The sequence below is a fragment of the Streptomyces sp. NPDC001927 genome, assembly GCF_053594455.1.
The window spans coordinates 111,626-564,783 of sequence record NZ_JBSFEN010000004.1; the positions used below are offsets into that span (position 1 = coordinate 111,626).

The window sequence follows — 453,158 nt, forward strand, 5'->3', positions numbered from 1 at the left end:
GCAGTTCGCGGGCGTCAGTGAGGCGACGGCGCGGCGGGCGCTCCATGGCAGCTCCCTGGTGGCGCCGGCGACGCGCGAGCGGGTGCTGACGGCGCTCGACGTCCTCGGGCTGCCCCGCCCCGCGGGGCAGGAGAAGGAGCGGAACCTGTTGATCGGCGTGGTGGTGCCGAATCTGCAGAATCCCGTCTTTCCCGCGTTCGCGGAAGCAATCACCAGTCGGCTCAACAAGCGCGGCCTGGTGCCCGTGCTGTGCACCCGTACCTCCGACGGGGTGTCCGAGGCCAACTACATCGAGATGCTGCTCGCCCAGAACATCGGCGGGATCGTCTTCATCGGGTCCAGTTACGCGGATGCCGGCGCCGAGCAGGGGGCGGCCCTGAAGGAGCGCAAGGTGCCGCTCGTCCTGGTCAACCCGGCCGACGAGAACGCGGACGCGGTGCAGATCAGCGCCGATGACGCCGACGCGGTGCAGCAGGCGCTCACCCATCTGACCGGGATGGGGCACCGGCGGATCGGGCTCCTGGTCGGGCCCGTGGGGCACGTGCCGTCCGCCCGTAAGCTCGCCGCCTTCGCCGCCTTCTGGAAGGCCCGCGAGGTGGCATCCGAGGAGTGGAAGCCCCTGGTCGGACACGCCCTGTTCTCCATGGAGGCGGGCGCCGCCACGGCCGCCAGGCTCCTGCACGGCGGGGCGACGGCCATTGTTTGCGGAAGCGATGAACTGGCCCTGGGGGCGATCCGCGGAGCCCGCAGACTGGGCCTGGACGTACCGGGCGATGTCTCCGTGACCGGCTTCGACGACTCGCTGCTCATGGGGGCCGTCGACCCGCCGCTGACGACCTGCCGGCAGCCCGTGGCGCGCATGGCCGACGCCGCCGTGGAGGCGCTGACGATGCAGATGCGGGAACAGCCGGTGGAGGCCGGAGTGACCCCGTTCCAGACCCAGCTGATCGTCCGGGGTTCCACCGGAAGGCCTGGTCGCCCGCCCCACAAGTAAGAATTTTTCAACCTGTCATTGACTTCTTACATGACCGACTCCTACCTTCTGCCATGTCAGCCGGCGCCCCCGGACAGACGGGACCGGGCAGAGCGCGGCGCATCTCAGGAGGGCCGATCTGTCATGGCAGGTACGCAGAGCCGTCGTGGGCTCATAGCCGCGGGTATCGCCGTTGCTCTCGCCGGAGGGCTGGCCGGCTGCGGCGGCTCCCCGGCCGTGTCCAAGGACGGCATCGTCACCATCACGGTCAACGGCATGCCGCCCAAGACCCAGCCGGTGGACCGCAAGTACTTCGAGGAGGACATCAAGGCCTTCGAGAAGGAGCACCCGAAGATCAGGATCGACGCCCGTGAAGGGCAGATGGATCCCAAGACGTTCTCCGCCAAGCTCGCCGGCGGCCAGCTCGAGGACGTCTACTACGTCTACTTCACCGACCCCGCGGGCCTCATCGCCCGCCGTCAGGGCGCGAAGATCACCCCGTACGTCAAGGACATGCCGTACTACAAGGACATCAAGTCCGACTACCTCGACGTGTTCACCGGCTCCGACGGCGACCTGTACGGCCTGCCGAACGGGCAGTACTCCCTCGGCCTGATCTACAACCGCGACCTGTTCAAGAAGGCCGGACTCGACCCGGACAAGCCGCCGGCCACCTGGGAAGAGGTCCGTACGGCCGCCCAGAAGATCGGCGCGCTCGGCGACGGCACGGTCGGCTACGCCGACTACAGCAAGAACAACCAGGGCGGCTGGCACTTCACCGCGTGGGTCTACTCGCTCGGCGGCGACATCGCGGTCGCGGAGAACGGCGGCTGGAAGGCGGCCTTCAACGACCCCGCGGGCCGCAAGGCGCTGCAGATGCTCCACGACATGCGCTGGACCGACAACTCCATGGGGACGCGCCAGCTCCTGCAGATCGAGGACGTCCAGAAGATGATGGGCGCCGGCAAGCTCGGTATGTACATGGCCGGCCCGGACAACATCCCCACCATCGTCAAGCAGTTCGAGCGCAAGTACGACGAGTACGGCGTCGCCGCGATGCCGGGCAAGGCGACCCTCGGCGGCGGCAACGGCTTCATGTTCAACCCCAAGGCCTCGCCGGAGAAGATCAAGGCCGGCATCGAGTGGGTCCAGTGGAAGTACCTCAACCCCGACCGCACCGAGTTCGAGGACAAGCGCGCCTCGGGCAACGACATCCCGATCGGGCTCCCCCTCGACCGGCTGTTCACCGGCGCGGCGCAGCAGAAGCAGGACGCCGCGCACTCCAAGTTCGCCAACGTCCCGCGCGACAACTACAAGCCCTTCGTCGAGGGCAACGCCACGCGCGAGCAGAAGGTCGAGCCGCCGAACGCCCAGCAGATCTACGCCGTTCTGGACGGAGTGATGCAGGCCGTCCTGACCGACAAGGACGCCGACCTCGACAAGCTGCTCGCCGATGCCGCCAAGAAGGTCGACGGCATCCTCGCGACGGTCAAGTGACATGGCGGCACCGGCCCTCGCGCGGACACCGAAAGCCTCTTCGCGGCCGCGGAAGGACACCGGGCGAACTCCCGGGCGACAGGACCAGAGGCGTCGGCGCCGCGTCCGCGAGAACCTGATCGCCTACGCGTTCCTCGGCGCCGGGCTGATCTGCTTCGTCCTCTTCTCCTGGTACCCGATCGTGCGGGGCCTGCTGCTCGGCTTCCAGGAGGTCACCTTCTCCCAGCCCGCGACCTGGGTGGGCTGGGAGAACTACCAACGCCTCTTCGACGACCCGCTGTTCGCCACGGCCTGGAAGAACACCGGCTGGTTCACCCTCCTTGCGCTCGTCTTCGGCTTCGCCGCCCCGTTCGCCACCGCGGTCGTCCTCAACGAGTTCCGGCACGCCCGCGGCTATCTGCGGATGACGGTGTACCTGCCGGTGATGCTGCCGCCGATCGTCACGATGCTGCTGTGGCGCTGGTTCTACGACCCGGGCCCCGGGCTCTTCAACAGCGTCCTGGAGGTCCTGCACCTGCCGGCCCAGCAGTGGCTGGAGTCGGAGAACCTGGCCATGGTCTCCCTGGTCCTCGTCTCGACCTGGGCCAACATGGGCACCACCACGCTGATCTACCTCGCGGCCCTGGGTTCCATCCCCGGCGAGCTGTACGAGGCGGCCGAACTCGACGGCGCGTCCGTCCGGCAGCGGCTGTGGCACGTGACGATCCCGCAGACGCGGTTCATCCTCATGATCACCCTGCTGCTCCAGGTCATCGGCACCATGCAGGTGTTCATCGAACCGTTCGTCCTCACCGGAGGCGGACCCAACGACGCCACCGTCACCGTCCTGCTGCTGCTCTACCGGTACGCGTTCGTCTACAACGACTTCGGCATGGCGAGCGCCATGAGCACCGTGCTGTTCGTCGTCCTGGGCCTGTTCGCGGCGGTCTACCTGCGCCTGACCCGCGGCAAGAGCTGATGCGAAGCCCGAAAGGAGGCACAACGAAGATGTCCGCCCCCGCGGAACGCACACTCATCGCACCGTCCGAGATGAACCGCCGCACCGGCCGGTACCTGTACCGCTTCGTACTCACCCTGACCCTCGTCGGCTTCACGCTCGCGTTCGTCTTCCCGCTGTACTTGATGGCCTCCGGCGCCCTGAAGTCGTCCGCCGAACTCGCCGACCCCAACCCCACCCTGTGGCCGCAGAGTTGGCACCCGGAGTCGTACAGCGAGGCATGGACCAACGTCGGTCTGGCCCAGTACTTCCTCAACACCCTGCTGCTGGCCCTCGGCGCCTGGCTCACCCAGCTCGTCGTCGACGTCGCGGCCGCGTACGCCCTGTCCCGGCTGCGTCCCGTCCTGGGCAACGTCGTCCTGGGCATGATGCTGGCCACCCTCATGCTGCCGGTGTCCGCGCTGCTGGTGCCCACCTATCTGACGGTCACCGACGTCCCGCTCCTCCACGTCAACCTGATCAACACGCCGTGGGCGGTCTGGCTGCCGGCCTGCGCGAACGCGTTCAACATCTTCATCCTGAAACGGTTCTTCGACCGGATCCCGGCCGAGCTCCTCGATTCGGCCCAACTGGACGGGGCCGGTCCGACACGGGTCCTCGTCTCCGTGGTGCTCCCGCTCTCGCGCCCGGTCCTGGCCGTCGTCTCGATCTTCGCGATCGTCGGCGTCTGGAAGGACTTCCTCTGGCCGCTCCTCGTCCTGCCGGACCCCGCGCGCCAGCCGATCACCGTCGCGCTCAACCGCCTGGCCGAGTTCATGCCCGCCAACCAGCTCCTCGCGGGCATGGTCATGGCCTCCATCCCGCTGCTGGTCATCTTCCTCGTCTTCCAGCGCCACATCATCGCGGGCCTGACGGCGGGCAGCCTGAAGGGCTGAACTCCGCGCCCGCCCCCGCTCTTCCCCCTCCACTCGGCCTCCCCAAGGGCCGAGCCGCCCCCGCACCGGAAGGACACACCGCCGTGTCGATCCACCGCACCTCCGCGCGCCCCAGAACCAGGAACTCCGCCGCGACAGCCGCCGCCCTCCTCCTGGCCCTCGCCGGGACCGCCTCCTACAGCCTCACCGCCCCGACTCCCGCCCACGCCGCCACCGTGGTCCTGGAGTCCGAGGCGGCCGCCCTCGCCGGCGGCACCGCGGTGGAGCAGGAACACGCCGGGTACACGGGGACGGGCTACGTCGGCGGCTACACCGACGGCAACAAGGGCGCGGCGTCCACGTCGTACACCGTCTCGTCCGCGTTCGCGGGCACCGGGTCCGTGAAGGTCCGGTACGCCAACGGCACCGGCGCGGCCAAGACGCTGACGCTGCTCGTCAACGGCACCGCGACCGGCCAGGTCACCTTCCCGGCCACCAGCGGCTGGGCGAGCTGGGCCACGGTGGACGTCCCCGTCACCTACGCCCAGGGCACCAACACCCTCCGGCTGGCCTTCACCGCCGGCGACAGCGGCAACGTCAACCTCGACAACGTCACCGCCACCACCCCCGACGCCCCCACCCCCGTCGACCCCGCCGTCCTGGAGGCGGAGTCCGCCACCCTGGCCGGTGGCGCGGTCGTCGAACGGGAGCACGCCGGGTACACCGGGACGGGCTACGTCGGCGGCTACACCGACGGCAACAAGGGCACCGCCTCCCTCACCACGGGCGTACAGTCCGCCCACGCCGGCGCGGGCACCGCCACCCTCCGCTACGCCAACGGCACCGGCTCCCCCAAGACCCTGACGCTGCTCGTCAACGGCACCGCGACCGGCCAGGTCACCTTCCCCGCCACCAGCGGCTGGGCGACCTGGGCCACGGTGGACGTCCCCGTCACCTACGCCCAGGGCGCCAACACCCTCCGGCTGGCCTTCGCCACCACCGACAGCGGCAACGTCAACATCGACCACCTCAAGGCGACCACCCCCACCGGCCCCGGCGACCCGGACCCGAGCGGGGTGGGAGCGACCGTCCCGTTCACCACGTACGAGGCGGAGGCAGGCACCAGTCAGGGCTCGACGATCGGCCCCGACCGCACGTACCTCACCGTCGCCTCGGAGGCCTCCGGCCGCAAGGCCGTCACGCTGTCCCAGACCGGCGACTACGTCGAGGTCACGCTGACCAAGCCCGCCAACGCCATCAACCTGCGCTACTCCCTGCCGGACAGCGGCGACGGCAAGGGCATCGACGCCTCCCTCAGCGCGTACGCCGACGGCCAGGCGCTGCCCGACCTCCAGCTGACCTCCCGGTACGCCTGGGTCTACGGCGAGTACCCGTACACCAACAATCCGGGCGAGGGCAAAGCCCACCGCTTCTTCGACGAGACCCGCGTGGCCTTCGGCCAGACCCTGCCGGCGGGCACCGTCCTGCGGCTGCGGAAGGACGCCGGGGACACCGCGCCCTCGTACACGATCGACCTGATCGAGGCGGAGGAGACCGGCGCGGCCGGCGCCCTGCCCAGCGGCTACGTGTCCGCCACCACCCTCGGCGTCACCCCGAACGACGGCCAGGACGACACCTCCGCCCTCAACCAGGCGCTCGTGACGGCCAAGGGCCAGGGCAAGGGGCTGTTCCTGCCGGCCGGCACGTACACCATCTCCGACCACATCGACCTCACCGGTGTGAAGCTGCGCGGCGCGGGGGTGTGGCACACGGTGCTGCGCGGCACCGGCCTCAAGGGCGGTCTGTTCGGGCGGGGCGGCACGAGCACCGTCGAGGACCTGATGATCGACGGCCAGAACACGGTCCGCGACGACGCGGGCGGGCACGCCGCCATCGAGGGCGACTTCGGCACCGGGTCCGTCATCAGCAACGTCTGGATCCAGCACACCAAGGTCGGCCTCTGGATCACCGGCCCGACCGACGGCCTCAAGGCCGACAAGCTGCGGATCCGCAACACGTACGCCGACGGGGTCAACCTGCGCGGCGCGGTGCGGAACACGGTCGTCTCCCACAGCAGCATCCGCGGCACCGGCGACGACGCGCTGGCCATGTGGTCGGACGGCGGGACGGTGACCAACAGCGCCTTCCGCAACAACACCGTGCAGCTGCCCACGCTCGCCAACGGCGCCGCCGTCTACGGCGGCAGCGGCAACAGCGTCGAGAACAACCTCGTCTCCGACACCGTCGTCGCCGCCGCCGGTATCACCGTCTCCACCCGCTTCGGCGAGCCCTTCAGCGGCACCACCACCGTCTCGGGCAACCTCCTGCGCCGCACCGGCAGCATGGAGGTCAACTGGAACGCCAAGCTCGGCGCCCTGTGGGTCTACGCCGACCGGCACGACATCACCCAGCCCGTGGTCCTGACGAACAACACCGTCGAGGACTCCACGTTCAGCGGGCTCCTCGTCACCTGGCAGAAGACGGTCTCCGACCTGCGCGTGAACGGCCTGACCATCGACAGGACGGGCCATCACGGCATCGAGGGCAACGCGGCCGGCAACGGAACCTTCTCCCACACCACCGTCTCCGGAACCGCCGCCGCCCCCCTGAACATGACCGGCGGCTTCACCATCCAGCGCGGAAGCGGCAACTCCGGCTGGTGACCCCGACGGACCGCGGGCCCGGGCGTGCCTCCCTGACCAGCCGCCCGGGCCCGCGGCCCACCACCGTTCCGCTCCCTCACGAAGGCAGGTCCCATGACCCCGCGCACCACCGACTGGTGGCGTCACGCAGCCATCTACCAGGTCTACCCGCGCAGCTTCGCCGACGGCAACGGCGACGGCATCGGCGACCTCTCCGGCGTGCGCTCCAGACTGGACCACCTCCAGCAGCTGGGCATCGAGGCCATCTGGTTCTCCCCCTGGTACCTGACCCCGATGGCGGACGCCGGCTACGACGTCACCGACTTCCGCCAAATCGATCCCCGTTTCGGCACCCTCGCCGAAGCCGAGAAGCTCATCGCCGAGGCCCACGAGCGGGGCATCCGCATCATCGTCGACGTCGTCCCCAACCACGTCTCCAACGAACACGCCTGGTTCACCGCCGCCCTCGCCGCCGGCCCGGGTTCGCCGGAACGCGACCTGTTCTGGTTCCGCGACGGCCGCGGGGAGAACGGCGAACTGCCCCCCAACGCATGGCAGTCCATCTTCGGCGGCTCGGCCTGGACCCGCGTGCCCGACGGCCAGTGGTACCTGCACCTGTTCGCCCCCGAGCAGCCCGACCTCAACTGGCGCAGCCCCCTGGTGCGCGCCGAGTACGAGGACATCCTGCGCTTCTGGTTCGACCGCGGCGTCGACGGCATCCGCGTGGACTCCGCCGCCATGTGCAGCAAGGACCCGGACCTCCCCGACTACGACCACTCCGTCTTCCCCGATCCCCACCCGTACGTGGATCGCGACGAGAACCACGAGATCTACCGGGGCTGGCGCGCCGTCGCCGACTCCTACGCCGAACCCCGCGCCCTGATCGGCGAGGTCTGGCTGGCCGACTCCGCCCGCTTCGCCCAGTACCTGCGCGCCGATGAACTCCACACCGCGTTCAACTTCGACTTCCTCGGCTGCGGTTGGGACGCCGCCGCCCTGCGCGCCTGCGTCGACCAGACGCTCGCCGCGCACGCGGGCGTCGGCGCCGCCAGCACGTGGGTGCTGTCCAACCACGACGTCACCCGGCACGTCACCCGCTACGGCAGGCCCGACACCAGCACCGCGGCCGGCATCCGCCAGTACAACCCCGAGGTCGACGAGGACCTGGGCCGGCGCCGCGCCCGCGCGGCCGCCCTGCTCACAATGGCCCTGCCCGGAGCGGTCTACATCTACCAGGGCGAGGAACTCGGCCTCCCGGAGGTCGAGGACATCCCCGCCGACCGCCGCGACGACCCCATCTACCACCGCACCAACGGCAAGGACCCGGGCCGCGACGGCTGCCGGGTCCCCCTGCCCTGGTCGGGAGAGACGGCACCCTACGGCTTCAGCCCCGCCGACTCCGCAACCCCCTGGCTCCCCCAGCCCCCCACCTGGGCCCACCTGACGGCGGCCGCCCAGGCCAAGGACCCGCACTCCACGCTCACCCTCTACCGCACGGCCCTCACCCTCCGCGCCACCGAACCCGCCCTCGGAGACGGCCCCATGCGGTGGCTCGACTCCCCACCCGACGTCCTGGCCTTCACCCGAGGCGAGTCGTTCACCTGCCTGGTGAACCTCTCCGCCACTCCGGTCCGCCTCCCGGCCCACACCGAGGTCCTGATCTCCTCCGAGCCCCTGACCGAGGCCGAGCTCCCGCCGGACACCAGCGCCTGGCTCCGGACCTCGTAAGGAAAGAAACCCCAGGCCAAACGGCCTGGGGCTCAGGCGGTGGTCCGCGGCCCGGTCATTCCTCCGCGTCGCGGACCACGAGGGCGATCTGGACCCGGTTCTCGACCGCCAGCTTGGCGAACAGGTTGCCCGTGTGCGCCTTGACGGTCGCGACGGTGATGTGGAGCCGTTCGGCGATCTCCGGATTGCCGAGACCGTCCGCGATGGCCCGGGCGGTCTCGAGTTCGCGTTCGGTCAGCGCGGACAGCTTGGTCCGTGCGGCGTCGCGGGACGAGCGGCGGGCCTCGGAGGACTGCGGCCCGGTGGCCGCGGCGATCACCCGTGCCGTGGCCGCCGGGGACAGTACGGGGTTCCCGTCCGCGACGGTCCGCACCGCGTCGAGAATCCGCGCCGGCGGAGTGTCCTTCAGGACGAACCCGAGCGCTCCGGCGCGCAGCGCGCCGAGCACCAGATCGTCGGAGTCGAACGTGGTCAGCATGAGCACGCGGGGCGGCGCCGGCCGGGCGAGGAGTTCCCGGGTCGCGCTGAGACCGTCACGGCCGGGCATCCGGATGTCCATCAGCACGACGTCCGGCCGGTGCTCGTCCACCACGGCGAGCGCGGCGTCCCCGTCGGCCGCCTCCGCGACGACGGTCAGGTCGGGTTCGCCGTCGATGACGAGTCGTAGGGCAAGGCGCACGAGTTGTTCGTCGTCGACGATGACGACACGTACCGGCTCCCGCTCGCTCTCCACTCAACTCCTCTTTTCATGGTCGTTGTTCGGCCAGGGTAGGTGCGCGGTGAGGACGTATCCGCCGTCGGCTGTCGGGTGGTGGCCGAGTTCTCCACCCGCGAGGGTGATGCGTTCGGCGAGGCCGAGCAGGCCGAATCCTGATGACGGCGGTGGAGTGGTCGTCGTGGTGGCCGCGGAGTTGTGGACGCCGACGTGCAGTTCGTCGCCGGCCGTTCCTTCGACGGTGATGTGTACCTGGGCGCCCGGGGCGTGTTTGGCGGCGTTGGTCAGTCCTTCCTGGATGACCCGGTAGCAGGTTCGTCCCACGACGTCGGACGGTTTGCCCGTCACCGTGGTGGTGAGCGTGACGTCCAGTCCGGACGTGCGGGCGTCGGCCACCAGCTCCGGGATGCGGTCGAGGGAGGGCTGGGGCGGTTCCGGGTGGCCCGGGTCGGCGCGGAGCACGCCGAGGACGTCTCGTAGTTCTTCCAGCGCCTGATGGGAGCCGTCGGCGATGCCACGGATCAGCATGCGGTTCTCCTCAGGGGGGAGGTCGCCGCGATGGTCGAGGACTCCGGCCTGCATGGCGACCAGGGAGATCCGGTGCGCGAGCACGTCGTGCATCTCGCGGGCGATGCGGTTCCGTTCCAGCGCCCGTGCCTGCTCCGCGCGTGCGGTCTGTTCCCGTTCCGCGCTCTCCGCCCGCTCGCGCAAGGACCGCACCTCGACGCGCCGGGCGCCGATGGCCACGCCTATGGCCACCGCGATGCCCGCGCTCAGCGCCGGGAGCGCGAGTTGGAGCCAGAGCGAGCCGGGCGGGCTCTCGATCGGGTAGAGCACAAGGGCGAGTTGTGACGCGGCCACGTAGACGAGCACGACAACTCCGATCTCCAGCGGACGGCGGCGCGTGGAGATCGAGCCCAGAGCCAGCAGCGCGGCACCGGTGGCCAGTGTCGACGCCCCCGAGGCGAGGGCGACCGCCAGGGCGACGGCGAGCGGGAACCGTCGCCGCCACAGGAGCGCCGTCAGGCAGCCGAGAGCCACCAGCGGATCACCGGTGACCAACCAGGAACACGTGTCGGTCACGCACCCCCGCGGCAGCGCCGCACCGGTGGAGAGCCAGAAGGGGATGCCCAGTGCCGCGGCGGCCACCAGCCGCCATGCCTGCTGCCACCCCCCGAGCGGTGGCGCGACGTCCGTGTTCATCCGGTCATTGTCGCGAAACCGTGCGGCCGCCACAGCAGCCCCAGGGCCACTCCCGTCCTCGCCCGGAGTCGTAGGACCCCTTCGACTTTGGTCGAAGGTGACTCGACCCGCGGGGCCGATGTGCCGATGCCGCCGGATGAACAGACTCGTATCAGTCGCCCGACCGTTCAGTAGCCGGTTGTCGGGCGCGGCCTAGTGCGCCCCCTCAGGAGGACACCAGATGCGCAAATCCCTCTCCCTCGCCCTCGCCGCCACCGCGGTCGCGGCGGTCGCGATTCCGGCAGCGTCGGCGGCGACTCCGGACTCGCCGACGGCCACGCCGGCCCCCCTGCGCTGGGGCGCGTGTCCACAACCGACCGCACCCCAGCAGCCCGCGCCCGGTCTTGAGTGCGCGACCCTCGACGTCCCGCTGGACTACCGCGATCCCGGGGGCCGGCAGATCGAGATCGCCGTCTCCCGCCTGGCGAGCAAGGACCCCGCGAAGCGCCGCGGGGTGCTGCTGACCAACCCGGGCGGCCCCGGTGTCTCCGGGGTGGAGTACCCGGCCCAACTCGCCGCCGTCGGCCTGCCGCAGGACGTCCTCGACTCCTACGACGTGATCGGCTTCGACCCGCGTGGCGTCGGCCGCAGCACACCGGTCACCTGCGACCTGACCCCGCAGCAGCAGTCACGCGGCAACTTCCCGCCGTACGCGCACACCGCGGCCGACGTCGCCAAGGAGGCGCCGAACGCGCGGGCCGTCGCCGAACAGTGCGCCACCTCGCGTACGGCATGGATGCTGCCGCACACCACCACCGCGAACACCGCGCGCGACATGGACCGGATCCGGGCGGCGCTGGGCGAGCGGAAGGCCTCCTACCTCGGTGCCTCCTACGGCAGCTACCTCGGCGCGGTGTACACGACGCTGTTCCCCGAGCGCAGCGACCGGATCGTGCTCGACAGCAACATGGGCCCCGACGGCTACGGCCCGGCGAGCTTCCGCCTGCTCGGCCGCGGAATGGAGGACCGGTTCCCGGACTTCGCGGCGTACGCGGCCGCGCACCCCGAGTACGGTCTGGGCACCACTCCGCAGCAGGTGACCGCCAAGTTCTTCGAACTCGCGAAGCGGCTGGACGCCGAACCGGTCGACGGCATCGACGGGACGCTGTTCCGCGGAGTGACGTTCGAGCACCTCTACGTCGAGGGCCTCCTGCCCAAACTGGCCAAGGAATGGCAGGCGCTGGACCAGGGCAAGCCGCTGACGACCCCGCCGCCGCAGATCTCTGAGAACTTCCTGGCAAGCCACTTCTACGTGACCTGCGGTGACTCGCGTTGGCCCGGCAAGGTCCGGGACTACCAGCGCAACGCGGCGATCGACCGGGTGAAGTACCCGATGCTGGGCGGGGTCACCGCGAACATCAAGCCCTGCGCGTACTGGCCGGACAGCCGGGTCGAGCCGCCGGTGCGGATCGGCGACCGCGGCCCGTCGAACGTCCTGATGGTGCAGAACGAACGCGACCCGGGAACCCCCCTGGTCGGCGCCCTGAAGCTGCGGCAGGCCTTCGGCGCCCGGGCCACGCTGGTGACCGCCGACCAAGGCGGACACGGCATCTACCCGTTCAGCGGCAACACCTGCGCGAAAAACACGGTGACAGCGTTCCTGACCACCGGACACCGCCCGGCCAAGGACCTCGCCTGCGCGGCTGAGCCGACCGAGTAGCGGGAGCGGACCATGATCAAGGAGTGGCGACACCGTCGTGCCGTACAGCGGGTCACCCCCGGGGACGGCCGAGAACTGAAGCGCTTCCGCAGCTGGCAGCTCCCCTTCCGCGCCCTGTTCCACCTGCCCCTCACGGGCGACGACGGCCGCGAGACGCTCTACTCCGTCGACGTCAGGCACGGGCAGAACCAGTCGTCAGGCAACGTCAAAGCCCACCTGTACCTCGACGGCAGGCAGCACGCCGTCTCCAAGCTCCCGGCCGTCTTCCCCGTCCCGGGCGGCACCGTCGAGGTGAGGATGAGCGGATTCGGCCTCAAGCGCTGCCACTACGTCACCACCGAAGGCCACGAGTCCCAACTGATCCCGGACCCCGCCTCCGCCGAAGGCCGCCGAGCCCACCTGGACCGCACGCACCCGACGCTGAGCCGCACGATCGGCCTCGTCTCGCTTGGCGTGCTGGTCACCGCTCTGGCGGTCCTGGTCCCCCAACTCGCCGAACAACTCACCAAGCCCGATGCCATCGCCCAGCACACCGGAACCTTCACCGCACCCATCGCCGTACCGACATGGGCCAACATCACGATCGGCCTCGCCACCCTGGCAGCCAGCACAGAACGCGCCCTCCGCCTACGCCACAGCCTCCTGGACGGCGCAGCGGGCTGACCCACTCCGAGCACCAGCAGGTCTTCTGCCTGCTGATACTCGGGATCGCCGTGTCTTGACGGCATGTCATGATGCCGCACAGACACCGGGCGAGGAGCTTGAGACGATGCTGACGGAGACATCGGGCCGCACGGCCCAGGACCTGGCCGCCGAGCTGGAGGGCCTGCGGGGGGTGGACTGGGCGTCTGTCTGGGTGGGTCCGCCGCAGGGCGGCTCTCCGGAATTCCGCACGTGGTGCGAGCGCTACGGCTGGGAGCCGCAGACGGTCGAGCGCAATCTGGTGGTGCACAGCGGCGCCGGCGGCAGGTGGACCTTCGAATCAGGTGGCAACTGGCATCCCGTCCGCCGCCTGACCCACTGGGCGTGGCACCTCAACGCCGACGACGCGTCCGAGAACCCCAGTCTCCTGGTCCGCGCGGCCGACGAATGGCCCGAGTTCGTCAAGGCTGCTGAAAGTGTGCTGGGGCCTGCGGTCTGGAACGGCTCCTGGGACGCACCGGACTTCCCGGAACCGCCGGAACGGGGGTTCTGGGGGAACCGTGAATACCGCCTCGAGACCCGCACGCCCTACCGGATGGCGTACTGGAAGCCGGTGGGTGACCACCCAGGACAGGCCTTCATCGTGTTGGTGCAGTCGGTGTCCTTCACGGCGTGGACCGCCGACACGCCCGGTGGTTCGCGGATCCGGCTGACCGTGAACGCCCCTGAAGGCTCACGGAGGAAGCCGTGAGGCCCGACGCTCCCCCGACCCCGGCGGAGATAGCCCGGGCCTTTGCCCTCGAGCAGGAACATGACGCGGCGGAACCACGTGACGAGCAGGCTGGGGCCGCGATAGCCAGGCGGCTGTACGGCGACTACCTGTCGACGCTCGATCCGAAGGCGGAAGGACCCCAGCCGGGTCTTCTGCACTTCATCGAGAACCTTGCGGCGAAGGACTCGGTCACCAACAAGGACCGCGGCCCCCATCGCGCGTTCTGGTCCTACGAGTCCGAGCTCGAGGGCGTGGACAAGCCCGTGCCCAATCGCTTTCTGGCCAAGGCATGTGGCCAGTCACGCGGCCTGCAGGTGCTGGAGGACACCCCCGCCGGGCACCAGCTCAACGGCTACTTCCTCGGCAACGAATACGTGGTGGACGCGCTCGCCGAGCACTTCAACTTCGATCCGGAGAAACTGGACGCCACGCACGGTGCCGCCTGGGACACCCTCTCGGACCGATACGCCGTCGCAACCGAGGGACTCGTGATCGGGTTCGCCGCCGACATCACCCCTGGCTCGGTCCTCGGCAAGACCGAGATACCGGCGCTCCTCAAGAACGCCGCCGTCGGCAAGGAGGGCATCAAGTTCGCGACACCGCTGCCCCAGCACGAGCACCTTCCGCCCGACATCAACGCGTTCATGGCCCATCCCCCCATCCGCTGCCAACTGCGGATGTGGGACGACGACCCCGGGAAGTCCCCCGAGGAATTCGCCATGAAGCTGCACGCCATCGATGTCCCCGAGGACCAGAAGAAGGCCCATGCGGCGATCGTCGACCGGCTGTCGACGGCCAACTCCTACGAGGAACTGAACCCGACGACCGCCGAGGCGAAGCAGAGGGGGCGCATGAGTGCCTTCATACCCGGTGTGAACGTAGGCCACGGCGTCGTCCCCGCGCCCCGCAGCGTCGTCACCGGCCACGGAGTGAGCGAGCCCGCACCTCCACAGATCACGCCGAAGTCCTCCGGGATCGAGCACTGACCGCCGGGTCTGCCCCTGGGGCAACAGAAAAGGCCAGGTCAGACAATGTCTGACCTGGCCTTTCTCTGAGCCGCCTTCGGGATTCGAACCCGAGACCTACGCATTACGAGTGCGTTGCTCTGGCCAACTGAGCTAAGGCGGCATGCCGTGCGATCCCATGTTGGGCGCAGCGGCCTCGCCAAGTCTACACAGTTTCCGGGGTGCTCCTGACCATGGTCCTGTGGTCCGCGACACCCCTCACGTGCAGCGCTTGTCGGTGGTCGGGGGTGTGCCGGTCAGGAGGTAGGTGTTGATCGCGGTGTCGATGCAGTCGCTGCCTCGGCCGTAGGCCGTGTGGCCGTCGCCCTCGTAGGTCAGGAGGGTGCCGGAGGAGAGCTGGGAGGCGAGGGCCTCGGCCCACTTGTAGGGGGTCGCCGGGTCGCGGGTGGTGCCGACGACGACGATCGGGGCGGCGCCCTCGGCGGTGATGCGGTGCGGGCGGCCGGTTGGGGCGACGGGCCAGTAGGCGCAGTTCAGGGCCGCCCAGGCGAGGCCCTCGCCGAAGACCGGGGAAGCCTTCTCGAAGGAAGGGACCGCCTTCAGGACGTCCGCCGGGCCGGTGTACGCCGCCGGGAGGTCGAGGCAGTTCACGGCGGTGTTGGCGAACATCAGGTTCGCGTACGTGCCGTCCGTCTCGCGCTCGTAGTAGCTGTCGGCCAGGGCGAGCAGGCCCGAGCCCTCGCCGCCCATCGCCCGCGTCAGCGCCTCGCGCAGCTGCGGCCAGGCCGCCTCGTCGTACATCGCCGCGATCACCCCGGTCGTCGCCAGGGACTCGCCGAGCCGGCGGCTCTCGCCGGTCGGCACCGGTTCGGCGTCGACCGTACGGAAGAAGGCCTTCAGGTTGTCGGAGGCGGCCTCGACGGACTCCGTGCCCAGCGGGCAGTCGGTCTTCGTGACGCAGTCGGCCGCGAAGGCCCGGAAGGCGGTCTCGAAGCCTGCGGTCTGGTCGCGGGCGAGGTCGATCGCGGGCAGTGAGGGGTCCATCGCCCCGTCCAGGACGAGCCGGCCGACCCGGTTCGGGAACAGCTCCGCGTACGTGGCGCCCAGGAAGGTCCCGTACGAGGCGCCCACGTACGTCAGCTTCTCGTCGCCGAGCACGGCGCGCAGGATGTCCATGTCCCGGGCCGTCTCGACGGTGGAGACATGCGGCAGGACCTGGCCCGAGCGCTTCGCGCAGCCCGCCGCGAAACCCTTGAAGGCGCTGGTCAGGGCGGTGGTCTCGGCGCCGTCGTCGGGGGTCTGGTCGACCTGCGTGAACGTGTCCATCTGGGGGCCCGTCAGGCACTCGACGGGTTCGCTGCGGGCCACCCCGCGCGGGTCGACGGCGATCATGTCGTACTGGGCGCGGACCGCCGCCGGGTAGCCGATGCCCGCGTACCCCTGGAGGTATCCGACGGCGGAGCCGCCGGGTCCGCCCGGGTTGACGAGGAGCGAACCGAGGCGCTTGCCGGGCCCGGTGGCCTTGACCCGGGAGACCGCCAGCTCGATCTCGCCGGCCGCCGGCTTCGCGTAGTCGAGCGGGACGCGGAGCGTCGCGCACTGGAACGACGGAACACCGCAGTCCCGCCAGGTGAGCTTCTGCGCGTAGAAGCTCCGCAGGGCCGGGTCGGGGGTGGCGGGCGCGCTCCGCGACGACGACGCCAGCGCCCCCGCGGGGGCGGCGGCGTCGCTGCCGCCCGTACAGCCGGAGAGGATCAGTCCGGCGGCGACGACGGCCGTCGCGGACGTACGGAGCAAACGCCTGGAGTCCATGCCCGGAGGGTATCCGTACGAGTACGGAGCGTGTCCAATCGCCCCGGACGCGACCTCAGTCGCGCAGCGCCATCGTCATCGCCTCGACCGCGAGCAGCGGGGCCACGTTCCGGTCCAGCGCCTCGCGGCAGGCGAGGACCGCCTCGATCCGGCGCAGGGTCCGCTCGGGCGCCGTGTCCCGGGCGATGCGCTCGACCGCGTCCCGTACGTCCTCATTGGCTATCGGCGTGCGCGTACGCAGCTGCAGCGTGAGCACATCGCGGTAGAAGCCGGTGAGGTCGGTGAGCGCGAGGTCCAGGCTGTCGCGCTGCGTACGCGTCTTGCGCCGCTTCTGGCGCTCCTCCAGCTCCTTCATCGCGCCGGCCGTACCGCGCGGCATCCGCCCGCCCTGACCGCCACCGAGCGCGGCCTTCAGCTCCTCGGTCTCCTTGGTGTCGATCTCCTCGGCGACCTGCTTGGCGTCCTCGCCGGCCGCGTCGATCAGCTCCTGGGCCGCCTTGAGGCAGCCGCCGATGTCGCCGACCCGCTGCGGCAGCTTGAGGACCACGGCCCGGCGGGCCCGGGCGCGCTCGTCGGTGGCGAGGCGGCGGGCGCGGTCGATGTGGCCCTGGGTGGCGCGGGCGGCGGCCGCGGCGACCTGGGGCTCGATGCCGTCCCGTCGTACGAGCACGTCGGCCACCGCCTCCACCGGGGGCGTCCGCAGCGTCAGGTGGCGGCACCGCGAGCGAATGGTGGGCAGCACGTCCTCCAGAGAGGGCGCGCAGAGCAGCCAGACCGTGCGCGGCGCGGGCTCCTCGACGGCTTTCAGGAGCACGTTCCCCGCGCCCTCGGTGAGCCGGTCGGCGTCCTCCAGGACGATCACCTGCCAGCGGCCGACCGCCGGGGAGAGCTGGGCGCGCCGGACCAGCTCACGGGTCTCCTTCACACCGATGGAGAGCAGGTCCGTACGGATGACCTCCACGTCCGCGTGGGTCCCCACCAGCGCGGTGTGGCAGCCGTCGCAGAACCCGCACCCCGGCGCACCGCCGAGCGCCCGGTCCGGGCTCACGCACTGCAGCGCGGCGGCGAAGGCCCGCGCCGCCGTCGCCCGCCCGGAGCCCGGGGGGCCGGTGAAGAGCCAGGCGTGGGTCATCTTGGACGCCTCAGGCAGGGACGCACCGGTGGCATGGGCCGTCACCAACGCGTCGGCGTCCCGCGCGGCGGCGGCCAACTGCTCCTCCACCCGCGTCTGCCCGACGAGGTCGTCCCATACGGTCATGTGCCCTCCTCAGGTACGCCCTCCATTGTGGGGCACCCCACTGACACCTTCGGCCGCCCGCCGGATCACGACGGGCGGCCGAAGGCTCCCTGCTACGTCACTGCGTCGGCGTCAGCGGCCGCGGCCCCTGCGCCGGCCGTCGTTCTCGTCGTCGTGCGGGCCGAGCAGCTCGTCCGCCAGGGACGGGAGGTCGTCGAGCGGGGTCTCCTCCGCCCAGTCGGAGCGGCGCTTCGGGCGGCCCTGCTCGTCGAGCTGGGGCAGCTCGCGCGTCCGGTCGTTCGAACCAGTCAGCTCGTTCGGCCCGTTCGGCCCGGCCGGCTCGTCGCGGAAGATCCCCTGCGGGACCCGGTCCGCCGGGGCCGCGTCCCGTACGGGAGGCAGCACCGCCGTCTCGTCGACGGCCGGCATCTGCGGCAGGACCGTCGTCTCCTCCGCGTCCCGCACCGGGCGGAGAACCGTCGTCCGCTCCTCGGGCCGGGGCTCGTCCGGGCGCACGACCGGCGTGGGGACGGTGATCTCGTTCGGCGACACCACGGGCACGGCCTGCGTCACGTCGTCGGGCAGGGCCTCGGACCGCGTCTCGGGCTTGACGACCGGCGTCGGGACCGTGATCTCGTTCGCCGACTCGGTCGACTTCCTGGCCTCTGCAGCCTTCGCCGCCGCGGCCGCCTCCGCCGCCTTCTTCGCCTCAGCAGCCTCGGCAGCCTGAGCCGCCTTCGCAGCCTCCGCGGCCTTCGCCGCCGCGGCCGCCTTCGCGGCCTTCTCCGCCTCGGCCTTCCGCGCGGCCTCCGCCGCCTTCTCGGCCTTCTCCGACTCCGCCTGCCGCGCCGCCTCGGCCGCAGCCTCCGCCGCGGCCTTCTTCGCGGTCTCCTCAGCAGCCTTCGCGGTGGCCGCCTCGGCCAGGCGGCGGGCCTCCTCGGCCCTCAGCAGGGCCTCCTCGGCCTTGCGCTGCTTCTCCAGGCGGCGTTCCTCCGCCTCCGCGCGCAGCCGGGCCTCTTCCTCGGCCTGCTTGCGGCGGCGTTCCTCCTCCTCGCGGCGGACCTTCTCCTCGGCCTCGCGCCGCTTGCGCTCCTCCTCGGCGGCGAGCCGGGCCTCCTCCGCGCGGCGGCGGGCCTCCTCGGCCTGGCGCTCGGCCTCGCGGCGCCGCGCCTCTTCCTCCTCCTGGCGCTTGCGCTCCTCCTCCTCGGCACGCAGCTTGGCGAGCTGGGCCTGGCGCTCGCGCTCGAGGCGCTCCTCCTCGGCCTTGCGCGCGGCCTCTTCCTCCGCCTTGCGCCTGGCCTCCTCCTCGGCCTTCCGACGCGCCTCCTCCTGGGCCTTCACCTCGGCCTCGGACAGCGGCAGCATCCGGTCGAGCCGGTGGCGTACGACGGTGGTGACGGCTTCCGGCTCCTGGCCGGCGTCGACGACGAGGTAGCGGCCGGGGTCACCGGCGGCGAGCGCGAGGAAACCGGCCCGCACGCGCGCGTGGAACTCCGGCGGCTCGGACTCGAGCCGGTCCGGGGCCTCGGTGAACCGTTCCCGCGCGGTCTCCGGCGAGACGTCGAGGAGCACGGTCAGGTGCGGGACGAGCCCGCCGGTGGCCCAGCGGTTGATCCGGGCGATCTCGGTCGGCGACAGGTCGCGACCGGCGCCCTGGTAGGCGACGGACGAGTCGATGTACCGGTCGGAGATGACCACCGCGCCCCGCTCAAGGGCGGGCTTGACCAGCGAGTCGACGTGCTCGGCGCGGTCGGCGGCGTACAGCAGCGCCTCGGCGCGGTTGGAGAGCCCGGCGCTGGAGACGTCGAGCAGGATCGAGCGGAGCCGCTTGCCGATCGGGGTGGCACCCGGCTCGCGGGTGACGACGACCTCGTGGCCCTTGGCGCGGATCCACTCGGCGAGCGCCTCGGCCTGGGTGGACTTGCCGGCGCCGTCGCCGCCCTCCAGGGCGATGAAGAAGCCGGTCGGCGCGGGCGCCTGCACCGGGTCGGCGCCGCGCAGCGCGTCGCGCAGGTCGCGGCGCAGCGGTACGCCGGCCCGGTCGTCGGTCTTGGCGAGGACGAGGGCCGCGACGGGCAGCAGCAGCGCGCCGACCAGCATCAGCGTGAACGCGGCGCCGCCGTGGGCGAAGACGAAGCTGCCCGAGGCGAGCCGGTGCGGGCCGATCGCGGCGGCGAGCAGCGGCGCGGCGAGCGCGCCGACGGCCATGGCGACCCGGACGACGGCCTGGAGGTGCTCGGTGACCTTGGGGCGCCGGGCCTCCTCGGTCTCCTGGTCGATGAGGGTGTGGCCGGTGTTGGCGGCGACACCGGCCGTGTACCCGGCGAGTACGGAGAGCAGCAGCACCGTGGCCGTGTCCGGCACGAGGCCCATCGCGAGCAGCGCGATGCCGGTGAGGGCGATCGCGAGGGCGAGGAGCCGGCGGCGGGAGAGGACGGTGAGCACGGAACCGGCCGTGCGGATGCCGACGGCGGTGGCGCCGCTCAGCGCGAGGATGAGCAGCGCGTACGTGACCGGGCCACCGCCCAGGTCGTACGCGTGCAGGACGGCGACCGCCGCCGCGGCGGCGACGGCTCCGGCGACCGTGGCACAGGCGATCACGAGGAGGCCGACCGCGCCCGTGCGGCCCTTCTCCGCGCCGGCCAGGCGCAGGCCCTCCAGCGGCGAACGCGGCCTCGGGGTCTGCCCGCCGGGCAGCTCCACGAAGTACAGGACCGAGACAGAGGCGGCGAACAGACCGGCGGCGACGTAGGAGCCGAGGGCGGCCTGGTGCAGCGTGAACCAGTCGATGCCGGCGCCGAGGAGGTTGCTCACCAGGGTGGCGGCGAGCAGCACGGCGGCCGCGGCCGGTACGGCCAGGAAGCCCGTACGCAGCGAGAGTCGGCGCAGCGCGTCGAGGTGGTCGGGCAGCGGGCGCACGGCGGCGCCCTCGATCGGCGGTGCGGGCAGCAGCGCGGGGGCCGCGCCCTCGCGGGCGACGGTCCACAGCCGTTCGGCCGCGCCCACGACGAAGACGGTGCCGAGCAGGAACCCGAGGGCCTTGTCCGGGGTCCAGTCGATCCACAGGGGCGCGATCACGAGCAGCGCGATCCGCAGGGCGTCCGCCCCGATCATGGTCCAGCGCCGGTCGAGGGGTCCCTTCGGCCCGGTCAGCTGGGTGAGCGGGCCGAGCAGGACGGCCCCGAAGAGCACCGAGGCCAGCAGCCGGGCGCCGATCACGGCGGCGACGGCGAGCGCGGCGCCCCGGTATCCACCCCCGAAGGCCTGCTCGGAGACGGCGGCCTGGAGCCCGAGGAGCACCAGGACGAGCACGGCGAGCGCGTCACCCGTACCGCCGACGAACTGGGCGCTCCACAACCGTCGCAAGGGCTGATGGCGCAACAGCGCCCGTACGGCACGCTCCCTTGAGTCTGCGACAAGCGCGACGTCGGAGTCTGGCTGCTCTGCTCGCGTCATCCGTCCACCCTATCCGGACCCTCTGACTCCCCGTGGCCTGCATCCGAACAAACGTCGGGAGGCGGGGAAACGTGTAAGGGGCGGGGGTCACTTGCCCCCGCCCCTTACAAGACCCCGCCGCAGAGCGTCGGGTTCCGCTTTACTCCGACTTCGCGGCCGTCTTCTTCGCGGCGGCCGCGGTCGTCTTCTTCGCCGCGGCAGTCTTCGCCGTCGTCGTCTTCTTCGCGGCCGTCTTCTTGGCCGCCGTCTTCTTCGCCGGAGCGGCCTTCTTGGCGGCCGCCTTCTTCGCGGGCGCCTTCTTGGCCGTCTTCTTCGCCGGCCCCTTGGCCCGCTTCTCGGCGAGCAGCTCGTAGCCGCGCTCCGGCGTGATGTCCTCGACGCTGTCCCCGGTCCGCAGGGTCGCGTTGGTCTCGCCGTCCGTCACGTACGGGCCGAAGCGACCGTCCTTGACGACGACCGGCTTCTCGCTGACCGGGTCGGTGCCCAGCTCCTTCAGCGGCGGCTTCGCGGCCGCCCGGCCACGCTGCTTGGGCTGCGCGTAGATCGCGAGCGCCTCCTCCAGCGTGATCGTGAAGAGCTGGTCCTCCTCCGTCAGGGAGCGCGAGTCCGTGCCCTTCTTCAGGTACGGGCCGTAGCGGCCGTTCTGGGCGGTGATCTCGACGCCCTCGGCGTCCGCGCCGACCACGCGCGGCAGAGACATCAGCTTCAGCGCGTCCTCGAGGGTCACAGTGTCGAGCGCCATGGACTTGAAGAGCGAGGCGGTCCGCGGCTTCACCGCGTTCTTGCCGGTCTTCGGGGTGTCCTCGGGCAGGATCTCGGTGACGTACGGGCCGTAGCGGCCGTCCTTCGCGACGATCTGGTTGCCGCTGACCGGGTCGGTGCCCAGCTCGAAGTCGCCGCTCGGCTTGGCGAGCAGTTCCTCGGCGTGGGCGACCGTGAGCTCGTCGGGCGCGAGGTCCTCGGGCACGTCCGCCCGCTGGTGGCCCTCGGTGTCCTTCTCGCCCCGCTCGACGTACGGGCCGTAGCGCCCGACGCGCAGCATGATGCCGTCGCCGACCGGGAAGGAGGAGATCTCCCGGGCGTCGATCGCGCCGAGGTCGGTCACCAGCTCCTTGAGTCCGCCGAGGTGGTCGCCGTCGCCGTTCCCGGCGTCGGCCGCGCGGCCCGCCGCGGAGGCCTCGCCCTCGCCGAAGTAGAAACGCTTCAGCCACGGCACGGCCTGCGCCTCGCCCCGGGCGATGCGGTCGAGGTCGTCCTCCATCTTGGCGGTGAAGGAGTAGTCGACGAGCCGGCCGAAGTGCTTCTCGAGCAGGTTGACCACGGCGAAGGAGAGGAACGACGGCACGAGCGCCGTCCCCTTCTTGAAGACGTAGCCGCGGTCCAGGATCGTGCCGATGATCGACGCGTACGTCGACGGGCGGCCGATCTCGCGCTCTTCCAGCTCCTTGACCAGGCTGGCCTCGGTGTAGCGGGCCGGCGGCTTGGTCGCGTGGCCGTCGACCGTGATCTCCTCGGCGGAGAGCGCGTCGCCCTCGGCGACCTGCGGCAGCCTGCGCTCGCGGTCGTCCAGCTCGGCGTTCGGGTCGTCGGCCCCCTCCACGTACGCCTTCATGAAGCCGTGGAAGGTGATCGTCTTGCCGGACGCGCTGAACTCGACGTCCCGGCCGTCGGCGGCCCGGCCGCCGATCTTCACGGTCACCGAGTTACCGGTCGCGTCCTTCATCTGGGAGGCGACGGTCCGCTTCCAGATCAGCTCGTAGAGCCGGAACTGGTCGCCGGTCAGACCGGTCTCCGCCGGGGTGCGGAAACGATCACCCGAAGGGCGAATCGCCTCGTGCGCCTCCTGCGCGTTCTTGACCTTGCCCGCGTAGACGCGCGGCTTCTCCGGCAGGTAGTCGGCGCCGTAGAGCTGCGTGACCTGTGCGCGGGCCGCGGAGACGGCGGTGTCGGAGAGGACCGTGGAGTCCGTACGCATGTACGTGATGAAGCCGTTCTCGTACAGCTTCTGCGCGACCTGCATGGTCGCCTTCGCGCCGAAGCCGAGCTTCCGGCTCGCCTCCTGCTGGAGGGTGGTCGTCCGGAACGGCGCGTACGGGGAGCGGCGGTACGGCTTCGACTCGACCGACCGGACGCCGAACGAGGTGTCGGCGAGCGAGGCGGCGAGCGCCCGCGCCTTCTCCTCGTCGAGGTGGAGCACACTCGCGCTCTTCAGCTGACCGTCCGCGCCGAAGTCACGGCCCTGGGCGACGCGCGCCCCGTCGACCGTGTTCAGGCGGGCGACCAGCGACGACGGGTCGGAGGGGTCACCGGCGCGGCCGGTGGAGAAGGTGCCGGTGAGGTCCCAGTACTCGGCGGAGCGGAAGGCGATGCGCTCGCGCTCCCGCTCGACGACGAGCCGGGTGGCGACGGACTGGACACGGCCGGCGGAGAGGCCGCGCATGACCTTCTTCCACAGGACCGGCGAGACCTCGTAGCCGTACAGCCGGTCGAGGATGCGGCGGGTCTCCTGGGCGTCCACCATGCGCTGGTTCAGCTCGCGCGGGTTGCGGACGGCCTCCTGGATCGCGTCCTTGGTGATCTCGTGGAAGACCATCCGGTGGACCGGGACCTTGGGCTTCAGGACCTCGAGGAGGTGCCACGCGATGGCCTCGCCCTCGCGGTCCTCATCGGTGGCGAGGTAGAGCTCGTCGACCCCGGCCAGCTGCTCCTTGAGCTTCCTGACCTGCGCCTTCTTGTCGGCGTTGACGACATAGATGGGCTGGAAGTCGTGCTCGACGTCGACGCCGAGGCGGCGCACCTCGCCGGTGTACTTCTCCGGCACCTCGGCGGCGCCGCTCGGGAGGTCGCGGATGTGCCCGACGCTCGCCTCGACGACGTAGCCGGGGCCGAGGTAGCCCTTGATCGTCTTCGCCTTGGCAGGCGACTCGACGATGACGAGTCGGCGGCCGCCCTGTGCGGTCTCGCTGGTCGGGGACAACTTCGCTCTTCTCTCCGGTCGACGCTCGGTGGCACGTACGGCGCCGGCATTCCGCCGGCACGCACGGCGGCGGCACGCACGGTGACGCTGCCATCGCTGCGGAGTGTGACGGTACAACCCGCCCCCGTGTCAAACGGCGAAAGCCCGCAACGGCCACTCGAACGGTAACCCGACTTCTGGCATTCCTGCCGCCCGGACTCCAGGTCCGGTGAGGCGTGAGCAAGCGGAACGACCTCGTCACACCCGGCCGAAGCACCACACGCCGAGGAGGAGGAAGACCAGTCCGAAGATCGTCGTGAGCGTGGCGGCGACCCGCGTGGCGACCCCTTGCGCGACGGGTTCCCCGTGTGCCACGCGCACCCCCGTCCACAGCAGCAGTGCGGCTCCGAACAGCGCGAACGCCGTTCCGGCGAAGATCGCAGGCCCGCTCTCCATGCCCGTACCCCGTTCCCTTCACGGGCCCTGCTGGCGCCCGGTGGTCCCTGGAGCCGAGGCTGGCACCTCCCGGCGTCTCCGGTGCGAATTCCGGGTGAACGACGCGGACGGTCCCGTACGGGTTCACGAATATGGCCGGTAGTGCCCCCCCATCCCCGGCCGCCTCCTCCGTCACCTCGCGACGGCGCGGGGCGTGTCGGGCGTCACGATTCGGACGGACGGTCTCGGCTCGACGGGGGCGGCTCGCCGGGGCTCAGCTCGACGGAGGCCGTGGGCGTCGGCTCAACGACCTCAGCTCGACGGAAGCAGGAAACCCTCCTCCACCAGGAGCCGGATGGCCTGCGGCGTACGGTCCCGCAGCAGCACCGGGTCCTCGCCCATCAGCTGACCGATCGCGTCCAGGATCCGGCCCGCGCTGAGCGTCCCGTCGCAGACGCCCGCGAAACCGGCCCCCACGTGGTCCACCTTGGTCGCCCGCCGCATGCCCCGGTTCTGCCGCAGCACCACGTGCTCCGGGTCCTCGGCGCCCGGCAGCCCGACCTGCTCCTGCACGACCTCGTCCGCGAGGACGAAGCGGTCGGCGAGCAGGGCCGCGTCGTCGCGCGAGCGCAGGTAGTCCTGGCGCTCGAAGTGGGCGACCACGGTGTCGCCGAGCGGCTGCTCGACGGGGTGCGGCCACTCCTCGATCACGATCGACGGCTCGACCGCGCCGGCGGCCACCGCCGCGTTCTTCCGCAAGGTGATCCAGCCGAAGCCGACCGCCTTGGTCTTCCGGGCCTCGAACTCGTCCAGCCAGGCCCCGTACCGCCGCGTGTACTCCGCCGGGTCCGCGCGGTGGTCGCCGCTGTCCCGCAGCCACAGCTCGGCGTACTGGGTGACGTCCTGGACCTCGCGCTGCACGATCCAGGCGTCGCAGCCGCGCGGCACCCAGGAGCGCAGCCGCTCCTGCCACTCCTCGCCCTCGACGTGCTGCCAGTTGGCGAGGAACTGGGCGTATCCGCCGTCGTTGAGCCGCTCCCCGGCCTCCTGCACGAGCGTGCGGCAGAGGTCGTCCCCGCCCATCCCGCCGTCGCGGTAGGTGAGCCGGGCGCCGGGGGAGATGACGAACGGCGGGTTCGAGACGATCAGGTCGTACGTGTCCCCGTCGACCGGCTCGAAGAGCGAGCCCTGCAGCAGCTCGGCCTCGCGGGCTCCGGAGAGCGCGAGGGTGAGGCGGGTGAAGTCCAGGGCGCGCGGGTTCAGATCGGTCGCGGTGACCAGCGTGGCGTGCTGGGCGGCGTGCAGGGCCTGGATGCCGGAACCGGTGCCGAGGTCGAGCGCGGAGGAGACGGGCGTACGGACGGTGATGCCGGCCAGGGTGGTGGAGGCGCCGCCGACGCCGAGGACGACCCCTTCGTCCTTGCTGCCGATGCCGCCGGCCCCGCCGACCGCGCAGCCCAGGTCGGAGACGATGAACCAGTCCTGCCCGTCGGGCCCGCCGTACGGCCGGACGTCGACGGACGCGCCGATCTCCTGCTCGCCCTCCGGGACCAGCCAGCCGTCCTCCAGGCACTCCTCCAGCGGCAGCGCGGCGGCGGCGCGGGCGCGGGAGACGGGCTGCTGGAGGAGGAAGAGCCGGACGAGGGTCTCCAGCGCGGAGTCCCCCCGGGTGGCGCGCAGCGCGGGCACGGTCTCGCTGCGGGCGAGCGCGGCGTACGCGGGGGCGCCGAGCAGTTCGAGCAGGCCGTCGGCGGTGAAGTCGGCGGCGAGCAGGGCCTCGCGGAGCCGGGCGGCACGCGCGGGGACGGGGAGGCGGGAGGTCAGGCTGGTCGTACTCACCCCACCATTGTGGCGGGCGCCACGGACATTGCCGCGTCAGCCCCGCACGCGTGGGGGTCGCGAGTGCGGTCGGTACGGAAGCCCCGGACACGTACGGAGGCGCCGGGCACGTACGAAGGCCCCGGGCACCCGCGGAAGCCCTGGGCGCGCGCGAAGGCCCCGAGCACGCGCGGAGGCCCCGGGCGAGGTCGGCTCGTCCCGGGGCCTTCGTACGGCGGTGCTACTCCGAGCTCTTGCTCGCGGAGCCGGACGGCTTGACGGAGGCCCCGCCGGACGGCGTGGAGCCCGCCTTCGGCGAGGTCGCGGCGGGCGCGGGGGTGGCCTTCTGGCAGCCCGGCTGCTTCGCCATGGCCGTACCCAGCTCGCCGGACTGCAGCTTGGCCAGCGCGTCCTGGTCCATCTTCTCGATCTTCTTCAGACCGTCGGCGACGTCCTGGAGGCCGTCCGCGAACTTCTGCTGGTTGCTCGGGTCGAGCGCGTCGACCTGCTTCTTCAGCCCCTCGTAGGCCACCGCCGTGGCGTTGAGCTCCCTGACCGCGTCCTGCTGGAGCTTCTCGCCGTTGTCGACGGGCGGCACCCCCGCGCCCTCGATGGCCTTGGCGAGGGCACGGTCCGCGTTGGCGATGTCCTGGAAGGCCTTCGAGTCGGCGGCCTGGATGTCGGCCGGCTTGCCGTCCGCGGCCGTCGAGATGATCAGCTGCTGGGCGTCGGCCCGCTTCTGGATCTGGGGCTTCGCCTGGTCGCAGACCGTCTTGGCCCAGTCGTTCACCTTGTCGCCGTCGTCGCTGCAGCCGGACAGCGTGAGCACCAGTACAGCGGCGCCTGACAGCGCGACAGCAAGCTTCTTGTTCACGGATCGGTCCCTTCCAAGGCTCTCGGCCCCGGAACATACACGCCGAGCGGGCGGCTTCCACCTTTCAGGCGACGGATTCATCCCCTATTGCAGCCGATTGCACTAGGGGAGACACACCTCACGCGGAACGCGAGACAGGCGGACAGCACGTCAGAACGTGCTGCCCGCCTGCCTTCTGACCTGGTATTACGAAATCACCGGAGCGTCCGGCGAAGCCGCCGAGCGCCGGGCGGCGTTGCCTTCGTCACCCACGTCGTCGCTCTCGTCGTCCCCGACGACCACGGAGCGCCGTTTGGAGACGTAGACCGCGGCGACGATGACGACGATCGCGAGGATCGCGACCAGGGCCCGCAGTCCGCCGCTCGCGTCGTCGCCGTAGCTGAACTGCACCACGGCGGGCGCGATCAGCAGGGCGACCAGGTTCATCACCTTCAGCAGCGGGTTGATGGCCGGTCCCGCGGTGTCCTTGAACGGGTCGCCGACGGTGTCGCCGATGACGGTGGCGGCATGCGCCTCGCTGCCCTTGCCGCCGTGGTGGCCGTCCTCGACGAGCTTCTTGGCGTTGTCCCAGGCGCCACCGGAGTTGGCGAGGAAGACCGCCATCAGGGTGCCGGTCGCGATGGCGCCGGCGAGGTACGAGCCGAGCGCGCCGACGCCGAGCGTGAAGCCGACCGCGATCGGCGCCATCACGGCGAGCAGCCCGGGCGTGGCGAGTTCGCGCAGCGCGTCCTTGGTGCAGATGTCGACCACGCGCCCGTACTCGGGCTTCTCGGTGTAGTCCATGATCCCGGGGTGCTCGCGGAACTGCCGCCGCACCTCGTAGACCACCGCGCCCGCCGAGCGCGAGACCGCGTTGATCGCGAGCCCCGAGAAGAGGAAGACGACCGCGGCGCCGAGGACCATCCCGAAGAGGTTGTTGGGCTGCGAGATGTCCATCGAGAGGGTCATCCCGGAGGCTTTCGCCCCGACGTCGGCTACCGCTGTGGCGATGGCGTCGCGGTACGAGCCGAACAGCGCGGCCGCCGCCAGGACGGCGGTGGCGATGGCGATGCCCTTGGTGATGGCCTTGGTGGTGTTGCCGACGGCGTCGAGGTCGGTGAGGACCTGCGCGCCCGCGCCCTGGACGTCGCCGGACATCTCGGCGATGCCCTGCGCGTTGTCGGAGACCGGGCCGAAGGTGTCCATGGCGACGATGACGCCGACCGTGGTGAGCAGCCCGGTTCCGGCCAGGGCGACCGCGAACAGCGCCAGCATGATCGACGTACCGCCGAGCAGGAACGCGCCGTAGACGCCGAGGCCGATGAGGAAGGCCGTGTACACGGCGGACTCCAGGCCGATGGAGATGCCGGCGAGGACGACGGTGGCGGGGCCGGTGAGCGAGGACTTGCCGATGTCCCTGACCGGGCGCCGGGTCGTCTCCGTGAAGTAGCCGGTGAGCTGCTGGATCAGGGCGGCCAGGACGATGCCGATGGCGACGGCGACCAGGGCGAGGATCCGGGGGTCGCCGGGGTGGTCGCTGATCCCGGCCTCGGTGACGCCCTTGAGGTCGGCGTAGGAGGACGGCAGGTAGACGAAGACGGCGATCGCGACTAGGGCGAGGGAGATGACGGCGGAGATGAAGAAGCCGCGGTTGATGGCGGACATCCCGCTGCGGTCGGCGCGCCGCGGGGCGACCGCGAAGATGCCGATCATCGCGGTGACCACGCCGATCGCCGGGACGATCAGCGGGAAGGCGAGGCCGAGGTCGCCGAAGGCCGCCTTGCCGAGGATGAGGGCGGCGACGAGCGTGACGGCGTACGACTCGAAGAGGTCGGCGGCCATGCCCGCGCAGTCGCCGACGTTGTCGCCCACGTTGTCGGCGATGGTGGCGGCGTTGCGCGGGTCGTCCTCGGGGATGCCCTGCTCGACCTTGCCGACGAGGTCGGCGCCGACGTCGGCCGCCTTGGTGAAGATGCCGCCGCCGACACGCATGAACATGGCGATGAGGGCCGCTCCCAGGCCGAAGCCCTCGAGCACCTTGGGCGCGTCGGCCGCGTAGACGAGGACGACGCAGGAGGCACCGAGCAGGCCGAGGCCGACGGTGAACATGCCGACGACTCCGCCGGTACGGAAAGCGATCTTCATCGCCTTGTGCGCGACGGTCGTGAGATCTTTTTCCGGTTCACCGGGCGCCGGGGTCGCCTCTCGCGCGGCCGCGGCCACGCGCACATTCGCCCGTACGGCAAGGCGCATGCCGATGTATCCGGTGGCCGCCGAGAAAAGCGCACCCACCAGGAAGAACAGAGAACGTCCGGCGCGCTGCGACCAGTTGTCGGCGGGCAGCAGCAACAGCAGGAAGAACACGACGACGGCGAAGATCCCGAGGGTGCGCAACTGCCGGGCGAGATAGGCGTTGGCGCCCTCCTGCACGGCGGCCGCGATCTTCTTCATCGCGTCGGTGCCCTCACCTGCCGCCAGCACCTGACGGGTCAGGACCTGGGCGACGAGCAGGGCCGCGAGCGCGACGGCCGCGATGACGATCACGATCGTACGGTTCTCGTCCGTGAGTACCGCTGCGGCGAGAGAAGTGGGGTGTCCGGTCAGGTCTGGGTTGAAGAGCCCCGCCATTCGTCCTCCTTGACGTTTGCGAGCTCAAGATGTGGACGGATTGTAGGGAGCGGAACCTGATCAAAACAGGGCGCCGCAAATGGAATTCCCCATTGCCTTGATCTTTCCACCAAAAGCGGTAATGGGCCAAAAGCATTGGCACATGATCGATGATCTAGAGAAATGAAAAGAGGCCCTGCTCGGCAGGGCCTCTTTTCGCGATCTTCGCTTGGGACGCGATCTTCGATCGGGGTGGGTCTTCGGCGGGTCTTCGAGGTGGGTCTTCGAAGTGGGTCTTCGAGGTGGGGCGGGGTGGGTCAGGGAAGCACGACGGCCGGGTGAATCGGCCAGCTCATCCTGATGACGCCGCCCTCCTCGCCGGCCCGGACCTCGACGTCGTCGACGAGCCCGCGGATCACCGCGAGACCCATCTCGTCCTCGCCGTCGGCGTCGTCGAACTCCTCGGCCGGCGCCTCGTCCCGCGCGCCGGGCACCCCGGCGGCGTCGGCCGCCGCGACACCCGCGCCCGGGACCTCGTCGCCGACCTCGATGGAGAACGTCTTCTCCTCCTCGGTCAGCACGACCCGGACGGGGGTGCTCACGTCGTTGCTGCGGTGCAGTCCGACAGCGCGGGAGCACGCCTCGCCGACGGCGAGTCTGACCTCGTCGAGGACCGCCTCGTCCACCCCGGCCCTGCGCGCCACCGCGGCCGCCACGAGGCGGGCCGTGCGGACGTGCTCGGGCTGGGCGCTGAAGCGGAGTTCAACGGTGGCCATGCGGTCCCCCTGGAGACGTCTGGGCGGGCAACTCGGAGGACCGGGCGTGTCCTGCCCGGTTCTCCACTCCTTCTTCCGGCCTCTGCGGGCCGTCAGTCGGTGGCGCTGACGGCCTCGTCGACCGTGGTGTGGATGGGGAACACCTTGGTCAGACCAGTGATCCGGAAGATCTTGAGAATGCGCTCCTGGTTGCAGACCAGGCGCAGCGAGCCCTCGTGCGCGCGGACGCGCTTCAGGCCACCCACCAGCACGCCGAGGCCGGTCGAGTCCAGGAAGTCCACGCCTTCCATGTCGACAACCAGGTGGTAGCTGCCGTCGTTCACCAACTCGACCAACTGCTCGCGCAGCTTGGGCGCGGTATATACATCAATCTCGCCACCGACCTCGACGACCGTACGGTCGCCACTCGGGCCGGACACATTGCGAGTCGACAGGGACAGGTCCACGGATCCTCCAGCACCTTGCTATCGAGCGGTCGTCCCTCAAGTCTCCCCGGCGGAGTCGGGAGGACGGATCGCCAGCCGCGATGGCATTCAATCACTTACCAGCAGCCATGCACGACGCCTTGGGACATTGTCCGTCACGCCAGTGACACACTCGGTGCCGATGGCCAAGAATCACCGCCCCAGTCGTCCAGCCGGGGAGAGGGGCAGCCGCCCCTCCCCCGGCATGGTCCTCGACCGGCTCTCCTCGGGCGAGAGCCGGGCCGCGCGCATCACTCATACGGAGCACTTGCCCGCCCGGGAGGGTCGCCATGCAGTCTGGCCGCATCGCATCCGGCCGGAGGTGATCAGCGCGATCCAGGCCGCGGGCATCGAGCACCCCTGGGCCCACCAGGCGGAGGCCGCCGAGCACGCCCTGGACGGCGAGTCCGTGGTGATCGCGACGGGCACCGCCTCGGGCAAGTCCCTGGCCTACCTCGCCCCGGTCCTCACGACGCTCCTGGACGGCTCCGAGGCCGCCAACGGCCGGGGGACCACCGCCCTCTACCTGGCGCCCACCAAGGCCCTCGCCGCCGACCAGCGGCGCGCGGTCCGTGAGCTGGCGGCTCCGCTCGGCAACCGGATCCGGCCGGCCGTCTACGACGGCGACACGCCCGTCGAGGAACGCGAGTGGGTCCGCCAGTACGCGAACTACGTGCTCACCAACCCCGACATGCTGCACCGGGGCATACTCCCCTCCCACCCCAGATGGGCCTCCTTCCTGCGCTCCCTGCGCTACGTCGTGATCGACGAGTGCCACACCTACCGGGGCGTCTTCGGCTCCCACGTCGCCCAGGTGCTGCGCCGGCTGCGCCGCGTCTGCGCCCGGTACGGCGCGGACCCCGTCTTCCTCCTGGCCTCCGCCACCTCCGCCGAGCCCGCCCAGGCCGCGGGACGTCTCACCGGCCTGCCCGTCACGGAGGTCTCCGACGACGCCTCCCCGCGCGGCGAGCTGGTCTTCGCCCTCTGGGAACCGCCGCTGACCGAGCTGCACGGCGAGCAGGGCGCTCCCGTACGCCGCACGGCCACCGCCGAGACCGCCGACCTGCTGACCGACCTGACCGTCCAGGGCGTCCGCTCGGTCGCCTTCGTCCGCTCCCGGCGCGGCGCCGAGCTGATCTCGGTGATCGCGCAGGAGCGGCTCGCCGAGGTCGACCGCTCCCTGGCCCGCCGCGTCGCCGCCTACCGGGGCGGCTACCTGCCCGAGGAGCGCCGGGCCCTGGAGCGCGCCCTGCACTCGGGCGAGCTCCTCGGCCTGGCCGCCACGACCGCCCTCGAGCTGGGCGTGGACGTCTCCGGCCTGGACGCCGTCGTGATCGCCGGCTACCCGGGCACCCGGGCCTCCCTGTGGCAGCAGGCGGGCCGGGCCGGCCGTTCGGGCGAGGGCGCCCTGGCGATCCTGGTCGCCCGGGACGACCCGCTGGACACCTTCCTGGTCCACCACCCCGAGGCGCTCTTCCAGCAGCCGGTCGAGTCGACCGTCCTGGACCCCGACAACCCCTACGTCCTCGCCCCGCACCTCTGCGCCGCCGCCGCCGAGCTGCCGCTGACCGACGCCGACCTGGCCCTCTTCGGCCCGGCCGTCACCGACCTGCTGCCCCAGCTGGAGGCCGCCGGACTGCTCCGCCGCCGCTCCACCGGCTGGTACTGGACCCGCCGCGAGCGGGCCGCCGACCTGACCGACATCCGGGGCGGCGGCGGGAGCCCCGTCCAGATCGTGGAGGCCGCCACCGGCCGCCTCCTCGGCACGGTCGACGAGGCCGCCTCGCACACCGCCGTCCACGAGGGCGCCGTCCACCTCCACCAGGGCCGTACGTACCTGGTGAAGACCCTCGACCTGAAGGACTCCGTGGCCCTGGTCGAGGAGGCCGCCCCGCCGTACTCGACCACCGCCCGCGACACCACCTCCATCTCCGTCCTCGAAACCGACACCGAGATCCCCTGGGGCGCCGGCCGCCTCTGCTACGGCTCCGTCGAGGTCACCAACCAGGTCGTCTCCTTCCTTCGCCGCCGTCTGATCACCGGCGAGGTACTCGGCGAGACCAAGCTCGACCTGCCACCCCGCACCCTGCGAACCCGGGCCGTGTGGTGGACGGTCACCGAGGACCAGCTCGACGCCGCCCGGATCAACCCGGAGATCCTCGGCGGGGCCCTGCACGCCGCCGAACACGCCTCCATCGGCATGCTGCCGCTCTTCGCCACCTGCGACCGCTGGGACATCGGCGGGGTGTCCGTGCCGCTCCACCCCGACACCCTGCTGCCCACCGTCTTCGTCTACGACGGGCATCCGGGCGGCGCGGGCTTCGCCGAGCGGGCCTTCCACACCGCCCGCGCCTGGCTCACGGCCACCCGGGAGGCGATCGCCTCCTGCGAGTGCGAGGCGGGCTGCCCCTCGTGCATCCAGTCCCCGAAGTGCGGCAACGGCAACGACCCGCTCCACAAGCGCGGCGCCGTGCGCCTGCTCACGGAACTGCTGCGGGAAGCCCCGGCAGCGCCCGAGGAGGCCCCGCCCGCGCCCTGACCTCCGGTGCGTACGGCCCGAGGCGCACCGTCGCCGTCACGTCCGCCAGGTCGCCCCGTACCGAGCACCGCACCACGGCGGCCCCCTGCGCCGCGGCGACCCGGTCCGCCGCCGCGCAGGCGGTCTCCTCGCCCCACAGGGCCCGGTCGGCGGCCGCGAGCGCGGCCAGGTCGGCGGCCCCGCCCGCCCGGTGCCGCGCCGCCACCGCCTGCCCCAGCGCGAGAACCGCACCGAACACCACGCACAGGGCACACGCCGCGAAGGCCGTCCACACCGTCGCCATCCCCCGATCCCGCCCGGCACCCCGCACCAGGGCCGCCGTCGCGGACGTAGACGTGACCGGGGCCGTGGCTGCGACTCTGACCGCTCCTGTCCCGCTCACGGTGCCGTCACCCCCACCGCGTCCTCGGCGAGCGCCGCCGCGCCGGCGCGCAGCGTCAGGCCCAGCCCGCCCGGCCCGGGTGCCTGGGCCTCCACAGTCACCCGCCACAACTCGCCCGAACGGGTGACCGAGACCCGTGCTCCCTCCGGCGCCGCCGCCCGGGCGGCGGCCTCGGCGCCGGTCACCGGCTCCGACCTGGCCACCGCCCGCGCCCCGGCCCGTGCCGCGTCCACGCACTGGATCTGCGCCGCGGCGGCGGCCAGCGCCCAGACCAGGGCCATGGTGAACAGCACCAGCGTCGGCAGGGCCATCGCCGCCTCCACGGTCACGGCGCCCCGGTCGTCAGAACGGCGCATCGAGCGCCTTCCCGATCACCGACTCCAGCGCCCCGGAGACCGAACCGCTGGTCACGATCTTGTACAGGATCGTCGCGAACCCGGCCGCCGCGATGGTCCCCATCGCGTACTCCGAGGTGGTCATCCCCGCGTCACCCCGCGCGGCCACCCACCGGTCCCGCCGGTCCCGCCACCAGGCGCCCACGCGTCGCTTCTTCGTCATTCCAACCCCCATGTGCAGTCGTCGTGTTCGTGTTCGTGCTCGTGCTCGTCGTTCCGGTCAGTTCCGCAGCAGTCCGGTCGCGAGGCCGATCACCACCGGGGCCACTCCCACCGCCAGGAAGGCCGGCAGGAAGCAGAGCCCCACGGGCGCGGTGATCAGGACCTGGGCCCGCTGGGCCCGGGCCGCCGCCTTGCGGGCCCGCTCCGCACGCAGGTCGGTCGCGTGCCGTGCGACGGCCTCGGCGGCGGGCGCCCCCGAGGAGCCGGCCCGTTCCAGGCAGCGGGCCAGGGCCTCGGCGCCGGGTATCGCGCCGAACCTCCGCCACACGTCGGCCGGTTCGCCCCCGAGCCGCAGCTCCCCGGCCGTCCGCGTCAGCCGCTCGCCGAGGGGTCCGCCCAGCGAGCGCCCCACCGCCTCCGCCGCCTCGCCCGGGCCCGCCCCGGCGGACGCGCAGGCCGCCAACAGGTCGGCCGCGAGCGGCAGCTGACGTACGGTCTCGTCCTCGTCGCCGGTCACCGGTGCGCGGCGCGCGCTCCACCGCCGTACGCCCAGGCCCGCCGCGATCCCCGCCAGGATCCCGGGCACCCCACCGACGAGGGCCCACCCGAGGGCCGCCGCCGCGAGCGGAGCGGCCCAGGTCCTCAGCCAGGGCGGGCAACCGCTCCCGAACCGGCGCCCCCGTGGCGACCCGACACCGAGCAGGGCCTCGATCCGTTTCCGGGTCCGCCGCTCCCGCCGACGGTCGGCCACCGTCCAGGCCGCCCAGGCGAGCGAGGCCAGCACCACGGCCGTCACCCCCAGCCTGTGGACGAACTCTCCGGTCACACCCGCTCCCCTCCTCGGACGATCCGGGCCGCCCACCACAGACCGGCCGCCTCCAGGGCCGTGCCGACGGCCAGGCACCCGAGACCCACCGGCGTGTGCAGCAGCACGTACAGCGGGCGGGCGCCGAGCGCCGAACCGAGCACGAGCCCGACGGCCGGGAGTACCGCGAGGACGGCCACCGTCGCCCAGGCGCCTGCCAGTTGGGCCCGCAGCTTCTCCCGCTGGTCCCGGTGTTCCCGCAGGGCGGCCTCCAGCCGGTCGAGCCCGGCGGCAAGGCCCGCGCCGCCGTCGACGGCGACCTGCCAGCAGGCCGCGAGGCCGGCGAGACCGTCCGCGCCTTCCTGCCGCGCGGCCCGCCGCAGCGCGCGTGCCACGTCGCCGCCGAACCGGGCCGCGGCGAGCACCTCCGCCTCCTCCTTCGGCCCGAGCGCCCCGGTCGCCCTGACCGCCAACAGCAGGGCCGGCGCGGGCTGCCGCCCCGCCCTCAGCTCGGCCGCGACCGCGCCGCACAGGCCCACCACCGCGTCGGACCGCGCCTCCCGCTCCCTGCGGAGCGCCACCGCCCGCAACCGGCACCCCACCAGCGGCACCGCCAGCGCGCCCGCCACCAAGGGCAACGGCGACTCCCCGAGCACCGCGAGCACCGCCGCCACCGGCAGACAGAGCCACGCGCGCCGCCCCCGCAGCGCGGCCCACCACCGCTCGCCGACCGCCCGCCACGACGGCGCCCGGTGGTCCCCCGCCCCGCCCGGAGCCCCGACACCCGCGAGCACCAGGCGCGCCCTGCGCAACCCCCGCTCCCGCTCGGCCACCCGCCACAGCGCGGCCCCGGCGCACAGCACCGCCGCGCCCTGGGCCATCGCCCACTGGTCCCCCGTCACGCGCCACCCCCGATCAGCGACCGCAGCCGCTCCCAGCCCTGCTCCCGCTCGAACCCGGCCGCTCCCCAGCGCAGCGCGGGCACGGTCACCACAAGGCCCGCCCGGTCCCGCTCCAGGACGTGGATCTCCGCGATCCGCCGGAGTCCCGCCCTGTCCCGTACGAGATGCAGCACCGCCGAGAGGCCCGCCCCCAACTGGCTGTGCAGCGCGGCCCGGTCGAGGCCGGCGGCCGTCCCGAGGGCTTCGAGACGGGCCGGTACGTCCGCCGCCGTATTGGCGTGGAGCGTCCCCGAGCCACCCTCATGTCCCGTGTTCAGGGCGGCCAGAAGATCCACCGCCTCCCCGCCGCGCACTTCTCCGACCACCAGCCGGTCCGGCCGCATCCGCAGCGCCTGCCGGACCAGGTCCCGCAGGGTCACCAGACCCGCGCCCTCCTGGTTCGCCGGTCGCGCCTCCAGGCGCACCACGTGCGGATGGTCGGGCCGCAGTTCGGCCGAGTCCTCGGCGAGGACGATCCGCTCCCGCTCGCCGACCAGGCCGAGGAGCGTGGACAGGAGCGTCGTCTTGCCCGACCCCGTCCCTCCGGAGATCAGGTACGAGACCCGGGCCTCGATCAGGGCACGCAGGATCCGCTCCCCGCCGGGCGGGACGGTGCCCGCCCGGGTCAACTCCCCCACGGAGAAGGCCCGGGGCCGCACGACCCGCAGCGACAGGCACGTCGATCCGACGGCCACCGGCGGCAGCACCGCGTGCATCCGGGTCCCGTCCGGAAGCCGGGCGTCCACCCAGGGCCTGGCGTCGTCCAGGCGCCGCCCGGCGACCGCAGCGAGCCGCTGCGCCAGTCGGCGTACGGCCGGAGCGTCCGGGAAGCGGACCCCGGTCAGTTCGAGACCGGCGCCCCGGTCGACCCAGACCTGGTCGGGGCCCGAGACCAGCACATCGGTGACGGCGGGATCGGCGAGCAGCGGCTCCAGCGGTCCGGTGCCGACCAGTTCGCTGCGCAACGCCTCGGCCGCGCCCAGGACTTCCGTGTCCCCGAGCAGCCGGCCCTGCTCGCGCAGCGCTGCCGCGACCCTCGCCGGTGTCGGCTCGGCCCCGCTCTCGGCGAGGCGCTGCCGTACAGCCTCCAGGAGCCCCGCGCCGCCCGCGTGCGTCGCGGCGGTCATGAGACGGCCTCCGGGGCGAGCGAGCGCTCCCAGAACGCCGCGCAGAACCGGCCGAGCGGTCCGCGCGCCTCGCCGCCCGGCGGCGCCCCGCTGTCGAGCGCGGCCAGGAGGCCCGGATCGTGCGGGAGTTCTCCGGCCAGCGGCAGCCCCAGAGTGTCGGCGACCCACTGCTCGTCGATCCCGGGCGCGTACGGCCCGCGCACCACCGCCCGCAGGTCGGCGAGGACCTGGCCCGCGAGGGAGGCGACCCGGTGGGCCGCGGCGACGGCCCGCAACTCGCCCGGGACGACGAGGAGTCCGAGGTCCAGCTGGGCCAGCGCCTCGGTCACCGCCTCGTCGATCCGGCGGGGCAGGTCCACCACCACGATCCCGCCCCTCCTGCGCGCCGCCGCAAGCACCGCGCGCATGGCCTCGGCCGGAACGAGGACCGCGTCGCCCCGGTCCCAACTGAGCACCCGCAGCCCGCGCACCGAGGGCAGCGACTCCTCAAGCGCCCCACCGCCGACCCGCCCCTTGGAGGCGACGAAATCGGGCCACCGCCGGCCTTCGGCCCGCTCCCCGCCCAGCAGGACGTCGAGGCCGCCCCCGAGCGGGTCTCCGTCCACGAGCAGGGTGCGCCGCCCGGTCCTGGCGGCGGCCAGCGCGAGCGCGCAGGCCAGCGTGGAGGCCCCGGCTCCGCCGCGGCCGCCGATCACTCCGACGGTCAGGGCCTGCCGGCCCGCGCCCTCGGCCGCGTCGGCGATGCGGTCGACGAGCCAGCTCTCGGCGTCCGGCAGCCGCAGCACGCAGTCGGCGCCGATCTCGACCGCCCGCCGCCACACCTCGGGGTCGTCGGGAACGTCGGGGTCCCTGCCGACGAGGATCACCCCCTGCCTGCGCGCCGCCCCGCGGCAGCGGGCCGCGGCGTCGTCGCCGACCAGGACGAGCGGGGCGTCGGCCCAACTCGCGCGGCGCTCCGGCACCGTGTGGTGGACCTCGGGCTCGGCACCCGCCGCGGCGCAGAGCCGCAGCAGATCGTCGAGGAGCCCGAGGTCCTCGGTCACGATCAGCGGCCCGGCCGCACGACCGCCCCCGGCAGGCCCCGGCGGCCCCGCCGCCCTCGACGCCCAGGACGCCCGACGCACCCGCGCCGAAGCAGCCGAGGCGCCAACCGCCGCCGAAGCCCTCGCCGTTCCGAATGTCATGGTTCCCGCCACAGCACACGCCCCCCTGTCGATGCGATCCCGTCCGTGCCCGTCGCACGGCCGAGATCGGTGATTCCTTCCGTCCGCGGAGTTCGCGGTCGGAATCACCGTGGCGCCATCCCGGAAATCGTGTGGATCTTGCTCAAAAACTGTGGATAACCCAGCCGATGTGAATATCCCCGTGCCCCATACCGGGGATGTCCGGAGAGCAGCCCGACCACTACGCTGAGTGACGAAACGCGGGCATCAGGCCATCGCGGCCACCCGGCCGCGGAGAGGGGGAGAGATGAGGATCCGGCGGACGAAAACGCGTCCGGACATGCGACGACCCCCGCCGGGGGGGAGAGCGGGGGTCGTCTCTCCGGCCGACTCGGGGGGGGAGGAGCCGGACCGGGTTAGCACGGTCGCGAACGATCCGTGACTTCCATGGTGTACCCGAGAGCCTTCTCAGGCAAACCCACACGCCCGAGCGTACGCCGAATGGCGGCCACCTATGCTCGGCTCGTGGAAAACCACTCGATGCCGCGCACAGCCGCCTTCTTTGACCTGGACAAGACGGTCATTGCGAAGTCCTCGACGCTGACCTTCAGCAAGTCCTTCTACCAAGGCGGACTGATCAACCGCCGCGCCGTCCTGCGGACGGCCTACATCCAGTTCGTCTTCCTCGTGGGCGGCGCCGACCACGATCAGATGGAGCGGATGCGCGAATACCTTTCCGCGCTCTGCAAAGGATGGAACGTCGCGCAGGTCAAGGAGCTCGTCGCCGAGACCCTGCACGAGCTGATCGACCCGATCATCTACGACGAGGCGGCGTCCCTCATCGAGGAGCACCACGCCGCCGGCCGGGACGTCGTGATCGTCTCCACCTCGGGCGCCGAGGTGGTCGAGCCGATCGGCGAGATGCTCGGCGCCGACCGGGTCGTCGCCACGCGGATGGTCGTCGGCGACGACGGCTGCTTCACCGGTGAGGTGGAGTACTACGCCTATGGGCCCACCAAGGCGGAGGCGATCCGGGAGCTCGCCGAGTCGGAGGGGTACGACCTCTCACGCTGTTACGCGTACAGCGATTCGGCGACCGACGTACCGATGCTGGAGTCCGTGGGTCACCCCTACGCGGTCAATCCCGACCGGACGCTCCGCCGCGAGGCGACCGCCCGGGACTGGCCGATTCTCTCCTTCGAGAAGCCGGTTCGGCTCAAGCAGCGGCTGCCGGGATTCCGGATGCCGCCGCGCCCGGCGCTCCTCGCGGTCGCCGCCGTGGGCGCGGCCGCCGCGACGGCCGGTCTCGTCTGGTACGCCAACCGGCGGCGGCACTCCGCCCTTGCCGATCGCTTTGCCCGGATTTGAGGCGAAAGTAAAGAACCTGGAGCCAGGACTTTCGCTTCCCACTCGACAGGAGTAGAAAGGAATCAGGCCCGCGAGACCTAGGACATCCGAGAGGATCACCTGTTGAGCAAGAAGGCCCCACGGACCACGCACAGAAGTTGAGCACCCACGCGACGTCGACCCGTCGATTACGGGCCAGCCGCACCAGGCGAAGGGCAAAGCAACCCCGCCTGATGGGCACATATCGAGGACGCTTGGTAACTCGGCAGACGTGCCAGCGGCGGTACCAGGACTGGTACCGCCGCAACCCTGTGTACGGGGCTTTTTTGTACGGGGCTTTTTAGACCATCGGACGGAACGCCGCCTCAGGCCGCGCCCCGCTGGAGCGCCTCGCAGACCGCCGTCGACTCCCGGACCCCCAGCTCCACGGCCCGCCCGCAGTGGGCGATCCAGGCGGCCATGCCCTCCGGAGTCCCCGACAAGTACCCCTCGAACGCGGCGACGTACGCCGCCCGCCCCTGCTCCGCGTGGCCGACCTCGGCCGGGCAGATCGCCTTGGGGTCGAGCCCGCTGCCGATGAGCACGATCCGCTCGGCGGTCCGGGCGATCAGCCCGTTGTACGAGGTGAAGGGCCGCAGCGCGAGCAGTTCGCCGTGCACGACGGCCGCCGTCACCAGCGCCGGGGCCGTACCGCCCGCGATGATCAGCTCGCTGAGCCCGTCGAGCCGCCCCGCCACCTCCGCCGGATCCGGCAGCGGCGCCTCGATCAGCGGCTCGTCGACCGCCTCGCCGAGCTGCCGCGGCCTGCCGACCGAGTCGGCCAACCCCAGCCCCGCCCCGGACCCCGTCCCGAGCGCCGCGTCGCCGACCGCGACCAGGTGCAGCCGGGCGAGCACCCGCAGCGGGGACTGGCGCCAGATGGAGAGCAGCTGGCCCGCCTCGGCGCCGAGCCGCAGGGCCGCGCCGACCGTCCGCGCCTCGGGGTCGCCGCCGAAGTCGGTGCGCCGGCGGACCTCCTCGAGGGCCCAGTCGGCACCGGACAGCGCCGCCGAGCCGCGCGCCCCGCGCAGGGCGGCCTCGGAGGTGATCTCGTTGCTGCGGCGCCGCATCACGCGGTGCCCGTAGACCCGGTCGACGGCCTTGCGTACGGAGTCCACCGAGTCGGCGACGCCCGGCAGGGAGCCGAGGGCGGCGAGGGGATCAGAGGCGTGCGTACTCATAAGTAGGGAGGCTACGCGCCCATGGCGCCCACCCTGGCCCGCCCCACGTTGGAGTGGTCTTCTTCACGGACCTTGACCACTCGACGCAATCATGACGCTACGCTTCGTGAACATGAAGATCGCTTTCGTAGGGAAGGGCGGCAGCGGCAAGACCACGCTGTCCTCGCTCTTCATTCGCCACCTGGCCGCCAATGAAGCCGCCGTCGTCGCCGTGGACGCCGACATCAACCAGCATCTCGGGGCCGCGCTCGGCCTCGACGAGGCCCAGGCGGCCGCGCTGCCCGCGATGGGCGCACATCTGCCGATGATCAAGGAGTACCTGCGGGGCGACAACCCGCGGATCGCGTCGGCGGACTCGATGATCAAGACGACCCCGCCCGGCGAGGGTTCGCGCCTGCTGCGGGTGCGCGAGGACAACCCGGTCTACGACGCCTGCGCGCGGACCGTGCGCCTCGACGACGGCGACATCCGGCTGATGGCGACGGGCCCGTTCACCGAATCGGACCTGGGAGTGGCCTGCTACCACTCCAAGGTGGGCGCGGTGGAGCTGTGCCTGAACCACCTGGTCGACGGGGTGGACGAGTACGTGGTCGTCGACATGACGGCCGGCTCGGACTCCTTCGCCTCGGGGATGTTCACCCGCTTCGACATGACGTTCCTGGTCGCCGAGCCGACCCGCAAGGGCGTGTCGGTCTACCGCCAGTACAAGGAGTACGCGCGGGACTTCGGGGTCGCCCTCAAGGTCGTCGGCAACAAGGTGCAGGGCCAGGACGACGTGGACTTCCTGCGCGATGAGGTGGGCGACGACCTGCTGGTGACGGTGGGCCACTCGGACTGGGTGCGCGGGATGGAGAAGGGCCGCCCGGCCCGCTTCGAACTCCTGGAGGCGGACAACCGGATGGCGCTCCAGGCCCTCCAGAACGCGGCGGACGACTCGTACGCCCATCGCGACTGGGAGCGGTACACGCGCCAGATGGTCCACTTCCACCTGCGGAACGCGGAGAGTTGGGGCAACGCCAAGACCGGGGTTGACCTGGCGGCGCAGATCGACCCCGGTTTCGTACTCGGCGAGGAGCTGGCCGTCCCCCAGCCCAGCTGAGCGACGGCGCCCGAAGGCCGCGGGGTCAGTCCTGTCCGGGCTTCCTCAGAGGCTCGGACCCGGCCAGAGGCTCGGACCCGGCCAGCGGCTCCGACCCCTCCAGCGGCTCCGATCCCGCCAGGGGTGCCGACGGCTTCGCCGACGGGGCCAGCGGCTCCGACGGGGTCAGGGGCTGGGAGGCCAGGAAGGTCGCCCAGCCGCCCTGCGGGGCCTCGCCGACCTTCAGGGTCCGCATCTTCTCGATCACCGCCGGGTCCTGGGCGTCGAGCCAGTCCGCGAGCTGCCGGAAGGACACGCACTTCACGTCCTTCTGGACGCAGACGGTGGCGATGGTCTCCTCGATGGCGCGCATGTACGTGCCGCCGTTCCAGGACTCGAAGTGGTTGCCGATCACGACCGGCGCCCGGTTGCCGTGGTACGAGCGGTTGAAGGCCTGCACCAGGCCGTCCCGCATCTGGTTGCCCCAGTACGCGTGCTGGGACGGGTCGCCCTGGGTCCTGGTACCGGACTGGTTGACCATGAAGTTGTAGTCCATGGAGAGCGTCTGGAACGCGCGGCCGGGCATCGGGACCAGGTGCATCGACAGGTCCCACAGGCCGTGGTCCTTCTTGGGCCAGATCTGGTCGTTGACGCCACTGGTGTCGTAGCGGAAGCCCAGCTCGGCCGCGGCCTTCACGAAGTTGTCGCGGCCCTCCAGGCAGGGCGTGCGGGCGCCGACCAGTTCCTTGTCGTAGTCGAACGGCAGCGGCTGCTCGGTGGTCAGGCCGGAGTTCGTCTTCCAGTTCTTCACGAAGGACTTGGCCTGCTTGATCTCGCTCTTCCAGTCCTCGACCGACCAGGTGCCGACCCCGCTCTCGGGCCCGCAGAAGTGGCCGTTGAAGTGCGTGCCGACCTCGTTGCCCTCCTGCCACGCGCCGCGCAGTTCGCGGACGGTGGCGCGGATGCCCTCGGCGTCGTTGAAGCCGATGTCCGAGCGGCCGACCGCGTGGCCCGGCGGGTCGTAGAGCGTGCGCTTGTCCTCGGGCAGCAGGTACACGCCGCTGAGGAAGTAGGTCATGGTCGCGTCGTACTTCTTGCCCACCTCGCGGAAGTGGGAGAAGAGCTTCTGGCTGTCCTCGCCGGCGCCGTCCCAGGAGAACACCACGAACTGCGGGGGCTGCTGGCCCGGCTTCAGCTTCTCCCAGACGGGCTGGCGCGGCTGTGCACCGGTGAAGGCGGTGGAGCCGTCGCCGATCAGGCGCGGCGCGTTCGGCGCGGCGGCGGGGGCGGGCTTCTTCGCCCCGGGGGCGCCCTTCTCCTTCGGCGCCGACCCCGAGGGATCCGAGCAACCGGCGAGGCCGGTCATCAGGGCGACGGCGAGGGCGGCGGCGCCGAGTGCCCTCCTGCGGACAGTGCGGACAGTGGTCCTTCTTCCGGCGGCTGACATCCGCCCACCTCTCCTCGGTTCCGTACAGGGTGCGAGCGGCGTCAACGTCGCACCACGGAAGCCGGAACGATGAAACGACAAGCGGAACGGTGACCGACTGTCACTCCAACCGGTGAATCATTGCCCTGTTTGCCCCGAAAATAATGCCGCAGTCTTTACTCTCCATTACGATCCATTTACCGAGCGTTGATAGTCACCGTCGGCGCCCGGTCATCCCGCCACTGCACGCCGTGACCCACGGCCGCGACCCCCACGTTCGTCCCGCACGAGCCGCGACCGCGCAGCCCCGGAGAAGACGGGAACACATGACTCTCTGCCCACCCCTTCGCCGTACCCACGACCAGCGACCGCACAGCCCGCCGGGCGGCGGCCCCGCGCGGCGCTTCCGCATCGCCGGCGCCGACGTGTCCGCCTCGATCGCCGTCTTCCTGATCGCGCTGCCGCTCTCCCTCGGTATCGCGCTCGCCACCGGAGCCCCGCTCCAGGCCGGCCTGGTGGCCGCCGCCGTCGGCGGCATCGTCGCCGGCCGGTTCGGCGGGTCGCCGCTCCAGGTCAGCGGCCCCGCCGCCGGCCTCACGGTGGTCACCGCCGAACTGATCCAGCGCTACGGCTGGCGCACCACCTGCGCCATCACCGTCCTCGCCGGACTCGCCCAGATCGGCCTGTCCGCCCTGCGGGTGGCCCGCTCCGCCCTCGCGGTCTCCCCCGCGATCGTGCACGGCATGCTCGCCGGCATCGGTGTGACCATCGCCCTCGCGCAGCTCCACATCGTGCTCGGCGGCACCCCGCAGAGCTCCGCCGTGGACAACGCCCTCGGCCTGCCCGCCCAGTTGACCCATGTGCACCCGGCCGCGTTCGTGATCAGCGCCCTCACCGTGGGCCTGCTCCTGCTGTGGCCGCGCCTGCCCGGCCGTACGGGAAAGCTGCTGCGGAAGGTCCCGGCCGCCCTCGCCGCCGTGGCCGCCGCGACGGCCGTCGCCGCGCTCGCCGGGCTCGCCGTCCCGCGCGTGGACCTGCCGTCCTGGAGCAGCCACGCCCTGCCCGGGCTGCCGGAGGGCCCTGTCCTCGGCATCGCGGCGGGCGTCCTCACCATCACGCTGGTCACCAGCGTGCAGTCGCTGCTCTCGGCCGTCGCCGTGGACAAGCTGGTGGCCGCCCGCGCGGACCACGGCCACGGCGTGCCCCGGTCCCGGCTCGACCGCGAACTGGCCGGCCAGGGCGCCGCGAACGTCGTCTCGGGCGCCCTCGGCGGGCTCCCGGTCGCCGGAGTCGCCGTGCGCAGCGTCGCCAACGTCTCCGCGGGCGCCGTGAGCCGTAACTCCACGATGCTGCACGGCCTGTGGATCGTCCTGGCCGCGCTCTTCCTCGTGCCCGTCCTCGACCTGATCCCGCTGCCCGCGCTCGCCGCGCTCGTCATGGTCGTCGGGATCCAGATGGTCAGCATCACCCACATCCGCAGCGTCACCCGGCACCGCGAGGTCCTCGTGTACGCCGTGACGCTCAGCGGGGTCGTCCTCGTCGGGATCCTCGAGGGCGTCGCGCTCGGGATCGCGGTGGCCACCGGCGTCGCCATGCACCGCCTCACCAAGACCCGCATCACCCGCGAGGAGCGGGACGGCCGCCACCTGGTGCGCATCCGCGGACAGTTGACCTTCCTCGCCGTCCCCCGGCTGAGCCGGGCCCTGCACCAACTACCCCAAGGAGCTCGGGTGGTCGTCGAACTGGACGGGTCCTTCATGGACCACGCGGCGTACGAGACCCTGCACGACTGGCAGGCGAGCCAGGTGCGCCACGGCGGCGAGGTCGAGGTGACCGGCCCGTCCGGCGCCCGGATCGCCGAGCCCGACACGACCTCCCACGCCTGCTGCCGCCCCTGGACCCCCTGGCGCAACCACTGCGGCGAGCACCACCACCCCACCGAGGAGACCCACCGGACGACGGGCCGGCGACCGACGGCCGACCACCGGCCCAAGCCGGGCCACCGGCCGGCGACCGCGCACCAACTGGCGAGCGGCATCGGCAAGTTCCAGCGCAACACCGCGCCGCTGGTGCGCGACGAGCTCGCCCGCCTGGCCCGCGAGGGTCAGCGCCCCTCGCAGCTCTTCCTCACCTGCGCCGACTCCCGCCTGGTGACGAGCATGATCACTTCCAGCGGTCCCGGCGACCTCTTCACCGTACGGAACGTGGGCAATCTCGTTCCGCTGCCCGGCGAGGAGAGCGGCGACGACTCGGTGGCGGCCGCGATCGAGTACGCGGTGGAGGTGCTGCGGGTCCAGTCGATCACCGTCTGCGGACACTCCGGCTGCGGCGCCATGCAGGCCCTCATGAACAGTGCGCCGGACGCCCCGCAGACCCCGCTGCGGCGCTGGCTGCGCCACGGGACGCCCAGCCTGGAACGGATGGCCAGCCGCAGCCACGCCTGGGCCCGCATCTCGGGGCGGCTGCCGGCCGACGCGGTGGAGCAGCTCTGTCTGACCAATGTGGTCCAGCAGTTGGAGCACCTGCGGGCGTACGAGTCGGTGGCGCGGCGGCTCGCCGAGGGCACGCTGACGCTGCACGGGATGTACTTCCACGTCGGCGAGGCCCAGGCGTACCTGCTGGCCGAACCGGACGAGCAGCACCGCTACGAGGACGTCTTCGACCAGGTCGCGCCTTCGGGGCCGACCGAGGACCGGCTCACGTCCTCGGGGCCGACGGAAGACCCGCTCGCGCCCGCAGGGCAGGCGTCGGAGCCGGCCGGGCGGACGCAGGACCTGACAGAGGCCCGCGCGTCCTGAACCGTCCCGCCCGCGCGTCCGTGAGACTGGGTGGCCCCTTCGTCCTACCGCTCGGGACGGAGGGGCCACCGCGCATCCCGCCACCGCGCACCCCGTCGACTCACAGGTCTAAACCAATTGCCTGGAGGCTCTTGTCACCCGGCCCTCTGACTGATGAGCTATGACGCGGGACACATAGGCACATAGGACGCCCTGGGAAAGGGAGATGTCGTGAGCAACGAAAGCCTGGCCAACCTGCTCAAGGAGGAGCGGCGGTTCGCGCCGCCCGCCGAGCTGGCCGCGCACGCCAACGTGACGGCGGAGGCCTACGAGCAGGCCGCGGCGGACAGGCTTGGCTTCTGGGCCGAGCAGGCGAAGCGCCTCACCTGGGCCACCGAGCCGACCGAGACCCTCGACTGGTCGAACCCGCCGTTCGCCAAGTGGTTCGCCGACGGCGCGCTCAACGTGGCGTACAACTGCGTGGACCGCCATGTCGAGGCCGGCAACGGCGACCGGGTCGCCATCCACTTCGAGGGCGAGCCCGGCGACGGACGCACCCTCACCTACGCCCAGCTCAAGGACGAGGTCTCGCAGGCGGCCAACGCCCTGACCGAGCTGGGCGTCACCGCGGGCGACCGGGTCGCGATCTACCTGCCGATGATCCCCGAGGCCGTCGTCTCCATGCTGGCCTGCGCCCGCATCGGCGCCGCGCACTCCGTGGTCTTCGGCGGCTTCTCGGCCGACGCCATCGCCACCCGGGTCGAGGACGCCGACGCCAAGCTGGTGATCACCGCCGACGGCGGCTACCGCCGCGGCAAGCCGAGCGCCCTGAAGCCCGCCGTCGACGAGGCCCTCACCCGTACCGACAAGGTGACCGACGTCCTCGTCGTCCGCCGTACGGGCCAGGACGTCGCCTGGACCGAGGGCCGGGACGTGTGGTGGCACGACATCGTCGGCCGCCAGTCCACGGAGCACACCCCCGAGGCGTTCCCGGCCGAGCACCCGCTCTTCATCCTCTACACCTCCGGGACGACGGGTAAGCCCAAGGGCATCCTGCACACCTCCGGCGGCTACCTGACCCAGGCGGCCTACACCCACCACGCCGTCTTCGACCTCAAGCCGGAGACCGACGTCTACTGGTGCACCGCCGACATCGGCTGGGTCACCGGGCACTCGTACATCACGTACGGCCCGCTGGCCAACGGCGCGACGCAGGTCATGTACGAGGGCACCCCGGACACCCCGCACCAGGGCCGGTTCTGGGAGATCGTCCAGAAGTACGGCGTCACGATCCTCTACACGGCACCCACCGCGATCCGTACGTTCATGAAGTGGGGCGACGACATCCCCGCCAAGTTCGACCTGTCGAGCCTGCGCGTGCTCGGCTCGGTCGGCGAGCCGATCAACCCCGAGGCGTGGGTCTGGTACCGCGAGCACATCGGCGCCGGGAAGACCCCGATCGTGGACACCTGGTGGCAGACCGAGACCGGCGCGATGATGATCTCGCCGCTGCCCGGCGTCACCGAGACCAAGCCGGGCTCCGCCCAGCGCCCGCTCCCCGGCATCTCCGCGACCGTCGTCGACGACGACGCCAACGAGGTCCCGAACGGGGGCGGCGGCTACCTGGTCCTGACCGAGCCGTGGCCGTCGATGCTCCGCACGATCTGGGGCGACGACCAGCGGTTCCTCGACACGTACTGGTCGCGCTTCGAGGGCAAGTACTTCGCCGGCGACGGCGCGAAGAAGGACGAGGACGGCGACATCTGGCTGCTCGGCCGGGTCGACGACGTCATGCTCGTCTCCGGGCACAACATCTCCACCACCGAGGTCGAGTCGGCGCTCGTCTCGCACCCGTCCGTCGCCGAGGCGGCGGTCGTCGGCGCGGCCGACGAGACGACCGGTCAGGCGATCGTGGCCTTCGTGATCCTGCGCGGTACGGCGAGCGAGGACGAGGGCCTCGTCGCGGAGCTGCGCAACCACGTCGGTACGACGCTCGGCCCGATCGCGAAGCCGAAGCGGATCCTGCCGGTGGCCGAGCTGCCGAAGACCCGGTCCGGCAAGATCATGCGGCGGCTGCTGCGGGACGTGGCGGAGAACCGGGAGCTCGGCGATGTGACGACGCTCACCGATTCGTCCGTCATGGACCTCATCCAGACGAAGCTGCCGAGCGCGGCCAGCGAGGACTGAGCCTCCACAACTCAGGCTCCGGAAAGGGCGCCCGCTCCAGGTCACCTGGAGTGGGCGCCCTTTTTGTCCATAACGAGCCGGAATACCGACTTCTACTTAAAGTGAAGATCACCGGACACAACCCCCGCTCGTTAGGTAAAGTAAAGATCGCGTCAGAGACGCGACAGAAAAACCTAGGTGCGCCGGGAAGTCTGGTCGGCATGTGCTTCGCCCTGCCTACCGACCGGAGGTCGCCCACCGTGCCCGCGCCCGCACCCACCCCCACCGACCGTAAGTTCCTCGGCCGCCTGTCGCTGCCCGAGCGACGGTTCGTGGCCGACGCACTGCGCGCCGAGACCGTCGGTGGTGTGCTCCTGCTCGTGGCCGCCGTCGCCGCCATCGTCTGGGCGAACACCGGCCTCAGCGAAAGCTACGAAACGGTACGGAACTACCACATAGGCCCGGCCGCGCTCGGCCTGGACCTCTCGATCCAGCACTGGGCGGCCGACGGCCTCCTCGCGATCTTCTTCTTCGTCGCCGGTATCGAGCTCAAGCGTGAGCTGGTCGCGGGCGAGCTGCGCGACCGCAAGGCCGCCGCGCTCCCCGTCATCGCCGCCATCTGCGGCATGGCGGTACCGGCCCTCGTCTACATGCTGACCAACGTCATCGGCGGCGGCTCCACGCAGGGCTGGGCCGTGCCCACGGCCACGGACATCGCGTTCGCCCTCGCGGTCCTCGCCGTCATCGGCACCTCGCTGCCTTCGGCGCTCCGCGCGTTCCTGCTCACGCTCGCCGTCGTCGACGACCTCTTCGCGATCCTGATCATCGCCGTCTTCTTCACCAGCGACCTGAACTTCGCAGCGCTCGGCGGCGCCTTCATCGGCCTCGGCGTCTTCTGGCTGCTCCTGCGCAAGGGCGTCCGCGGTTGGTACATCTACGTCCCGCTCGCCCTGGTCATCTGGGGCCTGATGTACAACAGCGGCATTCACGCCACCATCGCCGGTGTCGCGATGGGCCTGATGCTGCGCTGCACCAAGCACGAGGGCGAGGAGAACTCCCCCGGCGAGCACATCGAGCACCTGGTCCGGCCGATCTCCGCGGGCATCGCGGTGCCGCTGTTCGCGCTGTTCTCGGCGGGCGTCACCATCACCGGCAAGACCCTCTCCGAGGTCTCCACCAACCCCGTCACCCTCGGTGTGATCCTCGGGCTCGTCGTCGGCAAGACCGTCGGCATCTTCGGCGGCACCTGGCTCGCGGCCCGCTTCACCAAGGCGGAGCTCAACAGCGACCTGGCCTGGCCGGACGTCTTCGCCGTCGCCTCCCTCGCCGGCATCGGCTTCACCGTCTCGCTCCTCATCGGCGAGCTGGCCTTCGAGGGCGACGCGGCGCTGACCGAGGAGGTCAAGGCCGCCGTCCTGATCGGCTCGCTCACGGCAGCCGTCCTCGCCACGATTCTGCTCAAGCTGCGCGTCCGCAAGTACGAGGCGCTGATGGCGGAGGAGGAGCGCGACGAGGACGAGGACGGCATCCCGGACATCTACGAGCAGGACAACCCCGAATACCACCTCCGGATGGCCGCGATCTACGAGCGGAAGGCCGCCGAGCACCGGCAGCTCGCACAACTGGCGGCGGGGGCATCGAGCGACGACGGCGACAGTCCGGCATGATCTGAGGTCGGACCGTAGAAGAGAAGAGGGAGCAGCGATGAGCGACCCGGTCAACGGAGCCGAGCGCAGCCTCGGTCAGCTGGTCGCCTCGGCGACCGCCGAGATGTCCGCGCTGGTGCACGACGAGATCGCCCTTGCCAAGGCGGAGATCCGGCAGGACGTCAAGCGGGGCGTCATCGGCGGCGCGGCCGGAGCGACGGCCGCCACGGTGTTCCTCTTCTCGCTGCCGATGCTGAGCTTCGCGCTCGCGTACGGCATCAACACGTGGACCGGCGGCCACAACGGCGACGGCGGGTGGAACCTCGCCTGGTGCTTCCTGCTCTCCTTCGCGGCGAACGTGCTGCTCGCGGGGCTGCTCGGGCTGATCGCGTACGCCAAGTTCAAGAAGGTCAAGCCGCCGGAGAAGTCCATCGCCTCGGCCAAGCAGACCGCCGCGATCCTGCAGAACGCCAAGCCGCACCCCCGCCCCGAACAGGTGGCGCTGCCCGCCGCGGTCCAGGAGAAGGTCGCGGCTGTGGGACGCTCGTCCACATGACCGTCCCTGAGAGCAGCAACGGCAGCGGCCCCGTCGGCAGCCCCGTCCGGATCGACGGTCCGTGGACCCACCGCGATGTGGCCGCCAACGGTGCGCGCTTCCACATCGCCGAGATGGGCGACGGACCGCTGGTCCTGCTGCTGCACGGCTTCCCGCAGTTCTGGTGGACCTGGCGCCACCAGCTGCCCGCTCTCGCCGACGCCGGCTTCCGGGCCGTGGCCATGGACCTGCGGGGCGTCGGCGGCAGCGACCGTACGCCCCGGGGTTACGACCCCGCCAACCTGGCGCTCGACATCACCGGCGTCATCCGCTCCCTCGGCGAGCCGGACGCGGCCCTGGTCGGCCACGACCTGGGCGGCTACCTCGCCTGGACGGCGGCGGTCATGCGGCCGAAGCTGGTGCGCCGGCTCGCGGTCTCCTCGATGCCGCACCCGCGCCGCTGGCGCTCGGCGATGCTGTCGGACTTCTCGCAGTCCCGCGCCGGATCGTACGTGTGGGGCTTCCAGCGCCCGTGGCTGCCGGAGCGTCAGCTCGTCGCGGACGAGGCGGCCCTGGTGGGGCGGCTGATCGAGGACTGGTCGGGCCCCGGCCTGCCGGACGAGGAGGCGGTCGCGGTGTACCGGCGGGCGATCTGCATCCCGTCGACGGCGCACTGCTCGATCGAGCCGTACCGGTGGATGGTGCGGTCCCTGGCCCGCCCGGACGGCATCCAGTTCAACCGGCGCATGAAGCGCCCTGTGCGGGTGCCCACGCTGCATCTGCACGGCTCGATGGACCCGGTGATGCGGACGCGCAGCGCGGCCGGCTCCGGCCAGTACGTGGAGGCGCCGTACCGCTGGCGGCTCTTCGACGGCCTCGGGCACTTCCCCCACGAGGAGGACCCGGTGGCGTTCTCCACGGAGCTCATCAACTGGCTCAAGGACCCCGAGCCCGACCGCTGACGCCCCGGCTGACACACCGTCGGCCACACCGTCGGCGTACTTCCGTTCTACGAACGGCCATGTGCCCGGCGCATACTCCAATTGGCGGCCCCCGGGGCGGTTACCGACCTTGGGCCACGGGCAGACGTCGGGGTATGGGCTGGACGCACGACTTCGGTGACACAGCACGCAACCGCCGCTCGGCCGCTGGGCCGGGCTCCCACGAGAGGAGCGGCCCACAGGAACAGGGCCGTTCGCATCCCGTGCAGGAAATCGGGATCCCGCGCATCCTGCGCCGCCGGGCCCGCTGGGTCTCGGCGCGGCTCAGGCACACCCGGGACTGAGCCCGGGCGTACCCTCCGTCCTTCTCGCCACGACGCCTACAGCGCGCATCCCTGGCTGTCGACCTGCTGGGTCGCCGAGCGGCCCTGGACGATGTCCTCGCGGATCTCGTCGACCGTCAGGGCGTAGCCGGTGTTCTTGTCGTCGAGGGAGCGGGCGAAGATCACCCCGGACACCTTGCCGTCCTCGGTGAGCAGCGGGCCGCCGGAGTTGCCCTGACGGACCGTCGCGTACAGGGAGTACACGTCCCTGCGCACCTCACCGCGGTGGTAGATGTCCGGGCCCTGGGCGTTGATACGGCCCCGGACGCGCGCCGAGCGGACGTCGTACGAGCCGTTCTCCGGGAAGCCCGCGACGATCGCGCTGTCGCCGCTGCGGGCGTCCTTCTCGGTGAACTGGAGCGGCTTGACGTTCAGGTTCGGCACGTCCAGTACGGCGATGTCGCGCTGCCAGTCGTAGAGGACGACCTTCGCGTCGTACAGCTTGCCCTCGCCGCCGATCTGGACGGTCGGCTCGTCGACGCCGCCGACCACGTGGGCGTTGGTCATGACCCGGCGCTCGTCGAAGACGAAGCCGGTGCCTTCGAGGACCTTGCCGCAACTCGGGGCCGTACCGACGACCTTGACGATGGCCCGCTTGGCCTCGGCGGCGACCGGGCTGCCGGCGAGCGCCGGGTCCGGCGGGCGGACCGCGGTGATGGGCTCGTTGGCGAACGGGCTGAAGACCTGCGGGAAGCCGTTCTGGGCGAGCGTCGAGGTGAAGTTGGTGAACCAGGTGGACGCCTGATCGGGCATCACCTGCTCCACGCCGAGCAGCACCTTGGAGCTGCGGACCTCCTTGCCCAGTGTGGGCATCGAGGTGCCGGCGAGGGCGGAGCCGAGCAGCCAGGCCACGAGGAGCATGGCGACCACGTTGACGAGCGCGCCGCCGGTGGCGTCCAGGGCGCGCGCCGGTGACCAGACGATGTGGCGGCGCAGCTTGTTCCCCAGGTGGGTGGTGAAGGCCTGGCCGACCGAGGCGCAGACGATCACCACGACCACGAAGACGACGGTCGCCGTGGTCGAGACCTCGGAGTTGTCCGTCAGCTGGTCCCAGATGATCGGGAGCAGCAGGACGGCGACGAGGCCGCCGCCGAGGAAGCCGATGACCGACAGGATGCCGACCACGAAGCCCTGGCGGTAGCCGATGATCGCGAACCATACGGCGGCGAGCAGCAGCAGGATGTCCAGCACGTTCACCGTCAATAGCCTCGCAGTTTCGTCTTCGGTCGCCCCGGCCCCGGGTCGGTCCGTTCCTGGGTCAGCCTGTCATGAGCGCCAGTCGAGCGGGACCTGCTTCGCCCGGTCCCACGGTCGCTCCCAGCCGGCGAAGTACAGGAGCCGGTCGATCACACCGGCCGTAAAACCCCAGACCAGGGCAGATGCGACGAGGAATGCGGGGCCCGCGTGGCCGCTGGGGTGGACGGCGGTGGCGCGGTTGGCGGGGTCCGTGAGATCCGCCACGGGCACGGTGAAGACCCGGGCGGTCTCGGCGGGGTCGACGACCCCGACCGGGCTGGGGGTGCGCCACCAGCCGAGGACCGGGGTGACGACGAAGCCGCTGACCGGGATGTAGAGCTGGGGCAGGACGCCGAAGAGCTGGACGCCGGAGGGGTCGAGTCCGGTCTCCTCCTCGGCCTCGCGCAGGGCGGCCCGCAGCAGGCCTCCGTCGGCCGGGTCGCCGTCCTCGGGGTCCAGGGCGCCGCCGGGGAAGGAGGGCTGGCCGGCGTGCGAGCGGAGCGAGCCCGAGCGCTCCATGAGCAGCAGCTCGGGGCCGCGCTCCCCCTCGCCGAAGAGGATGAGGACGGCGGACTGCCGTCCTGCGCCGCTCGCGGGCGGCAGGAAGCGGCTGAGCTGCTCGGGCTGGACGCCGCGCGCGGCCCGGTCGACGGGGGCGAGCCAGTCGGGCAGCCCGTCCCGGCGCACGAGCCCGCCACTGCCGACACCGCGCGGCATACCGTCGGCCGCCGGCGCCGACGTCCGCGTCGGTGTCGCCGCAGGCAGCGGCCCGTTCGTGGTCCCGCTTTCCCGTTCCGTGGCTGCTTCCGTCTCCCGGTCCGTCTCTTCGTCCGTGCGCGTCATAGGCAGGCACCCCCGTGATTCACAACGCGATCCGTGCGTGGGTTCGTTCCCCCGGGCCAGGGCTCACTCGGCCCCCGGCGCCACTCCCGGGGCGGGGGTGGCCGGGCGGCCGGGGTAGTCCGGCGGCGGGTTGAGGCGCTGGCCCGGATAGCCGCCCTTCTCGTACTTCAGGAGCTTCTTGGCCTTCTCCGGGTCGGTCTCGCCCTCTCCGTACGCCGGGCAGAGCGGGGCGATCGGGCAGGCGCCGCAGGCGGGCTTGCGGGCGTGGCAGATGCGCCTGCCGTGGAAGATCACCCGGTGCGAGAGCATCGTCCACTCGCTCTTCGGGAAGATCTCCGCGACCTCGGCCTCGATCTTGACCGGGTCGTCGCTCTCGGTCCACTTCCAGCGGCGGGCGAGGCGCATGAAGTGGGTGTCGACGGTGATCCCGGGCACCCCGAAGGCGTTGCCGAGGACGACGAAGGCGGTCTTGCGGCCCACGCCCGGCAGCTTGACCAGGTCGTCGAGGCGGCCGGGGACCTCGCCGCCGAAGTCGTCCCTGAGGGCGGCCGCGAGGCCCATGATCGACTTGGTCTTGGCGCGGAAGAACCCGGTGGGCCGGATCAGCTCCTCGACCTCCTCCGGGACGGCGGCCGCCAGGTCCTCGGGCGTCGGGTAGGCGGCGAAGAGCGCGGGGGTGGTCTGGTTGACCCGCAGGTCGGTGGTCTGGGCGGAGAGGACCGTGGCGACGAGCAGCTCGAAGGGGTTCCGGAAGTCCAGTTCGGGGTGGGCGTACGGAAAGACCTCGGCCAGCTCCCGGTTGATCTTCCGGGCCCTGCGGACCATCCCGAGCCGGGATTCCGCTTTCGCCGCCTTGGGAGTGGTCTTGGGGGTGGTCTTGGGGTCGGTCTTCGCACTCGCCTTCGGGCCCGCCTCGGGGCTCGTCCTCGCCGCGGTTTTCGCCGTCTTCGGCGCGGGCTTCGCGGTCTTCTGGGCAGCCTTCGCCGTACGTTTCGCGGCATTTGTCCGCTTCGGCGCACCCTGTTCGCCCACAGCGGAATTACCCTTCGCGGACACTCTTCCAGCCCCCTTGGCCTGCGCTCTCACCGGCGAGTTGGACACCCGGCCAGCCTAAGGGCCGACACTGACATCCGCCCCGGGCACGGCCGATGAGGACCCAATCGGGGCCCTGACGTACGGACGGGCGGTTCGGTACGTCAAACTTGTTGTGATTGATCGCACTGTTTTGTGCGTCCGGCATCATGGGATCAAGGTCCCCTGAGCAGGTCGACATAGGAGAGAACTCGTGGACGACGTTCTGCGGCGCGCCCCGCTCTTCGCGGCGCTCGATGACGAGCAGGCCGCGGAGCTGCGCGCCTCGATGAGTGAAGCGACGCTCGCCCGTGGCGACGCGCTGTTCCACGAGGGAGACCCCGGCGACCGCCTGTACGTGGTCACCGAGGGCAAGGTGAAGCTGCACCGCACCTCGCCCGACGGCCGCGAGAACATGCTGGCCGTCCTCGGCCCCGGCGAGCTGATCGGTGAGCTCTCGCTCTTCGACCCGGGCCCGCGCACCGCCACCGCGACCGCGCTGACCGAGGTCAAGCTGCTCGGCCTCGGCCACGGCGACCTCCAGCCCTGGCTGAACGCCCGCCCCGAGGTGGCCACCGCGCTGCTGCGCGCGGTCGCCCGCCGGCTGCGCAAGACCAACGACCAGATGTCCGACCTGGTCTTCTCCGACGTGCCGGGCCGTGTCGCCCGCGCGCTCCTCGACCTGTCGCGCCGCTTCGGCGTGCAGTCGGAGGAGGGCATCCACGTCGTCCACGACCTCACCCAGGAGGAGCTGGCCCAGCTGGTCGGCGCCTCCCGCGAGACGGTCAACAAGGCCCTCGCGGACTTCGCCCAGCGCGGCTGGCTGCGCCTGGAGGCCCGCGCCGTGATCCTGCTGGACGTGGAGCGCCTCGCGAAGCGCTCGCGCTGAGCACCGCACCGTAACGAGGAAGGCCGCCCGGTCGACGACCGGGCGGCCTTCCTCGTACGCGTACCGACGACTACCGCTTCGAACCGTCCACGATCACCGGGGTCCCCGTGCCGCCGCTGCCGCACGGAACCGCGTACACCGGGTTCTTCGCGGCGGCCTCCTTGTAGGCCTCGATGCACTGGTTCGCCAGGACCTTGTCGGTCAGCGAGTCGTTGAGGATCTTGTTGGCGCGGGCGATGCCCTCGGCCTCGATGCGGCGCCGGTCGGACTCGGCCTTGGCCGTGCGGGCCGCCTCGGTGGCACGCTCGGTCGCCTGCTGCTGCTGGATCTTGCGGTCGATCTGGGTCTGCAGGGCAGCCGAGGGCTTCACGTTGCGCAGGTTGACGGCGGTGACGTCGATGCCGCGCGGGGCGAGGCGCTCCTTGATGAGCGTGCCGATCTCGGCGTTGATCTTCTCGCGGTCGCTCGCGTAGCCCTGCTCGCTCGTGTAGCGGGCGAAGACGTTGCGGACGATCTCCCGGCTGTCCGGGTAGACGAGCCGCGTCTGGATGGACTCCTCGCTGCCCGCGAGCCGGTACAGCTCGACGGCCTTGGTGGGCGTGACCGCCCACTTCACGGTCACCTCGACCTCCATGACGCCACCCTGCGAGGAGCGGACCTCGACGACGTCCTTGTCGGAGAGGTTGAGGTCGACCGGGCGGGTCGAGAAGGTCGTGACGTCCGTGAACGGCGACTTGACGTGCATGCCCGAGGTCATCGGCTGGCCCACCTTGCCGAAGGCGACCGGGACACCGACCTCGTACGCGCTGACGACGTACGTCATGGAGGCGATCAGCGAGAAGGCGCCGGCGAGGACCGCTCCGAGCGCGCCGAGCTTCAGCCCCTTCGATCCGTTGGACCTACTGACGAAGAAGAGCACGACCGCCGCGACGAGCAGCAGAATCGATATGACGAACACGGGCTTTCCCCCCGAGAGCTACGACCACAAGTAAACGGAGCGTAAAGCACGCGCCGTGCGCCGCGCGCCCCCGGGTGGGAAGTGGTGGGGAGGTGGTGCGAGGGTCAGATCAGGCCGTGCTCCCGCAGGTACTCCAGCTGCGCCCGGACGGAGAGTTCGGCGGCCGGCCACAGCGAGCGGTCCACGTCCGCGTACACATGGGCGACGACCTCCGACGGCGTCTTGTGGCCGTTCTCGACCGCCGTCTCCACCTGCGCGAGCCGGCCCGCGCGGTGCGCCAGGTAGAACTCCACCGCGCCCTGGGCGTCCTCCAGGACCGGCCCGTGGCCCGGCAGCACGGTGTGGACCCCGTCGTCGACGGTGAGCGAGCGCAGCCGGCGCAGCGAGTCCAGATAGTCGCCGAGCCGCCCGTCGGGGTGGGCGACGATCGTCGTGCCACGCCCCAGGATCGTGTCGCCCGTCAGGACGGCCCGGTCGGCGGGGAGATGGAACGAGAGCGAGTCCGAGGTGTGGCCCGGCGTCGGCACCACCCGCAGCTCCAGGCCGCCGACCGTGATGACATCCCCCGCGCCCAGACCCTCGTCACCGAGGCGCAGCGCCGGGTCCAGGGCCCGTACCCGGGTCCCGGTCAGCTCGGCGAACCGGCCTGCGCCCTCGGCGTGGTCGGGGTGGCCGTGGGTGAGGAGGGTGAGCGCGACGCGCTTGCCCAGCTTCTCGGCGGTGGCGACGACGTTGCGGAGGTGGCCGTCGTCGAGCGGGCCGGGGTCGATGACGACGGCCAGGTCGGAGTCGGGCTCGGAGACGATCCAGGTGTTGGTGCCGTCCAGGGTCATCGCGGACGGATTCGGCGCGAGGACGTTGACGGTCCGGGCGGTCGCGGGCCCGGAGACGACCGCGCCCCGGGGCTGCCCGGGCAGCGAACCGGCGGCGGTCATCGCCCGCCCCCGTGCGCCGCGTCCCCACCCGTCGGGATGTGCTTGGTGAACTCGTCGTGGCCCGGCCAGCTCAGGATCAGCTCGTCGCCTTCGAGACGCGCCTGCGCCAGTACGGGGGTCAGGTCCTGGTCCTCGGCCGCGGCCAGCGCCTCCGCGGCCGTACCGAAGCGCTCCAGGCCCCGCAGGGTGGAGATCGTCGGCGGCATCATCGTCAGCTCGCCCCGGTCGTAGCCGGCCGCCCCCTCCGCCGGGCGGATCCAGACCGTGCGGTCCGCCTCGGTCGAGACGTCGCGGGTGCGCTGACCGGCCGGAAGGACGGCCACGAAGAACCAGGTGTCGTACCGCCGGGACTCGAACTCCGGCGTGATCCACCGCGCCCACGCGCCGAGCAGGTCCGAGCGCAGCACGAGCCCGCGCCGGTCGAGGAAGTCGGCGAAGGACAGCTCGCGGGCGACCAGCGCCTCCCGGTCCTTCTCCCAGTCCTCCCCCGTCGTGTCGTCGACCACGGAGTCGGCGGTCCCGCCGGCGAGCAGCACGCCCGCCTCCTCGAAGGTCTCGCGCACGGCCGCGCAGACGATCGCCTGCGCCTCCTGCGTACCCGGGACGCCGAGTCGCTCGGCCCAGCTCTCCAAGGAGGGCCCGGCCCAGCGCACCGGGTGCTCGTCACGCGGATCGACACCGCCGCCGGGATACGCGTACGCACCGCCCGCGAAGGCCATGGAGGTGCGTCGCCGCAGCATGTGGACGTGCGGCCCCTCGGCGGCGTCGCGCAGCAGCAGGACGGTCGCCGCCCGCCTGGGGGCCGCGGGCGTGAGCTCGCCCGCCGCCAGGGCGCGGATGCGGTCGGGCCATTCCGGGGGGTACCACTGACCATTCGGCATGGCCGGATGGTATGCGCAACTACCGTGATGCACGAGAGCCGATTCCCCCTGGACGGGAGAACCGGCTCTCATCGAAAGGATCGGCTGTCAGGCCTCGACGAGCTCCACCTGGACCTCGACCTCGACCGGAGCGTCGAGCGGGAGCACGGCCACGCCGACCGCGCTGCGCGCGTGCACGCCCTTGTCGCCGAGGACCGCGCCGAGCAGCTCGCTGGCGCCGTTGATGACGCCGGGCTGGCCGGTGAAGTCGGCGGCCGAGGCGACGAAGCCGACGACCTTCACGACGCGCTTGATCCGGTCCAGGTCACCGGCGACCGACTTCACGGCCGCGAGGGCGTTCAGCGCGCAGGTGGCCGCGAGCTGCTTGGCCTCCTCGGCGGTGATCTCGGCGCCGACCTTGCCGGCGGCCAGGAGCTTGCCCTGCACCATCGGGAGCTGGCCCGAGGTGTAGACGTACACGCCCGACTGCACGGCCGGCTGGTAGGCGGCCAGCGGAGGCACGACCTCCGGCAGGGTCAGGCCCAGTTCGGCGAGCTTCGCCTCGACGCGGCCGGCACCGTTCGCGGCGCCGCTCATCAGGCCTTCTCCCGCTTCAGGTAGGCCACGAGCTGCTCGGGGTTGTTCGGGCCGGGAACGACCTGGACGAGCTCCCACCCGTCCTCGCCCCAGGTGTCCAGAATCTGCTTCGTCGCGTGCACGAGAAGGGGCACGGTCGCGTATTCCCACTTGGTCATGGAGCCGACTGTATCCGCTGCCACAGGCAGCCTCCTGCTTAGGCGAGCGCTCCAGTGGTTAGGCTCGAAGGCGTGAGCAGGCTCCAGGTCGTCAGCGGCAAGGGTGGTACCGGTAAGACGACGGTCGCCGCCGCCCTCGCGCTCGCCCTCGCGACGGAGGGCAAGCGGACTCTCCTCGTGGAGGTCGAAGGCAGACAGGGCATCGCACAGCTCTTCGAGACGGAAGCGCTTCCGTACGAGGAGCGCAAGATCGCCGTCGCCCCGGGCGGCGGCGAGGTCTTCGCGCTGGCCATCGACGCCGAGCGCGCGCTCCTCGACTACCTCCAGATGTTCTACAAGCTGGGCACCGCGGGCCGAGCCCTGAAGAAGCTCGGCGCGATCGACTTCGCGACGACGATCGCACCCGGCGTACGGGACGTGCTGCTGACCGGCAAGGCCTGCGAGGCGGTCCGCCGGCGCGAGAAGAACAACGGCTACACCTACGACCACGTCATCATGGACGCGCCCCCGACGGGCCGGATCACCCGCTTCCTCAACGTCAACGACGAGGTGGCCGGGCTTGCCAGGATCGGCCCGATACACAATCAGGCCCAGGCCGTCATGCGCGTCCTGAAGTCCCCGGAGACGGCCGTGCACCTGGTGACGCTCCTGGAGGAGATGCCGGTCCAGGAGACCGCCGACGGCATCGCGGAGCTGCGCGGGGCCGAACTGCCGGTGGGCGGTGTCATCGTGAACATGGTCCGCCCGCACGTCCTCGACGAGGCGGCGGTACGGGCGGCCTCCGGCGACCACCGGGACGCGATCGCGCGCACCCTGGCCGGTGCCGGCGTCCGGGGCGGTACGAAACTGGTCGAGCCGCTCCTGGAGCAGGCCGCCGAGCACGCGCAGCGGGTGGAGCTGGAGCGCGAACAGCGGGCGGTGCTCATGGAGCTCGACGTACCGTCGTACGAACTCCCCTTCCTGGGGGACGGGGCGGACATCGCGGGCCTGTACCGGCTGGCGAAGGAGCTGCGGAAACAAGGGGTGGGCGTGTGACGGGTCCGGTGAACGGCACGGCGAACGGTCTGGACTCCGTCCCCGTACTCGAACTCGATCCGCTCATCGACGACCCGGGCACCCGGATCATCGTCTGCTGCGGCGCGGGCGGCGTCGGGAAGACGACGACCGCGGCGGCCCTCGGCGTACGGGCGGCGGAGCGGGGCCGCAAGGTCGTCGTCCTGACGATCGACCCGGCGCGCCGGCTCGCGCAGTCGATGGGGATCGACTCGCTGGACAACGTGCCGCGCAAGGTGGAGGGGATCAAGGGCTCCGAGTCAGAAGGGGCATCGCGCAGCGATTCGAGCAAGGGTGGCGGTGGGCGACGGGCGGGCGAGCTGCACGCCATGATGCTCGACATGAAGCGGACCTTCGACGAGATCGTCGAGGCGCACGCGGACGCCGAGCGGGCCCGCGCGATCCTGGAGAACCCGTTCTACCAGTCCCTGTCGGCCGGTTTCGCCGGTACGCAGGAGTACATGGCGATGGAGAAGCTCGGGCAGCTGCGGGCCCGCGACGAGTGGGACCTGATCGTCGTCGACACCCCGCCGTCGCGCTCCGCGCTCGACTTCCTGGACGCGCCGAAGCGGCTCGGGTCGTTCCTGGACGGGAAGTTCATCAAGCTCCTGATGGCCCCGGCGAAGATGGGCGGCCGGGCGGGGATGAAGTTCCTGAACGTCGGGATGTCGATGATGACGGGGACGCTGGGCAAGCTGCTCGGGGGTCAGTTCCTGAAGGACGTCCAGACGTTCGTGGCAGCGATGGACACGATGTTCGGCGGCTTCCGGACCCGGGCGGACGCGACGTACAAGCTGCTCCAGGCGCCGGGCACGGCGTTCCTGGTGGTCGCGACGCCGGAGCGGGACGCGCTGCGGGAGGCCGCGTACTTCGTGGAGCGGCTCGCGGCCGAGGAGATGCCGCTCGCGGGGCTCGTCCTGAACCGCGTCCACGGCAGTGGCGCCGCCCGGCTCTCGGCCGAGCGGGCGCGGGCCGCGGCGGAAAATCTTGACGAGGGGCGCATTGTGGATCAGGGGGCCGGGAAGACTGGAGGGCGTGGCTCCCGTGCCACCGCCCCCAACGAGCCGTCAGACTCCACGACCGCCGCCGACACAAGCACAGGCACGACCGCAGACCCCTCTGCACCGAGCACCGAGGCTGCCCCCACAGCCGACGAGACCGATGTTCATGCCGACCCCGACGCACAGGACATCCAGCAGCTGACCGCGGGCCTGCTCCGGCTCCATGCCGAGCGGATGCAGGTGCTCGCGCGCGAGCAGCGCACACGAGACCGGTTCACGGCGCTCCACCCCGAGGTGGCCGTCGCCGAAGTGGCCGCCCTGCCGGGCGACGTGCACGACCTGTCCGGACTCCGCGCCATCGGCGACCGCCTCACGGCGGGCCGGATGCCGTCACTCTGAGCTCCACGCTTGCCGTGCGCGTACCGGCGGGCGGTCAGCCCACCGCCGCGTACGCCTCGTACGTCGCGTCGTCCTCGATCGCCACGGGCAGCAGGCCCGCTCCCCGCTCGTACTCCGTCCGCGCGGTCTCCAGCAGGCGACGCCACGAGGTGACGGTCGGCCGCCGGCGCAGCAGGGCACGGCGCTCGCGCTCCGTCATACCGCCCCACACACCGAACTCCACCCGGTTGTCGAGGGCGTCGGCCAGGCACTCGGTCCGCACCGGACAGCCGGTGCACACCGCCTTCGCCCTGTTCTGCGCCGCTCCCTGCACGAAAAGTTCATCCGGATCGGTAGTGCGGCAGGCCGCCTGCGCACTCCAGTCAGCTACCCAGCCCATACCGGCGCCGTCCTCTCCCGAATCGAGGCTCCCCCACGGCGGTAGCGGCATATTCACCGCTGCCAGTTGGTGACGTTACGGAAGGTGGGCACAGCGCAACACCCCCTTCGGGCCCAATCTTGAATGGCCCGAACGGACTATGCGTACGCGGCAGATCACCCAGGGGAGTGACCGATGGACATGCGTGCCGAATCCGGCGAACCGGTACAGTTCGCCCGACTGTGACGGTGCCACTTGGGGCGTCGAGTGACGCATGGGGCGGAATCGGGCAGGGGGTTCCCAGGGTTCGGGGCCAAGGGAATTCCTGCCGATGTCACGCCCGGGTCTTGCTTCGGCCTTGATGCAAAACCACACTGCTGTGACAGTTGAGAGCAGCTTAGGCCAAGGCATTCCCGTGTGTCCGGCGAATGCGAACACCGCTCCCGGACACGCCCCTGACGTGCGCTCCGGCGTGCCCCCTGACCCGCGCGGACCCGCCCGGACCCGCTCGGATGTCACGGTCTGGTACTCGAACGCTCCGAGAGGCCCCCGCTCCTACGGAACGCTCATCACTACGGATTAGGCTGCCCCCATGGCAAAGAAGCGCTCGGGCGGAGGTCTGACCGGGACCCAGCAGGCCGCCAAGTTCCTCGGTGTCAGTGTGCTCGCGGGAGCCGTACTGGCGGGCATCGCCCTGCCCGCGGCCGGTGCACTGGGTCTGGCGGCGAAGGGGACGGTCGAGGGGTTCGACGAGATCCCGTCCAACCTCAAGACGCCACCCCTGAGTCAGCGGACCACCATCCTCGACTCGGACGGCGGTGTCCTCGCCACCGTGTACTCGCGCGACCGGAAGGTCGTGCCGCTGGAGAAGATCTCTCCGTACATGCAGAAGGCGATCGTCGCGATCGAGGACTCGCGCTTCTACGAGCACGGGGCGATCGACCTCAAGGGCGTGCTGCGCGCGATCAACCGCAACGCCCAGTCGGGCGGCGTGGCCCAGGGCGCGTCCACGCTCACGCAGCAGTACGTGAAGAACGTCTTCGTCGAGGAGGCCGGTGACGACCCCGAGAAGGTCGCCGCGGCCACCCAGCAGACCATCGGCCGCAAGGTGCGCGAACTGAAGTACGCGATCCAGGTCGAGGAGGAGCTGGGGAAGAAGAAGATCCTCGAGAACTACCTCAACATCACCTTCTTCGGTCAGCAGGCCTACGGCATCGAGGCGGCGGCCCAGCGCTACTTCTCCAAGCCCGCCGCCGACCTGAAGCTGGAGGAGGCCGCGATGATGGCCGGCCTCGTCCAGTCGCCGAGCCGCTACGACCCGGTCAACGACCTCCAGGAAGCCACGAAGCGCCGCAACGTGGTCCTCCAGCGGATGGCCGACGTCAAGGACATCAGCCAGGCCGAGGCGGACAAGGCGAAGGCCGCGCCGATCAAGCTGAAGGTGAAGACCCCGAAGAACGGCTGCATCACCGCCGTCGACGGCGCCGGCTTCTTCTGCGACTACGTGCGCAAGACGATCCTCAACAACCCGGTCTTCGGCAAGACGGTCGAGGAGCGGCAGAAGCTGTGGAACCTCGGCGGCCTGACCGTCCGGACCACGCTCGACCCGCGCGCGCAGGAGGCGGCCAACGAGGCCGCCGTCGCCCACGTCAACGAGGACGACAAGGTCGCCGCCTCGGTCGTCCAGGTCCAGCCGGGCAGCGGCAAGATCCTGTCGATGGGTCAGTCGCGGCCGTACGGTCTCGACCAGAAGCAGCACCAGACCACGCTCAACCTGGCCGTCGGCAGCAAGATGGGCGGCACGACGTACGGCTTCCAGACCGGTTCGACCTTCAAGCCGATCACGGCCGCGGCCGCCCTGGAGAAGGGGCTGAGCCCGGCGCAGAGCTTCGCCACCGGGTACGAGATCGACATCCCGGAGAACTCGTACACGCGCTGCGACGGCAAGCCGGCCGGTTACGCCAACTGGAAGGTCGGCAACGAGCTCAAGTCCGAGACCGGCAGCTGGGACATGACGAGCGCGCTCGGCAAGTCCATCAACACCTACTTCGCCAAGCTGGAGCAGATGGCCGGCCTGTGCGAGACGATCACGATGGCCAAGAACGTCGGGTACGAGCGCGAGCTGGGCAAGAAGGTCAAGGAGAGCCCCTCGATCACGCTGGGCGCGATCGAGTCCACCCCGCTCGACATGGCCGCCGCCTACGCCACGTTCGCCAACCGGGGCACGTACTGCACGCCGATCGCCATCGAGTCGATCAAGACGGCCAACGGCGAGCAGCTGAAGGTGCCTCAGACCGAGTGCTCGCGGGCGATGAGCGAGCGGACGGCCGACACCATCAACCAGATGCTGAAGGGCGTCGTCGAGGACGGCACCGGTACGAAGGCCGGTCTGAGCGACCGCGACAACGCCGGTAAGACCGGTACGACGAACGACCGCAAGGACGCCTGGTTCGTCGGGTACACGCCGAACCTGTCCACGGCCGTCTGGGTCGGCGACGACGTCGGCGAGAAGGTGTCGATGTTCGACATCACCATCGGCGGCCAGTACTACGGCAAGGTCTGTGGTGGCTGCCTCCCGGGCCCGATCTGGAAGATCGCGATGCGTGGGGCGCTCGACGCCTCCGAGACGCCGCAGTTCGCCCCCATCTCCGTACCGCGCGGCCAGACGGGCGAGGAGAAGGACAAGGAGAAGCCCGGCGGCGACAACAAGCCCAACAAGCCGAACAAGCCGGGCTTCCCCGAGATCACCCTCCCGCCGGGCGTCATCGGCGGCGGGGACGGTGGCGGGAACGGTGGCGGGAACGGCCGCGGTGGCGGCGGCAACGGTCCGTAAGCAGCAGTCATGACGAAGAGGGCGCCTCCCGCGCGGCGGGGGCGCCCTCTTCGTCTGTCTTCTTCGTCTGCGCTCTTCGTCTGCCTCTGTCGGCTAGCCGGCGAGCAGCTTCCTCACCGCGGCCGCCACGCGCCCGCCCTCGGCCTGGCCGGCGACCTTCGGGTTCACGATCTTCATGACCGCGCCCATCGCGCGCGGGCCCTCGGCGCCCGCTGCCTTCGCCTCGGCGACGGCGGCGGCGACGATCTGCTCCAGCTCCGCGTCGTCGAGCTGCTTCGGCAGGTACGCGTCGAGGAGCACGCCCTCCGCCTTCTCCCGCTCGGCCGACTCGGCGCGGCCACCCTGGGCGAAGGCCTCCGCGGCCTCGCGGCGCTTCTTCGCCTCGCGGGCGATCACCTTCTGCACCTCGTCGTCGGAGAGCTCGCGCTTGGTGGTGCCCGAGACCTCCTCCTTGGTGATCGCGGTGAGGGTGAGCCGGAGCGTCGAGGAGCGCAGCTCGTCGCGCTCCTTGATGGCGGCGTTGAGGTCGTCCTGAAGCTTGGCCTTGAGCGTGGTCATGACCCAAGTGTGTCAGGTGCCGAGCCCCGACCGCCCGCGCATTTCCTCCCATCGGGTCTGCGACGATGGGGGGATGCGCGCACGGTACGGGATCCCCCTGAAGGTCACGGCAGGTCTCACGGCGACGGCCGCGGCCGGAATCGTCTACGCGGCGGGCTTCGAGGCCCGCTCGTTCCGGCTGCGCCGGGTGACGATCCCGGTGCTCCCGCGCGGGATGCGGGACCTGCGGGTCCTTCAGGTCTCCGACATCCACATGGTGTGCGGGCAGCGCAAGAAGCGGGCGTGGCTGCAGAAGCTCGCGGGGCTGCGCCCGGACTTCGTCGTGAACACCGGCGACAACCTCTCCGACACGGACGCGGTGCCGGAGGTCCTGGACGCGCTCGGCCCGCTGATGGAGTTCCCTGGAGTCTTCGTCTTCGGCTCCAACGACTACTACGGGCCGCGGCTGCGCAACCCCGCCCGCTACCTCCTGGAGAAGGCCCAGGGACGGCACGGCCTGAACGGCAACAAGCCGGTGGTGGGCGCGGTGCACAACCCGTGGGAGGAGCTGCGGGACGCCTTCGACGAGGCGGGCTGGGTGAACCTGACCAACACGCGCGGCCGACTGAAGCTGCCCGGCCTCGACCTGGCCTTCACGGGCCTCGACGACCCGCACATCAAACGGGACCGGTACGACCGGGTGGCCGGCGGCCCGGACGTGTCGGCCGACTTCTCGATGGGCGTGGTGCACGCGCCGTACCTGCGGACGCTGGACGCGTTCACGGCGGACGGCTACGGGCTGATCCTGGCGGGGCACACGCACGGCGGTCAGCTGTGCGTCCCCTTCTACGGCGCCCTGGTGACCAACTGCGACCTGGACACGGACCGGGTGAAGGGTCTCTCCACGCACACGGTGGCGGACCGGACGTCGTTCCTGCACGTCTCGGCGGGGTGCGGCACCAACCGGTTCACGCCGGTCCGCTTCGCCTGCCCGCCGGAGGCGACGCTGCTGACGCTGACGGCGCGCGACTGACGGGGCTCCTCTGCGGCCCCACGCGTTTACGGTGGGGGAATGCTCACGCCGAACTCCGCCGCGGCCGTGCCCGCATCCGCCGTCATACCGACCGTCCGTCGCCCCGTCGCGGCGGTCTTCCGGGCCCTGATCGCGCTCGCTGCGGCGACGGGCGTGGTGATCGAGTGCGTCCTGGGGAGCGTGCCGGTCGTCCTGAGCTTCTTCACGATCTGGTCGAACATCGCGGTCGCGGTCGTCTTCGCGCTCTCGGCCCGCCGCGCGTGGATCGGCCGGCCGCCGCTGCCGGCGGTGTGGACGGGCGGGGTGCTGCTCTGCATCTCGGTGGTGGGGCTCGTCTTCCACTTCGTCCTGGCGAACGGTTCGAGCGAGTTCAACCAGGCCGCGGAGATCGCGAAGCTCACGGGCGGGAAGGCGGTCGCCAACCAGCTCCTGCACACCGTGACCCCGATCGGCGCGGCCCTCGACTGGCTCCTGCTCACCCTCCCGGGCGCCCTGCGGTGGCGCCACGCGGCCCAGTGGCTCGCGGCCCCGGCGGCGTACCTGACCTTCGCCCTGATCCGGGGCGCCCTCCTCTCCCCGGACGTCCCGACCCGCTACACGTACCCCTTCATCGACGTCACCCGCTACGGCTACGCCGGCGTGACGGTCAACGCCCTCGTCCTGGGCCTCGCCTTCTTCGCCCTCGGCCTCGCGATCGTCGGCCTGGACCGCGTCCGACCTGCGGTGAGGGGCCGCGAAAACCGGATTTCGTCTCCGGGCGCCGGTGGGCTAAAGTAATCGATGTCGCCGCGACGTGAAGAACTGAGCAGTGACATCGGGGTGTAGCGCAGCTTGGCAGCGCGCTTCGTTCGGGACGAAGAGGTCGTGGGTTCAAATCCCGCCACCCCGACAGCTGAAACACCAGGTCAGGGGCCTGATCCGCGAGAGCGGATCAGGCCCCTGAGTGGTTTCCTGGGCATGGAGGGCTCGATCGGGGCTCGACCAGGGCTCGGCCCAGGAAGGAGCCACGGGGATGAGCGGGAACGCCGCCTCTTCAGTGCCGGCGCATCTGAGTGGGGCCGAGAGGGTTCGGCTGGCCGTCTATCACGGGTTCGCGCGGACCGGGGGCGCGCCTGGTGTGGCGGAGCTCGCCGGGCTCACCCGGCTCAGCGGTGATCAAGTGCGGCAGGAGCTGCTCGGGCTCCATGAGAGTCGTGATCTGGTGCTGGACCCCGAGGACGCCGACCGGGTCGTGATGGCGCACCCCTTCGCTTCCGTGCCGCTCGGGTTCTCCGTCATGGGGACGCACACCTTGTGGTGGGGCGGCTGCGCCTGGGACTCGTTCGCGCTGCCCCACCTGCTCCACGACGAGCCCGACGTCCTGGTCGCCACCCGCTGCCCCGCCTGCGACACCCCGCACGCCTGGGTGGTCGGCCGGGAGGAACCCCCGGCGGGCGAGCAAGTGGCCCACTTCCTCGTTCCCATGGCGCGGGTCTGGGACGACGTCGTGCACACCTGCGCCCATCAGCGGCTGTTCTGTTCCGAGGGCTGCGTCGAGACGTGGCTGGCGAGGGCCGGGGAGGAGCCTGGTTATGTGATGGGGCTCGGGACCCTTTGGCGGTTCGCCAGTGACTGGTACACCGGGCGCCTCCAACCGGGCTACACCCGCCGCGACCCCGCCTCCGCCGCCGCCTACTTCGCCGAGGTCGGTCTGCACGGTGCGTTCTGGGGGTTGCCCGAGTAGGTGCCGCTCCATGGGGCGTGTGCTCGAAGTCGATCAAGCGGCTCTACGCTGTTACGGCATCGGTGCCGGACGGCGGAGACGGCGACGCGTGCTGCTGTCAGGTTGTCGACCAGGTAGTCGACCGTCGAAAGGCTGGGTCTCAGGTGCTGGTCGCGGACCGATATCGGCTTCAAACGTGTGTCGGGCGTGGCGGCATGGGCGAGGTCTGGCAGGCCACCGACGAGGTGCTCGGGCGGTCCGTGGCCGTGAAGTTGATGCTCGGGCACGAACACGATCCCTCCGCGGGCGAACGGTTCCGGCTCGAGGCGCAGACCGCCGCCCGGCTCAGTCATCCGCATGTCGTCGGCGTCTTCGACTTCGGTACGTGGGACGGAAAGCTGTTCCTCGTCATGGAGTTGGTCGAAGGGTCCAGCCTCGCCTCCGAGCGGGGAGCGCCGCCCCTCGTGCTGCCGCCCGAGCGGGTGGCCGTCGTCGCCGGCCATGCCGCCGCCGGGCTCGCCGCCGCGCACCGGGAAGGCGTCGTGCACCGGGACATCAAGCCCGGGAACCTGCTGCTCGACGGGGACGGGACCGTGAAGCTCGCGGACTTCGGGATCGCCCGGTTCGTCGACGACCCCTCCGCCGCGCTCACGACCACCGGCCAGATCGTCGGCACCGGCCTCTACCTCGCCCCCGAGCGGGCCCTCGGGCGGACCGCCTCGCCGGCCTCCGACGTGTACTCGCTCGGCTGCGTGCTGTACCAACTCCTCACCGGACGGCCCCCGTTCCAGGGCGACACCGCGACCTCCCTGCTGTACCAGCACATCGACACGCCTCCCGCGCCGCCCCGGCAGCTCGGGGTCGGGCTGCCCGCGGCCTTCGAGGCGTACCTCCTCACCATGCTGGCCAAGGAGCCCGAGCAGAGACCTCCCGCCCAGGCCATCTCCGACTGGTTCACCTCGGGGGCCTGGCGGGGGAATCCGATGCCTCCGGTTCAGCCGCAGGTACAGCCGCAGGTACAGCCGTACGGACGGCCGCCCGTACGGCCGCAGACGCCTCGCTCGCCTCGCTCGCCTCAGCCGCCGATGCGGCGTCAGGGGCAGCCCCCCGCGCCTCGCGCCGCCTCCCGGCGGCAGGCCCGGCGTGCCGAGAGTGGGCTCGCCGCGCTCTCCCGGCGGCGGCCCCGGAAGACCGCCGCCGTCGCCGGCGGCATAGCCTTCGTCGTCTTCCTCCTGATCGGCATGGCCTGGCTGTCGTGAGTGACCCGAACGGGGGTCGCCGGGTGGTCCGGGGTGGGGCGGTCCGGTCCCCTGGGGACATGCACCCCCTCCACACAGCCGCCGAGGCGGCGGCCACCGTTCCCGCCGACGTCGTCTCCGACTCCGGCCCGTCCGCCCTCGCCCTGGGCCTCGGCGCCGCCGCCGTCGCGGGCGCCATCGGCACCGCCGTCGTCCGCAGCAGGATGTCGAAGACGATCGAAGGGGCGTCCGAGCGAACGCCCGGGAGCGGGACGGGTTCCGATCCGTCGCAGAACTGAGCTCTACGGGGTCTCCCGCACCAGTTCCTCCAGGCCTCGACGCGCGCCCTCCTCGGACGCCCTGGTCAGCTCCGGGGCCGGTAACGCCTCGCGGAGTGCGCTGTCGCTGCGGCGGCGCGCCGGGGCGCAGAACTGGGCGGCGCTGTACGAGTCGTCGAAGGCCGAGGTCCGCAACAGGTCGACGGCGCCCAGCAGATGGGCCGCGTCCCTCGGGCGGCCTCGCAGGATCCGCAGGCGGGCCACGAGTTCGGCCGCGCAGGTCGCCCCGACGACGCCGCCGAGCCGGAGGTGGGTGCGCAGGGCGCGGACCGCGTGGCGTACGGCGCGTACCGGATCGCCCTCCCAGGAGTGGAGTTCGGCGCGGGCGTAGTGCGTCCAGGCCTCGGCCATGAGGTCCCGGCCCGTCCAGTTCCAGCCCGCCGCCCGGTCCAGGGCCTCCTGGGCGGCCTCGGGGTCGGTACGGATCAGGGCGGGCGCGAGGGCCGCCCACACGGCCTCCCGGCTCGGGCCCACCTCGAGGTAGTCGCCGATGCTGTTCAGGGCCTCGTGGAACTCCGCCGCCGCGGCATCCGTTCGCCCTTGGAACAGGGCCGTGGAGCCCCGCAGGTGCGCCAGGAGCCCCAGGCAGCGGTCGTCGCCCTGGCGCACGGCGGCGGCCCAGGCCTGGGCGAGCAGGGGGTCGGCGTCCTCCGGGCGGCCGGCCTCCAGCTCCAGGAAGGCGGCCAGCCAGAGCGCGCGGGCGGGCAGCGGGCCGGGGTGCAGGGCCATGGCGTGCCGGAGCCGCGTCAGGCCCTCGACGACCCGCCCGCAGGCCACCCACAGGAACCACAGCGAGACGGCGATCTCCACCGCCGAGTCCGCCTCGGCCGACGGCGACAGCGGGGCGGTCGTCGGGTCCATGGCGACGGTCAGATCGGGGAGTTCGCGCAGCGCGAGCGCGCGGGCGTCCTCCTGGCGTCCGGCTGCGCTCGGTCGACGAGCTGAACGATGTGACGGCGGCGGTCGCCCGGGCCGTCCCGGGGTTGCGGATCACGGGCACGACCCTCTCCCTGCGCGTCCGCAAGCTCGGCGCCCAGGTCCTCGGCCCGGACGGCCGCCGCAGCCACCACGTCCGCCCGGACGTCTGGGGGACGGGGAGGGGTAGGCCCCGAGGGGGAGCCCGGGGGAGGTAGGCCGGGGAGGTGGCCCCGAGAGGCAGCCCGGGGGAGGTAGCCAGGAGAGGTGGCCGCGAGGGATGGCCCTGACGGGTGGTCCTGAGGGGTGGCCGCGAGGGATGGCCCCGAAGGGTGGCCCCGCGCGGGCCGTCCGCCGGACAATGGCGCGCATGGAGTTCGCCGTGTTCGTGACGCTGCCGGGTCTTGTCATCCTGCTCACCGTGGTCGCCTTCGCCGACCAGATCCTGCGCATGACCGGGCGCGGCCGGCGGACGGGGCAGGTCTCGTCGACCGGCTTCGAGCAGCTGCACGCCACGTTCTCGCAGGGCAAGCAGAACGAGCTCAAGGAGCGGCAGAGCGCCCTCGTCCTGCGCGACGACGAGGAGGACGGCGCGCCGCCGAACCGCTCGACGGTGGATCTGGCGGGCGGCCGCGCGGTGATCCGCACCCGCGCGCGGACGTAGCCGCGAGGCAGGTCGTGGGGAGTTGTCCACAGGCTGCGGACGCGGGCGACGGAATGTCCGCCGATCGGAGCATGATGGGGGGCATGACCGAGAGCAACGAGATCACCGCCACCCCCGACCTCCGTGACGTCCCCGCCTGGGAGCGGCGGTTCCGGGCCCCCCGTGTCTCCCTGCCCGAGTGGGCCGAGGAGGCGCCCGATCGTTCGCTGTTCGTGTCCAACGCGACGGGGACGTACGAGCTGTACGCCTGGGACCGGGCGACCGGTGTCCAGCGGCAGGTCACGGACCGGCCGAACGGGACGACGGACGGCACGCTGTCGCCCGACGGGCGGTGGATCTGGTGGTTCTCGGACAAGGACGGGGACGAGTTCGGGGTCTGGATGCGCCAGCCCTTCGAGGGCGGCGCGGACGAGCCCGCGGTGCCCGGGCTCGCGGCCTCGTATCCGGCCGGGCTCGCGATCGGCCGTGAGGGCACGGTGGTCGTCGGCCGGTCGACGGACGAGGAGGGCTCGACGATCCACCTCGTACGGGGCGGGGCGGCGCCCGTCGAGATCTACCGGCACCCGGAGTCGGCCGGGGTGGGCGACCTCTCGCACGACGGTTCGCTGCTCGTGATCGAGCACACCGAGCACGGCGACGCGATGCACGAGGCCCTGCGGGTGGTGCGCACCGAGGACTCCTCGGTGGTGGCCGAGCTGGACGACTCCAAGGGCGGCACGAAGGAGCTGGGGCTCTCCGTGCTCGGCTTCGCGCCGGTGGACGGGGACACCCGGCTGCTCGTCGGGCACCAGCGGCGCGGCCGCTGGGAGCCGATGCTGTGGGACGTGGCGACGGGCCGGGAGACCGACCTCCGCCTCGACCTGCCGGGCGACGTGGCGGCCGAGTGGTACGTCGACGGTACGGGCCTGCTGATCGTCCACAGCTTCGAGGCGCGCAGCGAGCTGTGGCGGTACGACATCGCGACGGGCGCCCTGGCGCGGGTGGAGACCCCGGCCGGTTCGGTGTCGGAGGCCACGGCCCGCCCCGACGGCACCGTGGAGTACCTGTGGTCCTCGGCCGCGGAGCCGGCGAGCGTGCGCTCGACGTCCGGTGGGGTGGTCCTCGACCCGCCGGGCCCGAAGGCGCCCGGTTCGATTCCGGTGGAGGACGTGTGGGTGGAGGGCCCGGGCGGCCGGATCCACGCGCTGGTGCAGCGGCCGGCCGAGGGCGAGGGGCCGTTCCCGACGGTCTTCGAGGTGCACGGCGGCCCCACCTGGCACGACAGCGACGCCTTCGCCTCGGGCCCTGCGGCCTGGCTCGACCACGGGTACGCGGTGGTCCGGGTCAACTACCGCGGCTCGACCGGCTACGGCCGGGAGTGGACGGACGCGCTCAAGCACCGCGTCGGCCTGATCGAGCTGGAGGACATCGCCGCGGTCCGTGAGTGGGCCGTCGCCTCGGGGCTCGCCGACCCGGCCAAGCTGGTCCTGTCCGGTGGCTCGTGGGGCGGGTATCTGACGCTCCTCGGGCTCGGCACGCAGCCGGGGGCCTGGTCGCTGGGGCTCGCCGCCGTCCCGGTCGCCGACTACGTGACGGCGTACGCGGACGAGATGGAGGCCCTGAAGGCGCTGGACCGGACGCTCTTCGGCGGCTCGCCGGAGGACGTGCCGGACCGGTTCGAGGCCTCGTCGCCGCTGACGTACGTGGACCGGGTCACGGCCCCGGTGTACATCTCGGCGGGCGTCAACGACCCGCGCTGCCCGATCCGCCAGATCGACAACTACGTGGACCGGCTCGCCGCACGGGACGCGGTCCACGAGGTGTACCGGTACGACGCGGGGCACGGCTCCCTGGTGGTGGAGGAGCGGATCAAGCAGGTCCGCCAGGAGCTGGCCTTCGCCGCGCGTCACCTGGGGACCCGGCCGGTCGGGGGGTGAGGCGGCTGCGTACCGTGGAGGGGTGTACCGGTTCCTGAGAACGCCCCGCTGGTGGGGGATCAACGTCTTCGTCCTGCTGGCGATCCCGTTCTGCCTGTTCATGGGGACGTGGCAGATGGGCAAGTTCGAGGACCGCGTCGACTCCCATCAGGAGGCGGAGCGGGCCCCCGACCCGGGCACGCTGAAGACCGAGCCGCTGGCCGCGCTGCTGCCGGTGGACAAGGAGACCTCGGGCCGGCACGCGCAGGTGAGCGGGCGGTACGACCAGCAGTTCCTGGTGCCGGACCGTGAGCTGGACGGCCGCCCGGGCAGTTACGTCCTGACGCTCTTGAAGACGGACGGCGGCAAGTCCCTGCCGGTGGTACGGGGCTGGCTGCCGGCCGGCGCGAAGGCGCCGGCCCCGCCGTCGGGCGAGGTCACCGTGGTCGGCGCGCTCCAGGCCTCCGAGACCGCGGGCACGAAGGGGGTCCGCGCGGCCGGCGGCCTCCCCGATGGCCAGCTCGCCATGATCAGCGCGGGGTCCCTGGTGAACGTGGTCCCCGACGAGGTCTACGACGCCTGGGTCACGCTCACCGACTCCCCCGCCGGGCTGACCCCCGTCCCGGCGGCGGCTGCGGCGGGCACGTCGCTGGACCTGAAGGCGTTCCAGAACCTCGGCTACACCGCCGAGTGGTTCGTCTTCGCCGGCTTCGTCCTCTTCATGTGGTTCCGCCTCCTGCGCCGCGAGGCAGAGGCCCAGCGCGACGAGGCGCTGGGGCTCTAGACACCCTCACAGCAGGCACCGTCGGCGCCGGGAGGCGTCCCGGCGCCAGGAGGCCTCCGCGCTAGGACGCGTCCAGGACGCCCGTGCGGTAGATGGTGCCCGCGCACGCGTTCGGGATCGTGGTGGCTGCCTGGGGGGCGCCCGGGTCGGCGGTGTGGCTGATCGCGACGCTGCCGTCGGCGGGGGTCCCGTCCATGACGAGCTGCGGGGCCGCGCCGTCGACCGCGTCGCCGTTGCCGGTCGAGCCAGAGGCCCCCGCCGACGTACCGCCGTCGCCGCTGTCCTTGGACGGGCTCGGGGTCGGGTCCGGAGTGGGCGTCGGCGTCGGGTCCGGGCCGGGGCCGGGGTCCGGGGTGCCCGTGGTGGGGCAGGTCGCCGCCGGGACCCAGGCGAACTTCACCTCGTACGCGTTGTCCGGCTTCAGGAGCAGCGTGGGCGACTCCTGCGAGGGGTCGGGCAGTCCGCTCGCCGCGTCCCCCGCCGTGTGCGCGACGACCGTGATCTTGGACGGGTCGGCCGCGCCGAGCGCCTGGAAGCCGACCGTGCCGTCGCCGCCGACCACGCACTCCTTGCCGGAGACGTTGGAGATGCGGAAGGTGCCGTAGACCTTGCCCTGGGCGTCGGGGCCGCCCGCCTGCGCCGAGCCGACGGCCAACTGCCCGGCCGCGCAGACCGGCAGGGAGCCCACCGGGGAGCTCGAACCGGAGCCCGTGGCGCCGTTGGCCGCGTCCTCCGTCTGTCCCCCGGCACCGGCGCCCTGGCTCGGAGCCGCGGTGCCGCTCGGCTTGCCGGCGCCCTGCCCGCCGCCCTCGACGCCGGTCTCGGAGCCGGTGCCGCCCTGCGCCTGCTCGCCGTGGCCCGCGTTGACGGCCTGGTCGGCGGTGATGCCGCCGGAGCCGGCGACATGCACGAGGGCGGGCACGGCCGTGCCGATCAGCACGGCGGCCGCGGCGAAGCCGACGACGGCCTGGCGCTTGCGGGTGCGCCGCGCGGGGACGGCCCGGCGCAGATGGTCGAGGGCGCCGTCGGAGGGCTGGAGGTCGCCCACGGCGCCGTGCAACAGCCGCCGCAGCGCCAGTTCGTCCCCGTCGAAGAGGTCGTCGTGGCCGTCGGCCCGCTCGTTGTCCGGCCGGTCGTTCACAATCCTGTGTCCCATGTCGTCGCGTTCACCGTCGGGCAGTCCGCTCGTACCACCGGAACTCGTACCGCCGGAGCTCATGCCGTCGCCTCCATCGCGACGCGCAGCGCCGCGATGCCACGCGAGCCGTACGCCTTCACCGACCCCAGGGATATCCCGAGGGTCTCGGCCACCTGGGCCTCCGTCATGTCCGCGAAGTATCGCAGGACCAGCACCTCGCGCTGCCGCCGCTGAAGTCCGCGCATCGCCTTGATGAGGGCGTCGCGCTCCAGCTGGTCGTACGCCCCCTCCTCCGCGCTCGCCATGTCCGGCATCGGCTTGGAGAGCAGCTTGAGCCCGAGGATGCGGCGGCGCAGGGCCGAACGCGAGAGGTTGACGACCGTCTGGCGCAGATAGGCCAGGGTCTTCTCGGGGTCCCGGACCCGTTTGCGCGCGGAGTGGACGCGGATGAACGCCTCCTGGACCACGTCCTCGCAGGAGGCCGTGTCGTCGAGGAGCAGCGCGGCGAGACCCAGCAGCGAGCGGTAGTGCGCTCGGTAGGTCTCGGTCAGGTGATCGACGGAGGTGCCCGCGGACACGATGCCGTCAGCGCTCTCGCGGGGCGAGGGTATGCCGGACACACCGGCCGCCCTGGTCCCCGCGGGCATGGGGGCGATCACCGGCATGCCGCCGGTCGCCGGACGCGGCCGCCGGAGCGGGCGCACCACTGGGACGCCGCTGATCGCAGCGCCGCCGGCGCGTGCCGGAACCGTGAACGTGCCGCGGAGCGGGACGACCGCCGCGATGTCGAGTACCTCTGCCACGCCTGTTGGACACGCTTCCCCCCGTCAGGGTTGTACGAGTACGCCACCGTTCTTGACGGTGCACCTATTGCCCTCATGCGTACTCGTTCATCCCCAATGCCCCGCTTTCACGGCCCGTACTGCGACACACCAAAGACACACCACATGGGTGCGCAAAGAGACGTCCCCTACCCAACTGCCGGTTGCGGTAAGGGTGAAGAGCATCGTCGAACATGGCGTCACCCCAGTTCAAGGGGCATCCGGAGCCGACTTGCTCACAGGTCGTTCACAGATCCTACAAAGTCGAACGATCAAGCGTCGCCGATTTCCGGACGCTCCGGACGCTCGGGACGAATGATCGACTCCGCGATCTGTACGGCGTTCAGCGCGGCGCCCTTGCGGAGGTTGTCGCCGCAGACGAAGAACTCGAGCGCCCGCTCGTCGTCCATCGACCGGCGCACCCGCCCCACCCAGACCGGGTCCGTGCCCACGACGTCGGCAGGCGTGGGGAAGGCGCCCGAGGCCGGATCGTCGAAGAGGACCACGCCGGGCGAGGTCGCCAGGATCTCGTGCGCCCGCTCCACGCTCACCGGCCGCTCGAACCGCGCGTGCACGGAGATCGAGTGCGCGGTCACCACCGGGACGCGGACGCAGGTCGCGACGACGGGCAGCCCGGGAAGGTCGAGGATCTTGCGGGTCTCGGCGCGCAGCGCCAGCTCCTCGGAGGACCAGCCGTCCGCCGAGAGCGCCCCCGACCAGGGCACCACGTTCAGCGCGACAGGACCGGCGAAGGGCCCGGTGTCGTCGCCTACGGCCCGCCGTACGTCTCCGGGGTGCGTACCGAGCTCGGTCCCGGCCACCAGCGACATCTGCGCGTGCAGCGCGGCGACGCCCGCCTGCCCACCCCCGCTCGCGGCCTGCTGGGCGGTCACCACCAGCTCGCCGAGCCCGAACTCGGCGTGCAGCGCGCCCACGGCGACGATCAGCGGCAGCGTGGAGCAGCCGGGGCTCGCGACGATCCCCCGGGGCCGTACCCGTGCGGCGTGCGGATTGATCTCGGGGACCACCAGCGGCACGTCCGGGTCGGCCCGGAACGCCGCCGAGGTGTCCACCACCACCGCGCCCTTGGCGGCGGCGATCGGCGCCCAGCGCGCCGCGATGTCCTCGGGCACCAGGAAGAGGGCGAGGTCGACGCCCTCCAGTGCCTCCTCGCTCAGCGCGAGGACCTCGGTCTCCTCCCCGCGTACGGCAAGCTTGGCGCCGGCCGAGCGCGGGGAGGCGACGAGTCGGATCTCGCCCCAGACGTCCGCGTGCTGCGAGAGCATCTGGAGCATGACCGCACCGACGGCTCCGGTCGCACCGACGACCGCGAGCGTCGGCTTACGGGTCATCGGCCGGTGCCTCCATAGACGACGGCCTCGTCGGAGTCGCTGTCCAGACCGAAGGCGGTGTGCACGGCGCGCACGGCCTCGTTGACGTCGTCGGCGCGGGTGACGACCGAGATGCGGATCTCCGAGGTGGAGATCAGCTCGATGTTCACCCCGGCGTCGGAGAGCGCCCGGAAGAAGTCGGCCGTGACGCCCGGGTTCGTCTTCATACCGGCGCCGACCAGGGAGATCTTGCCGATCTGGTCGTCGTAGCGCAGCGAGTCGAAGCCGATGACGTTCTTCGTCCGCTCCAGGGCGTCGATGGCCTTGCGGCCCTCGGCCTTGGGGAGGGTGAAGGAGATGTCCGTCAGACCGGTCGACGCGGCCGACACGTTCTGGACGATCATGTCGATGTTGATCTCGGCGTCCGCGATGGCGCGGAAGATGGCCGCGGCCTCGCCCGGCTTGTCCGGCACGCCGACGACGGTGATCTTCGCCTCGGAGGTGTCGTGGGCGACGCCCGAGATGATGGCCTGCTCCACCTTGCGGTCCCCTTGCGGCTCGTTGCTGACCCAGGTGCCCTGCAGCCCCGAGAAGGACGAGCGGACGTGGATCGGGATGTTGTAACGACGTGCGTACTCGACGCAGCGGTGCAGCAGCACCTTGGAGCCGGAGGCGGCGAGCTCCAGCATGTCCTCGAAGGAGATCCAGTCGATCTTCTTCGCCTTCTTCACCACCCGCGGGTCGGCCGTGAAGACGCCGTCGACGTCCGTGTAGATCTCACAGACCTCGGCGTCGAGCGCGGCGGCCAGCGCGACGGCGGTCGTGTCCGACCCGCCGCGGCCGAGCGTGGTGATGTCCTTCTTGTCCTGGGACACACCCTGGAAGCCCGCGACGATGGCGATGTTGCCCTCGTCGAGGGCGGTGCGGATCCGGCCCGGCGTGACATCGATGATGCGCGCTTTGTTGTGGACCGAGTCGGTGATGACACCGGCCTGGCTGCCCGTGAACGACTGGGCCTCGTGGCCCAGGTTTTTGATCGCCATGGCCAGCAGGGCCATGGAGATCCGCTCTCCGGCGGTCAGCAGCATGTCGAACTCACGCCCGGCCGGCATCGGGGATACCTGCTCGGCGAGATCGATCAACTCGTCCGTCGTGTCGCCCATCGCGGAGACCACGACGACCACCTGGTGGCCGTTCTTCTTGGCTTCCACGATCCGCTTGGCGACGCGCTTGATGCCTTCGGCATCGGCAACGGAGGAGCCTCCGTACTTCTGCACGACAAGGCCCACGTGCGCTCCTCGCTCAGTCTTTGCCGCAGTCATTACTGCGGTCGGCTCAGTTTAACGAGCGGCCCGGAATCGCCGACCGTATATCGCATCCTGAGATGTCCCGCTCAGGACGTGATCACGTCGGGGGGACCCGGGCCGCCCGTGGGGACCGCATGCCCTGCGGGGGCGGGGGTACGCGGAGGTGTGGGCGGGCTCACAGTCCCCAGGGGCTGCCCGGAGGCCGGATGTGCCACAGGTGGGCCGTGAAGGGGTGCTCGTCCCCCAGGGCCCGTACGGCGTCGGCGACCACCGCCTCGAACTCGGCCACCGCCCGCTCGACCTCCCCCACCGCCTCGTACAGCCGGACCAGGTTCAGCCGGGAGGTCAGCGTCTCCGGGTGGTCCGGACCGAGCAGCCGCCCGCGCTCGCCGAGCGTCCGCTCGTGCAGGGCGATCGCCTGCTCCAGGCGCCCTGCGTCCTGGTAGGCGACGCCCAGGTTGCTCCGTACCCGCAGGGTGTCCCGGTGGTCGGGGCCGAGGAGACCTTCGAGTCCGGCGAGCGCCCGTTCCATCAGGGCGACCGCGCCGTCCTTGTCGCCCATCTGCCGCCAGGTGACCGCGAGCCTGCCGCGAGCCATGTGCGTCTCCGCCCGGTCCTCGCCGAGCACCCGCTCCAGATCGGCGACGACCCGCTCCTGAAGGTCGGCCGACGACCACAGCTCGCCCTCGATGGCCCAGCACTCGGCGATGCCCTGGCGGCTGGCGACGGTGTCCGGGTGGTCCGCGCCGAGCACGCGCTCCCGGCACTCGACGGCCCGGTCGAACCAGTGCACCGCCCGCAGCAGGTCGCTGTGCTCCACCATGAACCAGGCCGCCCGGTCCACGAGCGCCGCCGTACGCGCGGTGTCGGCCGCCGGGTCGACCTGCCCGAGGTACGTCTCCACGTGCGGGAACAGCGCGCGCCACGCGCCCCACTCCGTCGCGCCCCCGACGCCCCGGGGCACGGCCTCGGTGAGCGTCTCCTCCGCGAGGGCGCGGGCCGCGTCGATGTCCTCGGCCCGCCGGTGCGGATCGTGTGCGTCCACCGTACGCGCGACGGACTGCACGAGCCGGTGTACGGAGACGGCGCCGTCCTCGTGCAGCGTCACCATGCTGTGCGCGGCGAGCCGCCCGACCGCGCGCCGCACGACGGGAGTGGGCCCGAGCCGGTCGAGCAGCTGCCGGGGGATCCGGTCGGGCCCCCACCAGGCGAGGACTCGCAGCAGGGTCCCGGTGAGCGGGTCGACGGCGACGAGCCGGTCCAGGGTGAGCCGCCAGGTCCGTGCGACGGCCTCCTGCCCGTCGCCGGGGTACCGGCGGAGCTGGTCGAGGTACTCGGCGGGCGTCGTACGGGTCTCGGCGCAGTAGGCGGCGGCCTGGGCCACGGCGAGGGGCAGGTGCCCGAGCGTGGCGCAGACCGTCTCCACGTGGTGGCCGTCCCGGGGCCCGAGACCGCCGACGGCCTGTGCGTACATCGCGTACGACTCCTCCGGGTCGAGGACGGTCAGGTCCAGGACCTCGGCGATGCCGTGCCAGCCGGCCGCGTGCCGGGTCGTGACCAGGATCCGGCCGCGCCCGGCGAGCCGGGAGAGCAGGTCCTCGACGTCGGCGGCCTCGGTGACGTTGTCGAGCACGAGCAGCCATCCGTCGTGCGTGGACAGCCACTGCAACGCCCGCTGCCGCAGGGCCTCCCGCGGGAGTACGTCGATCAGCGCGGGCTGCATCGCGCCGGCGAGGTCGGCGAGCCCGGCGTCGAGGTCGGCGCGGCTCTCGGCGGTGATCCACCAGGTGGGGTGGTCGCCCCCTCCGGCCCGCCCAGCGGGCGGCGAGCGTCGACTTCCCGACGCCACCGAGTCCGCGGAGGGCGACGACGCGGTGATCCGGTGCCTCGAAGTGCTCGTCCAGCCACCGGAGTTCCCGCTCACGCCCGACGAACCGCACGGCCTTGCGCGGGATCTTGGACAGCCCGTCCGGGCAGACGGCGGGCGCGAGTGCCTCGGGCGGGAGCAGGATCGCGCGTTCGACCTGGGTGACGTAGTCCCCGGTCGCGACCCGCCCGATGTTGCCGCCGGCCGCGACGGCCCGGTCCCCGGCGGCCTCGACGTGGGGCTCTGTGCCGGTCACGCGTCGCCCGTCGACACGCTCCCGATGTCACCGCCCGCGGCGACGGAACGGTCCCCGGACGCGGTGACGGGCCCTCGGGCGGGCGGCGGGGTGGGGTTGGGTGCGGGGGCCGGTGCGGGTACGGGTACGGGTGCGGGGGTCGTGCCGCTGCCCGTGGCCACGGACCCGATGTTGCCGCCCGCCGCGACGGAGCCGGCGCCGGAGGCGGTCACATTCGGTGGGGCGGCTGTGCCCCGGCCGAACTGCCCCCAGAGCGTGAGCCCGATGCCCACGACAGCGAGAACGGCCCCGGTGACGCTGGCGATCTGGTCGGCCTTCCCGAGGTCGGCGAGGGCGACGGCGATCAGGGCGTCGATCCCGACGACACCGACGCCAACGCCGGTCCACAGGAGTGCCTTTGAGTTCACGCGCGTTGCCATGCACCCATGATGGCAGCGCGGCTGCGAGACCGTGCGGCTTACTCCATTGCCATCCGCACAAGCCGCGTCAGCTCGCACTCCCCGAGCACCGACAGGCAGTCCTCAAGCAACTCGGCCGCCAGGGCTCGCCCGCGGTCCTGCTGTCCGCCCTCATTGAGCACTTGGACGCCGAGAAGGCGGAACAGGAAGGTACGCGACGCGGCAGCGCCGCTGCTGTGCCGGGCCCCCTCGATCAGCTCCTCCGCGAGGGCGAAGGCGCGCTCCGTCTCCCCGGCACGCGAGAGCGCCAGGACCAGGGTGTACTTGATCCTGCCCACGAGATGGGGATCATTCGGCGACGCGCGCTCGGCTTCGGCCGCGAGTTCCTCAAGAGCGGTCACGTCGATGCCCCCGCCGGAGCGGCCCTCGATCAGCGCATACCGCGCCTGGATGGCCGCAGAATGGGCGGGCCCCAGGAGACGATCCAAGTGTTCGACGTTCTCGGTGAGCAGTTCCTCCGCCCGCTTGGGTTCGCGTTCCCGCAGGACTCGGGCCAGGTTCTCGCGGGCTTCCAAGGTGGCGGAATCGTCCGGCCCGAGGATCCGCAGCCGGTCCGAGAGGCAACCCTCCAGGAGATCGATCGCCCGCGCCTTGTCGCCCGCCACGTTCAGGGCCAGGCCCAGGAATTGCACCGCGCGCAGCGTCATCGGATGGCCCGGGCCGTGGATCCGACGCAGGGAGATCACCGACCGCTCGAGGAGCGGCAGAGCTCGGCTCGTGTCCGTGTCCCTTCCGAAGAACACTCCGGCCAATTGGCAGAGTTCGGCCACCGCGTCGGTGTCCTCCGCCTCAGCGACGTGCCCAGCCAGCGCCTCCGCGTGCACGGCCACCTGGCGTCCCGCGCCGGCCGCCTTGTGCGCCGCGCCTCGGCGCAGCAAATACACGGCGCCCTCAAGGAGAGTCGCCTCCGCCAAGTCCGCCCTGACCACCGCCTGCACCAACCGGTGGACGGCCAGCTCCCCGTCCCTCAGCGTGATCATGCTGTGCGCGGCAAGGCGCCGTACCGCCTCCGTGACCTCCAGAGGCGTCCCCAGCGGCTCCAGGAGCCAGCGCGGGATCCCTTCGGGCGCCCACCAGGCGATGACCCGGAGCACAGTGACGGCCATCGGGGTGTCCGCCAGTCGAACCAACGTCACCTGCCACACCCGCGCCAGCGTCCGCGCCGCCTCGCCGCCCTCCGCCGTCGCGGCGAACATCTCGGCGGGGTACTCCGCCAGCAACTCCAGGTACGTACGCGGGGTGATGCCGGCCTCCGCGCAGTACGCGGCCGCCTGCTTCAGCGCGAGCGGCAGGTAGCCCAACTCCGCGCAGAGGTCGTCGAGTCCGTCGGCCGCTTCGCACACGCCCCGGAACAGTTCCGCCGCTTCCCCCGGGCCCAGGACCTCCAGCGCCACCGTCCGTCCGATGTCCTGCCAGCCCGACGCCCTCCTCGACGTCACCAGGATCCGGCCGCTGCCGCCCGCCCGGGCCAGCAGTGGGCGCAGGTCCGCCGGGTCCGAGACGTTGTCGAGGACGAGCAGCCAGCCCTCGTGCGTCGCCAGCCACTGCAACGCCCGCTCGCGCAGGGCGTCTTCGGGGAGGACGCCCACCACCGACGGCTGCATCGCCCGCGCCAGCTCCGCCAGGCCCGCGTCCAGTTCGGCCGGGGTCTCGGCCGTGATCCACCAGACCAGCTGGTGGTCGGGCACCCGGTTCGCCGCCCATCGGGCCGCCAGGGTCGACTTGCCGATGCCGCCCAGGCCACAGATGACCTGGACGGGCTCCATGTCCTCGTCCAGCAGGGCCAGTTCGCGTTCGCGGCCCACGAACAGCTTCGTTCGCTCCGGAAGATGGACCAACCCGCCCGGCGACACAGTCAACGCCTCCGCCAGCAGCAGCGTCGCGCGCTCCACCTGCGTCACGAAGTCGCCCGTGTTGACGCGCGCTATCGACCCGCCGGCCGCGACCGATCGGTCGCCGGACGCCTCCGCTCCCCCCGTCATCGGCCCCTCGGCGCTACTTCTTCACGCCGAGGCCCAACGGACCCGCGATCTCCTCCGCCATCACGCGGCCCGCCTCCTCCGCCAGGTCGTCCTCCGTCAGGTCCTCGTCCGTGTCCAGGCCGTCGAGGGCGGCCAGGGGCTGGTCGAGGCGGACGTGGGCCACCAGGGACTGGAGGGCGCGGAGGGTCGCCGAGGCGGTCGGGCCCCAGTTGGAGAAGTACGAGAACTGCCACCACCACAGCGCCTCGCTCGTGCGGCCCGCGCGGTAGTGGGCCAGGCCGTGGCGGAGGTCGGTGACGATGTCGGCCAGGTTGTCGGAGATCCGGGCCGGTACCGGGGCCTTGCGGGGCTCGTACGGGTCGAAGACCTCGGAGAAGACGTCCACCGGGTCGAGCATCGTCGCGAAGCGCTCGCGCAGGTCGTCCACGTCCGGCTCCGGGCCCGTGTCGGGCTCGTAGCGCTCGTCCGGGAGGATGTCCTCGTGCGCGCCGAGCCGGCCGCCCGCGAGCAGCAGCTGCGAGATCTCCAGGAGCAGGAAGGGCACCGCGCTGTCGGGCTCGTCGCCCTTGGCCACTTCCGTGGTCGCCACGATGAAGGACTCGATCGAGTCGGCGATCTGGACCGCGAAGTCGTCCGGGTCCTGCGTGATCGCGTGCAGTGTGGCGTCAGACATCGCGGGTGCCTCCTTGGAGCGCGGGCGCGGGCGCGCGGACCTGTCGGTCATACATCTAGCAGTCGCCGCCCCTCGAAGGCACGCCCCAGGGTCACCTCGTCGGCGTACTCCAGGTCGCCGCCGACCGGCAGGCCGCTCGCCAGGCGCGTCACCTTCAGGCCCATGGGCTTGATCATCCGCGCCAGGTACGTCGCGGTGGCCTCGCCCTCCAGGTTCGGGTCGGTCGCGAGGATCAGCTCGGTCACCGCGCCGTCCGCGAGCCGCGCGAGCAGCTCCCGGATGCGCAGGTCGTCCGGGCCGACGCCGTCGATCGGGCTGATCGCGCCGCCGAGCACGTGGTAGCGGCCGCGGAACTCACGGGTCCGCTCGATCGCCACGACGTCCTTCGGCTCCTCGACCACGCAGATGACCGTCTGGTCCCGGCGCGGGTCGCGGCAGATGTTGCACTGCTCCTGCTGTGCCACGTTGCCGCAGACCGCGCAGAACCTGACCTTGTCCTTGACCTCCAGGAGCGCGTGCGCGAGCCGCCGCACGTCCGTCGGCTCCGCCTGGAGGATGTGGAAGGCGATCCGCTGGGCGCTCTTGGGACCGACGCCGGGCAGCCTGCCCAGTTCGTCGATGAGGTCCTGAACCACGCCTTCGTACAACGGAACGCCCTTCTCAGAAGTGCTTGTTTCTTACGGTAGTGGCTGCCGGGGCACCTTAGAAGCCCAGGCCCGCGATGCAGTGCAGAAGTGCGCAGAAGCAGCGCAGAAAGCGGCGCGGAAGCGGCTCAGAAGCCCAGGCCCGGCATTCCGCCCAGGCCCTGCGCCAGCGGGCCCAGCTTCTGCTGCTGGAGCTGCTGCGCGTTGTCGTTGGCGGCCTTGACCGCCGCGACGACCAGGTCGGCCAGGGTCTCGGTGTCCTCGGGGTCGACCGCCTTGGGGTCGATCACCAGGCCGCGCAGCTCGCCGGAGCCGGTGACCGTCGCCCTCACGAGGCCGCCGCCCGCCTGGCCCTCGACCTCGGTCAGGGCGAGCTCCTCCTGGGCACGCGCGAGGTCCTGCTGCATCTTCTGGGCCTGCTGGAGGAGCTGCTGCATGTTGGGCTGGCCACCACCGGGAATCACGGTCACTCCTGGCATTTCGCCGGTATCCGGAGGACACCGGGACGACTGATGTTCGGTATGCCGAGCCTACGTGGTCCATGCCCGGCCTGCCGCCACAACTCTTTCGAGTGAGAAACTGCGTGCTCCTCTACCTGATCAAGACCCTCTTGCGGGCGGAAATCCCGGGATTCCGGGCCCACAGCCCACCATTCGGCGGTAGGAAGGGCAGGCACCACGTGCACCGCACGTCACAGAGCGACACGAGCGCTGAGCTGAACAGAGGAGTGCCCCGGTGAGCCAGCAGCCGGAGATGCCGCCGCCGCAGCCGCCGCCCGGGCAGCCGGGTCAGCCGGGACAGCCCGGGCGGTCCTCCGCGCGCCGCGATCTGACCGGGACGCCCTTCCCGCTCGGCGACTGGGGCGAACCCGCGGAGCGCCTGGACGAGCTGTACCGCTGGGTCGAGTCCAACGCGCTCCGCACCGCCGAGTGGTACCTCTCCGACCGGGTCTGGAAGCGCCGCTGCGCCCGGGCCCTGCGGATAGGTACGGCTCTGGGCGTCATCGCGGGCGCCGCGCTGCCGCTGCTCGACCTGACCGACGTCGCGGACGGCGCGGCCGGCTGGGGGTACCTCTCCCTGCTGCTCGGCGCCGCCTGCATGGCCTGCGACCGGTACTTCGGCCTCACCTCGGGCTGGATAAGGGACGTGGCCACCGCGCAGGCGGTGCAGCGCCGACTCCAGGCCCTGCAGTTCGACTGGGCGTCGGAGAGCGTACGGGAGGTCCTCGGGCCCACCGAGGGCACCGCGAGCGAGGCGGCCGAGCGCTGCCTCGGCGTGCTGCGCCGGTTCTCGGAGGACGTCACCGAGCTCGTCCGGGCGGAGACCGCGGACTGGATGGTCGAGTTCCGCTCGGGCCCCGCGCCGCTGGCCCTGCAGTCGGTCGGCGTCGGCACGCCCCGCCCCGAGGGCGGGCACCCGTCGTCCCGCTTCCCGCTCCCGCCCGGCACCCGGCCGAACATGCCCCGGCAGCGGCCGCCCGAGCCCCGCTGACCGTACGAGAGCAGCGGAAAAGGGCGCTTCCCCGGTCGGAAGCGCCCTTTTCTCGTGGCCTCAGCTCAGGATGATCATCGAGCCCTGGCCGAGGCTCCGGGTCGCCGCCGCGTGCAGCCCCAGCCACACGTGGCGCTCGCGCGCGAACGGACTGTCGTCGTACGCGATCGGCCGGGCCGGCTCCTCCAGGGAGGTCGGCCGTTCCGGCGGCAGCGGCGGGGCCGGCGGGTTGGCCGGGTCGATCCCGATGGCGGGCGCGACGAACTCCAGTTCCCGGAGCAGCCCGTGCGAGGACCCGAGCGGGCCGCCGCCCTCCAGGAGCTCGTCGGTGGCGATCGGGGCGGGGAAGTCGACGGGGACGTAGGCCCCGGCGTGGTCGTAGTGCCAGACGAGGTGGGACTGCTGCGCGGCCGACTCGAACATCTCCAGGAGCTGTTCGTAGTCCCCGCCGAGCTCGTCGACCGGCTCGACGGGCAGGCCGCACAGGTGCAGCAGGTAGGCGCGGCGCAGGAAGTGCAGGGCGTCGTAGTCGAACCCGGCGATGGGCGCGACATCGCCGGAGAGCCCCGGCATGTAGGCGTACACGGGGACGGTCGGCAGACCGGACGCGGTCAGGGCCGTGTCGTAGGCGGCGATCTCTTCGGCGAAGGGGTTGTCGGGGCTGTGGCACAGCACGTCCACCAGCGGGACCAGCCACAGGTCACAGGCCAAGGGAGGCTCGCTCTCCGTCGGTTGCAGGGACGGCCAGGGTAATCGGCGCGGTCCGCGCCGCACACCCGGTGGGGACCTGTCCCTCACCTGCCCCTCGACACACCGCCCGACACCCCCGGCGGGGAGCGCGATCAGCGGCCGCGGGTCTCCAGGCGGTCCGCCCACTCCAGGGACTGCCGGTTGTACGCGCCCATGACCTCGGCCGCGGCGACCGCGTCGCCGAGGGTCAGCGCGTCGACGAGGTCCACGTGCCCGCTCCAGAGCCAGCCGAGGACGTCCCGGTCGGAGCGCAGGTACGGCACGGAGAAGACCCAGGCCTGGACGCGCAGCCGGTGCAGGAAGTCGGCGATGTAGTCGTTGGCGGAGACGAGCCGGGCCAGCTCGCGCCAGTAGCGGATGTCGTAGCCGATGAGGATGTCGAGGTCGCCGGCGCGGGCCGCGCGGGCCGCCGCCTCGCCCCGGCGCCGTATGGAGACGAGCGCGACCCCGCGCGAGACGTCGGGGCCCGGCGGGTGGGCGACGGGGTCGTGGCGGCGGAAGATGCCGTCCACGACGAGCATGCGGGCCTCGACCATGCCGCGGTAGTCGGCGATCGTGAACTGGTGCACGCGGAAGCCGCGGTGCTGGTCGGAGTCGAGGAGGCCCTGCGCGGAGAGGTCGACGAGCGCCTCGCGGACCGGGGTCGCGGAGACGCCGTACTGCTCGGCGATCTGCTTGACCGTGAACTCCTCGCCCGGCTGGAGACGGCCGGCGAGCACCTCGTCACGGAGCGCGTCCGCGATCTGCTGCCGCAGGGTGTTGCGGGTGACAGCTCCGCTCGCGGGCATGTTGGTCGGCCCCCCTCCGTCCGGCTTCGGGACACCCTAGACCAGACGGAGGGTTCGGCTCCGTGACGCTTCTTACCCTTACGGGATACGTGCGCCCACCACGGAGTTACGCGGTGTGCTCGTCCGCCACGGAGAGCGCCGCGTCGAGGGCGGCGAGGCCCTCCTTGGCCTCCGCCTCGGAGACGTTGCAGGCGGGCACGGCGTGGGTGCGGTTCATGTTGATGAAGGGCCACAGCCCGTGCTTCTTGGCCGCCGCGCCGAAGGCCGCCATGGGGGCGTTGGCCTCGCCCGTCGCGTTGTACGGGACGAGCGGCTCGCGGGTCTCCTTGTTCTTGACCAGGTCGAGCGCCCAGAACGTGCCCATGCCGCGGACCTCGCCGACGGACGGGTGGCGCTCGGCCAGCTCGCGCAGGCCCGGGCCGAGGACGGTCTCGCCGATGTGGGCGGAGTGCTCGACGACCTTCTCGTCCTCCATGACCTGGATGGTCGCGACGGCGGCGGCGCAGGCGAGCGGGTGGCCGGAGTAGGTCAGTCCGCCGGGGTAGGGCCGCTTGTCGAAGGTCGCGGCGATCTCGGCGCTGATCGCGACGCCGCCGAGGGGGACGTACCCCGAGTTCACGCCCTTGGCGAAGGTCATCAGGTCGGGCACGACGTCGAAGTGCTCGGCGGCGAACCACTTGCCGGTGCGGCCGAAGCCCGCCATGACCTCGTCCAGGACGAAGACGATGCCGTACTTGTCGCAGATCGCACGGACGCCGGCGAGGTAGCCGGGCGGCGGGGTCATGATGCCGGCGGTGCCGGGGACGGTCTCCAGGATGATCGCGGCGATCGTGCCCGGGCCCTCGAAGGCGATGGTGTCCTCGAGGTGGGCGAGCGCGCGCTCGCACTCCTGCGCCTCGGTCTCCGCGTAGAACGGCGAGCGGTAGAGGAACGGCGCCCAGAAGCGGACGACGCCCGCGGAGCCGGTGTCGGAGGCCCAGCGGCGCGGGTCGCCGGTCAGGTTGATCGCGGTGGAGGTGGCGCCGTGGTACGAGCGGAAGGCGGAGAGCACCTTGTGGCGGCCGGTGTGCAGCCGGGCCATCCGTACGGCGTTCTCGACGGCCTCGGCGCCGCCGTTGGTGAAGAAGATCTTGTCCAGGTCGCCGGGGGTGCGCTCGGCGATGAGGCGTGCGGCCTCGGAGCGTACGTCGATGGCGAAGGCGGGCGCGAAGGTGGTGAGCTTGGCGGCCTGCTCCTGGATGGCGGCGACCACGCGGGGGTGCTGGTAGCCGATGTTGGTGTAGACGAGGCCGCTGGTGAAGTCGAGGTAGCGGTTGCCGTCGTAGTCCCAGAAGTACGAACCCTCGGCGCCGGCGACGGCGAGCGGATCGATCAGGCCCTGGGCGGACCAGGAGTGGAACACGTGCGCGCGGTCTGCGGCCTTCACGGCCGCGCCGGCCTGGGGGTCGGGTTCGACATGAGGGGTCATATGCCCAGGGTAAGGACGCGCAGGTCGGAGCGGCCATGACCATCTTGTCCACCGAGACCGGGGCGGACCAGACAGGTTGCGGGTCGCGCGTCCCCGCGCGCCTGCGCGTGGACCTCTATTGACAGCATCCTGTCGACATGACAGTCTTCTGTCATCAGCAGAACGGCACCGACCACCGCAGGAGGCCCGCAATGCCCCGCACCGTCCACCTCGCCGTCTACGACACCCTCGCCGACTGGGAGACCGGGCACGCCACCGCCTGGCTCGCCCGCTCCGGCTTCACGGTCAGGACCGTCGGGGTCGTCGCCGACAAGCCCGTCGCCAGCATCGCCGGGACGCGGATCCTGGCCGACCTCGCGCTCGACGACCTCCGGCCCGAGGACAGCGCGATGCTGATCCTCCCGGGCGCCGACCTCTGGGACGCGGGCGACGAGCTCGCGCCCTTCGCGGCCGCCGCGCGCCGCTTCCTCGACGCGGGGGTCCCCGTCGCCGCCATCTGCGGCGCCACCGCCGGCCTGGCCCGCGAGGGTCTGCTCGACGACCGCGCGCACACCAGCGCCGTCTCGTTCTACCTGGCCGCGACCGGCTACCAGGGCGGCGAGCACTACGTCGACGCGGACGCCGTCACCGACGGCGACCTGATCACCGCCGGGCCGACCGAGCCGGTGGCCTTCGCCCGCGAGGTGCTCGGGAAGCTCGGCGCCTTCGAGGGCGCCCAGCTGGACGCCTGGTACCGGCTCTTCCACGACTCGGACCCCGCGGCCTACGAGGAGCTGAACGCGTGAGCCGCGAGCAGCAGGACGCCCTGTCCCGTACGGCCCTCGGCGTCTTCCGGCTCAACGGCCAGTTCCTCGCCGTCTCCGAGAAGCTGGCCGAGCCGGCCGGGCTGACCGCCGCCTGGTGGCAGGTCTTGGGCGCCGTGCTGCCCGAGCCGCTGCCGGTCGCCGGGATCGCCCGCGCCATGGGCATCACCCGGCAGAGCGTCCAGCGGATCGCGGACCTCCTCGTGGAGCGCGGCCTCGCGGCGTACGAGCCGAACCCGGCCCACCGCCGCGCCAAGCTCCTCACCCCGACCCCCGAGGGCCGCGCCGCGATCCACCGCATCGACCCGGGCCACGCGGACCTGGCGGCCCGCCTGACGAACGAGCTGGGCGGCCCGGAGGCCTTCGAGGAGACCGTACGGGTGCTGGAACGGCTCTCCGAGGCGCTGGACCGACTGGAGCAAGCGCCCTAGGCGCCCCGGTTCTCCCCCTGTCCCGCCAGGATGTCGGCGAAGACGACGATCGCGGCGCTCTTGCCGTACTTCTCCGCCTTCGCCTGCTGGAACTTCCCGCTCCGCACGAGGATCTTCCTGATGTGGATCCTCGTGCCGATCGGGAAGGTCATCTCCTGCTCGGACTTGTTGTTCTTGCCGAGCTCCCGTCCGCGGTGGCCCTCCGGCAGGGTGAAGTCCCACACGATCTCCTTGCCCGCCACGTACGTGTGGGTCAGCGGATCGCCGTACGTGGTCGACAGGATCGCCGGCCATTCGATCGTCTCGTCGACGGAGACCTCGCCACCCTCCGGGTGGCTCTCCCCCTGCTTCAGGATCCCGCCGAACGACTCGTACATGTACTTGCTGTCACCGCGCACCACGTTGCCCTCCTCGTTCGCGGGCGGCGTCGCGAAGTCGTCCCACACGCCGTTGATCCGGGCGAAGATGTCGAAGGTGTCCGCGAGGTGCTTCCCGTCCCACGACTCCGTGGTCTGTTCGTTCGCGTAGCCCCGCGCGATGGCCACGCTGCGCCACGCGTCGAGCACCTCGCTCTCCTTCGACATGTAGGTGAAGCCCGGGGTGGCGATCTCCGCCGGGGCGAAGCCGACCTGGACGAGGGCCGCCAGCAGCGGGTTGATCCGGCGGTAGTCGGCGCTGAGGTAGTTCTCGCCGAGGTCCAGGTCCTTCTGCTTCTGCTTGGCGGCGAGGACCGCCGGATCCAACTCCTGCTCGCGGGCGGCGTCGTACTCCGCGCGCGACGCCTCACGGCCGTCGACGGTTCCCCACGACTTGTCCTTCAGGGACGCGCGGGGCTTCTTGCCGTCCGCGCCTGCGGAGATCAGATAGGACCCGAAGCCGAAACTGAGGATCGTCTGCCCCTCGACGTCCCCGTCGTCCGTGTGCTTGACGACCGGGGTCCCCTTCGCAAGGCCCGCCGCCAGGGTGCGCTGCACGGGCGCCTCCGCCCCGCCGGCCGTCGACGTATCGGAGACGGCGGAACGCTGGACGTCGGCGGACGCCTGGGGTGCCGGACGGCTCATGACCGCATGGGCGTTGGCCTCGGCCTCGCGCTCGAAGCGGTCGGACGGGTCGGAGACCGCGAGCCCGTTGCCGTTGTCGGTACCGCTGACCGGGCCCTGGCGCTGCTGGATGACATGGGTCAGCTCGTGGGCGAGGGTGTGCGCGTCGCCGCCGCCCTCGCCGATGACGACGTGGTTGCCGGAGGTGTAGGCCCGGGCGCCGACCTCGGCGGCGGAGGCCTTCGCGGCGCCGCCGGTGTGGAGGCGTACGTCGGAGAAGTCAGCGCCGAGGCGGGACTCCATGTCCGTACGGGTGGCGTTGTCCAGGGGCCGACCGGGGCCGCGCAGGACGTCGTGGACGGAGGAGCGCTGGACCGCGGGGGCCGCGGAGCGCTGGACGGCGGGCCCCGCGCTCTCCTCGTGGCCGCAGCCCTCGCCGTGCCGGTGCTCCTCCTGGTCCAGGCCGTGGCCGGCCCGGCGGAGCATCTGGACCACCGCCGCGTTGCCCACGGTGCCCTGGAGGGCGAGGAGTTCGGACCGTGGATGCCCGGCCTCGGCGGGCGCCTGCCTGGCCCCCCGGCCCTCCTTGGCCCCGGTGGCTTCCTCGTTCTCCCGCTCGCGCATCGGGCTCCGCCCCTCCTGGGATCGTCGGCAACCTCCCACTCAACCCGACGGCCACCGCGCGGCGGAAGGTACGTGAGGGCAGACGTCGGGGGCCCAACGGCGGTGTCCCGCGGCACTTCCGTGCAGGCGGCACGCAGCGGGAGGGCGCCGGCGGGAGTGACGTACGGACCGGGATGACAACGATTCCCGGGGCCCTCCGCCGAGGGTCCCGGGAATCGTCAGATCGGTGGAGCGGTGTCAGCAGTACAGGTTCGCGCCCGTGGGCACGCCCAGGATCTGGGCGAACTGCTGGTACTTCGTGACCCGGCTCTGGACCTGCGCCGGGTTCTTGCCGTCGCACTCCAGGGCGCCGTTGATCGAGCGGATCGTCTGGCCGAAGCCCGCTTGGTTGACCATGGCGTTGTGGCCGGTCATCGTGCCGGGACCGTTCTGGGTGTTCCAGTACCAGAGGCCGGTCTTCCAGGCGACGGCCGCGTCGCGCTCGACGCGGTACGGGTCGTTCAGGAGGTTGATGCCGAGGGCGTCACCCGCGGCCTTGTAGTTGAAGTTCCAGGAGAGCTGGATCGGGCCGCGGCCGTAGTACGCGGCCTGGCCCGCGGGGCAGCCGTAGGGCTGGCCGCTGTCGCAGTAGTGCGGGTAGTTGGCCGTGTTCTGCTCCACGATGTGGACCAGGCCGCCGGTCTCGTGGTGGACGTTGGCGAGGAAGGCCGCGGCCTCCTGCCTCTTCACCGTGTCGCCGCCCGTGGTGGCGAACGCCGGGTAGGCGCTCAGGGCGGCGGTGAGGCCGCTGTACGTGTAGAAGGAGTTCCGGCTCGGGAACATCTGGTTGAACTGGGCCTCGGAGACGACGAATCCGGACGACGGCGGCGGGGTCGTGGGCGGGGTGGTGGGCCCGCCGTCGCACGTGCCCTGGTCGGCCCAGACGCCCCACTCGCCGGTCGTGCCGGGAGTCTCGTTCTGGGTCCACCACTTGGCCTGCCAGTTGCGGCCGTTGTGCGAGGCGGTCATTCCGCCCGTGTAGACGCTGGATGAGTTCCACGCGGCCGCACAGGCGGCGGACGCTCCGGCCGAGGCGGCCGTGGGGATGAGGATCGCAAGCCCAACTGCCGTACAGAAGCCGACGATCACAGAGAGGAGACGGCGCATGCTCGTCCTTCCGGGTGGGGGAAGGCCAGCGAAGCGGCTTTGGTCTGGACCTGTCAAGGTCTAGACCAACACTCATCACGGTGACAGTTCGGGGTGTCAACTCCCGTGCACCGCACACGCCGAAGGCGCCGAACACCATCCGGTGCCCGGCGCCTCACGCGTACCGAACGCGTACGAACAGCTCCTGGATCGTTCCTAGATCACGAGGATGATCCGGGTTCCTAGATCATGAGGATGATCCGGCCCGGCCTGTGCCCCGCCTCCGCCCTGCGGTGGGCCTCCGCGACCTCCTCCAGCGGCATCACGTCCGACACCCGGGTGATCATCTCCCGGGCCGCCACCTTCTCCAGGGTCTCCTTCAGCCGGGCGGGGTCCGGCCGGCCGAGGACGGTCTCCACCCGGATGTTCCGCTCGGACGCGGGCATCCGGTCGGGGACGAGGGCGATGAAGGAGCCGCCGTCCTTCACGGTCCGGAGCAGCGGGGCGCCGAGGAAGGCGCCGTCGAAGACCGCGTCCACCCGCTCGGGGACCGCGTCGACGACCCGCTCGACGATCTCGTCCGGGGTGCCCCGCACCACGCTGTGCTCGGCGCCGAGGACCTTCAGCTCGTGCTGGTCGCCCTCGTGCGCGATGGCGACCACGCGCAGGCCGGCGGCCGCGGCGTACTGCACCGCCAATCGGCCCACCACCCCGCTCGCCCCTGAGACGAGCAGCGTGGCGCCCTGGGGGAGGTTCAGCTCGTCCAGGCCGCGCTGGGCGGTGGCCGCGGCCAGCGGGACGGAGGCGGCCACGGTGTAGTCCACGTCGTCCGGGATCGGGGCCAGCCACTCCGGGGCGGCCCAGATGATCTCGGCGTACGTCCCCTCGCCGGTCAGCTCCTCGAACCAGGGGACGAACCCGGCCACCCGGGTGTCCTTCGGCATGCCGGGCACGGGGTCGATCAGCCTGCCCGCGAAGTCCGTCCCGAGGACGAACGGGGGCCGCAGGGGGCCGACGACGTCGGCGTACCGGCCGGCGCGGATCCGCAGGTCGGCCTGGTTGACCCCGGCCGCCTTCAGCCGCACCCGGACCATGCCGGGCCGCTCACCGGCCTCGGGCTCAGGCCGGCGGGCCATTCTCAGGACCTCAGGGCCGCCGTAGGCGGTCACTTCGACGACACGCATGGGGTTCCTCTCCGCCTGGCCCCCTCGTGGCCATTACACCCACGGTCCACAGCACCGGCAACCGTTGTTCGGCCGATCCACGCCCGGCGGATGCGGCGGACGAACCCGGCGGCTGAACGAAGGGAGAACTCCTGGTGGCGGAAAGCGACCTCCCCCACAGAGCCGCACACCCGTCCGTACCGTCACGTCCGTGGACTGGGTTACCGCCGAGAACGTCATCGCCGTGGTCACCGCGCTGCTCGGTGTCCTCGTCTCCGCCGGTGTGGTCGCGTTCGAGCGCTTCCAGCAGCGGGGCAAGCGGCTCGGGTACCGCGTACAGCTGAACACGCCCTTGCGCGAGGGCGTCGCCGAGACCGTCGGCGCCCGGACCCTGCGGGTCGGCGAGATCACGGAGAACGGCTCCACCCTGGTCCTGCTCCGGATCGAGAACGACGGGCAGCGCGACATCGACCACGGGGACTACCGGCCGTCCACCGCCGACGCCGAAGGGCTGAAGATCACCTTCAGCGACAAGGACGTCCTGGCCGTGGTCGCCACCGTCCCGCAGGAGTCCGAGACGTTGTGGGACGAGATGCGGGCGGGCAACGGGCTGCGGAAGCAGGACTCGTCCGTCCTGCTGCCCAAGGTGTCGCTGGAGCGCAAGCAGTACTTCAAGCTGCTCGTGATGCTCTCCGGGAACGTGTCCGAGCGCGCGATCCAGATCACCGGGCTCCGCGACGGGGTGGAGGTCCACCGCAACGAATCCATGAGCGTCGACGACAAGACGCCGACCTTCAGCCCCGCCGCCCGGAACATCACCCTCGTCCTCGCCGCCTGCGTGGTCACCCTCGCCGCGATCATCGTCGCCCGCGACGCCCCGCCGCCGATCGGCTGCGCCAAGGGCACCCTCAAGGTCACCGGCTCCACCGCGTTCGCCCCGGCGGTGCGGGAGCTGGCGGACAAGTACCAGAAGGACTGCGAGGGCTCCACGATCGTCGTGGACGCGCACGGCTCGACCGCGGGGATACGGGCGCTCGACGCGGCGGGCACGGCGAGCGGCAAGGGCTCCCCGCCGGTCGTCGCGCTCTCCGACGGCCGCAAGCCCGGCGGCTACCCGGAGCTGCGCGAGAACATGGTCGCGGTCTCCCTCTTCACCCTCGTCCTCAACGACGAGATCCCGGTCGAGAACCTCACCCTCGACCAGGTCCGCGCGATCTACCGGGGCGAGATCGACAACTGGAAGCAGATCCCGGGCGGCCCGGACCGCCGCATCCTGCTGGTCAGCCGGGACGCCAACTCCGGTACCCGGGAGGTCTTCCAGCGCCGGGTCCTGGACCGCAACGAGCCCGCGAACTCCTCCCGGGACTGCCAGAACCGGGACGACCGCGAGGCCCCGGTGACCCGCTGCGAACTGGACTCCACCGCCCAGGTGCTGTCGACGGTCGCCAAGCTGCCGGGGGCGATCGGATACACCGAACTGCGGGCCGTGAGCGGGCAGAAGGGCCTGCACAAGGTGGCCATCGACGGCCGCGTCCCGAACGTGGACGAGATCGGCGCGTCGACCTACCCGTACCGGGAGATCGAGTACGCCTACACCTGGGGCGAGCCGCCGGCCGACTCGCTGACCTCCAGTTTCCTCACCTATCTGCGGCAGGGGCGCGGTCAGGACGTCATCCGTACGCATGGCCATCTGCCCTGCGCGACGCCCAAGGGGCTGCGGATCTGCGGCGAAGGATGACGACACCCTCGTCGGAGGGTCTGGCATCCTCTTCGGTCGTGGAGCCTTTGAACGCGGAAGACCCGGTCAGCATCGGTCCGTTCCGTCTGCTCGGCCGGCTGGGCGCCGGCGGGATGGGCCGGGTGTTCCTGGCGCGCTCGTCGGGCGGCCGGACGGTCGCGGTGAAGGTGGTGCACGCGGAGCTGGCGGCGCAGGACGAGTTCCGGCGCCGGTTCGCCCGGGAGGTCGCCGCCCTCGAGCGGGTCGGCGGGACGGGGACGACTCCGGTCCTCGGCTCGGACACGGGGGCGGAGGCGCCCTGGGTGGCCGTCGGCTACGTCCCCGGGCCTTCGCTGCGGACCGTGGTGGGCGAGGAGTTCGGGCCGCTGCCGCCCGCGACGGTACGCACGCTGGCGGCCGGGGTCGCCCGCGCGCTCACCCATGTGCACACCGCGGGGCTCGTCCACCGCGACCTCAAGCCGGGGAACGTGCTGCTGACCGTCGACGGGCCGCGCCTCATCGACTTCGGCATCGCGCGGGCCGTGGAGACCGTCACGGACGGCGGGCTCACCAGCACCGGCGCACTGGTCGGCTCGCCCGGCTTCATGTCGCCCGAGCAGGTGCGGGGCGAGAAGCTGACGCCCGCGTCCGACGTCTTCTGCCTGGGCTCGGTCCTCGTCTACGCGGCGACCGGCCGCTCCCCGTTCGGTACGGCGGACAGCGGCGTCCACGCCACGATGTTCCGCATCGCGCACGACGAGCCGGACCTGACGGACCTGCCGGCCGAGCTGAGCGGCCTGGTCCGGGCCTGCCTCGCCAAGGACCCGGCGCGGCGCCCCTCGGCCGCCGAGCTGGTCGAGACGATCACGGTCGCCGACCCGTGGCTCCCGGCGGACGTCCTGACCCGGCTCGGCCGGCACGCGGCGCGGATCCTGGAGGCGGAGGCGACGCCGACGGCCGCGTCTTCCCCTGCGGGTCCGGGCGACGACACTCCCGTACCGCCGACTCCCCCGAAACCGTCTCGCCGCCGCCGTACCGGCCTGCTCGCCGCCGCCACCGCCCTCGTCGTGGCGGCGGCGGCCGGCCTCACGTACGCCTACTGGCCCGACGCGGGCGCCGGGGAGGACGGCGGCAAGAACAGGGCCGGGGGCCGGACCGTGAGCGGGACCCCGCGCCCGTCGGGGATCGTGCCCGGCGCGTTCCTGGGCGCCTGGGAGGGCGTGCTGCGCGGCTCGGTGGACAGCCCGAGGGACGCGGCGCGGATCGAGATCGGCCAGGGGGCGGCGGGCGCGAAGGTCGCCGTCTACACGCGGACGTCGGAGGAGCAGATGTGCATGGGCCGCTCGCGGCTCGTCTCCGCCGACGAGGACAAGGTGGTCCTCGGCGAGTCCGACGTCACCACGAGCGTCCCCTCCCAGCGGTGCACCCCGCTCGCCCACCAGACCCTGACCCTGCGCTCCCCCGACGTCCTGGAGTGGTCCTCGGGCGCGGCGAAGGCCACCTTCCGCAAGGCGCGCACGGGCACGGCGATCGTCCCGGCGTCGTACGTCGGCTCCTGGAAGATGGAGAACGACCCGCTGATCTACGGCGAGAACGTCGACCGCTACTCCGACGAGGTCACGATCACCCAGGGCCCCATCGGCGCGCCCGTCCTGCGGATGCAGCGCAGCTTCCCCCGCCTCGACGACGAGGGCGGCCTGACGGCGGACACGGTGACCTGCACCTTCACCTCCCTCCTCGCCGCCGCGGGCCCGCCGCTCGTCATCGCCCCGGGCACGGCGGACGTGGACGCCTCGGACCGCGACTGCGAACGCGTGGGCACGGGCGGCTATGTGACGGTCGACCGCTTCAAGGGGCGCGAGCGGCTGCTGGTCCACCCGATGCTGGACGGGGAGCCGGGGGAGTACTACCGGCGTTAGTGCCCGGCCGCCGCCCGGGCGTAGTCCTGGACCACGCGGCGGTCGTCGTCCGTGCGCCAGGCGAGGGCGAAGCTCGTCGGGGCGAGGCCTTCGACGGGGCGGACCACGACCCCGCCCCGGGTGAGCAGGGGCGCGTTCCCCTCGGCCACCAGGCAGATGCCGAGGCCGCCGACGAGCGACTCGTACGTCTCGTCCGCGCTGGCGATCTCGCCGCCGATCACCGGGGGCCGGCCGCCCCGGGCGTCCAGGGCCAGCCAGTGGTCGCGGAGTTCGGGGGTGGCGGCGGGCAGGGCGAGGAACGGTTCGTCGAGGAGGTCGGCGAAGTCGAGGCGCTCGCGGGCGGCCAGCGGGTGGGTCTCGGGCAGGGCGGCCAGGCGGGGCTCGGTGGCCACGACGACCCAGCGGTAGCGCTCGGCGTCCGCCAGGGGGAGCCAGACGAAGGCGACGTCGCTCGACCCGTTCGCGAGGCCCGCCGAGGGGTCCTCCCAGCCCACCTGGCGCAGCTTCAGCCGGACCTCCGGGTGGGCGGCGGTGAACCGGGAGCGGATCGCGGGCAGCAGGCCGCCCCGGCCGGGGCTCGTGGACATGCCGACGACGAGCGTGGCGTTCCCGGCCTCCCGTGCGCTCCGTACCGCCGCCTCGGCCCGCTCCCACGCGGCGAGGACCTCCCGGGCGTGCGGCAGCAGCGCGGTACCGACGGGGGTGAGGCGGACGCCGTGGCGGTCGCGGTCGAAGAGCGGAGCGCCGAGCTGCCGCTCCAGGGCCCGGATCTGCTTGCTGAGCGCGGGCTGGGAGACGTACAGGGCCTCGGCGGCGCGGGTGAAGTGGAGCTGATCGGCGACGGCGACGAAGTAGCGGAGATCCCGACCGTGAACGTCCATAACCATGGGTTATCACGACAGGTCTTGGACCGGCAACGGGCGCCCGGCGCAGGCTGGACCTGTCGAAGGACGAGGGCAAGCGGGAACGAGGGAGTACGGACATGAGCAAGGTCTGGCTGATCACGGGCGCCAACAGCGGCTTCGGGCGCGCCTTCACCGAGGCGGCCGTGGCCGCCGGGGATGTGGTCGTCGCCGCCGCGCGCCGGGTCGCGACCCTGGACGACCTGGTCGCCGCCCACCCCGACCAGATCGACGCCGTCGCCCTGGACGTCACGGACCCGGTCGCGATCGAGGCCGTCGTGGCGGACGTCGTCGAGCGCCACGGCCGTGTCGACGTGCTCGTCAACAACGCGGGCCGCACCCACGTCGGCTCGGTCGAGGAGACCGGCGACGCGGAGCTGCGCTCGCTCTTCGACGTCCACGTCTTCGGCCCCGCCGCGCTGACGCGCGCGGTCCTGCCGCACATGCGGGCCCGCCGCTCGGGGGCGATCGTGCAGCTCAGCAGCGTGGGCGGGCAGATGTCGATGGCCAGCTTCGGTGCGTACAGCGCGACGAAGTTCGCCCTGGAGGGCCTGTCGGAGGCGCTCGCGGCCGAGGTGCGCCCGCTGGGCATCGACGTCCTGATCGTCGAGCCGGGGGCGTTCCGCACGGAGCTCTTCGGCAACCGCAGCCTGAGCGCGGACGGGATCGCGGACTACGCGGACACGGTCGGTGCGACGCGTACGTACGTGGAGACGAGCGGCGGCACGCAGCCGGGCGACCGGGCGAAGGCCGCGGCGGCCGTGCTCGCGGCGCTCGACGCGGAGGAGACCCCGCTGCGGCTCGCGCTCGGCGACGACTCGATCGACACGATCCTGGGGCACCTGGAGCAGGTCAGGGAGGACCTGGTGGCGTGGGAGAAGGTGGGCCGGGACACGAAGCTGGACGTGTAGACGGGGATGTCGTCTGACGCGCGTGTGGGCCCGCACCCCGGGGGACGGGGTGCGGGCCCACACGTGCGTCGTGTTCCTACAGGCGTGTTCCTACAGGCGTGTTCCTACAGGAACGAGTTGATCTCGATCGTCTCGGTCCGGCCGGGGCCGACGCCGATCGCGGAGATCGGGGCGCCCGACATCTCCTCCAGGGCCTTCACGTACGCCTGCGCGTTCTTCGGCAGGTCGGCGAAGGTCTTGGCCTTGGTGATGTCCTCGGACCAGCCCGGCAGCATCTCGTAGATCGGCTTCGCGTGGTGGAAGTCGGTCTGCGAGTACGGCAGCTCCTCGACGCGCTTGCCGTCGATCTCGTACGCGACGCAGACCGGGATCTGCTCCCAGCCCGTCAGCACGTCGAGCTTGGTGAGGAAGAAGTCCGTCAGGCCGTTGACCCGGGTCGCGTACCGCGCGATGACCGCGTCGAACCAGCCGCAGCGACGGTCACGGCCGGTGGTGACACCGCGCTCGCCACCGATGCGGCGCAGCGCCTCGCCGTCCGCGTCGAAGAGCTCCGTCGGGAACGGGCCGGCGCCGACACGGGTCGTGTACGCCTTGAGGATGCCGATGACCCGGCTGATCTTCGTCGGGCCCACGCCGGCGCCGGTGCAGGCGCCGCCCGCGGTCGGGTTCGAGGAGGTGACGAAGGGGTACGTGCCGTGGTCGACGTCCAGAAGCGTGCCCTGGCCGCCCTCGAAGAGCACGACCTTGTCCTCGTCCAGCGCGTTGTTGAGGATCAGGGTGGTATCGGCGACGAACGGCTTGATCTGCTCCGCGTACTGGAGCATCTCCTCGACGATCTGGGCGGCGTCGATCGCGCGGCGGTTGTAGAGCTTGGCGAGCAGCTGGTTCTTGCCCTCGAGCGCCGCCTCGACCTTCTGGATCAGGATCGACTCGTCGTACAGGTCCTGGACCCGGATGCCGACGCGGTTGATCTTGTCGGCGTAGGTCGGGCCGATGCCGCGGCCCGTCGTGCCGATCTTGCGCTTGCCGAGGAACCGTTCCGTCACCTTGTCGAGGGTGACGTTGTACGGGGTGATCAGGTGCGCGTTGCCGCTGATCAGGAGCTTCGACGTGTCGACGCCTCGCTCGTTCAGTCCGCTCAGCTCGGAGAGCAGGACAGCCGGGTCGACGACGACTCCGTTACCGATCACCGGGGTGCACCCCGGGGAGAGGATTCCGGAAGGGAGAAGATGCAGCGCGTACTTCTGGTCGCCGACGACGACGGTGTGGCCGGCGTTGTTGCCGCCCTGGTAACGCACTACATAGTCAACGGATCCACCGAGGAGATCGGTGGCCTTTCCCTTGCCCTCGTCACCCCACTGAGCACCGAGCAGCACAAGTGCGGGCACAGGCGTACACCCCTTCCGGGTGGGGCATGTCCAAGGTCAGGGGCCGAGGCCGCCTCACCGGTGTGCCCCGGAATAGACGAAGCCCCTGGCGCAATAGCGCAAGGGGCTCTTGCACAAAGATGCTACCCGAGGAAGGACCGAGGTGTCGGCTCACGACCAGCTGCTGGTGGTCATCGACCCGGTCGCCCGCCGAAGTGACGGCGAGTCCGTACGGATCGCGAAAGATGTGTTGTGTGCGGGGGCAGAGGCGAAAATCTGCCTTCCGGACAGCCCGGAGGAATTCTCCCGGGCCCTTGCCCGGCGCGGCTCACGGCGCCCGGTGGTGGTCGGCGACGACCGCACGCTGCTACGCACGGTGACGCTGCTGCACCGTGAGCGTGAGCTCGCGGGCGCGGCGCTGTCGCTCGTGCCGATCGGCGCGCCGGGCTCGCTGGAAGTGGCGTACGCCCTCGGCGTGCCGCCGGGCACGGTCGCGGCGGCGCGGGCGGTGCTCGACGGGGTGCCGCGCCGGCTCGACCTGCTCGTCGACGACAGCGACGGGGTCGTGCTCGGCGACCTGAGAATCCCGGCCGGCCGGGGCCCGACCGTGCCCGCGCCGGCCCCGCCGACCGTCTGGGACACCTGCCGCTCCCTGGTCCGCACCCTGGTCCGCCCGGACCCGGCACACGCCGCACCCCGCGTCCACCGGCTGCGGGTGGAGGCGGACGGCGTGCTGCTCAGCGACGTGGGCGCGCCGGTGGAGGGCGTGAGCGTACGGTCCCTCGCGGGCCTGGCCGCGATCACGATCCAGCCCCCGTCCGCCCCACCCGTCCACGCCGACGCCCACACCCTGACGGTCTCGGGCCCGGACTTCCGCTACCGCGCGGACACCGTGATCTCTGGCCCGGTCCGCCGCCGGACCTGGACGGTCCGGGAGGGCGCGTGGGAGCTGACGCTGCCGAAGGCGAAGGCCTGAGTCGTCAGGCGTCGGGCGTCAGGCGTTTCGGGCCTCAGACGTCAGGCGTCGGGCGTCAGGCCTCCTGGCCGCCCTTCGCCGCCTTCCGCACCCGCCAGCGGTCCAGCATGCTCAGCATCTCGCTCTGGAGGAACTCGAAGAACTCCGCCGTCTCCCCCGTCCTGCGGCCCGCCGCCGTGTTCGGGCCGAGGATCTCCGAGCCGTCGCGGAGGACCTTCTCCCAGCGGGTCAGGATCGCGTCGCGGCGGGTCATGGTCTCGTACCAGACCTCGTTGTGGAGGACGTAGCGGTCGCGGCGGGAGCCGGGGTCGCGTTCGCGGCTGACCATGCCGACCTGGCTGAGGTAGCGGATCGCGCCGGAGACGGCCGCCGGGCTGATCTGGAGCTGTTCGGCGAGTTCCGCGGAGGTCATCGACGCGGTCTCGGAGGCCAGCAGGGCCGCGAAGACCCTCGCCGCCATGCGCTGCATCCCCGCTTCGGTGAGTTCGGCGGCGAAGCGTTCCACGAATCGGGACACGGCCGCATCGTCGCCCGCGCTGGGCGTCGTCATCTCGCTCATCCCCCAACTTTATACGCTTCGTTAACTTCACAAGTTTGTGAAAGTAGCGTACGTTCTGAAGCATGACGAAGGCAATCACGGTGGCCGGACTGCACAAGTCCTTCGGCCGTACCCACGCGCTCGACGGGCTCGACCTCGCGGTCGAGACCGGTGAGGTCCATGGCTTCCTCGGCCCGAACGGCTCCGGCAAGTCGACGACCATCCGCGTCCTCCTCGGGCTGCTGCGCGCCGACTCCGGCGCCGCCCAGCTCCTCGGCAAGGACCCGTGGCGCGACGCCGTCGAGCTGCACCGCAGGATCGCGTACGTCCCCGGTGACGTGACGCTCTGGCGCAACCTCTCCGGCGGCGAGGTCATCGACCTCTACGGACGACTGCGCGGCGGCCTCGACAAGGCCCGGCGGGCCGATCTGATCGAGCGGTTCGAGCTCGACCCGACGAAGAAGGGCCGGACCTACTCCAAGGGCAACCGCCAGAAGGTCGCCCTCGTCGCCGCCTTCGCCTCCGACGTCGATCTGCTCATCCTCGACGAGCCCACCAGCGGCCTCGACCCCCTGATGGAGGAGGTCTTCCAGCGCTGCGTCGCCGAGGAGCGGGAGCGCGGCCGCACGATCCTGCTCTCCTCGCACATCCTCAGCGAGGTCGAGACCCTCTGCGACCGGGTCAGCATCATCCGCAAGGGGCAGACGGTGGAGAGCGGTTCGCTCACCGAGCTGCGCCACCTCACCCGTACGAGCGTCAGCGCCGAGCTCGCCGGCGCGCCCAACGGGCTCGCCCACCTCCCCGGCGTCCACGACCTGGACGTCCAGGGACTGAGGGTGCGGCTCCAGGTCGACACCGACAAGCTCGACGCCGTGCTCCGGTCGCTCACCGAGTCCGGTGTGCGCTCGCTGACCAGTACCCCGCCCACCCTGGAGGAGCTCTTCCTCCGGCACTACGCCACCGATGAGGCGACCGCGCGATGAGCACCCTCACTCTCGCGGGCACCCGCCCGCTCACCCGGCTCGCGCTCCGCCGCGACCGGCTGATGATGCCGATCTGGGTCCTCGTCACCGGCGGCATGGTCGCCAGCGGCGTCGGCTCCCTGAAGGGCCTCTACGGCACCCAGGAGGCCCGCGCCGAGCTGGCCGCGTCGATGACCGCCAACAGCTCGATGCGCTCGCTGTACGGACCGGTCTTCGACGACTCCCTCGGCGGGCTCGTGGCCTGGCGGTTCGGCACCTTCGCGGCCGTGCTCGCCGCCGTGATGAGCCTGATCATCGTCGTACGGCACACCAGGGAAGAGGAGGAGACGGGGCGTCAGGAGATGCTCTCCTCCGCCGTGGTGGGCCGCCGCGCCCCGCTGACCGCCGCGCTGCTCGCGGCGCTGCTCGCCAACGCGGGCGTCGCGCTCGTGATCACGGCCGGGCTCGCGGGGCAGGGCGCGGGCGGGGCGCTCGCGCTCGGCCTCGCGGTGGGCGGCACGGGCATGCTCTTCGCCACGATGGCCGCGATCGTCGCCCAGCTGACGGAGAGCGCGCGCCTCGCCAAGGGCCTGACCTCCGCCGTCCTCGGTCTCGCCTTCGTGCTGCGCGCGGCGGGCGACGCGGGGAACGCCGACGGCGACTCCGTCCTGACCTGGCTCTCCCCGATCGGCTGGGCGGAGAACGTCCGCGCCTTCGCAGGCGAGCGCTGGTGGGTGCTGCTCCTGATCGCCGTGGCCGTGCTCGTCCAGACGGCGGTGGCGTACGAGCTGGCGAGCAGGCGCGACGTGGGCATGAGCTTCCTGCCGACCCGTCCGGGTCCGGCGGTGGGCCGGCTCGCCACGGCCGGGGCGCTGGCCTGGCGACTTCAGCGCGGGACCGTGCTCGGCTGGTCGCTCGGCTTCCTGCTCGGCGGTCTGGTCTTCGGCGGGATGGTCTCGGGGGCGGCCGACATCGTCGGCGACAACGAGCAGGCGCGGGAGATCTTCGAGCGGATGGGCGGTCAGAGCGGTCTGACCAACGCCTTCCTCGCGACGATGGTCGGCCTGTTCGGGATGATCGCCGCGCTGTACGCGGTCGGTTCGGTGCTGCGGCCGCACGGCGAGGAGACCTCGGGGCGGGCGGAGCCCATCCTTGCCAACGCCGTGGGCCGGGTCGCCTGGGCGGCCGGCCACCTGGTGATCGCCTTCGCGGGAGCCGCCCTGATCATGCTCCTGAGCGGCCTCGGCCTGTACCTCTCGTACGGCAAGGACCTCGGCCCGATCCTGGGCGCCTCGCTCGCCCAGCTCCCCGCGATCTGGACCCTGGCGGGTCTCGCGGTCCTGCTGTGGGGCGCCTTCCCGAAGGCGGCCGTGGCCGGGTGGGGCGTGGCGGGCCTGTCCCTGGCGCTCGGCTGGATCGGCCGGGCCCTGGACCTGCCCCAGGCCGTGCTGAACCTGTCGCCCTTCGGCCACCTGCCGAAGCTGCCCGGCCAGGAGATGGCCTGGGGGCCCGTCCTGACCCTGACACTGGTGGCGGCGGCCCTGACGGCGACGGGCCTGTGGCGCCTGCGGCAGCGGGACCTGATCACCGCGTGAAACCGAGAGGGCCCCGTTTCCGGGGCCCTCCTCGTTTCAGCTCCTACAGCTCCACCAGAAGCTCCGGTACGCCCCTGATGACGTACCCCGGGTTCCACTCGGGTTCCGCCGCCAGGCGGAGGGTCGGCGCCTGGTCCAGCACCTCCGCGAAGAGGGTCGTCAGCTCCAGGCGGGCCAGCGGGGCGCCCAGGCAGTAGTGGATGCCCGCCCCGAAGGTGATGTGCGGGTTCTCCGTACGGGACAGGTCCAGGACGTCCGGGTCGGCGAAGCGGGCCGGGTCGCGGTTGGCGGAGCCGAAGAGGAGCGCGACCTCCGAGCCGCGCGGGATCCTGACGTCACCGACCTCGATGTCGTCGAGGACCCACCGCTCGAACATCTGCAGAGGCGTGTCGTAGCGGAGGACCTCCTCCACAGCTGTGGACAACAGTCCGGCCGGATCCGCGCGCAGCGCCGACAGCTGCTCCGGGTGGCGCAGAAGCGTCCACCAGCCGTTCACGGTCGTGTTGACGGTCGCCTCGTGCCCCGCGTTCAGGAGCAGCACGCACGTGGAGACCATCTCCTGCTCCGTGAGCTCCTCGACCCCCACGAGGGCCGAGATCAGGTCCTCGCCCGGGTCCTTCCGGCGGCGCGCGATCAGCTCCCGCAGGTACGCCGAGAAGTCGAGCGACGCCCGCACCGCCCGCCGGGCCGTCTCCTCCGAGGGGTTCAGCTCGAACATCCCGCAGATGTCGGCCGACCACGGCCGCAGCATCCGCCGCTCCTCGTCCTCCTCCGGCACCCCGAGCATCTCCGCGATCACGGCGACCGGGAGGGGTTCGGCGACATCGGCGAGGAGGTCGCCGCCGCCGCGCGCGACCAGGCCGCCGACCAGCTCCGCCGCCAGCCTCCGTACCGTCGGCGCCAGGTTCTCCACGGTGCGCGGGGTGAACGCCTTCGACACGAGACGGCGGATCCGCGTGTGGTCCGCCGCCTCCAGGTCGAGCAGCCCGTGGTCGTTGAGCGTGTGGAACGGCTCGTGCGCGGCCGGCGGGGCCGTGCGCCCGAACTCCTCGTGCGTGAAGCGGTGCGTGTACGTGCGGCCCAGGCGCCGGTCCCGCAGCAGCGCCGAGACGTCCTCGTAGTGCGGGATCAGCCACTGCCGGGTCGGGCCGTACCAGTGCGCCCGGCCCGCCGCCCGCAGCTCGGCGTAGGCGGGGTACGGGTCCGCGATGAACCCCGGCGACCAGGGGTCGAAGGAAGCGTCCATGGCCGGAACCTACCGGCACACCCGTCGGCCGACTACCCGCTACCCGCCGACCTGCACCAGTCTCGCCTCGTACGCGAAGACCGCCGCCTGCGTCCGGTCGCGCAGCCCCAGCTTCACCAGGATCCGGCTCACATGCGTCTTGATCGTCGACTCGGCGACCACCAGATGGTCGGCGATCTCCGCGTTCGACAGGCCCTGCGCGATCAGCACCAGGACCTCCGTCTCCCGCTCGGTCAACTCGCCCACCTGTGCCATCGCCGGCACCTTCGGCGTCTCCGCCGCCCGCGCGAACTCGGTGATCAGCCGCTTCGTCACGGTCGGCGCCAGCAGCGCCTCTCCGGCCGCCACGACCCGTACACCGTCGGCCAGTTGCCGGGCCGAGGCGTCCTTCAGGAGGAAGCCGGAGGCTCCGGCGCGCAGCGCCTGGTACACGTACTCGTCGAGGTCGAAGGTCGTCAGGACCAGCACCTTCGCGTCGGCGTCCGCCGCGACGATCTCGCGGGTCGCCTCGATGCCGTTCAGCTCCGGCATACGGATGTCCATCAGGACGACGTCCGGGCGCAGGGCCGCGACCTGGGCGATGGCCTCGCGTCCGTTGACCGCCTCGCCGACGACCTCGATGTCCGGCATCGCGCCGAGCAGCACCGAGAATCCCTCGCGGACCATCATCTGGTCGTCGACGATCAGTACCCGGATCACTGGTCCGTCTCCTCGCGGGTCACGGGGACGAACGCCGTGACCTCGAAACCGCCGTCCTCGGTCGGTTCGGCCGTCATCTCGCCGTTCAGCATCGTCACCCGCTCGCGCATCCCGGTGAGCCCGTGACCGGCCCCGGGGGAAGGCTTCACGAGTCCCCTCGCCGGCCCGTTGACGATCCGCAGGCCGAGGCCGCCGAGGACGTACGAGACCTCCACCTTCGCCGCCGCGCCCGGCGCGTGCCGCAGCACGTTGGAGAGCGCCTCCTGGATGATCCGGTACGCCGAGAGCTCCACGCCCTGCGGCAGCTCACGGACCGATCCTGTGACGGTCTTCTCGACGTCGAGCCCGGCCTCGCGGACGTTGCCGACGAGCCCGTCGAGGTCGGCGAGGGTGGGCTGCGGGGCGTCGGGGGCCTCGTAGTCCTCGGCCCGTACGACTCCGAGAACGCGGCGCAGCTCGGTCAGGGCGGCCACCGCGTTCTCGCGGATGGTGACGAAGGCCTGCTCCAGCTCCGGCGGCGGGTTCTCGACCCGGTAGGGCGCGGCCTCGGCCTGGATGGCGACCACCGACATGTGGTGGGCGACGACGTCGTGGAGCTCGCGGGCGATCGTGGTGCGCTCCTCGAGGAGGGTCCGCTTGGAGCGCTCCACGGCCGTGACCGACTGCTGGGCGGTGACGGTCTTCTCCGCCTCGCGGCGGACCTGGACGACGGTCACGAAGAGCAGCGCGAGCGCGGAGGGGAAGAGGACCGCGAAGGCGTCGGGTCCGGAGCCCCGGGCGAGAAGGCCGGTGGCGAAGAAGGCGTACACGGCCGAGACCGCCCACATCCAGGCGGCGGTACGGGGGCGGGTACGGGCGGCCACCACGATCATGACCGCCACGTGGGCCGCGCCCGAGGTCGCGCCCCACGGCCAGCCGTCGCCGTACGAACCGAGGGCGCTGATGAACGGCGTCGTGGCCAGCGACGCCCAGAACGCGAGGACCGGGCGGACCAGGGTCAGCAGCACGACCAGGGCGGGCAGGCCCGCGAAGGCCATGACGACGAGGTCGTTGCCGTAGATGACGGTCGTCCCCACGGCGAAGAGGAAGAACGCGAAGGAGACCACGATCGCGTGCGGGGTCCAGCGGGCCTTCTCGCGTATCCGGCGCGGGAGGCGCCGGGTCAGCGGTCCGTCGACCGACATGGGGGGCAGCGGCCGGTACTCGAACGCGTTGTGGAAGAGGTCCTGGCGCAGCCCGCCGAGCGCGCCCTGGGCCAGGCGGAACTCGGGGCTGCGGCTCGTTTCACGGGTGTCTGTCACGTCAGCAACGGTACGGGGGACGACGGACGCGGGTCGTCCCCACGACGGCGGATCCTGCCGCGTCCGTCCCAGGTACTACACGGCCCCGCGCGGCCCCTCCGGGGCGCCGTGGGCTGCTCAGAACGCGAGCTGGGCGATCTCCTCCGCCACCACCGCGCAGGCGTCGGCCGCCGGGTCGATCAGGGGGAAGTGGCCGACGTCCGGGAGGAGCGTGAGGCCGACCGTCTCGCCCGCCTTCGCCGCCGCCTCCACATAGGCGTCGGCCACCTCCTGCGGGACGACGACGTCGTCGCGGCCCTGGACGACCGCGGTCGCGATCCCGGTCGGCAGCAGCAGGGCCGGGTCGGCGTGCCGGGCCCGTACGTCGAACTCGCCCTCGCCGCCCAGGAATTCGGTCACCGCCCCGCCGCACACGCCGAGCTCCACGGCCCGGTCGAAGTGCGCGATCGGGGCGAGGGCCACGACCCCGCGCAGCGCGGGCGGCGCGGGCAGGCGCCAGGGCGCGTCGGGGGCGAGGACGTGCCGGGCGGCCGCCCAGAGGGCGAGGTGGCCGCCGGCGGAGTGGCCGGTGAGCACGATCCGGCGCGGGTCCGCCTGCGGCAGGTGCTCGGCCGCCAGCTTCGGTACGGCGTCCAGGGCGGCGGCCACGTCGTCGAAGGTGTCCGGCCAGCGGCCGGCGACCGGTCCCGTACCGCCCTGCCGGGGGAGGGCGCCGCCGCGCCGGTACTCGACGTTGGCGACGGCGAACCCCCGGCGGGCCAGAAAGTCCACGAACGGGGTGAGGTGCTGCCGGTCGTACGGCGCCCGCCAGGCACCACCGTGCAGCGCGACGACGAGCGGCGCCCGCTGCCGGCCGTCGCGCGGCGCGTAGAAGTCGACGACCTGGTCGGGGTGATCGCCGTACGCTGCGGACGCGTCCGGGGCGACGGCCGGGTGCGAGAACGCCGACGCTTCTTCGGCGGCGTCGCGCGCGGCGGGGTCCGGCATGCTGTTCCAACCTCTCGGGGACGGGGCCGAATTGGCCTGACCTGCGGGGACCGTATCAGCACTGACGCCCCCACAGATCAAGCGATCATCCGACCGTCCGACCTCAGCTGTCGAGGTGCGGAGCCGATGCCTCCGCCGGGATCTCGGCCAGGACCTCCGCCAGGATCCGGGCCGCCCGCTCCGCGTCCGCGAAGCCGACGTACAGCGGCGTGAAGCCGAACCGGAGCACGTCCGGGCGGCGCAGGTCGCCCACCACCCCGCGCCGGATCAGCTCCGCCATGACGGCGGGCGCCTCGGCGCACCGCAGCGCGACCTGGCTGCCGCGCTCGCCGTGCGCCCGGGGCGTGACGGACACGACCCGGCCGGCCGTTACGTACGCGGCCACGCACTCCTCGAAGAAGTCCGTCAGGGCGAGCGACTTGGCCCGTACGTCCTCGACGGCGACGCCGTCCCAGACGTCAAGGGCCGACTCCAGGGCCAGCATGGACAGGATGTCGGGCGTACCGACCCGGCCCCGCACCACGCCCTCGGCCGCCGTGTAGCCCGGGGTCATCCCGAACGGGTCGACGTGCGAGTTCCAGCCGGGCAGCGGGGAGTCGAAGGCCGCCTGGTGCCGCTCGGCGACGTACAGGTACGCGGGCGAACCGGGGCCGCCGTTGAGGTACTTGTACGTGCAGCCGACCGCCAGGTCGACCCCGTGCTCCTCCAGGCCGACGGGGAGCGCGCCCGCGCTGTGGCACAGGTCCCAGATCGCGAGGGCGCCCGCCTCGTGCAGCGCGGCCGTGATCCCGGGCAGGTCGTGGAGGCGACCCGTCCGGTAGTCGACGTGGTTGACGAGCGCGGCCGCGGTGCGCGGTCCCGCCGCGTCCGCGATCTCCGCGGGCGCGACCGGCACGATCCTGCGGCCGGTCATCCGGGCCGCCGACTGCGCGATGTACCCGTCCGTGGGAAACGTCGTCGCGTCGACGAGGATCTCGTCCCGGTCGTCCGTGCTCAGCCGGGTCGCGGCGACGACCGCCTTGAAGACGTTCACGCTGGTCGAGTCGCCGACCACGATCCGGCCGGGGGCGGCGCCGACGAGCGGGGCGATCCGGTCGCCGATCCGCTCGGGCGCGGTCCACCAGCCGCTCTCGTCCCAGGAGCGGATCCGCAGCCGGCCCCACTCGCGGGTGATGACGTCGGCCATCCGGTCGGGCACGTGCGCGGGCAGGGCGCCCAGCGAGTTGCCGTCGAGGTAGACCGTCTCCTCGTCCAGGACGAACTTCTCGCGGAGCTTGGCCAGCGGGTCGTCCAGATCCCTGCGGAGCGCGTTCTCGCGCAAGGTCTCAGACATGGCTGCGGGCCGTCCACAGCTCGGGGAAGACGTTCTTCTGCGCCCGCTTCTCCAGCCACGCCACGCCCGCCGAGCCGCCGGTGCCCGTCTTGGAGCCCATGGCCCGCCGGGTGGCGACGAGGTGGTCGTTGCGCCATCGCCAGACCAGTTCGGCGACGTCGCTGAGCGCCTCGCCCAGACGGACGAGCTCGGCGTTCTGGTCGGCGTCCGCGTATATCCCGGCCCAGACCTTCTCGACCTCGGGGGACGGCTCGTACTTCTTCGCCAGGTCACGGCCGAGGACGGACTGCGGCACGGGCAGCCCGCGCCGGGCGAGGAGCCTGAGGACCTCGTCGTACAGGCTGGGCTCCTGGAGCGCCTTCTCCAGCTCGGCGTGGACCCGGGGCGCCCCGCGGTGCGGGACCAGCATCGACGCGGACTTCTCGCCGAGCAGGAACTCCATCCGGCGGTACATCGCCGACTGGAAGCCGGAGCCCTCACCGAGGGCCGCGCGGTAGGAGTTGAACTGCGCGGGGGTGAGCTGGGCCAGCGGCCGCCAGGAGTGGTTCAGGGCCTCCAGCTCGCGCACGGAGCGCTTGAGCGCGTCCATCGCGACGGGGATGCGGTCCTCGCGCAGGGCGCGGCTCGCGGTCTCCCACTCGTGCACGATGACGGTGAACCACAGCTCCATGACCTGGGTGGTGACCAGGAAGACCATCTCGCCCGGGTCGTCGGAGCGGAGGTGCTGGAGGTGGGTGAGTACATCCGCCTGTACGTAGTCCTCGTACGGCGTCGTGCCCGCGAAGTCGAGGTTCGGTGCGTCGACCGATCCGGCTCCGGAGGCATCGGGGAAGGTGGACATTGCTGTCTCCTCGATACGCAACTACCGGGTAGCGGTCCGCTCCTTCCGTGAGAGAAAGCGAGCCCCGGTCCCCTCGGGGCCGCACGCTTCGTCGCACGCGGTCCCCTGCGCATCATGGCACGATCGGGCCCTCGATGTAGCTCCCGTCTTCGTCATACGGATATGCGTTCGAACGGCAGCCCTTGAGCCCCTTGATCTGCTGCATCATCACCGGCGCGAGCTTCCCCGCACCCGGACAGGTCATGTGGGTCCGGAGGCCGATCTCGTGCCCGACCTCGTGGTTGATGATCAGATGCCGGTACTCGGCGGGGGTCCCGGTGAACGTCGGCGAGCCCAGCAACCAGCGCTTCAGGTTCACCACGACGCCCTGGGTGGTCTCGCAGTTCAGCTCCCCGCGGGTGTTGAGGCCCACGGCGAGACAGAGCCGGTCGGCGGTCGTCGGGGTGGCGATCCGGATGACGAAGTCGGCGTTCTCGGTGACCAGCTGGAACCGGCCCCGGCCGTGCGCGGCCCAGCCGCGCGGGTGGGCCAGGATCCGCTCGATCTCGGCGGCCGCCTCGGCGGCGGAGACGTCGATGCCGTCCTCCACCTGGACGCGGTAGCGGCGCAGGGTGCCGCCGGTGCCGACGGGCGCGCCGGAGGACCCGGCCGACTCGAACGTGCCGGGGCCGCTCTCGGGCACCTTCGGCTGGGGCTTCGGCTTGGGCGGCGGCTTCGGCTTGGCGGTGGTCCGCGCCGGGGTCGGGGTGGTGGCCTTGGGCGTGGTGGGGGCGGCCGTGGTCGGCTCGGGGGTCAGGCTTTCGGCGGCCTTGGTGTCGGCGTCGCTCGGGCCGGTGTCCCCGGCGCCGTTGTAGTGGGCGAGGGCGGCGCCGCCGCCGAGGGCGAGCGTGGCGAGCGCGAGGGCCGGCAGGACGAGCCGGCCCAGAGGGCTGCGGCGTCGTCGGCGCCGGCTCTGACTTCGTCCCCGGCCGGTGGGTGCGGCGGCGCGCTTGCCCAAGACAGACTTCTCCCCTGCGTCGGCCGGTTGGGGGGAAGAGGGTGGGGCCTCTGCGCCGGCTGCTCTCGGTACAACGGACCGAAGGATCGTACCGGCCTCTTCGAACACCATCGAACGAAACGCGCCGCGCGACCGGGGGCCGCGCGGCGCGTCGTACGTGCGTTGTTCGTGCGTTGCACGTGGGTTGTACGTGCGTTGGTGTGCCGTACGCCGTGGGTCAGCCGAGGGTCTCGGCGGCCGTCTGCGAGGAGTCCCGCAGGAAGGTCGAGCAGCGCTCGTACTCGTCCTTCTCGCCGATCTCCCCGGCCGCGCGCGCCAGCGCGTGCAGGGCCCGCAGGAAGCCGCGGTTCGGCTCGTGCTCCCACGGCACCGGGCCGTGGCCCTTCCAGCCGCTGCGGCGCAGCGCGTCCAGGCCGCGGTGGTAGCCGGTACGGGCGTACGCGTACGACTCGACGACGCGGCCGCCCTCGAACGCCTCGTCGGCGAGCTGGGCCCAGGCCAGCGAGGACGTCGGGTACTTCGCGGCGACGTCCGCCGGCGCCGTGCCGGCCGCGAGCAGCTCGCGCGGCTCCGGATCGTCGGGCAGGTGGGTGGGGGCGGGTCCCCCCAGCAGGTTCTCGTGGATGGCCATGGGCCAAGTCTGCCTCAGCGGACCGTCACCGATCTCGCTCGGCCTTCTGTTCCCCCGGGTCCAGCGGGGGCGAGGTGACCCCGCAGTGGACCTTGCACTCGGGGTGGCAGTCCGCCTCGACGGCCGGCTTCCGCACGGTCGCCCAGGCCAGGACCGCGCCGGCCACCATCAGCCCGGCACACATCGGCATGGCCTTGCGGAACGTCTCCCCGAACTCCTCCGCCGAGCGGTACGCCTCCGGGCCCATGCCCGCGAGCGCGGGCAGGGCGGCGACCGCGAGGAGGCCGGCCGCGCGCGCCGCCGCGTTGTTGATCCCGCTGGCCAGGCCCGCCCGCGCCACGTCGACGGAGGAGAGGACGGTCGCGGTCAGCGGGGCCACCAGGGCGGTCAGGCCGAGGCCGAGCACGGCCATGGCCGGCAGCACGTCCCAGACGTACGAGGCGTCCTCGCCGACCCGCAGCATCAGGAGCATCCCGACCGCGCACAGCAGCGGCCCCACGGTCAGCGGGATCCGGGGCCCGATCTTCTCCCCCAGCTCGCCCGACTTGGCCGAGAGCAGCAGCATCAGGACGGTCGTGGGCAGCATGGCGGTCCCCGCGGCGAGCGCGGAGTAGCCGGAGACCACCTGGAGCTGGAGGGCGGCCAGGAAGAAGAAGCCGCCGAGCGCCGCGTACACGCACAGGGTCACCAGGTTGACCACGGTGAACTGGCGCGACGCGAAGATCGACGGCGGCACCATCGGCTCCTCGCGGCGCCGCTCCAGGACGACGAACGCCGCCCCGGTCAGGAGCCCGAGCCCGCCGGCCCACCACGCCTCGGCGATCAGCGCGTACGTCACGAGGGCGAGCGCGGCGGCCCCCAGGAACGCGCCGAGGACGTCGAAGCGGCCGTGGGCGGACTCGTCGCGCGACTCGGGCACGTGCCGCAGCGCGACGGGCACGCAGAGCACGGCCAGCGGCACGTTCAGCAGGAACACCCACCGCCAGCCCGGCCCGTCGACCAGCCAGCCGCCGACGAACGGCCCGATCGCCGCGCCGACCCCGCCGAAACCGGACCAGAGCCCGACAGCCTTGGCCCGGTCGTCCGGGTGGAAGCTCGCCTGGATCAGCGCGAGCGAGCCCGGGGTGAGCAGCGCGCCGCCGACGCCCTGGAGGGCGCGGGCGGCGATCAGGATCCCGGCGTTCGGCGCGAGCCCGCACAGCAGCGAGGCGGCGGCGAACCACACGATCCCGATGACGAACACCCGCCGCCGCCCGTACCGGTCCCCCAGCGCCCCGCCGAGCAGGATCAGCCCGGCGAGGGTGAGCATGTAGGCGTTGACGGTCCACTGGAGCACGGCCATGTCGGCGTCGAGGTCCTCGCCGATGTGCGGCAGGGCGACGTTGACGACGGTCGAGTCGAGCAACGCCATCCCCGAACCGAGCACGGTGGTGAACACGATCCACCGCCCGGTCCGGGAACTCAGCCGGATGTCCATGCCTGCCATGGTCCTCGCGGGGGCGGACCCGTGCACGTCAGATCGCCAGAAGCGTCAGGTCACCCGGAGCGTCAGGTCGTCCGAAGCCGCGTCGCCGCGCGTACCAGCGCGTCCACCCCCCGCTCCGCCTTCTTCCGGGGGCAGCCGACGTTCAGGCGGACGAAGCCGGGTTGGCCGTAGACCGTGCCCGGCATGATCGCGACCTTCTCGGTCTCCACCAGGTCGAGCTGGAGCACGGTGTCGTCGATGCCGAGCGGGCGCAGGTCGATCCAGGCCAGGTAGCCGGCCTCCGGGGGCGTCCAGATGACGCCCGGCAGGCCCTCCCTGAGCCGCTCCTCGACCATCCGCATCGTGCCCGCCACGTACGCCCGCAGCTCGTCCAGCCATGCACCGCCGTGCCGGTACGCGGCGATGTGGGCGGTCAGCGAGAGCACCGCCGGGGAGGCGAGGCCCTCGCCCGTCTGCATCCGGCGGATGAACTCCTCCCGCTCGTCCGGGTCGCCGATGACCCCGTACGAACCGCTCAGCGCCGGGAAATTGAAGGCCTTGGTACCGGAGGTGATCAGCGCCCACCGGCGGCCCCGGCCCGGCTCGGCGAACCGGAGCCAGGGGAGGTGGCGGTGGCCGTCGGTCACCAGGTCCGCGTGGATCTCGTCGCTGACGACCGCGACCCCGTGGCGCTCGGCGAGCCGCGCGAACTCCGCGAGCTCCTCCTCCCGCCAGACCCGCCCCGTCGGGTTGTGCGGCGAGCAGAGCAGCAGCATCCGGCTGTCCGGCCGCGCCAGCTCCGCCTCCAGCGCCCCGAGGTCCCCGACCGGTACGCCCCGCAGCTCGCGCCCCAGACCGGTGATCGCCTTGCGGAAGCCGTCGTACGTCGGGGTGTGCACGACCACCCCGTCGCCGGGCTCGGTCCACATCTGGAGGAGCTGCGAGAGCTGGCTCAGGACGGACGGCGCGTAGACCAGCGTCTCGATGTCGAGCGCGGTGTCGTGCCGGGTCGCGTACCAGTCCCGTATCGCCGCCCGGAACTCGCCGAGGCGCCAGTCGGTGTAGCCGAACACCCCGTGCTCGACCCGTTCCTTCAGCGCGCTCAAGACCTCCGACGGGGAGGCGAAGTCCATGTCGGAGATGGTGAACGGGAGCAGGTCGGAGACCCCGAAGCGGTCCGCGATGCCGTCCCACTGGACCGACCAGGTGCCCTGCCGGGCTATCTCACGGTCGAAGTCGTACCTCGTCGTCGTCACTCGGACCTCCCTGAAGGGCTGGAGACACGGAGGGCCCGGCACCACACGGGTGCCGGGCCCTCCGTCAACGGACTGACCGTGCTTACTTCAGCTTCGTGCCGGTCGAGCGCAGCGCCGCGCACGCCTCAGCCACGCGGGTGGCCATGCCGGCCTCCGCGAGCTTGCCCCAGGTGCGCGGGTCGTAGGTGGACTTCTTGCCGACCTCGCCGTCGACCTTCAGGACGCCGTCGTAGTTGCGGAACATGTGGTCCACGACCGGGCGGGTGAAGGCGTACTGGGTGTCGGTGTCGAGGTTCATCTTCACGACGCCGTTCTCCAGCGCGGTGGCGATCTCCTCGGCGGTGGAGCCGGAGCCGCCGTGGAAGACGAAGTCGAACGGGTTGGCCTTGCCGAAGCGCTCGGCGACGCCCGCCTGCAGGTCCTTGAGCAGCTCGGGGCGGAGGACGACGTTGCCCGGCTTGTAGACGCCGTGCACGTTGCCGAAGGAGGCGGCCAGCAGGTAGCGGCCCTTCTCGCCCAGGCCCAGGGCCTCGGCGGTGCGGATCGCGTCGTCGACGGTGGTGTACAGCTCGTCGTTGATCTCGTGGCTGACGCCGTCCTCCTCGCCACCGGTCGGGGTGATCTCGACCTCGAGGATGATCTTGGCGGCGGCGGCCTTGGCGAGCAGCTCCTGGCCGATGGCCAGGTTGTCGGCGAGGGTCTCGGCGGAGCCGTCCCACATGTGCGACTGGAAGAGCGGGTTCTGACCGGCCTTGACGCGCTCGGCGGAGATGTCGAGCAGCGGGCGGACGTAGCCGTCCAGCTTGTCCTTCGGGCAGTGGTCGGTGTGCAGCGCGACCGTGATGTCGTACTTGGCGGCGACGATGTGCGCGAACTCGGCCAGGGCGACGGCGCCCGTGACCATGTCCTTGTTGTGCTGGCCGCCCAGGAACTCGGCGCCACCGGTCGAGATCTGGATGATGCCGTCGCTCTCGGCCTCCGCGAAGCCACGCAGGGCGGCATGCAGGGTCTGGGAGGAGGTCACGTTGATGGCCGGGTAGGCGAACTTGCCTGCCTTCGCCCGGTCGAGCATCTCGTTGTAGACCTCGGGGGTTGCGATGGGCATTCGTCCGCTCCTTGTGATGTGCGGGTGGGTGCGTTACTGGACCCTGACCTGGGGCGACGTCATCGTCGGGGCCCATCTTTCCAGACTCTCCCCCGGACACCAGGACGAAGGGGCGGAGCGTTTCACGTGAAACACTCCGCCCCCAGTCGAATCCCCAGGTCAGGGCCGCTTCCGGGCGGTCCCGGGACCTAAGTCACGACTTCGCCTCGGTCACTCTGCGTCGACCACCCGTCGATCGCTCGGCGTCGATTCAGGCGAGACCCAGCTCGTCCAGCGCGAAGGCGTAGAGGTACGGCACGCCCGCGGTGGTGCTGATCTTCTCGCCCGCGCCCGTCGCCCGGTCCACGATCGTCGCGACCGCCACGACCTCGGCGCCGGCCGCGCGCGCCGCCTCGACGGCGGTCAGAGGGGAGCCGCCGGTGGTGGAGGTGTCCTCGACGATCAGGACCCGACGGCCCTTGATGTCCGGGCCCTCGACCTGGCGCTGCATGCCGTGGGCCTTGGCGGCCTTACGGACGACGAAGGCGTCCAGGCGCTTCCCCTGGGCGGCGGAGGCGTGCAGCATCGCCGTCGCGACCGGGTCGGCGCCGAGCGTCAGGCCGCCCACGGCGTCGAACTCCAGGTCGGCGGTCAGGTCGAGCATGACCTGACCGACGAGCGGAGAGGCGGCACCGTCCAGCGTGATCCGGCGCAGGTCGACGTAGTAGTCGGCCTCCAGACCCGAGGAGAGGGTCACCTTGCCGTGCACCACGGCCTTGTCCTTGATCTGCTGGAGCAGGTCAGCGCGTACGTCAGTCATGCTCATGAGCTTAAAGCTCATGAGCTCAGAGCCGCCGCCAGGCCCAGGTCGCCGTGATCTCCAGCGGATCGATCGGGGTCACGTAGCGCGGGAGCGTGTTCAGGCCGTTCGGGGGGCCGGACTGGGGCTCCACGCAGACCGCGGCCTCCTGCTCGTCGTAGACCACGACCCACTCGGCGCGGCTGGTCACCTTCAGCTCCAGCTGCTCCGGCCAGGTGAGCGTGGCCTCGACGCCGTCCGGCATCCCGAAGCAGTCGTCCCAGGGGCCGGGGGTGGGGCCGATCCGCCGCCCGGTGGGGAGGTGGTCCTCGCCCCGCTCCTCCTGCCACGCGGGCGTGAAGTCGAGCCGCACGGGAGCGCCGCCGTCGAGGGTCCGGTTGAACCAGGGGTGCCAGCCGGCCTGGGCCGGGAAGGAGTCGTCGTACGTCTCCACACCGAGCTGGAGCGTGAGCGCGTCCTCGGTGAGTGCGAAGGTCTGGGTGACCCGGCCGGAGTACGGCCACGGGTCCCCGAGCTCATAGGTGAACGCCGCCGTGCGCGCCCCGTCGGCGTCCGCCGTCCTGGCGGCCTTCCAGACGGTGTCGCGGCCGGTGCCGTGGATGGCGTGCGGCGGGGAGTTGAGGGGCATCTGGTGCTTCTCGCCGCCGTTGCGGAACTGGCCCAGCTCGATCCGCCCGCACCAGGGCACCATCGGGAAGCAGCCGTACCGCTCGCCCTGGCGCAGCAGCTCCCTGCCGCCGATGCGCAGGCTCTCGATCCGGCAGCCGTTGTCGGGGTTGATGGTCAACTCGGCGTCGCCCGCCGTCAGTCGCGTCTGCTTGCTCACGCCCCGACAGTAGACGGGGATCAGCGCCGGCGGCGCAGCGCCCGGCCGACGACCACCGCGGAGGCGATCGCGAGGGCCGCGGCGGGGGCGATCCAGCGCAGCGTGGCGCCCGCCGTGCTGGCCTCCGGGGCCGGGACGGGGGCGTAACGGCCGCGCGGCGGCGCGTGGTCGACCTCCTCGGCACTCCGCCCGATCATCGTCCGCCGGGCGTGCGCGGCCTCGGCGGCGGGGGGTTCGGCGGGGTACTCGACGGGCGTCTCGCCCTCGAAGTCGCCGCCCTGGAACGGGTCGAGGGAGGGCGGGGGGACGGGCGTCTCGAAGACGGACGAGGACGACGGCTCGGCCTGGTGGGGCTCGGGCTCCTCCACGCCGTCGTCGACGCCGTCGCTGTCACTGTCGGCCTCGTCGTCGAGTTCGGAGTCGAGGTCGACCTCGGCGTCGGCGGTGGGGACCACGTCCGTGCCGGAGGCCGCCTCGGCGTCCCCAGAACCTTTCTCCGCGGCCGCGGCCGCCGCCAGCGACGACGTGAACCTCTCGATCAGCCGCTGCGCCGCCGACTCCCGCGCCTCCTCCGGAAGGTCGGCGAGCCGGCCCTCCGGCTTCACCGTGCCGGTGAAGGTGAGCGTCGTCCCGTCGGCCACCGGGGTGAGCGCGATCGCCAGGGAGAGCCGTACCGAGCCCTTGCCGCGGACCTCGGTGCCCTTGCCCTCGACCGCGACGACCCCGCTCTGCTCCGCCAGCTGGAACACGCCCTGGTAGGTGATCGTGTGCCCGCCGGCGCGGATCCTCAGCCGGCCCGCGAGCGGACCCGCCTTCGCGTCGGCGTCCTGCTGGAGGCCGGGGACGCAGCGCGCCACCCGTGCGGGGTCCGTCAGGGTCTTGCGGAGAACCTCGGCCGGTACCGGAACGAACACCTCATGCTCCATGGAAGCCGAGCCTACTCAGCCCGGGCGCCGCCGTCGCCTGTTCCCGCGCCCTCAACCGCCGTAGCGCGGGTGGACCAGCGTCGACGGCGGCGGTGGGGCGGCCCGCTCGTCCCGGGTGCGCTCGACGGCCCGGGCGCCCGTCAGCAGGGCGCCGGCCGTCAGGGAGCGCAGCGGGGGCGTGTCGGCGGGGAGGGCGAGGTCGGGCGGGTAGGTGCCCGCCGCCGCCAGCAGGTACCCCCAGTCGGCCGCCCCGGCGTCCGCCGCCTCCGTGTCCGTACCGCCCGAGCGGTCCGCCCGGTCGGGGCCCGCGGCGAGGCGCGCCCCGCGGCCGTGCGCGCTGTAGGGGCGGGTCGCGAAGCCGGCCGCGCGGAGGGTGGAGTCGACGGTCCAGTACGTACGGGGGGAGGCGGCGGCCGAACCGGCGTGCACGACGAGCCGCCCGTCGTCGGCGAGGACCCGGGCGGCCAGGCCGTAGAACTCCTCCGAGTACAGCTTGGCCCCGGCCGAGATGCCCGGGTCGGGGAGGTCGGAGATCACCACGTCGTACCGCTCGCGCGGCCCGTCACCCACCCCCGCCCCGCCCGGCCTGCCCGACGCGCCTGCCCCGTCCGGCCCTGTCGTCGCCGCCTCGCGCAGCCAGCGGAAGGCGTCCGCGAAGGCGACCCGGACCCGCGGGTCGCTCAGCGCGCGGCCGTTGAGCGCGGTGATGTCCGGATGCGTGCGGGCGAGCCGGGCGACTCCGGGGTCGGCCTCCACGACGGTGACCGAGCGGACCCCGGTGTGGCGCAGCACTTCACGGGCGGCGAGGCCGTCGCCACCGCCGAGAATCAGCACGCGCGCGTGCGGCCCGTTCATCGCCGGGTGGACCAGCGATTCGTGGTACCGGGAGGCGTCCGCGCCGCCGGCCCGCAGCCGGCCGTTCACGAAGAGGTCCGGCGGGCTGCCGAGCTCCCCCGTCACGACGACCTCCTGGAGGTCGGTGCGCACGGCGACCCGCACGTTGTCCCCGTACACCGCGCGGCGCGCGGCCTCCTCGAAGTCGTCGACGAGGACGGTGGCGGTGGCGAGGACGGCCAGGACGGCCAGGTTCGTGCCGATCAGGAGCGCCCGGGACCGGCTGGTCAGGTCGCGGCGGAACAGCCACAGCACCAGTCCGCCGCCCGCCACCGCGTTCACCGCGCCGGTGACGAGCGCGCCGGTGAGCTGGCCGAGCCAGGGCAGCAGCAGGAACGGGAAGGCGAGGCCGCCGACCAGCGCGCCCACGTAGTCGGCGGCGAAGAGGTCGGCGACGGTGCCGGCCGGGTCGGCGGCGCTGTCCTTCCGTTCGGCCTCCCGCGCGCCGGGGTGGCGCGCCGAACGCGCCGACTCCGCGCGCTGGATCAGGGACATGAGGAGCGGGATCTCCGCGCCGATGAGGACGCCGATGGCGAGCGAGAACGCCACCAGGACGTACTGCGCCTCGCCCACCCAGGCGAAGGCCGCGTACAGCACGAGGGCCGAGCAGCCGCCGATCAGCGCGAGCCCGCACTCGACCAGGCCGAAGCCGACGGCGGCACGGCAGCGCAGCCGCTTGGCGAGCAGCGAGCCGACGCCCATCGCGAAGACCATCACGGAGAGCACGACCGAGGCCTGCGTGACCGAGTCGCCGATCAAGTACGAGGCAAGTGCGACCAGTTCCAGTTCGTAGACGAGACCGCAGGCGGCGCAGACGAAGACGACGACGAGGACCGGATACCGCACCGTGCTCGGCCGAACGGGCAGCCGCGTCACCCTCTTGGGTGGCATGGTCAGGGGCGGATCGATCATGTTCGTAACGCTACGTCACACATCTGTCGCCGCTTGTCACCCACACGAGTGCACCTGAGGCGTACGGGAGGCGCGTTACAGCGCGGCGGACATACGGACGCCGATCTGCGTCCGGGTGACCACCAACTGCCCTTCCTGCGGGTACGCGTGCCAGGTGCGCCACCGCACCTGGCCCTCGTGGCGCTGCGCCAGCATCGCCGTGAAGGCGTGCGGGGAGCCGGGGAACGTCCCCGCGAGGCCGTTGGGATGGTCGGCGACGAGCGCCAGCAACTCCTGGGCGCGGCCCGCGAAGGAGCCGTGGTTGAGCTTCTCGACGCGGGCGGCGAATTCGTACTCCCATCCGCCGATCCGCTTCGAGACACCCAGCGGCAGCGGCGTACTGCTGCCGGGCATACAGGCGACGGTCTCCGAACAACGGCGCTCCTCTTCCTCCAGAAGCACCTGATGGGAGGCGCCGAGCAGGCGCAACTGCAGCTTGGCGCCGGTCAGTTCGAGGTCGAGCACGGCCAGGGCGGGCAGCGGCTCGCGCCCGAGCGCCCAGGCCAGATCGGCCGCACGTGTGTCGGTATAGGAGGTTTTCAGGGTCGTGAGCATGGGTCGGCTCCGCAAACACGGTTTGACGGGTGGGCCGGGGGCGCCCCGGAGAAGGGTTCAACGGGAGTGGGGGATCGCCGGCTCGGGTCCACACACGGTCCGAGGGCTGTCTCTATCAAGAGCGAGGGAATCACGGACTTCGAGCGACTCGCAGCCTTTTTACCCAACTTGCCGTGGTTTCCATCCCCTTCGGGGACCCAACAGTTCAATTGTTCTGAGAAACCCGATTTTCGGGCTCCAACACGAAGGCGCCCGGCGGATGTTGAAACGCCGGGCACCCCGTGATCGCGGAGGCGACTGCCCCGTGACAGTCGCCTCCGAGTCGTCACCCCCGGTCAGTCGCCGCCGCCTCCACCGCCGCAGCCGCCACCGCCGCCACAGGACGACCCGCCGCCGCAGCCGCCACCGCTGCCGCCGTCCGACCAGCCACCACGCCGCCTGCCGCCCCGCCCCCTGCGCGTCGCCGACACCACGCCCAGCGCGATGGCGAAGACGATGAACATCACGACCAGAACTTCCATCTGTGACACCCCCGTAGGTCTCTGTGCGTGGGGGATGCCCGGTCCGGCACACGCCAAAGCGCACTTGAGGAAGTCCAGAGCTTCGGCCCAGGATGACGGGCATGACACGACCGCTGCTCAACCGCCGGCTCGCCGAGTTCGGCACCACGATCTTCGCCGAGATGTCCGCGCTCGCCGCCAGGACCGGGGCGATCAACCTCGGGCAGGGCTTCCCGGACACCGACGGCCCCGAGGAGATCCGCGAGGCGGCGGTCCGGGCGCTGCGCGACGGCCGCGGCAACCAGTACCCGCCCGGCCCCGGCGTCCCCGAGCTGCGCACGGCCGTCGCCGAGCACCAGCTGAGGCGGTACGGCCTGGCCTACGACCCCGACACCGAGGTCCTGGTCACGGCCGGCGCCACCGAGGCCATCGCCGCCTCCCTGCTCGCCCTCGTCGAGCCCGGCGACGAGGTGATCGCCCTGGAGCCGTACTACGACTCGTACGCCGCCTCCGTCGCGATGGCGGGCGGCACCCGCGTCCCCGTCACGCTCCGCCCGCACGAGGGACGCTTCGTCCTGGACCTGGACGAGCTGCGGGCCGCCGTCACCGACCGGACCCGGCTGATCCTGCTCAACACCCCGCACAACCCCACCGGCACCGTCCTCACCCGCGCCGAACTGACCGCGATCGCCGAGCTCGCCGTCGCCCGCGACCTGCTCGTCGTCACCGACGAGGTGTACGAGCACCTGGTCTTCGACGACGCCGAGCACCTGCCGATCGCGAGCCTGCCGGGGATGCGGGAACGCACGGTCACCATCGGCTCGGCCGGCAAGACGTTCTCGTTCACCGGCTGGAAGGTCGGCTGGGTCACCGCGTCCCCCGAGCTGACCACCGCCGTCAGGTCCGCGAAGCAGTACCTCACGTACGTGGCCTCCGGCCCGTTCCAGTACGCCGTCGCCGAGGCGCTGCGGCTGCCGGACACGTACTTCGACTCCCTGCGCGCGGATCTTTCGGCCAAGCGCGATCTGCTGAGCGACGGGCTCGCCCGGGCCGGCTTCGACGTCTACAAGCCGGCCGGGACCTACTTCGTCACCACCGACATCCGTCCGCTGGGCGAGTCCGACGGCTTCGCCTTCTGCCGGGCCCTGCCCGAGCGGGCGGGCGTGGTCGCCATCCCCAACGCCGTCTTCTACGACCACCGCGCGGAGGGCGAGCCCTTCGTCCGCTTCGCGTTCTGCAAGCGCGTCGATGTGATCGAGGAGGCGGTCTCCCGGCTCAAGGGCCTCGCGGGCTGACGCTCACGGGAGGGGCGGACGGAACGAAGGGGACGCGCGAGCCTCCTGGGGTGAGCCTCGCCGCACCCCGGTTTTTTTCACCCGGGTGGGCCCCACGCTCGCGCGCGCCCCCTCCACGCCCCCCGGATTGTCGGGTAGACCGATTTGTCGGGCCGATCCCGATTCCCGTGCGCACGGAGGTGCACCCTGTCCGCCGAGACTCTCGACCGCCCGGCGCCGACCACCGTCGCCGTCCGGAGCGTCCCCCGCTGGCGGGCCTCGCTGCACCGGGCCGCGCCCGCGCTCGGTCTCTTCGCGGCGGCGCGGCTGACCGGAATGCTGGTGCTCGCCGCCTGGGCCTGGCACATCGGACGCTCGCCCAGGGCGCTCCTCGCCACCTCCTGGGACTCCGGCTGGTACACCCGGATCGCCGCGCACGGCTACGGCCACACGGTCCACTGGCCCGACGGGGTCGTCCAGTCCGACCTCGCCTTCTTCCCGCTCTACCCGGCGCTCGTCCGCGCCGTCACGACCGTCCTGCCCGTCGAGGGCGGCACGGCCGGGCTGCTGCTGTCCTGGACGTCGGCCGGCGCGGCGGCCTGGGGGATCTACCTGATCGGCGAGCGGCTGTACGGCCGCCGGACCGCCGTGCTGCTCGTCCTGCTCTGGGGCCTGCTGCCGCACTCGATCGTGCTGTCGATGGCGTACACCGAGCCGCTGATGACGGCCCTGGCCGCCTGGTCGCTGTACGCGCTCCTCACCCACCGCTGGCTCTGGGCCGGCGCCCTGGCCGCCCTGGCCGGGCTCGCCCGCCCCAACGGGATCGCCGTCGCGGCGGCGGTCCTGGTGGCGGCGGCGTACGCGCTGTACCGGCGCAGGGACGGCGGCACCGCCCGGATGTGGGCGGGAGCCGCCCTCGCGCCGCTCGGCTGGCTCTCGTACCTGCTCTGGGTGGGCGCGCGGCGCGGCGATCTGCTCGGCGGGTACTTCGCCGTCCAGGACGGCTGGACCTCGCGCTTCGACCTCGGGAAGGGCGCGCTGGTCTTCGTCCGGGACATGCTGAGCGGGCCGACGCAGTTCGGCTTCGCGACGGCGCTGCTGTTCACGGGCGCCGGGGTGCTGCTCTTCGCGCTGCTCGCCCTGGCGGAGCGGCCGCCGCTGCCGCTCCTGGTCTACGCGGGCGTCCTGGTCCTCATCACCGTCGGCGGCTCCGGCTTCTTCGAGTCCAAGCCGCGCTTCCTGCTCCCCGCGTTCCCGCTGCTCATCCCGCTGGCCCAGGCACTGACGAAAGCCCGGCCCAGGGCCGCGATCGTGGTGATCGCGGGCCTGGCCGGGCTCTCGTTCAGCTTCGGGGCGTACGCGCTGACGCTCGCGCGGATGGCCCTGTGAAGGTGGCGCGTGGGCCCGTGCGGGCTCAGGCCTCGTCGCCGTCGGAGGACTTGTCCTCCGGGGACTCCAGGCCGAACTGCTCCACGAGCCACTTGTCGAACTCGATCGAGGCGCGGACCCAGCTGACGGTCGACGACACGAAGTGCTCCAGGGCGACGCCGGTGCCGATCAGCATCTGGGCCTCGCCGATGAGGCGGAGGGTGGCGGAGCCGTCCTCCTCCTCGTGCAGGTGCGTGTAGACCTTCGGCCACAGGGTGCGGCGGTTCCAGTCGTCGATCGCGTCGAGGATCCGGGCGCGGTCGTCCGCCGAGTGCGGGCGGTCGTAGAAGGTCCGCACCGAGAAGACACGCTGGTCCTCCTCGCCGCGGAACATGAAGTACGTGCGGAATTCCTCCCACGGCGCCGCGAGGTCACCCTCGTCGTCGACGACGTACTTCAGCTCCATCTGGTCCAGGAGCTGCTTGACCAGGTCCTGGTCGGGGACGACGGGGCCCGCCGGTCCTGCGGCCTGAGGCTGGGGCTGGCCCCCGAAATTCGGAATCGAGGACGGGTCGATGCTCACCGTGAATATCCCTTCGTACGGTTGCCGCCATCCTCCCCCATGCCGGGCGGTACGGCGCAAGCCCCACCTGCCGCGATCCGCTGCGGGCTGACAAACTCGGGGCGCATGGGGGAGTACACAGCGAAGAAAGTGCCGCCGGTGCGGCCGCGTGCGTGGACGTGGGTCTGGGTGTCCGCACTCATGACCGTACTGTGCGGGGCACCGATCGCCCTGGTGGTGTGGGGCGCGATGGCTTTGAGCGAGATGGGCGACCAGAAGCCGTACGCCTGCGGGAAGGCGATGGAGTTCGCCCACGGCACCCTGCCCGAGGCCGCCCAGGGCCCGGTCTGCACGATGGGCGGGTTCCAGGACACGATCGTCACGGTCGAGTTCCGGATGGAGCGCGCCGCGTACGAGCCGTGGCTCGCGGAGGTCTACCCGAACCGGGAACCGGCGCTGACCTGCAAGCCCGGGTTCGCCGACTGCTCGTGGGCGAAGTTCGGCGACGCACTGTTCGTGGACGTCGGGATGGCGTACGAGGACGGTGACACCGTCCTCGTACGCCTTGAGGCCTTCGACACCTGACCGCCGTACGACCCGCCTACCGCGTGGCCACCTACTGCGCCGCGCCCACGATCAGACCGTCCTCGAAGCGGTCCACCCGGACCGTGTCGCCGTCGCGGACCTCGCCCGCGAGGATCTCCTTGGCGAGCCGGTCGCCGATCGCGGTCTGGATGAGCCGGCGCAGCGGCCGGGCGCCGTACGCCGGGTCCATGCCCTCGTCGGCGAGCCAGGCCACGGCCTCGGGGGTGACCTCCAGGGTGAGGCGGCGGTCCGCGAGGCGCTTGGCGAGCCGGTCGATCTGGAGCTGCGCGATCCGGCCCAGCTCGGTCTTGTCCAGGGCGGAGAAGACCACCAGGTCGTCCAGCCGGTTGAGGAACTCCGGCTTGAAGGAGGACCTGACCACCTCCAGGACCCGCTGCTTCTTCTCGTCCTCGCCGATCAGGGGGTCGACCAGGTACTGGCTGCCCAGGTTGGAGGTGAGGATCAGGATGGTGTTGCGGAAGTCCACCGTCCGGCCCTGCCCGTCGGTGAGCCGGCCGTCGTCGAGGACCTGGAGCAGGATGTCGAAGACCTCCGGGTGCGCCTTCTCCACCTCGTCGAGCAGCACCACGCTGTACGGCCGCCGGCGCACCGCCTCGGTGAGCTGGCCGCCCTCCTCGTAGCCGACGTAGCCGGGGGGCGCGCCGACGAGCCGGGCGACGGAGTGCTTCTCGCTGTACTCCGACATGTCGACGCGGACCATGGCCCGCTCGTCGTCGAAGAGGAAGTCCGCGAGCGCCTTCGCCAGCTCCGTCTTGCCGACACCGGTGGGGCCGAGGAACAGGAAGGAGCCGGTGGGGCGGTCCGGGTCGGCGATCCCGGCACGGGTGCGGCGCACGGCGTCGGAGACGGCCCGTACGGCCTCGGACTGGCCGATCAGCCGCCTGCCGAGCTCGTCCTCCATGCGCAGCAGCTTCTGCGTCTCGCCCTCCAGGAGGCGGCCCGCGGGGATGCCGGTCCAGGCGCCGACCACGTCCGCGATGTCGTCGGGGCCGACCTCCTCCTTGACCATCGTGTCCTTCGCGACCTCCTGCTCGGCCTCGGAGGCCTCCGCGAGCTCCCGCTCCAGGGCCGGGATCTCGCCGTAGAGCAGCTGGGAGGCGGTGTCGAAGTCGCCGTCGCGCTGCGCCCGCTCGGCGCGGCCGCGCAGCTCGTCCAGCTGCTCCTTGAGCTCGCCGACCCGGTTGAGGGACTGCTTCTCCTTCTCCCAGCGGGCGGTCAGGCCGCGCAGCTCCTCCTCGCGGTCGGCGAGGTCGCGGCGGAGCTTCTCCAGGCGCTGGCGGCTCGCCTCGTCGGTCTCGTTCTTGAGGGCGAGCTCCTCCATGCGCAGCCGGTCGACGGAGCGCTGGAGCTCGTCGATCTCCAGGGGCGAGGAGTCGATCTCCATGCGGAGCCGGGAGGCGGCCTCGTCGACGAGGTCGATGGCCTTGTCGGGGAGGAAGCGGGAGGTGATGTACCGGTCGGAGAGGGTCGCGGCGGCCACGAGCGCGGAGTCGGCGATCTGGACCTTGTGGTGGGCCTCGTACCGGCCCTTGAGTCCGCGCAGGATCGCGATGGTGTCCTCGACGCTCGGCTCGGCGACCAGGACCTGCTGGAAGCGGCGCTCCAGGGCGGGGTCCTTCTCGATCCGCTCCCGGTACTCGTCGAGGGTCGTCGCGCCGACCATGCGCAGCTCGCCGCGGGCCAGCATCGGCTTCAGCATGTTGCCGGCGTCCATGGCGGAGTCGCCGCCGGCGCCCGCGCCGACGACGGTGTGCAGCTCGTCGATGAAGGTGATGATCTGGCCGTCGCTGGCCTTGATCTCGGAGAGGACGGTCTTGAGGCGTTCCTCGAACTCGCCGCGGTACTTGGCGCCCGCGACCATCGCGCCGAGGTCGAGCGAAACCAGGCGCTTGTTCCGGAGCGACTCGGGGACGTCGCCCTTCACGATCCGCTGGGCGAGCCCCTCGACGACGGCGGTCTTGCCGACGCCGGGCTCGCCGATGAGGACCGGGTTGTTCTTGGTGCGGCGGGAGAGGACCTGGACGACCCGCCGGATCTCCTGGTCGCGCCCGATGACCGGGTCGAGCTTGCCCTCGCGCGCGGCCGCCGTGAAGTCCGTACCGAACTTCTCCAGCGCCTTGTACTGACCCTCCGGGTCGGGTGTGGTCACCCGGCGCCCTCCCCTGCTCTTCTCGAACGCGTCGAGCAACCTCTTCGTACCGGCCCCCTGCTGGGCCAGTACCTCGCCGGCCTGTCCGCCCTTCGCCGCGATCCCGATGAGCAGGTGCTCGGTGGAGATGTAGTCGTCCCCGAGCTCCTTGGCCTGCTTCGCCGCATCGGCGATGACGGCGAGCAGCTCACGGTTGGGCTGCGGCGGCGCGACCGTGGATCCGGTCACGCTGGGCAGGGCGGCCAGCAGCCGCTCCGCTCCGGACCGTACAGCGGCCTGGTCGGCCTCGACGGCGGCGAGCAGATCGGTGATGTTCTCGTTGTCCTGACCCGCGAGGAGCGCGAGCAGAAGATGGGCGGGGGTCAGGTCGGCGTGCCCGCCGGACACGGCGCGGCTGGTGGCCGCGTTGAGCGCGTCCCGGCTCCTGTTGGTCAGTTCGGCGTCCACGTGCGCTGTCTCCTCCTCGGCGTCCGCTGTGCAGGGTCCTCAGACTCCTATGACTCATCCAGCGTACACAAAGTTGAGTCCATTCCGCTCAAGGTGTCGCACAGGGCTCTGCCACGGGTAGGTTCCGGGCATGGCGACTGACCCGCGGAACCCGGACGACTCGTATCTCAGCTTCTGGCGCGAGTACCACATGTGCACCCTGACGACCCCGCGCGCGGACGGCACCCCCCACGTGGTGGCGGTGGGCGTGACGTACGACCCCGAGGGCGGCGAGAACGGCATCGCCCGGGTCATCACCAACAAGCACAGCCACAAGGTCGCCAACGTCCTGGCGGCGGGCACGGACGGCGCGCGGGTGGCGGTCTGCCAGGTGGACAAGGGCCGCTGGGCGACGCTGGAGGGCGTGGCCCGCATCCGTACGGAGCCGGACGTCGTCGCCGACGCGGTGGACCGCTACGCGAGCCGCTACGGCCGCGTCCCGGCACCGAACCCGGACCGGGTGGTCATCGAGATCGCGCTGACGCGGGCCATGGGCCGGGCGTAGCGCGTGACGGCGGACTTACGGACCCCGCTCCCGGCGCCCGCACGGGCACAGCACAGCGGCGCCATCGCGTTTCAGGTCCGCGATGGCGCCGCTGTGTGGGGGAAGTACCTGAGCGATCTTGAACGACGGGGGAACCGCTCAGGCACTGCGGGGGGTGGCGGTGATGGTCTCGGACTCGACCAACTGGTGGTCACGCTGGTCGAGGTTGACGAAAATCATGCCGTAACGGATGGCACACCGGACGGGCTGTGGGGCGCCACGGGGCTTCCGGAGGCATCGGTAGGCTCGGATGTCCTCGTCGTCTCCGCGCCTGATGATGATCGGCTCCCCGAAGAGGGTGACCATCAACGAATCGCCACCGTGCGGCACGGCGGTGACGAGGTCGATGAAATGCCACCCGGAACGGTAGGCAGCCGCCATCTCACGGCGGAAACGAGAGTCGTCGGGAACGTTCATGCGCCGACGAGGGACCAGCCGGGGTCGTTCACGCCGGCGGGCGCCGACGACCAGCCCGGGTCGGCAACAGCGGCGACCTGCGTGCCCGCCGGTTCCGAGTGCCAACCGGGGTCCTGTACCGCCCCCAGCGCTCCCACTGTGGCGGCCGCGATGAAGGCGACTCCGGCCACCGCGCGTATGAGCTTCTTCATCATCACCGAGCAACCTCACTTGAAGATATGTCTTCTCCAACCCCCCGCGTCTAAGACGATGGCTTACTCTCTGCGCTTCCACCACCAAACCCATGCATCATGTTCCTGAGATGCAGGAGCCTGGGGGTGTACATATGCAGAAACAACCGGACGAATCCGGCCACCCCCATTCGCATGCAGAGTTGTGCAAGGCAGGCGCCGAGCTCTACGCCAGCGCTCTGCGGACGGGGCGAATACCCCGGTCAGAGGCTGTCGAGACGCCCTGCCTGCTCGATCTGTCGCTCCTCCACCCGGACCCGGACGACGCCCAGTGGATGCGACCGATCCCGCCTTCCTCGGCGCTGGCACAACTTCTCCAGCCCATCGAGCGCGAGATTCTGGAGCGCCGACGCCAGACGGTCGCGCTGTCCGACGCTTTCGAGCCGTTCATGTCGATCACCGCGCAGGACCAGCCCTCCACGCACGCCATCACCGTGCTCGAAGGCATCGGCCGGATCAACGCCACCCTCGACCGGGTCGTCGCCAACTGCCGCATGGAACTCCTGACCGTCCAGCCCGGCGGCGGCCGGCCCGCGCACGCCCTGGCCGAGGCGCTGGAGCGGGTCTCCCCCCTCCTGGGCCGCGGCATCAACATGCGCACGCTCTACCAGCACACCGCCCGCCACACCGAGCTCACACTCACCTACCTCGAACACGTCGGCCCCGAGGTGCAGGTACGCACGCTCGAGGAGATCATCGACCGGCTGATCATCGTGGACCGCGAGGTCGCCTTCATCCCCGCGCGCAGCGACCGGCAGGTCGCCCTGGAGCTGCGGCACCCGGGCATCGTCGCGTACCTCGTCGGTGTCTTCGACCAGTTCTGGCAGCTGGCGGTTCCCATCCGCGAGGAGATCCCGTACGACATCAAGACGGACGGCATCAGCGGCATCCAGCGCTCCATCGCCAAACTCCTGGTCGAGGGCCACGTCGACGAGGCCATCGCGCGCCGGCTCGGCATGAACGTGCGGACCTGCCGGGCCCACATCGCCAAGCTCGCCTCCGCCCTCGGCAGCGGCAGCCGCGCCCAACTCGGCTATCTCATCGCCCAGTCCGGGCTTCTGGAGCAGGATCACTGACTCTCGTAGCCGTACTCCCACGACGACGAAGCCCCCGCCACGGACCGTGGCGGGGGCTTCGTGCGTGAACGGCTTTCGGCTATTCGCCGCGCTTCGGGCGCCAGACCACGAGCGCGCTCGCCTGCTGGACGTCCTGGTACGGGACCAGGTCGCGGCGGTACGAGGCGTGGACCTGCGCCTCGCGCTGCTGCATCGCCATCGCCGCGCCCTCGACGGCCGCCGACAGCTCGGCGACGCGCTGCTGGAGCGCGGCCACCTGGTTCTCGAGCTCGATGATGCGCTTGATGCCCGCCAGGTTGATGCCCTCGTCCTGCGACAACGCCTGCACCGTGCGGAGCAGTTCGATGTCACGGGCCGAGTAGCGCCGGCCCCGGCCCGCCGTGCGGTCGGGCGAGACCAGGCCGAGGCGGTCGTACTGACGCAGGGTCTGCGGATGCAGGCCCGAGAGCTGGGCCGCCACCGAGATGACGTACACCGGCGACTCGTCGGTCAGTTCGTACGGATTACGGCTGCGTCCCGGTCGGCTGTCCATCGGGTCAAGCTCCCTTCGCGGCCTGGAACAACTCTGCCCTGGGGTCCTCGCCCGCCGTCGCCTGACGGTAGGTCTCAAGGGCCTCGCGGGCCTTGTCGTCGAGCTCCTTGGGCACCGCGACCTCCACCGTCACCAGCAGATCGCCGCGCGTCCCGTCCTTGCGGACCGCGCCCTTGCCGCGGGCGCGCATCGTCCGGCCGTTGGGGGTGCCGGCCGGCAGCTTCAGCGTCACCGCCGGGCCGCCGAGCGTCGGCACCTTGATCTCGCCGCCGAGCGCCGCCTCGTCGAAGGTGACGGGCACGGTGACGGTCAGGTTGTCGTCCTTGCGGCCGAAGACCGGGTGGGCGTCGACGTGGACCACGACGTACAGGTCGCCGTTCGGCCCGCCGCGCTCGCCCGGGGCGCCCTTGCCGCGCAGCCGGATCCGCTGCCCGTCGGAGACCCCGGCGGGGATGCGGACCTGCATCGTGCGGGAGGACTTGGCGCGGCCGCTGCCCTTGCAGACCTCACAGGGGGTCTCGGCGATCAGGCCGCGGCCCTTGCAGTCCACGCACGGGTCGGTGAGCGAGAAGCCGCCGCCGCTGCCGCGCGAGACCTGGCCGGTGCCGACGCAGGTCGGGCAGACGCGGGGCGTGCCGTTCTTGTCGCCGGTGCCCGAACAGGCCTTGCAGGGCGCCTGGGAGGACATCCGCAGCGGCACCGTGGCGCCGTCCACGGCCTCGGTGAAGCTGAGCGTCACCTCGGACTCGATGTCCTGGCCGCGGCGCGGCTGCGTGCGCGTGCCCGCGCCGCCGCCCGCGCCCCGGTTGAACAGTCCGCCGAAGACGTCGCCGAGGCCGCCGCCGAAGCCGCCCGCCCCGCCGCCGGCTCCGCCGGGGCCCTGGGCACCGCCGAAGAGGTCGCCCAGGTCGAAGTTGAACGAGCCGCCCTGCCCGCCGGGCCCGGCGCGGAAGCCGCCGTTGCCGAAGAGGGCGCGGGCGTCGTCGTACTCCTTGCGCTTCTTGGGGTCACCGAGAATGTCGTTCGCCTCGGAGATCTCCTTGAAGCGCGCCTCGGCGCTCGTGTCGCCCTTGTTGGCGTCCGGGTGGTTCTCGCGGGCGAGCTTCCGGTACGCCTTCTTGATCTCGGCGTCGGTGGCGTCCTTGGGGACGCCGAGAACCTTGTAGTAGTCCTTCTCGACGAAGTCCTTCGTGCTCATCGACGTCCCTCCTCCCGGACGATCTTCGCGCTAGCCCTCTTCGGGGCCACCGCTCTCCTCGTCTGCCGACTTCTCTTCCTTCGCGGCCGGCGTCGCCCCGGGCTGGGGCTCGGCCACCGCGACGCGGGCGGGCCGGATGGTCCGCTCGCCGATCCGGTACCCCGGCTGCAGGATCGCCACGCAGGTCGTCTCCGTGACGTCCGGTGCGTAGCTGTGCATCAGGGCCTCGTGGATCGTCGGGTCGAAGGGCTCGCCCTCCTTGCCGAACTGCTGCAGCCCCATCTTGGCGGCCACCGTCTCCAGCGACTCGGCCACCGACTTGAAGCCGCCCACGAGTTCACCGTGGTCCCGGGCCCGGCCGATGTCGTCGAGTACGGGCAGCAGCTCCGTCAGGAGGCCCGCGACCGCGATCTCCTTGACGGTGACCCGGTCACGCTCCACCCGCCGGCGGTAGTTCTGGTACTCGGCCTGGAGCCGCTGGAGGTCCGCGGTGCGCTCACCGAGCGCGCTGCGTACCTGGTCCAGCTGCGCCGTCAGGCCGGCCGTCTGTGCGGCGTCCCCGGCCGGGGCCGCCGAGCCCTCCTCCGCGGAGGGGGTCTCGGCGGCTTCGGCGGCGTCGTCGGCGCCGGAGGGGACGTCGGGCTTCTCCTCGAAGCCCGGGGTCTCCTCCGTCATCAGGCAGCGCCGCCCTTCGCGTCACCGGGCTTCTCGTCGTCGACGATCTCGGCGTCCACGACGTCGTCGTCGGCCTTGGCCTCGCCCTGCGGGGCCTCGCCGCCGGCGGCCTGCGCGGCCTGGGCGTCGGCGTACATGGCCTGGCCGAGCTTCTGGGAGACGGCCGCGACCTTCTCGGTGGCCGTACGGATCTCCGCGGTGTCCTCGCCCTTGAGCTTCTCCTTCAGCTCGGCGACGGCGGTCTCGACCTCGGTCTTGACCTCACCGGGGACCTTGTCCTCGTTGTCCTTGAGGAACTTCTCCGTCTGGTAGACGAGCTGCTCGCCCTGGTTGCGGGACTCGGCGGCCTCGCGGCGACGGTGGTCCTCGTCCGCGTACTGCTCGGCCTCCTGGCGCATCCGGTCGACCTCGTCCTTCGGCAGCGAGGAGCCGCCGGTGACGGTCATCTTCTGCTCCTTGCCCGTCCCCAGGTCCTTCGCGGTGACGTGCATGATGCCGTTGGCGTCGATGTCGAACGCGACCTCGATCTGCGGGACGCCACGCGGCGCCGGCGGCAGACCGGTCAGCTCGAACATGCCGAGCTTCTTGTTGTACGCCGCGATCTCGCGCTCGCCCTGGTAGACCTGGATCTGCACCGACGGCTGGTTGTCCTCGGCCGTCGTGAAGATCTCGGACCGCTTGGTCGGGATCGTGGTGTTGCGCTCGATGAGCTTGGTCATGATGCCGCCCTTGGTCTCGATACCAAGCGACAGCGGGGTCACGTCGAGGAGCAGGACGTCCTTGACCTCACCCTTGAGGACACCGGCCTGCAGGGCGGCGCCGATGGCGACGACCTCGTCCGGGTTCACACCCTTGTTGGCCTCCTGGCCACCGGTCAGCTCCTTGACGAGCTCGGCGACGGCCGGCATACGGGTCGAGCCACCGACGAGAACGACGTGGTCGATCTCGGACAGGTTGATGCCCGCGTCCTTGATGACGTTGTGGAACGGCGTCTTGCAGCGCTCCAGAAGGTCGGCCGTGAGCTGCTGGAACTGCGCCCGGGTGAGCTTCTCCTCCAGGTGCAGCGGGCCCTCGGCGGAGGCCGTGATGTACGGCAGGTTGATCGAGGTCTCGGTGGAGGACGACAGCTCGATCTTCGCCTTCTCCGCGGCCTCGCGGAGACGCTGGAGAGCCATCTTGTCCTTGGCCAGGTCGACACCGTGACCGTTGGCGAACTGCTTCACCAGGTAGTCGACGACGCGCTGGTCCCAGTCGTCACCACCGAGGTGGTTGTCACCGTTGGTGGCCTTCACCTCGACGACGCCGTCGCCGATCTCCAGGAGGGACACGTCGAAGGTGCCGCCACCGAGGTCGAAGACGAGGATCGTCTGGTCGTCCTTGTCCAGGCCGTAGGCCAGGGCGGCCGCGGTCGGCTCGTTGACGATGCGCAGGACGTTGAGGCCCGCGATCTCACCGGCCTCCTTGGTGGCCTGACGCTCGGAGTCGTTGAAGTACGCCGGGACGGTGATGACCGCGTCGACGACCTTCTCGCCCAGGTACGCCTCGGCGTCGCGCTTCAGCTTCTGCAGGATGAAGGCGCTCATCTGCTGCGGGTTGAAGTTCTTGCCGTCGATCTCGATCTTCCAGTCGGTGCCCATGTGGCGCTTGACCGACCGGATGGTCCTGTCGACGTTGGTGACCGCCTGGCGCTTGGCGACCTCGCCGACGAGCACCTCACCGTTCTTCGCGAAGGCGACGACGGACGGCGTGGTCCTGGCGCCCTCGGCGTTGGTGATGACGGTGGGCTCGCCGCCTTCCAGAACGCTGACGACGGAGTTAGTCGTGCCCAGGTCGATGCCGACCGCACGTGCCATTTCAATTCCTCCAGCTGACCGACTTGAGTGGATCTCACTCAAGGATGCACGACGAGGTCGAGTGCGTCAACAGACCTGAGTGGAGCCGACTCAACTCTTCACCCTGAGAGTCACTCAAAGAGCCGCGGAGGGCGCGTCGATCCCGGTCCGGGGCCACCGTGACATGAGAGAGTCCGGGTTACCCCCTGCCGGGGCAAAGGGGGCGTAGCAGGCCGTAGCAGGCATACACCCCGAATATCCCATGAATGTCACTCGAAAGGGTGTGGGACCGCTTCATGACGGCCAAGCGCGCACTGGACCTCTTCGGCGGACTGACCCTGCTGACCGTCCTCTCCCCTCTGTTCGCCGCCGTCGCCCTCTCCGTCGCCCTCGCGACCGCCGGACCGGGCGGGGTGATGCGCCGTCGCACCGTCGCGGGCCGGCACGGACACCCCTTCACCATGCTGACCTTCCGCACCAGGAGCCCCCTGGCCGGACTGCCCCTCCTGCTGCACGTCGTACGCGGCGAGATGTCCCTGGTCGGCCCGTGCCCGCTCACGCCAGGACACCGCGAGTGCGTGGGCGAATCCCGCCGCCGGCTGTCGGTACGCCCCGGCCTCACCGGGCTCTGGCAGATCAGCGGGCGCTCGGAGCTGCCCTGGGAGGAGCGCGAGCTGCTCGATCTCCACTATGTGGACCATCACTGGCTCGGAATGGACCTGGCCATCCTGGCGCGTACGCTTCCAGCAGTCCGCAGGCGTCGCGCGGCGAGCGGTTCCACGGCCGGACGGACCCGGCCGGCAAGGCTTGCCTGAGCGACACAGATCACCGCGGGCGCCGCTACAGGGCGGCGCCGTGAGGCGGTAATCTCAGCACGGACTGAATAAGTTACCGCTTAGTAGTGCCACACTCGACAGTGCCGGGTACGTCACTGAAGAGGCCGGCGCTCCCGCCTCGCAGGCCCGCCCGAGGAGCCCCTCATGCAACTCGCCGCGATCATCGTGTCGATCGCCATCACGGTGGTGGCCGTCGCGCTGTTCGGCCGCGCCACCGCGCAGATCTACCGCTTCGTGATGCTCGGCCAGCCCGTACCCGCGGGCACGCGCACCGGCGACCCGAAGCAGCGCACCATCACGCTGGTCAAGGAGTTCCTCGGCCACACGCGCATGAACCGCTGGGGCGTCGTCGGCGTGGCGCACTGGTTCGTGGCGGTGGGCTTCTTCTCGCTGCTGCTGACGATCGTCAACGCCTTCGGCCAGCTCTTCCAGGCCGACTGGCTGATCCCGATCATCGGCGACTGGCTGCCGTACGAGATCTTCACCGAGTTCCTCGGTCTGATGACGGTCCTCGGCATCGTGACCCTCATCGTGATCCGGCAGCTCTCCAAGCCGACCAGGGCGGGCCGCAAGTCGCGCTTCGCGGGCTCCAAGACCGGCCAGGCGTACTTCGTCGAGGCCGTCATCCTCATCGTCGGCCTCTGCATCATGACGCTGCGCGCCCTCGAAGGCGTCCAGCACCACGTGACGAGCTGGGAGCCGGGCTTCTTCGCCTCGTACCCGCTGATCGCGCTCCTCGACGGCCTGGACCTCTCCACGATCCAGCACCTCACGTACTTCTTCGCGGCGCTGAAGATCGTCACGTCCTTCACGTGGATGATCACGGTCTCGCTGAACACCAACATGGGTGTCGCCTGGCACCGCTTCCTCGGCTTCCCGAACATCTGGTTCAAGCGGAACGCCGACGGCTCCACCGCCCTCGGCGCGCTCCAGCCGATGACGACGGCCGGCAAGGAGATCGACTGGGAGGACCCGGCCGAGGACGCCGTCTTCGGTGTCTCCCAGGTCGAGCAGTTCTCCTGGAAGGGCATCCTCGACTTCTCCACCTGCACCGAGTGCGGCCGCTGCCAGTCGCAGTGCCCCGCCTGGAACACGGGCAAGCCGCTCTCCCCCAAGCTCCTGATCATGTCGCTGCGCGACCACGCGCACGCCAAGGCGCCGTACCTGCTCGCGGGCGGCGGCAAGGACATGGAGGGCAACGAGCAGGCCTCGGAGGAGCAGCTGGCCGGTGTGCCCGCCGCCGCCCTCGCGGAGGCCGAGCGCCCGCTGATCGGCACCGCCGAGGAGAACGGCGTCATCGACCCGGACGTGCTGTGGTCCTGCACCACCTGCGGCGCCTGTGTCGAGCAGTGCCCGGTCGACATCGAGCACATCGACCACATCGTCGACATGCGCCGCTACCAGGTGATGATCGAGTCCGCCTTCCCGTCGGAGGCCGGCACGATGCTCAAGAACCTGGAGAAGAAGGGCAACCCCTGGGGCCTGGCGAAGAAGCAGCGCGTCGAGTGGACCAAGGAGGTCGACTTCGAGGTCCCGATCGTCGGCAAGGACGTCGAGGACCTCACCGAGGTCGACTACCTCTACTGGGTCGGCTGCGCCGGCGCCCTGGAGGACCGCGCCAAGAAGACCACCAAGGCCTTCGCGGAGCTGCTGCACATGGCGGGCGTCTCGTTCGCGATCATGGGCGGCGAGGAGAAGTGCACCGGTGACTCGCCGCGCCGCCTGGGCAACGAGCCGCTGTTCCAGCAGCTCGGCCAGGAGAACGTCGCGATGCTGAACATGGCGTTCGGCGAGGACGACGAGGACGAGTCGACGAAGAAGCCGAAGTCGGCCAAGAAGATCGTCGCGACCTGCCCACACTGCTTCAACACGATCGCGAACGAGTACCCGCAGCTGGGCGGCGAGTTCGAGGTCATCCACCACACGCAGCTGCTCCAGCACCTCATCGACGAGGGCAAGCTGATCCCGGTGACGCCGGTCGACGGTCTGATCACCTACCACGACCCGTGCTACCTGGGCCGCCACAACAAGGTCTACACGCCCCCGCGCGAGATCATGTCGGCCGTCCCCGGCCTGCGCCAGCAGGAGATGCACCGCCACAAGGAGCGCGGCTTCTGCTGCGGCGCCGGTGGCGCGCGGATGTGGATGGAGGAGCGGATCGGCAAGCGCATCAACAACGAGCGCGTCGACGAGGCCCTGTCCCTGAACCCGGACATCGTCTCGACGGCCTGCCCGTTCTGCCTGGTCATGCTGACCGACTCGGTCAACGGCAAGAAGAACGAGGGCCAGGCGAAGGAGTCCGTCCAGGTGGTGGACGTGGCGCAGCTGCTGCTGGACTCGGTGAAGAAGAAGCCGGAAGCCCCGGAGGGGGCGGACGAGCCGGAGCCGGAGCCGGTGTCGGCGGAGTAGCAGGCTCGGAGACGTAGACGGAGAAGGGCCGCCCGGCGCGAGAAGCGCGGGGCGGCCCTTCTCGTTCTCCTATCGCTCCTGCTGCTGCCCACGCCGGTGGTAGAGGGCGAACCCGAGCCCGGCGGCCCCGAGCGCGGCGAGCCCGCCGCCGGCGCCGATGAGGGCGGCCTCACTGGAGAACGAGGAGACGTTCTCGACCCCGGCCTTCACGGCGCCCTTGGGGACGGTGCCCTTGGGGACGAGGTGGGTGGAGGTGGTGGTGGGACCGGCCTTCCTGGCGTCCTTGGCGTCCTTGGTGTCCTTGGTGTCCTTCTGGACGCGGTACTTCTCGACGAGCCGGCCCTGGAAGTCGTACACCCAGCTGTTGCCGCCCTGCTTGGGGGTGTCGATGACGACGAACCGGTACGCGCCCTTGCCGACGACGACGATCTTGTAGGTCCAGCCGTCGTTGGTGGCGGTGGGGTTCTTCAGGTCGAGCGTGCCGAGGTGGTTGCCGTTCGGCATGGAGATCACGGCGCGGGGCCCGTGGGGCCCCTTGGCGAGCGAGGCGATGCGCCCGTCGGGCAGGGTGACGCGTACGGAGGTCTTGGAGACGTCCTTCTTGGTCTCCTTCTGCTTGCCGTCGGGCTTCTTGCCGTCGGGCTTGGGCTGGGGCTGGGGCTTGGTGGCGCCCTCGACCCAGGAGGTGACGGAGCCGTCGGGCTGAAGGACGACGTGGAGGCCGTTGTTCTGCCCGTAGGCGGGGCTGCCGCTGGTGGTGAGGGTGTCGACGAGGGCGCCGCCGGCCCAGATCTCGGCGGCGTACTGGTCGGTGCCGGTCTGGTAGACCTTGGCGACGGAGCCGTCGGCGAGCTTGAAGGACTTGACGAAGGCGCGCTCGACGGGCGGATCCACCTGCGGCTGCTGCTGGTCGCTCTGGTCCGCGGGGTTGTCGACGGCGAAAGCGCCGGCGGTGGGGAGGGCCAGGGCGGCGAGGGTGCCGGTGGCGATCGCTGCGGTACGGATGGTGCGACGGGTGAAGCGCATAAGGACCCCTTGATGCCTGTTTGGTGCGTTTCGTCCAACAACACCCAGAACGCTAAGCCGCCGATGTATAGACCACCCATAGCCCGTGTAACAGCCGCCCGAGCCCTACCCACCAACCTTGTAAACCCCCAGCCGTTCCCCTAGGGGATGTCACAGCTCAGTGGCAGCTAGGGGGCGAAGGCGCGGAGCCCTGCGGGGAACGGGTACGTTCAATGACGTGGCTGGATTCAGGAACGGACGCGGCCGGGACAACAACCGCCCCCCGCAACAACAACCGCAGCAGGCGCCGTACGGGTACAACGCGGCCCCGCCGCCCCACCCGCAGCAGCAGTGGCCCCAGCAGGCCCCGCAGCAGGGCGGCGGCGGGTACGGGGAGCCGGAGTACTTCGGCGACCCGTACGGAGCGCAGCAGCAGCACCATCAGCAGCAGAGCTACGCGGCGAACACGCCGGGACACACGCAGATGTTCAGCGTGAACGAGGACCCGTACGGCAACGCGGCGCCGTACAACGCGGGCACGGCCCCCGCCCCCACGGGCCCGAGACTGCCCTGGAAGGCGCTGCTCAGCGGCATCGTGCTGCGCCCGGGCCCGACGTTCCTGCAGATGCGCGACCACGCGGTGTGGGGCCCGGCGCTGACGGTCACGTTCCTCTACGGCCTGCTGGCGCTCTTCGGCTTCGACCAGGCGCGCGACGAGGCGATCAACACGACGCTGTCGAAGGCGATCCCGTACGTCCTGATGACGGGCGTGGGCTTCGTCGTGGCCGGCCTGATCATGGGCGCGGTGACGAACACGCTGGCCCGCCAGCTGGGCGGCGACGGCGCGTGGCAGCCGACGGTGGGCCTGTCGATGCTGATCATGTCGATCACGGACGCGCCCCGCCTGGTCTTCGCGCTCTTCCTGGGCGGCGAGAACGGCCTGGTACAGGTCCTGGGCTGGCTGACGTGGCTGGCGGCGGGCGCGCTGTTCACGATGATGGTGAGCCGCTCGCACGACCTGCCGTGGCCGAAGGCACTGGGAGCGTCGGCGATCCAGCTGGTGGCGCTGCTGTCCCTGATCAAGCTGGGCATGCTGTAAGCCGTAGGCACACGGAAAACGGAAGGCCCCCGCCGACAAAGACGGGGGCCTTCTCCGTACGTCCGTACTCAAGCCTCAGGCGTCGAGAACCTGCCCCTCACGACGCACAACAGGCGGTTCAACACTCCACGGGAAGTTGATCCACTCATCGGTCTTCTTCCACACGTACTCGCACTTCACGAGGGAGTGGGACTTCTCGTAGATGACGGCGGAGCGGACCTCGGCGACGTGGTCGACGCAGAAGTCGTGGACGAGCTTGAGGGTCTTGCCGGTGTCGGCGACGTCGTCGGCGATCAGGACCTTCTTGTCGGAGAAGTCGATCGCGTTGGGAACAGGCGCGAGCATGACCGGCATTTCCAGCGTCGTCCCGACGCCGGTATAGAACTCCACGTTGACGAGGTGGATGTTCTTGCAGTCGAGGGCGTAGGCCAGACCGCCGGCGACGAAGACTCCGCCGCGGGCGATGGAGAGCACGACGTCGGGCTCGTAGCCGTCGTCGGCGATGGTCTGGGCGAGCTCGCGGACGGCGTGCCCGAATCCCTCGTAGGTGAGGTTCTCCCGTACGTCACTCATAGCTGTTCACACCTGGGTCCGATGGAAGTTCATGAAGGAGCGGGAGGCGGTCGGCCCCCGCTGCCCCTGGTAGCGCGAGCCGTAGCGCTCGCTGCCGTACGGGAACTCGGCGGGCGAGCTCAGCCGGAACATGCACAGCTGGCCGATCTTCATGCCGGGCCAGAGCTTGATCGGCAGGGTGGCGAGGTTCGACAGCTCCAGGGTCACGTGCCCGGAGAAACCGGGGTCGATGAACCCGGCGGTGGAGTGGGTGACGAGCCCGAGCCGCCCGAGGGAACTCTTGCCCTCCAGCCGGGAGGCGATGTCGTCCGGCAGCGTGATGACCTCGTAGGTCGAGGCGAGCACGAACTCACCGGGGTGCAGGATGAACGCCTCGTCGCCCTCGGGCTCGACCTCACGGGTCAGGTCGAGCTGCTCGACGGCGGGGTCGATGTGGGGGTAGCGGTGGTTCTCGAACACCCGGAAGAAGCGGTCAAGCCTCACGTCGATGCTCGAGGGCTGCACCATGGATTCGTCGTACGGGTCGATGCGCACCCGTCCGGCATCGATCTCGGCCCGGATGTCCTTGTCTGAGAGAAGCACGCCCCCACGATACGCAGAGGGCGCGGACCTGCCCCAATCGGGAAGACTCCGCGCCCGTCCGTTCATCAGCGCTGCTCAAGCTCCACGGGCACCGCGTGCCTCAGCCGCGCACACCGTGGACACCGTACGAGCCGCCCTGGCCCGATCCGCCCGGCCCCGAGCTGCTGCAACGGGAACGAAGCGGTACTGAACACATGCCCTTCGGCACAGCGGACGACGGTGCGCTCCATCGAACCCATCAAGTCCCTTCCCCGACAAGTGGTGGACGAGACAGCCACATTAGGGGATGAACGGGACACCACTCCAGGCGGCACTCCGTCACGGGGCGTACGGGGCGACTTCGCGATGGGGTACAGTGTCCGAGTCTGCGGTACCGATCAACGGACCACCAGGCGGATGTAGTTTAATGGTAGAACATGAGCTTCCCAAGCTTATAGCGCGGGTTCGATTCCCGTCATCCGCTCCATAGCAAAGCCCCAGGTCAGAGACCCGGGGCTTTTGTGTTGTCCAGACCTCTCTAGGCCTCGCGTGCCAGATTCCTTTGGAGCGGAGGGCCTGGACGCGGGCGTGAATCCCGCCGGCCAAGGTCGTCGACAGGGCCCTGGCCTTCAACCAATCGCCCTCCGAGGCCAGCGCGGTAAGACTTTCTCTACTTCATCAAGGCACCCGCCGCGCACAACGCGGCGCGCGCGGCCCGTCACCCGGGCCTGCGCTCCTGTCTCCGCCCCGCTCCAGCCCGACCGCCGACCGCACGCCTGAAGGCTCGGGTTGATCGGTGACGAACCCCCGACGTGGCGGAGGCGGTACGCGAGTGCGGCTTCTGGCGATGCCTCCGGCGGGGGCGCTCAGGCTCCGGGATGGGAAGGGGCCGTGGGCGTCTGCGGGCAGTGTCGTGGTGGAGGTGGGGACTCCCATCCCGCCTGTCGTCGACCCAGGCAGAGCCGAGCAGACACGGCACCGGGCGTCCAGGTCGTTCGTACAGTGGCGCGCTCCACCTGGACGCCCGCCACCGCGCCCGCTCCACATACGTGTGGGTCGACGGCAGACGGGATGGGAGTGGGGAAGGTCGTTGGTGGGGCGAGTATCTACGATCTGGCCGTATCGGCACTGATGGGCCCCTATGGTGCACATGTGAAGAGCAGCGAGAATGACTATGTGTTGGTCGAGTTGATCGATCTCATCAACCAGACGGACAGTAGCGTCAGCCTCACGGTGCTGGTTGACGGCGGTGCGGTCTCGGGACGCCTCGTCTCCAATGAAGCGTGGTTCAAGTCCAGGGCAGATGTCCTGAAGGGGGCATCCGGCAGCGACGACGCGGAGGTGGGCCTCCATACTCTCTACAGTGGCTGGAGCGCGACCTTCGCCGAGTTGAACAAACAGGCCAAGGAAGTTCGCGACTTGGACGTTCCGGAGAAGTACAAGGAAGCCCTGTCTGACGTCTCCACGCCTGGGTACCTTCACCTGGTCGACGCCGTCTTGGTCGGGGCAGGCTCCAACCGGGGGGTTCCGTTCGCCTTCCGCATCGACCTCTCCAAGATCAGCGGGTGGTCTTTCGGCGAAATCGGGTAGCCGCCCCCGTGCCCGACTCCTCGAAAGTTCCAGTGCCACAGGCGTGCCAGATCATCGATTCCGGCCGCCATTCCAGCCGCCAGCTGAGACGATATCTCCATGACCGAGAACCTTGACAAGCTTCCGAGCGTCACGCTCCTTTCGAGTGAAGTCTTCCCGAACTCATCTGAACTGCCGCAAAGGTTCCTCACTATTAGCGACTGGCCCATCCCGGTTAGCTTCTTTGTGGGTAGGAACGGGAGCGGTAAGTCAAGGGCGGCCAAGGAGATTGCCCGCAAACTAGACGGAGTTACGAGGATCCTGTCGACTGACAGGCTTGCAGGACTCATGTCGTACGCCGTTTATCCATGGGGATCGATGCCTAACGAAATGAAGGGTATCCCTATTGGCGAAAATGAGCGCAAGCAGATGCTCAGGGCAAAGGCCACAGGGCTGGGAAACGATGAGCTCTACTCTCTGAAGGAACAACCGGAAGTCTGGCTTCGAGTTGCAGCATTTCTTCGGCGAGCCTTCGGCAGGGTCATTGAACTCAGAGAGACTGCCGGATTCCTAGATCCGTACGTACAGGTGAACGGGGTGGAATATTCACTCTTGCGTGAAGAAGGTCACGGACTCAGAGAGCTCGTAATCTTGCTTGCGGCGGTTTACCGGCAGGACTGGAAATTGCTCATTGTGGATGAGCCCGAGCTGCACTTGCACCCCTCCATGGCCCGCCTGTGGCTCACTGAATTGAGCGCAGAGTGTGAGCGCTCCGGCAGGAGGGCGATCGTCGTAACGCATGAACCTTCGCTGCTCAAGCCAAAAGACGCGGATGACCTGTCGGCTATCTGGCACTTTGCTAATAGTCGAGTGCCCACGAGGGTTTCTGAGCATGTGCTTGATGTGCAAAAGGCGCGTGTTACCGCTTCACTGCAGGGAAATCCGCAACTGGTGAGCCAGGTTGTCTTTTCCCCCCGGCCGGTCCTCGTGGAGGGGCCTCATGATGTAGCCGCACTCACTGTATCCCTGAGTCGCACCCAGCCGCCTGAGGTTGTGGCCCAAACTGACCTAGTTGAATGCGGTGGAAGCGGTGCTGTTGCGCTGTGGTTTGAAATTTACTTAAAGATGGGGCTCGACGTAAGGGCCGTCGCAGACCTGGATGCTTGCTTCGCCGCAGAAGTTAAGCGAACTATGGATTCAACAGAGGCGGTGACTTCAGGATACGAGAGAGAGCTAGCGCTCGACCCTGCAACGACGACCAATGCCCTGAGGCAACTCATCACGGCCATGGATGCGGCGAACGTGGAAAAGGACCCCAAGAGTAGGGGGTCGTGGCTGGCTTCATGCGTTCCAGCCAACTCGGGGAACGCGGTGCGAAAAGAAAAACTTCTTGATATTTGGCGAGCAGCAGGCCTCTGGCTGCACCCTCAGGGGACACTAGAGGATGTTCTGGGAATTCATCAGAAAGGCGCTGATCAAGCACGGTTGGCGGCTGAGCAGGCTGGCCCCATCGACGCCGTCAGTGCCTGGTGTGCGTACTCTCTAGACCTGTCCGGAGACGTCTTCAAACTCCTCGAGGCTGCCGTCGAGAGGATTGCACACTCAGTGATGGAAGCCCAGCGATTGACTCCCGGGCTTTCCCTGTCTAATCTGCTTGGCCCTTCGGCCAAGTCCGATGCAAGAATTGCCGGAATTGCCCCCCTAGGCGACGGCAGGCATCGCCTGACTGTCCACACGCCTGAGGAATTTGCCGGATATTGGGTTGAATTTTCCAGAGAGACACCTTCGTCTCAGCTGAATCTCAAGGCGCCAGCAGTTTCCGTCGAATACCGAGCTCCTGGCGGCCAAGGCGCTGACTAACACGCGGGAGGTTAGGTTCGGGAGACGTCGTTAATTATGACGCTGCCAGGTCCGCACGTTGCGGCCTATTCATGGACAGGCCGAGGCGCATAGACCTCTGCGGGGTGACACGCGAGAAAATCGCACCCTCCCCGGAGACGCGTGCCCCGGAGTGCTCATGTGCGCGACTTCCCAGCCCGGGTGGCTAGCGAGACGCTGGCTGACATCAATCAGGTTGGACGCGGGCGGCCTCTCAGGTAGAGCGGCAGGGGAATGCCCAGACGATGGCCGCGTACCGGGTCCTCCGGGTGAACTTACACAGCACGTGTCGCTTGCTCCTCCACAGCCTGCAGGGCGGGGACGGGCCGTACCCGTCGTGGGTGCCAGCGACGCGAAGGGCCCCGCGGCAGTGAACGCCAGCGGGGCCGAGGGTTCAGGGTATTGCGTGCGCCGGGCAGGTCAGGCTGTCCGACGCACGCGGTTCAGGGGTGCCGGCCCGGCCTGTTCGCCTTCAGGGCGCCAACGGCAGGGTTACGGCGGGTGGGTCAGCGGCGGTGGTGGTGGTTGCCCCAGGACTCGGTGTCGACGGTGCGGCCGCGGTCGTCGCGGAGGGTGGCCTTGTCGCGGTTGTTGTCCCAGACGTAGTTGCGGCGGTCCTGGAAGAGGTCGGTGCGGGTGTCGCGGCCCTCGCCGGTGTGGATGCGGACGGTGGCGCGGCCCGCGAGGCGGTAGTCGTTGAACTTGTAGCGGTGGCCGTCCTCGTCCTTCAGGGTCCAGCCGTCGAGGTTGATCGCGTGGCGGGTGTTGTTGGTGATCTCGACCCACTCGGCGTTCAGCGACCGGTTGGTGCGGTTGTCGCGTCCCGGGCTGTCGGCCTGGACCCGGCTGATCTCCACCTTCGGGGTGCGCTGGCGGTCGTGGCGGTCGCCGTCGTGGGCGGCGGCCGGCAGGGCGACGGCGGAGACGATCGCGCCGGCCGCGAGGGCGGTGGCGGCGATCCGGCGGGCGGTCGAAGAAGCAGACATGTGTGATGTCCCCTCAAGAACAGAGCCTCATCAGCCGGTAACTGCTGGTGAGAGCTGTGCGGGTTCCCGGTCCAGTGCGGGCCGAGGACCCAAACTCTGCGGCCCCGCCGGCCGCGCCGGAATGGCAACCAGGGCCCGTTACCAGGTACGGACATTTCCGTAGCTGTCGCCTGTATCGGTCACGCACCCGCTGCGGGTACGGCCCTGACATTCACTGTCTGCTACACCCACCCGTTGAAGGGTCAGCGGCAAGCCCTTTCGGGCTCCGGCGCACTACTGGTCGCACCGCCCGGCGCACTCTGCCGATCAGGTGAAGAGCCCGAGTAACGGCTGTACTGCACGTTTCTTCGCACACTTGACGCCCTCTCGCGCACCACAACGGACGGAAGGCCAAGACGGTCTCCGGCTTCGAAAGAATGCGAGGGGCCTCGGATTGTGTCCGGGCCCCTCTGTCCTCCGGGTGCTCGTCAGCGCTAGCCGAAGGCCGCCGCCGGCAGCCGTGGGCCTTCGTCGCCATCGTGAGCGCCGACGTCCACAACGGCCAGGCGATGTCCGCGGCTAGTGGCTACACGGAGTGTGTCCTTGAGGGCATCCGTCAGGTCCCCTGTCAGGCGTTGAAGTTCCTCCGGCTCGGCCATCTCGTTTCCGAGGACTTCCAGTGCGCGCGCCACGAGGTCTGCCGCCAGGCTGAGTTGGATGGATTCGGTGTCGTCCGCCAGGCGAGACAGGTGGCTGCTGGTGTTGTCAGAGCTCAGGCAGCAGGGCTTGCCGTCAGGGCCCGTCCATGGGAGGAGGCGTAGTTCGTTGTGGGGCGTCATCCGTCGGCCCTTCTGTCTTTGGGCGGTGAAGCGTGCGTCGGCTCGGTCGCCGGGGTGGACCAGGAGGGCGGCCTCGACGACGCGGCCAGCGGTGTCGGCAGATACGCGAGTGATAGCGAGGACCGCCAGCGCTGTGCTGATCCGGAGGGTTGAGGCTTCCTCCGGGGTGGGGAGGCGCGCGCTGACCTTTTCTCGGATCTCCGCGAGTCGGGGTCCGGCCTCTGTTGGCTTGGGCCAGCAGTCGGGCGGCTCGGCCGGCGCCAGGTCTCGAGGGATGTAGATGCGGGCCAGGCTGTGCGGCGCCCACGTGGTTGACGCAGAGGTACTCGGTCAACAGAGCCCGCGATGGCACCTTCAGCAGGGTGCTCAGTGCCCCTTGGGCCTGGAGTTCAGTGGTGCGGACTGTGACGTGAAGGGTCGGAACTATGGGCGTGAGGGTGCCTCCCTCGTACGTGAGTCGTCGGCGGAGGCGGCGGACGAAGTTGCCCTTGCCGTGGATCTTCTCGATCAGTCCTTCGGCCTGGAGGAGCGCTAGGGCGTTGCGTAGCGTCGCCGTGCTGACGTTGTAGCGCGCGGCGAGCTGGGGTTCCGAGGGGAGGCGTTCGCCGGGCTTGAGGCGGCCCGTCGTGATCTGGGTTCGGAGGTCGTCGGCGATGGTGTGGCGGAGTGATCGCATGGGTTGGATCACCACCTTCTGACCACGCGGAGTGCGACGAGCCGAGTTCGGGGGTGGATTGTCAGTAGTTCGCCCGACTCGAAGAGGAGGCGCTTGGCTCCGCGGGGCAGTTGGAAGAGGTCGTCTACTCGGCAGGGCTGGCCGCCGATCTGGATGACGTCGCCGCGCTGGACGTTGGTCGAGGTGATCTCGACCGGTGCGGCGATAACTCCGCTGGGAGTCCAGGTCTTCATGAGGCCGTGCCCGTGGGGATGGTCGAGGCGGTCGGCGCGTGGCAGGGGCAGGTGCATGTTTCGTAGACCACGGGGACGCCGACCGGTGCCGTCGTCGGGCAGGAGTGCGCGCACTCGTGGTGGGTGCCGATCCGGCATGAAGTCGATCGGTACGGGGCTGCCTTCGTCTGCGACATCAGTAGGCCTCCGCCGGTGCGAAGCACGTGCAGGCGAGGAGTTCTTCGACTGCCAGTACGTACGGGCGGACGAGGGCGGTCTCCTCGCCGGGGATGAAGTCTGTTCGGTACCTCGGCTGCGTCAGCGGCAGCGTCGGGCGGTCGGTGAGGGTGGGACTGGCCCCGGGCGTTAAGGGGGCGCGGTGGCGGGGCTTTCGGGAGTACCGCTCCCTGGTGCTCGCGATGGCGCGGCGGATACGGTTGAACCCGCTGATCAGCTCCTATCGCTGACGGCCAGGTCCCCGGACATCGCCCGTCGCGGGGGCCGCTTTGTTCACGGCGGCCCATAGGGTTCGGCCGCCCAGGCTGGTGGCGAGGAGACCGAAGCGGTCTGCCTGCGCCACGACTTCCAGGACCTGCCGCCATGTCTCGGCGGGCAGGGGTTCTGACACCTCCGCTTCGATCGACGTGTGTCTGGCGTGTTCCAGCACGCGGGTGGTGAGTCCGATGGCGGACAACCGGGCGGCGAGGGCCTCCGCGCTTACTTCTGGAGCAGGCACAGGGCAGCCTCCGTCACCGGCGATCACTTTGAGTGAAGCTAGTTAACTAGATTAGAGCTAGTGGACTAGATTTTCCATATGCCTGAGCAGCCGCCATACCTCCGCATCGCCGACGAGCTCCGGCGGCGGATCGCGGAGCACGAGTGGACTCCTGGAGACCGGCTGCCCTCTCGCGCCCAGATCGGGCAGGAGTGCGGCGTGGGCGAGAACGTCGTTCGCCGGGCCCAGGAGCTGTTGATCTCCCAGGGTGTGCTGGAGGGGCGGGCTGGGTCCGGTACCTATGTCGCTGAGCCCCGGCAGCGGGTGCGGATGGTTCGGTCCGCTGCGCGCGAGCAGCCCGACGGGTCGCCGTTCCGGGCCGACATGAAGGCGGTGGGAAGGAACGGTGGCTGGGAGAGCCGGACCGACGCCAAAGTGCCTGCGCCGGCCGAGATCGCTGCGCGGCTCGGGATCGGTGAGGGCGAGCTGTGTGTCCGGACCGTGTACGAGTTCCTTGCCGACGGACGGCCCGTGCAGTTGTCGACGAGTTGGGAGCCGTACGACCTCACTGGCGGGACCCTCGTCGTACTTCCCGAGGGTGGACCGCACGCGGGGGCCGGCGTCGTGAATCGGATGGCCGAGATCGGCGTCACGGTCAGCCATGCCGTCGAGCAGCCCGAGCCGCGGCAGGCCACCGCCGAGGAGGCCTCACTCCTCGGGATCCAGAAGGCTGCGCTCGTCACGCACATCCGGCGGACCTACTACAGCGACCAGGGCCGTCCCGTGGAGACGGCGGACATCGTCGTTCCTGCCTCACTGTGCGAGATCGTCTACGAGATTCCGATCAGCAGTTAGTGGGGCGTGAGAGCCCGTGGCCGGAGGGCTCGGCGGGGGCTTGCCGCCTGGCACAGCTCCGCTTAGGTCCTTCCTGTTCAGCCCCCGGCGGGCAGGAGTTGGACCAGGCCGACCCAGTTCTCCTCGTCCGCCTCAGCGTGGACTGCGCGAACCTTCCAGCGGCCGGCGGCCAGGGAGACCGGCGCCTGTGCAGGCAATCCCCCACCCGGATACTCCACATTCAGTTCGGCCCCTGCCTCGGCAGAATCCATGAGCACCGCGGGACCATCCGTGACCCACACCCCGCATTCCTCCCACTGCGTGGCGGGATCCGCGAGGACAGCTTCGGCAGCAGCCTTGAGCCCAGCTTCGGAGTCAGCGGCAAGCCAGCGCAGCAAGACGCGATGCTCGGGCAGGTAGCACGTGGTGGCCGGCTCGTCCCCCAACACCACGGCCTGCGCCCCGCTCGCGCTCACGGCGATCACGCCGGCGAGATCCTCCACCGCGCAGGCCCTGTCGTAGTCGTCCACATCGGTCGCGTCTCCCGCGACCATCCCGCTCCCCGTGCATCCGCGCCATGCATCCAGCGCCGAAACGGGGACGACGATCAGAGGGCCGCCCATCGACTCCACCCAGACGGGCGGACGGTGGGACGTTTGGGCTGCAGTGGACGAGGAGTGGCTCATGGCGCCAGTGTGCCCACAGGCACCGACAACGCCCCTCGGCAGGCACCTGCCAGCCGGGTTCATGGCGGGCTCAGCGATCCAGCATCAGCAGGACGGCCTTTAGCGCGTAGAGCCTGTTCTCAACATCCCGCCGCGGCGGGTCGGCCAGGTCAGAGCCAAGACCAGGCCGTTGGTCACGACGAAGTACCCCGGATGCACCCAGCCTTCCTCCTTGGACAGAAGTCCCGGCCCCTCGTCACGGCACAGGTGGCGCATGAAGCGTTCGTACGCCGGACCACCAGCTACGAGCAGCAAGGGGGCGGTGAGCACGGCACCGATCGAGATGCCGCACCGGAGGGCCAGTTGGGAGCGTCCGTCTATGCGCACAGGACGAAGTATGACCCCCGGGCGCTCACCCGAGTGCCTTGGTTCTGACATCCATGGCTGACATCAACGGCGTCGGACCAGGGCTGTGTCCGGCGGTCGCAGGCGGTAGGTCAGCACACGCTGGCGAGCCCCACAGAGACACCCCGATCGAACTCCTAAAGCGGTGATCCCTTGCCAACCCGCAGCCAGCTGGCGCAGGCCACCAGTGCACTGCCGTCCTCGGTGAGGAAGAGCAGGGAGGTCCATGTCCGATCGGCAGAATCGATCAGCCCTACGTGCACGGGCCGACCATGTTCGCGGAGGAGCTGTACTGCTCGTTCCAGGCCGAGAGGTTCGAGTCCGTGCATCCGCATCCGCTGAAGTCGGCGATTGAAGACTCCGGCATGCTGGCGTGCGGGTTGTGCCCGGTCTCCCACCCAGTAGGTGCCGCCGCTGCGGAGGATGGCCAGAGCTATTACGGACGCCTCCTCGTCGCCGGCCAACAGCTTCTCCAGCAAATGCCGTTCCATGGTCGCCTCCGCCGGGATACTGCGGTACCGCAGCGAAGTACCGCAACCCCAGCAACCGGCCCTGTCCGATAGCGCCCCTCCCAGGCCCCGCAGCGGCCGGTATGACCCCCGCTGACCGATCCCGCTAGAGCTACGGAACAGATGCTCTGGGCCCGTTAAGACCACGCCCACGGTCAGTCCAGCCAGACGATGACCGCGTGGCCCTCTCGGGCCGCCGCCGTGAAGTACTCCGTCAAGCCGCTGAACCAATCCCTGCCCCACTCCAGGGAAGCCCGGTCCTCCCAACCCAGCGGGTAGATGTCCGCGGCGATCAACTCCTGCGGATCTACTCCTTCGAGGAGCTGGTCGTACGTCAGGCGGTTCAGGGCTTCCGCTCCGAGCCGGACTCGTTCCGCAGTCAGGTAGCGCGGCGGACCGTATCCCCAGTCGTCAGCCTTCTCGAGTGGTGCTTCCCCCTGAATGACGTCCACAGGGAACTCGGAGCGTTCCAGAAGGAAGCTCAACAGGTGCCACGTCTTGTACGTCGAGAAGTGTCGGGCCTGAGCCGGTGAAGGCTCGGATTCCGCTTCAGCGTCCTGCACCTCCTCGATGTGGTCGAGGGCCCAGTCCGGATCCTCAGTCGCGCGGTCCAGTTCGCGCGCCGTCAAGCGGAAGTACTCGCCGATCATGCTCATAGCCGGATGCTAGGAGCCGGCACTGACATCGATGCTGAGAGTCGGGTCCCGGGTGCCGAGGAGGCTGGGGTACCGGCTGCACGAGCTCGCGGATCGGTGAGCTTTTCTGAGCCATCCCCTTGGTTGTGTCATCCGCAGGTGTGGCCCAGGCCAGCTCAACGTGTTGAAGGTTGTGCTTATGCACTGACAACTCGCCGTGCCAGAACGCGTGCCAGATAGGGCGGAGAACAGCGGTCAACAGCAGATGCCCGAGCGAGGACCACGATGCCCCGTTGCGCCTGTTTCCACTGGTCAGGGCGCCATGCACGCCCCGAAGATCGGTGATTCCCAAGCTTAAAGCGCGGGTTCGATTCCCGTCATCCGCTCCATAGCAAAGCCCCAGGTCAGAGACCCGGGGCTTTTGTGTTGTCCAGACCTCTACGTGTCGGCTTCCGCGGCCAGGGCTCGACCGCGGAAGTGCGCACAACACGCTCACCTCTGCACTTCGCCGACCCAGGCCGTGAGCCCTGTCAGGAATCCCGCCTTCTCGTCGGGCGACAGCCCCTCCAGTGCGCGCAGCAGCGGCTCGGTCCGCCGGAGGATGAAGGCTTCCAGCGGCAGGCGGTATTCCGCGGCCAAGGACACCAGGACGCGGCGGCGGTTCGCCGGGTCCTCGGCCCGATCCACGATGCCGGCCCGGCTCAGGGCTCCGACCAGTTCGCTGGCGGTGGACAGTGATACCTGAAGCCGTCGGGCGATCTCACTGACGGCCAGCGGCCGTCCGGCCAGCAACTGGGGCAGTACGGCGCCGTGGCGTGGCGTCAGGCCGTGGGCCTCCATGACGCCTCGCAGCGGCTCCGGCATCAGATCCCGTACCACCGAACCGCGGAAGAACGGCTCCAACAGCGGTACAAGACCGGCGACTTCAAGCTCATCCGGGGTCGGCTTCCGTGACGCCTTCCCGGCGCTCTCGCTCTGCGGCATGCTACAAGTGTATATGGTTCTGATATCCGAACTGTTTGGCTATCCGAAGGATCTCTTATGCCGTCGATCAGCTACAGCGATGCGCTCAATGACGCCCTGGAACGCATGGACGACCTGGGATACGAGCGAGGACAGGGCGTGGATCTCGCCAACCACGGCCCGATGGGCGCCGAGGCACTCGCCCTGCTCGGACAAGGGGACGAAGTCGCCCGGTGGGTAGGGCGCTACCGGAAGGCGATGGACCACCACGAGCCTCCCGCCGCGCGCTTCACCCTGGATCCCGGGGACGAGTCCTCGTGGCGTTCCGCCCTCGGCATCTTCCGGCGGGCCGGGGACTGGGAGGGGCTCTTCGTCCGCGAACTGGCCGAGGCGCACTGGCGCGAGGTGCTCGTGCGCTGGTGGCCCCGCCTGCTTCCAGGGCTGTTCGCCGGCCTGACGCACGGGGTCATCCGCACCGCGCACGCCGTACGCGGCCTGTACGCGACCGGCGCCGGAACCACAGCGCTCCAACTGAAGGAACTGGCCCGCGGCCTGGCCTACTGGGCGGCCCGCTACAGCGAACTCCCCGGCCGCCCTCGACTGCACGGCCCCCACGAGCTGCCCGACGCGGTCGCCACGCTGCCCCGCGTACCGCTCGACGGCCCGATGGGGCCGGGTACCGCCCGCCACCGCCTGGACACGCTCGCCGAACTCCCCGGCTACGGCGCTTCCTTGGAGACGCTGGCCCCGCAGCAGGCACCCCGGTTGCTGAGCGAGATGACGGCCCAGTTCGCCGATGTTTATCTCGGCCACCCCGAGGTGTACCCCGTCCCGCTGATCCACGGCGTCACGGCCCCCGCCGCCGTCCGCCTCGTACTCCCGCATCTACCGCACGAGCTGCACGAACCGACGCTGGCCCGGCTCTGGCAGGTGCAGTCGGCGTTCCTGTTCGCCTTCACCTCGGACCGGCGCGGCGAGGGAACGGTGGCCTGGCAGTCGGAGATACCGGATCTGCCCCCACTGGACGAGCTGGGCGCCCGCGCCGCCGAGCACGGCGACGAGCACGTCATCAAGTTCACCGAGGCGTGCCTGCGCGAATACGCCCTGCGGCCGGACCCGCGCTATCCGGCCGCCGCCTTCGCCGCGCAGCGGCGCATCACCCGCCTCGACGCCGGCGGCGGGGTCCGGGGAGCCGCGTCATGATGCACGGACTGCCCTGCCTGTCGGCCGACGAAGGACCGCCGTTACGGTCGGCAGGCGCGCCCAGCGCCGCTGCACAGAGCGCGCACGGCAAGGCAAGCGGCCGAGCCCCGCACTGGCCGAGATGCTCAGTGGTTCGACGTTCGGCCGGATGGCGCTGGGGGGCCTGCTCCGGCTCATGGACGGCCGCCGCGAACACCTCGACGCCGCCACCCCCTCGACCTGGCCCGGCAGACCGTCAAGGGCATTCCGGGCGCCCGGCTCGTCGTCCACCAGGACCGCAGCCATGACGGGACCTTCACGGACAAGCGGTTCTCCGCCGACGCCCTGGCCTTCCTGTGGAACGATCAGCCATGAGTTCCAGGCTCAGCCGGCGTGGGGATCCGCCTCGGATCCGGTCAGGGCGCCGCATCGCGCAGATCGGGGCGGTTCCTGGGCAGCCCGAAGCCCGCCATCTCCTTCTCCTCGTACGACAAGAACCCCAGGCTCCGGTAGAACGCGTGGTTGCGTTTGCCCTCGGGTGTCGACTCGTGGTCGGTGGACAGGAGGAAGAAGCGGCAGTGCGAGTACCGCCGCATGAGGTGCTCGACCAGGGACCGGCCTACGCCCTGCCGGTGATACGCAGGGTTGACCACGACATCCTGGACGTAGCAGATGTGTTCGTCGTCGGAGATCGTCCGGGCCAGACCGAGGAGTGTTCCCGAAGCGTCTCGTGCCGTGATGACCAGGTGGGAGTTGGCCAGGCCCCGGCACAGCCTGTCGGCGTCGCGGGTGTATCCCTCCCATCCGACCGAGGCGTAGAGGCTCAGCATCTCCCCCTGATCGAATGCATCCTCTTTCGCTACGAACACGCTGAACCCCCTCTGCGGCAGCGCCGCTCCTCATACCCGATTCGACACCCCGCCCGACTCCACGCCTGTCGGACCGGCACAGATCGCCACCACACTCCGCGCCGCGCGCGCGAGTGCTTCGCAACACGTCAGGTTGAGCCCGCTCCCCTCTCGGACGTCCCGGCAGCCGTGAAGATCCGGTCCAGGTGGTGGCGGAGCACCGCGATCGCCGACTCCGGACTCCGCTGGCCCACGAGGATGCTGGTGCCCATGGTCGCCGCCATCGCGAGCAGGCTGATCGCCTCCGTGCGCGCGTCGACGTCCGGGTCGGCCGCGCCGGCCCCCTGCGCCTGCTCGACGAGACCGGTCATGGCGTTCTCCGCGGCGTCGGGGTTGTCGATGAAGGGCTGGGCGGCCAGCGCCTCGTCGGTCACCGACAGGATCGCGTAGGAGCTGTACAGCAGGTGGAACGTGCGGCTCTCCTCGTCCGTCGGCAGCGAGGCCAGCAGCAGCGCCTCCACCGTGACGCGCGGGCCCGGGTCCGGGCCGGCAGCGGCCAAGCGGGCACCCACCCTCGCGGTGAAGCGGTCGGTCAGGTGCTGGAGGCCGTAGAGGAGAAGCTTCTCCTTGGTGTCGAAGTAGTACTGCACGAGCCGGAGCGACACACCGGCCTCCGCGGCCACGTCGCGCATGCCGACGGCATGCAGCCCCTGCCGCCCCGCGACCCGGATGAGCGCCTCGGCGATCTGGGCGCGCCGCTCCTCGTGATCCACACGCTTCGGCATGTTCCCGTGTCTCCGCCTGTCGATGGTGAGTTCGTGCTCCGCTACCCGAACTCCTTCATGATACCGATGTACCACATTAGTGATACGGTCGTACCACGAAGAACGGATCTTCACCGGAGGTGCCGCCGTGCCCGAGAACACCGCCCGCGTACGCCCCGACGTCGGCCGCTACGTCAACGACACCCTGCGCGACCGCTACTTCGCCGCCGCCGATGCCCTCTACGCGATGGGGGCACCCGCCCGCTCCGAGACGGACGTCGAAACGAGTTTCGGCTCCACCCACGTCTACCGGTACGGCCCCTCGGACCCCGCCGCCGACTCCCGGACCCCGATCGTCCTGATCCACGGCGCCGGCTACAGCTCGGCGATGTGGTACCCCAACACCCCCGGGCTCAGCCTCGACCGCCCCGTCTACGCCCTCGACACCCCGGGCGACGCCAACCGCAGCGTCCATCGCGAGCCCATGTGGCAACCCGAGCGCGCAGCGCAATGGATGGACGAGGCCCTCGACGCTCTCGGCCTCGACCGGGTCCACCTCGTCGGCTCCTCCTACGGCGGCTGGCTCGTACTCAACCAGGCCCACCGGAAGCCCGGACGGCTCGCCTCGGTCACCGCCCTCGACCCCGGCGGCCTGGAGAAGGTCGGCCTGCGCTTCTTCGCCTGGGTCTTCGTGAGCCTGTTCGCCACCTTCGCCCCGAAGGCGCTGCGTCCCCGGCTCGCCAAGTGGCTGGACCAGCCGGTCATCGCCGTCCCCGAGATGCGCAGGTGGATCCAGCTCGGCGCCCGCGCGTACCGGATCCGCCGCCCCGCACCGCTGCCGCTGGCCGAGGACGCGCTGCGATCCATCCGGACCCCGCTCTACGTCATCATGGGCAAGCACAGCCTGCTCGTACACCCCAAGCGGCAGCTGGAGCGCGTTCCGCGCCTTGTTCCCGGAGCCCGCGCCGAGATCATCACCGCGACGGGGCACGGCCCGCAGATCGACCACCCCGACGTCGTCAACGCCCGGATGCTGTCCTTCATGGAGGACGTCGACTCCCTCGACCCTGCTGCGGTCGACGCATAGGGCTACGGCAGGGGGCTGCGGCGCCTGCGTTCCCCATTTCTACGCGTCGAAGAGGAATTCGCACCAGACAGCCTTGCCGCCGTCCGGGGTGCGGCGCGAACCCCAGGAGGAGGCGATGGTCGCGATGATCGAGATGCCGTGGCCGGTCACACCGGGCCCGGACTGTCGCCTGCGCGGCAGGTGGTCGTCCCCGTCGCTCACCTCTACGACCAAGCGGCGGTCTGTGCGTCGCAGGTGCAGCCTCATGGGCGGGGTCCCGTGCCGAATCGAGTTGGCGACGAGCTCGCTGACCGCCATGACGCCGAGGTCGCAGAGTTCGGCGGGGAAGCGCCAGGCGGCGAAGACACCCTGTGTGAAGGCGCGGGCACGGCGGACCGGTTCGACGCCGGGGAGTTCGAGGGCGGCGTCGGCGAACAGTTCGGCGTCCGGCCCCGTTCGGGTGGGGTGCTGGACCACGAGGATCGCGACGTCGTCATCGTGGTCGGCGTCCGCACCGAGGGCCCTCATCAGGCGGTCGCAGACGACCTGCGAGGCGCCTTGGGCACGGGCGAGTGCGCGTTCGAGGGCGACAACACCCGCGTCGATGTCCACGCCACGCCGCTTCACCAGACCGTCGGTGTAGAGGACGGCGGTGGAGCCGGGGCCGAACGCGACGGTGCCTGAGGAGTGCAGCCAGGCACCCGTGCCCAGTGGTGGGCCGGTGCGGTCGGCGGCGCGGGCGATGGTGCCGTCGGCGTCACGGACGAGGATGGGGAGGTGACCGGCGGAGGCGTAGGTGAGAAGGCCCTCGTTCGGGTTGTGGACGGCGTACACGCAGGTCGCGATCTGGCTCGCGTCGATCTCCGCGGCGAGGCCGTCGAGGAGCTGAAGGACCTCGTGCGGCGGCAGGTCGAGGCGCGCGTACGCCCGTACGGCCGCGCGAAGCTGGCCCATGACCGCGGCGGCACGGACACCCCGGCCCACGACGTCCCCGATGACCAGGGCCGTACGGCCCGCGCCGAGGGTGATCACGTCGTACCAGTCCCCACCGACGGCCGCCTCGGAGCCGCCTGGCTGGTAGGCGGCACCGATCCGCAGGTCGTCGGGCTGCTCCAGTTCCTGGGGCAGGAGAGAGCGCTGGAGGGTGACGGCGGCCTCGCGCCGACGGCGCTCACTGGCGTGGAGCCGGTCACTCAGCTGCGCGACAACCTCCTGTTCATTGGGGTTGTGCGGAGTTGTTCCGGACAACCCGGAAGGGTCGGCTTCGAGGGTTCCGGCCCCAGGCACCAGCTCACCCGGGATGACACTCTTCGCGGCAGAGCCATCGAGCCTGGAAGCGGCACCAAGATCGTCTGCGGCGTCCTGGACCGCTTCCTCTTCACGATCCAACGCGTCTGCCGTACGCGCGAGAAGCTCATCAATGTGATCAAAAGCGTCTTCTGCGCCCGGTCCCCGTTGGTCGAGAGCATCGGAGGGGGCGGCCTGAATCTCCACAGCATCGCCGGCGAGCGGCCACTGTCCGACCTCCAGCAGGTACGCCTCCAGAGCCTCCACACGCCGAGCGGCAAGGTCGGCGATGCGCTGGGCCTCGTCGCGTTGCCTCACCGCCCGCTCGAGTTGAGCGCTGAGCCGCACCTCCTGACCCCGAGCACGATCCAGGTGAGGCTGGAGCAGCTGCATCTGCCCCGGGAGGGTCGCGCTGCCAGTCGTCAGGGCATCGATCCGCCTCGACAATTCCGCAACCTTGGCCTGAGCCTGGCCCAGGACCAGGAACAGCATCGAAGCGATCCTGAGGGCCTGTTCACGCCCCTGCTCACTCGTTTCGTATGCCTGGCGCGCCCGAACGAGGTCCCGATAGACCTGAATCGTTCGGTCCTTCTCCTCCACCAGTTCGCGGGCCGAGACAACCGCGTGCCCGTCCGGGCCCACCACAGTGGGGGAGTTGTGCGCCTTGTCCCAAAGATCTCGCGCGGCACGAACCCGTCGCCGCGCCCGCTCGCTCGGCTCGTCGGGAAAGCAGACGTCGGCGACGGCCTCCACCACATCCCAGCTCAGGTCCTCGCCTGACAGGTGAATGCGCAACCGGCGTACATCCGGCACCTTGCCGGCCTCGAAATGTTCGGGCGTCAACCGCCCGTGAACCTCGCGCACACTCAGTCCGGCTTCATCGATCCACGACCGAACCGTGTGCACCAGAGCGTTGACTTCAACGCTGGCCCCCTTGGGTGCCGACCAGGGACGACCTGGACGCCTCGGCCTGTCCCCCACCGCGAACCCCCAATTGTTCAGCGACAAACCGTCGTTGTCGCCCGAACAACATCCAAGCGGTCGCACGCGGCACGGCGCAGCCGGATCGTGTACTCGCACTCAACAGGGAACCCACCTGCCCACGCGAGATCGGACGCTGCCCATGTACCTCACTCGCCCTGGACTGCTCTTCGTCGCCATCCTGCTGATCGGCCTCGTGGCCATGGGGGTAGCAGGCGCAGCGGTCGCTCTGGCCCGCTGGGACGGGCATACCGTCCCCGCCTCGCTCAGCCGGGGGGCTGTCGCCTTCGCCGGCACGATGAGCCTCGGAGTATCACTCGTGGCCCTCTTTCTGGCACTCCAATAGCTCCGACAACTCCGATCACCCCGACATCTCCGACACCTCCGATGAGATGACCGACGAACGTCAGCGGGGATCGACAAAGCGGCAGCGGGTTCGATTCCCGTCATCCGATCGTGAACGACGCCGTCCACCGAAAGGTGGTCAGCGGATGGGGCGGTGGCGGGTGGAGTGGCGGATGCGCAGGGTGAGGTAGATGAGGTCCGCGACGAGTAGGGCTATGCCGATGATCAGGAGGAAGAGCAGGCCGTCGGCTGTGGCGCCGATGATGCCCAGCACGATCGCGATGATGACCAGGGCCAGGAAGAGCGTCATGGCGCCGCCTCCTCGGTCGGTGGGGCGGGCGGGCGGGCGGGTGGGCCGGCGGGGCTGTGGGTCAGCGGCGGGCCAGTTGGCGTTCGCCGTTCGCACCGGTTTCGTAGGGGAGTTGGTAGTAGCCGAAGACCGCTTCCTCGTCCTCGGCGGGAAGTACGTCGTCGGTGCCGATCGAAGGGCCCTGCTTCACCAGCGCCCTGTCATGGGCGACCTTCACATAGCCCGGCCCCGCCGTCGCGCCGTCCAGGGGGACGAACACCAGACGGTGGCGGGTGGGCAGGCCGACCCGGATCGTGGCCATGGCCGGCTCGTCCGTGCTGGTGTCGACGTAGATCGCCTCCAGCTCGCCGATCCTGCGGCCCTGGGCGTCCACGACGTCGTAGGTCCGCCACTCACGGATGTCCGCCATCTCGATCATCCCGACTCCTCACGCTCAGTCGGTGTGGTCCGGCCGCCTGCGCGGGGGCGCCGGGACCCCATGGGCGGCGAGATACCGCCGCTCTCACGGTACTCCGCGTGTCGGCCCGGTGGCGTTCCCGGACGGAAGTCACCTGGTCAGAAGGGCTCGTCCGGCCATGGCGCGGAGTACGCTGAAGATACCGGGAGTAACTCGAACACCCGCTCCCACGCGGACGTCGTTTCCGGCGATCAAGACACTGGGCCGCCCACGGGCGGCCCGGGGACGGGTCCGCGATATGACCGCCAGCCTCGCTCCCACCCTGTCGGTACGCCTGGCACTCACGCCGAAGACCTCCCGTACGGGTCTGCTGGACGGCGCCTGGTGGCCTCGCTCCCGTGACCTCGCGGCCGAGCTTCCGCTCCTGGTCGACGCGCTGGAAGGGCGCTGGGGACGCATCACGCGCGTCGCGGTGAACCCCACCCGCTGGCCCGTCGTCCCGCACAAGGTTCCCGTCGCCGGGCACACCGTGCACGCGGGCTGGTTCACCGAGCAGGATCCCGACAAGATGATCCTGCTCTCCTACGCCGTCGCCCGCTGCGACCTGCTGGTGATCCCGCCCGAGACCGAACCCGCCGCGGCCGCGCGGCTGATGACCGCCGCCGCGACCCCCGGCAGCGGCCTCAGGGCCGGTGTCCTGATGTCCGACGAGGCCGCGACCGGCCGCCGCATGCGGGACGCCCGGAGCAGCGAGGACGCCTGGGAGGCCGAAGGCGGGGCCGCCGCCGTGCCGCCGCTCCGGCACCCGGTCGTCGGCGCGCGGATGATCCCCCTGCCGCTGCCGGGGAACCGGCGGAGGTGACGTCATGGAGCTCCGACACTCCGGCCGAAGGCCGCGGGTCGGGCCCCCGGCACCCGCCGGCCTCCCGCGTCCGCGCCGTCGCCCTACGAAGGGACCACGCACCTTGTACCCCACCGACACCGCGGCCCTGCCCTCGGCCGGACACGCCGAGATCCGTATCGTCGCCGCCACCCCCGAAGCCGCCCGCGCGGTCGCCGAGTTGATCCGTCGCACCTTCGCCGGCACGGAACAGCGCAGCTACCCGGCGTCCGACGGCGGGACCCGGCTCCATCTCACCGTCGACACCGGGTCCGTCGCCGAGCCCTCCCACTCCTGGCTGACCACCAGCAGACCGTCCACCGGCACCGGCATCCACGTCGACGAAGTCTGAGGCGTCCCGAGGCGCCCCGGCCGGACGTCACCCCTGGTGACCCACCTCGCGTGCGAGGTCCAGGCCGAGGACGCGGTCGAGGAAGGCGAAGGTCTCGAACTTGGCGCCGGGCGGTACGTCGGTGCGGGTCGCCACGTCGACCAGTGTGTCCAGGACGGCGGGAGCGTCGAGATCGTCGGCCAGCACGGCGTGGGCGTGGCGCAGCACGTCTGCAGGGACCGGCCTGGACGGCTCCTGGGCCCAGTCGGCCACCAGCTGCCGCCAGTTCTCCAGCGTCCGCCGGGCGTCTTCGAGGGCCGCATCGGCCAGCACGACCGGAGCGCGGTAGGCGTGCATGAGCATCAGCATCCTCATGGACAGGGGATCGGTTCCCTCCGGAGCTGGCAGGGGGTGGGTGCCGTCTGGGGTCCCGTTCTTCCCCGGTGCCGGGGAAACCTGGGCCACTTCTACGCGGACCCCGCCTGACGCGTCCTGGGCCGTGGTGCCGTACGCCTGTACGTGTACGTCCGCCGTGGCGCAGAGCGTTCCCACGGCGTTGGTGGGCGGGTGGATGCCCAGCGCGGACATGGCGCGATCAAGCTCCTGGGCCTGCTCCTGCGGCAGGTCCTGCGTCGCGAGGAACGTGCGGGCCTGCAGGCCGTGCAACTCCGCCGCACGCGCCAGTACGTCACCGACCAGGAGCGCCCGCAGCTCCCCCATGCCGATCCCGGCGTCACCGACCGGCAGGTGGACGCAGATGCTCAGCAGATGGCGGCTTACGGAGGGAATCTCCACGAGGTGGCCGGTACGGGTGTCGACGATACGCAGCATGATGCGGAGGCTAGTGCGGGGAACCCCGGGCACCCGGGAGGCCCGGCCAGGCGCTCGGCGGTCGGCGCACTCCTGATGTACTTCCCCGTGGAAAAGGAGGGCCCGCTATGCCCATGACACTGCCGGTACCGATCGAGTCGCGCCCGGACACCGGGGCGGGTGCGTAGCGATGGGACTCCTCGACAACTACCTCGGCACCCGGCGGCCCGACGAGGGGGTCGTACCGCGCACGTCCCTGGAGCTCCGGTCGACGCTCCTTGCCCTCAACGGGCCGGGGGTGCCCTTCGTCGTACGCAACGGGACCGCGAAGGAAGGCGACCTGGTCGCCGAGTGCCGGATACCCCAGCTGCGCGTGCGGCTCTGGACCCGGATGCGCCTGGACGCGGCGAAGCACGAGGTGCGAGCCGTCGACGAGCAGTGGGAGGCCTCGGGGGAGCGCTCCCGCGGGCCGGCGAACGCGGTGTACCGGGTGTGGGGGAAGGAGACGGGGCCCGACGGGCGCGAGCGGAGGGTCGAGACGTTCCGTTTCGAGACCCGGGAGATGAAGGACCCCCTGCGCCAGGCGGTCCTCGACGCCGGCTGGTCCTGGCGGGGCGTGCTGTTCCGGCTCTGATCCGAATCCGCACAGGAGCCTCACACGGGCTGCGCACAGTCTTACGAGGCCTTCGTTAGCGTGACTGGCCGCTCGATTGCCTCTGCGAACGTGACCGGACCGCCGTCCCGGCGGGTCGACGGCACGTCAACTCAGGAAGACCGGGAAATGGACTACTGCTCCTCGTGTCGGCGGCACCTCAACGGCGCGTTGGTGTGCCCCGGGTGTGGCGCGTACGCCCCGGACATAGCGCCACCCAACCTCTCCCCGAGCTCGGCAACCTCGATTGCGGTCGCCACCGTTCCCGCGGTCGCCGGCGTGCCCGCGGTTCCCGCCGTTCCCGCAGTGGAGGTTGCGGAGCCCGATGTGGCCCTCGTACCCGAAGGGCGCGCCGCTCGGCGGCGGCAGCGGGAGCGGTGGCGGAAGAACCAGCGCCGGGCCGTCGTCGCGACCGCCTTCGCGCTCGTGGGCGGCGGACTGGCCGTCAGCACGATGGACCGGCAGTCCGGCGACCGGGCTCAGGCGGCCACCGCGCCGGAGAACCCCGGTCTCGACCCCCTTGAGGAGACCGGCGAGGAGCCCCTCAAGGAGCCCCACGACAAGCACGTCGAGGAGCAGGTCGTACCGGACACCCTGCCCACCTCGATCTCTCCCGCGCCGCCCGCGCCCGTTTCCTCGACCTCGGTTCGGTCCGAACTCCCGCGCCAGGAACGCGCAGCCACACCTCCGCCCGCCCCGCCGACCGTCGCCCCGCCCGCGGTCAGCACTCAGCCGCGTACGACAACCAAGCCACCGGTCGCGCCCACGCCTCCGCCCACGGCCGCCCCCACCGAAGCGGCCCCGGCGCCGGCGCCGCCCAGCCCGCCGCCGGCCGCTCCCGCTTCGCCGTCGGACGTGTGTCTGCCCCTGGTCTGTGTCGACCTCGGCCTCGGTCTCGGACTCGACCTCGGCTGACCGGTCCGCGTCCTCGTACCGGCCGGCGGGCAGGCGCGGACGGGAGGGCGTACGCGTAGGGCCTCCGGTCGGGCGGCACCGCGACCGGGACGGCAGCGCGCACCTCGGGGTCGGACCAGACGCCGGCCTGTGGGCTGTCTGGCCGGGTCCCGTCACGCCAACCGGTGAGCCGGGCTGCCGGAAGGCCCAACGTCGACGGCCTCCCCGTGGTGGGCCCAGGATCGGAATCACAGACTCCGGATCATGAGACACCCCACGAGTGTCCGGCCCCGGGCGCGCGCCAGAACGCGCGCCAAAGCCGCCGGACTCGCCTGCGTCGCCGCCCTCGCGGCCGTACCCGTCCTCGTCCTCGGCCCCGGCGCGGCGCCCGCGCAGGCCGCGCCGCTCCCGGGCGGGCTCGGGCCCTGCGTGCCCGGCAAGTGCCCGCCGGGCCGCTACCCCCAGATCAACAACGGCGGGATCGAATTCCGGGACAACGCGGTCAACCTCTTCGTCGGCGACGACTTCCGCGTCCGAGGCGCCGCCGCCGAGGCCGAGGGCCGGGTCGTCGTCCTGGACGACTTCGACATGAACAAGAACGCCGCCCAGGCCGGCGGCAACTACAACATCGGCGAGGCGGGCGTCGGCTCCCGCGTCCCCCCGGAGGCCGGCACGGACTGGCTGACGACCGGCGGCGACATCACGGTCGCGGCCGGCCAGCAGGTGCTCGCCGAGGCCGGAGTCGTACGCCATGCCGGTACGGTCACCGGCACCGTCAAGGCCACCCTCGACGAGGACGCGAACGCCACCGCCCCGTACACCGCCCTGCGGGATCAGCTGACCACCGCGAGCCGCTGCTACGCCCGCGTCGACGGCAGCCCCCGTACGCCCACCGGCACCGCCGTCAACCAGGGCTACCGGACGCTCTTCACCGGTGACGGAACCTCACCGCTCCAGGTCTTCAACGTCGACTTCGACATGACCGGGGCGGGCGGCGCGCAGCAGGGCGTCGTCTTCGCCCGCATCCCGGCGAACGCCACGATCCTCGTCAACATCCTGGGCACCAACCGCACCCTCAGCACCTACAGCGGCGGCATCGCCGACGCGACCGACCCGCTCAACGCCTACCGCGAGAAGCTGCTCTGGAACATCCCGGACGCCACCACGGTGAACCTCACCGGAACCGGTCAGTTCCAGGGGAGCTTCCTCATCGGCGAGCAGTCCTCGGCCACCACGGTCACCCTGCCGGGCATCAACGGGCGCTTCTTCACCACCGGTTCGCTCACCCACACCAGCGCCGCCACGGGCGGCGGCGGCCAGGAGTTCCACGCGTACCCCTTCACGGGCGACCTGCCCGCGTGCGACAACACCGTGCCCCTCGGTGAGGTGACGGTGATCAAGGAGGACGCGCAGACGGGCAACCCGCTGGCCGGGGGCGTGTTCCAGCTGTGGGAGGAGACCAACGGCATCCCCGGTCTCCAGACCGGCGGCTCCGACCCCGACCAGTCCACCGGCGACACCTGCACGACCAGCGCCGACGGCACCTGCTCACGGACCCTGCCGACCGGGACGTACTACTGGCAGGAGACCCAGGCCCCGCCCGGCTACGACCTGCCCCTCAACCCGGTCTTCGGGCCCCTGGTCCTGACCGAGGAGAACATCTCCGAGGGCGTGACCGTCACCGCCGAGAACACCCCCACCGTGAACCCGAACACCACCGGTCGGGTACGGGTGGTGAAGACGGACTCCGCGACGGGCGCGCCGCTCCCGGGAGCCTGGTTCCAGCTGTGGCGGGAGACCAACGACATCACCGGCCTCCAGCCCGGCGGCAACGACCCCGACACCCAGGTGGGCCTGCTGTGCACCACCGACGCCGACGGCGTCTGCTCGCGGACCGTGGAGATCGGTACGTACTACTGGCAGGAGACCCGCGCCCCCGACGGCTACGACGTGCCCGACCCGAACGTCTTCGGGCCCCTCGTCCTGACCAGGGAGAACGCCTCCCAGGGCGTGACCGTCCAGGCCGCCAACACCGCGACCCCCGTCCCGCCCGTCGACGGCTCGCTCACCCTCACCAAGGTGGACGCCAAGACCGGACTGCCGCTGCGCGGCGCGGAGTTCGAGCTGTGGAAGGAGACCAACAACACCACCGGCCTCCAGACCATCGGCATCAACCCCGACACCCGCATCGGGACCACGTGCACCACGAGCGCGGTGGGCGTCTGCGCCTTCGAGGACCTGGAGCAGGGCACGTACTACGCGCGTGAGACGGCCGTACCGGACGGGTACGTCCTGCCCGCCGACCCGGTCTTCGGTCCGTACGTCGTCGACGCCGGCCACGAGAACGTGACCGCCGAGGTGACGAACAGCCGCAAGGAGCCCTGCAAGGACATGGGCTACGGCGACGAGAACCCGTGCGAGGACATGGGGTACGGAGACCCGGGCCAGGGCACGAGGGTCTGAGCACCTGACGTCCTGACGTGGTGAGCCCGGCCCCGGACCGTTGTCCGGGGCCGGGCTTCGTCACAGACCCGTCGGCGTATCCGCGGCCAGGCGGACGAACGCCACCTCGAAGTGCTCCACCGAGACCACCCGCTGCCCCTCCCGCTGGGACGACTCGGCCCTGACGCGGGCCGCCTCCTCCTCGCTCTCCCGCATCGCGGCCTCGTCCTCCCACAGGGTCAGCGACCGCGCCTCGCCCGTCTCCCGCTCGACCAGGTAGTACGCGCCCCGGAAGCCCGGGAGGTTCTCGACCAGCTTGACGATCGCCTCCGACCTGGCGGTCAGGTCGCCCTCCGGCGGAACCGGTGACCCCTGGTAGGTGCTCAGCCTCGCGAACATCGACGGACGTCCCTTCCTCGGCGGTGTCAGGACCAGCGTGCGACGGCGGGCCGCACCCCGCATGCCGGAGCGACAATGGGGGTGAGGGCGGGGGTAGGAGACGTACGGACCGTGAGGAGGCGGCGCCTGTGGTGCCGTACATCGCCGTGACCGCCCTGAGCCACGCCGGGCTGCTGCGCGAGCACAACGAGGACAGCCTCGTCGTCGGGCCCTGGACCCTGTGCGGGACCGTCACCGACAGCCCGCAGACCCTGCTGTTCCCGCTGGACAGGCCCCTCCTCGTGGCCGTCGCCGACGGGCTCGGCGGGCAGCCGGGCGGCGAGGTGGCCAGCTCCCTGGTGGTCCGGCGGCTCGCGGCGGTCGGGCCCGTGCTCGACGGTACGGAGACGGTCGGCGAGGCCCTGGAGATGTGCAACCAGGCCGTGTACGACGCCGCCGAGGGCCGCCCCGAGCTCACGACCATGGGCACGACGGTCGCCGGCGCGCTCGTGTTGCCGCCGGAGTCGCTGCTGTCGTTCAACGTCGGCGACAGCAAGGTCTTCCACGTGTCCCGGGAGGGCGTCCTGCGCCAGGTCAGCGTGGACGACAGCCCGCCGCCGCTGCCCGGGCACCGCACGACCTCGGCCGTCACCCAGACCCTCGGCGGGAGCCACCTGTACGAGGCCGTCGACCCGCACGTCGCCGAGTTCCCGCTCGCCGCGGGCGACCGCTACCTCGTGTGCAGCGACGGGCTGACCGACCCCGTGCCCGAGGAGGACATCGAGGCGCTGCTCCGCGTGCACGACGACGGCAAGGCGGCCTTCGAGCTGTGGAAGGCCGCCATGGAGGCGGGCGGACCCGACAACATCACCCTGGCCCTGGTCCGGATCGGGGAGATGGAGGAGGCGGGGGAGGTCGGGGACGTCGGGGAGTGAGCTCTATTTGGGGCTCTGCTCGGGCTCCGGTTCGGGTTCGGGTTCCGGTTCGGGCTTCTTCCCGTCGCCCTCCCCCACCGCCAGGAACTCCGTCACCGCCAGCGCGAACACGAGCACCAGCGCCAGCCCAACGACCACCCAGCCCGTCGGGTGGTCCCAGAAGATGTAACCCAGGACCGCCGCCGCCACCAGGATCCAGGTGATCCACCCCTGGTGCCGGTGCACGAACGGGCCGACCGGGCCCGTGCGCAGGCCCACGCCGTCGGCCGCCCCGCGGGTCGCCGCGATGCCCGAGTGCCACATCTGGCGGGCCGCGGTGGCCCACCGCCCCGGACCCGACAGCCAGGCCGCCAGGGCGAGCACGATCCCCAGGACCACCACCATCCGGATCGTCGTCCGCAGCAGCCGGATCATGGCGTCGTAGACGGAGCCGGCCGCGGCCTGCGAGACGGTGTCGGGCAGGGCGTTCAGATAGACCGTACGGAACACGGTCAGGCCGATCGCGAGGACCAGCGCCGCCGCGACGAAACCGAGGGCCGCCGCGATCAGGGAGCGCCGGCGGTGGGCCGAGAGCAGGACCCCGGCCGCCGCCAGCAGCACGGCGATCACCGGCAGCCACACGCCCATGATCTGGAGCAGCCGGAAGCCGGTCTTGACCTTCCCGATGTTGTCGGCCTTGAGGACCGTGAAGTCGGTGTGGACCTCGGGGATCTTCTCGGCGACGGTGAGGCCGGACTCGATCAGGCGCTGCTTGACCCGTTCGATCACGGGGGCGAGGTCGAGGGTCACCGTGTCGTTCTTGATCTCCACCGCGCCTTCGCCGCTGCCGGTCAGGGCGCGGACGACCGAGGTGTGGATGGCCCGGTTGGCGTCGGTCCAGACGGTCTCGAAGGCGTCCGAGGCGACGATCTCCTCCGCCTTCTCGTGAACGAAGCTCTGGACCGCGCTCTCCAGGGAGTTCCCGAGCCGGCCCAGGGCCTTGGCCAGGAGGGGGCGTTGCTCGGGGGCCACGCCTTCCAGGAGGGCGTTCAGGTCGATGTGTTCCATGACGGCGCCGGTGACCCGGTTCGCCACGGCGGCCTGGACATCCGGGTCGGAGGCGAGCGGGGCGACCGTGGCGACGTACCGGTCGGTGTCGCCCACCTCGTCGGCCGTCCAGGCGGCGACGATGCCCAGCGGGGCGAGGACGCAGCCGAGGACGATCAGGAGCGCGGCGAAGAAGGAGCGGAGCCGGTGGCGCGGCGGCCGGGCCTTCGCGGCCTCGGCCTCCGTCTCCAGGGCGGCGATCCGGGCCCGGAGGGCTTCCAGCTCACCGTTGGAGCCCGAGCCCGAGCCCGATCCGGAGTTGGAGCCTGGGGGTGGAGAATCCGGCTGCGTACTCATCTGCGCACCCCTCCTGAAATTCGGTCCTGAACATCGGCCTCAACAGCAGTACAAATCAGGCCAAGTCTCCGGGCGGGAGGTGGGTCTGTCGCTCTGGGCGGGTCCGATCGGGTCTACGTGGAACCTCTCCGCCGCGCGATCATGGGGGCATGAAGCTGCGCTGCGCCGTACTCGACGACTACCAGGGCGTCGCCCTCGCCTCCGCCGACTGGGGCCCGCTCGCCGACCGCGTCGACGTACGCGTCCTGCGCGAGCACCTCACCGACCGGGACGCGCTCGTGGCCGAGGTCGAGGACTGCGAGATCCTCGTCGTCATGCGGGAGCGGACCCCGCTGGACGCCGCGCTGCTGCACCGGCTGCCCCGGCTGCGGCTCGTCGTGACCTCCGGGATGCGCAACGCCTCCATCGACCTGGCGGCCGCCGCCGCGCTCGGGATCACCGTCTGCGGTACGGCCAGCGCGTCCGAGCCGCCCGCCGAGCTGACCTGGGCGCTGATCCTGGGCCTCGCCCGGCACGTACCGGCCGAGGCGCGGGCGGTACGCGAGGGCGGGCCCTGGCAGTCGACGGTCGGCACCGACCTGTCCGGGCGCACTCTCGGCCTCGTCGGCCTCGGCAAGATCGGCGGCCGGGTGGCGCGGGTGGGGCTCGCCTTCGGCATGGACGTCGTCGCCTGGAGCCCGAACCTGACGGACGAGCGGGCGGCGGAGCACGGGGTCGTACGGGCGGCGGACCGGCGGGAGCTGCTGGAGCGCGCGGACTTCGTCTCCCTCCACATGGTGCTCTCGGAGCGCACCCGGAATCTGATCGGGGAGCCCGAACTGCGGGCGATGCGCCCGTCCTCGTACCTGATCAACACCTCGCGGGCGGGCCTGGTCGACGGCCCCGCGCTGCTGCGCGCGCTGCGGGAAGGCTGGATCGCGGGCGCCGGCCTCGACGTCTTCGCCACCGAACCGCTGCCGGCGGACGACCCGCTCCGCACCCTCCCCAACGTGCTGGCCCTGCCGCACCTGGGGTACGTGACGCGCGCCAACTACGGCCGCTACTTCGGCCAGGCGGTCGAGGACATCGAGGCGTTCCTGGCGGGGGCGCCGGTCCGGACGCTGGGGTAGGGGCGAGTCCCCGGGCGGTCAGAGCAGTTCGGCGCGGACGAGGGTCAGCAGTTCGTCGTCCGTCAGGCCGAGGGTCCTGGCCTCCGTCACGAGGTCGCGGGCCCGTTCGGCGAGGCGGGCGCGGGCGCCCACCGGGGCGCCGGGGACGATGGCCGCGCCCCGGCCCCTGCGGAGCTCGATCAGGCCCTCCTCGCGCAGGCGTTGGTAGCCGCGGAGGACGGTGTGGACGTTCACGCCGAGGGAGTCGGCGAGCTCGCGGGCGGCCGGGAGGCGCTCGCCGGGGCTCGCCGAACCGTCGGCGAGGGCCCCGCGCACGCAGGCGGCGATCTGGTCGCCGAGCGGTACGGCGGAGGCGGGGTCGACCCGGAAGAGCATGGTCAGACCCTCCCACGCCGTTCGGCCAGGGTGTTCAACAGGGCGGCGGCCGTCCGCGCGTCGGAGACGGTGACCGCGAACTCCCGGCCGCCCTCCCGCCGTACGACGAGCGCCTCCCCCGAGCGCAGGACCATGCCCGTGCGGTGGGCACGCACCCGGTAGCCCCAGCCGCCGAACTCCCCGAGGGCGTCGATCTCCCGCGCGCTCGCGCTCGCGACCTCGTCGAGCGGAACGGAGACGCGGGGCCAGGGCGCGAGCGCGGGGCGGACGGTGAGGCCGCGCCGGTCGACGGTCACCCGGAGCCGGGACAGGACGAGGACGAGGGCCCCGGCCGCGCCGACGACGAGCCCGACCGGCCACGGCCCCAGGAGCGCGACGACCGGTGCCGCCGCGACCAGGACCGCTCCGGCGAGGGTCATCGGGCGCGAGCCGGTGGCGCGCGACCAGCCGGCGACCTCGCTCGGGCCGAGCGGCAGCGTCTCGACGTTCTCCGCGTCGGCTGCGGAGGGCGTCTCCTGCGGCGGTACGAGGCGGGTCAGCGCCCAGCCCACGAGCGCGGCGATCCCGCCCGCGCCCGTGAGGTTGGCGAGCGGCGAGACGACCTGGGCCGGGTCGGTGGCGTCGAGGTTGTCCCGTACGAGAAGGACCATCAGCGCCCCCACGGCGCCGGCGGTCAGCCAGGCGCCCCAGAGCGCGGCGCGCCGGACGAGCGCGGTCCAGCCGGCGCCGAGGCCGAGGAGCAGGCCCGAGCTGAGGAGCGCGAAGGCGGCCAAGGCCGTCCAGCCGTCGGCGCGGCCGTCCGAAGCGAAGTGCGTGGCGAGCGAGTCGGGCAGGCGGTCGGCGGTGAGACCGAGGACGGTCAGGTGGGCGGCGAGCGCGAGCAGGAACGGCAGCGCCGCGAACGCGCGCAGACGGGTGGTTGTCGGGCGGGTGGTGGTCGGGACGTGGCGCATGGAACCTCCCGGAGGACGAGTTGTTCGCACTCTACTAGAACAAGTAGTTCTGCGCATCGAGCTCGCACTCGGGAACGTGGACGCGGCGGCAGCCGTGAAGGCGGTGCAGAGCGGCGGCACGTCGGCGCGGAGCGGCAAGGGCTCGTGACGGGCGGGCGTGGCTGTGGGACGGTGGACTCATGCCCGTACCCGTGATCCTCGACTGCGATCCCGGTCATGACGACGCGTTCAACATCCTGCTCGCCGCCGCCCATCCGGCCGTCGAGCTCCTCGGCATCACCACCGTCGCGGGCAATCAGACGGTCGAGAAGACCACCCTCAACGCGCGCCGCGTCTGCGCCGTCGCCGGGATCCGCGGGGTGCCGATCGCGGCGGGCCGGGACCGGCCGCTGATCGGGGTGCCGGACCGGGAGCCGCGCGTCGCCGAGGACATCCACGGCGGTACGGGGCTCGACGGCCCCGGCTTCGGCGAGGGCGAACCCGACGTCCCGCAGGACCCGCGCGACGCGCTGACCCTGATCCGGGACACCCTCCTCGCGCATCCGGCACCCGTGACGCTCGTCCCGACCGGGCCGCTCACCAACATCGCCACGTTCCTGCTCGCCCACCCGGAGTTGACGCCCCGGGTCGAGCGGATCGTGCTGATGGGCGGCTCGACCGGGCGCGGGAACACCACCCCGGCCGCGGAGTTCAACATCCTCTGCGACCCGGAGGCGGCGGACATCGTCTTCTCCAGCGGGCTGCCGGTCACGATGTTCGGACTCAACGCCACCCACCAGGCCCGGGCGACGCCCGAGGTCGTCGCCCGGCTCGCGGCGCTCGGCACGCCGCTCGCCCGGCTCTGCGTCGAGCTGCTCACGTACTTCGCCGGGACCTACCGCGAGGTGTACGGGTTCGACACCCCTCCTCTGCACGATCCGCTCACCGTGGCGCACCTGATCGACCCGTCGCTGATCAGCCTGGTGCGGGCGGCGGTCTCGGTCGAGCTGACCGGCACGCACACCCGGGGCGCCACGGTCGTGGACCTGGACGGGGTGACGGGCCGGCCGGCGAACGCGGAGGTGGGGATGGAGGTCGACGTCCCGGGCTTCTGGGAGCTGGTCATCGACGCGGTACGGGTCCTGGGGGAGCGCAGCGCCTGAGGGTCAGCCCTCCAGTACCTCCCGCAGCGCCTTCGCGAACTCCGTCGGGGCGCCCTGCTGGCCGTACTCGCCGCCCAGGAAGCCGCCGTGGTGGCTGGGGAAGACGGCGGGCTCGGTACCCAGGCCCGCGGCGACCTCCACGCCCGCGCGGTGGGCGAGTTCGCCCTCGGACTCCGCACCCACGGCGACGACGACGCGGGTCGGCGCGGCGCGGAGCGCCTCGAAGTCGGGTACGTAGCCGGTGCAGGTGCGCATGTTCTGGCCGAGCAGCGCGTCGTCGCGCGAGCCGTCGTCCTCGGTCGGCAGGCCGAAGGCGGCGGGCGAGGGGGCGGGCTCGTCGGCCCAGTTGGCCGGGAACGGGCCCTTCCGGCTGCTGATGGCGATGAACTTGGCCATCGCGGGGCCCATCCCCTCGCGCAGGTACGTGGCGCGGACGTCCGCGCAGGCCGCGAGGGCCGCCTCGCGGTCCGGGAGTACGGGTACGGTCGGCGGCTCGTGGGCGACGAGGGTGCGCACGAGGTCGCCGTGGCGGGCCACGAGCGCGAGCGCGTTGACGGCGCCGCCGCTGCTGGCGAAGACGTCCACCGGGCCCGCTCCGACCGCCTCGATGACCCGGCGCAGGTCGTCGGCGTGCTCCTCGGGCGTCGTCTCGGCGGCGCCGTCGGTACGGACGCTGCGGGCCACGCCGCGGGGGTCGTAGGTGATGACGGTCCGGTCGGCGAAGTGGGACGCCAGCGTCCCGAAGCCGCTCGCGTCCATGGGCGAACCGATCAGGAAGAGCGGCGGCGCCGTCGGGGACCCGCCGGGGCGGATGTCGTAGCTCAGGGTGGCACCGGTCGCGTCGAGCGTGTGGGTGTCGATCTCGGCCATGGTTCCTTCTCCTCAGGTGTCGCACGGTTCGAAGGGGTAGACAGCGGGCGGCCGTAAAACTCATCGCGACGAAGCCGACGAGAAGTGGCGAGCGGTGACGAGACGAAGCGTCTTGCGTAATCCCTCACCGGGCCCTACAGTCGAGCACAACGAGACGAGACGTCTCGTCGCACCGAATGGCCTGTCGCCCACTCCAGGAGTCGCTCTTGTTCCGTGTCCATCTCACCGACGTCACCAAGCGCTACGACGACCGGCTCGTGCTCGACCGGGTCTCCCTCACCGTCCGGCCCGGCGAACGCGTCGGCGTCGTCGGCGACAACGGCTCCGGCAAGTCCACGCTCCTCCGGCTCCTCGCCGGTCTGGAGCGGCCCGACAACGGCACCGTCGCCGTCGAGGCCCCCGGTGGTCTCGGCCACCTCGCCCAGACCCTGGACCTTCCCGGCACGGCGAGCATCGGCGACGCCGTCGACCTCGCGCTCGCCGACGTACGGGAGCTGGAGCGGGCGATCCGGGCGGCCGAGGCGGCCCTGGACCGCACCGGGGACCTCGACGGGTACGCCGCGCTGCTCGCCGCGTACGAGGCGCGCGGAGGCCGGGACGCCGACCGGCGGGTCGAGACGACGCTGCGGCAGCTCGGCGAGAGCGCGCCGCTCGACCGGGACCGCCCGCTCGGCACGCTCTCCGGCGGGCAGCGCTCGCGCCTCGCGCTGGCCGCCACCCTGGCCGCCGACCCCGAACTACTCCTCCTCGACGAGCCGACCAACGACCTCGACGACGAGGCCGTTTCCTGGCTGGAGGAGCGGCTGCGCGCCCACCGGGGGACCGTCGTCGCCGTCACCCACGACCGGGCCTTCCTCGACCGGGTCACGACCGCGGTCCTGGAGGTCGACCACGAGCTGCGGACGGTACGGCGTTACGGCAACGGTTACGCCGGTTACCTGACCGGCCGCGCGGCCGAACGGGCGCGCTGGGAGCGGGAGTACGAGGAGTGGCGGGCGGAGCTCGCGCGGTACTCGGCCCTCGCCGACACGAACATCGACCGCTTCTCCGCGATCCCGCGCAAGGCCCCGGCAGCCTTCAGCGGGGCGGGCGCCTTCCGGGCCCGGTCACGGGCGCACGGCGCGATGAGCAGGATCCGGGCGGCCCGCGAGAAGCACCACCGGCTCACCGAGAACCCGGTGGCCGCGCCGCCGGAACCGCTCCGCTTCACGGCCGCCATCGAGGGCGAGGCGGCGGGCCCGGTCGCCCTGGCGGACGTACGCGTGGAGGGACGCCTCCACCTGGACGCCCTCCACCTGCCTCCCGGCGAACGCCTCCTGGTCACCGGCCCGAACGGCGCCGGCAAGACCACCCTTCTCAAGGTCCTGGCGGGCGAACTGGCCCCGGACGGCGGCACGGTGACGACCCCGCCCCGGGTCGGAATGCTCCGCCAGGACACCGCACTCCCGGACGACCCCCGCACGGTCGCGACGGCGTTCGGGGCGGGCCGGGAGGAGGAGCTGCTCCGCCTCGGCCTGTTCAAGGCAGCCGATCTGGCCGTACCCGTACGGGAGTTGTCGACGGGCCAGCGCCGCAAACTGGAACTGGCCCACCTGGTCACCCGCCCTGCGGACCTGCTCCTCCTCGACGAACCGACCAACCACCTGGCCCCCGCCCTCGTAGAAGAACTGGAGGCCGCCCTCGCCCACTACCCCGGCACCCTCGTGATCGTCACCCACGACCGCCGCCTCCGCGCGGGCTTCCGAGGCCGCCGACTCGAACTGGCCCCGGCCAAGGAGTCCGCCGCGCGCGGCGCCTAGGCTGCCCGTCGTGCACCAGGCCGACGACGCAGTGACCACCGCGCTCAACGCGCATGTGAGGCGCTTCTTCGGCGGGCTGACCGTCCGCCCCGTCGACCATGCCCTGCCCGACAGAACGCGCGGGACGGATCCGCGCTTCCGCGTCCTGGAGGTCGCGCCCGGCGGGCCGAACGACCCCTGGACGTATGTGACGGCGGGGTGCTGCCGCGGGGACGACCGGGGCCTGGAGTTCGTCATGACGGCGCCGGTCTCCGACCCCCGCTTCGCCGACCTGCTCGCCATGGTGGTGAGCTATCACCGGGACCCGGCGGACCGTCCGCTGGACCTCGGCCACAGCCTGCCGATCGGCGAGCCGTGGCTCCCCGGGTCGGCCTGCACGCACCTGCTCGTCAGCCTGCCGTACCTGCACGGGCCCGACCTGGAGCACTGTCCGCTGCCCGACGGCACGGCCGCCCGCTTCCTGTGGCTGCTGCCGGTGACCGACTCCGAGATCGCGTACCGCCGCGAGCACGGCACGGAGGCGCTGGAGCGGCTCTTCGACGAGGCGGCGATCAACCCCGTCGACCCGCACCGCGCCCCCGTGACCTGAAGGCGTCAGTCCTCCCCGTCACCCTCCAGGTCGCCCTCCGTCTCCAGGAAGACCTGGCGCAGGGCGGCCAGGGTCTGGGGGTCCGGCTTTTCCCACATGCCTCGGGACTCGGCTTCCAGGAGGCGTTCGGCGATGCCGTGGAGGGCCCAGGGGTTGGCTTCCTTCAGGAAGGCCTGGTTCTCCGGGTCGAGGACGTACGTCTCCGTCAGCTTGTCGTACATCCAGTCGGCGACCACGCCCGTCGTCGCGTCGTAGCCGAAGAGGTAGTCGACCGTCGCCGCCAGCTCGAACGCGCCCTTGTAGCCGTGGCGGCGCATCGCCTCGATCCACTTCGGGTTGACCACGCGGGCGCGGAAGACCCGCGAGGTCTCCTCGACCAGGGTGCGGGTGCGGACCGTCTCCGGGCGGGTGGAGTCGCCGATGTACGCCTCCGGGGCCGTGCCCGTGAGCGCGCGGACGGTCGCCACCATGCCGCCGTGGTACTGGAAGTAGTCGTCGGAGTCGGCGATGTCGTGCTCGCGCGTGTCCGTGTTCTTCGCGGCGACGGCGATCCGCTTGTACGCCGTCTCCATCTCCGCGCGCGCCGGGCGGCCTTCGAGGCCGCGGCCGTACGCGTAGCCGCCCCACACCGTGTACACCTCGGCGAGGTCCGCGTCCGTCCGCCAGTCGCGCGAGTCGATCAGCTGGAGGATGCCCGCGCCGTACGTGCCGGGCCGCGAGCCGAAGATCCGGGTCGTCGCGCGCCGCTCGTCGCCGTGCTCGGCGAGGTCCGCCTGCGCGTGCGCCCGTACGTAGTTGTCCTCGGCCGGCTCGTCGAGCCCCGCAGCGAGCCGTACGGCGTCGTCGAGGAGGCCGATGACGTGCGGGAACGCGTCCCGGAAGAAGCCCGAGATGCGCAGCGTGACGTCGACGCGCGGGCGGCCCAGCTCGGCGAGCGGGATCGGCTCCAGGCCGTTCACCCGGCGCGAGGCGTCGTCCCACGTGGGACGGATGCCCAGCAGGGCCAGGGCCTCCGCCACGTCGTCGCCCGCCGTGCGCATCGCGCTCGTACCCCACAGGGAGAGGCCGACCGAGGTCGGCCACTCGCCGTTGTCGGAGCGGTAGCGCTCCAGGAGCGAGTCGGCGAGCGCCTGGCCGGTCTCCCACGCGAGGCGGGAGGGGACGGCCTTGGGGTCGACCGAGTAGAAGTTCCGGCCGGTCGGAAGCACGTTGACCAGGCCCCGGAGGGGCGAGCCGGACGGGCCGGCGGGCACGAAGCCGCCGTTCAACGCGTGGACGGCGTGGGTGAGTTCGTCGGTCGTCGCCGCCAGGCGCGGGACGACCTGCTCGCACGCGAAGCGGAGGACCGCGGCTACATCGGGGCCGTAACCCTCGGCCACCGACGCGACCGCGTCCACCGACCAGTCCGCCGCCTCCATCGCCTCGACCAGCTCGCGCGCCGTCGCCTCCGCCTCGTCGGCGGTGGTCCGGGTCGCGGCCGACTCGTCCAGGCCGAGGGCCTCACGGAGACCCGGGAGGGCCTGCGTACCGCCCCAGATCTGCCGGGCGCGCAGGATCGACAGGACCAGGTTGACCCGCGCCTCGCCCACCGGCGCCCCGCCGAGCACGTGCAGACCGTCCCTGATCTGCGCGTCCTTGACCTCGCAGAGCCAGCCGTCGACGTGCAGCAGGAAGTCGTCGAAGCCGTCGTCCTCCGGGCGGTCCTCCATCCCCAGGTCGTGGTCGAGCTTCGCCGCCTGGATCAGCGTCCAGATCTGCGCCCGGATCGCGGGCAGCTTCGACGGGTCCATCGAGGAGATCTGCGCGTACTCGTCGAGCAGCTGCTCCAGGCGCGCGATGTCGCCGTACGAGTCGGCGCGGGCCATCGGCGGCACCAGGTGGTCCACGAGCGTGGCGTGCACGCGCCGCTTGGCCTGCGTGCCCTCGCCCGGGTCGTTGACCAGGAAGGGGTAGACGAGCGGGATGTCGCCCAGCGCCGCGTCCGGGCCGCACGCGGCCGACAGGCCCGCGTTCTTGCCCGGCAGCCACTCCAGGTTGCCGTGCTTGCCGAGGTGGACCATCGCGTCCGCCCCGAAGCCGCCGTCCTCGGCGCGCGCCGCGATCCAGCGGTAGGCGGCCAAGTAGTGGTGGGACGGCGGGAGATCGGGGTCGTGGTAGATCGCGATCGGGTTCTCGCCGAAGCCGCGCGGCGGCTGGATGAGGATCAGCAGGTTCCCGCGCCGCAGCGCGGCGAGGACGATGTCGCCCTCGGGGTTGCGGGACCGGTCGAGGAACATCTCGCCGGGCGCCGGGCCCCAGTGCTCCTCGACGCCCTCGCGCAGCTCCTGCGGCAGGGTCGCGTACCAGCGCTTGTAGTCGGCGGCCGGGATACGGACGGGGTTGCGGGCGAGCTGCTCCTCGGTGAGCCAGTCCTGGTCGTGGCCGCCGGCCTCGATCAGGGCGTAGATCAGCTCGTCGCCGTCGCCGGAGACCAGGCCCGGGATCTCGTCCTCGGCCCCGAAGTCGTACCCCTCGGCGATCAGCCGCCGCAGCAGGGCGACGGCGGAGGCGGGGGTGTCCAGGCCGACCGCGTTGCCGATCCGGGAGTGCTTCGTCGGGTACGCGGAGAGAACGAGCGCGAGCTTCTTCTCGGCGTTCGGGATGTGCCGCAGCCGGGCGTGACGCACGGCGATCCCGGCGACGCGGGCGGCGCGCTCGGTGTCGGCGACGTACGCCGGGAGCCCGTCCTCGTCGATCTCCTTGAAGGAGAACGGGACGGTGATCAGACGGCCGTCGAACTCGGGCACGGCGACCTGGCTGGCCGCGTCCAGCGGCGAGAGACCCTCGTCGTTCTCCTCCCAGGCCGCCCGCGAACCGGTCAGGCAGAGCGCCTGCAGGATCGGTACGTCGAGGGCGGCGAGCGCGCCCGCGTCCCAGGCGTCCTCGTCGCCGCCGGCCTGCGCCTCGGCGGGCTTGGTGCCACCGGCGGCGAGGACCGTGGTGACGATCGCGTCCGCGCGCTTCAGCGTCTCGATCAGCTCGGGCTCGGGGGCGCGCAGGGAGGCGACGTACAGCGGCAGGGCGCGGGCGCCGGCGTCCTCGATCGCCTCGCAGAGGGAGTCGACGAAGGCGGTGTTCCCGCTCATGTGGTGGGCGCGGTAGTACAGCACGGCGACGGTCGGGCCGTCGGTCGTCCGGGCCGTGCGCTCCAGCGGCCCCCAGGTCGGCGCGGCGGCCGGGGCCTCGAAGCCGTGGCCGGTCAGCAGCACGGTGTCGGAGAGGAACCGGGCGAGCTGCTCCAGGTTGGCCGGTCCGCCGTGCGCCAGGTAGGCGTGGGCCTCGGTGGCGACGCCGACGGGGACGGTGGAGGCCTCCATGAGCTGGGCGTCCGGGGCCTGTTCACCGGAGAGCACGACCAGCGGCTTTCCGGCGGCGCGCAGCGCGTCGAGGCCGTCCTCCCAGGCCCGCAGCCCGCCGAGGAGCCGGACGAGCACGAGGTCGGCGCCGTCGAGGAGACCGGGAAGGTCGTCCAGGGAGAGCCGGGAGGGGTTGGCGAACCGGTACGCGACCGGACCGCCGGCCGCGCGGGCGCTGAGCAGGTCGGTGTCGGAGTGCGACAGCAACAGAATTCGCATGCGTGCGCAGGCCTTCCTCGGGGTTGTCCGCGCCCCGGGTGGTCGTTTGGACGGCGGGAGTTCCTGACTCACCCGGCCCCTCACGGGACCTGGCTCACAGTGGCGGGACCGCGCCGGATTCTCACCGGGCTTCCTCCCCGGGGTCCTGGGACCCCATGCCGATCTGCATAGTAGATCGTGCCTCTTCGGGGCCGGGTCTGGGCCGCTGACGACGTGGGTATGCTCGCCGCCATGCCGCCCACCCCACCCACAACACCCAACCCGGGCGAACCGCCCATACGGGACCGTGGTGACGCCTGCCCCGGGGCGCTTCGGCTGCACGCCGCCGACGACGGGCGACTCGCCCGACTCCGGCTGCCAGCAGGAGTTTTGACGGTACGTCAGACACTCGTACTGGCCTCGGTGGCCGAGGAGCTCGGCGACGGGCGAGTCAGTGTCACCTCCCGAGGGAACGTGGAGCTGCGCGGGCTCGGTGAGGGGTGCGGGGGCGAGCTGGCCGAGCGGCTCTCGGAGGCCGGGCTGCTGCCCTCCCAGACCCATGAGCGGGTCCGGAACATAGTGGCCTCGCCGGCGGCCGGGCTCGACGGACTCGGCCACGGTGACGTGCAGTTGTGGGCCCGCGAGCTGGACGCGCTGCTGTGCGCGCGGCCCTGGACGGCGGCCCTGTCCGGCCGGTTCCTCTTCGTCCTGGACGACGGGCGCGGCGATGTGGTCGGGCTCGGCGGAGATGTGACGTTGATCGCAGGAGAGGGTTCGGTACGGGTACGGGTCGGCGACCAGCTCGTCCGCGTCCCCGCCGCCGACGCGCCCCGGGCCGCGCTCGCCGCAGCCGGCGCCTTCCTGGACGCCGCCCGGACCGCCGGGAACGGGGCCTGGCGGGTGCGGGAGCTGCCGGAGGGCCACGAACCGGAGCTGGCGGCCGCCCTCGCGGGGGCCGGGATCGAGGCGGAGCCCGTACCGGCGACCGAACCCCCACCCGCTGCCCCACCCACCCCCGGCCCCCTCGGCCCGCACGCCCTGCACGTCCTCGCGCCCCTCGGGCGGCTGAGCGCCGCCCAGCTGCGGGCGCTCGCCGCGAGCGGGGGCGCGGTGCGGCTCACCCCCTGGCGCGGGGCCGTCGTCACCGGCCTCGCCGACCAAGGCGCCGTCGCGCGCCGGCTGGGTGAGCTCGACGCGTACGGGCTCATCACCGACCCCCGCTCCCCCTGGGCCGGCGTCGGCGCCTGCACCGGGCTTCCCGGCTGCGCCAAGTCCCTCGCCGACGTGCGCGCGGACGCCGTCCCGGGCGACGTTCCCGGCCACCGAGGGCTCCCCGTCCACTTCTCCGGGTGCGAGCGGCGCTGTGGTCACCCGCAGGCCCCCGCGTGGGTCGACGTCGTCGCCACCGGCGAGGGCGCGTACCTCGTGGCCGGGCGCCCCACCCTCCGTACCGACCTCCCCGAAGCCGTCGCGGCGGCCCGCGTCCCCTCAGCAACCACGAGATGAGCGAGAGCACCAGGATGTTCGACTACGAGAAGGACGGCGCGGAGATCTACCGCCAGTCCTTTGCCACGATCCGCGCCGAGGCGGACCTCGGGGGGCTGCCCGCCGACGTCGCCCAGGTCGCCGTCCGCATGATCCACGCCTGCGGCATGACCGACCTCGTCCGCGACATCGCGCACTCCCCGCAGGTCGTCACCCGCGCCCGTGCCGCGCTGCGCGCCGGCGCGCCGATCCTGTGCGACGCCCAGATGGTCGCCAGCGGCGTCACCCGCAAGCGGCTGCCCGCCGACAACGAGGTCGTCTGCACGCTCTCCGACCCGTCCGTGCCCGCGCTCGCCGCCGAACTCGGCACCACCCGCAGCGCCGCCGCCCTCGAACTCTGGCGCGACCGCCTCGAAGGCTCCGTCGTCGCCATCGGCAACGCGCCCACCGCCCTCTTCCACCTCCTGGAGATGGTCGCCAAGGGCGCGGGGAAGCCCGCCGCCGTCCTCGGCATCCCGGTCGGGTTCATCGGCGCCGCCGAGTCCAAGGAGGCCCTGGCGGCCCAGACTCTCGGCCTCGACTACCTCGTCGTACGCGGCCGGCGCGGCGGCAGCGCCATGACCGCCGCCGCGATCAACGCCCTCGCCCACGAAGCGGAGATCCAGGCATGAGCGGGTCCACGACCGGCAAGCTGTACGGGGTCGGCCTCGGGCCCGGCGACCCGGAGCTGCTCACGCTCGCGGCCGTCAAGGCCATCGCGGGCGCCGACGTGATCGCGTACCACTCGGCCCGGCACGGCCGGTCCATCGCGCGCTCGATAGCGGCCGAGCACATCCGGGCCGACCAGATCGAGGAGCGGCTGATGTACCCGCTCACGGTCGAGACCACGGACCACCCCGGCGGCTACCGGGGCGCCCTCGACGACTTCTACGCGGAGGCCGCCGCCCGGCTCGCCGCCCACCTGGACGCCGGTCGCACGGTCGCCGTGCTCGCGGAGGGCGACCCGCTCTTCTACGGCTCGTACCAGCACATGCACAAGCGGCTCGCGGACCGCTACGACACCACCGTCATCCCCGGTGTCACCTCGGTCAGCGCGGCCGCCGCCCGGCTCGGGGAGCCGCTGTGCGAGGCGGAGGAGGTCCTGACGATCATCCCCGGCACCCTGCCCGAGGACGAGCTGACGGCCCGGCTCGCGGGCACCGACTCGGCGGTCGTGATGAAGCTCGGCCGGACGTTCCCGACCGTGCGGCGCGCCCTGGAGCGGGCGGGCCGGCTCGAGGACGCGCGGTACGTGGAGCGGGCGTTCATGGCGGGCGAGCGGACGGAGATCCTGGCGGACGTGGACCCGGAGACGGTCCCGTACTTCTCGGTGGCCGTGCTGCCCTCCCGTATCGACCAGGCCCCGCCGGTGCGCGAGCGGGGCGAGGTCGTCGTCGTCGGCACAGGACCCGCGGGCGCACCCTGGCTGACGCCCGAGTCGCGCGGCGCCCTCGTCAACGCCGACGACCTCGTCGGCTACACCACGTACCTCGACCGGGTCCCGGCCCTGCGCCCCGGGCAGCGCCGGCACGGCTCGGACAACAAGGTCGAGTCCGAGCGGGCCGAGTTCGCGCTCGACCTGGCGCGGCGCGGGCGGCGGGTCGCGGTCGTCTCGGGCGGCGACCCGGGTGTCTTCGCCATGGCGACGGCGGTCCTGGAGGTGGCGTCCGAGGATCGGTACGCGGATGTGCCGGTACGGGTCCTGCCGGGTGTGACGGCCGCGAACGCGGCGGCCGCCGCGGCGGGCGCCCCGCTCGGCCACGACTACGCGACCATCTCGCTCTCCGACCGGCTCAAGCCCTGGGAGGTCATCGCGGCCCGGCTGCGCGCGGCGGCCGAGGCGGACCTGGTCCTGGCGCTCTACAACCCGGGCTCCAAGTCCCGTACGCACCAGGTGGCGGCGGCCCGCGAGCTGCTGCTCGAACTGCGGTCGCCGGAGACGCCGGTGGTCGTGGCGCGGGACGTCGGCGGGCCCGAGCAGTCGGTGCGGGTGTTGACCCTGAAGACCCTGGAGCCGAGCGAGGTCGACATGCGCACGCTGCTGCTGATCGGCTCCTCGCAGACGCGCGCGGTCGACCGCGGCGACGGCCGCACGATCACGTGGACGCCCCGGCGCTACCCGGAGGCGTGACGGGGACAGCGCCGCGCGGGCCGATCCCCCGCGCCCAGGCGGCCGCCTCCGCCACGGAGGCGGCCGTTTCCACGCCCTCCGGGACGGGCGGGCGGCGGACGACGATCACCGGGATGCCGGCTTCGCGGGCGGCCTGGAGTTTGGGGGCGGTGGCGGTGGCGCCGCTGTCCTTGGTGACGAGGACGTCGATACGGTGCCGGGCGATCAGGGCCCGCTCGCCTTCTAGGGTGAACGGGCCCCGGTCCAGGAGGACTTCGGTGTGGGCGGGCATCGGGGGTTCGGGGGCGTCGACCGAGCGGACGAGGAACCACTGCGGGCAGTCGGCGAAGGCGGCGAGGCCCATGCGCCCGGTCGTCAGGAAGACCCTTTCCCCGAGGCCGTCCAGGGCGCGGGCCGCCTCCGGCAGGGAGCCGACCGGGTGCCAGTCGTCGCCGGACTCCGGGACCCAGCCGGGGCGGCGGAGGGCCAGCAGGGGAACATGGGCGGTGGCGGCCGCCCGGGCCGCGTTGAAGCTGATCCGCTCGGCGAAAGGATGGGTGGCGTCGATGACCGCGTCCACGGCGTGCGCGCGCACCCACTCCACGAGCCCCTCGGCGCCGCCGAACCCGCCGATCCGGACCTCCCCGGCCGGCAGCCGGGGCGCGGCGACGCGTCCGGCGAGCGAGCTGGTGACCCGTACCGTGCCGCCGTCCGTGCCGTGCAGGCGCTCGGCGAGGGCGCGGGCCTCGCTGGTCCCGCCGAGAATGAGTACGTGCACGGGAACCACGGGAGTCCCTTCGTGAGTGCGGGCGGCGGGCGGGACGCCCAACTCAAGCACACCGGTCTGCGGCCCGGCTGGACGACCGGTGCCTGCGCGACGGCGGCGACGACGGCCGCGTACACGGCGCTGCTGACCGGCGACTTCCCCGACCCGGTGACGATCACGCTGCCGAAGGGCCAGCGGCCCGCGTTCGCGCTCGCGGCGGAGGAGCTGTCCGGCGGCGCGGCGATGGCGGCGGTCGTGAAGGACGCGGGCGACGACCCGGACGTCACGCACGGCGCGCTGATCCGCTCGACGGTACGGCTCCTCCCGGCCGGCTCCGGCGTCGTCTTCAAGGCCGGTCCCGGCGTCGGTACGGTCACCCTGCCGGGCCTGCCCCTGGAGGTCGGCGAGCCCGCGATCAACCCGGTCCCGCGCCAGATGATGCGCGACCACGTGGCGGAGGTGGCGGCCGCGCACGGGGGCGGCGGCGACGTGGAGATCACGGTCTCCGTGGACCACGGCGAGGAGATCGCCCGCTCCACGTGGAACCCGCGGATCGGGATCCTGGGCGGCCTGTCGATCCTGGGCACGACGGGCGTGGTCGTCCCGTACTCCTGCTCGGCGTGGATCGACTCGATCCGCCGGGGCGTGGACGTGGCGCGCGCGGCGGGCCTGACGCACGTGGCGGGGTGCACCGGCTCCACCTCGGAGAAGACGGTGGCGACGCTCTACGACCTCCCGGAGATCGCCCTGCTCGACATGGGCGACTTCGCAGGCGCGGTCCTGAAGTACATCCGCCGCCACCCGGTCGACCGCCTCACGATCTGCGGCGGCTTCGCCAAGCTCTCCAAGCTGGCCGCGGGCCACCTGGACCTCCACTCCGCCCGCTCCCAGGTCGACAAGTCCTTCCTCGCCGACCTGGCCCGCACGGGCGGCGCGTCCGACGCCCTGGCCGAGGAGATCGCCGCCGCCAACACCGGCCTCGCGGCCCTCCGCCTCTGCGAAGCCGCCGGCGTCCCCCTGGGCGACCTGGTGGCCACCCGCTCCCGCGACGAGGCCCTCGCGGTCCTCCGCGGCGCCCCGGTCACGGTCGACATCGTCTGCATCGACCGTGCGGGCACCGTCGTGGGCCGCTCGGCGCCGGCGGGACCGATCCGCGGCTGACATGCGGCCCCATCCGCTCGAACCTAGGCTTGCCAGGACAGAAGGACAGAAGGGTAGAAACCCTGCTGAACCCTACTGAAAGGGAGTCCCATGTCGAAGCGTGGCAACAAGAGGCGGGCGCGCAAGAAGAAGAAGGCCAACCACGGCAAGCGGCCCAACACCTGAACCGCCCGCCGAATCGACGCCCCACGGAGGCCGGGTCCCGTCACGGACCCGGCCTCCGCAGGTTCAGCAGGTGTGGCGGTCGCGGGACGGGTCGTAGAGGTGGCTGTCGCGGAACTGGGAGGCCGCGAGGGTGCGGCCGACCAGGATCACCGCCGTCTTCGTGATCCCCGCCGCCTTCGTCTGCTCCGCGATGTCCGCCAGGGTGCCCCGCAGCACGACCTCGTCCGGGCGGCTGGCCATCGCCACGACCGCGGCCGGGCAGTCCGTGCCGTAGTGCGGCTCCAGTTCGGCGACGACCCGGTCGACGTAGCGGGCCGCCAGGTGGAGGACGAGCAGGGCGCCGCTGCGGCCGAGGGTCGCCAGGTCCTCGCCCTCCGGCATCGGGGTCGCCTGCTGGGCGATCCGGGTGAGGATCACCGTCTGGCCGACCGTCGGGACCGTCAGCTCGCGCTTGAGCGCGGCCGCGGCCGCCGCGAAGGCCGGGACGCCCGGCACGACCTCGTACGGGATGTCGAGCGCGTCGAGCCGCCGCATCTGCTCCGCCACCGCGCTGAAGACGGACGGGTCGCCCGAGTGCAGCCGCGCCACGTCCTGGCCCGCCTCGTGGGCGCGGACGAACTCCGCCTCGATCCGGTCCAGGTCCAGGTCCGCCGTGTCCACCAGGCGCGCGTCCGGCGGGCACTCGGCGAGCAGCTCGCGCGGCACCAGGGAGCCCGCGTACAGGCACACCCCGCAGGACGCCAGCGTGCGGGCGCCCCGCAGCGTGATCAGGTCGGCCGCACCCGGGCCCGCGCCGATGAAGTAGACGGTCATGCTCCAGCTCCTGCTTTCGTTACGGACCACTGCGTGACCGGCATCGCCTGCCGCCAGCCGGTGAAACCGCCCACCGGGACGGCCTGCGCGACGGCCAGCCTGACCAGCTCCCCGCCGTGCTCGCCGTACCACCGCGCGAGCAGCGCCTCGGACTCCAGCGTCACGGTGTTCGCGACCAGCCTCCCGCCCGCCGGCAGCGCCGCCCAGCAGGCGTCGAGCAGGCCGGGGGCCGTCAGGCCGCCGCCGATGAAGATCGCGTCCGGGGTCGGGAGGTCGGCGAGACCCCCCGGTGCCGCCGCCGTGACGACACCGAGCGCCGGGACGCCGAGCGCGGCGGCGTTGCGCGCGATCCGCTCCGCCCGCACCGGGTCCTTCTCCACCGCCACCGCCCGGCAGGAACGGTCCGTACGCATCCACTCGATGCCGATCGAGCCCGAGCCGCCGCCGATGTCCCAGAGCAGCTCCCCGGGCGCGGGCGCGAGCGCGGCGAGCGTCGCCGCGCGGACGTACCGCTTGGTGAGCTGGCCGTCGTGCTCGTACGCCTCGTCCGGCAGACCGGGTACGGCGCCGAGTCGCAGCGCCCCGGGGGAACGGACGAGGTCGAGGGCGATCACGTTCAGGGGGTCCACCGGGCCCGCCTGCGGCCAGGTCTCGGCCGTGGCCTCGACCGTCCGCTCGCGGTCCGCGCCCAGCTGCTCCAGGACCCGCATCCGGGTCCCCCCGAAGCCCTTCTCCCGCAGCAGCCCCGCGACCTCGGCCGGAGTCGAGCCGTCCGCGCTGAGCACGAGGAGCCTGCGGCCGTCGTGCAGGGCGGCGGAGAGCCCGGCGAGGGGCCGGCCCACCAGCGAGACGGTCTCCACGGCCTCCCCGGCCCAGCCCAGGCGGGCGCAGGCGTACGAGACGGAGGAGGGGTGCGGCAGGACGTGCAGGCGCTCGGCGCCCACCGTCTCGGCGAGCGTGCGCCCGATCCCGTAGAACGTGGGGTCCCCGCTCGCGAGCACGGCGACGGAGCGGCCCTCGTGGGCGGCGAGGAGGCCCGGCACGGCGGGCCGCAGCGGCGAGGGCCAGGCGACCCGCTCACCTGGGCACTCGGCGGCGGGCAGCAGATCGAGCTGGCGGGGGCCGCCGATCAGGGCCTCGGCGGCGCCGAGGACGCGGCGGGACCGTGCGGGAAGGCCGTCCCAGCCGTCCGCGCCGATCCCGACGACCGATATCGCGGCCGGTGGGGCTGGGGGAACGGTGCTCACGTCGGCGAACTCTACGGGAGCCCCGGCGAGCCCCTGCGGGCCCCCGCGGGCGCCGACGGCCCAGGTATACGGATAGCTATCCGGTACGGTGGAGGCGGCCAGGAACCTCGCGGAATACGCGACCCGGGTGCATGGTTCGACATGATGGTTTAAGATTCAACCAACAGCCCCACAGAAGCGCCCCAGCGAGAGGTGAGCACGATGCAGTTCGGGATCTTCACCGTCGGCGACGTGACGACCGACCCCACCACCGGCCGCACCCAGACCGAGCACGAGCGGATCAAGAACACCGTCGCCATCGCGCTCAAGGCCGAGGAGGTCGGGCTCGACGTCTTCGCGACCGGAGAGCACCACAACCCGCCCTTCGTGCCGTCCTCCCCGACCACCCTCCTCGGGCACATCGCCGCGCGGACCGAGAACCTGACCCTCTCCACCTCCACCACGCTGATCACCACCAACGACCCGGTGAAGATCGCCGAGGACTACGCCACCCTCCAGCACCTCGCCGACGGCCGCGTGGACCTGATGATGGGCCGCGGCAACACCGGCCCCGTCTACCCGTGGTTCGGGCAGGACATCCGCCAGGGCATCCCGCTCGCCATCGAGAACTACGCGCTCCTCCACAGGCTGTGGAGGGAGGACGTGGTCGACTGGGAGGGCAAGTTCCGCACCGCCCTCCAGGGCTTCACCGCCACGCCCCGCCCGCTCGACGGCGTCCCGCCGTTCGTCTGGCACGGCTCCATCCGCTCCCCCGAGATCGCCGAGCAGGCCGCGTACTACGGCGACGGCTTCTTCGCGAACCACATCTTCTGGCCCAAGCAGCACACCGAGAAGATGGTCCGCCTCTACCGCCAGCGGTACGCGCACTACGGCCACGGCACCCCCGAGCAGGCCATCGTCGGCCTCGGCGGCCAGATCTTCATGCGCAAGAACTCCCAGGACGCCGTACGGGAGTTCCGCCCGTACTTCGACAACGCGCCGGTCTACGGCCACGGCCCCTCCCTGGAGGAGTTCACCCGCGAGACGCCGCTGACCGTCGGCTCCCCGCAGGAGGTCATCGAACGCACCCTGTCCTTCCGGGAGTACGTCGGCGACTACCAGCGCCAGCTCTTCCTGGTCGACCACGCCGGCCTGCCCCTGAAGACCGTCCTGGAGCAGCTCGACCTCCTCGGCGAGGAAGTCGTCCCGGTGCTCCGCAAGGAGTTCGCCAACCTGCGGCCCGCCGGTGTCCCGGAGACCGCCCCGCTCCACCCCGCCGTACAGCAGTCGCAGCAGCAGCAGAAGCAGCAGGAGGCCTGACCCATGCAGACCCTGAAGCTGGTCGCCGTGTCCGCCGGACTCAGCGCACCCTCCTCCACCCGGCTGCTCGCCGACCGCCTCGCCAAGGCGGCCGAGCAGCGGCTGATCGAGCAGGAGTACGTCGTCGAGGTCCAGGTGGTCGAACTGCGCGACCTCGCCGTCGACATCGCGAAGAACTTCGTGACCGGCTTCCCCTCGGGGCAGCTCCAGGAGGCCCTCGACGCGGTGACCGGCGCCGACGGGGTGATCGCGGTGACCCCCGTCTTCACCGCCTCGTACAGCGGTCTGTTCAAGTCCTTCTTCGACCTGATCGACCCGGCCGCGCTCACCGGCAAGCCCGTCCTCGTCGGCGCGACCGGCGGCACCGCCCGGCACTCCCTCGTCCTCGACCACGCGCTGCGCCCGCTCTTCGCCTATCTGCGGGCCCTCGTCGTCCCGACCGCTGTCTACGCGGCCTCGGAGGACTGGGGTTCCGGCGGCGACGAGTGGACGGACGGCCTGCCGTCCCGGATCGCCCGCGCCGGGCACGAACTCGCCGACCTGGTCGCGGCCCGGGGCCCGGCCGGCGACGCGGACGACGACGAGGTCGTCCCCTTCGAGCGGCAGCTCGCCGACCTGCGCCTGGATTGAGCGTCTTTGTTACGTTGGGGGCGTCGGGGGCTGATGCGCCGTACAACGAACGGAGATCGACATGGCCGGCAGGATCGTGGTGGGCGTCGACGGTTCGGAGCCGTCCCTGAAGGCGCTGCGGTGGGCGGCCGGGCAGGCCGCCCTCACCGGGGACGAGCTCCAGGCGGTGACCGGCTGGGAGTACCCGGCGTCCTGGGCGACGCTCATGCCCGGAGTGCCGCCGGAGTTCGACCCGGAGCGGCTCGCGAAGGAGATCCTGGACCAGTCCCTGGCCGAGGCGCTCGCCCCGGACATCGCCGCGACGGTCACCCGCACGGTCGTCAGCGGCAACCCGGCGCAGGCCCTGATCGACCAGGCCAAGGGCGCCTCCCTGCTTGTCGTCGGCGACCGCGGCTACGCGGGCTTCAAGGCGGCGGTCCTGGGCTCCGTCTCCACCAACGTGGCCCAGCACGCGCCGTGTCCGGTGGTCGTGGTCCGGGGCGAGCAGCCCTGAGAAGTCGCGGGCGCGGGTGACGGGTTTGCCGTGCGGCGCGGGCGCCGCGGGCGCATGATGCCCTCATGGACATCAAGCTGGAACTGATCGGCGTACCCGTCACCGACATCGACCGGGCCAAGGCCTTCTACGAGCAGGTGGGGTTCAACGCCGACCACGACATCCCGGTCAGCGACGACATCCGCTTCGTCCAGATGACCCCGCCGGGATCGGCCTGCTCGATCGCCTTCGGCAAGGGCATCACGGAGATGGCGCCGGGCTCCCTCGACAACATGCAGGTCGTCGTCACCGACATCGAGGAGGCCCACGCCGACCTCACCGGGCGTGGCATCGAGGTCAGCCCGATCGACGACCAGCCGTGGGGCTCCTTCGTCTACTTCGCCGACCCGGACGGCAACCGCTGGGCGGTCCAGCAGACCACCCCGCGCCAGAAGTAGCTCACTTGCGGTTGTAGAGCCGCATCGTGATCGCGCCGAAGACCACCACGAGCAGCGCCGACCACCCGAGCGACCAGGCGATGTCCGCCGCCGGCCAGTTCCCGGCCATCAACTCCCGTACCGCCGATGCCAGATGCGACACCGGGCTGTTGTTCACGAAGGCCTGCAGCCAGCCGGGCATCGTCTTCGGGTCGACGAAGACGTTGGACAGGAACGTCAGCGGGAAGATCACCATCATGCTGACGCCCATGACGGACTTCTCGCTGCGCAGCAGCAGCCCGAACATGGTCCAGATCCACGAGAACGCGAACGAGAAGATCACGAGCAGCGCGACCCCGAGCAGCACGCCGACCACGCCGCCCTCCGCGCGGTAGCCGATGATCATGCCGACGGAGAGCATCACCGCCGAGGCGATCAGATAGCGCACCACGTCGCCGAGGAGATAGCCGACCATCGGCGCGGGCCGCCAGATCGGCAGCGTACGGAAGCGGTCGAAGACGCCCTTCTCGATGTCCGTGTTGACCGAGACACCGGTGTACATCGTGATCATCACGACGCTCATCACGAGGATGCCCGGCAGCAGGAACTGGATGTACGCCGAGACCGAGCCGGCCAGCGCGCCCCCGAAGAGGTACGTGTACATCAGCACCATCATGATCGGGAACGCCGTCACGTCGAACAGCTGCTCCGGCACGTGCTTGATCTTCAGCATGGCCCGCCAGCCGAAGGTCAGCGACGCGGAGAGCGCGCTCGGGCGCGGCGGGCGGGTCTGCCCGACGAGCAGCGCCGCGAGCTCGTCCGCCTTCGGGGCGACGAAGTCGAGGGTGTCGGTGGCCTGCGTGTCCTTGCCGGTGGTGACCGTGGTCATGCCGCCGTTCCTTTCGTGTCCGTCAGCGCCAGGAACACCTCGTCGAGGCTGGGCTGGCCGAGCCCGAAGTTGTCGACCGTGATGCCCGCCCGCGCCAGCTCCGACAGGGCCCGGGCGGCCTGCTCGGCGGCGCCCAGGTCCGTGCCGTGGCCGTTCACGGTGGCGGTGAGCGCGACCGGGTCGGGGTCGAGCTGCACGGTGGCCTTGAGGGCCTCCCGGAGGACCCGCTCGGCCTCCGGGCGCTGCTCGGGGTCCCGGAGCCGTACGTGCACCGAGCCCGAGCCGACGGACGCCTTCAGCTCGCCCTTCGTACCCTCCGCGATGACCTTGCCGTGGTCGATGACGGCGATACGGGAGGCCAGCTGGTCCGCCTCGTCCAGGTACTGGGTGGTGAGCAGGACCGTGGTGCCCTGGGCGACCACGGCGCGGACGATGTCCCAGACCTGGTTGCGGGAGCGCGGGTCGAGTCCGGTGGTCGGTTCGTCGAGGAAGAGCAGGTCGGGGGTGTTGAGGATGGACGCGGCGATGTCGATACGGCGCCGCATGCCGCCCGAGTAGTTCTTGATCTGCTTGTCGGCCGCCTCCGCGAGCCCGAACGCCTCCAGGAGCTGCGCGGAGCGTTCGCGGGCGGCGGGGCGGGTGTGGCCGAGGAGCCTGCCGAGCAGGACGAGGTTCTCGGTGCCGGTGAGGTCCTCGTCGACGGAGGCGTACTGGCCGGTGAGGCTGACGCGCCCGCGGACGGTGTCGGCGTCCTTGACGACGTCGTGGCCGAAGACGCTGGCCCGGCCCTCGTCGGGGCGCAGCAGGGTCGCGAGCATCTTGACGGCCGTGGTCTTGCCGGCGCCGTTGGGGCCGAGGACGCCGTAGACCGTGCCGGCCGGTACGCGCAGGTCGATCCCGTCGACGGCACGGTTCGTGCCGAAGACCTTGACCAGGCCCTCGGTCTCGATGGCGAGGTCGGTCATGCGCTGTCCCTCCCGCTGCCGGGTGCGGGGCCGCTTGCCGGGTGCGGGCCCGCTCCGACCAGTCTCCGACGGTTGCCGCCGGGATGCCAGGGGGAACGCGTGTGCGTCACGGCGAGGCGCAGTATTCGGGCGGGCGCGTCACCCCTGACCGGGGGCGCCGCACTGGGCGGGGCGGCCGGGCTCTTCGCGCCGACGGCCTAGGGCTCGTGCGTGTAGATGAGATAGAACGCGGAGACGCCGATGGCCGCCCCCACGATCAGGCCGAGGATCACCGAGGAGAAGATGCTCGCGTCGGACAGGCTGAACAGGAAGCCGATCGCGCAGCCGGCGAGCGCCCCCCAGGCCGCCGCGCGCACTTCGCGGAACAGGCCGCGGCCCCACGTCCTCAGCGCGTACACACCCCCCGCGAGGACGACCCCGCAGACCACTCCGAGCAGGACCTCGCCCCAGGTGATGACGCCTCCGGAGCGCTGGATCGCGGCGGCGTAGATGCCGTAGGCGAGGCCCAGCGTCATGGGCAGGACCAGGCCGTGGGTGCTGAACTGCCGTCGCGTCGGTACCGCTGCGTGTGCGGCCATGGCAGGCGCTCCTTCGTTCTCGCCCCCTCACCCTCAAGGGCACACCCGGAGCGCCCGCCCCCGCAACCGGACGGCTCAGCTCACCGGCCACACCGCGACCGCGTCGATCTCGAAGAGCATCCCGGGCAGCGCGAGCGCGGCGACCCCGCTGAGCGTCTGCGCGGGCAGCCGCTCGCCGAACGCCCCGTGCAGCGCCTTGCCGAGCACCTCCAGCTTCGCGAGGTCGTGATCGACGATGTACGAGCCGAGCCGCACGACGTGCTCGAAGCCGAGCCCGGCGCCTTCGAGGGCGAGCCGGAGGTTGGTGAACGCCAGCTCGACCTGGGCGGCGAAGTCCCCGGGGACGGGGGAGCCGCTCGCGTCGGATGCGTACTGGCCGCCGATGAAGACGAGTTCGCCGGGCGCGGAGACGGCGTGGCTGTAGCCGAAGGGGGACGGGTCGTGGAGGGTGCCGGGGTTGGTGATGGTGCGCCGGTCGGTGGCCGCAGTGGTGGTCGTGGCGGCGTGGGTCTCGGTGCTCATGGGGTGTGCTTCCTTCCGGAGAGTACGGCCGTCAGGCAGGCGGCCAGGGTGAGCGCGGCGCCCGTGGAGAGGACCGCGGTGTACGTGGTCGCGTCGGTGATCAGCCCGCCGAGGAGGGCGCCGAGCGCGAGGGAGAGACAGAAGACGCTGACGTAGAGGCCGGTCGCGTTCTCCACGTCCTCGGGCGCGGCGACGGCCATGAACCAGGACTGCAGCCCGACGGAGACCCCGCCGTACGCGAGCCCCCACAGGATCAGCAGGGCCGCGCCGGCCGGGGGCGTACCGCCCACGAGGGCGAGGGCGAGGAGCGCGAGGGTCAGCCCCGCGCCGAGGGCGGCGAGGGTACGGAGCGGGGAGCGGGCGGCCCGGGGGCCGGTGAGGAAGTTCCCGACGACTCCCGCGGCCCCGTAGCCGAGGAGGAGCGGCCCGACGAACCGCTCGGGCACGTGGGCGTGTTCGACGAGGACGGGCCGTACGAAGGAGTACGCGAGGAAGTGCCCGGTCACGAGGAGGAGAGTGAGCAGCAGGCCGAGGCGGACCCGCGCGTGCCGGCGCGGCAGGTCCCACAGCCTCGGGGCGCGTGCCCTTCGGCTCCCCGGCAGGGCGGGCAGCAGCGTCGCCAGTGCTCCCGTCGCCGCCAAGGCCACCACCCCCACCCCGGCGAACGCCCCTCGCCAGCCGGTCCATTCCGCCACCGCCGTGGCCGCCGGTACGCCGAGCACGGAGGCGGCCGAGACCCCGCCGAAGATCACGGCCGTGGCCCGGCCCACCCCGGCGGCCGGCACGAGCCGGGGCGCGAGGGCGCCCGCGAGGGCCCAGAAGCCGCCGATGGCGACCCCGAGCAGGGCGCGCGCGACGAGCACGGGCGCGATGTGCCCGGCGAGGGCGGTCCCCAGGTTCGCGACGGCCACCAGGGCCATCAGCAGGACCAGGACGGTCCGCCGGTCGGCCCCGGCGGCGCGCTGGGCGATCAACGGGGCGGAGACCGCGGCCACGAGCCCCGGGACGGTCACCATGAGGCCCGCCGTACCGGCGGAGACCCCGAGGTCGGCCGCGACCGGTGTGAGCAGGCCGACGGGCAGCAGCTCCGCCGTCATGACGGTGAAGATGCCGAGCGTGACCGCCCCGACCCGGAGCCGCCCGGACCGGGCCCGGCGGCCATCCTCCTTAACCTGGATATCTAACATCCAGAATAACCCCCTCAAAGAGGCCGGCGCCCAGGCGTCGGCTCGAATCTCAGACGTTCGCGAACCAGCGGCGGATGCGGTCCTGGGCCGACGGCGCCTGGCGTTCCGCCTGTTGCCGTACGTCGTCCAGCGTGCGGGCCGCCAGTTCGCGGCGCCAGGCCAGCTCCGCGGCGCCCATCGCGCCCGCGATCGCGCACTCGGCGGCGTACGTGTCCGCCGGGCCCGCGCCCGGGCCCTGTTGCCGGATCTCGCCGCAGCGGAACGCCTCGTCCGGGCCCTCGATCGCCGTGACGACGTCCATCAGGGTGATCCGGTCCAGCGGTCGCGCCAGCCGGAAGCCGCCCTTGGGCCCGGAGGTGGAGCTGAGGATGCCGGCCCGGGTGAGCGCCTGGAGCTGCTTGTTGAGATAGGCCGCGGGCAGCTCGTGGTACGCGGCGAGACGCGCCGCCGTCACCGCCCGGTCCGGTCCGATCCAGGCGAGGTTGAGACAGCTGTGCAGCGCCCACTCGACGCCCTCGTTCATCCTCATATCCTGGATATTAGATGTCCAGGATCACTTCCGCAACCCGAATGGGTCGTCCCGCAAGCCGGATCGATCCCCCGCTCACTCCCGCCGCTGCCCGCTCCCGTCCGGACCCCGCTCCACCAGCTCCGCGAGGCGCGCGAGCGCCCCCGCCAGGACCGGGAGCGGCGGCGACGCGAGGCCCACGCGGACCGCGTCCGCCGCGCCCCGCGCGAGCCCGCGCCGCGAGGTCGGCCCTCCGCCCCCGCGCCCGTCGACCGCGAACGACGGGCCCGGGGTCAGGGCGATGCCCCGCTCCGCCGCCGCGGCAGTGAAGGTCTCCGCGCGCCAGGGCGGCGGCAGCTCCCACCAGCAGTAGTAGGCGTGCGGCGAGGTACGGATCCGGTACGCGCCCAAGTGCCGCCGGACCAGGGCGTGCCGGGCCGCCGCGTCCGCGCGCTTCGCCGCCACGAGCGCGTCGACCGTGCCGTCCGCCGCCCACCGGGTCGCCGCCGCGAGCGCCAGCCCGCCCGCCGTCCACGCGCCCGAGCGCAGTGCCCGCGCGAGGTCCTCGACTGATACCGAGGAGCCCGGGTCCTCCGGCGCGACCAGGTGGCCGACGGTGAGCCCGGGCGCGAGGCGCTTGGAGAGGCTGTCAACGAGCACCACCCGCTCCGGGGCGTGCGCGGCGAGCGGCGCGGGGGCGTCCGGGACGAGGAAGGCCCAGGTGGTGTCCTCGATCGCGGTCAGCCCCGACTCCCGCAGGACGTCCGCCAGTTCGGCCCGTCGCCCCGGACTCGCCGTCAGGGAGAGCGGGTTGTGCAGGGTCGGCTGGACGTACACGGCGGAGAGCGGGCCCGCGCGGTGGGCCGCCGCGAGGGCGTCCGGGCGCATCCCCTCCCCGTCGAGCCCGATCGGCACGAGCCGTACCCCGAGCCGCTCCGCCACCGTCTTGACCAGCGGATACGTCAACGCCTCGATGCCCAGCGCGCCGCCCGGCGGCACAAGGGCGGAGAGCGCCGCCGCGATGGCCTGGCGGCCGTTGCCCGCGAAGAGCACCCGGTCGGGGTCCGGCGCCCAGCCCGGCCGCGCGAGCACCCGCGCGGCGGCGGCCCGCGCCTCCGGCGTGCCGGTGGCCGCCGCGGGACGGCCGGTCTGCTCGCCCAGGACGTCGGCGCGGGCGAGCGCGGTGAGCGCCCGCGCCATCAGCTCCGACTGGCCTTCCGCCACCGGGTAGTTGAGCTGGAGGTCGACCGGCGCGTCCCCGGTCGCCTCGGCGAGCGCGAGGGCGGCGCCCGGCGGCGGCGGAGCCGCCCGTACGAACGTCCCGCGCCCCACCTCGCCGACGACCAGACCGCGCCGCGCGAGCTCTCCGTACACCCGGATCGCCGTGGAGTTGGCGATCCGGTGACGGCGCGCGAGCACGCGCTGCGGGGGCAGCCGGTCGCCCGGGCGCAGCCGCCCGTCCGCGATCCGCCGCGCGAACAGATCGGCGATCCGCCGGTACTCCTCCACCGGTATGCCTCCCACGCAGTTGGCTCATTGCACCGAGAGCAAAGGATCTCATTGCACCGAGCAGGAGCCCCTGCCTAGCCTCTGACCATGCCTTCCGCAGAGATCAACGGACTCACGATCGGCTACGAGGACCGGGGCACGGGCCCCGCGCTCGTCCTGGTCCACGGCCATCCCTTCGACCGCTCGATGTGGCGGCACCAGATCGACCGCTTCTCGGCCACCCACCGGGTCGTCGCCCCCGACCTGCGCGGCTACGGCGCCACCACCGTCGTCCCCGGCACCACCCCGCTCTCCGTCTTCGCCGGTGACCTCGCCGCGCTCCTGGACCACCTGGGCGTCGAGGAGTTCGTCCTCGGCGGGCTCTCCATGGGCGGCCAGATCGTCATGGAGTGCTACCGCCTCTTCCCCGGCCGGATCCGGGGCCTGGTCCTCGCCGACACCTTCCCCGCCGCCGAGACCGAGGAGGGCAGGGCCGGCCGGTACGCGATGGCCGAGCGGCTCGTCCGGGAGGGCATGCGGGGGTACGCGGACGAGGTCCTGGACCGGATGGTCGCCCCGTACAACACGCACGCCGCGCCCCCCGTCCACCGGATGATGCTCTCCACCGACCCGGAGGGCGCGGCGGCGGCCTTGCGCGGCCGCGCCGAGCGCCCCGACTACCGCGCGCTGCTCTCCACCGTCTCCGTACCGGCCCTGGTCGTGGTCGGCCGGGACGACGCGTTCACGCCGGTCGCGGACGCGGAGGCGATGCACGCCGCGCTGCCGCACTCCACGCTCGTGGTCGTCGAGCGGGCGGCGCACATGCCGAATCTGGAGCGGCCGGAGGAGTTCGACGCGGCGCTCGCGACCTTCCTCGCTTCACTCGTTCGGCCCAACTGAACAGGTCGCTCGCGGGAGGGCGCCCGGACGATGAGCCCATGAGCCAGAACACCGCACCTCCCCGCAGCCAGAACACCGGTACCAGCTCGGCCTGGGCATCCGGCGGCACCATGTTCGCCGGTGTCCTCATGCTGGTCATCGGTGTCCTGGACATCCTCCAGGGCATCGCCGCGATCGCCGAGGACGACGTCTACCAGCGCGTCGGCGACTACGTCTTCAAGTGGGACCTGACCGGCTGGGGCTGGGTCCATCTGATCCTCGGCATCCTTGTCGCCGCCGCCGGCGCCGGAATCCTCAAGGGCTCCGAGTGGGGGCGGGTGGGCGGCATCACGCTGGTCTCCCTGAACGTCATCGCCCAGTTCATGTTCCTGCCGTACCACCCGTGGTGGGCGCTGTTCTCCATGGCCATCTCGATCTTCGTGATCTGGGCCCTGGCCACGGACGACACCTCCTTCGGCAAGGACCGGGTGTGACCCCGACCCCCACCCGTACGCGGGCGATCGCCGCCACCGCCGCCGCCCTCCTCGCCCTGGCCGTCACCGGCTGCACCGAGGAGAACAAGCAGAAGGCGGGCGACATCGTCTCCTCGGCGACGGCGGCCGTGGCCTCGGCCGCCGAGGAGAAGATGAACGAGGTCAAGGACGGGGTCAACGCCACCGAAGAGGTGAAGGCGGGCCCCACCAAGACGGACGGCGACCGGACCACGGCCGAGATCACCGCGACCAACCCGCAGGACAAGAACGCCGACTACACCGTCATGGTCAACTTCCGTGACGGCGGCGGGAATCTGCTCGACGCCGTCGTCCTGAACATCGACGGGGTCGAGCCGGGGAAGTCCAAGACCGGTACGGCGCGCAGCAACCGCACCCTGTCGGGCACGACGACGGCCGAGGTGGCCCAGGCGCTGCGACACTGACGGAGTGGAGCAACTCCTGGCAGCTCACCCGTCCTCCGTGCCCGAACCCGCCCCGACGACCCCCCGGCCCAGGCGCCGCATCGCCGCCTGGGCCGCCGGTCTGCTGGTGGCCGTGCCGACGGTGGTCACCGGCTGCCGGCTCCTCGACACCGACGCCCTGACGCCCGTACCGCAGGCGCTGTCGTTCCTGCCCTGGCTCACCGTCCCGGCCGCCCTCGCGGCCCTGCTCGCCCTGGCGGCCCGGCGCCGCCTCCTGGCCGCCTGGTCGGTGCTCGTCCTCCTGGTGACCGCCTGGTTCACGCTCCCGTACGGCCCGGCCACCACGACCGCGCGCGGCCCGGTCGTCGAGCGGCTGCGGGTGCTCGCGGCGAACGTCGAGTTCGGCGAGGCGACGGACGCGCTCGTCGAGGCGGCCCGGCGGGAGCGGCCCCAGGTCGTCTACGTCTCCGAGTGCGACCCCGCGTGCGTCGCCACCCTCGCCTCCAGCCTCTCGACGGCTCTCCCGCACCGGGCCGTCGTGGACGGCGCGGGCTCGACGGGCTCGGTGATCCTCAGCGCGTACCCGCTGACCGCCCGGCCCCCGATCCCGGCCGCGATGGGCATGCCGGGCGCCACCGCCACGATCGGCGGCCGGAGCGTCGAACTGCGCCTCGCGCACCCGCTGCCGCCGATCCCCCGGCAGGTCGAGGCGTGGCAGCGCGAGCTCGGGCGGGTGGCGGACTTCGCGGGCGCCGCGCACCGCGCGGGCGGCCCGGTGCTCCTCGCCGGCGACTTCAACGCCTCCCAGGACCACGCCGCCTTCCGCGCCGTCCTCGACACGGGCCGGCTCCACGACGCGGCCCGGCTCGCGGGCGCCGCCCGGACCCCGACCTGGCCGCGCGAGCTGGCCCTGCCGCCGTACGTCCAGATCGACCATGTGCTGGTCAGCGGCGACTTCCGGGTGCGCGGCGCCCGCTTCCTGGACCTGCGGGGCTCGGACCACCGGGCCGTCCTGACCGATCTCGACCTGCATGCGGGCCGCTGATCGGCCACGCTGGACTGTATGGACCACATGCACGACGACCAGCAGATCCTGGCGAACATCGGCAGCCTCGTCGAGGAGGAGCGGGCGCTGCGGCAGCGGATGGGCGGCCTCCTCCCGGAGGAGCTGACCCGCCTCGCCGAGCTGGAGGTGCAACTGGACCAGGCGTGGGACCTGTTGCGCCAGCGCCGCGCGAAGGCGGAGTTCGGCGAGGACCCGGACACGGCCGCCGTACGCCCGGCGGCGGAGGTGGAGGGGTACCGCAACTGACGGCCCAACTCGGGGCGAACCCCCCTAACCCGCGCACCGCCCGCGTACCGTGACCCCATGGCACGCCCCGGACGCCTCACCCCGCCCACCTGGCTCACCGCAGGGCTGCGGCCCGCGCCCGCGCCGATTCCGTGGGCCGCCGTCGCCCGTGCCTCCGTCGCCCTGTCCGCGCCGCTCGCCGTGGGCCTCGCCGTCGACGAGCCCGTCTACGGGGCCCTGGTCTCCATGGGCGCCCTCTCCGGGGTCATCGGGGACACCGCCGACGCGTACCGGATGCGGTTCTACAACATCGCCGTCCCCCAGCTCTTCGGCGCCCTCGGCGTCACCCTCGGCAGCCTCGTCTACGGCTACGGCTGGCCGGCCGTCGTCGTGCTCACGCTCATCGCGCTCGTCTCCGGAATGATCTCCTCGATCGGCGCGGTCGCCTCCGTGTCCGGCCTTCTCCTGCTCCTCAACGCGGTCGTCGGCGCCGGGCTCCCGATGCCCGAGCCCTGGTGGAAGCCGCCGCTCCTGCTGGCCCTCGGCGGGTGCGTCGTCCTCGTCCTGACCCTGCTCGGCTGGCCGCTGCGCGGCCTCGCCCCCGAGCGGACCGCCGTCGCGGGCACCTACCGGGCCGTGGCCGACGTCCTCGAAGCCACCGGGACGACATCCGCGTACGAGGAGCGGCGCCAGGCCGTCACCACCTCGCTCAACCAGGCGTACGACCTCGTCCTCGCCCGCCGCGCCCGCGAGCACGGCCGCGCGCCGATTCTCGTCCGGCTGCTCGCCCAGCTCAACGCCGTCATCCCGCTCGTGGAGGCCGCCCCGGCCGCGCACATCGCCGCCGTCCGCTTCCACCGCCCCCTGCCGCCCGCGATCCCGGCCGCCGTGCGCGACCTCGCCGACGCCGTCGAGGAGGGCCGCACCGGCACCCCCGTCCTGGACCTCCCCCAGGCGAGCCGGCCCGCCGAGAAGGCCGTCGACCACGCCCTGCGCCACGCGGCGACCGTCGTCCACAGCGCGGAGCCGAACCCGTACAACGTGGACGACCGGCTCGGCCGGCCCGCCGCCCTGCGGGTGCGGGTCCGCCGGGTCGCCCGGGGCGTGCTGTTCTCCGAGGCCTCCTGGCGGTACGGGCTGCGGCTCGCGCTCTGCATCGGCCTCGCCCAGGCGCTGGTCTCGCTGATCGACGTGCCCCGCTCGTACTGGGTCGCGCTCACCGTCACCTTCGTCATGAAGCCCGACTTCGGCTCCGTCTTCTCCCGGGCCGTGCTGCGCGCGTTCGGTACGGCCATCGGCCTCGTCACCGCCGCGCTCGTCCTCGCCGAGGTGCCGCGCGGCTGGTGGGACGTGCCGGTGATGTTCGTGCTCGCCGGGCTGATCCCCGCCTTCTCCGCGAAGGGGTACGCCTTCCAGACCGCGGCGATCACCCCCGTCATCCTGCTGCTCTCCGACCTCCTCAACCAACAGGGCTTCGACCTGGTCCTGCCCCGGCTCTACGACTCCCTCATCGGCTGCGGGATCGCGCTGATCGCCGGCTACCTCCTCTGGCCCGAGTCCTGGCACAGCCGCATCGGCGACCGCCTCGCCGACTCGGTCGCCGACACCGCCGCGTACGTGGCCCAGGCGTTCTGCGCGCCCGAGGAGGAGGACCCGGGCGCCCGGGTGCGGGCCCGGCGCAAGCTCTACCGCGATCTGTCGGCCGTACGCTCCGAGTTCCAGCGCGCCCTCACCGAACCGCCGCCGACCGGCACGGTCGCCTCCGCCTGGTGGCCGCTGGTCGTCGCCGTGGAACGGATTGTCGACGCGACGACCGCCGCCCGGGTCCGCGTGAACCACGGCGCGCCGCCGCCCGACCCGGCGGAAGTGGAAGCCGTGGAGCAGCAGTTGCGGGAGCTCGCGGACGGACTGCGCGGCACGGACGTGCTGGTGGAGGTACGGGCCGAACTCACCGGCGACGAGGAGGGGGCGCTGGCGCCCCTGCGCCAGGAGGTGAGCGCGGCGCGAGCCATTGCCACGCCCCGCGCGGCGGCCCAGTGAGCCGGAGGGGATCGGCCGCTCCTCCCCTTCCAAGATCGGCCCAAACGCCCCTGCGGGGGCGCACGGATGCCCTTACCGGCGGTCACTGAACGGAACCCTCCATGCCGCCGTTACCGGAATCCCTCGGGGCGACTACGATGCGCTCGATTCACCTTGATCCGTGCCCGAACCGGCGAACAACTCACGCGACGAGCACGGTCACTTCGTCCTGCACCGCTCCCGTGCCCCCCAAGGACATCCGCCATGCGCACCACCACCGGCAGAGGGCTCCAGCCCAATGTCCTCGGGACCTTCGACACCATCGTCATGGCCGTCGCCGGCAGTGCGCCCGCCTACTCCCTGGCCGCCACCACGGCCGTGCTCTTCGGCGCGGTCGGCCTGGCGGGCCCCGCGGCGCTGCTGTACTGCGCGATCCCGATGCTCGGCATCGTCCTCGCCTACGCGCGCCTGGGCCGGATCGACGTCAACGCGGGCGCCGGATACTCCTGGGTGGGCCGTACGCTCCACCCCTTCCTCGGCTTCCTCTCCGGCTGGGCCCTCGTCGTCTCCGCGACCGTGTTCATGGTCGCCGGTTCGCTGCCCGCCGGGGCCCTGACGCTCTCCCTGATCGACCCCGCGCTCGCCGACAACACCCCGCTCGCCGCCGCCGTCGGCGCGGGCTGGTTCGTGATGATGCTGCTCGTCGTCCTGGGCGGGGCCCGGCTCACCGTACGGGCCCAACTGCTCATGTCGGGCGTCGAGCTGCTGATCCTCGTCGCGTTCATCCTGGCCGCCCTGGTGCACCGGGGGCACGCGACCGCGTTCGACTGGTCCTGGCTCGGCTTCGGCCACTTCGACGGCCCGGCGGGTTTCGCCTCGGGCGCGCTGATCGCCGCCTTCTACTACTGGGGCTGGGACGTCACCAGCAACCTCAGCGAGGAGACCCGCGACAGCCGCCGTACGGCCGGGCTCGCGGCGCTCGTCGGCGTCGGCGTCGTCTTCCTGCTCTTCGAGGCGTTCACGATCGCGGTCAACGTGCTCCTGACCTCCGACCAGATCCAGCAGGGCGGCGCGAACGTGCTCGCCGTCCTGGGCCAGGAGATCTGGCCGGGCGTCGGCGGAAAGCTGCTGGTGGTGGCGGTGCTGTTGTCGACGGTCGCCACCCTCGAGACCACTCTCATCCAGGTGACCCGCTCGCTCTTCGCGATGGGCCGCGACCGCACGATGCCGACCGCGCTCGGCACCGTGCACCCCCGCTGGAACACCCCGTGGGTCGCGATCGCCGCCGTCGGCGGCGCCGCGCTGCTGATGTTCTGCGCGGCGGCGGCCGCCGGTTCGATGAGCCGGATCCTGCGCGACGCGGTCTCCGCGATCGGCCTCCTCATCGCGTTCTACTACGCGCTCGCGGGCCTCGCGGCGGTCGTCGCGTACCGGAAGATGCTCCTGACGTCCGTACGGAACTTCGTGATCGGCGGCGTCTGGCCGATGCTCGGCTCGGCGTTCATGCTGTGGGCCTTCGTCGAGTCCCTCGGCGAACTGTCCACGACGGCCCGGGTGGTGGGCCTCGGCGGCCTGCTCGTGGGCCTGGTGCCGATGCTCGTGTACTGGCGCCGGGGCAGCGCGTACTACCGCCCGGCCCGACTCGACGCGGCACGGGCCCTGGCGGCGGCGGAACCCTTCGCGCCGAGCACACCGAGGGCGCGCAGGGCGGACGAATCGCTGTCGACGGACTTCTGACACGACGGAGTTCCGGGGGCGAAGCAACGCCAGCCCCGACTTCCGCCTCCTGCCTACTGACGACTGGCACCTGACTCCCGTCCCCCGATTCCTGGCTTCTGACTTCTTCCGACTTCCGAGGGAGGACCTGGATGGCCGCACTCCGCCGATCGGCGCGCTCGGCACGCTCGGCACGCTTCACGCCCGTCTTCGACCCCGACTTCGGCGACCGGGCGCTGACCGTGGCGCGGCACGACATCGTCATCGGCCGCTGGCAAGGCGTACGGGACCTGCTGCGGGAGACGGGCGAGGACTGGGCGCGCCGGACGCACCGGGTACGGCTTCTCGCGCACGCGGCGGCGGGCAGTTCGGCGGTCGAGTCGTGGCGGGCGGCCGAGCCGGACAGCCCGGACGCGGCGGTGCTGCGGGCGGCGACCGAGGTGGTACGGATCTTCGACACGGCGATCGCGGCCGGTCGGGGCACGGTCGTGGACCGAGGCCGGGTCGACGCGACGGTCGACGCGTGCCTGCGGGCGGCGGAGGCGGCGCCGGCCGACCCGATGCCGTGGGTCTCGCTGCTCTCAGTGGCGCGGCTGTACGAGGGCGGGGTGACGCGGCGGCAACTGCGGCAGTGGTTCGACGAGTTGCGGCACCGGGACCCGTACAACACCGAGGGTCACGCGCAGGTGATGCGGTACCTGTCGGCGCGCTGGCACGGCACGCACGGGGCGATGTACGACTTCGCGCGGGACGCGGCGGGCGTGGCGCCGCCCGGTTCGCCGCTGCCGGTCCTGGTGCAGGTGGCGCGGGTGGAGGAGTACCGCTACATCGCGGACGGGGCGCTGGGGCGGGGCCCGGTGCGCGGGTTCGACCAGCACTGGAAGCACGAGCTGGCGGTGGACGAGCTGCGCCGCACGCACCAGCGCTGGATCGGCGGCCGGGAGCAGGGCACGGAGGTGGCACCGGAGGAGGTGCCGGACCTCAACTACCTGGCCCATGCGGCCTGTTATGCCGGCCAGGTGGAGGTCGCGCGGGAGGTCCTCGGGATGCTCGGGACGCGGGCGGCGTGGGTGCCGTGGGCGTACACGGGGGAGCCGGAGGAGCAGTTCACGCGGTTCAGGGAGGGCTTGGGCCTGGGCCCGGTGTGAGGGGCGGTGCGAGGGGCGGGAACGTACCCCACCCCTCACACCACCGACTCACTGACTCACTGACTCACTGACGTCCGTACTCGACTCAGACGCCGATGTCGCGGCCGTCCTTGCGCCAGACGGAGACGACGGCCGGGCGGACGATCTTGCCGGGTCCGTCGGGCCACTCCGACTTCGGGTTCTCGACGGACGCGCCGTCGAGCTCGCCCGGGTGCTGGACGGCGACGATGACGCGGCGGTCCTGGATGATCGGACCGCAGGTCTCGGCGCCCTTGGGGACGGTCAGGAACTGCTTGAGCTCACCGCGCCGCTCGCCCTGCGTGGCGACACCGAACAGGCCGTCGTGCGAGCCGAGCTGGGCACCGTCGGTGGAGATCCACAGGTTGCCGTGCGGGTCGAAGGCGACGTTGTCCGGGCAGGAGATCTGGGAGACCTTCTCCTTCGGGTAGCCCGCGAAGTACGTGGCCGGGTCGTTCGGGTCGCCGGCGACGAGGAAAAGGCGCCAGGCGAAGCCGTCGGAGGTCGGGTCGTCCCAGTTCTCGGCGAGCTCGAGGATCTGGCCGTGCTTGTTCAGGTTGCGCGGGTTGGCCTCGTCGGCGGGCGCCTTGCCGGCCTTGCCGCGGTCGGTGTTGTTGGTGAGCGCGACGTAGACGCGGCCGGTGCGGGGCGACGGCTCGACGTCCTCGGGGCGGTCCATCTTGGTGGCGCCGACCTTGTCACCGGCGAGGCGGGTGAAGACGTACACCTCTTCGGCGGTCATGCCCTCGACGTGCGAGACGTTGCCGGTGGCCAGCGGGATCCAGACGCCGGAACCGTCGAACTCGCCGTCGGACGGGTGCTTGCCGGTGCCGTCGATCTGGGCGGCCGGGCTGTCGCCGGTCAGCTTGGCGACGTAGAGGGTGCCCTCGTCGAGAAGGGTGAGGTTGTGCGCGCGGGCGGCCCGCGAGTTGCCCTTCATCATCCGCTTCGAGGAGACGAACTTGTAGAAGTAGTCGAAGCGCTCGTCGTCGCCCATGTAGACGACCGGGCGGCCGTCGGCGGTGAGGCGGGGCTGCGCGGCCTCGTGCTTGAAGCGGCCGAGCGCGGTGCGCTTGCGCGGGGTCGACTGGGGGTCGTACGGGTCGAGCTCGACGACCCAGCCCTGGCGGTGGACCTCGTTGGGCTCCTGCTTGAGGTCGAAGCGCTTGTCGAACCGCTCCCACTTGCGCTCGGAGGCACCGGTGCCGACGCCGTAGCGCTTGTCGGTGGCGCTGGAACCGTTGGCGAAGTACTGGTTGAAGTTCTCCTCGCCGTGCAGCGTGGTGCCCCACGGGGTGGTGCCGCCGGCGCAGTTGTTGAGCGTGCCGAGGACCTTGCGGCCGGTCGGGTCGGCGGAGGTCTTGAGGAGCGCCGAGCCGGCGGCGGGGCCGGTCAGCTCGAACTCGCTGGTGGTGTGGAGGCGGCGGTTGAGCGAGTGCCGGGTGACGGGCGTGAGCTTGCCCGAGCGGCGCTCCTCCTGGACCACGACGACGGAGAGACCGTGGGCGGCCCAGGCGATCTCGACCTGCTCGCGGGTCGGGTTGGCGGCGTCGTAGCCGCGGAACATCAGGATCTCGTCGGTGTACTCGTGGTTCGCGACGAGGACCTGGCGGTCCCGCTCCCCGTGGAGGGGCAGGAGGCTCAGGAAGTCGTTGTTGTAGCCGAACTGACCGGCCTGGGCGGCGGCGGTCTGCTTCTCGGCGTCGAAGGCCGGGGCGCCGCGGAGGATGGGCTCGCCCCAGCGGATGACGATGTTCTGCTCGTAGCCGTTGGGGACGGTCACCTTGTCGGCGGTGTTGGGCGCGACGGGCGTGAAGCGCAGACCGCGGGCGCCGTCGGGGCGGTGGACGCCCTTGGCGACGGCGGAGGCGGCGTCGGTGCCGGCGCCGGGGGCGGCGGCGACGGCGGGCGAGCCGCCCGAGCCGACGACGGCGCTGCCGGCGGCGGTGGCGACGGTCACGACGGCGGCGGCGCGCATCATGGAACGGCGGGAGTAGACGCCGGCTATGACGTCGCCGACGTACTCGTTGCCGCTGGTGTTCGGCACCTCGTGGAAGCAGGCGTCACCACAGCGGAACCGGCAGGTGAGGGCGGAACGGCCGCCTCCGTGCGGGTTGGTGCTCAGCAGCGGCAGCAGTTTGCGCACTTGGTCCTCCTCCGGCGCACACTGCGCCGCCCCTTGGTCCCGACATGGTGTCGGGAATTGGTCCGGCGGTGACGTTATGTGCACACATCTGCACGGGGGCGGCGCGGAAGTGAACGGTGCATGAATGGGCAGGAACGGAGGCCCGTTCGGGGGCCGTTCGCGGGCGTGGCGCGGGCCGCGCGGGGGCCGGGGAGGGTCGATTATGGGCCACCGAAGGCGCGACACCCGGGGCCGCTAACCTTACGTGTCCGCCCTGGCCAGGGATGATTCCTCCCAGTACGGACATTCACCGCACTCAACTCATGCGAAAGGCCTCGCCCATGGGCATTCGGAGCTTGCTGCGCAAGGTGTTCGGACGCGATCGTGCGGAACAGCACGCTGATTCCCCGGCAACCTCCGTCCCGCCCCAGGCCGGCGCGGACCAGTCCCGTCCGGCACCGGAGCCGGTGACGGCGGGGTCTGCGGGGACGGCGGAGTCGGCAGGAGCAGCGGGGGCGACGGTCGCTTCGGAAGCGGCTCCGTCGGCGACGGCCGGTTCGGCGGCGGCTCCGGCGGCCGGTTCGGCGACGACCGGTTCGGCGACGGCTCCGAAGAAGGACGCGGCCCAGCGCGCGGCGGACGACCTGGTGGCAGCCGCCTTCGACAACCCGAAGGTCCCGGCGGCGCGGACGGCGAGCTCGTCGTCGCGGGGGGCGACGGGGTCGGTGACGGAGGCCGCGGCGGAGGAGCCGGCTGCGGTTGCGGAGGCGGAGACCGCGGTGGCGGCGGAGCCGGCCGCGGACGAGGCCGTTGCGGAGCAGGCCGAGGCGGCTGAGGTGACCGAGGCCGTCACCGCGCCGTCGGAGACGGCCGCGGTGGAGACGGAGACGCCCGCCGCCGAGGCGAAGGCCAAGGCCAAGGCGGAGCCGGAGGCTCCGGCCGAGGTCGAGGAAGCCACCGCCCAGGCGGAGGAGACCCCGTCGGCCGAGCGGGTCGCGGCGGAGCCGGAGACCAAGACGACGGACAAGCCCGAAGCCGAAGCCGAGGCCAAGGCAGAGGAAGCCCCGTCAGCCGAGCCGGTCTCGGCGAAGCCGGAGACCGAGCCGGAGCCGGAGGCTGAGGCCAAGGCCGAGGCCGAGGAGACCGCCGCCCAGGCGGAGGCAACCCCGTCGGCCGAGACGGTCTCGGCAGAGCCGGAGACCGAGGCGGCCGTCGCCCCGGCGGCGGCTGAGCCGGTCGACGCGGCGGCGCAGGCCGCTGCGGAAGAGCAGGCTGCGGCCACCGAGGCTGACGCCAAGGCGGGCGAGCCCGAGACCGAGGCAACCCCGGAAGCCGCCGCCCCGGCGGAGCCGCAGAACGATGAGCCCGCCACCGACGTGGCGGAGGAGCACAAGGCAGCCGAGGCAGAGCCGAAGGCGATCGTCGCCGAGGAGCCCCCGGCCGCCGAGGCGGAGCCGAAGACGGCCGCCGCCGACGAGCCCAAGGCCGCCGACGCCAAGCCGGAAACCGCCACCGCCGAAGAGCCCAAGGCAGTCCAGGCGAAGCCGAAGACGGCCGCCGCCAAGAAGCCCAAGGCAGCTGCGGCGGAGCCGAAGGCGGTCGTCGCCGACGAGCCCACGGCCGCCGCCACCGAGCAGCCCGAGGCGGCCACGGCGAAGCCGAAGGCCACCAGGAAGCCCAAGGCCTCATCGACGGAGCCCGCGCCTGTCGCGGTGGAGCCGGAAGCCACCGCCCCTGCGGAGCCCGAGGCAGTCGCGGCGCAGCCGGAAGCGGTCGTCGCCGAGCAGCCCGAGCCCGCCCCGGCGCAGCCGGAGGCGGCCGTCACGGACGCGGAGCCCGCCGAGCCCGAGCCCACCCCGGCCCCCGCCACCACCACCTCCACCCCCGCCTCCCCCCTCGCAGCCGACGCGCCCCAGCTGGTCGACGCGTACGCCGCTGCCGAGGTGGCGCTTCAGGAGCGTGGGCTGGTCAAGGCCAAGGCGGCCGTGTATCTCGTGGTCGACCGGTCCGGGTCGATGCGGGGGTACTTCAAGGACGGGTCCGTGCAGCGGCTCGCGGAGCAGACCGTGGCGCTCGCCGCGCACCTCACCGAGGACGCGACCGTGACCGCCGTCTTCTTCTCGACCGACATCGACGGCACCGCCGAACTCCGCCCGGCCGGCATCGAGGGCCGCATCGACGAGATCAACGCGGGCCTCGGCCGCCTCGGCCGTACGAACTACCACCGCGCCGTCGAAGAGGTCCTCGCCCACCACGAGAAGGTCGACCCCACCCGCCCCGCCCTCGTCGTCTTCCAGACGGACGGCGCCCCGGAGTCCAAGACGGCCGCCACCCAGGCGCTCGCCGAGGCCGCCGAGCGCCCGATCCACTGGCAGTTCGTCGCGTGGGGCGAGGAGGACAACAAGGCGTTCGACTACCTCCGTAAGCTCACCGCCCCCCGTACCGGCCACTTCCTCGCCGGCACGACCCCCTCCGAGACCGCCCACGCCGACTTCTACCGCGGGCTGCTCTCCACCTGGGAGGCCTGACCCAAGCCGACGGCGGGCCTGGTGGTGACGCAGACGGGCAACGTCACCGTCACCACCAGGCCCCCGCCCTCCCCCGCCCCCCGCGCGACCGCGTCCACGGTCCCCCCGTGCGCCACCGCGATGGAGCGGACGATCGACAGGCCGAGCCCCGCGCCCGGCCCCATCCGGTCGCGCCCCTCGCCCCGCCGGAACGGCTCGAAGAGCCCGGGCACATCGCCCGCCGCGACCACCGGCCCCGTATTGGCGACGGTCAGCACGCCACCGTCCACACGCACGTCCACCGACCCGCCCGGGACGTTGTAGGCGACGGCGTTCGCGACGAGGTTCCGTACGAGCTGCCCGAGCAGCACGCGGCTCCCGAGCACGACACCCCCGCCCTCGCCATCACCCCCGCCCCCGCCACCAAGGTCGCCGCCGTACTCCACCCCGTACGTCTCGCACTCCTCCGCGACCACACCCCCCAGCTCGACGCGCTCCCGCCCCTCGAGCCCCCGCTCGCTCCTCGCGAGGACCAGCAAGCCCTCGATGAGGCGCTCGCTGCGCCGGTTGCTGTCGAGGAGCACCTGCTTGACGTCGTTCGCGTCGTCCAGGCCGATCTGGATCGCGGCGCGCTGCGTGGCGAGCGGGGTCCGCAGCTCGTGCGAGGCGTTCGCGATGAACCGCCGCTGGCTGTCGAAGGCCGCCTCGAGGCGGCCGAGCAGCGCGTCGATCGTGTCGCCGAGCTCCTTCAGCTCGTCGTCGGGCCCGCTCGCGGCGATCCGCTCGTGCAGGTTCCGCTCCGAGAGCCGCCGCGCACGCGCGGTCATCTCGTGGACGGGCCGCAGCACGCGCCCCGCCGTCCACCACCCGACCGCGACGGCGCAGAACGCCATGACGACGAGGGCCAGGCAGGACCACATGAGCATCTGCTCGCCGGCGGCCCGGCTGACGTCGTCGCTCAGCCGGTACGCGGTGACGGTCTCGAACGGCGCCACCACCCGTACCCGCGCCGCGATCGCGTCCGCCTCACCCTCCGTACCGGCGCGGGAGAGCAGGTTCACGACGGTGAGCAGGCACCCTCCCAGCACGACGAAGACAGCGCCGTACACGAGCGCGATCCGCGTCCGGATGGTGGACCCGGCTTCCAGGACACCCGTCACAGCGCGTACCCCACTCCCTGCACCGTCCGGATCAGCGCCGGCTCACCGAGCTTCGACCGCAGCTTGCTCATGCAGACCCGTACCGCGCCCGTGAACGGGTCGGTGTGGGCGTCCCATGCCCGCTCCAGGAGCTCCTCGGCGGAGACGGTCGCCCCGTCCGCCTCCAGCAGGATCTGGAGTACGGAGAACTCCTTCGGGGACAGATCAAGGACGCGCCCCTCCCGGGTCACGTCACGCCGTACGGTGTCCATCTCCACGCCCGCCCGTTCGAGCCGCGGCGGTACGGGCCGGGCGCTGCGCCGCCGCAGGGCGCGCACCCGGGACACGAGCTCGGGGAACTCGAAGGGCTTTCCGAGGTAGTCGTCGGCGCCGAGATCGAGCCCTTCGACCCGGTCCTCGGTGGAAGCGGAAGCGGTGAGCATCAGGATCCGGGTCCGGGCGGAGCGGGCGACGAGCGCGCGGGCGACGTCGTCGCCGTGGACGCGGGGCAGGTCGCGGTCGAGGACGACGACGTCGTAGTCGTGCAGGCCCAGGTAGGCGAGGGCGGCGTCGCCGCTGTAGACGGTGTCGACGGCGAAGCCGGCCCGTCGCAGACCGGTCGCGAGGAGCTCCGCGAGGACCTCCTCGTCCTCGGCGACAAGTACGCGCATGATCTCTTCCTCGCTGCTGACGGCCACGGCTCTTTCTACGCCGACCAACGTTTCGCGAACGTCTCCGCGCTCCCACCACCCCTGCCGGTCGTTATCGATGTGAGTGGATCTTGAACCGCCCGTTAGGATTTCGACCATGGCGGCCACTGGATCCGAGAAGCAGGGGGCGAAGGCGTTCTACGTCTCGACCCCCATCTACTACGTCAACGACGCTCCTCACCTGGGCCACGCCTACACGACCGTCGCAGGCGACGTGCTCACGCGCTGGCACCGTCAGCGCGGCGAGAAGGTGTGGTACCTCACCGGCACGGACGAGCACGGTCAGAAGATCATGCGCACGGCCGAGGCGAACAACGTCACGCCCCAGGCCTGGTGCGACAAGCTCGTCGAGGAGGCCTGGAAGCCCCTCTGGGAGCACCTGAACATCGCGAACGACGACTTCATCCGTACGACGGAGAAGCGGCACACGGATCGCGTCCAGGAGTTCGTGCAGGACCTGTACGACAAGGACGAGATCTACAAGGGCGGGTACGAAGGCCCGTACTGCGTGGGCTGTGAGGAGTACAAGCTCCCGGGCGATCTCATCGAGGCCGAGGACGGCACGAAGCTGTGCCCGATCCACAAGAAGCCGGTGGAGATCCTCAAGGAGGAGAACTACTTCTTCAAGCTGAGCGAGTACGGCCCGAAGCTGCTGGAGTTCTACGAGTCGAACCCTGACTTCATCCAGCCCGAGTCGGCGCGCAACGAGGTCGTGAACTTCGTCAAGCAGGGCCTGCAGGACCTGTCGATCTCGCGCTCGACCTTCGACTGGGGCGTCCCGGTGCCGTGGGACGAGAAGCACGTGATCTACGTGTGGATCGACGCGCTCCTGAACTACGCGACGGCGGTCGGCTACAACGAGAACCCGGAGAAGTTCGCGGACACCTTCCCGGCCAACGTGCACCTGGTCGGCAAGGACATCCTGCGCTTCCACGCGGTGATCTGGCCGGCGATGCTGATGGCGCAGGGCCTGCCGGTGCCGGGCAAGGTGGCCGCGAACGGCTGGCTGATGGTCGGCGGCGAGAAGATGTCGAAGTCGAACCTGACCGGCATCAAGCCGCAGGACCTGACCTCGCACTTCGGCGTGGACGCGTACCGCTGGTACTTCCTGCGCGCGATCGCCTTCGGCAGCGACGGCTCGTTCTCGTGGGAGGACTTCACCGCCCGCTACACGAGCGAGCTCGCGAACGACTACGGCAACCTCGCGTCCCGTGTCGCGGCGATGGTCGGCAAGTACTTCGACGGCGCACTGCCGGCCGCGACGGCCGACGGTGACGCGGAGAAGGCGATCCACGAGGGCCTGGCGAAGGCCGTCGCGACGGCCGACCAGAAGATCGGCGAGGAGCTGGACTTCCAGGGCGGCATCCTGGCGATCTTCGACTTCGTGAAGCAGGTCAACGGCTACATCACGGAGCAGGAGCCGTGGAAGGTCGCCAAGGACGAGTCCGAGGCGGGCCGCGCCCGCCTGGCGACGATCCTCTACACGGCGGCCGAGTCCCTCCGCGGCGTCGCGGTCCTCCTGAACGCGATCATGCCGGAGACCTCCCAGAAGCTCTGGGAGTCCCTCGGCGCCGAGGCCTCCCTGGGCACCCTGCCCTCCCAGCCGGTCCAGTCGGCCGGCGAATGGGGCAAGCTCCCGGCAGGCACGACGGTCACGAAGGGCGCGATCCTCTTCCCGCGCCTGGAGGACCCGAAGAAGGACTGACGTCCTTCGGCAGTACGTAGAGGCCCGGAACCGGACAGGTTCCGGGCCTCGCCGTTTTGCTCGTTGCTCATGGAAATGATCACGTGGCAGCATGCGTGGGTGACTGACAACGGGGACGGCATAGCGAAGCCTCAACGGGCGTCGAGACTGAACGAATTGTCGGATACACCGGGCCCAGTCCGTCCGGAACGGGGACAAGTCGACGATTCCACGTCGGTGGCGGCGCGCCGCGAATTCGCGCGGTTGCTCGGCGAATTCCGGCGTACGGCGGTCCTGGTGCCGTTCGACGAGCACGGGAGTCTGTGGACGGCGGACTTCAACGGGGTGCGGTGGATCTGCGCGTTCTCGGACGAGGAGGCGCTGGCCCGGTTCGCGGTCGCGCGGGGCGAGGCGGCGCGGGAGTGGACGTACCGGACGATCCTCGGAGCGCGGCTGTTGGATGTGATGGTGCCGATGCTGCCGGGTCCGGGCGGGGTGGCCCTGGACGCGGGGAGTGCGGACGGGATGGTGTTTCCGCCGGTGGCGGGGGTCGTCCCGGACGAGGTGGCGGTGGATCTCGGGGGAACGGGGACGCAGGATGAGCGGGAACGAGCCTGAGCTCGCGGCGCCGGCGGGGGCGCTGGCGGACATCGCGAAGGGCATCAACCTGGCGCATGCCGAGCTGAAGGAGCTCGGCATGATCGGCGAGGCGTCGGCGGGCCGTGGCTTCTCGGATCTGGCTCTGTCGGGCCTTGAGCTGGGGCATGGGGGCCTGACGGCGGAGTTCGAGACGTTCTGCGACCGGTGGGAGTGGGGCGTCCGGGCGCTGACCTTGCGGGGAAACGGTTTTGCGCAGGGGGTCGGTCTCTCGGCGGGCTCGTTCGCGGAGCAGGAGCAGTACGTCAAGGACTCGTTCAAGATCGCGGTGAACTCCCTCAACGGGAACCCGCATCTGTCGGAGGACGAGGTCAAGCAGATGCGCTGGGACACCATCCGCGACCAGCACACCTGGGACAACGCGGACTGGAGCCCTGAATCGTTCACCGAGGCTCACCAGGAGGTGAAGCAGACCTGGAAGAACACCGCGTACGACGTCGAGGACTCGTTGCTGGACTCGATGGAGCGGTCGGGTGTCGTGGACCCGCAGCTGCGTGAGGCGATGGACGAGGAGCTCAAGGAGAGCCTCGATCCCGACCGGGCGACCATCGAGCAGGCCGAGCAGCCTCGGTGGGGGGAGAGCCGCTGATGGTGGACTGGCGGGCGATCGGCGACGGCCTCGTCGACGGGCTCGACAAGAGCATCGACAAGGGCAAGGAAATCGTCGGCAAGGGCGTCGACCACGCGACCGACAAGATCGGTGACGGCCTGGACAAGGTCGGCGCTCACGACTGGGCGGACGCGGTCGAGGACTGGGGCGACGAGACGGCGTCGTCGCTCGGTGCGCAGGTCGGGGAGCAGCAGCTCGGGCAGTCCGAGGAAGCGGACGAGCTGATCCACGGCAAGCCCGAGCGGATCGCGGCGACGGTGACGAACCTGCGGGACTTCAAGCGCGCCTTCGACCTGGTCGCGGGCGGGATGAAGAAGCTGGACGCCGCCCATTGGAAGGGCGAGGCGGCCAACGCCTTCCGGGAGAAGTTCCAGACCCTGCCCACCGACTGGCTGCACGCGGCGGACGCGATGGAGGACGCGGCCAAGGCCCTGGAGACGTACGCCAAGGCGATCGTGAGCGCGCAGGGCAAGGCGCGTGAGGCGATCGCGCTGTACAAGGAGGGCGACGGCGACTCCAAGACGGCGGCCGGCACGTACAACAAGAAGGTCGACGCCTACAACGCCGCCCGCACGGGGGACAGTCCGCTGCCCCACCCGGGGACGTTCTCCGACCCGGGCAAGGCCAAGCGGCAGCGGGCGCGGGAGATCCTGAACGACGCCCGGACCGCGCGGAACGAGGCGGGTGAGTCGGCGAAGACGGCGGTGCGCGCGGCACTGGCGCATGCGCCGAAGGAGCCGACGGGCGTCGAGAAGGCCAAGCTCGAATTCATGGACCACGCCCTGGGCCAGGGCATCGAGCTGGCCCATTTCGGCGGCGGCGTCGTCAAGGGCACGGCGGGGCTGGTCAACTTCGTACGGTCGGTGAACCCGACGGACCCGTACAACCTGACCCACCCGGCGGAGTACTACAAGCGCGTCAACATGACGCTCGCCGGCCTGGTGTCCACGGTGGCGAACCCGGACAGGGCGCTGAAGAACGCCTGGGACGCGGCGAAGGGCGACCCGAGCGAGTTCCTCGGCCGGCTGCTGCCCGAGATCCTCGGGACCAAGGGCGGCGGGGTCATCAAGGGCGGCCTCCGCGCCGGCCTGAACGGCACCAAGCACCTGCCGGAAGCCCCCGAGAAGCCGGGCTCCAGCCGGGCGGACCAGGAGAAGGACCCGCCCACCAGCTGCAAGACGACCGGCCAGAAGGACTGCGAGAGGGACCCGGTCGACATCGCGTCGGGCCACATGCTGCTGCCCCAGACCGACATCACCCTGCCGGGCTCGCTCCCCCTTCTCTTCCGCCGCACCTTCGACTCCTCACGCCGCTCGGGCCGCTGGTTCGGCCCGACCTGGTCGTCGACGGTGGATCAACGCCTGGAGATCGACTCCGAGGGCGTGATCTTCAGCTGCGACGAGGGCAGCCTGCTGTCCTACCCCCACCCGGCCCCGGGTGTCCCGGTCCTGCCCACCCGCGGCCGGCAGTGGCCGCTGGACCGGGTCGAGGACGGTTACACGATCACCGATCCCGGCACGGGCAAGGTCCGGCACTTCACCGACCACAGCGACGAACTCGCGCTGCTGGCCCAGATCGACGACCGCAACGGCCGCTGGATCACCTTCGAACACGACGAGACGGGCGCCCCGACCTCGATCGTCCACCACGGCGGCTACCACCTGAAGCTCACCACGAGCGAAGGCCGCGTAACGGCCCTGCACCTGGCGGGAGCGGCGGCGGACGGATCCGACCAGGAGATCCTGCGCTACGGCTACACCGACGGCCACCTGACCGAGGTCGTGAACTCCTCGGGCCGCCCCCTGCGCTTCGGCTGCGACGAACACGGCCGCATCACCTCGTGGACGGACACCAACGGGAGCCGCTTCGAGTACGTCTACGACGACCAGGACCGCTGCACCTACCAGTCGGGCACCAACGGCCACCTCGAAACCACCTTCACCTGGGACGACATCGACCCGGCGACCGGTCTCCGCCTGACGACCCTCACCGACGGCGAGGGACACACCCAGCGCCATCTGATCGACGACCGCGCGCAGCGCGTCGCCGAGATCGACGCGCTGGGCGCGATCACCCGCTACGCGTACGACCACCGCAACAACCTCCTGTCCCACACGGACCCCCTGGGCAACGTCACCCGCTCCACCTACGACGAACAGGGCCGCGTGACGGTCCTGGAGCGCCCGGACGGCCGGCAGGCGCGAGCCGACTACAACGCCCTCGGCCTCCCGACCCGCATCGTCGGCACCGACGGAAACGTCACCCGCCAGACCTTCGACGAACGCGGCAACCGCACATCGATGACGGACCCGTCGGGCGCGACGACTTCCTTCGCGTACGACGAGCGGGGCGGCCTCACTGCCGTGACGGACCCACTCGGCGCCACGACAAACCTGGTCCTGGACCCCCGCGGCCTGCCCACCAAGATCACGGACCCGCTGGGGGCGACGACCCACTACGAGCACGACGCGTTCGGCCGCACGATCCGCACCACGGACGCCCTCGGCGCGGAGACGCGACTGGAGTGGACGGTCGAGGGCAGGGTGTCCCGCCGCACGGCACCCGACGGCACGGTGGAGTCGTGGACGTACGACGGCGAGGGCAACTGCCTGACGCACACGGACGCGCTGGGTGGAACAACCCACTTCTCGTACACGGACTTCGACCTCCTGACGTCCCGCACGACGCCGGACGGCGTCCGCCACGAGTTCGCCCACGACACGAACCTGCGCCTGACGCGGGTGACGAACCCGCAGGGCCTGACGTGGGAGTACGCGTACGACGGCGCGGGGCGGACGGTGGCGGAGAGCGACTTCGACAACCGGACGCTGAACTACACGTACGACACGGCGGGCCGCCTGGCGTCCCGCACGAACGGACTCGACGAGACGATCCTGTTCGAACGTGACGACCTCGGCCGGATCGTCCGCAAGGATGCGGCGGGCGCGGTCACCACATACGAGTACGACGTCTTCGACGAACTGACGACGGCGACGGGCCCCGACGCGACGCTGACCCGCCTCAGGGACAGGTACGGCCGCCTCGTCTCCGAGACGGTGAACGGCCGAACCCTCTCCTTCACGCACGACCCCCTGGGCCGGCGCACGGGCCGTACGACACCGGGCGGCTCGACGAGCACGTGGTCGTACGACGCGGCGGGCCACAGGACGGAGCTGACGACCTCAGGCAGATGGCTGACGTTCGACCGGGACGCGACGGGCCGCGAAGTGACGCGCACGGTGGCGGACTTCGTCACGCTGACGTCGTCGTTCGACGAGATGGGACGCCTGACGACGCAGGACGTGAGGTCCCGGGAATTCGACCTCCAGCACCGGTCGTACGCGTACCGCCCGGACGGCAACCTGGTCGCTGTCACGGACGCGCTCTCGGGCACGCGCCGCTTCGACGTCGACGCGGCCGGCCGCGTGACGGCGGTGCACGCGAAGGGCTGGTCGGAGCGGTACGCCTACGACGAGGCCGGCAACCAGACGGAAGCCTCCTGGCCGTCCACCCACCCGTCCCACGATTCGACGGGCAGCCGCACGTACACGGGCACCCGCCTCACCCACGCGGGCTCGGTCCGCTACGAACACGACGCGCAGGGCCGCACGGTCATGCGCCAGAAGACCCGCCTCTCCCGGAAGCCGGACACCTGGCGGTACGAGTGGGACGCGGAAGACCGTTTGACGTCGGTGACAACCCCGGACGGCACGCTCTGGCGGTACGCGTACGACCCCCTGGGCCGCCGAATATCGAAGCAATCCCCGGGGGAGACAACCCACTTCACGTGGGACGGCACAACCCTCTGCGAACAGACGACGGCGAACGTCGTTCTGACCTGGGACCACGCGGGCCTCCGCCCCCTGGCCCAGACGGAACGCCGCACGGACTCGACGGACGAGCGCTTCTTCGCCATCGTCACGGACCTGATAGGCACGCCGACGGAACTCGTCGCCGAATCCGGCGAATTGGCCTGGCACACCCGCACCACCCTCTGGGGCACCACAACCTGGAACCGAACGGCCACGGCCTACACCCCCCTCCGCTTCCCGGGCCAGTACTTCGACCCGGAATCAGGCCTCCACTACAACCACTTCCGCTACTACGACCCGGAATCGGCCCGGTTCCTGAGCCAGGACCCGTTGGGGCTTGCCCCAGCGGACAACCCGGCGACGTACGTCCACAACCCGCACAGGTGGAGCGACCCGCTCGGACTGGGGCCGTGCCCTGACGAGAAAACGGATGGCAAGAAGTCTCGCGAGATACACGAGTATTTTGATACCTACGTCGAGGCGCGCCAGCATGCGAGGGACCGGGCAGGACTCGGAGATGACCAGGTGCCATTCGTTCAAGAAATCGGACCGCACGCCGGCCGGGTCACTGGAATGCAGAGCCCTGACGGCACGCGAGGGTGGCGCATCGACTTCGACCCCGACAACGCCGAAAAGGGATTTCACATCAACTGGTGGGTTCGCATCGGGCGAAAGCGAAGCGATCAATGGCAATACGGTGCAGACACGATAAGGGGTGGCACAGAGGACGACTTCCTAGCCATCCTTGAGCACTATCCGCATACTTGAGAGGTCAGCACACCCATGCATGTAAGAGCCGCACACGTCACCGACTGGTTGGCGCGTCACGAACACTGGATCCTAGGAACCGAATTCTCGCAGGAGTTCAACGAATCCCTCATCAAGCTGCCCTGGAGGGTGAACGGCATCAGATGGACCCACCTTCCGCATCTGGAGTTCGAGATTCCGGATAGCACCCAGTCGCAAGACTTCTGGAATTCCTTCCACGCAACTCCTGCGGGAGGACACGAATTCACCTTCCTGCTGTACGGAGCACGCGAACCGGGAATCGCATGCAGAACCCGGGAAGCACTTCCCGATCTTGATCTGCTCTATTCCGGGGCACCTGGCGCCAGGTATTTCTGCGGTGCAGACTTGAGCAACGGGACACCGCTTCCACGTTATGACGACTTCGCAGAATACGATGGAAATGGACTCATCACCGCGTACACACCCTAAGTTTCGAGTCCGGAGAACTTTCTATACGTGCTCGAGCCCGGTTGCCCCAACGAGAACCACGACCTCACTGTTTGGCCTGGCTCGTACGGCCCTGCCTCGATCCGGAACAATGGACCGTCATGGTGAACGGCAGCGCAGCACTCTGACATGGGTCGGCGGCGCGCTGTAACCAGGTTCTCGACGGCGTCAGTTGCCCGTCGCGTACGCGACGAAGCCGGCCCACGCCCTCGGCGCGAGGGTGAGTTGGGGGCCGTCGACGAGCTTGGAGTCGCGGACGTGGACGGTGGCGGGGGTCGTGGCGACCTCGACGCAGGAGTCGCCTTCGCTGCCGCTGCTGTAGCTGCTCTTGAACCACGCCAGTTCGGAGGCGTCCCCGGCCGAGATGTTGCGGATCATGTCTCTCCCAGCAGTCATCGAGGTCACGGACACTCGGGGCGACGCTCTCCCGTGCCTGCGGCCGCCGGACGGCGAGTCCGGGCGCGGCCTGTTCCTCGTCGATGCCCTCGCCGATCGCTGGGGCGTGGATCTCGAGTCCGTCCCCTGTAAGACCGTATGGATCGAACTCGATCTACGTGCCCCGTGACCCGTCCCTGGGGACTCCGGTGGCGCGGTCACCGCGCCCGGGCGCGGAATCGCCGCGTCAGCCCACCCAGTCCTTGAGCGGCTCCGTGTCCAGTTCCATGCCCACCGGGTCGGGCAGCGTGACCGTCTTCCCGAAGGGCACGGTGGCCACCATCTCGTACCGCTCCCCGTCCGGCTGCGAGTGGACCTTGACCTCGCCGGTGGTGCGGTCGATCAGCAGGTACACGGGGATACCGGTCTCGGCGTAGGCGCGGGGCTTCAGGACGCGGTCACGGCGACCCGTGTCGGAGTCGCCCGACGTCACTTCGACGACCATCAGGACGCGATCGGCACTGGCCCACTCACCTTGGCCGACGAAAGCGTCCACCGGAACGAGGCAGCCGTCCGGGCGGGCGTTGCCCTTGCGGTACTTCTCGATCCTCAGGCCTTGGTCCGGGTAGAGCCACCAGTCCGCGTTGGTCTGCAGGCACAAGCGCGTCAGCCAGGCGATGATCCGCCCGCGGTCGCCGTCCGGCACAGCCTTCTCCCCGATCTTGCCCTCGATGAACTCCAGACGCAGCGATTCGTCCACACGTTCGCCGAGGCGGGCCAGTTCCTCGAAGCCCTCCTGCGTCAGAACGCTCACGGCAGACTCCTCCCAGATCGGTGGTGCCTCCCACGGTAGAGGTTCGCCGGTCGAAGCGGCCGGGTTCGTCGCAGTCGCCATGGCGGCACATTGGCATATGCCAGAGGCCCGGGCGTCGGAGATCCCGGGGCTTCACCCGTCCGTGGGACGCCATCGCGGCCAACACCCACACCCCCACCGGAGGCCCGCCGCCCGGCCTCCGGTGGCGCGGGCGATACCAAATCCAAGGCACACGAGGAGAAAGGACCGCACCAAGCCCCACCCCTCCCGCCCATGGCAGGGTGATCACTCGCTCGGGTGAAATACCCCAACTTGGCTGGCTTGTAGGCGGGTTGCCTGATCTACGCTCAGCGCGACGGATCAACCGACCGCAGACATGCGTCGGCCCCCGCCGGGACCGCGAATCCCGATGCGAGGGCCTACCAGCGAGGAAGCCAAACCTTCCTGATGGATACCCAGCACACTAGCGTGCGCCCGCACGCACAGTCCCGTAACGGCGGGAAGAACCACCCCCAGCGGCGAACCTGCGGCGGTGTCGTCCACGACAACGTCCGCCACACCACCCGCTTCACGGTGATCGGCAACCACCTCGCCCAGCACGCCGAGTTGTCGCTGCTCGCCATCGGACTGGGCGTCCACATCCAAAGCCTGCCCAGCGGCTCCGCCGTCGACATCCGGTCCCTCACCGCCCGTTTCCCGGAAGGCAAGGCCCGGATCGCCGCCGCCCTGCGCGAGCTCGAAGCCCACGGCTATCTACGCCGTACGTGCGAACGCACCAGCAGCGGCCGCATCGTCACCCGTACGGTCTCCTGCAACCAGCCGGGCCGGACCGGCGACACAGACGAGCCGAAGCGCCCCGCCCGCCGGGAGGACAAGCCACCGCGCCGCGCCCTCCCGGCCGTACCGCAGCCCGCGTACCCCGCCCCCGATCTCCTCCTGACCGCGATCGACGTCCTCGCCGGCCTCCACCGCGAGGATCCACGGCTCCGGCTCTCCGCCACGGACGCCGAGCATCTCGCGCCCGGGGTCGTCGCCTGGCTGGAGCGGCAGATGCCGCCGAGCGCCGTACGTCAGGCCCTGACCTCCGACCTCCCACCGGATCGCCTGCATCGACCCGCCGCACTCCTGGCCCACCGCCTCACCTCCCAGCTCCCACCACTGCCACCGTTCCGCGCCGCGGACCGCCCGCCACCCGTCGTCCACCCGCTCCAGAACTGCGACGTGTGCGACCGCGCCTTCCGCGCCCCCGAACCCGGCAACTGCGGCAGCTGCCCAGTCAGTCGGTGACGTCCGTGCGCAAGTGCGCCCGCGCCGTGGCGAGCAGCCGCGGGAGGGCCGAGGGCTTGGCGTCGTACTGCTGGTCGTTGACGTGGAGTTGGTAGACCTGGCCGCCCTCGCCCGCGACGAAGATCTCGGTCCTGTGGCAGGGGACGGTGCTCGCCGGCCAGTGGTAGTCCATCTCCATCCGCACCGCGGGCTTCCCGCCCTGTCGGTCCGGGTGGCGCGTGGCCTTCAGGGCTTCCATCTTCGACTCCGCCGGCTTGCGGTACCAGGCGAGTTGGCCGATGGCCGCCGACTCGGCGGTGTGCCCGTTGGTGCTGTCCCGCTTCACGCCGATCACGTAGCGGTTGTCGGGAGAGACCCAGGTGGACTGCAGCGCGGTGTCCTCGCGGAGCTTCCAGCCGTTGGGGACGGCGACCTCGACGCGGAGTGCGCTCGCCCTGACGACGTGCCAGCCTCGGGGCACCGGCGGAGGTACGGAGGACGGGGAGGGTGGGGAGGACGAGGAGGGCGAGGGTGGCGCCGTGGAGGGGGATCCGGTCGCGCTGGCCGTCGGGCTCTCGGCCGGCGGTGCGGCCTCCCCCGTCGGCTGCCCGGATCCGGCATCGCGCCCCTCACCCGCGGCGCCACCGGAGCCGATCACCCCCAACAGCCCGAACACCAGGGCCGCCAGGGCGGTCACCGCCGAGACGACAGCGGCCAGCTCGGCCGCCTTCCTGGTCCTGCTGCTTCTACGAACCCCCGCGCCCCCGGCGCCGTCCTCGTCGTCTGCGGGCGTCACCACGTCGCTCATCGCACCCCCCGGTTGCCGAACGTTGCTTCAACGGTACGACAGGGACTCACCAACTCCCTTGCGGGCGGGGCCGGTTCAACGACGCGGAATGCGAAAGGCCCGGGATCCGAAGATCCCGGGCCTTCAGGCGCACGACGTGAGTGACTACCGCGCCGCGTCCGGGTGGACCGCGTCCGTGATCGGGCGGTCGGCGGTCGGGGTCTCCACGACCTTGGACTCGACCGGCTTGCGGAGCTGGATGTTCAGCTCGCGCAGGCGGGCCTCGTCGAGCTCCGTCGGGGCGCCCATCAGGAGGTCCTGGGCGTTGCCGTTGAGCGGGAAGGCGATGGTCTCGCGGATGTTCGGCTCGTCGGCCAGGAGCATCACGATGCGGTCCACGCCCGGGGCGATGCCGCCGTGCGGCGGGGCGCCGAACTCGAAGGCGCGGAGCATGCCCGCGAACTCGTGCTCGACCGTCTCGCGGGAGTAGCCCGCGATCTCGAAGGCCTTGAACATGATCTCGGGCTCGTGGTTCCGGATCGCACCCGAGGAGAGCTCGATGCCGTTGCAGACGATGTCGTACTGCCAGCCGAGGACGTCCAGCGGGTCCTGGGTCTCCAGGGCCTCGAGGCCGCCCTGCGGCATCGAGAACGGGTTGTGCGAGAAGTCGATCTTGCCGGTCTCCTCGTCCCGCTCGTACATCGGGAAGTCCACGATCCACGCGAAGCGGAAGACGTTCTCCTCGAACTGGCCGGCGCGCTTCGCGGCCTCGACCCGGACCGGGCCCATGATCTTGGAGACCTCGTCGAACTCGCCCGCGCCGAAGAAGATCGCGTGGCCCGGCTCCAGGCCGAGGCGCTCGGTGAGGACCTTGATGTTCTCCTCGGTGAGGAACTTGGCGATCGGGCCGGTGAGAGCGTTGCCCTCGCCCACGCGCACCCACGCCAGGCCCTTCGCGCCCAGGGAGACCGCGAAGTCGCCGAGGGAGTCGAAGAACTTGCGCGGCTGGTCGCCCGTGTTCGGGACCGCGAGCGCACGCACGTGCTTGCCCGCGAAGGCCTTGAACTCCGACGCCTCGAAGACGTCCGAGATGTCGACGAGCTCCAGGGCCGTACGCAGGTCCGGCTTGTCGTTGCCGTACTTGAGCATCGACTCGCGGAACGGGATCCGCGGGAACGGGGACGTGACGTGACGCCCGCCGCCGAACTCCTCGAAGATCTCCGTCATCAGCTTCTCGATCGGCTGGAAGACGTCCTCCTGCTCGACGAAGCTCATCTCGACGTCGAGCTGGTAGAACTCGCCCGGCGAACGGTCCGCACGGGCGTCCTCGTCGCGGAAGCACGGCGCGATCTGGAAGTAGCGGTCGAAGCCGGAGATCATCAGCAGCTGCTTGAACTGCTGCGGCGCCTGGGGGAGGGCGTAGAACTTGCCCGGGTTCAGACGGGACGGCACGACGAAGTCGCGGGCGCCCTCGGGGGAGGTCGCGGCGAGGATCGGGGTCGCCATCTCGTTGAAGCCGAGGGCCACCATCTTGGAGCGGATGGAGGCGATGACGGCCGACCGCAGCATGATGTTGCGGTGCATGCGCTCGCGGCGCAGGTCGAGGAAGCGGTACTCCAGGCGCCGCTCCTCGTTCACGCCGTCGTCCGTGTTGACGGTGAACGGGATCTGCTTCGCCGCGCCCAGGACCTCGACCTCGGCGGCCTCGATCTCGACCTCCCCGGTCGGCAGCTCCGCGTTGACGTTCTCCGCGCCACGCGAGACGACCTTGCCGTCCACGCGGACGACGGTCTCCTTCGTCAGCTTGTCGAGCACCTCGGCCGCGGCCGTGCCCGGCCGGGCGACGAGCTGCGTGATGCCGTAGTGGTCGCGGATATCGATGAAGAGGATGCCGCCCAGGTCGCGCCGATTGTGCAGCCAGCCGCTCAGCCGGACGTCGGTGCCGACGTCAGAGGCGCGGAGCTCGCCGCAGGTGTGGGACCTGTACCGATGCATCGTCGTTCATCCAGTCTTCGGGATCTACGGGAATCAAGGGGTGCGCCGCCGTGACGTGACATCGCGTGGCATGGCATGGCGGCAGACCCCGCCCAGCCTACCGGGCGACCCAAGATCGCATTTCGAATACGCTCAGTGGCGACCTTCTGTCCGATATTCATAAAGTGGGGCAATGCGCACCGAGGACGTCCTGGCCGCGATCGCGACCGGCCTGTGGCGCTGGGACAACGCATCCGGGATCGTCACCCTCGACGCCGAGGCGGCCCGGCTGCTCGGGCTGCCCGCCGAACCGGTCCAGCTCACCGAAGCGGCCGTACGCTCCCGGTTTCATCCCGTCGACTGGAACGAGATCGACGGGGTCGTGAACCTCGCCGTCGCCGAAGGGACCCTCGCCGAGGCCAGGCTGCGGATCATGGACGGCCACGGACGGGTGATCCGTACCGTACGGAGCAGGTCCAAGCCGCTCATCGAGGGCGAGGACTACCAGCTCGTCGGCACCCTCCAGGAAGTCGCCGAACCGCAGCCGGGCACCGCCGCCCGCACCCCCATCACCGGCGACTGGCGCCGCTCCCGCGAGGCGTTCCTGCTCGACGCCGGCCGCGCACTCGCCGAGGCCCGGTCCACCGCCGAGGTGCTGCGGGTCGCCGCCTCCCTCTCCATGCCGGGCTTCTCACCCGACGGGCTCGCCGTCTTCGGCGTCGCCGGCGAACGGCTGACGATCATCGGCCACCACGGGCACAACGTGGGCGACGAGGGCCCCTTCACCTCGATGTCGGTCGACACCGACTACCCGGCCGCGGAGGTCGTACGGACCGGGCGGGCGATCTATCTGCCGACACCGGAGGAGTACCTGCGGCGCTTCCCGGTGACCTGGCCCCTGGCGCAACGATTCGGCAGGCAGTCCTGGGCCTACCTCCCCCTCATCGTCGCGGGCCGCACCATGGGCGCCTGGATGGCCGCCTTCAAGCACCCCGTCGCCTTCACCCCCGACGAGCGCTCCGTCCTCACCACCGTCGCCCGCATGCTCGCCCAGGCCCTCGCCCGGGCGGGCGTCGCCGAGTCCGAGCGCGAGCTGTCGCTGGGCCTCCAGCGCACGATGATGCCCGTCCTCGGCCCCGGCATCCCGGGCCTGCACGTCGCCGCCCGGTACGTGCCGACCGGCGGCGGGCTCCAGGTCGGCGGCGACTGGTACGACATGATCCAGCTGCCCGGCGGCCGGATCGCGCTCGTCATCGGCGACGTCCAGGGCCACGACGTGCGCGCCGCCGGGCTGATGGGCCAGCTGCGGATCGCCCTGCGCGCGTACGCCTCCGAGGGCCACCGGCCCGACGCCGTCCTCTCCCGCGCCTCCCGGTTCCTGTACGGGATCACCAACGGGGAGACCCCCGACAGCGGCCCGCGCTTCGCGACCTGCCTGTATCTGGAGATCGACCCGGTCACGGGCATCGTCGACATCGCCCGTGCCGGGCACCCCGACCCGGCGGTCCGGATGACCGACGGAACGGTTCTCCTGCGGCCCACGGCCGGTGGGCTGCCCCTCGGCATCGACTCCGACACCGACTACCCGACGACCCGGTTCACGCTGGAGCCCGGCGAGACCCTGATGATGTGCACCGACGGGCTCCTGGAGACCGGCGGCCACGACCTCGACAGCGGCTGGGAACGCATCCGTACGCTGCTCGAAGGCCACGACGGCGAATCCCTGGAGGAGCTCGCCGACCGCCTCGTGGAGGCCGTCCACGGCCCCGGCTCGCACTACACCACCGGTCCGCTCGCCGACCGCCGCGAGGACGACATCGCGGTCCTGCTCCTCTCCCGCCAGGGCCCGACCGCCCGCCAGGCCCCGCGCCGCACGATGATGACCATCGCCCAGGCCGAGCCGGAGCGGATCGCGGCGGCCCGCCAGCACATGCGCCAGCTGCTGCACGACTGGACGGACGAGGACCAGATCGACTCGGCGGTCCTGATGGTCTCCGAGATGGTCACCAACGTCCTCATCCACACCGACGGCGACGCGCTCCTGGTCGCCGAGGTGACCTGCGACGACGCCTCCAAGCGGCGGATGCGGGTGGAGGTCTCCGACGCCAGCGACGAGCTGCCGCACAAGCGGCACCCGGGGGAGATGGCGTCCTCGGGGCGCGGCCTGGTGCTCATGGAGATGCTGGCGCACGCGTGGGGGGTGGATCCGCGGGGCGAGGGCAAGTCGATCTGGTTCGAGCTGAACGAGCCGCCCGCACCGACAGAGGGGGCCTAGCCGGCCGACGCGCGGGGGGTCGGCGTGCGCGCGAGACTGGTGTCGTACGGCCCGCCGCCGGGGGACCACAGGGGGGACCACGGAGCACCCCATGGACACCCACAAGGTCGGAAGCGACACCACCGTCCTGGCCGACAGCCTCGAAGTCCCGGGGATCGGCCACCTCCCCATCAACGCGTACGTCCTCACCGCCACGGAACCGGTCGTCGTCGACACCGGGCTCTCCCTCGCCGACCGGGACTTCGTCGAGACCCTCGGCTCGGTCGTCGACCCCGCCGACGTCCGCTGGATCTGGCTCACGCACCCCGACCGCGACCACACGGGCGGCATCTTCGACCTGCTGGAAGCCGCGCCGCGCGCCAAGGTCGTGACCACCTTCATCGGCGCCGGGATCATGACCACCGAGCGTCCGCTGCCGATGGACCGCGTGTACTTCCTCAACCCCGGCCAGTCCATGGACGTCGGCGACCGCATCCTCGACGCGTTCCGCCCGCCGCTCTTCGACAACCCGGCGACCGTCGGCTTCTACGACGAGAAGACCCGCATCTGCTTCAGTTCCGACTGCTTCGGCGGGCCGATGCCGACCGCCGAGCTCGCCGAGAGCGGCCACGCGAACGACCTCAAGCCGGAGGAGCTCCGCCAGGCGCAGCTGCTCTGGGCGACCCTGGACAGCCCATGGGTGCACGCCGTGGACCCGGCGAAGTACCGGGCGACGATGGAGCCGCTGCGCGACATGAACCCGGAGATCATGCTCTCCACGCACCTGCCGCCGGCCGTACGGATGACGGACCTGATGGTCGAGACGATCACGATGGCGCCGGACGCCGACCCGTTCGTGGGCCCGGACCAGGCGGCTCTGGAGCAGATGCTCGCGTCCTTCGAGCGGGGCGGAATGCCGGCGGCGACGTAACGGCTCCCGTCACCCTTCCTGCGGCTCGTACCGGCCCCGCAGCTCGCCGATCACCCCGAAGGCGGCCGCCGTGACGGGTACGGCGAGCAGCATGCCCAGGATCCCGGCGACGGACGCCCCCGCGGTGATCGCGAGCATGACGACGGCCGGGTGCATCTGGACGGTACGGCTCTGGATCGCGGGCTGGAGGACGTTGCCCTCGATGACCTGGACGGCGAGGACCACGCCCAGGACCCAGAGCGCGATGACGAAGCCCCGGTCGGCGAGGGCCACGAGGACGGCGATGGCCCCGGAGAGGAAGGCGCCGAGGTACGGGATGTACGCGGTCACGAAGACGAGCGCGCCCAGGCCCACGGCCCCGGGGACCCGCAGGATCAGCAGCCCGATGGTGATGAGGACGGCGTCGACAAGGGCGACGAGGGTCGTCCCGCGCATGAAGCCCTCGACGGCCTCGAAGGCGCGGCGCCCCATGGCCTCCAGCATGTCGCCGGTCGAGCCCGGGGCGAACGAGCGCAGGGCGCCGGCGGCCTTGTGCGAGTCACGGAGGAAGAAGAAGATCAGCAGCAGGGCGAGCACGGCCATCGCGGCGACCTGGCCGACGATGCTGATCCCGGAGATCACCCCGGACGCGGCGGTCCCGCCGAACTTCTGCAGCAGCGACTTCGCGTTCTTCGCGAGGTCGTCGATCGAGGTCCCGGCCGCGCCCAGGTGGTCGGCGATGTCGAGGGCCGCCTGCCGCAGCGAGGCGATGATCTGGTCGCCGGTCTCGATGAGCGCGGCGACCACGATGTACGTCGCGCCGCCCACGAAGGCGAGGACGGCGAGGACCGTGAGCCCGGCGGCGAGCGACTGCTGCACCTTCATCCGCAGCAGGCGCCGGTAGAGCGGCCCGAGCAGCGCGGTACCGAGGATCGCGAGCAGGACGGGTGTGACGGCCGTCTGGAACACGATGCAGAGCCAGATCCCGACCGCGACGACCCCGGCGACCAGCAGCAGCACGGCGCACCAGGCGGCGGTCCGCCGAGCGGCTTCGGGAAGGAGCGGCCTCTGGGGGCCCTGCGTCTGCACCCGTCCACCGGACCACGCCTCTCGGCGCGTCGTCCTGCGCTACGGGCCGGACGAGTGACGCTCCGTCAGCGCGCGTACGGCGACACGGGTGCGGGCGGCGGGCGGCGGGCGGCCGTACGCGTACGGGGCCGGGCAAGCGCCCGGCCCCGTACGCGTACTCCTCCTCGTGCTACCGCTACTCGCCCATCCCGTGCACCGCCGGGATCGTGCCGAGGCGGCCCGTCTGGAAGTCCTCGAAGGCCTGGCGGAGTTCGGCCTGGGTGTTCATGACGAACGGGCCGTAGTGCGCCATCGGCTCGCGGATCGGCTGTCCGCCGAGGACGACGACCTCCAGGTCGGGCGTGTGCCCGTCCTGCTTCTCGTCCGCCCGGACCGTGAGCGCGCCACCCTTGCCGAAGACGGCGGTCTGGCCCATGTGGATGGGCCTGCGCTCCGTACCGGCGGAGCCGCGTCCGGCCAGGACGTAGACGAGTCCGTTGAAGTCCTCGCGCCACGGCAGGGTCACCTCGGCGCCCGGCCGGACGGTCGCGTGGATCATCGTGATCGGGGTGTGGGTGATGCCGGGACCGGCGTGGCCGTCGAGCTCGCCCGCGATGACGCGGAGCAGCGCGCCGCCGTCGGGGGAGGTCAGCAGCTGCACCTGGCCGCCGCGGATGTCCTGGTAGCGCGGGGCCATCATCTTGTCCGAGGCCGGCAGGTTCACCCACAGCTGGAGGCCGTGGAAGAGGCCGCCGGACACGACGAGCGCCTCCGGCGGGGCCTCGATGTGGAGCAGGCCGGAGCCGGCGGTCATCCACTGGGTGTCGCCGTTGGTGATGGTGCCGCCACCACCGTTGGAGTCCTGGTGGTCGAAGATCCCGTCGATGATGTATGTGACCGTCTCGAAGCCCCGGTGGGGGTGCCACGGGGTGCCCTTGGGCTCACCGGGGGCGTACTCCACCTCTCCCATCTGGTCCATCATGATGAACGGGTCGAGGTACTGGTAGTTGATCCCGGCGAACGCGCGGCGCACCGGGAAACCCTCGCCCTCGAAGCCGGACGGGGCCGTGGTCACGGCGAGCACGGGGCGGGAGACGGCGTCGGCGGGGGCGGCGACGCGCGGGAGCGTCAACGGGTTCTCCACAGTCACTGCAGGCATGGTCGGAACCTCCTTCTGCGTCGAGTTTAGTTGAAACTCGAACTTTCTGCCACACCCGGCAGAACAGGAAGGGCCGCCGGGGCATTCCCGGAGCCCGAAGGGCATCGGAAACGGGACATCAGGGTCATGACATGACGAAGGTCTAACCGGACGGCCGTCGCCCCAACCCAGGAGCCCTACGGCGCGTCCTACCGTGCGTGATGGAACTCTTCAACGTCGACGGCAACGACGACGAGTCGGCCGCTCCGCGCTCCGGCCCCTGGTGGAAGCACGTGCTCGCGACGGTCGTGGTCACCGTCTGCGGACTGGCCCTGGGATGGTTCGCCGCCACCTTCCGGTGGGGTCCGCCCGAATACGGCATCCCGGCCGCCGCGCCCGGCTCCCCCTGGGCGCTGCTCGCCGCCTGCGGGGCCGCCGGACTGGCCGCGGCCGGGCTGTTGCGCGGCGCCGCCGCGCGGTTCCCGCTCTACGCGCCCGGCCGGATCGGCTTCGTCCTGGTCTTCCTGGGCACCCGCCTCGCACTCGGCTTCCGGCCGGAGCCGGTGGAGCTGGCCGCGGGCGCCGGGCTCGCGCTGCTCGCCGCCGCGGGCTGGTGCGCGTTCGCCTGGCGCACGCACCGGGGCGCCCTGCCGAAGGAGGCGTAAAGGCCGGCGATCAGCCGTACATCCGCCGCATCGCGAAGTCGACCATCTGCTCCACGGCCTTGGCGTCGAAGACCATCCGGTGGTCGCCCTCCATGTCGAGGACGAAGCCGTAGCCGGTCGGGAGCAGGTCGATCACCTCGGCGCCCGTGATGACGAAGTACTTCGACTCCTTGCCCGCGTACCGCCGCAGCTCCTTGAGCGACGTGAACATGGGGATCACCGGCTGCTGGGTGTTGTGCAGGGCCAGGAAGCCGGGGTTGTCGCCGCGCGGGCAGTAGACCTTCGAGCCCGCGAAGATCTGCTGGAAGTCCTCGGCGGACAGGGAGCCGGTCGTGAAGGCCCGTACGGCGTCGGCGAGGGACGGCGGGGACGGCTCGGGGTAGAGCGGCGGCTGCTGGCCGTACCCCTGCCCCTGCATCCCGGGCATCCCGCCCTGCATGCCCGGCATCCCGCCCGCCATCGGCTGCTGGGGCGGCGGGGCGTACTGCTGCTGGGCACCCGGATTCTGCTCGTAGCCGTACATGGCGCACAGCCTAGCGAGTGGGGACCGTAGCGATTGTCGTCACAGATGACCGGATAGGGGTTGCTTCTTATTACCGGTGGGTAGCATCATCGGAGAGAGCATTAGCTACTCGCTGGTACTCGCCGCACGTGTACGAGGAACCTGCCTCCCCGATCCTTACGGAGCCGTCGCCATGGGGCACTACAAGTCGAATCTCCGCGACATCGAGTTCAACCTCTTCGAGGTGCTCGGGCGCGACAAGGTGTACGGCACCGGTCCGTTCGAGGAGATGGACGTCGAGACCGCCAAGAGCGTCCTGGAGGAGCTGACCCGCCTCTCCGAGAACGAGCTGGCCGAGTCCTTCGCCGACGCCGACCGGAACCCGCCGGTCTTCGACCCCGAGACCAACACCGCGCCCGTCCCGGCGAGCTTCAAGAAGTCGTACCAGGCCTTCATGGACTCCGAGTACTGGCGTCTCGGCCTGCCCGAGGAGATCGGCGGCACGACCTCCCCGCGCTCCCTGATCTGGGCCTACGCGGAGCTGATCCTCGGCGCGAACCCGGCCGTGTGGATGTACTCCTCCGGCCCGGCCTTCGCCGGCATCCTGCACAACGAGGGCAACGAGGCGCAGAAGAAGGTCGCGCAGATCGCCGTCGAGAAGCAGTGGGGCTCCACCATGGTCCTCACCGAGCCCGACGCGGGCTCGGACGTCGGCGCCGGCCGCACGAAGGCGGTCCAGCAGGAGGACGGCTCCTGGCACATCGAGGGCGTCAAGCGCTTCATCACGTCCGGTGAGCACGACATGTCGGAGAACATCCTCCACTACGTCCTCGCCCGCCCCGAGGGTGCCGGCCCCGGCACCAAGGGCCTCTCGCTCTTCCTCGTGCCGAAGTACCTGTTCGACTGGGAGACCGGCGAGCTGGGCGAGCGCAACGGCGTGTACGCGACGAACGTCGAGCACAAGATGGGCCTCAAGGCCTCCAACACGTGCGAGATGACCTTCGGCGACCAGCACCCCGCCAAGGGCTGGCTGATCGGCGACAAGCACGACGGCATCCGCCAGATGTTCCTCATCATCGAGTTCGCCCGCATGATGGTCGGCACGAAGGCGATCTCCACCCTCTCCACGGGCTACCTCAACGCCCTGGAGTACGCCAAGGAGCGCGTCCAGGGCACCGACCTGGCGAACTTCATGGACAAGGCCGCGCCCAAGGTCACCATCACGCACCACCCGGACGTCCGCCGCTCGCTGATGACGCAGAAGGCGTACGCCGAGGGCATGCGCTCCCTGGTTCTCCACACGGCCGCCGTGCAGGACGAGATCCAGCTCAAGGAGGCCGCGGGCGAGGACGCCAAGGCGCTCCACGGCCTGAACGACCTGCTGCTGCCGATCGTGAAGGGCTACGGCTCCGAGAAGGGCTACGAGCAGCTCGCGCAGTCGCTCCAGACCTTCGGCGGCTCCGGCTTCCTGCAGGAGTACCCGATCGAGCAGTACATCCGGGACGCCAAGATCGACACCCTCTACGAGGGCACCACGGCCATCCAGGGCCAGGACTTCTTCTTCCGCAAGATCGTCCGCGACCAGGGCGCGTCCCTGAACACGCTGGCCGAGGAGATCAAGAAGTTCCTCGCGGTCGGCACCGGCGGCGAGGAGCTGGCCGGCGCCCGCGACGCGCTCGCCAAGGCGGCTGTGGACCTGGAGGGCATCGTCGGCAAGATGCTCACCGACCTCACCGCGACCGGCGAGGACGTCAAGAACATCTACAAGGTCGGCCTCAACACGACCCGCCTGCTGATGGCCTCCGGTGATGTCGTCGTCGGCTACCTGCTCCTGAAGGGCGCGGCGGTCGCCGCCGAGAAGCTGGCCGCCGGCGCCTCCGCCAAGGACCAGGCCTTCTACGCCGGCAAGATCGCGGCCGCGAAGTTCTTCGCCGCGAACGTCCTGCCGGGCGTGGGCGCCGAGCGCGCGCTCGCCGAGGCGGTCGACGGCTCGCTGATGGACCTGGACGAGGCCGCGTTCTAGTCACCTAGACACGCACCGCGTCCAATGAGGAACGGCTCGCTCCCGGGGAGGGGAGTGGGCCGTTCCGCTTTACTGGAACGAGTCACCCCGCAGGAGGGGTTCGTTCCGTCTATCGGGGCCCCGGCGCCGTATTCCGGGGCGTGCGTAAGGTGAACCCATGACGAGCACCGCCCGCTTCGACCGCGGCCACACCGACGACCTCATGACGTTCCTGGCGGCTTCCCCGTCGCCGTACCACGCCGTGGCGAACGCCGCCGAGCGGCTGGAGAAGGCCGGCTTCCGCCAGGTCGAGGAGACCGCCGCCTGGGACGGCACTACCGGCGGCAAGTACGTGATCCGCGGCGGCGCTCTCATCGCCTGGTACGTACCGGAGGGCGCGTCCCCCCACACCCCGTACCGGATCGTCGGCGCCCACACCGACTCCCCCAACCTGCGCGTGAAGCCGCACCCCGACATGGGGACGCGCGGCTGGCGCCAGGTCTCCGTCGAGATCTACGGCGGGACGCTCCTCAACACCTGGCTCGACCGCGACCTGGGCCTCGCCGGCCGGCTCACCCTGCGGGACGGCAGCCACCACCTGGTGAACGTGGACCGCGCCGTGCTCCGCGTCCCGCAGCTCGCCATCCACCTCGACCGGCAGGCCAACGAGGGCCTCAAGCTGGAGCGGCAGCGCCACATGCAGCCGATCTGGGGCCTCGGCGAGGTCCACGAGGGCGACCTGATCCGCTTCGTCGCCGAGGAGGCGGGCGTCGACGCCGAGGACGTCGCCGGCTGGGACCTGATGGTCCACGCCATCGAGGCCCCCTCCTACCTGGGCCGCGACCGCGAACTCGTCGCGGGCCCGCGCATGGACAACCTGATCTCGGTCCACGCGGGCGTCGCCGCCCTGGCCGCCGTCGCGGGCCGCGCCGACCTCCCGTACATCCCGGTGCTCGCCGCCTTCGACCACGAGGAGAACGGCTCCGAGGCCGACACCGGCGCCCAGGGCCCCCTCCTCGGCAACGTCCTGGAGCGCTCGATCTACGCCCGGGGCGGCGCCTACGAGGACCGCGCCCGCGCCTTCGCCGCCTCCATCTGCCTCTCCTCCGACGTCGGCCACGCCGTCCACCCCAACTACGCGGAGCGCCACGACCCGACGCACCACCCGCGCCCCAACGGCGGCCCGATCCTCAAGGTCAACGTCAACCAGCGGTACGCCACGGACGGCGGCGGCCGGGCGGTCTGGGCGGCGGCCTGCGAGAAGGCCGGCGTGCCGTGGCAGACCTTCGTCTCCAACAACGACATGCCGTGCGGCACGACGATCGGCCCGATCACGGCGGCCCGTCACGGCATCAGCACGGTCGACATCGGCGTGGCCTGCCTCTCGATGCACAGCGCGCGCGAGCTGTGCGGCGCGGAGGACCCGTACCTGCTGGCGAACGCGCTGGTGGCGTTCCTGGAGGGATGACCGGCCGCATCCCGGGTACCCGATCCCAACTACCGCCTCAGGAGGTGGGATTCATGGGACTCGGAGGATGCATCATCCTCATCGCCGTCGGCGCGATCCTCACGTTCGCCACGGACTGGCAGCTCGAAGGCGTCAATCTCGACCTGGTGGGACTGATCATGATGGTGGTCGGTCTCATCGGTCTGGTGACCTTCACCAGCATCGCCCGGCGCCGACGGATCGTCGTTCCCCCGGCCGCCCCGACGGTCGTCGAACAGGAACAGCGCGACCGCGGCTACTGAGCCGCCGTACGAAACATCCGGGAAAGGTCCCTCCTGACAACGTCGGCCTCATGGATCGTCATGAGGGCCCACCCCGGGGGAAGTTCATCGGCTGCCTCGTCGTGGCCGTGCTGGTCGGCACGGCTGCGGCGGGCCTCGTCATCGCCGAGTACAACGAACGCCCGCCCTGGGGTACCGACATCGCCTACGAGGGCGGCTATCTGCAGGCCGTCCGCATCCGGAAGGCGGACCCGACCGGCGAGCGCGCCCGCGCGCTGCTGAACGGTGAGTGCGTGAGCATGGAGCGCACGGGGATGGGCGGCGACCGGGCCGTGCACGACCCGGCCGCCTGGGTCTCCGGGTGCCTGGACGGGGCGGCGGGCCGCCCGTCCAAGAACCAGGGGCTGGTGCACTAGGAGACGTTGGGCGGGCCGCCGGACTGGCGCTAGGAGGCGTCCATCCCGGCGAGGATGAGCGGAAGCCTGGAGGCCCCGGCTTCGGTGACCTTCACCGGAACCCCCCAGTCCTGCTGGTGCACATGGCAGGCCGGGTACTCGTTGGCCGGGTCGTCGTCGCAGGAGGCGGCCATCGCGGAGACGTGCAGGACGCCCTCGGTCAGGGCCGGGTTCAGTTCGAGCTCCCGGAAGAGGTCCGTTCCGGTGCCCTCGCCGTCGAGCAGCAGCTCGGGAGGGGTCGAGGAGACAAGCAGCCGGGTGGATGGGCCGTAACGCTCGTCCAGCTTCTGGCCGGTCGGCGCCTGGAAGACCACGTCGAGCCGGAGGCAGCCCGGGGCGACCTCGGTGGCCTCGCGCTGCGTACGGTGGGCGACCGCCTCGACCTGGACGGCCTCCTCGGGCAGCCGCAGCCGGGTGAGCCGGTGCCGGGCGGACTCGACGACCACGATCTCGTCGCCGACGAGCACGGCGTCGCTCGGCTCGCGCAGATCGGTGGCCAGCGTCGTGACCTCGCCGGTCGCGGGGTCGAAGCGGCGCAGGGCGTGGTTGTACGTGTCCGCGATCGCGACCGAGCCGTCGGGGAGGGCGGTCACGCCGAGCGGGTGCTGGAGCAGCGCCTGGTCGGCGGCGCCGTCGCGGTGGCCGAAGTCGAAGAGCCCGGTGCCGACGGCGGTGTGGACGGCGCCGTCGGTGTCGATCCAGCGGACGGCGCTGGTCTCGGAGTCGGCGATCCACAGCCGGTCCTCGGTGGCCGCGAGCCCCGAGGGCTGCGCGAACCAGGCCTCGTCGGCGGGCCCGTCGACGAGCCCCTCGTTGGTCGTGCCGGCCGCGACCTGGACCGTGCCGGTCTCCGGGTCGTACGTCCACACCTGGTGGACGCCGGCCATCGCGATCCACACCTTGCCCTGCCACCAGGCGACGTCCCACGGCGAGGAGAGGTCCACGTCGAGGGCGGGCCCGGAGGTCGGCGACCCCTGCCACCACTGCTTGCCGGTTCCGGCGATCCGCTCGATCAGACCGGTCGCGGGGTCGTACGTCCGCAGCGCGTGGTTCACGGTGTCGGCGACGACGACCTTGCCGTCGGGCAGCAGCGCGAGCCCCTGCGGCTCCCGGAACTCCCCGTCCCCGATCCGCCGCACGACGGTCTCCCCGTCGGCGTCGAGCTCGACGAGCTGATGCCGTGTGGTGTCGGAGACAAGGAAGTTCCCGCTCTCGAGCAGCACAGCCTTCCCAGGAAACCGCAGATCGGTAGCGACCGGCTCGGGCGGCACGTACGGCCCGTCCCCGCGCCGCAGCGTCCCCTTGGCCGCGTGCTCGGCCTCCAGCTCCTCGACGAGCGTCCGGATCGCGTTGGCATGCCCCTCACCCGCGTGCTGGGCGACGACGTACCCCTCGGGATCGATGACGACAAGCGTCGGCCACGCCCGTACGGCGTACTGCTTCCAGGTCGCGAGCTCCGGATCGTCGAGCACGGGGTGGTGCACCTCGTACCGCTCGACGGCATCGACGACGGCCTGATGCTCGGCCTCGTGCACGAACTTCGGCGAGTGCACCCCGACGATCACGAGCGTGTCGCGGTGCTTCTCCTCCAGGTCACGGAGCTCGTCGAGGACGTGGAGGCAGTTGATGCAGCAGAAGGTCCAAAAATCCAGGATCAGGATCTGGCCGCGGAAGTCGGCGAGCGTCAGCTCCTTCCCACCGGTGTTGATCCAGCCTCCCTTGCCGATCAGCTCGGGAGCACGGACACGGGCACGGCGGCGGGGCTCGGGCGCGGGGGTGGGCGCCGGGGCGGCATCGTTCATGCTTCAAGCTTGCCATCCGGGCGTGAAGGGCGGATCACGCGCATGTGGCGGGGTCAAGGAGCAGTCCTTCGACGCGGTCCCATCCGTACCTCGGAGGTCGGCGTCAGCGAACGGGTGGGCGGGGGTGGGTGGACCAGTGTTCGTCGGCGGTGATGCCCATCAGGACGAGGTCGTGGTAGGCGCCCGCGAAGAATTCGTGCTGGCGGAGGCGGCCCTCCTCGACGAAGCCGAGGGAGCGGTGGAGGGCGAGGGAGGCGTCGTTGAAGGCGTGGATCTCGACCTCGCACTTGTTGAAGCGGCGTTCGGCGAACATGTACGTGAGGGTGAGCGCGACGGCCTCCCTGGCGTAGCCCTTGCCGCGGTGTTCGCGGGTGATCTCGATGCCCGTCTTGAAGCGGCCCGCGCGGGTGTCGGTGTCGCCGACCGTCACGGATCCGGCGAAGGTCCCGTCGGTCAGGGTCTCGACGACCAGGCGGAACGCCTCGCCGCCCGGTTCGCGGCCGGCTCGTTCGGCGGTCCAGGCGCGGAAGCCCTCCGCCGAGCGCGGCGGCTCGACGAGGTCCGCGTTGCGTACGTCGACGGTGTCCTCGGCCAGCGCGCGGAAGCCTTCCCAGTCCTCCGACTCGACGCCCCGCAGGCGCACCTTCCGACCCACCCATATGTTGCTCATGGCGCCCCACGGTAGGGGCGGGACGGAGTGAAGCGCCTCCGAATTGGGAACGCATCCCGGCATGAAATATCTCGTACGGGACAAAATCTTCGCGATCGGCGACGACTACTGGATCGAGGACGAGCGCGGTCGGCACGCCTTCCTCGTCGACGGGAAGGCCCTGCGGCTGCGGGACACGCTGGAGCTGAAGGATCCGCTCGGGCAGGTCCTGGTCACGCTGCGGCAGAAGATGTTCAGCCTGCGGGACGCGATGACCATCGAGCGGGACGAGCGGCCGCTCGCCACCATCCGCAGGAAGCGGCTCTCGCTGCTCCGCAACCACTACCGGGTCACCCTCGTCGAAGGCACCGAGCTGGACGTCAGCGGGCGGATCCTGGACCGCGAGTTCACCGTCGAGTACGACGGCGAGCTCCTCGCCCACATCTCCCGGCAGTGGTTCCGCGTCCGCGACACGTACGCCGTGAACGTCGTCCGCGAGGACACCGACACGGCGCTCCTCATCGCCGTCGCGGTGTGCGTGATCCGCATGGCCGAGCGGGAGCGGGAGGACTAGGCAGTGTCTGACAAGTGATCACCTGGCCGGCTCGCGGCGCCAGAGGATCAGCGAGGCCAGGACGACTCCGACGCGGCAGCGGTCGGCGAGCTTGCCGAACCTGGTCGCGATCGCCCCTCCACCTGCGGCCCGCCTCCCGCCCCCTTCCGCCGCGTCGGGGGCGTCCTGCTTGCTTTGTGGGTTCACCCCCGTCTAATCTCGTCACTGTGACGATAATCGCTCAGCGGCCCCGCTCCCTGCGGGTGTTGACTCCAGGGGCCTCGATCCGCCGCCGCGCGCACGGCCGTGCCGTCGAGCACGAGCCCGGAGCCGTGCCGACGCGCGCACCAGCCGCCCGCCTGCACTGCAAACCCTCGAAGAGTTGCGGCCGAGGCGGCATCGACAATGACCTCAGGACGGATAAGTGAGCATGTTCGTAATGCCGGTAAATCCCTTCGACCTCTCCGAAGAAATGCTGAGCCGAATATCCGCCGATGACTCATGGGCCCCGACCGAGGCGGAGATCCCACACGTCGATGCCAGGGTGATTCGCCATTTCCTCACTCCGGCCGAAGTGGAGGCATTCGCGACCGAACTCGCTGCCCAGCGCTTTGCGCCGGTGGGTCTGGACGGCATCGCCGCCAACTACACAGAGGGAGATCCGGTCGGCTCGCTCCGTGCCACGGCCGAATCCGAAGTCTTGGCGGCAGAGTTCTACCGCAGACTGCGGACGTTTCTGCCGTTCGAAGTAGGACCGGACGATCCGACGGATTCAGACGGAAGGTCCTGGAAGCCGGCGTCCGTCAATCCGCGCATGCGCTTCATCAGGTACGAACACGGCGGATTTCTTGTCCCGCACTACGATTCGCCCTATTTCGCCCCCGACGGAACGCGAACTCACCTGACGGTCGTCGTCTACCTGTCGTACGAGGCAGTGGGCGGAGAAACGCGGTTCATCGCCGACAAGCAGAACGAACTTCCCTTTGCGCAACGCGACTTCTCGGACTGGCCCCGGCCGGCAGAGCCTGAGGAAATACTGAGCGCCCACCGCCCCGAACCGGGCGATGCGCTCCTCTTCTGGCATCGGACGCTTCACGACTCGGCCCCCCTTCTTGAGGGGACGAAAACAACCCTCAGAACCGACGTGCTCTACGAGCCGTGCTCCCCCTGACACTGCCTAGCGCCCCAACACCCTGTCCTTGAGCGCCGGGAACTGCTCCCTCGTCGTCGTCACCCGCGCCACGTCCAGCTCCACGCGCAGGATCTCCTCGTCCGGGCCCGCCTCCGCGAGGACCTCGCCCCAGGGGTCCACGACGATCGAGTGGCCCGCCTGTTCCACGCCCGCGTGAGTGCCGGCCGTGCCGCAGGCCAGCATGTAAGCCTGGTTCTCCACCGCCCGCGCCTGCGCGAGGAGCGTCCAGTGGGCGCGGCGGCGGGCCGGCCAGCCCGCCGGGACGACGAAGGCCTGGGCGCCCGCGTCCACCAGGCCCCGGAACAGCTCCGGGAAGCGCAGGTCGTAGCAGGTCGCCACACCAACGGTGAGGTCCGCAGCCGGGTCCGCGTCCGGGGCCGTGAACGTCACCAGCTCCTCGCCCGCCGCCATCATCACGGCCTCGCCCTTGTCGAAGCCGAAGCGGTGGATCTTGCGGTAGTGAGCGGCCAGGTCCCCGGTCGGGGAGAAGATCAGCGAGGTGTTGTAGAGGGCGCCCGCCGCCGCCTCGACGATCGAGCCCGCGTGCAGCCAGACCCCCGCGTCGCGCGCGGCCGCCGCCATCGCCTCGTACGTGGGACCGTGCAGCGGTTCCGACTCCGCCGCGAACAGCTCGTAGGCGAACGCGCCCATCGGCCACAGCTCCGGCAGGACCACGAGATCCGCGGCGCCGCGCTCCGCCCGTACCAGCTCGGCCACCCGCGCACGGCGCGAAACGACCGGTTCGTCCGGGTCTACTGCGATCTGGATGAGGGAGGCGCGCACACTACCACCGTCCTGGCATTCGAACCGTCAACACAGGCCTACGATCGTCACACGAAAGCACTGCCGGGGTGCCTTCGGGCAGCGTAACTTAGCGTCCGAGCCTCCCACGCAGTCTCCAGCCCGCCTGTCCGCTCGATCGTCAGCCCGTGCACCGCAGAACCGCCGAGGGGTCCCGTGACCGTCCATCCCAGCCTCCAGACCTACGCCGACGCCTGGACCCACTCCATCGAAGCGATAGCCGAGTTGGTGCAGCCGCTCGTGGAAGGCGAATGGAACCGCGCGACACCGTGCCCGGGCTGGTCGGTGCGCGACATCGTGTCCCATGTGATCGGCATGGAGTGCGAGATGCTGGGCGACCCGCGCCCCATCCACTCGCTGCCCCGCGATCTCTACCACGTACGCGGTGAGTTCTCCCGCTACATGGAGATGCAGGTCGATGTGCGCCGGCACCACACCGGCCCCGAGATGACCTCGGAGCTCGAGTACATCCTGATCCGCCGCGCCCGCCAGCTCCGCAACGAGAACCGGCAGCCCGACCACCTGATCCGCGCCCCCCTCGGCGCCGAGCAGACCCTGGAAGTGGCCTACCGGATGCGCGCCTTCGACGTCTGGGTGCACGAGCAGGACCTGCGGACCGCCCTCGGCAAGCCGGGCAACCTGGACTCCCCCGGCGCGCTCGTGGTCCGGGACAACCTGCTCGTGGGGCTGGCCAAGGTCGTCGCGAAGGACGCGGGCGCGCCCCCGAACTCGGCGGTCGTCGTCGACGTGCACGGGCCGGTGGAGTTCCTGCGGACGGTCCGGGTGGACGCGGAGGGCCGCGGCTCGGTCGACGGCGCGCCCTCGCTCGGCCCGGCGGTGACGCTGGCGCTCGACTGGGAGACGTACGTACGCCTCGCCTGCGGCCGGGTCCGGCCGGCGGCCGTCGCCGACCGGATCAAGATCGAGGGCGACACGGAGCTGGCCCAGGCCATCCTGGACAACTTCGCCGTGACTCCGTGAGGCCGGCCACGGCCTGAGGCGCGGGCAGGAGCTTCTACGCCGGTACGTGGACCGCCTCGACGCGGCTCGCCACCAGGCGTTCCTTCTCCCGCCGGGCCGTACGGGCCTTCAGCCGCAGGATCTGTACGACGCCCAGCGCCTCCAGGACGAAGACCGACGCGAAGGCGATCCGGTAGTTGTCGCCGGTGGCGTCGAGGAGGATGCCGACCGCGAGCAGCGTCGTCATCGAGGCGGTGAAACCACCCATGTTGACGATTCCGGAGGCCGTTCCCTGACGCTCCGGCGGGTTCGCCGGGCGGGCGAAGTCGAAGCCGATCATCGAGGCGGGCCCGCAGGCGCCGAGGACCGCGCAGAGCGTGATCAGGAGCCACATCGGCGCCCGGTCGGCGGGGTACGCGAGGGTGGCGCCCCACACCAGCGCGGTCGCCGCGACCGTGCCGAGGGCGAGCGGGGCGCGGGCGGTGTGGTGCCGGGCGATGATCTGCCCGTACGCGAGGCCCACCACCATGTTGGAGAGCACGACCAGCGTCAGCAGCTCCCCGGCGACGCCCCGCGAGAGGCCCTGGGCCTCGACCAGGAACGGCAGGCCCCACAGGAGCAGGAACACCATCGCCGGGAACTGGGTCGTGAAGTGCACCCACATGCCGAGCCGGGTGCCGGGCTCCCGCCAGGACTCGGTGATCTGACGGCGGACGAACGCGGCCCCGGCGTGCGGCGCGGGCGGCGGTTCGTGGCCCTCGGGGTGGTCCTTGAGGAAGAGCAGCAGCAGGACGAGGACGACGACGCCCGCGATCGAGCTGCCGACGAACGTGGTCGTCCAGCCGAGGTCGTGCAGGGCGCGGGCGATGAAGATCGTCGAGACGAGGTTGCCGGCCATCCCGAAGAGCGCGGCGACCTGGGCGATGAGCGGGCCGCGCCGGGCGGGGAACCAGCGGGTGCCGAGCCGCAGCACGCTGATGAAGGTCATCGCGTCTCCGCAGCCGAGCAGTGCGCGGGCGGCGAGTGCGGTGCCGTACGAGGGGGAGAGCGCGAAGCCCAGCTGGCCGACGGTGAAGAGCACGACGCCGATGGTCAGCACCTTCTTGGTGCCGAGCCGGTCGACCATCAGGCCGACGGGTATCTGCATGCCGGCGTAGACCAGCAGCTGGAGTATGGAGAAGGTGGAGAGCGCGGAGGCGTTGACGTCGAAGCGGTCGGCGGCGTCGAGTCCGGCGACGCCCAGGGACGTACGGAAGATGACGGCGACGAAGTAGACGCCTACACCGACGCCCCAGACGAGGGCGGCGCGCCGGCCGCCGGGCGGGTCGCCGGGGAGGGTGACGGCGGAACCGTATCCGTCGCGGCTCACCTCGCCTCACCCCGGACCAGGACCTTGACCCAGCTCAGGTGCTGGCGGACGCAGTGGGCCGCGCCCTCCGTGTCACCGGCCTTGATCCGCTCCAGGATCTCGGCGTGCTCGGTGATGTTCTTGGCGATCCGGTCGGGCTGGGACTGCATGACGGCGACGCCCATCCGCAGCTGACGGTCGCGCAGCTGGTCGTAGAGGCGGGCGAGGATCTGGTTGCCGGCGTACTTGACGATCTCCGCGTGGAAGCAGCGGTCGGTGGCGGCGACCTCGGCGAGGTCCCCGGCCTCGGCGCGCCGCTTCTGCTCCTCCAGGAGCTCTTCGAGCCGCTCGACGAGCGCGGCGGAGGCGGGGACGGCCCGGCGGACGGCGAACTCCTCGACGAGCAGCCGGGTCTCGACGACGTCGGCGATCTCCTGCGCGGAGACCGCGAGGACGAGGGCGCCCTTCTTGGGGTAGAGCTTGAGCAGCCCTTCCATCTCCAGCTTCAGCAGCGCTTCCCGTACGGGGGTGCGGGAGACCCCGACGGCCTGGGCGAGTTCGCCCTCGGTGAGCAGCGTCCCTCCCTCGTAGCGGCGGTCGAGGACGGCCTGCTTGACGTGCATGTAGACGCGGTCGGCCGCGGGAGGCGCTGATGGCATGCGCACAGCATAGATACAACAGGGGTGCAACAGGCAGGCCCGTCCGCGATGCGGACGGGCCTGTCCGGCGCGAGGGCTCCGAAGCCGTCAGCCGCCGATCGGGACGTAGCCGGACCAGCTGGTGGCCGCCGAGTTCGCGGCGTCGGCGCCGTTGCGGACCGCCACGCGGAAGTTGACCTTGCCGTCCTCGCGCATGTCGTAGTTGCACACGCCCGGGTTCGCGTCGGCGCCCGCGGTGTAGTGGCACTCGCCGCTGCGTCCGTAGTCGGTGTACCACTCGGCGACAACCCGCAGGCCGTCGGCCTTGTAGTCGTCCATCGTGAACTTGTCCCCGTACGAGGAGAAACAGCCCCGCCCGGCGGCCGTGCCGTTGGTGTAGATGGTCGCGCAGAGCGTGTAGTCGGCAGCCGCGGAGGCGTCGGCGGGCTGCGCCACCTGTATGTCGGTCTCCGCGGGCTGCGCCGCCTGCGCGGGGGCGGAGAGGGCGAGGACGCTGGAGATGCCGGCGACGGCGGCCAGTGCGGCGAATCGAATCTTCAAGGTCTTTCCTCCGTTGGGCGAATGGGGTGGAACTGCCTTGCGATTCCGAACGCTAACGGCGAACTCCCGCCCCCTGAGGGCCAAGTGGGGGCAACCTGTCGTCTTCCCGCCAGTCACAACCGACTAGGACAGGTGGCCGAAAGAACCTGTACAGAAGGGCATGTGGAAGCGGTTACCGTGGCCGTAATCGCCAAGACCCGGGGGCTGCGGAAGCAGGAGGACACTAGGCGTGCACGACACCGTGGACAACCAGTACATCGTCGCGTTGCTCGTACGGGGGTGGAGCGACGATCGCATCTCCCGCACTCTTGCCCTGAGCAAACGAACCGTCCAGCGACGGGTGCGTCAGCTCATGCAGGAGTACGGCTGCTCGAGCCGGTTCGCGCTCGGCTTCGCACTCGGCCTCCGGGCCGTCCCGCGACGCGCGGTCAGCAGGTAGCGCAGGGCGTCGTCGTACGGATGCACGAAACGCCCGGCCGGGGGACCGCATCGTCCCCGACCGGGCGTTTCACGTGAAACATCCCAACTGAACTCTTACGCCCAGGTGATGAGCCTCTTCGGCTGCTCCAGGATCGCCGCGATGTCCGCGAGGAACTTGGAGCCCAGTTCGCCGTCGACCAGACGGTGGTCGAAGGAGAGGGCCAGCGTGGTGACCTGACGCGGCTTCACCTTGCCCTTGTGGACCCAGGGCTGGAGCTTGATCGCGCCGACCGCGAGGATCGCGGACTCACCCGGGTTCAGGATGGGCGTACCGGTGTCGACGCCGAAGACGCCGACGTTGGTGATGGTGAACGTGCCGCCCTGCATCGCCGCCGGGGTCGTCTTGCCGTCGCGGGCGGTGGCGACCAGCTCGCTCAGGGACGTCGACAGCTCGGGCAGGGTCTGGGCGTGCGCGTCCTTGATGTTCGGCACGATCAGACCGCGCGGGGTGGCCGCGGCGATGCCCAGGTTGACGTAGTGCTTGAGCACGATCTCCTGGTTCGCCTCGTCCCAGGCCGCGTTGATCTCCGGGTTGCGCCGGACGGCGACCAGGACGGCCTTGGCGATGAGGAGCAGCGGGTTGACCCGCAGGCCCGCCATGTCCTTGTCGGACTTGAGCTCCTCGACCAGCTTCATGGTGCGCGTGATGTCGAAGGTCACGAACTCGGTGACGTGCGGCGCGGTGAAGGCCGAGCCGACCATCGCCGCCGCCGTGGCCTTCCGTACGCCCTTGATGGGGGTACGCGTCTCCCGGGCGCCCACCTCGACGGGCACGGCCACGGGAGCCGGGGCCGCCACCGGGGCCTGGACCGCCGGGGCCGGGGCCGGAGCCGCAGGGACAGCCGCCGGGGCCGCTGCCGGAGCGGCCGCCGCGTGGACGTCCTCGCGGGTGATGATCCCGTCCGGGCCGGTCGGGGTGACCGTCGCCAGGTCCACGCCCAGGTCCTTGGCCAGCTTCCGCACCGGGGGCTTGGCCAGCGGGCGGGTGGCGGTCGCGGTGGAGCCGCCGTGCCCGTTGAGCTCGCCCTGGATCGCGGCGGCGGCCTGCGCGGGCACGGGCGCGCCCTTGCGCGCCCGGCGCTTGGTCGAGCTCGCGGCCACGCCGTAGCCGACCAGGACCGGCTGCCGGCCCTGCGGCTCCTCGTCCTCGGCGACGGGAGCCGGTGCTTCCACGACGGGAGCCGGGGCCTCCGCCGCCACGGGGGCGGCGGCGGGCGCCTCTCCGCCCACGTTCACCGAGATGATGACCTGGCCGACGTCGACCGTCGTGCCCTCGGGGAAGCGCAGTTCGTGGACCGTGCCGTCGAACGGGATCGGCAGCTCGACGGCCGCCTTCGCCGTCTCGACCTCGCACACGACCTGACCGTCGGCGACCGTGTCGCCCGGCTGGACGTACCACTTGAGGATCTCGGCCTCGGTGAGGCCCTCGCCCACGTCGGGCATTTTGAATTCGCGGATCGTCACGATGCTCTCCTCAGCCCGTCAGTACGCCAGCGAGCGGTCGACGGCGTCGAGCACGCGGTCCAGACCCGGCAGGTACTCCTCCTCCAGGCGCGCCGGCGGATACGGCGCGTGGTAGCCGCCGACCCGCAGGACGGGGGCCTCCAGGTGGTAGAAGCAGCGCTCGGTGATCCGGGCGGCGATCTCCGCGCCGGAGCCGTAGAAGACCGGGGCCTCGTGGACCACGACCAGGCGGCGGGTCTTCTCGACCGAGGTCTGGATGGTGTCGAAGTCGATCGGGGACATCGAGCGCAGGTCCAGGACCTCCACCGACTTGCCCTCCTCCTGGGCGGCCGCGGCGGCCTCCAGGCAGACCTTCACCATCGGGCCGTACGCGGCGAGCGTGAGGTCCGCGCCTTCGCGGGCGACGCGGGCCTTGTGCAGCTCGCCCGGGATCGCGTCGGTGTCGACCTCGCTCTTGTCCCAGTAGCGGCGCTTGGGCTCGAAGAAGATGACCGGGTCGTCGCTCTGGATGGCCTGCTGGAGCATCCAGTACGCGTCCGAAGAGGTGGACGGCGAGACGACCTTGAGGCCGGGGACGTGCGCGAAGAGCGCCTCGGGGGACTCCGAGTGGTGCTCGACGGCGCCGATGCCACCGCCGTACGGGATCCGGATGACGACCGGCAGCTTGATCTTGCCGAGCGCGCGGGCGTGCATCTTGGCGAGCTGCGTGACGATCTGGTCGTACGCGGGGAAGACGAAACCGTCGAACTGGATCTCGACGACGGGCCGGTAGCCGCGCAGGGCCAGACCGATCGCGGTGCCGACGATGCCCGACTCGGCGAGCGGGGTGTCGATGACCCGGTCCTCGCCGAAGTCCTTCTGCAGACCGTCGGTGACCCGGAAGACGCCGCCGAGCTTGCCGACGTCCTCGCCCATGATGAGGACCTTGGGGTCGTTCTCCAGGGCCGTGCGGAGCGATTCGTTGATCGCCTTGGCCAGGGGAAGCTTCTGAACAGCCATGATTACTCGGCCCCTCCGTCCGCGAACGACGCCTGGTAGGCGGCGAACTGCGCGCGCTCCTCGTCGACGAGCGCGTGGCCGTCGGCGTAGACATTCTCGAAGATCGCCATGTGGTCCGGGTCGGGCATGGCACGGACGGCCTCGCGGACGCGCTTGCCGAGCGTCTCGCTCTCCGTCTCCAGGGCCTCGAAGAAGGCCGCGTCGGCGTGACCCTCGCGCTCCAGGTAGGCCTTGAGCCGCAGGATCGGGTCCTTCGCCTCCCAGGCCTCGCGCTCCTCGTCGGCGCGGTACTTGGTCGGGTCGTCGGAGGTGGTGTGGGCGCCCATGCGGTAGGTGAACGCCTCGACGAGGGTCGGGCCCTCGCCCCGGCGGGCGCGCTCGAGAGCCGAGCGGGTGACGGCCAGGCAGGCGAGGACGTCGTTGCCGTCGACCCGGACGCCGGGGAAGCCGAAGCCCTGCGCGCGCTGGTAGAGCGGCACACGGGTCTGCTTCTCGGTGGGCTCGGAGATCGCCCACTGGTTGTTCTGGCAGAAGAACACGACGGGCGCGTTGTAGACCGCGGAGAAGGTGAAGGACTCGGCGACGTCACCCTGACTGGACGCGCCGTCACCGAAGTACGCGATCACGGCCGAGTCCGCGCCGTCCTTGGCGACGCCCATGGCGTAGCCGGTGGCGTGCAGGGTCTGCGAGCCGATGACGATCGTGTACAGGTGGAAGTTGTTGGTGTTGGGGTCCCAGCCACCGTGGTTCACACCGCGGAACATGCCGAGCAGGTTCGTCGGGTCGACCCCGCGACACCAGGCGACACCGTGCTCCCGGTACGTCGGGAAGACGTAGTCGTCGTCGCGAAGAGCGCGGCCGGAGCCGATCTGCGCGGCCTCCTGGCCGAGCAGCGAGGCCCACAGGCCCAGCTCGCCCTGGCGCTGCAGGGCGGTGGCCTCGGCGTCGAAGCGGCGGGTGAGCACCATGTCGCGGTAGAGGCCGCGCAGCTCGTCGGCGCTCAGGTCGATGTCGTACTCGGGGTGCTGGACGCGCTCCCCTTCGGGCGTCAGCAGCTGTACGAGCTCGGGCTCGGAAGTCTGGGACTTCTTGGCGCTGGCGGCGCTGGCGCCGGCCGTGCGCTTGGTGCCGCTGCTGCGTCGCGTCGTCTTGCGCGCGGCAGTGCTCTCCACGGTCACGTGCGTACTCCTCCGTCGGTCCGGCCCCCGGGGTTGCCGGGAAAGGCCAGTGCGGCTCGCCTTGTCCGGACGCGCGCACGGGGTGGGTGCGACTCGGCCGGGTCAGGCGTGACAGGTGCCCCGGCGAGCGCCCTGTCATAGGCACGTTACCCACTGCTTCGCATTACTGCGAAACCCCATTTGACCTGCGATTTTGCTTGGATTTCCAAGTAAATCGAGAAATGTGGGAACAGTAGCTGGTCAGCGCACTGGCAACAGCCTCGCAGGCCGCCGGAACACCGGCACGTTATCCCGCACACCCCGGGCACGGGAAGAGCCAATATGTGAGACTGGGTGGGTGCGCGAAGATGGAAAAATCCGGGTATTTCTGCTGGACGACCACGAAGTCGTCCGGCGCGGCGTCCACGAGCTGCTCTCCGTGGAGGACGACATCGAGGTGGTCGGGGAGGCGGGCACGGCGGCCGACGCCCTCGTCAGGATCCCCGCGACCCGGCCCGACGTGGCCGTGCTCGACGTGCGGCTGCCGGACGGCAGCGGCGTCGAGGTCTGCCGCGAGGTGCGTTCGCAGAACGAGGACATCAAGTGCCTGATGCTCACCTCGTACGCCGATGACGAGGCACTTTTCGACGCGATCATGGCCGGGGCCTCGGGTTATGTCCTCAAGGCCATTCGCGGGAACGAACTGCTTTCGGCTGTACGGGACGTGGCGGCGGGCAAGTCGCTGCTCGATCCGGTCGCGACCGCCCGCGTCCTGGAGCGACTGCGGGACGGAAACAACCCCAAGGGTGACGACAAGCTCGCCAATCTGACGGAACAGGAGCGCAAGATCCTGGATCTGATCGGCGAGGGCCTGACCAACCGGGCCATCGGCGAACGGCTCCACCTGGCAGAGAAGACCATCAAGAACTACGTCTCCAGCCTGCTGTCGAAGCTGGGCATGGAGCGCCGTTCGCAGGCCGCGGCGTACGTGGCCCGCATGCAGGCCGAACGGCACTGAGCGCGCCGGTGACCCCCTCGCGGGGTCACCCGTTCGGCCTGACCCGGTGCGGGCCCCGATTCGGGACCTACGTCCCCGGTGAACCGGGGCAGGCGCCCCTTTCCCGGTGCGGTGCCGGTGGCGGAGAGTGGAAGCCATGTCCACCGAGGAGATCCGCGCCATCGAGCTGCTGAACCGCGTCTCGTACGGCCGGGTGGCGACGAGCATGCGCGCGATGCCGTTCGTCGCCCCCGCCCGCCACATCGTGGCCGACGGCTGTGTACTGATCCGCATGCACCGGGGCCTCGGCTACCACCGGGCCTGCGCGGGCAGCGTCGTCGCCTACGGCGCGGACAACTTCAACTCGGGCGCCGAGAACCTGTGGTCCGTGCAGTTCACCGGCTACGCCGAGGTCGTCGAACCGACCGAGGAGCAGCTCACCGCGTTCGGCGCGAGCCCGCAGGTGGTGGACGACGACCCCTTCGAGCCGATCTACCTGCGGATCGAGCCGCAGTTCGTGACCGTGCACCAGCTGGACTACACCACGGAGCGACATCTCCAGCACGTAGCGTGATCTAACATTTGGGGGGTGCCGCGCTCATTTGAAACCCTCGCTCCGCCCGTCGGCGCCGTCCCGCTCGCTCCGCCCGTCGGCGCCTCCCCGCCGGCCCCCGTCCCGCTCGCCCCGCGCGGCAGCCATTCCGTGCTCGCCCCACGTGTCGGCGACGCCCCGCTCGCCGCCTCCGGCGCCTCCCCGTTCACCGGACTCTCCGGCGCCTCCCCGTTCGTGCCCGTCGTCGGCGCCTCCATGCTCGCCCAGCGGGGCGGCGAGGCCGTCCTCGCGCCCCGCGGCGCCGTCACCCCCGCCCCGCCCGTCCGTGACCTGCTGCGGCGCTACCGGGAGGCCGGTGAGCCGCTCTCCTGCGAGCCCGTCACGCAGGGCCTGCTGAATCGGGGCTACCGCCTCTTCACCACCCGCGGCGCCTACTTCCTCAAGCAGCACCTCGACGCCCCGACCGCCGACCGGGACACCATCAGCCGCCAGCACCGCGCCACCCAGCGCCTGCACGCCCTCGGCCTGCCCGTCGCCCCGCCTCTCGCCGACTCCGCAGGCCGCACGGTCGCCGTCATCGGCGGCCGCTGCTACGCCCTGCACCCCTGGGTCGACGGCCGCCACCGCGACGGCGCCCAGCTCTCCACGGGCGGTTCGCGGCGCCTCGGCGCGCTCCTCGGGCACGTCCACACCTGCCTGGAGCAGGTGATGGAGTCGCCGCCGCCCGGCGCCGGGCACGAGAGCGCCCGCCCCGAGGACACCCTCCGCGTCATCGACGAGCTCCTGCGCCTCGCCCGCGCCCACCGGCCCCGCACCGGCTTCGACGCGCTCGCCGAGCACCGGCTGCTCGAACGCCGGTGGCTGCTCGCCGAGCACGCCCACCGCCGCCCTCCGCCCGCCGCCTCGGCCGGCTGGGTGCACGGCGACTTCCACCCGCTGAACCTGCTCTACCGGGGCGCCGAACCGGCCGCGATCGTCGACTGGGACCGCCTCGGCGTCCAGCCCAGGGCCGAGGAGGCCGTCAGGGCCGCCGCCATCTTCTTCGTACGACCGGCGGGCGAGCTGGCGCTCGGGAAGGTACGGGCGTACGCGCGGGCCTACCGGCGTGCGGCCGGCGCGGACGCGGCGGAGCTGGCGTCGGCGGTGCACCGGGTGTGGTGGGAGCGGCTCAACGACTTCTGGATACTGCGCTGGCGCTACCAGCTCCACGACCGAAGGGCCGACCCACAGTTTCCTGCGGTGTCGGCCCTGGCGGTGTGGTGGACCCGCGAGTACGAGGCGGTACGCGACGCGTTCGCGGGGTGACTCCGGCCTGTCCTACGGGGTCAAGCCGGTGCCGCGCGTCGCGGGCTGCCCGGTGCTCCCCTGCACGGTGTTGTCCGGCGGGTCCGTGGGGTCGCCCGACGGCGTGCCGGTCGGATCGCCCGTCGGGTCGCCCGTGTTGCCGCCGTCGTCCGAACCGTCGTCCGTCGGCGTCGGCTTCGTGGTCGGCGGGGTCGTCTGGGGCGTCGTCGGCGGCGTCGTCTGGGGAGTGGTCGGAGGCTTCGTCCACGGCTGCTCGTTGCCGCCGTTCGACGTCGTGTCCGGCTCCTGGGTGTCCTGGCTCTGCTCCTCCGACGGCGTCGGCGACTCCGCGGACGGGGTCGGCGACTGCGTGATCGGCGTCGTCGGCTTGTCGCTGTCCGCCTGACCGGCCTTGTCGAGCGCGTACACGACACCCGCCACGATCGCGATCATCGCGAGCGACAGGAACAGCAGCACCTTGCCGCGGCCGCCCTTCCGGCCCTTCCCGCCGTACCCGTCCTGGCCGTAGCCGCCGTGGCCGCCGTCGTATCCGCCGTCGTCCGGGTTCATCGGGGGCAGGAGCGGGCGCTGCGCGGTCTCGTGGTGCATCGGGTGCCCCATCGCCGTCGTCGCCGCGACGCCGCCGACCGGGGTGTGACCGCCCTCGTGCATCTCCACCGGGCCGGTGTTCCACGTGCCCGTGTGGCCGCCCGCCTGCTGGAGCATCTGCAGGCCGTACTGGATGAGCCCGCGCATCTCCTCGGCGCTCTGGAACCGGTCGTCCGGGTCCTTCGCCAGCGAGCGCATCACGAGCCCGTCGAGCTCCGGCGGCGAGGGGTGGGCGACCTCGGACGGCGGGACCGGGATGTCCTGGACGTGCTGGTAGACCACCGAGAGCGGGGTCTCGCCGGTGAACGGGGGCCGCAGCGCGAGGAGTTCGTACAGCAGACAGCCGGTGGCGTACAGGTCGGAGCGGTGGTCCACGGCCTTGCCGAGGGCCTGCTCGGGGGAGAGGTACTGCGGCGTGCCCATGACCATGCCGGTCTGGGTCATCGTCGACTGCGCGCCGTGCAGGGCGCGGGCGATGCCGAAGTCCATGACCTTCACCGCGCCGCCGTGCGTGATGATCACGTTCGCCGGCTTGATGTCGCGGTGCACGATGCCGTGCTGGTGCGAGTAGGCGAGCGCCTCCAGGACCCCGGAGACGATGATCAGGGCCTGCTCGGGGCCCGGCGCCTCGGCGCTGATCAGCAGGTCGCGGATGGTGCGGCCCTCGACCAACTCCATCACGATGTACGGCACGGAGTGGCCGCCGACGAGGTCCTCGCCGGAGTCGTACACCGCGACGATCGCGTGGTGGTTGAGGCCGGCGACCGACTGCGCCTCGCGCGTGAAGCGGGCCTTGGAGACCGGGTCCTCGGCGAGGTCGGAGCGGAGCAGCTTGACGGCGACCGTGCGGCCCAGGCGCACGTCCTCGGCCGCGAACACCTCCGCCATGCCGCCGCGCCCGAGGCGGTGGGTCAGCCGGTACCGTCCGTCACCGACCACTCCGCCGACGCCCCAGGACTCCGCGGCGGCGCCCGACAGGCCGCCGCCGCCTGCTTCGGATTCGGGTGCCATCAGTCCTCGCCGTCGTCTGTCAGTCGTGTGGAGCCGTTCCGTCGTCACGCTACAGGCTTCGTCCGACACCACGGTCCGAGTGGACCGGCCATCCAACCTCCCGCGTGTACACCCATGCAAATTCCGGCCGGTTCGTGTAACGCTTCCGAGACGCTTCTTGCGCGGAGGGTCACGGAACGGGCACCCGGCTTGACGTGTCGGTGCCCTCGGGCAGACTTGGCCGGGAAATTAACGATCAGCGCCGCCACGCGCGCGTAGGGGGAGCACGAATGAGCCAGGACGGCGCCCAGGGCCGCTATGCGGGCGGTTCGGTCGCGAACGGCCGGTACCAGCTTCGCGACCTGCTCGGCGAGGGCGGCATGGCCTCCGTCTACCTCGCGTACGACAGCGCACTCGACCGGCAGGTCGCCATCAAGACCCTGCACACCGAACTCGGCCGGGAACAGTCGTTCCGCGAGCGGTTCCGGCGCGAGGCGCAGGCGGTCGCGAAGCTTTCGCACACGAACATCGTCTCGGTCTTCGACACCGGCGAGGACACCCTCGACGGCTCGGTCATGCCGTACATCGTCATGGAGTACGTCGAGGGCCAGCCGCTCGGCTCGGTCCTCGCCTCCGACGTACGGCAGTTCGGCGCGATGCCCGCCGACAAGGCCCTCAAGGTGACGGCGGACGTCCTCGCCGCCCTGGACACCAGCCACGAGATGGGCCTGGTCCACCGGGACATCAAGCCCGGCAACGTGATGATGACCAAGCGCGGCGTGGTCAAGGTGATGGACTTCGGCATCGCGCGCGCCATGCAGTCCGGTGTCACCTCGATGACGCAGACGGGCATGGTCGTCGGCACGCCGCAGTACCTCTCCCCCGAGCAGGCCCTGGGCCGCGCGGTGGACGCCCGCTCCGACCTGTACTCGGTCGGCATCATGCTGTTCCAGCTGCTCACGGGCCGTCTGCCGTTCGACGCGGACTCGCCGCTGGCCATCGCGTACGCGCATGTCCAGGAGGAGCCGGTCGCCCCGTCGTCCATCAACCGCTCGGTGACCCCGGCGATGGACGCGCTCGTCGCCCGCGCGCTGAAGAAGAACCCGAACGAGCGTTTCCCGAGTGCGGCCGCGATGCAGGACGAGTGCCTGCGGGTGCTCTCGGCGGGGCAGACGAGCGCGCCGGTGATCGTGGCGGGCGGTCCGGTCAGCAGCGGCGCGGGCGTCGGCTCGGCGGTCTTCCCGCCGGTCGGCCAGACGCCGCCGCCGTCGACGCACGGGGTCCAGTACCCGTACCAGCAGCCCACGCCGGCGCCCCAGCCCGGTCCGTACGGTCCGCCGACGCCGGCGCCCGCGCCCTCCTACGGGTACCCGCAGCAGGCGCCGACCCCGCCGCCGGCCCCGGCGTACCAGACGCCCGCCCCCGGCCCGTACACGATGTCGCCGCAGCCCCCGGTCTCCGGCGGCGCCACCTCCGTCTCCGGTACCTCCGGCGGGTCGCAGCGGAGCACGCCGATGATCGTGGGCGCGGCCGTCGCCGCGCTGCTGGTCATCGGCGGTGTCATCACCGTGATCAACCTCAACAAGGACGACGCGAACGAAGGCGCGGGTGGCGACCCGAGCCAGAGCCAGTCGATCGCGCCGGGGCACAAGGGCCCTGACCTGACGAAGACCATCGACGTGAAGAAGTGCACCGAGCCGAGGGAGTCGAGCGACGACCCGGAGAAGTTCGAGATCCCGGACTTCACGTACAAGAACATTCAGTCGGTCAAGGACTGCATCCAGGCCGCCGGGTGGAAGCTGACGAAGCAGACCCCGGTGGACGAGGCGACGTACGGCGAGGGCACGGTGCTCAGCCAGTACCCGCCGGCGGGTGGGGACGCGTCGAAGAGCGACGCCGAGTTCACCCTGGAGATCTCCACGGGGAACCCGGGGCAGTAGGCCGGGTTCGTGGTCCGGGTTCGTAGCCCGGGTTCGTCGTCCGGGTTCGTCGTCCGGGTTCGTAGCCCGGGCTCGTAGCCCGGGTTGGTGGTACGGGTTCGTCGTCCGTTTGTTCGTGGAGTGATCCGCGGGTCATCCGCGCGCGGGCGCCCGGATGCCGGAATTGTCCCGTCATGTGACGCTGAGTTGGATACCTCGGCGGCTCGGTACGGGAGGGGGTCACCCGGTGATTCCAGGACTCCGCGGCACGCGGACGCGGGCACTGCGGTGGCGGGCGCTCGGCCCTGTGATGGCGTGCTGGCTGCTGGTCGGCGCCGTCCCGGTGGCGTACGGGTACGAGCGACCCGGGCCCGCTCCGGCGGGCTCGGCTTCGGCGGGCTCGGCTTCGGCGGGTTCGGCGGCCGGCTCTGCTGGTTCGGCAGCCGGCTCGGCCGGCTCGGCGGCGGCCTCTGCGGGTTCGGCACATGCGACGGCCGCGCCCAGGACTGCCGGGCCGTCGAAGCCGGCGAAGTCCGCGAAGTCCACCGCGCCGGCCACGCCCTCCCGCTCCCCGGCCGGCACCGCGACCCCCTCCGCCCCGACGGGGCGGCCCACACCTGGGGCCTCCCGCCCGCCCGCCGCACCCCCGGCTTCGGCGTCTCCGTCCGCGTCGGCCTCCGCGGCACCCGGGCCCACCCCGTCCGGCTCATGGGCCGGGCGGCCCGCCGGGGAGGGCCGCCCGCGGCCCGGCCGGCCCCCCGCCAAGCCGAAGCCGAGCGCCACGGACGGATCCGGCGACGCGGCCACCGACCCGTCCGCGGACCCCTCTCGTACCAAATCCGAAACAGCCGAGGAGCCCCCGGAGGAGCCGCCCGAGGAGACGGACGCCGCGGACGAGGGCCTCGAACCGGTACCGGAGACGGACCCCGCGGGTTCCGTTTCGCCGCCCGCGACCGTGCCCGCCGCCGCGCCCCGGCTCGGCAACCAGACCGCCCCCACCGCCTCCGACCGGCAGATTCCTGTGGTCACCCTGGGCGCCGGGCTCGCGCTGATGGGGCTCGGGATCGGATTCCTCGGCCTCCGGATGCGGCGCCGCTGAGAGGCCCGGTCCCCCGCGGGACCCCGCGTGTCCCCCTTGAGACGGACGCGGAAGCTCCGTCTCAGGTCGCTTGTCCGCGTCGGCATACCCGGTATACATACTGAGTATGTCGATCCGCCACGGGCTTCTCGCCCTCCTCGAACGCGGGCCTCGCTACGGCTCGCAGCTCCGTACGGAGTTCGAGTCCCGCACGGGCTCCACCTGGCCGCTCAACGTCGGCCAGGTCTACACGACCCTGAACCGTCTCGAACGGGACGGCATGGTCGCCCAGGACGGCGAGGACGAGGCCGGCCACGCGCTCTACGCGATCACCGACGGCGGTCGTGAAGAGCTGCGGAAGTGGTTCGAGAAGCCGGTGGACCGCACCAGCCCGGCCCGCGACGAGCTCGCCATCAAGCTCGCCATGGCCGTCGGAGCGCCCGGGGTCGACATCCGGGCCGTCATCCAGTCGCAGCGCCGGCACACCGTGAAGGCGATGCAGGACTACACCCGGCTCAAGGCGCAGGCGCTCACCGCGCTGGAGACGGGCGAGTCCCGTGAACGGGACGACGTGGCCTGGCTCCTCGTCCTGGAGCAGCTCATCTTCCAGACCGAGGCCGAGGCCCGCTGGCTGGACCACTGCGAGGCCCGGCTGATCCGGCTCTCGACGTCCGCCGTCGGCGCGGGGGACCCCCGGCCTCCCGAGGCGGCCGCACCGGCCGCCGACGACACGCACCACCCGGCGCGGCTGCGCTGACCCCACGGCCACCCGGCCCCCGGTCCCGCACCACCCGGCGCCGTACCGCACGATCCGCGACGCCTGTCCCGCACCTCCGGCGCCGCACCCGCACCACACCACCCAGAACCTTCTGGCACCACCTCTCCATCCGCTCCGTACGCGACGCCGCACCGCGTCCGTACGCCCAAGGGGGACCCCTCCATGTCCAGTGCGCAGCCCGTGCTGCAACTCCAGAACCTGACCCGCGTCCACGGCTCCGGCGCCACCGAGGTGCACGCCCTGCGCGGCATCGACCTGGCCGTCTACCCGGGTGAACTCGTCGCCGTCATGGGCCCGTCCGGCTCCGGCAAGTCGACCCTGCTCACCATCGCGGGCGGCCTCGACAACCCCACCTCCGGCAAGGTGATCGTCGAGAACACCGACATCACCACCGCCGACCGCAAGGCCCTCGCGGCCCTGCGCCGCCGCAGCATCGGGTACGTCTTCCAGGACTACAACCTCATCCCGGCGCTCACCGCCGCCGAGAACGTCGCCCTGCCCCGCGAACTGGACGGTGTCGCCGCCCGCAAGGCCCGCGTCGAGGCGCTGGCCGCGCTGGAGGAGATGGACCTCGGCCACCTCGCCGACCGCTTCCCCGACGAGATGTCCGGCGGCCAGCAGCAGCGCGTGGCCATCGCCCGTGCCCTCGTCGGCGACCGGCGCCTGGTCCTCGCGGACGAGCCCACCGGCGCCCTGGACTCCGAGACCGGCGAGTCCGTCCTCGCCCTGCTGCGCTCGCGCTGCGACGCCGGGGCCGCGGGCGTCCTGGTCACCCACGAGCCGCGGTTCGCCGCCTGGGCCGACCGGGTCGTCTTCCTGCGCGACGGCGCCGTCGTCGACCAGACCGTGCGCAGCGAGGCCGACTCGCTCCTCTCCGGCCAGGCGGCCGAACGGTGAACAAGTGGCTCCACTCCTGGCGCGCCGCGATCCGCATCGCGCGCCGTGACGCCTGGCGCTCCAAGGGACGCAGCTTCCTCGTCCTCGCGATGATCGCCCTGCCCATCCTCGGCGTCAGCGCCGCCGACCTGACCCTGCGCAGCTCGGAACTCTCCACCGAGGAGAGCCTGAACCGGAAGATAGGCGCCGCTGACGCGCGCTTCTCCGACGCCCAGGTCAACGGTGTGCCGATCTTCCAGGACCCGAACGGCGACACGAACGTGCCGGCCAAGGACTACGGCGACCAGGCCTGGCCGACCGGTCCGACCGATGTCACCAAGACCTTCCCGGCCGGCTCCACGGTCCTGACCGACAGCTCCGGCAGCGCCAAGCTGACCACCGCCCATGGGCTGCTCCAGAGCGAGGTCCGTGAGCTGAAGGCCGGCGACCCGCTCGCTCGCGGCATCATGGCCCTCCAGGACGGCCGCTTCCCGGAGAAGGCCGACGAGGTCGCCGCGACCACGCACTTCCTGGAGACCAGCGGGCTGAGCATCGGCTCCACGCTCTCCGCCCGCGGTGACACCCGTACCTTCCGGATCGTGGGCTCGTACGAGCTCCCCAACGATCTGAAGGCCGACCAGATCAACGCCCTGCCGGGCGCGTTCCTCGACGCGTACGCCAAGGTCGTCGCGGCGAGCGGGCTGGACACGGGCAGCGCCTCCGTCACCTATCTGGTGAAGGCTCCCGGTGGTTTCACGTGGAACACCGTCCAGCAGATCAACACCAAGGGCGTCGCCGTCGTCTCGCGCGCGGTGCTCCTCGACCCGCCCGCCAAGGCCGATGTCCCGCTCTACCAGAAGGAGGGCTGGGGCACCTTCGAGGACAGCGCGGCCGCCCAGGCCGCCGAGCTCGCCGCGGCGGGCACGGTCGTCGGCCTCGCGATGCTGGAGATCTGCCTCCTTGCCGGGCCCGCGTTCGCCGTGGGCGCCCGCCGCTCGCGCCGTCAGCTCGGGCTCGTCGGTGCCAACGGCGGCGACCGTCACCACATCCGCGCGATCGTGCTGAGCGGCGGTCTCGTCATCGGCGTCGCGGCTGCCGTCCTCGGTACGGTTCTCGCGCTCATCCTGACGTTCGCGCTGCAGCCGTTCCTCGAAACCGCCATGAACCAGCGGTTCGGCTCCTTCGACGTGCGTCCGCTGGAGCTGCTCGGCATCGCGTTCATCGCCGTGCTGACCGGCCTGATGGCCGCGATCGTCCCGGCCGTGACCGCGTCCCGGCAGACCGTCCTCGCCTCGCTCACCGGGCGTCGCGGTGTCCGCCGCGGCAGCCGCGTCCTGCCGCTCATCGGTCTGGGCGCCCTGCTCCTGGGCGGCACGATCGCGCTCTACGGCTCGGTGATCTCCGACCAGTTCATCGTCGTCGCGGGCGGCAGCGCCCTCGCCGAGCTGGGCGTGGTCGCCATGACCCCGGCCCTGGTGGGGCTCTTCGGCCGCACCGGCCGCTGGCTGCCGCTCTCGCCGCGCCTCGCCCTGCGGGACGCGGTGCGCAACCGGGGCCGTACGGCACCCGCCGTCGCCGCCGTGCTCGCCGCGGTCGCCGGAACGGTCGCCATCTCCACCTACGCGGCCAGCCGCGAGGCCCAGGACGCGGCCGGCTACGAGGCGAAGCTGCCGCACGGCGCGGTCTCCGCGCTCGTGATGGAGGAGGGCGGCCGTGACGTTCCGCAGGTGCGGGACGCCATCCAGCGGCTGATGCCGGTCGACACCCGCGCCGACGTCCAGCGCATCGTGGTCGGCAAGCCAGGCTGTGCCCCGTACAGCGAGGCCCCGGGCTGCGGCCGCTTCGAGCTGGTGATCCCGAAGGCCAACGAGTGTCCGCTGTGGGCCTCCGAGGACGGCTCGGACCCCTCCGAGAAGTTCACCAAGGAGCAGCGCCGCAAGCTCGCCGAGGACTGGCGCTGCACGGAGAACAGCGGCGGTGACCTGCCCGGCGGCGCCTACGTCGAGGGTGGCCTGGTGGTCGGTGACGCCTCGCTCCTGAAGATCCTCGGGATCACGGACGCGGGCGCGCAGAAGGCCCTCGCCGAGGGGAAGATCGTCTCCTTCGCCAAGGCGCCGATCGACAAGGGCGACAAGATCGGCATCAGGGTGATCGCCGACAACAAGAAGGCGAACCAGGCCGATCAGGAGCGCAAGCCGCTCCCCGGCGAGATCAAGAGCCTCCCCGCCCACCTGGTGACCGGGCAGAACGCCTACGGCGTGCGGGCGCTCATCAGCCCCGAAGCCGCCAAGGCCGCCGGCTTCACCGCGCTGCCGTTCGGCTCGGTCTTCTCCACCGACGCGATGCCCAGCGCCGAGCAGCGTCAGAAGCTCGACGGGGAGCTCGCCAAGATCGGCAGCGATGTCGCTCTCCACGTGGAGGAAGGATTCGTCAGCAACACGAGCATCGTGCTCCTCGCGCTGACCGTCTTCGCCGGACTCGTCACCATCGGCGCGGCCGGTATCGCCACCGGCCTCGCGCAGGCCGACGCCGAGGCCGATCTGAAGACGCTGTCCGCCGTCGGCGCGCCCCCGCGGGTCCGCCGCACGCTCAGCGGCTTCCAGTGCGGGGTGGTCGCCGCGATGGGCGTGATCCTCGGGTCGGCGGCCGGTGTGCTGCCGGCGATGGGCCTGCGGCTCACCGAGGAACGCCAGGAGCTGCGCTTCTACCAGGAGTCGCTCGACCAGGGCTGGGGCGGCTCGCAGGACGTGCCGTACGTCCCGATCGTCGTCCCCTGGGAGACGCTCGGCGCGATGCTGATCCTGGTACCGCTGGGCGCCGCGCTCCTCGCGGCCCTGGTGACCCGCTCGCGTGGGGCCCTGGCCCGCCGCGAAGCCGCCTGATCGGTCCTTGATCGGTACCTGATCAGCCTCTGGACGGTCCGTGATCGGTCGTTGCCGTCCTGTGCCCCTGGAGAAGGGTGGATCACCCTCCTCCAGGGGCACACCGTGTGATGAGGCACGTGTGCGAGAGAATGGGCGGCATGGAGATGCCGAGGAATGAACGGTCGCAGGAGACTCCCCAGGTCCTCATCGTGGGACAGGACGGGATGGCACTCGGCGGCGCTCAGGGTGACGACGAATCCCGCGAGGTCCCGGTGACAGAAATGGTCGAGCAGCCTGCGAAGGTCATGCGCATCGGCAGCATGATCAAGCAGCTCCTGGAGGAAGTACGCGCGGCTCCCCTCGACGAGGCGAGCCGGGTCAGGCTCAAGGACATCCACGCGAGCTCCGTGAAGGAGCTGGAGGACGGGCTCGCGCCCGAACTGGTCGAGGAACTGGAGCGGCTCTCGCTGCCATTCACCGACGAGGCGATCCCCTCCGAGGCGGAACTGCGGATCGCGCAGGCCCAGTTGGTGGGCTGGCTCGAAGGACTCTTCCACGGGATCCAGACGGCGCTGTTCGCCCAGCAGATGGCCGCCCGCGCCCAACTGGAGCAGATGCGGCGTGCGCTGCCTCCGGGTGCGCCGGTCGACGATGACGACGACCACGGCCGGGGCCACGCCGTCCGGTCGGGGCCTTACTTGTAGGACTTCGAGGCCGCTAGGGCTCCGGGCCTGCTTGGAGTCGCTCCGGAGTCGCGTAAGGGCCCGGCACACCTCAGGGTGTGCCGGGCCCTTGCGCGTCTTCGGGCGGGCCTGGTGCGCGCGTCCTCAGGCCGTCCGGGGAGCCACGAGCAGGACCTTGCCGACGTGGGTGCCGGAGTCCAGGGCGCGATGCGCCTCCGCGGCGTCCGGCATCTCGACCGTACGGTCGACCACCGCGCGTACCGTGCCGGACTCGACCAGCGGCCAGACGTGCTCCCGCACCGCGGCGACGATGGCCGCCTTCTCGTGCAGCGGGCGGGCGCGCAGCGTCGTCGCCGTGATCGCGGCCCGCTTGGAGAGCAGCGCGGCGAGGTTCAACTCGCCCTTCACACCGCCCTGCAGACCGATGACGGCCAGCCGGCCGTTGACCGCGAGCGCGTTCACATTGCGCTCCAGATACTTCGCTCCGAGGATGTCCAGAATCACGTCCGCACCCGCGCCGTCCGTGGCCTTGCGGAGCTCCTCGACGAAGTCCTGCTCGCGGTAGTCGATCAGGATGTCCGCGCCCAGCTCGGCGCAGCCCGCGAGCTTCTCCGGACCGCCGGCCGTGACCGCGACCTTCGCGCCGACGGCCTTGGCGAGCTGGATCGCCATCGTGCCGATGCCGCTCGCCCCGCCGTGCACCAACAGCGTTTCGCCGGGCCGCAGATGGGCGACCATGAAGACGTTCGACCAGACCGTGCAGGTCACCTCGGGCAGCGCCGCCGCCGTCACCAGGTCCATGCCCTGCGGCACGGGCAGCAGTTGGCCGACGGGGACGACGACCTTCTCCGCGTATCCACCGCCGACGAGCAGCGCGCACACCTCCTGGCCGACCTTCCAGCCGGAGACCCCCGGGCCCAGCGCGGCGATCCGGCCCGAACACTCCAGGCCGGGGTACGGAGACGTGCCCGGCGGCGGGTCGTAGAAGCCCTGGCGCTGGAGCAGATCGGCACGGTTGACGGCGCTCGCCACCACCTCGACGAGGACCTCGCCCTCGGCGGGCACGGGATCGGGCACCTCGGCCCAGACGAGGGCCTCGGGGCCGCCGGGTTCCGGAATCGTGATCGCATGCATGGCGGCGAGGCTACTCGGACGGCGACGACAACGGGGTGACGGGAGCGGCGCGCACAATGGTGATCACACGGTCCGTCAACTGCAGCGGGCTGGCCGCCGGATCGTCGTATCCGAGCAGCCGGTGCCCGCGCAACACGCTGACCACCAGGTCTTCGGTCTCCCGCACGCTCTTGCCGGCCTCTGCCTTGGTGACCGGCCGCTCCACCAGATCGAGCCCCGAGCCCTGCTGGATCAGATCCTCCATCACCGCGCCGGCGCTGGGGCTCAGCACGGAGAGCCCGAGCAGGCGGCCGGCCGCGCTGGCGCTGGTGATCACGGCGTCCGCGCCGGACTGGCGCAGCAGCGGCGCGTTCTCCTCCTCGCGCACGGCGGCGACGATCTTCGCGCCCCGGTTGAGCTGCCGGGCGGTGAGCGCCACCAGGACGGCGGTGTCGTCGCGCTGGGTGGCGATGACGATCTGACGCGCCTTCTGCACCTCGGCGCGGAGCAGCACATCGCTGCGGGTCGCGTCACCGACCACTCCGACGAAGCCGTCCGCGTTCGCCGTCTCGATCACCTTGGTGGAGGGATCGACGATGACGATCTGTTCCTTCCGCAGGCCCGTCGCGCAGAGGGTCTGGATCGCCGAGCGACCCTTGGTACCGAATCCGACGACGACGGTGTGGTCACGCAAGGTGGACCTCCAGCGGTTCAGCCGCCACTCCTCCCGGGTCCGCTCCGTGAGGACCTCGAGAGTCGTGCCGACCAGGATGATCAGGAACAGCACGCGCAGTGGCGTGATCACCAGGATGTTGACGAGCCGCGCGGTATCGCTGTACGGGACGATGTCGCCGTATCCGGTGGTGGAGAGGGTGACGGTCGCGTAGTAGGCGCAGTCGAGGAAGTCGAGCGTCCCGTTGGCGTTGTCGTGGTAGCCGTCGCGGTCGATGTAGACGATGAGCGTGGTGAGGGCGAGCACGCCAAGCGCCATGAGCAGGCGCTTGGCCACCTGGCGTATGGGCTTCTCGACGACGCGGCGGGGCATCCGGATGCGGGTGGGGGCCGCCTTCTCGTCCGCGTCGCGCGCCATGACGTCACGGCTGGGAAGTTTCACGTGAAACACCCTCCTGCCGTGCGGTGGTGATGCTGGGGGCGGGTTCGGCGAGCGAGCCCGGCCAGGGGAGGTCGAGGATCTCCAGCGCGTCGCCGGGGCGCGCGCCGCCGGGCGGGACGACGGCCATCCCGTCCGCCGCCGCGATCCCCCGGAGCATCGCGGGCCCGTGGTACCGCAGCGGAACGATCCGGTCGTCGCGGTAGACGACCGGGACGAGCCGGGTGTCGTGGGGGTGGCCCTGCACCTCGTCCGCCATGGGGACGCTGTACGGCGCCGGGAGCGGGGTCCCCGCGAGGGCGCGGAGCAGCGGCTCGGCCAAGGTGAGCAGGCCCGAGACGGCGGCCAGCGGGTTCCCGGGCAGCCCGACGAGATGGCGGTCGGCGTCGAGGCGCGCGAGCAGCATCGGGTGACCGGGCCGGACCTTCACCCCGTCGACGAGCAGGGTCGCCCCGGCTTTGGCCAGCACGGGGTGGACGTGATCGACGGGGCCCGAGGCCGTGCCGCCCGTGGTGATCACCAGGTCGGCGGGGGAGCCGGTGACGGCCGCCGCGAGGGCGGCCTCGTCGTCGCCGATCCACCGGGTGGCCAGCGTCTCGGCGCCCAGCGCGGTCAGCCAGGGGCCGAGCATCGGGCCGAGGGCGTCCCGGATCAGCCCGTCGTGGGGGAGTCCCGCCGTCAGCAGCTCGTCGCCGAGGACGAGGACCTCCACGCGGGGGCGGGCCGGGGTCGGCAGCTCGTCGTACCCGGCGGCGGCCGCGAGGCCGAGGACGGCCGGGGTCACCCGGGTCCCGGCGGGCAGCAGCCGGTCACCGGCGCCGCACTCCTGGCCCCGGGGGCGGATGTCCTGACCGGGCACGACCTCGCGCCGGGCGTGCAGATGCCCGCTCGTGTCGGTGCGGGCGTGCTCGCTGCGGATGACCGCCGTGGTCTCGGGCGGTACGCGGGCCCCGGTGGCGATCCGTACGGCGGTGCCGTCGTCCAGCGGCGCGGCGGGGGCGTGGCCGGCGAGCACGGCTCCCTGGGCGCGGATCTCCCAGGGGCCGGGGCCCGCGACAGCCCAGCCGTCCATGGCCGAGGTGTCGAAGGAGGGCAGGTCGGTGAGCGCGAGGAGCGGCTCGGCGAGCACCCGGCCCAGGGCCTGGTCGAGCGGCGTACGGAGGGGTGGGCGCGCGGCACCCACGCTGGCCCCGGCGCGGGCGGCGACGGCGCGCGCGGCGGGCCAGGCGGTGGCGTGGTGGGGGTCGTCGGGGGTGGAGGTGGGGCCGGCGGCAGCGGCGGCGGGCCGGTGCTCGGTGCCGCGCTGCGAAGCGACGAGGGCGAGGACCTCATCGACTCCGTCGTCGTCGCCTTCGTCGTGGTGCGTCATCCGTCCGTGTCCCGCTCCGCTTCGGCGGCCCAGCGGTTGGCGAGGGCGGCGGCCTTGCGGGACGCCTCGGCGACGGCCTCCGGGCCGTCGGCGCCCTCGGCGGCCGCTTTCGCCGCCGCGTACCCGACCAGGAAGGTGGTCAGCGGCGCGGCGGGGCGGGCGACCCCGTGGGCGGCGTCCCGGGCCAGATCGAGCAGGACGCCGGTGTCGACGTCGATCTCGATGCCCAGTTCGGCCTTGACTGCGGTGATCCATTCGTCCAGCACGTTCCCATGCTCCCTGATCCTGGCCCGGGCCGCGGCGATGTCCTCCCAGGTGTCGCAGTCGAAGGAGGCGAGGGGGCCCGCGGTGACCCGGACGATCCGCAGTCCCTTGGTGAGCAGACGCAGCGGGAGCCCGGAGAGGCCGCCGTGCTCGGTGGCGAGGCGAGCGAGCTCGCGGCGGAGGACGTCGGTGCGGTAGACAGCGACGAGCGGCTGATCGCGTCCGTCGGCATCGACAAGGAGGGCGGCGTCGGGCGCGGGCGCAGCGGATTCGGGCGCGGCGGCTTCGGGTGCACCGGCCCCGGACGCGGCGGCCCCGGGCGCGGCGGTCAGGGCGTTCAGGAGCCGGAGGCCGGTCCCCTCGTCGAGGAACGGCAGGTCGGCGGAGAGGACGAGCACGGCGTCGGCCGCGACCTCGCGCACCCCGGCGTCGAGCGCGGCCAGCGGTCCCCCGCCGGGCGGCTCCTCCCTGGCCCACACCACGGGCCGCACGGTCGGCCGCCGATCTCCGACGACGACGGTGCGCCCGGCGCCCCGGCAGCCGGCGAGCACGCGGTCGAGCAGGGCCCGCCCGCCGACCCGCACGGCGGGCTTGTCCACGCCACCCAGCCGCTTGGCCGCCCCGCCCGCGAGCACGACGGCGTCATACAAGGTCGTCACCCCAGCAGTATGAGCCGCACCCGCCCCAAGAGCCCCCGGCCGTCTCAGGGGAAGAGAACATCGTGACGACGGCCGGGGGCTCCTGGGGTCAGTGCCGGGTCAGAGCGTGCGCAGCAGCACCGCGGGGTGTTCGACGCAGTCCGCGACATAGCGGAGGAAGCCGCCCGCCGTGCCTCCGTCGCAGACCCGGTGGTCGAAGGTCAGCGACAGCTGGACGACCTGGCGGACCGCCAGCTCACCGTTGTGGACCCACGGCTTGGGGATGATCCGACCCACCCCGAGCATCGCCGCCTCCGGGTGGTTGATGATCGGCGTGGAGCCGTCGACCCCGAACACCCCGTAGTTGTTCAGCGTGAACGTCCCGCCGGTCAGGTCCGCCGGTGTCAGCGTCCCCTTCCGCGCCGACTCCGTCAGCCGCGCGAACTCCTCCGTCAGCGACTCGGCCGTCCGCGTGCCCGCGTCCCGGACCACCGGAACGACCAGACCGCGCTCGGTCTGCGCCGCGAACCCGAGGTGCACGGACGGCAGCCGGACGATCTCCCGCGCCGCCGTGTCCACCGTGGAGTTCAGCTCGGGGAAGCGGGCGAGCGCGTGGGTGCAGATGCGGGCGAGCAGCGCGAGGAGCGAGATCTTCGGGCCACCGGCCGCGTTCTTCGCGGCCCGCGCGGCCATGAGCTCGGTCGCGTCCGCGTCCACCCAGCAGGTGGCGTCCGGGATCTCCGTACGGCTGCGGGAGAGCTTGTCGGCGACGGCGCCCCGGACCCCGCGCAGCGGCACCCTCTCGCCGACGGCCGCGACGGCCGCGACGGCCACGACCGGAGCGGGACGCGCGGCGGCCGTCTCGGCGGCGGCCAGGGCGGACTCCACGTCGGCCCGCAGGATCAGCCCGGCCGGGCCCGATCCCCGTACCTCCCGAAGATCGAGGCCCTTGTCCCGGGCCAGCTTCCGCACGAGCGGCGAGATCACCGGCACGGGCCCGTCCGAAACCACGGGAGCCGCAGAAGCCGCAGCCGGAACCGACACCGGGATCTGGACCGGCGCGACGGCCGGAGCCGCGGCAGCCGGAGCCGCGGGGCTCTCGCGCCGCACCCGGCGACGCCTGGCCGCCGGTCCCGCCGTGCCGTACCCGACGAGCACGTTGCCGGAGTACTCCGAGGACTCGGCCGAGGCGGCGGCCTCCGCCGAGGGACCGCCCGCGACCGTGGCGGACGGCGCCGTCGGCGCATCGCCCGGCGTTCCGCCGACCGCGACCGTAATCAGCGGCGCGCCGACCGGCAGCTCCGTGCCCTCCTCGCCGAAGCGGGCGGTCACCACACCGCCGTACGGGCACGGCACCTCGACCATGGCCTTGGCGGTCTCGACCTCCACGACCGGCTGGTCGATGGCGACGACGTCGCCGACGTTCACCAGCCAGCGGACGATCTCCGCCTCGGTCAGCCCCTCACCGAGGTCGGGCAGCTTGAACTCGAGAACCTGGGCCATCAGTTGCCCGCCTCCCACTGCAGCCGCGCCACCGCGTCGAGAATCCGGTCCACGCCCGGCAGGTGGTGCCGCTCCAGCATCGGCGGCGGGTACGGGATGTCGAACCCGGCGACCCGCAGGACGGGCGCCTCCAGGTGGTGGAAGCAGCGCTCGCTCACGCGTGCCGCGATCTCCCCGCCCGGCCCGCCGAACCCGGCCGACTCGTGCACGACGACGGCCCGTCCGGTGCGCCGCACCGACGCGCAGACGGTCTCCTCGTCGAAGGGCACCAGCGAGCGCAGATCGACCACCTCCAGGTCCCAGCCCTCGGCCTGGGCCGCCTCCGCGGCCTCCAGGCAGACCGGCACGGACGGCCCGTACGTGATCAGCGTGGCGCTGCGCCCCGCTCGGCGCACGACGGCCTTGCCGATCGGCTCCACCGGGGTCGGTGCCTCGGGCCGCCAGTCGGCCTTCGACCAGTAGAGCCGCTTGGGCTCCAGGAAGACGACCGGGTCGTCGGAGGCGATCGCCGCCCGCAGCAGCCCGTACGCGTCCTCGACCGTGGCCGGGGTGACGACGTGGAGCCCCGGCGTCGCCATGTAGTACGCCTCGGACGAGTCGCTGTGGTGCTCCACACCGCCGATCCCGCCGCCGTACGGCACACGGATCACCAGCGGCATCGGCATCGCGCCCCGGGTGCGGTTCCGCATCCGGGAGACGTGGCTGATCAGCTGCTCGAACGCCGGGTAGGCGAAGGCGTCGAACTGCATCTCGACGACCGGCCGCAGTCCGTACATCGCCATGCCGACGGCCGTGCCGAGGATGCCGGCCTCGGCCAGCGGGGTGTCGGTGCAGCGGTCCTCGCCGAACTCCTTGGCGAGCCCGTCGGTGACCCGGAAGACGCCGCCGAGCGTGCCGACGTCCTCGCCCATGACATGGACGGTCGGGTCCTCGGCCATCGCGTCGCGCATCGCCCGCTGGAGCGCCTGCGCCATGGTGGCGGGCTTGGCCGCCGCCTTCTTCTCCGGCGTCTGCTGCGCGGTGGTCATCACGCCTCGCTCTCGGCGTCGAGCTCGGCCCGCAGCTGCGCCGCCTGCTCGCGCAGTTGTGCCGTCTGCTCGGCGTAGACGTGCGCGAACAGATCCATCGGGTCCAGGACCGGCTCGGCGTTCATCCGCTCGCGCAGCTCCGCCGCCATCGTCTCGGCGGCCTCGGCCGCCGCACGCTTGCCGTCCTCGTCGAGCAGGCCACGCTCCGTCAGCTCCCGCTCCAGGAGCAGGATCGGGTCGTGCGCCCGCCAGGCCTCGACCTCGCTGTCCCCGCGGTAACGGGTCGCGTCGTCGGCGTTGGTGTGGGCGTCGATGCGGTACGTCACGGCCTCGACCAGCGTCGGTCCGCCGCCCCGCCGCGCGCGTGCCACGGCCTCGGTCAGCACCTGGTGGACGGCGACGGCGTCGTTGCCGTCGACGAGCCGGCCCGGCATGCCGTACCCGACGGCCTTGTGGGCCAGCGAGGGGGCCGCCGTCTGCTTGGCGAGCGGCACGGAGATCGCGAAGCCGTTGTTCTGCACGAGGAAGACCACCGGGGCCTGCCAGACGGCCGCGAAGTTCAGCGCCTCGTGGAAGTCGCCCTCGCTGGTGCCGCCGTCGCCGACCATGGCGAGGGCGACCACGTCGTCGCCCTTGAGGCGGGCCGCGTGGGCCAGGCCCACCGCGTGCGGGAGCTGGGTGGCGAGCGGCGTGGACAGGGGCGCGACGCGGTGCTCACGCGGGTCGTACCCGGTGTGCCAGTCGCCGCGCAGCAGCGTCAGCGCCTGGACCGGGTCCAGGCCGCGGGCGACGGCGGCGAGGGTGTCGCGGTACGACGGGAAGAGCCAGTCCCGGTCCTCCAGGGACAGCGCGGCCGCGACCTCGGCGGCCTCCTGCCCCGTGGTCGACGGGTAGACGGCCAGGCGGCCCTGCTTGGTGAGCGCCGTGGCCTGCGTGTTGTACCGACGGCCGCGGACCAGCTCCGCGTAGAGCCGCCGCAGCAGCTCGGGGTCGGCCTGGGCGGCCGCGTCCGTGCCGAGGACCCGATAGGGCTCGGCGTCGGGCAGCAGCGGGGCGGGGTCGGTGCGCGGCTTCCACGCCGGCGGCGGGGTCGGCCGGTAGGCGGTCGCGGCACCGGGCGGCTCTTGGACTGTCGAACTGCGCTGTTGCAACGAGTCCACCTCCTCGTGGGAGCGGGCATAAGACCCGAAGGCGGGTGGCGCGAATGTGGTGCGCCTCACCTACCGATTGTTCGGTCGTGGATCCATTTTGGCTACAGGCGCCCTCAGCCTGTGGACAATCGGTTCTCCACAGCCTGGGATGGAGACATGTCGTCCATGGATGAGAGGTGGGGGGACGTGGCGGATGAACAAATGGCCGACGGCTGGGAGCAGGCCCTGCCCCCGAGCCCGGCCGGAGTGCCGCAGGGCCCGCCGGCCCGCCCGCTCGACGCGATCGACCGGGACATCCTGCGCATCCTGCAGACGGACGGTCGCGCGTCGATACGCTCCGTGGCCGAACGGGTCCACGTGTCCCGGGCCAACGCCTACGCGCGGATCAACCGGCTGATCGACGACGGCGTGATCCGCGGCTTCAGCGCCCGGGTCAACCACGAGCGCGCCGGGCACGGCGCCTCGGCGTACATCACGCTGAGAATCGTCCAGAACTCCTGGCGCACCGTGCGCGAGCAGCTCCAGGCGCTGCCGGGCGCCGCACACATCGCCCTGGTCAGCGGAGACTTCGACGTCCTGCTGCTCGTGCACACGCCGGACAACCGGACGCTGCGCGAGCTGGTGCTCACCCGGCTCCAGGCGATCCCTGAGGTGCTCTCCACGCGCACGCTGCTGGTCTTCGAGGAGACGGACCTCGATCCGGACCACTGAAGGCCCGGACAGGCGCCCGGACAGGCGGCCGGGACCGGCGGGCCCGGACATGCGGGCCCGGACCGGAGGACCCGGCCTGGCCCGCGAAAGTGCCCTGGGACGGGCCTCAGCGGGCCGTCCGCAGCCCGTCGAAGGCCAGGTGCACGACGGTGTCGGCGAGCTGGTCCCGCTCTGCGTGGGCGCCCGGCAGCGGCCGGTACCACTCCACCAGCGAGTTGATCATGCCGAAGAGCAGCCGGGTGGCGAGCTTGATGTCCACATCGGCCCGCAGGTCCCCGTCGGCCACCGCCGCCTTCAGCAGGTCGGCCACCTTGTGGTCGAACTCCCTGCGCCGCTCCATCGCCCAGCGCTCGGTGTCGGTGTTGCCCCGGACCCGCAGCAGCAGCGTCACGTACGGAAGCTCCGCTATCAGCACCTCGACGGTGCGCCGCGTGACGTACTCGACTCGCTCGATCGCCCGGCCGCGCCCCGCGCCCGGCTCGCCGAGGATCCCGAAGAGGCCGTCGAGCGCACGGCTGACGGCCCTGCGCAGCAGCTCCTCCTTGCCGGCGACATGGTGGTAGATCGAGGACTTGGAGATCCCGGCGGCCTTGGAGAGGTGCTCCATGGACGTGCCGTCGTAGCCGCGCTCGTTGAAGACCCGTACGGCGACGGAGAGCAGCGTCTCGGGGGTGTAGGTGTCCCGCTTCGCGGTCGTCATGCCGTGGCCTCCTCGCCTGCCGTGTCCGCCGCCCGCTCGGCGGCCGCCTGTTCTTCCGCCGCGCGGTCCGCGGCCGCCTGCTCCGCGGCGACGCGGCGGCGCAGCGCCTGCGAGGGGGCGTAGCGGCCCGTCGGGTACTCCTCGTGGAGGTTGGAGAGCGTCCCCAGGACCCAGCCCGCGCCCAGCTCCTCGGCCCAGGCCAGCGGGCCGCGCGGGTAGTTCACGCCGAGCCGCATCGCGGTGTCGATGTCGTCGGCGTCCGCCACCGCGCGCGTGGCGGCGTCGTAGGCGAAGTCGGCGAGCATCGCGACCGTACGGGCGACGATCAGGCCGGGGACGTCACCGATGACGCTGACCTTCTTGCCGGCCGCCTGGAAGAGACCGATCGCCTCCTGGAGGGAGGCGTCGTCCACGGTCGCCGCGGGCGCGAGGACGATCCGCTCGCAGGTGGCGAAGTCCAGGGCCAGGTCGATGTGGATGACCGGCATCTCGGCGTCGTCGGCTGCGGTGCCGTCGGCGAGGAAGAGCCGGGTCCCGCTGGGCAGTTCGATCCAGCCCGGGTAGCCGGGCACGGCGTCGTCGGCGCGCTCGACCGTGATCCCTGACTGCTCGAAGAGACCCACGAGCGCCCGCGCCTGGTACAGGTCCCCCTGGACCGTGACCGAGGCCGGCCGGTCGGCGGGCGGCGCGGTGTGCGGCTCGGGGGCCGTCGCGCCGTCCCCGTACGGGAACCAGCCCTGCCCCGACTTGCGGCCGAGCCGCGCCGACTCGACCAGGCGCCGCTGGGCGAGCGAGGGCGTGAACTTGGGGTCCTGGAAGAAGGAGTCCCAGACGGACCGGGTGACGGCCTCGTTGACGTCCTGGCCGATGAGGTCGGTCAGCTCGAAGGGGCCCATCCGGAAGCCGCCGCTCTCGCGCAGGGCCGCGTCGATGGTGGCGGGGTCGGCCGCGCCCTCCTCGTACACCCGCAGCGCCTCGGCGTAGAAGGGCCGGGCGATCCGGTTGACGATGAAGCCGGGGGTGTCGGCGCAGCGCACCGGGGTCTTGCCCCAGCTCTTGGCGGTCTCGTACGCGCGCGTGGCGGCCGACGCGTCGGTGGCGAAGCCGCTGACGACCTCGACGAGCGGCAGCAGCGGCGCCGGGTTGAAGAAGTGCAGTCCGACGAACCGGCCGGGCAGCCGCAGCCCTCCCGCGATCGCGGTGACGGAGAGGGAGGAGGTGTTGGTGGCGAGGAGGGTGTCGTCGCCGACGATCTTCTCCAGGTCGGCGAAGAGCCGCTGCTTGACCGGGAGATGTTCGACGATCGCCTCGACGACGAGCGCCGCGTCGGCCAGCTCGGTCAGCTCGGCCGCGGCGTGCAGCCGGGCCACGGCGGCGTCGCGTCCGGCCTTGTCCAGGCGGCCCTTCTCGACCAGCCGGTCCAGGCGGGCGGCGAGCGCGGTCACGGCCTCCTCGGCCCGGCCGGGGGCGCTGTCGTAGAGCCGTACGGGATGCCCGGCGACCAGGGCGACCTGCGCGATGCCTTGGCCCATGGTCCCCGTGCCGACGACGGCGACGGTACGGCTCCGGTCGAGGGCTTCGGCGGCGGAATCCGGGGCCGTGGCCGGGGCCGTGGCCGGGGCCGTGGCCGGGGCGGCGTCCGGCGCCGAGTCGCTCACATTGGCGGTCATACGGCTGATCCTCCCCGATGGGTTGTCCACAGCTTCGACAGACCCCCTTGTCCCGACCGATCGTTCGGTTACTCTAACTCTGTCCGTTCCTCCCTGCCCACCCGTCTTCCACGACCACCCGTCGCGGAAGGCACCGCGCAGGCGTCACACGCGCCGAACCGATCTAGCTCGACGAGGAGTTGGTCCCGCCATGGCCGCCGCTCAGCTGACCACCGACGCTCTGGCCCAGAAGCACCGGTCCACACTCGACCAGGCACTGGACACGATCCGCACCCGTGCCTATTGGTCACCGCACCCCGAGCACCCCAAGGCCTACGGCGAGAACGGCTCGCTGGACGCCGCCGGTGGTCTCGAGGCGTACAAGGCCCTGCTGAACACCCGCTTCGAGCTGGACCAGCCCGGCACGGACGACTGGACCGGCGCCGAGACCTCGCCGTACGGCCCGGCGCTCGGCATCGAGTACCCGCACGCCGACATCGACGTCCTGCTGCCCGCGATGCGCGCCGGCATGGCCGCCTGGCGCGAGGCCGGCGCCGAGGTCCGCGCCCTGGTCTGTCTGGAGATCCTCGCCCGGATCTCCGCCCGCACCCACGAGTTCGCGCACGCCGTCATGCACACCAGCGGCCAGGCCTTCATGATGGCGTTCCAGGCCGGCGGCCCGCACGCCCAGGACCGCGGCCTGGAGGCCGTGGCGTACGCGTACGCGGAGCAGACCCGGACCCCCGGCGGCCGCGCCGACTGGTCCAAGCCGCAGGGCAAGCGGGACCCGCTGGAGCTGACCAAGGCGTTCACGCCCGTCGCCCGCGGCATCGCGCTCGTCATCGGCTGCAACACCTTCCCCACCTGGAACGGCTACTCGGGCCTCTTCGCCTCGCTGGCCACCGGCAACCCGGTCCTGGTCAAGCCGCACCCGCGCGCCGTCCTCCCGCTGGCGCTGACCGTCCGCGTCGCCCGCGAGGTCCTCGCCGAGGCCGGCTTCGACCCGAACCTGGTCGCGCTGGCCGTCGAGCGGCCGGGCGAGGGCATCGCCAAGACCCTGGCGGTCCGCCCCGAGATCCGGATCATCGACTACACCGGCTCCACCGCCTTCGGCGACTGGCTGGAGGCCAACGCCCGCCAGGCGCAGGTCTACACGGAGAAGGCCGGCGTCAACACGGTCGTCGTCGACTCCACCGACGACTACAAGGGGATGCTCTCCAACCTGGCGTTCTCCCTGTCCCTGTACAGCGGCCAGATGTGCACCACCCCGCAGAACCTGCTGATCCCTCGCGACGGCATCGCCACCGACGCGGGACCCAAGTCGTACGACGAGGTCGTCGCCGACCTGTCGGCGGCCGTCGGCGGTCTCCTCGGCGACGACGCCCGGGCGAACGCCCTGCTCGGCGCCCTGGTCAACCCGGACGTGAAGGCGCGTCTTGAGGCCGCCGCGGGCCTCGGCGAGGTGGCGCTGGCCTCCCGCGAGGTGGCGAACCCGGACTTCCCGGACGCCGTCGTCCGTACGCCGGTGATCGTCAAGCTGGACGGCTCGAAGCCGGACCCGGAGGCGGCCTACTTCTCCGAGTGCTTCGGCCCGGTCTCCTTCGCCGTCTCCGTCGACTCGACGGCCGACGCGCTGGAGCTGCTGCGGCGCACGGTCCGTGAGAAGGGCGCGATGACGGTCGGGGCGTACACGACGTCACCCGACACCGAGCGCGCGATCGAGGAGGTCTGCCTCGACGAGGCGGCCCAGCTCTCCCTGAACCTGACGGGCGGGGTGTACGTCAACCAGACGGCGGCGTTCTCCGACTTCCACGGCTCGGGCGGAAACCCGGCGGCGAACGCGGCCCTGTGCGACGGAGCGTTCGTCGCCAACCGCTTCCGCGTGGTGGAGGTCCGCCGCCAGGCGTGACCGGGGCAGTCGCGGGGGCCTCACGGGGCCTCCGCGAAGCCCATCGGTCATCCGCCCGGGGTGATCTCCGCGTACCGCTGCACCCACGCGTGCATCGCGATCGCCGCGGCGGCGCCCGCGTTGATCGACCGGGTCGAACCGAACTGGGCGATCGAGCAGACCATCTCCGCGTGGTTCCGGGCTTCCTCGGTGAGGCCCGGACCCTCCTGCCCGAAGAGCAGCACACAGCGCCGCGGCAGCACGGTCCGCTCCAGCGGCACGGCGCCCGGCAGGTTGTCGATGCCGATGATCGGCACGCCCTCCGCCTTCGCCCACGCCGTCAGCGACTCGGTGTCCGGGTGGTGGCGGACGTGCTGATAGCGGTCGGTGACCATGGCCCCGCGCCGGTTCCAGCGCCGTCGGCCGACGATGTGGATCTCCTTCGCCAGGAAGGCGTTGGCGGTCCGCACCACCGAACCGATGTTGAAGTCGTGGCCCCAGTTCTCGACCGCGACATGGAAGTCGTGCCGCCGGGTGTCCAGGTCGGCGACGATCGCCTCCCGCGTCCAGTACCGGTACCGGTCGACGACATTGCGCCGGTCCCCGCCGGCGAGCAGCTCCGGGTCGTAGCGCTCGCCGTCCGGCCAGGGCAGCGGATGCGGCCCCACGCCGACCTCGGGGGCGTACCCGTCGTCGTACTGGATCGGCTCGGACTGTTCAGCGGTGCTCACCCCACGAGGGTACGGGGGGTGGCCTCCTCGTCCGTACGGCGCTGGTCGGGCACCGTGCCGCGCGGCCGGGACAGCAGCCGGTCCCTGCCGCGCCCCACCCGCGCGCCCAGCCAGACCAGGAACGCCGTCGGCAGGAACACCGCGTCGGCCGAGATCATCGCCAGCGAGAAGAGCGGGAGCCCGAGGAGCACGGCGATGCCGGCGTGCTCCAGCATCATCGCGACCAGCAGGACGTTCTTGACCTTGCGGTTGAACAGGGCGAAGGGGAAGGCGACCTGGATCAGCACGGTGCCGTAGGTCAGCACCATCACCATCACGCCGCTGGCTCCGAGCAGATCGGACAGGACGGGCCAGGGCGAGAAGTAGTCCAGCTGGAGCGGGTAGTAGAGCGCGGTCCCGTCCTGCCAGCGCGAACCCTGGATCTTGTACCAGCCGGCCGTCGCGTAGATCAGACAGACCTCGGCCATGATCACGACGAGAGCGGCGTTGTGGGTGAGGTTGGCGAGGACGTCGAGCAGGGTGCGCGGCTCGCCCGGCGCGTAGCGGCACACCAGCCACCACAGCGCCTGCCCGAGCCACAGCACCCACAGCATCACAAGGAGCCAGGCCGAGCCGTTGGTGTCGGAGTAGTAGGCGGTGGCGAGGAGCAGGCCGCCGAGCACGGTCCACAGCAGCGGTCCGACGACGTCGCGCCGGGGCGCCTTCCCCGCCTCCGCCTCACGGGCCTCGCGAGCGGCCCGGCGGGCGTCCAGGGACCAGACCTGACCGCAGCGGGTCAGGACGAGGTAGATCGCGGTGAGGTGGATGACGTTGTCCCCGCCGTCGCCGACGAAGACGGAGCGATTCTGCAGGGACAGCACACCGACCATGAAGACCACCGACATGGCGCGGGTGCGCCAGCCGAGCAGCATCAGAAGGGCGGAGAGGACGGCGAGCACGTAGACGGTCTCGAACCAGAACCTGCTGTCCGACCACATGAGCACCGTGAACGCTTCGTTCAGGCCGATCAGCCGGCGGCCCATGTCCCAGGCCCAGGGTCCTTCGGGACCGTAGAGCTCATGGCGGTGGGGCAGTTCGCGCAGCAGGAAGAGCAGCCAGGTGAGCGAGATGCCGATGCGGACGATCGCGGTCTGGTACGGGCCGAGGGCCGAGGCCGTGACCCGCTGGATGCCCCGCGCGAGACGCCGGTCGAACGGCTCACGGGGCGCGGCGGCCTTCGCGGTGTCCAGGGATGTGGATGATCGATTCACCGGCCCGCCTCCGTGCGGTCGTCCCGTGCCCCGCCCGGCAGATCGGCGGCGGTCACCCTCCACCACGGAAACTCCCGGTGGGAGGGGTCCGTGTTCGACTTCTCGGTGCTCCACGCCGGGGCGGGCACGAGGCGCGTCACGGAGCGGAGCTGGATCCGCTCCACCTTTCCGCCGAGGTCCTCCCCGTCGAGCCGGAGCATGACGATCCGGCGCACGTACTCCTCGGAGAGCCGGCCGCGCAGACCGTTGGGGCGGTGGTCGTCGCCGTGGGTGTTCGTATAGAAGTCCCACGCCCGGCGGAGCTCGTTCTGCTCGGTGTGGCTGGGCACGAGGTTGCCCCGGATCGCCTCCGCGTCCTGCGCGGTCAGATCGATCCAGCCGGTGGTGCGGGATGCGCCGTCGGCGCCCTCGACCTCGGCACGGACCTCGACCGAGACGTTCTGCTGGAGCGGATTGGGGGCGAAGAGCTTCCAGTTCTGCTCGAACTCGGGGTAGATCCACTCGTCGACCGCGTCACCGTGCTGCTTGGTCAGCGTGTTCGACGGTGCGACGTGCAGGAACACCATCGCGAGGTGGACAGCGGCGAAGACCGCGACACCGGCGAGCGCGACGGCCGCGACCACCTGGTACGGGAGCGAGAGCGAGGCTATCCCGACGCCCTGGCCGCGCACCTCCGGCGACTCCGGCCCGGGCGGCGGCTGCTCCTCTTGTACGCCCGCGTCCTCCGCGTCGACCTGCGCTTCCATCCCCGCCCCGATCCCGATCCGTCCGCCCTCGGTCATCCACAGGGTTGACACCATACGGGCCGCCGACCGACCATTGAAGTCATTCAACCGAACGATCGGTCGGTAGGGGGTCCGATGACCGCAGGGACGGCAGCGACCGCAGTGACCGCGGACGCACAGAAGACACGGGCGGCCGCACAGGGCGCGCCGGACAAGGGCTCGGACACCGCCGCGTCGGAGGCAGCGGCGCAGGCGGCCTACGAGGCGGTGTTCGACGCCGCCGTCGCCGCCGACGAGCGCATCGAGCCACGCGACTGGATGCCGGACGCCTATCGGGCGTCCCTCGTCCGCCAGATGGCCCAGCACGCCCACTCCGAGATCATCGGCATGCAGCCCGAGGCCAACTGGATCACCCGCGCGCCCTCGCTGCGCCGCAAGGCGATCCTCATGGCCAAGGTCCAGGACGAAGCCGGCCACGGGCTGTATCTGTACAGCGCGGCGGAGACCCTCGGCACCAGCCGCGACGAGCTCCTCGACAAGCTCCACGCCGGCCGCCAGAGGTACTCCTCGATCTTCAACTACCCGACGCTGACCTGGGCCGACGTCGGCGCCATCGGCTGGCTCGTGGACGGCGCCGCGATCACCAACCAGGTCCCGCTCTGCCGCTGCTCGTACGGCCCGTACGCCCGCGCGATGGTCCGTATCTGCAAGGAGGAGTCCTTCCACCAGCGGCAGGGGTACGAAGCCCTCCTCGCCCTCTCCCGGGGCACCGAGGCCCAGCACGCCATGGCGCAGGACGCGGTGAACCGCTGGTGGTGGCCCTCGCTGATGATGTTCGGCCCGCCGGACGACGCATCGGCGCACTCCGCCCAGTCCATGGCCTGGAAGATCAAGCGGCACTCCAATGACGAGCTGCGCCAGCGGTTCGTGGACATCGCCGTCCCCCAGGCCGAGGCCCTCGGACTCACCCTCCCGGACCCGGACCTGCGGTGGAACGAGGAGCGCGGGCACTACGACTTCGGCCCCATCGACTGGGCCGAGTTCCAGGACGTCCTCAAGGGCAACGGCCCCTGCAACGATCAGCGGCTCGACCGGCGCCGCCGGGCCCACGAGGACGGGGCCTGGGTCAGAGAAGCAGCGGCGGCATACGCCGGAAAGCACGGGGAGGCACGGGCATGACCACCGACGGATGGCCCCTGTGGGAGGTGTTCGTGCGCTCGCGCCGCGGACTGTCCCACACCCACGCCGGCAGCCTGCACGCACCGGACGCCGAAATGGCCCTGCGCAACGCCCGCGACCTGTACACCCGCCGCAGCGAAGGCGTCTCGATCTGGGTGGTGCCCTCCACCGCGATCACCGCCTCCTCGCCCGACGAGAAGGACCCCTTCTTCGAACCGTCGGCGGACAAGCCCTACCGCCACCCGACCTTCTACGAGATCCCCGAGGGGGTGAAGCACCTGTGAGCGAGACCACCGACACCACTGGCACCACCGCCGGGATCGCCGAGGCGGCCCTGGCGCTCGGCGACGACGTCCTGGTGCTCTCCCACCGACTGGGGGAGTGGGCGGGCGACGCCCCCGTCCTGGAGGAAGAGGTCGCCCTCGCGAACATCGCGCTCGACCTGCTCGGCCAGGCACGCGTCCTGCTCTCCCTCGTCGGGGACGAGGACGAACTCGCCTACCTCCGCGAGGAACGCGCCTTCACCAACACCCAGCTCGTCGAGCAGCCCAACGGCGACTTCGCCCACACCATCGCCCGCCAGCTCTACTTCTCCACCTACCAGCGGCTCCTCTACGGCCAGTTGGCGGCCGGCGACGGCCCCCTGAGCGGGCTCGCGGCGAAGGCCGTCAAGGAAGTCGCCTACCACCAGGACCACGCCGAGCACTGGACCCTCCGCCTCGGCGACGGCACCCCCGAGAGCCACGACCGCATGCAGCGCGCCTGCGACGCCCTCTGGCGCTACACCGGTGAGCTGTTCCAGCCCGTCACCGGCCTCGACGTGGACCACGAGGCCCTGCGGGCCGCCTGGCTGGACTCCGTCACCGCCGTCCTCACGAAGGCCACGCTCACCGTCCCGACCGGCCCCGACACCGGCGGCTGGCGCGCGGGAGCCGGCCGGCAGGGCCTGCACACCGAGCCCTTCGGACGGATGCTCGCCGAAATGCAGCACCTGCACCGCAGCCACCCGGGGGCGACATGGTGACCACCATGACCGGCGGCCAGGCGACGACCGACCTGGAGCGGGAGCTGAGCCGGATCGCCGGCTCCGTCCCCGACCCCGAGCTGCCCGTCCTCACCCTCGGGGAGCTCGGCGTCCTGCGCGGCGTCCAGATCCTCGGCCCCGGCCGCGTCGAGGTCGAGCTGACCCCGACGTACACCGGCTGCCCCGCCATCGAGGCGATGTCCTCCGACATCGAGCACGCCCTGCACGAGCACGGCATCCCCGACGTCTCCGTCGTCACCGTCCTCGCACCCGCCTGGTCCACCGACGACATCAGCGACGAAGGACGGCGCAAGCTCGCCGAGTTCGGCATCGCCCCGCCCCGCCCCCAGGGCCCGGCCGGCGGCCCCGTGCCGCTGACCCTGGCGATCCGCTGCCCGCACTGCGGCTCCACCGAGACCGAACTGCTCAGCCGCTTCTCCTCCACCGCGTGCAAGGCGCTGCGCCGCTGCACGGCCTGCCGCGAACCGTTCGACCACTTCAAGGAGTTGTAGATGGTGTCCTCAGGGGCCGGACGGGCCGCGTTCCACCCGCTCCGGGTGAGCGAGGTCGAGCAGCTCACGGACGACTCGGTGGCCGTCACCTTCGCCGTCCCGGCCGAGCTGCGTGACGCCTACCGCCACACCCCCGGCCAGCACCTCGCCCTGCGCCGCACCGCGCGCGACGGCGAGGAGATCCGCCGTACGTACTCGATCTGCGCACCCGCGGCCCCCACCGGCCAGGACCCCGTCCTGCGCGTCGGCATCCGGCTCGTCGACGGCGGAGAGTTCTCCACCTACGCCCTGAAGGAACTGGCCGTCGGCGACACCGTCGACGTCATGGAACCCATGGGCCGCTTCACCCTCACGCCCCGCCCCGGCCACTTCGCCGCCGTCGTCGGCGGCAGCGGCATCACCCCGGTCCTGTCGATCGCGGCCACACTCCTCGCCCAGCAGCCGGACGCCCGGTTCTGCCTCGTCCGGAGCGACCGCACCGCGTCGTCCACGATGTTCCTCGACGACGTCGCCGACCTCAAGGACCGCTTCCCCGACCGCTTCCAGCTCGTCACCGTCCTCTCCCGCGAGGAGCAGCAGGCGGGCCTCCCGTCCGGGCGCCTCGACCAGGAGCGGCTGACCGGCCTGCTCCCCGCGCTGCTGCCCGTCGACGAGATCGACGGCTGGTTCCTGTGCGGCCCGTTCGGCCTCGTCACGGCCACCGAACGCGCCCTGCGCGGACTCGGCGTCGAACGCTCCCGGATCCACCAGGAGATCTTCCACGTCGACGACGGCTCGGCCCCCGCCCCGGCACCCACCAGCGCGGCGCCCGTCCACGCCACCCTGACGGCCACCCTGCACGGCCGCTCCGGCAACTGGCCCGTCCAGGAGGGCGAGACGCTCCTCGAAACGGTGCTCCGCGCCCGCGCCGACGCGCCCTACGCCTGCAAGGGCGGCGTGTGCGGCACCTGCCGCGCCTTCCTCGTCGAAGGCGAGGTCCGCATGGACCGCAACTTCGCCCTGGAACCGGAGGAGACCGAGGCCGGATACGTCCTGGCCTGCCAGTCCCACCCGGCCACCGCCGAAGTGGAGCTGGACTTCGACCGCTGACCGTCCCCCCGCGCCCATTCCCTTCCCCTAGAACCTGTTCTATCTTGACGATCCGTCAGAGCAGGCAACGGGAGGGCATGGCCGTGGACTTCACCTTCACCGAGGAACAGCAGGCGGCCGTCGAGGCGGCCAAAGCGGTCTTCTCCGGCGTCAGCCCCGACTCCGTACCGAGCCCCGCGCTCACCCCAGGAGCCGTCGCCGACGACCTCGACCGGCCGCTCTGGTCCCGCCTCGCCGCAGCCGACCTGCTCAGCCTCACCCTCGGCGCCGAACACAACGGCGCGGGCCTCGACACCATCGCCCTCTGCCTCGTCCTGCGCGAATCGGCCCGCGTCCTCGCCCGCGTCCCCCTCCTGGAGACCAGCGCGGTCGCCATGACCGTCGAACGCTACGCGGACCCGCGCACCGCCGCCGCACTCCTCCCCCGCGTCGGCCGCGGCGAACTCGTCCTCACCGCCGCCTCCAACGGCCACACCGGCCACGACCCCGCCGAACTCGCCGTCACCGCCCGCCGCGACGGCACCGACTGGATCCTCGACGGCCTCCAGAGCGCCGTCCCCTGGGCCCACGGCGCCGACCGCATCGCCGTCCCCGCCCACACCGCCGAAGGACAGACCGTCCTCGCACTCGTCCCCCGCGCCCAGCCCGGACTCACCCTGGCCGCACAGTTCTCGACCAGCGGCGAACTCCTCGCCGAGCTGCACCTGGACTCCATACGCCTCGACAGCGCCGACGTCATCGACACCGCCGGCGCCTGGGACTGGCTCCGCGGCGTCCTCGCCACCGGCACCTGCGCCCTCGCCCTGGGCCTCGGCGAGAACGTCCTCACGATGACGAGCCACTACACCGGCAAGCGCGAACAGTTCGGCCACCCCGTGGCCACCTTCCAGGCCGTCGCCGTCCAGGCCGCCGACCGCTACATCGACCTGCGCGCCATGGAAGTCACCCTCTGGCAGGCCGCCTGGCGCATCAGCAGCGGAGCGGGCGGCCCGCTACCGGCCGCCGCGGACATCGCCGTCGCCAAGATCTGGGCCTCGGAAGGCGTACGCCGCGTGGTGCAGACCGCCCAGCACCTCCACGGCGGCTTCGGCGCCGACACCGACTACCCGCTGCACCGCTACCACGCCTGGGCCAAACAGCTCGAACTCGCCCTCGGCCCGGCCGCCGCACACGAAGAGGCCCTGGGCGACCTCCTGGCCGCCCACCCCCTCGGCTGACCGGACCGCAACCGCGCCCCGGGCCACAGGAGGACTCAGGCCACGAAGCCCGGGGCGCCGTCCTTCGCCACCACCGGCCGACCGGCCGCGTCCCAGGCGATCATGCCGCCGTCGACGTTCACCGCGTCGATCCCCTGCTGCACCAGATACTGCGTGACCTGCGCCGACCGGCCACCCACCCGGCACATCACATACGCCCGACGCCCATCCGCCACGGCCTCGGTCACCTCGCCGAAGCGGGCCACGAAGTCGCTCATCGGCACATGCAGAGCACCCTCGGCATGACCGGCCACCCACTCGTCGTCCTCACGGACGTCCAGCACCAGGGCGTCGGCCGGCACGGAAGCCACGTCCACCGAGGGGAGCGGGGCGAAATTCATGGGACAGGCCTTCTCTCGTACGAACGGCTCGAAGGGATCGAGCCCGTTGGAAACCTACTGCACCTGCCGCACCAACGCGGCAAGCTCGGCCTCCCGCGCGGAGACCTGCGCCAGCAGCTGCTCGGCGATCTCCTCGAGGAGCCGATCGGGGTCGTCGGGCGCCATCCGCAGCATCGCGCCGATCGCGCTGTCCTCCAGCTCCCGGGCGACCAGGGTCAGCAGCTCCTTGCGGTGCGACAGCCACTCGAGGCGCGCGTACAGCTCCTCGCTCTCGCTGAGCTGCTCCGGCTCGGGCACCGGACCGGCCGCCCACTCGGCGGACAGCTCGCGCAGCAGCGCCACGTCACCACGCGCGTAGGCCGCGTTGACCCGGGTGATGAACTCCTCACGCCGCCGACGCTCGTCCTCCTCACGCGCCAGGTCCGGGTGGGCCTGCCGGGCCAGCTCGCGATACAGCTTCCGGGCCTCCTCGCCGGGCCGGACCCGCTTCGGCGGCTGCACGGGCTGCTCGGTCAGCATCGCGGCGGCCTCGGGGGAGAGCCCGTCGGAGTCGATCCAGTCGTGGAAGAGCTCGTCGACACCGGGCATCGGCATGACGACGGCCCGCGCCTCCTGCGCCCGCCGCAGATCCTCGGGATCCCCGGTCCGCGCCGCGTGCGCCTCGGCGATCTGCGCGTCCAGCTCGTCGAGCCGCGCGTACATCGGCCCGAGCTTCTGGTGATGCAGCCGGGAGAAGTTGTCGACCTCGACGCGGAAGGTCTCCACCGCGATCTCGAACTCGATCAACGCCTGCTCGGCCACCCGAACAGCCTTCGCCAACCGAGCCTCAGGCCGCTCAGCACCGGACTCTCCGCCGACGCCGGCCTCGGCCCCAGCAGTCTCACCCACACCGGCACCAGCCCCGGCACCCGAGTCCGAGACTTCGCCCGCACCGGCACCGAGGTCAGAGCCTTGGCCCGCACCGGCACCGAGGTCCGAGCCCTCGCCCGCTCCGGCACCCGCACCCAGGTCCGCGCCTTCACCCGCACCGGCGCCCGCGCCCAGGTCCGGGCCCTCGCCCATACCCGCGCCTGCGGCCGGATCCACGTCCTGGTCCACGCCCACGTCCTCGCTCCGGTCCGTCACCCCACCAGCCTACGATCCCCGGGGGCCCCTCCCCCCCTCCCTCCCCCCGCCCCGTCCCCCCGGTCCCCCGTGGCCCGTGGCAGCCCGTGATTCGGGCAGGCGTGGGCCGTCACACTCCGAGTTCGGCCGCGATCCGGCCGTCGCGTACCGCCGTCACCAGGTCGGTGTGGTCCGCCGTGGTGCGGTCGGCGTAGGCGACGGCGAAGGACGCGACGGATTCGTCGAGCTCCTCGCTCTTGCCGCAGTAGCCGGCTATCAGGCGCGGGTCGGCGCTGTGGGCGTGGGCGCGGGCCAGGAGCGCGCCGGTCATGCGGCCGTAGTCGTCGACCTGGTCGGGGGTGAGCGCGGCCGGGTCGACGCTGCCCTTGCGGTTGCGGAACTGGCGCACCTGGAACGGTCGCCCCTGCACCGTGGTCCAGCCGAGCAGGATGTCGCTGACGACCTGCATCCGCTTCTGTCCGAGCACCACGCGGCGGCCTTCGTGTCCCGCGTCCGGGACGGTGAAGCCGACGGCCGGCAGGTGCGGCAGCAGCGCGGACGGCCGGGCCTCCTTCACCTGGAGGACGAGCGGCTCGCCCCGGTGGTCGAGCAGCAGCACCACGTAGGAGCGGGTGCCGACGCTGCCGGTGCCGACGACGCGGAAGGCGACGTCGTGGACGGCGTACCGCGCGAGCAGGGGGAGCCGGTCCTCGGAGACGGTCTCCAGGTAGGAGCCGAGCGCGGCGGCGACGGCCGCCGCCTCCTCGTCCGGGACCCGGCGCAGTACGGGCAGGGCCTCGACGAACCGCCGGCCTCCGCCGTCGGCGTCGGTCACGGACTCGGTCGACTTGGCGGCGAAGCGTGCGCTGGTGTTGTTGCGGGCCTTGGCCGAGACGCGTTCGAGGGTGCCCAGCAGGTCGCGGGCGTCGGTGTGGGAGACGAGTTCCTCGTCGGCGATGGCGTTCCAGGAGTCGAAGGCGGGGAGCTTGGCCAGCAGGCGCATGGTCCGCCGGTAGGCGCCGACGGTGTCGAACGCGGCGGCGCGGCAGGTGTCCTCGCTCGCGCCCGCTTCCCGTCCGGCGAGCACCAGTGAGGTGGCGAGTCGCTTGAGGTCCCATTCCCAGGGGCCGACGACGGTCTCGTCGAAGTCGTTGAGGTCGATGACGAGACGGCCGCGGGCGTCGCCGTAGAGGCCGAAGTTGGCCGCGTGCGCGTCGCCGCAGATCTGGGCGGCGACTCCGGTGACGGGGGAGCCGGCCAGGTCGTGGGCCATGAGTCCGGCGGAGCCGCGCAGGAACGCGAACGGGCTGGCGGCCATGCGGCCGACCCGTATGGGTGCCAGTTCCGGCACGCGGTCGCGGCTGGAGTCCTCGACGGCGCTGACGGCGTCGGGCCGGTCGGAGGAGAGGACGAACGTGTCGTGGCTGGTGCGGGGGACGCGTGTGCGCAGGGCCTTGCCCTGTTCCTTCGGGGAGTCGGTGACCCCCGCGGCGGATCGCAGGGCGAACCCCGGCACGTGCGGAACGCGCCCGCCGTCCGTGTCTCGCTGTCCCGGTACCGCTGCCCGGATCTCGCCCATGGGACGTCCTCCCCCGACTTTCGTGCTGCCCTTGCTGTTCAACATCAACGGGATGACGGTACCGCCGGGTTCGACGAACCGTCTTCCCCTGTGGACAACGGCCTGTGGACAACCGATCACCTGGACGTCTTCGGCCCAAGGATCTTCTTCGGGCCCGTAGGTCTTCCTCGGCCCGCAGGTCTTCCTCGGCCCATGGATCCTCCTCAGACCCCGACGGTCTCCTCCATCTCCTCCTCGGCCTCGGCGGGTGCCGCGGGCACGGCGGCTGCGGCCGGGCGGCGGCGCGCTTCGGCCAGGCCCGCGCACACCATGACGGCGACTCCGGCAAGGAGCCAGAGTGCGAGGGTCAGGAGGTGTCCGCCCAGGGCGTGGCCGTCGAAGTAGACGTGGCTGCGGACGCCCTCGACGAAGCCGGCGCCGTTCCAGAAGGCGTGCAGGGCGCCGAAGAATCCGGGTTGCAGCTCGGGGCGGTAGATCCCGCCGGAGCTGGTGAAGTTGAGCATGACGAACAGGACCATCACACCGAGGGTGGTCCAGCGGCGCAGGAAGGTGTGGAGTCCGACGCCGATCAGCAGGATGCCGGCCGAGTAGAGCCAGGACATCGCCCAGACTCCGCCGAGCCCGCGGTCGACGAGGTGGAACATCGGTCCGGCGAAGACCGTCCCGACGAGGCTGACGACGAGGGACATGCCGGCGGCGAGAAGGGCGCGGATACGCAGGGGCAGGACGGCTCCGGCGCCGCCGATGACGGCGACGGAGGCGTACGAGCCGATGCTGAGCGCCACCAGGAGGAAGAAGACGCCCTGTCCGGTGGGGTCGCCGTCGGAGACGGGGGCGACGTCGGTGACCTTCAGGGGCGCGTCCTGTCCGGCGGCGACCTTGGTGAAGACCTTCTCGACGGCCATGGCGCTGGTGTCGGAGGAGGCGGAGGCGACGAGCAGTTCGGGGCGGTCACCGGGGAGGTACGCGCCGAAGGAGGTCCGCTCGCGCAGTGCGGTGACGGCGGTCTCGCGGTCGGGGACGGTACGGACGTCGAGGGCGCCGTCGCCCTTGTCGTGGAGGGTCTGGGCGAGGACCTGGGCGCTGGGTCCCGATCCGACGACGTCGACGCGCAGGTCGTGGGGCTGGGGGGCGTGGAACGCGCCGAGGTAGGCGAGGCCCATGCCGACGCACATCAGCAGCGGGGTGAGCAGATGTCCGAGCACGTGGCGCAGTGCGCCCGCCGGCGCCGATCCCGCGGGCGCGGGCGCAGTGCCGGGCGCGGATGGGAGTCCTGCGGACACCGAGCACCTCCATGGTTGGCTTTTACAACTGAATGCGCATGCACCATACACCTAAATGGCGGTTGTACTCTACAACTGAACCCTGGCAGAAGCTGTGAACGATCCCCGGAGCGCACCATGACCGACGGCGACGACCCGCGCGAGGCCTCCGTCGACACCATCCAGCGCGAGCTGACAGCCTTCGCCCGCCGCGCCCGCGCCGCGGCCGCCCGGCTCCACCCGGATCTGCCGCTCGTCTCGTACACCCTGCTCGCCCACATCGACGACCAGCAGGGCTGCCGGGCGACCGACCTCGCCGCCCACTACCTGCTGGACAAGTCGACGGTCAGCCGCCAGATCGGCGGCCTGGAGAAGCTCGGCCTGGTCGAGCGCCGACCGGACCCGGACGACCACCGGGTCCAGGTCCTCCATCCCACCGAGGCGGGCAGTCGCGTCCTGGCCGCCACCCAGGCGAGCCGGCACGCCGCCTACCAGGAGCGCCTGAAGGACTGGCCGGCCGACGACCTCGCCCGCTTCGCCTCGTACCTGCTCCGCTACAACGCCGCCGGCACCGCAGGCCGCTGAAGCCCGGCGCCCAGAGCCCGGCGCCTAGGCCCCGACCCCCAAAAGCCCGCCCCCTAAAGCCCGGCGTCGCGTGCCAGCAGCGCCGCCTGGACGCGGTTCTCGCAGCCCAGCTTCGCCAGGATCCGGCTGACGTACGTCTTCACGGTGGCCTCGCTCATGTGCAGGCGCCGTCCCGCGTCCGCGTTGGACAGCCCCTCGCCGAGGAGAGCGAGGACCTCGCGCTCCTTCTCGCTGAGCGCCGCCACCCGCCCCCTGGCCTGCTCGGCGCGCGCCACCTCACGGCCCGAGGCCAGTTGCTCCACCACGTGCCGGGTGGCGGCGGGCGAGAGATACGCGTCACCCGCCGCCGCGGCCCGTACGGCGCGGATCAGCTCGGCCGGTGCCGTGTCCTTGAGCAGGAACCCGGCGCCGCCGTGCTCCAGGGCCCGCAGCACGTTCTCCCGCTCGCCGAAGGTCGTCAGCACGATGACCCGCGTCGAGGGCGCCACCCGGCGCAGCTCCGGCAGGGCGGACAGTCCGTCGAGCACGGGCATCTGGATGTCGAGCAGCACCACGTCGGCGGCGTGCGCGCGCACGTGCTCGATGGCCTCCCGGCCGTTCGCCGCCTCCGCGACCACCTCGATGTCCTCGTCCGAGGTGAGGATCATCCTGATCCCGGCCCTGATCAGCGGCTCGTCGTCGGCGACCACGACCCTGATGCGCTGCCCTGCCACAGCTACTCCCCAACGGCTACCGGTTCGGGCGGGTCAGCGTTAGCGCTTGACCTCGTACGACTTCTTCTCGATCAGCTTGCCGTCCTTGAAGCAGAACCGGAAAACCGGCTCGGTCTCCACCTGTTCTCCCACCTCCGACGACATGAGCACCAGGCACTTCGATCCCTCGGGCTCCTCGGGTCCCTTGCCGTGCAGTCCGGTGGTCGTGATGGTGTCGCCGGACGGCAGCTGGTCGCGGACGTCCTTCTCCGCCGCCCCGACCTTTATCGCGTCGTACTCGGCCGGGTCGATCATGCCCTTCTCCAGCGATCCGACCAGGAAGTAGAGACCGAAGCCGCCCGCGACGAGCAGCAGCACCAGGGCCGCGAACGCGATGCCGCATCCCAGCGCGACCCCGCTGCCCGTGCTCCTGTTCCTTCCCCCGTGCACCGCCATCGCCAGCTCCCGTTCCGTGAAGGTCCAGTCGGCCTGTCCGACCTGGACGGCACCACGGTGGCCCACGCGGAGATACGGCGACTGCTGCCGGAAGTCGTCGGCCGCATCGACCAAAGGCGCTGCTTCCACCACCCCGTAGGGCAGCATCCCGGCGACCCGGAACCCCCCGCCGTCCGCCGGCCCCGCGTGGACGATGCCGCCGACGAGCCGGGCCCGCTCGTGCAGCCCGGTCAGCCCCTGGCCGCCGCTGACCACGTCCTCCGGGGCCTTCTCGGCCGACTCGTTGACGATCTCCACGACCAGGGAGTCCGGCTCGTACCGCAGTTCCACGTCGATGAGCGCGCCCGGCGCATGCTTGTAGGCGTTGGTCAGCGCCTCCTGCACGATCCGGTACGCGGCGTGGTCGGCGGCCGGCGGCAGCGGCCGGTGGTCCCCGCTCCACCGCAGCTCCACCCGGTTCCCCGCGGCCCGGGCCGTCTCGACGAGCCCCTCGATACCGGCGGTCCCCCGTGCCGCCCGTCCCGAGCTGTCGCCCGCCCCCGCGGGCAGGGCCGCGGTCTCCGCACCGGCGTGGACGCCGTCGCGCAGGATGCCGACGACCTCACGCAGCTCGTGCATCGCGGTCACCGACGCGTTGCGCAGGACCCCCACGGCCTCCCGCTGGCGGTCGGTCAGCTCCCGGTCGACCTCCAGGGCCCCGGTGTGGACCGCGATCAGCGCGAGCTGGTGCCCGAGGCTGTCGTGCATGTCCTGGGCGATCCGCTGCCGTTCGAGGAGCCGCGCCTGCCCGACCACCATGGCGCGCTCGCGCAGGAGCTGGGCGTTGCCCTCCTGCAGGGCGTGCAGCAGGGTCCTGCGCTGTGTCCAGTACCGGTTGGCGAGGCCGGGCGCCAGGGTCGTCGCGAGGAAGTAGAGCGTCGACATGAAGACGACGGTCAGCGTCCGGTGCAGGTCCCAGATGTCGATCAGGCTCGTCGAGATGTTCAGTACGTACGCGACGGTGTAGGCGATCAGCGCCCGCCCGGCGCCGGCGATGTACCGGCCCGAGGACCAGCCGACGAGTATCAGCAGGACGAGGTAGCCGGGCACGACGGGTGCCAAGGCCGCGGTGACGATGAGCACAGTCCCGGGCAGCCTTCGACGCAGCAGCGACAGCACGGCGGCCCCCAGGCCCACCCACGCCAGCCGCCAGCCCTCGCCGCCCAGCAGTTCCTCGGTCCCGGCGGCGAGCAGCCCCATCACGAGGGCGAGCACCACCTCGCCGGCGGTCCTGCGCCTCGACCACATCCCGGGCGCCGTGAACCAGTCCCACGCGGCGCCGGCCCCTGCCCTGGTCTTCGCCCTGATCTTCGAAGTCGCGTCCACGCTCGCACCTTAGGCAGCGGCCCGTGCCGCCCGCGGCCCTCTTTCGTCGCGCCCCGCATCGACGAACGTCGCATTCCTCACACCGCGCCGTGCGACAACGCGGAAGCCCCGTAGGTCGATGACCTACGGGGCTTCCGTACTGGTGCGCGAGGGGGGAGTTGAACCCCCACGCCCTTGCGGGCACTGGAACCTGAATCCAGCGCGTCTGCCTATTCCGCCACCCGCGCATTGGGTGTGCTCCGGGCTCCCTCACCGCTGTTTTCGGTGCGATCGCCTGGCGACATCTGAAGATTAGCACGTCGCGGACGGTGGATTCACATCCGTTGTTTGACCCCCCGCCCGAGCGAACAGGGACAGTGGGAGACGGGCCGACGGACCTCACGGGAGGCCCGGCGGGCAGACCGGCGAGAGAAGCCGGCGAGAGAAGGAGGAAGCGACGGGCAGCCCGGGGCGAGGAGAAGACGGACGCCCCAGGGCGGGGAGAAGAAGAGACGAAGAGTGGACGGGTAACGGGAGGAACGGGACGGACCGCACCCACCGCGCGGCCCCACTCCTCCTGCTCGCTCGCCGGGTGCGGGACACTGTCCAGGGGCCGCCTCTACGATCCGTGGGGAAAGCCTGTGAGAGGTGACACTCGTCCACAGGGCAGAGAAGGGGAACCAGCCGATTTCCCGACGCGTGGATACGATCAGTAAGCAGTACCAGGACGACAACGACGGAGGAGGTGCCCCATGGGAGTCCTGAAGCGTTTCGAACAGCGGCTCGAAGGTCTGGTCAACGGCACCTTCGCCAAGGTCTTCAAGTCCGAGGTCCAGCCCGTCGAGATCGCGGGCGCTCTCCAGCGCGAGTGCGACAACAACGCGACGATCTGGAACCGCGAGCGGACCGTCGTCCCCAACGACTTCATCGTCGAGCTGAGCACGCCCGACTTCGAGCGTCTCAGCCCGTACTCGGGCCAGCTCGGCGACGAGCTCGCCGGCCTGGTCCGCGACTACGCCAAGCAGCAGCGGTACACCTTCATGGGCCCGATCAAGGTCCACCTGGAGAAGGCCGACGACCTCGACACCGGTCTGTACCGCGTGCGCAGCCGCACGCTCGCGTCGAGTTCGTCACAGCAGCAGGCGCCCGCCGCGGGCCCCCAGCAGGGCGGCCAGGCACCGGGCGGCTACGGCTACCCCCCGGTCGGCGCTCCGCCGATGCCCGCGGCCCCGCCGCCGGGCGCGGGCGGCGCCCAGCGCCCCGGCGCGCCCGGCCAGGCAGGGCATGCTCCGGGTCACGCACCCGGCCAGGCGCCCGCCGGCCGTCCCACGGCCGGTGGCCCCGGCCCCATGCCTTCCTCCGGCGCCCAGGTGCGCCGGTGGATCGAGATCAACGGCACCCGCCATCAGATCTCCCGCCCGACTCTGGTCCTTGGCCGCAGCACCGACGCGGACGTGAGGATCGACGATCCCGGCGTCTCCCGCCGGCACTGCGAGATCCGGACCGGAACGCCCTCGACGATCCAGGATCTCGGATCCACCAACGGCATCGTGGTGGACGGGCAGCACACCACCCGCGCTACGCTCCGCGACGGCTCGCGGATCGTCGTGGGCAGCACCACCATCGTTTACCGGCAAGCCGAAGGGTGAAGCGGGGGCAATGTCAGAGCTGACCCTGACGGTCATGCGGCTGGGTTTCCTGGCCGTTCTGTGGCTGTTCGTGATCGTGGCCGTCCAGGTCATTCGGAGCGACCTGTTCGGCACGCGTGTCACGCAGCGCGGTTCGCGCCGCCAGGACGCCCGTCCGCAGCAGAACACGCGCCAGGCGGCCCAGCCGCCGCAGCAGCGTGGCCAGCAGAGCGGGGGTGGCGGCCGACAGCGCCGCGGCGCCCCGACCAAACTCGTCGTCTCCGAGGGGACGCTGACCGGCACGACGGTCGCCCTGCAGGGGCAGACCATCACGCTGGGCCGCGCCCACGACTCGACGATCGTGCTGGACGACGACTACGCCTCCAGCAGGCACGCGAGGATCTACCCGGACCGGGACGGCCAGTGGATCGTCGAGGATCTCGGGTCCACCAACGGCACGTATCTCGACCGGAACCGGCTCACCACCGCCACGCCGATTCCGCTGGGCGCGCCGATCCGCATCGGCAAGACCGTCATCGAGCTGCGGAAGTAGTGCTACGTCATGTATGAGTGCGAGCGGAGCGAGCGGGCCGGGGCGGTCCCCACGACGGACCGCGCGGCGGACCGTCGGGTCCGTACCGCGTACCGGCTCCCGACCGGAGGGTGGGCAGTGTGGCTCGAGACCGGCTGTACCCCGAGGCGACGCCGACAGGGCAGGTGCGCATGAGCCTGTCACTGCGCTTCGCCGCCGGGTCGCACAAGGGCATGATCCGCGAGGGCAACGAGGACTCCGGCTACGCCGGTCCGCGGCTGCTCGCCATCGCCGACGGCATGGGCGGCCAGGCCGCCGGTGAGGTCGCCTCCTCCGAGGTGATCTCGACCCTGGTCACCCTCGACGACGACGTCCCGAGCTCCGACATCCTCACGTCGCTCGGCGCCGCGGTGCAGCGGGCCAACGACCAGCTGCGGATGATGGTCGAGGAGGACCCCCAGCTGGAGGGTATGGGCACCACGCTCACCGCCCTGCTGTGGACGGGCCAGCGCCTCGGCCTGGTGCACGTCGGCGACTCCCGGGCGTACCTGCTGCGGGACGGGGTGCTCACGCAGATCACCCAGGACCACACGTGGGTGCAGCGGCTCGTCGACGAGGGCCGGATCACCGAGGAAGAGGCCACGACCCACCCGCAGCGCTCGCTCCTGATGCGTGCGCTCGGCAGCGGTGACCATGTCGAGCCGGATCTGTCGATCCGTGAGGTCCGGGCCGGCGACCGGTATCTGATCTGCTCCGACGGGCTGTCCGGAGTCGTCTCTCACCAGACGATGGAGGACACCCTCGCCAGCTACCAGGGCCCGCAGGAGACCGTGCAGGAGCTGATCCAGCTCGCGCTGCGCGGCGGCGGCCCCGACAACATCACCGTGATCGTCGCCGACGTCCTCGACGTCGACGGCGGCGACACCCTCGCCGGTCAGCTCAGCGACACCCCGGTCATCGTCGGCGCGGTCGCCGAGAACCAGGTGCAGCAGGCCGACGGCGGGGCGATGCAGACCCCGGCCGGCCGGGCCTCCGGCCTGGGCCGCACGGCGCCGCACCAACAGCCCTCCGGCGGGCAGCCGCCCCAGGGCTTCGGCCCGCCCGGCAGCGGCGACGACCACGGCTACGGCGGGATGCCGCCGCAGGGCTCCTTCGGGACGTACACGGACGAGGACTTCGAGAAGTTCGAGAAGCCGCGGACCGGCCTGAAGTGGCTGAAGCGGATCTTCTTCCTGGGCCTCGCGGTCGGCGTCGTCGGCGGCGGTCTGTACGGCGGCTGGCGCTGGACGCAGACGCAGTACTACGTCGGTTCCAAGGACCAGCACGTCGCGCTGTACCAGGGCATCAGCCAGGACCTGGCGTGGGTCTCGCTGTCGGAGGTGGAGAAGGACCACCCCGAGATCGAACTCAAGTACCTGCCGGAGTACCAGCGCAAGCAGGTCGAGGAGACCATCGCGGGCGGCAGCCTCGGCAAGGCCGAGACGAAGATCGCGGAGCTCGCCGCGCAGGCCTCGGCGTGCAAGAAGACCGAGCAGCGCCGTGAGGCCGCCGAGAAGGCCGCCGACCAGGCGAGCAAGCCGCCCGCCGACGGCTCGTCCCCCGACTCCAAGCCCAGCACAGCCGCTCCCTCCCCGGGCCCGACCCTCACGGCGGACGAGCAGAAGCTGGCCTCGAACTGCGGCAAGCAGTAAGCACCCGTAGGGGGCCTTTCACCACCATGAGCGTTGTCACCAACACGACCACCATCGGCGCGATCGAGGCGCCGAGCCGCCGGAACACCGAGCTCGCGCTGCTCGCGTTCGCCGTCGTCATCCCGGTCTTCGCGTACCTCAACGTCGGTCTGGCGATCGACGGCGAGGTGCCGTCCGGCATGCTCGGCTACGGCCTCGGCCTCGGCCTGCTCGCCACCGTCGCGCACCTCGTGGTGCGCAAGTTCGCGCCGTACGCGGACCCGCTGCTGCTGCCGCTCGCGACGTTGCTGAACGGCATGGGCCTGGTGCTGATCTGGCGGCTCGACCAGTCGCCGCGCATCATCGCGCGGTACAAGACGTTCAGCCCGGACGCCCCGAACCAGATGCTGTACTCGGCGATCGCCATCGCCATGTTCGTGGGTGTGCTGATGCTCCTGAAGGACCACCGCGTCCTGCAGCGCTACACGTACATCTCGATGGTCGCGGCGCTCGTGCTGCTGCTGCTGCCGCTGGTGCCGGGCCTCGGCGCGGACGTCTTCGGCGCCAAGATCTGGATCAGGGTCGGCGGATTCTCCATCCAGCCCGGTGAGTTCGCCAAGATCGTCCTGGCGGTGTTCTTCTCCGGCTATCTCATGGTGAAACGCGATGCGCTGGCCCTGGCCAGTCGCCGCTTCATGGGCCTCTACCTGCCCCGTGGCCGTGACCTCGGCCCGATCCTGACGATCTGGGCCGTCAGCCTCCTCATCCTGATCTTCGAGAACGACCTCGGTACGTCGCTGCTGTTCTTCGGCATGTTCGTGATCATGCTGTACGTGGCGACGGAGCGGACCAGCTGGATCGTCATGGGTCTGGCGATGTCCGTCGCCGGCGCCGTCGGTGTGGCCTCGTTCGCCGGACACGTCCAGGCCCGTGTGGACGCCTGGGCGGACCCCTTCGCCTGCGCCAAGGAGGTCGCGGCCTGCGACCAGATGACGCAGGTGCTGATGTCCTTCGGCTCCGGCGGCATCCTCGGCACCGGCCTCGGCCAGGGCAACTCCGACCTCATCGGCTTCGCCGCCAACTCCGACTTCATCTTCGCGACCGTCGGCGAAGAGCTCGGCCTGACCGGCGTGATGGTCTTCCTGCTCTTCTACGGCCTGATCATCGAGCGCGGTGTCCGCACCGCCCTGGCGGCCCGCGACCCGTTCGGCAAGCTGCTCGCGATGGGCCTCTCCGGCGCGTTCGCGCTGCAGATCTTCGTCGTCGCCGGCGGTGTGATGGGGCTCATCCCGCTGACCGGTATGACGATGCCGTTCCTCGCGTACGGCGGATCCTCCGTGATCGCCAACTGGGCCCTGATCGGCATCCTGATCCGGATCAGCGACACCGCCCGGCGCCCGGCGCCCGCCCCCGCACCGTCCCCCGACGCCGAGATGACCCAGGTGGTCCGTCCGTGAACAAGCCCCTGCGCCGGGTCGCGATCTTCTGCGGCCTGCTGGTCCTCGCCCTGCTGATCCGGGACAACTGGCTGCAGTACGTCCGCGCCGACGAGCTGAACGCGCACCCAAGCAACAAGCGGGTGCAGATCGAGCGGTACGCCAACGAGCGCGGCAACATCATCGTGGACGGCAAGCCGATCACGGGCTCGGTCGACTCCCAGGACCCGTACTACCGCTTCAAGCGCACGTACACCGACGGCCCGATGTGGGCGCCGGTGACCGGCTACGCCTCGCAGGCGTACGACGCCAACCAGATCGAGAAGATCGAGGACGGCATCCTCACCGGCAACGACGACCGGCTCTTCTTCGACCGCACCCTGTCGATGTTCACGGGTGGCAAGAAGAAGGGCGGCAACGTCGTCACGACGCTGAACGGCGCCGCCCAGAAGGCCGCCTTCGAGGGCCTCGGCAACAAGACGGGCGCCGTCGTCGCGATCGAGCCGAAGACCGGCAAGATCCTCGCGCTCGCCTCCACCCCCTCGTACGACCCCTCGACCTTCGCCGGCTACTCCGCGAAGGACGAGAAGGCCTGGGTCGCGCTGGAGGAGGACAAGAACAAGCCGAAGCTGAACCGCGCGCTGCGCGAGATCTACCCGCCCGGCTCCGTCTTCAAGGTCGTCACGGCGGCCGCGGCGCTGGAGAACGGCAAGGTCACGGACATCAACGCGCAGACGACCACGCCGGAGCCGTACAACCTGCCGACCACCCGCGTGCCGATGAAGAACCACGCGTCCGGGTGTGAGAACGCCAGCCTGAACCAGGCCATGAAGGTCTCCTGCAACTCGGTCTTCGCGAAGCTCGGCGACGAGGTCGGCCGGGACAAGATGGTCGAAATGGCCGAGAAGTTCGGTTTCAACGCCGAGCAGTTCACTCCGGTCCGCTCGGCCGCCTCGGTCTACGACAAGAAGGCCGACCGTCCCGGTAACGCGCTGTCCTCCATCGGCCAGTTCAACACCGCGACCTCGCCGCTCCAGATGGCCATGGTCACGGCCGCGATCGCCAACGACGGCAAGCTGATGAAGCCGTACATGATCGACAAGCTGGAGTCCCCGAACGTCGACGTCATCAAGCAGAACGAGCCGGAGGAGATGAGCCGCCCGGTCTCTGGGGAGACCGCGCAGAAGCTCCAGCAGATGATGGAGACCGTCGTCAGCGAGGGCACCGGCACCAACGCCGACGTCAAGATGGACGGCGTGAAGGTCGGCGGCAAGACCGGTACGGCTCAGCACGGCGACAAGAACGCCGAGCGGCCCTACGCCTGGTTCATCGCCTACGCCAAGACCGACCAGGGCTCCCCGGTCGCGGTCGCCGTCATCGTCGAGGACTCCGCCGGTACGGACCGCCAGGACATCTCCGGTGGTGGCCTGGCCGCCCCGATCGCCAAGTCCGTGATGAAGGCGGTACTGAAGAGCAGGAGCTGACCTTGCGGCCTGGCACCGGCCAGGTACCGGTCAGGTATCAGGATGCGGCCACGGGCGGATCCCCTTCCCGTGGCCGGTAGCCTTTGCGCGAACAGCACACCGCCGGACCACACACGGGTGCGGTCGGGACAGACGGAGAGGGCTGGATCAGTTATGGAAGAGCCGCGTCGCCTCGGCGGCCGGTACGAGCTGGGCTCGGTGCTCGGCCGTGGTGGCATGGCAGAGGTCTACCTCGCCCACGACACCCGGCTCGGCCGCACCGTCGCCGTGAAGACGCTGCGGGCCGACCTCGCCCGCGACCCGTCCTTCCAGGCCCGGTTCCGCCGTGAGGCCCAGTCGGCCGCCTCGCTCAACCACCCGGCGATCGTCGCGGTCTACGACACCGGCGAGGACTACGTCGACGGGGTCTCCATCCCGTACATCGTGATGGAGTACGTCGACGGCTCGACCCTCCGCGAGCTGCTGCACTCCGGGCGCAAGCTGCTGCCCGAGCGCACGCTCGAGATGACGGTCGGCATCCTCCAGGCGCTGGAGTACTCCCACCGCGCCGGCATCGTGCACCGTGACATCAAGCCGGCGAACGTCATGCTGACGCGCACCGGCCAGGTCAAGGTCATGGACTTCGGCATCGCGCGCGCCATGGGCGACGCGGGCATGACCATGACGCAGACCGCCGCGGTCATCGGCACGGCCCAGTACCTCTCCCCGGAGCAGGCCAAGGGCGAGCAGGTCGACGCCCGCTCCGACCTGTACTCCACCGGCTGCCTGCTGTACGAGCTCCTGACCGTCCGGCCGCCGTTCATCGGCGACTCCCCGGTCGCGGTCGCCTACCAGCACGTACGGGAAGAGCCGCAGCCGCCGAGCAACTTCGACCCCGAGATCACGCCCAACATGGACGCCATCGTCCTGAAGGCGCTGGTCAAGGACCCCGACTACCGCTACCAGTCCGCCGACGAGATGCGCGCCGACATCGAGGCCTGCCTCGACGGCCAGCCCGTCGCGGCCGCGGCGGCGATGGGCGCGGCGGCGTACGGCGGCGGTTACGGCAACGGCTACGGCGGCTACGCCCCGGAGGACCAGCCGACGACCGCCCTGCGCCAGGCCGACCCGGCCGGCCAGACCTCCATGCTTCCGCCGATCAACCCGGACGACGGTGGCTACGGCTACGACGACCGCCCGGACCGCCGTCGCCAGAAGAAGTCGAACACCTCGACGATCCTGCTGGTGCTCGCGGGCATCCTGGTCCTGGTCGGCGCGATCCTCATCGGTCGCTCGATCTTCGACACCAAGGAAGACCCGCAGCAGGTGACGATCCCGTCCCTGGTCGGCCACACCCTCCAGGAGGCCGAGTCCTCGGCGAAGAACGCCCAGGTCAAGGTCGCCCAGGCGAGCACCGAGCGGTGCGAGCAGCCGAAGGGCAAGATCTGCAGCCAGACGCCGGTGGCGGACGGCACGGCGAAGATGACCGTCGGCGAGACGATCTCGGTCGTCGTCTCCGAGGGCGCGCCGCAGATCGAGGTCCCGGACGTTCTCGAGAAGTCCCAGGAGAGCGCTGAGCAGCTCCTGAAGGACAAGGGCTTCAAGGTCGTCGTCAAGCAGGAGGAGTCCGACGAGGACCCGGGCAAGGTCCTGAAGCAGAGCCCGGACGGCGGCGCCAAGGCGGAGCAGAACTCCGAGGTCACGATCACGGTGGCGAAGCAGGAGAAGTCGCAGCTGCCGGATGTCACGGGCAGGAGCTACGACCAGGCCGTCCAGGACCTCAAGACGCTCGGCTTCGAGAACGTCGCCCGCCAGGACGAGGACTCTCAGCAGCCGGCCGGGACGGTCACCGGGATGACCCCGAGCGGCAACACCGACCAGCCGAAGAACGTCCAGATCACGCTGAAGGTCTCCAAGGGCCCGCAGCAGACGGCGACGACGATCCCGACGGGTCTGACGGGCAAGACGTTCGACGAGGTGAAGGCGCAGCTGGAGGCTCTCGGCCTGGTCGTGCAGCAGCAGGGCTCGGACAAGGGTGACGCCAGGGTCTTCGGCACGAACCCGCCGGAGGGCAGCCAGGTCACCACCGGCCAGACGATCACCGTCTTCTCGACGGGCGGCGGCGGTAACAACAACGGTGGCAACAACGGCGGCGGCTTCTTCGACTAGCAGCCCCACCGACGCACCAGCGCACGCACGAGAGAGCCCCGGCATCCGGAAGGATGCCGGGGCTCTCCGCGTACCCGGAACGTATGCGGTCCCGTCAGCGAAGCTCCGCCGGCGGGGTGCGGTCCGCGTCGACCTTCTCCGTGCGGACCAGTTCGCCCCAGACGATGTAGCGGAAGTCCGAGGTGTACATCGGCGTGCAGGTCGTCAGCGTGATGTAGCGGCCCGGCTTGGCCTTGCCCGATTCCTTCGGGACCGGCTGGAGGACGTCCACGTTGTACTTCGTCGTCTCCGGGAGGCTCTTGTAGACCTTGTAGACGAACCACGTGTCCTTGGACTCGAAGACGATCGAGTCGCCGTTCTTCAACTTGTGGATGTTGTGGAACTTCGCCCCGTGCCCGTCGCGGTGCGCGGCCAGCGTGAAGTTGCCCTGCTTGTCCTGCGGGAGGGCCGACTTCACGGGGTCGGTGTAGTACCCGGCGACACCGTTGTTCAGCGTCTTGCTGTCGGTGCCCTTCTTCACGAGTATCTCGCCGCCGCCCATCTTCGGGACGTGCAGGAAGCCGATGCCGTCCTTGGTGTCCAGGGCGCCGGGGCCGGCCGCCCAGTTGTCGCGGACCTGGGTGCCGTCCTTGTCGGCGGCGCGGTCGGCGAGGACGTTCGTCCACCACAGCGAGTAGACGACGAAGAGACCGAGCACCAGGCCCGCGGTGATGAGGAGTTCACCGAAGACACTGATGGCTCCGGCGATCCGGTTGCGCGCACGTGACACTGCGTCGTCCCGTCCTGAGGTGTGGGGTCGTAAGTCCGTCGGCTCTCAGCCTAGGAGCGCGTCCGGCTTTCCCTTGCTGCGCGGGCGTTCCTCGACCATCTTGCCCCACACGATCATCCGGTACGTACTGGTGAATTCGGGCGTACAGGTCGTCAGCGTGATGTAGCGACCGGGCTGCTCGAAGCCGGACTGCTTCGGCACCGGGTCGATCACCGACACGTTCGACGGCGCCGTCTGCGGCAGGATGCTCGCCATCTCGTACGTGTAGTACGCGTCCTGCGTCTCCACGACGATCGGGTCCCCGGGCTCCAACTGGTTGATGTACCGGAAGGGTTCGCCGTGGGTGTTGCGGTGCCCCGCCACCGCGAAGTTGCCCTGCCTGTCGCCTGGCATCGCCGTCTTCAGGGTGCCCTCGCTGTAGTGGCCGACCATGCCCCGGTCCAGGACCTTGGGCTTGCTGATGCCCTCGGCGACGGGGACGACCACGTCCAGTTTGGGGATGTACATGATGGCGAAGCCCTGTCCGGGCTCGAACGCGCCCGGCGCCCTGCCCTTGGACCAGGCGTCCTCGATCTGCCCCTTGGCCTGGTTCGCCTGCTGATCGGCCCGGACGTTCGTCCACCACAGCTGGTACGTGACGAAGAGCAGCATCACGACGCCGAAGGTGATGAACAGCTCGCCCACGACCCGGCTGGCGACGACGCCGACGCTCTCCTTCGCCGCCCGCGCCGCGCGCCGGGCCTCGACGCGGGACATCGGAGCGGCGGGCGTCTCGGAGTCCGGCTCGGACGCCGGACCGCCGCCCCTACGGCCCTTGCCCTTGGCCGCGCGCCTGCGTTCCGCCCTGCCGGGGCCGGCAAGCGGCGTCACGGCCGCCTCAGGCGTCCCGGCGGGCTCCACGGTCCGCAGACCCATCGTCTCGTCCCGAGGCTCGTACGCGGCCTCGTAGGGCTCCTCCGGTGCCTCGTACGGAGTCTCCGCGACGGGGGCCGGGCTCGTCGGCACGGGCTCCGGTATCGGCTCGTACGCGTACGGCTGCTGATCCGGGTACTCCTGCGACTCCGGGTACTCCTGCGCGTCCTGATACTCCTGCGCGTCCGGGTACGGCTGCTGATCCGGGTACTGCTGCTGATCCGGGTACGGCTGCTGCTCCGGGTACTGCTGCTGGTACGCGTACTCCTGCTGGTACGGGTACGCCGTCTGCTCGTACCCCGGTATCGCCTCCGGCTGCGCCGGTACGGGCTCCTGCTCGTTCTCCGGCACGTTCGTCGCCCGGAACCACGGCGACCCCGTCGTCACGCGACGGCCTTGCCCACCACCGGCGCGAGCCCCGCCGACCGGCCCACCGCCCCGTTGTCGCCGCACCGCTCCAGCCAGTTGGCGAGCATCAGGTGGCCGTGCTCCGTGAGCACCGACTCGGGGTGGAACTGGACGCCCTCGACGTCCCGTTCGCGGTGGCGCAGGCCCATGATGATGCCGTCCTCCGTGCGGGCCGTGACCTCGAGCTCGGCCGGCAGCGTCGCGGGCTCGGCGGCGAGCGAGTGGTACCGGGTCGCCGTGAACGGCGACGGCAGGCCCGCGAAGACGCCCTGGCCCTCGTGCGTGACGAGCGAGGTCTTGCCGTGCAGCAGCTCGGGGGCGCGGTCCACGACGCCGCCGTACGCCACGGCCATCGACTGCATGCCCAGGCAGACGCCGAAGACGGGCACCCCGGTCTCGGCGCAGTGGCGCACCATGTCGACACAGACACCGGCCTGTTCGGGCGCGCCAGGGCCGGGCGAGAGCAGGACGCCGTCGAAGCCGTCCTGGGCGTGGCTCAGCTCGACCTCGTCGTTGCGCAGCACTTCGCACTCGGCGCCGAGCTGGTACAGGTACTGGACGAGGTTGAAGACGAAGCTGTCGTAGTTGTCGACGACGAGAATCCGCGCGCTCACTGGCCGTCCACCGTCACATCGTTGAACGGAAGCAGAGGCTCCGCCCAGGGGAACACGTACTGGAAGAGGGCGTAGACGACCCCCAGGACGAGAACGAGTGAGATGAGGGCCCGTACCCACGCGTTGCCCGGCAGATGCCGCCAGATCCAGCCGTACATGACGTCCGCTGCCCCTTCCGTTCGTTACGGGCACCAGAGTACGGGGCGATGGATCGTTGAGGGGTCAGCCCGCCAAAGCCGGTGGCTTGCCCTGCGTCACAGGCTGGGTGGCGTCCAGGTGCGCCCAGACGATCAGCCGGTGGCTGCTGCCCCACTCCGGCTCGCAGGTGGTGAGGGTGAGATAGCGGCCCGGACCGTCGAAGCCGGACTTGCGCGGCACGGGGTCGATCACGCCGACGTCGGTGGGGACGGTGCGGTACGGGGCCCGCTCGATCCGGTACGTGTACCAGGTGGTGCCGTCGGTCAGGACGACCGCGTCACCCGGCCGCAGCCGGGGGAAGTCCTTGAACGGATCTCCGTACGTGCGCCGGTGGCCCGCCACGGAGAAGTTGCCGGTCTCGCCGAGGCGGGCGGTGGCGGCGTAGTGGCCGAGGCCCTTCTTGAGGACGCCGGGGGAGGTGCCCTCCAGGACGGGCCACTCCCAGTCCTTGCCGAGCCGCGGGACGTACATGACGGCGATGCCCCGGCCGGCCCGGTACGGCTCGGGGGGCGGCGCCGCGGTGACGGTCTCGGCGACCGGCCGGTCCACCCACTCCCGCTCCAGGCTGTCGATCTGCCCGGCCGTCGCGCTCTCGGCCTGTACGCCGGTCCAGAACATGACGTACACCACGAAGAGGACGATCACGGTCCCGACGGTGAGGCACAGCTCGCTGAACGTCCGGACGATCAGTCGCAGCGCCACCGGCCGGACCTCCCCGCAGTCAGCGCAGTCAGCTCACAGGCTTCGCGTAGTGGAGATCCACTGTGCCCGAGTAGCCGGGAAGAGTCACCGCCTTGTGCTCGTCCACTTTCCAGCCGAGCCCGTAGGCCTTCACGTACAGCCGGTAGTTCTGCACGGCCGGCGAATCGGCGAGCGCCTTGGCGAGCTTTCCCCGGTCACCCACTGCGGTGATCTTGTACGGCGGTGAGTAGACCCGGCCCTGGAGGATCAGGGTGTTGCCCACGCAGCGGACGGCGCTGGTGGAGATGAGCCGCTGGTCCATGACCTTGATGCCCTGGGCGCCGCCCTGCCAGAGCGCGTTCACGACCGCCTGGAGGTCCTGCTGGTGGATGACGAGGTCGTTGGCGCCCGGCTCGGGGTAGCCGGGAGCGGCCTGGGCGTTCGGCGGGGCGTCGTTCAGGGTGACGGTGAGGCCGGGGCCCGAGGTCTCGGTGGTCCCCGCCGCGTTCTCCAAGGCCCGCAGCCGGGCGTCCTCGGCGCTCGTGGAGCCGTCGTCGCGGGCGACGAGGGAGTCGACCTGGTCGCGCAGGGCGGCGGTGGACTCGTCCAGGCCGGCGTTCTTGTGGCTGCGTTCCTGGATCAGGTCGGAGAGCCTGAGGAGCGAGGCGTCCGTCCGGATGTTCGTACCCTTGGCAGTGTTGAAGCTGGTCACGAAGATCAGCCCGGCAAGGGCGAAGACGGCAGCGGTCAGCACCCGGACGGGGCGCCACCTGGTGGGTCGGCCCGGCCCGGAGGAAGAGTCGGCAGAATTGCTCAACGTACCCTGATCCCCTTCGGTGCCGTGGAAGCACTACGCTAACGGACGCCCGGGGGACGCAGTGGTCTCCTACGTCACCCAGCCGTCCCACCCCGGCGCCAGCCACAGTTCCCTGCGCGGTCACGCAGCGCATCGACAGGAGAGTCCCTCGTGCCGAAGTCACGTATCCGCAAGAAGGCCGACTTCACGCCCCCGCCCGCCAAGCAGGCCACCAACATCAAGCTGACCAACCGCAGCTGGGTGGCACCGGTGATGCTGGCGCTGTTCCTGATCGGGCTCGTGTGGATCGTCGTCTTCTACGTCACCGACGGCTCGCTGCCGGTGAAGTCCCTCAACAACTGGAACATCGTGGTGGGCTTCGGCTTCATCGCGGCCGGTTTCGGCGTCTCCACGCAGTGGAAGTAGCGGGCGCCCGACGCGCCCGTCAAGCCTTGCCCTGAACTTATCCACAGCGTTGTGCACAGCACTGGATAACTTACGAAGATCTGTGGATAACTCAGGCCGGGTTGACGCCGGTGTGACTGCGGCAGCGCCGCCCCGCACCTGACACGCCCCTCGCTCCCGCTGGAAAAGACCAGCTCAGGAGCGAGGGGCGCGGTCGTTCTCCACGAGGTGCACAAGATCCACCACGCACTGTGGATAACTCTGGGGAAAGCTTTGCGAGAAGCTCGTCCACAGCCCTCGTCGCTCAGGTGAGCACGGCCGAGTCGCTCAGGTCAGGACAGCCGAGCGGACCAGGACCATGCCCAGATCGATCAGGAGCACCAGTCCACAGGCCCCGTACTGCACGAGGTTCCGCCGGTCCTTCGGCGCGTGCAGCAGACCGTAGGTCACGAGCGCGCCGCCGACGAGGCCGCCGATGTGCGCCTCCCAGGAGATCCCGGGTCGCGTGAAGGTGAGCAGCAGCGAGAGGGCGACGAAGAGGGCCACCGGCCGCATGTCGTACCGCTGCCGCCGGGTGAGCACCGCCCAGGCGCCGATCAGGCCGAAGACGACGCCGGAGGCGCCCAGGGAGGGCTGGTTCGACGGCGCGATCACATAGGCGAGGGCGGAGCCGGAGAGTCCGGAGAGCAGACAGAGCGCGGCGTACCGGATCCGGCCGAGCTCCGGTTCGACGATGCCGCCGATCACCCAGAGTCCCAGCATGTTGAAGACGAAGTGCGCGACCTCCTGGTGGAGGAAGGTCGAGGTCAGCAGCCGGTACCACTCGCCGTCCGCGACCCCGACGACCTCGCCGAGCGGCGGGCTGTACGCGTAGCCGATCAGCGCCAGCTCGTCCACGACCCGGTCGCCGGCCGCCTGGACGGCGATGAAGAGGGCCAGGTTGATCGCGATGAGGATCTTGGTGACGAGCCGCCCGTCCGAGGCGACCCGGCCGCCGGCGAGCGTACGGGGCTGGTTGGCGTCGGGCGCGTGGCCCGTGCCGGAGCCGTTGCGCACACAGTCCGGGCACTGGAAGCCGACGGACGCCGAGACCATGCACTGCGGGCAGATCGGCTTGTCGCAGCGGGTGCAGCGGATGCCTGTCTCGACGTCAGGGTGGCGGTAACAACGCGGCAGGCCGGACTGCGGCTCCATGGAGGTCCCTCCCGAGGAGATGGGGGCGGCGCGGCGAGGAAGCGCCCCGCCTTCCCTGTACGGACGGACGGGGCGGAAAGGTTCCCTGAACGAGGGCGAGGTCGCTGCCCAGGTCAGTGGGTCAGCGGGTCTCGATGAGGACCGACTCCAGGACCACGTCGTTCAGCGGCCGCTTGGTGTTCGGGTTGACCGGCACCGAGGAGATCACGTCGACGACCTTCCGGCTCTTCGCGCCGACGACCTCGCCGAAGATCGTGCGCTTGTGGTTCAGCCAGGTCGTCGCGCCGACGGTGATGAAGAACTGCGAGCCGTTCGTGCCGGGGCCCGCGTTGGCCATGGCCAGCAGATAGGGACGGTCGAACCAGAGCTCGGGGTGGAACTCGTCGGGGAACTCGTAGCCGGGACCGCCCGTGCCGTTCCCCAGCGGGTCCCCGCCCTGGATCATGAAACCCTCGATGACCTGGTGGAAGACGGTGCCGTCGTACAGCGGGTCCGCGGCCACTCTGCCGGTCGCCGGGTGCGTCCACTCCCGCTCGCCCCGGGCGAGTTCGGTGAAGTTCCTGACCGTGTTGGGGGCGTGCTCCGGCAGCAGCCGGATCTCGATGTCACCCCGACTGGTCCTCAGAGTGGCGTAGAGCTGCTCGGCCACGGTCCGCCTTCCCGTAAGTCTGCCCACTTGACGCGCATCGCATCCTCGCACGGAAGCACGGAAGCGTCGTGGGTGGTCGGGGGTATGCCCCGGATGCCAGCCCCACATGCCGGACCGCGATCCGGCAGGCATGATTTCGAAAAGGGTGGAAAGGCGAAAAACCGACACCACCACCGAGTAGGAGGATCCCGTGACCCGGATGGACAGCGTGCGCGCCGCGGCCGATTCGGCCAAGGAAAGCTACCTGCACGCCGCGGAAGTGGTGGCGCCCTATGCGGAGTCGGCCAAGGAGCAGGCCGCTCAGTACGCCGGCACGGCCAAGGACCAGGCCGCGCGCTATGCGCACGACGCACGTGTCCGGCTCGCGCCGAAAGTCTCGAAGGCCGCTCATCAGGCCCGCGTACAAGCTCGTGTGCAGTACGACTCCCATGTCGCACCGCATGTACCGCCGCGGGTCGACGACGCCGCGCAACGCGCCGCGCTGGTGACCCGCAAGGCCGCCCGTCAGGCGGCCGACTACACCAAACCACGTGTGGAGCACGCGGTCGCCGCTACCGGTCCCGTTCTCGACGAGGCCGGATCGCGCTCGGTGGCCGCCTGGGCCGCGCTGCGCGGTCAGGTGACACCGAAGGAGATCGAGAGGCTCGTGCGCAAGCACGAGCGCCGTGCCAGGGCCGGACGTCTCGCCAAGGGACTGATCGTCCTGGGCGTGGTGGCCGCCGGCGTCTTCTGTGCGTGGAAGTGGTGGGACAAGCAGGCCAACCCGGACTGGCTGGTCGAACCGCCCGCTCCCACCGAGGTGGATGAGGGTCTCTCGGAACCGTCGTCCCGAGGCGCTCTCGATCCTGAGGTGGAGGCCAAGGAGGCCGAAGCCGAAGCCGAGGCCGAGGCCGAGGTGGAGGGGGACACGGAGCGCGACGAGCGTCGCTGACCGTGGGCTGCCTCCGCGTTCGGGCCTTCGGAACGTTCAGGCTTTCGGAACGTTCGGGTGGCGTGCGGCGGTGGACGTGGGGAGGAGTGAACCACTCGACTCCCCGCGCCTACGCCGCCGCGGCGAGCGCCAGGCCCGACAGCTCCGTCTGGTCGGCGAGCGTCGTGTCGGTCGGGGCGTCGCCGCGCAGGTGGCGTACGGAGGGCGAGGAGTTGTGGGCCTCGGCGCCGATGCGCTGCTTGATCGTGGGCGGCAGCGAGCGCTCGCGGACCGTGGTGGGCCACGCATAGGCCGACCTCTGCGCCGGTACGGCGGTTGTGGTGCGCGCTCCGGCTGCGGGGGCGGGCGCGGCGGCCGGCTCCTCCGGCTGCTGGACGGCGGGAGCCTGCGCGGCGGTGGCGGTGGACGCCAGGCCGACGGAGGCGAGCAGGGCGAAGAGTACGGAGATGAAGGCGGTCCAGAACTGCTTGACCTTGGCGGTGGCCATGGCCCCTCGCTTTCGTCGTGTGGTGCTCGAGACGTTCGTGGTGACGTTCGTGCTGTTCGTCAGGTTCTCGGATGGTTCATTTCGAATTGCGCGCTTTTCGTACATTCCTCATGATGGGGACGCGGCTCCGGATTGCCCGGAGCGACGCCGTCGCCGCGCAGTTCTTCCGATGAACACCACACGTCCGGCTCAACGCACGCCGAGCAGCTCCGCCGTGTCCCGCCCGGCAGGCGCCTGCGCGCGGGCCCGCTCCGCCCAGCGCACGGCGGGCCCGGTGACCGCCCCGGCCAGCAGGAAGATCCCGCCGAGCACCAGCCAGCCGGGCGCGCCCCAGGTGACCAGGAGGGCTGTGACCAGGAACGGGCCGAGGGTGCGGGCCACGGGGACACCGGTTCCGTAGAAGCCCTGGTACTGGCCGATCCGGCCGACGGGCGCGAGGGCGAAGCCGATCTGCCAGGAGCCCGCGGAGTGGCGCATCTCGGCGACCACCTGCAGCGCCGCGCCGACGACGAGGACGGCGACTGTCGTCCACGGTCCGAGGCCGACGGCCGTCACCGCGAACACGGCGCACGAGGCGAGCATGACCACCCCGGCCCGGCCCACCGCGCGCGTGGCATGGGGAAGGCCCGTGACCTTCCGTGCCGTCCGCACCTGGAAGAGCATCACGAACCCGGTGTTGAGGACGAACAGCGCCGAGACGATCCAGCCGGGCGCGGAGGTGCGCTGCACGATCCACAGCGGCAGGGCGAGGCTGAGCAGCGGCAGCCGCAGCAGCATCAGCGCGTTGAGGAGGGTGAGCAGCGCGTACGGGCGGTCGCGGAGCACCGCGAGGCGCGGCTCGCCGGCGGCGGCCGGCGGGACGGGGGCGACGGCGGGCAGTCCGCGCAGCAGCAGGGCGCAGACCAGGAAGCCGACCGCGTCCAGGGCGAAGACGGAGAGGTACGCGGTACGGGTGCCGGCGTGCAGGGCGAGCCCGCCCAGGCCCGCGCCGACGGCGAGCCCCGCGTTGAGGGTGGACTGCAGCCTGGCCAGTACCTCCGTACGGGCCGCGGGCTCGACGAGGCCTGCGAGCAGCGCCTGACGGGCGGCGGCGAGGCCGCTCTGGGCGGTGGCGTACACGGCGGCGGCGACCAGGAACGGGACGAAGGAGCGGATGAAGAGGAACGAGCCGACGGCCGCCGCCGTGGAGAGGGCGAGCAGGACGGCGGTCGTGCGGGGCCCGCGCCGGTCGGCGAGGTGGCCCAGCCAGACTCCGGCGACCGAGCCGACGGCCCAGGCGAGGGTGAGGCCGATGCCGATCCGGGCGGCGGACAGGCCGACGATCTGGCTGAAGTAGAGGGCGGAGGTGACGTAGAACGCGCCGTCGCCGATCGCGTTGCTCAGCTGGGCGAGGAGCAGCGCGCGAGGAGCCCTGGAGGCCCGCTGTACCGGGGAGTTGATGTTCGCCATGGACACGACGTTACGGTCCAGTGGCCCAGCCGGGCAGATCCAATGCGGGCCGCTGATCGTGGGCCACTTGGGGTCATTTACTGCCGGCGAGAGCGCGCCCCTCGTCCGCCTCCTCCTCGTCGGCGAGGTGCCAGTGGAGGTCGCGGATGCCGGGTTCGAGCGAGAGGCGGGCGACGAGGTGTTCCAGCGCGGTGCCGGGCGGGCCGTCGAGCGTGAGGGCGGCTTCCAGGGTGGTGCTGTCGTCCTGGCCGCGACGGACGTTGACCCCGGTGAGCTGGGGTCCGGTGCTGCTGAGGAGCTGGATGAGCAGGGCCCGGATGTGGGGTTCCTCGCTCCGGTCGCAGCGGACGTGGACCGTGACGTGGCTGACCGTGTCGGTGTTGCTCTGCGGGGCCCGGTCGACCAGGCGGCTGGCCGGGCGCAGGACGACGTGGATCGCGAGGACGCCGAGCGCGCCCAGGACCGCGAGGGCAAGGCGTCCGGAGGCGGCGAGGACGCCGACGGCGGCCGAGCACCACAGGGTGGCGGCGGTGTTGAGGCCGCGTACGGAGGCGCCGTCGCGCATGATGACGCCGCCGCCGAGGAAGCCGACGCCGGAGACGACGTAGGAGGCGACCCGGGTGGGGCTGGTCGGGTCGGCCATCGCCTCGCTGTAGAGGACGAACAGGGTGGCGCCGGCGGCGACGAGCGCGTTGGTGCGCAGCCCCGCCATGCGGGCGCGCCACTGGCGCTCGACGCCGATGAGGGCTCCGCAGCCGACGCCGGTGGCCAGCCTGAGGGCGAAGTCGAGGGTGGACAGGTTGCTCATGGGTGGTCACCTCCGTACGGCCGCCAGGGCGATGACGCCCGGGCGGGCCGGTGACTGCGGGTCTTCTGAAGGGGCGAACGGGCTAGCGGAGCCAGCCGCGGCGGCGGATGTACCAGAGCGGGATCAGCGCGGCGACGAAGGTCAGCAGGGTCGTGACCAGGAAGCCGTGGTCCCAGGAGAGTTCCGGCATGTTGGTGAAGTTCATGCCGTAGAACGTGGCTATCAGGGTCGGCGGCAGGAAGACCGCGGTGATGATCGTGAAGACCTTCACGATCTGGTTCTGCTTCACGTCCAGCGAGGTCATGATCGACTGCTGGAGGTAGCGGACCTTGTCGTGCTCGTAACTGGCGTGGTCCTTGACGCCGTTGATGTCGGCGAGCAGGACGTCGATGAGCGCGGCGAGCTGCGGGTCGCGGGTGCCCGACTCGGCCCGGAGGTGGCGGGCCGCGCGGGCCAGCATCAGCTGGGACTCCTGCGAGCGGGAGACGATCTCCTCGGCCGCGTTCATCCGCTTGATGGTGTCCTGCATGTCGCTGACGCCGATCTCGACGCCCCGCTCGTCGTACCCGTCCGTGGCGAGCGCGATCTCGTCGCTCATGTGCTCCAGGACGTCGCTGGCATGGTCGATGACCCGCTCCTGCGCCTCGTTGAGGGCGTACAGCAGCGTGTACATCACGCCTTGTGCGCTCTCAGCGAGGTGCGGAAGGCGGCGCATCCGTGCCAGTGCCTTGTCGAACGGAGTGAAGGGGGTGGCGGGCTGGAGCGTGACGAGGACGTCGTCGCCGAGGGCGAAGACCAGTCGCTCGCGCCGGATGGTCTCGCCGTCGCGAACGTTGACGACGACGGGCAGGTGGACGAAGGTGTCCGACTCCCACACCCGGCCGCCGGCCGCCTCGAAGTCGACACCGGTGGCCTCGCGGGCCTTCGCCAGGGCCGCGCCGTCGTCGGCGGCGACCTGGATCCAGCGGTCCGTCCGCCGGCCGTTGAGCTGGTCTTTCTGCATGTTTTCCCTCCTCGAAGGTGCGTGTGCGCAGGGCCTGTTCGCGGCCCGTTACGGGTTGTACGGAGAGGTGGACGAGGAGCCGGCCGGTGCGGGCGGCGGCTCGGGGGCGCCGTAGTGGACGATCAGCAGTCCGGCGCAGATGACGAGATAGAGCGCGGTGGTGAAGGCGATGGCCTGGCGCTCCAGGCTGGGGCGCTTCGCCTTCGAGGGCGCTGCCTTGTTGAGCATGACCATGGGGAACCCCCAGGTGTGAGATGACGATGGAAAGAGCCCGCGGCGGGCACGGCGGTGGAGAGCGGGGCGCTGCGCACCGCTCGGTTCCACGCATGGGGTGGGAAGGGGAAGGCCGTACAGCTGTACCGACCTGTGCGGACATGACGTACGTGCGCCGTCCGGAAATCCATACTTGCACATCGGCGCAACAACGAGCAAAGGAAGTGACCGGGCCCTCATATTTGCGTATCGACGCAATGAGGCGCACACTTCCGAAGGCGCCCCTTCACCGGACCACCGGATTCATCCGCCCGGGGCCGCCACGACAGAGGAACCGCAGGCCGAGTCGGAGGAGGCAGCCATGAGCGCAGATCCTCCCAGTCCGTGCCCCTGCCCCCTCGGCAGCCGCTGACCTTCGCCCGCTCCCCGTGCTCCCCACGCGGGACAGGCCCGGCGCGCCCGCCCGCGCTCCGCTCCACGCGCAGCAGGCGAGTGCTGTCATGTCCTCGCTCTGCTCACGCCCATCCGCACGTGCCGGGTACCCCCGCCCCGTGGCCGGAGGTTCTTCCATGTCGTTCCGGACCAGGCCCGCCCCTTCTCAGGTCTCCCTCGCTTCACCCGCGCCGGCCTCCCTCGCATCCCGGGTGGCCAACCGGCTGACCGCGCTCACCTGGGTCGACGCGGTGGTCGCCGCCGCCGTCCTCGTCCTGCTCTACGTCACCCTCCGGGTGGGCGAGGGCACCACCGTCAGCTTCACCACCAGCCAGTCCGCCCAGGTCGACACCGACCCGGCCCGGCTGCCCTACGACGCCGCACGCTCCCTGCTGCGGATGTTCATCGCGCTCGCCGCGTCCATCGTCTTCACCCTCGTCTACGCGTACGCCGCCGCCCGCTCCCGCCGTCTGGAGCGGATCCTCATCCCCGCCCTGGACATCCTCCAGTCCGTGCCCGTGCTCGGCTTCCTCACCGTCGCCGTCACCGGCTTCCTCGCCCTCTTCCCCGGCTCCATGGTCGGCCTCGAATGCGCGGCGATCTTCGCGATCTTCACCTCGCAGGCGTGGAACATGACCTTCGGCTTCTACCAGTCGCTCACCTCCCTCCCCCGCGAACTCGACGAGCTCTCCCGCTCGTTCGGCTTCAGCCGCTGGATGCGGTTCTGGAAGGTCGAGGTGCCGGCCGGGGCGATCGGCCTGGTCTGGAACGGCATGATGAGCTTCGGCGGCGGCTGGTTCTTCCTCGTCGCCGCCGAGGCCATCACCGTCGGCGGCCAGTCGTACGCCCTGCCCGGCGTCGGCTCCTACGCGGGCGCCGCGATCGCCGACGGCGACCTCGGCAAGATCGGCTGGGCCATCCTCACCATGGCCGTCATGGTCACCGGGGTGAACTTCCTCTTCTGGCGACCGCTGACCGCCTGGGCGGAGAAGTTCAAGAACGAGCAGTCCGAGGCGGGCGAGACCCAGCGCTCCTTCGTCCTGGACTTCCTGCGCCGCTCCCACTGGCCCCGGCTGCTCGGCCGGCTGCTGCGCCCGGCCGGCGAGGGCCTGGGCCGGGCGGGCCGGCTCCTCGGCACCGACGACCGCGCGCTCTTCGTCGACCGTACGCGGCAGCGCACCGGTGACCTCGTGTTCGCCGCTGTCGCGGGCGCGCTGATCCTGTGGGGCCTGTTCGACCTCGGCCGGTACCTCTACGACGCGACCGGCCTCGGCGTCTTCGCGGAACCGCTTCTCCTCGGCCTCGCCACCCTCGCCCGCGTCGTCGTCCTCGTCATCGGCGCGACCCTGATCTGGGTGCCGATCGGCGTGAGGATCGGCTTCTCACCGCGGCTGACCCGGATCGCCCAACCCGTCGTCCAGGTCCTGGCCTCCTTCCCCGCCAACTTCCTCTTCCCGCTCGCCACCTGGTTCTTCATCAGGACGGGCCTGTCGATCGACATCGGCGGCATCTTCCTGATGGCGCTGGGCGCCCAGTGGTACATCCTCTTCAACACCATCGCCGGCGCCATGGCCATCCCGACCGACCTGCGCGAGGCCATGGACGACCTCGGCGTACGCGGATGGCAGCGCTGGAAGCGCCTGATCATCCCGGGGATCTTCCCCTCGTACGTCACCGGCGGCATCACCGCGTCCGGCGGCGCCTGGAACGCCTCGATCGTCTCCGAGGTCGTCACCTTCGGCGGCACCACCCTGACCGCCACCGGCCTCGGCGCGTACATCTACCAGGCCACCGAGCGCGGCGACTACCCGCACCTGCTCGCCGGGGTGGCCGTGATGAGCGTGTACGTCGTCGCTCTCAACCGGCTCGTCTGGCGCCGTCTCTACCGCCTGGCGGAAGCCCGCTACACCCTCTGACGGCCCCCCTCAGCACCTCTCTCCGTACCCCTCTCAGCGCCCCCTACTGGAGCCTCCCATGGTCTTCGCAGCCCTCCGCAACCGCCGCCTCGCCCGCGCCACGGGCGCCGCCCCGGCCCCCGCCCCCGTCGACGGCGAGGTCCTGCTCGAAACGGTCGGCCTGACCAAGTCGTACGCGGGCGCCGACGGTGAACTCCCCGTCCTCTCCGGCATCGACCTGAAGATCCGGGCCGGCGAGATCGTCGCCCTGCTCGGCAAGTCCGGCTCCGGCAAGTCCACCCTGCTGCGCTGCCTCGCCGGGCTCGTCCCGCCCAGCTCGGGAACCGTCACCTACCGCGGCACGAACCTGACCGGTGCCAACCCCGGCACCGCCATGGTCTTCCAGACCTTCGCCCTGCTGCCCTGGCTCACCGTCCAGCAGAACGTCGAACTCGGCCTGGAGGCCAAGGGGATGCCCGCGACGGAGCGGGCCGAGGCCGCCCGGCAGGCCATCGACCTCATCGGCCTCGACGGCTTCGAGTCCGCCTACCCCAAGGAGCTGTCCGGCGGCATGCGCCAGCGCGTCGGCTTCGCCCGCGCGCTCGTCGTCGAGCCGGACGTGCTGATGATGGACGAGCCGTTCTCCGCACTCGACGTGCTGACCGCCGAGAACCTGCGCGGCGAGCTGATGGAGCTGTGGGAGTCGGGCCAGTTCCCCACCCGCGCGGTCGTCCTGGTCACCCACAACATCGAGGAGGCCGTCCTGATGGCCGACCGGATCGTGGTCCTCGGCTCCCGCCCGTACGGCACGATCCGGGAGACCATCGAGATCGGCCTCGACCGGCCCCGCGACCGGAACGCCCCCGCGTTCGAGGAGCTCATCGACCGCGTCTACCGGATCATGACCGGCCGCCCGAAGGAGACCCGTACCCCGGGCCGTACGGAGACCCCCGCCGCCGAGAAGCGGACACTCGCCGACACCCCGCTGCCCACGGCCACCGTCGACGGCCTCTCCGGCCTCGCCGAGATCGTCGCCCACCGCGACGGCACGGCCGACCTCGCCGATCTCGCGGACGACCTCGGCCTCGACGTCGACGACGTCCTTCCGCTCGTCGACGCCCTCGACCTCCTCGGCCTCGCCGAGATCCACGGCGACGACCTGCGGCTGACGGACCGGGGTGTCTCCTTCGCCGGCGCCGACGTCCAGACATCGAAGCGGATCTTCGCCGAAGCGGCCCGGGATCTCCCTCTCGTACGGACGATCCTCACCAGCCTCCGCCAGAGCCCCGACGGCGCCCTGCGCGCAGGCTTCTTCCGCGACGTCCTCGCCCACCACTACACCAGCGAGCAGCTCACCCGGCAGCTGGACACCGCCACCGACTGGGGCCGCTACGCCGAGCTCTACTCCTACGACGCCGAACCCGAGGAGTACCGCCTCGACGAGCAGGGCCTGGGCGAGCCGGGCCTCGACGTTCAGAGCACGGGCGGGCAGAGCCTCGGTGGGCAGGTCTGAGCCGAGAGGTCAGCCCGTCGCGGGCCGCCGCCGGGTGGCGCGTACCGCCCCGGCCGGAGCCGTCCGCTCCTGAGCGGCGGGGGCGGTGGCGGCCTCGGCCGCGTCGTCGCGCCCGCCCGCCTCGGCCGGGTCCCCGGCCGCAAGGGTCGCCCCTTCCAGCAGCCCCCGTACGTGCTCGCTCGGCGCCCGGTAGTAGATCCGCGTCCCCTCCCGGCGGGACGTGACGAGCCCCGCCGCCCGCAGCTTCGCCAGATGCTGCGAGGTCGCCGCCACGTGTGCCCCCAACAACTCCGCGAGCGCGCTCACCGGCAGCTCCTCCCGGCTCAGCGCCCACAGCAGCCGGAACCGCGACGGGTCCGCCACCGCCTTGAGCACCGCCACCGCACGGTCGGCACCGTCGGAATCCCACGCCTGATGTTGCACACCCATGCAAGTAGGGTACGCGGCCGCACGCAAAACACCCCTCCCGGCCTGCGTTTCCGCAGGTCAAGAGGGGTGTGAGAAGTGGAGCCTAGGGGAGTCGAACCCCTGACATCTGCCATGCAAAGACAGCGCTCTACCAACTGAGCTAAGGCCCCGGAACGAGAACAGAGTACCGGGTCACCCCCTCATTCCCGCAAAAGGATTGGGACTCCCGGTCGGCGACCACGCTCCGTAAGATGCTGATCGAGGTTCGCAGTGGCGAACCTAAGGGATGGGGAGAAGTAATGGACGCAGTGCAGCAAGAAGCCACGGCTAGAGCCCGCGAGCTTCAGCGCAGTTGGTACGGAGAGCCACTGGGGGCGCTCTTCCGTCGGCTGATCGACGATCTCGGACTGAACCAGGCCCGGCTCGCGGCTGTACTCGGCCTCTCGGCACCCATGCTCTCCCAACTGATGAGCGGCCAGCGCGCCAAGATCGGCAACCCGGCCGTCGTCCAGCGCGTCCAGGCCCTGCAGGAGCTCGCCGGCCAGGTCGCCGACGGCAGTGTCAGCGCGGCCGAGGCCACCGACCGCATGGACGAGATCAAGAAGTCCCAGGGCGGCTCCGTGCTCACCGGCACCAGCCAGACCACGACCAGCTCGGGCGCGCCGACCGTGCGCCGGGTGGTCCGCGAGATCCAGTCGCTGCTGCGCTCGGTCGCGGCGGCCGGCGACATCATCGATGCGGCCGACTCTCTCGCCCCCGCCCACCCCGAACTGGCAGAGTTCCTCCGGGTGTACGGCGCCGGGCGCACCGCCGACGCGGTCGCCCACTACGAGTCGCACCAGAACTGACGCAGGACAGCCGGTCCGGCAGCTGAAACCGGGCCGACGAGGCACGACGGGGAGCGGGCGCAGCGCGATGGGTGAGGTCTTCGCTGGTCGGTACGAACTGGTCGACCCGATCGGACGGGGTGGTGTAGGAGCGGTCTGGCGGGCATGGGACCACCGGCGGCGGCGCTATGTGGCGGCCAAGGTGCTCCAGCAGAGCGATGCCCACACGCTGCTCCGCTTCGTCCGCGAGCAGGCGCTCCGGATCGACCACCCGCACGTCCTCGCCCCGGCCAGCTGGGCCGCCGACGACGACAAGGTGCTGTTCACCATGGACCTGGTGGCCGGCGGGTCTCTGGCCCATGTCATCGGCGACTACGGTCCGCTGCCGCCGCGCTTCGTCTGCACCCTGCTGGACCAACTGCTCGCCGGACTTGCCGCGGTGCACGCGGAGGGGGTCGTGCACCGCGACATCAAGCCGGCGAACATCCTGCTCGACGTCACCGGAACCGGGCGGCCGCACCTGCGGCTGTCCGACTTCGGCATCTCGATGCGCAAGGGCGAGCCCCGCCTCACGGAGACCAACTACGTGGTGGGGACGCCCGGTTACTTCGCGCCCGAGCAGATGCTCGGCGCCGAGCCGGACTTCCCGGCCGACCTGTTCGCGGTCGGCCTGGTCGCGCTCTATCTGCTCCAGGGCCAGAAGCCCGACTCCCGCGCCCTGATCGAGTACTTCATGGCGCACGGGACACCGGGAGCCCCGGCGGGGATCCCCGAGCCGCTGTGGCAGGTCCTGGCCGGCCTGCTCCAGCCGGACCCGGAGGCCCGCTTCAAGACGGCCACGGGCGTGCGCAAGGCGCTGACCACGGCCGTCGAGATGCTGCCCGAGTCCCACAAGGACGAGGAGCCGGTCGAGGTCTTCGACCAGATCGGCCCCCTGCCCACGGGCTTCGGCCCCCACGGCCCCGAGACCCCGGCCGCCCAGACCACGGCCACCCAGAACCCGGCCGCCCAGTCCCCGGCCGCCCAGACGCAGGCCGCCCCCGTGGACGTACCGCCACAGCCACAACCCCACCTCCAGGACCAGGCACAGCCACAACAGCCGCAGCCGCCCCTGCCGAGCCCCTCCGAGACGGGCAGCTTCCATCTGCCCCCGCCGCCCCCACAGCCGGCCCCCACATCCTCCGCGCACGCGGCCTCCCCCCTTCCCGCCGCCGCCCCGGACTTCGCTCGAACCCCGACGGCCGCGGTGCCGTTCCCCCACGCTTCTACTGTTCAATACACCGCTCAGGCCGGACAGGTTCCCACCCCGCGGCCGGCTTCGGCTCCCGTCCCGGCAAAGCGACCGGGACCGCCCCCGAAGGTCGCGGTCCCGGTGCTGTTCCTCGCGCTGGTCTGCTTCGCCGTCGGCATCTGGGCGCTGACCCAGGCCTGACCGGACCCGGCCGGCCCTACCGGCCCCGCCCGCCCTACCAGGCCGCGGGCGGCCCGAACTGCGGCGGACCACCGGGCGGACCGCCCTGCGGACCGCCCTGCCCCGCCGCGTCCCTCGCCGCCCGGCGCCGCCCCGCGAGGGTCCACACACCGAGCCCGACGAGCAGCACCGTGCCCGCGCCGAGCCCGGCCGCCGCGACCAGGACCATGCTCTCGTCGCGCTGCGCCTCGGCCCCGCTCGCGCCGTTGGCGGCCGCGTCCCGGTCGTCGTCGGTGACCTTGAAGGGCCCGGCGTCCCCGTCGTACGCGGGACCCGGCTTCGCCGTGCCGGTGACGTTCACCCGCAGCGTCAGCGGCACCGGCTTGTCCCCGTACTCCTTGACGATCTCCGGGGAGAGCGTCGCCGTCAGGTGGTACCAGCCCGCGAAGCGCAGGGCGTTGGTGTAGCTGTTGGAGGAGTAACGGTTCTCGAAGGCGACCGGCCGGTGCGGGTCGAGCACCACCGTCGCCGGCTTGCCGTCGTAGCTGACGGTGTCCTGGTCGACATGGCCGCGCGCCGGGTTGTCGAGCGAGAGCACCAGCGCGTTCGGGACGTAACCGGTGGCGCCGGTGGGGCTGCTGCCCAGCTCCGCGCTGGCGAAGACCTGCTGCCCCCAGTCGACGGGCACCCGGTAGAACAGCGTCTGCCCGGGCTTGATGTCGGCGCGCCACTCTCCCTGCCGCAGCGAGGTGGCGCCGTGGAAGCCCGCCCCGCCCTGCCGCTTCTGCGGCCCGCCGGCCGGCGGCGCCGGCGTGGAGGAGGGCCAGTTCTCCGGCAGTTCGGTGGGGCCGGTCTGCTTTACGCCCGGCTCGGGGACGTACCGGATCTCCAGTTCCCAGTCGTCGGGCGTGGAGACGGCCTTCGAGATCCGCTCGACCAGCACGTAGTAGGCGCCCGCCTGCTGGCAGGTGGAGCTGTCGGGCTCGATCGTGCGGTGGGCGTACGCGGTGATGGGCCGGGGGAACGCGGCCGACTCGAAGGAGGAGTCCTGGTAGCCGCACTGCGCGCCTGAGCCGTCCTGCAGGGTCACCTTGACCCCGTCGCCGTACTCCGCCTTGCCGCCGGGCTTGGGCACCGCGACCACCGAAACGTAAGCGTTCTGCTTGTCGTCGAGGTCGACCCGGTAGTAGAGCTTGCCGTCCTTCTTGATGCTGTCCCGGTAGCTCTGGCCCGCCTTCAACTGCCGTGCGTCCAGGCTGGTGGCGGCGCCCTTGATCGGCTGGGCACCGCCGTCGAAGCCGTACGGGCCGTCCCCGGCCGCCCACGCGGTCCCCGAGGGCAGCACCGCCGCCGTGAACACGGCCGCGCACACCGCCCCCACCAGGCCCCGGCCCGCACCCACCCTCACGCGCTGCGTCTTCACGCGCCTCTCCTCGTGTCCGTCGCTGTCCCGCTCCCGCCGCCCCGTACCCGCCTCACGAGGAACACGGCCCCCGCGATCAGGACGACGGCCGCGCCGCCCGCCGCGACAGCCTGGGTGACGGTCCATCCTGCCCCGCCCGTCCCTCCGCTGTCTGCGCGCACGGAGCTTTCGCCCCGCTTGTCGGGCTTTCCCGCCGCGGCAACCGGCGCCGCGCCGTGTTCGGGCCCCGACAGTTCCTCGCCGAGGACCGCGATCCGCAGGACCATCGCGATCCGCGGGTTCTCGGCGATCTCCGCCGCCCGCGCGCCCAGGGTGACGGCGATGTAGAAGCCGCCCGTGGTGTGCACGGGAACGACGTTGGGGTGGTGCTCGTACCGGTTGGTCCAGGCGACCGGCACCGTCCCCATGCCGAGCGCGGCGGGACGGCCGTTGTACGTGGTCCGGGAGCTGAACTCGCCCGTACCGCCGCCGACCGGGTGTCGGGCCGGGGTGTAGACCTGCGTGCCGCCGTACGAGTTCACCGACGCGGAGCCGTCGACGGTCGGTTCGTTGGCGAACTCGACGCCGTACCTGAGCTGTTGTCCCCAGCCCACCGGCACCTTGTACCAGAGCGTCTGGGAGGGCAGCAGACGGTCCCGCCACACGCCCCGCCCCAGCTCACGGGCGTCGTTGAAGCCGGTGCCGCCCCTGACCTCGCGGGGGTCGCCGGTGGGCAGGACGGCGTCCTTGCCGCCGCTGCCGTACTCCGGCCGGGACTGTGCCGGGACCGCCCCGGCGGGCAGCGGCGCCTCGACACCGAGGACCAGCTCCAGCGGCCAGCGGGCCGCGTCCGAGGCGGGCTTGCTGCGGCGCTCGACCACGAACCAGTAGCGGCCCGCCTTGTCGCAGGTCGAGTACCGCTTCTCGGTGGGCACGCGGGCGACGGCCGAGGTCAGCGGCACCGCGCCCTCGTTCTGGTGGAACATCTCGCTGTTGGTCGCGCAGGTGCCCTCGCCGCCGGCGGAGGCGTACACGAGGCTGGTGGCCAACGCGTCGACCGTGTCCACCACCGCGCCCGCCTGCGGCACGGCCGTCGCCGAGAAGTCCACCGTGGACACGTCGTCCAGGTCGGCCGCGTAGTACCGCTTCTCACCCGGCCCGATGGTGTCCAGGTACTGCCCCGGTACGAGCGCGGGCGCCCGGTCGCTCGTCGCGGTGCCGGTGATCCGCTCGCCCCGCAGCCGGTAGCCGTCGGCCGAGAGCTGCGCGGCCCGCTGGAGCTGCCGGGCCAGCGCGTCGGCGTCGGGCGCGTCGTAGTAACGGCCGTTGCCCGCCTCGGCGATGCACTCCAGCTGCTCGCGCGCCGCGCCCTTCACCTGGAAGCCGACGGTGTCGATCCGCAGCCCGATCCCGCCCTTGGCGAGCTGTGCGGCCACCGCGCAGGGCGCGGGGTCACCGCAGTTGTCCTCGCCGTCGGAGATCAGCAGGATCGTGCGGCCCGCCCCGACAGCCCCGTCGGCGGGCCGGGGCAGGTCCTGGGCGGCCTTCTGGAGGGAGAGCCCGATGGGCGTGTCCCCGGTGGGCTTCAGGGCCGCGACGGCGGCCTTGAGACCGGCCCGGTCCAGCGGTGCGACCGGGCGGACGAGCCGGGTGTCGGTGCAGCCCCGGGGCCGGTCGGCGCCGTAGACCCGCAGGCCGGTGGGGTGGCCGTCGGGGAGACCGTCGACGACGGTGCCGACGGCGGTGCGGGCCGCCTCCATCCGCGTACGCCCGGAGCCGTCGTCGTCGCCCATGGAGCCCGAGGAGTCCAGCACCATCACGAGGCTCCCGGCCCCGCCGGCTTCCCCGTCGGCCGCGGCCGCTCCCGATGCCGGCGCGAGCAGCAGGGCGAGCAACGCCCCCACCACCCAGCCGGCCGTCACAGTCCTTCGTACGCTCAGCGCTCTCACGCCATCCCCCTTGACCGCGATCAATCAACTTTGCTCTAGCAACGTAGTGATTTGCTCAGGTGAACTCAAGGGGCTTGCCGTCACGGTCCTGAAACAGCGCGCGGGCGCCGGCGACAGCGGTGGGACAGGCGCCGCCGGCCGTGCCCGAAACAGCGCGAAGCCCCGGCCGCTCGAACGCGGCCGGGGCTTCGCCCTCAGACTGTGTGCGACTCAGACACCCGAACCCGCGGGCACGGAGTCGGTCGCCTCCGTCCACAGATCCTGCTCGGCGCGATCCGCCTGGATCTGGCGGTACACGAGGAGCCCGCCGATGGCGGCCAGTGCGACCAGGAGAAGCTTCTTCACCGCGCGACCTCGTCTTTCGTTGACGTAGGAGACTTCTGACGCCCACTCTACACACCGACCGATACCGATCGGTGACCTCGGCCGGGCAGGTCTCACCAAAAGCAATCGGCCCGAACGGGTGAACCGTTCGGGCCGATCGTCACTGTGGGGCTAACAGGATTTGAACCTGTGGCCTCATCCTTATCAGGGATGCGCTCTAACCAACTGAGCTATAGCCCCGCCGCGCTCTGCGGTGTGTGTCCCGCGCGCTGACTCCTGAAGATTAGCGCACGTGGGGGCCAGTCCCAAAATCGGTTCCCCGGCCCCCGTCCCGGCGCTACTCGTCCTCGGCGAGCGTCAGCTCGACACCGCCCACGAATCCGGCCGACAGGTTGTAGATGAACGCGCCCAGCGTCGCCAGGGCGGTCATCAGGACCACGTCGATCACGGCGATGACCGAGGTGAACATCAGCACGCGCGGCAGCGACAGGAACGACTGCAGGTCGAAGCCGTTGGACTCGTTCGAGCCCGTCGCCTCGCTGATCGTGCCGCCGACGGTCGAGAAGACGCCCATGGCGTCCATGACCATCCACAGCACCGAAGCCGCCACGACCGTGCAGACGCCGAGCGCGATGGAGAGCAGGAAGCTCACCTTCATCACCGACCACGGGTCGGCCTTGGCCACCCGCAGCCGCGCCTTGCGCGTACGGGGCGTCGTACGCGCCCCGGTGCGCGGCCGGCGCACGGCGCCCGTGTTCTGACCGCCCACACCGCCCGACACGCCGCCGATCACGCCGCCTGCCACCCCGCCTCCCGTGCCGCCGTCTGCCACGCCGGCCGCCGTCGTACCACCACCGCCGGTGCCCGGCGCCTGCGCGCCGTACGCCTGCGGCGGGTGGTACGGCCCGCTCGGCTGCTGCGCGCCCGCGCGTTCGCCGGGCAGCGGCCCGTTGTACGTCTCGTACGAGGGCTTGGGCCCTCGGGTGTCCGTCACCGCAACCCCCTGGGAGTCCGTGGCGGAGCCACGGGCACCGTTCGCTCCGGCCCCAGCGGAAGCTCCGGCCGAACCGGCGCCCGTGGCTCCACTCACGCTCTACTCCTCGTGCTCCCCGGCCGAGGACTCGTTGCCCTCGGCTGCCTCGGCCGCGGTCGCGACCTCGACGCCTTCGCCGATCTCGGCCTCGGCATCGACCTCGTCGACCTCATCGGCCTCGCTGCCCGCCTCGGCGTTGCGCGCGATGCCGACGACGGCATCCCGCTTCCCCAGGTTGATCAGCTGGACGCCCATGGTGTCACGGCCGGTCTCCCTGACTTCGTTGACTCGCGTACGAATCACACCGCCGGACAGCGTGATGGCGAGGATCTCATCCGTCTCCTCGACCACCAGCGCGCCCACGAGCGAACCGCGGTCCTCCACGATCTTGGCGGCCTTGATTCCGAGGCCACCGCGACCCTGGACGCGGTATTCGTCGACGTTTGTCCGCTTCGCGTACCCACCGTCGGTGGCGGTGAAGACGAACGTACCGGGCCGGACGACATTCATCGAGAGCAGCTCGTCGCCCTCGCGGAAACTCATCCCCTTGACGCCCGAGGTGGCTCGTCCCATCGGACGCAGCGCGTCGTCGGTCGCGGTGAACCGGATCGACTGCGCCTTCTTGCTGATGAGCAGCAGGTCGTCCTCCGCCGAGACCAGCTCGGCGCCGATCAGCTCGTCGTCGCTGCCGTCCTCCGCCTCACGGAGGTTGATCGCGATGACGCCGCCGGCACGCGGGGAGTCGTAGTCCTTCAGCGCGGTCTTCTTCACCAGACCGGCCTTCGTGGCGAGCACCAGGTACGGCGCGGCCTCGTAGTCGCGGATCGCGAGGATCTCGGCGATCTGCTCGTCCGGCTGGAAGGCCAGCAGGTTGGCGACGTGCTGGCCGCGCGCGTCCCGGCCGGCGTCCGGGAGCTCGTACGCCTTCGCCCGGTAGACCCGGCCCTTGTTGGTGAAGAAGAGCAGCCAGTGGTGGGTCGTGGAGACGAAGAAGTGGTCGACGATGTCGTCCTGCTTCAGCTTCGTACCGCGCACGCCCTTGCCGCCGCGCTTCTGCGAGCGGTAGTCCTCGGTCTTGGTCCGCTTCACATAGCCGCCACGCGTGATGGTGACGACGATGTCCTCCTCGGCGATCAGGTCCTCGATGGACATGTCACCGTCGAAGGGCACCAGCTTGGAGCGGCGGTCGTCGCCGAACTTCTCGACGAGCAGCGCCAGCTCCTCGCTGACGATCTGCCGCTGACGCTCCTCGGAGGCGAGGATCGCGTTGTACTCGTTGATCTTCGCCTGGAGCTCATCGTGCTCGGCGACGATCTTCTGGCGCTCCAGGGCGGCGAGCCGGCGCAGCTGCATCTCGAGGATGGCGTTGGCCTGGATCTCGTCGATCTGCAGCAGACCCATCAGGCCCTCGCGCGCGACCTCGACGGTGTCGCTGCGCCGGATGAGCGCGATGACCTCGTCGATCGCGTCCAGCGCCTTGAGCAGACCGCGCAGGATGTGGGCGCGCTCCTCGGCCTTGCGCAGCCGGAAGCGGGTCCGGCGCACGATGACCTCGATCTGGTGCGTCACCCAGTGGCGGATGAACGCGTCGAGCGAGAGCGTGCGCGGCACACCGTCGACGAGCGCCAGCATGTTCGCGCCGAAGTTCGTCTGCAGGTCGGTGTGCTTGTAGAGGTTGTTCAGCACGACCTTGGCGACGGCGTCGCGCTTGAGCACGATGACGAGGCGCTGGCCGGTACGGGACGAGGTCTCGTCGCGGACGTCGGCGATGCCGCCGATCTTGCCGTCCTTGACCAGGTCGGCGATCTTCTGCGCGAGGTTGTCCGGGTTGGTCTGGTACGGAAGCTCCGTGACCACCAGGCACTGGCGGTTCTGGATCTCCTCGACCTCGACGACCGCGCGCATCGTGATGGAGCCGCGACCGGTGCGGTACGCCTCCTCGATGCCCTTGCGGCCCACGACCAGCGCGCCGGTCGGGAAGTCCGGGCCCTTGATCCGCTCGATGAGCGCGTCGAGGAGCTCCTCGTGGGTGGCCTCGGGGTGCTCGAGCGCCCACTGGGCGCCGGCCGCGACCTCGCGCAGGTTGTGCGGCGGGATGTTGGTCGCCATGCCGACCGCGATGCCCGCGGAGCCGTTGACCAGCAGGTTCGGGAAGCGCGCCGGCAGGACCGTCGGCTCCTGGTTGCGGCCGTCGTAGTTGTCCTGGAAGTCGACGGTCTCCTCGTCGATGTCCCGGAGCATCTCCATGGCCAGCGGCATCATCTTGCACTCGGTGTACCGCATGGCGGCGGCCGGGTCGTTGCCCGGAGAACCGAAGTTGCCGTTGGAGTCCACCAGCGGCATCCGCATCGACCAGGGCTGGGCGAGACGGACGAGCGCGTCGTAGATGGAGGAGTCGCCGTGCGGGTGGTACGTACCCATGACGTCACCGACGACGCGGGCGCACTTGTAGAAGCCCTTCTCGGGCCGGTAGCCGCCGTCGTACATCGCGTACAGCACGCGACGGTGGACGGGCTTGAGGCCGTCCCGGACGTCGGGCAGCGCACGCGACACGATGACGGACATCGCGTAGTCGAGGTACGAGCGCTGCATCTCGGTCTCGAGCCCGACGGGCTCGATCCGCAGCACCGGCTCTTCTTCTTCAGTGGTCACAGGGGGGTTCTCGTCGGCCATTGCTGGTCGTCAGTCCTTTCGTACGGTCAGCTGAGACCGACTCAGATGTCGAGGAAGCGAACGTCCTTGGCGTTGCGCTGGATGAAGGAGCGCCGGGCCTCGACGTCCTCACCCATCAGCACCGAGAACAGGTCGTCCGCCTGGGCCGCGTCGTCCAGCGTCACCTGGCCGAGGACACGGTGGTCCTGGTCCATCGTGGTGACGCGCAGCTCCTCGGCGTTCATCTCGCCCAGACCCTTGAAGCGCTGGATCGAGTCTTCCTTGATCCGCTTGCCGTTCTGCTTGCCCAGCTCGACCAGGGCGTCGCGCTCACGGTCCGAGTACGCGTACTCGAAGTCCTCCCGGCCCCACTTGATCTTGTAGAGCGGCGGGCGGGAGAGGTAGACGTGACCGGCCTCGACCAGCGGACGCATGAAGCGGAAGAGGAAGGTCAGCAGCAGGGTGTTGATGTGCTGGCCGTCGACGTCGGCGTCCGCCATCAGGATGATCTTGTGATAGCGGAGCTTCTCGATGTCGAAGTCCTCGTGGACTCCGGTGCCGAAGGCCGAGATCAGCGCCTGGACCTCGGTGTTCTGCAGGATCTTGTCGATGCGCGCCTTCTCGACGTTCAGGATCTTGCCGCGGATCGGCAGGATGGCCTGGTACATCGGGTTGCGGCCGGACTTGGCCGAGCCGCCGGCGGAGTCACCCTCGACGATGAAGATCTCGCACTTGGTGGGGTCGTTCGACTGGCAGTCGCTCAGCTTGCCCGGGAGGGACGCCGACTCCAGCAGACCCTTGCGGCGGGTCAGGTCACGCGCCTTGCGGGCCGCCACGCGCGCGGTGGCCGCCTGGATCGACTTGCGGATGATGTCCGCGGCCTCGACCGGGTTGCGGTCGAACCAGTCGTTGAGGTGCTCGTGGACGATCTTCTGGACGAAGGTCTTGGCCTCCGTGTTGCCCAGCTTGGTCTTGGTCTGGCCCTCGAACTGCGGCTCGCCCAGCTTGACCGAGATGATCGCCGTCAGACCCTCGCGGATGTCCTCACCGGTGAGGTTGTCGTCCTTCTCGCGCAGCAGCTTCTTGTCGCGCGCGTACCGGTTCACCAGACCCGTCAGCGCGGCGCGGAAGCCCTCTTCGTGCGTACCGCCCTCGTGCGTGTGGATCGTGTTGGCGAAGGAGTACACGCCCTCGCTGTACTGCGAGTTCCACTGCATCGCGATCTCGACCGAGAGCATGCGCTCCTTGTCCTCGGCCTCGACGTCGATGACGGTCGGGTGGATCAGCTCGCCCTTGCGCGAGTTGAGGTACTTCACGAAGTCGACGATGCCGCCCTCGTAGTGGTACGTCACCGTGCGCGCGGTCGGCTCTGCGGCCTCCGCGTCCGGGTCGTCGGCGCCGACGGTGGCCTTCGCGGACTCGCGCTCGTCCGTCAGGTTCAGGGTGAGGCCCTTGTTGAGGAAGGCCATCTCCTGGAAGCGGCGCGCGAGGGTCTCGAAGGAGTACTCGGTCGTCTCGAAGACGTCCGGGTCGGCCCAGAACGTCACGGTCGTGCCGGAGTCCGAGACCTCCTCGTGCTTGGCGAGGGGCGCGGTGGGCACACCGAGCTTGTAGTCCTGCGTCCAGCGGTAGCCGTCCCGCTTGATCTCCACGGAGACCTTGGTGGACAGCGCGTTGACCACGGAGACACCGACACCGTGGAGACCGCCGGAGACTGCGTAGCCACCGCCGCCGAACTTGCCGCCCGCGTGCAGGACCGTCAGCACGACCTCGACGGCCGGCTTCTTCTCCACAGGGTGCATGTCGACCGGGATACCGCGACCGTTGTCGACGACGCGCACGCCGCCGTCGGCCAGGATCGTGACGTCGATCGTGTCCGCGTGCCCGGCGAGGGCCTCGTCGACGGAGTTGTCGACGACCTCCTGCACGAGGTGGTGGAGTCCGCGCTCACCGGTCGAGCCGATGTACATGCCGGGTCGCTTGCGGACCGCGTCCAGACCCTCGAGGACGGTGATCGCGCTGGCGTCGTACGACGCAGCGTTGGCGGACGGAGTGTTCTCGTTGGGGTTGCCGGAATCGGCCACGAAGCGCCCTTTCTGGCACAGCACAAGCCGTTCTCCGGGCATACGGGAGCGGCTGCGTCGTTCGACTTGTTCCGCAGGGTGGCGGGATTACCCACCAGTCTACCGGTAGCGCCGACATGAATGGGGGTTTGCCGGTACCTGAGTCCGCATGTGCCGCCCTGCGCGGGAGCGAGACGACTCCCCATATCCGGGGAGGGGCTCCAAAGGGCTCTGACGGCCACCTAGCGCTTCGAGCGGTGACCGGGTGTGGGCATGGTGGTGGGGACCGTTGTGGGCATACGTTCCGCAAGGGCGGAACGGGTGGGCACAGCCCACGAACGCGCTCACCGCGCCAGGGCCCCGCACCACGGGCGCCCGAGGCCCGCGGCTCCGTCAGCCGTACGTGTCCCCGGGCCCGACAGACCCCGGCGCCCGGAGCGGCCCGTACCCCCGTCGCGGCCCGGAACCCGGCCCCAGCACCTTGATGACCCGTACCGTCCCGTGCCCCAGGTCCTCGTTCAACCGCGCCACCAGCCTCGGCGCCAACAGCCGCAGCTGCGTCGCCCACGCCGTCGAGTCGCACTGAACGGTCAGCACCCGCTCCTCCGGAGCGTCGTCGTACTTCAGCGGCACACAGTGCTTCGCCAGGTCCTCGCCGACGATCTGCGGCCAGCGCCCCATGACCCCGCCCACCGCCGCCGGCGTCTCCCAGCCGCGCTCGGTGATGAGCCGGTTGATCGCGGCGCCCAGGCCGACCGGATCCCGCCCGTCGGCGTGCGCTCCCGACCGCAGGCCGCCACCGCGCCGCGCCTGCTTCTTCTGCTGAGCCGCGGCGCCCCGCGCCTTCGCCTGCTCCTTGGCGGCGCGCAGCGCGACGCGGGCCAGGTCGACACCCGAGGGCTCGGGGGCCGCCTTGGCGGCCTGGGGGTCCTGACCGCCCTGGGGAAGCTGGTTCTCGCTCACGCGCGCACGCTCCTCACAGCCTGTCCACCGAACCCCCCGCGACCCCGTACCGAACCCCCGCGAGCACGCCCGGCACGTCGTCGTCGACCGCCGCCGTCACCAGGACCTGCTCGCCCGGGGCCACCAGCTCGGCCAGCCGCTCCCGGCGGCGCGCGTCCAGCTCGGCGAAGACGTCGTCGAGGACCAGGACCGGCTCGTTGCCCTCCGCCCGCAGCAGGTCGTACGAGGCGAGCCGCAGCGCCAGCGCGTACGACCAGGACTCCCCGTGGCTCGCGTACCCCTTCGCCGGCAGGTCGCCCAGCTTGAGCAGCAGCTCGTCCCGGTGCGGCCCGACCAGCGTGACCCCGCGCTCGATCTCCTGCTTGCGGACCTCCGCGAGCGCGGCGATCAGCTGCTCGTAGAGCTCCTCGCGGGTGTGCCCGGGGCCCGGCGCGGACGGCCGGTACTCCAGCAGAATCGGTCCGCCGCCCGGTGCCAGCTGCTCGTACGCCTTGTCGGCGAGCGGCTGCAGGACACCGATCAGATCCAGCCGCTGCGCGAGCAGCTCGGCGCCCGCCCGCGCCAGATGCTGGTCCCAGACGTCGAGCGTCGACAGGTCCATGCCACGGCCGCCGTGCCGCCGCGCCATGGCCGCGGACTTCAGCAGGGTGTTGCGCTGCTTGAGCACCCGCTCGTAGTCGGAGCGCACGCCCGCCATGCGCGGCGCGCGCGCCGTGATCAGCTCGTCGAGGAAGCGCCGGCGCTCGCCGGGGTCGCCCTTCACCAGGGCCAGGTCCTCCGGCGCGAAGAGCACGGTCCGTACGATCCCCAGCACGTCACGCGGCTTGACCTGCGAGGACCTGTTGATACGGGCCCGGTTCGCGCGCCCCGGGTTCAGCTCCAGCTCGACCAGCTGGGAGCGCTCGCCCTGGGTGACGGCGGCGCGGATGATCGCCCGGTCCGCCCCCATCCGTACGAGCGGGGCGTCCGAGGCGACGCGGTGGCTGCCGAGGGTGGCGAGGTAGCCGACGGCCTCGACCAGGTTGGTCTTCCCCTGGCCGTTGGCGCCCACGAAAGCGGTGACGCCCGGGTCGAGCGGGACCTCGACCCGGGCGTAGGAGCGGAAGTCGGCCAGCGACAGATGCGTGACATGCATGGTGTACGCCGACCTTCCCCCGGCTGCTGCGCACCGAGGGGTGCACAGCCTGTGGATTACTTCTTGGACTCGACCGCGTGGCCACCGAACTGGTTGCGCAGCGCGGCGATCATCTTCATCTGCGGGGAGTCGTCCTGACGGGACGCGAACCGCGCGAACAGCGAGGCGGTGATCGCGGGCAGCGGAACCGCGTTGTCGATCGCGGCCTCCACGGTCCAGCGGCCCTCGCCGGAGTCCTGCGCGAAGCCACGGAGCTGGTCCAGGTGCTCGTCCTCGTCCAGCGCGTTGACCGCGAGGTCGAGCAGCCAGGAACGGATGACCGTGCCCTCCTGCCAGGAGCGGAAGACCTCGCGCACGTCGGTGACGGAGTCGACCTTCTCCAGGAGCTCCCAGCCCTCGGCGTACGCCTGCATCATCGCGTACTCGATGCCGTTGTGGACCATCTTCGCGAAGTGGCCGGCGCCGACCTTGCCCGCGTGGACCGAGCCGAACTCGCCCTCGGGCTTCAGGGCGTCGAAGATCGGCTGGACCTTCGCCACGTCCTCGGCGGAGCCGCCGTACATCAGCGCGTAGCCGTTCTCCAGGCCCCACACACCGCCGGAGACGCCGCAGTCGACGAACCCGATGCCCTTGGCGGCGAGCTCCTCGGCGTGCTTCTCGTCGTCGGTCCAGCGGGAGTTTCCGCCGTCCACGACGATGTCGCCGGGGGAGAGCAGGTTCGCCAGCTCGTCGACGGTGGACTGGGTCGCGGCACCGGCCGGGACCATGACCCACACGACGCGCGGACCCTTCAGCTTGCCCACAAGCTCTTCGAGGCTGTGGACATCGGCGAGGTCCGGGTTGCGGTCGTATCCGATGACGGTGTGACCTGCGCGGCGGATGCGCTCACGCATGTTGCCGCCCATCTTGCCGAGACCGACGAGACCGAGCTCCATCAGAGATTCCTTAAGCGTCGTGTGCGGTTTACCCGGGTCCGAGCCTACGCCCGGACCCGGTTGCACACCTGTGGGGTCAGCCGCTCAGTCGACAGCCGTCCCCAAGGGTCATCCAGAGAGCCGCACCGGCATTCTGCGTCTTCCCGGGGGCAACCCCCGGACCCCCGGCAGAACCGCAGGCGTCAGCCGCTGAGCCGCACCGGCATGATCAGGTACTTGTACGCCTCGTCCGCCTCCGCGTCCACGGCCGGCTTGCCGCTCAGCAGCGCGGGCTTGGTGGAGGTGGTGAAGGAGAGCTGGGCGACCGGGGAGTCGATCGCGCTCAGACCGTCCAGCAGGAACGTCGGGTTGAAGGCGATCGAGATGTCGTCGCCGTCCAGCTGCGCGTCCACACGCTCCACGGCCTGTGCGTCGTCGCTGGAGCCGGCCTCCAGGATCAGCACACCCTGCTCGAAGCTGAGCCGGACCGGGGTGTTGCGCTCGGCCACCAGGGCCACACGCTTGACGGCCTCGACGAACGGGGCGGTCTCGATCACCGCGATCGAGTTGAACTCGGTCGGGAAGAGCGTCCGGTACTTCGGCAGGTCGCCTTCGAGCAGCCGGGTGGTGGTGCGGCGGCCGGCGCCCTCGAAGCCGATCAGGCCCTCGCCCTGGCCGGAGCCCGAGAGCGCAAGCGTGACGGTGTCGCCGCTGGTGAGCGCCTTGGCGGTGTCCAGGAGGGTCTTCGCGGGCACCAGGGCGACCGCGGAGGCGTCGGGGGACTCCGGCTTCCACAGGAACTCGCGGACCGCGAAGCGGTAGCGGTCGGTGGAGGCCAGGGTGACCGTGTCGCCCTCGATCTCGATGCGCACACCGGTGAGCACGGGCAGCGTGTCGTCGCGGCCGGCGGCGATGGCGACCTGCGCGGCGGCGGAGGCGAAGACCTCACCGGGCACGGTGCCGGTCGCGGTGGGCATCTCCGGCAGGGCCGGGTACTCCTCCACAGGCAGGGTGTGGAGGGTGAAGCGGGAGGAGCCGCAGACCACGGTCGCCCGTACACCGTCTGTGGAGATCTCGACGGGACGGTTCGGGAGGGCGCGGCAGATGTCGGCGAGCAGCCGGCCGGAGACCAGGACGGTGCCGTCCTCCTCGACCTCCGCCTCGACGGAGACACGGGCCGAGACCTCGTAGTCGAAGCTCGAGAAGCTCAGCGCGCCGTCCTCGGCCTTCAGCAGAAGGCCCGCGAGTACGGGCGCCGGCGGACGGGCCGGAAGGCTGCGGGCCACCCAGGCCACCGCCTCCGCGAGTACATCGCGCTCCACCCGGATCTTCACCGGAACCGCCTCCTGCTGTTGCTGGCTCTTCGTCGACTGCGGGACCCAGTCTGACGTACGCCGCCGACACTCGGTGCGGCTCGGGGTCAAGTCGCGACAAGAGGTCGAGGAGGCTCCGGCGCCGAGTTGTGCACAGGACCCACTTCGAAGCGGATTCCGGGCTAACTCTAGGGGGCAGTAGTAGTAGGGCCTGTGGAAACCGTGGATAACGTCGTCTTCGCAGGTCAGCCGCGGTTTTTTGTCCACTGCCCCTGTGGGTGGAGCCGGTGGACAACCGGGGTGTTCTGTGGACACCCGAAAGTTCTGCACACCCGGTACACAGGCCACGGGGACTTCTCCCCAGCGCTGTCCCCAGCTTTACCCACGTTCCCCACAGCCCAACCGTCCTCCTTGGTGTGACCGCTTTCACTCGACGCGGTGACGCCGGGCGTTTCGTTGCCGAACAGTGGACAGCGGTGTGGAGAACCTGTGGGCAACGGACCCGGCCCTGTGGGTTGCCCGTGGACAACCGACGGGAGGCCCTGTGGACGAAAAATTCATCCACAAGCTGTGGATCAAGGTTGCCAACAAATCCACACCCCTCTGACCTGGGGTGTTGCCCTGATGGCCGACGTGCCTGTGGACGCTATTCGGATAACTCCTGAGTCCCCACCCTGTGGACGGAAGATCATCCCGCAATCTGTGGAGAACGCGCCACCGCTACGGCGGAATCGAACAGCGCGGCCGTGCACAGGCGTGTGGACGACGGGCCGGACCGTCCCCGGAGACGGCGAAAGGCGCCCCGGAAGCGTTCCCGGAGACGGCGAAGGGCGCCCCGGAAGCGTTCCCGGGGCGCCCTCAGAAGCTGCGGAGCGGCTCTCTCAGCCGTTCTTGATGCGGTTGGTGAGCTCGGTGACCTGGTTGTAGATGGAGCGGCGCTCGGCCATCAGCGCGCGGATCTTCCGGTCCGCGTGCATCACAGTCGTGTGGTCGCGGCCGCCGAACTGCGCGCCGATCTTCGGCAGGGACAGGTCGGTCAGCTCGCGGCACAGGTACATGGCGATCTGCCGGGCCGTCACCAGGACGCGACTGCGCGAGGATCCACAGAGGTCCTCGACCGTCAGGCCGAAGTAGTCGGCGGTGGCCGCCATGATCGCGCCGGCCGTGATCTCGGGTGCCGAGTCCTCGCCACCGGGGATCAGGTCCTTGAGGACGATCTCGGTGAGCCCGAGGTCCACCGGCTGCCGGTTGAGGCTCGCGAAGGCCGTCACCCGGATCAGCGCGCCCTCCAGCTCACGGATGTTCCGCGAGATCCGGGAGGCGATGAACTCCAGTACCTCCGGCGGGGCGTTGAGCTGCTCCTGCACCGCCTTCTTGCGGAGGATCGCGATCCGCGTCTCCAGCTCGGGCGGCTGCACATCGGTGGTCAGACCCCACTCGAAGCGGTTGCGGAGCCGGTCCTCCAGGGTCATCAGCTGCTTGGGCGGCCGGTCCGAGGAGAGCACGATCTGCTTGTTCGCGTTGTGGAGCGTGTTGAAGGTGTGGAAGAACTCCTCCTGCGTCGACTCCTTGCTCGCGAGGAACTGGATGTCGTCGACGAGCAGGATGTCCACGTCGCGGTAGCGCTTGCGGAAGGTGTCGCCCTTGCCGTCGCGGATCGAGTTGATGAACTCGTTGGTGAACTCCTCCGAGCTCACGTACCGCACGCGCGTGCCGGGGTAGAGGCTCCGCGCGTAGTGCCCGATGGCGTGCAGCAGGTGGGTCTTGCCGAGGCCCGACTCGCCATAGATGAAGAGCGGGTTGTAGGCCTTCGCCGGCGCCTCGGCCACCGCGACCGCGGCGGCGTGCGCGAACCGGTTCGAGGAACCGATGACGAAGGTGTCGAAGAGGTACTTCGGGTTCAGCCGCGCGTGCTGTTCGCCGGGCGCGCCGGAGCCCTGGCCGGACGCGGACCCGGTGCCGCCTCCGGTGTGACCTGGGACCGGACCGCCGTGCCCACCGGGGCCGCCGGGGCCACCCGGTCGCGGGCCGTGACCGGTGCCCGGCCGCTGTGCGTCGGGCAGCTCGCCCCGCTCGGGCCGCTGCGGCTGGTCGTAGGCGGACGGCCGCTCGTCGTAGCGGGGCTGCTGCGGCTGCTGCGGGCGCGGGCCGGTGTACGGGTCGCGCTCCTGGTAGCCCCCGAGGCGCGGCTGCTGCCAGGAGAGGTCGTCCTGGGTGCGCGGCCAGGCGCCCGGGTCGGGGCGCTGCTGCTGGTAGTCCGGGTAGGCCGGGCGGGCGGTGGGCAGCCCGTCGTCCGGCATCGGGCGGTGCCCGTAGCCGTCGTACTTGTCGTACGAGTCCGTCGGCGGCCGCTCGTCGTAGCGCGGCTGCTGCTGGATCGGGGGCGCCGGCGGGGTCGGCTCGCCGACGGAGTCGTCGACGGTGATCGCGATCCGGATCGGGCGGCCGCACTCATGGCTGAGCGTCTCGCTGATGAGCGGCGCAAGCCGGCCCTCGAGGACTCGCTTGCCCCACTCGTTGGGGACGGCGAGGAGTGCGGTGTCGGCCACCAGTGCGAGAGGCTGGCAGCGCTCGATCCACTGCTTGTCCTTGGGCTCGATGCCCTGCTGGCCTTCGCCGAGGAGTTGCTCAAGCACGCGTGGCCACACTGCGGCAAGATCGGCAGGTACGTCAGCCACAGGGCACGCTTCCTCGCAGGTCCCACGAATGTGTGGTTCTCGGGACGGTTGGTCGAAGTCCATCAGGACAGGTAAGGACAGAACGGAAAAAAGATTGAGAAGGGTCCAGCCACGGTAGTCGTGGCGGCTGACCTCGTTCAAGTCGTTGTCCACAGCCTGTGCACAATGGACCCCGGTGACCGGTCGGTTTGACCGGATGGCGTAGCCGCGCGTACCGTAACGTGGTCGAGTTGTCGATGGCTGCTGCCGCCTGCCTCCGATGGGCAAAGATCACGGTCTGTGATCGTGAAGCGGTGCACTCGGGCGTATTGCGAGCTACTCGTGGGCGCACGGTGACAGCCAGGCGATGTCCCGCCATCAACGAATCATTTCTGGAGCCCCCGAGTGAGCAAGCGCACCTTCCAGCCGAACAACCGTCGTCGCGCCAAGACCCACGGCTTCCGCCTGCGGATGCGTACGCGCGCCGGTCGCGCCATCCTGGCGAACCGCCGTTCCAAGGGTCGCTCGAGCCTGTCCGCCTGATCTGCTTTAACAGGTCATGACGTGCTGCCTACCGAGAATCGGCTGAGGCGGCGCGAGGACTTCGCAACCGCGGTACGCCGAGGTCGCCGGGCCGGTCGCCCGCTCCTCGTCGTCCACCTACGCAGCGGTGCAACGGACCCGCACGCGCCTGGGGAGAGCGCTTCCCAGACGCGTGCGGGTTTCGTCGTGAGCAAGGCCGTCGGCGGTGCGGTGGTACGCAACCAGGTGAAGCGACGCCTGCGCCATCTTGTCCGCGAACGACTGTCCGAGCTGCCCCCCGGTAGCCTGGTGGTCGTACGGGCGTTGCCCGGAGCCGGTGACGCCGATCACGCACAGCTGGCCCGAGACCTCGACGCCGCTCTTCAGCGGCTCCTGGGAGGGGGCGCGCGATGAAGTACCCGCTGCTGGCTCTCATCAAGCTGTACCAGTGGACGATCAGCCCGCTTCTCGGGCCCGTCTGCAGGTACTACCCGTCGTGTTCCCACTATGGATTCACGGCCATCGACCGGCATGGCGCGATCAAGGGCACAGCCCTGACCGCCTGGCGCATTCTGCGGTGCAACCCGTGGTCGCCCGGCGGTGTGGACCACGTACCCGCGCGCAAGCGTCCGCGCTGGCATGAACTGCTGCGGAACGCACTGCGTGGCGACAAGGGCGGGTCCCCCGCCGAGACGAGGCCGGCCGCAGAGACCCCGCCCAATGCTCAAGGAGCCTGATTAGTGGACACGATTGCCAATTTTTTCAGCTTCATCACCACCCCTGTCTCATGGGTGATCGTCCAGTTCCACAAGCTGTACGGGGCGATCTTCGGCCCTGACACGGGCTGGGCCTGGGGCCTGTCGATCGTGTCCCTCGTGGTGCTGATCCGTATCTGTCTGATCCCGCTCTTCGTGAAGCAGATCAAGTCGACGCGGAACATGCAGGCGCTCCAGCCGAAGATGAAGGCGATCCAGGAGCGTTACAAGAGCGACAAGCAGCGTCAGTCCGAAGAGATGATGAAGCTGTACAAGGAGACGGGCACCAACCCGCTCTCCTCGTGCCTTCCCATCCTGGCGCAGTCCCCGTTCTTCTTCGCTCTGTACGCGGTGCTCTCGCACATCGCCGAGGGCAAGACGATCGGCGTCATCAACCAGTCGCTGCTCGACAGCGCGCGGCAGGCGCACATCTTCGGCGCCCCGCTGGCGTCCACCTTCACGGACAGCGCCGCCGAGGTCGCCGCTCTCGACGCCTCGCTGACCTCGGTCCGCATCGTCACCGCGGTCATGATCGTCCTGATGTCGGCCTCGCAGTTCTACACGCAGCGCCAGCTGATGATGAAGAACGTCGACCTCTCGGTGAAGACGCCGTACATGCAGCAGCAGAAGATGCTCATGTACATCTTCCCGCTGATCTTCGCCGTCATGGGCATCAACTTCCCCGTCGGTGTCCTCGTCTACTGGCTGACCACCAACGTGTGGACCATGGGCCAGCAGATGTACGTGATCAACCAGAACCCCACCCCGGGCAGCAAGGCCCAGGACGCCTACCTGCAGCGCCTGCTGAAGAGCGTCGGGGCACACGGTGAGGTGCGCGGTCGTCGCCGGAAGAGCGTCGTCAAGGCCATCGTCGCCAAGGGCTCCGACCGCAACGAGAACGAGCGCCGCTTCTTCTCCGGTCTCGCCAAGGCCGGCTTCGCCGCCCAGGCCGACGGCACCGTGATCAAGAGCGACACGGTCGCGGCCGAGGTGGAGGGCGGCGGTACGGCGGCCAAGCGTCAGCAGCCCAAGCGCCAGACCAAGGCGAAGCGGCAGGCCGCGGCCCAGCACTCCGCGGCCAAGGACGCGTCCGAGGACACGGCTGAGTCCGAGGTCTCGGACGAGAAGCCCAAGCCCTCGCTGGAGAAGAAGCCGCAGGATGAGGCCAAGGACGCGTCCCAGGACGTGACCAAGGACTCGGAGCAGGGCGACAAGCCCGCGCGCCCGAGGGCCAACTCCGGGGGTTCCCGTCAGGCCAAGTCCGGTCAGCGCAAGGGCCAGCAGCGCCCGAAGCACCCGTCGTCCAAGAAGTAGAAGGAGTCCATCCGTGACGGAAGACACCATCTCCGCCGCCGAGGGTGGCGACACCCTGACCCGCCTGGAGCAGGAGGGTGAGATCGCGGCCGACTACCTCGAGGGTCTGCTCGACATCGCCGACCTGGACGGCGACATCGACATGGACGTCGAGGCGGACCGGGCAGCGGTCTCGATCATCAGTGACTCGAGCGCCCGCGAACTGCAGAAGCTCGTCGGCCGCGACGGCGAGGTGCTGGAGGCGCTCCAGGAGCTGACCCGGCTGGCCGTGCACCGGGAGACCGGCGACCGCAGCCGCCTGATGCTCGACATCGCCGGGTTCCGCGCCAAGAAGCGCGCCGAGCTCGCCGAGATCGGCGCCAAGGCCGCGTCCGAGGTGAAGTCGACCGGGGCCCCGGTCAAGCTGGACCCGATGACCCCGTTCGAGCGCAAGGTCGTGCACGACGCGGTCGCCGCCGCCGGTCTGCGCAGCGAGTCCGAGGGCGAGGAGCCGCAGCGCTTCGTCGTCGTACTCCCTGCCTGATCCCTCTCGCAGTGTCGGCCCCGTCTGCTCGCAGGCGGGGCCGATCTTGTCAGCCTGATAGTCAGCCACCACAGTGCGCGCGCACCCACGGGTGCGGTGCGGAAGGACGGTTCCCGTGACGGAGGCAGCGGAGCTCCCCCCTGCGCCCGAACAGGCGCGGACGGTATTCGGTGAGTACTTCCCGGAGGCCGTCCGGTACGCGGAGCTTCTCGCGGACGCCGGCGTCAAGCGTGGGCTGATCGGCCCCCGTGAGGTTCCCCGTCTGTGGGAGCGGCACCTGCTGAACTGCGCGGTGCTCTCCGAGGTGGTGCCCGAGGGCGTCACCGTCTGCGATGTCGGCTCGGGAGCCGGACTGCCGGGCATCCCCCTCGCCCTGGTGCGCCCGGACCTGAAAATCACGCTCCTGGAGCCGCTGCTCCGCCGTACGAACTTCCTCCAGGAGGTCGTGGAGCTGCTGGGCCTGGACCATGTGACCGTGGTCCGGGGCCGCGCCGAGGAGATGCTCGGCAAGGTCCCTCCGGTGCATGTGGTGACGGCGCGTGCCGTGGCACCGCTGGACCGGCTGGCCGGCTGGGGCGTCCCGCTGCTCCGTCCGTACGGGGAGATGCTGGCCCTCAAGGGCGACACGGCCGAGGAGGAGATCGACGGCGCCCGCGCCGCGCTCTCCAAGCTCGGTGTGGTGGGCACCTCCGTGCTCCAGGTCGGCGAGGGCATCGTGGACCCGCTGTCGACCGTCGTACGGGTGGAGGTCGGCGAGAGCCCGGGCGGTGTGAGGTTCGCCGCCAAGCGCGCCAAGGCCGCCCGTCCGAGCAGGACCCGTCGCCGCCGCTGAGCCGTCAACACGGCGGATATGAAGCGTCAACGCTGCGCCGTTGATCCGTACAAGCTGCCATACGTACGTATTTCGGAGTGTCGAGCGGTCCTGCGTCGGCAGCGAGTGCATCGTGTTTCACGTGAAACGTCGCTCACTGCTGCAGGGGATCATCAGCCGCGGCCGCGCGGCTGCCACGCCCCGGGACCGCAAACCCCTCGCGAAACCCCTCGCGAGGGGGACGGGATTGTCCACAGAGGTGGATTCATCCACAGAACCACGGGCCTCGCTGGTTCACGACCCCGAAAGCATGGCAGGCTCTGTTCATCGCGAGCCTGAAGCCGAGGAGAGTGAATCCTTGCGGTCCAACGCCAACATCGCGGGACCGATGACCGATCCGGTCCCCGGTCCCCGAACCGAATCGGCGGGGGAGGATGTTTCACGTGAAACACCGCCCCCGATGGACGACACCCCCATTGGTCGTGCTGCCCAACTGGCAGTAGAGGCGCTCGGGCGTGCCGGTGAGGGTCTTCCCCGGCCTGCCCAGACACGCGTGATGGTGGTGGCGAACCAGAAGGGCGGAGTGGGCAAGACGACCACGACGGTCAACCTTGCCGCTTCCCTGGCGCTCCACGGCGCCCGAGTCCTGGTCATCGACCTCGACCCGCAGGGCAACGCCTCGACGGCCCTCGGTATCGACCACCACGCCGAAGTTCCCTCGATCTACGACGTCCTCGTGGAGAGCAAGCCGCTCTCCGACGTGGTCCAGCCCGTCCAGGACGTCGAAGGCCTCTTCTGCGCGCCGGCCACCATCGATCTCGCCGGTGCGGAGATCGAGCTCGTGTCGCTGGTGGCTCGGGAGAGCCGGCTTCAGCGAGCGATCCAGGCATACGAGCAGCCGCTGGACTACATCCTGATCGACTGCCCGCCCTCGCTGGGTCTGCTCACGGTCAACGCCATGGTGGCGGGTGCCGAGGTGCTGATCCCGATCCAGTGCGAGTACTACGCGCTGGAGGGCCTGGGGCAGCTCCTGCGGAATGTCGACCTGGTGCGCGGGCACCTCAACCCCGCGCTGCATGTCTCGACGATCCTGCTCACCATGTACGACGGCCGGACCAGGCTTGCCTCTCAGGTCGCCGACGAGGTGCGCAGCCACTTCGCCGAGGAGGTGCTGCGGACCAGCATCCCGAGGTCCGTGCGGATCTCCGAGGCGCCGAGCTACGGCCAGACGGTCCTCACGTACGATCCGGGCTCCAGCGGTTCGCTCTCCTATCTGGAGGCGGCCCGTGAGATCGCGCTGCGGGGCGTCGGTATCCACTACGACCCGCAGCACGCCCCTGTGGGCCTTCAGAACAACCAGCACAGCATCTCGGAGGGGATCCAGTGAGCGATCGACGTAGGGGGTTGGGGCGTGGGCTCGGTGCGCTGATCCCCGCTGCTCCCCAGGAGCGGCAGCCACCCGCTGCCGGCGTGGGGGCGGGGTCCGCCTCGCCCGGCGCCATCCCGGCCATGTCCTCGGACCGGGGAGTGGCCGCTGCGAAGGTGACGACCCTTCCGCAGAGCCCGCAGTCCCCGGACTCCGTGGTGCCGGCGCCCGAGGTCGATGTGGTGGTGGAGACGGAGTCCCCCGCCGGCGCGCACTTCGCCGAGCTGCCGCTGGACTTCATCACGCCCAACCCGAAGCAGCCGCGTGAGGTCTTCGACGAGGACGCGCTGGCGGAGCTGGTCACCTCCATCAAGGAGGTCGGTCTGCTGCAGCCGGTCGTCGTACGCCAGCTGGGTCCCGAGCGCTACGAGCTCATCATGGGTGAGCGTCGTTGGAGGGCCTGCCGTGAGGCCGGTCTGGAGCGGATCCCCGCCATCGTCCGGGCCACGGAGGACGAGAAGCTTCTCCTGGACGCGCTCCTGGAGAACCTCCACCGGGCGCAGCTGAACCCGCTGGAAGAAGCCGCCGCCTACGACCAGCTGCTCAAGGACTTCAACTGCACGCACGACCAGCTGGCGGATCGCATCGGGCGCTCGCGCCCGCAGGTCTCCAACACGCTGCGTCTGCTGCGCCTCTCCCCGCCGGTCCAGCGTCGTGTCGCCGCCGGTGTGCTCTCCGCCGGTCATGCGCGTGCCCTGCTCTCCGTGGAGGACCCGGAGGCACAGGACAAGCTGGCGTACCGGATCGTGGCCGAGGGGCTCTCGGTGCGCGCGGTCGAAGAGATCGTGACGCTGATGGGCTCGGAGCCCAGCTCCTCGGTCAAGCCGAAGGGGCCGCGGGCCGGAGCACGCGTCTCGCCGGCGCTCACGGACCTTGCCTCCCGGCTCTCGGACCGCTTCGAGACCCGGGTGAAGGTCGACCTGGGGCAGAAGAAGGGCAAGATCGTCGTCGAGTTCGCCTCGATAGAGGATCTGGACCGGATCCTCGGAACCCTGGCGCCCGGTGAGGGGCGCGTGATGGATCAGGCGAACTCCGAGCAGAGCGAGGACGACAGCGAGAGCTGACCCTCGGTCGGTGTCTCCGCGATTTCAGGGCGGGCCGTGATCCGGTGAGAACCGGGACACGGCCCGCCCTTTGCCTGCGAGCGGTATCGCCCTGATCGCCCCATCGATACGATTCTGGGAGCGCGTATCCGTGCTGCGATGGCCGTGGGAAGCGAGGCAACAGCCGTGGGGCGTCGGCTTGTACCGCTCACTCTCGACAACCTTCCGGACCTCCCCAAGCGATGTCGCTCCTGCGTGTTCTGGGAGCTCGACCCGGTGAGCGGCGAGGCCGCGGTGAAAGCCGGCCGCCCGGAGCTGGAGAAGGAGGCGTGGATCTCCGCCGTTCTGCTCGAGTGGGGATCCTGCGGACGCGTGGTCTATGTCGACGAGGTGCCCGTCGGCTTCGTTCTCTACGCGCCACCCGCCTATGTGCCACGTTCCATGGCGTTTCCCACGAGCCCGGTCTCCGCAGACGCGGTTCAGCTGATGACGGCCTGGATCATGCCGGGCTATCAGGGGCAGGGCCTCGGCCGGACGATGGTGCAGACCGTCGCCAAGGATCTTCTGCGGCGCGGCTTCCGAGCGATCGAGGCCTTCGGGGACGCCCGCTGGAAGGAGCCGGCCTGTGTGCTGCCGGCCGACCATCTCACGGCGGTCGGGTTCAAGACCGTACGGCCGCACCCCACCCATCCACGGCTGAGGCTGGAGCTCCGGACGACGCTGTCGTGGAAGGAAGACGTGGAACTGGCGCTGGACCGGCTCCTGGGCGCCGTCCAGAAGGAACCGGCGCTGCGGCCCCTGTAGTTCTGTTGTGGTGGACGACGAACGGCCCGCCTCCGAAGTCCGGAGGCGGGCCGTTCGTGTTTCACGTGAAACAGGGGTGTCAGGCAGTGGCCTCGACGAAGCCCTCGAGGTCGCGGAGGATCGCGGCCTTCGGCTTCGCGCCGACGATCGTCTTCACGACCTCGCCACCCTGGTAGACGTTGAGCGTCGGGATGGACATGACGCCGTACTTGGCGGCCGTACCCGGGTTCTCGTCGATGTTGAGCTTCACGACCTCGATCTCGCCGTGCTCGGCCGCGATGGCCTCCAGCGACGGGGCGATCTGGCGGCACGGCCCGCACCACGCAGCCCAGAAGTCCACCAGGACGGGCTTGTCGCTGTTGAGGACGACCTCGTCGAAGTCGGCGTCGGTCACATTCTTCAGGGTGCCGGCCACGGCAACCTCCCTTAACTATGCGGGGTGTGAGTGGTGGGGTCAGACCGCAGGGGTCTCGGCGAGCTTCTCGCTGTCGGCGAGGGCCGCGAGGAAGCGCTCGGCGTCGAGCGCGGCGGAGCAACCGGTGCCGGCGGCGGTGATCGCCTGGCGGTAGGTGTGGTCGACGACGTCACCGGCTCCGAAGACACCGGAGAGGTTCGTCCGCGTCGACGGGGCGTCGACCTTGAGGTAGCCCTCGTCGTCCAGCTCGAGCTGGCCCTTGAAGAGCTCCGTACGGGGGTCGTGGCCCACGGCGATGAACAGACCGGTGGCCGCCAGCTCGCTGGTCTCGCCCGTCTTGGTGTTGCGCAGGGTCAGACCGGAGAGCTTCTGGTCGCCGTGGATCTCGGCGACCTCGCTGTCCCAGGCGAACTTGATCTTCGGGTCGGCGAACGCACGGTCCTGCATCGCCTTGGAGGCGCGCAGGGAGTCCCGGCGGTGGACGATCGTGACCGACTTGGCGAAGCGCGACAGGAAGGTCGCCTCCTCCATCGCGGTGTCGCCACCACCGACGACGGCGATGTCCTGGTCCTTGAAGAAGAACCCGTCGCAGGTCGCGCACCAGGAGACGCCGCGACCGGAGAGCACGTCCTCACGCGGGAGACCGAGCTTGCGGTGCTGGGAGCCGGTCGTGACGATGACGGCCTTCGCCTGGTGCACCGTGCCGGCGGTGTCGGTGACGGTCTTGATCTCGCCGGTCAGGTCCACGGCGACGATGTCGTCCGGGACCAGCTCCGCGCCGAAGCGCTCGGCCTGGGCGCGCATGTTGTCCATCAGGTCGGGGCCCATGATGCCGTCACGGAAGCCGGGGAAGTTCTCCACGTCGGTCGTGTTCATCAGGGCGCCACCAGCGGTGACGGCACCCTCGAAGACCAGGGGCTTCAGCGACGCACGCGCTGTGTAGAGCGCAGCGGTGTAACCCGCGGGCCCGGAGCCGATGATGATCACGTTACGGACGTCGCTCACGGGTTTCTTCCTCGTCTCTGCAGACTGCCTACTGCCTACGGGGCGGCCAGATCGGTGACTCTCACCCCACCCAACGGATCCTACGGGGCCAGCATTCCCGAGAGCGCCGCGCGGCACGGCGAGGAGTCAGGAGCGCGGGTAGGTGTGCGTCAGCAGAACCTCGGCCTTGCCCTGTCCGCCACTGTCGGCGCAGGAGGCGTCGAGGACGTAGGCCTGCACGTGAGTGGCGTCGGTTCCCTGCGGCAGCAGCAGGAGATAGGCCGGCGTTCCCTTGTAGTCACCGCGCTGGAAGGCGAGCACGGCCTCGGGGCGGCCCGTACCGGCCTTGACGCACTCGGGCAGGGGCTCGGCCACATTCCGTTGCTGCGGGGTGTCACCACCCTCGGCGGAGAGCGACTCCGGCTGGGTCTCCCCGGGAGCCTTGAGGGTGTCCGGCCGGAGCAGTTCCTGAACCTGGGCTTCCATCGGCCGGCCGTTGAAGTGGTCGGGGGCGACGCCGCTCGCGGCGGTGCTGGTCTTGTCGGCGGCGTCGTCCCCGCCGAGCGTCTGCATGCCGCCTTGGATGAAGAAGAGGCTCATGCCGAGGGCTGCGGCGCCGAGGACGGCACCGAGCGCCGCGATCCGGCGACGCCGGGGCCGCGGGCGGCCGGGACCGGTGGTGGCGCGAGGGTGGCCGCCAGGACGCCGTGCGGCCGGCGTGGGCTCCGTGACCGTGGGAGGAGGGGCTGCGGAGTGGCCGCTCGCTGTTTCACGTGAAACATGCGGGTCGATTTCGGGGGCGGTGGCGTTCAGCAGCGCCTCGGCGGCCAGCGCGGCATCGATACGACCGGCGATGTCCGCGGGGATCCGGGGCGGGCCGGGAAGGGTTCCGAGCAGCCCGCGGATCTCCGCCAAGGAGGTCCGGACGTCCGCGCAGAGGGAGCAGCCCTCGATGTGCCGACGGACAGCTGCCGTACGGGACGGGGAGAGCAGTCCCTCGGCCAGGTCGGAGATCTCCGAGACGTCCGGGTGCTGTGTCGTGTCGGCCTTGCCGGTCGTGGCAGTCACGCGCGCCCACCTCCGCCCTTCACAGCAGCCGGCCCATTCGGTCCGGTATCCGATGGCCCCGACACCGGTGGGACGGATGTCCCCGGCGTCCGGTTCCTTCCCCGGTCGGGGCCCTCGTTACCCACGGTGTCGGCGCGCAGATGGCTGAGCATCGGGAGCAGCCTCGCCCGTCCGCGTGAACAGCGGCTCTTCACCGTCCCGGTGGGGACGTCGAGGATGCGCGCGGCTTCGGCCACCGGGTAGCCCTGCATGTCCACAAGGACCAGGGCGGCCCGTTGGTCCGCGGGGAGAGTGGCGAGGGCGGCCAACAGCTCTCGGTGGAGGTCCTGGCGCTCGGCGGGGGCCTCGGCCGACTCGGCCGGCTCGAGGAGCTGCTCGAACCGCGCGGTGTCGTCCATGGGGGAGGTCTTGCGGGAGGCGGCCTTGCGGGCACGGTCGAGACAGGCGTTCACCGTGATCCGGTGCAGCCAGGTCGTGACGGCCGACTGACCCCGGAAGGTATGGGCGGCCCGGAAGGCCGACACGAGGGCGTCCTGGAGGGCGTCAGCGGCCTCCTCGCGGTCCCCCAGCGTCCGCAGGGCCACCGCCCACAACCGATCGCGGTGGCGCCGTACGAGCTCACCGAAGGCGTCGGGGTCGCCGGCGACATGGCGTGCCAGGAGATCCTGGTCGCTGATGCCGCCGCCTATGGCTTCTTCCAACGGTGAGCCCCCTCCCCCGATGCCGTCAGCTGGTGATCTTGATGTCCGAGATCTTGCCGCGGTAGCCCTGGCCGCTGCCGGGCAGGTCGGTCAGCCAGACCAGAACGTAGCGCGTCTTCACGGGCTTGTCGGCCTTGAGTGCGACCTGCTCACCGGAGCCTGAGGTCACGGTGGTGAAGGCCGCGGCCGACGTGGGCTGGGACGAGGCGTTCTCGGGCGCTGTCCGCAGCTCGACGGAGGTCTTCCCTTCGAAGGTCACCTCCACCTTGGAGATCTCCTGGACCTTGCCGAGGTCCAGGACGAGGCCCACGCCTTCCTTCAGCCTGCCGAAGTTCGAGTACCCGTAGTAGATGGACGTCTGCCAGGAGGTGGTGGGGCTGCCGTCGAAGGCATTCCCTATCTCCGACGGGGTCTCGGCGCCGTCGCCCTGCGGGTCGAAGTCGCTCGCACCGGCGATCGTGACCGGCTTGCCCGTCTCGGGCTGCTTCTCGTCCTCCGTGTCCTGCGGCTGAGTGGTCTGCGGGGTCTCCTTGTTGTTCTTGCCCTGGTCGAGCAGCCGGTCCGCGATCTGCCAGCTGCCCAGGCCCAGGGCGGCGATCAGGAGCGCCGACACGGCCCACTTCAGGGCCCGGCCGGTGCGGCTCTCCAGCGGCGCCGGAGGAACCATCACGGGCTGCGTCACCGGGGCGCCCGGGCGGGGCTGCGGGCGCCCGTAGGTGCCCTGCTGGTAGGTGGTGCGCTGATAGTCGGGCGGTGTGGGGAACTCGGGCTCCGGCGGGCGGATGCGGGGCATCGCCGCCACGGCCTTCGCGAGCTCGTCCGGGGTGGTGCAGGGCGGCTCCTGCCGCGAGGCGGTGGCCCCGTCGTTGGCCAGAGCGCGCATCGCGATCTCGGACAGACCGCGGTGGACCCCGGCCCGCACCTGGTCGGGAGCGAGCAGCCCGACACCCTTGGGGAGGCCGGAGAGGCCGTAAGCGTCGCTGTCGTACGGCCAGCGCTGGGTCAGCGCCGCGTAGAGCAGGGCGCCGATCGCCTCGGTGTCCGTGCGCTGAGGGCGCTCGGCGCTGATGCCCCGCAGCGCGGCGTTCACGGCCAGGCCGCGAATCCGGTACTGGCCCGTGGAACTGCGCAGGACGGCGCTGGGCGTCAGTCGGAGATGGGCCAGGCCTTCACGGTGCGCGGCGGCCATGGCCTGGGAGACCTGGCTGACGAGCTGGTACGCGTCGTGCGGCTCCAGCGGGCCGGCGGCGAGCAGCGTCGTCAGCTCGGTGGAGTCGGGAAGCCACTCGTGCACCACGTACACGAGGTCGTTCTCCTCGACGGCGTCGAGGACCTGGACGAACCGGGGGTCGCCGAGCAGCGCCGCCGAGCGGGCCGCCGCGAGGACCGAACGGGCCCTGGGGTGGTCGGCCGGCAGCAGGTGGACGCCGACGGCACGCCGAAGCTTCTCGTCGACGGCACGCCAACTGCTGAAACCGTCCAGACGAGTGACGCACTCCTCCAGCCGGTACCGCCTGGCCAGTTTGTGCCCGCTGTGCAGTTCGGGAGTCTCGATGGAGGGCTGTTCGCCGTTCTGCCGCTTCGCGGCCTTGTCCTCTGCGACCTCGGCGGACTGCTCCGCCGTGTCCTGCGCTTCCGCCACCCCGTCGCTCGCGGCCGTGTCCGCCTTGGCGGTCAGCGGGTCGTCACCGCTGTTGTCGGCCACGTCGACGGCAGCCGTGCTACGTTCCGCCACCGTCGTTCCTGCCTCCCCATCCGTTGCGCCACATCCAGCAGCCATGCCAATTGTGCCCACAGTCGGCCGCTATGCACGACACGCGGCGGCCGACGATGGTTGTGCGGGGACGGATTCCTACCGTCCGAGGCGCCCACGGACCATACCGACCATGGAGTTCAGCTCCGCGATCCGCATGCGCTTGGCGGCCACGAAGAAGACGCCGAGCAGGACGACGCCGCCGACGAGCAGGGCCACGAGCGAGCCGAGAGCACCCTCGCCGAGGAGCTTCAACAGACCGAAACCGACGGCGCCGGCCACGATCGCGGCGGGCAGCGAGGCAAGGCAGAGACGGGCGTAGGTCCGCATGATGTGGGCGCCGTCCAGGTCGCCGCCGAGCCGGTTGCGCAGCCGGCGCCAGGCGACACCGACACCGACCGCGTAGGCCAGACCGTAGGAGGCGGCCATGCCGACGACGGCCCACTGGGCCGGGAGCACGAAGTAACAGGCCGCCGAGGCAGCCGCGTTGACGGCGGCGACGATGACCGTGTTGTAGAACGGCGTCCGGGTGTCCTCGTAGGCGTAGAAGCCGCGCAGGACGACGTACTGGACCGAGTACGGGATGAGGCCGAGGCCGAAGGCCATCAGGATGAAGCCCATGCCTTGGGCGGCCTGGACGCCGCTGGAGGCGTAGAGCAGGGTGCACATCGGCACGCCGAGCGCCAGGAACGCGAAGGCGACCGGGACGATCGCCACGGCGGAGTTCCGCAGACCCTGCGAGATGTCGTCGCGCACGGCGCCGGGGTCGTTGTCGTGTGCGGCGCGGGAGATGCGGGGCAGCAGGGCGGCCATGACCGAGACGGTGATGATGGCCTGTGGCATGCCCCAGATCAACTGGGCGTTGGAGTACGCGAGGAAGCCGGCGCCGTTCTTGCCGGACGCCTCACCGGCGGCCGTGGCGAGCTGGGTGACGACCAGGACACCCGCCTGGTTGGCGAGCACGAACAGCACGGTCCACTTGGCGAGTTTGACCGTCTTGCCGAGGCCGTGGCCCTTCCAGTCGAAGCGCGGGCGGAAGCGGAAGCCCGTCTCGCGGAGGTAGGGGATCATCGCCAGGGCCTGGACGACCAGGCCGAGCAGGGTACCGATGCCGAGAAGACGGATGCCGTCGTCCGGGATGGTCTGCACACCCATCTGGGATTCGGCGGAGGTGCCGTAGACCCAGATGAACAGGCCGAAGGTGACGATCATGACGATGTTGTTGAGGACCGGGGTCCACATCATCGCGCCGAACTTGCCCCGGGCGTTGAGGATCTGACCCATCACCACATGCACGCCCATGAAGAAGATCGTGGGCAGGCAGTAGCGGGCGAAGGTCACCGCGACGCTGTTGGCCGCTGCGTTGTCGGCGATGGTGTTCGACATCAGCCGGATCAACAGCGGGGCGGCGAAGACCGCGACGACCACGATCGCGCCGAGCGCCACCATGACCAGGGTCAGCAGCCGGTTGGCGTAGGCCTCGCCGCCGTCCTCGTCATTCTTCATCGAGCGGACGAGCTGCGGGACGAAGACCGAGTTGAGGCCGCCGCCGACGGTGAGGATGTAGATCATCGTCGGCAGGGTGTAGGCGATGGTGAAGGTGTCACCGAGCAGTGCGGCGCCGAGCGCGCCGGTGATGACCAGGCTGCGGACGAAGCCGGTGAGGCGGGAGACGAGGGTGCCGGCCGCCATCACCGCGCTGGACTTCAGCAGCCCGGAGGCACGGCCTGACTTCTTCGGGGCGGGGGCGGGCATCGGATTCGGCTCCGGAGCGGGCGGGGGAACCTGGCCGGGCGTCTGCTGGTCCCGGTAGAGGTGGGCGAAGGCGTCCGGTTCGGGCTTGTCGTCGCCGGCCCGGGTCACGAGGTCGTCCACGCCGGTGAACTGGACCGTCCGGGCGTCGTCCCCGTAGGGCAGATGGCGCGAGGGGCCGTCCGGCTCGGGGGCCGGGGTCTGCGCCCACACCCGAGGGTCCGGGGCGTGCTGGGGCGCCGCGGGCTGCTGGTAGAGCGGCTGCGGCTCCTGGTAGGTGCCCGGCGGAGGCGGGGGGTGCGCGGCGCGGTCGTAGAGCGCCTCGGTCACCGGGTCCTGTGCCGACAAGTCCCGTGCCTGGAAGGGATCGTGGGCGTAGGCGTCCTGGACGTAGGGGTCCTGGGCGTACGGGTTCTGGGCATGCGGGTCGGAGGCGGGCTGCTGCGGTGGCGGAACCGGCGTCTGGCCGGGTCCTGGGGCCGCCGCGGGCGTTCCACCGGACGGCTCGGTGCCACCCAGGCCCTGCCCGCGGTCACCGTCGTACGGCGCGTTCATGGTTACCCCACCTCATCGTCCCCGGCCGACCGGCCACGACATCGCTCAACGGTCCACTTTCTCACCCGGGCCGGACGGGTCGCCGCTTTCGTGGGCGGTGTCCGGCGTCGGGTCACTCGGCTGCCCGGGATCGTCCTCCTCCGCGGCCTCCGCTTCGGTGTTCTTCGCGGCCGCGCGCTTGCGCTGGGTGTACATCCGGGCTCCGGCGAGGACCAGGAGCAGCACTCCGCCGGCGATGACGAGCATCACGGTCGGGGTGATCTCGGAGACCTTCACGGTGAACCGCATGGGCTGGCCGTACGGCGTGCCGTCCTTGGTGAACAGCTGGGCCGTCATGGGCACCGGCCCGTTGGCGTTGGCCGAGGCGTCGAACTTCACGGACTGGCTGTGCCCGGCGCCGATCTTGACCGGGAGCTCGGAGACCTCCTTGCCGCCTTCGAACTTCAGGCGGGCCTTGTTCTCGGACGTCAGCCTCAGCACGAGATCGTCCACGCCCTGCAGCAGCTTGTTCTGGACGGTCACCGGGATGGTGGCGCTGCGGCCGGAGAGCGTGAGGTCCGACTTCTCGACCAGCTGTACCTCGCGCGTGAGGCTCTCGAGGTACTCGTGCACCCGGATCCGGTACAGCGAGGCCGCGGGGGCCTGGCCACGCCAGGAGGTGGACATCTCGCGGCTGATCGCGTTGCCGAAGGGGGTCACCACGCGGTCGGGCTGGGTGAGGATGACCTTGAAGTCGTCCAGATCCGCCCGGGTGTCCTTCATGTCGCGGAAGGCCTCGACCGGAAGCTCCTGCTTCCGCAGCTGCTGCGGATAGCGGGACGTGCTCGGCACCTTGGTGCTGGCATCGGGGTCCGGCTTGACCGAGGCGGCCGCGATCAGATCGAGGGGCTCCGTCCAGCGCTTGGCCGCCAGTCCGCGCAGCGCGGTCGCCATGGTCTGCGCCTGCGACGTGGTCGGGATCCGCTGGGGGGCGACCACGATGCTGCGCTGCTGCTCGGGCTGTTCCAGGGTGACCGCGAGCGACTGGGCGAGGAACTCCTGGACGGCGAGGGTGGCGTTCCCGGCGGGGAGCATGTCGCCCTCGAAGGCCGTCGAGAGGTAGGCGTCGCTGACGACGGCCGTGGTGCCACCGCCGATGGGGCGGGCCGCCGTCGGCGTGTACGGGAGGTCGTCCTGGAAGCTGTCGCTGCGGGCGATCACCTTATGGGCGCCTGCCGAGGTCGCGACATCCATGATCGAGGGGTCGACGGCCCCGTCCACGGGCCAGGAGAAGTCGGTGGACGGCTTGACGTGGAGGACGGTCTCCACCGTCGTCCCGGCCAGCTCCGTCGCCGGCTGGAGGTGGCTCAGCGAGCCGGGGACGTCCTTGCCGCGGTGGGCGAGCGAGGCGATGTCCGGGTCGGCGAACGGCAGGGCGACGACCTTGCGTCCCACGACGGCCTTCTGCAGCGCGTCCAGCCAACGCTTGGCGACGGCCTGGTTCTTGCCGGCCACCGTGGCCGTGCCGCTCTTGACCTCGTAGCTCTTCGTCATGGCGTCGACGGTGGCCAGCAGGTCCGGGTCGATCACCCAGGTCACGGGGAGTTCCTTGCCCAGCGTGACCATGTGGTCCAGGCGTCCACCGGGGGCGAGCTCGGCGGCCAGATCGTCGTTCTCGAAGACCGGCGTCTGCTGGTCGTCCGTGCCGGTCTCGGCCGACACATGGGCCGAGGAGATCAGCGGCCAGAGGTAGGTGAGCTGGGTCTTCTTCTCGGTGGCCTCGGGCTGGTAGGGCAGGAAGGTGCGCTCGATCCCGAGCACGTGCTGCCCGGGCTGTGAGGAGGTCTGACCCGAGAGGGAGACGCCCAGCTGGTAGACGCCCTCGTCGTCGAGGCCGAGCTTGTCGACGGGGACGGAGAGCTTGAACTCCTTGCTGAGCCCGGCCGCCAGCCGGGGGATCTTGACCGTGTAGGCACCGCCGAGGGCGGCGGGGTCGCTCCCGGGCCGGTAGCCGGTACGGCCGGAGACCTGCTCGATCTCGCTCCGGCTGGTCATCCGGGGGCCGACCCGCACGTCCACCGTGGCGTCGGTCACGGTCTGCTTGCCCTCGTTGGTGACCGTCCCGGAGAGCGTGACCGTGTCACCCTCCACCGGTGCGGTCGGGGAGAGCGTGTCGAGAGACACATCGACGGTTCGTGAGCCGGTGGCGTCCTCGGCGGCGACGGCCGGCGGGGCGACGGCACCCTGAAGGAGCCCGGTGAGCAGCGGTGCCCCGGCAAGGAGGGACGCCGTCCGCCGCAGCCACCGACGGGCAGGTGAGGGAAGGGTCCCCTGGATGTCTGCCGCCTCGGCCACGCGTTCGCCCGTCCTCGTCGTATCAGTGGTGTCGGTGGTTCCCCGTTGCTGTGTCCAGGCATGGTAACGAGGCACGCCGGGGGCAAGTGCCGGGGACTGCTCCAGCCGATGGGGACAAGGCGGTCGGTCCGTGGGAAAACGGGGACGCTGCCCTGGGCCGGGGCACGTACCCTTTTCTGTTGTGCCGAACGCCAACGAAGACACCCCGACTGCACTGAGCCAGGTGCAACGCCGCGCGGTCAGTGAACTGCTGCGCGTCTCCCCTGTCGCCGACGACCTCGCCGTCCGATTCCAGGAGGCAGGGTTCAGCCTCGCGCTGGTCGGCGGCTCGGTGCGGGACGCGTTGCTCGGACGGCTCGGCAATGATCTCGACTTCACGACGGACGCCCGGCCGGAGGACGTCCTCAAGATCGTCCGCCCCTGGGCCGACGCGGTCTGGGAGGTCGGGATCGCCTTCGGCACGGTCGGCTGCCAGAAGAGCGGCTACCAGATCGAGGTGACGACGTACCGCTCGGAGGCGTACGACCGCACCTCGCGCAAGCCCGAGGTCTCCTACGGCGACTCCATCGAGGAAGACCTCGTCCGGCGTGACTTCACCGTCAACGCCATGGCCGTGGCCCTGCCGGAGAAGGACTTCGTCGACCCGCACGGCGGCCTCGACGACCTCGCCGCACGGGTCCTGCGTACCCCTGGGACGCCCGAGGAGTCGTTCTCGGACGACCCGCTGCGCATGATGCGCGCCGCCCGCTTCGCGGCCCAGCTCGACTTCGAGGTGGCCCCCGAGGTCGTCACCGCGATGACGGAAATGGCCGGCCGGCTGGAGATCGTCTCGGCCGAGCGGATCCGTGAGGAACTCAACAAGCTGCTCCTCTCCGCGCACCCCCGCAAGGGACTGGGCCTGCTCGTCGACACCGGCCTCGCTGCCTACGTGCTGCCGGAACTGCCGGGGCTGCGGCTCGAGAGTGACGAGCACCACCGGCACAAGGACGTCTACGAGCACTCTCTGACCGTCCTCGACCAGGCGATCGACCTGGAGGAGGACGGGCCGGACCTGGTGCTGCGCCTTGCCGCGCTCCTGCACGACATCGGCAAGCCGCGCACCCGTCGCTTCGAGAAGGACGGCCGTGTCTCGTTCCACCACCACGAGGTGGTCGGCGCGAAGATGACGAAGAAGCGCATGACGGCCCTGAAGTACTCGAACGAGATGATCAAGGACGTTTCGCGTCTGGTGGAGCTGCACCTGCGCTTCCACGGATACGGGACCGGCGAGTGGACCGACTCCGCCGTCCGCCGCTATGTGCGGGACGCCGGCCCTCTTCTCTCGCGTCTCCACAAGCTGACCCGCTCGGACTGCACCACGCGGAACAAGCGCAAGGCCGGTGCGCTCTCGCGTGCCTATGACGGACTGGAAGACCGGATCGCGCAGCTCCAGGAGCAGGAGGAGCTGGACTCGATCCGCCCCGACCTGGATGGCAACCAGATTCAGGAGATCCTCGGTATCCGTCCCGGCCCGGCTGTCGGGCAGGCGTACAAGTTCCTGCTGGAGCTGCGTCTGGAGAACGGACCGATGGAGCACGAGGCGGCCGTCGCGGCGCTCAAGGAGTGGTGGGCGACTCAGAGCTGAGTCGCGCCGTCGATGTTTCACGTGAAACATCGACGAGGCCGAGCGAAGAAGGGGTGATGTTTCACGTGAAACATCACCCCTTCTTCAGTCGGCGGCCCAGCATCAGCGCGATCGAGGCGTACACCACGGCGACCATCACGACGACGGGGACCGACCGGCCGTCGGGGGGCAGCATGAGTGCCGCTACGGCGGCCGCGCCCACGAAGGCGACGTTGAAGAGCGTGTCGTAGAGAGCGAAGACCCGGCCGCGGTAGGCGTCGTCGACGGACATCTGGACGACCGTGTCCGTGGCGATCTTGGCGCCTTGGGTGACGAGCCCGAGGAGGAAGGCCGCGATCAGCAGAGGGGTCTGCGCGAACGGCAGCCCCAGCGCCGGCTCCAGAACGGCTGCCGAGGCCGCGCAGGCGGTCATCCAGCCGAAGGGGCCGAGCCGTCCGATCGCCCAGGGGGAGACGAGGGCGGCCACGAAGAATCCGGCTCCGGATGCGGCGACGGCGAGCCCCAGCAGGGCGAGTCCTTCGGACTCCGTGGAGCTCCAGGCGTAGCGGCAGAGCATGAGCACGGTCACCGTGAGGGCCCCGTAGCAGAAGCGCATCAGCGTCACCGCTGCCAGCGCACGGGCAGCGGGTCGCCGCTCGGCCAGATGGCGCAGCCCGTCCACGAGGCCACGGGCCGTGGAGGCGAGAGCGGCGCCCAGTCGGGGCTGGACCACCTCGGGGTCGGGGCCCAGGAGGTCACGGGGCATCCGCAGGGAGGCCAGCGCGGAGCAGAGATAGAGGAGAGCGCCGAAGAGGACGACCGCGGAGTCGGAGTCCTCGGAGAGGAGCCGGATCCCGAAGGCGAGGCCACCGCCCACGGTCGCGGCCACGGTGCCGGCGGTCGGGGAGAGGGAATTGGCGACGACCAGCCGCTCGTCGTCCACGACCCGTGGCAGCGCCGCCGAGAGCCCGGCGAGGACGAAGCGGTTGACGGCCGTCACCGACAGGGCGGAGGCGTAGAAGAGCCAGTCGGGCACGGAGGCCAGCATCAGTACGGCCGTGCTGCAGGCGAGGAGGGTCCGCAGCAGGTTTCCGTACAGGAAGACCTGGCGTCGCTGCCAGCGGTCCAGGAGCACGCCGGCGAAGGGGCCGACGAGGGAGTACGGCAGGAGCAGCACGGCCATGGCCGAGGCGATCGCCGCGGGAGAGGTCTCCTTCTCGGGGGAGAAGACGACGTACGTGGCCAGCGCCACCTGGTAGACGCCGTCGGCGCACTGGGAGAGCAGGCGGACGGCGAGGAGACGGCGAAAGTTCGTCAGGCGCAGGAGTACGCGCAGATCACGTACGACGGGCATGGCAGCAAGACTCACATACGAAGAGGGCCCCCGGGCGAATGACCGGGGACCCTCTATCGACGAAGTGGATCAGCGCCTTAGCGCTCGACCTCGCCCTTGATGAACTTCTCGACGTTGGCGAAGGCCTCGTCGTCGAAGTACTGGACCGGCGGGGACTTCATGAAGTACGAGGACGCGGAGAGGATCGGGCCACCGATGCCCCGGTCCTTGGCGATCTTCGCGGCGCGCAGCGCGTCGATGATGACGCCGGCCGAGTTCGGGGAGTCCCAGACCTCGAGCTTGTACTCCAGGTTCAGCGGAACGTCACCGAAGGCACGGCCCTCGAGGCGGACGTACGCCCACTTGCGGTCGTCCAGCCAGGCCACGTAGTCCGACGGACCGATGTGGACGTTCTTCTCGCCCAGCTCGCGGTCGGGGATCTGCGAGGTCACGGCCTGGGTCTTCGAGATCTTCTTCGACTCGAGGCGGTCGCGCTCGAGCATGTTCTTGAAGTCCATGTTGCCGCCGACGTTGAGCTGCATGGTGCGCTCAAGACGGACACCGCGGTCCTCGAACAGCTTCGCCATCACGCGGTGCGTGATGGTGGCGCCGACCTGGGACTTGATGTCGTCACCGACGATCGGGACACCGGCCTCGGTGAACTTGTCCGCCCACTCCTTGGTGCCGGCGATGAAGACCGGGAGGGCGTTGACGAAGGCGACCTTGGCGTCGATGGCGCACTGCGCGTAGAACTTCGCGGCGTCCTCGGAGCCCACGGGCAGGTAGCAGACGAGCACGTCGACCTGCTTGTCCTTGAGGACCTGCACGACGTCGACGGGGGTCTCGGCGGACTCCTCGATCGTCATGCGGTAGTACTTGCCGAGCCCGTCCAGGGTGTGGCCGCGCTGGACCGTGACGCCCGTGTTCGGGACGTCGCAGATCTTGATGGTGTTGTTCTCGCTGGCGCCGATGGCGTCCGAGAGGTCGAGACCGACCTTCTTGGCGTCGACGTCGAAGGCGGCGACGAACTCGACGTCACCGACGTGGTAGTCGCCGAACTGGACGTGCATCAGGCCGGGCACCTTGGCCGCCGGGTCGGCGTCCTTGTAGTACTCGACGCCCTGAACCAGCGAGGCGGCGCAGTTGCCCACGCCGACGATGGCTACGCGAACCGAACCCATTCCGGTTGCTCCCTGTGTGATCGTGGAAGCCCTGCGGGATGCAGGGATTCACTTGGCGGTGTCGTCGGACGGATCCGGCCGGGTACTGCCCCCGTGCCGGGGCAGGCCGCCCGTTTCTCCAGATTCGTTGCCGTGCTGAGCGGGGGCGTCGGGGCCGGATCGCTGATCCCGTCCCGCCCGCTCGCTCTCGATGAGCTCGTTCAGCCAGCGCACTTCGCGCTCCACGGACTCCATTCCGTGGCGCTGCAGCTCAAGTGTGTAGTCGTCGAGGCGTTCGCGCGTGCGAGCCAGAGAGGCGCGCATCTTCTCCAGGCGCTCCTCCAGCCGACTGCGGCGGCCTTCCAGTACGCGCATCCGCACTTCGCGCTCGGTCTGACCGAAGAAGGCGAAGCGGGCGGCGAAGTGTTCGTCCTCCCAGGTGTCCGGGCCGGTGTGGGAGAGGAGCTCCTCGAAGTGCTCCTTACCTTCGGCCGTCAACCGGTAGACGATCTTGGCGCGGCGTCCTGCGAGTGAAGCGGCGAGAGCGTCCTCGGGGGCGCTGCCCGGCTCTTCGATCAACCACCCGCTGGCGACGAGCGTCTTGAGGCACGGGTAGAGAGTCCCGTAGCTGAACGCCCGGAAGATGCCCAGCGACGTATTGAGCCGCTTCCGCAGCTCGTACCCGTGCATCGGCGCTTCACGGAGCAGGCCGAGGACGGCGAACTCGAGGATCCCCGAGCGTCTGCTCATCCGTCGCCCTCCTCTGCTGGCGGGTGCCCTATGCCGTACTGATGTATCGACTCGATACATCCAGACGATAGAACGGCCGAACTGCTGCGACAAGTGGGGCCACGGTGACCGGCGTCACATCGTCAATTCACAGCAATCGACTTGCCTGATTTGGGGTGAACTTCGACCCTAGGTGGGTTTTGGCCGTGCGTAGTCTTGCGGCATGCAGACCACCGGGAACCGCGCGACGCCCCAGGGCGTCAGTGCTCTGGGTGATCGGCTGCGGAACGGAGGGGCCTCCGGTGAGGTCCGGCCGTGCGCATTTCGGGGGGACCGGAACTCAACTGCCGCTTCCAGGCGTACGCGCCTGCCCGAGGAGTAGTCGTTCGATGAGCGAGCATCGTCGCAAAATGCCGCAGTCGCAGCCGCCGAGTGGCGGCCGCGCGGCGGCCCGGCGCGCCGCCCAGCAGCCCACGGGCCGCAGGTCGGCCCAGGGACGGGACGCCAGCACCGGCTCCCCTTCGTCGGGGTACGGAGAAGAGGAGCGCGCCTACGGTGGGCGTGCCGAGGCTCGCCGCGCTGCCCAGCGCGGTGGCCGACGACGTGCACCCGACGGCGGCGCGGGCGGCGGTCACGGCGGTCACGGTGGTGGCCGGCGCGGCGGCGGCGGGAGCGGCGGACAGGACGGTGGCCCGGGTCGAGGCCGTGGTGGTGGCCGTCCGCCCGGAAAGAAGCGGCTGATCGACTACCCGCGCCACAACAAGTACGGCTGGCGCCGCTGGGTGCCCTCGTGGAAGCTCGTCTCGGGTCTGTGTCTGGCGTTCCTCGGCCTTCTGATGGGTGCGGCGACCTTCGCGTACTCCCAGGTGGGGATCCCCAAGGTGGATGAGGCCGCCACAGCGCAGAACAATGTGTACTACTGGTCCGACAAATCGGTGATGGCCGCCACTGGTGGCGAGGTCAACCGTCAGATCGTCGGCATCGGCGAGATTCCGATGGACATGCAGAATGCCGTGATCTCTGCGGAGAACAAGACGTTTCGCGAGGACTCCGGCATCGACCCGATGGGTATCGGCCGTGCCGTGTGGAACATGGCCAAGGGCGGGCAGACGCAGGGTGGCTCGACCATCACCCAGCAGTATGTGAAGAACAGCCTGCTCAACGACCAGTCGCAGACTCTCTCCCGGAAGGTCAAGGAGCTCTTCATCTCCATCAAGGTCGGTACGGAGATGGAGAAGCCCGACATCATGGAGGGCTACCTGAACACCGCGTACTACGGACGCGGTGCCTATGGCATCCAGGCCGCGGCGCGTACGTACTTCGGGAAGAACGCCAAGGACCTCAACGCGAGCGAGTGTGCCTTCCTCGCCTCGCTCCTCAAGGGCGCTACCTACTACGACCCCGCCGGCTCCACCGAGATCGACCCCAAGGCGACGCCCGAGGCGAACCTGAAGCGGGCCACGGAGCGCTGGCAGTGGATCCTCGGTGAGATGGTCAAGGACGGCCACCTCACGCAGGCGGACCTGGCGAAGTACCCGACCTTCCCCAAGGTGCAGCCGCTGAAGAAGAACGCCCAGCTGACCGGCCAGATCGGCTATCTGGTGAGCACGGCCAAGGCCAACTTCATCAACAACCACCCGGGGATGGACGAGAAGCAGCTCGCCCGGGGCGGTTTCCAGATCTACACGACCTTCGACAAGAAGAAGGTCAAGGCGCTCGAGGACTCGATCAAGAAGGTCTACGCCGAGCACATCGACCCGAAGAAGCGGCCGAAGACGGACACGCACGTCCAGTTCGGCGGTGCCTCGGTCGACCCCAAGACCGGTGCGATCGTCGCCATCTACGGCGGTGCGGACGCAACCAAGCACTTCACCAACAACGCCGACCAGACCGGTGCGCAGGTCGGATCGACGTTCAAGCCGTTCGTCCTGGCCGCGGCGATGCAGTACGGCGTGCGGGACCCGAAGGGGCCCATCGACCAGGACGCGTCCACCCGCACGATCGTCGACCCGAACAAGAGCCGCTACTCCGGCAAGAACAAGCTGAAGATCAAGAACTACGACGGCACGATCTGGGAGGACCAGCAGGGCAAGGAGTGGCTGCAGGTCAACGACGACGACGCGAACTACGGCCCCATGAGCCTGCGCGAAGCGATGATCCGCTCGGCCAACTCGCCTTATGTCCAGCTCGGCATGGACGTCGGTATCAACCAGGTCCGTGAGACTGCCGTCAAGGCCGGTCTGCGCGACACCTCGCTGGTCAAGGCCAATGTGCCCTCGTTCTCCCTCGGTATCTCCGACCCGAGCGCCATCCGCATGGCCGGGGCGTACGCGACCTTCGCGAACAACGGCGAGAAGAACGATCCGTTCTCCGTGACGAGGGTCTTGGAGAAGGGTCAGGAAATCTACAAGCACGAGGGGCAGAGCGAGCGCGCCTTCTCCTCGGCGATCGCCAGCAACGTGACCGACGTCCTGCGTGATGTCGTCGAGAACCCGAAGGGCACCGGCCGGAAGGCCGCCATCCCGGGGTGGGACGTGGCCGGCAAGACCGGTACCACCGACGGCAACAACTCCGCCTGGTTCGTCGGCTACACGCCGACCCTGTCGACGGCGATCGACATGTACCGCTTCGACGACGACGAGACCAAGCAGGGTCGCAAGTTCGAGTCGATGTTCGGCACCGGCGCCCAGCCCAAGATCCACGGTTCGTCCTTCCCCTCGCAGATCTGGAAGGACTACATGACCGACGCGCTGGACGGCATGGACAAGGAGTCCTTCCCGGAGCCCGAGGACCTCGACGCGGAGCCCGTCTTCGGTGGTGGCGCCGTCAGCCCGACCCCGACTCCGACGGAGACCCCGTCGCAGACTCCGTCGGCGACCGTGACCCCCTCGCAGACGCCGTCGCAGACGCCCAGCGGCACCCCGGACCCGGGCAAGACCTGTGACGTGTGGGACTGGCCGTGCAACGACAACGGCGGGCAGAACGGCGGCAACGACGGAGGCCCGACCGGGACACCGTCGACCCCGACGACACCCACCTCACCGACGCCGACGGACACCGCCACCGGCAGACCCAATGGCGGCGGAAACGGCTGGCTGGGCAACGACTGACCCGGCGGCCGGAACCCGCCCGGTAAGGCCTTGAGGGCCGTCGTATCCGACCCGTACGCACACGTACGGCGCCGGGTACGGCGGCCCTCACCGTTTCTCAGGGAGGTACGGCAGGATGTCCCCCATGCCGAGCCTCCACAAGACGAGTCCGCAGCAGGACCGGCCGCAGGACCCCGCGCTGGTGTGCCCCACCCGTCGTGACGAGGTCGCCGCGGCGGGCAGCGCACTGATCGGCGGGCCCATCGGCCGCCGGGCCCTGCTCGGCAGCGGGGCGCTCACTCCGGTGCGGGTGATCGCACTGGTGGCCATCGGGATGTTTGCGCTCGGCATGGTGCAGAAGATCCCCTGTTACGACTGGGCCTGGTTCCGGGGCACGACGTCCCAGTACACCCACGCCTGCTACTCCGACATCCCGCACCTCTTCGTCGGACGCGGGTTCTCCGAGGGCCTGGTGCCGTACTTCGACCGGCTGCGCGGCGACATAGAGTTCCTGGAGTACCCGGTCCTGACCGGGCTGTTCATGGAGGTCGCGGCCTGGCTCACGCCCGGTGGCGGCGACCTGGTGCACCGCGAGCAGGTCTACTGGATGGTCAACGCGGGCATGCTGATGGTCTGCGCGGCCGTCATGGCCGTCGCCGTGGCCCGTACGCACCGCAGGCGGCCCTGGGACGCGCTCCTGGTGGCCCTGGCCCCCGCGTTCGCGCTCACGGCCACCATCAACTGGGACCTGCTGGCCGTGGCGCTGACGTCCGTGGCCGTGCTCATGTGGTCACGCGGCCGCCCGCTCGCCTTCGGTGTGCTGCTCGGCCTCGCGATCGCCGCCAAGTTCTATCCGTTCCTGATCCTCTGGCCGGTGCTTCTGCTGTGCTGGCGCGCGGGGCGGTGGCGGGAGTTCGGTACGGCGCTGATCGGCGCGGCCGGCGCGTGGCTCGTGGTGAACCTGCCGGTCATGCTGCTCGCGCCCGAGGGGTGGAAGCAGTTCTACACGTTCAACGAAGAGCGGAACGTCGACTTCGGCTCCCTCTGGCTGCTGATCAGCCAGCGCTCCGGTGAGCAGATCACGCCTGCCAGCGCGAACACGTACACGATGCTGCTGATGGCGGTCGTCGGCGTGGGCCTCGCCGTCCTGGCGCTGACGGCGCCCCGCAGGCCCCGGTTCGTGCAGCTCGCGTTCCTGATCGTGGCCGCGTTCGTGCTGACCAACAAGGTCTATTCGCCGCAGTACGTGCTGTGGCTCATCCCCCTCGCGGCGCTCGCGCGGCCGCGCTGGCGGGACTTCCTCATCTGGCAGGCGTGCGAGGTCATGTACTTCCTCGGCATCTGGATGTACCTGGCCTTCACGACCAGCGGCAACAAGCAGGGGCTGCCGACGGACGGCTACCACTTCGCGATCGTCCTGCACCTGCTCGGCACGCTGTACCTGTGCGTGATGGTCGTACGCGACATCCTGGCGCCCGAACGGGACGTGGTCCGGCAGGACGGCTCGGACGACCCCTCCGGGGGCGTCCTGGACGGCGCCGAGGACGTCTTCGTACGCGGCAGGGCGGCCCACCCCGCCCGGCACGCGGCCGCCCCGGCGTTGGAGGGGCCGCGCGTGCAGTGGGGCGTACCCCAGGGGGAGGGCGGCCAGGGGCCGTCCGGCAGGCCCTAGCGCTCGACGAGGCGGTCGAACTGCGTGGTGGTGTGCCGCAGGTGGGCCACCAGCTCGTCGCCGACCTTCGGCTCCTGGGCGTCGGACGGCACGAACAGGATCGACACCTGCATGTGCGGGGGCTCGGCGAACCAGCGCTGCTTGCCGGCCCAGACGAACGGGGAGAGGTTCCGGTTCACGGTCGCCAGGCCGGCGCGGGCGACGCCCTTGGCGCGCGGCATGACGCCGTGCATCGCCTTGGGGGCCTCGAGGCCCACACCGTGCGACGTACCGCCCGCGACGACCACCAGCCAGCCGTCGGAGGCCGCCTTCTGCTGGCGGTAGCCGAACCGGTCGCCCTTGGCCACACGGGTGACGTCCAGGACGGAGCCCCGGTACTCGGTGGCCTCGTGGTCGCCCAGCCAGAGCCGGGTGCCGATCCGGGCGCGGAACCGGGTCTGCGGGAACTGCTGCTGGAGCCGGGCCTGCTCCTCCGCCCGCAGGTGGCTGACGAACATGGTGTGCAGCGGCAGGCGGGCGGCCCGCAGCCGGTCCATCCAGCCGATGACCTCCTCGACCGCGTCGGTGCCGTCGGTGCGGTCCAGGGGCAGGTGGAGGGCGAAGCCCTCCAGCCGGACGTCCTCGATGGCCGCGTGCAGCCGTCCCAGGTCCTCTTCGAGGATGCCGTGGCGCTTCATCGAGCTCATGCACTCGATGACCACACGGGCACCCACGAGGGCGTGCACGCCGTCCACGGACGACACGGAGCGGATCACCCGGTCCGGCAGCGGCACCGGCTCCTCGCCCCGCCGGAACGGGGTGAGGACGAGCAGGTCGCCGCCGAACCAGTCCTTGATCTTCGCGGCCTCGTACGTGGTGCCCACGGCCAGCATGTCCGAGCCGAACCGGGTGACCTCGTCGGCCAGCCGCTCGTGGCCGAAGCCGTAGCCATTGCCCTTGCAGACCGGGATCAGGCCGGGGAACTGGTCGATCACGGACTTCTGGTGCGCCCGCCAACGAGCGGTGTCGACGTAGAGGGAGAGCGCCATGGCCGGCCCGGAACCTTTCTGGTGGCTGCGGTGTATCAAAGGTATGTACGAGACCTACGAGATTACGTACGACTTTACGGGCGAGACGCCCAGGGCGTCAGCGGCGCGACATGTAGATGTCGAGCGCCTTGTGCAGGAGCTTGTTGAGCGGGAAGTCCCACTCGCCGACGTACTCCACGGCCTCGCCGCCCGTGCCGACCTTGAACTGGATGAGGCCGAAGAGGTGATCGGTCTCGTCGAGCGAGTCGGAGATGCCGCGGAGGTCGTAGACGGTCGCGCCCATCGCGTAGGCGTCGCGCAGCATCCGCCACTGCATCGCGTTCGAGGGCCGGACCTCACGGCCGATGTTGTCGGAGGCTCCGTACGAGTACCAGACGTGTCCGCCGACGACGAGCATGGTCGCCGCGGAGAGGTTCACGCCGTCGTGGCGGGCGAAGTACAGCCGCATGCGGTTGGGGTCCTCGTTGTTGAGGACGGTCCACATGCGCTGGAAGTACGAGAGCGGGCGCGGGCGGAAGTGGTCGCGGACGGCCGTGATCTCGTACAGCCGCTGCCACTCGGCGAGGTCCTCGTAGCCGCCCTGGACGACCTCGACGCCGGCCTTGTCGGCCTTCTTGATGTTGCGGCGCCACAGCTGGTTGAAGCCCTTGAGGACGTCGTCGAGCGAACGGTTCGCCAGCGGCACCTGGAAGACATAGCGGGGCTGGACGTCACCGAAGCCGGCGCCGCCGTCCTCGGCCTGCTGCCAGCCCATCTTCCGCAGCCGGTCGGCGACTTCGAAGGCACGCGGCTCGATGTGCGTGGCCTCGACGTCCTTCAGACGCTTCACGTCCGGGTCCTGGATGCCGGACTTGATGGCGGCGGAGTCCCAGCGCCGGATGACGACCGGCGGGCCCATCTTCACGGAGAAGGCGCCCTGCTGCTTGAGATGCGCGAGCATCGGCTGCAGCCAGTCGTCGAGGTTCGGGGCGTACCAGTTGATGACCGGGCCCTCGGGGAGATACGCCAAGTAGCGCTTGATCTTCGGCAGCTGGCGGTACAGGACCAGGCCCGTGCCGACGAGTTCGCCGGACTTGTCGAACCAACCCAGGTTCTCCGAGCGCCACTCGGTCTTCACATCAGCCCACGCCGGGACCTGGCAGTGGCTCGCCGCGGGCTGGCTCTGGATGAATGCCAGATGCTGCTCACGGCTGATGGTCCTCAGGGTCAGGCTCATGCGGGGCGCTCCTCGGCAGGTGTGTCCCCATCGGTCAGGGGCTCCGGCTCTCGCGCCGAAGCCTACTGTGACCGGGGAGCGCCCCGATGGGACGTGTGTCCCTCGGGCCGGCGTGCGAGCCGGACGCCTCAGACGAGGCCGCCGAAGAACATGCCGAGGTAGAAGCCCACCGCCGAGGCGCCGAGCCCGACGATCAGCGCGAAGCGCTCCCTGGTCGTCACGGAGATGAACTGTCCGAAGGCACCCGTGAGGATCCCGAGCAGCCCTGCCCAGGAGCTCAGCACGTGCAGGTGGTGGAACATCGCGGTGATGAAGGCCACCGCGCCGAGCACGAGCGTCACGGCCACCAGGGTGTCCTGGAGGACGTGAGGCTTGCCGTCGGTGGCGAGGAGGGAGTGTCCGGGGTCGGGTTGCATTGCCTGTGCCATGGGGCACCTCCTGGCGTGCCTGCCGGACGGCGGCGCATCGTAGCGCCGCCGACATCCGTTGTGTACAGATTGCGTCCCCTCACCAGTGGATTTCAACCGGAAGCCGGTGTGCGGGTACTCTGTACGGTCTGCACCGGTGTCTGCCCAGGTCCTCCCGGACCCCGACGGTCCCCCTCGCTCGTCGAGGGTGATTGTCAGTGGCGGCCGATACCGTTGCTTACGCATCACGACCCTCCTGCCACGGAACGACCGTGGCCGCTGAGTCCAAAGGAGGTGGGTTCCACATGCGTCACTACGAGGTGATGGTCATCCTCGACCCCGATCTCGAGGAGCGCGCTGTCTCCCCGCTGATCGAGAACTTCCTTTCTGTCGTCCGTGAGGGCAACGGAAAGGTCGAGAAGGTCGACACCTGGGGCCGTCGTCGTCTCGCCTACGAGATCAAGAAGAAGCCCGAGGGCATCTACTCGGTCATCGACCTGCAGGCCGAGCCTGCGGTCGTCAAGGAGCTCGACCGACAGATGAACCTGAACGAGTCGGTCCTCCGGACCAAGGTCCTCCGTCCCGAGACCCACTGAGCATCTAGCTCAGAAGTCATCGGGTTCGAGTAGCAGCAAGCAGCCAGAAGCAATCCCGCCGAGAGGTTCATCCAATGGCAGGCGAGACCGTCATCACGGTCGTCGGCAATCTTGTCGACGACCCCGAGCTGCGCTTCACCCCGTCGGGTGCGGCGGTCGCGAAGTTCCGTATCGCGTCCACCCCCCGCACCTTCGACCGTCAGACCAATGAGTGGAAGGACGGCGAGAGCCTGTTCCTGACCTGCTCGGTCTGGCGTCAGGCGGCGGAGAACGTCGCCGAGTCCCTCCAGCGCGGCATGCGTGTCGTCGTGCAGGGCCGTCTGAAGCAGCGGTCCTATGAGGACCGCGAGGGCGTGAAGCGCACGGTCTACGAGCTGGACGTCGAGGAAGTCGGCCCCAGCCTCAAGAACGCCACGGCCAAGGTCACCAAGACCACCGGTCGCGGTGGCCAGGGTGGCTACGGCGGCGGTCAGCAGCAGGGCGGCGGCGGTGGCAGCTGGGGTGGAAACTCCGGCGGCGCCCAGCAGGGTGGTGGCGGTGCTCCCGCCGACGACCCGTGGGCGACCAGCGCGCCGGCCGGCGGCGGCCAGCAGCAGGGCGGCGGAGGCAGCTGGGGTGGAAACTCCAGCGGCGGCGGCTACTCGGACGAGCCTCCCTTCTAGGGCACTCCCCTCGAAGGCAGCTCGTACCCAAACTTCTTGATCACACAGGAGAAACACCATGGCGAAGCCGCCTGTGCGCAAGCCTAAGAAGAAGGTCTGCGCGTTCTGCAAGGACAAGACCGCGTACGTGGACTACAAGGACACGAACATGCTGCGGAAGTTCATTTCCGACCGCGGCAAGATCCGTGCCCGCCGCGTGACCGGCAACTGCACGCAGCACCAGCGTGACGTCGCCACGGCCGTGAAGAACAGCCGTGAGATGGCGCTGCTGCCCTACACGTCCACCGCGCGATAAGGGAAGGGTGACCGAAAAATGAAGATCATCCTCACCCACGAGGTCTCTGGCCTCGGTGCCGCCGGCGATGTCGTCGACGTCAAGGACGGATACGCTCGCAACTACCTGGTTCCGCGTGGTTTCGCGATCCGCTGGACCAAGGGTGGCGAGAAGGACGTGGCGCAGATTCGCCGCGCCCGCAAGATCCACGAGATCGCGACCATCGAGCAGGCCAACGAGATCAAGGCCCGGCTCGAGGGCGTGAAGGTGCGTCTGGCCGTTCGCTCCGGCGACGCCGGCCGCCTCTTCGGCTCCGTGACCCCGGCCGACATCGCCACGGCGATCAAGTCCGCGGGTGGCCCCGACGTCGACAAGCGTCGCGTCGAGCTCGGTTCGCCGATCAAGACCCTGGGCTCGCACCAGGTGTCCGTGCGTCTGCACCCCGAGGTTGCCGCGAAGCTCGGCGTCGAGGTCGTCGCCGCGTAACGCTGCTCTCAGCAGTACGGAAGGGCCGCACCCCTCGGGTGCGGCCCTTCCGCCGTTTCACGTGAAACACGGCGTTTCACGTGAAACATTCACCGCGTGGCACCGGTGACGATCCAGTGGCCGGAGCGCGAGCGCAGCCAGAGGGTCAGCAGGCGGACGGTCATCATCAGCGTCATCGCCCACCAGAGCGCCGTCAGCCCGCCGCCGAGAGCGGGGACGAGAAGGGCGACCGGAGCGAAGACGGCGAGGGTGAGCAGCATGGCCCAGGCCAGATAGGGACCGTCGCCCGCGCCCATCAGGACGCCGTCCAGGACGAAGACCACTCCGGCGATCGGCTGGGAGACCGCGACGACGAGCAGGGCCGGGAGCAGGGTGTCCTGGACCATCGTGTCGCCGGTGAAGAGCGGGATGAAGAGTGGCCGGGCCAGGATGAGGAGTGCGCCCAGGACGACGCCGGACACCGCACCCCACTGGACCATGCGGCGGCAGACCTGTCTGGCCCCGTCGGCGTCGTCGGCGCCGAGGTACCGGCCGATGATGGCCTGGCCGGCGATGGCGATCGCGTCCAGCGCGAAGGCCATCAGGCTCCACAGGGACAGGATGATCTGGTGAGCGGCGACCTCGGCATCGCCCATGCGGGCTGCGACGGCGGTGGCGATCATCAGGACCGCGCGCAGGGAGAGCGTACGGACGAGAAGGGGGACGCCCGCCTGGGCGCTGGCGCGTATGCCGGCCGCGTCGGGGCGCAGGGAGGCGCCGTGGCGCCGTGCTCCCCTGACGACCACGACGAGGTACGCGGCGGCCATGGCGAACTGGGCGATGACCGTGCCCCAGGCAGAGCCCGCGATCCCCATTCCGGCGCCGTACACGAGGCCCACGTTGAGGAGCGCGTTGGCGGTGAAGCCGCCGATGGCCACGTACAGCGGTGTGCGGGTGTCCTGGAGGCCGCGCAGGACACCGGTTGCGGCCAGGACCACGAGCATGGCGGGGATGCCCAGGATGGAGATCCGCAGATACGTGATGGCGTACGGGGCGGCTGTGTCGGAGGCCCCGAAGATGTCGACCAGCCAGGGGGCCGTGGGGAGCGTGGCGGCGACGACCGCGGCTCCGAGGAGGAGCGCGAGCCAGATGCCGTCCATGCCCTGCCGGATGGCCGCCTTGAGGTCACCGGCTCCTACGCGGCGGGCCACGGCGGCCGTGGTCGCGTAGGCGAGGAAGACGAAGACGCTGACGGCCGTGGTGAGCAGGGCGGCGGCGATGGCGAGACCGGCGAGTTGGGGCGTGCCGAGATGGCCGACAATGGCACTGTCGACCATGAGGAAGAGTGGCTCGGCGACGAGTGCGCCGAAGGCCGGCAGCGCGAGGGAGACGATCTCACGGTCGTGCTGCCGACGGACGGCTTTGGGGGTCGGGGGAGCCTGGGTCATGGATCAAATCTAATCTTCCACAGGTAAGAGATGCAATGCAGTTGTGATCCTTACCTGAGTGCGGTGTGGGGCCTCGGGTGTGCGCCGTTTGTTCTGATCTTGATCCGGAAGGAAAAGTTTTTCTCCCCCACAGCCCGTGGATGGAAAACATCCAGGTCAGAGCGGTGCTGTGGGGTCCGCTATGAGTTTGTCCACATGGCTGTCCCCCGGTCCGTGCACAGGTTCGGCGGGGTTCTCCACAGCATCTGGTCGTTCACCCACAGGCCCTGTGGATAACCAGATTGGCTGACGGTGCCCGCGGGCCTACCGTGGTCCGGCGCCCGACGCGCCAGAAGCGGAGTCAAAGCCTCTTGTTTGTCAGAGCCGTGGCGTAAGAAAGAGTGGCACGGCGAGGTCCGCGGAGCGGACGGGAAGAGGTGGCTGGGTGAGCATTCCCGAGCCCTTGGACGACCCCTGGGCCGACAGCGGACCGAGTGAGCGGCTCCCCGTCGCCCGTCCCCGCGGCGAGGGCCGTGGGCGTGGACGGGGCCGTGACGACCAGCACGACCGGGGCAGCGACAGCGGCCCGTGGGACGGCGGCCTGACCGGCTTCGAGCGGGTCCCTCCGCAGGACCTCGACGCGGAGCAGTCCGTCCTCGGCGGCATGCTGCTCTCCAAGGACGCCATCGCGGACGTCGTGGAGATCATCAAGGGCCACGACTTCTACAAGCCCGCCCACGAGACGGTCTACGCGGCCATCCTCGACCTGTACGCGAAGGGGGAGCCGGCCGACCCGATCACGGTCGGCGCGGAGCTCACCAAGCGCGGCGAGATCACCCGCGTCGGCGGCGCCTCGTATCTGCACACGCTCGTCCAGTCGGTGCCGACCGCGGCCAACGCGGCGTACTACGCGGAGATCGTGCACGAGCGCGCCGTGCTGCGCCGTCTCGTGGAGGCCGGCACCAAGATCACGCAGATGGGATACGCAGCCGACGGCGATGTCGACGAGATCGTGAACTCGGCGCAGGCCGAGATCTACGCGGTCACCGAGCAGCGCACGACCGAGGACTATCTGCCGCTCGGCGACATCATGGAGGGCGCGCTCGACGAGATCGAGGCGATCGGCTCGCGCAGCGGCGAGATGACCGGTGTGCCGACGGGCTTCACCGATCTCGACCAGCTCACCAATGGGCTGCACCCGGGCCAGATGATCATCATCGCGGCCCGTCCCGCCATGGGTAAGTCGACGCTCGCCCTGGACTTCGCGCGGGCCTGCTCCATCAAGCACAACCTCCCCAGCGTCATCTTCTCCCTCGAAATGGGCCGCAACGAGATCGCGATGCGCCTGCTCTCGGCGGAGGCCCGGGTCGCCCTGCACCACATGCGCTCCGGCACCATGACCGACGAGGACTGGACCCGGCTCGCGCGACGCATGCCGGACGTCTCCCAGGCCCCGCTGTACATCGACGACTCCCCGAACCTGTCGATGATGGAGATCCGTGCGAAGTGCCGTCGGCTCAAGCAGCGCGCCGGGCTCAAGCTCGTGGTCATCGACTATCTGCAGCTGATGCAGTCCGGCGGTTCCAAGCGGTCCGAGAGCCGGCAGCAGGAAGTCTCGGACATGTCGCGAAACCTCAAGCTCCTGGCGAAGGAGCTCGAACTGCCGGTGATCGCGCTCTCCCAGCTGAACCGTGGCCCCGAGCAGCGCACCGACAAGAAGCCGATGGTCTCCGACCTCCGTGAATCCGGCTCGATCGAGCAGGACGCGGACATGGTGATCCTGCTGCACCGCGAGGACGCCTACGAGAAGGAGTCACCACGCGCGGGCGAGGCGGACATCATCGTCGGCAAGCACCGTAACGGCCCGACGGCGACGATCACGGTGGCCTTCCAGGGCCACTACTCCCGCTTCGTGGACATGGCACAGACGTGACGGTTCCCCCTGTGCGGGTTCCTCTCCTGTTTCTCGATGTCGATGGGCCGCTGATCCCGTTCGGCGCGGAAGCCCATCCGAGCTATCCGATGGGTCCTGAACCGCTCGACGCCGGCACGAATCCGCTCTTGACCAGGATCAATCCCGCGCACGGGCCCCGACTGGCGGCTCTGCCGTGCGAAGTGGTCTGGGCTACGACCTGGATGGCCGACGCGAACGAGTGCGTGGCGCCTCGGATCGGGCTTCCACCACTGGCCGTTGTGGACTGGCCGGAGCCGTCCGACGACGATGCGGAGGACGAGCGGAACGGACTGCATTGGAAGACGCGTGGCCTCGTCGCGTGGGCAGCGGGCCGGCCGTTTGTCTGGGTCGACGACGAGGTCACCGATGTTGATCGGGCCTGGGTCGCCGACCACCACCCGGGTCGCGCCCTGCTTCATCGTGTCGATTCTCGGCGCGGGCTGACCGACGGCGACTTCGCTGTGCTTGAGGCGTGGCTGGGGCAGGCGTTCTGACACTCGGTCGGGGAGAAGCGCCGCAGCCCCCTGTGACCGGGCGTTGCCGGACGCAGGGGGCGGGTGGAGGGGTCAGCCGACCTTGCCGAGGGGCGTGATCTCGAGGGTGTGCTTCGGGGCGTCGTGGTTGTCCACCGGGAGGGTGCCCGCGGGCCAGTCGAGGGTGATGGTCTTCGTCTCGTTCGGAGGCGTGATCAGGAGCTTCGACACGCGGATGCCCGAGCCGCCGCTGGTGTTGACCGGGAACATGATGTTGAAGGCGGCGGACTCGCCGTTCTTGATGACCGCCGAGCGGGGCTTGTCGCCGTTGCGGGGCACGGACACGGTGTCGCCCGCCGCCGTCTTGAGGTCGACACCGGCGAAGCCCTTGATGGTGCAGTCACGGCCGCCGCCGTTCTTGAACTGCACGGTGACGACGCCCTCCTCGTCCTGGCCGATCGTGTTGTCGACCGCGGTGACCTCCAGCTCGTCGCTCCGGCAGATCCCGGCAGAGTTGCCGGTCGAACCGGTGGTCGAACCGTTGCCCGCGGTGGTGCCGCCCTTGCTGTCCCCGCCGGTGCTGCTGCCCGAAGCCGTGGTGGTGGGTGAGGGCTTGACCGAGTCGCCCGTGGGGGTCGTCGAGGTGCTGGAGGAGGTCGCCGGCGTCGCCTTCGAGGGGGTGGTGTCGCCGTTGCAGGCGGTCAGGGAGAGCGTGCTGACGAGCGTGAGACCGGCGAGGAGTGTCTTGGTGGTGTGCGTGAGCTTCATGGGTTCCCCCGTACTGAGACTGATGTGATCCGCGGCCGGTCGGCGTTCCCGTCCGGCTCGGCTACAGAGAATCCGTTCCAGGAAGGTGGGGGCAAGCGGTGGCGAGGCATCAGGGACGCCGGGATGCCAAGGAGGGTCTGACCTGCGGTGATGTCGTTGCCTGGGACGTGGTGATGGGACGCGGTGGAGCCCTTCGGTGTGAAGGGATCGGCATGCGACGGGAAATGTTGTCGACTCTCGACCGCACTCGGCGTTGGATCGGTTCATGACCTCACCCTCCGAAGCTCTGCTTCCCAGTACCGAACGCGCCCTGCTGCACCGCATCGCCGTCGCTCAGTCCGAGGGCCGCGCGCCCTCATTCGTCGGAGCCGTCGCCCGCGACGGGAAGATGGTCTGGAGCGGAGCCCGCAGCTGTGTCGACGGGCACGACCCGGACGCCGACACGCAGTACCGGATCGGCTCCCTCACCAAGGTGTTCACCGCCGTCCTGGTGATGCGCCTCCGCGACGAGGGGCTGCTCGACCTGAACGACCCGCTGGAGAAGCACCTTTCGGGCACGGGCGTCGGTGAGGTGACCATCGCTCAACTCCTCGGGCACAGCTCCGGGCTCGCGGCGGAGGCCCCGGCGCCGTGGTGGGAGCGGACACCGGGTGCGGTACGGCCCGAGTTGGCCGATGTCCTCGGCGAGGAGGCATTCCGCCACCCGGTGGGGCGTCACTTCCACTACTCCAACCCCGGGTACACGCTGCTCGGTTCGCTGGTTGAGGCGGTGCGCGGGGTCTCCTGGGAGGAGGCGCTGCGCGGCGAGATCCTGGAGCCGCTGGGCCTGACCCGGACGAGCGTGCAGCCGGTCGCCCCGCACGCCGGTGGCTGGGCCGTGCACCCGTGGGCCGACGTGATGCTCCCCGAGCCCTCCGAGGACCTCGGGCTGATGGCGCCTGCCGGCCAGCTCTGGTCGACGGCCGAGGACCTCTGCCGCTTCGCCGGGTTCCTCGCCCAGGGCGACGACCGGGTTCTCGGCGCCGCCGCGGTCGCGGAGATGCGTACGCCGGCAGTGGCACCCGGGGCCGGGGACAAGGAGGGGGGCTACGGACTGGGCGTCCAACTGCTGCGCTGGGACGACCGGATGCTGATCGGCCACACCGGATCGCTGCCGGGCTTCGTCGCGTGCCTCTGGGTGAGCGTCGAGGACGGGGTCGCGGCGGTCACGCTCGCCAACGCCACGTCCGGGCCGTCCATGGCGGCCGTAGCCGGTGAACTCGTACAGATCGTGGCGGAGGCCGAGCCCCGCTTCCCCGAGCCCTGGCGGCCGCTCCCCGCGACGGAGGTGGACCAGGAGCTGCTGGAGCTGACCGGCCCCTGGTACTGGGGGACTCACGTGTTCGGGCTGCGTCTCGGGCCGGACCGGAGTGTGACCCTCGAACCGCTGCGCGGTCCTGGGCGGCGCGCGACGTTCCGGGCCCTGCCCGAGGGGGGCTGGGTCGGCCTCAACGGCTACTACCTGGGCGAGACCCTCCGGGCGGTGCGGCGATCGGACGGCTCGGTGAGCCATCTCGATCTGGGGTCCTTCGTTTTCACACGCGAGCCGTACGAGCAGAGTGACGCCGTGCCGGGGGGAGTGGACGAAGCGGGATGGCGCGGCCTCTGAGCCGGATGTTTCACGTGAAACACCGAGGCCGAGCATCACATCCCCGGCGCTACGGCCCCTCCAGGGTCAGAGGTTCATCTTGAAGCCCAGATGGGTGGCCTCGAACCCGAGCCGCTCGTAGAAGCGGTGGGCATCCGTGCGCGTGGTGTCGGAGGTCAGCTGGACGAGTTGGCAGTCCTGGCGGCGGGACTCCTCGATGGCCCACTCGATGAGCTGCGTTCCCAGGCCGCTGCCCCGCTCCTGTGCGTGGATCCGCACGCCCTCGATGACCGACCGTGTGGATCCACGACGGGAGAGCCCGGGGATGACGGTCAGCTGGAGCGTGCCGACCACCATGGCGCCGCGCACGGCCACCACCAGGTGCTGATGGGGGTCCTGGGCCAGCCGCTGGAACGCGGCCGTGTACGGAGTGAGGTCGTCGGGGGACTCCCGCTGAGCGCCCAGCGGGTCGTCGGCGAGCATCGCGACGATGTCCGGCAGGTCGCCCGTGGTGGCGGGCCGTATCTCAAGATCGCTCATGGGGCGCAGCGTACGCCTCGCAGCCCGTCGGTCGACGGGAAGAGGCGTCGGTCGGGGGCGGCTCAGGCGGGAACGTGAAGGCCTTCTACGACGCGGACCAGGGGGGCCAGCTCCGGGTTCTTCGCCGCTTCGTCGAGGGCCTCGCGCAGGGCTCCGTCGTTGGTGGGGCGGGCCTCCGCGAGCAGCTTCATGCCGGACTCGGTGACATCGGTGTAGATGCCGCGCCGGTCGGTGGCACACAGGTAGCGGGTGAGGAGGCCTCGGTCCTCCAGGCGGGTCACCAGGCGTGTGGTGGCACTCTGGCTGAGGACGACGGCGTCCGCGACCTGCTTCATCTGGAGGTGCCCGCCCGGCCCGCTGTGCTGGCGGCTGAGGACATCGAGCAGCGAGTACTCGCGCACGCTCAGCCCGTGCCCGGACTCCAGGGCGCGCTCGATGTGGGACTCGATCCTGCCGTGCAGCAGAGAGAGAGCACACCAGCCCTGGGAGAGGGCGGTGAGAGCGGGGTCGGTCGCGGTCATGGTCTCTCCTCGGTCCGGAGCGGCTCCTCCCAGGGTAGACGAAGAATGCAAAAGCCCGCGTGTGCAATTACCCAGGCTTCATATCTGCTCCGTCCCGGCTCCGCCCGGCTCTACCCCGCCGCGACGCTCAGAGGGGCGAACCTGCGGCGCCAGTCGCCCGGCAGGTCGGGCACGGAGCGCACCATGACCGCGTTGAACGCGACCGGGGCGAGCCCGTTCGCCTTGAGCCAGCTCACCAAGGCCTCGTGGCGTACGTCGATGTCCGTGCGGAGCGGGCGGTCCGTGGCAGCGGCCAGGGCGGCGACGAGGGCCTGGGCGGTGGCCGTGTCCCGGGCGATCAGGGGGCCGATGACATGGGTGTCCATGTTCGGCCAGGCCGCCGCGTAGCCGGTGATCTCGCCGCCCTCCTCGGCGACGCGGAGGTGGTCCGCGAAGGCCGGCAGACGGGTGAGCATGTGCGTGCGGTCCAGGCCGAAGACCTCGCTGTCCAGGCGGAGGATCGTCTGGAGGTCCTCGGCGGTGGCGGCCCGGGTCGAGACCTCCGGGGCCGGCTCCGCCGCGGTGAAGTGGCCGCGGAGCATTTCGGCGCGGCCGGTCTCGACGAACCCCAGCTGCTCGTAGAGCGGCTGCCCGTTCGGCGTCGCGTGGAGCGTGAGCGGGGTGTCCCCGGCCCCCGCGATCACGTGCTGCATCATCCGGCGCCCCACTCCCCGGCGGGCGTACCGCTCGGCGACCAGCACCATGCCGATCGCGGCGAGCCCGGGCCCGTACGACGTGACGATGCTGGCCGCCACGAGCCCCTTGCCGTCGGGGTCGTCGATGCCGTAGCCGGTCCCCGCGGTCAGCAGGAGGGTCCACTTGTGTTCCTCACGGGGCCACCCCCGGTCCTCGGAGAGGTCGGCGCAGACGGTGACGTCTTCGGGGGTGAGGATCCGGATGGGGAGCTCGTCGAGCGGTGCGGGCGACATCGGCATGACGCTCAGGCTGTCCGACCCAGTGATCGTCCGTCCACCGTTTTTCGGGAAGTGACCGATGCCCGGAGGCGGCGGCCTCGGCGGGTCAGCCCCCAGGGCTTCAGCACCGAGATCGCGGTCATGAAGAGGTAGGCCGCCGTCGACACCGTGGGCGCCGCCACCAGACTGGGGTCGCGCAGGCCGGCCGTCGCCGCGTGCACGATCTCCGGCCGCAGGGCGAAGACGGTCGCGGCTGCCGTGGCCAGAGTGATCCAGAACTTGATCCAGACCCAGCGGTGCCGGGCCAGACCCCAGGGAGTACCCAGAGAGAGCACCAGGCCACTCACCAGGGTCGCCACGGCGATCGGAGCGAGCAGCCAGTCGGCGAACACCTTCATCGCGCGGTAGGCCGCTGAGGTGAGCGAGGGGTCGCCCGTCGTGTAGGCCGTGATGCCGAGCGTCAGCAGTCCCACGCTGAGCCCGAGCCACGCCACGGAGACGGAAACATGGACGACGAGGAGAGCCCGCCGGACGGGCCGCTGGAGATGTTTCACGTGAAACACCGTGCCGCCCTGCCCCCTCGTCCCGCGTCTGACGACGGGAGTAACCGCACGTACTAGCCTCGGCGTACATGACGAGTTCCATGGGCCGAGGCAGGCTGCATCTCTTCGATCTCGACGGCACGCTGATCCGCGGGTCGGCGGCCGCCGTGGAGATCTCACGCCAGCTCGGACTGACCGAGGAGATCGCCGCTTTGGAGCGCGGCTTCCTGGTGAACGGGATGACCCCCGACGAGTTCGCGGTCCAGGCCCACGCCCTCTGGTCCGCCCTCACGCCGGAGCAGGTCACGGCCGCTTTCGAGGGCGCCCCCTGGTTGGCCGGCATTCGCGAGGTCTGGGCGGACATCCACGCCGAAGGCGGGCGTTGCGCCGTCATCTCGCTGTCGCCGGACTTCTTCGTCGAGCGGCTGCTCGACTGGGGGGCCGATGCGGCCCACGGCTCCCGCTGGCCGTCGGTGCCGTTCACCGAGCCCATCCACCGGCCGGGCATCCTCGACGCGGCCGCGAAGGTGAGCATCGCGCGCCGTCTCTGTGCGGAGTACGGACTGAGCCTGGCCGACTGTGTGGCGTACGGCGACTCGATGTCCGACGCGCAGCTCTTCGCCGCCGTGCCGGTCGCCGTGGCGGTCAACGCCGACCACCACCTGGCCGGTCTGTCGCGCCATGCCTACGCGGGGAGCGATCTGCGGGAGGCGTACGACCTGGTCCGAAAGGACGCAGCCTAGCCGCAGTCGCGGGGTGAATGCCCGAGAATTCCACTTTCTGTCCGAACCGGTGGTCGAAGCTGTCAAGCTGCGACGACAAGAGCCGCAGGCGTGAGGCGAGGCACACGATGGAAGAGGCCGTGCACGACGACGGCGAAGCACCGCCCCGGATAGCCCCAGGACCGAGACCCTCCCCCGACGCGATCCTCATCCGCCGCACCCTGGCCGAGATCGCGCCTGTCGCCGACAAGGTGACCTCCTACTTCTACGCGTTGCTCTTCGTCCGCCACCCCGAGCTGCGCGCGATGTTCCCCGCGGCCATGAACACCCAGCGCGACCGCCTGCTCAAGGCGCTGCTGACGGCGGCCGAGCACATGGACAACGCCCCCGTCCTCACCGAGTACCTCCAGAACCTGGGCCGTGGGCACCGCAAGTACGGGACACAGCCGACCCACTATCCGGCCGTCGGCGAGGCATTGATCGGCGCTCTGGTCCGGTACGCCACCCTCACCTGGGACGAGGAGACCGAGGCCGCCTGGGTGCGGACGTACACCACGATCTCCCAGATCATGATCGACGCGGCGGCCGAGAACGAGCTCCACGCGCCCGCCTGGTGGCACGCGGAGGTCGTCTCGCACGATCTGCGCACGCCGGACATCGCCGTGATCACGCTCCGCCCCGACCAGCCGTACTCCTTCCTGGCCGGGCAGTACACGACTCTGGAGACCCCCTGGTGGCCGCGCATTTGGCGGCACTACTCCTTCGCCTCGGCGCCCCGACCCGACGGGCTGCTCTCGCTCCACGTCAAGGCGGTGCCCGCGGGTTGGGTCTCGAACGCCCTGGTGCACCACGCGCGCCCCGGCGACGTCCTGCGCCTCGGCCCGCCCGCCGGGTCGATGACCGTCGACCACTCCACGGACAACGGCCTGCTCTGTCTGGGCGGCGGCACCGGAATAGCCCCCATCAAGGCGCTGGTCGAGGATGTCGCCGAGCACGGGGACCGGCGCCCCATGGAGGTGTTCTACGGGGCGCGCAGCGACCACGACCTGTACGACATCGACACGATGATGCGGCTCCAGAAGACGTTCCCCTGGCTGTCGGTGCGGCCGATCACCGAGGACCAGGGACAACTGCCGGACGCCGTCCGCCGGTACGGCCCGTGGAACGAGTACGAGGCCTATCTGTCGGGCCCGCCCGGAATGGTCCGGCGCGGGGTGGACACCCTGCGGGGGATCGGCATCCCGGCGGAGCGGATCCGCCACGACTTCCTGGCGGACCTCGCCTCCTAGCCGGCCGAGGCTCCGGGGCCCACGGACGGGCCCCCGAGGCTCCAGAGCCCGCGGACGGGCCGCCCGCCTACCCCAGGTCCGGCGCGTGCATCGCGCGGACGCCCTCGATGTTGCCGTCCAGGTAGTGACGCAGGGAGAGCGGCACGAGGTGGACGGCCGCGATGCCGATCCGGGTGAACGGCACCCGGACGATCTCGTACTCGCCCACCGGCTCGTCCATCTCGGGCCCATGCCGCAGCGAAGGGTCCATGGATTCGAGCCGGCAGACGAAGAAGTGCTGGACCTTCACTCCCGAGACACCGCCGTCGACGATGTGCTCGACGGTGTCGACGAAGCAGGGGACCACATCGGTGATCTTGGCGCCGAGTTCCTCGTGCACCTCGCGGTGCAGGGCCTCGACGACGGTGGTGTCGGAGGATTCGACCCCGCCACCCGGCGTCACCCAGTAGGGATCGACCCCCGGCTTCGTGCGCTTGATGAGGATGAGGTCGTTTCCATCGAGCAGGATGGCGCGTGCGGTGCGCTTGACCACAGGACGTTCGGTCATGGGAAGAAAATGGCCCGCCACAGGTGTCCTGAAACTCACCAGGCTCCGGAGGCCCGCAGGAGCCACTCGTGGGCCCTCGCGAGATGCGGCAGCGCGAGCGTTCCGGCGCGGACGACCAGGAAGTAGGTACGCAGCGGAGGCACCGGCGGATCGAGCAGCGCCACGAGGCGGCCCTGCTCCAACGCCTCCTCGCACAGATAGCGCGGCAGGACGGCCAGGCCCGCCCCGGCGGCGGCCGATTCCAGGACGGCCCGCAGATCGGGAGCCACGACGGTGGCGGCCGCGGCCGGCTTGGTCTCGAAGACGGCCGCCCAGTAGCGGGACACGAAGGGCAGCGACTCGTGCACCTCCACCACCGGCAGCTGTTCCAGGACCACCGCGCCCTTGCGCAGCAGCATGTCGGGTGCCAATCGAGCGGCCCAGCGCGGCGCGGCGACCAGCACGTGTTCCTCGTCGCAGAGCGGTGTGGAGCCGAAGAGCCCGCCGCGCGGGCGGGCGGTGGAGATGGCGAGATCGTGGTGGCCGGCGGCCAGCCCGTCGAGGATCTCCTCCGTCGTGGCGGGGAAGGCGGCCCGTACGGCGAGCCCCTGGGAGACCAGCGGGGTGAGGGCGGGCAGGGCGCGCGCCGAGGTGAACTCGGGAGGCCCGGCGAGATGGAGAGTGCGGACCCCGTTCTGCTCGTCCAGACCGGTCTCGGCGATCTCCACGAGCGCGTCCAGGTGCGGGGCGGCGCGGTGGGCGAGCTCGTCGCCGATCGTGGTGGGGGTGACCCCACGGGCCTGTCTGAGGAAGAGCGGCCGGCCCAGCTGCCGCTCCAGGGTGCGGATCTGGCTGGTCACCGCGGGCTGGGAGAGCCCGAGCAGCGCCGCCGCGCGGGTGAAGGAGCCGGCCCGGTGCACCGCGACGAAGGTGCGCAGCAGGGCGAGATCCATGTCCGCCCCCTCCCGGCCGGTGCGGCCGTTCGACTCAGGCGGTCGGCTGACGGCGCCTCAGGACCGTCCAACTATAAATAAGTCGATAGGTCTCTGTCGCTACCGTGATTGGACACTGACGCAGAGTCAACTAGCCTTGGTCAGGCGGTTCTCCGCGCAAATGAGTCGGGGCGTTCCGAGCCATGAGGGGGGAGGCTCGGAGCGCCCCGACTCCGCGTGCGTCAGCCGGCGGTGTCCGCCGCCTCGAGGGCGCGCAGCACGTCCGCGATCAGGTCCTCGGGGTCCTCCGCCCCGACGGAGAAGCGGATGAAGCCCTCCGGCACGGCGTCGCCGCCCCACCTCCCGCGCCGCTCGGCCGTCGAGCGCACCCCGCCGAAGCTGGTCGCGTCGTCCACGATCCGCAGCCCGTCGAGGAACCGCTCGGCCCGGTCCCGGTCGGGGAGCACGAAGGAGACCACGGGCCCGAAGCGCCGCATCTGCGCGGCCGCCACCGTGTGCGAGGGGTCGTCCGGCAGCCCGGGATACCGCAGCCCGGTGACCTCGTCCCGCTTGGCCAGTGCCTCGGCGAGCGCCAGCGCGGAGGCGCACTGGCGGTCGATGCGGAGCTGGAGCGTGGCGAGGGAGCGGTGGGCGAGCCAGGCCTCCATGGGGCCCGGGATCGCGCCGACGACCTTGCGCCAGCGCCGTACCTCCGCCGCGCGCCGCGGATCGCGGCAGCTGACGTGGCCGAGGAGGATGTCGCCGTGGCCGGTCATGCCCTTGGTGTCGCTCGCGACGGAGAAGTCCGCGCCGAGCTCCAGGGGCCGCTGGCCGAGCGGGGTGGCGAGGGTGTTGTCGACGGCGACCAGGGCCCCGCCCTCGTGTGCCGCGCGCACCAGGCGGCGGATGTCGCAGACGTCCAGCCCCGGGTTGGAGGGCGTCTCGATCCACAGCAGCCGCGCGCCCTCCAGGACGGACAACTGGGCGTCGCTGCCGGTCGGCGCGGTGCGGACCTCGATCCCGTACGCCCTGAGCTGCTCGTGGAGCAGCGGCAGCGCCTGGTAGCCGTCCGCCGGCATGACCACCACGTCGCCCGTCTTCAACTGGGAGAAGAGGACGGCCGAGATGGCGGCCATGCCCGAGGCGAAGACGAGCGTCTCGACGCCCGGCTCCCCCGGCGCCTCCAGCTCGCCGATGGCGCGTTCCAGATGGGTCCAGGTGGGGTTCTCGTCCCGCCCGTACGTATAGGGGCCGGTGGGGTCGCCCGGCAGATGGAAGTGGGCGGCGAAGACCGGTCCCGGCAGCGTCGGTTCGTACTTCACCGGCTCGGGAAGCCCCGCCCGTACCGCCCGTGTCCCGTCACCGACGGCGCCGATGTCGTCCATGCCGCCGAGGTCCTCGGCGCCGTCATACGCGTCCGTGCTCATACCGACCGCTCCTCCGCACTCTTCCGTACGGCGGCCAGCAGTCCTTCGCTCGCCGCCTCCACCATCTCCAGGCACTCCTCGAAGCCGTCCGTCCCGCCGTAGTACGGGTCCGGCACGTCGAGGTCGTCGGCCGCCGGGTCGTACGAGCGCAGCAGCCGCACCTTCGCCGCGTCCTCGGGCGTCGGGGCGAGCCGCCGCAGTTCGCGGACGTGCCCCTCGTCGAGGGCGATGACCAGGTCGAGCGCGGGGAACCACGAGGCGCGGAACTGGCGGGCGGTGTGCCCCGAGGCGTAGCCGTGGTCCTCCAGGACGGCGACGGTACGCGGGTCGGCGGCGTGGCCCTCGTGCCAGCCGCCGGTGCCCGCGCTGTCCACCTCGACGGTGTCCGCCAGGCCGGCCTCCTCCACGCGGGCGCGGAAGACGGACTCGGCCATCGGCGAGCGGCAGATGTTGCCCGTGCAGACGAAACAGACGCGGTAGGTCATCGTGCGCACTCAGTCCCCGTCGGGGAGCACGACGTTGAGCGCCCAGGAGACGACGGAGATGATCAGGCCGCCGAGGACCGCCGCCCAGAAGCCGTCGACGTGGAAGTCCAGACCGAGTGTGTCGGCCAGCCAAGAGGTCAGCAGCAGCATCAGCGCGTTGATGACCAGCGTGATCAGGCCGAGCGTGAGGATGAAAAGGGGAAGCGAGATCAGCTTGACGATCGGCTTCACCAAGAAGTTCACCAGCCCGAAAACCAGGGCCACGAGGATCAGAGTCCAGGCCTTGTCGGGGGTGCTGTCACCGGTCAGGTCGATGTCCGGGACCAGCCAGACGGCCACTCCCAGGGCGCCCGCGTTCGCGAGCGTCTTGACTACAAAATTCTTCATGTGTCTGATCGTGGCAGACATGATCGGGCCAATGGCAGGGGCAAAAGCACGATGAAATCATTCCGGCTGGACGAACTCGAGGCGGAGCGCGCCGCCAACGACGGTGCGTACCTCCAGTTCCTGCGCGAGCGGAACATGTCCGTCGGTCTGTACGCGCTCGACGCCGGCGCGCTCGACCCCCAACAGCCTCACGGCCAGGACGAGGTGTACTTCGTCGTGAGCGGGCGGGCCGCGATCACCGTGGGCATGGAGACGACGCAGGTGGCGCGGGGCAGTGTCGTCTACGTGCCGGCCGGTGTGGCCCACAAGTTCCACCACATCACCGAGGACCTGCGGGTCATGGTGGTCTTCTCGCCGCCGGAGGGCTGAATTCCCCTAGGGGGTCGATCAGGGGAGAGCAAGGGCTCCGAGGCCCCCGCGGCGCAGGTGCCGCACCTAGCATCGAAGGTGTCCGGCGCAGAGTGCGCGGGACGGACTCTTCGGGAGATGAGGTAGGCGCGATGGCGGTACAAGAGATTCTCGCGGGGATGCCCTGGTGGGTGAAGTGGGTCGCCATACCCGTCATCGCCCTGTTCGTCTTCGGTGGCCTGATCATGAGCATCGCGTCCATCGTGATCGGTCTGCTCTTCAAGGTTCTGGTCTTCGTCGCCCTGGTCGGTGGACTGATCTACGTCGTACGGAAGTTCATGTCCTCCTCGACCTCGCGCGAGGATTGGTAGCACGATCTACCCGCCGGTACGGGGCGTCGGCCGGGCGTTAGCCCGGCCGAGGGACGCCGCCCTGGAAACCGGGGCCAGGCCTGGGAGCTGCCATTAGAGTGGAAAATCTCTGCCGCCCCGGGGAAAACAGGCCAACCTTCCGCGCTGATCCGCGGGTGTCCACGTGTCTCGGGCGGGTCCGCCACCGGACCCCACCGGTTCCCAGGCCGCGGCGGGCGCGGGGGCGGCCCCCGCGGGCGGGTGTACGGCACCCGTCGTCACGCCTGGGGGTGACCTTTGGCCACGGCTACGCAGTCCGCCGTTCCTACGCTGATCGGCTCGGTACAGCGGGCGCTGAGACTCTTGGAGGCCGTGGGCTCCCACGAGGACGGGGCCCCTGCCAAGCAACTGGCGCGTGAGGCAGGACTTCCGCTGCCCACCGCGTACCACCTACTCCGCACCCTGACGCACGAAGGCTATCTACGCCGCGAGAAGGGTGTGTTCGTCTTCGGCGACGCAGCAGGTCGTCTCGCCGGTGGCGGAGTTCTGCAGAATCGTCGCACCAAGATCGAAGACTCTCTCGCGCACTGGCGCGACGAGATCGGGGTCCCCGTCTACTTCGCGATCTACCGCGAGGGCGAGATCGAACTCGTCGCCGTCGCCGACACCCCCGCCGCCCCCGCCGTGGACGAGTGGGCCGACTTCCGTGAGACGGGGCACGCGCACGCGATCGGGCAGTGCCTGCTCAGCCAACTGGATTTGAAGAGTCGTCAAGACCACCTCGACCGCCATCCGGTGGAAGCCATCACTCCGTACACGGTGCGTAACCAGAGTGCGCTTTTGGATCGTTTGGGCGGTATGGGGCGAATGGAGCCCCTGGTGGAGCGTCAGGAATATGCGCTCGGCACAGTTTGTGCCGCGATCCCCATCACGGCGGGGTCCACGGCAGCCGCCATGGCCATTTCCCTCCCCCTTCACCAGGAAGAACGGTTGCTGCCCGCAGTCGATCGGCTACGCAATGAGATCGGAAGGCTCCTCAGTTCCTTCGCGTTCTCTATCAGTATCTGAAAAATCACTCCTTGTGATCTGCTAGCCCTTCCAGCACGATTGCGTCAAGAGGGCCATGGGGGATCATTCCTGGCCGTTTTGATAACAGCTTTCAGCAGCCGTGTTTACACAACTGCTCCATCGACTGCGGGGTACATGATGCGAGAGTCGGTTCAGGCCGAGGTCCTGATGAGCTTCCTCGTCTCCGAGGAGCTCTCCTTCAGGATCCCGGTGGAACTGCGGTACGAGACCCGGGATCCCTACGCGGTGCGGATGACGTTCCACCTTCCCGGAGACGCGCCCGTGACCTGGGCGTTCGGCCGAGAGCTGCTGCTCGACGGCATCAACCGACCGAGCGGCGACGGCGATGTGCACATCGCGCCGACCGACCCCGAGGGCCTGTCGGACGTCGCCATCCGGCTCCAGGTCGGCAGCGACCGGGCCCTGTTCCGGGCCAGCGCGCCGCCGCTCGTCGCCTTCCTCGACCGGACGGACAAGCTGGTTCCACTCGGTCAGGAACGGACACTGGGCGACTTCGAGGACAACCTGGAGGCGGCGCTCGGCCGGATCCTCGCGGAGGAGAACGCCGGCTGACCGGTCACAACGCCGGCTGACCGGTCACTTCGCGCGGCGGCGCCGCCCGCGTCCGGAGGGCCTGGATGAACGCTTCTCCAGCGAGCCCGGCGAGCCGGCTCCGCCCGCCCCGCCGGCCGCTGCCGCTCCCCCCGGCCGGTCCGCCGAGACCACGAGCGCGGCGAGAACGGTCGTGACCGGAACGGAGGCGACAAGACCGATCGAACCGACCAGCGTGCGGACGATCTCCTCCGCGACGAGTTCGCTGTTGGCCACCGTCCCCACGCTGCTCTGCGCGATGGAGAAGAGCAGCAGCAGGGGCAGGGCCGCGCCGGCGTACGCGAGGACCAGCGTGTTCACCACGGACGCGATGTGGTCGCGGCCGATCCTGATGCCCGCCCGGTAGAGACCGCGCGGGCCGAGACGGGGATCGGCCTGGTGCAGCTCCCACACCGCCGAGGTCTGGGTCACCGTCACATCGTCGAGGACACCGAGCGAGCCGATGATGATGCCCGCGAGCAGCAGACCGGACATGTCGATGTCCGGGTAGAGCCCGTGGATCAGACCGGTGTTGTCGTCCGTATTGCCGCTCAGCGAGGCCCAGCTGATGAAGAACGAGCCGAGCAGTCCGATCAGCAGCAGCGAGATCAGGGTGCCGAGCACCGCGACCGAGGTGCGGGCGGACAGGCCGTGGCACATGTAGAGCGCGATCAGCATGATCGCGCTCGACCCGACCACCGCCACCACCAGCGGATTCGAACCCTGAAGGATCGCCGGGAGGATGAAGAAGGTCAGGATCATGAAGCTCACGGCGAGCGCGATCAGCGCCATCACGCCGCGCATCCGGCCGACCAGCACGACCGCCACGGCGAAGATCAGGCCGAGCACCGCCAGCGGCACCTTGCGATTCACGTCCGTCACCGAGTACTGCAGGTCGCGCGGCGCGTCCGGCGCGTACGCCACCACCACGCCCTGGCCCTCGTCGAGTTGACGCGGCGCGTCCGGCTGCACGATCTCGACGAACGTACGGCCCTCGTCCGGACCGCTCGTGACCTCGATCGTCGCCTTCTCGCACTCCCCCTGCTGGGCGTTGACCGCCTCGCGCCCCTCGGGCGTCGAGGTGTCGCCGGTCGGCGGGACCTGAGCGGCGTTCACGTCCTTGCAGTCGACCTGCTCCACCGAGACGACCTTGCCCTGGTACGTCTGCCGGTCGAAGCCGACGCCGGTGCGCTCGTGCTCCGGGGCGCCGCCGGGCCACAGCACCACGAGCCCGACCACCACCGCCGCGGCGAACGGGATCAGGACAGCGGCGATGACCCTGCGCAGGTGCCGGGAGACGGGCGCGGCCGGCCCATGGCTGTGCGAATGGCCGTGCCCGTGGCCCGCGTCGCCATGGGCGCCAGGGCCGTCATGACCGTCGGGTTCTGGGGTCTGCTGCGAGGAAGTCACCGACCGATCATCGCAAGAACGACGGGGGCCCACTGTTCAGCACGGCCGGATTGACGCTAGCGTGGTGACACCTTTGCACACGCGGGAGCTCGGAGCACCGGGCTGAGAGGGCGCTGATCACCGTACGCGCGTACTGAATGTACGTACGGGAGGAGGCTGCGCCGACCGCCGAACCTGTTACCGGGTAATGCCGGCGTAGGGAGATCGGTCTCATGACCATTCAGGATGCACGCACGCCTGCCACCAGCGAGAACGCCGGCCAGGACGAGCGCAAGCCGGGTTGGCACAAGGGGTACGTCGAGGGCTCGCGCCCCGACCTCCGCGTGCCCGTCCGGCAGGTGCACCTCACCAACGGCAAGGACGTGACGCTGTACGACACGTCCGGTCCGTACACCGACCCCACCATCGACACCGACGTACGGCGGGGCCTGCCGCCGCTGCGCGAGAACTGGATCATCGGGCGGGGCGACACCGAGGAGTACGCGGGCCGCCCGGTCCGTCCCGAGGACGACGGCATCAAGCACACCTCGCCGCGCGGCGGTGGGCTGAAGAACCTCGACGCCGTCTTCCCCGGCCGCCCGCGCCTGCCCCGCCGGGGCCGCGGCGGCGAGGCCGTGACCCAGCTCGCGTACGCCCGCCGGGGCGAGATCACCCCGGAGATGGAGTACGTCGCGATCCGCGAGAACGTTTCTCCCGAGGTCGTACGGGAGGAGATCGCGGCGGGGCGTGCCGTACTCCCGGCCAACGTCAACCACCCCGAGATCGAGCCGATGATCATCGGCAAGCGGTTCCTGGTGAAGGTCAACGCCAACATCGGCAACTCCGCCGTCACCTCCTCCATCGAGGAGGAGGTGGAGAAGATGACCTGGGCGACCAAGTGGGGCGCCGACACGGTCATGGACCTGTCCACCGGCCGCAACATCCACACCACGCGCGAGTGGGTGCTGCGCAACTCTCCCGTGCCGATCGGCACCGTGCCGCTCTACCAGGCCCTGGAGAAGGTCGACGGGAAGGCCGAGGAGCTGACCTGGGAGATCTACAAGGACACCGTCATCGAGCAGGCCGAGCAGGGCGTCGACTACATGACGGTTCACGCCGGCGTGCTGCTGCCGTACGTCCCGCTGACCGCCCGTCGCAAGACCGGCATCGTCTCGCGCGGCGGCTCGATCATGGCCGCCTGGTGCCTCGCGCACCACAAGGAGAACTTCCTCTACACGAACTTCGAGGAACTCTGCGAGATCCTCGCGACGTACGACGTCACGTACTCGCTCGGCGACGGCCTGCGGCCCGGCTCGATCGCGGACGCCAACGACGAGGCGCAGTTCGCCGAACTGCGCACGCTCGGCGAGCTGAACACGATCGCCAAGCGGCACAACGTGCAGACGATGATCGAGGGCCCCGGGCACGTCCCGATGCACAAGATCAAGGAGAACATCGACCTCCAGCAGGAGATCTGCGAGGAGGCGCCGTTCTACACCCTCGGCCCGCTGACCACGGATGTCGCGCCCGCGTACGACCACATCACCTCGGGCATCGGCGCCGCGATGATCGCCTGGTGGGGCACGGCGATGCTCTGCTACGTCACGCCCAAGGAGCACCTGGGCCTGCCCAACCGCGACGACGTGAAGACCGGCGTCATCACGTACAAGATCGCGGCGCACGCGGCGGATCTGGCCAAGGGGCACCCGGGGGCGCAGGAGTGGGACGACGCGCTGTCGGACGCGCGGTTCGAGTTCCGCTGGGAGGACCAGTTCAACCTGGCGCTCGACCCGGACACGGCCCGTGAGTTCCACGACGAGACGCTTCCGGCGGAGCCCGCGAAGACCGCGCACTTCTGCTCGATGTGCGGTCCGAAGTTCTGCTCGATGAAGATCTCGCAGGACATCCGCCGGGAGCACGGCGGCGACCTCAAGGCGGACGAGATCTCGGCCGGCATGGCGGAGAAGTCCAAGGAGTTCGCGGCGGCCGGCAACCGCGTCTACCTGCCGCTGGCGGAGCAGTAACCGGAAGGGCCCGCGATCCACGGGGGGATCGCGGGCCCTTGGGCGCCGCCGCCGGTTTCCGGGGCCCCGTCCGCGCGAACCAGGTGGCCGTGCCGCTCCTGGGGCTCCGGCTCAGTCCGGTCGGTGTTCCGAAGGGCCGATCTCCGGGCCGGTGTGGCCGGGGCCGGTGAAGTCCGGGCTCGTGAACTCGGGCCCGGTGTAGTCGGGGCTCGTGAAGGTGGGGCGCGTTCCGGACGAGCCTTCGTTCGGGCTGGAGAAGTCCGGTCCGCTGTAGCCGAATTTGGCTATGCGGTCGGTGCGCGGCGGTGGCACGGACGGTGGGTCCAGCGGTCCGGGGGCGGCCAGGGCCTCGCGGAGGAACGGCAGGATGCCCCGTTCCAGCAGGGCGCGGCGCCAGGCCTCCCGGGCCCGGGACAGCTCGTCGTCCGCTTCCGTACGGGGTGGGTCGCTCGCGGCCACTTCCGTGGAGCGGTTGCGCAGCGCCGTGACCAGCAGCCCGACGGCGGCGCAGAAGAGGCCGGCGGCGGCGACGGCCCCGAAGAACCAGCCTGCGGTCAGCAGGGTGTCGGCGACGGTGAGCGTGGGTGCGAGCACCTTCAGCACGGCGCCGACCAGCAGGAATATCAGCGCGGCCGGTCCGGCGAGGACCGGCGCGAGGACGGTGACGATCGCGACGATGCCCGCTCCCGGGCCGCCGCTCGCCCCGTCGCCGTCCGCCGTCAGGACGGCGTCCATCACGCTCGTACCGCTCGGTGAGCGGACCTCTTCGCGGACTTTCACGAAGTGGTCGTACTCGATCGCCGCCGCGGCGGTGATCAGGGCCGTCGCGCTCAGCGCCATCGTGCGCAGTTGGCCGGCCGTGAGCCGTTTCCCGATCTCGGCGAGATCTGGATGGTCGTACGCGTTGCGCAGTGCGTCGTCGAGGAGGCGCTCGTACTCGGCACGATCCTCGGTCAGCAGGTGCGGAGCCACGTTCATGTGCATCCCCCGATGCTCCGTAGGGCCGCGTTGACCGTGGGATTTACGGCCGGTTGGGCGGAAACGGAGGAGAGCCTGCTACGGATGATCCGATGGTATTGCGGTTATGGCACAGGGTGACAGGGGGTTTCCTGAAATCGACTTCCCCGGATGCGCAGCGTTATGCGTCAGCCATGCAGGGGGAGTTGGACGACCAGCAGCTTTCCGGCCATGGTCACTCCGCCGTCCATGGCGATCGCCAGTCCGTCCGCGTACACGTGCGGACCGTCGACGCCCGGGCCCGAGCCGCCCTCGCCGTCCTCGGTGCCGACCTGGCCCAGGAGGTACGGGATGGGGCTGTGGCCGTGCACGACGCGGCTGCCACCGTAGGTGGAGAGGAGCTCCTGGACGGCCTGGGGGCCGGCGTCGTCGCGGAAGGCGAAGCGCTTGGTGAACTTGCGGAACACGTCCCAGACCTCGTCCGCGTCGTTCCGGTTGAGGATCTCGTGGACGGTCTCGTTGACGTCCTCGATGGTGCTGCCGTACTCGAGGTAGGCGGTGGTGTCGGAGTGCATGAGCAGATGCCCGTCCTCCTCCACCACGGCGTCGAGCCGGGCCATCCACTGCATGTGGACGTCCTGGAGCCGGTCCATGTCGTGCTTCTGGCCGCCGTTGAGCAGCCAGGCGGCCTGGAAGGTGGCGGTGCCGGCCCCGGAGTTGACGGGGGTGTCCCCGAAGCGCTTGGCGCCGATCAGGAGCAGCTCGTGGTTGCCCATCAGGGCCTTGCAGTAGCCACCGGCGGCGGCGGCCTCCGCGGACAGGCGCATGACGAGGTCGATGACCCCGATGCCGTCGGGACCGCGGTCCGTGAAGTCGCCGAGGAACCAGAGGCGGGCGTTGCCCGCGGACCAGGCGCCGGCCTCGTCGATGAGTCCCTGCTCGCGCAGGGCGGCGACGAGTTCGTCGAGGTAGCCGTGGACGTCGCCGACCACGTAGAGCGGTCCGGGGCCCTCGCCGGCGGCAGGGGCGGGCGCGGGGGACGGGACCGGGTCCACGCGGACCTGGACGGTGTCTCCCCGGTTGATCACCGGGAGGTCGCGCTCGGTGGGGGTGTAGCCCTCGGGCAGCTCGTCGTCCGGAAAGGCGTTCCCGGGGTGACCGGGAAGGGCCGCGGAGAGCGAGACCGGGGGCGTGAGGGAGGACAGGGCGGAGGCGCCGAGGCCGAGGTGGAGGGTGGGGTCCGCGACGGGCCGGACGATCTCGTCGGGGACGACGGGATGCCCCGCGGGGGGCTCCAGGGGTTGGCCCTGCACGGGCACGCGGGCGTACGGCGGTACGCGGAAGTCACGCAATGTCGCCGTGCGCACCACGGGTTCCTGCCCGGCCCCCTGAGTCATCGACCCCTCCACCACCGTCGCGATGCCCTGCACATCGCGGACCGGCCTGGTCGGGGTGGTCCGCGGTGTCGTGCGCCCATCATAGGAATGAGGGTCCGCCTGTGTGACGCACCAGGGGTGGTGAATCCGGGTCCACTCCGGGTTCACCGGTTGTTTCGCCCGAATTGAGAAGGTCCGGTCCAGGGTCGGAGCAGGGCCGGGCCGGAGTTTGTGTCCGGCACGGCCCCAAAGCCGACCCTTTCAGTCCTTCGCGGGAGACCGGGGCGGGCTGACCGTCGTTCGCGGCGAACGCCTCTGGGAGGACGTCCGGACGATGAGTTCGGTCGGTATCACCTGCTCGACCGGTCCGTCGGTGTCGATCCCCTCGATGGCGTCGATGAGGAGCTGGACGACGGCCGTGCCGATCCGGCGCGGTTTGAGCGAGAGGGTCGTGATGGGCGGTTCGGTGTTGGCGTAGACGGTCGACTCGCTGCAGCAGACCAGCAGCAGATCGTCCGGTACGCGCAGTCCGTAGCGGCGGGCGGCCGCCAGCAGATCGGTTCCGTTCGGGTCGAAGAGGCCGTAGACGGCGTCGGGACGGTCGGGGCGGGCGAGCAGCCGGTCGGCCGCGACGGCGCCCGCGCACGGATCGTGCGCCGGATAGGCCTCGTAGACGGGGTCCTGGCCGACCCGCTCGCACCAGTTGAGGTACGCGGTGGTGGACAGGCGGGTGTACGTGTCGGTGGTCGTGCCGGTGAGAAGGCCGATTCGGCGGGCGCCGGCGTCGGCGAGGTGGTCGAGGAGGTCGAGGACGGCGGCTTCGTGGTCGTTGTCGACCCAGGCGGTCACCGGGAGGGTGCCGGCGGGGCGTCCGTCGGAGACGACGGGCAGGCCCTGGCGGACGAGCTCGGTGACGACCGGGTCGTGGTCGGAGGGGTCGATGACGACGGTGCCGTCGAGGGCGACGTTCGACCAGACGTCATGGCGGGAGGTCGCGGGCAGGATGACCAGGGCGTAGCCCCGGGCGAGCGCGGCCGATGTGGCGGCTCTGGCCATCTCCGCGAAGTACGCGAATTCGGTGAAGGTGAAAGGTTCATCCCCGTATGTGGTCACGGTCAGGCCGATGAGGCCCGACTTGCCGGTGCGGAGCGTGCGGGCCGCCGCGGATGGGCGGTAGCCCAGCCGGTCTGCGACCTCGCGGACGTGGCGGCGGGTGGCGTCCGGGAGCCGGCCCTTGCCGTTGAGCGCGTCGGAGACAGTCGTGATGGAGACCCCGGCGGCGGCGGCCACATCCCGGATGCCCGCTCGCCCCTGCCGGCTTCCCCGGGTCTGTGCCCGGCTCACCTGGTGCTTCCCTGCTGCTGTCATGGCGAGCCGATAGTAGGGCGAGGGCGGGTGGTTGGGACGCCCGCATATTCACTCGTTGACAGGCACGTTTCTGCATGATCGAGAACCCTCAATTGCCTTCGAAGGCAAGGGAGTTAAGGGGTCTAGCGTGTGATCTATGGTTGTCGACCCGCATGGGCCTGCCAGGGAGCCCATGTCTCGAAGAGGTCTCAACTCACCTCTACGGGCGACGCGCGCCACGGCGCCCGCCACCAGCGCGCGCCACCCGATCGCGCGCTCCCCCAGTTGTCCACAGCATCCGCCATCCGTTGTCCACAGCCCATTCGCAGCGGAGGCGAATCCTCATAAGGTGAGGAGCATTGGTGGTACGGACGGTCGAGGAGGACCACAGTGAGCGCAGTGAGCGACACCGCAGGAGTGGGCGGTACGGACGGGGCGGGCGAGGGCGGCCCGAAGCTGCGCTCCGTGCTGGACGGCATCCCCACCTACAAGCCGGGCAAGCCGGCCGCCGCGGGCGGTCCGGTCGCCTTCAAGCTGTCCTCCAACGAGAACCCGTACCCGCCGCTGCCCGGTGTGATGGAGAGCGCGGTGGCCGCCGCCGGTGCCTTCAACCGGTACCCGGACATGGCCTGCACCGGCCTGATGAACGAGCTCGCCGACCGCTTCGGGGTGCCGCTCGCGCACCTGGCGACCGGCACGGGCTCGGTGGGCGTGGCTCAGTCGCTGATCCAGGCCACCTCGGGCCCGGGCGACGAGGTCATCTACGCCTGGCGGTCCTTCGAGGCGTACCCGATCATCACGCAGATCAGCGGGGCGACCTCGGTGCAGGTGCCGCTGACCGACGGCGAGGTGCACGACCTCGACGCGATGGCCGAGGCGATCACCGACCGCACCCGGCTGATCTTCGTGTGCAACCCGAACAACCCCACGGGCACCGCGGTCCGCAGGGCCGAGCTGGAGCGGTTCCTGGACCGGGTGCCCTCCGACGTCCTGGTGGTCATCGACGAGGCGTACCGCGAGTTCGTCCGGGACACGGAGATCCCGGACGGCATCGAGCTGTACCGCGACCGTCCGAACGTCGCGGTGCTGCGCACCTTCTCCAAGGCGTACGGCCTGGCGGGGCTGCGGGTCGGCTTCGCGATCGCCCATGAGCCGGTGGCGGCGGCGCTGCGCAAGACGGCGGTGCCGTTCGGCGTGAGTCAGCTGGCGCAGGACGCGGCGGTGGCCTCGCTGCGGGCCGAGGACGAACTGCTTGGACGGGTCGGCTCGTTGGTGGCCGAGCGCGAGCGGGTCCACGCGGGGCTCGTGGCCCAGGGCTGGACCGTGCCGGACACCCAGGCGAACTTCGTCTGGCTGCGGCTCGGTGAGCGGACGCTGGACTTCGCGGCGGAGTGCGAACGGCACGGCGTGGTGGTGCGGCCGTTCGCGGGGGAGGGCGTGCGCGTCACGATCGGTGAGAGTGAGGCGAACGACCTGTTCCTGAAGACGGCGGAGGGCTTCCGCAGGGACGTCTGACAGGGGTCGGCGCGGGAGCGCGCCGGCTCGGGAGCGTGCCGGCTGGGGTCGGCCGGTCGGCCGGTCGGTGCGGTCAGGCCTCGGCGCGCTCCACGCGGATCGGGTCGCCGTCCCTGACGGTGGCCAGGACGCGGGGGTCGCCGTCGAGCGCGCCCAGCAGGTTGCACGGGCTGGCGAGCCGGCATTCGTCGCCCCGGGATATCGGGGTGGGGCCGTAGGGGAGCGCGAGGGCGTCGCCCTCCGTCCAGAACGCGACCGTGCCCGGCTCCACCACCTGCCGCGCGCCGGCCTCGACGGCGGTGGAGACCGGAGTGTCGAAGTAGACCTCCTCGCCCCAGGTGCGGGCGGTGGAGACGATCGGGAGAGCCCCCGCGAGCGCCGTGCTCGTGGGGGTTTCTTCGAGGGTCGCCGTGGTGTGTCCGGCGGGCCATGAGATGCGGATCCGAAGGGTCATGCCCCAGATTCAACAATATGTTGAAGGCCTGGGGAAGGGGTGACCTTCGAGTAGGGGTACCCCGGTCTTACGTACGGATTTCGTATGAGCCATAATGCTTGTGAATGTGAACGCGTTCACAAGCGTGTCTCTATTCCTCCCGTAATAGGTGGGATTAAAGGGGCAAACTGCCGTTGTGACCACGGCGATGTAAGGAGATTGACGACGTGGACCTAGCTCTGGCGCCAGAGACTCTGGCGCGATGGCAGTTCGGCATCACCACCGTCTACCACTTTCTCTTCGTCCCTCTGACGATCTCTCTCGCCGCGCTCACCGCCGGTCTCCAGACGGCCTGGGTGCGGACGGAGAAGGAGAAGTACCTCAGGGCGACGAAGTTCTGGGGCAAGCTCTTCCTGATCAACATCGCGATGGGTGTCGTCACCGGCATCGTCCAGGAGTTCCAGTTCGGCATGAACTGGTCCGACTACTCGCGCTTCGTCGGAGACATCTTCGGCGCGCCGCTCGCCTTCGAGGCGCTGATCGCGTTCTTCTTCGAGTCCACGTTCATCGGCCTGTGGATCTTCGGCTGGGACAAGCTGCCGAAGAGGATCCACCTGGCCTGCATGTGGATGGTCTCGATCGGCACCATCCTCTCCGCGTACTTCATCCTCGCGGCCAACTCCTGGATGCAGCACCCGGTCGGCTACCGGATCAACGAGGAGCGCGGGCGGGCCGAGCTCACCGACTTCTGGCTGGTCCTGACGCAGAACACCGCGCTCACCCAGTTCTTCCACACCATGACGGCCGCGTTCCTGGTCGGTGGCGCGTTCATGGTGGGCATCTCCGCCTTCCACCTGGCCCGCAAGAAGCACGTCCCGGTCATGCGGACCTCGCTGCGGCTCGGCCTGATCACCCTGATCATCGCCGGACTCGGCACGGCCATCAGCGGCGACCTGCTCGGCAAGGTCATGTTCAAGCAGCAGCCGATGAAGATGGCCGCCGCCGAGGCGCTGTGGGACGGCGAGGCACCCGCTCCCTTCTCGATCTTCGCCTACGGCGATGTCGACAAGGGTCACAACAAGGTGGCCATAGAGATCCCCGGGCTGCTGTCGTTCCTGGCGAACGACGACTTCAGCTCGTACGTCCCGGGCATCAACGACATCAACAAGGCCGAGCAGGAGAAGTTCGGCCCCGGCGACTACCGGCCCAACATCCCCGTCGCGTACTGGGGCTTCCGCTGGATGATCGGCTTCGGCATGGCCTCGCTGGCCATCGGCATGGTCGGCCTCTGGCTGACCAGGAAGAAGTTCATGCTGGCGCCGGGGATGCGGACCGGCGAGGACGAGGTGCCGAACCTCGTCCTGTTCAAGCGGAAGGCGCTCAGCCCACGGTTCACCAAGTGGTACTGGATCGTCGCCCTGTGGACCATGGCCTTCCCGCTCATCGCCAACTCGTGGGGATGGATCTTCACCGAGATGGGCCGGCAGCCCTGGGTCGTCTACGGCGTGCTGCGGACCAGGGACGCCGTCTCCCCCGGTGTCTCGCAGGGCGAGGTCCTGACCTCCATGATCATCTTCACCCTGCTCTACGCGGTCCTCGCCGTGATCGAGGTCAAGCTGCTGGTGAAGTACGTCAAGGCCGGACCGCCCGAGCTCACCGAGGCCGACCTCAACCCGCCCACCAAGATCGGCGGGGACGACCGTGACCCCGACCGGCCCATGGCCTTCTCGTACTGAGGCTCAGGAGATCGAGGCATGGAACTCCACAACGTCTGGTTCGTACTCATCGCCGTCCTCTGGATCGGCTACTTCTTCCTGGAGGGATTCGACTTCGGGGTCGGCGTCCTCACCAAGCTGCTCGCCCGCGACCGCACGGAGAAGCGGGTCCTGATCAACACCATCGGGCCCGTCTGGGACGGCAACGAGGTGTGGCTGCTGACCGCGGGCGGCGCGACCTTCGCCGCCTTCCCCGACTGGTACGCGACGCTCTTCTCCGGCTTCTACCTGCCGCTGCTGATCATCCTGGTCTGTCTGATCGTCCGCGGTGTCGCCTTCGAGTACCGGGCGAAGCGGCCCGAGGAGAACTGGCAGCGCAACTGGGAGGAGGCCATCTTCTGGACCTCCCTGATCCCCGCCGTGCTGTGGGGCGTCGCCTTCGGCAACATCGTGCGCGGGGTGAAGATCGACGCGGAGAAGGAGTACGTCGGCACCTTCTTCGACCTGCTCAACCCGTACGCGATCCTCGGCGGCCTGGTCACGCTCGCCCTCTTCACCTTCCACGGCACGGTCTTCGCCGCGCTCAAGACGGTGGGGGACATCCGGGCCCGGGCCCGTTCGCTCGCGCTGAAGCTGGGACTGGTCACGGCCGTCCTCGCGCTGGGCTTCCTGATCTGGACCCAGGCGGACAAGGGCGACGGCTGGAGCCTGGGTGCCATGCTCGTCGCGGTGGTGGCGCTGGTCGGTGCCATCGGGGCGATCAAGGTGGGGCGCGAGGGCTGGTCGTTCGCGCTCTCGGGCATCACGATCGCCGCGGCGGTGGCGATGCTCTTCTTCACGCTCTTCCCGAACGTCATGCCGTCTTCGCTCAACCCCGAGTGGAGTCTTACCGTGACGAACGCGTCGTCGAGCCCGTACACCCTGAAGATCATGACCTGGTGTGCCGCGATCGCCACCCCGCTGGTGCTGCTCTACCAGGGCTGGACGTACTGGGTGTTCCGCAAGCGGATCGGGACGCAGCACATCGCGCCCGACGCCGCTCACTAGTGGGGGATGTTTCACGTGAAACCGATCGATCCGCGTCTGCTCCGGTACGCCAGGGCCACCCGCTTCTTCCTCGGAGCGGTCGTGGCGCTCGGCCTGGCTGGGGCGGCGCTGGTCGTCGCCCAGGCGATGCTCATCGCCGAGGTGGTGGTGGGCGCCTTCCAGAAGGGCCTGTCGGTTTCCGACCTGACCACGCCCCTGCTGCTGCTCGCCGGAGTGGCTGCGGGGCGTGGCCTGGTCTCCTGGCTGACCGAGCTCGCCGCCCATCGGGCCAGCGCGGCGGTCAAGTCCGAACTGCGGGGCCGGCTGCTGGCGCGGGCGGCCGCGCTGGGGCCGGGATGGCTCAGTGGCCAGAAGGCTGGCTCGCTCGCCGCCCTCGCGACGCGCGGAGTCGACGCACTCGACGACTACTTCTCGCGCTATCTCCCGCAGCTGGGCCTCGCGGTGGTCGTGCCGGTGGCGGTCCTGGCGCGGATCGTCACGGAGGACTGGATCTCGGCGGCGATCATCGTCGTCACCCTGCCGCTCATCCCGCTCTTCATGGTCCTCATCGGCTGGTACACCCAGGCCCGGATGGACCGGCAGTGGAAGCTGCTGTCACGCCTTTCGGGCCACTTCCTCGACGTGGTGGCGGGGCTTCCGACGCTCAAGGTCTTCGGCCGCGCCAAGGCGCAGGCCGAGTCGATCCGCGCCATTACGTCGGAGTACCGGCGGGCGACGATGAAGACGCTGCGCATCGCCTTCCTCTCCTCCTTCGCCCTGGAACTCCTCGCGACGCTCTCGGTGGCGCTGGTCGCGGTCACGATCGGCATGCGGCTGGTCCACGGTGAGCTCGACCTGTACACGGGTCTGGTCATCCTGGTCCTGGCGCCCGAGGCCTATCTGCCCATCCGGCAGGTGGGGGCGCAGTACCACGCGGCGGCGGAGGGGCTGGCCGCCGCCGAGGAGATCTTCGAGGTACTGGAGAACCCGGCGCTCGAGCACGGCGCGAGCGCGGTGCCGGCCTCGACCCGCATCGAGCTGGAGAACGTGACCGTTCGTCACGCGGGACGCTCCGAGGCCTCGTTGGACCGGGCCTCGCTGGTGGTGGAGCCCGGTGAGACGGTCGCCCTGGTGGGGCCGAGCGGCGTCGGCAAGTCGACGCTCCTCGATGTGGTGCTGGGGTTCGCCGCGTCGGAGGCGGGCGGTTCGGTCCGCGTCGGGGGCGCGGAGCTCGGCTCGCTGGACGTGGAGGAGTGGCGGTCGCGGATCGCCTGGGTGCCGCAACGGCCGTATCTCTTCGCGGGCACCATCGCCGAGAACATCCGGCTGGCCCGCCCGGACGCCTCCGACGAGGCGGTACGGGAGGCCCTGCGGGACGCCGGTGGGGGCGGGTTCGTCGGGTCTCTGCCGGAGGGCGTGGACACGCTGCTCGGCGAGGACGGCGCGGGTCTCTCGGCCGGTCAGCGTCAGCGCCTCGCTCTGGCCCGCGCGTTCCTGGCCGACCGGCCGTTGCTGCTCCTGGACGAGCCCACGGCGGCGCTGGACGGTGAGACCGAGGCGGCTGTGGTCGACGCGGTCCGTCGACTCACGGTCGGCCGCACGGTCCTGCTGGTCGTCCACCGCCCGGCCCTGCTCGCGGTCGCGGACCGGGTGGTCGAACTGGGGCGTGCGGGTGGTCCGGAGGAGCTGCGGGAGCCCGAGCGGGGCGATGAGGACGCGCCTGCCGCTGCTACCGGTTCAGCCGGTCCCGCCGGTTCTGTCGATGCCGAGGTGTCCGCCTCAGGTGGCCCCGGCGACGGGGCGGACGCGCGTGGCGCGCGTTCGGTCTTCGGGCGGGTCCGTGCCATGGCCGGAGAGCTGCGCGGGCGGATGGGGCTCGCGCTGCTGCTCGCCAGTCTTGCCCTTGGTTCGGCCGTGGGGCTCATGGCGGTGTCCGGGTGGCTCATCTCCCGGGCCTCCGAACAGCCCCCGGTGCTCTATCTGATGATGGCCGTCACGGCGACGCGGGCGTTCGGCATCGGCAGGGCCGTGTTCCGGTACGCCGAGCGGATCGTGTCCCACGACGCCGTGCTGCGGATGCTCGCGGAGCTGCGGGTCGCGGTCTACCGGCGCCTGGAGCGCATCGCCCCCGCCGGGCTGCGCCGCAGCCGGCGCGGTGACCTGTTGTCGCGGCTCGTCCAGGACGTCGACGCGCTCCAGGACTACTGGCTGCGGTGGCTGCTGCCCGCGGGCGCGGCCCTCGTCGTGGGTGTCGGTTCCGTCGGGTTCACCGCCTGGCTGCTGCCCGAGGCCGGGGCCGTCCTCGCCGTGGGCCTGCTCGCCGCCGGTGTGGCCGTACCGCTGCTGAGCGGGGCGATCGCCCGTCGTGCCGAGCGTCAGCTCGCCCCCGCCCGGGGCGCCCTCACCGTCACGGTCGTCGATCTCCTGCGCGGCTGCGCCGAACTGACGGTTGCCGGAGCGCTGAAGGGCCGTATCGACCGGGCCCGCGGGGCCGACCGTACGCTCACCTCCATCGCCTCCCGGCAGGCCGCCGCGACCGCGATCGGGGCCGGGCTCTCCGCGCTCGCCTGCGGTTTGACGGTGGCCGCGGCCGCGTTCGTCGGTGTCCAGGCGGTACGCGACGGCCGCCTCGACGGTGTGACGCTCGCCGTCGTGGTCCTGACCCCGCTCGCCGCCTTCGAGGCCGTCACCGGGCTGCCGCTCGCCGTTCAGTACCGCCAGCGGGTCAAGCGCAGCGCCGAGCGGGTGTACGAGGTCCTGGACGCCCCCGTCCCCGTGCGCGAGCCCGAGCGGCCCGCCGCACCGCCGGCGAACCCCTTCCCGCTGGAGGTCGCCGGTCTCTCCGCGCGCCACGCGGGGCAACAGGCCGAGGCGCTCAGCGGCTTCGCCCTGACCCTGGAGGCCGGGCGGCGCGTCGCCGTCGTCGGGGCGTCCGGCTCGGGCAAGACCACGCTCGCGCAGGTGCTGCTCCGCTTCCTGGACGCCGAGTCGGGTTCGTACCGGATCGGCGGAGTGGAGGCGACCGATCTCGACGGCGACGACGTCCGCCGCCTGGTCGGGCTCTGCGCGCAGGACGCCCACATCTTCGACAGCTCCATCCGCGAGAACCTCCGGCTGGCCCGTACCGGCGCGAGCGACGACGAGCTGCGGGCGGCCCTGGGCCGGGCGCGGCTCCTGGGCTGGGTGGAGGGCCTGCCGGACGGTCTCGACACGCTGGTCGGCGAGCACGGCTCGCGGCTCTCCGGCGGGCAGCGGCAGCGCCTCGCGCTCGCCCGCGCGCTCCTCGCCGACTTCCCGGTCCTCGTCCTGGACGAGCCGGCCGAGCACCTCGACCTGGCCACGGCGGACGCGCTCACCGACGACCTGCTGCGGGCCACCGAGGGCCGTACGACGGTCCTCATCACCCACCGGCTGCACGGCCTCGACGCGGTCGACGAGGTGGTGGTCCTGGCCGAGGGCCGTACGGTGCAGCGCGGACCGTACGCGGAGTTGGCGCGGGCCGAGGGGCCGCTGCGGCGGATGCTCGAGCAGGAGCGCGAGACGGACCTGCTGGTCGCGCCGGGAGGCCCGGTGGGACGGACTCCAGGAGGGCCTGTCGGAGGACCTGAGGGGCGGGCTTCGGGGGCCTTGGGACAGACCCCGGGGCAGGCGGCGGGTCCGACATCGGAGCGCCCGACTTTTCTCGCCAAATAGGACTTACTAGGCTCAAGCCCATGACCGCCGCCGTGCCCGATCTCCCGGACCCCCTGGAAGCCGCCACCCAGGCCACCCGCAGCCTCCAGGGGCTCTCCACGGAGCTCACCGCGCGCGTGCCGCAGCTCCTGGAGGCCATGCGCTCGGTCGGCACCGGGCTCGAACTGCACTCCACGCTCGACCGCATCTGCGAGACGGCGGCCGAACTCGCCGGCTCACGCTACGCGGCGATCGGAGTCGTCGACGAGGAGGGCAAGGGCCTCTCCGACTTCGTCACCTTCGGTGTCGACGAGGAGGTCGCGCGCCGGATCGGGCGGCGCCCCGACGGGCACGCGGGGCTGCTCGGGGCGCTGATCCGGGACCCCCAGACGATCCGGCTCGCCGATCTGTCCACCGATCCGCGCTCCGCCGGATTCCCGCCCGGCCACCCTCCGATGCGGACCTTCCTCGGGGTCCCGATCCGGGTCCAGGGCGAGATCTTCGGCAATCTCTACCTGGCGGAGAAGACCGACGGCGGCGAGTTCAACGACTACGACGTCCACATGGTCCGGGTCCTGGCGACCGAGGCGGGCATCGCCATCGGCAACGCCCGGCTCTACGAGGCGGCCCGGCAGCGCGAGCGCTGGATCGACGGTTCCGTGGCCGTCACCACCGCCCTGCTCTCCGGCGGCGACGCGGACGACGCCCTGACGGTGGTCGCCGAGCAGGCCCGCAGGCTGGCGGACGCGGCGGCCGGGATCGTCCTCCTGCCGGCCGAGGACGGCGGCCTGGAGATCGTCGCCGTCTCGTCCGACGCACCGACCAAGTCGCTGGGCGTGGTGATCCCGCCCGAGAGCGCCGTGGTGGACCGACTCCTGGAGGGCGAGGCGGTGTTCGTGGAGGACGCCTCCACCGACCCGCGCATGGTCAGCCGTGTCGCCGCCGAGTACGGCCCCAGCATGCTGCTGCCCCTGCAGAGCGGCGGACGGGTGCTCGGCGCGCTCGCCACGCCACGCGCGCGTGGCGCCCGGCCGTTCACGGAGGCCGAGCGGACGCTCGGGACGCAGTTCGCCTCGCAGGCGGCGCTCGCCCTGATGATGGCCGAGGCCCAGCGCGACCGGGAGCGGCTCGCCGTCTATGAGGACCGCGACCGGATCGCCCGTGACCTGCACGATCTGGTCATCCAGCGGCTCTTCGCCACCGGGATGATGCTGGAGAGCGCCCAGCGGAAGTCGATCGTGCCCGCGGTGCGCGAGGGCGTCGGCAAGGCGGTCGACGAACTCGACGTGACCATCCAGGAGATCCGTACCGCGATCTTCGCCCTCCAGCAGGGGCCCGCCGAGGCGCCCTCCGGACTGCGCACCCGCGTGCTGCGGGAGATCAACATGGCGGCCGTGCCGCTCGGCTTCAAGCCCGCGCACCGCTTCCTCGGCGTGATCGACTCGACGGTCGGCGAACTCACCGGCAAGAACCTCATTGCGGCCCTGCGCGAGGCCCTCTCCAACGCCTTCCGGCACGCGCACGCCACCAGGATCGAGGTCGTCGTCGACTCGGGCGTCGAACTCCCGGACGGCACCCCCGGTGTCCGGCTCTCGGTCGCGGACGACGGCGTCGGCATCCCGGAGGGCGGGCGGCGCAGCGGACTGCGCAACCTCGCCCGACGCGCGGAGTCGCTGGGCGGTTCGAGCTGGTGTGGACCGGGCATCGGCGAGGACGGCGGCGGTACGACGGTGGTGTGGCAGGCGCCCCTGTAGACGGCCCCTGCCGACGCCCTTGCCAGGAGGCTGCCGCTCAGTCCTCGAGCGTGCCCGCGAGGATCCGCTCGATGACGGCGGCCACGCCGTCCTCGTTGTTGGCGACCGTACGGCCGGAGGCTGCGGCGATCACGTCCGGGTGCGCGTTGCCCATCGCGTACGAACGGCCGGCCCAGCTGAGCATCTCGATGTCGTTGGGCATGTCACCGAAGGCGACGACCTCCTCGGCGGAGATGCCGCGCTCGGCGCAGCAGAGGGCCAGGGTGGAGGCCTTGGAGACGCCGGGGCCGCTGATCTCCAGGAGGGCCGTCGGGCTGGACCGGGTGAACGAGGCCAGCGTGCCCGCGGCCGCCTTGGCGGTGGCGAGGAAGGCGTCGGGGTCGAGGTCCGGGTGCTGGGCGAGGAGCTTGAGGACCGGGGCGGCGGCGCCCGGCTCCTCCTCGAAGAGCAGCTTCTCGGCGGAGGCGACGGTGGCGCCCGGGTCGAGGAAGAACGGCGGGTACTGCGGCTCGTAGTGGATTCCGGTGGTCAGCTCGACGGCGAAGGAGGTGCCGGGGGCGGCGGCGCGCAGCGTCGCCACGACGTCGAGCGCGATCTCCCGTGCCAGCGGGCGTACCTCCACGAACGTGCCCCCGGAGTGCAGGTCGACGACGGCGGCGCCGTTGGCGCAGATCGCGAGGCCGTGGCCGTGGACGTGGTCGCTGACGACGTCCATCCAGCGGGCCGGGCGCCCGGTGACGAAGAAGACCTCGATGTCGGCCCGCTCCGCGGCGGCGAGCGCGGCGACCGTGCGCTCCGACACGGACTTGTCGTCGCGCAGCAGGGTGCCGTCGAGGTCGGTGGCGATGAGTCGGGGGGCCGGGGCGGCGCGGCGCGCGGAGTGGGGTGAGGTCACCGATCCATTGTTCCGCACTCTGTGCACGGGCGTGCGAAGGGGCGCACATCTGAGAGGGCCGGACCGGGCCCTCTCAGATGCGCGCGACGCGTGCGGCCGCTCGTCACACGAGCTGGGCGAGGGCCTCGGTCGCGATCTGCTCGAAGACGCGCTGGTCGGCGGCGAAGTCCGAGTCGGGGATCGGCCAGTGGATCACGATCTCGGTGAAGCCGAGCTCCTTGTGCCGGCCGGCGAAGTCGACGAAGGCGCCCACGGACTCCAGGGGCCGGCTCCGGTCCGGGGTGAAGCCGGTGAGCAGGATCTTGTCCAGCTCGGCCACGTCCCGGCCGATCTCCGCGCACGCCTTGCCGAGCTTCTCGATCTGGCCCCGGATGGCCGCGACGGACTCCTCGGGCGTGCCGTTCTCGTACAGCTTCGGGTCACCGGTCGTCACCCAGGCCTGGCCGTGCCGGGCGGCGAGCTTCAGGCCGCGCGGCCCGGTCGCCGCGACGGCGAAGGGCAGGCGCGGACGCTGGACGCAGCCGGGGATGTTGCGGGCCTCGTCGGCCGAGTAGTGCGTACCCCGCTCGGTCACGGCGTCCTCGGTGAGCAGCCGGTCGAGCAGGGGCAGGAACTCGCCGAAGTGGTCGGCCCGCTCCTTCGGCGTCCACTTGTCCTGCCCGAGCACGGTCGCGTCGAAGCCGTCGCCGCCGGCCCCGATGCCGAGCGTGACCCGGCCGTCCGAGATGTCGTCGAGGGAGATCAGCTCCTTGGCGAGCGTCACCGGGTGGCGGAAGTTGGGCGAGGTGACCAGGGTGCCGAGGCGGAGCCGCTCGGTGGCCGTCGCGGCGGCGGTGAGCGTGGGCAGGGCGCCGAACCAGGGGCCGTCGCGGAAGGTCCGCCAGGACAGGTGGTCGTAGGTGTAGCCGGCGTGGAAGCCGAGCTCCTCGGCACGCTGCCAGCGCTCGCGGCCGCCGTCGTGCCAGCGGTGGACGGGAAGGATCACGGTGCTCAGGCGCAAGGTCATGCCCACGAGCCTACGGCGGGGCCCGGGCAGCTCGCAGGGCGGCGGAGACGTGCGCCCGGGCGCCCAGGAGGCGGTGCCGGTGGAGGCGCGGCCCCCGCCCGGTCCCGTCAGCGGACCTGTCGGCTCATCCAGGGGGTCAGGGTGCCGCGCAGGACGAGCTCCTTGTACGTCTCGTCGCCGGGAACGGGCACGACCAGCCACCAGCCGGGCGGGAAGAACTTGCCCTTCACGTACGCGAGCCCGCCGTGGACGGAGCGTACGAAGGCGGGGACGGCGTCGCGGGGGACGTCCGCGAACTCCACTCCGTCGACATCGATCTTCGCGTCGTCCTCCGGGAAGAGCTGGACGGTCACCGCCGGGCTGCCGCCGAGTTCGACGAAGGCCTCGTGCGGGAGCGTGCCGTCCGCGTCGAGAACGGCGAAGGCGCCGGAGGAGATCCGGCGGGAGGTCTGGTCGGCACCGATGTCGTCGGTGACCGTCATCTCCAGGTTGAACTCGCGGGCGATCTCGCGGAGCGCGGTGACGGCCGATTCGGTGGTGGGCAGGTGCGGATGTGCCATGGGATCGATCATGCCCGAGGGGATCGGCTCCGGCTGGGTCGACCGGGGATCAGTCAGGGACTGGTCAGGGATCAGCCAGGGATCGGTCAGGGATCAGCTTGGGGGTCAGCCAGGGATCAGCCGGGGAAGCGGAGGAACTTCGGGGGTACGGCGTCGGTCAGCCAGACGCCGTTGGCGCTGACGTGGAAGACATGGCCGGCCCGGTGCATCGCGCCCGCGTCCACGCTGAGGACCACGGGACGGCCCCGGCGTGCTCCGACGCGGGTCGCGGTCTCCCGGTCGGGGGAGAGGTGGACGTGGTGGCGGGCCATGGGGCGCAGGCCCTCGGCTCGGATGGCGTCCAGACTGGCGGCGACCGTACCGTGGTAGAGGTACGCGGGCGGCTGCGCGGGCGGCAGGTCGAGGTCGACCTGGACGGTGTGGCCCTGGCTGGCCCTGATCCGGCTGCCGTCAATGGCGAAGCGCTTCTTGTCGTTGGCGGCGACGACGTGGTCCAGCTCGTCGCGGGTGATCGGGAAGCCGTGCTCGCGGGCCGCGCGCAGGAGGGCGTCGATCTCGGTCCAGCCGTTCGGATCGAGGACCAGGCCGATCCGCTCGGGTTGGTGGCGCAGGTGTTTCGAGAGGTACTTGGACACCTTCACGGTGCGTCTCTCGTCCATGGGTCCGTTCATGGCGCCAGCATGACGGAGCGCGGATCGGGCGGCCATTGATTTCGGTTCGGATGAATTCGGCTCGGATGTTTGATCCACAGCCAACTTGAGTTATCCACAGGGGATTTGGCGATTCTGTGGACAACATCCTTGTGCTATCGGGTGACTTGCTCTATTTCGCTGATTTCTGCGTGATTTGACGCAAGGGTGTCCAATGTCCGCGTCTGTACCTCCCGTTCAGCGGCCGCCGCGACGAACGCTGCCACGTTCTCCGCGCCAACCAGCCGCTGTACGGCCCGAATCGTTCCGGACGGGAGCACCACCGGGCGGGGGTCGTCCTCTCGGAGAGGCGGAGGCTCGGGCGACAGGTGGTGCTGGAGGTGCCGGGTGGCGAACAGGCGCATCGCGCGCGCGAGTTCCGCGTCCACGGTCTGCTGGGCGAGCGGTCGAAGACGGCGCACCATCGCCGCCGCCTCGGAGGCGTCGGCGTCCGTCGGCGGCCGGTGCTCCAGATAGCGCGCGAAGACGTGCTCGGTCGTGAACTCCAGGAAGCGCGAGGCGATGTGCTCGACCTGGACCCGAAGTTCCCTCAGATGTCCGGAGATCGCGGTCAGCGGAACACCCGCCTCGTACAACTCGGCCGCCACCGCGAGCTCTTGGGGGCTCGGCACCAGGAACTCGTCCTCGCGGTCCGGGATCCGCTCCAGGACGCCGAGCTCGATCGCCTCCCGGATCGCGTCCTCGTCGGGCTTGCCGCCGAACGTGGCGTCCAGCTCCGCGCGGGAGATCCGGTCGGCCTTCTCGTCCGTCCACGGCCCGTCGACCTCGGCGACCAGACCCAGGACGCCGCCGAGCCCGCGGCCCGCGTCCCAGGCCTCCAGCAGCTCCTTGATCGAAGCCAGGGTGTAGCCGCGGTCCAGCAGGTCGGCGATCTGCCGGAGCCGGGCCAGATGGGTGTCCCCGTACACATTGGACCTGCCCCGGCGCTCCGGGCGGGGGAGCAGACCGCGGTCCTGGTAGGCGCGGATCGTCCGGACCGTGGCACCGCTGTGGTGGGCGAGGTCCTCGATCCGGTACTCCACGGGGGAGGTCTGCGCCGAAGGCGCCCCCTGTGCCGTCTGCTCCGTCACGTCCGCTCCCACCCGCTCGCTCCTGCCGCCCGATCGCGTCTCTCACACCCGGGGCCGCCCGCCAGGGATCGTACGGTCCCTACACCGCCCGTACGACCCTCACGCGGGCGGCTCGAGGCGGGCTATCGCGCGCAGGGCCCTGGGCGCGAGGCGGGACAGGACGTGGGCGCCGCGTGCCTCCGGGGTGACCGGGACGACGGCCTCGTCGCGCACCACCGCGCGCAGGATCGCGTCCGCGACCTTCTCCGGCGGGTAGTTGCGCAGCCCGTACAGCCGGGAGGCCTTCTTCTGGCGGCGGCTCTGCTCCTCCTCGCCGACTCCGGCGAACTTGGCCGTCGCCGTGATGTTGGTGTTCACGATGCCCGGGCAGATCGCCGAGACGCCGATGCCCTGGCCGGCCAGCTCGGCCCGCAGGCACTCGCTCAGCATCAGCACGGCCGCCTTGGACGTGCTGTACGCGGGCAGGGCGCGGGACGGCTGGAAGGCGGCGGCGGAGGCGGTGTTGACGATGTGGCCGCCCTGGCCGCGCTCGGCCATCTGACCGCCGAAGATCCGGCAACCGTGGATGACGCCCCAGAGATTGACGTCGAGGACCTTCTTCCAGTCCTCGCTGGTCGTCGCGAAGAACGAGCCCGAGAGGCCGATACCCGCGTTGTTGACGAGGACGTCGACGATGCCGTACTCGCTCGCGACCTTCGCCGCCAGCTTCTCCATGGCCTGCTCGTCGCTGACGTCGACGATCTCCCCCCAGGCCTCCGGGGCGCCGATCAGCCGGGCCATCTCGGCCGTGCGCGCCGCGCCCTCGCCGTCCCGGTCGACCGCGACGACCCGCGCGCCCGCCTCGGCGAAGGCGAAGGCGGTGGCCCGGCCGATGCCGCTGGCCGCTCCCGTGACCAGCACCAACTGGCCGCCGAACCGCTCCGCGTACACCGGGTCGGCCGTGCTCTTCGCGGCCGTGACCGGGGCCTTGGTCGCCGGGTCCTCGTTCGCCCGGACGAACTCGCCGATCCAGGCGGCCAGCTGGTCGGGCCTGGTGCGCGGGACCCAGTGCTTGGCCGGCAGGGAGCGCCGGGTCAGCTCCGGGACCCAGGTGGCGAGGTCGTCGTAGAGCCGCTCGGACAGGAACGCGTCGCCGGTGGGCGTGATCAGCTGCACGGGCGCGTGGGCGTAGGCGTCGGCGCGCGGCCGGCTCAGCCGCGGGCGGACGTTGTCCCGGTAGAGCCAGGCCCCGTGCGCCGCGTCGTTCGGCAGCGACGGCGTCGGATAGTCGCCGGCCGGGACCTTCTCGACCCGCTCCAGGAGCTTCGGCCACCGCTTGCCGAGCGGTCCGCGCCAGGCCAGCTCGGGCAGCACGGGGGTGTGCAGCATGTACACGTACCAGGACTTGGCGCCCTGGCCGAGGAGCTGGCCGACCCTGCGCGGGGTGGGCCTGGTCATGCGCTGCTTGATCCAGTGCCCGAAGTGGTCGAGGGAGGGGCCGGACATCGAGGTGAAAGAGGCGATGCGGCCCTCGGTGCGGGGCACGGTCACGAACTCCCAGGACTGCACCGAGCCCCAGTCGTGCCCGACCAGGTGCACCGGCCGGCCCGGGCTCACCGCGTCGACGACGGCCAGGAAGTCGTCCGTCAGCTTCTCCAGCGTGAACCCGCCCCGCAGCGGCGTCGGCGCCGTGGACCGGCCGTGGCCCCGGACGTCGTACAGCACGACGTGGAACCGCTCCGCGAGCCGGTGGGCGACCTCCGACCAGACCTCCTTGGAGTCCGGGTACCCGTGCACCAGGAGGACCGTCGGCCGGTCGGCGTCGCCCAGCTCGGCCACGCACAGCTCGATCCCGCCCGTACGGACCCAGCGCTCCCGCGCCCCCGTCAGTCCCGCGCTCATGCCGCCCCCTCCTCGTTCCAGCGCCGCACGTGCGGCAGGTCGTCGTCCAGCCAGAAAGCGCTCTGCTCCGGGTCCTTCGAGTCGGTGACCACGAGGATCTCCTCGAACTTCGCGCCCGTACCCCGGAACCCGAGGTGCGGTTCGACCGCCCACAGGCCCGGCTGGGGAGGGTGGTCGGAGAACGTGTACGGCGACCAGAGCGGCGACCAGCCGTCGCGGTGGCCGTGGATCGCGTCGCTCGCCAGACCCTTCAGCGACTGGGTGCCGAAGCCGAAGAGCGTGGGCGACCAGCGGCGCTCCTTGACCCGGTCGATCTTGTGGGCGATCACGCCGAAGGGATACGCGCGGTGCCGGTTGGCGTACCCCTGGCGGACCATGAGCCGGTCCACGTCCTCGTAGATCTCGCGCAGCGAGCGGCGCTCACGCACCTCGGTCAGGATCAGCTCCCGGTGGGCCCGCAGATCGGCGAGCAGCTTGTCGTGGACCGGGTTGAGGCCCAGGCAGCCGGAGTAGCCGATGTCCGAGGTGTAGCCCTTGAAGACGGGCGCCATGTCGAGGATGAAGGGCATCCCCGCTTCGAGGCGCCGGTTCGTGGGGAAGAACTGCAGCGGGATCTTGAAGTCGACGAAGGCCGTGCGGTCGCCGAACCAGGCGAAGGGCCGGTGGAACCAGTCCCGCACACCCCGCTCGTACAGCCAGTCGCGCTGCATCTTCGCGGCCTCGCGCTCGGTCACGCCCGGTCGCAACTGCGCCGCGACGGCTTCCGCGCACGCGTACGACAGGCGCTGCACTTCTCTGAACCCGCGCAGTTCCGCGGTCAGTTCGCTTGCCACTGCTGAGGTCATGCCACCCGTCCGTCCCGTGAACATCCGTGTGCGCTACGTGCCCGTAACGTGACACTGATGAATGTGACAATGCCTGGCGGCTGCGTCAAGGGGTGTGCATGAGCCCCTGTGGAAAACTCGCCGCGCGGGGTCCGGCGAAAGACTTTGGTCTCGACTCCCCTACGGGCTTGTACGTCTGGAGTCGGATACGGATCGAGCCGTTGGGCTGACGACTGCTGTGGCGCAGACCACTACCTTCGAAATGTGACTGTGATCGCTACCGAAAGCCTCAGCAAGCGGTTCCCCCGGGTGACCGCTCTTGACCGGCTCTCCCTGGACATCGGGCCCGGTGTGACCGGACTTGTGGGTGCCAACGGAGCCGGCAAGTCCACGATGATCAAGATCCTGCTCGGTCTGTCCCCCGCCACGGAGGGCCGCGCCGAGGTCCTCGGTCTCGACGTCGCCACGTCCGGCGCCCAGATCCGTGAGCGCGTCGGCTACATGCCCGAGCACGACTGCCTCCCGCCGGACGTCTCGGCCACCGAGTTCGTCGTCCACATGGCGCGGATGTCCGGCCTGCCGGCCGACGCCGCCCGCGAGCGGACCGCCGACACCCTGCGCCACGTCGGCCTGTACGAGGAGCGCTACCGCCCCATCGGCGGCTACTCGACGGGCATGAAGCAGCGGGTGAAGCTGGCCCAGGCGCTGGTCCACGACCCGCAGCTGGTCCTCCTCGACGAGCCGACCAACGGCCTCGACCCGGTGGGCCGCGACGAGATGCTCGGCCTGATCCGCCGGGTCTGGACCGACTTCGGCATCTCCGTCCTCGTCACCTCCCACCTCCTCGGCGAGCTGGAGCGGACCTGCGACCACGTCGTCGTCATCGACGGCGGGACCCTGCTGCGCTCCAGCTCCACCAGTGACTTCACGCAGATCACCACGACCCTGGCGGTCGAGGTCACCGACTCCGACACCCACCCCGACGGCACGGCCGCGCTTCGCACGGCCCTCGCCTCGGCGGGTGTCACGCTCCACGCGAGCGAGGAGGAGGGTCTGCCCGGCGCCGGCCACATCCTCCTCGTGGAGGCGGCCGGCGAGGACACGTACGACCTGGTCCGCGACACCGTCGCCGACCTCGGTCTCGGCCTGGTCCGGATGGAACAGCGCCGCCACCACATCGCCGAGGTCTTCCGGCCCGACGCGCAGTCGCAGAAGCAGGAGGAGGTGTCGGCGCGATGAGCACCCCGGCCCCCGAGACCACACAGATCCACAACATCGGGTACCGCAACTACGACGGCCCCCGCTTCGGCCGCGCCTACGCGCGCCGGGCACTCTTCTCGCAGTCCCTGCGCGGCTCCTACGGACTCGGCCGCAGCGCCAAGTCCAAGGTGCTGCCGATGATCCTCTTCACCGTGATGTGCGTCCCGGCGCTGATCATCGTCGCCGTCGCGGTCACCATGAAGAGCAAGGACCTGCCGGTCGACTACACCCGGTACGCGATCATCATGCAGGCGGTGATCGGGCTCTTCCTGGCCTCCCAGGCACCCCAGTCCGTCTCCCGAGACCTGCGCTTCAAGACCGTCCCGCTGTACTTCTCGCGCCCCATCGAGCGCGTCGACTACGTCCTCGCCAAGTACGGCGCGATGGCCTCGGCGCTCTTCGTCCTGACCGCGATCCCGCTGCTGATCCTCTGGATCGGCTCCCTGCTCGCGAAGATGAACTTCGCCGACCAGACGGCCGAGTTCGGCCAGGGCCTGGTCTCCGTCGCCCTCCTCTCGGTGCTCTTCGGCGGCATCGGCCTGGTCATGGCCGCGCTCACCCCGCGCCGCGGCTTCGGCGTCGCCGCCGTCATCGCCACCCTCGTGATCTCCTACGGCGCCGTCTCGACCCTCCAGGGCATCGCGTACAGCACGGACAACGCCGACGCCATCCAGTGGCTGGGCCTGTTCTCCCCGATCACCCTGATCGACGGCGTGCAGACCGCGTTCCTCGGCGCCAGCACCGCCTTCCCCGGAGGGGAAGGCGTCGGACCTGGCGCCGGCGTCGGAGTCGTCTATCTGCTGGTCGTCCTCGCGCTCATCGCCGGCTCGTACGGAGTGCTGATGCGCCGCTACCGAAAGGTCGGGCTGTGACTGTCCTGAACATCGACCACACCTCTCGGTGGTTCGGCAACGTCGTCGCCGTCAACGACGTGACGATGACGATCGGCCCCGGTGTCACCGGACTCCTCGGCCCCAACGGCGCCGGAAAGTCCACCCTCATCAACATGATGGGCGGCTTCCTCGCCCCCTCCACGGGCACCGTCACCCTCGACGGGCAGCCGATCTGGAAGAACGAGTCCGTCTACACGCAGATCGGCGTCGTACCGGAGCGGGAAGCGATGTACGACTTCCTCACCGGCCGCGAATTCGTCATCGCCAACGCAGAGTTGCACGGCCTGGGCGCCAAAGAGGCCCAGCACGCGCTCGCCACGGTCGAGATGGAGTACGCGCAGGACCGGAAGATCGCCACGTACAGCAAGGGCATGCGGCAGCGCGTGAAGATGGCCTCGGCCCTCGTCCACGAGCCGTCCGTGCTGCTGCTCGACGAGCCGTTCAACGGCATGGACCCGCGCCAGCGCATGCAGCTGATGGAGCTGCTGCGCCGGATGGGCTCGGCAGGGCGCACGGTGCTCTTCTCCTCGCACATCCTGGAGGAGGTCGAGCAGCTGGCCTCGCACATCGAGGTGATCGTCGCCGGCCGGCACGCCGCCTCGGGCGACTTCCGCAAGATCCGCCGGCTCATGACGGACCGGCCGCACCGCTACCTCGTCCGGTCCAGCGACGACCGGGCGCTCGCGGCGGCCCTCATCGCCGACCCCTCCACGGCCGGCATCGAGGTCGACCTCGCCGAAGGCGCCCTGCGCGTCCAGGCGGTGGACTTCGGCCGGTTCACGGAGCTGCTGCCCCGGGTCGCCCGGGAGCACGGCATCCGACTGCTGACGGTCTCGCCCTCGGACGAGTCCCTCGAGTCGGTCTTCTCGTACCTCGTAGCGGCCTGAAAGGAGCCTGACCGATGTACAACCCCACAGTCGCCCGGCTCACCTACCGGGCCCTCCTCGGCCGCCGGCGGGCGCTGATCCTCTTCGCGCTGCCCGCCCTCCTGCTGCTGATCGCCGCCGCGGTACGGCTGTTCAACGGAGCCGACGACCAGGTCGCGGCCGACGTCCTCGGCGGATTCGCGCTCGCCACGATGGTGCCGCTGATCGGTGTCATCGCCGGAACGGGCGCGATCGGACCGGAGATCGACGACGGTTCGATCGTCTATCTGCTGTCCAAGCCGGTGAAGCGGCCCTCGATCATCTTCACCAAGCTCATCGTGGCGATCGCCGTGACCATGGCCTTCTCGGCCGTGCCCACGTTCCTCGCCGGCATGATCCTCAACGGCAACGGCCAGCAGGTGGCGGTCGCGTACACGGTCGCGGCGCTGGTCGCCTCCATCGCGTACAGCGCGCTCTTCCTCCTGCTCGGCACGGTCAGCCGGCACGCGGTGGTCATCGGCCTTGTCTACGCGCTGGTCTGGGAGACCCTGTTCGGCTCCCTGATCGACGGGGCCAAGACGCTCAGCGTGCAGCAGTGGTCGCTCGCGGTCGCCCAGAAGGTCAGCGGCGAGGGGCTCGTCACCTCGGACGTCGGTCTTCCGCTGGCCGTGTCGCTGCTGGTCGGCGTGACGGTCCTGGCGACCTGGTACGCGGGCCAGAAGCTGCGGACGCTGAAGCTGGCGGGCGAGGAGTAGGAGCAGGAGCAAGGACGGCCGAGGGGCCCCGTGGAGGGGCCCCTCACGCCGTCGCCCGGTGGACTCAGACCTTGCGGTCCCTGGCCGCGAGGAGCCCCACGCCCAGGGCCGTGGCACAGACGAACAGGACCAGGGCGATCGGCACCGTCCACGAACCGGTCGCCTGGTGGACCGCACCGGCGGCCAACGGCCCGGCGGCCGCCAGCAGATAGCCGACCGTCTGGGCCATCCCCGAGAGCCGGGACGCGGTCACCGCGTCGCCCGCCCGGAGCACGATCAGGGTGAGGGCGAGGCCGACCGCCCCGCCCTGGCCGACGCCGAGGAGCGCGGACCACAGCCAGGCCCCCTGCACGGGCGCGGTGAGCAGCCCCGCGTACCCCGCCGCGACCAGCGTCGTGACGAGGACGACCAGCGGACGCTGGCTCCGCATCCGGCCGGCGAGCAGCGGCACGGCGAAGGCGCCCGCCACCTGGGTCAGGTTGTTGAAGGCGAAGATCACTCCGGCCGTCGAGCGGCTCATGCCGTGGTCCGTGAAGATCGTCGGCATCCAGGCGATCAGGACGTACGTCCAGAGGGACTGCAGGCCCATGAAGAGGGTCACCTGCCAGGCGAGCGCCGACCGCCAGACGCTCCGCGTCCCGGGAACGGCGGTGGCCCGCACCCCGTGTCCCGTACGACTCCCCTGTCGCGCACCGCCCTTGGCGAGCAGCACCTGAGGCAGCCAGGCCGTCGCCGCGAGTGCCGCGAGCAGCGACCAGAAGGCGAGCGACGCTTCCCAGCTCCCGTCGAACGCCTCCTCCAACGGCACCGAGGCCGCCGCGACGACCGTGGCGCCCGCGATCATCGCGCCCGTGTAGAGCGAGGTCATCGACGCGGCCCGGTCGGGGAAGTCCCGCTTGATCAGGCCCGGCATCAAGACGTTGAGCAGCGCGATCGCCGTGCCGACCAGGACACCGCCGCCGTACAGCGCGTACACCGACGGCAGGACCCGTACGAGGATGCCGGCGCCGAGCAGCACGAGCGCCCCGAGCAGCACCGCCTCGACGCCGAGGCGCCGCCCCAGCCACGGCGCGACGAGCGCGCCCGCGCCGAGGAAGAGCACCGGCACGGACGTCACCAGCGAACTGGCCGTCGACGACAGGCCGAACTCCGCCGCTATCTCGCCCACCAGGGGCGCCACGCTCGCCAGGGCCGCCCGCATGTTGAGCGAGGCCAGCACGATCGCGGCCATGAGCAGCATCGGGTGCGCGAACCAGGCGCGCCGCCCCGCGGGCCGTTCCTCCGCCCGCACGTCGAGGACCGGTGTGGTCCCGGGTTCAGGCCCGACGGCAGTGCCGGCAGCCCTCACCGCGACTCCCCCGTCAGCGCCGCCACCGTCTCCATCGGTACCCGCAGCAGCTCCCGCGCCCCCGCCTCCGCGGCTTCCGCGTCGCCCGACTCGATCGCCGCGACCAGCGCCTCGTGCGCGTCGATGTCGACCGGCGGCATCTCGCGGTCGCCGAGCGCGTCCACGAGGACCTCGTGGACCTGGGTGGAGAAGAAGCGGTACACCTCCGTGAAGGCCGCGTTGTGCGTGGCGGAGACGACGGCCAGGTGGAAGGCGAGGTCGGCGTCCGCGTCGCGGTCGCCCTCCTCGCGCAGGGTGGTCAGCGCGGCCCGCAGCCGCAGCAGGTCGTGGGTGTCCCGCCGTACCGCCGCGAGGCGCGCCGCCTCCGCCTCCAGGGCCACCCGCAGCTCCAGGACGTCCCGCGCGCCCGCGTGGCGCATGCCGCGCAGGACGGCGGCGGGGTCGGCGGTCGACCGGACGAAGGTGCCGTTGCCCTGACGCGGCTCAAGAAGCCCCGCGTGCACCAGGACCCGGATCGCCTCGCGGACCGTGTTGCGGCCGACGCCCAGCTGCTCGGCGAGCTCGTGCTCGGTCGGGATGCGCTCGCCGACCGGCCACTCTCCCGCCGCGAGCTGCTCCCGCAGCTGCTCGACGACCGAGTCCACCAGCGAGGTCCGCCCCGCCGCCTTCAGCGCCGCCATCACCACTCCGTCCACCTCGCGAGCCAGTTGCCCGGTCATCCTACAAGTTATCCACCGAGCGCACCGGCTCCCGGGGCCGCCCGGGAGGCGCCGGACTACTGTGGGCCCGTACGGGACACGAACACCCTCACCACCCTCGGGAGTCAGTCATGTCAGACCGCTTCGACGTCGTCGTACTCGGAGCTGGCCCCGGCGGCTACGTCGCCGCCATCCGCGCCGCCCAGCTGGGCAAGCGGGTCGCGGTCGTCGAAGAGAAGTACTGGGGCGGTGTCTGCCTGAACGTCGGCTGCATCCCCACCAAGGCGCTGCTGCGCAACGCCGAACTGGCCCACATCTTCAACCACGAGGCCAAGACCTTCGGCATCAAGGTCGACGGCACGGTCTCCTTCGACTACGGCGAGGCGTTCCGCCGCAGCCGCACGGTCGCGGACGGCCGGGTCAAGGGCGTCCACTTCCTGATGAAGAAGAACAACATCACGGAGTTCGACGGCCGGGGCACCTTCCTCGACGCGAACACCCTGCAGGTGAACAAGGCCGACGGCACCGCGCAGACGATCACGTTCGACAACTGCATCATCGCCACCGGCGCCACTCCGCGTCTGCTGCCGGGCACCGCCCGCAGCGAGCGCGTGGTGACGTACGAGGAGCAGATCCTCGCCGAGGACGTGCCGCAGTCGATCATCATCGCGGGCGCTGGCGCGATCGGCATCGAGTTCGCGTACGTGCTCCACAACTACGGTGTGAAGGTCACGATCGTCGAGTTCCTCGACCGGATCGCGCCGCTGGAGGACGCGGACGTCTCCAAGGAGCTGGCCAAGCAGTACCGCAAGCTCGGCATCGACGTCCTCACCTCGACCCGCGTCGAGACGATCGACGAGTCCGGCCCGCAGGTCCGTGTCACGGTCACCGGCAAGGACGGCGCGCAGAAGGTCCTGGAGGCCGACAAGGTCCTGCAGGCCATCGGCTTCGCCCCGAACGTCTCCGGCTACGGCCTGGAGAGCACCGGTGTGGCGCTCACCGAGCGCGGCGCCATCGAGGTCGACGGCCGCTGCCGCACCAACGTGCCGCACATCTACGCCATCGGTGACGTCACCGCGAAGCTGATGCTCGCGCACACCGCCGAGTCCATGGGTGTCGTCGCCGCCGAGACCATCGGGGACGCCGAGACCATGGAGCTCGACTACCCGATGATCCCGCGCGCCACCTACTGCCAGCCGCAGATCGCCAGCTTCGGCTGGACCGAGGCGCAGGCGCGGGAGAAGGGGTACGACGTCAAGGTCGCCAAGTTCCCGTTCACCGCGAACGGCAAGGCGCACGGCCTCGGCGACTCGACCGGCTTCGTCAAGATCATCGCCGACGCGCAGTACGGCGAGATCATCGGCGCCCACCTGATCGGCCCCGACGTCACCGAGCTGCTGCCCGAGCTGACGCTGGCGCAGCAGTGGGACCTGACGGTCAACGAGGTCGCGCGCAACGTCCACGCGCACCCGACCCTGGGCGAGGCCGTGAAGGAAGCGATCCACGGCCTCGCGGGCCACATGATCAACTTCTGAGTGGTTTCCCACAGCTTGGGGTGATAGGCACGGAATGTGCCGCGTGAACCCCTCCCCGCCGCCGTACCTGGTGGCGAGCCGGGTGGCGAACCGTCCCGACCGATCAGGTCGTGGGTGCGTTCGTCACCCGGTACGCATCTGTGGCTGCTCATCATCGCGATCACCAGCCTGGTCATCGCGCTGTCCTCCGACGGCCTGGAGCACTACCTCCTCCACCGCAACAGCAGCAACCTCTACCAGCTCTCGCACCACCCGCTCCGGGCGCTGCTCGGCAGCGCCTTCTGGATCGCCGACCCGGCGGACTTCGCCCTGTACGCGGTGCTGTTCGAGGTCTTCCACGCGCCGGTGGAGCGCTGGCTCGGCACGCTGCGCTGGTTCGTCGTGGTCGCCACGGCGCACATCGCGGCGACGCTCATCAGCCAGAAGGTCGTCCTGGAGGCGATCCAGGACCACGACGTGCCGCGCAGCATGGCGCACGTCGTCGACATCGGGGTCAGCTATGGGCTCGCGGCCTCGATCGGCATCCTGACGTACCGGATCCCGCGCCCCTGGCGGTGGCTCTATCTGGCGGGAGCGGTGGCCTTCTTCGCCGTACCGCTGTGCACGAGTCATACGTACACGGATCTGGGGCACGCGATCTCGCTGGCCATCGGTCTCGCCTTCTGGCCGCTGACGAGGGGCGTCGGCCCGCGCGGTAATTCACTGGCCTACGAAGCTCCGCCGCCCGCACACTGGTTGTGCGGGAGACGCCCGCCACGAGACCGGGGAGGAGCACGACCATGACCGACACCAGTTCGAGCCGGAGTTCGAGTCCGTCGAGCTCCCTGCAGGGCGGCGCCCCCTAGCGCCGCCGGGGCGGCCGCTTCGAGCGCGCGGGTTCTCCGCGCGGGCCGCCCACCCGGAGGATTGGCCGAGTGGTAAGGCAGCGGCTTGCTAAGCCGTCGTCGGGGTCACCCCCGCGCGCGTTCGATCCGCGCATCCTCCGCCGCTGTGGAAACCCGCCCGTACGCCCGCTGGATGGGGGAACCCGTCCCTACGCCCGGTCAGACGTGGGAACCCGCCCGTACGCCGGCTAGATGTGGAACCCGTCCCTACGCCCGGTCGGATGTCAGCAGGCGCTCCAGGACCACCGCGATGCCGTCGTCCTCGTTCGAGGTCGTGACCTCGTCGGCGACCGCCTTCAGTTCCTCGTGCGCGTTCGCCATCGCCACGCCCCGCGCGGCCCAGCCGAACATCGGGATGTCGTTGGGCATGTCGCCGAAGGCGATGGTGTCGGCCGCCTTCACGCCGAGACGGCGGGCGGCGAGCGACAGGCCGGTGGCCTTGCTGAGGCCCAGCGGGAGGATCTCCACGACCCCCGGGCCGGCCATGACCACGTCCACCAGGCTGCCGATCGTCTGCCGGGCGGCCCCCGCCAGCTCGTCGTCGGAGAGCGTGGGGTGCTGGATGTAGACCTTGTTCAGCGGCGCGGACCACAGCTCCGCCGGGTCCTCGAAGGGGACGTACGGCAGCGGCCCCTCCTGCACCCGGTAGCCGGGGCTGATCAGCACCTCGCCGTCCAGGCCGTCGCGGCTCGCGGCCAGGGCCAGCGGGCCCACCTCGGCCTCGATCTTCGAGAGCGCCAGGCCCGCCAGCTGCCGGTCCAGGGTCACCGAGGTCAGCAGCCGGTGCTCGCCCGCGTGGTAGACCTGCGCGCCCTGACCGCACACCGCGAGCCCCTCGTAGCCGAGGTCGTCGAGGATGTGCCGGGTCCAGGGGACGGACCGGCCGGTGACCACGATGTGCGCGGCCCCCGCCGCCACCACGGCGGCGAGGGCGTCACGCGTACGGTCCGAGACCGACTCGTCGGCGCGCAGCAGCGTGCCGTCGAGGTCCGTCGCGACGAGCTTGTACGGGAAGGGGCTCACTTGGAGATCGGCTCCAGGACCTCGCGGCCGCCCAGGTACGGCCGGAGGACCTCCGGCACGCGCACCGAGCCGTCCGGGAGCTGGTGGTTCTCCAGGATCGCCACGATCGTGCGCGGTACGGCGCACAGGGTGCCGTTGAGCGTGGCCAGCGGCTGGACGACCTTCTTGCCGTTCCGCTCGTCGCGCATCCGCACGGACAGGCGGCGGGCCTGGAAGCCGTCGCAGTTCGACGCGGACGTCAGCTCGCGGTACTTGCCCTGCGTGGGGATCCACGCCTCGCAGTCGAACTTGCGCGAGGCGGAGGAGCCGAGGTCGCCGGTGGCCACGTCGATGACCTGGAAGGGCAGTTCGAGGCTGGTGAGCCACTGCTTCTCCCAGTCCAGGAGCCGCTTGTGCTCGTTCTCGGCGTCCTCGGGAGCCACGTACGAGAACATCTCGACCTTGTCGAACTGGTGGACCCGGAAGATGCCCCGGGTGTCCTTGCCGTACGTGCCGGCCTCGCGGCGGAAGCACGGCGAGAAGCCGGCGTAGCGCAGCGGCAGCTTGTCGGCGTCGATGATCTCGTCCATGTGGTACGCCGCGAGGGGCACCTCGGACGTGCCGACGAGGTAGAAGTCGTCCTTCTCCAGGTGGTACACGTTCTCCGCGGCCTGGCCGAGGAAGCCGGTGCCCTCCATGGCGCGCGGGCGGACCAGCGCCGGGGTCAGCATGGGGATGAAGCCGGCCTCGGTCGCCTGCGCGATGGCCGCGTTGACGAGGGCCAGTTCCAGCAGGGCGCCGACGCCCGTGAGGTAGTAGAAGCGCGAGCCGGAGACCTTGGCGCCCCGCTCGACGTCGATGGCGCCCAGCGCCTCGCCCAGCTCCAGGTGGTCCTTGGGCTCGAAGCCCTCGGCCGCGAAGTCGCGGACGGTGCCGTGCGTCTCCAGGACGACGAAGTCCTCCTCGCCGCCGACCGGCACGTCCGCGTGGACGATGTTGCCGAGCTGGAGCAGGAGGGCGCGCGCGGTCTCGTCGGCCTCGTTCTGCTCGGCCTCGGCGGCCTTGACGTCGGTCTTGAGCTGCTCGGCCTTCTGCAGGAGCTCGGCGCGCTCCTCGGGGGAGGCCTTGGGGATCAGCTTGCCGAGCGCCTTCTGCTCGGAACGGAGCTCGTCGAAGCGGACGCCGGACGACCTGCGCCGCTCATCGGCGGAGAGCAGGGCGTCGACGAGTGCGACGTCCTCTCCACGGGCGCGCTGGGAGGCGCGAACACGGTCGGGGTCCTCACGGAGCAGGCGAAGGTCAATCACCCCACCAGGCTACCGGTGCGGGCTCGCGCCACCCCACCCGATATAGCCGTGCGTGTCGCTTTGCCCGAATTGCCGGTATTGGGAAATGCTCTCCCCATTCGTCAATAAACGGTGCAGGGACCCCCGAAAAGGGGCGGATCGGTGTGCGTTCCTTGACCGAACCGCCCTGTGGATCAAGGGACTTCCCTCGGGCTTCACCGGACTTCTCCACAGCGGGCGCGAGGCCCGTGGAGTTTTCCACAGGCTGTGCGGAACTTCTGTGGATGGTGAACGAATTCCTGGGCGTAATGATGATCAAACCTGCTGCGCACACTCGTCCGAGTGGGAATTCCTCGCTCTAAAGAGTTGATCAATGGAACGGGGGTGACGCGGGCTGATCTGCGCCCTGTGGGTGAACGGATGCCGACTGGGGCGATTTGTCGACCTTGGCGGACCGCCGTATCGACTTGTCCCCAGGGTGGGCGAGGTGCCTGTGGATAACTCTGTGTGGGAGTCGAAAATATGCAGGTAGGACTAGTGGTCCGTGCCTGTGGACGACCGCCCCCGGCAGAGGGGGCGGTGGGGCACGATCGATTCAGGCCCGACCGTCCTGGGCCCTCGCCAGCCAATCGGAGGCAGCCATGAACTCCGCGTCCGACGTCCCGCGCCGCAGCGTGGCCACATCTCCCCTCGCGACGCCCGCCCGCGGGTACGACCCGAGGAAGCGCACCTTCGGGCAGATCCGCTTGAGCCCCATCAGCGCCTCGCCCACGCGCCGGTCCGAGATATGGCCCTCGGCGTCCACGGCGAAGCAGTAGTTCCCGATGCCGGCACCCGTCGGACGGGACTGGATCAGCATCAGGTTCACCCCGCGCACCGCGAATTCCTGAAGCAGCTCGAGGAGGGCACCCGGATGGTCATCACCCAGCCACAGCACCACCGACGTCTTGTCCGCCCCGGTCGGCGCCGAGGGCCGGGCCGGCCGACCCACCAGGACGAACCGGGTCTCGGCGTTCTCCGCGTCGTGGATCTCCGTGACCAGGGCCTCCAGGCCGTAGGTCGTCGCCGCGAACTCGCCCGCGAAGGCCGCGTCGAACCGGCCCTCCTGCACCAGCCGGGCACCGTCCGCGTTCGAGGCCGCCGACTCCCACAGGGCGTCGGGCAGGTGGGCCCGCAGCCAGTTCCGTACCTGCGGCTGCGCCACCGGGTGACCGGTGACCGTCTTGATCTCGCCGAGTGTGGTCCCCGGCCGCACGAGCAGCGCGAAGGCGATCGGCAGGAGCACCTCGCGGTAGATCATCAGCGGTTCGCCCGAGGCCAGCTCGTCCAGGGTGGCGGTGACCCCGCCCTCCACCGAGTTCTCGATCGGTACGAGCGCGGCAGCCGCCTCCCCGTTGCGTACGGCGTCCAGGGCGGCCGGGACGGAGACCATGGGGACGAGTTCCCGGGTTGCGGCCTCGGGCAGCGTACGCAGCGCGGCCTCCGTGAACGTGCCTTCGGGACCGAGATACGTATACCGGGTGGCTGACATACGGTCACCCTAATAGGCGCGGCCCGGCTCAGGACTCCAGAAGTCGCTGACCCACGTATTCGCCCTCCGCGGCCCCGCCCGGCACGGCGAACAGGCCGCTCGCCTCGTGCCGGACGAAGGGCGAGAGCGCGTCGCCCCGGTCGAGCTTGCGCTGGACGGGCACGAAGCCCCGGAGCGGGTCGGCCTGCCAGCAGACGAAGAGCAGCCCGGCGTCGGGTGTGCCGTCCGGACCGATGCCGTCGTGGAAGGAGAAGGGACGCCGCAGCATGGCGGCTCCGCCGTTCTGTTCGGGGGCGGAGATCCGGGAGTGGGCGTTGTCCGGGATGACGAGCTTGCCGTCGGGGCCGGTCTTGTCCAGGTCGAGCTCGGTGGTCTCGGTCCCGCCGGTCAGGGGCGCGCCGTCGGACTTCCGCCGGCCGATGACCTTCTCCTGCTTGTCCAGCGGGAGCCGCTCCCAGTCGTCGAGCAGCATGCGGATCCGGCGGACGACGGCGTACGAGCCTCCGGCCATCCAGTCCTGCGGCCCCGAGGTGCTCTGGGGGACGAAGATCCGCTGGTCGAAGTCGGGTTCGGAGGGCTTCGGGTTGCCGGTGCCGTCGACCTGGCCCATGAGGTTGCGGGCGGTCATCGGCTTGGCGGTGGCGCCCGCCGAGCGGTTGAAGCCGTTCATCTGCCAGCGGACCTTCGCGGCCGCTCCGGCGTCCTTCTGCAGCGCGCGCAGCGCGTGGAAGGCGACGAGTGCGTCGTCGGCGCCGATCTGTACCCAGAGATCGCCCTCGGACCGCTTCGGGTCGAGCGCGTCGGCGGAGAAGGCGGGCAGCGCGTCGAGCTGAGAGGGGCGGCGGGCCGTGAGTCCCGTACGCCCGAAGAAGGAGTGACCGAAACCGAAGGTGACCGTGAGAGAGGAGGGACCGGCGTCGAGGGCGATGCCGGTGTCGTCGGCCGAGGGCTCGCCCGCCATCAGGGCCTTGGCCGTCGTCGACCAGCGCCGCAGCAGGGCCGCGGCTTCCTTGCGGCCCGCGCCCGGCGCGAGGTCGAAGGCGATCAGATGGCCGCGTGACTGAAGAGGAGTAGTGATCCCCGCCTGATGTTTCCCGTGAAACACCGCCTCCGTCGCACCGACCGTGCTCAGCGCGGTCGCACCGTTCGCGCCGGAGGCCGAGGAGCCGGAATCGGCGGCCGCCGCGTACACCCCGGCGCCGCCGGCGGCACCGAGCGCGAGACCGGCCGCGCCCGCCGCGCCGACCGTGCCGAGGAGCCGCCGCCGGGAGATCTCAAGGTTGTCGTCGTCGTTGCTCACGAAAGGTCAGCCGATCTTCACGTTCTTGTCGATGGTGGTCTGGTCGATGTCGGAGGTGCGGACCGTGACCTGGATCTGCCACTCGCCGGCCATCGGGATCTGCACCCCGCTGGCGCTCCAGTGACCGGCCTGGATGCGGTCGGGGACGACCGGCAGCGGGCCGATGGCCTTCGCCTTCAGAGTGAAGGCGACCTTCAGCTCGGGAACGTCCAGCGGGCGGGAGTCCGGGCCGTCGACGAAGACGTGCAGCGCGTTGGCGCCGGTCCTGCCCGGGTCGAGGCTGAGCCGTACCGTCCCCTTGCCGTTGACGCCGCCGGTGTCGAAGGGCAGCCGGATGTCCACGGGCCGCTCGGGCACGGCGGTCGAGCCCGAGGCGGACTGCGAGCGCCCGGCCTCTTCCTCCGTACGGCCGGGCTCGGTCGACGTCAGGACCGTCGTCACGGCGAGCAGGACCACGGCGACGACGGCCTCCGTCATGACGGAGCGGCGCAGACCGGTCCGCTCGGGGTCGGCGTCGCGGTCCCGCTTGGTACGCGCGGTGGCGACGGCGGCCCGCTGCCGGGCGAGCTGGGCGGCGCGTACGGGGTCGACGGCGCCGCCGCCGGTGGCGCCGGACTCCTGGTCCTTCTCGGAGTCCTTGCCCTCCTCGGCCGCATCGTCGCCCTCGGGAGTCTCCTCGGCCTCGACCGTCCCGTCGGTCTCCGCCGCCCCCTCACCCTCGGGCGTCTCCTCGGCTTCCGCGGTCTCCTCCGTCCCGTCCGTCGCCAGGGGCTCCGCCGGGGCTCCCAGGCGCTGGGTCCAGCGGCGGGATATCCAGGCGATGCCCAGCAGGACGGCCACCAGGCCGATCTTGACCAGGAGGAGCCGGCCGTACGCCGTGCCCGTCAGGGCGGACCAGGAGCCGACCTGCCGCCAGGACTGGTAGAGCCCGGTCGCCGCCAGGACGACGACCGAACCGAAGGCGATCTTCGAGAACCGTTCCACCGCGGCCCGCTCGATGCCGGGTGCGCGATACAGGGCGACGAGCAGCGTGGTGAGGCCGCCCAGCCAGGCGGCCACCGCCAGCAGATGCAGGAGGTCGACGGGCATCGCGATGCCCGGCTGGATGCCGGTGGAGGCGTGCTCGGCGAGCGCCCAGGTGCCCGCGATGCCGGCGGCCACCACGGTGCCGCCGATCGCGAGACCGAAGGTGAGGTCCTTCTTCTCCTTCGGGTCCGTCCGCTTGGTGTACGCCCCGAAGAGCACGGCGACGAAGAGCGCGGCCGCGCCGAGCAGCATCAGCCGGGAGATGAGCGCGGCGCCGGTCTTCGTCTCCAGGACGGACTTGAGCCCGCCGAGGTCGAAGGCGTCGCCGAGCTCGCCGGAGCCGGTGTACGGGTTGCGCAGCAGCAGCATCACCAGGGTGGCCGCGGTGAGCGTGAGCCACCCGCGGACGACGAGCCGCTGGATGGGCCGGACGCTCGCGCCGCGCGGCCAGCAGGCGAGGACGAAGGCGCTGCCGCCGACGAGGACGGTGAAGGCCGCGTACGAGAGATAGCGGGCGATGCCGTAGAGCGCGCCGACAAGGCCGCCGCCGACCGACTGCTCGGGGAGGGCGACGGAGGTCTCGGAGGGGGCGCCGACGGAGAAGGTGAGGGCGCCGGCGATGGGGTGGCTGTCGGCGGAGACGGCCTGCCAGGCCACGGTGTAGGTGCCCTCGGGCAGTCCGGAGCGGAGGCCGACTCCGTACCGGATGATGTTGCCGCTGCACAGGTCGCGGATCTCTCCGGTGTCGACCCGGTTCCCGGCGGGGTCGAGGACCCGGATCGAGTCGCCGCCCATGGCGACCTGCTCGGAGAAGGTGAGGTTGACGTCCTTGGGGGCGGTGGCGACCACCGCCCCGTCCTGCGGGTCGCTGCCGGTCAGCGCGGCGTGCGCGGACGCGGGGGCGGCGCCGGCGAGCAGCGCGCCGAGGAGTGCGGCCGCGACGAGCAGCAGCCGGGCCAGGGCGGTTCCGAGGCGCGGGGCGGTGGTGGTGGGCATGTGTGTGTCAGTCCCTCAAGTAGCTCAGTGCTGCTTCGGGTTGTGGGTGGCGGCCTCGACGGGAAGATCGACCTTGATGGGGTCGGCCTTCTCGAAGTGCAGCTCGATGCTGACCTTCTCGCCCTGCTTCGGCTTGGTCTTCAGCCCCATGAACATGATGTGGCTGCCGCCACGTTCGAGGTCGAGTTCGCCGTTCGCGGGGATGTCGAAGGACTTCACCTGCTGCATCTTCTGGTTCTTCGTCTCGTGGATCTGGACGTCGTCCGAGAGGGGGCTCGTGACGGAGGTGAGCTTGTCGGCGGTGCCGCTCTCGTTCTTGATGGTCAGGAAGCCGCCGGCCATGTCCATCACGGGCTGCGGCATGAACGCGCCGCTGACCTTCAGTTCGGGCTTGCCGTCGGCCTTGGCGGCGCCGTCGGCGGAGCTGTCGGACGAGCATCCGGACAGCGCCAGGGCGGCCGCGAGGGCGACGGCGGTGGTGGACAGGACGGTGGTGCGGCGGTTCACGGGTTCTCCCCCTTGATGAGCTTCGGCAGATCCTTGGCGTAGTCGTCGACGGTCGTGTCCTCGCCGTACAGGACGTAGCCCTGGTCGGTCGTGGGCGAGAACGCGATCACCTGTGCTCCGTGCATGGAGACGACCGAGCCGTCCTTCTCCTTCTTCGCCGGATCGATGCCGATGCCCATGGAACGGGCGCCGGCCTGGATCGCGGGGAAGTCGCCGGTGAGGCCGATGAAGGCCGGGTCGCCGGCGGCGGGCAGCCACTTGGCCAGTTCGGCCGGGGTGTCCCGCTCGGGGTCGGTGGTGACGAAGACGACCTGGAGCTTGTCCTGGTCGGCCTTGGGGAGCTGCTTCTTGGCGATGGCGATGTTGCTCATCGTCAGCGGGCAGACGTCGGGGCAGTGCGTGTAGCCGAAGTAGATCAGCGTCGGCTTGCCCTTGGTCTGTGCGCGGAGGTCGAACTTCTGGCCCTTGGTGTCCGTGAGGACCAGGTCGGGCTTGGTGAAGGGGCGGTCGAGGACGGTCGCCGCCTTGTCGCTGCCGCTGCCGCCTTCGGTGGAGACCTCGGCGACGGCTCCGTTCCCGGAACCGCCCGCCTTGTCGTCCCCGCCGCCGAGGCCGACCGCGACCGTCACCGCGAGGGCGGCGACGACCGCGACGGCGGCGGCGATCAGGGGTGCGCGGCGGCTGGGCCTGGCCCGCTCGTCGGTGGCCGGGTCGGCCGATTTCTGGACTGACATGGAACGTGCTCTCTCGGTTCTCTCGTGTCTCTCGTGACTCGCGTGTCCGTCGGTCTCTCTGGTCCCTCTGCGCCCTCAGGGCGCAGGGTCAGGCAGAGCGGCGACGGCCGGCGAGCAGACCGAAGGCGACGCCCGCGACGCCGATGAGGATGCCGACGACACCGAGCACGCGCGCGGTGGTGTCACTGCTGTCGGACGCGGAGGAGGCGGACTCGGTGTGGCCCTTCCCGTCCTCGGCCTTGGCGTCCGACTTGTGGTCGTGACCGGCCTTCTCGTCGGTCTTCGGGTCCGTCGTGGCGCCGCCGCCGTGGTGGTCGTCCTTGGCCGCGGAGAGCTTCAGGACGGGAGCGGGGTGCTCGGGCTCGGCGGCGCCCTCCTTGGGCTCCTCGATCCAGCGGACGACCTCGTTGTTGTCGTAGGTCTGGATGGCCTTGATGACGAGCTGGTCGGCGTTCTCCGGCAGCTGGCCGAGGGAGAGCGGGAACTGCTGGAACTGGCCGGGGCCGATCTTCGCGCCGCCCTCGGCGGTCCAGGTGACCTTGGTGACGGCCTCGTTGATGGTCTTGCCGTGCAGCTCCAGCGGCTTGGCGAGCTTGGACTTGGTGACCTCGGCCTTCCAGCCGGGGACGGGCTGCGGCATCACCGAGGCGAGCGGGTGGTCGGCCGGGAAGTTGACCTCGACCTTGACGGTGGAGGCGTTGTCGCGCTCGTTGGGGACCTTGACGTTGACGGTCGCGTAGCCACCCTTCGCGGCCTCGCCCTGCGGCTGCACGCCGACGTGCGCGAAGGCGGTGCCGGAGAGCAGCACGACGGAGGAGAGGGCGATGCCGCCGGAGACGGCGATACGGGAAACGTTCATGGCAGAAGACACTCCAGCTCGGGAGAGGGGTCGGGGCTCCGGCACGCCGACGACCGGAGGCTTGCGATCCGGGTACGTGCGGGTGCTGGCGGTACGGGTGCCGGTCGTACAGGTGCCGGTCGTACGGGTGCCGGTCGTACGCAACGCGGTCGTACGGAACGGTGAGATCCGGGTACGGCGTACGCAGCGTACGAAGGGCAGCGGGCGGTTCCGCCCTGAACAGGCGGTCCGCGTCAGGCCGCGAGGGCGAGGGCGGAGGCGGGCGGCCCGCGCCGGATGACCGTGTGCTGGAGTGCCTCCGCGCCCGACGGCGGTGAGGCGTCGTCGCCGGTCCTGGCGGGCCGGCGCGGCTCGGCCGCCGGAAGCCCGGGAAGGCCGGTGAGGAGTGCCTGTACGAGCGTCAGGGCGGCGCGCAGGGAGCGTACGAGGGCGCATTCGGCGAGCTCGGTCGCCCCGTGCGCGGAGAGCCGGGCGAGCCGGCGGAGGGCCAGGTCGCTGCGGCGCAGCAGCCAGCCGGTGGCGAGCGCGGCCAGCAAGTGGCCGAGCACCATCGGCAGGTTGGGCAGGAGCTCGCCGCTCTGCGCGGCCGCCCCGGTCGCCAGATGGGCGGCGTGGCCGGGGTGCGCGTGGGTGGCGGCGGAGGTCGGGTCGACGCCCGCGTCGGCGAGGATCCGGGTGGCGTCGGCGGCGCTCATGGGGGCCGTGTTGGGGCCGCAGACGAGCTTCGCGGCCATCCGGATCAGCGCGTCGTCGGTGGCCGGCCCCAGGGCGGAGACCGAGAGCGGCCGCTGCCCGAGCCCGAACAGGACGTGCAGCCCGAGCTGTCCACCGGTCAGGGCCGCGACGATGACGGGCAGCGAGCGTTCCCGTCCGGCGAAGAGCACGGTGACGCCGAAGATCAACAGGAACCCGGCGACCAGAGTCCACAGAGCGATCCCCGCGCAGGCGGCGATCGCGTGCCCGAGGCCGGACAGCACGACGCAGACCGCGGTGAACACCGCGGCCCTCAGCAGACGTGGCGCGAGCGCGGGGGCAGACATGGCGGGAGACATCATCGCACCAGGCCCCGGCCCTCCATGCGGCAGGTCCGGAAGATCGCATTTCGGCCTCTTCGGGCGGGACATACACCGGCGCACGGTGTGCGCACATCCGCTGAACGAGCGCTCTTATGGCTCCCAGGGGCTTACGGACCTCCAGGCGTGGCAATAGGTAACGGTATGTCGCGCCGCAGCATGTCGAGCCGCAGCCAGGAGGCTGAAGCATGAGCATCTGGTGGTCCCTCCATCTGAGGCGCGAGGCCGCGAGCGTTCCGCTCGCCCGGCGGCTGTTGCTCGGCACCATGGAGACGGCCGGGGTCGACCCCGATGTCTCCTACGACCTGTCGGTGGCCCTGACCGAGGCATGCGCCAACGCCGTCGAGCACGGCGGAGCCACCGGTTCCGGCCCGGCTTCGGAGGCGTACCGGGTCACGGCCTATCTGGACGGCGAGACCTGTCGTATCGAGGTCGCGGACGCGGGCCCGGGCTTCGCCGGTGTGGCGCGCCCCGCTGCCGCCGTCGCCTCGGACGCGGAGAGCGGGCGCGGGCTGCGGCTGATCGAGGAGCTCGCGGACCATGTCCACTTCGGCCGCACGGGCCGGGGCGGGGCGCTGGTCAGCTTCGACAAGATCGTGAAGTGGCGCGCGGACGCGCCGTTGGCGCTGACCTGAAGCAGTTCCTCGCCCCCATACGTACGGGAAGGGCCCCCGCCGACCGTCGTCGGTGGGGGCCCTTCCCGTCACAGGTGCGAGTCCAGGCTCAGCCCTTCAGGCCGGCCATCCACGCCTCGACTTCCTCGGACCGGCGCGGCAGGGAGTCGGAGAGGTTCCGGTTGCCGTCCTCCGTGACGAGGATGTCGTCCTCGATCCGGATGCCGATGCCCCGGTACTCCTCCGGCACGCTCAGGTCGTCGGCCTGGAAGTAGAGCCCCGGCTCGACGGTCAGGCACATGCCCGGCTCGAGCGTGGTGTCGACGTACGCCTCGGTGCGCGCGGCGGCGCAGTCGTGGACGTCCATGCCGAGCATGTGGCCGGTGCCGTGCAGGGTCCAGCGGCGCTGGAGGCCGAGCTCCAGGACGCGGTCCACGGGGCCCTCGACCAGGCCCCACTCGACGAGCTTCTCGGCGAGCACGCGCTGGGCGGCGTCGTGGAAGTCGCGGTAGGCGGCGCCCGGCTTGACCGCGGCGATGCCCGCCTCCTGCGCCTCGTACACGGCGTCGTAGATCTTGCGCTGGAGCTCGGTGTAGCGGCCGTTGATCGGCAGCGTGCGGGTCACGTCGGCGGTGTAGAGCTCGTTGGTCTCGACGCCGGCGTCGAGGAGCAGCAGGTCACCGGAGCGGACCGGACCGTTGTTGCGCACCCAGTGGAGGGTGGTGGCGTGCGGTCCCGCGGCGCAGATGGAGCCGTAGCCGACGTCGTTGCCCTCGACGCGGGCGCGCAGGAAGAACGTTCCCTCGATGTAGCGCTCGCTGGTCGCCTCGGCCTTGTCGAGGACCTTGACGACGTCCTCGAAGCCGCGGGCGGTGGAGTCGCAGGCCTTCTGGAGCTCGGCGATCTCGAACTCGTCCTTGACGAGACGGGCCTCGGAGAGGAAGACGCGCAGCTCTTCGTCGCGCTCGGCGGTGACCTTGTCGGTCAGCGCGGCCTCGATGCCGGCGTCGTGACCGCGCACGGCGCGGACCGGGCCGGTGGCCTCCTTGAGGGCGGCGGCCAGCTCGCGGACGTCCTTGGCCGGGATGCCGAGCAGCTGCTCGGCCTCGGTCAGGGAGTGGCGGCGGCCGACCCACAGCTCGCCCTGGCCGTCGAGCCAGAACTCGCCGTTCTCGCGGTTGGAGCGGGGCAGCAGGTAGATCGTCGCCCGGTGGCCGGTCTTCGTCGGCTCCAGGACGAGGACGCCGTCCTCGGTCTGGTCGCCGGTCAGGTAGGCGTACTCGGTCGAGGCGCGGAAGCCGTACTCGGTGTCGTTCGAGCGCGTCTTCAGGTTGCCCGCGGGGATCACCAGGCGCTCACCGGGGAAGCGCGCGGAGAGCGCGGCGCGCCGGTCGGCGGTGTGCGCGGCCTGGGCGATGGGCCGCAGATCGTGCAGCTCGGTGTCGGCCCAGCCGGACTTCATGTTCTCGGCGAGCTCGTCGGACACGCCCTGGTACAGGCCGTTCTTGCGCTGCTTGATCGGCTCTTCGGTCTCGTCCGGGGTTTCCGGGGTGAGCTCGTCTGCCACGGGGGGTCTCCTTTGGTACGACGCTGAACCCACTCCATCGTACGGTCGTACGGAAGAAGGCCCAGGGCCGGAAGACCCGTCACGCGGGGCTCACTCGACGTGCCCGAATCGCCCTGATTCAGACCCGCCGGAACGGCCCGGATCCAGACCCGCTCACAGTCCCGCTTTCAGACCCGCTTTCAGACCCGCTTTCGGTCCGGCCACCTGTCCCGCCCGAGCGTCATTCGAAGCGGGCCGCGAGCAGGACCACGTCCTCTCCCTCGACGTCCGCAGCGGCAGCGGCATCGCCGCCCATCCCCTCCGGCAGCAGCGTGCGCAGGATGTGGTCGGCGATGGCTCCGGGATCCGTACGGTCCGCCTTCGGGACGCCCGCGGCGGCTGCGTGCAGCCGGGCGAAGGCCCGGTCCATGGGGTCGCCGGTCCGGCGGAGCAGCCCGTCGGTGTAGAGCAGCACCGTTTCTCCGGGGGCCGGGGCGATCTCGACGCTCGGCGCCTCCCAGCAGGCGAGCATGCCGAGCGGTGCCGACAGTGAGGTCTCGACGAACTCGGTCCGATGCTCGCCGATGATCAGCGGAGGGGTGTGGCCCGCTCCGGCGAGGACGATCTTGCGCTGCTTGGGCTCGGAGTACGCGAAGAGCGCGGTCGCCGACCGGGCGGGCTCGGTGAGCCGGAGCAGGAGTTCCAGGTCGGAGAGGACGGCGACCGGATCCTCGCCCTCCATGACCGCGTACGCCCGCAGGGAGGCGCGCAGCCGCCCCATCGCGGCGAGCGCGCTCGGCCCGGTCCCGGAGACGGAGCCGACGGCGAGGCCCAGGGCGCCCTCGGGCAGCGGAAGCGCGTCGTACCAGTCGCCGCCGCCCTGGGGGCCGGTGCGGTGGCGGGCGGCGAGCTGGACGCCGGGGACCCGGGGGAGCCGGCTGGGCAGCAACTCCTCGGCGACGGTGGCGACCTGGACGCGGGCGCGCTCCAGCTCCAGGAGGCGGGCGAGGTGCTCGGTGGCGTAGCGGCCGTAGAGACCGACGAGATCGCGCTGGCGCTCGACGGGTTCGGCGGGCTCGTCGTAGAGCCAGACGACGGCCCCGAGCTTGCCCGCTGCCTCGGTGGCGAGGGGGAGCGCGTAGCTGGCGGCGTAACCGAGCCGGGCGGCGACCTCGCGGTGGCGCGGGTCGAGCTCGGGCTCGCCGAGCAGGTCGGGGACGGCGATCGGGTCGGGGATGGCGGCGGTGCCGGAGCGTGCCTCGGAGGAGCCGAGGCCGGGGGCGGCCAGTGGGTCGGCGGGGGCGGTCGTGGCTCTCGACCCCGCCGGTTCTGGGAGCCCGTCCAGGATGCGGCCGTACGAGGTGGCGCTCCGCGGAACCGTCTCGATCGTGCCGAGCTCGGCGTGCGCGAGCCCGAGTCCGACGGTGGAGGCGGGGCCGCGGCCGTCCGCCGGTTCGAAGACCGCCATGCCGCGGCGCGCGCCGACGAGGGCGGCTCCGGCGCGCAGCACCTCGCGCAGCGCTTCGTCGAGCGAAGCGGTCTTGATCAGGCGTTCGGTGAGTTCATGGAGGGTGGTGAGGTCGGAGACCCAGCCGGCCAGCCGGTCCTGGATCAGTGCGCCGGGGATGCCCGGAAGGGCCGCCGCGGAGGGGTTTACGGGCGGGACGGGCGCGGTAGTGTGCGCGGGCGAGGGAACCGTGGAATCGATTCCAGCCACTTTCGGCAGGTGTGGGGCGCTCATGTCGGACGGCTTTCCGACGGGTGCGTTTCGCTCAATAGCATCGCAAACCCCCATGTCAATCTGCGCCGCTAGCAATGCATCCACATGTACACGCACAAGAGGAGCGATGTCCAGCATTGTCCCCACGGGACTTGTGGTGTCCGTGGGGTTTGGCGGAAGGGTTGAAGTGCAGGCCAAGTTGGCCGAAAATTGCCCCCTCGGTGCACCATTTGCGGTCGACTGGCGTCGTTTGAAAGCGCGTTGATTTGAACGTGATGGGTACGTAATCGGTGATGGCCAGGGGTAGTTGAAGCTGCCCCGGAACCTGGCAAGGTGCCTGGGCGTCCTCACCGCCGCAGGCCGCGCCCCTCCAGTGGACGACGAGCCTCAGCTCGGCCGCTCCCGCCCCACCGCACGGGGCGGTGACCCGCCGACCTTGTACGCGCTGCTACGCACGGTGAAGTGATCTGCACATGGTGTGATGTGGATTCGGCGTTCAACGGAAAGGAACGAGCGCTCATGCGCGAGATCCTCGGAAGGCGACGCAGGTTCCGGCTTCGGCGCAGGGAAAGGACCGTCCAGCTCGACGCGGCGCTCGTGTGCGCCACCGAGTGGGGCTGGCCCGTTCTGCCCGGTGTCGGGCTGAAGGCGACGACCCGTACGTCCAGAGGGGCCGGCTGCGCCTGCCCCGACCCCGGGTGTGTCGTACCCGGCGCACACCCCTTCGACCCCGGACTGCTCGCGGCCACCACGGACGAGCGCATGATCCGCTGGTGGTGGACCCGGCGCCCGGACGCCCCGATCGTCCTGGCCACCGGAGGCGGCGCGCCCTGCGCGGTCAGCCTGCCGGCCGTCGCGGGAGCGCGCGCCCTGGCCGCCCTCGACACGATGGGCATGCGGCTCGGCCCGGTCGTGGCGACGCCCACGCGCTGGTCGCTGCTGGTCGCCCCGTACGGCCTCGAACAACTCGGCGATCTCCTGTACGCGAAGGACGACGTGCCCAGTTCGCTGCGGTTCCACGGCGAGGGCGGCTACCTGCTGCTGCCGCCGTCGGTCGCCGGGACGGGCCAGGTGCGCTGGGAGCGCGCCCCGCTGGAGGGCTCGGCGAGCCCCTGGCTGCCGGACGTGGAGGCGGTCGTGGACGCCTTGGTCGAGGCGAGCACGGGCGCGCCCGGGGGCGGCAGCAGACTCACGTACTGAGGGCGGCGCTGAGGGGCGCCTGCCGACGGGTGGTGCTGACGGCGTACCGACGGGCGGCACTGACGGGCGTCCCGACGGGTGGTGCTGACGGCCGTACTGAGGAGCGGCGCTGACGGGTGGTGCTGCCGGGCGTACTGGCTGTGCACGGAGGCGAGGCCTCACCCATACGGGTGTGAGGCCGCCCGACTTGTACGGGAAACGGGCGCGCGGCGCGCGATGCGCCGCCGGTCCGCCGATATCTTCGGCGGACCGTTCACGAAGCGTCATAGCCAGCCGGGCAGGTGGGTCCCTTGAATCTCCGCATGATCGGGCTCGGGGCCGCCGTGGTGTGCGCCACGCTCCTGCCGCTCGTCGCCCTCGCCGGCCAGGCGTCCGGCCCAGGCCCGGACGGCGACGCCAAGCCTCAGGCGGACCGAGGCGCGGACGGCGGTCTGCTGCCGGGTCTCGGCCTCGGGGGCGAGCAGGCGACACCGTCGCCGCCCACGCCCACACCCACGCCTCAGGACGGCCCCCAGGCCTCCCCGCCGGGCGAGCCGGCGGCCGCCCCCGCCCGCAGTTCGCACTGTGGCCCGGAACTGACCTCTCCGGACGGGATCGAGGCGCAGACCTGTGTGCTCACGGAGGGCCCCGACACCTGGGGGCGTACGTACTACCGCAACGCCGGTGGCCAGCGGCTCGACGCCGTACTCACCCTGATGGGGCCCGCGGGGCGGACCGTACAAGTGCGTTGTGCCGTTGTCGCGCGGGATGAACCGGGGGCGTGCGAGACGCCCAGGGAGCGTGCGCGGGGCGCGGTCTCGGCATATTCGGCCGTAGCGGAATTCGCGGGTGCGGGAGAGGGATCCAATACGCCGCTGCTGCTGCGGGCCGGGAGCAACACGGCCGGTGCAGGCGGAAGTTGAGATTCCGGACGGTGTCGCGGTGACCCGTCCGGGCATGAGAAGACCCGATCGCTGGCGACGGGGGATGCACCAGCGACCGGGCTTCTAGAACGGTAACAAGAGATCTGCGGTTCGCAAATTCGATCTCGGTTATTCGGACAGGGATTTACCCGACCGCACGAGGAGTTGTGGCGGATGTCACCGACTGGTCGGTCTGTCAGTCCACACCGTCACCACACGCCCCTCGCGTATCAGCTGAGCGTGACCTGACGGTTGGTGAGGCCGCCGCGCGCCCGGCGCTCCTCCGGGGTGAGCGGGGCGTCGGTGGCCAGCGCCGCGGCGAGTCGCTCGGCGAGCTCGGCGGCGGGCTTCTCGCAGTCCTCGGCGCTCATCGACGTCGGCAGGTCCCAGACCGGGACCATGAGGCCGTGGGCCCGGAAGGAGCCGACCAGACGGGTGTTCTCGCCGAGGGAGGACGTGCCGGCGGCGTGCAGCCGGGCCAGCGCGTCGAGCAGCTTCTCCTCGGGGTGCGGCATGACCCAGCGCAGGTGGTTCTTGTCCGGGGTCTCGCACCAGTACGAGGAGTCGACGCCGGTCAGCTTGACCGTGGGGATGGCGGCGGCGTTGGCGCGCTCCAGGGAGGCGGTGACCTCGGCGTTGGAGTTGTCGGCGGACTCCGGAATCCAGAATTCGAAGCCCGTGTGCACGACCGGCGCGAAATCGCTGTTCGGGTCGAGCAGATCCTGCAGGCGCGGGCCGTCGGCCGGCACGCGGCGCGGGGTGACCGGAGAGCCCGGCTCCGTCTCCAGGGCGCGCAGCAGGGTGTCCGCGAGGTCGCGGGCGAGGTCGCCGGAGGAGGAGTCGTTCTGGAGGGCGAGGAGGACGGAGCCGTCGTCGCGGCGGAGCGCGGGCCATGCCATGGGCAGCACGGTCGCGAGCGTCACGGACGGGACACCCTCGGGGAGGCCGTCCTTCAGCGTGAGCGGGACGGTGGCGGCGGGCACCAGCTCGCGCAGCGCGACCCAGTCGCACTCGCCGGGCAGTCCCTCGAAGGGACGCTGGACCAGCTCGGTCACGGCGTGCGCGGCGGCCCGGCCGTGGCACGCCTTGTAACGGCGGCCCGACCCGCAGGGGCACGGCTCGCGCGCACCGACGACCGGGATCTCCCCGTTCGTGACCTGTGCCTTGGCGGCCTTCGTCTGGGGGCGCTTCTTGGCCATGGTGTGGCTTCTCCCGATAGCGGCAGTGCTGTGATGCAGGGCCGCACATGGTGCACGGCTCTGTGTCGGGCGAGCCTAGCCGTACGGGAGTGCCGAGGGGCTCAAGCGGGGACGTTCACTGCTCGGGGGAGGCCGAGGGCACGGTGCCCGGCGGTCTCCCGGACCGACAGTGCCCGGCGGTCTCCCGGACCTGGGTACGCGACGGTTCAGGCCGCCGTACGCGTCCCGGTGGAGGCCGCCGTCGTACGCGTCCGGTTGAGGCCGCCGGTACGCGCGCGTCAACCCAGGCCGCCGGACGCGCGCGCGTCAATCGAGGTCGTCGTACGCGTCCAGGAACTCGAAGCTCGAGCCGCCGCCGACCCGCGCGGCGAAGTCCTCGCGGCGATGGCCCTCGGTGACCAGCACCCAGACCGTCACCTCGCCGGACGCGCTGTCCCGTACGCCCCAGTCCTGAGCCAGGGCGCTGATGATGTTCAGCCCGCGGCCGCCGCGCGCGGTGACCGAGGGCGTCGACGGAACGGGCCGGGTCGGGCCACCGCCGTCCGTCACCTCGACCGTCAGCCCACCGGACGGATCGACCCGCCAGGCCGCCCGGACATCCCCGTCGCCCACGTCCGCCCGCCCCAGCGGCCTGCCGTGCCGGCAGGCATTGCTGAGCAGCTCGGAAAGGATCAGTACCGCGTCGTCGACGACCGATTCGGACATCCCGCTGCGGATCAACTGCTCCCGCATACGGTGTCTCGCTTCACCCACGCCCGCAGGGCCATGGGGTACGGCCATGCTCGACGACGTGGGCACCTCCTGTGCCACCACCAACGCCACCCCCGAGACCTCCTTTGCCCCACGCCACGGTGTGGATGCCCCAATGGCCTGGACCGGAAACCGCCCCATGAGCGTGCGGTGACGCACTCGTGACGATCGAGTACGGACCGAACGCGCCGGTGCACTCCCTGTTAACCGAGAGACGGATGGGGCGGACGGGTCAGGAGGGGCCGGGGATGGGGTCAAAGACGGCCCAACTGGGACAGCACTTGCTGGGGTCGGTTGGTGATGATCGCGTCGACGCCGAGCCGCTCGCAGAGTTCGACGTCCTCCGGCTCGTCCACTGTCCATACATGGACCTGGTGTCCGGCCTTCTGGAGCCGAAGGATCACGGCGGGGTGGTGGCGGACGATCCGGATCGACGGTCCGGCGATCACCGCGCCCGCCGGGAGCCGGCCGTCGCGCAGCCGGGGGGTGACGAACTGCGAGAGCGAGACGGTGGGGAGGTTCGGCGCGGCGGCCGCGATCCGGTGCAGGGAACGCGCCGAGAAGCTCATGACCCGTACGGGAGACTCCTCGGGGGTGGCCGGCTCCGCGAGGCCGAACCGCTTGAGCAGGTGGAGGAGTCGTTCCTCGACCTGGCCCGCCCAGCGGGTGGGGTGCTTGGTCTCGATGGCCAGCTCGACGCGGCGCCCGGCGTCGGAGACCAGCTCCAGGAGACGTTCCAGGGTCAGTACGGAGGTGAGTCCCTGGTCTTTCCAGTCCGGGCTCTCCCCCGCCTCCTCGCGCCCCTTCCACGTGCCGAAGTCGAGGGCGGCGAGGTCGGCGAGCTCCAGCGCGGAGACGGCGCCGCGGCCGTTGGAGGTGCGGTCGACGCGTCGGTCGTGGACGCAGACGAGGTGGCCGTCGGCGGTGAGCCGGACATCGCACTCGAGGGCGTCGGCGCCGTACTCGATGGCCTTCACATAGGCGGCGAGCGTGTGCTCGGGGGCTTCTTCGGAGGCTCCGCGGTGGGCGACCACCTGGACAGGGGTGGGGTTCGGGTGCGGCCGAGGGTGCTGCCGTGCGTGGGTCACCGCGTCATGGTGCCATTGGCGGAGCGGGCGCATGGAGGCGCGTCCGTTCTGTCCGTAAATAAAGAATCGGACGCAGATGCACAGCTCCGCCTTACAGTGGCCTGACGTCCAGTGGGAAAAGCTGTTCGCAGCACCTTTGTGAAAAACCACCCACCCACGCAGTGAACCGCAGTGAACGAGGAGAGAGCCGTGAGCACCGAGAACGAGGGCACCGAGGTTCCGGCGGACCCGAGTGCCCCGTCCGCCCCTCCCGCCCCTCCTATGCCGCCCACGCCCCCGTCGTCGGCGGACGACGTCCACCCGGAGCAGCAGACGCAGGTGCAGCCCCAGGTACACGCACAGGCACAGGCGCAGGCGCACGCGCCGACCCCGGAACCGGCGACGGCCGCCACTACTACCGCTGCGGCTGGCTGGCCTCCGCCGCCCCCGGCCGTACCGGCAGCCTGGGGCGCGTCGGTCCCGCCCGCCCCGGAGGCGCCGCGGAAGCGGACCGGCGGCCTGGTGGCGGCGGTTCTGGTGGCGGCGCTCGTGGCCGGCGGTGTCGGCGGCGGCATCGGCTACTGGGCGGCCGAGCGCGGCGACGACGGGATCAGCTCGACGACGGTCTCCGTGGGCGACTCCCCGGCGTCCTTCAAGCGTGACCCGGGCACGGTCGCGGCGGTGGCGAACAAGGCGCTGCCGAGCGTGGTGACCATCCAGGCGAAGTCCGGGGGCGGTGGCGGCGGTGACAGCGAGGGCGAGGGCGGCACGGGCACCGGCTTCGTCTACGACAAGGAAGGCCACATCGTCACCAACAACCACGTGGTGGCGTCGGCGGCGGAGGGCGGCACGCTCTCGGCGACGTTCTCGAACGGCAAGACGTACGACGCGGAGGTCGTGGGCCGGGCGGAGGGCTACGACGTGGCCGTCCTGAAGCTGAAGAAGGCCCCGGACGGGCTGGCTCCGCTCCCGCTCGGCGACTCCGAGAAGGTGGCGGTGGGCGACTCGACGATCGCGATCGGCGCGCCCTTCGGCCTGTCCAACACGGTGACGACGGGCATCATCAGCGCCAAGAACCGCCCGGTCGCCTCGGGCGACGGCTCCGGCGGCAACAACTCGTACATGAGCGCCCTGCAGACGGACGCCTCGATCAACCCGGGCAACTCCGGCGGCCCGCTCCTGGACGCGAGCGGCGCGGTCATCGGCATCAACTCGGCGATCCAGTCGACCGGCAACGGCTTCGGCCAGTCCCAGGCGGGCTCGATCGGCCTCGGCTTCGCGATCCCGGTCAACCAGGCCAAGAACGTGGCCGAGCAGCTGATCAAGACGGGCAAGCCGGTCTACCCGGTGATCGGCGCGACGGTGAACATGACCGACAAGGGCGCGGGCGCCACCATCGCCCAGGAGGGCGCGGGCGGCACGCCGGCGATCACCCCGAACGGCCCGGCGGCGAAGGCGGGCCTGAAGCCGGGCGACGTGATCACCTCCCTCGGCGACCGCCAGATCGACAGCGGCCCGACGCTCATCAGCGAGATCTGGACCCACAAGTCGGGCGACACGATCAAGCTCACCTACGAGCGCGACGGCAAGCCGACCACGACCACGGTCACCCTCGGCGAACGCACGGGCGACAACTGACCGGCTAGGCTGTCCCCCGCGCCACCCCGAACGGGACCCGGCGCGGGGTGGGTTGCCCGAGCGGCCTAAGGGAACGGTCTTGAAAACCGTCGTGGCGCAAGTCACCGTGGGTTCAAATCCCACACCCACCGCTTGAAGGTCGGAGAAACAGCACGTCAGAGGGCGGGCCCCGGATTCCGGGGCCCGCCCTCCGTGCTCACACCGCCTCACCCTGGATCGGCCGTACATCTCGGTGCCGACCAGTGCGTATGCCCGGTACGCGGCCGGTCGGAGAGTTTGCCTGCCCTGGGCGGCCTAACCGGACGTGCCGAAGAGTCCGGCCGCGATGAGGATGAAGCGCGGGTTCGTGGTTGCTTCGAGGAGGTATCCGATGAGTGCGGCGGACGTACCGGCGAATGGTGCCGAAGGGGCGGGCAGAGCCCGGACGACGAGTGAGGCTCGTACCGCGGTCGCGCCGCAGAAGATCGCGTGGCTGACGCTGGCCCTGATGACGACCAGCTCGGTCGCGAGCCTGCGGGCCTCGCCCACCATGGCGGTGTACGGCCTCGCCTGTGTGTTCCTCTATCTGGTGCCGGCCATCGTGTTCCTGCTGCCGACCGCGCTGGTGTCGGCGGAGCTGGCCTCGGGGTGGAAGGGCGGGGTCTACAACTGGGTCGCACAGGGCCTGTCGAAACCGCTCGGCTTCCTCGCGGTCTGGTGCCAGTTCGCGATGACGATCTTCTACTACCCGAGTCTGCTCGCCTACGTGGCCAGCACGATTTCCTACGTGATCAACCCCAGCCTGGCCAGCAACGGCGTGTACACGGCCATCGTCATCGTGGTCCTGTACTGGACCGGTGTCTGGGTCTCCTCGCGCGGCACCAATGCCGTCGCGGGCCTGGCCTCCTGGGGCCTGGTCATCGGCACGCTGATCCCCGGCGCGCTGCTCGTCGTCCTCGGCATCGTCTTCCTCGGGCAGGGCAACCCGTCCGCCGCGCCGATGACCGCCTCGCACATCCTCCCGGAGTGGACCGGCATCGCCAGCCTGGTGCTGATCGTGAACAACTTCCTCAGCTACTCCGGCATGGAGATGAACGCGGTCCACGTGAACAAGCTGCGGGACCCGGCCAAGGAGTTCCCGAAGTCGATGTTCCTGGCCATGGGCATGGTCCTGCTGATCTTCATCCTCCCGGCGCTCGCCATCAGCTGGGTCATCCCATCCAGCCAGCTCAGTCTGACCGCCGGCGTGATGCAGGCCTTCGACGCCTTCCTCCAGTACTTTCACATCGGCTGGCTGGTTCCGATCATCGCGTTCGGGCTGTGCGCCGCGTCGCTCGGCGGCATGCTCACCTGGCTGGCCGGCCCCTCCAAGGGCCTGCTGCTGATCTCGCGTGAGGAGGGCTACCTGCCGCCCTTCCTGCAGAAGCTCAACAGCCGCGGGGTCCAGCAGAACATTCTCGTCACCCAGGGCGTGGTCACCACGGTCATCGCCCTGATGTACGCGCTGATCCCCAATGTCTCCAGCGTCTACTGGATCTTCTCGGTCATCACCACGCAGGTGTACCTGATCATGTACCTGCTGATGTTCCTGGCCGCGATGCAGCTCCGCCGCAAGTTCCCCGACCACCCCCGGGGCTACCGCGCCCCGATGCTCAAGACCCTCTGCTGGGTGGGCTTCGTCTCCTCGGCCCTGGCCATGGTGATCGGCTTCATCCCGTCCTCGCAGTTCGGCGGCGGCAGCGCCTGGGCCTATGTCGGCATCGTCGGCGGCGGCCTGCTGTTGCTGGGAGTGATCATCCCGTGGAGCTTCCTCAAGGCCCGTAAGCCCAGCTGGCGACAGCCCGAGGCCGACGCGGCCCAGGTCGAGGGAGGTGCGGCATGAGCCCCACCCGGATGGCGTCCGAGCACAAGTGGATCTACATCGGGTCGATCGTGGTGCTGGTGGTCATGATGATCATCGGACTCTTCACGTACAAGCAGCAGAAGGCCACCAACGAGGCGCACGCGAAGGCGAACCAGCTGAACGACGCCCTGGTCGCCCAAGGCTTCCAGCCCCGCAATACGGGCAACATCGCCAACGTCCTGGGCACCGACGGCGGCCCGGTCTGCGAGGACCCCAACTCGGCCCTCAAGCGCGGTTTGTGGCTCGTCCAGATGGCCAACGGCGCCGCCGGCCCCGGCATGCGCCCGGTCATCGCCGACGACCGGGTCCTCCGGGCCGGCCTCGAAGTCGTCGAGGTCTACTGCCCGGACAAGCTGGACGAGTACCGGGAGAAGATCGAGGACCTCAAGACATCGGACACCGTCAATGACTGACCTCGCCGACCGCGTGGCCGCCCTGATGCCCCGTGCCAAGGAGGACCTTGCCGAGCTGGTCGCGATGCCCTCCGTCGCGGACCCCCGCCAGTACCCTCCCGAGAACTGCCGGCGCACCGCCGAGTGGGTCGCCGCGGCCTTCACCGGGGCCGGGCTGCACGACGTGACCCTGGAGCCGACCCCGGACGGCAGCCTCGCCGTCCTCGGTCACCGCCCGCCGCCGCCCGGCGCTCCCACCGTCCTGCTCTACAGCCATTACGACGTGCAGCCCCCGCTGGACGACTCCGCCTGGCACTCCCCGCCGTTCGAGCTCACCGAGCGCGACGGGCGCTGGTACGGGCGCGGCGCGGCCGACTGCAAGGGCAACATCGTCATGCATCTCACCGCGCTGCGGGCGCTGGGCGACGACATCCCGGTCGGGCTGAAGCTGGTCGTCGAGGGTTCGGAGGAGCAGGGCACGGGAGGTCTGGAGGCGTACGTTCCCGAGCATGCCGACGACCTGCGCGCGGACGCCCTCCTCATCTGCGACACCGGCAACGCGGCCGTCGGGGTCCCCACTGCCACGACCGTGCTGCGAGGCCTGGCCAACGTCGTCGTCACCGTCTCCACCCTCGCCGGCGACATGCACTCGGGCATGTTCGGCGGCCCCGCCCCCGACGCGTTGGCCGCGCTGATCCGGATGCTCGATTCGCTGCGCGACGCCGACGGCGCCACCCGCATCGACGGCCTGGACGTCGACGGGACCTGGCAGGGCGTCGGCTTCGACGAGCGGCAGTTCCGCGACGACGCGGGCGTGCTCGACGGGGTCGCCCTGCTCGGCACAGGCAGTGTCGCGGACCGGCTGTGGGCCCGTCCGGCGGTCACCGTCCTCGGCATCGACTGCCCTCCGGTGGTCGGCTCGGCCGCCGCCGTACCCGCCCGGGCCCGCGCCCGTGTCAGCCTCCGGGTTCCGCCCGGTACGAACGCGGACGCGGCCGCCGAAGCCCTGACGGCGCATCTGGAGCGTCACGCCCCTTGGGGTGTGAAGGTGTCCGTGGAGCGGGAGGGCACCGGCTCGCCGTTCCGCGCGGCCACCGACGGTCCCGCGTATGCCGCGCTGGACCGGGCGATGCGGGAGGCCTACGGTCGGCCGGTCTCCTTCCTCGGCCAGGGCGGCTCCATCCCGCTGTGCAACATCCTCAGCGACACGTTTCCCGACGCTGAGCTGATCCTCATGGGCGTCGAGGAGCCGCGCTGCCTCATCCACGCTCCGAACGAGAGCGTCGATCCCACCGAGATCGAGCGGATGGCGCTGGTGGAGGCGCTCTTCCTTCGCGACTACGCCGATCGAGTCGGCAACTGACGGCACCGTGCGTTTTCGGTGTGCTGGGTCAGGCGGGCCGCCGATTGGATGGTCGTGCGGGCCTCGTGTTCGGTCAGGCCCGTGTGGACGGCCGCCGTGGTGAGGGCTTCGGTGAGGGAGTCGCCGAGGCCGTTCTCGTAGGCGCGGCAGGCCGCCCAGAAGAGGCGCGTGTTGCGTTGGCCCTCGTGGGCCGTGCGGACGAAGTGGATCAGGCCTCGGCCGTGGCCCTGGCCGGCGGTCTGAGGGTGGCGTGGGGGTGGTGCCGGGGGTGCGATCAGGGTCAGGAGGGGGCGGGGGCAGGGGGCCGGGTCGAGGTGTTCGCTGCCGGGGGCCAGCCGGTACGCGCCCTTGGCCGTGACCGAGCCTGGTCCCACCAGGTAGCCGCCGGCGCCGCGGATGTCGATGCCGGGGGCGAGGCGGCTCGCCGAGTTCGGGACGACGACGTCCGGCGGGCCGGTCAGCCACAGGTGCCGGCCGCCGCTAGGGGTGAGCACGGTGACCGTGGCCGGCAGCGTGAAGAGGTGTTCGAGCGCCAGGTGGCGCAGCTCGGCCGTGACGTCCGCGGGCGCGTCCGTGTGCTTGACGTCGAGGTCGACACCGATCAGGTGGTACGGCGTGCGCCCGCAGGCGATGCCGTATCCGGTGGCCCAGGGCGCGGCGGCGAACAGCGCCCGTACCCCCGCGAGGTCGGTGGTCGCGTCGTGCACGCCGTGTCCGGGGCGGCCGCACTCCCCGTGGCAGCCGGAGGGGTGCGGGTCGTCCCGGTGCGGGGAGCGGATCGCGGGGAGCTTCGTGGCGGACAGGGGGATGACGGGGAGCCCGCGCTCTGCCGCTGACAGCGCGTGGGCGAGGGCCAGGGTGGCGGAGCGCCGGTCGGAGGTGGCCATGCGACTAGTTTCGTACACACGTTCGAAGAAGGGAAGGGGGCAGGGCTCGGGCGGTCGGGAGGATTGGCTGAAAATCTGCCGGAACGCTTCCTCCCTTGCGGCGGCTCACCTCCGGTGGCGCGAGGTCGTCGTCGGGCGGGTGAGCTGCGCCTTTGGGTGCGCGCAGGTGGTTTATCGACTTGTCCTCACGCTTGAGGGGGAATCGGCCGCTGAGGGGTGGTTCGCCGGGGATTGTGTGGGCAACTCTGGAGTCGCGACGTCGAGCACAACGACCGAGGCGGTCGGCCAACTGCCTTGGAATCAGCCGTACTTCAGTGCGCAGCACAGCACTGCAATGCACTACACAGCTTCAGCTCACGGAGGAAATGACATGGCAAGCATCCGTACCGCCCGCGTTCTCGCCGCCGCCGCCGCGCTGCCCCTGGCCGCCGCGCTCTTCACCGGCGTTGCCCAGGCCGACAACGGCGGCTTCGCGGACGACGGATCGAACACGAGCGTCGCCTCCATCATCGGCAGCGGCGTGGGTGGCGACAACTACGGCAACTCGACCACCACGCAGCAGGTGGCCACCGGCTCCGGTGCCTCCAATCAGAACAACACCGCCAGTGTGAACGGCTCCGCGTTCACGAACATCGAGCAGTCGAACGCGACGGTCAACTTCTACCCCTGGTGGTTCTAGTTCCCCAGCTGGGTCCGGCCCGACGGGGGGAATGACGGCGGGGTGAAAGGCGGCCCGCGCGACGGTGCTTCGGCATCGGCGCGCGGGCCGCTGTCGTGTGTACGCATGCCTGTGGAGGCATGCGTGCCATGTGCCCACCTGGGCCGCGCGCGTCCGTGACCTTGACAGGCTCCCGGTATCTGACGGACAGTCAGAAACCTTAGTCGTACCCCCGGGAGGCCGTCGCCGTGCACCTCGCCCCGACCGAGCGGCAGCTCCGGCTGCGCGCCGAACTCCGCGCGTACTTCCGTGACGTGATGCCCGACGGCCCACCGCCCCCCGCCGACACCGCCGCGCAGCGCGCGCTGCTCCGGCGGATCGGCCGTGACGGCATGCTCGGGCTCGGCTGGCCGCAGGAGTACGGAGGCCAGGGCCGAGGCCCCGACGAGCAGTTCGTCTTCTTCGACGAGGCGTACCGCGCCGGTGCCCCCGTCTCCATGGTCACGCTCAACACCGTCGGCCCGACCCTGATGAAGTACGGGACCGAGGAGCAGAAGGCGTACTTCCTGCCCCGGATCCTGCGCGGCGAGGCCGTCTTCGCCATCGGGTACAGCGAGCCGGAGGCCGGCACCGACCTGGCCTCGCTCCGAACGAAGGCCGTACGGGACGGGGACTCCTGGCTGATCGACGGGCAGAAGATCTTCACCTCGAACGCCCAGAACGCCGACTGGATCTGGCTCGCCTGCCGCACCGACCCCGACGCCCCGCAGCATCGGGGCATCTCCATCGTGCTGGTCCCGACGGACGCCCCCGGCTTCTCGTGGACGCCGATCGAGACGGTCGGCGGGCTGACGACCACGGCGACGTACTACGACGGCATCCGCGTCCCCGCCGGGAACCTGGTCGGCGAGGAGAACGGCGGCTGGGGGCTGATCACCAACCAGCTCAACCACGAACGGGTCGCCCTCGCCGCGATCGGCATGCAGGCCGAGGACTTCTACGCGGCCGCGCTCGGCCGGGCACGCACCCCCGATCCGGTGACGGGGCGACGCCGTGTTGACGAGCCGTGGATTCGGATTCGAGCCGCCGAGGCGCATGCCCGGCTCGCGGCAACGCGCCTGCTCAACTGGCGTTTGGTGGGGGATGTGGGGGCGGGTCGGCTGGCCCCCGGAGACGCCAGCGGGGTGAAGTTCGTGGGAACCGAATCGGCGGTGGAGGTGTACCGAATATGTCAGGAGATCGCGGGCGGGGCGGGACTGGTGAGGGCGGGGTCGCCGGGGGAGTTCGACGGCGGTGAGCTCGAGCGGATGAACCGCGCCGCGCAGATCAACACCTTCGGGGGAGGGGTGAGCGAGGTGCAGCGCGAGATCGTCGCGACGATGCGACTCGGCATGAAGGGGAGGGGGCGGCGATGAGGGATGGACTGGACGGACGGGGCGGACTGGACGGACTGGACGGACGGGGCGGACTGGACGGGCAGGGCGGGCGGGGCGGGCTGGGCGGTGGGCCGGGCGGACTGGATGGGCTGTACGAGCGGCTGAAGGCTTACGAAGGGCAGGCCGCCGCCACCGCGGGCGCCGGCAAGGACCTGGTCAACGAGCCGATGATCAGGCACTGGTGCGAGGCGATGGGCGACACCGACCCGGCCTACCGGGGGCCGGACGCCGTCGCGCCGCCGACGATGCTCCAGACGTGGACGATGGGCGGTCTGTCCGGCCACACCGACCGCTCCGGGGCGTACGACGAACTGCTCACGCTCCTGGACGAGGCGGGGTGCACGTCCGTCGTCGCCACCGACTGCGAGCAGGAGTACGTGCGGCCGCTGCGACCGGGCGACGCGATCACCTTCGACGCGGTCATCGAATCGGTGTCGGACCGCAAGACCACCAAGCTCGGCACGGGGCACTTCGTCACGACCCGCATGGACATCCACGCCGACGGCGAACTGGCGGGGACCCACCGCTTCCGCATCCTCAAGTACGCGCCGGCGGCGGCGAAGCCGAAGGGGAGCGGCGCTCAGCCTGCCGCCCGGCGGCCCCGGCCGGTGATCAACCGGGACAACGCCGGGTTCTGGGAGGGCGTGGCCGCGCACCGGCTGCTCATCCAGCGCTGCACCGGCTGCGCGACGCTCCGCTTCCCCTGGCTCCCGGGGTGCAACGCCTGCGGATCGCAGGAGTGGGACACGGTCGAGGCGAGCGGGGCCGGGACCGTCTTCTCGTACGTGGTGATGCACCACCCGCCCTTCCCGGCTTTCGACCCGCCCTATGCCGTCGGGCTGATCGAACTGGCCGAAGGCGTACGGATGATCAGCAACGTGGTCGGGGTGCCGTACGACAAGGTCCGGATCGGGATGCCGGTCCGGCTGGAGTTCCTCCGCGTGGACGAGGACCTTGAGCTGCCCGTGTTCCGGGCGCAGGACGGCGGGGAGGGCTGACATGGACTTCACGCCCACGGAGGAGCAGGGCGCGGCCCAGGAGCTGGCGGCCCGGATCTTCGGCGATCTCGCCACGCACGAGCGGCTCGCGGCGGCCGGCACGGGCACGGACGCCGAGCTGTGGAAGGCCCTGTGCGCGGCCGGGCTGCCCGGGGCGGTCGAGGAGATCGGGCTGCTCGGCCTGGTGCTGCTCGCCGAGGAGCAGGGGCGGGTGACGGCCCAGGTGCCGTTCGCCGCGAGCTGTGTCTTCGGCCTCCTCGCCATTGCCCGGCACGGTACGGACGAGCAGCGGGAGCGGCTGCTGCCGGGCCTCCGGGACGGTACGACGGTGGCGACCGGAGCCTTCCCGCCCACCGGCCACGTGCGGGCCGGAGCGGACGGCCTGCTCACGGGGACGGTGGAGTGGGTGCCCTGGCTCAGGGACGCCACGCACGTCCTCGTACCGGACCAGGAGGGCACGCTCTGGCTCGTGCCCACGGCGGCCGGGTCGGTCGGCGGTTCGGTGGGCGGCTCGGGGGTCGCTTCGGTGTGCGGCTCGGAGGGCGCGTCGGCGAGCGGCTCGGTTTCGGTGGAGCCCGTCGAGCTCACCGCGCCGTGGGCCGCGGGGCGGCTCGTTCTCGACGGTGCGCGCGGGGAGCGGATCGGGGGCGCGGGCGCCCGCGGAGACGCCCGCGCGGACGTCCTGGAGATGGCCCGGGTCGTGTTCGCGGGGCTCCAGGCCGGCGTCTGCGCCGGGTCTCTGGCCCGGGCCGTGGCGTACACCTCGGTACGGGAGCAGTTCGGCCGCCCCCTCTCCACCCACCAGGCCGTCCAGCTCCGGGCCGCCGACGCCCACATGGACACCGAGGCGATCAGGGTGACCGCCTATGAGGCCGCCTGGCGTCACGACGAGGGCCTGCCGGCCGCCGAGCACGCGCTGACCGCCGCCTGGTGGGCGTCGGAGGCGGGCAAGCGGGTCGTGCACGCGGGCCAGCATCTGCACGGCGGCATGGGCGCCGATCTGGACCACCCCGTCCACCGGCACTTCCTCTGGGGCCGGCAGCTCGACGCCTACCTCGGCTGCGGCACCGAACTCCTCGCCGAACTGGGCGACCTGATCGCGAACGGAGAGGCCTCATGAAACCCGGGTACGAGTTGGCGCCCCTGGTCGTCCCGATCACCCGCACCCTGATCGTCGCCGGGGCCGTCGCCTCCCGCGACTACCAAGACGTGCACCACGACGCGGAGTCGGCGAGAGCGAAGGGCTCCCCCGACATCTTCATGAACATCCTGACGACCAACGGCCTGGTGGGGCGGTACATCACCGACCGGCTGGGCCCCGGCGCGGTGCTGCGCAAGGTGGCGATACGGCTCGGCGCGCCCAACTACCCCGGAGACACGATGACGTTGACGGGGACGGTCACCGAGGTCGACGGCGTCACCGCCCAGGTGCGGGTGGTCGGTGCCAACGGGCTCGGTCACCACGTCACCGGCACGGTGACAGTGACGCTGCCGACGCTGCCGGAGGTGGGGGCATGAGCATCCGGAAGGCCGACCTGCTCGGGGGGCGCGCCGCCGTGGCGGGGATCGGCGCGACCGAGTTCTCCAAGGACTCGGGCCGCAGCGAGCTCAAGCTGGCCGTGGAGGCGGTGGGGGCTGCCCTCGACGACGCCGGGCTGACCCCGGCGGACGTCGACGGCATGGTCACCTTCACCATGGACACCAATCCGGAGATCACCGTCGCCCAGGCGGCCGGCATCGGCGAGCTGTCCTTCTTCTCCCGCATCCACTACGGAGGCGGGGCCGCCTGCGCCACGGTCCAGCAGGCCGCCCTCGCCGTCGCCACCGGGGTCGCCGAAGTCGTGGTCTGCTACCGGGCGTTCAACGAACGCTCGGGGCGCCGCTTCGGCTCGGGGGTCCAGCAGCGCGAGCCCTCCGCCGAGGGCGCCGCGCTCGGCTGGCAGCTCCCCTTCGGGCTGCTCACACCGGCCTCCTGGGTCGCGATGATCGCCCAGCGGTACCTCCACACGTACGGTCTGACACCGGACGCCTTCGGGCACGTCGCCGTCACCGACCGCCGGTGGGCGGCGACCAACCCCGCCGCGTACTTCCACGGCAAACCGATCACCCTCGCCGATCACGCCGCCTCGCGCTGGATCGTCGAGCCGCTCCGGCTCCTCGACTGCTGCCAGGAGACCGACGGCGGCCAGGCGATCGTCGTCACCTCGGCCGAGCGCGCCCGCGACCTGCGCCACCCGCCCGCCGTGATCGTCGCCGCCGCGCAGGGGGCCGGCCGCGCCCAGGAGGCGATGACGAGCTTCTACCGCGACGACCTGACCGGCCTGCCCGAGATGGGCGTGGTGGCGAGACAGCTGTGGCAGACCTCGGGCCTCGCACCCGGCGACATCGACGTCGGCATCCTCTACGACCACTTCACCCCGTTCGTGCTGATGCAGCTGGAGGAGTTCGGGTTCTGCGGACCGGGGGAGGCGTCCGAGTTCGTCGCGGCGGACGCGCTGCCGCTGAACACGCACGGCGGCCAGCTGGGGGAGGCGTACCTCCACGGGATGAACGGCATCGCGGAGGCCGTACGCCAGGTGCGGGGCACGTCCGTGAACCAGATACCCGGCGCGGCCAGGACGCTGGTCACGGCAGGCACCGGAGTCCCGACCTCCGGTCTGATCCTGGCGGCGGACGGCTGACGCGCGGGGGTGAGCCGGGGCGGGCGGACCCCTACTCGCGCGTCGCCCGCCCTCCACCTTCAGGAGGTCCAGCTGTCCCCACCCCTACAACCTGAGGGGGAGTGCGGTTCGGGACCTGGGGCCGATCCGCCGCCAGGTGCCCGCTCCTAGCGTGGAGTCATGACTCCGCCACCTTCCGGCCCCGTCTGCGTCGGCGCCTCCACGGCCGCCGCCGGCTACCCGTCGTTCTCGTCCTACGTACGGGCTCGGGGGCCCGTGCTGCTGCGTACCGCCCGCTCGCTGACCGCGAACCCGGCGGACGCGGAGGACCTGCTGCAGACCGCGCTGACCAAGACGTTCGTCGCCTGGGAGCGGATCGAGGACCACCGCGCCCTGGACGGCTACGTCCGGCGTGCGCTGGTGAACACTCGTACGTCCCAGTGGCGCAAGCGCAAGGTCGACGAGTTCGCGTGCGAGGAGCTGCCGGAGCCGGCCGGACTGCCCGAGCCCGACCCGGCCGAGCGGCAGGTGCTGCACGACGCCATGTGGCGTGCGGTGATGAAGCTCCCCGACCGCCAGCGGGCGATGGTCGTCCTGCGGTACTACGAGGACCTCAGCGAGGCGCAGACGGCCGAGGTGCTCGGTGTCTCGATCGGTACGGTCAAGAGCGCGGTGTCGCGGGCGCTCGGCAAACTCCGCGAGGACCCGGAGCTGGCGCCGGTGCGGTGAGGGACGGCGGCCTCCTGGCCGGCAGGCAGCCCCAGCCCTAGGGCAGCCAGCCCCAGAGCGGCCCCCGGCCCGGGCAGCTCGTGACCGTCGGCCCCGGCAGTTCGTGACCCCCTCGCCCCGCCAGCCCCCACAGCCCAATCAGCCCCGTCGCCCCCACCTCTGCCAGCGATCACTGGCAATTTCCGTACTCCCGGGTAGTGACATACCGCGTGGTACGTGAGCAGAATCTGGACACCCCTACTGCCACGTAGCGCCCACCGGGAGGACGCCGTGCTGAGCACCATGCAGGACGTACAGCTGACTGTGAGCCGCATCCTGAACCACGGGATGACGATCCACGGAAAGTCCGTCATCACCACCTGGACCGGGGAGCCCGAGCCGCACCGCCAGACCTTCGCGGAGACGGGCGCCCGCGCGACCCAGCTGGCGAACGCCCTGCGGGACGAGCTCGGAGTCACCGGTGACCAGCGTGTTGCCACGCTCATGTGGAACAACGCGCAGCATGTCGAGGCGTACTTCGCCATCCCTTCCATGGGCGCCGTGCTGCACACCCTCAACCTGCGGCTGCCCCCTGAGCAGTTGGTCTTCATCGTCAACCACGCCGTCGACCGGGTCGTCATCGTCAACGGCACACTGCTCCCACTCCTCGCCCCGCTCCTCCCGCACCTGCCGACCATCGAGCACATCGTGGTCGCGGGCCCCGGCGACCGTTCCGTCCTCGACGGCGTGACGCCCCGCGTGCACGACTACGAGGAGCTGATCGCGGGCCGCCCCACCACCTTCGACTGGCCCGAGCTGGACGAGCGTTCGGCCGCCGCCATGTGCTACACCTCCGGGACCACGGGTGACCCCAAGGGTGTCGTCTACTCCCACCGTTCGATCTACCTGCACTCCATGCAGGTCAACATGGCCGAGTCGATGGGTCTGACGGACCGCGACACGACCCTCGTCGTCGTCCCGCAGTTCCACGTCAACGCCTGGGGCCTGCCGCACGCCACGTTCATGACCGGCATCAACATGCTCATGCCGGACCGGTTCCTCCAGCCTGCCCCGCTCGCCGACATGATCGAGCGCGAGAAGCCGAGCCATGCCGCCGCCGTCCCCACCATCTGGCAGGGCCTGCTCGCCGAGGTCACCGCCAACCCGCGCGACCTCACCTCCATGCGGCAGGTCACCATCGGCGGCGCCGCCTGTCCGCCCGCGCTCATGGAGGCGTACGACCGGCTCGGCGTCCGCCTCTTCCACGCCTGGGGCATGACGGAGACCTCCCCGCTCGGCACCATGGCCCATCCGCCGGCCGGTCTGTCCGACGAGGAGCAGTGGCCGTACCGCATCACGCAGGGCCGCTTCCCGGCGGGCGTCGAGGCCCGCCTGGTCGGACCCGGTGGCGAACGGCTGCCCTGGGACGGCGAGTCGGCCGGTGAGCTGGAGGTACGCGGCACCTGGATCGCGGGCGCGTACTTCGGCGGCATCGACGGCGAGCCGGACCGCCCGGCCGACAAGTTCAGCGAGGACGGCTGGCTGAAGACCGGCGACGTCGGCGTGATCAGCCCCGACGGCTATCTCACCCTCACCGACCGCGCCAAGGACGTCATCAAGTCCGGCGGCGAGTGGATCTCGTCGGTCGAGCTGGAGAACGCGATCATGGCGCACCCGGAGGTCGCCGAGGCGGCCGTCGTCGCCGTCCCGGACGAGAAGTGGGGCGAGCGCCCGCTGGCGACCGTCGTCCTCAAGGAGGGTTCGACGGCCGACTACGTGACGCTTCGGGACTTCCTCGCCGAGTCGATCGCCAAGTGGCAGCTGCCCGAGCGCTGGGCGATCATCGCGGCCGTGCCGAAGACGAGCGTCGGCAAGTTCGACAAGAAGGTGATCCGCAGGCAGTACGCGGACGGTGAACTGGACGTCACCCAGCTGTAGTCAGTACGGAAGTTCGCACGGAAGTGAGGAGAGGGGGAGCGGTCCACCGACCGCTCCCCCTCTCTCCATGGGTGTCGCTCAGTTCGTGCCGATCTTCGCCAGCAGGTCGACGATGCGCGACTGGACCTCCGCGCTCGTGGCGCGTTCGGCCAGGAAGAGGACCGTCTCGCCCGACGACAGCGTCGGCAGCTCCTCCGCGTCGAGCCCGGCGGAGGTGTAGACGACGAGCGGGGTGCGGTTCAGCTGCCCGTTCGCGCGCAGCCAGTCGATGATCCCGGCCCGGCGGCGGCGCACCTGCATGAGGTCCATCACCACCAGGTTCGGCCGGATCTGGGTGGCCAGCGTGACCGCGTCGGCGTCCGCCGACGCCCGCGCCACCTGCATCCCGCGCCGCTCCAGGGTCGCGGCGAGCGCCTGCGCGATGTCCTCGTTCTCCTCGATGAGCAGCACGCGCGACGGGTGCTGCTCGCTGTCGCGGGGCGCCAGCGCCTTGAGGAGTACGGCGGGATCGGCGCCGTACGCCGCCTCCCGGGTCGCCTGCCCGAGCCCGGCCGCGAGCAGCACGGGCACCTCGGCGGCGACGGCGGCCTGGCGGAGCGACTGGAGGGCGGTACGGGTGATCGGCCCGGTCAGCGGGTCGACGAAGAGCGCGGCCGGGAAGGCGGCGATCTGGGCGTCGACCTCCTCGCGGGAGTGGACGATCACCGGACGGTAGCCCCGGTCGCTCAGCGCCTGCTGGGTCGAGACGTCCGGCGCGGGCCAGACGAGGAGCCGGCGCGGGTTGTCCAGGGGCTCGGGGGGCAGCTCGTCGTCGACGGGCCGGGGCGGCGGCTGGTTGGAGACCTCGACCGCGCCGCCGGGACCGTCGAGCGGCTCGGGGCCTTCGGCGGAGCCCTCGGCGGGCGCTCCTATCGCGTACGCGCGCCCTTCGGGGGCCGCGGGGGCCAGCTTGGTCTGCGGGTGCTGCTTTGCGGCGGGCTCGGGGACGGCGGTCTCGGTCCCGGCGACGGCCGCGGCCGTACGGTTGCCCTCGGGCGGGGTGGAGAGCTTGCGGCGCCGCCCGGACCCGTTGGTTCCGTTGCCGCCACTGGATCCGTTGGACCCGTTGGACGCGTTGGTTCCGTTGGTGCTGTTCGTCGCGCCTGCCTGCTGGGCGAAGGGCACGCCCTGCCCGAGCGTCCGCACGCTGAACGCACGCCCGCCCAGCGACCCGTCCTTCGGCGCGGCGGGCGCGGGCACGGCGGGAGCCGCGGGAGCCGAGGGTGCGGCAGGCGCCGGCATCTCCGGCGGCAGCGGTACGGATCCCGTACCCGTACCGCTGGTGGTCTCCTGCGGCCCGCTCGCGTTGCGGCGGCGGCCGGTCGGCTCGGGCAGCGGGTGGGGCTGCGGCGGCGTGTGGTCGGTGTCCGGCGCGGACCGTACGGCGTCGTGGCGCCCCTCGTCGTCCACGGACAGCGGCATCGGCATCGGCATGGGCATCGGCGCCGACGCGGGCATCGGCAGGGGCATCGCCATGGGTGTCGGCACAGGCGCCGGCATGGCCGCGGGCATCGGCGTTGCCGCCGCGGCCTCCGGGGCGCGGTCGGCCTCGGCCGGGGGCAGGGCGAACGGCGTACGCGGTCCGGCCTCGGCCGCCGCGTTCCGGTCCTGCGCCGCCAGCGCGCGGCGGGCCCGCCGCCCGGTGGGCTGCTGCGTCGTGTCCTCGCCGCCCGGCGCGGCGGGCAGGGCCCGGGCGAGGGCGGGGGCCTCGGCGGGGGCGCCCTGGGCGGGTACCGGTACCCCCTGCGGGGGCACGGCGTCGCCGAGCGCGGCCCGGCCCTGCGCGCCCTCGGCGGCGGTCACCACGGCGCCCTCGGCGGGCCGCCCGCGCCGACGCCCGGTCGGCTCGAGGGCGGCAGGAGAGCCGGAGGCACCGGGACCGGAGGCATCGGGAGCGGAGGCACCGGGGACGGAGGCACCGGGGACGGGGGCGACCGGCCCCGCGTTCTGGGCCGGGATCAGTTCGGCGGGTCCGGCGGGGGCCTCGTCCGTACGCCCACGGCGTCGCCCGGTCGGCTCGACGGCCGCACCGGTACCAGTACCGGCCCCCGAATCCGTACCCCCGCCCATCGGGCTCTCCAGGAAGGCGTCGGTGGACGCCCGTCGGGCGCGGCGCCGGCCGCCGCCGTTGGTGTCCGAGGCCTGCGCGGGCAGCGCGAGCGCGCCGCCCTCGGCGGCGGGGGTCGGGGCCGGCGGAGGCGTGACCGTGCCCCTACCGGCACCGATCGGCACCTCCAGGACGTACGCGCTGCCGCTCATCCCCGGGACCTCGTGCGTCTGCACGACACCGTCGTGCGCGCTCACGATGCCGCGCACGATGGGCTGGTGCACCGGGTCGCCCCCGGCGTACGGCCCGCGGACCTCGATGCGTACGACGTCACCGCGTTGCGCGGCGGCGACCACGATCGTCGAGTCGGTGTACCCGGCGCCCGGTACGACCCGGGCCTTGCCGGTCGAGTCGACCCCGGCGACGTCCGCGACCAGGTGCGCGAGCGCGGTCGCGAGGCGACCCGCGTCCACCTCGGCCTCGATCGGCGGGGCGTGCACGGCGAACTGTGCCCGGCCGGGCCCGATGAGCTCCACGGCCCCGTCGACGCCCGCCGTGACGACCCCGTCGAGCAGGACGACGGACTTGGCGAGGGACTCGGCTCCGGCGTTCAGCCGCTGGTAGCCGAGGACGTTGTCGACGAGGGTGGTCATCCGGGCGTAGCCGGCGGCCAGGTGGTGCAGGAGCTGGTTGGCCTCGGGCCACAGCTGCCCGGCGTCGTCGGCGGCGAGGGAGGAGAGCTCCGTACGCAGCTCCTCCAGCGGCCCGCGCAGCGACTCGCCGAGGACGGCCGTCAGCTGCTCGTGCCGGGCGGCGAGGGACTCGTACCGCTCCTTTTCGCCCTTCGCCCGCTCCACCTGGCTCCGCTTCAGCTCGGCGAGTTCGGCGGCGTGCTTCTCGGTGAGCGTGGTGAGCTCGGTCGTGTGCTCGTCGGTGAGCTGCTCGTACGGCCGGCGGTCGGTGAAGGTCATCACCGCGCCGACGAGCTGGTCCCCGTCCCGTACCGGGGCGGTGGTGAGGTCGACCGGTACCTGGGAGCCGTTCTTCGCCCACAGGACCTGGCCGCGGACCCGGTGCTTCCGCCCCGACTTGAGGGTGTCGGCGAGCGGGGAGCCCTCGTACGGGAACGGCTCGCCGTCCGCCCGCGAGTGCAGGATCAGCGGGTGCAGCTCCTTGCCGCCGAGGTCGCTGGCGCGGTAGCCGAGGATCTGCGCGGCGGCGGGGTTGACGAGGACGACCCGCCCGTCGGTGTCCGTACCGACGACGCCCTCGGCGGCCGCGCGCAGGATCATCTCGGTCTGGCGCTGGGAGCGGGCGAGTTCGGCCTCGGTGTCGAGCGTGCCGGTGAGGTCGCGGACGACGAGCATGAGCAGCTCGTCGCCGGTGTAGGAGGTGTACGAGTCGTAGGCCTCGCGGCCGTCCTCCAGGCTGGCGCTGGTCACCTCGACGGCGAACTCGCTGCCGTCGGTCCGGCGGGCGATCATCCGCGTGGGCTTCGTACGGCCGCGCTCGTCGGTGCCCTCGGGGCGCCGCATGGAGCCGGGGATCAGGCGCGAGTCGAACCCGGGGAGCAGATCGAGCAGCCCGCGCCCGACGAGCGCGGTGCCGGGGGTCTCGAACATGCCGAGGGCGATGGTGTTGGCGTTGACGACCGTGCCGTTGCAGTTGACGAGCACGAGGCCGTCGGGGAGGGCGTCAAGTATGGCTGCGAGGCGAGCAGCGCCTCGGGATGGCCTGCTGCTCACGACGACGCTTCCTCCCTGACCCACTGCACCTTGCCCACTGCGCCTTGCCCGGCTGGCCGACCCGCCCCATCTTGCCCGTCGGGCCGCAGCCTGTCACTGAGGGGAGTCTAAAGGCAGGCTCGGCGGTCGCGGGGTGCGGTCGCGTGCCGGAGGCAACATCCGAACGGCATCCTCACCTCATCCCCGCACGTGGGACAGGTGGGGCAGCACGGGCGTGAGGTTGTCCCAGCGGTCGATCTCGCAGCCGTTGGCGCGGGAGAAACGGGCATCGACGGTACGTCCCCGCCACTCGCCGGTGATGTGCGCGACGGCGGGCCCGCCGTGCTGGAGGGAGCACATCCGGTCCTTCGCGACGGGCGCGAACGGGTCGGTCCCCGCCTTGGCGTGCTCGGCGAGCCGCGAACAGGCGCCGGCGGCGGCGGGATGATCCCCACCGGCCTTGCCGTCCTTCTCTGCGCACTCGAGCTTGAAGGTCCCGTCGGCACTCCGATGCCCGCTCTTGGAGATGGTCACGGTGAGCGCGTCGGGCGAGGAGAGCAGCGGCAGGGGCAAGGGCCCGAGCGCGCCGACGCCGGCGGCGGAGGTGACGAGGGAGGCGAGGACGAGACGTCGCAGCATGGGAACTCCAGGGGGCAGAGGGTAGGCCGGGTCCCGGGGGCCGGGCCCCGCCCCTCTAACGCTCCGTACCGCCGTTCGTTGCGCAAGCGGGGTGCGCCGACGGGCTTTGCTCTCCGCCCCGGAGGACTAGTACGGTGAGAAGCGATTGGTGACAGCAGGCTCGCCTGTGTCATCATCTGCACGCACCACTCGCGCCCGCGCGACGGTGCGGATGGAGGCGTCGCCTAGTCCGGTCTATGGCGCCGCACTGCTAATGCGGTTTGGGCCTTAAAGCCCATCGAGGGTTCAAATCCCTCCGCCTCCGCACCACCCCCGAAGCCCCGGCCCACACGGCCGGGGCTTCGGCCGTTCCACCCCCGCTCCCCGCCCGAACCCACCCGCCGCGACCCGCCGACGCGCCACCGCCCGGGCCCGCCCCGGATGCCCCAGGATCACGTTTCCGCAGGTCAGAGGGGGTCTGGCTAATGGATTTCGCGCTACGCCGCAGGTCATGTAATGTTGTCCACGCAACGCCGACCGGCAAGAAAAAAGCCGAGAAGCACAAGCACTCGTAGCTTAACGGATAGAGCATCTGACTACGGATCAGAAGGTTGCAGGTTCGAATCCTGCCGAGTGCACAGCAGCTGAGAGGCCCGGACGAGAGTCCGGGCCTCTTGCGTTTCCTGGGTGTACAGCTTGCCGATCGCGGCGCGTACAGCTTCCTCGCTCGCCTTGGCATGGACCTCCATCGGCATGGCGATCCCTGGGTGCCTGAGGATCCGCTGTGCCACCTTCGGGTGAACGTCCCCCCATTCCATGACAGTTGAATATGCCATCGGCCTAGCGTCCCTGGTGGAGGTGGTGCTCGATGGACGACGACGAGCAGAGATACGGGGACGCGGACGCGATCGACATCGGCGACTTCGTGCTCGCCGCGACCGGTGCGCGGGTGCGGCGGCTGACGATGCCGGACGGGACGCACTGGTTTCCCGCCGCCGACGCCGCGGGGCAGCTGGGGTACGTCAACACCCGGCAGGCGGTGCTCGTCCATGTGGCGGCCGCCCGGCAGCGGATGCTCGGTGAGCTCGTGCGCGGGGTCTGTGGAGAGGAGGTCGCGCGTGTGCTCGCGGGGAGCGGGCTGCGCAAGTCGATGAAGATGCTCGACCTCCAAGGGCTCGTCCAGCTCGTCATCACCGGCACCAAGCCCGCCTGCGCGCCCTTCAAGGCCTGGGTCTCCGAGGTCGTCGCCGGCATCCAGCGCGACGGTTCGTACGGCCTCGAACCCTCGACCGCCCACTGGGGGTACGTCATGCCTCCCCAGCTCGTCGACATCGTCGTACGGGCCGAGACGGACGCCGGGTTCCTCAACGTTCCCGTTCAGCGCTCGCGCCACTCCGTCTCGCCGCAGGAGCTCCTCGACTCCTGGCAGGCCGACCACCGCGCGGTCACGGGTGACGTGCACGCCGTCGCCGCCTGCCTCGCCCCCGCCCTCGTGCGCGGCGGCGCCCGGTACCGCCTCGAGGACATCGCCCGGCGCACCGGGCTCGCCGTCGAGCGCGTACGCGACTGCGTCGGGCTCCTCGTCGAGCGCGGCTGCGTCCGGGAGAGCGCCGTCGCCGACGACGGGGCGCGGATCTATCTCCTGCCGTAGGCAGGATTTACGTTCCGCCGTGGGGGACGGGCAACCCCGTCCAGGACCGCCACCACCTGGGCCTCGTCCGCGTACACGATCCTTCGCCGACAGCCTGCCCTCCCGCGCCAGCCCGTTCGTCAGGGCGAAGACGCCCGGGAAGTGGCCCCGCCCGCTTCTCGTCGGGGACTGGAAACGGACGTAGAGGGCTTCGGGGAGACTGGACACCCTCGCGAGGGTAGGGCGTAGGACGTAGGACGGAGGCTGCGCGTGGTGTGGCGGTGTGCCGGGATGCGGTGGGCCGGTGGTGTGCCCGGTCTGCGGTGGGAAGGCGGGCGCGTGTCCCCGCTCGCGTACGGGCAGGTCCTCGCCTTCCGTGCCGTCGGGCCCCGGCTCTGCCCCGGCGCCCGCGCGAACCCCTGCCCCCTCGCCGCGACCGTCCCCGCCCGCGCCACCGGCGGCCAGTGCCCCGAGTGCGCCCGTCTCGACCGGGCCCACTCCGTCGCCGCCGACACCATCGCCGACGACCCCCGGCCGTACCGCGTGTACCTCGCCTGGTTCGGGCCCGGCATGACCAAGGTCGGGATCACCGCCGAGGAGCGCGGCGACGCCCGCCTCCTGGAGCAGGGCGCCGTCGCCTTCAGCTGGCTCGGGCGCGGGCCGCTCATGGCCGCCCGCCGGACCGAGGAACTGCTGCGGCACGCCCTCAAGGTGCCCGACCGGATCCCGTACGACCGTAAGCGCGCCGTACGGCACGACCTGCCCGGCCCCGACGCGCGCCGCCGCGAGATCGAGGAGCTGTACGGGCGGGCCACCGCGCTCGCCGGATGGGCCGAGACCCTGGAACGGCTGGAGTTCCGCGCGTACGACCACGGCGAGGTCTTCGGGCTCGCCGGCCTGCCGCCGCTCTCCGGCACCGTCACCGAACTCGTCGACGGCGGCGTCGTCGCCGGCCGCCTCCTCGCCGCTGCCGGTCCCGACCTCCACATCCTCGCCGAAGGCGACGGGCGCGACCATCGCGGCGGGCGCTGCCTCGCCCTCGACACCCGGCTCGTGCGCGGGTGGGCGCTGGTGAATCCGGGCGCCGAGACGGCCGCCTCCGTCACCGTGCCTGTGAGGAGCGTCGACCTCGACTTCCAAGAGACGCTCTTTCCGCCCTGACCGCCCGGAGTAAAGACTTGGATCCCTTCCGGCGGCCCTTATGGACACGCCCACCCCGCCCGGCGGAGGGTGATCCACATGACCCCGAACCTGGTGGCGGGCCTCGAACCGCCCTACTACACCGCTGTCTTCACCTCGATCCGTCCCGAAGCTCCCGAGGGATACGCCGAGACCGGCGCCCGTATGCAGGAGATCGTCAGCGCCCTTCCCGGCTTCCTCGGGTACGAGTCCGCCCGTACCCCCGGCGGCATCGCCATCTCCGTCGCGTACTTCCGCGACCTGGCCTCCCTCGACGCCTGGCGGGACAACGCCGAGCACCAGGCCGCGAAGCGGCGCGGGCGGGAGGAGTGGTACGAGAGCTACAGCCTTCACATCGGCAAGGTCGAG

At 71.1% G+C, this 453,158-nt stretch carries 412 protein-coding genes, 10 tRNA genes, 4 pseudogenes and 1 riboswitch (2 of these 427 running past the window's edge); of the genes and pseudogenes, 192 read left to right on the top strand and 234 right to left on the bottom strand.

Features of this window, described 5'->3' with window-relative positions; translation table 11 throughout:
• The 6 genes from ACWCO8_RS11060 to ACWCO8_RS11085 form a co-directional block, all read left to right on the top strand.
• On the top strand, positions 1-994 hold the 3' portion of the coding sequence (locus ACWCO8_RS11060; protein ID WP_451032011.1) for a LacI family DNA-binding transcriptional regulator. 26 nt of this gene lie to the left of the window's left edge; only the last 994 of its 1,020 coding nucleotides appear in the window; its start codon lies off the left edge, out of view; its stop codon occupies positions 992-994.
• Positions 995-1,117: 123 nt separating this feature from the next.
• Complete coding sequence (locus ACWCO8_RS11065; RefSeq protein WP_451032012.1) at positions 1,118-2,470, top strand: extracellular solute-binding protein; 1,353 nt, start codon at positions 1,118-1,120, stop codon at positions 2,468-2,470.
• Position 2,471: 1 nt separating this feature from the next.
• Positions 2,472-3,428: a carbohydrate ABC transporter permease gene (locus ACWCO8_RS11070; RefSeq protein WP_451032013.1), complete on the top strand. Its 957-nt coding sequence runs from the start codon at positions 2,472-2,474 to the stop codon at positions 3,426-3,428.
• A gap of 29 nt (positions 3,429-3,457) precedes the next feature.
• The gene (locus ACWCO8_RS11075; protein WP_451032014.1) at positions 3,458-4,342 is read left to right on the top strand and encodes a carbohydrate ABC transporter permease; all 885 of its coding nucleotides are present in this window, start codon (positions 3,458-3,460) and stop codon (positions 4,340-4,342) included.
• Between the two features lie 83 nt (positions 4,343-4,425).
• Entirely contained in the window at positions 4,426-6,984 is a 2,559-nt protein-coding gene (locus ACWCO8_RS11080; protein ID WP_451032015.1) for a carbohydrate-binding protein, read from the top strand.
• Between the two features lie 93 nt (positions 6,985-7,077).
• Positions 7,078-8,691 (top strand): glycoside hydrolase family 13 protein, encoded by a 1,614-nt coding sequence (locus tag ACWCO8_RS11085; RefSeq protein ID WP_451032016.1) that lies wholly within the window; start codon positions 7,078-7,080, stop codon positions 8,689-8,691.
• Between the two features lie 55 nt (positions 8,692-8,746).
• On the opposite strand, the gene ACWCO8_RS11090 is transcribed toward ACWCO8_RS11085, so the two are convergent.
• Together ACWCO8_RS11090 and ACWCO8_RS11095 are read right to left on the bottom strand one after the other, a co-directional pair.
• Positions 8,747-9,424, bottom strand: a complete 678-nt coding sequence (locus ACWCO8_RS11090; protein WP_451032017.1) for a response regulator transcription factor — start codon at positions 9,422-9,424, stop codon at positions 8,747-8,749.
• Positions 9,425-10,609, bottom strand: coding sequence for a sensor histidine kinase (locus ACWCO8_RS11095; protein ID WP_451032018.1), 1,185 nt, complete (start codon positions 10,607-10,609; stop codon positions 9,425-9,427).
• 220 nt (positions 10,610-10,829) lie between these two features.
• Between ACWCO8_RS11095 and ACWCO8_RS11100 the strand changes: the two genes are divergently transcribed.
• The 4 genes from ACWCO8_RS11100 to ACWCO8_RS11115 all read left to right on the top strand — a co-directional run bounded on the left by ACWCO8_RS11100 (position 10,830) and on the right by ACWCO8_RS11115 (position 14,708).
• Complete coding sequence (locus tag ACWCO8_RS11100) at positions 10,830-12,308, top strand: alpha/beta hydrolase (protein ID WP_451032019.1); 1,479 nt, start codon at positions 10,830-10,832, stop codon at positions 12,306-12,308.
• A gap of 12 nt (positions 12,309-12,320) precedes the next feature.
• Positions 12,321-12,971, top strand: coding sequence for a hypothetical protein (locus ACWCO8_RS11105; protein WP_451032020.1), 651 nt, complete (start codon positions 12,321-12,323; stop codon positions 12,969-12,971).
• 106 nt (positions 12,972-13,077) lie between these two features.
• On the top strand, positions 13,078-13,701 hold the full coding sequence (locus tag ACWCO8_RS11110; RefSeq protein WP_451032021.1) for a hypothetical protein: 624 nt from the start codon (positions 13,078-13,080) through the stop codon (positions 13,699-13,701).
• Complete coding sequence (locus tag ACWCO8_RS11115) at positions 13,698-14,708, top strand: hypothetical protein (RefSeq protein WP_451032022.1); 1,011 nt, start codon at positions 13,698-13,700, stop codon at positions 14,706-14,708. Before ACWCO8_RS11110 ends, ACWCO8_RS11115 begins: the two co-directional genes overlap by 4 nt.
• A gap of 68 nt (positions 14,709-14,776) precedes the next feature.
• Here ACWCO8_RS11115 and ACWCO8_RS11120 read toward each other — a convergent pair.
• The 11 genes from ACWCO8_RS11120 to ACWCO8_RS11170 form a co-directional block, all read right to left on the bottom strand.
• Positions 14,777-14,850: transfer RNA gene (locus ACWCO8_RS11120), tRNA-Thr, on the bottom strand.
• A gap of 95 nt (positions 14,851-14,945) precedes the next feature.
• Complete coding sequence (locus ACWCO8_RS11125) at positions 14,946-16,499, bottom strand: alpha/beta hydrolase (protein WP_451032023.1); 1,554 nt, start codon at positions 16,497-16,499, stop codon at positions 14,946-14,948.
• 55 nt (positions 16,500-16,554) lie between these two features.
• Complete coding sequence (locus tag ACWCO8_RS11130) at positions 16,555-17,757, bottom strand: DNA polymerase III subunit delta' (protein WP_451032024.1); 1,203 nt, start codon at positions 17,755-17,757, stop codon at positions 16,555-16,557.
• Positions 17,758-17,868: 111 nt separating this feature from the next.
• Positions 17,869-21,192, bottom strand: a complete 3,324-nt coding sequence (gene tmk / locus ACWCO8_RS11135) for a dTMP kinase (protein WP_451032025.1) — start codon at positions 21,190-21,192, stop codon at positions 17,869-17,871.
• A gap of 139 nt (positions 21,193-21,331) precedes the next feature.
• Positions 21,332-24,169: a type I DNA topoisomerase gene (gene topA / locus ACWCO8_RS11140; RefSeq protein WP_451032026.1), complete on the bottom strand. Its 2,838-nt coding sequence runs from the start codon at positions 24,167-24,169 to the stop codon at positions 21,332-21,334.
• A gap of 237 nt (positions 24,170-24,406) precedes the next feature.
• The gene (locus tag ACWCO8_RS11145; RefSeq protein WP_362006011.1) at positions 24,407-24,604 is read right to left on the bottom strand and encodes a hypothetical protein; all 198 of its coding nucleotides are present in this window, start codon (positions 24,602-24,604) and stop codon (positions 24,407-24,409) included.
• A gap of 291 nt (positions 24,605-24,895) precedes the next feature.
• Entirely contained in the window at positions 24,896-26,422 is a 1,527-nt protein-coding gene (locus ACWCO8_RS11150; protein ID WP_451032027.1) for a DUF7059 domain-containing protein, read from the bottom strand.
• 220 nt (positions 26,423-26,642) lie between these two features.
• Complete coding sequence (locus ACWCO8_RS11155; RefSeq protein WP_362006005.1) at positions 26,643-27,275, bottom strand: small secreted protein; 633 nt, start codon at positions 27,273-27,275, stop codon at positions 26,643-26,645.
• 186 nt (positions 27,276-27,461) lie between these two features.
• Positions 27,462-29,882, bottom strand: coding sequence for a sodium-translocating pyrophosphatase (locus ACWCO8_RS11160; RefSeq protein ID WP_451032028.1), 2,421 nt, complete (start codon positions 29,880-29,882; stop codon positions 27,462-27,464).
• A gap of 296 nt (positions 29,883-30,178) precedes the next feature.
• Complete coding sequence (locus ACWCO8_RS11165; protein WP_362006000.1) at positions 30,179-30,637, bottom strand: ATP-binding protein; 459 nt, start codon at positions 30,635-30,637, stop codon at positions 30,179-30,181.
• A gap of 92 nt (positions 30,638-30,729) precedes the next feature.
• On the bottom strand, positions 30,730-31,083 hold the full coding sequence (locus ACWCO8_RS11170; protein WP_362414401.1) for an STAS domain-containing protein: 354 nt from the start codon (positions 31,081-31,083) through the stop codon (positions 30,730-30,732).
• Positions 31,084-31,163: 80 nt separating this feature from the next.
• On the opposite strand from ACWCO8_RS11170, the pseudogene ACWCO8_RS11175 reads away from it, so the two are divergent.
• Positions 31,164-33,640, top strand: a pseudogene (locus ACWCO8_RS11175) (DEAD/DEAH box helicase).
• Here ACWCO8_RS11175 and ACWCO8_RS11180 read toward each other — a convergent pair.
• The 7 genes from ACWCO8_RS11180 to ssd form a co-directional block, all read right to left on the bottom strand.
• Positions 33,582-33,923 (bottom strand): Rv3654c family TadE-like protein, encoded by a 342-nt coding sequence (locus ACWCO8_RS11180; RefSeq protein WP_451032029.1) that lies wholly within the window; start codon positions 33,921-33,923, stop codon positions 33,582-33,584. The pseudogene ACWCO8_RS11175 and the gene ACWCO8_RS11180 overlap by 59 nt on opposite strands.
• Positions 33,924-34,018: 95 nt before the next feature.
• Entirely contained in the window at positions 34,019-34,378 is a 360-nt protein-coding gene (locus ACWCO8_RS11185) for a TadE family type IV pilus minor pilin (RefSeq protein WP_362005991.1), read from the bottom strand.
• A complete protein-coding gene (locus ACWCO8_RS11190; protein ID WP_451032030.1) occupies positions 34,365-34,580 on the bottom strand; it encodes a DUF4244 domain-containing protein in 216 nt (71 codons plus the stop codon). Before ACWCO8_RS11190 ends, ACWCO8_RS11185 begins: the two co-directional genes overlap by 14 nt.
• A gap of 57 nt (positions 34,581-34,637) precedes the next feature.
• Entirely contained in the window at positions 34,638-35,405 is a 768-nt protein-coding gene (locus ACWCO8_RS11195) for a type II secretion system F family protein (RefSeq protein WP_451032031.1), read from the bottom strand.
• Positions 35,402-36,265 (bottom strand): type II secretion system F family protein, encoded by an 864-nt coding sequence (locus ACWCO8_RS11200; RefSeq protein WP_451032386.1) that lies wholly within the window; start codon positions 36,263-36,265, stop codon positions 35,402-35,404. Before ACWCO8_RS11200 ends, ACWCO8_RS11195 begins: the two co-directional genes overlap by 4 nt.
• 17 nt (positions 36,266-36,282) lie before the next feature.
• The gene (locus ACWCO8_RS11205) at positions 36,283-37,452 is read right to left on the bottom strand and encodes a TadA family conjugal transfer-associated ATPase (protein ID WP_451032032.1); all 1,170 of its coding nucleotides are present in this window, start codon (positions 37,450-37,452) and stop codon (positions 36,283-36,285) included.
• Positions 37,449-38,636: a septum site-determining protein Ssd gene (ssd, locus tag ACWCO8_RS11210; protein ID WP_451032033.1), complete on the bottom strand. Its 1,188-nt coding sequence runs from the start codon at positions 38,634-38,636 to the stop codon at positions 37,449-37,451. Before ssd ends, ACWCO8_RS11205 begins: the two co-directional genes overlap by 4 nt.
• Positions 38,637-39,116: 480 nt before the next feature.
• On the opposite strand from ssd, the gene ACWCO8_RS11215 reads away from it, so the two are divergent.
• Positions 39,117-39,983, top strand: a complete 867-nt coding sequence (locus tag ACWCO8_RS11215) for an HAD family hydrolase (RefSeq protein WP_362005981.1) — start codon at positions 39,117-39,119, stop codon at positions 39,981-39,983.
• A gap of 344 nt (positions 39,984-40,327) precedes the next feature.
• Here ACWCO8_RS11215 and ACWCO8_RS11220 read toward each other — a convergent pair whose 3' ends face one another.
• Positions 40,328-41,182 (bottom strand): oxidoreductase, encoded by an 855-nt coding sequence (locus ACWCO8_RS11220; RefSeq protein ID WP_451032034.1) that lies wholly within the window; start codon positions 41,180-41,182, stop codon positions 40,328-40,330.
• 112 nt (positions 41,183-41,294) lie between these two features.
• Here ACWCO8_RS11220 and ACWCO8_RS11225 point away from each other — a divergent pair, with 112 nt between their 5' ends.
• Positions 41,295-42,281 carry an ATP-binding protein gene (locus ACWCO8_RS11225; RefSeq protein ID WP_451032035.1) on the top strand — a complete coding sequence of 329 codons (987 nt, stop codon included), beginning with the start codon at positions 41,295-41,297 and terminating at the stop codon, positions 42,279-42,281.
• A gap of 25 nt (positions 42,282-42,306) precedes the next feature.
• Here the strand turns inward: ACWCO8_RS11225 and ACWCO8_RS11230 are convergent, their stop codons facing one another.
• Positions 42,307-43,707, bottom strand: a complete 1,401-nt coding sequence (locus tag ACWCO8_RS11230; RefSeq protein WP_451032036.1) for a hypothetical protein — start codon at positions 43,705-43,707, stop codon at positions 42,307-42,309.
• A gap of 305 nt (positions 43,708-44,012) precedes the next feature.
• On the opposite strand from ACWCO8_RS11230, the gene ACWCO8_RS11235 reads away from it, so the two are divergent.
• From ACWCO8_RS11235 to ACWCO8_RS11260, 6 genes are all read left to right on the top strand, one after another.
• A complete protein-coding gene (locus ACWCO8_RS11235) occupies positions 44,013-46,484 on the top strand; it encodes a bifunctional SulP family inorganic anion transporter/carbonic anhydrase (RefSeq protein ID WP_451032037.1) in 2,472 nt (823 codons plus the stop codon).
• A gap of 210 nt (positions 46,485-46,694) precedes the next feature.
• Positions 46,695-48,650 carry an acetate--CoA ligase gene (gene acs, locus ACWCO8_RS11240; protein WP_451032038.1) on the top strand — a complete coding sequence of 652 codons (1,956 nt, stop codon included), beginning with the start codon at positions 46,695-46,697 and terminating at the stop codon, positions 48,648-48,650.
• 200 nt (positions 48,651-48,850) lie between these two features.
• Entirely contained in the window at positions 48,851-50,296 is a 1,446-nt protein-coding gene (gene nhaA, locus ACWCO8_RS11245; RefSeq protein WP_451032039.1) for a Na+/H+ antiporter NhaA, read from the top strand.
• Between the two features lie 37 nt (positions 50,297-50,333).
• Positions 50,334-50,831: a phage holin family protein gene (locus ACWCO8_RS11250; protein ID WP_451032040.1), complete on the top strand. Its 498-nt coding sequence runs from the start codon at positions 50,334-50,336 to the stop codon at positions 50,829-50,831.
• Entirely contained in the window at positions 50,828-51,772 is a 945-nt protein-coding gene (locus ACWCO8_RS11255; RefSeq protein ID WP_362005963.1) for an alpha/beta fold hydrolase, read from the top strand. Before ACWCO8_RS11250 ends, ACWCO8_RS11255 begins: the two co-directional genes overlap by 4 nt.
• 134 nt (positions 51,773-51,906) lie before the next feature.
• Positions 51,907-52,095 (top strand): hypothetical protein, encoded by a 189-nt coding sequence (locus ACWCO8_RS11260; protein WP_362005960.1) that lies wholly within the window; start codon positions 51,907-51,909, stop codon positions 52,093-52,095.
• A gap of 36 nt (positions 52,096-52,131) precedes the next feature.
• On the opposite strand, the gene ACWCO8_RS11265 is transcribed toward ACWCO8_RS11260, so the two are convergent.
• From ACWCO8_RS11265 to nth, 3 genes are all read right to left on the bottom strand, one after another.
• Positions 52,132-53,331, bottom strand: coding sequence for a MarP family serine protease (locus ACWCO8_RS11265; RefSeq protein ID WP_451032041.1), 1,200 nt, complete (start codon positions 53,329-53,331; stop codon positions 52,132-52,134).
• A gap of 69 nt (positions 53,332-53,400) precedes the next feature.
• Positions 53,401-54,087: an NUDIX hydrolase gene (locus tag ACWCO8_RS11270; RefSeq protein WP_451032387.1), complete on the bottom strand. Its 687-nt coding sequence runs from the start codon at positions 54,085-54,087 to the stop codon at positions 53,401-53,403.
• 189 nt (positions 54,088-54,276) lie between these two features.
• Positions 54,277-55,314 carry an endonuclease III gene (gene nth / locus ACWCO8_RS11275; RefSeq protein ID WP_451032042.1) on the bottom strand — a complete coding sequence of 346 codons (1,038 nt, stop codon included), beginning with the start codon at positions 55,312-55,314 and terminating at the stop codon, positions 54,277-54,279.
• 184 nt (positions 55,315-55,498) lie between these two features.
• On the opposite strand from nth, the gene ACWCO8_RS11280 reads away from it, so the two are divergent.
• Positions 55,499-56,173 (top strand): Crp/Fnr family transcriptional regulator, encoded by a 675-nt coding sequence (locus ACWCO8_RS11280; protein ID WP_015034542.1) that lies wholly within the window; start codon positions 55,499-55,501, stop codon positions 56,171-56,173.
• A gap of 70 nt (positions 56,174-56,243) precedes the next feature.
• On the opposite strand, the gene ACWCO8_RS11285 is transcribed toward ACWCO8_RS11280, so the two are convergent.
• The 5 genes from ACWCO8_RS11285 to ACWCO8_RS11305 form a co-directional block, all read right to left on the bottom strand.
• Complete coding sequence (locus ACWCO8_RS11285; protein ID WP_362005954.1) at positions 56,244-57,131, bottom strand: prohibitin family protein; 888 nt, start codon at positions 57,129-57,131, stop codon at positions 56,244-56,246.
• A 104-nt stretch (positions 57,132-57,235) separates the two neighbouring features.
• Positions 57,236-58,066, bottom strand: coding sequence for an MBL fold metallo-hydrolase (locus ACWCO8_RS11290; protein ID WP_362005952.1), 831 nt, complete (start codon positions 58,064-58,066; stop codon positions 57,236-57,238).
• Positions 58,063-58,947 (bottom strand): NUDIX hydrolase, encoded by an 885-nt coding sequence (locus tag ACWCO8_RS11295; protein ID WP_451032043.1) that lies wholly within the window; start codon positions 58,945-58,947, stop codon positions 58,063-58,065. The genes ACWCO8_RS11290 and ACWCO8_RS11295 overlap by 4 nt, the downstream gene beginning before the upstream one ends.
• 87 nt (positions 58,948-59,034) lie before the next feature.
• Positions 59,035-59,523 (bottom strand): RidA family protein, encoded by a 489-nt coding sequence (locus ACWCO8_RS11300; protein ID WP_451032044.1) that lies wholly within the window; start codon positions 59,521-59,523, stop codon positions 59,035-59,037.
• A complete protein-coding gene (locus ACWCO8_RS11305; RefSeq protein WP_003967454.1) occupies positions 59,523-59,681 on the bottom strand; it encodes a DUF4177 domain-containing protein in 159 nt (52 codons plus the stop codon). The genes ACWCO8_RS11300 and ACWCO8_RS11305 overlap by 1 nt, the downstream gene beginning before the upstream one ends.
• A gap of 72 nt (positions 59,682-59,753) precedes the next feature.
• Here ACWCO8_RS11305 and ACWCO8_RS11310 point away from each other — a divergent pair, with 72 nt between their 5' ends.
• Entirely contained in the window at positions 59,754-60,716 is a 963-nt protein-coding gene (locus ACWCO8_RS11310) for an ArsA family ATPase (protein ID WP_362005944.1), read from the top strand.
• Positions 60,713-62,134: an ArsA family ATPase gene (locus ACWCO8_RS11315; RefSeq protein WP_451032045.1), complete on the top strand. Its 1,422-nt coding sequence runs from the start codon at positions 60,713-60,715 to the stop codon at positions 62,132-62,134. Before ACWCO8_RS11310 ends, ACWCO8_RS11315 begins: the two co-directional genes overlap by 4 nt.
• A 34-nt stretch (positions 62,135-62,168) precedes the next feature.
• On the opposite strand, the gene ACWCO8_RS11320 is transcribed toward ACWCO8_RS11315, so the two are convergent.
• Entirely contained in the window at positions 62,169-62,513 is a 345-nt protein-coding gene (locus tag ACWCO8_RS11320) for a WhiB family transcriptional regulator (protein ID WP_015034550.1), read from the bottom strand.
• 571 nt (positions 62,514-63,084) lie between these two features.
• Here ACWCO8_RS11320 and ACWCO8_RS11325 point away from each other — a divergent pair.
• Positions 63,085-65,325, top strand: a complete 2,241-nt coding sequence (locus ACWCO8_RS11325) for a transglycosylase domain-containing protein (RefSeq protein WP_451032046.1) — start codon at positions 63,085-63,087, stop codon at positions 65,323-65,325.
• Between the two features lie 93 nt (positions 65,326-65,418).
• Here ACWCO8_RS11325 and ACWCO8_RS11330 read toward each other — a convergent pair whose 3' ends face one another.
• Entirely contained in the window at positions 65,419-65,883 is a 465-nt protein-coding gene (locus ACWCO8_RS11330) for a GatB/YqeY domain-containing protein (RefSeq protein ID WP_451032047.1), read from the bottom strand.
• Between the two features lie 73 nt (positions 65,884-65,956).
• Between ACWCO8_RS11330 and ACWCO8_RS11335 the strand changes: the two genes are divergently transcribed.
• The 6 genes from ACWCO8_RS11335 (at position 65,957) to ACWCO8_RS11360 (ending at position 70,134) form a co-directional block, all read left to right on the top strand.
• Complete coding sequence (locus ACWCO8_RS11335; RefSeq protein WP_451032048.1) at positions 65,957-66,895, top strand: metallophosphoesterase; 939 nt, start codon at positions 65,957-65,959, stop codon at positions 66,893-66,895.
• A gap of 39 nt (positions 66,896-66,934) precedes the next feature.
• A complete protein-coding gene (locus ACWCO8_RS11340; RefSeq protein WP_451032049.1) occupies positions 66,935-67,672 on the top strand; it encodes a Pr6Pr family membrane protein in 738 nt (245 codons plus the stop codon).
• A gap of 38 nt (positions 67,673-67,710) precedes the next feature.
• A tRNA-Pro gene (locus ACWCO8_RS11345) sits at positions 67,711-67,784 on the top strand.
• Between the two features lie 228 nt (positions 67,785-68,012).
• Entirely contained in the window at positions 68,013-68,618 is a 606-nt protein-coding gene (gene merB, locus ACWCO8_RS11350) for an organomercurial lyase (protein ID WP_451032050.1), read from the top strand.
• A gap of 143 nt (positions 68,619-68,761) precedes the next feature.
• Positions 68,762-69,856, top strand: a complete 1,095-nt coding sequence (locus tag ACWCO8_RS11355) for a serine/threonine-protein kinase (RefSeq protein ID WP_451032051.1) — start codon at positions 68,762-68,764, stop codon at positions 69,854-69,856.
• 59 nt (positions 69,857-69,915) lie between these two features.
• Positions 69,916-70,134: a hypothetical protein gene (locus ACWCO8_RS11360; RefSeq protein WP_451032052.1), complete on the top strand. Its 219-nt coding sequence runs from the start codon at positions 69,916-69,918 to the stop codon at positions 70,132-70,134.
• Positions 70,135-70,137: 3 nt separating this feature from the next.
• Here ACWCO8_RS11360 and ACWCO8_RS11365 read toward each other — a convergent pair whose 3' ends face one another.
• Positions 70,138-71,034: a hypothetical protein gene (locus ACWCO8_RS11365; protein WP_451032053.1), complete on the bottom strand. Its 897-nt coding sequence runs from the start codon at positions 71,032-71,034 to the stop codon at positions 70,138-70,140.
• Positions 71,035-71,458: 424 nt separating this feature from the next.
• Between ACWCO8_RS11365 and ACWCO8_RS11370 the strand changes: the two genes are divergently transcribed.
• The 3 genes from ACWCO8_RS11370 to ACWCO8_RS11380 all read left to right on the top strand — a co-directional run bounded on the left by ACWCO8_RS11370 (position 71,459) and on the right by ACWCO8_RS11380 (position 74,431).
• Entirely contained in the window at positions 71,459-71,752 is a 294-nt protein-coding gene (locus tag ACWCO8_RS11370; RefSeq protein ID WP_362005913.1) for a DUF6191 domain-containing protein, read from the top strand.
• Between the two features lie 83 nt (positions 71,753-71,835).
• Positions 71,836-73,668: a S9 family peptidase gene (locus ACWCO8_RS11375; RefSeq protein WP_451032054.1), complete on the top strand. Its 1,833-nt coding sequence runs from the start codon at positions 71,836-71,838 to the stop codon at positions 73,666-73,668.
• Positions 73,669-73,690: 22 nt separating this feature from the next.
• Positions 73,691-74,431 (top strand): SURF1 family protein, encoded by a 741-nt coding sequence (locus ACWCO8_RS11380; protein WP_451032055.1) that lies wholly within the window; start codon positions 73,691-73,693, stop codon positions 74,429-74,431.
• 61 nt (positions 74,432-74,492) lie between these two features.
• Here ACWCO8_RS11380 and ACWCO8_RS11385 read toward each other — a convergent pair whose 3' ends face one another.
• From ACWCO8_RS11385 to ACWCO8_RS11430, 10 genes are all read right to left on the bottom strand, one after another.
• Positions 74,493-75,587 (bottom strand): hypothetical protein, encoded by a 1,095-nt coding sequence (locus ACWCO8_RS11385; RefSeq protein ID WP_451032056.1) that lies wholly within the window; start codon positions 75,585-75,587, stop codon positions 74,493-74,495.
• Between the two features lie 59 nt (positions 75,588-75,646).
• A complete protein-coding gene (locus ACWCO8_RS11390; RefSeq protein ID WP_451032388.1) occupies positions 75,647-76,234 on the bottom strand; it encodes a SigE family RNA polymerase sigma factor in 588 nt (195 codons plus the stop codon).
• Positions 76,235-76,662: 428 nt separating this feature from the next.
• A complete protein-coding gene (locus tag ACWCO8_RS11395; protein ID WP_451032057.1) occupies positions 76,663-77,742 on the bottom strand; it encodes an aspartate-semialdehyde dehydrogenase in 1,080 nt (359 codons plus the stop codon).
• Entirely contained in the window at positions 77,739-79,010 is a 1,272-nt protein-coding gene (locus tag ACWCO8_RS11400; protein WP_362005903.1) for an aspartate kinase, read from the bottom strand. The genes ACWCO8_RS11395 and ACWCO8_RS11400 overlap by 4 nt, the downstream gene beginning before the upstream one ends.
• 193 nt (positions 79,011-79,203) lie before the next feature.
• Complete coding sequence (locus tag ACWCO8_RS11405; protein WP_451032058.1) at positions 79,204-80,952, bottom strand: tetratricopeptide repeat protein; 1,749 nt, start codon at positions 80,950-80,952, stop codon at positions 79,204-79,206.
• A 195-nt stretch (positions 80,953-81,147) separates the two neighbouring features.
• Positions 81,148-81,570 carry a hypothetical protein gene (locus ACWCO8_RS11410; RefSeq protein WP_451032059.1) on the bottom strand — a complete coding sequence of 141 codons (423 nt, stop codon included), beginning with the start codon at positions 81,568-81,570 and terminating at the stop codon, positions 81,148-81,150.
• 38 nt (positions 81,571-81,608) lie between these two features.
• Positions 81,609-83,591 (bottom strand): tetratricopeptide repeat protein, encoded by a 1,983-nt coding sequence (locus ACWCO8_RS11415; RefSeq protein WP_451032060.1) that lies wholly within the window; start codon positions 83,589-83,591, stop codon positions 81,609-81,611.
• A gap of 13 nt (positions 83,592-83,604) precedes the next feature.
• A complete protein-coding gene (locus ACWCO8_RS11420; protein WP_451032061.1) occupies positions 83,605-84,264 on the bottom strand; it encodes a DUF5063 domain-containing protein in 660 nt (219 codons plus the stop codon).
• A gap of 47 nt (positions 84,265-84,311) precedes the next feature.
• Complete coding sequence (gene recR, locus ACWCO8_RS11425; RefSeq protein WP_451032062.1) at positions 84,312-84,911, bottom strand: recombination mediator RecR; 600 nt, start codon at positions 84,909-84,911, stop codon at positions 84,312-84,314.
• A 125-nt stretch (positions 84,912-85,036) separates the two neighbouring features.
• Positions 85,037-85,372: a YbaB/EbfC family nucleoid-associated protein gene (locus ACWCO8_RS11430; RefSeq protein WP_362006170.1), complete on the bottom strand. Its 336-nt coding sequence runs from the start codon at positions 85,370-85,372 to the stop codon at positions 85,037-85,039.
• Positions 85,373-85,661: 289 nt separating this feature from the next.
• Between ACWCO8_RS11430 and ACWCO8_RS11435 the strand changes: the two genes are divergently transcribed.
• On the top strand, positions 85,662-86,399 hold the full coding sequence (locus ACWCO8_RS11435; RefSeq protein ID WP_451032389.1) for an SLATT domain-containing protein: 738 nt from the start codon (positions 85,662-85,664) through the stop codon (positions 86,397-86,399).
• A gap of 60 nt (positions 86,400-86,459) precedes the next feature.
• Here the strand turns inward: ACWCO8_RS11435 and ACWCO8_RS11440 are convergent, their stop codons facing one another.
• The 3 genes from ACWCO8_RS11440 to ACWCO8_RS11450 form a co-directional block, all read right to left on the bottom strand.
• Positions 86,460-87,110 (bottom strand): hypothetical protein, encoded by a 651-nt coding sequence (locus tag ACWCO8_RS11440; RefSeq protein WP_451032063.1) that lies wholly within the window; start codon positions 87,108-87,110, stop codon positions 86,460-86,462.
• A 131-nt stretch (positions 87,111-87,241) separates the two neighbouring features.
• A complete protein-coding gene (locus ACWCO8_RS11445; RefSeq protein ID WP_451032064.1) occupies positions 87,242-87,937 on the bottom strand; it encodes a GntR family transcriptional regulator in 696 nt (231 codons plus the stop codon).
• Positions 87,938-88,043: 106 nt separating this feature from the next.
• A complete protein-coding gene (locus ACWCO8_RS11450) occupies positions 88,044-89,405 on the bottom strand; it encodes an aminotransferase class III-fold pyridoxal phosphate-dependent enzyme (RefSeq protein ID WP_451032065.1) in 1,362 nt (453 codons plus the stop codon).
• Between the two features lie 191 nt (positions 89,406-89,596).
• On the opposite strand from ACWCO8_RS11450, the gene ACWCO8_RS11455 reads away from it, so the two are divergent.
• Positions 89,597-90,190, top strand: coding sequence for a DJ-1/PfpI family protein (locus ACWCO8_RS11455; protein ID WP_451032066.1), 594 nt, complete (start codon positions 89,597-89,599; stop codon positions 90,188-90,190).
• Entirely contained in the window at positions 90,187-90,639 is a 453-nt protein-coding gene (locus ACWCO8_RS11460) for a MarR family winged helix-turn-helix transcriptional regulator (RefSeq protein ID WP_451032067.1), read from the top strand. Before ACWCO8_RS11455 ends, ACWCO8_RS11460 begins: the two co-directional genes overlap by 4 nt.
• Here the strand turns inward: ACWCO8_RS11460 and ACWCO8_RS11465 are convergent.
• From ACWCO8_RS11465 to ACWCO8_RS11475, 3 genes are all read right to left on the bottom strand, one after another.
• Positions 90,636-92,303: an eCIS core domain-containing protein gene (locus tag ACWCO8_RS11465; RefSeq protein ID WP_451032068.1), complete on the bottom strand. Its 1,668-nt coding sequence runs from the start codon at positions 92,301-92,303 to the stop codon at positions 90,636-90,638. The genes ACWCO8_RS11460 and ACWCO8_RS11465 overlap by 4 nt on opposite strands.
• Before the next feature lie 237 nt (positions 92,304-92,540).
• A complete protein-coding gene (locus tag ACWCO8_RS11470) occupies positions 92,541-93,449 on the bottom strand; it encodes a glycoside hydrolase family 19 protein (protein ID WP_451032069.1) in 909 nt (302 codons plus the stop codon).
• 221 nt (positions 93,450-93,670) lie between these two features.
• Positions 93,671-94,612: an NADP-dependent oxidoreductase gene (locus ACWCO8_RS11475; RefSeq protein WP_451032070.1), complete on the bottom strand. Its 942-nt coding sequence runs from the start codon at positions 94,610-94,612 to the stop codon at positions 93,671-93,673.
• A gap of 190 nt (positions 94,613-94,802) precedes the next feature.
• Here ACWCO8_RS11475 and ACWCO8_RS11480 point away from each other — a divergent pair, with 190 nt between their 5' ends.
• Positions 94,803-96,329 (top strand): substrate-binding domain-containing protein, encoded by a 1,527-nt coding sequence (locus ACWCO8_RS11480; RefSeq protein WP_451032071.1) that lies wholly within the window; start codon positions 94,803-94,805, stop codon positions 96,327-96,329.
• A 38-nt stretch (positions 96,330-96,367) separates the two neighbouring features.
• Positions 96,368-98,227, top strand: a complete 1,860-nt coding sequence (locus ACWCO8_RS11485; protein ID WP_451032072.1) for a serine/threonine-protein kinase — start codon at positions 96,368-96,370, stop codon at positions 98,225-98,227.
• Here ACWCO8_RS11485 and ACWCO8_RS11490 read toward each other — a convergent pair.
• Positions 98,224-99,114, bottom strand: a complete 891-nt coding sequence (locus tag ACWCO8_RS11490) for a LysR family transcriptional regulator (RefSeq protein WP_451032073.1) — start codon at positions 99,112-99,114, stop codon at positions 98,224-98,226. The genes ACWCO8_RS11485 and ACWCO8_RS11490 overlap by 4 nt on opposite strands.
• A gap of 95 nt (positions 99,115-99,209) precedes the next feature.
• Between ACWCO8_RS11490 and ACWCO8_RS11495 the strand changes: the two genes are divergently transcribed.
• Entirely contained in the window at positions 99,210-100,040 is an 831-nt protein-coding gene (locus ACWCO8_RS11495) for an oxidoreductase (RefSeq protein WP_451032074.1), read from the top strand.
• A gap of 104 nt (positions 100,041-100,144) precedes the next feature.
• Here ACWCO8_RS11495 and ACWCO8_RS11500 read toward each other — a convergent pair whose 3' ends face one another.
• Positions 100,145-101,428, bottom strand: a complete 1,284-nt coding sequence (locus tag ACWCO8_RS11500; RefSeq protein WP_189832055.1) for an adenylosuccinate synthase — start codon at positions 101,426-101,428, stop codon at positions 100,145-100,147.
• 142 nt (positions 101,429-101,570) lie between these two features.
• Here ACWCO8_RS11500 and ACWCO8_RS11505 point away from each other — a divergent pair, with 142 nt between their 5' ends.
• A complete protein-coding gene (locus tag ACWCO8_RS11505; RefSeq protein ID WP_451032075.1) occupies positions 101,571-102,383 on the top strand; it encodes a diacylglycerol kinase in 813 nt (270 codons plus the stop codon).
• A 55-nt stretch (positions 102,384-102,438) separates the two neighbouring features.
• On the opposite strand, the gene ACWCO8_RS11510 is transcribed toward ACWCO8_RS11505, so the two are convergent.
• Positions 102,439-102,942 (bottom strand): GbsR/MarR family transcriptional regulator, encoded by a 504-nt coding sequence (locus ACWCO8_RS11510; protein ID WP_451032076.1) that lies wholly within the window; start codon positions 102,940-102,942, stop codon positions 102,439-102,441.
• A 62-nt stretch (positions 102,943-103,004) separates the two neighbouring features.
• On the opposite strand from ACWCO8_RS11510, the gene ACWCO8_RS11515 reads away from it, so the two are divergent.
• Positions 103,005-103,904 (top strand): ABC transporter ATP-binding protein, encoded by a 900-nt coding sequence (locus ACWCO8_RS11515; RefSeq protein ID WP_451032077.1) that lies wholly within the window; start codon positions 103,005-103,007, stop codon positions 103,902-103,904.
• Positions 103,901-105,478 carry an ABC transporter permease gene (locus tag ACWCO8_RS11520; protein WP_451032078.1) on the top strand — a complete coding sequence of 526 codons (1,578 nt, stop codon included), beginning with the start codon at positions 103,901-103,903 and terminating at the stop codon, positions 105,476-105,478. Before ACWCO8_RS11515 ends, ACWCO8_RS11520 begins: the two co-directional genes overlap by 4 nt.
• A gap of 43 nt (positions 105,479-105,521) precedes the next feature.
• Here ACWCO8_RS11520 and ACWCO8_RS11525 read toward each other — a convergent pair whose 3' ends face one another.
• From ACWCO8_RS11525 to ACWCO8_RS11605, 17 genes are all read right to left on the bottom strand, one after another.
• On the bottom strand, positions 105,522-106,724 hold the full coding sequence (locus ACWCO8_RS11525) for a cytochrome P450 (RefSeq protein WP_451032079.1): 1,203 nt from the start codon (positions 106,722-106,724) through the stop codon (positions 105,522-105,524).
• A 39-nt stretch (positions 106,725-106,763) separates the two neighbouring features.
• The gene (locus ACWCO8_RS11530; RefSeq protein WP_451032080.1) at positions 106,764-107,423 is read right to left on the bottom strand and encodes a response regulator; all 660 of its coding nucleotides are present in this window, start codon (positions 107,421-107,423) and stop codon (positions 106,764-106,766) included.
• Positions 107,420-108,724 carry a sensor histidine kinase gene (locus ACWCO8_RS11535; protein ID WP_451032081.1) on the bottom strand — a complete coding sequence of 435 codons (1,305 nt, stop codon included), beginning with the start codon at positions 108,722-108,724 and terminating at the stop codon, positions 107,420-107,422. The genes ACWCO8_RS11530 and ACWCO8_RS11535 overlap by 4 nt, the downstream gene beginning before the upstream one ends.
• Before the next feature lie 117 nt (positions 108,725-108,841).
• Positions 108,842-109,711, bottom strand: coding sequence for an alpha/beta hydrolase family protein (locus ACWCO8_RS11540; RefSeq protein ID WP_362005849.1), 870 nt, complete (start codon positions 109,709-109,711; stop codon positions 108,842-108,844).
• Between the two features lie 103 nt (positions 109,712-109,814).
• The gene (gene kynU / locus ACWCO8_RS11545) at positions 109,815-111,044 is read right to left on the bottom strand and encodes a kynureninase (protein ID WP_451032082.1); all 1,230 of its coding nucleotides are present in this window, start codon (positions 111,042-111,044) and stop codon (positions 109,815-109,817) included.
• Positions 111,037-111,885: a tryptophan 2,3-dioxygenase family protein gene (locus ACWCO8_RS11550; RefSeq protein ID WP_362005844.1), complete on the bottom strand. Its 849-nt coding sequence runs from the start codon at positions 111,883-111,885 to the stop codon at positions 111,037-111,039. Before ACWCO8_RS11550 ends, kynU begins: the two co-directional genes overlap by 8 nt.
• 112 nt (positions 111,886-111,997) lie before the next feature.
• Positions 111,998-112,882, bottom strand: a complete 885-nt coding sequence (locus tag ACWCO8_RS11555; protein WP_451032083.1) for a DUF3152 domain-containing protein — start codon at positions 112,880-112,882, stop codon at positions 111,998-112,000.
• A gap of 217 nt (positions 112,883-113,099) precedes the next feature.
• On the bottom strand, positions 113,100-113,513 hold the full coding sequence (locus ACWCO8_RS11560) for a DUF3151 domain-containing protein (RefSeq protein ID WP_362005839.1): 414 nt from the start codon (positions 113,511-113,513) through the stop codon (positions 113,100-113,102).
• 25 nt (positions 113,514-113,538) lie between these two features.
• Positions 113,539-114,990 carry an MFS transporter gene (locus ACWCO8_RS11565; protein ID WP_451032084.1) on the bottom strand — a complete coding sequence of 484 codons (1,452 nt, stop codon included), beginning with the start codon at positions 114,988-114,990 and terminating at the stop codon, positions 113,539-113,541.
• Between the two features lie 71 nt (positions 114,991-115,061).
• Positions 115,062-116,234: a MalY/PatB family protein gene (locus tag ACWCO8_RS11570; protein ID WP_451032085.1), complete on the bottom strand. Its 1,173-nt coding sequence runs from the start codon at positions 116,232-116,234 to the stop codon at positions 115,062-115,064.
• A gap of 82 nt (positions 116,235-116,316) precedes the next feature.
• Positions 116,317-117,339 carry a class II fructose-bisphosphate aldolase gene (gene fbaA / locus ACWCO8_RS11575; RefSeq protein WP_362005831.1) on the bottom strand — a complete coding sequence of 341 codons (1,023 nt, stop codon included), beginning with the start codon at positions 117,337-117,339 and terminating at the stop codon, positions 116,317-116,319.
• A 250-nt stretch (positions 117,340-117,589) separates the two neighbouring features.
• Entirely contained in the window at positions 117,590-118,138 is a 549-nt protein-coding gene (gene pyrE / locus ACWCO8_RS11580; RefSeq protein ID WP_315894058.1) for an orotate phosphoribosyltransferase, read from the bottom strand.
• Positions 118,139-118,163: 25 nt separating this feature from the next.
• Positions 118,164-118,964, bottom strand: coding sequence for an aldose epimerase family protein (locus tag ACWCO8_RS11585; protein ID WP_451032086.1), 801 nt, complete (start codon positions 118,962-118,964; stop codon positions 118,164-118,166).
• 20 nt (positions 118,965-118,984) lie between these two features.
• Positions 118,985-119,890 (bottom strand): SRPBCC domain-containing protein, encoded by a 906-nt coding sequence (locus ACWCO8_RS11590; RefSeq protein WP_451032087.1) that lies wholly within the window; start codon positions 119,888-119,890, stop codon positions 118,985-118,987.
• 51 nt (positions 119,891-119,941) lie between these two features.
• A complete protein-coding gene (locus ACWCO8_RS11595) occupies positions 119,942-121,696 on the bottom strand; it encodes a polyamine aminopropyltransferase (protein WP_451032088.1) in 1,755 nt (584 codons plus the stop codon).
• Positions 121,697-121,771: 75 nt separating this feature from the next.
• Positions 121,772-122,290 carry a DUF2617 family protein gene (locus tag ACWCO8_RS11600; RefSeq protein WP_384503076.1) on the bottom strand — a complete coding sequence of 173 codons (519 nt, stop codon included), beginning with the start codon at positions 122,288-122,290 and terminating at the stop codon, positions 121,772-121,774.
• A 335-nt stretch (positions 122,291-122,625) separates the two neighbouring features.
• On the bottom strand, positions 122,626-122,811 hold the full coding sequence (locus ACWCO8_RS11605) for a hypothetical protein (RefSeq protein WP_451032089.1): 186 nt from the start codon (positions 122,809-122,811) through the stop codon (positions 122,626-122,628).
• A 92-nt stretch (positions 122,812-122,903) separates the two neighbouring features.
• On the opposite strand from ACWCO8_RS11605, the gene ACWCO8_RS11610 reads away from it, so the two are divergent.
• Positions 122,904-124,085, top strand: coding sequence for a pyridoxal phosphate-dependent aminotransferase (locus ACWCO8_RS11610; protein ID WP_451032090.1), 1,182 nt, complete (start codon positions 122,904-122,906; stop codon positions 124,083-124,085).
• A gap of 144 nt (positions 124,086-124,229) precedes the next feature.
• Complete coding sequence (locus ACWCO8_RS11615; RefSeq protein ID WP_451032091.1) at positions 124,230-125,453, top strand: hypothetical protein; 1,224 nt, start codon at positions 124,230-124,232, stop codon at positions 125,451-125,453.
• A gap of 25 nt (positions 125,454-125,478) precedes the next feature.
• On the opposite strand, the gene ACWCO8_RS11620 is transcribed toward ACWCO8_RS11615, so the two are convergent.
• Complete coding sequence (locus ACWCO8_RS11620) at positions 125,479-126,015, bottom strand: type III secretion system chaperone family protein (protein WP_362005813.1); 537 nt, start codon at positions 126,013-126,015, stop codon at positions 125,479-125,481.
• Positions 126,016-126,195: 180 nt separating this feature from the next.
• On the opposite strand from ACWCO8_RS11620, the gene ACWCO8_RS11625 reads away from it, so the two are divergent.
• Positions 126,196-126,579: a hypothetical protein gene (locus tag ACWCO8_RS11625; RefSeq protein WP_451032092.1), complete on the top strand. Its 384-nt coding sequence runs from the start codon at positions 126,196-126,198 to the stop codon at positions 126,577-126,579.
• A gap of 31 nt (positions 126,580-126,610) precedes the next feature.
• On the opposite strand, the gene clpB is transcribed toward ACWCO8_RS11625, so the two are convergent.
• Complete coding sequence (clpB, locus tag ACWCO8_RS11630) at positions 126,611-129,196, bottom strand: ATP-dependent chaperone ClpB (protein ID WP_451032093.1); 2,586 nt, start codon at positions 129,194-129,196, stop codon at positions 126,611-126,613.
• A 130-nt stretch (positions 129,197-129,326) separates the two neighbouring features.
• Here clpB and ACWCO8_RS11635 point away from each other — a divergent pair, with 130 nt between their 5' ends.
• Positions 129,327-129,740: a pyridoxamine 5'-phosphate oxidase family protein gene (locus ACWCO8_RS11635; RefSeq protein WP_451032094.1), complete on the top strand. Its 414-nt coding sequence runs from the start codon at positions 129,327-129,329 to the stop codon at positions 129,738-129,740.
• 138 nt (positions 129,741-129,878) lie between these two features.
• On the opposite strand, the gene ACWCO8_RS11640 is transcribed toward ACWCO8_RS11635, so the two are convergent.
• A complete protein-coding gene (locus tag ACWCO8_RS11640) occupies positions 129,879-130,196 on the bottom strand; it encodes a (2Fe-2S)-binding protein (protein ID WP_362005805.1) in 318 nt (105 codons plus the stop codon).
• Complete coding sequence (locus ACWCO8_RS11645) at positions 130,193-130,390, bottom strand: hypothetical protein (protein WP_362005803.1); 198 nt, start codon at positions 130,388-130,390, stop codon at positions 130,193-130,195. The genes ACWCO8_RS11640 and ACWCO8_RS11645 overlap by 4 nt, the downstream gene beginning before the upstream one ends.
• Before the next feature lie 131 nt (positions 130,391-130,521).
• On the opposite strand from ACWCO8_RS11645, the gene ACWCO8_RS11650 reads away from it, so the two are divergent.
• Complete coding sequence (locus ACWCO8_RS11650; RefSeq protein WP_362005800.1) at positions 130,522-131,502, top strand: helix-turn-helix transcriptional regulator; 981 nt, start codon at positions 130,522-130,524, stop codon at positions 131,500-131,502.
• A 79-nt stretch (positions 131,503-131,581) separates the two neighbouring features.
• Here the strand turns inward: ACWCO8_RS11650 and ACWCO8_RS11655 are convergent, their stop codons facing one another.
• Genes ACWCO8_RS11655 through dnaK form a run of 4 tightly spaced genes read right to left on the bottom strand, consistent with a single transcriptional unit; the run spans position 131,582 to position 135,760 of the window.
• Complete coding sequence (locus tag ACWCO8_RS11655; RefSeq protein ID WP_362005797.1) at positions 131,582-132,034, bottom strand: heat shock protein transcriptional repressor HspR; 453 nt, start codon at positions 132,032-132,034, stop codon at positions 131,582-131,584.
• 4 nt (positions 132,035-132,038) lie between these two features.
• Positions 132,039-133,232: a molecular chaperone DnaJ gene (gene dnaJ, locus ACWCO8_RS11660; protein ID WP_362005795.1), complete on the bottom strand. Its 1,194-nt coding sequence runs from the start codon at positions 133,230-133,232 to the stop codon at positions 132,039-132,041.
• Positions 133,233-133,262: 30 nt separating this feature from the next.
• Positions 133,263-133,907, bottom strand: coding sequence for a nucleotide exchange factor GrpE (gene grpE, locus ACWCO8_RS11665; protein ID WP_362005792.1), 645 nt, complete (start codon positions 133,905-133,907; stop codon positions 133,263-133,265).
• Complete coding sequence (gene dnaK, locus ACWCO8_RS11670; RefSeq protein ID WP_362005789.1) at positions 133,907-135,760, bottom strand: molecular chaperone DnaK; 1,854 nt, start codon at positions 135,758-135,760, stop codon at positions 133,907-133,909. The genes grpE and dnaK overlap by 1 nt, the downstream gene beginning before the upstream one ends.
• 245 nt (positions 135,761-136,005) lie before the next feature.
• On the opposite strand from dnaK, the gene ACWCO8_RS11675 reads away from it, so the two are divergent.
• Both ACWCO8_RS11675 and ACWCO8_RS11680 read left to right on the top strand, forming a co-directional pair.
• Complete coding sequence (locus ACWCO8_RS11675) at positions 136,006-136,554, top strand: sugar transferase (protein ID WP_362005787.1); 549 nt, start codon at positions 136,006-136,008, stop codon at positions 136,552-136,554.
• Between the two features lie 165 nt (positions 136,555-136,719).
• Complete coding sequence (locus ACWCO8_RS11680) at positions 136,720-138,984, top strand: (Fe-S)-binding protein (RefSeq protein ID WP_451032095.1); 2,265 nt, start codon at positions 136,720-136,722, stop codon at positions 138,982-138,984.
• A 69-nt stretch (positions 138,985-139,053) separates the two neighbouring features.
• On the opposite strand, the gene ACWCO8_RS11685 is transcribed toward ACWCO8_RS11680, so the two are convergent.
• Positions 139,054-140,010: a hypothetical protein gene (locus tag ACWCO8_RS11685; RefSeq protein ID WP_451032096.1), complete on the bottom strand. Its 957-nt coding sequence runs from the start codon at positions 140,008-140,010 to the stop codon at positions 139,054-139,056.
• A gap of 217 nt (positions 140,011-140,227) precedes the next feature.
• Between ACWCO8_RS11685 and ACWCO8_RS11690 the strand changes: the two genes are divergently transcribed.
• Positions 140,228-141,088 carry a Yip1 family protein gene (locus ACWCO8_RS11690; RefSeq protein WP_451032097.1) on the top strand — a complete coding sequence of 287 codons (861 nt, stop codon included), beginning with the start codon at positions 140,228-140,230 and terminating at the stop codon, positions 141,086-141,088.
• Between the two features lie 75 nt (positions 141,089-141,163).
• Here ACWCO8_RS11690 and ACWCO8_RS11695 read toward each other — a convergent pair whose 3' ends face one another.
• Together ACWCO8_RS11695 and dcd are read right to left on the bottom strand one after the other, a co-directional pair.
• Positions 141,164-141,661 (bottom strand): phosphoribosyltransferase, encoded by a 498-nt coding sequence (locus ACWCO8_RS11695; RefSeq protein ID WP_384503098.1) that lies wholly within the window; start codon positions 141,659-141,661, stop codon positions 141,164-141,166.
• Between the two features lie 6 nt (positions 141,662-141,667).
• Positions 141,668-142,243: a dCTP deaminase gene (gene dcd / locus ACWCO8_RS11700; RefSeq protein WP_017240230.1), complete on the bottom strand. Its 576-nt coding sequence runs from the start codon at positions 142,241-142,243 to the stop codon at positions 141,668-141,670.
• Positions 142,244-142,635: 392 nt separating this feature from the next.
• Here dcd and ACWCO8_RS11705 point away from each other — a divergent pair.
• The 3 genes from ACWCO8_RS11705 to ACWCO8_RS11715 all read left to right on the top strand — a co-directional run bounded on the left by ACWCO8_RS11705 (position 142,636) and on the right by ACWCO8_RS11715 (position 145,651).
• Positions 142,636-142,709: transfer RNA gene (locus tag ACWCO8_RS11705), tRNA-Gly, on the top strand.
• A 665-nt stretch (positions 142,710-143,374) separates the two neighbouring features.
• On the top strand, positions 143,375-143,812 hold the full coding sequence (locus ACWCO8_RS11710; RefSeq protein ID WP_451032098.1) for a hypothetical protein: 438 nt from the start codon (positions 143,375-143,377) through the stop codon (positions 143,810-143,812).
• A gap of 99 nt (positions 143,813-143,911) precedes the next feature.
• Positions 143,912-145,651: an ATP-dependent nuclease gene (locus ACWCO8_RS11715; RefSeq protein ID WP_451032099.1), complete on the top strand. Its 1,740-nt coding sequence runs from the start codon at positions 143,912-143,914 to the stop codon at positions 145,649-145,651.
• A 524-nt stretch (positions 145,652-146,175) separates the two neighbouring features.
• Here ACWCO8_RS11715 and ACWCO8_RS11720 read toward each other — a convergent pair.
• The 5 genes and pseudogenes from ACWCO8_RS11720 to ACWCO8_RS11740 all read right to left on the bottom strand — a co-directional run bounded on the left by ACWCO8_RS11720 (position 146,176) and on the right by ACWCO8_RS11740 (position 149,097).
• Positions 146,176-146,655: a lamin tail domain-containing protein gene (locus tag ACWCO8_RS11720; RefSeq protein ID WP_451032100.1), complete on the bottom strand. Its 480-nt coding sequence runs from the start codon at positions 146,653-146,655 to the stop codon at positions 146,176-146,178.
• Positions 146,656-147,128: 473 nt separating this feature from the next.
• Positions 147,129-147,473, bottom strand: coding sequence for a hypothetical protein (locus tag ACWCO8_RS11725; protein WP_451032390.1), 345 nt, complete (start codon positions 147,471-147,473; stop codon positions 147,129-147,131).
• A pseudogene (locus tag ACWCO8_RS11730) lies at positions 147,474-148,149 on the bottom strand (GntR family transcriptional regulator); the annotation flags it as partial.
• An 8-nt stretch (positions 148,150-148,157) separates the two neighbouring features.
• Positions 148,158-148,439 (bottom strand): hypothetical protein, encoded by a 282-nt coding sequence (locus ACWCO8_RS11735; RefSeq protein ID WP_451032101.1) that lies wholly within the window; start codon positions 148,437-148,439, stop codon positions 148,158-148,160.
• Between the two features lie 379 nt (positions 148,440-148,818).
• Positions 148,819-149,097: a hypothetical protein gene (locus tag ACWCO8_RS11740; protein ID WP_451032391.1), complete on the bottom strand. Its 279-nt coding sequence runs from the start codon at positions 149,095-149,097 to the stop codon at positions 148,819-148,821.
• Between the two features lie 78 nt (positions 149,098-149,175).
• On the opposite strand from ACWCO8_RS11740, the gene ACWCO8_RS11745 reads away from it, so the two are divergent.
• Entirely contained in the window at positions 149,176-149,931 is a 756-nt protein-coding gene (locus ACWCO8_RS11745) for a GntR family transcriptional regulator (protein WP_451032102.1), read from the top strand.
• Positions 149,932-150,008: 77 nt separating this feature from the next.
• Here ACWCO8_RS11745 and ACWCO8_RS11750 read toward each other — a convergent pair whose 3' ends face one another.
• The 4 genes from ACWCO8_RS11750 to ACWCO8_RS11765 all read right to left on the bottom strand — a co-directional run bounded on the left by ACWCO8_RS11750 (position 150,009) and on the right by ACWCO8_RS11765 (position 153,108).
• Positions 150,009-150,596: an immunity 21 family protein gene (locus ACWCO8_RS11750; RefSeq protein WP_451032103.1), complete on the bottom strand. Its 588-nt coding sequence runs from the start codon at positions 150,594-150,596 to the stop codon at positions 150,009-150,011.
• Positions 150,597-151,117: 521 nt separating this feature from the next.
• Complete coding sequence (locus tag ACWCO8_RS11755) at positions 151,118-151,471, bottom strand: hypothetical protein (protein ID WP_451032104.1); 354 nt, start codon at positions 151,469-151,471, stop codon at positions 151,118-151,120.
• 173 nt (positions 151,472-151,644) lie between these two features.
• A complete protein-coding gene (locus ACWCO8_RS11760) occupies positions 151,645-152,145 on the bottom strand; it encodes a YfbM family protein (protein ID WP_451032105.1) in 501 nt (166 codons plus the stop codon).
• Positions 152,146-152,616: 471 nt separating this feature from the next.
• The gene (locus tag ACWCO8_RS11765; RefSeq protein WP_451032106.1) at positions 152,617-153,108 is read right to left on the bottom strand and encodes a MarR family winged helix-turn-helix transcriptional regulator; all 492 of its coding nucleotides are present in this window, start codon (positions 153,106-153,108) and stop codon (positions 152,617-152,619) included.
• 57 nt (positions 153,109-153,165) lie between these two features.
• Between ACWCO8_RS11765 and ACWCO8_RS11770 the strand changes: the two genes are divergently transcribed.
• Positions 153,166-154,290: a questin oxidase family protein gene (locus ACWCO8_RS11770; protein WP_451032107.1), complete on the top strand. Its 1,125-nt coding sequence runs from the start codon at positions 153,166-153,168 to the stop codon at positions 154,288-154,290.
• 395 nt (positions 154,291-154,685) lie between these two features.
• On the opposite strand, the gene ACWCO8_RS11775 is transcribed toward ACWCO8_RS11770, so the two are convergent.
• A complete protein-coding gene (locus ACWCO8_RS11775) occupies positions 154,686-155,099 on the bottom strand; it encodes a GNAT family N-acetyltransferase (protein ID WP_451032108.1) in 414 nt (137 codons plus the stop codon).
• 167 nt (positions 155,100-155,266) lie between these two features.
• The gene (locus ACWCO8_RS11780; RefSeq protein ID WP_451032109.1) at positions 155,267-155,902 is read right to left on the bottom strand and encodes a TetR/AcrR family transcriptional regulator; all 636 of its coding nucleotides are present in this window, start codon (positions 155,900-155,902) and stop codon (positions 155,267-155,269) included.
• A 127-nt stretch (positions 155,903-156,029) separates the two neighbouring features.
• On the opposite strand from ACWCO8_RS11780, the gene ACWCO8_RS11785 reads away from it, so the two are divergent.
• Positions 156,030-156,968 carry an alpha/beta fold hydrolase gene (locus ACWCO8_RS11785; protein ID WP_451032110.1) on the top strand — a complete coding sequence of 313 codons (939 nt, stop codon included), beginning with the start codon at positions 156,030-156,032 and terminating at the stop codon, positions 156,966-156,968.
• A 39-nt stretch (positions 156,969-157,007) separates the two neighbouring features.
• Here the strand turns inward: ACWCO8_RS11785 and ACWCO8_RS11790 are convergent.
• Positions 157,008-158,135 (bottom strand): annotated as a pseudogene (locus ACWCO8_RS11790) (SpoIIE family protein phosphatase); the annotation flags it as partial.
• A 234-nt stretch (positions 158,136-158,369) separates the two neighbouring features.
• Between ACWCO8_RS11790 and ACWCO8_RS11795 the strand changes: the two are divergent.
• On the top strand, positions 158,370-159,014 hold the full coding sequence (locus tag ACWCO8_RS11795; RefSeq protein WP_451032111.1) for a hypothetical protein: 645 nt from the start codon (positions 158,370-158,372) through the stop codon (positions 159,012-159,014).
• Between the two features lie 685 nt (positions 159,015-159,699).
• Here the strand turns inward: ACWCO8_RS11795 and ACWCO8_RS11800 are convergent.
• Both ACWCO8_RS11800 and ACWCO8_RS11805 read right to left on the bottom strand, forming a co-directional pair.
• Complete coding sequence (locus ACWCO8_RS11800) at positions 159,700-159,870, bottom strand: hypothetical protein (RefSeq protein WP_451032112.1); 171 nt, start codon at positions 159,868-159,870, stop codon at positions 159,700-159,702.
• A gap of 61 nt (positions 159,871-159,931) precedes the next feature.
• Positions 159,932-160,288 (bottom strand): PRC-barrel domain-containing protein, encoded by a 357-nt coding sequence (locus ACWCO8_RS11805; protein WP_451032113.1) that lies wholly within the window; start codon positions 160,286-160,288, stop codon positions 159,932-159,934.
• Between the two features lie 277 nt (positions 160,289-160,565).
• On the opposite strand from ACWCO8_RS11805, the gene ACWCO8_RS11810 reads away from it, so the two are divergent.
• Both ACWCO8_RS11810 and ACWCO8_RS11815 read left to right on the top strand, forming a co-directional pair.
• Positions 160,566-161,129 (top strand): DUF5994 family protein, encoded by a 564-nt coding sequence (locus tag ACWCO8_RS11810; protein WP_451032114.1) that lies wholly within the window; start codon positions 160,566-160,568, stop codon positions 161,127-161,129.
• Positions 161,130-161,232: 103 nt separating this feature from the next.
• Entirely contained in the window at positions 161,233-161,499 is a 267-nt protein-coding gene (locus tag ACWCO8_RS11815) for a hypothetical protein (RefSeq protein WP_451032115.1), read from the top strand.
• 27 nt (positions 161,500-161,526) lie between these two features.
• On the opposite strand, the gene ACWCO8_RS11820 is transcribed toward ACWCO8_RS11815, so the two are convergent.
• Positions 161,527-162,309 (bottom strand): hypothetical protein, encoded by a 783-nt coding sequence (locus ACWCO8_RS11820; RefSeq protein ID WP_451032116.1) that lies wholly within the window; start codon positions 162,307-162,309, stop codon positions 161,527-161,529.
• 169 nt (positions 162,310-162,478) lie between these two features.
• On the opposite strand from ACWCO8_RS11820, the gene ACWCO8_RS11825 reads away from it, so the two are divergent.
• From ACWCO8_RS11825 to ACWCO8_RS11835, 3 genes are all read left to right on the top strand, one after another.
• The gene (locus ACWCO8_RS11825) at positions 162,479-162,922 is read left to right on the top strand and encodes a hypothetical protein (RefSeq protein WP_451032117.1); all 444 of its coding nucleotides are present in this window, start codon (positions 162,479-162,481) and stop codon (positions 162,920-162,922) included.
• A gap of 147 nt (positions 162,923-163,069) precedes the next feature.
• Entirely contained in the window at positions 163,070-163,855 is a 786-nt protein-coding gene (locus tag ACWCO8_RS11830) for an SCO2400 family protein (RefSeq protein WP_451032118.1), read from the top strand.
• Between the two features lie 243 nt (positions 163,856-164,098).
• Complete coding sequence (locus ACWCO8_RS11835; protein ID WP_451032119.1) at positions 164,099-166,297, top strand: choice-of-anchor A family protein; 2,199 nt, start codon at positions 164,099-164,101, stop codon at positions 166,295-166,297.
• 60 nt (positions 166,298-166,357) lie between these two features.
• Here ACWCO8_RS11835 and ACWCO8_RS11840 read toward each other — a convergent pair whose 3' ends face one another.
• On the bottom strand, positions 166,358-166,675 hold the full coding sequence (locus ACWCO8_RS11840; RefSeq protein ID WP_362005694.1) for a hypothetical protein: 318 nt from the start codon (positions 166,673-166,675) through the stop codon (positions 166,358-166,360).
• Between the two features lie 131 nt (positions 166,676-166,806).
• Between ACWCO8_RS11840 and ACWCO8_RS11845 the strand changes: the two genes are divergently transcribed.
• Positions 166,807-167,589, top strand: coding sequence for a PP2C family protein-serine/threonine phosphatase (locus ACWCO8_RS11845; RefSeq protein WP_451032392.1), 783 nt, complete (start codon positions 166,807-166,809; stop codon positions 167,587-167,589).
• Positions 167,590-167,592: 3 nt separating this feature from the next.
• Here the strand turns inward: ACWCO8_RS11845 and ACWCO8_RS11850 are convergent, their stop codons facing one another.
• On the bottom strand, positions 167,593-168,972 hold the full coding sequence (locus tag ACWCO8_RS11850; protein WP_451032120.1) for a hypothetical protein: 1,380 nt from the start codon (positions 168,970-168,972) through the stop codon (positions 167,593-167,595).
• A 149-nt stretch (positions 168,973-169,121) separates the two neighbouring features.
• Between ACWCO8_RS11850 and ACWCO8_RS11855 the strand changes: the two genes are divergently transcribed.
• A complete protein-coding gene (locus ACWCO8_RS11855; protein ID WP_451032121.1) occupies positions 169,122-170,081 on the top strand; it encodes a D-2-hydroxyacid dehydrogenase family protein in 960 nt (319 codons plus the stop codon).
• Positions 170,082-170,099: 18 nt separating this feature from the next.
• On the opposite strand, the gene ACWCO8_RS11860 is transcribed toward ACWCO8_RS11855, so the two are convergent.
• Both ACWCO8_RS11860 and ACWCO8_RS11865 read right to left on the bottom strand, forming a co-directional pair.
• A complete protein-coding gene (locus tag ACWCO8_RS11860; protein WP_451032122.1) occupies positions 170,100-170,456 on the bottom strand; it encodes a GntR family transcriptional regulator in 357 nt (118 codons plus the stop codon).
• Positions 170,457-170,458: 2 nt separating this feature from the next.
• Entirely contained in the window at positions 170,459-171,409 is a 951-nt protein-coding gene (locus tag ACWCO8_RS11865) for a hypothetical protein (RefSeq protein WP_451032123.1), read from the bottom strand.
• A 179-nt stretch (positions 171,410-171,588) separates the two neighbouring features.
• Between ACWCO8_RS11865 and ACWCO8_RS11870 the strand changes: the two genes are divergently transcribed.
• Positions 171,589-172,551, top strand: a complete 963-nt coding sequence (locus ACWCO8_RS11870; protein WP_451032124.1) for a nucleoside hydrolase — start codon at positions 171,589-171,591, stop codon at positions 172,549-172,551.
• A gap of 3 nt (positions 172,552-172,554) precedes the next feature.
• On the opposite strand, the gene ACWCO8_RS11875 is transcribed toward ACWCO8_RS11870, so the two are convergent.
• Entirely contained in the window at positions 172,555-173,421 is an 867-nt protein-coding gene (locus ACWCO8_RS11875; RefSeq protein ID WP_451032125.1) for an alpha/beta fold hydrolase, read from the bottom strand.
• A 176-nt stretch (positions 173,422-173,597) separates the two neighbouring features.
• Here ACWCO8_RS11875 and abc-f point away from each other — a divergent pair, with 176 nt between their 5' ends.
• Positions 173,598-175,220: a ribosomal protection-like ABC-F family protein gene (gene abc-f / locus ACWCO8_RS11880; protein WP_451032126.1), complete on the top strand. Its 1,623-nt coding sequence runs from the start codon at positions 173,598-173,600 to the stop codon at positions 175,218-175,220.
• Positions 175,221-175,230: 10 nt separating this feature from the next.
• A complete protein-coding gene (locus tag ACWCO8_RS11885; protein ID WP_451032127.1) occupies positions 175,231-175,809 on the top strand; it encodes a suppressor of fused domain protein in 579 nt (192 codons plus the stop codon).
• 5 nt (positions 175,810-175,814) lie between these two features.
• Here ACWCO8_RS11885 and cobN read toward each other — a convergent pair whose 3' ends face one another.
• Positions 175,815-179,423: a cobaltochelatase subunit CobN gene (cobN, locus tag ACWCO8_RS11890; protein WP_451032128.1), complete on the bottom strand. Its 3,609-nt coding sequence runs from the start codon at positions 179,421-179,423 to the stop codon at positions 175,815-175,817.
• A 39-nt stretch (positions 179,424-179,462) separates the two neighbouring features.
• Positions 179,463-179,597: riboswitch (cobalamin riboswitch) on the bottom strand.
• Between the two features lie 45 nt (positions 179,598-179,642).
• Here cobN and ACWCO8_RS11895 point away from each other — a divergent pair.
• From ACWCO8_RS11895 to ACWCO8_RS11905, 3 genes are read left to right on the top strand one after another with little or no spacing between them, the layout of a single operon-like run.
• Positions 179,643-180,908 (top strand): cobalamin biosynthesis protein CobG, encoded by a 1,266-nt coding sequence (locus tag ACWCO8_RS11895; protein WP_451032393.1) that lies wholly within the window; start codon positions 179,643-179,645, stop codon positions 180,906-180,908.
• A gap of 14 nt (positions 180,909-180,922) precedes the next feature.
• Positions 180,923-181,558, top strand: coding sequence for a precorrin-8X methylmutase (locus ACWCO8_RS11900; protein WP_451032394.1), 636 nt, complete (start codon positions 180,923-180,925; stop codon positions 181,556-181,558).
• Complete coding sequence (locus ACWCO8_RS11905; RefSeq protein WP_451032129.1) at positions 181,555-183,057, top strand: precorrin-2 C(20)-methyltransferase; 1,503 nt, start codon at positions 181,555-181,557, stop codon at positions 183,055-183,057. The genes ACWCO8_RS11900 and ACWCO8_RS11905 overlap by 4 nt, the downstream gene beginning before the upstream one ends.
• On the opposite strand, the gene ACWCO8_RS11910 is transcribed toward ACWCO8_RS11905, so the two are convergent.
• Positions 183,023-183,814 carry a cobalt-precorrin-6A reductase gene (locus tag ACWCO8_RS11910; protein ID WP_451032130.1) on the bottom strand — a complete coding sequence of 264 codons (792 nt, stop codon included), beginning with the start codon at positions 183,812-183,814 and terminating at the stop codon, positions 183,023-183,025. The two genes, ACWCO8_RS11905 and ACWCO8_RS11910, sit on opposite strands and share 35 nt — an antisense overlap.
• 21 nt (positions 183,815-183,835) lie before the next feature.
• Here ACWCO8_RS11910 and ACWCO8_RS11915 point away from each other — a divergent pair, with 21 nt between their 5' ends.
• Positions 183,836-184,963, top strand: a complete 1,128-nt coding sequence (locus ACWCO8_RS11915) for a cobalt-precorrin-5B (C(1))-methyltransferase (RefSeq protein WP_451032131.1) — start codon at positions 183,836-183,838, stop codon at positions 184,961-184,963.
• A gap of 90 nt (positions 184,964-185,053) precedes the next feature.
• The gene (locus tag ACWCO8_RS11920; RefSeq protein WP_414720988.1) at positions 185,054-185,128 is read left to right on the top strand and encodes a 50S ribosomal protein bL37; all 75 of its coding nucleotides are present in this window, start codon (positions 185,054-185,056) and stop codon (positions 185,126-185,128) included.
• 63 nt (positions 185,129-185,191) lie between these two features.
• On the opposite strand, the gene cobM is transcribed toward ACWCO8_RS11920, so the two are convergent.
• Entirely contained in the window at positions 185,192-185,941 is a 750-nt protein-coding gene (gene cobM, locus ACWCO8_RS11925) for a precorrin-4 C(11)-methyltransferase (protein WP_362005667.1), read from the bottom strand.
• Positions 185,938-187,188, bottom strand: coding sequence for a precorrin-6y C5,15-methyltransferase (decarboxylating) subunit CbiE (gene cbiE, locus ACWCO8_RS11930; protein WP_451032132.1), 1,251 nt, complete (start codon positions 187,186-187,188; stop codon positions 185,938-185,940). The genes cobM and cbiE overlap by 4 nt, the downstream gene beginning before the upstream one ends.
• Before the next feature lie 201 nt (positions 187,189-187,389).
• Here cbiE and ACWCO8_RS11935 point away from each other — a divergent pair, with 201 nt between their 5' ends.
• The 4 genes from ACWCO8_RS11935 (at position 187,390) to ACWCO8_RS11950 (ending at position 190,047) form a co-directional block, all read left to right on the top strand.
• Positions 187,390-188,487 carry an LLM class flavin-dependent oxidoreductase gene (locus tag ACWCO8_RS11935; protein WP_451032133.1) on the top strand — a complete coding sequence of 366 codons (1,098 nt, stop codon included), beginning with the start codon at positions 187,390-187,392 and terminating at the stop codon, positions 188,485-188,487.
• A 3-nt stretch (positions 188,488-188,490) separates the two neighbouring features.
• Positions 188,491-189,117: an FMN reductase gene (locus ACWCO8_RS11940; RefSeq protein WP_362005660.1), complete on the top strand. Its 627-nt coding sequence runs from the start codon at positions 188,491-188,493 to the stop codon at positions 189,115-189,117.
• 61 nt (positions 189,118-189,178) lie between these two features.
• Positions 189,179-189,610, top strand: a complete 432-nt coding sequence (locus ACWCO8_RS11945; protein ID WP_451032134.1) for a universal stress protein — start codon at positions 189,179-189,181, stop codon at positions 189,608-189,610.
• Positions 189,611-189,675: 65 nt separating this feature from the next.
• Positions 189,676-190,047, top strand: coding sequence for a VOC family protein (locus ACWCO8_RS11950; RefSeq protein WP_451032135.1), 372 nt, complete (start codon positions 189,676-189,678; stop codon positions 190,045-190,047).
• Between the two features lies 1 nt (position 190,048).
• Here ACWCO8_RS11950 and ACWCO8_RS11955 read toward each other — a convergent pair whose 3' ends face one another.
• From ACWCO8_RS11955 to ACWCO8_RS11985, 7 genes are all read right to left on the bottom strand, one after another.
• The gene (locus ACWCO8_RS11955) at positions 190,049-190,915 is read right to left on the bottom strand and encodes an ABC transporter permease (RefSeq protein ID WP_451032136.1); all 867 of its coding nucleotides are present in this window, start codon (positions 190,913-190,915) and stop codon (positions 190,049-190,051) included.
• Entirely contained in the window at positions 190,912-191,880 is a 969-nt protein-coding gene (locus ACWCO8_RS11960; protein WP_451032137.1) for an ATP-binding cassette domain-containing protein, read from the bottom strand. The genes ACWCO8_RS11955 and ACWCO8_RS11960 overlap by 4 nt, the downstream gene beginning before the upstream one ends.
• A gap of 197 nt (positions 191,881-192,077) precedes the next feature.
• Positions 192,078-192,458, bottom strand: coding sequence for a hypothetical protein (locus tag ACWCO8_RS11965; RefSeq protein WP_451032138.1), 381 nt, complete (start codon positions 192,456-192,458; stop codon positions 192,078-192,080).
• A 75-nt stretch (positions 192,459-192,533) separates the two neighbouring features.
• Positions 192,534-192,980 (bottom strand): RidA family protein, encoded by a 447-nt coding sequence (locus ACWCO8_RS11970; RefSeq protein ID WP_451032139.1) that lies wholly within the window; start codon positions 192,978-192,980, stop codon positions 192,534-192,536.
• A complete protein-coding gene (locus tag ACWCO8_RS11975; RefSeq protein WP_451032140.1) occupies positions 192,977-194,167 on the bottom strand; it encodes an MFS transporter in 1,191 nt (396 codons plus the stop codon). Before ACWCO8_RS11975 ends, ACWCO8_RS11970 begins: the two co-directional genes overlap by 4 nt.
• Positions 194,168-194,216: 49 nt before the next feature.
• Entirely contained in the window at positions 194,217-194,690 is a 474-nt protein-coding gene (locus ACWCO8_RS11980; RefSeq protein ID WP_362006151.1) for an RrF2 family transcriptional regulator, read from the bottom strand.
• Between the two features lie 81 nt (positions 194,691-194,771).
• A complete protein-coding gene (locus tag ACWCO8_RS11985; protein WP_451032395.1) occupies positions 194,772-196,184 on the bottom strand; it encodes an aminotransferase-like domain-containing protein in 1,413 nt (470 codons plus the stop codon).
• 87 nt (positions 196,185-196,271) lie between these two features.
• Here ACWCO8_RS11985 and ACWCO8_RS11990 point away from each other — a divergent pair, with 87 nt between their 5' ends.
• The 8 genes from ACWCO8_RS11990 to ACWCO8_RS12025 all read left to right on the top strand — a co-directional run bounded on the left by ACWCO8_RS11990 (position 196,272) and on the right by ACWCO8_RS12025 (position 204,132).
• Positions 196,272-197,063 carry an alpha/beta fold hydrolase gene (locus tag ACWCO8_RS11990; RefSeq protein WP_451032141.1) on the top strand — a complete coding sequence of 264 codons (792 nt, stop codon included), beginning with the start codon at positions 196,272-196,274 and terminating at the stop codon, positions 197,061-197,063.
• A gap of 38 nt (positions 197,064-197,101) precedes the next feature.
• Complete coding sequence (locus tag ACWCO8_RS11995) at positions 197,102-197,536, top strand: DUF7144 family membrane protein (RefSeq protein WP_451032142.1); 435 nt, start codon at positions 197,102-197,104, stop codon at positions 197,534-197,536.
• The gene (locus ACWCO8_RS12000) at positions 197,533-197,979 is read left to right on the top strand and encodes a hypothetical protein (RefSeq protein WP_451032143.1); all 447 of its coding nucleotides are present in this window, start codon (positions 197,533-197,535) and stop codon (positions 197,977-197,979) included. Before ACWCO8_RS11995 ends, ACWCO8_RS12000 begins: the two co-directional genes overlap by 4 nt.
• Positions 197,980-197,983: 4 nt before the next feature.
• Positions 197,984-199,003: an endonuclease/exonuclease/phosphatase family protein gene (locus ACWCO8_RS12005; protein WP_451032144.1), complete on the top strand. Its 1,020-nt coding sequence runs from the start codon at positions 197,984-197,986 to the stop codon at positions 199,001-199,003.
• A gap of 27 nt (positions 199,004-199,030) precedes the next feature.
• A complete protein-coding gene (locus ACWCO8_RS12010) occupies positions 199,031-199,270 on the top strand; it encodes a DUF2630 family protein (RefSeq protein ID WP_362006148.1) in 240 nt (79 codons plus the stop codon).
• Between the two features lie 57 nt (positions 199,271-199,327).
• Complete coding sequence (locus ACWCO8_RS12015) at positions 199,328-201,289, top strand: FUSC family protein (protein WP_451032145.1); 1,962 nt, start codon at positions 199,328-199,330, stop codon at positions 201,287-201,289.
• A gap of 243 nt (positions 201,290-201,532) precedes the next feature.
• On the top strand, positions 201,533-203,005 hold the full coding sequence (locus ACWCO8_RS12020) for an APC family permease (RefSeq protein ID WP_451032146.1): 1,473 nt from the start codon (positions 201,533-201,535) through the stop codon (positions 203,003-203,005).
• Positions 203,006-203,136: 131 nt separating this feature from the next.
• The gene (locus tag ACWCO8_RS12025; protein ID WP_451032147.1) at positions 203,137-204,132 is read left to right on the top strand and encodes a hypothetical protein; all 996 of its coding nucleotides are present in this window, start codon (positions 203,137-203,139) and stop codon (positions 204,130-204,132) included.
• 85 nt (positions 204,133-204,217) lie between these two features.
• Here the strand turns inward: ACWCO8_RS12025 and ACWCO8_RS12030 are convergent, their stop codons facing one another.
• On the bottom strand, positions 204,218-206,296 hold the full coding sequence (locus ACWCO8_RS12030; protein ID WP_451032148.1) for a PhoX family protein: 2,079 nt from the start codon (positions 206,294-206,296) through the stop codon (positions 204,218-204,220).
• 446 nt (positions 206,297-206,742) lie between these two features.
• On the opposite strand from ACWCO8_RS12030, the gene ACWCO8_RS12035 reads away from it, so the two are divergent.
• Complete coding sequence (locus ACWCO8_RS12035) at positions 206,743-208,803, top strand: VWA domain-containing protein (protein WP_451032149.1); 2,061 nt, start codon at positions 206,743-206,745, stop codon at positions 208,801-208,803.
• Here ACWCO8_RS12035 and ACWCO8_RS12040 read toward each other — a convergent pair.
• The gene (locus ACWCO8_RS12040; RefSeq protein ID WP_451032150.1) at positions 208,770-209,942 is read right to left on the bottom strand and encodes a sensor histidine kinase; all 1,173 of its coding nucleotides are present in this window, start codon (positions 209,940-209,942) and stop codon (positions 208,770-208,772) included. The genes ACWCO8_RS12035 and ACWCO8_RS12040 overlap by 34 nt on opposite strands.
• On the bottom strand, positions 209,939-210,592 hold the full coding sequence (locus ACWCO8_RS12045) for a response regulator transcription factor (protein ID WP_451032151.1): 654 nt from the start codon (positions 210,590-210,592) through the stop codon (positions 209,939-209,941). Before ACWCO8_RS12045 ends, ACWCO8_RS12040 begins: the two co-directional genes overlap by 4 nt.
• A 136-nt stretch (positions 210,593-210,728) precedes the next feature.
• Here ACWCO8_RS12045 and metG point away from each other — a divergent pair, with 136 nt between their 5' ends.
• The 5 genes from metG to ACWCO8_RS12070 all read left to right on the top strand — a co-directional run bounded on the left by metG (position 210,729) and on the right by ACWCO8_RS12070 (position 218,612).
• Positions 210,729-212,336, top strand: a complete 1,608-nt coding sequence (gene metG, locus ACWCO8_RS12050) for a methionine--tRNA ligase (RefSeq protein WP_451032152.1) — start codon at positions 210,729-210,731, stop codon at positions 212,334-212,336.
• A 99-nt stretch (positions 212,337-212,435) separates the two neighbouring features.
• Positions 212,436-212,933 carry an SseB family protein gene (locus tag ACWCO8_RS12055; RefSeq protein ID WP_451032396.1) on the top strand — a complete coding sequence of 166 codons (498 nt, stop codon included), beginning with the start codon at positions 212,436-212,438 and terminating at the stop codon, positions 212,931-212,933.
• Positions 212,914-213,561: a hypothetical protein gene (locus tag ACWCO8_RS12060; RefSeq protein ID WP_451032153.1), complete on the top strand. Its 648-nt coding sequence runs from the start codon at positions 212,914-212,916 to the stop codon at positions 213,559-213,561. Before ACWCO8_RS12055 ends, ACWCO8_RS12060 begins: the two co-directional genes overlap by 20 nt.
• A complete protein-coding gene (locus ACWCO8_RS12065) occupies positions 213,561-218,162 on the top strand; it encodes a putative T7SS-secreted protein (RefSeq protein ID WP_451032154.1) in 4,602 nt (1,533 codons plus the stop codon). Before ACWCO8_RS12060 ends, ACWCO8_RS12065 begins: the two co-directional genes overlap by 1 nt.
• A gap of 15 nt (positions 218,163-218,177) precedes the next feature.
• On the top strand, positions 218,178-218,612 hold the full coding sequence (locus ACWCO8_RS12070; protein WP_451032155.1) for a hypothetical protein: 435 nt from the start codon (positions 218,178-218,180) through the stop codon (positions 218,610-218,612).
• A 186-nt stretch (positions 218,613-218,798) separates the two neighbouring features.
• Here the strand turns inward: ACWCO8_RS12070 and ACWCO8_RS12075 are convergent, their stop codons facing one another.
• Positions 218,799-219,008, bottom strand: a complete 210-nt coding sequence (locus tag ACWCO8_RS12075; protein ID WP_451032156.1) for a DUF397 domain-containing protein — start codon at positions 219,006-219,008, stop codon at positions 218,799-218,801.
• Between the two features lie 16 nt (positions 219,009-219,024).
• Here ACWCO8_RS12075 and ACWCO8_RS12080 point away from each other — a divergent pair.
• Positions 219,025-219,195 (top strand): annotated as a pseudogene (locus tag ACWCO8_RS12080) (ATP-binding protein); the annotation flags it as partial.
• A 57-nt stretch (positions 219,196-219,252) separates the two neighbouring features.
• Here ACWCO8_RS12080 and ACWCO8_RS12085 read toward each other — a convergent pair.
• A complete protein-coding gene (locus ACWCO8_RS12085; RefSeq protein ID WP_451032157.1) occupies positions 219,253-219,819 on the bottom strand; it encodes a Uma2 family endonuclease in 567 nt (188 codons plus the stop codon).
• A gap of 447 nt (positions 219,820-220,266) precedes the next feature.
• On the opposite strand from ACWCO8_RS12085, the gene ACWCO8_RS12090 reads away from it, so the two are divergent.
• Positions 220,267-221,106 carry a helix-turn-helix domain-containing protein gene (locus tag ACWCO8_RS12090; protein ID WP_451032158.1) on the top strand — a complete coding sequence of 280 codons (840 nt, stop codon included), beginning with the start codon at positions 220,267-220,269 and terminating at the stop codon, positions 221,104-221,106.
• Here the strand turns inward: ACWCO8_RS12090 and ACWCO8_RS12095 are convergent.
• Positions 221,096-221,893, bottom strand: a complete 798-nt coding sequence (locus tag ACWCO8_RS12095) for a hypothetical protein (RefSeq protein WP_451032159.1) — start codon at positions 221,891-221,893, stop codon at positions 221,096-221,098. The two genes, ACWCO8_RS12090 and ACWCO8_RS12095, sit on opposite strands and share 11 nt — an antisense overlap.
• A gap of 144 nt (positions 221,894-222,037) precedes the next feature.
• Complete coding sequence (gene aspS / locus ACWCO8_RS12100; RefSeq protein ID WP_451032160.1) at positions 222,038-223,867, bottom strand: aspartate--tRNA ligase; 1,830 nt, start codon at positions 223,865-223,867, stop codon at positions 222,038-222,040.
• Between the two features lie 172 nt (positions 223,868-224,039).
• On the opposite strand from aspS, the gene ACWCO8_RS12105 reads away from it, so the two are divergent.
• Positions 224,040-226,121 carry a SpoIIE family protein phosphatase gene (locus ACWCO8_RS12105; protein ID WP_451032161.1) on the top strand — a complete coding sequence of 694 codons (2,082 nt, stop codon included), beginning with the start codon at positions 224,040-224,042 and terminating at the stop codon, positions 226,119-226,121.
• Between the two features lie 91 nt (positions 226,122-226,212).
• On the top strand, positions 226,213-227,031 hold the full coding sequence (locus ACWCO8_RS12110) for an MBL fold metallo-hydrolase (RefSeq protein ID WP_451032162.1): 819 nt from the start codon (positions 226,213-226,215) through the stop codon (positions 227,029-227,031).
• A 9-nt stretch (positions 227,032-227,040) separates the two neighbouring features.
• Here the strand turns inward: ACWCO8_RS12110 and ACWCO8_RS12115 are convergent, their stop codons facing one another.
• Both ACWCO8_RS12115 and ACWCO8_RS12120 read right to left on the bottom strand, forming a co-directional pair.
• Positions 227,041-228,099 carry an AI-2E family transporter gene (locus ACWCO8_RS12115; RefSeq protein WP_451032163.1) on the bottom strand — a complete coding sequence of 353 codons (1,059 nt, stop codon included), beginning with the start codon at positions 228,097-228,099 and terminating at the stop codon, positions 227,041-227,043.
• Positions 228,100-228,274: 175 nt separating this feature from the next.
• Entirely contained in the window at positions 228,275-229,237 is a 963-nt protein-coding gene (locus ACWCO8_RS12120) for a pirin family protein (protein ID WP_451032164.1), read from the bottom strand.
• Positions 229,238-229,437: 200 nt separating this feature from the next.
• Between ACWCO8_RS12120 and ACWCO8_RS12125 the strand changes: the two genes are divergently transcribed.
• Positions 229,438-229,881 (top strand): hypothetical protein, encoded by a 444-nt coding sequence (locus ACWCO8_RS12125; RefSeq protein WP_451032165.1) that lies wholly within the window; start codon positions 229,438-229,440, stop codon positions 229,879-229,881.
• Positions 229,882-229,891: 10 nt separating this feature from the next.
• Here ACWCO8_RS12125 and ACWCO8_RS12130 read toward each other — a convergent pair whose 3' ends face one another.
• The gene (locus ACWCO8_RS12130) at positions 229,892-230,404 is read right to left on the bottom strand and encodes an SseB family protein (RefSeq protein ID WP_362005575.1); all 513 of its coding nucleotides are present in this window, start codon (positions 230,402-230,404) and stop codon (positions 229,892-229,894) included.
• Positions 230,405-230,576: 172 nt separating this feature from the next.
• On the opposite strand from ACWCO8_RS12130, the gene ACWCO8_RS12135 reads away from it, so the two are divergent.
• The 4 genes from ACWCO8_RS12135 to ACWCO8_RS12150 all read left to right on the top strand — a co-directional run bounded on the left by ACWCO8_RS12135 (position 230,577) and on the right by ACWCO8_RS12150 (position 234,529).
• Entirely contained in the window at positions 230,577-232,406 is a 1,830-nt protein-coding gene (locus ACWCO8_RS12135) for an acyl-CoA dehydrogenase (RefSeq protein ID WP_362005573.1), read from the top strand.
• Positions 232,407-232,563: 157 nt separating this feature from the next.
• A complete protein-coding gene (locus tag ACWCO8_RS12140; RefSeq protein ID WP_362005571.1) occupies positions 232,564-233,853 on the top strand; it encodes a M18 family aminopeptidase in 1,290 nt (429 codons plus the stop codon).
• Between the two features lie 53 nt (positions 233,854-233,906).
• Positions 233,907-234,134 (top strand): DUF6458 family protein, encoded by a 228-nt coding sequence (locus ACWCO8_RS12145; protein WP_362005569.1) that lies wholly within the window; start codon positions 233,907-233,909, stop codon positions 234,132-234,134.
• A 50-nt stretch (positions 234,135-234,184) separates the two neighbouring features.
• Positions 234,185-234,529, top strand: a complete 345-nt coding sequence (locus tag ACWCO8_RS12150) for a hypothetical protein (protein ID WP_451032166.1) — start codon at positions 234,185-234,187, stop codon at positions 234,527-234,529.
• Between the two features lie 29 nt (positions 234,530-234,558).
• Here the strand turns inward: ACWCO8_RS12150 and ACWCO8_RS12155 are convergent, their stop codons facing one another.
• Positions 234,559-236,370, bottom strand: a complete 1,812-nt coding sequence (locus tag ACWCO8_RS12155) for an NHL domain-containing thioredoxin family protein (RefSeq protein ID WP_451032167.1) — start codon at positions 236,368-236,370, stop codon at positions 234,559-234,561.
• Positions 236,371-236,473: 103 nt separating this feature from the next.
• Positions 236,474-237,040 (bottom strand): GNAT family N-acetyltransferase, encoded by a 567-nt coding sequence (locus ACWCO8_RS12160; RefSeq protein WP_451032168.1) that lies wholly within the window; start codon positions 237,038-237,040, stop codon positions 236,474-236,476.
• 61 nt (positions 237,041-237,101) lie between these two features.
• Between ACWCO8_RS12160 and ACWCO8_RS12165 the strand changes: the two genes are divergently transcribed.
• Positions 237,102-237,593 carry an LURP-one-related/scramblase family protein gene (locus tag ACWCO8_RS12165; protein WP_362005556.1) on the top strand — a complete coding sequence of 164 codons (492 nt, stop codon included), beginning with the start codon at positions 237,102-237,104 and terminating at the stop codon, positions 237,591-237,593.
• Between the two features lie 18 nt (positions 237,594-237,611).
• Here the strand turns inward: ACWCO8_RS12165 and ACWCO8_RS12170 are convergent, their stop codons facing one another.
• Positions 237,612-237,779, bottom strand: coding sequence for a hypothetical protein (locus tag ACWCO8_RS12170; RefSeq protein WP_451032169.1), 168 nt, complete (start codon positions 237,777-237,779; stop codon positions 237,612-237,614).
• A gap of 223 nt (positions 237,780-238,002) precedes the next feature.
• Between ACWCO8_RS12170 and ACWCO8_RS12175 the strand changes: the two genes are divergently transcribed.
• On the top strand, positions 238,003-238,743 hold the full coding sequence (locus tag ACWCO8_RS12175) for a 2OG-Fe(II) oxygenase (RefSeq protein WP_451032397.1): 741 nt from the start codon (positions 238,003-238,005) through the stop codon (positions 238,741-238,743).
• 6 nt (positions 238,744-238,749) lie between these two features.
• Here ACWCO8_RS12175 and ACWCO8_RS12180 read toward each other — a convergent pair whose 3' ends face one another.
• The gene (locus ACWCO8_RS12180) at positions 238,750-239,547 is read right to left on the bottom strand and encodes a carbon-nitrogen family hydrolase (protein ID WP_451032170.1); all 798 of its coding nucleotides are present in this window, start codon (positions 239,545-239,547) and stop codon (positions 238,750-238,752) included.
• A 174-nt stretch (positions 239,548-239,721) separates the two neighbouring features.
• Between ACWCO8_RS12180 and ACWCO8_RS12185 the strand changes: the two genes are divergently transcribed.
• A complete protein-coding gene (locus tag ACWCO8_RS12185; RefSeq protein ID WP_451032171.1) occupies positions 239,722-240,546 on the top strand; it encodes a maleylpyruvate isomerase family mycothiol-dependent enzyme in 825 nt (274 codons plus the stop codon).
• Between the two features lie 34 nt (positions 240,547-240,580).
• On the opposite strand, the gene ACWCO8_RS12190 is transcribed toward ACWCO8_RS12185, so the two are convergent.
• The 3 genes from ACWCO8_RS12190 to ACWCO8_RS12200 form a co-directional block, all read right to left on the bottom strand.
• Positions 240,581-241,894, bottom strand: a complete 1,314-nt coding sequence (locus ACWCO8_RS12190) for an MFS transporter (RefSeq protein ID WP_451032172.1) — start codon at positions 241,892-241,894, stop codon at positions 240,581-240,583.
• The gene (locus ACWCO8_RS12195; protein ID WP_362005545.1) at positions 241,891-242,532 is read right to left on the bottom strand and encodes a GntR family transcriptional regulator; all 642 of its coding nucleotides are present in this window, start codon (positions 242,530-242,532) and stop codon (positions 241,891-241,893) included. Before ACWCO8_RS12195 ends, ACWCO8_RS12190 begins: the two co-directional genes overlap by 4 nt.
• An 87-nt stretch (positions 242,533-242,619) precedes the next feature.
• Positions 242,620-243,072, bottom strand: a complete 453-nt coding sequence (locus ACWCO8_RS12200; protein WP_451032173.1) for a hypothetical protein — start codon at positions 243,070-243,072, stop codon at positions 242,620-242,622.
• Between the two features lie 229 nt (positions 243,073-243,301).
• Between ACWCO8_RS12200 and ACWCO8_RS12205 the strand changes: the two genes are divergently transcribed.
• Positions 243,302-243,511 (top strand): hypothetical protein, encoded by a 210-nt coding sequence (locus ACWCO8_RS12205; RefSeq protein ID WP_451032174.1) that lies wholly within the window; start codon positions 243,302-243,304, stop codon positions 243,509-243,511.
• 95 nt (positions 243,512-243,606) lie between these two features.
• Here the strand turns inward: ACWCO8_RS12205 and ACWCO8_RS12210 are convergent, their stop codons facing one another.
• The 3 genes from ACWCO8_RS12210 to pdhA (ACWCO8_RS12220) are packed head-to-tail and all read right to left on the bottom strand — an operon-like array spanning position 243,607 to position 247,193.
• The gene (locus ACWCO8_RS12210) at positions 243,607-244,995 is read right to left on the bottom strand and encodes a dihydrolipoamide acetyltransferase family protein (RefSeq protein WP_451032398.1); all 1,389 of its coding nucleotides are present in this window, start codon (positions 244,993-244,995) and stop codon (positions 243,607-243,609) included.
• A 39-nt stretch (positions 244,996-245,034) separates the two neighbouring features.
• Positions 245,035-246,015, bottom strand: a complete 981-nt coding sequence (locus ACWCO8_RS12215) for an alpha-ketoacid dehydrogenase subunit beta (protein WP_451032175.1) — start codon at positions 246,013-246,015, stop codon at positions 245,035-245,037.
• 2 nt (positions 246,016-246,017) lie between these two features.
• Entirely contained in the window at positions 246,018-247,193 is a 1,176-nt protein-coding gene (gene pdhA / locus ACWCO8_RS12220; RefSeq protein WP_451032176.1) for a pyruvate dehydrogenase (acetyl-transferring) E1 component subunit alpha, read from the bottom strand.
• A gap of 337 nt (positions 247,194-247,530) precedes the next feature.
• Between pdhA (ACWCO8_RS12220) and ACWCO8_RS12225 the strand changes: the two genes are divergently transcribed.
• The 3 genes from ACWCO8_RS12225 (at position 247,531) to ACWCO8_RS12235 (ending at position 250,027) form a co-directional block, all read left to right on the top strand.
• Positions 247,531-248,190 carry a response regulator transcription factor gene (locus ACWCO8_RS12225; RefSeq protein WP_361960018.1) on the top strand — a complete coding sequence of 220 codons (660 nt, stop codon included), beginning with the start codon at positions 247,531-247,533 and terminating at the stop codon, positions 248,188-248,190.
• A gap of 136 nt (positions 248,191-248,326) precedes the next feature.
• Positions 248,327-248,743, top strand: a complete 417-nt coding sequence (locus ACWCO8_RS12230; protein ID WP_451032177.1) for a pyridoxamine 5'-phosphate oxidase family protein — start codon at positions 248,327-248,329, stop codon at positions 248,741-248,743.
• A 234-nt stretch (positions 248,744-248,977) separates the two neighbouring features.
• Complete coding sequence (locus ACWCO8_RS12235) at positions 248,978-250,027, top strand: phosphotransferase (RefSeq protein WP_451032399.1); 1,050 nt, start codon at positions 248,978-248,980, stop codon at positions 250,025-250,027.
• Between the two features lie 12 nt (positions 250,028-250,039).
• On the opposite strand, the gene ACWCO8_RS12240 is transcribed toward ACWCO8_RS12235, so the two are convergent.
• Positions 250,040-251,626: a protein kinase domain-containing protein gene (locus ACWCO8_RS12240; protein WP_451032178.1), complete on the bottom strand. Its 1,587-nt coding sequence runs from the start codon at positions 251,624-251,626 to the stop codon at positions 250,040-250,042.
• 269 nt (positions 251,627-251,895) lie between these two features.
• On the opposite strand from ACWCO8_RS12240, the gene ACWCO8_RS12245 reads away from it, so the two are divergent.
• Positions 251,896-253,545 carry a protein kinase domain-containing protein gene (locus ACWCO8_RS12245; protein ID WP_451032179.1) on the top strand — a complete coding sequence of 550 codons (1,650 nt, stop codon included), beginning with the start codon at positions 251,896-251,898 and terminating at the stop codon, positions 253,543-253,545.
• Between the two features lie 219 nt (positions 253,546-253,764).
• Here ACWCO8_RS12245 and ACWCO8_RS12250 read toward each other — a convergent pair whose 3' ends face one another.
• The gene (locus ACWCO8_RS12250; RefSeq protein WP_451032180.1) at positions 253,765-254,331 is read right to left on the bottom strand and encodes a hypothetical protein; all 567 of its coding nucleotides are present in this window, start codon (positions 254,329-254,331) and stop codon (positions 253,765-253,767) included.
• Positions 254,332-254,479: 148 nt separating this feature from the next.
• On the opposite strand from ACWCO8_RS12250, the gene ACWCO8_RS12255 reads away from it, so the two are divergent.
• The 5 genes from ACWCO8_RS12255 to ACWCO8_RS12275 all read left to right on the top strand — a co-directional run bounded on the left by ACWCO8_RS12255 (position 254,480) and on the right by ACWCO8_RS12275 (position 259,824).
• A complete protein-coding gene (locus tag ACWCO8_RS12255) occupies positions 254,480-254,623 on the top strand; it encodes a hypothetical protein (protein ID WP_362005522.1) in 144 nt (47 codons plus the stop codon).
• 106 nt (positions 254,624-254,729) lie between these two features.
• Entirely contained in the window at positions 254,730-255,359 is a 630-nt protein-coding gene (locus ACWCO8_RS12260) for a PadR family transcriptional regulator (protein ID WP_451032181.1), read from the top strand.
• A 183-nt stretch (positions 255,360-255,542) separates the two neighbouring features.
• Positions 255,543-256,277, top strand: a complete 735-nt coding sequence (locus tag ACWCO8_RS12265) for an ABC transporter ATP-binding protein (protein ID WP_362005518.1) — start codon at positions 255,543-255,545, stop codon at positions 256,275-256,277.
• Positions 256,274-259,138, top strand: a complete 2,865-nt coding sequence (locus tag ACWCO8_RS12270; protein ID WP_451032182.1) for an FtsX-like permease family protein — start codon at positions 256,274-256,276, stop codon at positions 259,136-259,138. The genes ACWCO8_RS12265 and ACWCO8_RS12270 overlap by 4 nt, the downstream gene beginning before the upstream one ends.
• Before the next feature lie 140 nt (positions 259,139-259,278).
• Positions 259,279-259,824: a bacterial proteasome activator family protein gene (locus ACWCO8_RS12275; protein WP_392090844.1), complete on the top strand. Its 546-nt coding sequence runs from the start codon at positions 259,279-259,281 to the stop codon at positions 259,822-259,824.
• 123 nt (positions 259,825-259,947) lie between these two features.
• Here ACWCO8_RS12275 and ACWCO8_RS12280 read toward each other — a convergent pair whose 3' ends face one another.
• From ACWCO8_RS12280 to pdhA (ACWCO8_RS12310), 7 genes are all read right to left on the bottom strand, one after another.
• A complete protein-coding gene (locus ACWCO8_RS12280; RefSeq protein WP_451032183.1) occupies positions 259,948-260,937 on the bottom strand; it encodes an NAD(P)H-quinone oxidoreductase in 990 nt (329 codons plus the stop codon).
• 10 nt (positions 260,938-260,947) lie between these two features.
• Positions 260,948-262,006 (bottom strand): potassium channel family protein, encoded by a 1,059-nt coding sequence (locus tag ACWCO8_RS12285; protein WP_451032400.1) that lies wholly within the window; start codon positions 262,004-262,006, stop codon positions 260,948-260,950.
• A gap of 4 nt (positions 262,007-262,010) precedes the next feature.
• Positions 262,011-263,396, bottom strand: coding sequence for a molybdopterin molybdotransferase MoeA (locus ACWCO8_RS12290; protein WP_451032184.1), 1,386 nt, complete (start codon positions 263,394-263,396; stop codon positions 262,011-262,013).
• Positions 263,393-264,319, bottom strand: a complete 927-nt coding sequence (locus ACWCO8_RS12295) for a DUF6457 domain-containing protein (RefSeq protein WP_451032185.1) — start codon at positions 264,317-264,319, stop codon at positions 263,393-263,395. Before ACWCO8_RS12295 ends, ACWCO8_RS12290 begins: the two co-directional genes overlap by 4 nt.
• A 99-nt stretch (positions 264,320-264,418) precedes the next feature.
• Complete coding sequence (locus ACWCO8_RS12300; protein ID WP_451032186.1) at positions 264,419-265,801, bottom strand: dihydrolipoamide acetyltransferase family protein; 1,383 nt, start codon at positions 265,799-265,801, stop codon at positions 264,419-264,421.
• Complete coding sequence (locus ACWCO8_RS12305; protein WP_451032187.1) at positions 265,801-266,829, bottom strand: alpha-ketoacid dehydrogenase subunit beta; 1,029 nt, start codon at positions 266,827-266,829, stop codon at positions 265,801-265,803. The genes ACWCO8_RS12300 and ACWCO8_RS12305 overlap by 1 nt, the downstream gene beginning before the upstream one ends.
• Positions 266,829-267,989, bottom strand: a complete 1,161-nt coding sequence (gene pdhA, locus ACWCO8_RS12310; protein ID WP_451032188.1) for a pyruvate dehydrogenase (acetyl-transferring) E1 component subunit alpha — start codon at positions 267,987-267,989, stop codon at positions 266,829-266,831. Before pdhA (ACWCO8_RS12310) ends, ACWCO8_RS12305 begins: the two co-directional genes overlap by 1 nt.
• 192 nt (positions 267,990-268,181) lie before the next feature.
• Here pdhA (ACWCO8_RS12310) and ACWCO8_RS12315 point away from each other — a divergent pair, with 192 nt between their 5' ends.
• A complete protein-coding gene (locus tag ACWCO8_RS12315; protein WP_362006132.1) occupies positions 268,182-268,691 on the top strand; it encodes an Lrp/AsnC family transcriptional regulator in 510 nt (169 codons plus the stop codon).
• 106 nt (positions 268,692-268,797) lie between these two features.
• Here ACWCO8_RS12315 and ACWCO8_RS12320 read toward each other — a convergent pair whose 3' ends face one another.
• Positions 268,798-269,391 carry a TetR/AcrR family transcriptional regulator gene (locus tag ACWCO8_RS12320; protein ID WP_362005499.1) on the bottom strand — a complete coding sequence of 198 codons (594 nt, stop codon included), beginning with the start codon at positions 269,389-269,391 and terminating at the stop codon, positions 268,798-268,800.
• Positions 269,388-271,061, bottom strand: coding sequence for a 3-hydroxyacyl-CoA dehydrogenase (locus ACWCO8_RS12325; protein WP_451032189.1), 1,674 nt, complete (start codon positions 271,059-271,061; stop codon positions 269,388-269,390). Before ACWCO8_RS12325 ends, ACWCO8_RS12320 begins: the two co-directional genes overlap by 4 nt.
• 190 nt (positions 271,062-271,251) lie before the next feature.
• Between ACWCO8_RS12325 and paaN the strand changes: the two genes are divergently transcribed.
• Positions 271,252-272,949, top strand: a complete 1,698-nt coding sequence (gene paaN / locus ACWCO8_RS12330; RefSeq protein WP_451032190.1) for a phenylacetic acid degradation protein PaaN — start codon at positions 271,252-271,254, stop codon at positions 272,947-272,949.
• A gap of 47 nt (positions 272,950-272,996) precedes the next feature.
• On the opposite strand, the gene ACWCO8_RS12335 is transcribed toward paaN, so the two are convergent.
• From ACWCO8_RS12335 to ACWCO8_RS12345, 3 genes are read right to left on the bottom strand one after another with little or no spacing between them, the layout of a single operon-like run.
• Positions 272,997-273,659, bottom strand: a complete 663-nt coding sequence (locus ACWCO8_RS12335; protein WP_362005491.1) for a TrmH family RNA methyltransferase — start codon at positions 273,657-273,659, stop codon at positions 272,997-272,999.
• Positions 273,656-274,909: an HTTM domain-containing protein gene (locus ACWCO8_RS12340; RefSeq protein ID WP_451032191.1), complete on the bottom strand. Its 1,254-nt coding sequence runs from the start codon at positions 274,907-274,909 to the stop codon at positions 273,656-273,658. The genes ACWCO8_RS12335 and ACWCO8_RS12340 overlap by 4 nt, the downstream gene beginning before the upstream one ends.
• A complete protein-coding gene (locus ACWCO8_RS12345) occupies positions 274,906-275,691 on the bottom strand; it encodes a DUF5819 family protein (RefSeq protein WP_451032192.1) in 786 nt (261 codons plus the stop codon). Before ACWCO8_RS12345 ends, ACWCO8_RS12340 begins: the two co-directional genes overlap by 4 nt.
• A gap of 78 nt (positions 275,692-275,769) precedes the next feature.
• Between ACWCO8_RS12345 and paaA the strand changes: the two genes are divergently transcribed.
• The 6 genes from paaA to ACWCO8_RS12375 all read left to right on the top strand — a co-directional run bounded on the left by paaA (position 275,770) and on the right by ACWCO8_RS12375 (position 280,655).
• Positions 275,770-276,813, top strand: a complete 1,044-nt coding sequence (gene paaA, locus ACWCO8_RS12350; protein WP_362005485.1) for a 1,2-phenylacetyl-CoA epoxidase subunit PaaA — start codon at positions 275,770-275,772, stop codon at positions 276,811-276,813.
• Positions 276,810-277,097: a 1,2-phenylacetyl-CoA epoxidase subunit PaaB gene (paaB, locus tag ACWCO8_RS12355; protein WP_362005482.1), complete on the top strand. Its 288-nt coding sequence runs from the start codon at positions 276,810-276,812 to the stop codon at positions 277,095-277,097. The genes paaA and paaB overlap by 4 nt, the downstream gene beginning before the upstream one ends.
• Entirely contained in the window at positions 277,094-277,837 is a 744-nt protein-coding gene (gene paaC / locus ACWCO8_RS12360) for a 1,2-phenylacetyl-CoA epoxidase subunit PaaC (protein ID WP_451032193.1), read from the top strand. The genes paaB and paaC overlap by 4 nt, the downstream gene beginning before the upstream one ends.
• On the top strand, positions 277,831-278,349 hold the full coding sequence (gene paaD, locus ACWCO8_RS12365) for a 1,2-phenylacetyl-CoA epoxidase subunit PaaD (RefSeq protein ID WP_451032194.1): 519 nt from the start codon (positions 277,831-277,833) through the stop codon (positions 278,347-278,349). The genes paaC and paaD overlap by 7 nt, the downstream gene beginning before the upstream one ends.
• On the top strand, positions 278,350-279,438 hold the full coding sequence (locus tag ACWCO8_RS12370; protein ID WP_451032195.1) for a 2Fe-2S iron-sulfur cluster-binding protein: 1,089 nt from the start codon (positions 278,350-278,352) through the stop codon (positions 279,436-279,438).
• Positions 279,439-279,521: 83 nt separating this feature from the next.
• Positions 279,522-280,655, top strand: coding sequence for an acyl-CoA dehydrogenase family protein (locus ACWCO8_RS12375; RefSeq protein WP_451032401.1), 1,134 nt, complete (start codon positions 279,522-279,524; stop codon positions 280,653-280,655).
• Positions 280,656-280,690: 35 nt separating this feature from the next.
• On the opposite strand, the gene ACWCO8_RS12380 is transcribed toward ACWCO8_RS12375, so the two are convergent.
• From ACWCO8_RS12380 to ACWCO8_RS12395, 4 genes are all read right to left on the bottom strand, one after another.
• Positions 280,691-281,035, bottom strand: a complete 345-nt coding sequence (locus ACWCO8_RS12380; protein WP_362005473.1) for a rhodanese-like domain-containing protein — start codon at positions 281,033-281,035, stop codon at positions 280,691-280,693.
• Positions 281,036-281,089: 54 nt separating this feature from the next.
• Positions 281,090-282,160 carry a hypothetical protein gene (locus ACWCO8_RS12385; RefSeq protein WP_451032196.1) on the bottom strand — a complete coding sequence of 357 codons (1,071 nt, stop codon included), beginning with the start codon at positions 282,158-282,160 and terminating at the stop codon, positions 281,090-281,092.
• 109 nt (positions 282,161-282,269) lie between these two features.
• The gene (locus ACWCO8_RS12390) at positions 282,270-283,718 is read right to left on the bottom strand and encodes a DUF2252 domain-containing protein (protein ID WP_451032197.1); all 1,449 of its coding nucleotides are present in this window, start codon (positions 283,716-283,718) and stop codon (positions 282,270-282,272) included.
• A 203-nt stretch (positions 283,719-283,921) separates the two neighbouring features.
• Positions 283,922-284,893 (bottom strand): hypothetical protein, encoded by a 972-nt coding sequence (locus ACWCO8_RS12395; RefSeq protein ID WP_451032402.1) that lies wholly within the window; start codon positions 284,891-284,893, stop codon positions 283,922-283,924.
• A gap of 225 nt (positions 284,894-285,118) precedes the next feature.
• Between ACWCO8_RS12395 and ACWCO8_RS12400 the strand changes: the two genes are divergently transcribed.
• Positions 285,119-285,565, top strand: a complete 447-nt coding sequence (locus ACWCO8_RS12400) for a MarR family winged helix-turn-helix transcriptional regulator (protein ID WP_451032198.1) — start codon at positions 285,119-285,121, stop codon at positions 285,563-285,565.
• A gap of 53 nt (positions 285,566-285,618) precedes the next feature.
• Here the strand turns inward: ACWCO8_RS12400 and ACWCO8_RS12405 are convergent, their stop codons facing one another.
• From ACWCO8_RS12405 to ACWCO8_RS12415, 3 genes are all read right to left on the bottom strand, one after another.
• Positions 285,619-286,278: a response regulator transcription factor gene (locus ACWCO8_RS12405; protein ID WP_362005462.1), complete on the bottom strand. Its 660-nt coding sequence runs from the start codon at positions 286,276-286,278 to the stop codon at positions 285,619-285,621.
• A gap of 39 nt (positions 286,279-286,317) precedes the next feature.
• Complete coding sequence (locus ACWCO8_RS12410; protein ID WP_362006123.1) at positions 286,318-288,000, bottom strand: sensor histidine kinase; 1,683 nt, start codon at positions 287,998-288,000, stop codon at positions 286,318-286,320.
• 218 nt (positions 288,001-288,218) lie between these two features.
• Positions 288,219-288,305: transfer RNA gene (locus ACWCO8_RS12415), tRNA-Leu, on the bottom strand.
• A 504-nt stretch (positions 288,306-288,809) separates the two neighbouring features.
• Here ACWCO8_RS12415 and ACWCO8_RS12420 point away from each other — a divergent pair.
• From ACWCO8_RS12420 to pknB, 6 genes are all read left to right on the top strand, one after another.
• Positions 288,810-289,706: an FhaA domain-containing protein gene (locus ACWCO8_RS12420; RefSeq protein ID WP_451032199.1), complete on the top strand. Its 897-nt coding sequence runs from the start codon at positions 288,810-288,812 to the stop codon at positions 289,704-289,706.
• Between the two features lie 10 nt (positions 289,707-289,716).
• Positions 289,717-290,238, top strand: a complete 522-nt coding sequence (locus ACWCO8_RS12425; protein ID WP_362005457.1) for an FHA domain-containing protein FhaB/FipA — start codon at positions 289,717-289,719, stop codon at positions 290,236-290,238.
• A 170-nt stretch (positions 290,239-290,408) separates the two neighbouring features.
• On the top strand, positions 290,409-291,908 hold the full coding sequence (locus tag ACWCO8_RS12430) for a Stp1/IreP family PP2C-type Ser/Thr phosphatase (RefSeq protein WP_451032200.1): 1,500 nt from the start codon (positions 290,409-290,411) through the stop codon (positions 291,906-291,908).
• A 26-nt stretch (positions 291,909-291,934) separates the two neighbouring features.
• The gene (locus ACWCO8_RS12435; protein ID WP_362005452.1) at positions 291,935-293,344 is read left to right on the top strand and encodes an FtsW/RodA/SpoVE family cell cycle protein; all 1,410 of its coding nucleotides are present in this window, start codon (positions 291,935-291,937) and stop codon (positions 293,342-293,344) included.
• Entirely contained in the window at positions 293,341-294,807 is a 1,467-nt protein-coding gene (locus ACWCO8_RS12440; protein ID WP_451032201.1) for a peptidoglycan D,D-transpeptidase FtsI family protein, read from the top strand. The genes ACWCO8_RS12435 and ACWCO8_RS12440 overlap by 4 nt, the downstream gene beginning before the upstream one ends.
• A 153-nt stretch (positions 294,808-294,960) precedes the next feature.
• Complete coding sequence (gene pknB / locus ACWCO8_RS12445) at positions 294,961-296,955, top strand: Stk1 family PASTA domain-containing Ser/Thr kinase (RefSeq protein ID WP_451032202.1); 1,995 nt, start codon at positions 294,961-294,963, stop codon at positions 296,953-296,955.
• A 94-nt stretch (positions 296,956-297,049) separates the two neighbouring features.
• Here pknB and ACWCO8_RS12450 read toward each other — a convergent pair whose 3' ends face one another.
• The 6 genes from ACWCO8_RS12450 to ACWCO8_RS12475 all read right to left on the bottom strand — a co-directional run bounded on the left by ACWCO8_RS12450 (position 297,050) and on the right by ACWCO8_RS12475 (position 301,354).
• Complete coding sequence (locus ACWCO8_RS12450; RefSeq protein WP_362005443.1) at positions 297,050-297,724, bottom strand: class E sortase; 675 nt, start codon at positions 297,722-297,724, stop codon at positions 297,050-297,052.
• A 45-nt stretch (positions 297,725-297,769) separates the two neighbouring features.
• The gene (locus ACWCO8_RS12455) at positions 297,770-299,023 is read right to left on the bottom strand and encodes a class E sortase (RefSeq protein WP_451032203.1); all 1,254 of its coding nucleotides are present in this window, start codon (positions 299,021-299,023) and stop codon (positions 297,770-297,772) included.
• On the bottom strand, positions 299,020-299,658 hold the full coding sequence (locus ACWCO8_RS12460; protein ID WP_451032204.1) for an aminodeoxychorismate/anthranilate synthase component II: 639 nt from the start codon (positions 299,656-299,658) through the stop codon (positions 299,020-299,022). The genes ACWCO8_RS12455 and ACWCO8_RS12460 overlap by 4 nt, the downstream gene beginning before the upstream one ends.
• Entirely contained in the window at positions 299,655-299,816 is a 162-nt protein-coding gene (locus tag ACWCO8_RS12465; protein WP_362005436.1) for a hypothetical protein, read from the bottom strand. Before ACWCO8_RS12465 ends, ACWCO8_RS12460 begins: the two co-directional genes overlap by 4 nt.
• 64 nt (positions 299,817-299,880) lie before the next feature.
• The gene (locus ACWCO8_RS12470; RefSeq protein WP_451032205.1) at positions 299,881-300,558 is read right to left on the bottom strand and encodes a class E sortase; all 678 of its coding nucleotides are present in this window, start codon (positions 300,556-300,558) and stop codon (positions 299,881-299,883) included.
• A gap of 28 nt (positions 300,559-300,586) precedes the next feature.
• On the bottom strand, positions 300,587-301,354 hold the full coding sequence (locus ACWCO8_RS12475) for a DUF881 domain-containing protein (RefSeq protein WP_451032206.1): 768 nt from the start codon (positions 301,352-301,354) through the stop codon (positions 300,587-300,589).
• 150 nt (positions 301,355-301,504) lie between these two features.
• On the opposite strand from ACWCO8_RS12475, the gene crgA reads away from it, so the two are divergent.
• A complete protein-coding gene (crgA, locus tag ACWCO8_RS12480) occupies positions 301,505-301,759 on the top strand; it encodes a cell division protein CrgA (protein WP_362005428.1) in 255 nt (84 codons plus the stop codon).
• A gap of 306 nt (positions 301,760-302,065) precedes the next feature.
• On the opposite strand, the gene ACWCO8_RS12485 is transcribed toward crgA, so the two are convergent.
• Together ACWCO8_RS12485 and ACWCO8_RS12490 are read right to left on the bottom strand one after the other, a co-directional pair.
• The gene (locus ACWCO8_RS12485; protein ID WP_451032207.1) at positions 302,066-302,932 is read right to left on the bottom strand and encodes a rhomboid family intramembrane serine protease; all 867 of its coding nucleotides are present in this window, start codon (positions 302,930-302,932) and stop codon (positions 302,066-302,068) included.
• Positions 302,933-303,053: 121 nt separating this feature from the next.
• Positions 303,054-303,581 (bottom strand): peptidylprolyl isomerase, encoded by a 528-nt coding sequence (locus ACWCO8_RS12490; RefSeq protein WP_451032208.1) that lies wholly within the window; start codon positions 303,579-303,581, stop codon positions 303,054-303,056.
• A gap of 190 nt (positions 303,582-303,771) precedes the next feature.
• Here ACWCO8_RS12490 and ACWCO8_RS12495 point away from each other — a divergent pair, with 190 nt between their 5' ends.
• Positions 303,772-304,512: a DUF5324 family protein gene (locus ACWCO8_RS12495; RefSeq protein ID WP_451032209.1), complete on the top strand. Its 741-nt coding sequence runs from the start codon at positions 303,772-303,774 to the stop codon at positions 304,510-304,512.
• A 109-nt stretch (positions 304,513-304,621) separates the two neighbouring features.
• Here ACWCO8_RS12495 and ACWCO8_RS12500 read toward each other — a convergent pair whose 3' ends face one another.
• The 5 genes from ACWCO8_RS12500 to ACWCO8_RS12520 form a co-directional block, all read right to left on the bottom strand.
• Positions 304,622-304,999, bottom strand: a complete 378-nt coding sequence (locus ACWCO8_RS12500) for a DUF6344 domain-containing protein (protein ID WP_451032210.1) — start codon at positions 304,997-304,999, stop codon at positions 304,622-304,624.
• 189 nt (positions 305,000-305,188) lie between these two features.
• Positions 305,189-306,448 (bottom strand): MFS transporter, encoded by a 1,260-nt coding sequence (locus tag ACWCO8_RS12505; protein ID WP_451032211.1) that lies wholly within the window; start codon positions 306,446-306,448, stop codon positions 305,189-305,191.
• Between the two features lie 73 nt (positions 306,449-306,521).
• The gene (locus ACWCO8_RS12510; protein WP_451032212.1) at positions 306,522-307,256 is read right to left on the bottom strand and encodes an MgtC/SapB family protein; all 735 of its coding nucleotides are present in this window, start codon (positions 307,254-307,256) and stop codon (positions 306,522-306,524) included.
• An 82-nt stretch (positions 307,257-307,338) separates the two neighbouring features.
• Complete coding sequence (locus ACWCO8_RS12515) at positions 307,339-308,259, bottom strand: CorA family divalent cation transporter (RefSeq protein ID WP_451032213.1); 921 nt, start codon at positions 308,257-308,259, stop codon at positions 307,339-307,341.
• A gap of 48 nt (positions 308,260-308,307) precedes the next feature.
• Positions 308,308-308,487 (bottom strand): hypothetical protein, encoded by a 180-nt coding sequence (locus ACWCO8_RS12520; protein WP_451032214.1) that lies wholly within the window; start codon positions 308,485-308,487, stop codon positions 308,308-308,310.
• Between the two features lie 554 nt (positions 308,488-309,041).
• Between ACWCO8_RS12520 and ACWCO8_RS12525 the strand changes: the two genes are divergently transcribed.
• On the top strand, positions 309,042-310,820 hold the full coding sequence (locus tag ACWCO8_RS12525; protein WP_451032215.1) for an ABC transporter permease: 1,779 nt from the start codon (positions 309,042-309,044) through the stop codon (positions 310,818-310,820).
• A 58-nt stretch (positions 310,821-310,878) separates the two neighbouring features.
• Positions 310,879-312,312: an ABC transporter ATP-binding protein gene (locus ACWCO8_RS12530; RefSeq protein ID WP_451032216.1), complete on the top strand. Its 1,434-nt coding sequence runs from the start codon at positions 310,879-310,881 to the stop codon at positions 312,310-312,312.
• A 9-nt stretch (positions 312,313-312,321) separates the two neighbouring features.
• Here ACWCO8_RS12530 and ACWCO8_RS12535 read toward each other — a convergent pair whose 3' ends face one another.
• Both ACWCO8_RS12535 and ACWCO8_RS12540 read right to left on the bottom strand, forming a co-directional pair.
• Positions 312,322-312,741 carry an ArsR/SmtB family transcription factor gene (locus ACWCO8_RS12535; protein ID WP_451032217.1) on the bottom strand — a complete coding sequence of 140 codons (420 nt, stop codon included), beginning with the start codon at positions 312,739-312,741 and terminating at the stop codon, positions 312,322-312,324.
• A 76-nt stretch (positions 312,742-312,817) separates the two neighbouring features.
• Positions 312,818-312,890, bottom strand: a tRNA-Ala gene (locus tag ACWCO8_RS12540).
• Between the two features lie 129 nt (positions 312,891-313,019).
• Between ACWCO8_RS12540 and ACWCO8_RS12545 the strand changes: the two genes are divergently transcribed.
• A complete protein-coding gene (locus tag ACWCO8_RS12545; RefSeq protein WP_362005411.1) occupies positions 313,020-313,568 on the top strand; it encodes a helix-turn-helix domain-containing protein in 549 nt (182 codons plus the stop codon).
• Positions 313,569-313,635: 67 nt separating this feature from the next.
• Positions 313,636-314,979, top strand: coding sequence for a serine/threonine-protein kinase (locus tag ACWCO8_RS12550; protein ID WP_451032218.1), 1,344 nt, complete (start codon positions 313,636-313,638; stop codon positions 314,977-314,979).
• A 34-nt stretch (positions 314,980-315,013) separates the two neighbouring features.
• Here the strand turns inward: ACWCO8_RS12550 and ACWCO8_RS12555 are convergent, their stop codons facing one another.
• The 12 genes from ACWCO8_RS12555 to dnaA all read right to left on the bottom strand — a co-directional run bounded on the left by ACWCO8_RS12555 (position 315,014) and on the right by dnaA (position 331,384).
• Entirely contained in the window at positions 315,014-316,381 is a 1,368-nt protein-coding gene (locus ACWCO8_RS12555) for a hypothetical protein (RefSeq protein ID WP_451032219.1), read from the bottom strand.
• Positions 316,378-318,309, bottom strand: a complete 1,932-nt coding sequence (locus ACWCO8_RS12560; protein WP_451032220.1) for a vWA domain-containing protein — start codon at positions 318,307-318,309, stop codon at positions 316,378-316,380. The genes ACWCO8_RS12555 and ACWCO8_RS12560 overlap by 4 nt, the downstream gene beginning before the upstream one ends.
• A 210-nt stretch (positions 318,310-318,519) precedes the next feature.
• Entirely contained in the window at positions 318,520-318,654 is a 135-nt protein-coding gene (locus ACWCO8_RS12565; RefSeq protein ID WP_003958712.1) for a DLW-39 family protein, read from the bottom strand.
• Between the two features lie 145 nt (positions 318,655-318,799).
• Positions 318,800-318,873: transfer RNA gene (locus ACWCO8_RS12570), tRNA-Ile, on the bottom strand.
• Positions 318,874-318,970: 97 nt separating this feature from the next.
• Positions 318,971-319,627: a DUF3566 domain-containing protein gene (locus ACWCO8_RS12575; protein ID WP_362005402.1), complete on the bottom strand. Its 657-nt coding sequence runs from the start codon at positions 319,625-319,627 to the stop codon at positions 318,971-318,973.
• 99 nt (positions 319,628-319,726) lie between these two features.
• Positions 319,727-322,339, bottom strand: coding sequence for a DNA gyrase subunit A (gene gyrA / locus ACWCO8_RS12580; protein ID WP_451032221.1), 2,613 nt, complete (start codon positions 322,337-322,339; stop codon positions 319,727-319,729).
• 41 nt (positions 322,340-322,380) lie between these two features.
• Positions 322,381-324,426 (bottom strand): DNA topoisomerase (ATP-hydrolyzing) subunit B, encoded by a 2,046-nt coding sequence (gene gyrB / locus ACWCO8_RS12585; protein ID WP_362005396.1) that lies wholly within the window; start codon positions 324,424-324,426, stop codon positions 322,381-322,383.
• A 348-nt stretch (positions 324,427-324,774) separates the two neighbouring features.
• Positions 324,775-325,344: a DUF721 domain-containing protein gene (locus ACWCO8_RS12590; protein ID WP_451032222.1), complete on the bottom strand. Its 570-nt coding sequence runs from the start codon at positions 325,342-325,344 to the stop codon at positions 324,775-324,777.
• 13 nt (positions 325,345-325,357) lie between these two features.
• Complete coding sequence (recF, locus tag ACWCO8_RS12595; RefSeq protein WP_451032223.1) at positions 325,358-326,479, bottom strand: DNA replication/repair protein RecF; 1,122 nt, start codon at positions 326,477-326,479, stop codon at positions 325,358-325,360.
• Between the two features lie 56 nt (positions 326,480-326,535).
• The gene (gene gnd, locus ACWCO8_RS12600) at positions 326,536-327,414 is read right to left on the bottom strand and encodes a phosphogluconate dehydrogenase (NAD(+)-dependent, decarboxylating) (protein WP_362005387.1); all 879 of its coding nucleotides are present in this window, start codon (positions 327,412-327,414) and stop codon (positions 326,536-326,538) included.
• Between the two features lie 182 nt (positions 327,415-327,596).
• Entirely contained in the window at positions 327,597-328,727 is a 1,131-nt protein-coding gene (dnaN, locus tag ACWCO8_RS12605) for a DNA polymerase III subunit beta (RefSeq protein WP_362005384.1), read from the bottom strand.
• Between the two features lie 860 nt (positions 328,728-329,587).
• Positions 329,588-331,384 carry a chromosomal replication initiator protein DnaA gene (dnaA, locus tag ACWCO8_RS12610; protein ID WP_451032224.1) on the bottom strand — a complete coding sequence of 599 codons (1,797 nt, stop codon included), beginning with the start codon at positions 331,382-331,384 and terminating at the stop codon, positions 329,588-329,590.
• 384 nt (positions 331,385-331,768) lie between these two features.
• On the opposite strand from dnaA, the gene rpmH reads away from it, so the two are divergent.
• The 9 genes from rpmH to ACWCO8_RS12655 all read left to right on the top strand — a co-directional run bounded on the left by rpmH (position 331,769) and on the right by ACWCO8_RS12655 (position 338,561).
• On the top strand, positions 331,769-331,906 hold the full coding sequence (gene rpmH / locus ACWCO8_RS12615) for a 50S ribosomal protein L34 (protein WP_060891143.1): 138 nt from the start codon (positions 331,769-331,771) through the stop codon (positions 331,904-331,906).
• 21 nt (positions 331,907-331,927) lie between these two features.
• A complete protein-coding gene (gene rnpA / locus ACWCO8_RS12620) occupies positions 331,928-332,299 on the top strand; it encodes a ribonuclease P protein component (protein WP_362005379.1) in 372 nt (123 codons plus the stop codon).
• On the top strand, positions 332,296-332,622 hold the full coding sequence (gene yidD / locus ACWCO8_RS12625) for a membrane protein insertion efficiency factor YidD (RefSeq protein ID WP_451032225.1): 327 nt from the start codon (positions 332,296-332,298) through the stop codon (positions 332,620-332,622). The genes rnpA and yidD overlap by 4 nt, the downstream gene beginning before the upstream one ends.
• Before the next feature lie 3 nt (positions 332,623-332,625).
• On the top strand, positions 332,626-333,954 hold the full coding sequence (gene yidC, locus ACWCO8_RS12630) for a membrane protein insertase YidC (RefSeq protein WP_451032226.1): 1,329 nt from the start codon (positions 332,626-332,628) through the stop codon (positions 333,952-333,954).
• Positions 333,955-333,967: 13 nt separating this feature from the next.
• Positions 333,968-334,477, top strand: a complete 510-nt coding sequence (locus tag ACWCO8_RS12635) for a Jag family protein (protein WP_362005373.1) — start codon at positions 333,968-333,970, stop codon at positions 334,475-334,477.
• Positions 334,478-334,592: 115 nt separating this feature from the next.
• Entirely contained in the window at positions 334,593-335,309 is a 717-nt protein-coding gene (gene rsmG / locus ACWCO8_RS12640) for a 16S rRNA (guanine(527)-N(7))-methyltransferase RsmG (RefSeq protein WP_362005370.1), read from the top strand.
• Between the two features lie 289 nt (positions 335,310-335,598).
• Positions 335,599-336,675, top strand: a complete 1,077-nt coding sequence (locus ACWCO8_RS12645; protein ID WP_362006119.1) for a ParA family protein — start codon at positions 335,599-335,601, stop codon at positions 336,673-336,675.
• Entirely contained in the window at positions 336,672-337,778 is a 1,107-nt protein-coding gene (locus tag ACWCO8_RS12650) for a ParB/RepB/Spo0J family partition protein (RefSeq protein ID WP_451032227.1), read from the top strand. Before ACWCO8_RS12645 ends, ACWCO8_RS12650 begins: the two co-directional genes overlap by 4 nt.
• 165 nt (positions 337,779-337,943) lie before the next feature.
• Positions 337,944-338,561, top strand: coding sequence for a GNAT family N-acetyltransferase (locus ACWCO8_RS12655; protein WP_451032228.1), 618 nt, complete (start codon positions 337,944-337,946; stop codon positions 338,559-338,561).
• A 79-nt stretch (positions 338,562-338,640) separates the two neighbouring features.
• Here the strand turns inward: ACWCO8_RS12655 and trxA are convergent, their stop codons facing one another.
• The 7 genes from trxA to ACWCO8_RS12690 form a co-directional block, all read right to left on the bottom strand.
• Complete coding sequence (gene trxA / locus ACWCO8_RS12660; RefSeq protein ID WP_451032229.1) at positions 338,641-338,976, bottom strand: thioredoxin; 336 nt, start codon at positions 338,974-338,976, stop codon at positions 338,641-338,643.
• A gap of 39 nt (positions 338,977-339,015) precedes the next feature.
• Entirely contained in the window at positions 339,016-339,981 is a 966-nt protein-coding gene (trxB, locus tag ACWCO8_RS12665) for a thioredoxin-disulfide reductase (protein ID WP_362005360.1), read from the bottom strand.
• Between the two features lie 126 nt (positions 339,982-340,107).
• Positions 340,108-341,028: a hypothetical protein gene (locus ACWCO8_RS12670; protein ID WP_451032230.1), complete on the bottom strand. Its 921-nt coding sequence runs from the start codon at positions 341,026-341,028 to the stop codon at positions 340,108-340,110.
• Positions 341,025-341,729, bottom strand: coding sequence for an RNA polymerase sigma factor SigM (gene sigM / locus ACWCO8_RS12675; protein ID WP_451032231.1), 705 nt, complete (start codon positions 341,727-341,729; stop codon positions 341,025-341,027). The genes ACWCO8_RS12670 and sigM overlap by 4 nt, the downstream gene beginning before the upstream one ends.
• Before the next feature lie 25 nt (positions 341,730-341,754).
• A complete protein-coding gene (locus ACWCO8_RS12680) occupies positions 341,755-343,464 on the bottom strand; it encodes a protein kinase family protein (RefSeq protein ID WP_451032232.1) in 1,710 nt (569 codons plus the stop codon).
• A 117-nt stretch (positions 343,465-343,581) separates the two neighbouring features.
• On the bottom strand, positions 343,582-345,789 hold the full coding sequence (gene murJ, locus ACWCO8_RS12685) for a murein biosynthesis integral membrane protein MurJ (RefSeq protein WP_451032233.1): 2,208 nt from the start codon (positions 345,787-345,789) through the stop codon (positions 343,582-343,584).
• Positions 345,790-345,834: 45 nt separating this feature from the next.
• On the bottom strand, positions 345,835-348,123 hold the full coding sequence (locus ACWCO8_RS12690) for a DUF6049 family protein (protein WP_451032234.1): 2,289 nt from the start codon (positions 348,121-348,123) through the stop codon (positions 345,835-345,837).
• Between the two features lie 181 nt (positions 348,124-348,304).
• Between ACWCO8_RS12690 and ACWCO8_RS12695 the strand changes: the two genes are divergently transcribed.
• Positions 348,305-349,747, top strand: a complete 1,443-nt coding sequence (locus ACWCO8_RS12695; protein ID WP_451032235.1) for a CCA tRNA nucleotidyltransferase — start codon at positions 348,305-348,307, stop codon at positions 349,745-349,747.
• Positions 349,748-349,820: 73 nt separating this feature from the next.
• On the opposite strand, the gene ACWCO8_RS12700 is transcribed toward ACWCO8_RS12695, so the two are convergent.
• From ACWCO8_RS12700 to ACWCO8_RS12710, 3 genes are all read right to left on the bottom strand, one after another.
• Positions 349,821-351,080, bottom strand: coding sequence for an MFS transporter (locus ACWCO8_RS12700; RefSeq protein WP_362005341.1), 1,260 nt, complete (start codon positions 351,078-351,080; stop codon positions 349,821-349,823).
• Positions 351,081-351,157: 77 nt separating this feature from the next.
• A complete protein-coding gene (locus ACWCO8_RS12705) occupies positions 351,158-352,240 on the bottom strand; it encodes an inositol-3-phosphate synthase (RefSeq protein ID WP_362005338.1) in 1,083 nt (360 codons plus the stop codon).
• Between the two features lie 48 nt (positions 352,241-352,288).
• Positions 352,289-352,969 (bottom strand): PadR family transcriptional regulator, encoded by a 681-nt coding sequence (locus tag ACWCO8_RS12710; protein WP_362005335.1) that lies wholly within the window; start codon positions 352,967-352,969, stop codon positions 352,289-352,291.
• A 534-nt stretch (positions 352,970-353,503) separates the two neighbouring features.
• Here ACWCO8_RS12710 and ACWCO8_RS12715 point away from each other — a divergent pair.
• From ACWCO8_RS12715 to ACWCO8_RS12725, 3 genes are all read left to right on the top strand, one after another.
• Complete coding sequence (locus ACWCO8_RS12715) at positions 353,504-353,689, top strand: hypothetical protein (protein ID WP_451032236.1); 186 nt, start codon at positions 353,504-353,506, stop codon at positions 353,687-353,689.
• 41 nt (positions 353,690-353,730) lie between these two features.
• A complete protein-coding gene (locus ACWCO8_RS12720; RefSeq protein WP_451032237.1) occupies positions 353,731-356,058 on the top strand; it encodes a transglycosylase domain-containing protein in 2,328 nt (775 codons plus the stop codon).
• A 115-nt stretch (positions 356,059-356,173) separates the two neighbouring features.
• Entirely contained in the window at positions 356,174-357,709 is a 1,536-nt protein-coding gene (locus ACWCO8_RS12725; RefSeq protein WP_451032238.1) for a glycosyltransferase family 87 protein, read from the top strand.
• Here the strand turns inward: ACWCO8_RS12725 and ACWCO8_RS12730 are convergent.
• The 3 genes from ACWCO8_RS12730 to ACWCO8_RS12740 all read right to left on the bottom strand — a co-directional run bounded on the left by ACWCO8_RS12730 (position 357,706) and on the right by ACWCO8_RS12740 (position 360,381).
• Positions 357,706-358,737, bottom strand: coding sequence for an alanine racemase (locus ACWCO8_RS12730; RefSeq protein ID WP_362005331.1), 1,032 nt, complete (start codon positions 358,735-358,737; stop codon positions 357,706-357,708). The two genes, ACWCO8_RS12725 and ACWCO8_RS12730, sit on opposite strands and share 4 nt — an antisense overlap.
• 97 nt (positions 358,738-358,834) lie before the next feature.
• Positions 358,835-359,953: a lipid II:glycine glycyltransferase FemX gene (locus ACWCO8_RS12735; RefSeq protein WP_362005329.1), complete on the bottom strand. Its 1,119-nt coding sequence runs from the start codon at positions 359,951-359,953 to the stop codon at positions 358,835-358,837.
• 128 nt (positions 359,954-360,081) lie between these two features.
• Positions 360,082-360,381, bottom strand: a complete 300-nt coding sequence (locus ACWCO8_RS12740; protein WP_362005326.1) for a hypothetical protein — start codon at positions 360,379-360,381, stop codon at positions 360,082-360,084.
• A 284-nt stretch (positions 360,382-360,665) separates the two neighbouring features.
• Between ACWCO8_RS12740 and rpsF the strand changes: the two genes are divergently transcribed.
• From rpsF to rplI, 4 genes are all read left to right on the top strand, one after another.
• The gene (rpsF, locus tag ACWCO8_RS12745; RefSeq protein WP_004950685.1) at positions 360,666-360,956 is read left to right on the top strand and encodes a 30S ribosomal protein S6; all 291 of its coding nucleotides are present in this window, start codon (positions 360,666-360,668) and stop codon (positions 360,954-360,956) included.
• A 74-nt stretch (positions 360,957-361,030) separates the two neighbouring features.
• Positions 361,031-361,618, top strand: a complete 588-nt coding sequence (locus ACWCO8_RS12750) for a single-stranded DNA-binding protein (protein WP_362005323.1) — start codon at positions 361,031-361,033, stop codon at positions 361,616-361,618.
• Between the two features lie 58 nt (positions 361,619-361,676).
• Complete coding sequence (rpsR, locus tag ACWCO8_RS12755; RefSeq protein ID WP_005315025.1) at positions 361,677-361,913, top strand: 30S ribosomal protein S18; 237 nt, start codon at positions 361,677-361,679, stop codon at positions 361,911-361,913.
• An 18-nt stretch (positions 361,914-361,931) separates the two neighbouring features.
• A complete protein-coding gene (gene rplI, locus ACWCO8_RS12760; RefSeq protein ID WP_158988579.1) occupies positions 361,932-362,378 on the top strand; it encodes a 50S ribosomal protein L9 in 447 nt (148 codons plus the stop codon).
• An 89-nt stretch (positions 362,379-362,467) separates the two neighbouring features.
• Here the strand turns inward: rplI and ACWCO8_RS12765 are convergent, their stop codons facing one another.
• The gene (locus tag ACWCO8_RS12765) at positions 362,468-363,805 is read right to left on the bottom strand and encodes an MATE family efflux transporter (protein ID WP_451032239.1); all 1,338 of its coding nucleotides are present in this window, start codon (positions 363,803-363,805) and stop codon (positions 362,468-362,470) included.
• 424 nt (positions 363,806-364,229) lie between these two features.
• Between ACWCO8_RS12765 and dnaB the strand changes: the two genes are divergently transcribed.
• On the top strand, positions 364,230-365,717 hold the full coding sequence (dnaB, locus tag ACWCO8_RS12770; protein WP_362005318.1) for a replicative DNA helicase: 1,488 nt from the start codon (positions 364,230-364,232) through the stop codon (positions 365,715-365,717).
• Positions 365,718-365,728: 11 nt separating this feature from the next.
• Positions 365,729-366,232 carry an HAD domain-containing protein gene (locus tag ACWCO8_RS12775; protein WP_451032240.1) on the top strand — a complete coding sequence of 168 codons (504 nt, stop codon included), beginning with the start codon at positions 365,729-365,731 and terminating at the stop codon, positions 366,230-366,232.
• A gap of 72 nt (positions 366,233-366,304) precedes the next feature.
• Here ACWCO8_RS12775 and ACWCO8_RS12780 read toward each other — a convergent pair whose 3' ends face one another.
• Complete coding sequence (locus ACWCO8_RS12780; RefSeq protein WP_451032241.1) at positions 366,305-366,979, bottom strand: DUF4232 domain-containing protein; 675 nt, start codon at positions 366,977-366,979, stop codon at positions 366,305-366,307.
• Positions 366,980-367,244: 265 nt separating this feature from the next.
• Between ACWCO8_RS12780 and ACWCO8_RS12785 the strand changes: the two genes are divergently transcribed.
• Positions 367,245-368,627, top strand: coding sequence for a serine hydrolase domain-containing protein (locus ACWCO8_RS12785; RefSeq protein WP_451032242.1), 1,383 nt, complete (start codon positions 367,245-367,247; stop codon positions 368,625-368,627).
• Positions 368,628-368,693: 66 nt separating this feature from the next.
• Here the strand turns inward: ACWCO8_RS12785 and ACWCO8_RS12790 are convergent, their stop codons facing one another.
• The 4 genes from ACWCO8_RS12790 to ACWCO8_RS12805 form a co-directional block, all read right to left on the bottom strand.
• Positions 368,694-369,146 (bottom strand): N-acetyltransferase family protein, encoded by a 453-nt coding sequence (locus ACWCO8_RS12790; RefSeq protein ID WP_451032243.1) that lies wholly within the window; start codon positions 369,144-369,146, stop codon positions 368,694-368,696.
• Positions 369,147-369,208: 62 nt separating this feature from the next.
• The gene (locus ACWCO8_RS12795) at positions 369,209-369,667 is read right to left on the bottom strand and encodes a MarR family winged helix-turn-helix transcriptional regulator (protein ID WP_362005305.1); all 459 of its coding nucleotides are present in this window, start codon (positions 369,665-369,667) and stop codon (positions 369,209-369,211) included.
• Positions 369,668-369,777: 110 nt separating this feature from the next.
• Positions 369,778-370,641: a GNAT family N-acetyltransferase gene (locus ACWCO8_RS12800; RefSeq protein ID WP_451032244.1), complete on the bottom strand. Its 864-nt coding sequence runs from the start codon at positions 370,639-370,641 to the stop codon at positions 369,778-369,780.
• A gap of 5 nt (positions 370,642-370,646) precedes the next feature.
• On the bottom strand, positions 370,647-371,174 hold the full coding sequence (locus ACWCO8_RS12805; RefSeq protein ID WP_451032245.1) for a DUF2269 domain-containing protein: 528 nt from the start codon (positions 371,172-371,174) through the stop codon (positions 370,647-370,649).
• A gap of 77 nt (positions 371,175-371,251) precedes the next feature.
• Between ACWCO8_RS12805 and ACWCO8_RS12810 the strand changes: the two genes are divergently transcribed.
• Together ACWCO8_RS12810 and ACWCO8_RS12815 are read left to right on the top strand one after the other, a co-directional pair.
• Complete coding sequence (locus ACWCO8_RS12810) at positions 371,252-371,905, top strand: HAD family hydrolase (RefSeq protein ID WP_451032246.1); 654 nt, start codon at positions 371,252-371,254, stop codon at positions 371,903-371,905.
• 107 nt (positions 371,906-372,012) lie between these two features.
• Positions 372,013-373,173, top strand: a complete 1,161-nt coding sequence (locus ACWCO8_RS12815) for a globin domain-containing protein (protein ID WP_451032247.1) — start codon at positions 372,013-372,015, stop codon at positions 373,171-373,173.
• Between the two features lie 67 nt (positions 373,174-373,240).
• On the opposite strand, the gene ACWCO8_RS12820 is transcribed toward ACWCO8_RS12815, so the two are convergent.
• The 5 genes from ACWCO8_RS12820 to ACWCO8_RS12840 all read right to left on the bottom strand — a co-directional run bounded on the left by ACWCO8_RS12820 (position 373,241) and on the right by ACWCO8_RS12840 (position 376,930).
• Complete coding sequence (locus ACWCO8_RS12820; protein ID WP_362005292.1) at positions 373,241-373,720, bottom strand: NUDIX hydrolase; 480 nt, start codon at positions 373,718-373,720, stop codon at positions 373,241-373,243.
• A gap of 35 nt (positions 373,721-373,755) precedes the next feature.
• The gene (locus ACWCO8_RS12825; RefSeq protein ID WP_451032248.1) at positions 373,756-374,652 is read right to left on the bottom strand and encodes a LysR family transcriptional regulator; all 897 of its coding nucleotides are present in this window, start codon (positions 374,650-374,652) and stop codon (positions 373,756-373,758) included.
• A 221-nt stretch (positions 374,653-374,873) separates the two neighbouring features.
• On the bottom strand, positions 374,874-376,058 hold the full coding sequence (locus ACWCO8_RS12830) for a cystathionine gamma-lyase (protein WP_451032249.1): 1,185 nt from the start codon (positions 376,056-376,058) through the stop codon (positions 374,874-374,876).
• On the bottom strand, positions 376,055-376,543 hold the full coding sequence (locus tag ACWCO8_RS12835; protein WP_451032403.1) for a low molecular weight protein-tyrosine-phosphatase: 489 nt from the start codon (positions 376,541-376,543) through the stop codon (positions 376,055-376,057). The genes ACWCO8_RS12830 and ACWCO8_RS12835 overlap by 4 nt, the downstream gene beginning before the upstream one ends.
• 9 nt (positions 376,544-376,552) lie before the next feature.
• Entirely contained in the window at positions 376,553-376,930 is a 378-nt protein-coding gene (locus ACWCO8_RS12840; protein WP_451032250.1) for a phage holin family protein, read from the bottom strand.
• A 51-nt stretch (positions 376,931-376,981) separates the two neighbouring features.
• Between ACWCO8_RS12840 and ACWCO8_RS12845 the strand changes: the two genes are divergently transcribed.
• The 4 genes from ACWCO8_RS12845 to ACWCO8_RS12860 all read left to right on the top strand — a co-directional run bounded on the left by ACWCO8_RS12845 (position 376,982) and on the right by ACWCO8_RS12860 (position 379,269).
• Positions 376,982-377,299 carry a cupin domain-containing protein gene (locus tag ACWCO8_RS12845; RefSeq protein WP_451032251.1) on the top strand — a complete coding sequence of 106 codons (318 nt, stop codon included), beginning with the start codon at positions 376,982-376,984 and terminating at the stop codon, positions 377,297-377,299.
• 131 nt (positions 377,300-377,430) lie between these two features.
• Positions 377,431-377,649 (top strand): DUF5326 family protein, encoded by a 219-nt coding sequence (locus ACWCO8_RS12850; protein WP_362005281.1) that lies wholly within the window; start codon positions 377,431-377,433, stop codon positions 377,647-377,649.
• A 276-nt stretch (positions 377,650-377,925) separates the two neighbouring features.
• The gene (locus ACWCO8_RS12855; protein ID WP_451032252.1) at positions 377,926-378,696 is read left to right on the top strand and encodes an IclR family transcriptional regulator; all 771 of its coding nucleotides are present in this window, start codon (positions 377,926-377,928) and stop codon (positions 378,694-378,696) included.
• A 138-nt stretch (positions 378,697-378,834) separates the two neighbouring features.
• A complete protein-coding gene (locus ACWCO8_RS12860; protein ID WP_315894956.1) occupies positions 378,835-379,269 on the top strand; it encodes an SsgA family sporulation/cell division regulator in 435 nt (144 codons plus the stop codon).
• A gap of 24 nt (positions 379,270-379,293) precedes the next feature.
• Here ACWCO8_RS12860 and ACWCO8_RS12865 read toward each other — a convergent pair whose 3' ends face one another.
• The gene (locus ACWCO8_RS12865) at positions 379,294-380,697 is read right to left on the bottom strand and encodes a YibE/F family protein (protein ID WP_451032253.1); all 1,404 of its coding nucleotides are present in this window, start codon (positions 380,695-380,697) and stop codon (positions 379,294-379,296) included.
• Positions 380,698-380,909: 212 nt separating this feature from the next.
• On the opposite strand from ACWCO8_RS12865, the gene thiC reads away from it, so the two are divergent.
• A complete protein-coding gene (gene thiC, locus ACWCO8_RS12870; protein WP_362005273.1) occupies positions 380,910-382,700 on the top strand; it encodes a phosphomethylpyrimidine synthase ThiC in 1,791 nt (596 codons plus the stop codon).
• A 111-nt stretch (positions 382,701-382,811) separates the two neighbouring features.
• On the opposite strand, the gene ACWCO8_RS12875 is transcribed toward thiC, so the two are convergent.
• From ACWCO8_RS12875 to ACWCO8_RS12885, 3 genes are all read right to left on the bottom strand, one after another.
• Positions 382,812-383,684, bottom strand: coding sequence for a hypothetical protein (locus ACWCO8_RS12875; protein ID WP_451032254.1), 873 nt, complete (start codon positions 383,682-383,684; stop codon positions 382,812-382,814).
• Between the two features lie 161 nt (positions 383,685-383,845).
• Positions 383,846-385,069 carry a metallophosphoesterase gene (locus tag ACWCO8_RS12880; protein ID WP_451032404.1) on the bottom strand — a complete coding sequence of 408 codons (1,224 nt, stop codon included), beginning with the start codon at positions 385,067-385,069 and terminating at the stop codon, positions 383,846-383,848.
• Between the two features lie 225 nt (positions 385,070-385,294).
• Entirely contained in the window at positions 385,295-386,401 is a 1,107-nt protein-coding gene (locus ACWCO8_RS12885) for a LacI family DNA-binding transcriptional regulator (RefSeq protein WP_315894917.1), read from the bottom strand.
• Positions 386,402-386,797: 396 nt separating this feature from the next.
• Between ACWCO8_RS12885 and hisC the strand changes: the two genes are divergently transcribed.
• Positions 386,798-387,895, top strand: coding sequence for a histidinol-phosphate transaminase (hisC, locus tag ACWCO8_RS12890; RefSeq protein WP_451032405.1), 1,098 nt, complete (start codon positions 386,798-386,800; stop codon positions 387,893-387,895).
• A gap of 73 nt (positions 387,896-387,968) precedes the next feature.
• Here hisC and ACWCO8_RS12895 read toward each other — a convergent pair whose 3' ends face one another.
• A complete protein-coding gene (locus tag ACWCO8_RS12895) occupies positions 387,969-388,349 on the bottom strand; it encodes a cyclophilin-like fold protein (RefSeq protein ID WP_451032255.1) in 381 nt (126 codons plus the stop codon).
• 206 nt (positions 388,350-388,555) lie between these two features.
• On the opposite strand from ACWCO8_RS12895, the gene ACWCO8_RS12900 reads away from it, so the two are divergent.
• Genes ACWCO8_RS12900 through ACWCO8_RS12915 form a run of 4 tightly spaced genes read left to right on the top strand, consistent with a single transcriptional unit; the run spans position 388,556 to position 396,495 of the window.
• Positions 388,556-390,064 (top strand): cytochrome ubiquinol oxidase subunit I, encoded by a 1,509-nt coding sequence (locus tag ACWCO8_RS12900; RefSeq protein ID WP_362005265.1) that lies wholly within the window; start codon positions 388,556-388,558, stop codon positions 390,062-390,064.
• Positions 390,065-390,082: 18 nt separating this feature from the next.
• Positions 390,083-391,090 carry a cytochrome d ubiquinol oxidase subunit II gene (gene cydB / locus ACWCO8_RS12905; protein WP_451032256.1) on the top strand — a complete coding sequence of 336 codons (1,008 nt, stop codon included), beginning with the start codon at positions 390,083-390,085 and terminating at the stop codon, positions 391,088-391,090.
• 15 nt (positions 391,091-391,105) lie between these two features.
• Entirely contained in the window at positions 391,106-394,762 is a 3,657-nt protein-coding gene (gene cydD, locus ACWCO8_RS12910; protein ID WP_451032257.1) for a thiol reductant ABC exporter subunit CydD, read from the top strand.
• Positions 394,763-394,782: 20 nt separating this feature from the next.
• Positions 394,783-396,495, top strand: coding sequence for a sensor histidine kinase (locus ACWCO8_RS12915; RefSeq protein WP_362005257.1), 1,713 nt, complete (start codon positions 394,783-394,785; stop codon positions 396,493-396,495).
• A 37-nt stretch (positions 396,496-396,532) separates the two neighbouring features.
• Here the strand turns inward: ACWCO8_RS12915 and ACWCO8_RS12920 are convergent, their stop codons facing one another.
• The 7 genes from ACWCO8_RS12920 to ACWCO8_RS12950 all read right to left on the bottom strand — a co-directional run bounded on the left by ACWCO8_RS12920 (position 396,533) and on the right by ACWCO8_RS12950 (position 403,462).
• Entirely contained in the window at positions 396,533-397,390 is an 858-nt protein-coding gene (locus ACWCO8_RS12920) for a Cof-type HAD-IIB family hydrolase (protein WP_451032258.1), read from the bottom strand.
• Between the two features lie 103 nt (positions 397,391-397,493).
• The gene (locus ACWCO8_RS12925; protein ID WP_451032259.1) at positions 397,494-398,396 is read right to left on the bottom strand and encodes an LLM class flavin-dependent oxidoreductase; all 903 of its coding nucleotides are present in this window, start codon (positions 398,394-398,396) and stop codon (positions 397,494-397,496) included.
• A 107-nt stretch (positions 398,397-398,503) separates the two neighbouring features.
• Positions 398,504-398,956, bottom strand: coding sequence for a hypothetical protein (locus tag ACWCO8_RS12930; RefSeq protein ID WP_451032260.1), 453 nt, complete (start codon positions 398,954-398,956; stop codon positions 398,504-398,506).
• 116 nt (positions 398,957-399,072) lie between these two features.
• The gene (locus tag ACWCO8_RS12935; protein ID WP_451032406.1) at positions 399,073-399,615 is read right to left on the bottom strand and encodes an RNA 2'-phosphotransferase; all 543 of its coding nucleotides are present in this window, start codon (positions 399,613-399,615) and stop codon (positions 399,073-399,075) included.
• A gap of 146 nt (positions 399,616-399,761) precedes the next feature.
• Positions 399,762-400,736, bottom strand: a complete 975-nt coding sequence (locus ACWCO8_RS12940) for a MerR family transcriptional regulator (protein ID WP_451032261.1) — start codon at positions 400,734-400,736, stop codon at positions 399,762-399,764.
• A gap of 99 nt (positions 400,737-400,835) precedes the next feature.
• Positions 400,836-402,617 (bottom strand): SDR family oxidoreductase, encoded by a 1,782-nt coding sequence (locus ACWCO8_RS12945; protein ID WP_451032262.1) that lies wholly within the window; start codon positions 402,615-402,617, stop codon positions 400,836-400,838.
• Positions 402,614-403,462 carry a M24 family metallopeptidase gene (locus tag ACWCO8_RS12950; RefSeq protein WP_451032263.1) on the bottom strand — a complete coding sequence of 283 codons (849 nt, stop codon included), beginning with the start codon at positions 403,460-403,462 and terminating at the stop codon, positions 402,614-402,616. The genes ACWCO8_RS12945 and ACWCO8_RS12950 overlap by 4 nt, the downstream gene beginning before the upstream one ends.
• A 249-nt stretch (positions 403,463-403,711) precedes the next feature.
• On the opposite strand from ACWCO8_RS12950, the gene ACWCO8_RS12955 reads away from it, so the two are divergent.
• Genes ACWCO8_RS12955 through ACWCO8_RS12970 form a run of 4 tightly spaced genes read left to right on the top strand, consistent with a single transcriptional unit; the run spans position 403,712 to position 407,215 of the window.
• Complete coding sequence (locus ACWCO8_RS12955) at positions 403,712-404,680, top strand: ABC transporter ATP-binding protein (protein WP_451032407.1); 969 nt, start codon at positions 403,712-403,714, stop codon at positions 404,678-404,680.
• Positions 404,677-405,573, top strand: coding sequence for an ABC transporter permease (locus tag ACWCO8_RS12960; RefSeq protein ID WP_362005241.1), 897 nt, complete (start codon positions 404,677-404,679; stop codon positions 405,571-405,573). Before ACWCO8_RS12955 ends, ACWCO8_RS12960 begins: the two co-directional genes overlap by 4 nt.
• On the top strand, positions 405,570-406,481 hold the full coding sequence (locus ACWCO8_RS12965; protein WP_451032264.1) for an ABC transporter ATP-binding protein: 912 nt from the start codon (positions 405,570-405,572) through the stop codon (positions 406,479-406,481). Before ACWCO8_RS12960 ends, ACWCO8_RS12965 begins: the two co-directional genes overlap by 4 nt.
• Positions 406,482-406,495: 14 nt before the next feature.
• On the top strand, positions 406,496-407,215 hold the full coding sequence (locus ACWCO8_RS12970; RefSeq protein WP_362005236.1) for an ABC transporter permease: 720 nt from the start codon (positions 406,496-406,498) through the stop codon (positions 407,213-407,215).
• Positions 407,216-407,279: 64 nt separating this feature from the next.
• Here ACWCO8_RS12970 and ACWCO8_RS12975 read toward each other — a convergent pair whose 3' ends face one another.
• A complete protein-coding gene (locus ACWCO8_RS12975) occupies positions 407,280-408,563 on the bottom strand; it encodes a CynX/NimT family MFS transporter (protein ID WP_451032265.1) in 1,284 nt (427 codons plus the stop codon).
• A complete protein-coding gene (locus ACWCO8_RS12980; protein WP_451032266.1) occupies positions 408,560-409,282 on the bottom strand; it encodes a FadR/GntR family transcriptional regulator in 723 nt (240 codons plus the stop codon). Before ACWCO8_RS12980 ends, ACWCO8_RS12975 begins: the two co-directional genes overlap by 4 nt.
• 110 nt (positions 409,283-409,392) lie before the next feature.
• Here ACWCO8_RS12980 and lpdA point away from each other — a divergent pair, with 110 nt between their 5' ends.
• The 3 genes from lpdA (at position 409,393) to ACWCO8_RS12995 (ending at position 411,781) form a co-directional block, all read left to right on the top strand.
• The gene (lpdA, locus tag ACWCO8_RS12985) at positions 409,393-410,796 is read left to right on the top strand and encodes a dihydrolipoyl dehydrogenase (RefSeq protein WP_451032267.1); all 1,404 of its coding nucleotides are present in this window, start codon (positions 409,393-409,395) and stop codon (positions 410,794-410,796) included.
• A 114-nt stretch (positions 410,797-410,910) separates the two neighbouring features.
• The gene (locus tag ACWCO8_RS12990) at positions 410,911-411,579 is read left to right on the top strand and encodes a rhomboid-like protein (RefSeq protein ID WP_451032268.1); all 669 of its coding nucleotides are present in this window, start codon (positions 410,911-410,913) and stop codon (positions 411,577-411,579) included.
• A 117-nt stretch (positions 411,580-411,696) separates the two neighbouring features.
• Positions 411,697-411,781: transfer RNA gene (locus ACWCO8_RS12995), tRNA-Ser, on the top strand.
• 106 nt (positions 411,782-411,887) lie between these two features.
• Here ACWCO8_RS12995 and ACWCO8_RS13000 read toward each other — a convergent pair.
• The 9 genes from ACWCO8_RS13000 to ACWCO8_RS13040 all read right to left on the bottom strand — a co-directional run bounded on the left by ACWCO8_RS13000 (position 411,888) and on the right by ACWCO8_RS13040 (position 421,961).
• Complete coding sequence (locus tag ACWCO8_RS13000) at positions 411,888-412,703, bottom strand: HAD family hydrolase (RefSeq protein WP_362005224.1); 816 nt, start codon at positions 412,701-412,703, stop codon at positions 411,888-411,890.
• Entirely contained in the window at positions 412,700-413,989 is a 1,290-nt protein-coding gene (serS, locus tag ACWCO8_RS13005) for a serine--tRNA ligase (protein WP_362005222.1), read from the bottom strand. Before serS ends, ACWCO8_RS13000 begins: the two co-directional genes overlap by 4 nt.
• Positions 413,990-414,563: 574 nt before the next feature.
• On the bottom strand, positions 414,564-415,499 hold the full coding sequence (gene pheA / locus ACWCO8_RS13010) for a prephenate dehydratase (RefSeq protein ID WP_451032269.1): 936 nt from the start codon (positions 415,497-415,499) through the stop codon (positions 414,564-414,566).
• Between the two features lie 28 nt (positions 415,500-415,527).
• On the bottom strand, positions 415,528-416,799 hold the full coding sequence (gene efeB, locus ACWCO8_RS13015; RefSeq protein ID WP_451032270.1) for an iron uptake transporter deferrochelatase/peroxidase subunit: 1,272 nt from the start codon (positions 416,797-416,799) through the stop codon (positions 415,528-415,530).
• Between the two features lie 6 nt (positions 416,800-416,805).
• The gene (locus ACWCO8_RS13020) at positions 416,806-418,821 is read right to left on the bottom strand and encodes a copper resistance CopC/CopD family protein (protein ID WP_451032271.1); all 2,016 of its coding nucleotides are present in this window, start codon (positions 418,819-418,821) and stop codon (positions 416,806-416,808) included.
• A gap of 24 nt (positions 418,822-418,845) precedes the next feature.
• Complete coding sequence (locus tag ACWCO8_RS13025; protein WP_362005212.1) at positions 418,846-419,328, bottom strand: copper chaperone PCu(A)C; 483 nt, start codon at positions 419,326-419,328, stop codon at positions 418,846-418,848.
• Entirely contained in the window at positions 419,325-420,062 is a 738-nt protein-coding gene (locus ACWCO8_RS13030) for an SCO family protein (RefSeq protein WP_451032272.1), read from the bottom strand. Before ACWCO8_RS13030 ends, ACWCO8_RS13025 begins: the two co-directional genes overlap by 4 nt.
• Before the next feature lie 88 nt (positions 420,063-420,150).
• Positions 420,151-420,921 (bottom strand): YcnI family copper-binding membrane protein, encoded by a 771-nt coding sequence (locus ACWCO8_RS13035; protein ID WP_451032273.1) that lies wholly within the window; start codon positions 420,919-420,921, stop codon positions 420,151-420,153.
• Positions 420,922-421,154: 233 nt separating this feature from the next.
• Positions 421,155-421,961, bottom strand: a complete 807-nt coding sequence (locus tag ACWCO8_RS13040) for a hypothetical protein (RefSeq protein ID WP_451032274.1) — start codon at positions 421,959-421,961, stop codon at positions 421,155-421,157.
• A 221-nt stretch (positions 421,962-422,182) separates the two neighbouring features.
• On the opposite strand from ACWCO8_RS13040, the gene ACWCO8_RS13045 reads away from it, so the two are divergent.
• Positions 422,183-422,629: an ATP-binding protein gene (locus tag ACWCO8_RS13045; protein ID WP_362005201.1), complete on the top strand. Its 447-nt coding sequence runs from the start codon at positions 422,183-422,185 to the stop codon at positions 422,627-422,629.
• Positions 422,630-422,717: 88 nt separating this feature from the next.
• On the opposite strand, the gene ACWCO8_RS13050 is transcribed toward ACWCO8_RS13045, so the two are convergent.
• Both ACWCO8_RS13050 and ACWCO8_RS13055 read right to left on the bottom strand, forming a co-directional pair.
• Positions 422,718-424,175: an aminopeptidase P family protein gene (locus ACWCO8_RS13050; protein WP_451032275.1), complete on the bottom strand. Its 1,458-nt coding sequence runs from the start codon at positions 424,173-424,175 to the stop codon at positions 422,718-422,720.
• A 220-nt stretch (positions 424,176-424,395) separates the two neighbouring features.
• A complete protein-coding gene (locus tag ACWCO8_RS13055; protein ID WP_451032276.1) occupies positions 424,396-426,012 on the bottom strand; it encodes a PP2C family protein-serine/threonine phosphatase in 1,617 nt (538 codons plus the stop codon).
• Positions 426,013-426,393: 381 nt separating this feature from the next.
• On the opposite strand from ACWCO8_RS13055, the gene ACWCO8_RS13060 reads away from it, so the two are divergent.
• Together ACWCO8_RS13060 and ACWCO8_RS13065 are read left to right on the top strand one after the other, a co-directional pair.
• Positions 426,394-427,074 (top strand): bifunctional DNA primase/polymerase, encoded by a 681-nt coding sequence (locus ACWCO8_RS13060; RefSeq protein ID WP_451032277.1) that lies wholly within the window; start codon positions 426,394-426,396, stop codon positions 427,072-427,074.
• Positions 427,075-427,355: 281 nt separating this feature from the next.
• A complete protein-coding gene (locus tag ACWCO8_RS13065) occupies positions 427,356-427,976 on the top strand; it encodes a hypothetical protein (RefSeq protein WP_451032278.1) in 621 nt (206 codons plus the stop codon).
• A gap of 230 nt (positions 427,977-428,206) precedes the next feature.
• Here the strand turns inward: ACWCO8_RS13065 and ACWCO8_RS13070 are convergent, their stop codons facing one another.
• The 3 genes from ACWCO8_RS13070 to ACWCO8_RS13080 all read right to left on the bottom strand — a co-directional run bounded on the left by ACWCO8_RS13070 (position 428,207) and on the right by ACWCO8_RS13080 (position 431,013).
• A complete protein-coding gene (locus ACWCO8_RS13070; protein ID WP_362005194.1) occupies positions 428,207-429,175 on the bottom strand; it encodes a DUF5926 family protein in 969 nt (322 codons plus the stop codon).
• Between the two features lie 306 nt (positions 429,176-429,481).
• Positions 429,482-430,084 (bottom strand): ATP-binding protein, encoded by a 603-nt coding sequence (locus ACWCO8_RS13075; RefSeq protein WP_362005191.1) that lies wholly within the window; start codon positions 430,082-430,084, stop codon positions 429,482-429,484.
• Positions 430,085-430,179: 95 nt separating this feature from the next.
• A complete protein-coding gene (locus ACWCO8_RS13080) occupies positions 430,180-431,013 on the bottom strand; it encodes a glycerophosphodiester phosphodiesterase (RefSeq protein ID WP_451032279.1) in 834 nt (277 codons plus the stop codon).
• A gap of 189 nt (positions 431,014-431,202) precedes the next feature.
• Here ACWCO8_RS13080 and ACWCO8_RS13085 point away from each other — a divergent pair, with 189 nt between their 5' ends.
• From ACWCO8_RS13085 to ACWCO8_RS13105, 5 genes are all read left to right on the top strand, one after another.
• The gene (locus ACWCO8_RS13085) at positions 431,203-432,630 is read left to right on the top strand and encodes a S1C family serine protease (RefSeq protein ID WP_451032280.1); all 1,428 of its coding nucleotides are present in this window, start codon (positions 431,203-431,205) and stop codon (positions 432,628-432,630) included.
• Between the two features lie 46 nt (positions 432,631-432,676).
• Positions 432,677-432,761: transfer RNA gene (locus ACWCO8_RS13090), tRNA-Ser, on the top strand.
• Positions 432,762-433,000: 239 nt separating this feature from the next.
• Positions 433,001-434,491, top strand: a complete 1,491-nt coding sequence (locus ACWCO8_RS13095; protein WP_451032281.1) for an APC family permease — start codon at positions 433,001-433,003, stop codon at positions 434,489-434,491.
• On the top strand, positions 434,488-434,925 hold the full coding sequence (locus tag ACWCO8_RS13100; protein WP_451032282.1) for a hypothetical protein: 438 nt from the start codon (positions 434,488-434,490) through the stop codon (positions 434,923-434,925). Before ACWCO8_RS13095 ends, ACWCO8_RS13100 begins: the two co-directional genes overlap by 4 nt.
• The gene (locus ACWCO8_RS13105; RefSeq protein WP_451032283.1) at positions 434,918-436,267 is read left to right on the top strand and encodes a M20/M25/M40 family metallo-hydrolase; all 1,350 of its coding nucleotides are present in this window, start codon (positions 434,918-434,920) and stop codon (positions 436,265-436,267) included. Before ACWCO8_RS13100 ends, ACWCO8_RS13105 begins: the two co-directional genes overlap by 8 nt.
• Here the strand turns inward: ACWCO8_RS13105 and ACWCO8_RS13110 are convergent.
• Complete coding sequence (locus tag ACWCO8_RS13110) at positions 436,243-437,154, bottom strand: bifunctional DNA primase/polymerase (protein WP_451032284.1); 912 nt, start codon at positions 437,152-437,154, stop codon at positions 436,243-436,245. The genes ACWCO8_RS13105 and ACWCO8_RS13110 overlap by 25 nt on opposite strands.
• A 370-nt stretch (positions 437,155-437,524) precedes the next feature.
• On the opposite strand from ACWCO8_RS13110, the gene ACWCO8_RS13115 reads away from it, so the two are divergent.
• The 8 genes from ACWCO8_RS13115 to ACWCO8_RS13150 all read left to right on the top strand — a co-directional run bounded on the left by ACWCO8_RS13115 (position 437,525) and on the right by ACWCO8_RS13150 (position 445,552).
• Positions 437,525-437,833, top strand: coding sequence for a hypothetical protein (locus tag ACWCO8_RS13115; protein WP_361957779.1), 309 nt, complete (start codon positions 437,525-437,527; stop codon positions 437,831-437,833).
• A gap of 227 nt (positions 437,834-438,060) precedes the next feature.
• Positions 438,061-439,227, top strand: coding sequence for an acyl-CoA dehydrogenase family protein (locus ACWCO8_RS13120; RefSeq protein WP_451032285.1), 1,167 nt, complete (start codon positions 438,061-438,063; stop codon positions 439,225-439,227).
• On the top strand, positions 439,224-440,246 hold the full coding sequence (locus tag ACWCO8_RS13125) for a bifunctional MaoC family dehydratase N-terminal/OB-fold nucleic acid binding domain-containing protein (protein ID WP_451032286.1): 1,023 nt from the start codon (positions 439,224-439,226) through the stop codon (positions 440,244-440,246). The genes ACWCO8_RS13120 and ACWCO8_RS13125 overlap by 4 nt, the downstream gene beginning before the upstream one ends.
• 1 nt (position 440,247) lies before the next feature.
• Complete coding sequence (locus ACWCO8_RS13130; RefSeq protein WP_451032287.1) at positions 440,248-441,366, top strand: acyl-CoA dehydrogenase family protein; 1,119 nt, start codon at positions 440,248-440,250, stop codon at positions 441,364-441,366.
• Positions 441,363-441,764, top strand: a complete 402-nt coding sequence (locus tag ACWCO8_RS13135; protein ID WP_362005169.1) for a MaoC family dehydratase — start codon at positions 441,363-441,365, stop codon at positions 441,762-441,764. The genes ACWCO8_RS13130 and ACWCO8_RS13135 overlap by 4 nt, the downstream gene beginning before the upstream one ends.
• A complete protein-coding gene (locus tag ACWCO8_RS13140) occupies positions 441,761-442,927 on the top strand; it encodes a lipid-transfer protein (protein ID WP_451032288.1) in 1,167 nt (388 codons plus the stop codon). Before ACWCO8_RS13135 ends, ACWCO8_RS13140 begins: the two co-directional genes overlap by 4 nt.
• A 159-nt stretch (positions 442,928-443,086) precedes the next feature.
• Positions 443,087-443,635 (top strand): SigE family RNA polymerase sigma factor, encoded by a 549-nt coding sequence (locus tag ACWCO8_RS13145; RefSeq protein WP_362005166.1) that lies wholly within the window; start codon positions 443,087-443,089, stop codon positions 443,633-443,635.
• Between the two features lie 270 nt (positions 443,636-443,905).
• Positions 443,906-445,552, top strand: coding sequence for a long-chain fatty acid--CoA ligase (locus ACWCO8_RS13150; protein WP_451032289.1), 1,647 nt, complete (start codon positions 443,906-443,908; stop codon positions 445,550-445,552).
• Positions 445,553-445,630: 78 nt separating this feature from the next.
• Here the strand turns inward: ACWCO8_RS13150 and ACWCO8_RS13155 are convergent, their stop codons facing one another.
• Both ACWCO8_RS13155 and ACWCO8_RS13160 read right to left on the bottom strand, forming a co-directional pair.
• On the bottom strand, positions 445,631-449,383 hold the full coding sequence (locus tag ACWCO8_RS13155; protein ID WP_451032290.1) for a PAS domain-containing protein: 3,753 nt from the start codon (positions 449,381-449,383) through the stop codon (positions 445,631-445,633).
• A 177-nt stretch (positions 449,384-449,560) separates the two neighbouring features.
• Positions 449,561-450,001: an SSI family serine proteinase inhibitor gene (locus tag ACWCO8_RS13160; RefSeq protein WP_451032291.1), complete on the bottom strand. Its 441-nt coding sequence runs from the start codon at positions 449,999-450,001 to the stop codon at positions 449,561-449,563.
• A 213-nt stretch (positions 450,002-450,214) separates the two neighbouring features.
• Between ACWCO8_RS13160 and ACWCO8_RS13165 the strand changes: the two genes are divergently transcribed.
• The 5 genes from ACWCO8_RS13165 to ACWCO8_RS13185 form a co-directional block, all read left to right on the top strand.
• Positions 450,215-450,305 (top strand) — tRNA-Ser (locus tag ACWCO8_RS13165).
• A 240-nt stretch (positions 450,306-450,545) separates the two neighbouring features.
• Positions 450,546-450,618, top strand: a tRNA-Arg gene (locus ACWCO8_RS13170).
• A gap of 230 nt (positions 450,619-450,848) precedes the next feature.
• Positions 450,849-451,631 (top strand): BRO-N domain-containing protein, encoded by a 783-nt coding sequence (locus ACWCO8_RS13175; protein ID WP_451032292.1) that lies wholly within the window; start codon positions 450,849-450,851, stop codon positions 451,629-451,631.
• Between the two features lie 270 nt (positions 451,632-451,901).
• Positions 451,902-452,771, top strand: a complete 870-nt coding sequence (locus ACWCO8_RS13180; protein WP_451032408.1) for a DUF2797 domain-containing protein — start codon at positions 451,902-451,904, stop codon at positions 452,769-452,771.
• 78 nt (positions 452,772-452,849) lie between these two features.
• Positions 452,850-453,158: the 5' portion of an antibiotic biosynthesis monooxygenase family protein gene (locus ACWCO8_RS13185; RefSeq protein ID WP_451032293.1), read on the top strand. The gene runs 24 nt beyond the window's last position; 309 of the gene's 333 nt are visible here — the first part of the coding sequence; it begins with the start codon at positions 452,850-452,852; the stop codon falls past the right edge of the window.

Coding starts and splice junctions, on each gene's coding strand:
- ACWCO8_RS11065 (WP_451032012.1), top strand. CDS start 1,118: ATGGCAGGTACGCAGAGCCGTCGTGGGCTCATAGCCGCGGGTATCGCC.
- ACWCO8_RS11070 (WP_451032013.1), top strand. CDS start 2,472: ATGGCGGCACCGGCCCTCGCGCGGACACCGAAAGCCTCTTCGCGGCCG.
- ACWCO8_RS11075 (WP_451032014.1), top strand. CDS start 3,458: ATGTCCGCCCCCGCGGAACGCACACTCATCGCACCGTCCGAGATGAAC.
- ACWCO8_RS11085 (WP_451032016.1), top strand. CDS start 7,078: ATGACCCCGCGCACCACCGACTGGTGGCGTCACGCAGCCATCTACCAG.
- ACWCO8_RS11095 (WP_451032018.1), bottom strand. CDS start 10,609: ATGAACACGGACGTCGCGCCACCGCTCGGGGGGTGGCAGCAGGCATGG.
- ACWCO8_RS11100 (WP_451032019.1), top strand. CDS start 10,830: ATGCGCAAATCCCTCTCCCTCGCCCTCGCCGCCACCGCGGTCGCGGCG.
- ACWCO8_RS11105 (WP_451032020.1), top strand. CDS start 12,321: ATGATCAAGGAGTGGCGACACCGTCGTGCCGTACAGCGGGTCACCCCC.
- ACWCO8_RS11110 (WP_451032021.1), top strand. CDS start 13,078: ATGCTGACGGAGACATCGGGCCGCACGGCCCAGGACCTGGCCGCCGAG.
- ACWCO8_RS11125 (WP_451032023.1), bottom strand. CDS start 16,499: ATGGACTCCAGGCGTTTGCTCCGTACGTCCGCGACGGCCGTCGTCGCC.
- ACWCO8_RS11130 (WP_451032024.1), bottom strand. CDS start 17,757: ATGACCGTATGGGACGACCTCGTCGGGCAGACGCGGGTGGAGGAGCAG.
- tmk (WP_451032025.1), bottom strand. CDS start 21,192: ATGACGCGAGCAGAGCAGCCAGACTCCGACGTCGCGCTTGTCGCAGAC.
- ACWCO8_RS11145 (WP_362006011.1), bottom strand. CDS start 24,604: ATGGAGAGCGGGCCTGCGATCTTCGCCGGAACGGCGTTCGCGCTGTTC.
- ACWCO8_RS11160 (WP_451032028.1), bottom strand. CDS start 29,882: ATGGCGGGGCTCTTCAACCCAGACCTGACCGGACACCCCACTTCTCTC.
- ACWCO8_RS11165 (WP_362006000.1), bottom strand. CDS start 30,637: ATGGCCACCGTTGAACTCCGCTTCAGCGCCCAGCCCGAGCACGTCCGC.
- ACWCO8_RS11180 (WP_451032029.1), bottom strand. CDS start 33,923: ATGGCGACGGTGTGGACGGCCTTCGCGGCGTGTGCCCTGTGCGTGGTG.
- ACWCO8_RS11185 (WP_362005991.1), bottom strand. CDS start 34,378: ATGCGCCGTTCTGACGACCGGGGCGCCGTGACCGTGGAGGCGGCGATG.
- ACWCO8_RS11190 (WP_451032030.1), bottom strand. CDS start 34,580: ATGACGAAGAAGCGACGCGTGGGCGCCTGGTGGCGGGACCGGCGGGAC.
- ACWCO8_RS11200 (WP_451032386.1), bottom strand. CDS start 36,265: ATGGCCCAGGGCGCGGCGGTGCTGTGCGCCGGGGCCGCGCTGTGGCGG.
- ACWCO8_RS11205 (WP_451032032.1), bottom strand. CDS start 37,452: ATGACCGCCGCGACGCACGCGGGCGGCGCGGGGCTCCTGGAGGCTGTA.
- ssd (WP_451032033.1), bottom strand. CDS start 38,636: ATGACATTCGGAACGGCGAGGGCTTCGGCGGCGGTTGGCGCCTCGGCT.
- ACWCO8_RS11215 (WP_362005981.1), top strand. CDS start 39,117: ATGGCGGCCACCTATGCTCGGCTCGTGGAAAACCACTCGATGCCGCGC.
- ACWCO8_RS11220 (WP_451032034.1), bottom strand. CDS start 41,182: ATGAGTACGCACGCCTCTGATCCCCTCGCCGCCCTCGGCTCCCTGCCG.
- ACWCO8_RS11225 (WP_451032035.1), top strand. CDS start 41,295: ATGAAGATCGCTTTCGTAGGGAAGGGCGGCAGCGGCAAGACCACGCTG.
- ACWCO8_RS11230 (WP_451032036.1), bottom strand. CDS start 43,707: ATGTCAGCCGCCGGAAGAAGGACCACTGTCCGCACTGTCCGCAGGAGG.
- ACWCO8_RS11235 (WP_451032037.1), top strand. CDS start 44,013: ATGACTCTCTGCCCACCCCTTCGCCGTACCCACGACCAGCGACCGCAC.
- nhaA (WP_451032039.1), top strand. CDS start 48,851: ATGTGCTTCGCCCTGCCTACCGACCGGAGGTCGCCCACCGTGCCCGCG.
- ACWCO8_RS11250 (WP_451032040.1), top strand. CDS start 50,334: ATGAGCGACCCGGTCAACGGAGCCGAGCGCAGCCTCGGTCAGCTGGTC.
- ACWCO8_RS11255 (WP_362005963.1), top strand. CDS start 50,828: ATGACCGTCCCTGAGAGCAGCAACGGCAGCGGCCCCGTCGGCAGCCCC.
- ACWCO8_RS11260 (WP_362005960.1), top strand. CDS start 51,907: ATGGGCTGGACGCACGACTTCGGTGACACAGCACGCAACCGCCGCTCG.
- ACWCO8_RS11270 (WP_451032387.1), bottom strand. CDS start 54,087: ATGCCGCGCGGTGTCGGCAGTGGCGGGCTCGTGCGCCGGGACGGGCTG.
- ACWCO8_RS11290 (WP_362005952.1), bottom strand. CDS start 58,066: ATGACCGCCGCCGGTTCGCTGCCCGGGCAGCCCCGGGGCGCGGTCGTC.
- ACWCO8_RS11295 (WP_451032043.1), bottom strand. CDS start 58,947: ATGCCGAATGGTCAGTGGTACCCCCCGGAATGGCCCGACCGCATCCGC.
- ACWCO8_RS11300 (WP_451032044.1), bottom strand. CDS start 59,523: ATGAGCGGCGCCGCGAACGGTGCCGGCCGCGTCGAGGCGAAGCTCGCC.
- ACWCO8_RS11305 (WP_003967454.1), bottom strand. CDS start 59,681: ATGACCAAGTGGGAATACGCGACCGTGCCCCTTCTCGTGCACGCGACG.
- ACWCO8_RS11320 (WP_015034550.1), bottom strand. CDS start 62,513: ATGGGCTGGGTAGCTGACTGGAGTGCGCAGGCGGCCTGCCGCACTACC.
- ACWCO8_RS11325 (WP_451032046.1), top strand. CDS start 63,085: ATGGCAAAGAAGCGCTCGGGCGGAGGTCTGACCGGGACCCAGCAGGCC.
- ACWCO8_RS11330 (WP_451032047.1), bottom strand. CDS start 65,883: ATGACCACGCTCAAGGCCAAGCTTCAGGACGACCTCAACGCCGCCATC.
- ACWCO8_RS11335 (WP_451032048.1), top strand. CDS start 65,957: ATGCGCGCACGGTACGGGATCCCCCTGAAGGTCACGGCAGGTCTCACG.
- ACWCO8_RS11340 (WP_451032049.1), top strand. CDS start 66,935: ATGCTCACGCCGAACTCCGCCGCGGCCGTGCCCGCATCCGCCGTCATA.
- ACWCO8_RS11360 (WP_451032052.1), top strand. CDS start 69,916: ATGCACCCCCTCCACACAGCCGCCGAGGCGGCGGCCACCGTTCCCGCC.
- ACWCO8_RS11365 (WP_451032053.1), bottom strand. CDS start 71,034: ATGGACCCGACGACCGCCCCGCTGTCGCCGTCGGCCGAGGCGGACTCG.
- ACWCO8_RS11370 (WP_362005913.1), top strand. CDS start 71,459: ATGGAGTTCGCCGTGTTCGTGACGCTGCCGGGTCTTGTCATCCTGCTC.
- ACWCO8_RS11375 (WP_451032054.1), top strand. CDS start 71,836: ATGACCGAGAGCAACGAGATCACCGCCACCCCCGACCTCCGTGACGTC.
- ACWCO8_RS11385 (WP_451032056.1), bottom strand. CDS start 75,587: ATGGGACACAGGATTGTGAACGACCGGCCGGACAACGAGCGGGCCGAC.
- ACWCO8_RS11390 (WP_451032388.1), bottom strand. CDS start 76,234: ATGCCGGTGATCGCCCCCATGCCCGCGGGGACCAGGGCGGCCGGTGTG.
- ACWCO8_RS11395 (WP_451032057.1), bottom strand. CDS start 77,742: ATGACCCGTAAGCCGACGCTCGCGGTCGTCGGTGCGACCGGAGCCGTC.
- ACWCO8_RS11410 (WP_451032059.1), bottom strand. CDS start 81,570: ATGGCAACGCGCGTGAACTCAAAGGCACTCCTGTGGACCGGCGTTGGC.
- ACWCO8_RS11415 (WP_451032060.1), bottom strand. CDS start 83,591: ATGACGGGGGGAGCGGAGGCGTCCGGCGACCGATCGGTCGCGGCCGGC.
- ACWCO8_RS11420 (WP_451032061.1), bottom strand. CDS start 84,264: ATGTCTGACGCCACACTGCACGCGATCACGCAGGACCCGGACGACTTC.
- ACWCO8_RS11435 (WP_451032389.1), top strand. CDS start 85,662: ATGCCGCCGCCGCAGCCGCCGCCCGGGCAGCCGGGTCAGCCGGGACAG.
- ACWCO8_RS11445 (WP_451032064.1), bottom strand. CDS start 87,937: ATGCCCGCGAGCGGAGCTGTCACCCGCAACACCCTGCGGCAGCAGATC.
- ACWCO8_RS11450 (WP_451032065.1), bottom strand. CDS start 89,405: ATGACCCCTCATGTCGAACCCGACCCCCAGGCCGGCGCGGCCGTGAAG.
- ACWCO8_RS11455 (WP_451032066.1), top strand. CDS start 89,597: ATGCCCCGCACCGTCCACCTCGCCGTCTACGACACCCTCGCCGACTGG.
- ACWCO8_RS11465 (WP_451032068.1), bottom strand. CDS start 92,303: ATGCGCGAGCGGGAGAACGAGGAAGCCACCGGGGCCAAGGAGGGCCGG.
- ACWCO8_RS11470 (WP_451032069.1), bottom strand. CDS start 93,449: ATGCGCCGTCTCCTCTCTGTGATCGTCGGCTTCTGTACGGCAGTTGGG.
- ACWCO8_RS11475 (WP_451032070.1), bottom strand. CDS start 94,612: ATGCGTGTCGTCGAAGTGACCGCCTACGGCGGCCCTGAGGTCCTGAGA.
- ACWCO8_RS11490 (WP_451032073.1), bottom strand. CDS start 99,114: ATGGTTATGGACGTTCACGGTCGGGATCTCCGCTACTTCGTCGCCGTC.
- ACWCO8_RS11495 (WP_451032074.1), top strand. CDS start 99,210: ATGAGCAAGGTCTGGCTGATCACGGGCGCCAACAGCGGCTTCGGGCGC.
- ACWCO8_RS11510 (WP_451032076.1), bottom strand. CDS start 102,942: ATGAGCGAGATGACGACGCCCAGCGCGGGCGACGATGCGGCCGTGTCC.
- ACWCO8_RS11515 (WP_451032077.1), top strand. CDS start 103,005: ATGACGAAGGCAATCACGGTGGCCGGACTGCACAAGTCCTTCGGCCGT.
- ACWCO8_RS11520 (WP_451032078.1), top strand. CDS start 103,901: ATGAGCACCCTCACTCTCGCGGGCACCCGCCCGCTCACCCGGCTCGCG.
- ACWCO8_RS11525 (WP_451032079.1), bottom strand. CDS start 106,724: ATGGACGCTTCCTTCGACCCCTGGTCGCCGGGGTTCATCGCGGACCCG.
- ACWCO8_RS11540 (WP_362005849.1), bottom strand. CDS start 109,711: ATGCCGGACCCCGCCGCGCGCGACGCCGCCGAAGAAGCGTCGGCGTTC.
- kynU (WP_451032082.1), bottom strand. CDS start 111,044: ATGTCTGAGACCTTGCGCGAGAACGCGCTCCGCAGGGATCTGGACGAC.
- ACWCO8_RS11550 (WP_362005844.1), bottom strand. CDS start 111,885: ATGTCCACCTTCCCCGATGCCTCCGGAGCCGGATCGGTCGACGCACCG.
- ACWCO8_RS11560 (WP_362005839.1), bottom strand. CDS start 113,513: ATGGCCATCCACGAGAACCTGCTGGGGGGACCCGCCCCCACCCACCTG.
- ACWCO8_RS11565 (WP_451032084.1), bottom strand. CDS start 114,990: ATGGACATCCGGCTGAGTTCCCGGACCGGGCGGTGGATCGTGTTCACC.
- fbaA (WP_362005831.1), bottom strand. CDS start 117,339: ATGCCCATCGCAACCCCCGAGGTCTACAACGAGATGCTCGACCGGGCG.
- pyrE (WP_315894058.1), bottom strand. CDS start 118,138: ATGACTGACGTACGCGCTGACCTGCTCCAGCAGATCAAGGACAAGGCC.
- ACWCO8_RS11590 (WP_451032087.1), bottom strand. CDS start 119,890: ATGGAGCATGAGGTGTTCGTTCCGGTACCGGCCGAGGTTCTCCGCAAG.
- ACWCO8_RS11595 (WP_451032088.1), bottom strand. CDS start 121,696: ATGATCGATCCGCCCCTGACCATGCCACCCAAGAGGGTGACGCGGCTG.
- ACWCO8_RS11600 (WP_384503076.1), bottom strand. CDS start 122,290: ATGCTCACGACCCTGAAAACCTCCTATACCGACACACGTGCGGCCGAT.
- ACWCO8_RS11605 (WP_451032089.1), bottom strand. CDS start 122,811: ATGGAAGTTCTGGTCGTGATGTTCATCGTCTTCGCCATCGCGCTGGGC.
- ACWCO8_RS11610 (WP_451032090.1), top strand. CDS start 122,904: ATGACGGGCATGACACGACCGCTGCTCAACCGCCGGCTCGCCGAGTTC.
- ACWCO8_RS11625 (WP_451032092.1), top strand. CDS start 126,196: ATGACCGTACTGTGCGGGGCACCGATCGCCCTGGTGGTGTGGGGCGCG.
- ACWCO8_RS11635 (WP_451032094.1), top strand. CDS start 129,327: ATGGCGACTGACCCGCGGAACCCGGACGACTCGTATCTCAGCTTCTGG.
- ACWCO8_RS11640 (WP_362005805.1), bottom strand. CDS start 130,196: ATGAACGTTCCCGACGACTCTCGTTTCCGCCGTGAGATGGCGGCTGCC.
- ACWCO8_RS11645 (WP_362005803.1), bottom strand. CDS start 130,390: ATGATGAAGAAGCTCATACGCGCGGTGGCCGGAGTCGCCTTCATCGCG.
- ACWCO8_RS11650 (WP_362005800.1), top strand. CDS start 130,522: ATGCAGAAACAACCGGACGAATCCGGCCACCCCCATTCGCATGCAGAG.
- ACWCO8_RS11655 (WP_362005797.1), bottom strand. CDS start 132,034: ATGGACAGCCGACCGGGACGCAGCCGTAATCCGTACGAACTGACCGAC.
- dnaJ (WP_362005795.1), bottom strand. CDS start 133,232: ATGAGCACGAAGGACTTCGTCGAGAAGGACTACTACAAGGTTCTCGGC.
- grpE (WP_362005792.1), bottom strand. CDS start 133,907: ATGACGGAGGAGACCCCGGGCTTCGAGGAGAAGCCCGACGTCCCCTCC.
- dnaK (WP_362005789.1), bottom strand. CDS start 135,760: ATGGCACGTGCGGTCGGCATCGACCTGGGCACGACTAACTCCGTCGTC.
- ACWCO8_RS11675 (WP_362005787.1), top strand. CDS start 136,006: ATGTCACTCGAAAGGGTGTGGGACCGCTTCATGACGGCCAAGCGCGCA.
- ACWCO8_RS11680 (WP_451032095.1), top strand. CDS start 136,720: ATGCAACTCGCCGCGATCATCGTGTCGATCGCCATCACGGTGGTGGCC.
- ACWCO8_RS11685 (WP_451032096.1), bottom strand. CDS start 140,010: ATGCGCTTCACCCGTCGCACCATCCGTACCGCAGCGATCGCCACCGGC.
- ACWCO8_RS11695 (WP_384503098.1), bottom strand. CDS start 141,661: ATGAGTGACGTACGGGAGAACCTCACCTACGAGGGATTCGGGCACGCC.
- ACWCO8_RS11715 (WP_451032099.1), top strand. CDS start 143,912: ATGACCGAGAACCTTGACAAGCTTCCGAGCGTCACGCTCCTTTCGAGT.
- ACWCO8_RS11720 (WP_451032100.1), bottom strand. CDS start 146,655: ATGTCTGCTTCTTCGACCGCCCGCCGGATCGCCGCCACCGCCCTCGCG.
- ACWCO8_RS11725 (WP_451032390.1), bottom strand. CDS start 147,473: ATGACGCCCCACAACGAACTACGCCTCCTCCCATGGACGGGCCCTGAC.
- ACWCO8_RS11735 (WP_451032101.1), bottom strand. CDS start 148,439: ATGCACCTGCCCCTGCCACGCGCCGACCGCCTCGACCATCCCCACGGG.
- ACWCO8_RS11745 (WP_451032102.1), top strand. CDS start 149,176: ATGCCTGAGCAGCCGCCATACCTCCGCATCGCCGACGAGCTCCGGCGG.
- ACWCO8_RS11750 (WP_451032103.1), bottom strand. CDS start 150,596: ATGAGCCACTCCTCGTCCACTGCAGCCCAAACGTCCCACCGTCCGCCC.
- ACWCO8_RS11755 (WP_451032104.1), bottom strand. CDS start 151,471: ATGGAACGGCATTTGCTGGAGAAGCTGTTGGCCGGCGACGAGGAGGCG.
- ACWCO8_RS11760 (WP_451032105.1), bottom strand. CDS start 152,145: ATGAGCATGATCGGCGAGTACTTCCGCTTGACGGCGCGCGAACTGGAC.
- ACWCO8_RS11765 (WP_451032106.1), bottom strand. CDS start 153,108: ATGCCGCAGAGCGAGAGCGCCGGGAAGGCGTCACGGAAGCCGACCCCG.
- ACWCO8_RS11770 (WP_451032107.1), top strand. CDS start 153,166: ATGCCGTCGATCAGCTACAGCGATGCGCTCAATGACGCCCTGGAACGC.
- ACWCO8_RS11775 (WP_451032108.1), bottom strand. CDS start 155,099: ATGCTGAGCCTCTACGCCTCGGTCGGATGGGAGGGATACACCCGCGAC.
- ACWCO8_RS11780 (WP_451032109.1), bottom strand. CDS start 155,902: ATGCCGAAGCGTGTGGATCACGAGGAGCGGCGCGCCCAGATCGCCGAG.
- ACWCO8_RS11800 (WP_451032112.1), bottom strand. CDS start 159,870: ATGACGCTCTTCCTGGCCCTGGTCATCATCGCGATCGTGCTGGGCATC.
- ACWCO8_RS11805 (WP_451032113.1), bottom strand. CDS start 160,288: ATGATCGAGATGGCGGACATCCGTGAGTGGCGGACCTACGACGTCGTG.
- ACWCO8_RS11810 (WP_451032114.1), top strand. CDS start 160,566: ATGACCGCCAGCCTCGCTCCCACCCTGTCGGTACGCCTGGCACTCACG.
- ACWCO8_RS11820 (WP_451032116.1), bottom strand. CDS start 162,309: ATGCTGCGTATCGTCGACACCCGTACCGGCCACCTCGTGGAGATTCCC.
- ACWCO8_RS11825 (WP_451032117.1), top strand. CDS start 162,479: ATGGGACTCCTCGACAACTACCTCGGCACCCGGCGGCCCGACGAGGGG.
- ACWCO8_RS11830 (WP_451032118.1), top strand. CDS start 163,070: ATGGACTACTGCTCCTCGTGTCGGCGGCACCTCAACGGCGCGTTGGTG.
- ACWCO8_RS11835 (WP_451032119.1), top strand. CDS start 164,099: ATGAGACACCCCACGAGTGTCCGGCCCCGGGCGCGCGCCAGAACGCGC.
- ACWCO8_RS11840 (WP_362005694.1), bottom strand. CDS start 166,675: ATGTTCGCGAGGCTGAGCACCTACCAGGGGTCACCGGTTCCGCCGGAG.
- ACWCO8_RS11850 (WP_451032120.1), bottom strand. CDS start 168,972: ATGAGTACGCAGCCGGATTCTCCACCCCCAGGCTCCAACTCCGGATCG.
- ACWCO8_RS11855 (WP_451032121.1), top strand. CDS start 169,122: ATGAAGCTGCGCTGCGCCGTACTCGACGACTACCAGGGCGTCGCCCTC.
- ACWCO8_RS11860 (WP_451032122.1), bottom strand. CDS start 170,456: ATGCTCTTCCGGGTCGACCCCGCCTCCGCCGTACCGCTCGGCGACCAG.
- ACWCO8_RS11865 (WP_451032123.1), bottom strand. CDS start 171,409: ATGCGCCACGTCCCGACCACCACCCGCCCGACAACCACCCGTCTGCGC.
- ACWCO8_RS11870 (WP_451032124.1), top strand. CDS start 171,589: ATGCCCGTACCCGTGATCCTCGACTGCGATCCCGGTCATGACGACGCG.
- ACWCO8_RS11875 (WP_451032125.1), bottom strand. CDS start 173,421: ATGGCCGAGATCGACACCCACACGCTCGACGCGACCGGTGCCACCCTG.
- abc-f (WP_451032126.1), top strand. CDS start 173,598: ATGGCCTGTCGCCCACTCCAGGAGTCGCTCTTGTTCCGTGTCCATCTC.
- cobN (WP_451032128.1), bottom strand. CDS start 179,423: ATGCGAATTCTGTTGCTGTCGCACTCCGACACCGACCTGCTCAGCGCC.
- ACWCO8_RS11895 (WP_451032393.1), top strand. CDS start 179,643: ATGCTCGCCGCCATGCCGCCCACCCCACCCACAACACCCAACCCGGGC.
- ACWCO8_RS11900 (WP_451032394.1), top strand. CDS start 180,923: ATGTTCGACTACGAGAAGGACGGCGCGGAGATCTACCGCCAGTCCTTT.
- ACWCO8_RS11905 (WP_451032129.1), top strand. CDS start 181,555: ATGAGCGGGTCCACGACCGGCAAGCTGTACGGGGTCGGCCTCGGGCCC.
- cobM (WP_362005667.1), bottom strand. CDS start 185,941: ATGACCGTCTACTTCATCGGCGCGGGCCCGGGTGCGGCCGACCTGATC.
- ACWCO8_RS11935 (WP_451032133.1), top strand. CDS start 187,390: ATGCAGTTCGGGATCTTCACCGTCGGCGACGTGACGACCGACCCCACC.
- ACWCO8_RS11940 (WP_362005660.1), top strand. CDS start 188,491: ATGCAGACCCTGAAGCTGGTCGCCGTGTCCGCCGGACTCAGCGCACCC.
- ACWCO8_RS11945 (WP_451032134.1), top strand. CDS start 189,179: ATGGCCGGCAGGATCGTGGTGGGCGTCGACGGTTCGGAGCCGTCCCTG.
- ACWCO8_RS11950 (WP_451032135.1), top strand. CDS start 189,676: ATGGACATCAAGCTGGAACTGATCGGCGTACCCGTCACCGACATCGAC.
- ACWCO8_RS11955 (WP_451032136.1), bottom strand. CDS start 190,915: ATGACCACGGTCACCACCGGCAAGGACACGCAGGCCACCGACACCCTC.
- ACWCO8_RS11960 (WP_451032137.1), bottom strand. CDS start 191,880: ATGACCGACCTCGCCATCGAGACCGAGGGCCTGGTCAAGGTCTTCGGC.
- ACWCO8_RS11965 (WP_451032138.1), bottom strand. CDS start 192,458: ATGGCCGCACACGCAGCGGTACCGACGCGACGGCAGTTCAGCACCCAC.
- ACWCO8_RS11970 (WP_451032139.1), bottom strand. CDS start 192,980: ATGAGCACCGAGACCCACGCCGCCACGACCACCACTGCGGCCACCGAC.
- ACWCO8_RS11975 (WP_451032140.1), bottom strand. CDS start 194,167: ATGTTAGATATCCAGGTTAAGGAGGATGGCCGCCGGGCCCGGTCCGGG.
- ACWCO8_RS11980 (WP_362006151.1), bottom strand. CDS start 194,690: ATGAACGAGGGCGTCGAGTGGGCGCTGCACAGCTGTCTCAACCTCGCC.
- ACWCO8_RS11990 (WP_451032141.1), top strand. CDS start 196,272: ATGCCTTCCGCAGAGATCAACGGACTCACGATCGGCTACGAGGACCGG.
- ACWCO8_RS11995 (WP_451032142.1), top strand. CDS start 197,102: ATGAGCCAGAACACCGCACCTCCCCGCAGCCAGAACACCGGTACCAGC.
- ACWCO8_RS12010 (WP_362006148.1), top strand. CDS start 199,031: ATGCACGACGACCAGCAGATCCTGGCGAACATCGGCAGCCTCGTCGAG.
- ACWCO8_RS12015 (WP_451032145.1), top strand. CDS start 199,328: ATGGCACGCCCCGGACGCCTCACCCCGCCCACCTGGCTCACCGCAGGG.
- ACWCO8_RS12020 (WP_451032146.1), top strand. CDS start 201,533: ATGCGCACCACCACCGGCAGAGGGCTCCAGCCCAATGTCCTCGGGACC.
- ACWCO8_RS12025 (WP_451032147.1), top strand. CDS start 203,137: ATGGCCGCACTCCGCCGATCGGCGCGCTCGGCACGCTCGGCACGCTTC.
- ACWCO8_RS12045 (WP_451032151.1), bottom strand. CDS start 210,592: ATGCGCGTACTTGTCGCCGAGGACGAGGAGGTCCTCGCGGAGCTCCTC.
- metG (WP_451032152.1), top strand. CDS start 210,729: ATGGCGGCCACTGGATCCGAGAAGCAGGGGGCGAAGGCGTTCTACGTC.
- ACWCO8_RS12060 (WP_451032153.1), top strand. CDS start 212,914: ATGAGCGGGAACGAGCCTGAGCTCGCGGCGCCGGCGGGGGCGCTGGCG.
- ACWCO8_RS12065 (WP_451032154.1), top strand. CDS start 213,561: ATGGTGGACTGGCGGGCGATCGGCGACGGCCTCGTCGACGGGCTCGAC.
- ACWCO8_RS12070 (WP_451032155.1), top strand. CDS start 218,178: ATGCATGTAAGAGCCGCACACGTCACCGACTGGTTGGCGCGTCACGAA.
- ACWCO8_RS12075 (WP_451032156.1), bottom strand. CDS start 219,008: ATGATCCGCAACATCTCGGCCGGGGACGCCTCCGAACTGGCGTGGTTC.
- ACWCO8_RS12090 (WP_451032158.1), top strand. CDS start 220,267: ATGGATACCCAGCACACTAGCGTGCGCCCGCACGCACAGTCCCGTAAC.
- ACWCO8_RS12095 (WP_451032159.1), bottom strand. CDS start 221,893: ATGAGCGACGTGGTGACGCCCGCAGACGACGAGGACGGCGCCGGGGGC.
- aspS (WP_451032160.1), bottom strand. CDS start 223,867: ATGCATCGGTACAGGTCCCACACCTGCGGCGAGCTCCGCGCCTCTGAC.
- ACWCO8_RS12105 (WP_451032161.1), top strand. CDS start 224,040: ATGCGCACCGAGGACGTCCTGGCCGCGATCGCGACCGGCCTGTGGCGC.
- ACWCO8_RS12110 (WP_451032162.1), top strand. CDS start 226,213: ATGGACACCCACAAGGTCGGAAGCGACACCACCGTCCTGGCCGACAGC.
- ACWCO8_RS12120 (WP_451032164.1), bottom strand. CDS start 229,237: ATGCCTGCAGTGACTGTGGAGAACCCGTTGACGCTCCCGCGCGTCGCC.
- ACWCO8_RS12125 (WP_451032165.1), top strand. CDS start 229,438: ATGGAACTCTTCAACGTCGACGGCAACGACGACGAGTCGGCCGCTCCG.
- ACWCO8_RS12130 (WP_362005575.1), bottom strand. CDS start 230,404: ATGTACGGCTACGAGCAGAATCCGGGTGCCCAGCAGCAGTACGCCCCG.
- ACWCO8_RS12135 (WP_362005573.1), top strand. CDS start 230,577: ATGGGGCACTACAAGTCGAATCTCCGCGACATCGAGTTCAACCTCTTC.
- ACWCO8_RS12140 (WP_362005571.1), top strand. CDS start 232,564: ATGACGAGCACCGCCCGCTTCGACCGCGGCCACACCGACGACCTCATG.
- ACWCO8_RS12145 (WP_362005569.1), top strand. CDS start 233,907: ATGGGACTCGGAGGATGCATCATCCTCATCGCCGTCGGCGCGATCCTC.
- ACWCO8_RS12150 (WP_451032166.1), top strand. CDS start 234,185: ATGGATCGTCATGAGGGCCCACCCCGGGGGAAGTTCATCGGCTGCCTC.
- ACWCO8_RS12155 (WP_451032167.1), bottom strand. CDS start 236,370: ATGAACGATGCCGCCCCGGCGCCCACCCCCGCGCCCGAGCCCCGCCGC.
- ACWCO8_RS12160 (WP_451032168.1), bottom strand. CDS start 237,040: ATGAGCAACATATGGGTGGGTCGGAAGGTGCGCCTGCGGGGCGTCGAG.
- ACWCO8_RS12165 (WP_362005556.1), top strand. CDS start 237,102: ATGAAATATCTCGTACGGGACAAAATCTTCGCGATCGGCGACGACTAC.
- ACWCO8_RS12175 (WP_451032397.1), top strand. CDS start 238,003: ATGTTCGTAATGCCGGTAAATCCCTTCGACCTCTCCGAAGAAATGCTG.
- ACWCO8_RS12195 (WP_362005545.1), bottom strand. CDS start 242,532: ATGCCATCAGCGCCTCCCGCGGCCGACCGCGTCTACATGCACGTCAAG.
- ACWCO8_RS12210 (WP_451032398.1), bottom strand. CDS start 244,995: ATGCCCGACGTGGGCGAGGGCCTCACCGAGGCCGAGATCCTCAAGTGG.
- ACWCO8_RS12215 (WP_451032175.1), bottom strand. CDS start 246,015: ATGGCTGTTCAGAAGCTTCCCCTGGCCAAGGCGATCAACGAATCGCTC.
- ACWCO8_RS12230 (WP_451032177.1), top strand. CDS start 248,327: ATGTCCACCGAGGAGATCCGCGCCATCGAGCTGCTGAACCGCGTCTCG.
- ACWCO8_RS12235 (WP_451032399.1), top strand. CDS start 248,978: ATGCTCGCCCAGCGGGGCGGCGAGGCCGTCCTCGCGCCCCGCGGCGCC.
- ACWCO8_RS12240 (WP_451032178.1), bottom strand. CDS start 251,626: ATGGCACCCGAATCCGAAGCAGGCGGCGGCGGCCTGTCGGGCGCCGCC.
- ACWCO8_RS12245 (WP_451032179.1), top strand. CDS start 251,896: ATGAGCCAGGACGGCGCCCAGGGCCGCTATGCGGGCGGTTCGGTCGCG.
- ACWCO8_RS12260 (WP_451032181.1), top strand. CDS start 254,730: ATGTCGATCCGCCACGGGCTTCTCGCCCTCCTCGAACGCGGGCCTCGC.
- ACWCO8_RS12265 (WP_362005518.1), top strand. CDS start 255,543: ATGTCCAGTGCGCAGCCCGTGCTGCAACTCCAGAACCTGACCCGCGTC.
- ACWCO8_RS12275 (WP_392090844.1), top strand. CDS start 259,279: ATGGAGATGCCGAGGAATGAACGGTCGCAGGAGACTCCCCAGGTCCTC.
- ACWCO8_RS12280 (WP_451032183.1), bottom strand. CDS start 260,937: ATGCATGCGATCACGATTCCGGAACCCGGCGGCCCCGAGGCCCTCGTC.
- ACWCO8_RS12285 (WP_451032400.1), bottom strand. CDS start 262,006: ATGGCGCGCGACGCGGACGAGAAGGCGGCCCCCACCCGCATCCGGATG.
- ACWCO8_RS12290 (WP_451032184.1), bottom strand. CDS start 263,396: ATGACGCACCACGACGAAGGCGACGACGACGGAGTCGATGAGGTCCTC.
- ACWCO8_RS12300 (WP_451032186.1), bottom strand. CDS start 265,801: ATGGCCCAGGTTCTCGAGTTCAAGCTGCCCGACCTCGGTGAGGGGCTG.
- ACWCO8_RS12305 (WP_451032187.1), bottom strand. CDS start 266,829: ATGACCACCGCGCAGCAGACGCCGGAGAAGAAGGCGGCGGCCAAGCCC.
- ACWCO8_RS12315 (WP_362006132.1), top strand. CDS start 268,182: ATGGCCGACGGCTGGGAGCAGGCCCTGCCCCCGAGCCCGGCCGGAGTG.
- ACWCO8_RS12320 (WP_362005499.1), bottom strand. CDS start 269,391: ATGACGACCGCGAAGCGGGACACCTACACCCCCGAGACGCTGCTCTCC.
- ACWCO8_RS12325 (WP_451032189.1), bottom strand. CDS start 271,061: ATGACCGCCAATGTGAGCGACTCGGCGCCGGACGCCGCCCCGGCCACG.
- paaN (WP_451032190.1), top strand. CDS start 271,252: ATGGCCGCCGCTCAGCTGACCACCGACGCTCTGGCCCAGAAGCACCGG.
- ACWCO8_RS12345 (WP_451032192.1), bottom strand. CDS start 275,691: ATGACCGAGGGCGGACGGATCGGGATCGGGGCGGGGATGGAAGCGCAG.
- paaA (WP_362005485.1), top strand. CDS start 275,770: ATGACCGCAGGGACGGCAGCGACCGCAGTGACCGCGGACGCACAGAAG.
- paaB (WP_362005482.1), top strand. CDS start 276,810: ATGACCACCGACGGATGGCCCCTGTGGGAGGTGTTCGTGCGCTCGCGC.
- paaD (WP_451032194.1), top strand. CDS start 277,831: ATGGTGACCACCATGACCGGCGGCCAGGCGACGACCGACCTGGAGCGG.
- ACWCO8_RS12370 (WP_451032195.1), top strand. CDS start 278,350: ATGGTGTCCTCAGGGGCCGGACGGGCCGCGTTCCACCCGCTCCGGGTG.
- ACWCO8_RS12380 (WP_362005473.1), bottom strand. CDS start 281,035: ATGAATTTCGCCCCGCTCCCCTCGGTGGACGTGGCTTCCGTGCCGGCC.
- ACWCO8_RS12390 (WP_451032197.1), bottom strand. CDS start 283,718: ATGGGCGAGATCCGGGCAGCGGTACCGGGACAGCGAGACACGGACGGC.
- ACWCO8_RS12395 (WP_451032402.1), bottom strand. CDS start 284,893: ATGTGCGTCGGCATGGGCCTCGCCTACCTCGGCGCGTTCCACGCCCCC.
- ACWCO8_RS12400 (WP_451032198.1), top strand. CDS start 285,119: ATGACCGACGGCGACGACCCGCGCGAGGCCTCCGTCGACACCATCCAG.
- ACWCO8_RS12410 (WP_362006123.1), bottom strand. CDS start 288,000: ATGTGGTCGAGGCGCAGGACCGCCGGCGAGGTGGTGCTCGCCCTCGTG.
- ACWCO8_RS12420 (WP_451032199.1), top strand. CDS start 288,810: ATGGGAGTCCTGAAGCGTTTCGAACAGCGGCTCGAAGGTCTGGTCAAC.
- ACWCO8_RS12425 (WP_362005457.1), top strand. CDS start 289,717: ATGTCAGAGCTGACCCTGACGGTCATGCGGCTGGGTTTCCTGGCCGTT.
- ACWCO8_RS12430 (WP_451032200.1), top strand. CDS start 290,409: ATGAGCCTGTCACTGCGCTTCGCCGCCGGGTCGCACAAGGGCATGATC.
- ACWCO8_RS12435 (WP_362005452.1), top strand. CDS start 291,935: ATGAGCGTTGTCACCAACACGACCACCATCGGCGCGATCGAGGCGCCG.
- pknB (WP_451032202.1), top strand. CDS start 294,961: ATGGAAGAGCCGCGTCGCCTCGGCGGCCGGTACGAGCTGGGCTCGGTG.
- ACWCO8_RS12465 (WP_362005436.1), bottom strand. CDS start 299,816: ATGTACGGCTGGATCTGGCGGCATCTGCCGGGCAACGCGTGGGTACGG.
- ACWCO8_RS12485 (WP_451032207.1), bottom strand. CDS start 302,932: ATGGAGCCGCAGTCCGGCCTGCCGCGTTGTTACCGCCACCCTGACGTC.
- ACWCO8_RS12500 (WP_451032210.1), bottom strand. CDS start 304,999: ATGGCCACCGCCAAGGTCAAGCAGTTCTGGACCGCCTTCATCTCCGTA.
- ACWCO8_RS12505 (WP_451032211.1), bottom strand. CDS start 306,448: ATGGCGAACATCAACTCCCCGGTACAGCGGGCCTCCAGGGCTCCTCGC.
- ACWCO8_RS12510 (WP_451032212.1), bottom strand. CDS start 307,256: ATGAGCAACCTGTCCACCCTCGACTTCGCCCTCAGGCTGGCCACCGGC.
- ACWCO8_RS12515 (WP_451032213.1), bottom strand. CDS start 308,259: ATGCAGAAAGACCAGCTCAACGGCCGGCGGACGGACCGCTGGATCCAG.
- ACWCO8_RS12520 (WP_451032214.1), bottom strand. CDS start 308,487: ATGCTCAACAAGGCAGCGCCCTCGAAGGCGAAGCGCCCCAGCCTGGAG.
- ACWCO8_RS12525 (WP_451032215.1), top strand. CDS start 309,042: ATGTCGTTCCGGACCAGGCCCGCCCCTTCTCAGGTCTCCCTCGCTTCA.
- ACWCO8_RS12530 (WP_451032216.1), top strand. CDS start 310,879: ATGGTCTTCGCAGCCCTCCGCAACCGCCGCCTCGCCCGCGCCACGGGC.
- ACWCO8_RS12535 (WP_451032217.1), bottom strand. CDS start 312,741: ATGGGTGTGCAACATCAGGCGTGGGATTCCGACGGTGCCGACCGTGCG.
- ACWCO8_RS12545 (WP_362005411.1), top strand. CDS start 313,020: ATGGACGCAGTGCAGCAAGAAGCCACGGCTAGAGCCCGCGAGCTTCAG.
- ACWCO8_RS12550 (WP_451032218.1), top strand. CDS start 313,636: ATGGGTGAGGTCTTCGCTGGTCGGTACGAACTGGTCGACCCGATCGGA.
- gyrA (WP_451032221.1), bottom strand. CDS start 322,339: ATGGCCGACGAGAACCCCCCTGTGACCACTGAAGAAGAAGAGCCGGTG.
- recF (WP_451032223.1), bottom strand. CDS start 326,479: ATGCATGTCACGCATCTGTCGCTGGCCGACTTCCGCTCCTACGCCCGG.
- gnd (WP_362005387.1), bottom strand. CDS start 327,414: ATGGAGCTCGGTCTCGTCGGTCTCGGCAAGATGGGCGGCAACATGCGT.
- yidD (WP_451032225.1), top strand. CDS start 332,296: ATGAAGTACCCGCTGCTGGCTCTCATCAAGCTGTACCAGTGGACGATC.
- ACWCO8_RS12645 (WP_362006119.1), top strand. CDS start 335,599: ATGGCAGGCTCTGTTCATCGCGAGCCTGAAGCCGAGGAGAGTGAATCC.
- murJ (WP_451032233.1), bottom strand. CDS start 345,789: ATGAACGCGCCGTACGACGGTGACCGCGGGCAGGGCCTGGGTGGCACC.
- ACWCO8_RS12700 (WP_362005341.1), bottom strand. CDS start 351,080: ATGCCCGTCGTACGTGATCTGCGCGTACTCCTGCGCCTGACGAACTTT.
- ACWCO8_RS12705 (WP_362005338.1), bottom strand. CDS start 352,240: ATGGGTTCGGTTCGCGTAGCCATCGTCGGCGTGGGCAACTGCGCCGCC.
- ACWCO8_RS12710 (WP_362005335.1), bottom strand. CDS start 352,969: ATGAGCAGACGCTCGGGGATCCTCGAGTTCGCCGTCCTCGGCCTGCTC.
- ACWCO8_RS12725 (WP_451032238.1), top strand. CDS start 356,174: ATGTCCCCCATGCCGAGCCTCCACAAGACGAGTCCGCAGCAGGACCGG.
- ACWCO8_RS12730 (WP_362005331.1), bottom strand. CDS start 358,737: ATGGCGCTCTCCCTCTACGTCGACACCGCTCGTTGGCGGGCGCACCAG.
- ACWCO8_RS12735 (WP_362005329.1), bottom strand. CDS start 359,953: ATGAGCCTGACCCTGAGGACCATCAGCCGTGAGCAGCATCTGGCATTC.
- ACWCO8_RS12740 (WP_362005326.1), bottom strand. CDS start 360,381: ATGGCACAGGCAATGCAACCCGACCCCGGACACTCCCTCCTCGCCACC.
- rpsF (WP_004950685.1), top strand. CDS start 360,666: ATGCGTCACTACGAGGTGATGGTCATCCTCGACCCCGATCTCGAGGAG.
- ACWCO8_RS12750 (WP_362005323.1), top strand. CDS start 361,031: ATGGCAGGCGAGACCGTCATCACGGTCGTCGGCAATCTTGTCGACGAC.
- rpsR (WP_005315025.1), top strand. CDS start 361,677: ATGGCGAAGCCGCCTGTGCGCAAGCCTAAGAAGAAGGTCTGCGCGTTC.
- rplI (WP_158988579.1), top strand. CDS start 361,932: ATGAAGATCATCCTCACCCACGAGGTCTCTGGCCTCGGTGCCGCCGGC.
- ACWCO8_RS12765 (WP_451032239.1), bottom strand. CDS start 363,805: ATGACCCAGGCTCCCCCGACCCCCAAAGCCGTCCGTCGGCAGCACGAC.
- ACWCO8_RS12780 (WP_451032241.1), bottom strand. CDS start 366,979: ATGAAGCTCACGCACACCACCAAGACACTCCTCGCCGGTCTCACGCTC.
- ACWCO8_RS12785 (WP_451032242.1), top strand. CDS start 367,245: ATGACCTCACCCTCCGAAGCTCTGCTTCCCAGTACCGAACGCGCCCTG.
- ACWCO8_RS12790 (WP_451032243.1), bottom strand. CDS start 369,146: ATGAGCGATCTTGAGATACGGCCCGCCACCACGGGCGACCTGCCGGAC.
- ACWCO8_RS12795 (WP_362005305.1), bottom strand. CDS start 369,667: ATGACCGCGACCGACCCCGCTCTCACCGCCCTCTCCCAGGGCTGGTGT.
- ACWCO8_RS12800 (WP_451032244.1), bottom strand. CDS start 370,641: ATGCCGATGTCGCCCGCACCGCTCGACGAGCTCCCCATCCGGATCCTC.
- ACWCO8_RS12810 (WP_451032246.1), top strand. CDS start 371,252: ATGACGAGTTCCATGGGCCGAGGCAGGCTGCATCTCTTCGATCTCGAC.
- ACWCO8_RS12815 (WP_451032247.1), top strand. CDS start 372,013: ATGGAAGAGGCCGTGCACGACGACGGCGAAGCACCGCCCCGGATAGCC.
- ACWCO8_RS12820 (WP_362005292.1), bottom strand. CDS start 373,720: ATGACCGAACGTCCTGTGGTCAAGCGCACCGCACGCGCCATCCTGCTC.
- ACWCO8_RS12825 (WP_451032248.1), bottom strand. CDS start 374,652: ATGGATCTCGCCCTGCTGCGCACCTTCGTCGCGGTGCACCGGGCCGGC.
- ACWCO8_RS12830 (WP_451032249.1), bottom strand. CDS start 376,058: ATGAGCACGGACGCGTATGACGGCGCCGAGGACCTCGGCGGCATGGAC.
- ACWCO8_RS12835 (WP_451032403.1), bottom strand. CDS start 376,543: ATGACCTACCGCGTCTGTTTCGTCTGCACGGGCAACATCTGCCGCTCG.
- ACWCO8_RS12840 (WP_451032250.1), bottom strand. CDS start 376,930: ATGAAGAATTTTGTAGTCAAGACGCTCGCGAACGCGGGCGCCCTGGGA.
- ACWCO8_RS12845 (WP_451032251.1), top strand. CDS start 376,982: ATGAAATCATTCCGGCTGGACGAACTCGAGGCGGAGCGCGCCGCCAAC.
- ACWCO8_RS12850 (WP_362005281.1), top strand. CDS start 377,431: ATGGCGGTACAAGAGATTCTCGCGGGGATGCCCTGGTGGGTGAAGTGG.
- ACWCO8_RS12860 (WP_315894956.1), top strand. CDS start 378,835: ATGCGAGAGTCGGTTCAGGCCGAGGTCCTGATGAGCTTCCTCGTCTCC.
- thiC (WP_362005273.1), top strand. CDS start 380,910: ATGACCATTCAGGATGCACGCACGCCTGCCACCAGCGAGAACGCCGGC.
- ACWCO8_RS12875 (WP_451032254.1), bottom strand. CDS start 383,684: ATGCACATGAACGTGGCTCCGCACCTGCTGACCGAGGATCGTGCCGAG.
- ACWCO8_RS12885 (WP_315894917.1), bottom strand. CDS start 386,401: ATGACAGCAGCAGGGAAGCACCAGGTGAGCCGGGCACAGACCCGGGGA.
- ACWCO8_RS12895 (WP_451032255.1), bottom strand. CDS start 388,349: ATGACCCTTCGGATCCGCATCTCATGGCCCGCCGGACACACCACGGCG.
- cydB (WP_451032256.1), top strand. CDS start 390,083: ATGGAACTCCACAACGTCTGGTTCGTACTCATCGCCGTCCTCTGGATC.
- ACWCO8_RS12915 (WP_362005257.1), top strand. CDS start 394,783: ATGACCGCCGCCGTGCCCGATCTCCCGGACCCCCTGGAAGCCGCCACC.
- ACWCO8_RS12925 (WP_451032259.1), bottom strand. CDS start 398,396: ATGACCTTGCGCCTGAGCACCGTGATCCTTCCCGTCCACCGCTGGCAC.
- ACWCO8_RS12930 (WP_451032260.1), bottom strand. CDS start 398,956: ATGGCACATCCGCACCTGCCCACCACCGAATCGGCCGTCACCGCGCTC.
- ACWCO8_RS12935 (WP_451032406.1), bottom strand. CDS start 399,615: ATGGACGAGAGACGCACCGTGAAGGTGTCCAAGTACCTCTCGAAACAC.
- ACWCO8_RS12945 (WP_451032262.1), bottom strand. CDS start 402,617: ATGAGCGCGGGACTGACGGGGGCGCGGGAGCGCTGGGTCCGTACGGGC.
- ACWCO8_RS12950 (WP_451032263.1), bottom strand. CDS start 403,462: ATGACCTCAGCAGTGGCAAGCGAACTGACCGCGGAACTGCGCGGGTTC.
- ACWCO8_RS12960 (WP_362005241.1), top strand. CDS start 404,677: ATGAGCACCCCGGCCCCCGAGACCACACAGATCCACAACATCGGGTAC.
- ACWCO8_RS12970 (WP_362005236.1), top strand. CDS start 406,496: ATGTACAACCCCACAGTCGCCCGGCTCACCTACCGGGCCCTCCTCGGC.
- ACWCO8_RS12980 (WP_451032266.1), bottom strand. CDS start 409,282: ATGACCGGGCAACTGGCTCGCGAGGTGGACGGAGTGGTGATGGCGGCG.
- lpdA (WP_451032267.1), top strand. CDS start 409,393: ATGTCAGACCGCTTCGACGTCGTCGTACTCGGAGCTGGCCCCGGCGGC.
- pheA (WP_451032269.1), bottom strand. CDS start 415,499: ATGTCAGCCACCCGGTATACGTATCTCGGTCCCGAAGGCACGTTCACG.
- ACWCO8_RS13020 (WP_451032271.1), bottom strand. CDS start 418,821: ATGCCCACCACCACCGCCCCGCGCCTCGGAACCGCCCTGGCCCGGCTG.
- ACWCO8_RS13030 (WP_451032272.1), bottom strand. CDS start 420,062: ATGTCAGTCCAGAAATCGGCCGACCCGGCCACCGACGAGCGGGCCAGG.
- ACWCO8_RS13035 (WP_451032273.1), bottom strand. CDS start 420,921: ATGAACGTTTCCCGTATCGCCGTCTCCGGCGGCATCGCCCTCTCCTCC.
- ACWCO8_RS13040 (WP_451032274.1), bottom strand. CDS start 421,961: ATGTCTGCCCCCGCGCTCGCGCCACGTCTGCTGAGGGCCGCGGTGTTC.
- ACWCO8_RS13045 (WP_362005201.1), top strand. CDS start 422,183: ATGAGCATCTGGTGGTCCCTCCATCTGAGGCGCGAGGCCGCGAGCGTT.
- ACWCO8_RS13055 (WP_451032276.1), bottom strand. CDS start 426,012: ATGCTGGACATCGCTCCTCTTGTGCGTGTACATGTGGATGCATTGCTA.
- ACWCO8_RS13060 (WP_451032277.1), top strand. CDS start 426,394: ATGCGCGAGATCCTCGGAAGGCGACGCAGGTTCCGGCTTCGGCGCAGG.
- ACWCO8_RS13070 (WP_362005194.1), bottom strand. CDS start 429,175: ATGGCCAAGAAGCGCCCCCAGACGAAGGCCGCCAAGGCACAGGTCACG.
- ACWCO8_RS13095 (WP_451032281.1), top strand. CDS start 433,001: ATGAGTGCGGCGGACGTACCGGCGAATGGTGCCGAAGGGGCGGGCAGA.
- ACWCO8_RS13100 (WP_451032282.1), top strand. CDS start 434,488: ATGAGCCCCACCCGGATGGCGTCCGAGCACAAGTGGATCTACATCGGG.
- ACWCO8_RS13105 (WP_451032283.1), top strand. CDS start 434,918: ATGACTGACCTCGCCGACCGCGTGGCCGCCCTGATGCCCCGTGCCAAG.
- ACWCO8_RS13110 (WP_451032284.1), bottom strand. CDS start 437,154: ATGGCCACCTCCGACCGGCGCTCCGCCACCCTGGCCCTCGCCCACGCG.
- ACWCO8_RS13115 (WP_361957779.1), top strand. CDS start 437,525: ATGGCAAGCATCCGTACCGCCCGCGTTCTCGCCGCCGCCGCCGCGCTG.
- ACWCO8_RS13125 (WP_451032286.1), top strand. CDS start 439,224: ATGAGGGATGGACTGGACGGACGGGGCGGACTGGACGGACTGGACGGA.
- ACWCO8_RS13130 (WP_451032287.1), top strand. CDS start 440,248: ATGGACTTCACGCCCACGGAGGAGCAGGGCGCGGCCCAGGAGCTGGCG.
- ACWCO8_RS13135 (WP_362005169.1), top strand. CDS start 441,363: ATGAAACCCGGGTACGAGTTGGCGCCCCTGGTCGTCCCGATCACCCGC.
- ACWCO8_RS13140 (WP_451032288.1), top strand. CDS start 441,761: ATGAGCATCCGGAAGGCCGACCTGCTCGGGGGGCGCGCCGCCGTGGCG.
- ACWCO8_RS13145 (WP_362005166.1), top strand. CDS start 443,087: ATGACTCCGCCACCTTCCGGCCCCGTCTGCGTCGGCGCCTCCACGGCC.
- ACWCO8_RS13160 (WP_451032291.1), bottom strand. CDS start 450,001: ATGCTGCGACGTCTCGTCCTCGCCTCCCTCGTCACCTCCGCCGCCGGC.
- ACWCO8_RS13175 (WP_451032292.1), top strand. CDS start 450,849: ATGGACGACGACGAGCAGAGATACGGGGACGCGGACGCGATCGACATC.
- ACWCO8_RS13180 (WP_451032408.1), top strand. CDS start 451,902: ATGCGGTGGGCCGGTGGTGTGCCCGGTCTGCGGTGGGAAGGCGGGCGC.